Annotated in this window: 412 protein-coding genes, 1 tRNA gene, 19 pseudogenes and 2 riboswitches (2 of these 434 only partly in view); of the genes and pseudogenes, 222 read left to right on the plus strand and 210 right to left on the minus strand. The window is 71.9% G+C overall.

Going from position 1 to position 451,645, the window contains the following annotated elements; translation table 11 throughout:
* The 3 genes from ACH4RG_RS20005 to ACH4RG_RS20015 form a co-directional block, all read left to right on the plus strand.
* A protein-coding gene (locus ACH4RG_RS20005; RefSeq protein ID WP_397927227.1) for a S1 family peptidase crosses the window boundary here: on the plus strand, positions 1–843 show its 3' portion. It extends 300 nt beyond the left edge of the window; only the last 843 of its 1,143 coding nucleotides appear in the window; its start codon lies off the left edge, out of view; it ends in the stop codon at positions 841–843.
* Positions 844–1,245: 402 nt separating this feature from the next.
* Positions 1,246–2,361 carry a DUF1996 domain-containing protein gene (locus tag ACH4RG_RS20010; RefSeq protein ID WP_398539913.1) on the plus strand — a complete coding sequence of 372 codons (1,116 nt, stop codon included), beginning with the start codon at positions 1,246–1,248 and terminating at the stop codon, positions 2,359–2,361.
* A gap of 189 nt (positions 2,362–2,550) precedes the next feature.
* The gene (locus ACH4RG_RS20015; RefSeq protein WP_398539914.1) at positions 2,551–3,312 is read left to right on the plus strand and encodes an isocitrate lyase/phosphoenolpyruvate mutase family protein; all 762 of its coding nucleotides are present in this window, start codon (positions 2,551–2,553) and stop codon (positions 3,310–3,312) included.
* A gap of 9 nt (positions 3,313–3,321) precedes the next feature.
* Here ACH4RG_RS20015 and ACH4RG_RS20020 read toward each other — a convergent pair.
* Both ACH4RG_RS20020 and ACH4RG_RS20025 read right to left on the minus strand, forming a co-directional pair.
* Positions 3,322–3,746: pseudogene (locus ACH4RG_RS20020) on the minus strand (hypothetical protein); the annotation flags it as partial.
* Between the two features lie 3 nt (positions 3,747–3,749).
* Entirely contained in the window at positions 3,750–4,601 is an 852-nt protein-coding gene (locus ACH4RG_RS20025; protein WP_398540030.1) for a DUF3626 domain-containing protein, read from the minus strand.
* Positions 4,602–4,716: 115 nt separating this feature from the next.
* On the opposite strand from ACH4RG_RS20025, the gene ACH4RG_RS20030 reads away from it, so the two are divergent.
* Together ACH4RG_RS20030 and ACH4RG_RS20035 are read left to right on the plus strand one after the other, a co-directional pair.
* Complete coding sequence (locus tag ACH4RG_RS20030) at positions 4,717–4,893, plus strand: hypothetical protein (RefSeq protein WP_397917712.1); 177 nt, start codon at positions 4,717–4,719, stop codon at positions 4,891–4,893.
* Between the two features lie 115 nt (positions 4,894–5,008).
* Positions 5,009–5,464: a hypothetical protein gene (locus tag ACH4RG_RS20035; RefSeq protein WP_398539915.1), complete on the plus strand. Its 456-nt coding sequence runs from the start codon at positions 5,009–5,011 to the stop codon at positions 5,462–5,464.
* Between the two features lie 240 nt (positions 5,465–5,704).
* On the opposite strand, the gene ACH4RG_RS20040 is transcribed toward ACH4RG_RS20035, so the two are convergent.
* From ACH4RG_RS20040 to ACH4RG_RS20055, 4 genes are read right to left on the minus strand one after another with little or no spacing between them, the layout of a single operon-like run.
* Entirely contained in the window at positions 5,705–7,063 is a 1,359-nt protein-coding gene (locus tag ACH4RG_RS20040) for a GH1 family beta-glucosidase (RefSeq protein ID WP_398539916.1), read from the minus strand.
* Between the two features lie 47 nt (positions 7,064–7,110).
* Positions 7,111–8,004, minus strand: a complete 894-nt coding sequence (locus ACH4RG_RS20045) for a carbohydrate ABC transporter permease (protein ID WP_398162691.1) — start codon at positions 8,002–8,004, stop codon at positions 7,111–7,113.
* Positions 7,997–9,010, minus strand: coding sequence for a carbohydrate ABC transporter permease (locus ACH4RG_RS20050; protein WP_397917716.1), 1,014 nt, complete (start codon positions 9,008–9,010; stop codon positions 7,997–7,999). The genes ACH4RG_RS20045 and ACH4RG_RS20050 overlap by 8 nt, the downstream gene beginning before the upstream one ends.
* A gap of 11 nt (positions 9,011–9,021) precedes the next feature.
* Positions 9,022–10,332, minus strand: coding sequence for an ABC transporter substrate-binding protein (locus ACH4RG_RS20055; RefSeq protein ID WP_397917717.1), 1,311 nt, complete (start codon positions 10,330–10,332; stop codon positions 9,022–9,024).
* Between the two features lie 142 nt (positions 10,333–10,474).
* Between ACH4RG_RS20055 and ACH4RG_RS20060 the strand changes: the two genes are divergently transcribed.
* The gene (locus tag ACH4RG_RS20060; protein ID WP_398162690.1) at positions 10,475–11,809 is read left to right on the plus strand and encodes an ROK family protein; all 1,335 of its coding nucleotides are present in this window, start codon (positions 10,475–10,477) and stop codon (positions 11,807–11,809) included.
* A 73-nt stretch (positions 11,810–11,882) separates the two neighbouring features.
* On the opposite strand, the gene ACH4RG_RS20065 is transcribed toward ACH4RG_RS20060, so the two are convergent.
* Positions 11,883–12,386, minus strand: coding sequence for an NUDIX domain-containing protein (locus tag ACH4RG_RS20065; protein ID WP_397917719.1), 504 nt, complete (start codon positions 12,384–12,386; stop codon positions 11,883–11,885).
* Between the two features lie 62 nt (positions 12,387–12,448).
* Positions 12,449–13,627 (minus strand): LacI family DNA-binding transcriptional regulator, encoded by a 1,179-nt coding sequence (locus ACH4RG_RS20070; RefSeq protein ID WP_398539917.1) that lies wholly within the window; start codon positions 13,625–13,627, stop codon positions 12,449–12,451.
* A gap of 320 nt (positions 13,628–13,947) precedes the next feature.
* Between ACH4RG_RS20070 and ACH4RG_RS20075 the strand changes: the two genes are divergently transcribed.
* Positions 13,948–15,312: a transglycosylase family protein gene (locus ACH4RG_RS20075; protein WP_398539918.1), complete on the plus strand. Its 1,365-nt coding sequence runs from the start codon at positions 13,948–13,950 to the stop codon at positions 15,310–15,312.
* Here the strand turns inward: ACH4RG_RS20075 and ACH4RG_RS20080 are convergent.
* Positions 15,302–16,366 carry a DMT family transporter gene (locus tag ACH4RG_RS20080; RefSeq protein WP_397917722.1) on the minus strand — a complete coding sequence of 355 codons (1,065 nt, stop codon included), beginning with the start codon at positions 16,364–16,366 and terminating at the stop codon, positions 15,302–15,304. The genes ACH4RG_RS20075 and ACH4RG_RS20080 overlap by 11 nt on opposite strands.
* 233 nt (positions 16,367–16,599) lie before the next feature.
* Here ACH4RG_RS20080 and ACH4RG_RS20085 point away from each other — a divergent pair, with 233 nt between their 5' ends.
* The gene (locus tag ACH4RG_RS20085) at positions 16,600–17,304 is read left to right on the plus strand and encodes a (2Fe-2S)-binding protein (RefSeq protein WP_397917723.1); all 705 of its coding nucleotides are present in this window, start codon (positions 16,600–16,602) and stop codon (positions 17,302–17,304) included.
* Positions 17,305–17,326: 22 nt separating this feature from the next.
* Here ACH4RG_RS20085 and ACH4RG_RS20090 read toward each other — a convergent pair whose 3' ends face one another.
* Positions 17,327–17,689, minus strand: coding sequence for an STAS domain-containing protein (locus tag ACH4RG_RS20090; protein WP_397917724.1), 363 nt, complete (start codon positions 17,687–17,689; stop codon positions 17,327–17,329).
* 218 nt (positions 17,690–17,907) lie between these two features.
* Entirely contained in the window at positions 17,908–18,423 is a 516-nt protein-coding gene (locus tag ACH4RG_RS20095; protein WP_397917725.1) for a MarR family winged helix-turn-helix transcriptional regulator, read from the minus strand.
* 86 nt (positions 18,424–18,509) lie between these two features.
* Here ACH4RG_RS20095 and ACH4RG_RS20100 point away from each other — a divergent pair, with 86 nt between their 5' ends.
* Entirely contained in the window at positions 18,510–19,691 is a 1,182-nt protein-coding gene (locus tag ACH4RG_RS20100) for a PP2C family protein-serine/threonine phosphatase (RefSeq protein ID WP_397917726.1), read from the plus strand.
* 159 nt (positions 19,692–19,850) lie between these two features.
* Here ACH4RG_RS20100 and ACH4RG_RS20105 read toward each other — a convergent pair whose 3' ends face one another.
* The 5 genes from ACH4RG_RS20105 to ACH4RG_RS20125 all read right to left on the minus strand — a co-directional run bounded on the left by ACH4RG_RS20105 (position 19,851) and on the right by ACH4RG_RS20125 (position 24,730).
* The gene (locus ACH4RG_RS20105; RefSeq protein WP_397918114.1) at positions 19,851–20,324 is read right to left on the minus strand and encodes an ATP-binding protein; all 474 of its coding nucleotides are present in this window, start codon (positions 20,322–20,324) and stop codon (positions 19,851–19,853) included.
* A gap of 96 nt (positions 20,325–20,420) precedes the next feature.
* Positions 20,421–20,864, minus strand: a complete 444-nt coding sequence (locus ACH4RG_RS20110; protein ID WP_397917727.1) for a response regulator — start codon at positions 20,862–20,864, stop codon at positions 20,421–20,423.
* Positions 20,861–22,480 carry a CHASE3 domain-containing protein gene (locus tag ACH4RG_RS20115; protein WP_397917728.1) on the minus strand — a complete coding sequence of 540 codons (1,620 nt, stop codon included), beginning with the start codon at positions 22,478–22,480 and terminating at the stop codon, positions 20,861–20,863. The genes ACH4RG_RS20110 and ACH4RG_RS20115 overlap by 4 nt, the downstream gene beginning before the upstream one ends.
* Position 22,481: 1 nt before the next feature.
* Positions 22,482–23,717, minus strand: a complete 1,236-nt coding sequence (locus tag ACH4RG_RS20120; protein WP_397918115.1) for a PP2C family protein-serine/threonine phosphatase — start codon at positions 23,715–23,717, stop codon at positions 22,482–22,484.
* A gap of 116 nt (positions 23,718–23,833) precedes the next feature.
* Positions 23,834–24,730, minus strand: coding sequence for an RNA polymerase sigma factor SigF (locus ACH4RG_RS20125; protein ID WP_397917729.1), 897 nt, complete (start codon positions 24,728–24,730; stop codon positions 23,834–23,836).
* 266 nt (positions 24,731–24,996) lie between these two features.
* Between ACH4RG_RS20125 and ACH4RG_RS20130 the strand changes: the two genes are divergently transcribed.
* Both ACH4RG_RS20130 and ACH4RG_RS20135 read left to right on the plus strand, forming a co-directional pair.
* Positions 24,997–26,481, plus strand: a complete 1,485-nt coding sequence (locus tag ACH4RG_RS20130; RefSeq protein ID WP_397917730.1) for an SDR family NAD(P)-dependent oxidoreductase — start codon at positions 24,997–24,999, stop codon at positions 26,479–26,481.
* Positions 26,482–26,839: 358 nt separating this feature from the next.
* Positions 26,840–27,016, plus strand: a complete 177-nt coding sequence (locus tag ACH4RG_RS20135) for a hypothetical protein (RefSeq protein ID WP_397917731.1) — start codon at positions 26,840–26,842, stop codon at positions 27,014–27,016.
* 4 nt (positions 27,017–27,020) lie between these two features.
* Here the strand turns inward: ACH4RG_RS20135 and ACH4RG_RS20140 are convergent, their stop codons facing one another.
* Genes ACH4RG_RS20140 through ACH4RG_RS20150 form a run of 3 tightly spaced genes read right to left on the minus strand, consistent with a single transcriptional unit; the run spans position 27,021 to position 29,901 of the window.
* The gene (locus ACH4RG_RS20140) at positions 27,021–28,475 is read right to left on the minus strand and encodes a lipase maturation factor family protein (protein ID WP_397917732.1); all 1,455 of its coding nucleotides are present in this window, start codon (positions 28,473–28,475) and stop codon (positions 27,021–27,023) included.
* Between the two features lie 56 nt (positions 28,476–28,531).
* Positions 28,532–29,044 carry a DUF1990 family protein gene (locus ACH4RG_RS20145; RefSeq protein ID WP_397917733.1) on the minus strand — a complete coding sequence of 171 codons (513 nt, stop codon included), beginning with the start codon at positions 29,042–29,044 and terminating at the stop codon, positions 28,532–28,534.
* Positions 29,041–29,901, minus strand: coding sequence for a YndJ family protein (locus ACH4RG_RS20150; protein WP_397917734.1), 861 nt, complete (start codon positions 29,899–29,901; stop codon positions 29,041–29,043). Before ACH4RG_RS20150 ends, ACH4RG_RS20145 begins: the two co-directional genes overlap by 4 nt.
* Before the next feature lie 179 nt (positions 29,902–30,080).
* Here ACH4RG_RS20150 and ACH4RG_RS20155 point away from each other — a divergent pair, with 179 nt between their 5' ends.
* The 8 genes from ACH4RG_RS20155 to ACH4RG_RS20190 all read left to right on the plus strand — a co-directional run bounded on the left by ACH4RG_RS20155 (position 30,081) and on the right by ACH4RG_RS20190 (position 39,996).
* Positions 30,081–31,208: a DUF6777 domain-containing protein gene (locus ACH4RG_RS20155; RefSeq protein ID WP_397917735.1), complete on the plus strand. Its 1,128-nt coding sequence runs from the start codon at positions 30,081–30,083 to the stop codon at positions 31,206–31,208.
* Positions 31,209–31,336: 128 nt separating this feature from the next.
* A complete protein-coding gene (locus tag ACH4RG_RS20160; RefSeq protein WP_397917736.1) occupies positions 31,337–33,400 on the plus strand; it encodes a SpoIIE family protein phosphatase in 2,064 nt (687 codons plus the stop codon).
* Positions 33,401–33,524: 124 nt separating this feature from the next.
* A complete protein-coding gene (locus ACH4RG_RS20165; RefSeq protein WP_397917737.1) occupies positions 33,525–34,892 on the plus strand; it encodes a wax ester/triacylglycerol synthase family O-acyltransferase in 1,368 nt (455 codons plus the stop codon).
* A gap of 36 nt (positions 34,893–34,928) precedes the next feature.
* Positions 34,929–35,789: an Fpg/Nei family DNA glycosylase gene (locus tag ACH4RG_RS20170; protein ID WP_397917738.1), complete on the plus strand. Its 861-nt coding sequence runs from the start codon at positions 34,929–34,931 to the stop codon at positions 35,787–35,789.
* Positions 35,790–36,129: 340 nt separating this feature from the next.
* Positions 36,130–36,882 carry a LytTR family DNA-binding domain-containing protein gene (locus ACH4RG_RS20175; protein ID WP_003964604.1) on the plus strand — a complete coding sequence of 251 codons (753 nt, stop codon included), beginning with the start codon at positions 36,130–36,132 and terminating at the stop codon, positions 36,880–36,882.
* Positions 36,883–36,944: 62 nt separating this feature from the next.
* Entirely contained in the window at positions 36,945–37,307 is a 363-nt protein-coding gene (locus ACH4RG_RS20180; protein ID WP_397927237.1) for a hypothetical protein, read from the plus strand.
* Positions 37,304–38,809, plus strand: a complete 1,506-nt coding sequence (locus ACH4RG_RS20185; RefSeq protein WP_397927238.1) for a cation acetate symporter — start codon at positions 37,304–37,306, stop codon at positions 38,807–38,809. Before ACH4RG_RS20180 ends, ACH4RG_RS20185 begins: the two co-directional genes overlap by 4 nt.
* The gene (locus ACH4RG_RS20190; protein ID WP_397917741.1) at positions 38,806–39,996 is read left to right on the plus strand and encodes a sensor histidine kinase; all 1,191 of its coding nucleotides are present in this window, start codon (positions 38,806–38,808) and stop codon (positions 39,994–39,996) included. Before ACH4RG_RS20185 ends, ACH4RG_RS20190 begins: the two co-directional genes overlap by 4 nt.
* A gap of 9 nt (positions 39,997–40,005) precedes the next feature.
* Here the strand turns inward: ACH4RG_RS20190 and ACH4RG_RS20195 are convergent, their stop codons facing one another.
* Complete coding sequence (locus ACH4RG_RS20195; protein ID WP_398539919.1) at positions 40,006–40,521, minus strand: hypothetical protein; 516 nt, start codon at positions 40,519–40,521, stop codon at positions 40,006–40,008.
* A 112-nt stretch (positions 40,522–40,633) separates the two neighbouring features.
* Here ACH4RG_RS20195 and ACH4RG_RS20200 point away from each other — a divergent pair, with 112 nt between their 5' ends.
* Entirely contained in the window at positions 40,634–40,831 is a 198-nt protein-coding gene (locus tag ACH4RG_RS20200; RefSeq protein ID WP_397917743.1) for a zf-HC2 domain-containing protein, read from the plus strand.
* Here ACH4RG_RS20200 and ACH4RG_RS20205 read toward each other — a convergent pair.
* Positions 40,765–41,337: a sigma-70 family RNA polymerase sigma factor gene (locus tag ACH4RG_RS20205; protein ID WP_397917744.1), complete on the minus strand. Its 573-nt coding sequence runs from the start codon at positions 41,335–41,337 to the stop codon at positions 40,765–40,767. The genes ACH4RG_RS20200 and ACH4RG_RS20205 overlap by 67 nt on opposite strands.
* A 268-nt stretch (positions 41,338–41,605) precedes the next feature.
* Here ACH4RG_RS20205 and ACH4RG_RS20210 point away from each other — a divergent pair, with 268 nt between their 5' ends.
* Positions 41,606–42,805: a CapA family protein gene (locus ACH4RG_RS20210; RefSeq protein ID WP_397917745.1), complete on the plus strand. Its 1,200-nt coding sequence runs from the start codon at positions 41,606–41,608 to the stop codon at positions 42,803–42,805.
* Between the two features lie 7 nt (positions 42,806–42,812).
* Here ACH4RG_RS20210 and ACH4RG_RS20215 read toward each other — a convergent pair whose 3' ends face one another.
* Positions 42,813–43,274 carry a universal stress protein gene (locus ACH4RG_RS20215; RefSeq protein ID WP_397917746.1) on the minus strand — a complete coding sequence of 154 codons (462 nt, stop codon included), beginning with the start codon at positions 43,272–43,274 and terminating at the stop codon, positions 42,813–42,815.
* Positions 43,275–43,426: 152 nt separating this feature from the next.
* Between ACH4RG_RS20215 and ACH4RG_RS20220 the strand changes: the two genes are divergently transcribed.
* Positions 43,427–44,278: a polysaccharide deacetylase family protein gene (locus tag ACH4RG_RS20220; protein WP_397917747.1), complete on the plus strand. Its 852-nt coding sequence runs from the start codon at positions 43,427–43,429 to the stop codon at positions 44,276–44,278.
* Between the two features lie 100 nt (positions 44,279–44,378).
* Here the strand turns inward: ACH4RG_RS20220 and ACH4RG_RS20225 are convergent, their stop codons facing one another.
* Positions 44,379–45,041 (minus strand): class F sortase, encoded by a 663-nt coding sequence (locus tag ACH4RG_RS20225; RefSeq protein ID WP_397917748.1) that lies wholly within the window; start codon positions 45,039–45,041, stop codon positions 44,379–44,381.
* Between the two features lie 325 nt (positions 45,042–45,366).
* Between ACH4RG_RS20225 and ACH4RG_RS20230 the strand changes: the two genes are divergently transcribed.
* Positions 45,367–45,849: a hypothetical protein gene (locus ACH4RG_RS20230; protein ID WP_018955700.1), complete on the plus strand. Its 483-nt coding sequence runs from the start codon at positions 45,367–45,369 to the stop codon at positions 45,847–45,849.
* A gap of 91 nt (positions 45,850–45,940) precedes the next feature.
* Here ACH4RG_RS20230 and ACH4RG_RS20235 read toward each other — a convergent pair whose 3' ends face one another.
* Entirely contained in the window at positions 45,941–46,498 is a 558-nt protein-coding gene (locus ACH4RG_RS20235) for a hypothetical protein (RefSeq protein WP_397917749.1), read from the minus strand.
* Positions 46,499–46,682: 184 nt separating this feature from the next.
* On the minus strand, positions 46,683–47,447 hold the full coding sequence (locus tag ACH4RG_RS20240; RefSeq protein WP_397917750.1) for a DUF4239 domain-containing protein: 765 nt from the start codon (positions 47,445–47,447) through the stop codon (positions 46,683–46,685).
* Positions 47,448–48,929: 1,482 nt separating this feature from the next.
* Between ACH4RG_RS20240 and ACH4RG_RS20245 the strand changes: the two genes are divergently transcribed.
* Positions 48,930–49,748, plus strand: coding sequence for an SAM-dependent methyltransferase (locus tag ACH4RG_RS20245; protein ID WP_398539920.1), 819 nt, complete (start codon positions 48,930–48,932; stop codon positions 49,746–49,748).
* The gene (locus ACH4RG_RS20250) at positions 49,745–51,919 is read left to right on the plus strand and encodes a putative bifunctional diguanylate cyclase/phosphodiesterase (protein WP_397927241.1); all 2,175 of its coding nucleotides are present in this window, start codon (positions 49,745–49,747) and stop codon (positions 51,917–51,919) included. The genes ACH4RG_RS20245 and ACH4RG_RS20250 overlap by 4 nt, the downstream gene beginning before the upstream one ends.
* A 40-nt stretch (positions 51,920–51,959) precedes the next feature.
* Here the strand turns inward: ACH4RG_RS20250 and ACH4RG_RS20255 are convergent, their stop codons facing one another.
* The gene (locus ACH4RG_RS20255; RefSeq protein ID WP_397917753.1) at positions 51,960–52,856 is read right to left on the minus strand and encodes a LysR family transcriptional regulator; all 897 of its coding nucleotides are present in this window, start codon (positions 52,854–52,856) and stop codon (positions 51,960–51,962) included.
* 132 nt (positions 52,857–52,988) lie between these two features.
* On the opposite strand from ACH4RG_RS20255, the gene ACH4RG_RS20260 reads away from it, so the two are divergent.
* Genes ACH4RG_RS20260 through ACH4RG_RS20270 form a run of 3 tightly spaced genes read left to right on the plus strand, consistent with a single transcriptional unit; the run spans position 52,989 to position 56,351 of the window.
* Complete coding sequence (locus ACH4RG_RS20260) at positions 52,989–53,657, plus strand: succinate dehydrogenase (protein ID WP_018955707.1); 669 nt, start codon at positions 52,989–52,991, stop codon at positions 53,655–53,657.
* A 1-nt stretch (position 53,658) separates the two neighbouring features.
* Positions 53,659–55,608: a fumarate reductase/succinate dehydrogenase flavoprotein subunit gene (locus tag ACH4RG_RS20265; protein WP_398539921.1), complete on the plus strand. Its 1,950-nt coding sequence runs from the start codon at positions 53,659–53,661 to the stop codon at positions 55,606–55,608.
* Complete coding sequence (locus ACH4RG_RS20270) at positions 55,605–56,351, plus strand: succinate dehydrogenase/fumarate reductase iron-sulfur subunit (protein WP_265597779.1); 747 nt, start codon at positions 55,605–55,607, stop codon at positions 56,349–56,351. Before ACH4RG_RS20265 ends, ACH4RG_RS20270 begins: the two co-directional genes overlap by 4 nt.
* A 76-nt stretch (positions 56,352–56,427) precedes the next feature.
* On the opposite strand, the gene uvrA is transcribed toward ACH4RG_RS20270, so the two are convergent.
* From uvrA to ACH4RG_RS20285, 3 genes are all read right to left on the minus strand, one after another.
* Positions 56,428–58,842 carry an excinuclease ABC subunit UvrA gene (gene uvrA / locus ACH4RG_RS20275; RefSeq protein WP_397917755.1) on the minus strand — a complete coding sequence of 805 codons (2,415 nt, stop codon included), beginning with the start codon at positions 58,840–58,842 and terminating at the stop codon, positions 56,428–56,430.
* 103 nt (positions 58,843–58,945) lie between these two features.
* The gene (locus ACH4RG_RS20280; protein ID WP_397917756.1) at positions 58,946–59,380 is read right to left on the minus strand and encodes a nuclear transport factor 2 family protein; all 435 of its coding nucleotides are present in this window, start codon (positions 59,378–59,380) and stop codon (positions 58,946–58,948) included.
* 40 nt (positions 59,381–59,420) lie between these two features.
* A complete protein-coding gene (locus ACH4RG_RS20285; protein WP_397917757.1) occupies positions 59,421–60,479 on the minus strand; it encodes an MsnO8 family LLM class oxidoreductase in 1,059 nt (352 codons plus the stop codon).
* A gap of 111 nt (positions 60,480–60,590) precedes the next feature.
* On the opposite strand from ACH4RG_RS20285, the gene ACH4RG_RS20290 reads away from it, so the two are divergent.
* On the plus strand, positions 60,591–61,079 hold the full coding sequence (locus ACH4RG_RS20290; RefSeq protein WP_397927243.1) for a hypothetical protein: 489 nt from the start codon (positions 60,591–60,593) through the stop codon (positions 61,077–61,079).
* Here the strand turns inward: ACH4RG_RS20290 and ACH4RG_RS20295 are convergent, their stop codons facing one another.
* On the minus strand, positions 61,080–61,295 hold the full coding sequence (locus tag ACH4RG_RS20295; RefSeq protein ID WP_018955713.1) for a dodecin: 216 nt from the start codon (positions 61,293–61,295) through the stop codon (positions 61,080–61,082).
* 204 nt (positions 61,296–61,499) lie between these two features.
* Between ACH4RG_RS20295 and ACH4RG_RS20300 the strand changes: the two genes are divergently transcribed.
* From ACH4RG_RS20300 to ACH4RG_RS20310, 3 genes are all read left to right on the plus strand, one after another.
* Positions 61,500–62,753 carry an extracellular solute-binding protein gene (locus ACH4RG_RS20300; protein WP_397917759.1) on the plus strand — a complete coding sequence of 418 codons (1,254 nt, stop codon included), beginning with the start codon at positions 61,500–61,502 and terminating at the stop codon, positions 62,751–62,753.
* 273 nt (positions 62,754–63,026) lie between these two features.
* Positions 63,027–63,851 carry a GNAT family N-acetyltransferase gene (locus ACH4RG_RS20305; RefSeq protein ID WP_397927245.1) on the plus strand — a complete coding sequence of 275 codons (825 nt, stop codon included), beginning with the start codon at positions 63,027–63,029 and terminating at the stop codon, positions 63,849–63,851.
* Positions 63,848–64,729: a lysophospholipid acyltransferase family protein gene (locus ACH4RG_RS20310; RefSeq protein WP_397917761.1), complete on the plus strand. Its 882-nt coding sequence runs from the start codon at positions 63,848–63,850 to the stop codon at positions 64,727–64,729. The genes ACH4RG_RS20305 and ACH4RG_RS20310 overlap by 4 nt, the downstream gene beginning before the upstream one ends.
* Here ACH4RG_RS20310 and egtD read toward each other — a convergent pair.
* The 4 genes from egtD to egtA are packed head-to-tail and all read right to left on the minus strand — an operon-like array spanning position 64,672 to position 69,210.
* Positions 64,672–65,634 carry an L-histidine N(alpha)-methyltransferase gene (egtD, locus tag ACH4RG_RS20315; RefSeq protein ID WP_398539922.1) on the minus strand — a complete coding sequence of 321 codons (963 nt, stop codon included), beginning with the start codon at positions 65,632–65,634 and terminating at the stop codon, positions 64,672–64,674. The two genes, ACH4RG_RS20310 and egtD, sit on opposite strands and share 58 nt — an antisense overlap.
* Positions 65,631–66,386, minus strand: coding sequence for an ergothioneine biosynthesis protein EgtC (gene egtC, locus ACH4RG_RS20320; protein WP_397917763.1), 756 nt, complete (start codon positions 66,384–66,386; stop codon positions 65,631–65,633). Before egtC ends, egtD begins: the two co-directional genes overlap by 4 nt.
* Positions 66,386–67,789 carry an ergothioneine biosynthesis protein EgtB gene (gene egtB, locus ACH4RG_RS20325; RefSeq protein WP_398539923.1) on the minus strand — a complete coding sequence of 468 codons (1,404 nt, stop codon included), beginning with the start codon at positions 67,787–67,789 and terminating at the stop codon, positions 66,386–66,388. The genes egtC and egtB overlap by 1 nt, the downstream gene beginning before the upstream one ends.
* Positions 67,786–69,210, minus strand: coding sequence for an ergothioneine biosynthesis glutamate--cysteine ligase EgtA (egtA, locus tag ACH4RG_RS20330; protein ID WP_398539924.1), 1,425 nt, complete (start codon positions 69,208–69,210; stop codon positions 67,786–67,788). Before egtA ends, egtB begins: the two co-directional genes overlap by 4 nt.
* A gap of 146 nt (positions 69,211–69,356) precedes the next feature.
* Between egtA and ACH4RG_RS20335 the strand changes: the two are divergent.
* Positions 69,357–69,799: pseudogene (locus ACH4RG_RS20335) on the plus strand (TIGR02452 family protein); the annotation flags it as partial.
* Positions 69,800–69,888: 89 nt separating this feature from the next.
* On the opposite strand, the gene ACH4RG_RS20340 reads toward ACH4RG_RS20335, so the two are convergent.
* On the minus strand, positions 69,889–70,356 hold the full coding sequence (locus tag ACH4RG_RS20340) for a type II toxin-antitoxin system PemK/MazF family toxin (protein ID WP_397918117.1): 468 nt from the start codon (positions 70,354–70,356) through the stop codon (positions 69,889–69,891).
* 144 nt (positions 70,357–70,500) lie between these two features.
* Between ACH4RG_RS20340 and ACH4RG_RS20345 the strand changes: the two genes are divergently transcribed.
* The gene (locus ACH4RG_RS20345; RefSeq protein WP_018955722.1) at positions 70,501–71,523 is read left to right on the plus strand and encodes a LacI family DNA-binding transcriptional regulator; all 1,023 of its coding nucleotides are present in this window, start codon (positions 70,501–70,503) and stop codon (positions 71,521–71,523) included.
* A 55-nt stretch (positions 71,524–71,578) separates the two neighbouring features.
* Positions 71,579–71,851, plus strand: a complete 273-nt coding sequence (locus ACH4RG_RS20350) for a hypothetical protein (protein WP_398539925.1) — start codon at positions 71,579–71,581, stop codon at positions 71,849–71,851.
* A gap of 143 nt (positions 71,852–71,994) precedes the next feature.
* On the opposite strand, the gene trxA is transcribed toward ACH4RG_RS20350, so the two are convergent.
* Positions 71,995–72,393 (minus strand): thioredoxin, encoded by a 399-nt coding sequence (gene trxA, locus ACH4RG_RS20355; RefSeq protein WP_397917767.1) that lies wholly within the window; start codon positions 72,391–72,393, stop codon positions 71,995–71,997.
* A gap of 126 nt (positions 72,394–72,519) precedes the next feature.
* On the opposite strand from trxA, the gene ACH4RG_RS20360 reads away from it, so the two are divergent.
* Complete coding sequence (locus ACH4RG_RS20360) at positions 72,520–73,965, plus strand: dihydrolipoyl dehydrogenase family protein (RefSeq protein ID WP_398539926.1); 1,446 nt, start codon at positions 72,520–72,522, stop codon at positions 73,963–73,965.
* 194 nt (positions 73,966–74,159) lie between these two features.
* On the opposite strand, the gene ACH4RG_RS20365 is transcribed toward ACH4RG_RS20360, so the two are convergent.
* Positions 74,160–74,345, minus strand: a complete 186-nt coding sequence (locus tag ACH4RG_RS20365; protein ID WP_397917769.1) for a hypothetical protein — start codon at positions 74,343–74,345, stop codon at positions 74,160–74,162.
* Between the two features lie 178 nt (positions 74,346–74,523).
* Here ACH4RG_RS20365 and ACH4RG_RS20370 point away from each other — a divergent pair, with 178 nt between their 5' ends.
* Both ACH4RG_RS20370 and htpG read left to right on the plus strand, forming a co-directional pair.
* Complete coding sequence (locus ACH4RG_RS20370; protein WP_398539927.1) at positions 74,524–75,177, plus strand: type III effector protein; 654 nt, start codon at positions 74,524–74,526, stop codon at positions 75,175–75,177.
* Between the two features lie 129 nt (positions 75,178–75,306).
* The gene (htpG, locus tag ACH4RG_RS20375) at positions 75,307–77,223 is read left to right on the plus strand and encodes a molecular chaperone HtpG (RefSeq protein ID WP_397927266.1); all 1,917 of its coding nucleotides are present in this window, start codon (positions 75,307–75,309) and stop codon (positions 77,221–77,223) included.
* A gap of 91 nt (positions 77,224–77,314) precedes the next feature.
* On the opposite strand, the gene ACH4RG_RS20380 is transcribed toward htpG, so the two are convergent.
* Positions 77,315–78,169 (minus strand): CHAT domain-containing protein, encoded by an 855-nt coding sequence (locus ACH4RG_RS20380; protein ID WP_398539928.1) that lies wholly within the window; start codon positions 78,167–78,169, stop codon positions 77,315–77,317.
* A gap of 318 nt (positions 78,170–78,487) precedes the next feature.
* Here ACH4RG_RS20380 and ACH4RG_RS20385 point away from each other — a divergent pair, with 318 nt between their 5' ends.
* From ACH4RG_RS20385 to ACH4RG_RS20395, 3 genes are read left to right on the plus strand one after another with little or no spacing between them, the layout of a single operon-like run.
* Positions 78,488–79,852 carry a rhodanese-like domain-containing protein gene (locus tag ACH4RG_RS20385; protein ID WP_397917772.1) on the plus strand — a complete coding sequence of 455 codons (1,365 nt, stop codon included), beginning with the start codon at positions 78,488–78,490 and terminating at the stop codon, positions 79,850–79,852.
* Positions 79,853–79,856: 4 nt separating this feature from the next.
* Positions 79,857–80,231, plus strand: coding sequence for a rhodanese-like domain-containing protein (locus ACH4RG_RS20390; RefSeq protein ID WP_397917773.1), 375 nt, complete (start codon positions 79,857–79,859; stop codon positions 80,229–80,231).
* The gene (locus ACH4RG_RS20395) at positions 80,228–80,971 is read left to right on the plus strand and encodes a sulfite exporter TauE/SafE family protein (protein WP_397927268.1); all 744 of its coding nucleotides are present in this window, start codon (positions 80,228–80,230) and stop codon (positions 80,969–80,971) included. The genes ACH4RG_RS20390 and ACH4RG_RS20395 overlap by 4 nt, the downstream gene beginning before the upstream one ends.
* Positions 80,972–80,991: 20 nt before the next feature.
* Here ACH4RG_RS20395 and ACH4RG_RS20400 read toward each other — a convergent pair whose 3' ends face one another.
* Positions 80,992–81,279, minus strand: a complete 288-nt coding sequence (locus ACH4RG_RS20400; protein WP_398540031.1) for a metal-sensitive transcriptional regulator — start codon at positions 81,277–81,279, stop codon at positions 80,992–80,994.
* An 81-nt stretch (positions 81,280–81,360) separates the two neighbouring features.
* Here ACH4RG_RS20400 and ACH4RG_RS20405 point away from each other — a divergent pair, with 81 nt between their 5' ends.
* The 3 genes from ACH4RG_RS20405 to ACH4RG_RS20415 all read left to right on the plus strand — a co-directional run bounded on the left by ACH4RG_RS20405 (position 81,361) and on the right by ACH4RG_RS20415 (position 84,157).
* Positions 81,361–81,936: a rhodanese-like domain-containing protein gene (locus ACH4RG_RS20405; RefSeq protein WP_397917775.1), complete on the plus strand. Its 576-nt coding sequence runs from the start codon at positions 81,361–81,363 to the stop codon at positions 81,934–81,936.
* Positions 81,937–82,286: 350 nt separating this feature from the next.
* The gene (locus tag ACH4RG_RS20410; protein WP_398539929.1) at positions 82,287–83,561 is read left to right on the plus strand and encodes an APC family permease; all 1,275 of its coding nucleotides are present in this window, start codon (positions 82,287–82,289) and stop codon (positions 83,559–83,561) included.
* An 80-nt stretch (positions 83,562–83,641) separates the two neighbouring features.
* Entirely contained in the window at positions 83,642–84,157 is a 516-nt protein-coding gene (locus ACH4RG_RS20415) for a DUF4396 domain-containing protein (protein WP_397917777.1), read from the plus strand.
* Positions 84,158–84,278: 121 nt separating this feature from the next.
* Here the strand turns inward: ACH4RG_RS20415 and ACH4RG_RS20420 are convergent, their stop codons facing one another.
* Entirely contained in the window at positions 84,279–85,673 is a 1,395-nt protein-coding gene (locus tag ACH4RG_RS20420; protein WP_398539930.1) for an NAD(P)-binding domain-containing protein, read from the minus strand.
* Positions 85,674–85,916: 243 nt separating this feature from the next.
* Here ACH4RG_RS20420 and ACH4RG_RS20425 point away from each other — a divergent pair, with 243 nt between their 5' ends.
* A complete protein-coding gene (locus ACH4RG_RS20425; protein WP_397917779.1) occupies positions 85,917–86,288 on the plus strand; it encodes an ArsR/SmtB family transcription factor in 372 nt (123 codons plus the stop codon).
* A gap of 14 nt (positions 86,289–86,302) precedes the next feature.
* Complete coding sequence (locus ACH4RG_RS20430; RefSeq protein ID WP_397917780.1) at positions 86,303–86,821, plus strand: GNAT family N-acetyltransferase; 519 nt, start codon at positions 86,303–86,305, stop codon at positions 86,819–86,821.
* A gap of 51 nt (positions 86,822–86,872) precedes the next feature.
* Here ACH4RG_RS20430 and arsB read toward each other — a convergent pair whose 3' ends face one another.
* Together arsB and ACH4RG_RS20440 are read right to left on the minus strand one after the other, a co-directional pair.
* Positions 86,873–87,991: an ACR3 family arsenite efflux transporter gene (gene arsB / locus ACH4RG_RS20435; protein ID WP_397917781.1), complete on the minus strand. Its 1,119-nt coding sequence runs from the start codon at positions 87,989–87,991 to the stop codon at positions 86,873–86,875.
* Positions 87,988–88,296, minus strand: coding sequence for an ArsR/SmtB family transcription factor (locus tag ACH4RG_RS20440; protein WP_397917782.1), 309 nt, complete (start codon positions 88,294–88,296; stop codon positions 87,988–87,990). Before ACH4RG_RS20440 ends, arsB begins: the two co-directional genes overlap by 4 nt.
* A gap of 104 nt (positions 88,297–88,400) precedes the next feature.
* Here ACH4RG_RS20440 and ACH4RG_RS20445 point away from each other — a divergent pair, with 104 nt between their 5' ends.
* Entirely contained in the window at positions 88,401–88,823 is a 423-nt protein-coding gene (locus ACH4RG_RS20445) for an arsenate reductase ArsC (protein WP_397917783.1), read from the plus strand.
* 40 nt (positions 88,824–88,863) lie between these two features.
* Here the strand turns inward: ACH4RG_RS20445 and ACH4RG_RS20450 are convergent, their stop codons facing one another.
* Complete coding sequence (locus ACH4RG_RS20450) at positions 88,864–89,565, minus strand: 2-phosphosulfolactate phosphatase (RefSeq protein ID WP_397917784.1); 702 nt, start codon at positions 89,563–89,565, stop codon at positions 88,864–88,866.
* Positions 89,566–89,684: 119 nt separating this feature from the next.
* Positions 89,685–90,560 (minus strand): LysR family transcriptional regulator, encoded by an 876-nt coding sequence (locus ACH4RG_RS20455; protein WP_398539931.1) that lies wholly within the window; start codon positions 90,558–90,560, stop codon positions 89,685–89,687.
* 195 nt (positions 90,561–90,755) lie between these two features.
* On the opposite strand from ACH4RG_RS20455, the gene ACH4RG_RS20460 reads away from it, so the two are divergent.
* Positions 90,756–91,754, plus strand: a complete 999-nt coding sequence (locus ACH4RG_RS20460) for an EamA family transporter (protein ID WP_397927274.1) — start codon at positions 90,756–90,758, stop codon at positions 91,752–91,754.
* 389 nt (positions 91,755–92,143) lie between these two features.
* Here the strand turns inward: ACH4RG_RS20460 and ACH4RG_RS20465 are convergent, their stop codons facing one another.
* Positions 92,144–92,557: a hypothetical protein gene (locus ACH4RG_RS20465; RefSeq protein WP_397927438.1), complete on the minus strand. Its 414-nt coding sequence runs from the start codon at positions 92,555–92,557 to the stop codon at positions 92,144–92,146.
* Positions 92,558–92,629: 72 nt separating this feature from the next.
* A pseudogene (locus tag ACH4RG_RS20470) lies at positions 92,630–92,883 on the minus strand (amidinotransferase); the annotation flags it as partial.
* Between the two features lie 212 nt (positions 92,884–93,095).
* On the opposite strand from ACH4RG_RS20470, the gene ACH4RG_RS20475 reads away from it, so the two are divergent.
* From ACH4RG_RS20475 to ACH4RG_RS20485, 3 genes are all read left to right on the plus strand, one after another.
* A complete protein-coding gene (locus ACH4RG_RS20475) occupies positions 93,096–94,664 on the plus strand; it encodes an amidohydrolase (RefSeq protein WP_397917787.1) in 1,569 nt (522 codons plus the stop codon).
* A gap of 142 nt (positions 94,665–94,806) precedes the next feature.
* Positions 94,807–95,025: a hypothetical protein gene (locus tag ACH4RG_RS20480; RefSeq protein WP_397917788.1), complete on the plus strand. Its 219-nt coding sequence runs from the start codon at positions 94,807–94,809 to the stop codon at positions 95,023–95,025.
* A 344-nt stretch (positions 95,026–95,369) separates the two neighbouring features.
* Positions 95,370–96,578, plus strand: coding sequence for an undecaprenyl/decaprenyl-phosphate alpha-N-acetylglucosaminyl 1-phosphate transferase (locus tag ACH4RG_RS20485; protein WP_397917789.1), 1,209 nt, complete (start codon positions 95,370–95,372; stop codon positions 96,576–96,578).
* 17 nt (positions 96,579–96,595) lie between these two features.
* Here the strand turns inward: ACH4RG_RS20485 and ACH4RG_RS20490 are convergent, their stop codons facing one another.
* On the minus strand, positions 96,596–97,483 hold the full coding sequence (locus tag ACH4RG_RS20490; RefSeq protein ID WP_397917790.1) for a glycosyltransferase family 2 protein: 888 nt from the start codon (positions 97,481–97,483) through the stop codon (positions 96,596–96,598).
* Between the two features lie 69 nt (positions 97,484–97,552).
* On the opposite strand from ACH4RG_RS20490, the gene ACH4RG_RS20495 reads away from it, so the two are divergent.
* From ACH4RG_RS20495 to ACH4RG_RS20505, 3 genes are all read left to right on the plus strand, one after another.
* Entirely contained in the window at positions 97,553–99,772 is a 2,220-nt protein-coding gene (locus tag ACH4RG_RS20495; protein WP_398539932.1) for a hypothetical protein, read from the plus strand.
* A 153-nt stretch (positions 99,773–99,925) separates the two neighbouring features.
* Positions 99,926–100,924, plus strand: a complete 999-nt coding sequence (locus ACH4RG_RS20500; RefSeq protein ID WP_397917792.1) for a metallophosphoesterase family protein — start codon at positions 99,926–99,928, stop codon at positions 100,922–100,924.
* Positions 100,921–101,643, plus strand: a complete 723-nt coding sequence (locus ACH4RG_RS20505) for a 4'-phosphopantetheinyl transferase (protein WP_398162670.1) — start codon at positions 100,921–100,923, stop codon at positions 101,641–101,643. The genes ACH4RG_RS20500 and ACH4RG_RS20505 overlap by 4 nt, the downstream gene beginning before the upstream one ends.
* A gap of 401 nt (positions 101,644–102,044) precedes the next feature.
* On the opposite strand, the gene ACH4RG_RS20510 is transcribed toward ACH4RG_RS20505, so the two are convergent.
* Positions 102,045–102,707: a hypothetical protein gene (locus ACH4RG_RS20510; RefSeq protein ID WP_397917794.1), complete on the minus strand. Its 663-nt coding sequence runs from the start codon at positions 102,705–102,707 to the stop codon at positions 102,045–102,047.
* A 108-nt stretch (positions 102,708–102,815) separates the two neighbouring features.
* Positions 102,816–103,181: a tetratricopeptide repeat protein gene (locus tag ACH4RG_RS20515; RefSeq protein ID WP_397917795.1), complete on the minus strand. Its 366-nt coding sequence runs from the start codon at positions 103,179–103,181 to the stop codon at positions 102,816–102,818.
* A gap of 147 nt (positions 103,182–103,328) precedes the next feature.
* Here ACH4RG_RS20515 and ACH4RG_RS20520 point away from each other — a divergent pair, with 147 nt between their 5' ends.
* Positions 103,329–104,294, plus strand: coding sequence for a pirin family protein (locus ACH4RG_RS20520; RefSeq protein ID WP_397917796.1), 966 nt, complete (start codon positions 103,329–103,331; stop codon positions 104,292–104,294).
* 1,148 nt (positions 104,295–105,442) lie between these two features.
* Here the strand turns inward: ACH4RG_RS20520 and ACH4RG_RS20525 are convergent.
* The 3 genes from ACH4RG_RS20525 to ACH4RG_RS20535 all read right to left on the minus strand — a co-directional run bounded on the left by ACH4RG_RS20525 (position 105,443) and on the right by ACH4RG_RS20535 (position 108,799).
* Entirely contained in the window at positions 105,443–106,252 is an 810-nt protein-coding gene (locus tag ACH4RG_RS20525; protein WP_397917797.1) for an SAM-dependent methyltransferase, read from the minus strand.
* An 89-nt stretch (positions 106,253–106,341) separates the two neighbouring features.
* Entirely contained in the window at positions 106,342–107,988 is a 1,647-nt protein-coding gene (locus ACH4RG_RS20530) for a SpoIIE family protein phosphatase (RefSeq protein WP_397917798.1), read from the minus strand.
* Positions 107,989–108,547: 559 nt separating this feature from the next.
* A complete protein-coding gene (locus ACH4RG_RS20535) occupies positions 108,548–108,799 on the minus strand; it encodes a hypothetical protein (protein ID WP_397927280.1) in 252 nt (83 codons plus the stop codon).
* Between the two features lie 306 nt (positions 108,800–109,105).
* Between ACH4RG_RS20535 and ACH4RG_RS20540 the strand changes: the two genes are divergently transcribed.
* On the plus strand, positions 109,106–109,624 hold the full coding sequence (locus ACH4RG_RS20540) for a hypothetical protein (RefSeq protein WP_398539933.1): 519 nt from the start codon (positions 109,106–109,108) through the stop codon (positions 109,622–109,624).
* Positions 109,625–109,826: 202 nt separating this feature from the next.
* Here ACH4RG_RS20540 and ACH4RG_RS20545 read toward each other — a convergent pair whose 3' ends face one another.
* Together ACH4RG_RS20545 and ACH4RG_RS20550 are read right to left on the minus strand one after the other, a co-directional pair.
* Positions 109,827–110,021: a hypothetical protein gene (locus ACH4RG_RS20545; protein ID WP_397918134.1), complete on the minus strand. Its 195-nt coding sequence runs from the start codon at positions 110,019–110,021 to the stop codon at positions 109,827–109,829.
* A complete protein-coding gene (locus ACH4RG_RS20550) occupies positions 109,934–110,173 on the minus strand; it encodes a TetR/AcrR family transcriptional regulator (protein ID WP_397917801.1) in 240 nt (79 codons plus the stop codon). The genes ACH4RG_RS20545 and ACH4RG_RS20550 overlap by 88 nt, the downstream gene beginning before the upstream one ends.
* A 615-nt stretch (positions 110,174–110,788) precedes the next feature.
* Between ACH4RG_RS20550 and ACH4RG_RS20555 the strand changes: the two are divergent.
* Positions 110,789–111,106 (plus strand): annotated as a pseudogene (locus tag ACH4RG_RS20555) (transposase family protein); the annotation flags it as partial.
* 18 nt (positions 111,107–111,124) lie between these two features.
* On the opposite strand, the pseudogene ACH4RG_RS20560 reads toward ACH4RG_RS20555, so the two are convergent.
* The 3 genes and pseudogenes from ACH4RG_RS20560 to ACH4RG_RS20570 form a co-directional block, all read right to left on the minus strand.
* A pseudogene (locus ACH4RG_RS20560) lies at positions 111,125–111,304 on the minus strand (IS630 family transposase); the annotation flags it as partial.
* Between the two features lie 87 nt (positions 111,305–111,391).
* Positions 111,392–111,922 carry a hypothetical protein gene (locus ACH4RG_RS20565; RefSeq protein ID WP_398539934.1) on the minus strand — a complete coding sequence of 177 codons (531 nt, stop codon included), beginning with the start codon at positions 111,920–111,922 and terminating at the stop codon, positions 111,392–111,394.
* 161 nt (positions 111,923–112,083) lie between these two features.
* Positions 112,084–113,046 carry a ribosome-inactivating family protein gene (locus ACH4RG_RS20570; RefSeq protein WP_397927285.1) on the minus strand — a complete coding sequence of 321 codons (963 nt, stop codon included), beginning with the start codon at positions 113,044–113,046 and terminating at the stop codon, positions 112,084–112,086.
* A 197-nt stretch (positions 113,047–113,243) separates the two neighbouring features.
* Here ACH4RG_RS20570 and ACH4RG_RS20575 point away from each other — a divergent pair, with 197 nt between their 5' ends.
* The 6 genes from ACH4RG_RS20575 (at position 113,244) to ACH4RG_RS20600 (ending at position 120,530) form a co-directional block, all read left to right on the plus strand.
* Positions 113,244–115,538: an ATP-binding protein gene (locus ACH4RG_RS20575; RefSeq protein WP_398539935.1), complete on the plus strand. Its 2,295-nt coding sequence runs from the start codon at positions 113,244–113,246 to the stop codon at positions 115,536–115,538.
* Between the two features lie 257 nt (positions 115,539–115,795).
* On the plus strand, positions 115,796–115,972 hold the full coding sequence (locus ACH4RG_RS20580; RefSeq protein ID WP_398539936.1) for a hypothetical protein: 177 nt from the start codon (positions 115,796–115,798) through the stop codon (positions 115,970–115,972).
* A 60-nt stretch (positions 115,973–116,032) separates the two neighbouring features.
* A protein-coding gene (locus ACH4RG_RS20585) for an IS5 family transposase (RefSeq protein ID WP_398540032.1) occupies positions 116,033–116,829 on the plus strand; the annotation gives its coding sequence in 2 pieces (ribosomal slippage) (positions 116,033–116,368 and positions 116,371–116,829; 795 coding nt in all).
* Positions 116,830–116,929: 100 nt separating this feature from the next.
* On the plus strand, positions 116,930–117,529 hold the full coding sequence (locus ACH4RG_RS20590) for an SMI1/KNR4 family protein (RefSeq protein ID WP_398539937.1): 600 nt from the start codon (positions 116,930–116,932) through the stop codon (positions 117,527–117,529).
* 1,021 nt (positions 117,530–118,550) lie between these two features.
* Positions 118,551–119,645, plus strand: a complete 1,095-nt coding sequence (locus ACH4RG_RS20595; RefSeq protein ID WP_397917807.1) for a hypothetical protein — start codon at positions 118,551–118,553, stop codon at positions 119,643–119,645.
* 24 nt (positions 119,646–119,669) lie between these two features.
* Positions 119,670–120,530, plus strand: a complete 861-nt coding sequence (locus ACH4RG_RS20600; RefSeq protein ID WP_397917808.1) for a DUF3592 domain-containing protein — start codon at positions 119,670–119,672, stop codon at positions 120,528–120,530.
* A gap of 407 nt (positions 120,531–120,937) precedes the next feature.
* Here the strand turns inward: ACH4RG_RS20600 and ACH4RG_RS20605 are convergent, their stop codons facing one another.
* The 3 genes from ACH4RG_RS20605 to ACH4RG_RS20615 all read right to left on the minus strand — a co-directional run bounded on the left by ACH4RG_RS20605 (position 120,938) and on the right by ACH4RG_RS20615 (position 124,456).
* Positions 120,938–122,104, minus strand: a complete 1,167-nt coding sequence (locus ACH4RG_RS20605; RefSeq protein WP_398539938.1) for a hypothetical protein — start codon at positions 122,102–122,104, stop codon at positions 120,938–120,940.
* A gap of 557 nt (positions 122,105–122,661) precedes the next feature.
* Positions 122,662–123,099: a hypothetical protein gene (locus ACH4RG_RS20610; protein WP_151513813.1), complete on the minus strand. Its 438-nt coding sequence runs from the start codon at positions 123,097–123,099 to the stop codon at positions 122,662–122,664.
* A gap of 478 nt (positions 123,100–123,577) precedes the next feature.
* Positions 123,578–124,456, minus strand: coding sequence for a UbiA family prenyltransferase (locus ACH4RG_RS20615; RefSeq protein ID WP_398539939.1), 879 nt, complete (start codon positions 124,454–124,456; stop codon positions 123,578–123,580).
* A gap of 577 nt (positions 124,457–125,033) precedes the next feature.
* Here ACH4RG_RS20615 and ACH4RG_RS20620 point away from each other — a divergent pair.
* On the plus strand, positions 125,034–125,909 hold the full coding sequence (locus ACH4RG_RS20620) for a transposase family protein (RefSeq protein WP_397917812.1): 876 nt from the start codon (positions 125,034–125,036) through the stop codon (positions 125,907–125,909).
* A gap of 846 nt (positions 125,910–126,755) precedes the next feature.
* Here the strand turns inward: ACH4RG_RS20620 and ACH4RG_RS20625 are convergent.
* The gene (locus tag ACH4RG_RS20625; protein WP_397927289.1) at positions 126,756–127,160 is read right to left on the minus strand and encodes a type II toxin-antitoxin system PemK/MazF family toxin; all 405 of its coding nucleotides are present in this window, start codon (positions 127,158–127,160) and stop codon (positions 126,756–126,758) included.
* Positions 127,161–127,328: 168 nt separating this feature from the next.
* Here ACH4RG_RS20625 and ACH4RG_RS20630 point away from each other — a divergent pair.
* Positions 127,329–128,547 (plus strand): annotated as a pseudogene (locus ACH4RG_RS20630) (IS701 family transposase).
* Between the two features lie 31 nt (positions 128,548–128,578).
* Entirely contained in the window at positions 128,579–129,166 is a 588-nt protein-coding gene (locus tag ACH4RG_RS20635) for an SUKH-4 family immunity protein (protein WP_397917814.1), read from the plus strand.
* A gap of 29 nt (positions 129,167–129,195) precedes the next feature.
* Here ACH4RG_RS20635 and ACH4RG_RS20640 read toward each other — a convergent pair.
* Positions 129,196–129,412 (minus strand): annotated as a pseudogene (locus ACH4RG_RS20640) (transposase); the annotation flags it as partial.
* Between the two features lie 151 nt (positions 129,413–129,563).
* Here ACH4RG_RS20640 and ACH4RG_RS20645 point away from each other — a divergent pair.
* On the plus strand, positions 129,564–129,884 hold the full coding sequence (locus ACH4RG_RS20645; protein ID WP_398539940.1) for a hypothetical protein: 321 nt from the start codon (positions 129,564–129,566) through the stop codon (positions 129,882–129,884).
* Here ACH4RG_RS20645 and ACH4RG_RS20650 read toward each other — a convergent pair.
* The gene (locus ACH4RG_RS20650; protein WP_397927291.1) at positions 129,881–131,020 is read right to left on the minus strand and encodes an EamA family transporter; all 1,140 of its coding nucleotides are present in this window, start codon (positions 131,018–131,020) and stop codon (positions 129,881–129,883) included. The two genes, ACH4RG_RS20645 and ACH4RG_RS20650, sit on opposite strands and share 4 nt — an antisense overlap.
* A 94-nt stretch (positions 131,021–131,114) precedes the next feature.
* On the opposite strand from ACH4RG_RS20650, the gene ACH4RG_RS20655 reads away from it, so the two are divergent.
* A complete protein-coding gene (locus ACH4RG_RS20655; protein ID WP_397927292.1) occupies positions 131,115–131,738 on the plus strand; it encodes a TetR/AcrR family transcriptional regulator in 624 nt (207 codons plus the stop codon).
* A 247-nt stretch (positions 131,739–131,985) separates the two neighbouring features.
* Here the strand turns inward: ACH4RG_RS20655 and ACH4RG_RS20660 are convergent, their stop codons facing one another.
* On the minus strand, positions 131,986–133,377 hold the full coding sequence (locus ACH4RG_RS20660) for a hypothetical protein (RefSeq protein ID WP_398162660.1): 1,392 nt from the start codon (positions 133,375–133,377) through the stop codon (positions 131,986–131,988).
* Between the two features lie 124 nt (positions 133,378–133,501).
* Positions 133,502–134,767, minus strand: a complete 1,266-nt coding sequence (locus ACH4RG_RS20665; RefSeq protein ID WP_397927294.1) for an MFS transporter — start codon at positions 134,765–134,767, stop codon at positions 133,502–133,504.
* A 774-nt stretch (positions 134,768–135,541) separates the two neighbouring features.
* On the opposite strand from ACH4RG_RS20665, the gene ACH4RG_RS20670 reads away from it, so the two are divergent.
* The 11 genes and pseudogenes from ACH4RG_RS20670 (at position 135,542) to ACH4RG_RS20720 (ending at position 146,025) form a co-directional block, all read left to right on the plus strand.
* Entirely contained in the window at positions 135,542–136,471 is a 930-nt protein-coding gene (locus ACH4RG_RS20670) for an acetaldehyde dehydrogenase (acetylating) (protein WP_398539941.1), read from the plus strand.
* Entirely contained in the window at positions 136,468–137,481 is a 1,014-nt protein-coding gene (gene dmpG / locus ACH4RG_RS20675) for a 4-hydroxy-2-oxovalerate aldolase (RefSeq protein WP_397917821.1), read from the plus strand. Before ACH4RG_RS20670 ends, dmpG begins: the two co-directional genes overlap by 4 nt.
* Before the next feature lie 41 nt (positions 137,482–137,522).
* Positions 137,523–138,392 carry a cupin-like domain-containing protein gene (locus ACH4RG_RS20680; RefSeq protein ID WP_397927295.1) on the plus strand — a complete coding sequence of 290 codons (870 nt, stop codon included), beginning with the start codon at positions 137,523–137,525 and terminating at the stop codon, positions 138,390–138,392.
* The gene (locus ACH4RG_RS20685) at positions 138,389–139,645 is read left to right on the plus strand and encodes an aminotransferase class I/II-fold pyridoxal phosphate-dependent enzyme (RefSeq protein WP_397917823.1); all 1,257 of its coding nucleotides are present in this window, start codon (positions 138,389–138,391) and stop codon (positions 139,643–139,645) included. The genes ACH4RG_RS20680 and ACH4RG_RS20685 overlap by 4 nt, the downstream gene beginning before the upstream one ends.
* The gene (locus ACH4RG_RS20690) at positions 139,642–140,511 is read left to right on the plus strand and encodes an HpcH/HpaI aldolase/citrate lyase family protein (protein WP_397917824.1); all 870 of its coding nucleotides are present in this window, start codon (positions 139,642–139,644) and stop codon (positions 140,509–140,511) included. The genes ACH4RG_RS20685 and ACH4RG_RS20690 overlap by 4 nt, the downstream gene beginning before the upstream one ends.
* Positions 140,508–141,533 (plus strand): ornithine cyclodeaminase family protein, encoded by a 1,026-nt coding sequence (locus ACH4RG_RS20695; RefSeq protein WP_398539942.1) that lies wholly within the window; start codon positions 140,508–140,510, stop codon positions 141,531–141,533. Before ACH4RG_RS20690 ends, ACH4RG_RS20695 begins: the two co-directional genes overlap by 4 nt.
* The gene (locus ACH4RG_RS20700; RefSeq protein WP_397917826.1) at positions 141,520–142,878 is read left to right on the plus strand and encodes a hypothetical protein; all 1,359 of its coding nucleotides are present in this window, start codon (positions 141,520–141,522) and stop codon (positions 142,876–142,878) included. Before ACH4RG_RS20695 ends, ACH4RG_RS20700 begins: the two co-directional genes overlap by 14 nt.
* Positions 142,879–142,964: 86 nt before the next feature.
* Positions 142,965–143,516 (plus strand): annotated as a pseudogene (locus tag ACH4RG_RS20705) (MaoC family dehydratase); the annotation flags it as partial.
* Between the two features lie 111 nt (positions 143,517–143,627).
* The gene (locus ACH4RG_RS20710) at positions 143,628–144,077 is read left to right on the plus strand and encodes a nuclear transport factor 2 family protein (protein WP_398540033.1); all 450 of its coding nucleotides are present in this window, start codon (positions 143,628–143,630) and stop codon (positions 144,075–144,077) included.
* Positions 144,074–145,282, plus strand: coding sequence for an MFS transporter (locus tag ACH4RG_RS20715; protein WP_398539943.1), 1,209 nt, complete (start codon positions 144,074–144,076; stop codon positions 145,280–145,282). The genes ACH4RG_RS20710 and ACH4RG_RS20715 overlap by 4 nt, the downstream gene beginning before the upstream one ends.
* A gap of 77 nt (positions 145,283–145,359) precedes the next feature.
* Entirely contained in the window at positions 145,360–146,025 is a 666-nt protein-coding gene (locus ACH4RG_RS20720) for a TOPRIM nucleotidyl transferase/hydrolase domain-containing protein (protein ID WP_397927299.1), read from the plus strand.
* Positions 146,026–146,325: 300 nt separating this feature from the next.
* Here ACH4RG_RS20720 and ACH4RG_RS20725 read toward each other — a convergent pair whose 3' ends face one another.
* Together ACH4RG_RS20725 and ACH4RG_RS20730 are read right to left on the minus strand one after the other, a co-directional pair.
* Positions 146,326–147,027 (minus strand): hypothetical protein, encoded by a 702-nt coding sequence (locus ACH4RG_RS20725; RefSeq protein ID WP_398539944.1) that lies wholly within the window; start codon positions 147,025–147,027, stop codon positions 146,326–146,328.
* Between the two features lie 88 nt (positions 147,028–147,115).
* Positions 147,116–151,114, minus strand: a complete 3,999-nt coding sequence (locus ACH4RG_RS20730) for a hypothetical protein (RefSeq protein ID WP_398539945.1) — start codon at positions 151,112–151,114, stop codon at positions 147,116–147,118.
* Positions 151,115–152,144: 1,030 nt separating this feature from the next.
* Here ACH4RG_RS20730 and ACH4RG_RS20735 point away from each other — a divergent pair.
* From ACH4RG_RS20735 to ACH4RG_RS20750, 4 genes are read left to right on the plus strand one after another with little or no spacing between them, the layout of a single operon-like run.
* Entirely contained in the window at positions 152,145–153,713 is a 1,569-nt protein-coding gene (locus ACH4RG_RS20735; protein WP_397927302.1) for an AbfB domain-containing protein, read from the plus strand.
* A 44-nt stretch (positions 153,714–153,757) separates the two neighbouring features.
* Positions 153,758–154,279: an RICIN domain-containing protein gene (locus ACH4RG_RS20740; RefSeq protein ID WP_397917832.1), complete on the plus strand. Its 522-nt coding sequence runs from the start codon at positions 153,758–153,760 to the stop codon at positions 154,277–154,279.
* A gap of 53 nt (positions 154,280–154,332) precedes the next feature.
* The gene (locus ACH4RG_RS20745; RefSeq protein ID WP_397917833.1) at positions 154,333–154,854 is read left to right on the plus strand and encodes an RICIN domain-containing protein; all 522 of its coding nucleotides are present in this window, start codon (positions 154,333–154,335) and stop codon (positions 154,852–154,854) included.
* The gene (locus tag ACH4RG_RS20750; protein WP_397917834.1) at positions 154,851–155,954 is read left to right on the plus strand and encodes a hypothetical protein; all 1,104 of its coding nucleotides are present in this window, start codon (positions 154,851–154,853) and stop codon (positions 155,952–155,954) included. The genes ACH4RG_RS20745 and ACH4RG_RS20750 overlap by 4 nt, the downstream gene beginning before the upstream one ends.
* A gap of 113 nt (positions 155,955–156,067) precedes the next feature.
* Here the strand turns inward: ACH4RG_RS20750 and ACH4RG_RS20755 are convergent, their stop codons facing one another.
* From ACH4RG_RS20755 to ACH4RG_RS20765, 3 genes are read right to left on the minus strand one after another with little or no spacing between them, the layout of a single operon-like run.
* Positions 156,068–158,215, minus strand: a complete 2,148-nt coding sequence (locus ACH4RG_RS20755) for an iron ABC transporter permease (RefSeq protein WP_398539946.1) — start codon at positions 158,213–158,215, stop codon at positions 156,068–156,070.
* 2 nt (positions 158,216–158,217) lie between these two features.
* Entirely contained in the window at positions 158,218–159,192 is a 975-nt protein-coding gene (locus ACH4RG_RS20760) for an iron-siderophore ABC transporter substrate-binding protein (protein ID WP_397917836.1), read from the minus strand.
* An 8-nt stretch (positions 159,193–159,200) separates the two neighbouring features.
* Complete coding sequence (locus ACH4RG_RS20765) at positions 159,201–160,001, minus strand: ABC transporter ATP-binding protein (RefSeq protein ID WP_397918121.1); 801 nt, start codon at positions 159,999–160,001, stop codon at positions 159,201–159,203.
* Between the two features lie 568 nt (positions 160,002–160,569).
* On the opposite strand from ACH4RG_RS20765, the gene ACH4RG_RS20770 reads away from it, so the two are divergent.
* Positions 160,570–161,013 carry a subtilase-type protease inhibitor gene (locus ACH4RG_RS20770; RefSeq protein WP_397927306.1) on the plus strand — a complete coding sequence of 148 codons (444 nt, stop codon included), beginning with the start codon at positions 160,570–160,572 and terminating at the stop codon, positions 161,011–161,013.
* A 37-nt stretch (positions 161,014–161,050) separates the two neighbouring features.
* On the opposite strand, the gene rpsR is transcribed toward ACH4RG_RS20770, so the two are convergent.
* The 4 genes from rpsR to rpmG form a co-directional block, all read right to left on the minus strand.
* Positions 161,051–161,299 (minus strand): 30S ribosomal protein S18, encoded by a 249-nt coding sequence (gene rpsR, locus ACH4RG_RS20775; protein WP_397917838.1) that lies wholly within the window; start codon positions 161,297–161,299, stop codon positions 161,051–161,053.
* A gap of 66 nt (positions 161,300–161,365) precedes the next feature.
* Positions 161,366–162,520 carry a CobW family GTP-binding protein gene (locus ACH4RG_RS20780; RefSeq protein WP_397917839.1) on the minus strand — a complete coding sequence of 385 codons (1,155 nt, stop codon included), beginning with the start codon at positions 162,518–162,520 and terminating at the stop codon, positions 161,366–161,368.
* Positions 162,517–162,771 (minus strand): type B 50S ribosomal protein L31, encoded by a 255-nt coding sequence (locus tag ACH4RG_RS20785; protein WP_006129269.1) that lies wholly within the window; start codon positions 162,769–162,771, stop codon positions 162,517–162,519. The genes ACH4RG_RS20780 and ACH4RG_RS20785 overlap by 4 nt, the downstream gene beginning before the upstream one ends.
* A 61-nt stretch (positions 162,772–162,832) precedes the next feature.
* Positions 162,833–162,997 (minus strand): 50S ribosomal protein L33, encoded by a 165-nt coding sequence (rpmG, locus tag ACH4RG_RS20790; RefSeq protein ID WP_003964410.1) that lies wholly within the window; start codon positions 162,995–162,997, stop codon positions 162,833–162,835.
* Positions 162,998–163,066: 69 nt separating this feature from the next.
* Here rpmG and rpmB point away from each other — a divergent pair, with 69 nt between their 5' ends.
* Positions 163,067–163,303 carry a 50S ribosomal protein L28 gene (rpmB, locus tag ACH4RG_RS20795; protein ID WP_398539947.1) on the plus strand — a complete coding sequence of 79 codons (237 nt, stop codon included), beginning with the start codon at positions 163,067–163,069 and terminating at the stop codon, positions 163,301–163,303.
* Positions 163,303–163,608 carry a 30S ribosomal protein S14 gene (rpsN, locus tag ACH4RG_RS20800; protein WP_397917840.1) on the plus strand — a complete coding sequence of 102 codons (306 nt, stop codon included), beginning with the start codon at positions 163,303–163,305 and terminating at the stop codon, positions 163,606–163,608. Before rpmB ends, rpsN begins: the two co-directional genes overlap by 1 nt.
* A gap of 69 nt (positions 163,609–163,677) precedes the next feature.
* Here rpsN and ACH4RG_RS20805 read toward each other — a convergent pair whose 3' ends face one another.
* Positions 163,678–164,955, minus strand: coding sequence for a hypothetical protein (locus ACH4RG_RS20805; protein ID WP_398539948.1), 1,278 nt, complete (start codon positions 164,953–164,955; stop codon positions 163,678–163,680).
* A 201-nt stretch (positions 164,956–165,156) separates the two neighbouring features.
* On the opposite strand from ACH4RG_RS20805, the gene ACH4RG_RS20810 reads away from it, so the two are divergent.
* The 11 genes from ACH4RG_RS20810 to ACH4RG_RS20860 all read left to right on the plus strand — a co-directional run bounded on the left by ACH4RG_RS20810 (position 165,157) and on the right by ACH4RG_RS20860 (position 178,828).
* Complete coding sequence (locus ACH4RG_RS20810) at positions 165,157–166,143, plus strand: ABC transporter substrate-binding protein (RefSeq protein ID WP_398539949.1); 987 nt, start codon at positions 165,157–165,159, stop codon at positions 166,141–166,143.
* Positions 166,140–167,201, plus strand: a complete 1,062-nt coding sequence (locus tag ACH4RG_RS20815; RefSeq protein ID WP_398162638.1) for a FecCD family ABC transporter permease — start codon at positions 166,140–166,142, stop codon at positions 167,199–167,201. The genes ACH4RG_RS20810 and ACH4RG_RS20815 overlap by 4 nt, the downstream gene beginning before the upstream one ends.
* Positions 167,198–168,256, plus strand: a complete 1,059-nt coding sequence (locus ACH4RG_RS20820) for a FecCD family ABC transporter permease (RefSeq protein ID WP_397917844.1) — start codon at positions 167,198–167,200, stop codon at positions 168,254–168,256. Before ACH4RG_RS20815 ends, ACH4RG_RS20820 begins: the two co-directional genes overlap by 4 nt.
* Positions 168,257–168,368: 112 nt before the next feature.
* Positions 168,369–169,274 (plus strand): ABC transporter ATP-binding protein, encoded by a 906-nt coding sequence (locus ACH4RG_RS20825; protein WP_397917845.1) that lies wholly within the window; start codon positions 168,369–168,371, stop codon positions 169,272–169,274.
* Between the two features lie 73 nt (positions 169,275–169,347).
* On the plus strand, positions 169,348–169,482 hold the full coding sequence (gene amiA, locus ACH4RG_RS20830) for a streptamidine family RiPP (protein WP_361872703.1): 135 nt from the start codon (positions 169,348–169,350) through the stop codon (positions 169,480–169,482).
* Between the two features lie 147 nt (positions 169,483–169,629).
* Positions 169,630–170,610 (plus strand): hypothetical protein, encoded by a 981-nt coding sequence (locus tag ACH4RG_RS20835; RefSeq protein WP_398539950.1) that lies wholly within the window; start codon positions 169,630–169,632, stop codon positions 170,608–170,610.
* Positions 170,607–172,295: a CocE/NonD family hydrolase gene (locus ACH4RG_RS20840; protein WP_398539951.1), complete on the plus strand. Its 1,689-nt coding sequence runs from the start codon at positions 170,607–170,609 to the stop codon at positions 172,293–172,295. The genes ACH4RG_RS20835 and ACH4RG_RS20840 overlap by 4 nt, the downstream gene beginning before the upstream one ends.
* Positions 172,296–172,297: 2 nt before the next feature.
* Positions 172,298–173,665 carry a YcaO-like family protein gene (locus tag ACH4RG_RS20845; protein WP_397927311.1) on the plus strand — a complete coding sequence of 456 codons (1,368 nt, stop codon included), beginning with the start codon at positions 172,298–172,300 and terminating at the stop codon, positions 173,663–173,665.
* 14 nt (positions 173,666–173,679) lie between these two features.
* Positions 173,680–175,293: a nitroreductase gene (locus tag ACH4RG_RS20850; protein WP_398539952.1), complete on the plus strand. Its 1,614-nt coding sequence runs from the start codon at positions 173,680–173,682 to the stop codon at positions 175,291–175,293.
* A complete protein-coding gene (locus tag ACH4RG_RS20855; RefSeq protein ID WP_398539953.1) occupies positions 175,290–177,029 on the plus strand; it encodes an ABC transporter ATP-binding protein/permease in 1,740 nt (579 codons plus the stop codon). Before ACH4RG_RS20850 ends, ACH4RG_RS20855 begins: the two co-directional genes overlap by 4 nt.
* Positions 177,026–178,828: an ABC transporter ATP-binding protein gene (locus ACH4RG_RS20860; RefSeq protein ID WP_397917851.1), complete on the plus strand. Its 1,803-nt coding sequence runs from the start codon at positions 177,026–177,028 to the stop codon at positions 178,826–178,828. The genes ACH4RG_RS20855 and ACH4RG_RS20860 overlap by 4 nt, the downstream gene beginning before the upstream one ends.
* Positions 178,829–178,884: 56 nt before the next feature.
* On the opposite strand, the gene ACH4RG_RS20865 is transcribed toward ACH4RG_RS20860, so the two are convergent.
* The 3 genes from ACH4RG_RS20865 to ACH4RG_RS20875 form a co-directional block, all read right to left on the minus strand.
* Entirely contained in the window at positions 178,885–181,350 is a 2,466-nt protein-coding gene (locus ACH4RG_RS20865) for a SpoIIE family protein phosphatase (RefSeq protein ID WP_397917852.1), read from the minus strand.
* Positions 181,351–181,580: 230 nt separating this feature from the next.
* Positions 181,581–182,813 carry a glycoside hydrolase family 26 protein gene (locus tag ACH4RG_RS20870; RefSeq protein ID WP_398539954.1) on the minus strand — a complete coding sequence of 411 codons (1,233 nt, stop codon included), beginning with the start codon at positions 182,811–182,813 and terminating at the stop codon, positions 181,581–181,583.
* A 122-nt stretch (positions 182,814–182,935) separates the two neighbouring features.
* Complete coding sequence (locus tag ACH4RG_RS20875; protein ID WP_397927316.1) at positions 182,936–184,225, minus strand: cytochrome P450; 1,290 nt, start codon at positions 184,223–184,225, stop codon at positions 182,936–182,938.
* A 261-nt stretch (positions 184,226–184,486) separates the two neighbouring features.
* Here ACH4RG_RS20875 and ACH4RG_RS20880 point away from each other — a divergent pair, with 261 nt between their 5' ends.
* Together ACH4RG_RS20880 and ACH4RG_RS20885 are read left to right on the plus strand one after the other, a co-directional pair.
* Positions 184,487–184,972, plus strand: coding sequence for a tyrosinase family oxidase copper chaperone (locus ACH4RG_RS20880; protein ID WP_397917855.1), 486 nt, complete (start codon positions 184,487–184,489; stop codon positions 184,970–184,972).
* A 19-nt stretch (positions 184,973–184,991) separates the two neighbouring features.
* Positions 184,992–185,855, plus strand: coding sequence for a tyrosinase family protein (locus ACH4RG_RS20885; RefSeq protein ID WP_397917856.1), 864 nt, complete (start codon positions 184,992–184,994; stop codon positions 185,853–185,855).
* A 67-nt stretch (positions 185,856–185,922) separates the two neighbouring features.
* Here the strand turns inward: ACH4RG_RS20885 and ACH4RG_RS20890 are convergent, their stop codons facing one another.
* From ACH4RG_RS20890 to ACH4RG_RS20960, 15 genes are all read right to left on the minus strand, one after another.
* Complete coding sequence (locus ACH4RG_RS20890) at positions 185,923–186,204, minus strand: chaplin (protein WP_026290151.1); 282 nt, start codon at positions 186,202–186,204, stop codon at positions 185,923–185,925.
* 139 nt (positions 186,205–186,343) lie between these two features.
* Entirely contained in the window at positions 186,344–187,492 is a 1,149-nt protein-coding gene (locus ACH4RG_RS20895) for a GNAT family N-acetyltransferase (protein ID WP_397917857.1), read from the minus strand.
* Complete coding sequence (locus ACH4RG_RS20900) at positions 187,489–188,166, minus strand: lipopolysaccharide biosynthesis protein (RefSeq protein WP_397917858.1); 678 nt, start codon at positions 188,164–188,166, stop codon at positions 187,489–187,491. The genes ACH4RG_RS20895 and ACH4RG_RS20900 overlap by 4 nt, the downstream gene beginning before the upstream one ends.
* Positions 188,163–189,299, minus strand: coding sequence for a glycosyltransferase (locus ACH4RG_RS20905; RefSeq protein ID WP_397917859.1), 1,137 nt, complete (start codon positions 189,297–189,299; stop codon positions 188,163–188,165). Before ACH4RG_RS20905 ends, ACH4RG_RS20900 begins: the two co-directional genes overlap by 4 nt.
* Positions 189,296–190,114 (minus strand): polysaccharide deacetylase family protein, encoded by an 819-nt coding sequence (locus ACH4RG_RS20910; RefSeq protein ID WP_398539955.1) that lies wholly within the window; start codon positions 190,112–190,114, stop codon positions 189,296–189,298. The genes ACH4RG_RS20905 and ACH4RG_RS20910 overlap by 4 nt, the downstream gene beginning before the upstream one ends.
* Positions 190,104–191,828: a murein biosynthesis integral membrane protein MurJ gene (gene murJ / locus ACH4RG_RS20915; RefSeq protein ID WP_398539956.1), complete on the minus strand. Its 1,725-nt coding sequence runs from the start codon at positions 191,826–191,828 to the stop codon at positions 190,104–190,106. The genes ACH4RG_RS20910 and murJ overlap by 11 nt, the downstream gene beginning before the upstream one ends.
* Positions 191,825–193,183, minus strand: a complete 1,359-nt coding sequence (locus tag ACH4RG_RS20920; protein WP_397927319.1) for an O-antigen ligase family protein — start codon at positions 193,181–193,183, stop codon at positions 191,825–191,827. The genes murJ and ACH4RG_RS20920 overlap by 4 nt, the downstream gene beginning before the upstream one ends.
* 2 nt (positions 193,184–193,185) lie before the next feature.
* Complete coding sequence (locus tag ACH4RG_RS20925; protein WP_397917863.1) at positions 193,186–194,511, minus strand: exopolysaccharide biosynthesis polyprenyl glycosylphosphotransferase; 1,326 nt, start codon at positions 194,509–194,511, stop codon at positions 193,186–193,188.
* A 152-nt stretch (positions 194,512–194,663) separates the two neighbouring features.
* Complete coding sequence (locus ACH4RG_RS20930; RefSeq protein WP_397917864.1) at positions 194,664–195,830, minus strand: glycosyltransferase; 1,167 nt, start codon at positions 195,828–195,830, stop codon at positions 194,664–194,666.
* 486 nt (positions 195,831–196,316) lie between these two features.
* Entirely contained in the window at positions 196,317–196,907 is a 591-nt protein-coding gene (locus ACH4RG_RS20935; protein WP_397917865.1) for a cysteine hydrolase family protein, read from the minus strand.
* Between the two features lie 131 nt (positions 196,908–197,038).
* Positions 197,039–198,088, minus strand: coding sequence for a polyprenyl synthetase family protein (locus ACH4RG_RS20940; RefSeq protein ID WP_397927320.1), 1,050 nt, complete (start codon positions 198,086–198,088; stop codon positions 197,039–197,041).
* On the minus strand, positions 198,085–199,143 hold the full coding sequence (locus ACH4RG_RS20945) for a hypothetical protein (RefSeq protein WP_397917867.1): 1,059 nt from the start codon (positions 199,141–199,143) through the stop codon (positions 198,085–198,087). Before ACH4RG_RS20945 ends, ACH4RG_RS20940 begins: the two co-directional genes overlap by 4 nt.
* A gap of 140 nt (positions 199,144–199,283) precedes the next feature.
* The gene (locus ACH4RG_RS20950) at positions 199,284–200,012 is read right to left on the minus strand and encodes a TetR/AcrR family transcriptional regulator (protein ID WP_397917868.1); all 729 of its coding nucleotides are present in this window, start codon (positions 200,010–200,012) and stop codon (positions 199,284–199,286) included.
* Complete coding sequence (locus ACH4RG_RS20955; RefSeq protein ID WP_397917869.1) at positions 200,009–200,689, minus strand: DUF4166 domain-containing protein; 681 nt, start codon at positions 200,687–200,689, stop codon at positions 200,009–200,011. Before ACH4RG_RS20955 ends, ACH4RG_RS20950 begins: the two co-directional genes overlap by 4 nt.
* Entirely contained in the window at positions 200,686–201,378 is a 693-nt protein-coding gene (locus ACH4RG_RS20960) for a hypothetical protein (protein ID WP_398539957.1), read from the minus strand. The genes ACH4RG_RS20955 and ACH4RG_RS20960 overlap by 4 nt, the downstream gene beginning before the upstream one ends.
* 153 nt (positions 201,379–201,531) lie before the next feature.
* Here ACH4RG_RS20960 and ACH4RG_RS20965 point away from each other — a divergent pair, with 153 nt between their 5' ends.
* From ACH4RG_RS20965 to ACH4RG_RS20975, 3 genes are read left to right on the plus strand one after another with little or no spacing between them, the layout of a single operon-like run.
* Positions 201,532–202,209 (plus strand): ABC transporter permease, encoded by a 678-nt coding sequence (locus ACH4RG_RS20965; RefSeq protein WP_397917871.1) that lies wholly within the window; start codon positions 201,532–201,534, stop codon positions 202,207–202,209.
* Between the two features lie 25 nt (positions 202,210–202,234).
* Positions 202,235–202,906 (plus strand): ABC transporter permease, encoded by a 672-nt coding sequence (locus ACH4RG_RS20970; RefSeq protein ID WP_397917872.1) that lies wholly within the window; start codon positions 202,235–202,237, stop codon positions 202,904–202,906.
* On the plus strand, positions 202,903–203,853 hold the full coding sequence (locus ACH4RG_RS20975; protein ID WP_397917873.1) for an ABC transporter substrate-binding protein: 951 nt from the start codon (positions 202,903–202,905) through the stop codon (positions 203,851–203,853). Before ACH4RG_RS20970 ends, ACH4RG_RS20975 begins: the two co-directional genes overlap by 4 nt.
* Before the next feature lie 13 nt (positions 203,854–203,866).
* Here the strand turns inward: ACH4RG_RS20975 and ACH4RG_RS20980 are convergent, their stop codons facing one another.
* Positions 203,867–204,772, minus strand: a complete 906-nt coding sequence (locus ACH4RG_RS20980) for a nitroreductase/quinone reductase family protein (protein WP_397927324.1) — start codon at positions 204,770–204,772, stop codon at positions 203,867–203,869.
* Positions 204,773–205,070: 298 nt separating this feature from the next.
* Between ACH4RG_RS20980 and ACH4RG_RS20985 the strand changes: the two genes are divergently transcribed.
* Positions 205,071–205,370 carry a DUF2087 domain-containing protein gene (locus ACH4RG_RS20985; RefSeq protein WP_397917875.1) on the plus strand — a complete coding sequence of 100 codons (300 nt, stop codon included), beginning with the start codon at positions 205,071–205,073 and terminating at the stop codon, positions 205,368–205,370.
* A 40-nt stretch (positions 205,371–205,410) separates the two neighbouring features.
* Here the strand turns inward: ACH4RG_RS20985 and ACH4RG_RS20990 are convergent, their stop codons facing one another.
* Positions 205,411–206,574 (minus strand): ABC transporter ATP-binding protein, encoded by a 1,164-nt coding sequence (locus ACH4RG_RS20990; RefSeq protein WP_398162611.1) that lies wholly within the window; start codon positions 206,572–206,574, stop codon positions 205,411–205,413.
* Positions 206,575–206,729: 155 nt separating this feature from the next.
* On the opposite strand from ACH4RG_RS20990, the gene ACH4RG_RS20995 reads away from it, so the two are divergent.
* Entirely contained in the window at positions 206,730–208,025 is a 1,296-nt protein-coding gene (locus ACH4RG_RS20995) for an alpha/beta fold hydrolase (RefSeq protein ID WP_397917877.1), read from the plus strand.
* 61 nt (positions 208,026–208,086) lie between these two features.
* On the opposite strand, the gene ACH4RG_RS21000 is transcribed toward ACH4RG_RS20995, so the two are convergent.
* The gene (locus tag ACH4RG_RS21000) at positions 208,087–208,659 is read right to left on the minus strand and encodes a rhodanese-like domain-containing protein (RefSeq protein ID WP_397927328.1); all 573 of its coding nucleotides are present in this window, start codon (positions 208,657–208,659) and stop codon (positions 208,087–208,089) included.
* Between the two features lie 182 nt (positions 208,660–208,841).
* Here ACH4RG_RS21000 and ACH4RG_RS21005 point away from each other — a divergent pair, with 182 nt between their 5' ends.
* The 13 genes from ACH4RG_RS21005 to ACH4RG_RS21065 all read left to right on the plus strand — a co-directional run bounded on the left by ACH4RG_RS21005 (position 208,842) and on the right by ACH4RG_RS21065 (position 221,180).
* Positions 208,842–209,576, plus strand: coding sequence for a PIG-L deacetylase family protein (locus ACH4RG_RS21005; RefSeq protein ID WP_397917879.1), 735 nt, complete (start codon positions 208,842–208,844; stop codon positions 209,574–209,576).
* A gap of 40 nt (positions 209,577–209,616) precedes the next feature.
* Complete coding sequence (locus ACH4RG_RS21010) at positions 209,617–210,216, plus strand: helix-turn-helix domain-containing protein (RefSeq protein WP_003964368.1); 600 nt, start codon at positions 209,617–209,619, stop codon at positions 210,214–210,216.
* A 129-nt stretch (positions 210,217–210,345) separates the two neighbouring features.
* Positions 210,346–211,311, plus strand: coding sequence for an NADPH:quinone oxidoreductase family protein (locus ACH4RG_RS21015; RefSeq protein WP_398539958.1), 966 nt, complete (start codon positions 210,346–210,348; stop codon positions 211,309–211,311).
* On the plus strand, positions 211,308–212,501 hold the full coding sequence (locus tag ACH4RG_RS21020) for an acyl-CoA dehydrogenase family protein (protein ID WP_398539959.1): 1,194 nt from the start codon (positions 211,308–211,310) through the stop codon (positions 212,499–212,501). Before ACH4RG_RS21015 ends, ACH4RG_RS21020 begins: the two co-directional genes overlap by 4 nt.
* Entirely contained in the window at positions 212,498–213,616 is a 1,119-nt protein-coding gene (locus ACH4RG_RS21025; RefSeq protein ID WP_397917882.1) for an acyl-CoA dehydrogenase family protein, read from the plus strand. Before ACH4RG_RS21020 ends, ACH4RG_RS21025 begins: the two co-directional genes overlap by 4 nt.
* Before the next feature lie 135 nt (positions 213,617–213,751).
* Positions 213,752–215,368, plus strand: coding sequence for an ABC transporter substrate-binding protein (locus tag ACH4RG_RS21030; RefSeq protein WP_398539960.1), 1,617 nt, complete (start codon positions 213,752–213,754; stop codon positions 215,366–215,368).
* A gap of 23 nt (positions 215,369–215,391) precedes the next feature.
* Positions 215,392–216,357 carry an ABC transporter permease gene (locus ACH4RG_RS21035; RefSeq protein ID WP_398540034.1) on the plus strand — a complete coding sequence of 322 codons (966 nt, stop codon included), beginning with the start codon at positions 215,392–215,394 and terminating at the stop codon, positions 216,355–216,357.
* Entirely contained in the window at positions 216,350–217,207 is an 858-nt protein-coding gene (locus tag ACH4RG_RS21040; RefSeq protein ID WP_397835975.1) for an ABC transporter permease, read from the plus strand. Before ACH4RG_RS21035 ends, ACH4RG_RS21040 begins: the two co-directional genes overlap by 8 nt.
* 65 nt (positions 217,208–217,272) lie before the next feature.
* Positions 217,273–218,202: an ABC transporter ATP-binding protein gene (locus ACH4RG_RS21045; RefSeq protein WP_397927440.1), complete on the plus strand. Its 930-nt coding sequence runs from the start codon at positions 217,273–217,275 to the stop codon at positions 218,200–218,202.
* The gene (locus ACH4RG_RS21050; protein ID WP_397917884.1) at positions 218,195–218,875 is read left to right on the plus strand and encodes an ABC transporter ATP-binding protein; all 681 of its coding nucleotides are present in this window, start codon (positions 218,195–218,197) and stop codon (positions 218,873–218,875) included. The genes ACH4RG_RS21045 and ACH4RG_RS21050 overlap by 8 nt, the downstream gene beginning before the upstream one ends.
* Before the next feature lie 275 nt (positions 218,876–219,150).
* On the plus strand, positions 219,151–220,029 hold the full coding sequence (locus ACH4RG_RS21055; protein ID WP_398162605.1) for a phosphatidylinositol-specific phospholipase C/glycerophosphodiester phosphodiesterase family protein: 879 nt from the start codon (positions 219,151–219,153) through the stop codon (positions 220,027–220,029).
* A 117-nt stretch (positions 220,030–220,146) separates the two neighbouring features.
* Positions 220,147–220,341 carry a hypothetical protein gene (locus ACH4RG_RS21060; RefSeq protein ID WP_397917886.1) on the plus strand — a complete coding sequence of 65 codons (195 nt, stop codon included), beginning with the start codon at positions 220,147–220,149 and terminating at the stop codon, positions 220,339–220,341.
* Between the two features lie 95 nt (positions 220,342–220,436).
* Positions 220,437–221,180, plus strand: coding sequence for a hypothetical protein (locus tag ACH4RG_RS21065; protein WP_397917887.1), 744 nt, complete (start codon positions 220,437–220,439; stop codon positions 221,178–221,180).
* A gap of 42 nt (positions 221,181–221,222) precedes the next feature.
* On the opposite strand, the pseudogene ACH4RG_RS21070 reads toward ACH4RG_RS21065, so the two are convergent.
* A pseudogene (locus tag ACH4RG_RS21070) lies at positions 221,223–221,585 on the minus strand (DUF779 domain-containing protein).
* Between the two features lie 86 nt (positions 221,586–221,671).
* Here ACH4RG_RS21070 and ACH4RG_RS21075 point away from each other — a divergent pair.
* Together ACH4RG_RS21075 and ACH4RG_RS21080 are read left to right on the plus strand one after the other, a co-directional pair.
* The gene (locus tag ACH4RG_RS21075) at positions 221,672–222,058 is read left to right on the plus strand and encodes a hypothetical protein (protein ID WP_397927331.1); all 387 of its coding nucleotides are present in this window, start codon (positions 221,672–221,674) and stop codon (positions 222,056–222,058) included.
* 75 nt (positions 222,059–222,133) lie between these two features.
* A complete protein-coding gene (locus ACH4RG_RS21080) occupies positions 222,134–222,313 on the plus strand; it encodes a hypothetical protein (protein ID WP_397917889.1) in 180 nt (59 codons plus the stop codon).
* Between the two features lie 130 nt (positions 222,314–222,443).
* Here the strand turns inward: ACH4RG_RS21080 and ACH4RG_RS21085 are convergent, their stop codons facing one another.
* Complete coding sequence (locus ACH4RG_RS21085) at positions 222,444–223,118, minus strand: endonuclease (RefSeq protein WP_397917890.1); 675 nt, start codon at positions 223,116–223,118, stop codon at positions 222,444–222,446.
* Positions 223,115–223,297 (minus strand): DUF6480 family protein, encoded by a 183-nt coding sequence (locus ACH4RG_RS21090; RefSeq protein ID WP_397917891.1) that lies wholly within the window; start codon positions 223,295–223,297, stop codon positions 223,115–223,117. Before ACH4RG_RS21090 ends, ACH4RG_RS21085 begins: the two co-directional genes overlap by 4 nt.
* Positions 223,298–223,421: 124 nt before the next feature.
* Here ACH4RG_RS21090 and ACH4RG_RS21095 point away from each other — a divergent pair, with 124 nt between their 5' ends.
* Both ACH4RG_RS21095 and ACH4RG_RS21100 read left to right on the plus strand, forming a co-directional pair.
* The gene (locus ACH4RG_RS21095) at positions 223,422–224,627 is read left to right on the plus strand and encodes an aromatic acid exporter family protein (RefSeq protein ID WP_397927332.1); all 1,206 of its coding nucleotides are present in this window, start codon (positions 223,422–223,424) and stop codon (positions 224,625–224,627) included.
* Positions 224,628–224,782: 155 nt separating this feature from the next.
* A complete protein-coding gene (locus ACH4RG_RS21100; RefSeq protein WP_069757189.1) occupies positions 224,783–224,974 on the plus strand; it encodes a DUF6381 family protein in 192 nt (63 codons plus the stop codon).
* A gap of 79 nt (positions 224,975–225,053) precedes the next feature.
* Here the strand turns inward: ACH4RG_RS21100 and ACH4RG_RS21105 are convergent, their stop codons facing one another.
* Positions 225,054–226,061, minus strand: coding sequence for a PHP domain-containing protein (locus ACH4RG_RS21105; protein ID WP_398162603.1), 1,008 nt, complete (start codon positions 226,059–226,061; stop codon positions 225,054–225,056).
* A 114-nt stretch (positions 226,062–226,175) separates the two neighbouring features.
* Positions 226,176–227,681, minus strand: a complete 1,506-nt coding sequence (locus tag ACH4RG_RS21110) for a helix-turn-helix domain-containing protein (protein ID WP_397917894.1) — start codon at positions 227,679–227,681, stop codon at positions 226,176–226,178.
* A 244-nt stretch (positions 227,682–227,925) separates the two neighbouring features.
* Between ACH4RG_RS21110 and ACH4RG_RS21115 the strand changes: the two genes are divergently transcribed.
* Positions 227,926–228,543, plus strand: coding sequence for a hypothetical protein (locus ACH4RG_RS21115; protein WP_397927335.1), 618 nt, complete (start codon positions 227,926–227,928; stop codon positions 228,541–228,543).
* 157 nt (positions 228,544–228,700) lie between these two features.
* Positions 228,701–231,235, plus strand: a complete 2,535-nt coding sequence (locus ACH4RG_RS21120) for a SpoIIE family protein phosphatase (protein WP_397927336.1) — start codon at positions 228,701–228,703, stop codon at positions 231,233–231,235.
* Positions 231,236–231,272: 37 nt separating this feature from the next.
* Here the strand turns inward: ACH4RG_RS21120 and ACH4RG_RS21125 are convergent, their stop codons facing one another.
* Positions 231,273–232,664: an FAD-dependent oxidoreductase gene (locus tag ACH4RG_RS21125; protein WP_397917897.1), complete on the minus strand. Its 1,392-nt coding sequence runs from the start codon at positions 232,662–232,664 to the stop codon at positions 231,273–231,275.
* Between the two features lie 452 nt (positions 232,665–233,116).
* Positions 233,117–233,304, plus strand: a riboswitch (cyclic di-AMP (ydaO/yuaA leader).
* A 5-nt stretch (positions 233,305–233,309) separates the two neighbouring features.
* On the opposite strand from ACH4RG_RS21125, the gene ACH4RG_RS21130 reads away from it, so the two are divergent.
* Together ACH4RG_RS21130 and ACH4RG_RS21135 are read left to right on the plus strand one after the other, a co-directional pair.
* Positions 233,310–234,152, plus strand: coding sequence for a transglycosylase SLT domain-containing protein (locus ACH4RG_RS21130; protein WP_397927338.1), 843 nt, complete (start codon positions 233,310–233,312; stop codon positions 234,150–234,152).
* Positions 234,153–234,298: 146 nt separating this feature from the next.
* Positions 234,299–235,942 carry a GMC oxidoreductase gene (locus ACH4RG_RS21135; RefSeq protein ID WP_398539961.1) on the plus strand — a complete coding sequence of 548 codons (1,644 nt, stop codon included), beginning with the start codon at positions 234,299–234,301 and terminating at the stop codon, positions 235,940–235,942.
* A gap of 88 nt (positions 235,943–236,030) precedes the next feature.
* On the opposite strand, the gene ACH4RG_RS21140 is transcribed toward ACH4RG_RS21135, so the two are convergent.
* The 4 genes and pseudogenes from ACH4RG_RS21140 to ACH4RG_RS21155 all read right to left on the minus strand — a co-directional run bounded on the left by ACH4RG_RS21140 (position 236,031) and on the right by ACH4RG_RS21155 (position 239,137).
* Positions 236,031–236,513: a carboxymuconolactone decarboxylase family protein gene (locus ACH4RG_RS21140; protein ID WP_398163474.1), complete on the minus strand. Its 483-nt coding sequence runs from the start codon at positions 236,511–236,513 to the stop codon at positions 236,031–236,033.
* Entirely contained in the window at positions 236,510–237,589 is a 1,080-nt protein-coding gene (locus tag ACH4RG_RS21145) for a dihydrodipicolinate reductase (RefSeq protein WP_397927340.1), read from the minus strand. The genes ACH4RG_RS21140 and ACH4RG_RS21145 overlap by 4 nt, the downstream gene beginning before the upstream one ends.
* Before the next feature lie 119 nt (positions 237,590–237,708).
* Positions 237,709–238,134, minus strand: a pseudogene (locus ACH4RG_RS21150) (right-handed parallel beta-helix repeat-containing protein); the annotation flags it as partial.
* A gap of 94 nt (positions 238,135–238,228) precedes the next feature.
* The gene (locus ACH4RG_RS21155; protein ID WP_398163475.1) at positions 238,229–239,137 is read right to left on the minus strand and encodes a UbiA family prenyltransferase; all 909 of its coding nucleotides are present in this window, start codon (positions 239,135–239,137) and stop codon (positions 238,229–238,231) included.
* Positions 239,138–239,255: 118 nt separating this feature from the next.
* On the opposite strand from ACH4RG_RS21155, the gene ACH4RG_RS21160 reads away from it, so the two are divergent.
* The 8 genes and pseudogenes from ACH4RG_RS21160 to ACH4RG_RS21195 all read left to right on the plus strand — a co-directional run bounded on the left by ACH4RG_RS21160 (position 239,256) and on the right by ACH4RG_RS21195 (position 245,557).
* Positions 239,256–240,308 carry a type III polyketide synthase gene (locus ACH4RG_RS21160; protein WP_397917903.1) on the plus strand — a complete coding sequence of 351 codons (1,053 nt, stop codon included), beginning with the start codon at positions 239,256–239,258 and terminating at the stop codon, positions 240,306–240,308.
* Between the two features lie 15 nt (positions 240,309–240,323).
* On the plus strand, positions 240,324–240,857 hold the full coding sequence (locus ACH4RG_RS21165; protein WP_397917904.1) for an isoprenylcysteine carboxyl methyltransferase family protein: 534 nt from the start codon (positions 240,324–240,326) through the stop codon (positions 240,855–240,857).
* Positions 240,854–241,871, plus strand: a pseudogene (locus tag ACH4RG_RS21170) (NAD(P)/FAD-dependent oxidoreductase). The gene ACH4RG_RS21165 and the pseudogene ACH4RG_RS21170 overlap by 4 nt, the downstream one beginning before the upstream one ends.
* A 137-nt stretch (positions 241,872–242,008) precedes the next feature.
* Complete coding sequence (locus tag ACH4RG_RS21175) at positions 242,009–243,664, plus strand: MFS transporter (RefSeq protein WP_397927342.1); 1,656 nt, start codon at positions 242,009–242,011, stop codon at positions 243,662–243,664.
* A 3-nt stretch (positions 243,665–243,667) separates the two neighbouring features.
* Entirely contained in the window at positions 243,668–244,123 is a 456-nt protein-coding gene (locus tag ACH4RG_RS21180; protein WP_397917907.1) for a VOC family protein, read from the plus strand.
* Positions 244,124–244,217: 94 nt separating this feature from the next.
* On the plus strand, positions 244,218–244,616 hold the full coding sequence (locus ACH4RG_RS21185; protein WP_018955863.1) for a DUF6221 family protein: 399 nt from the start codon (positions 244,218–244,220) through the stop codon (positions 244,614–244,616).
* A 430-nt stretch (positions 244,617–245,046) separates the two neighbouring features.
* Positions 245,047–245,250: a cold-shock protein gene (locus tag ACH4RG_RS21190; protein ID WP_003964323.1), complete on the plus strand. Its 204-nt coding sequence runs from the start codon at positions 245,047–245,049 to the stop codon at positions 245,248–245,250.
* Positions 245,251–245,428: 178 nt separating this feature from the next.
* A complete protein-coding gene (locus ACH4RG_RS21195; RefSeq protein WP_251144925.1) occupies positions 245,429–245,557 on the plus strand; it encodes an LPFR motif small protein in 129 nt (42 codons plus the stop codon).
* Positions 245,558–245,756: 199 nt separating this feature from the next.
* Here the strand turns inward: ACH4RG_RS21195 and ACH4RG_RS21200 are convergent, their stop codons facing one another.
* Positions 245,757–246,005 (minus strand): hypothetical protein, encoded by a 249-nt coding sequence (locus tag ACH4RG_RS21200; RefSeq protein ID WP_398539962.1) that lies wholly within the window; start codon positions 246,003–246,005, stop codon positions 245,757–245,759.
* 335 nt (positions 246,006–246,340) lie between these two features.
* On the opposite strand from ACH4RG_RS21200, the gene ACH4RG_RS21205 reads away from it, so the two are divergent.
* The 3 genes from ACH4RG_RS21205 to ACH4RG_RS21215 all read left to right on the plus strand — a co-directional run bounded on the left by ACH4RG_RS21205 (position 246,341) and on the right by ACH4RG_RS21215 (position 248,366).
* On the plus strand, positions 246,341–246,568 hold the full coding sequence (locus tag ACH4RG_RS21205) for a DUF5133 domain-containing protein (protein ID WP_397917910.1): 228 nt from the start codon (positions 246,341–246,343) through the stop codon (positions 246,566–246,568).
* A 30-nt stretch (positions 246,569–246,598) separates the two neighbouring features.
* Entirely contained in the window at positions 246,599–247,690 is a 1,092-nt protein-coding gene (locus ACH4RG_RS21210) for a glutamate--cysteine ligase (protein WP_397917911.1), read from the plus strand.
* 112 nt (positions 247,691–247,802) lie between these two features.
* Positions 247,803–248,366, plus strand: a complete 564-nt coding sequence (locus ACH4RG_RS21215; RefSeq protein WP_397917912.1) for a type 1 glutamine amidotransferase domain-containing protein — start codon at positions 247,803–247,805, stop codon at positions 248,364–248,366.
* Positions 248,367–248,374: 8 nt separating this feature from the next.
* On the opposite strand, the gene bla is transcribed toward ACH4RG_RS21215, so the two are convergent.
* Complete coding sequence (gene bla, locus ACH4RG_RS21220; protein WP_398539963.1) at positions 248,375–249,334, minus strand: class A beta-lactamase; 960 nt, start codon at positions 249,332–249,334, stop codon at positions 248,375–248,377.
* A 41-nt stretch (positions 249,335–249,375) separates the two neighbouring features.
* A complete protein-coding gene (locus ACH4RG_RS21225) occupies positions 249,376–250,404 on the minus strand; it encodes a S66 peptidase family protein (RefSeq protein WP_397917914.1) in 1,029 nt (342 codons plus the stop codon).
* A 151-nt stretch (positions 250,405–250,555) separates the two neighbouring features.
* Here ACH4RG_RS21225 and ACH4RG_RS21230 point away from each other — a divergent pair, with 151 nt between their 5' ends.
* The 4 genes from ACH4RG_RS21230 to ACH4RG_RS21245 all read left to right on the plus strand — a co-directional run bounded on the left by ACH4RG_RS21230 (position 250,556) and on the right by ACH4RG_RS21245 (position 253,104).
* On the plus strand, positions 250,556–251,449 hold the full coding sequence (locus tag ACH4RG_RS21230) for a siderophore-interacting protein (protein WP_397917915.1): 894 nt from the start codon (positions 250,556–250,558) through the stop codon (positions 251,447–251,449).
* A 123-nt stretch (positions 251,450–251,572) separates the two neighbouring features.
* Complete coding sequence (locus ACH4RG_RS21235) at positions 251,573–251,791, plus strand: MbtH family protein (RefSeq protein ID WP_397917916.1); 219 nt, start codon at positions 251,573–251,575, stop codon at positions 251,789–251,791.
* 231 nt (positions 251,792–252,022) lie between these two features.
* Positions 252,023–252,580, plus strand: coding sequence for an FABP family protein (locus tag ACH4RG_RS21240; protein WP_397917917.1), 558 nt, complete (start codon positions 252,023–252,025; stop codon positions 252,578–252,580).
* Positions 252,581–252,675: 95 nt separating this feature from the next.
* Positions 252,676–253,104, plus strand: a complete 429-nt coding sequence (locus ACH4RG_RS21245) for a DUF4190 domain-containing protein (protein ID WP_397917918.1) — start codon at positions 252,676–252,678, stop codon at positions 253,102–253,104.
* 353 nt (positions 253,105–253,457) lie between these two features.
* Here ACH4RG_RS21245 and ACH4RG_RS21250 read toward each other — a convergent pair whose 3' ends face one another.
* From ACH4RG_RS21250 to ACH4RG_RS21290, 9 genes are all read right to left on the minus strand, one after another.
* A complete protein-coding gene (locus ACH4RG_RS21250) occupies positions 253,458–254,393 on the minus strand; it encodes a PfkB family carbohydrate kinase (RefSeq protein ID WP_398539964.1) in 936 nt (311 codons plus the stop codon).
* Positions 254,390–255,379, minus strand: coding sequence for a zinc-dependent alcohol dehydrogenase family protein (locus ACH4RG_RS21255; RefSeq protein ID WP_397917920.1), 990 nt, complete (start codon positions 255,377–255,379; stop codon positions 254,390–254,392). The genes ACH4RG_RS21250 and ACH4RG_RS21255 overlap by 4 nt, the downstream gene beginning before the upstream one ends.
* Positions 255,376–256,254: a carbohydrate ABC transporter permease gene (locus ACH4RG_RS21260; protein WP_397917921.1), complete on the minus strand. Its 879-nt coding sequence runs from the start codon at positions 256,252–256,254 to the stop codon at positions 255,376–255,378. Before ACH4RG_RS21260 ends, ACH4RG_RS21255 begins: the two co-directional genes overlap by 4 nt.
* Positions 256,251–257,213, minus strand: coding sequence for a carbohydrate ABC transporter permease (locus ACH4RG_RS21265; protein ID WP_397917922.1), 963 nt, complete (start codon positions 257,211–257,213; stop codon positions 256,251–256,253). The genes ACH4RG_RS21260 and ACH4RG_RS21265 overlap by 4 nt, the downstream gene beginning before the upstream one ends.
* Positions 257,210–258,577 carry an ABC transporter substrate-binding protein gene (locus ACH4RG_RS21270; RefSeq protein ID WP_398539965.1) on the minus strand — a complete coding sequence of 456 codons (1,368 nt, stop codon included), beginning with the start codon at positions 258,575–258,577 and terminating at the stop codon, positions 257,210–257,212. Before ACH4RG_RS21270 ends, ACH4RG_RS21265 begins: the two co-directional genes overlap by 4 nt.
* Before the next feature lie 179 nt (positions 258,578–258,756).
* Positions 258,757–259,518 (minus strand): DeoR/GlpR family DNA-binding transcription regulator, encoded by a 762-nt coding sequence (locus tag ACH4RG_RS21275; protein ID WP_398539966.1) that lies wholly within the window; start codon positions 259,516–259,518, stop codon positions 258,757–258,759.
* Between the two features lie 404 nt (positions 259,519–259,922).
* The gene (locus tag ACH4RG_RS21280) at positions 259,923–261,017 is read right to left on the minus strand and encodes a Rieske 2Fe-2S domain-containing protein (RefSeq protein WP_397917925.1); all 1,095 of its coding nucleotides are present in this window, start codon (positions 261,015–261,017) and stop codon (positions 259,923–259,925) included.
* 126 nt (positions 261,018–261,143) lie between these two features.
* The gene (locus ACH4RG_RS21285; RefSeq protein ID WP_397927344.1) at positions 261,144–262,040 is read right to left on the minus strand and encodes a TIGR03620 family F420-dependent LLM class oxidoreductase; all 897 of its coding nucleotides are present in this window, start codon (positions 262,038–262,040) and stop codon (positions 261,144–261,146) included.
* A 108-nt stretch (positions 262,041–262,148) separates the two neighbouring features.
* The gene (locus ACH4RG_RS21290) at positions 262,149–263,375 is read right to left on the minus strand and encodes an erythromycin esterase family protein (RefSeq protein ID WP_398539967.1); all 1,227 of its coding nucleotides are present in this window, start codon (positions 263,373–263,375) and stop codon (positions 262,149–262,151) included.
* Positions 263,376–263,433: 58 nt separating this feature from the next.
* Here ACH4RG_RS21290 and ACH4RG_RS21295 point away from each other — a divergent pair, with 58 nt between their 5' ends.
* Entirely contained in the window at positions 263,434–264,174 is a 741-nt protein-coding gene (locus ACH4RG_RS21295) for a TioE family transcriptional regulator (protein WP_397917928.1), read from the plus strand.
* A 107-nt stretch (positions 264,175–264,281) separates the two neighbouring features.
* Here the strand turns inward: ACH4RG_RS21295 and ACH4RG_RS21300 are convergent, their stop codons facing one another.
* The 3 genes from ACH4RG_RS21300 to ACH4RG_RS21310 all read right to left on the minus strand — a co-directional run bounded on the left by ACH4RG_RS21300 (position 264,282) and on the right by ACH4RG_RS21310 (position 267,405).
* The gene (locus ACH4RG_RS21300; protein ID WP_397917929.1) at positions 264,282–265,940 is read right to left on the minus strand and encodes an acyl-CoA dehydrogenase family protein; all 1,659 of its coding nucleotides are present in this window, start codon (positions 265,938–265,940) and stop codon (positions 264,282–264,284) included.
* A gap of 70 nt (positions 265,941–266,010) precedes the next feature.
* A complete protein-coding gene (locus ACH4RG_RS21305) occupies positions 266,011–266,634 on the minus strand; it encodes a TetR/AcrR family transcriptional regulator (protein WP_397917930.1) in 624 nt (207 codons plus the stop codon).
* A gap of 189 nt (positions 266,635–266,823) precedes the next feature.
* Positions 266,824–267,405: a dihydrofolate reductase family protein gene (locus tag ACH4RG_RS21310; protein ID WP_398539968.1), complete on the minus strand. Its 582-nt coding sequence runs from the start codon at positions 267,403–267,405 to the stop codon at positions 266,824–266,826.
* Positions 267,406–267,589: 184 nt separating this feature from the next.
* Between ACH4RG_RS21310 and ACH4RG_RS21315 the strand changes: the two genes are divergently transcribed.
* Positions 267,590–268,540: an arsenic resistance protein gene (locus ACH4RG_RS21315; protein ID WP_397918124.1), complete on the plus strand. Its 951-nt coding sequence runs from the start codon at positions 267,590–267,592 to the stop codon at positions 268,538–268,540.
* A 44-nt stretch (positions 268,541–268,584) separates the two neighbouring features.
* On the opposite strand, the gene ACH4RG_RS21320 is transcribed toward ACH4RG_RS21315, so the two are convergent.
* From ACH4RG_RS21320 to ACH4RG_RS21340, 5 genes and pseudogenes are all read right to left on the minus strand, one after another.
* On the minus strand, positions 268,585–269,616 hold the full coding sequence (locus ACH4RG_RS21320) for a hypothetical protein (protein ID WP_397917932.1): 1,032 nt from the start codon (positions 269,614–269,616) through the stop codon (positions 268,585–268,587).
* Positions 269,613–270,920 carry an MFS transporter gene (locus ACH4RG_RS21325; protein ID WP_397917933.1) on the minus strand — a complete coding sequence of 436 codons (1,308 nt, stop codon included), beginning with the start codon at positions 270,918–270,920 and terminating at the stop codon, positions 269,613–269,615. The genes ACH4RG_RS21320 and ACH4RG_RS21325 overlap by 4 nt, the downstream gene beginning before the upstream one ends.
* A gap of 143 nt (positions 270,921–271,063) precedes the next feature.
* Positions 271,064–272,350 (minus strand): discoidin domain-containing protein, encoded by a 1,287-nt coding sequence (locus ACH4RG_RS21330; protein ID WP_398540035.1) that lies wholly within the window; start codon positions 272,348–272,350, stop codon positions 271,064–271,066.
* Positions 272,348–273,199, minus strand: a pseudogene (locus ACH4RG_RS21335) (chitosanase); the annotation flags it as partial. The pseudogene ACH4RG_RS21335 and the gene ACH4RG_RS21330, both read right to left, overlap by 3 nt.
* A gap of 226 nt (positions 273,200–273,425) precedes the next feature.
* Positions 273,426–273,884: a winged helix-turn-helix transcriptional regulator gene (locus ACH4RG_RS21340; RefSeq protein WP_397917934.1), complete on the minus strand. Its 459-nt coding sequence runs from the start codon at positions 273,882–273,884 to the stop codon at positions 273,426–273,428.
* 86 nt (positions 273,885–273,970) lie between these two features.
* Between ACH4RG_RS21340 and ACH4RG_RS21345 the strand changes: the two genes are divergently transcribed.
* Positions 273,971–275,197: an MFS transporter gene (locus ACH4RG_RS21345; RefSeq protein ID WP_397917935.1), complete on the plus strand. Its 1,227-nt coding sequence runs from the start codon at positions 273,971–273,973 to the stop codon at positions 275,195–275,197.
* Between the two features lie 169 nt (positions 275,198–275,366).
* Here ACH4RG_RS21345 and ACH4RG_RS21350 read toward each other — a convergent pair whose 3' ends face one another.
* Positions 275,367–275,807 carry a hypothetical protein gene (locus ACH4RG_RS21350; protein WP_398163488.1) on the minus strand — a complete coding sequence of 147 codons (441 nt, stop codon included), beginning with the start codon at positions 275,805–275,807 and terminating at the stop codon, positions 275,367–275,369.
* Positions 275,808–275,988: 181 nt separating this feature from the next.
* On the opposite strand from ACH4RG_RS21350, the gene ACH4RG_RS21355 reads away from it, so the two are divergent.
* Positions 275,989–276,285: a hypothetical protein gene (locus ACH4RG_RS21355; protein WP_397917937.1), complete on the plus strand. Its 297-nt coding sequence runs from the start codon at positions 275,989–275,991 to the stop codon at positions 276,283–276,285.
* A gap of 154 nt (positions 276,286–276,439) precedes the next feature.
* Here ACH4RG_RS21355 and ACH4RG_RS21360 read toward each other — a convergent pair whose 3' ends face one another.
* On the minus strand, positions 276,440–276,967 hold the full coding sequence (locus ACH4RG_RS21360) for a DapH/DapD/GlmU-related protein (RefSeq protein ID WP_398540036.1): 528 nt from the start codon (positions 276,965–276,967) through the stop codon (positions 276,440–276,442).
* 224 nt (positions 276,968–277,191) lie between these two features.
* On the minus strand, positions 277,192–278,073 hold the full coding sequence (gene vph, locus ACH4RG_RS21365) for a viomycin phosphotransferase (protein WP_397917938.1): 882 nt from the start codon (positions 278,071–278,073) through the stop codon (positions 277,192–277,194).
* A gap of 249 nt (positions 278,074–278,322) precedes the next feature.
* Here vph and ACH4RG_RS21370 point away from each other — a divergent pair, with 249 nt between their 5' ends.
* The 4 genes from ACH4RG_RS21370 to ACH4RG_RS21385 all read left to right on the plus strand — a co-directional run bounded on the left by ACH4RG_RS21370 (position 278,323) and on the right by ACH4RG_RS21385 (position 282,241).
* Positions 278,323–279,042 (plus strand): hypothetical protein, encoded by a 720-nt coding sequence (locus tag ACH4RG_RS21370; protein WP_397917939.1) that lies wholly within the window; start codon positions 278,323–278,325, stop codon positions 279,040–279,042.
* Between the two features lie 316 nt (positions 279,043–279,358).
* A complete protein-coding gene (locus ACH4RG_RS21375) occupies positions 279,359–280,072 on the plus strand; it encodes a nucleotidyltransferase domain-containing protein (RefSeq protein ID WP_398539969.1) in 714 nt (237 codons plus the stop codon).
* 65 nt (positions 280,073–280,137) lie between these two features.
* Positions 280,138–280,992 carry a helix-turn-helix domain-containing protein gene (locus ACH4RG_RS21380; protein ID WP_398539970.1) on the plus strand — a complete coding sequence of 285 codons (855 nt, stop codon included), beginning with the start codon at positions 280,138–280,140 and terminating at the stop codon, positions 280,990–280,992.
* Between the two features lie 229 nt (positions 280,993–281,221).
* A complete protein-coding gene (locus ACH4RG_RS21385) occupies positions 281,222–282,241 on the plus strand; it encodes a hypothetical protein (RefSeq protein WP_397927353.1) in 1,020 nt (339 codons plus the stop codon).
* Between the two features lie 298 nt (positions 282,242–282,539).
* Here the strand turns inward: ACH4RG_RS21385 and aztA are convergent, their stop codons facing one another.
* Positions 282,540–283,283, minus strand: coding sequence for a zinc ABC transporter ATP-binding protein AztA (aztA, locus tag ACH4RG_RS21390; protein WP_397927354.1), 744 nt, complete (start codon positions 283,281–283,283; stop codon positions 282,540–282,542).
* A 15-nt stretch (positions 283,284–283,298) separates the two neighbouring features.
* Between aztA and aztB the strand changes: the two genes are divergently transcribed.
* From aztB to aztD, 4 genes are all read left to right on the plus strand, one after another.
* Complete coding sequence (gene aztB, locus ACH4RG_RS21395) at positions 283,299–284,159, plus strand: zinc ABC transporter permease AztB (RefSeq protein ID WP_397917944.1); 861 nt, start codon at positions 283,299–283,301, stop codon at positions 284,157–284,159.
* 21 nt (positions 284,160–284,180) lie between these two features.
* On the plus strand, positions 284,181–285,416 hold the full coding sequence (locus ACH4RG_RS21400; protein WP_397927355.1) for a hypothetical protein: 1,236 nt from the start codon (positions 284,181–284,183) through the stop codon (positions 285,414–285,416).
* On the plus strand, positions 285,413–286,390 hold the full coding sequence (aztC, locus tag ACH4RG_RS21405; protein WP_398163490.1) for a zinc ABC transporter substrate-binding protein AztC: 978 nt from the start codon (positions 285,413–285,415) through the stop codon (positions 286,388–286,390). The genes ACH4RG_RS21400 and aztC overlap by 4 nt, the downstream gene beginning before the upstream one ends.
* A gap of 101 nt (positions 286,391–286,491) precedes the next feature.
* Positions 286,492–287,691 carry a zinc metallochaperone AztD gene (gene aztD / locus ACH4RG_RS21410; protein WP_397917947.1) on the plus strand — a complete coding sequence of 400 codons (1,200 nt, stop codon included), beginning with the start codon at positions 286,492–286,494 and terminating at the stop codon, positions 287,689–287,691.
* Positions 287,692–287,817: 126 nt separating this feature from the next.
* Here aztD and ACH4RG_RS21415 read toward each other — a convergent pair whose 3' ends face one another.
* Both ACH4RG_RS21415 and ACH4RG_RS21420 read right to left on the minus strand, forming a co-directional pair.
* Positions 287,818–288,936 carry a fatty acid desaturase family protein gene (locus ACH4RG_RS21415; protein WP_397917948.1) on the minus strand — a complete coding sequence of 373 codons (1,119 nt, stop codon included), beginning with the start codon at positions 288,934–288,936 and terminating at the stop codon, positions 287,818–287,820.
* 7 nt (positions 288,937–288,943) lie between these two features.
* Positions 288,944–289,954, minus strand: a complete 1,011-nt coding sequence (locus ACH4RG_RS21420) for a ferredoxin reductase (RefSeq protein ID WP_397918127.1) — start codon at positions 289,952–289,954, stop codon at positions 288,944–288,946.
* A 131-nt stretch (positions 289,955–290,085) separates the two neighbouring features.
* Between ACH4RG_RS21420 and ACH4RG_RS21425 the strand changes: the two genes are divergently transcribed.
* Together ACH4RG_RS21425 and ACH4RG_RS21430 are read left to right on the plus strand one after the other, a co-directional pair.
* Positions 290,086–291,249, plus strand: coding sequence for a PucR family transcriptional regulator (locus tag ACH4RG_RS21425; protein WP_397917949.1), 1,164 nt, complete (start codon positions 290,086–290,088; stop codon positions 291,247–291,249).
* Positions 291,250–291,294: 45 nt separating this feature from the next.
* Complete coding sequence (locus ACH4RG_RS21430) at positions 291,295–291,633, plus strand: thioredoxin family protein (RefSeq protein ID WP_397927356.1); 339 nt, start codon at positions 291,295–291,297, stop codon at positions 291,631–291,633.
* Between the two features lie 198 nt (positions 291,634–291,831).
* Here the strand turns inward: ACH4RG_RS21430 and ACH4RG_RS21435 are convergent, their stop codons facing one another.
* Positions 291,832–292,590, minus strand: coding sequence for an SDR family NAD(P)-dependent oxidoreductase (locus ACH4RG_RS21435; RefSeq protein ID WP_397917951.1), 759 nt, complete (start codon positions 292,588–292,590; stop codon positions 291,832–291,834).
* Positions 292,591–292,790: 200 nt separating this feature from the next.
* Complete coding sequence (locus ACH4RG_RS21440; protein ID WP_397917952.1) at positions 292,791–293,375, minus strand: TetR/AcrR family transcriptional regulator; 585 nt, start codon at positions 293,373–293,375, stop codon at positions 292,791–292,793.
* 437 nt (positions 293,376–293,812) lie between these two features.
* Between ACH4RG_RS21440 and ACH4RG_RS21445 the strand changes: the two genes are divergently transcribed.
* The 5 genes from ACH4RG_RS21445 to ACH4RG_RS21465 all read left to right on the plus strand — a co-directional run bounded on the left by ACH4RG_RS21445 (position 293,813) and on the right by ACH4RG_RS21465 (position 295,889).
* Positions 293,813–294,190: an ArsR/SmtB family transcription factor gene (locus ACH4RG_RS21445; RefSeq protein WP_397927357.1), complete on the plus strand. Its 378-nt coding sequence runs from the start codon at positions 293,813–293,815 to the stop codon at positions 294,188–294,190.
* Positions 294,187–294,696, plus strand: a complete 510-nt coding sequence (locus ACH4RG_RS21450; RefSeq protein WP_397927358.1) for an SRPBCC family protein — start codon at positions 294,187–294,189, stop codon at positions 294,694–294,696. The genes ACH4RG_RS21445 and ACH4RG_RS21450 overlap by 4 nt, the downstream gene beginning before the upstream one ends.
* 69 nt (positions 294,697–294,765) lie before the next feature.
* On the plus strand, positions 294,766–294,921 hold the full coding sequence (locus ACH4RG_RS21455) for a hypothetical protein (RefSeq protein ID WP_397917955.1): 156 nt from the start codon (positions 294,766–294,768) through the stop codon (positions 294,919–294,921).
* A gap of 226 nt (positions 294,922–295,147) precedes the next feature.
* Positions 295,148–295,447 (plus strand): hypothetical protein, encoded by a 300-nt coding sequence (locus ACH4RG_RS21460; RefSeq protein WP_397927359.1) that lies wholly within the window; start codon positions 295,148–295,150, stop codon positions 295,445–295,447.
* Positions 295,448–295,766: 319 nt separating this feature from the next.
* A complete protein-coding gene (locus ACH4RG_RS21465) occupies positions 295,767–295,889 on the plus strand; it encodes a hypothetical protein (protein WP_397917957.1) in 123 nt (40 codons plus the stop codon).
* 187 nt (positions 295,890–296,076) lie between these two features.
* Here the strand turns inward: ACH4RG_RS21465 and ACH4RG_RS21470 are convergent, their stop codons facing one another.
* The 6 genes from ACH4RG_RS21470 to ACH4RG_RS21495 all read right to left on the minus strand — a co-directional run bounded on the left by ACH4RG_RS21470 (position 296,077) and on the right by ACH4RG_RS21495 (position 304,250).
* Complete coding sequence (locus ACH4RG_RS21470; protein WP_398163527.1) at positions 296,077–297,249, minus strand: bifunctional class I SAM-dependent methyltransferase/NUDIX hydrolase; 1,173 nt, start codon at positions 297,247–297,249, stop codon at positions 296,077–296,079.
* 29 nt (positions 297,250–297,278) lie between these two features.
* The gene (locus ACH4RG_RS21475) at positions 297,279–298,181 is read right to left on the minus strand and encodes an NUDIX domain-containing protein (RefSeq protein WP_398539971.1); all 903 of its coding nucleotides are present in this window, start codon (positions 298,179–298,181) and stop codon (positions 297,279–297,281) included.
* A gap of 131 nt (positions 298,182–298,312) precedes the next feature.
* Complete coding sequence (locus ACH4RG_RS21480) at positions 298,313–299,578, minus strand: M15 family metallopeptidase (protein ID WP_398163495.1); 1,266 nt, start codon at positions 299,576–299,578, stop codon at positions 298,313–298,315.
* A complete protein-coding gene (locus ACH4RG_RS21485) occupies positions 299,575–301,059 on the minus strand; it encodes an NUDIX domain-containing protein (protein ID WP_398539972.1) in 1,485 nt (494 codons plus the stop codon). The genes ACH4RG_RS21480 and ACH4RG_RS21485 overlap by 4 nt, the downstream gene beginning before the upstream one ends.
* A gap of 51 nt (positions 301,060–301,110) precedes the next feature.
* Positions 301,111–302,250: an NUDIX hydrolase gene (locus ACH4RG_RS21490; RefSeq protein ID WP_397917961.1), complete on the minus strand. Its 1,140-nt coding sequence runs from the start codon at positions 302,248–302,250 to the stop codon at positions 301,111–301,113.
* 56 nt (positions 302,251–302,306) lie between these two features.
* Complete coding sequence (locus ACH4RG_RS21495) at positions 302,307–304,250, minus strand: ATP-binding cassette domain-containing protein (protein ID WP_397917962.1); 1,944 nt, start codon at positions 304,248–304,250, stop codon at positions 302,307–302,309.
* Positions 304,251–305,378: 1,128 nt separating this feature from the next.
* Here ACH4RG_RS21495 and ACH4RG_RS21500 point away from each other — a divergent pair.
* The 6 genes and pseudogenes from ACH4RG_RS21500 (at position 305,379) to ACH4RG_RS21525 (ending at position 311,565) form a co-directional block, all read left to right on the plus strand.
* Complete coding sequence (locus tag ACH4RG_RS21500; RefSeq protein ID WP_398539973.1) at positions 305,379–305,747, plus strand: hypothetical protein; 369 nt, start codon at positions 305,379–305,381, stop codon at positions 305,745–305,747.
* Positions 305,748–306,006: 259 nt separating this feature from the next.
* On the plus strand, positions 306,007–306,255 hold the full coding sequence (locus tag ACH4RG_RS21505) for a hypothetical protein (RefSeq protein WP_397917964.1): 249 nt from the start codon (positions 306,007–306,009) through the stop codon (positions 306,253–306,255).
* A gap of 254 nt (positions 306,256–306,509) precedes the next feature.
* Positions 306,510–307,841: pseudogene (locus ACH4RG_RS21510) on the plus strand (VWA domain-containing protein); the annotation flags it as partial.
* A gap of 1,086 nt (positions 307,842–308,927) precedes the next feature.
* Positions 308,928–309,485: pseudogene (locus ACH4RG_RS21515) on the plus strand (CHAT domain-containing protein); the annotation flags it as partial.
* Positions 309,486–309,507: 22 nt separating this feature from the next.
* The gene (locus ACH4RG_RS21520; RefSeq protein ID WP_397917965.1) at positions 309,508–310,668 is read left to right on the plus strand and encodes a hypothetical protein; all 1,161 of its coding nucleotides are present in this window, start codon (positions 309,508–309,510) and stop codon (positions 310,666–310,668) included.
* A gap of 285 nt (positions 310,669–310,953) precedes the next feature.
* Positions 310,954–311,565, plus strand: coding sequence for a hypothetical protein (locus ACH4RG_RS21525; protein ID WP_397917966.1), 612 nt, complete (start codon positions 310,954–310,956; stop codon positions 311,563–311,565).
* 379 nt (positions 311,566–311,944) lie between these two features.
* On the opposite strand, the pseudogene ACH4RG_RS21530 reads toward ACH4RG_RS21525, so the two are convergent.
* The 4 genes and pseudogenes from ACH4RG_RS21530 to ACH4RG_RS21545 form a co-directional block, all read right to left on the minus strand.
* Positions 311,945–312,382: pseudogene (locus tag ACH4RG_RS21530) on the minus strand (transcriptional regulator); the annotation flags it as partial.
* Positions 312,383–312,488: 106 nt separating this feature from the next.
* The gene (locus ACH4RG_RS21535; protein ID WP_397917967.1) at positions 312,489–313,076 is read right to left on the minus strand and encodes an N-acetylmuramoyl-L-alanine amidase; all 588 of its coding nucleotides are present in this window, start codon (positions 313,074–313,076) and stop codon (positions 312,489–312,491) included.
* Between the two features lie 393 nt (positions 313,077–313,469).
* Positions 313,470–314,861 carry an SWF or SNF family helicase gene (locus ACH4RG_RS21540; RefSeq protein WP_397927365.1) on the minus strand — a complete coding sequence of 464 codons (1,392 nt, stop codon included), beginning with the start codon at positions 314,859–314,861 and terminating at the stop codon, positions 313,470–313,472.
* Positions 314,858–317,947, minus strand: coding sequence for a DEAD/DEAH box helicase (locus ACH4RG_RS21545; protein ID WP_398539974.1), 3,090 nt, complete (start codon positions 317,945–317,947; stop codon positions 314,858–314,860). The genes ACH4RG_RS21540 and ACH4RG_RS21545 overlap by 4 nt, the downstream gene beginning before the upstream one ends.
* A gap of 257 nt (positions 317,948–318,204) precedes the next feature.
* Here ACH4RG_RS21545 and ACH4RG_RS21550 point away from each other — a divergent pair, with 257 nt between their 5' ends.
* Both ACH4RG_RS21550 and ACH4RG_RS21555 read left to right on the plus strand, forming a co-directional pair.
* Complete coding sequence (locus ACH4RG_RS21550; protein ID WP_398539975.1) at positions 318,205–319,296, plus strand: fatty acid desaturase family protein; 1,092 nt, start codon at positions 318,205–318,207, stop codon at positions 319,294–319,296.
* Between the two features lie 59 nt (positions 319,297–319,355).
* Positions 319,356–319,538, plus strand: coding sequence for a hypothetical protein (locus ACH4RG_RS21555; protein ID WP_026291218.1), 183 nt, complete (start codon positions 319,356–319,358; stop codon positions 319,536–319,538).
* On the opposite strand, the pseudogene ACH4RG_RS21560 reads toward ACH4RG_RS21555, so the two are convergent.
* Positions 319,522–320,000 (minus strand): annotated as a pseudogene (locus ACH4RG_RS21560) (hypothetical protein); the annotation flags it as partial. The gene ACH4RG_RS21555 and the pseudogene ACH4RG_RS21560 sit on opposite strands and share 17 nt — an antisense overlap.
* 129 nt (positions 320,001–320,129) lie before the next feature.
* Here ACH4RG_RS21560 and ACH4RG_RS21565 point away from each other — a divergent pair.
* Positions 320,130–321,035: an oxygenase MpaB family protein gene (locus ACH4RG_RS21565; protein WP_397917971.1), complete on the plus strand. Its 906-nt coding sequence runs from the start codon at positions 320,130–320,132 to the stop codon at positions 321,033–321,035.
* A gap of 97 nt (positions 321,036–321,132) precedes the next feature.
* On the opposite strand, the gene ACH4RG_RS21570 is transcribed toward ACH4RG_RS21565, so the two are convergent.
* Entirely contained in the window at positions 321,133–321,735 is a 603-nt protein-coding gene (locus tag ACH4RG_RS21570) for a methyltransferase domain-containing protein (protein WP_398539976.1), read from the minus strand.
* Positions 321,736–321,794: 59 nt separating this feature from the next.
* Positions 321,795–321,875 (minus strand): annotated as a pseudogene (locus ACH4RG_RS21575) (TerD family protein); the annotation flags it as partial.
* Positions 321,876–322,145: 270 nt separating this feature from the next.
* Between ACH4RG_RS21575 and ACH4RG_RS21580 the strand changes: the two are divergent.
* Positions 322,146–322,802, plus strand: a complete 657-nt coding sequence (locus ACH4RG_RS21580) for a GTP-binding protein (protein ID WP_398163502.1) — start codon at positions 322,146–322,148, stop codon at positions 322,800–322,802.
* Positions 322,803–322,826: 24 nt separating this feature from the next.
* On the opposite strand, the gene ACH4RG_RS21585 is transcribed toward ACH4RG_RS21580, so the two are convergent.
* On the minus strand, positions 322,827–323,255 hold the full coding sequence (locus ACH4RG_RS21585; protein WP_397917974.1) for a PPOX class F420-dependent oxidoreductase: 429 nt from the start codon (positions 323,253–323,255) through the stop codon (positions 322,827–322,829).
* 140 nt (positions 323,256–323,395) lie between these two features.
* Between ACH4RG_RS21585 and ACH4RG_RS21590 the strand changes: the two genes are divergently transcribed.
* From ACH4RG_RS21590 to ACH4RG_RS21615, 6 genes are all read left to right on the plus strand, one after another.
* A complete protein-coding gene (locus ACH4RG_RS21590) occupies positions 323,396–323,809 on the plus strand; it encodes a roadblock/LC7 domain-containing protein (RefSeq protein WP_397917975.1) in 414 nt (137 codons plus the stop codon).
* A gap of 109 nt (positions 323,810–323,918) precedes the next feature.
* Positions 323,919–325,049, plus strand: coding sequence for a DUF6397 family protein (locus tag ACH4RG_RS21595; protein WP_397927369.1), 1,131 nt, complete (start codon positions 323,919–323,921; stop codon positions 325,047–325,049).
* Positions 325,050–325,088: 39 nt separating this feature from the next.
* Positions 325,089–325,577 (plus strand): GNAT family N-acetyltransferase, encoded by a 489-nt coding sequence (locus ACH4RG_RS21600; protein ID WP_397918129.1) that lies wholly within the window; start codon positions 325,089–325,091, stop codon positions 325,575–325,577.
* A 378-nt stretch (positions 325,578–325,955) separates the two neighbouring features.
* Positions 325,956–327,521 carry an IS1182 family transposase gene (locus ACH4RG_RS21605; RefSeq protein ID WP_398539977.1) on the plus strand — a complete coding sequence of 522 codons (1,566 nt, stop codon included), beginning with the start codon at positions 325,956–325,958 and terminating at the stop codon, positions 327,519–327,521.
* A gap of 212 nt (positions 327,522–327,733) precedes the next feature.
* Positions 327,734–328,960: an MFS transporter gene (locus ACH4RG_RS21610; protein WP_398539978.1), complete on the plus strand. Its 1,227-nt coding sequence runs from the start codon at positions 327,734–327,736 to the stop codon at positions 328,958–328,960.
* Between the two features lie 959 nt (positions 328,961–329,919).
* Positions 329,920–331,179, plus strand: a complete 1,260-nt coding sequence (locus tag ACH4RG_RS21615; protein WP_398539979.1) for a serine hydrolase domain-containing protein — start codon at positions 329,920–329,922, stop codon at positions 331,177–331,179.
* Positions 331,180–331,349: 170 nt separating this feature from the next.
* Here the strand turns inward: ACH4RG_RS21615 and ACH4RG_RS21620 are convergent, their stop codons facing one another.
* Entirely contained in the window at positions 331,350–332,222 is an 873-nt protein-coding gene (locus ACH4RG_RS21620) for an alpha/beta fold hydrolase (RefSeq protein WP_397917980.1), read from the minus strand.
* Between the two features lie 93 nt (positions 332,223–332,315).
* On the opposite strand from ACH4RG_RS21620, the gene ACH4RG_RS21625 reads away from it, so the two are divergent.
* Positions 332,316–332,900, plus strand: a complete 585-nt coding sequence (locus tag ACH4RG_RS21625) for a TetR/AcrR family transcriptional regulator (protein WP_397918131.1) — start codon at positions 332,316–332,318, stop codon at positions 332,898–332,900.
* On the opposite strand, the gene ACH4RG_RS21630 is transcribed toward ACH4RG_RS21625, so the two are convergent.
* On the minus strand, positions 332,875–333,420 hold the full coding sequence (locus ACH4RG_RS21630; RefSeq protein WP_398539980.1) for a histidine phosphatase family protein: 546 nt from the start codon (positions 333,418–333,420) through the stop codon (positions 332,875–332,877). The two genes, ACH4RG_RS21625 and ACH4RG_RS21630, sit on opposite strands and share 26 nt — an antisense overlap.
* Before the next feature lie 381 nt (positions 333,421–333,801).
* Between ACH4RG_RS21630 and ACH4RG_RS21635 the strand changes: the two genes are divergently transcribed.
* On the plus strand, positions 333,802–334,452 hold the full coding sequence (locus tag ACH4RG_RS21635; protein WP_397917981.1) for an LAETG motif-containing sortase-dependent surface protein: 651 nt from the start codon (positions 333,802–333,804) through the stop codon (positions 334,450–334,452).
* Positions 334,453–334,514: 62 nt separating this feature from the next.
* On the opposite strand, the gene ACH4RG_RS21640 is transcribed toward ACH4RG_RS21635, so the two are convergent.
* The gene (locus tag ACH4RG_RS21640; RefSeq protein WP_397917982.1) at positions 334,515–336,647 is read right to left on the minus strand and encodes a SpoIIE family protein phosphatase; all 2,133 of its coding nucleotides are present in this window, start codon (positions 336,645–336,647) and stop codon (positions 334,515–334,517) included.
* Between the two features lie 243 nt (positions 336,648–336,890).
* On the opposite strand from ACH4RG_RS21640, the gene ACH4RG_RS21645 reads away from it, so the two are divergent.
* On the plus strand, positions 336,891–337,994 hold the full coding sequence (locus tag ACH4RG_RS21645; RefSeq protein WP_398539981.1) for an enoyl-CoA hydratase/isomerase family protein: 1,104 nt from the start codon (positions 336,891–336,893) through the stop codon (positions 337,992–337,994).
* Positions 337,995–338,053: 59 nt separating this feature from the next.
* Here the strand turns inward: ACH4RG_RS21645 and ACH4RG_RS21650 are convergent, their stop codons facing one another.
* Both ACH4RG_RS21650 and ACH4RG_RS21655 read right to left on the minus strand, forming a co-directional pair.
* Entirely contained in the window at positions 338,054–338,281 is a 228-nt protein-coding gene (locus ACH4RG_RS21650; protein WP_047180342.1) for a hypothetical protein, read from the minus strand.
* Between the two features lie 65 nt (positions 338,282–338,346).
* Positions 338,347–338,841: a hypothetical protein gene (locus ACH4RG_RS21655; protein WP_398539982.1), complete on the minus strand. Its 495-nt coding sequence runs from the start codon at positions 338,839–338,841 to the stop codon at positions 338,347–338,349.
* A gap of 215 nt (positions 338,842–339,056) precedes the next feature.
* Here ACH4RG_RS21655 and ACH4RG_RS21660 point away from each other — a divergent pair, with 215 nt between their 5' ends.
* A complete protein-coding gene (locus ACH4RG_RS21660) occupies positions 339,057–339,899 on the plus strand; it encodes a pentapeptide repeat-containing protein (RefSeq protein WP_398539983.1) in 843 nt (280 codons plus the stop codon).
* A 261-nt stretch (positions 339,900–340,160) separates the two neighbouring features.
* Positions 340,161–340,430, plus strand: a pseudogene (locus ACH4RG_RS21665) (hypothetical protein); the annotation flags it as partial.
* Between the two features lie 23 nt (positions 340,431–340,453).
* Here the strand turns inward: ACH4RG_RS21665 and ACH4RG_RS21670 are convergent.
* Positions 340,454–340,849: a cupin domain-containing protein gene (locus ACH4RG_RS21670; RefSeq protein ID WP_397917986.1), complete on the minus strand. Its 396-nt coding sequence runs from the start codon at positions 340,847–340,849 to the stop codon at positions 340,454–340,456.
* Positions 340,850–341,375: 526 nt separating this feature from the next.
* Complete coding sequence (locus tag ACH4RG_RS21675) at positions 341,376–341,894, minus strand: SRPBCC family protein (protein WP_397927375.1); 519 nt, start codon at positions 341,892–341,894, stop codon at positions 341,376–341,378.
* A gap of 245 nt (positions 341,895–342,139) precedes the next feature.
* Here ACH4RG_RS21675 and ACH4RG_RS21680 point away from each other — a divergent pair, with 245 nt between their 5' ends.
* Positions 342,140–342,322, plus strand: coding sequence for a hypothetical protein (locus ACH4RG_RS21680; protein WP_398163511.1), 183 nt, complete (start codon positions 342,140–342,142; stop codon positions 342,320–342,322).
* A 155-nt stretch (positions 342,323–342,477) separates the two neighbouring features.
* Here ACH4RG_RS21680 and ACH4RG_RS21685 read toward each other — a convergent pair whose 3' ends face one another.
* From ACH4RG_RS21685 to ACH4RG_RS21700, 4 genes are all read right to left on the minus strand, one after another.
* Positions 342,478–342,687: a hypothetical protein gene (locus ACH4RG_RS21685; RefSeq protein WP_397927377.1), complete on the minus strand. Its 210-nt coding sequence runs from the start codon at positions 342,685–342,687 to the stop codon at positions 342,478–342,480.
* A 4-nt stretch (positions 342,688–342,691) separates the two neighbouring features.
* Positions 342,692–343,711 (minus strand): DUF6286 domain-containing protein, encoded by a 1,020-nt coding sequence (locus ACH4RG_RS21690; protein ID WP_398539984.1) that lies wholly within the window; start codon positions 343,709–343,711, stop codon positions 342,692–342,694.
* Positions 343,708–343,860, minus strand: a complete 153-nt coding sequence (locus tag ACH4RG_RS21695; protein WP_397917992.1) for a hypothetical protein — start codon at positions 343,858–343,860, stop codon at positions 343,708–343,710. The genes ACH4RG_RS21690 and ACH4RG_RS21695 overlap by 4 nt, the downstream gene beginning before the upstream one ends.
* A gap of 75 nt (positions 343,861–343,935) precedes the next feature.
* The gene (locus tag ACH4RG_RS21700; protein WP_397917993.1) at positions 343,936–344,460 is read right to left on the minus strand and encodes an Asp23/Gls24 family envelope stress response protein; all 525 of its coding nucleotides are present in this window, start codon (positions 344,458–344,460) and stop codon (positions 343,936–343,938) included.
* Between the two features lie 316 nt (positions 344,461–344,776).
* Between ACH4RG_RS21700 and ACH4RG_RS21705 the strand changes: the two genes are divergently transcribed.
* From ACH4RG_RS21705 to ACH4RG_RS21715, 3 genes are read left to right on the plus strand one after another with little or no spacing between them, the layout of a single operon-like run.
* Positions 344,777–345,364, plus strand: coding sequence for an RNA polymerase sigma factor (locus ACH4RG_RS21705; protein WP_397917994.1), 588 nt, complete (start codon positions 344,777–344,779; stop codon positions 345,362–345,364).
* Positions 345,355–346,149, plus strand: coding sequence for a hypothetical protein (locus ACH4RG_RS21710; RefSeq protein WP_398539985.1), 795 nt, complete (start codon positions 345,355–345,357; stop codon positions 346,147–346,149). The genes ACH4RG_RS21705 and ACH4RG_RS21710 overlap by 10 nt, the downstream gene beginning before the upstream one ends.
* A gap of 55 nt (positions 346,150–346,204) precedes the next feature.
* Positions 346,205–346,543: an Asp23/Gls24 family envelope stress response protein gene (locus ACH4RG_RS21715; protein ID WP_397917996.1), complete on the plus strand. Its 339-nt coding sequence runs from the start codon at positions 346,205–346,207 to the stop codon at positions 346,541–346,543.
* Positions 346,544–346,631: 88 nt separating this feature from the next.
* Here the strand turns inward: ACH4RG_RS21715 and ACH4RG_RS21720 are convergent, their stop codons facing one another.
* Positions 346,632–347,291 carry an NADPH-dependent F420 reductase gene (locus ACH4RG_RS21720; RefSeq protein WP_398539986.1) on the minus strand — a complete coding sequence of 220 codons (660 nt, stop codon included), beginning with the start codon at positions 347,289–347,291 and terminating at the stop codon, positions 346,632–346,634.
* A gap of 377 nt (positions 347,292–347,668) precedes the next feature.
* Between ACH4RG_RS21720 and ctaD the strand changes: the two genes are divergently transcribed.
* Entirely contained in the window at positions 347,669–349,342 is a 1,674-nt protein-coding gene (gene ctaD, locus ACH4RG_RS21725; RefSeq protein WP_397918132.1) for a cytochrome c oxidase subunit I, read from the plus strand.
* A gap of 49 nt (positions 349,343–349,391) precedes the next feature.
* Positions 349,392–349,733 carry a hypothetical protein gene (locus ACH4RG_RS21730; RefSeq protein ID WP_398539987.1) on the plus strand — a complete coding sequence of 114 codons (342 nt, stop codon included), beginning with the start codon at positions 349,392–349,394 and terminating at the stop codon, positions 349,731–349,733.
* 81 nt (positions 349,734–349,814) lie between these two features.
* On the opposite strand, the gene ACH4RG_RS21735 is transcribed toward ACH4RG_RS21730, so the two are convergent.
* The 6 genes from ACH4RG_RS21735 to ACH4RG_RS21760 all read right to left on the minus strand — a co-directional run bounded on the left by ACH4RG_RS21735 (position 349,815) and on the right by ACH4RG_RS21760 (position 355,260).
* Positions 349,815–350,192 carry a VOC family protein gene (locus ACH4RG_RS21735; RefSeq protein ID WP_397917999.1) on the minus strand — a complete coding sequence of 126 codons (378 nt, stop codon included), beginning with the start codon at positions 350,190–350,192 and terminating at the stop codon, positions 349,815–349,817.
* A gap of 30 nt (positions 350,193–350,222) precedes the next feature.
* A complete protein-coding gene (locus tag ACH4RG_RS21740) occupies positions 350,223–351,836 on the minus strand; it encodes a sigma-70 family RNA polymerase sigma factor (protein ID WP_397918000.1) in 1,614 nt (537 codons plus the stop codon).
* Positions 351,837–352,112: 276 nt separating this feature from the next.
* Positions 352,113–352,307 carry an antitoxin gene (locus ACH4RG_RS21745; protein WP_397918001.1) on the minus strand — a complete coding sequence of 65 codons (195 nt, stop codon included), beginning with the start codon at positions 352,305–352,307 and terminating at the stop codon, positions 352,113–352,115.
* A gap of 313 nt (positions 352,308–352,620) precedes the next feature.
* Positions 352,621–353,646 (minus strand): MASE1 domain-containing protein, encoded by a 1,026-nt coding sequence (locus tag ACH4RG_RS21750; RefSeq protein ID WP_397918002.1) that lies wholly within the window; start codon positions 353,644–353,646, stop codon positions 352,621–352,623.
* A 63-nt stretch (positions 353,647–353,709) separates the two neighbouring features.
* On the minus strand, positions 353,710–354,540 hold the full coding sequence (locus ACH4RG_RS21755; protein WP_397927383.1) for a PP2C family protein-serine/threonine phosphatase: 831 nt from the start codon (positions 354,538–354,540) through the stop codon (positions 353,710–353,712).
* A gap of 99 nt (positions 354,541–354,639) precedes the next feature.
* Positions 354,640–355,260 (minus strand): DinB family protein, encoded by a 621-nt coding sequence (locus tag ACH4RG_RS21760; RefSeq protein WP_398539988.1) that lies wholly within the window; start codon positions 355,258–355,260, stop codon positions 354,640–354,642.
* Between the two features lie 145 nt (positions 355,261–355,405).
* Between ACH4RG_RS21760 and ACH4RG_RS21765 the strand changes: the two genes are divergently transcribed.
* Positions 355,406–355,675 (plus strand): hypothetical protein, encoded by a 270-nt coding sequence (locus ACH4RG_RS21765; RefSeq protein WP_007459351.1) that lies wholly within the window; start codon positions 355,406–355,408, stop codon positions 355,673–355,675.
* Positions 355,676–355,690: 15 nt separating this feature from the next.
* Here ACH4RG_RS21765 and ACH4RG_RS21770 read toward each other — a convergent pair.
* Positions 355,691–355,766, minus strand: a tRNA-Trp gene (locus ACH4RG_RS21770).
* Positions 355,767–355,965: 199 nt separating this feature from the next.
* Between ACH4RG_RS21770 and mptB the strand changes: the two genes are divergently transcribed.
* The 3 genes from mptB to ACH4RG_RS21785 all read left to right on the plus strand — a co-directional run bounded on the left by mptB (position 355,966) and on the right by ACH4RG_RS21785 (position 360,062).
* On the plus strand, positions 355,966–357,471 hold the full coding sequence (gene mptB / locus ACH4RG_RS21775; RefSeq protein ID WP_397918005.1) for a polyprenol phosphomannose-dependent alpha 1,6 mannosyltransferase MptB: 1,506 nt from the start codon (positions 355,966–355,968) through the stop codon (positions 357,469–357,471).
* 309 nt (positions 357,472–357,780) lie between these two features.
* A complete protein-coding gene (locus ACH4RG_RS21780; protein ID WP_398539989.1) occupies positions 357,781–359,457 on the plus strand; it encodes an ABC-F family ATP-binding cassette domain-containing protein in 1,677 nt (558 codons plus the stop codon).
* Between the two features lie 35 nt (positions 359,458–359,492).
* Entirely contained in the window at positions 359,493–360,062 is a 570-nt protein-coding gene (locus tag ACH4RG_RS21785) for an AAA family ATPase (protein WP_398539990.1), read from the plus strand.
* Here the strand turns inward: ACH4RG_RS21785 and ACH4RG_RS21790 are convergent.
* The 5 genes from ACH4RG_RS21790 to ACH4RG_RS21810 all read right to left on the minus strand — a co-directional run bounded on the left by ACH4RG_RS21790 (position 360,047) and on the right by ACH4RG_RS21810 (position 364,170).
* Positions 360,047–360,271 (minus strand): hypothetical protein, encoded by a 225-nt coding sequence (locus ACH4RG_RS21790; protein WP_003964170.1) that lies wholly within the window; start codon positions 360,269–360,271, stop codon positions 360,047–360,049. The two genes, ACH4RG_RS21785 and ACH4RG_RS21790, sit on opposite strands and share 16 nt — an antisense overlap.
* Positions 360,272–360,387: 116 nt before the next feature.
* Positions 360,388–361,008: a hypothetical protein gene (locus ACH4RG_RS21795; RefSeq protein WP_397918008.1), complete on the minus strand. Its 621-nt coding sequence runs from the start codon at positions 361,006–361,008 to the stop codon at positions 360,388–360,390.
* 66 nt (positions 361,009–361,074) lie between these two features.
* Positions 361,075–361,695, minus strand: a complete 621-nt coding sequence (locus tag ACH4RG_RS21800; RefSeq protein WP_397918009.1) for an L-threonylcarbamoyladenylate synthase — start codon at positions 361,693–361,695, stop codon at positions 361,075–361,077.
* 124 nt (positions 361,696–361,819) lie between these two features.
* Positions 361,820–362,836, minus strand: a complete 1,017-nt coding sequence (locus tag ACH4RG_RS21805; RefSeq protein ID WP_397918010.1) for a hemolysin family protein — start codon at positions 362,834–362,836, stop codon at positions 361,820–361,822.
* On the minus strand, positions 362,833–364,170 hold the full coding sequence (locus ACH4RG_RS21810) for a hemolysin family protein (RefSeq protein ID WP_397918011.1): 1,338 nt from the start codon (positions 364,168–364,170) through the stop codon (positions 362,833–362,835). Before ACH4RG_RS21810 ends, ACH4RG_RS21805 begins: the two co-directional genes overlap by 4 nt.
* A 402-nt stretch (positions 364,171–364,572) precedes the next feature.
* Between ACH4RG_RS21810 and ACH4RG_RS21815 the strand changes: the two genes are divergently transcribed.
* Positions 364,573–365,559: a sporulation protein gene (locus ACH4RG_RS21815; protein WP_398539991.1), complete on the plus strand. Its 987-nt coding sequence runs from the start codon at positions 364,573–364,575 to the stop codon at positions 365,557–365,559.
* A gap of 104 nt (positions 365,560–365,663) precedes the next feature.
* Here ACH4RG_RS21815 and ACH4RG_RS21820 read toward each other — a convergent pair whose 3' ends face one another.
* Entirely contained in the window at positions 365,664–366,050 is a 387-nt protein-coding gene (locus ACH4RG_RS21820) for a DUF4180 domain-containing protein (RefSeq protein WP_397918013.1), read from the minus strand.
* The gene (locus ACH4RG_RS21825; RefSeq protein WP_397918014.1) at positions 366,043–366,537 is read right to left on the minus strand and encodes a helix-turn-helix domain-containing protein; all 495 of its coding nucleotides are present in this window, start codon (positions 366,535–366,537) and stop codon (positions 366,043–366,045) included. Before ACH4RG_RS21825 ends, ACH4RG_RS21820 begins: the two co-directional genes overlap by 8 nt.
* 212 nt (positions 366,538–366,749) lie before the next feature.
* Here ACH4RG_RS21825 and ACH4RG_RS21830 point away from each other — a divergent pair, with 212 nt between their 5' ends.
* Complete coding sequence (locus tag ACH4RG_RS21830) at positions 366,750–367,184, plus strand: hypothetical protein (RefSeq protein WP_398539992.1); 435 nt, start codon at positions 366,750–366,752, stop codon at positions 367,182–367,184.
* 152 nt (positions 367,185–367,336) lie between these two features.
* Positions 367,337–367,507, plus strand: a complete 171-nt coding sequence (locus ACH4RG_RS21835) for a DUF6381 family protein (protein ID WP_397918016.1) — start codon at positions 367,337–367,339, stop codon at positions 367,505–367,507.
* A gap of 39 nt (positions 367,508–367,546) precedes the next feature.
* Here ACH4RG_RS21835 and ACH4RG_RS21840 read toward each other — a convergent pair whose 3' ends face one another.
* Positions 367,547–369,055 carry a hypothetical protein gene (locus ACH4RG_RS21840; protein WP_398539993.1) on the minus strand — a complete coding sequence of 503 codons (1,509 nt, stop codon included), beginning with the start codon at positions 369,053–369,055 and terminating at the stop codon, positions 367,547–367,549.
* Between the two features lie 439 nt (positions 369,056–369,494).
* On the opposite strand from ACH4RG_RS21840, the gene ACH4RG_RS21845 reads away from it, so the two are divergent.
* A complete protein-coding gene (locus ACH4RG_RS21845) occupies positions 369,495–369,995 on the plus strand; it encodes a GNAT family N-acetyltransferase (protein WP_398539994.1) in 501 nt (166 codons plus the stop codon).
* A 118-nt stretch (positions 369,996–370,113) separates the two neighbouring features.
* On the opposite strand, the gene ACH4RG_RS21850 is transcribed toward ACH4RG_RS21845, so the two are convergent.
* The 3 genes from ACH4RG_RS21850 to ACH4RG_RS21860 all read right to left on the minus strand — a co-directional run bounded on the left by ACH4RG_RS21850 (position 370,114) and on the right by ACH4RG_RS21860 (position 374,049).
* On the minus strand, positions 370,114–370,857 hold the full coding sequence (locus ACH4RG_RS21850; protein ID WP_398539995.1) for a transporter substrate-binding domain-containing protein: 744 nt from the start codon (positions 370,855–370,857) through the stop codon (positions 370,114–370,116).
* A 115-nt stretch (positions 370,858–370,972) separates the two neighbouring features.
* A complete protein-coding gene (locus ACH4RG_RS21855) occupies positions 370,973–371,485 on the minus strand; it encodes a DinB family protein (protein WP_397918020.1) in 513 nt (170 codons plus the stop codon).
* A gap of 134 nt (positions 371,486–371,619) precedes the next feature.
* Entirely contained in the window at positions 371,620–374,049 is a 2,430-nt protein-coding gene (locus ACH4RG_RS21860; protein ID WP_398539996.1) for a polysaccharide lyase 8 family protein, read from the minus strand.
* A gap of 400 nt (positions 374,050–374,449) precedes the next feature.
* Here ACH4RG_RS21860 and ACH4RG_RS21865 point away from each other — a divergent pair, with 400 nt between their 5' ends.
* The 5 genes from ACH4RG_RS21865 to ACH4RG_RS21885 all read left to right on the plus strand — a co-directional run bounded on the left by ACH4RG_RS21865 (position 374,450) and on the right by ACH4RG_RS21885 (position 380,178).
* Positions 374,450–375,586, plus strand: a complete 1,137-nt coding sequence (locus ACH4RG_RS21865; protein WP_398539997.1) for a substrate-binding domain-containing protein — start codon at positions 374,450–374,452, stop codon at positions 375,584–375,586.
* Between the two features lie 232 nt (positions 375,587–375,818).
* On the plus strand, positions 375,819–377,126 hold the full coding sequence (locus ACH4RG_RS21870; protein ID WP_398539998.1) for an ABC transporter substrate-binding protein: 1,308 nt from the start codon (positions 375,819–375,821) through the stop codon (positions 377,124–377,126).
* Between the two features lie 81 nt (positions 377,127–377,207).
* Complete coding sequence (locus tag ACH4RG_RS21875; RefSeq protein WP_397918024.1) at positions 377,208–378,218, plus strand: carbohydrate ABC transporter permease; 1,011 nt, start codon at positions 377,208–377,210, stop codon at positions 378,216–378,218.
* On the plus strand, positions 378,215–379,144 hold the full coding sequence (locus ACH4RG_RS21880; RefSeq protein WP_398539999.1) for a carbohydrate ABC transporter permease: 930 nt from the start codon (positions 378,215–378,217) through the stop codon (positions 379,142–379,144). Before ACH4RG_RS21875 ends, ACH4RG_RS21880 begins: the two co-directional genes overlap by 4 nt.
* Positions 379,141–380,178 (plus strand): hydroxyacid dehydrogenase, encoded by a 1,038-nt coding sequence (locus ACH4RG_RS21885; protein ID WP_398540000.1) that lies wholly within the window; start codon positions 379,141–379,143, stop codon positions 380,176–380,178. The genes ACH4RG_RS21880 and ACH4RG_RS21885 overlap by 4 nt, the downstream gene beginning before the upstream one ends.
* Before the next feature lie 69 nt (positions 380,179–380,247).
* Here ACH4RG_RS21885 and ACH4RG_RS21890 read toward each other — a convergent pair whose 3' ends face one another.
* The 8 genes from ACH4RG_RS21890 to ACH4RG_RS21925 all read right to left on the minus strand — a co-directional run bounded on the left by ACH4RG_RS21890 (position 380,248) and on the right by ACH4RG_RS21925 (position 402,493).
* Positions 380,248–381,117, minus strand: coding sequence for a class II fructose-bisphosphate aldolase (locus ACH4RG_RS21890; protein ID WP_397918027.1), 870 nt, complete (start codon positions 381,115–381,117; stop codon positions 380,248–380,250).
* 50 nt (positions 381,118–381,167) lie between these two features.
* Positions 381,168–382,055, minus strand: coding sequence for an SIS domain-containing protein (locus ACH4RG_RS21895; protein WP_397918028.1), 888 nt, complete (start codon positions 382,053–382,055; stop codon positions 381,168–381,170).
* A gap of 186 nt (positions 382,056–382,241) precedes the next feature.
* Positions 382,242–385,088 carry a hypothetical protein gene (locus ACH4RG_RS21900; protein WP_398540001.1) on the minus strand — a complete coding sequence of 949 codons (2,847 nt, stop codon included), beginning with the start codon at positions 385,086–385,088 and terminating at the stop codon, positions 382,242–382,244.
* Positions 385,085–386,215: an AAA family ATPase gene (locus ACH4RG_RS21905; protein WP_397918030.1), complete on the minus strand. Its 1,131-nt coding sequence runs from the start codon at positions 386,213–386,215 to the stop codon at positions 385,085–385,087. The genes ACH4RG_RS21900 and ACH4RG_RS21905 overlap by 4 nt, the downstream gene beginning before the upstream one ends.
* Before the next feature lie 99 nt (positions 386,216–386,314).
* Complete coding sequence (locus tag ACH4RG_RS21910) at positions 386,315–387,727, minus strand: VWA domain-containing protein (protein WP_398540002.1); 1,413 nt, start codon at positions 387,725–387,727, stop codon at positions 386,315–386,317.
* Complete coding sequence (locus ACH4RG_RS21915) at positions 387,724–389,130, minus strand: hypothetical protein (protein ID WP_397927397.1); 1,407 nt, start codon at positions 389,128–389,130, stop codon at positions 387,724–387,726. The genes ACH4RG_RS21910 and ACH4RG_RS21915 overlap by 4 nt, the downstream gene beginning before the upstream one ends.
* Positions 389,130–389,648 (minus strand): hypothetical protein, encoded by a 519-nt coding sequence (locus ACH4RG_RS21920; RefSeq protein WP_397918033.1) that lies wholly within the window; start codon positions 389,646–389,648, stop codon positions 389,130–389,132. Before ACH4RG_RS21920 ends, ACH4RG_RS21915 begins: the two co-directional genes overlap by 1 nt.
* A 146-nt stretch (positions 389,649–389,794) precedes the next feature.
* The gene (locus ACH4RG_RS21925) at positions 389,795–402,493 is read right to left on the minus strand and encodes an amino acid adenylation domain-containing protein (RefSeq protein ID WP_398540003.1); all 12,699 of its coding nucleotides are present in this window, start codon (positions 402,491–402,493) and stop codon (positions 389,795–389,797) included.
* A gap of 140 nt (positions 402,494–402,633) precedes the next feature.
* Between ACH4RG_RS21925 and ACH4RG_RS21930 the strand changes: the two are divergent.
* A pseudogene (locus ACH4RG_RS21930) lies at positions 402,634–403,185 on the plus strand (kinase).
* Between the two features lie 88 nt (positions 403,186–403,273).
* On the opposite strand, the gene ACH4RG_RS21935 reads toward ACH4RG_RS21930, so the two are convergent.
* From ACH4RG_RS21935 to ACH4RG_RS21945, 3 genes are read right to left on the minus strand one after another with little or no spacing between them, the layout of a single operon-like run.
* The gene (locus ACH4RG_RS21935; protein ID WP_397918035.1) at positions 403,274–403,603 is read right to left on the minus strand and encodes an antibiotic biosynthesis monooxygenase family protein; all 330 of its coding nucleotides are present in this window, start codon (positions 403,601–403,603) and stop codon (positions 403,274–403,276) included.
* Positions 403,600–404,706, minus strand: coding sequence for a sensor histidine kinase (locus ACH4RG_RS21940; protein WP_397918036.1), 1,107 nt, complete (start codon positions 404,704–404,706; stop codon positions 403,600–403,602). Before ACH4RG_RS21940 ends, ACH4RG_RS21935 begins: the two co-directional genes overlap by 4 nt.
* A gap of 10 nt (positions 404,707–404,716) precedes the next feature.
* Entirely contained in the window at positions 404,717–405,415 is a 699-nt protein-coding gene (locus tag ACH4RG_RS21945; protein ID WP_397927399.1) for a response regulator transcription factor, read from the minus strand.
* 164 nt (positions 405,416–405,579) lie between these two features.
* On the opposite strand from ACH4RG_RS21945, the gene ACH4RG_RS21950 reads away from it, so the two are divergent.
* The 5 genes from ACH4RG_RS21950 to ACH4RG_RS21970 all read left to right on the plus strand — a co-directional run bounded on the left by ACH4RG_RS21950 (position 405,580) and on the right by ACH4RG_RS21970 (position 410,589).
* Positions 405,580–406,185, plus strand: coding sequence for a M15 family metallopeptidase (locus ACH4RG_RS21950; protein ID WP_398540004.1), 606 nt, complete (start codon positions 405,580–405,582; stop codon positions 406,183–406,185).
* A gap of 23 nt (positions 406,186–406,208) precedes the next feature.
* Positions 406,209–407,324 (plus strand): endonuclease/exonuclease/phosphatase family protein, encoded by a 1,116-nt coding sequence (locus ACH4RG_RS21955; RefSeq protein ID WP_398540037.1) that lies wholly within the window; start codon positions 406,209–406,211, stop codon positions 407,322–407,324.
* A 135-nt stretch (positions 407,325–407,459) separates the two neighbouring features.
* Positions 407,460–407,535, plus strand: a riboswitch (cobalamin riboswitch).
* A gap of 121 nt (positions 407,536–407,656) precedes the next feature.
* A complete protein-coding gene (locus ACH4RG_RS21960; protein ID WP_397918040.1) occupies positions 407,657–408,766 on the plus strand; it encodes a FecCD family ABC transporter permease in 1,110 nt (369 codons plus the stop codon).
* Positions 408,766–409,548 (plus strand): ABC transporter ATP-binding protein, encoded by a 783-nt coding sequence (locus tag ACH4RG_RS21965; RefSeq protein WP_397918041.1) that lies wholly within the window; start codon positions 408,766–408,768, stop codon positions 409,546–409,548. Before ACH4RG_RS21960 ends, ACH4RG_RS21965 begins: the two co-directional genes overlap by 1 nt.
* 15 nt (positions 409,549–409,563) lie before the next feature.
* Complete coding sequence (locus tag ACH4RG_RS21970; protein ID WP_397918042.1) at positions 409,564–410,589, plus strand: ABC transporter substrate-binding protein; 1,026 nt, start codon at positions 409,564–409,566, stop codon at positions 410,587–410,589.
* 22 nt (positions 410,590–410,611) lie between these two features.
* On the opposite strand, the gene ACH4RG_RS21975 is transcribed toward ACH4RG_RS21970, so the two are convergent.
* Positions 410,612–411,520 carry an NAD-dependent protein deacetylase gene (locus tag ACH4RG_RS21975; RefSeq protein WP_397918043.1) on the minus strand — a complete coding sequence of 303 codons (909 nt, stop codon included), beginning with the start codon at positions 411,518–411,520 and terminating at the stop codon, positions 410,612–410,614.
* Between the two features lie 280 nt (positions 411,521–411,800).
* Here ACH4RG_RS21975 and ACH4RG_RS21980 point away from each other — a divergent pair, with 280 nt between their 5' ends.
* The gene (locus tag ACH4RG_RS21980) at positions 411,801–412,379 is read left to right on the plus strand and encodes a snapalysin family zinc-dependent metalloprotease (protein ID WP_397918044.1); all 579 of its coding nucleotides are present in this window, start codon (positions 411,801–411,803) and stop codon (positions 412,377–412,379) included.
* Between the two features lie 124 nt (positions 412,380–412,503).
* On the opposite strand, the gene ACH4RG_RS21985 is transcribed toward ACH4RG_RS21980, so the two are convergent.
* Complete coding sequence (locus ACH4RG_RS21985; protein ID WP_398540005.1) at positions 412,504–413,688, minus strand: GDSL-type esterase/lipase family protein; 1,185 nt, start codon at positions 413,686–413,688, stop codon at positions 412,504–412,506.
* Positions 413,689–413,745: 57 nt separating this feature from the next.
* On the minus strand, positions 413,746–414,318 hold the full coding sequence (locus ACH4RG_RS21990) for a TetR/AcrR family transcriptional regulator (RefSeq protein WP_397918046.1): 573 nt from the start codon (positions 414,316–414,318) through the stop codon (positions 413,746–413,748).
* A gap of 82 nt (positions 414,319–414,400) precedes the next feature.
* Between ACH4RG_RS21990 and ACH4RG_RS21995 the strand changes: the two genes are divergently transcribed.
* Positions 414,401–414,892, plus strand: coding sequence for an FBP domain-containing protein (locus ACH4RG_RS21995; protein WP_398163524.1), 492 nt, complete (start codon positions 414,401–414,403; stop codon positions 414,890–414,892).
* 340 nt (positions 414,893–415,232) lie between these two features.
* Here ACH4RG_RS21995 and ACH4RG_RS22000 read toward each other — a convergent pair whose 3' ends face one another.
* From ACH4RG_RS22000 to ACH4RG_RS22015, 4 genes are all read right to left on the minus strand, one after another.
* Positions 415,233–415,784, minus strand: coding sequence for a tellurite resistance TerB family protein (locus ACH4RG_RS22000; protein ID WP_398163648.1), 552 nt, complete (start codon positions 415,782–415,784; stop codon positions 415,233–415,235).
* 147 nt (positions 415,785–415,931) lie between these two features.
* The gene (locus tag ACH4RG_RS22005; protein WP_397918049.1) at positions 415,932–416,588 is read right to left on the minus strand and encodes a DedA family protein; all 657 of its coding nucleotides are present in this window, start codon (positions 416,586–416,588) and stop codon (positions 415,932–415,934) included.
* A gap of 991 nt (positions 416,589–417,579) precedes the next feature.
* On the minus strand, positions 417,580–418,125 hold the full coding sequence (locus tag ACH4RG_RS22010) for an MOSC domain-containing protein (RefSeq protein ID WP_398540006.1): 546 nt from the start codon (positions 418,123–418,125) through the stop codon (positions 417,580–417,582).
* Positions 418,126–418,222: 97 nt separating this feature from the next.
* Positions 418,223–419,041 carry an APH(3'') family aminoglycoside O-phosphotransferase gene (locus ACH4RG_RS22015; RefSeq protein ID WP_398540007.1) on the minus strand — a complete coding sequence of 273 codons (819 nt, stop codon included), beginning with the start codon at positions 419,039–419,041 and terminating at the stop codon, positions 418,223–418,225.
* A gap of 117 nt (positions 419,042–419,158) precedes the next feature.
* Between ACH4RG_RS22015 and ACH4RG_RS22020 the strand changes: the two genes are divergently transcribed.
* The 4 genes from ACH4RG_RS22020 to ACH4RG_RS22035 all read left to right on the plus strand — a co-directional run bounded on the left by ACH4RG_RS22020 (position 419,159) and on the right by ACH4RG_RS22035 (position 422,673).
* The gene (locus tag ACH4RG_RS22020; RefSeq protein WP_397918051.1) at positions 419,159–419,785 is read left to right on the plus strand and encodes a class I SAM-dependent methyltransferase; all 627 of its coding nucleotides are present in this window, start codon (positions 419,159–419,161) and stop codon (positions 419,783–419,785) included.
* 94 nt (positions 419,786–419,879) lie between these two features.
* Positions 419,880–420,563, plus strand: a complete 684-nt coding sequence (locus ACH4RG_RS22025) for a response regulator (RefSeq protein ID WP_397918052.1) — start codon at positions 419,880–419,882, stop codon at positions 420,561–420,563.
* Positions 420,564–420,565: 2 nt separating this feature from the next.
* The gene (locus ACH4RG_RS22030) at positions 420,566–422,089 is read left to right on the plus strand and encodes an ATP-binding protein (protein ID WP_398540008.1); all 1,524 of its coding nucleotides are present in this window, start codon (positions 420,566–420,568) and stop codon (positions 422,087–422,089) included.
* Entirely contained in the window at positions 422,086–422,673 is a 588-nt protein-coding gene (locus ACH4RG_RS22035; protein WP_397918054.1) for a hypothetical protein, read from the plus strand. Before ACH4RG_RS22030 ends, ACH4RG_RS22035 begins: the two co-directional genes overlap by 4 nt.
* Positions 422,674–422,810: 137 nt before the next feature.
* On the opposite strand, the gene ACH4RG_RS22040 is transcribed toward ACH4RG_RS22035, so the two are convergent.
* The 4 genes from ACH4RG_RS22040 to ACH4RG_RS22055 form a co-directional block, all read right to left on the minus strand.
* Positions 422,811–426,155 carry a S8 family peptidase gene (locus tag ACH4RG_RS22040; protein ID WP_398540009.1) on the minus strand — a complete coding sequence of 1,115 codons (3,345 nt, stop codon included), beginning with the start codon at positions 426,153–426,155 and terminating at the stop codon, positions 422,811–422,813.
* Positions 426,156–426,362: 207 nt separating this feature from the next.
* Entirely contained in the window at positions 426,363–426,911 is a 549-nt protein-coding gene (locus tag ACH4RG_RS22045) for a GNAT family N-acetyltransferase (protein ID WP_397918056.1), read from the minus strand.
* A gap of 72 nt (positions 426,912–426,983) precedes the next feature.
* Positions 426,984–427,922 carry a sigma-70 family RNA polymerase sigma factor gene (locus ACH4RG_RS22050; RefSeq protein WP_397918057.1) on the minus strand — a complete coding sequence of 313 codons (939 nt, stop codon included), beginning with the start codon at positions 427,920–427,922 and terminating at the stop codon, positions 426,984–426,986.
* A gap of 10 nt (positions 427,923–427,932) precedes the next feature.
* Entirely contained in the window at positions 427,933–429,132 is a 1,200-nt protein-coding gene (locus ACH4RG_RS22055; RefSeq protein ID WP_398540010.1) for an NAD(P)/FAD-dependent oxidoreductase, read from the minus strand.
* A gap of 526 nt (positions 429,133–429,658) precedes the next feature.
* Between ACH4RG_RS22055 and ACH4RG_RS22060 the strand changes: the two genes are divergently transcribed.
* From ACH4RG_RS22060 to ACH4RG_RS22085, 6 genes are read left to right on the plus strand one after another with little or no spacing between them, the layout of a single operon-like run.
* Complete coding sequence (locus ACH4RG_RS22060; protein ID WP_397918059.1) at positions 429,659–429,961, plus strand: urease subunit gamma; 303 nt, start codon at positions 429,659–429,661, stop codon at positions 429,959–429,961.
* Complete coding sequence (ureB, locus tag ACH4RG_RS22065) at positions 429,958–430,311, plus strand: urease subunit beta (RefSeq protein ID WP_397918060.1); 354 nt, start codon at positions 429,958–429,960, stop codon at positions 430,309–430,311. The genes ACH4RG_RS22060 and ureB overlap by 4 nt, the downstream gene beginning before the upstream one ends.
* The gene (locus ACH4RG_RS22070) at positions 430,299–432,002 is read left to right on the plus strand and encodes an urease subunit alpha (RefSeq protein WP_397918061.1); all 1,704 of its coding nucleotides are present in this window, start codon (positions 430,299–430,301) and stop codon (positions 432,000–432,002) included. Before ureB ends, ACH4RG_RS22070 begins: the two co-directional genes overlap by 13 nt.
* On the plus strand, positions 432,002–432,667 hold the full coding sequence (locus ACH4RG_RS22075; protein WP_397918062.1) for an urease accessory protein UreF: 666 nt from the start codon (positions 432,002–432,004) through the stop codon (positions 432,665–432,667). Before ACH4RG_RS22070 ends, ACH4RG_RS22075 begins: the two co-directional genes overlap by 1 nt.
* Entirely contained in the window at positions 432,660–433,412 is a 753-nt protein-coding gene (ureG, locus tag ACH4RG_RS22080) for an urease accessory protein UreG (protein ID WP_397927408.1), read from the plus strand. The genes ACH4RG_RS22075 and ureG overlap by 8 nt, the downstream gene beginning before the upstream one ends.
* Positions 433,409–434,176: an urease accessory protein UreD gene (locus ACH4RG_RS22085; protein WP_397918064.1), complete on the plus strand. Its 768-nt coding sequence runs from the start codon at positions 433,409–433,411 to the stop codon at positions 434,174–434,176. The genes ureG and ACH4RG_RS22085 overlap by 4 nt, the downstream gene beginning before the upstream one ends.
* A 6-nt stretch (positions 434,177–434,182) precedes the next feature.
* Here ACH4RG_RS22085 and ACH4RG_RS22090 read toward each other — a convergent pair whose 3' ends face one another.
* The 6 genes from ACH4RG_RS22090 to ACH4RG_RS22115 form a co-directional block, all read right to left on the minus strand.
* Positions 434,183–435,355, minus strand: a complete 1,173-nt coding sequence (locus ACH4RG_RS22090) for a hypothetical protein (protein ID WP_398540011.1) — start codon at positions 435,353–435,355, stop codon at positions 434,183–434,185.
* A 58-nt stretch (positions 435,356–435,413) separates the two neighbouring features.
* A complete protein-coding gene (locus ACH4RG_RS22095; protein ID WP_398540012.1) occupies positions 435,414–436,670 on the minus strand; it encodes a sugar ABC transporter permease in 1,257 nt (418 codons plus the stop codon).
* Complete coding sequence (locus ACH4RG_RS22100; protein ID WP_397918067.1) at positions 436,667–437,527, minus strand: ATP-binding cassette domain-containing protein; 861 nt, start codon at positions 437,525–437,527, stop codon at positions 436,667–436,669. Before ACH4RG_RS22100 ends, ACH4RG_RS22095 begins: the two co-directional genes overlap by 4 nt.
* 103 nt (positions 437,528–437,630) lie before the next feature.
* Positions 437,631–438,710 (minus strand): substrate-binding domain-containing protein, encoded by a 1,080-nt coding sequence (locus tag ACH4RG_RS22105; RefSeq protein ID WP_397918068.1) that lies wholly within the window; start codon positions 438,708–438,710, stop codon positions 437,631–437,633.
* 108 nt (positions 438,711–438,818) lie between these two features.
* Positions 438,819–440,291, minus strand: coding sequence for an FGGY family carbohydrate kinase (locus tag ACH4RG_RS22110; protein WP_397918069.1), 1,473 nt, complete (start codon positions 440,289–440,291; stop codon positions 438,819–438,821).
* A gap of 89 nt (positions 440,292–440,380) precedes the next feature.
* Positions 440,381–441,436: a 2-hydroxyacid dehydrogenase gene (locus ACH4RG_RS22115; protein WP_397918070.1), complete on the minus strand. Its 1,056-nt coding sequence runs from the start codon at positions 441,434–441,436 to the stop codon at positions 440,381–440,383.
* Between the two features lie 202 nt (positions 441,437–441,638).
* Between ACH4RG_RS22115 and ACH4RG_RS22120 the strand changes: the two genes are divergently transcribed.
* From ACH4RG_RS22120 to ACH4RG_RS22130, 3 genes are all read left to right on the plus strand, one after another.
* Positions 441,639–442,289 (plus strand): histidine phosphatase family protein, encoded by a 651-nt coding sequence (locus ACH4RG_RS22120; protein ID WP_397918071.1) that lies wholly within the window; start codon positions 441,639–441,641, stop codon positions 442,287–442,289.
* 5 nt (positions 442,290–442,294) lie between these two features.
* The gene (locus tag ACH4RG_RS22125; RefSeq protein WP_397918072.1) at positions 442,295–443,071 is read left to right on the plus strand and encodes a DeoR/GlpR family DNA-binding transcription regulator; all 777 of its coding nucleotides are present in this window, start codon (positions 442,295–442,297) and stop codon (positions 443,069–443,071) included.
* Between the two features lie 122 nt (positions 443,072–443,193).
* Entirely contained in the window at positions 443,194–444,666 is a 1,473-nt protein-coding gene (locus ACH4RG_RS22130) for an FGGY-family carbohydrate kinase (RefSeq protein ID WP_398540013.1), read from the plus strand.
* A gap of 129 nt (positions 444,667–444,795) precedes the next feature.
* Here ACH4RG_RS22130 and ACH4RG_RS22135 read toward each other — a convergent pair whose 3' ends face one another.
* The gene (locus ACH4RG_RS22135) at positions 444,796–445,701 is read right to left on the minus strand and encodes an SDR family oxidoreductase (RefSeq protein ID WP_398163659.1); all 906 of its coding nucleotides are present in this window, start codon (positions 445,699–445,701) and stop codon (positions 444,796–444,798) included.
* Positions 445,702–445,736: 35 nt separating this feature from the next.
* On the opposite strand from ACH4RG_RS22135, the gene ACH4RG_RS22140 reads away from it, so the two are divergent.
* Both ACH4RG_RS22140 and ACH4RG_RS22145 read left to right on the plus strand, forming a co-directional pair.
* On the plus strand, positions 445,737–446,297 hold the full coding sequence (locus tag ACH4RG_RS22140; protein WP_398163660.1) for a TetR/AcrR family transcriptional regulator: 561 nt from the start codon (positions 445,737–445,739) through the stop codon (positions 446,295–446,297).
* Positions 446,298–446,621: 324 nt separating this feature from the next.
* A complete protein-coding gene (locus ACH4RG_RS22145; RefSeq protein WP_398540014.1) occupies positions 446,622–448,199 on the plus strand; it encodes a polysaccharide lyase family 1 protein in 1,578 nt (525 codons plus the stop codon).
* Here the strand turns inward: ACH4RG_RS22145 and ACH4RG_RS22150 are convergent.
* The 3 genes from ACH4RG_RS22150 to ACH4RG_RS22160 all read right to left on the minus strand — a co-directional run.
* Entirely contained in the window at positions 448,144–449,349 is a 1,206-nt protein-coding gene (locus ACH4RG_RS22150) for a pectinesterase family protein (RefSeq protein ID WP_398540038.1), read from the minus strand. The genes ACH4RG_RS22145 and ACH4RG_RS22150 overlap by 56 nt on opposite strands.
* Before the next feature lie 251 nt (positions 449,350–449,600).
* Positions 449,601–450,944: a polysaccharide lyase family 1 protein gene (locus tag ACH4RG_RS22155; RefSeq protein ID WP_397918077.1), complete on the minus strand. Its 1,344-nt coding sequence runs from the start codon at positions 450,942–450,944 to the stop codon at positions 449,601–449,603.
* An 82-nt stretch (positions 450,945–451,026) separates the two neighbouring features.
* Positions 451,027–451,645 carry the 3' portion of a rhamnogalacturonan acetylesterase gene (locus tag ACH4RG_RS22160; RefSeq protein ID WP_397918078.1) on the minus strand. 230 nt of this gene lie beyond the right edge of the window, so the window shows 619 of its 849 coding nt (coding positions 231–849); the start codon falls outside the window, past its right edge; it ends in the stop codon at positions 451,027–451,029.

The raw sequence follows: 451,645 nt of genomic DNA on the forward strand, positions 1-451,645 counted from the left end.
AACGCCGAGAAGGCCGAGGCCGTACGGGCCGCCGGCGCCGACGCCCGGCTCGTCGAGCACTCGGCGAAGCGGCTGGAAGCGGCGAAGGTCCGCATCGACGCCCTGTCCGCCCCGTCCGGCGTGAGCAGTTGGCACGTAGACCCGGCTACCAGCAGCGTCGTCGTGAACGTCGTCGCGTCCGAGCGGCGTGACAACGATGTCCGTTCCTTCGTCGCCAAGGCCCGCGCGGCGGGACCCGTGACCGTGGCGACGACCGCCGAAGCGCCGCGGACCTTCGCCGCGGGAACGGTCGGAGGCGACCCGTACTACACGGGCAACGTCCGCTGCTCGATCGGCTTCTCCGTACACGGCGGCTTCGTCACCGCCGGGCACTGCGGCGGCGCCGGCCAGTCCGTGCGCGGCTGGGACGGCTCGGCCATCGGCAACTTCCAGGGTTCGTCCTTCCCCGGCAACGACTACGCCTGGGTGAACGTGGCCAACGGGTGGTGGACCGTGCCGGTCGTCCTCGGCTGGGGAACCGTCTCCGACCAACTCGTCCGCGGCTCGAACGAGGCGCCGGTCGGCGCGTCCATCTGCCGCTCCGGCTCGACCACGCGCTGGCACTGCGGCCGGGTCCTCGCCAAGAACGAGACGGTCAACTACAGCCAGGGCGCCGTGCACCAGATGACCAAGACGAGCGTCTGCGCCGAGGGAGGCGACTCCGGCGGCTCGTTCATCAGCGGCGACCAGGCCCAGGGCGTCACCTCCGGCGGCTGGGGCAACTGCTCCGGCGGCGGGGAGACCTGGCACCAGCCGGTCAACGAGATCCTCAACCGGTACGGGCTGACCCTGCACACCGCGTGATCCGGGGGATCCGTTCCGCCGTCCTCCCCGGTGGGGCGTCTCCCGCCGACGGGTGAGGTCGCCGGGCGGCGAGCGGTCCGGGCCGCCAGGATCCCGTCGGCTCAGCGAATGCACTGTGAGCGGCCCCGCCGGCGTGCGGGGCCGCTTCCGTGCGCGGTCCTGGGAGAGCGTTCTCCCAGGACCCAACAGCCTCTGCCCAGCGCATCGTTCACCGGCTATTGACACCCTCGCGAAACCGGCGCAACACTGACACCTCTCGGAGAGCGCTCTCCCGGACCTCCGTTGGTCCGTCGGCCTCGTGACGTGCGGGGCGGAGTCTCCTCCCGGCTGCACCGTCCAGCTCACCCTTTCCCCCCACCGTGCACCCGATGTGCAGGGATGAAGAGCGGCATGGAGGTCCCCATGGTGACAAGACTCGACAGAACGGCCCTGGTGTCCGTCCTGATGGTGGCGACCGCCCTGGCGCTGGTCGCGCTCGGGCTCACCGCGATCACGAACGCCGGAGCGACCGCCGCCGAGGCGGCCCCGCCCCCGTCCGGCAAACCGGCGGCGGCCTCGCACGTCATGCAGGGCCACAAGATGGCGTCGGCGAAGCCCGTCGCCGTCGGGGACGACCCCGACGGCGACGGCTACATACCGGCGGACCCCCCGGTCACAGGAGTGGAGCCGTCCGACGAGATCCCGCCGCACCGCTACTTCCACGAGTTCCAGGCCAACTGCTCGGTCAACCACACCGCCCCGGACGACCCGATCGTCTACCCGGGCCGGGCCGGCGCCTCGCACGACCACACGTTCATGGGCAACGACACCACGAACGCGAGCAGCACCACCGCGTCCCTGAGCGCGGGCGGAACCGCCTGCCTCGCGCCCGGCGACCTGTCCGCCTACTGGATGCCGACGCTCCACAACGGGAACCAGGAGGTCCGCCCGGTCGGCCCCCAGACCATCTACTACAAGGCCGGAGTCACCGACTACCGCACCGTACTGCCCTTCCCCAAGGGACTGCGGTTCGTCGTCGGCAGCCCCACACAGACCGCGCAGGAGTTCCGCGACCACCCCGGGATGGTCGAGGGGTACGAGTGCGGGGAGAGTTACCACAACTACGACTTCCCCGCCGCCTGCCCCACCAGCCGGGACACCCAGCTCAACCTGCGCATGCAGGCGCCCAGTTGCTGGGACGGCAAGCATCTGGACACCCCCGACCACAAGGCCCACATGGCCTATCCGATCGTGATGGGGGCCAACCAGGACGTCTGCCCGACGAGCCACCCGGTCGCCCTGCCGATGATCGAGTTCAAGATGGCGTGGCCGGTCAACGGTGACATGTCGCAGGTGAGACTCGCCAGCGGCACCGGTCACTCCTTCCACTACGACTTCTTCAACGCCTGGGACGACGCCACGCTCGACGCCCTGGTCGATCACTGCATCGTCGGTGCTCTCCAGTGCAACGCCCGTGGCTACGACGAGAACAACCCGGGGGAGGGAGCGGTCCTGGACGAGAACTACGAACTGTTCTGATCCGGGAAGCCCATCGAGCCTCGTCCTTCCAGCCGGACAGCGTCGGCCGCCGCTGCCCGGCGGCCAACGCCGGCGACGGTGCGCAGGGAGCCCGCGGCGGCCACGGACACTCGTGACCGCCGCGGGCTCGACGCCTTCGCACCCTCGGCCGCGCCCCGTCGGCACGTCGCGGAAGGTAGCGTGCTCGGCATGGACCTTCGTATCACCGTTGAGCGCGCTCAACGCCTCAAGCAACTGCACGCCGAGCACAGGCCCCTCGTCCTGCCGACCGTCTGGGACGTCTGGTCGGCGCGGACAGCGGCCGACGCCGGGTTCCCCGCGCTGACGGTCGGCAGCCATCCGCTCGCCGATTCCCGGGGGGCCGCGGACCAGGAGGGTCAGACCTTCGACGAGGTGCTCTCCGCCGTCAGGCCGATCATCGCGGCGGTCGACGTCCCCGTCTCCGTGGACCTGGAGGCCGGCTACGGACAGCAGCCCGCGGATCTCGTCGCCGGTCTCGTCGAGGTCGGCGGTGTCGGCCTCAACATCGAGGACACCGTCCACTCGGAGGGGGGACGCGTACGGAGTACGCAGGAGCACGCGGCCTACGTCGCCGGCCTGCGCGCGGCGGCCGACGAGGCGGGAGTCCCGGTCTGGATCAACGGGCGCACCGACCTGTTCCTGCACGCGGAGGACGCCTCCGCCGTTCTCGACGAGGCGATCGAGCGACTGCGGGCCCTCGAGCAGGCGGGCGCCGACAGCGTCTACCCGGTGCGTATCCAGGACGACGACGAACTGCTCGCGGCGGTGACGGCCGCCGTCTCCGTGCCCGTGAACTCCACGGCGCATCCGGTCAACCACGACCTCGACCGCTTCCGCCGTCTCGGCGTCGGCCGGATCACCTACGGTCCGCTGCTGCAGTTCGCGATGGCGGACGCGATGAAGGGCATGCTGGGGCCGTGGACCCCCTGAGAGATCGCCTCAGTCGGTCGATCTCCGACAGCAGATGAGGGGGCGGCGAGGCAGGCGACGGCGAGGAAGTGCTCGGCCTCGCGTTCGTGGCGTCGGTGCGGACGACGGCACCCGGACAGCCGGGCCACCGTCCGCTCCACGGTCCAGCGGTGACGGCCGAGACGCTGGGAGGATGCGTCGCCCCTGCGCGCGATACGCGGGGCGAGGTTCCGGGACCGGAGCCATCTCGGCGGGTGGTCGTCGTCGTAGCCCCGGTCTTCGTGCGGTTCGGCCGGACGGCGGCGGCGCCCCTTGAGGGCTCGCATGGTCGCGGAGTCGATCGCCCGCCTCGACCGGTCCGGCTCCCCGTGGGCGCCGAGCCCGTCCAGCACCGGGCGGTGGAGCTTCGCCCACTCCTGTGTCGCCGTCCACTCGGAGAACCGGCGGTGGACTGTCTGTCATGCGCCTCTGGCACCGGCCCCTCGACGAAGGCCGTCGAGTACGGCCTCTTCCATCGGTGCCGGAACCACCGGTCTGTCCACGGCCTTCCACGGGTTCCCGAATCGCGCCAGGTAGTGCCACACCTTCTTGACCGCCTGGGGGTCATGGTGGCCGGCGCGTGCTGCGTCTCCGATGATCCGGGGATCGAGCATGGCGTCGACCGCGATCCGCGTGCCCAAGTCGATGTATTCCCGGCCACGGTAGTCAGGGTGCCGTCGGAGTTCTTCGACCCGGAGCCGGAAGCCGGGGTGCCACTCCACCGGGCAGCCAAGACGCAGAGCCGCGTCCTCGACCGCCGTGCCCCGGTAGCAGGGGTCCAGCACCAGCGCCTCCACATCGCATCGGAGCTGGACCGACCCGTGCACCTGCGCCTCGATGTAGTCGTCGAGCTCGTCCTGACGATCGGCGCAGGCGAGCTCGATGAGCCCCATGCGGGCCGCGACACCGAAATCCGACGGTTCGAGGAAACTGTCCGGGTAGCAGAACGTGCTCCGCGTCAGCGTCTGGGCCGCCAGCCGGAAGTGGGCCGAACCGAACCGCGGCGCCCCGCCGACCGACTTGCGGCGGAAGTTCAACGCCCCGTAGGCGGGCCGCTCATGAGCGGTCGCTTCGTCGTAGGCTCCGTCGAAGATCCGGCTCTCCCAGCGCCACCGGTCGCCGCCCGGATGAGCGGTCAAGCCGCCGTTGCTGGTCCCGGTGACGAACTGCGAGTGGTAGACGCCGTCCTCGGCCATGGCGTCCAGGATCGGCTTGCCGTGCAGCAGACGGTCCGGGTGGAAGTTGAGGGTCACCCGCAACGCCGGGTCCATCGGAGGGCCCGAGGCCAGTCCCGCGACATGCCGAAGGGCCCGTTCCCGCGCTGTCCGGAAGGTTGCTGAGCTCATCAGCACAGTGTTCCCCACTCTGATCAACCGGTGTACGTGGATGGTCCACCGTCAGCCTGTCGAGACCCGCCGCGAGCACGTGGCGGCGGCGCGTGGACTCGATGGCGACCGACTCCACGCCCGGAGCCAGGTGATCGCACCGTTCACGGCCATCGCCCACCTCGGTGGCGGTGGCGAGAAGCCGCTGATCGATGAACTGCTCGCCCGGGTCCGGTGAGCGCGTACGGTCGTGCCGATCACCTCGTGCTCAACTTCCGCCGGGACCGCGGGCGTCGGCCGCCGGCCCTGGAAATCCGTTGCTCTGGCGTCCGTCGAACGGGCACGCTTCCGGCATGCGATTCCCCGCCGAAGCCCGCCGCGACGTCCAAGTCCGCTACACCCGGCCGAGCTGTATGGGCGGGTTCGCCTGGTTCACCGTGGACTTCGAGCCACTCCCGGACGGGCGGCTCGGTTTCGCGTTCGTCAACCCGCTCGGCCCCGACGACATCGACGCGGAGTGCGCGCAGGCGGTCAGCGACGGGATACTGCTGTGGCTGATCGGAGCGGGGCTGCGCAACGTCAACTTTGACCGCCCGCCCCTCCCCACGGCGAAGGAACTCGCGGAGGGAGTGTCCGTCCGCCCGGACGCCGGACCGGGGCTCATCGCCCTGCGGGCGGTACTCCGGCACTCACGTCTGCAACCTCTCGACTCCCTGCCCTGGACCCATGCGCGCGCCGGGTGGCGGGCAGCGGAAAAGAGCTGGCGGGGCGAGGAAGCGACCGATGACCCGATGGACCGTGCGCTGTAGGTTCGTGCGGTCGCCGGGGAGCCCTTCGAAGTCGCTCCGCCCCGACCCGTCGAACGCGACGGTCTCACGGTCGAGCACCGCGGTGCGCCTTCGCGTCGATGGAAGACCGTCCGATCCTTGTCGGCAGGTGCCGCCGCAAGCTCCTTGCGGGACCGGCCGTCGGGTGGTCGGCGACCGGTCCGGCCGCGGCGAGGGATGCGCCGCGGCCGGAGGGGGCCGGCAGGAGCCGGTGGAGGAGGGTCAGACGGCCGTCCGGCCGCGCCGCTCCGCGTGCTTCCGGATGAGCTCCGCGTACCGGCGTCCGCTGCTCTTGACCGTACGGCGCTGGGTCGCGTAGTCCACGTGGACCAGACCGAACCGCTTGTCGTAGCCGTACGCCCACTCGAAGTTGTCCATCAGCGACCAGGCGAAGTACCCGGCCAGCGGGGCTCCCTTGTCCACCGCGCGGGCGCAGGCGGCGAGGTGCTCCTCCAGGTACCGGACGCGCTCCGGGTCGTGGACCGAGCCGTCCGCCGCGACGACGTCCTCGTACGCCGAGCCGTTCTCGGTGACGTGGATCCGCTGGACGCCGTACTCCTCGGTCAGGCGGAGCAGCAGCCGCTCCAGGCCCTCCGCGTGGACCTCCCAGTCCATGTGGGTGAGCCGGGCGCCGGGGACCGGGACCTGCTTCGCGTGCGGTGCGGGCCCGTCCGGGTCGGCGGTGACGATCTGCCGGAAGTAGTAGTTGAGCCCCAGCCAGTCGAGCGGAGCGGCGATCGTCTCCAGGTCGCCGGGCCGGACCGGGAGCTCGACCCCGTACTCCTCCACCATGTCCTGCGGGTAGCCGCGCCCCAGGATCGGTTCCAGCCACCAGCGGTTGATGTGGCCGTCGGCGCGGCGGGCCGCGGCGAGGTCGGGCCCGCTCGTGCTCGCCGGCTCGATCGGGCTGAGGTTGTTGACGATGCCGACCCGGGCGTCCGAGGAGGCCGCCCGGATCGCCCGCACGGCCAGACCGTGGCCCAGGTGCAGGTGGTAGGAGGCCCGCACGGCGGCGGTCAGGTCGGTGAGACCCGGCGCCATCCGGCCCTCCAGGTGACCGATCCAGGCCGAGCACAGCGGCTCGTTCAGCGTCGCCCAGTCCTTGACCCGGTCCCCGAGGCGCTCCACCACGTGGGAGGCGTACGCCGCGAAGTGCTCCGGGGTCTCCCGTACGGTCCAGCCGCCCCGGTCCTGGAGCGCCTGCGGCAGGTCCCAGTGGTAGAGCGTGGCGAACGGGGTGACCCCGGCCTCCAGGAGGCCGTCCACGAGCCGGTCGTAGAAGTCCAGGCCCGCCTTGTTGACCGGGCCGTCCCCGCCGGGCACCACGCGCGGCCAGGCGATCGAGAAGCGGTAGGCCTCCGCGCCGAGCTGCTTGATCAGGCCGATGTCCTCGGGGACCCGGTGGTAGTGGTCGCAGGCCACGTCACCGGTGTCGCCGTTGTCGATCGCGCCGGGGGTGTGCGAGAACGTGTCCCAGATCGAGGGGGAGCGGCCGTCCTCGGCCACGGCTCCCTCGATCTGGTACGCGGCGGTGGCGACGCCCCAGGTGAAGTCCGCCGGGAGGGCGTTGAGGTCGGACACGTGCTGCCTTTCGGTCGGGGGCGACGGACGGCTCTCGCCGGTGGGGGTCACTTCACGGCTCCCGCGGTGAGACCGGCGACCAGATAGCGCTGGAGGAGCAGGAACCCGGCGACGATCGGGACGCTGACGACCAGGGACGCGGCCATGACCTGGTTCCAGTACACGTCGTTCTGCGTGGCGTAGCCCTGGAGCCCGACGGAGAGGGTCCGGGTGGCGTCGTTCGTCATGACGGAGGCGAAGAGGACCTCGCCCCAGGCCGTCATGAAGGAGTACACCGACACCGCCACGATTCCCGGGACGGCGGCCGGCACGACGACCTGGAAGAGGGCGCGGACGGGGCCGCAGCCGTCGACCAGGGCCGCTTCGTCGAGGTCCCGGGGGATGGAGTCGAAGTACCCGATCAGCATCCAGATGGAGAACGGCAGCGAGAACGTCAGGTACGTGAGGATGAGCCCGCCGCGCGAGCCGTACAGCGCGACGCCGGTGCTGTTGCCGATGTTGACGAAGATGAGGAACAGCGGCAGCAGGAAGAGAATGCCCGGGAACATCTGCGTGGACAGCACCGTGACGGTGAAAACCCGCTTGCCCATGAACCGGTAGCGGCTCACCGCGTAGGCGGAGAACACCGCGATCGTCACCGACAGCACCGTCGCCGAGCCCGCCACGATCAGCGAGTTGACGAAGTACTTGGCGAGCGGAACGGTCTCCCAGATGTCGAAGTACGGCTGGATCGTCAGCGTGGACGGGATCCACTGGAACTTCCCCGACACGTCCTGGAGCGGCTTCAGCGAGCTGCTGACCATCACGTAGACGGGCAGCAGGACGAAGCCGGCGAGCAGGGTCAGGACGATGCGGCGGGTCCAGAGGAAGGACCGCGGCGCGGCCATCGGCGAGCGGGCCCGCGACCGGGTGGTGCGGGTCGGCCGCGTGAGGCTAGACATCGGCGCCCTTCCTTCCGCGCGAGGTGAGGAACAGGTACACGGCGGTCACGACCAGCAGGAAGAGCAGCAGCAGGACCGACATCGCGGATCCGGTGCCGAAGTTCCAGGTGACGAACGACGACTGGTAGATGTGGATCGAGATCAGGTCCGCGCTCTCCGGCGCCGATTTCCCGAACAGGACGTACGGGGTGTTGAAGTCGTTGAACGTCCACAGGAAGAGCACCAGGACCAGGACCTGGTTGACCGGGCGCAGCGAGGGCAGCGTGATCCGGCGGATCTGCTGCCAGATGCCGGCGCCGTCGATCGAGGCGGCCTCGTACAGCTCGCGCGGGATGTTCTGGAGCCCGGCCATCAGCATGAGGAAGGCGAACGGCCAGCCCTTCCAGACCGAGACGATGATCAGGGCGTAGATGCTGTTGTCACCGATCAGCCAGAACGACGGCTCGTCGGTGATGCCGAGCTGGTCGTGCAGGACGTGGTTGACCAGCCCGTTGTCCCGCTGGAACATGAACGCCCAGGTGATGACGGCCGCGTAGACCGGCAGGGCGTACGGGACGAGGAAGATCGCCCGCAGGAGGCCCCGGCCCCGGAAGCTCTCCTGGAGGAGGATCGCCGCCGCGGTGCCGAACAGCCAGGCGAACCCGACCGAGAAGAACGTGAAGACGCACGTCACGAAGAACGAGTGGAGCAGGGCCTCACCGATCGGCGCGTCGAAGTCGACGGCGATGCTGTAGTTGTCGAGGCCGATCCAGGGCGCCGCGCCCCAGTTGCTGATGAAGAACTGTGTGAGCTGCCGGAAGCTCATCACGATCCCGATGACCATCGGGAGGATGTGGATGAGGAGTTCGAGCAGGACGGCGGGCAGGAGCAGGAGATAGGGCAGTCCGCCTTGGCGGATCCGGTCGGGGATGCGCGGCAGTCTCCTGCGCGCACCCCCGGTGCCCCGGCTCGTACCCGTGCCGGTCGACTTGTCGACCTCGGGGTCCGTGGTGACGGTGGCGGTCATGGATCAGAGCCTCACTGCTGCATCGTCTGCTGCGCCTTTTCCAGGCGCGCCTTGACGGATTCCTCGGTCACGGGGCGTCCGGCCGCGGCGTCCGCCCACAGTTCCTTGACCGCGGTTCCCACCGCCGTCTCGAACTGCGACTCGTTCGGGACCTGGGGGAGCGGGGCGGCGCTGGTGGCGAGGGTGTCGCGCAGGACCTTGAGGTCGGGGGCCCCGAAGGCCTCGTCGGCCTGTGCGGCCTTGACCGGCGGGATCGATCCGTAGGTCTGGTTGAGCAGTTTCTGCTCGGCGTCGCTCGTCATGAACTTCACGAACTTCTTCGCGCCGTCGATGTTCTTGGTGTTCTTGAAGACGGCCATGTTGATACCCGCGACCATGGAGTTGGTCTGCTTGGCCGCACCCGGTACGCCCGAGGGGACCGGCACCGGGGCCGCGCCCCAGTCCTCGGGCTTCATGCCCTGGGCGGCGAAGGTGGAGGCGGCGGCCTGCCACAGCACCATCGCCGTCTTGCCCTTGGCGAAGTCGGTGAGCGACTGGTTCTGGGCGTACTCCGCGTTGCCCGGAGCGATGATCTTGTCCTTGGCCATGAAGTCGATGTACTGCTTCACCGCCGCGACCGCACCGTCGGAGGTGAAGGTCGCCTTGCCGTCCTTGTCGAAGAAGTCGACGCCGTGCTGCTGGCCCAGGACGAAGGTCTGGTGGATGTTGTTGGAGAGGTTGCCGCCCTCGGCGCCCAGCCCCCACTTGCCGTCCTTGGATATCTTCTTGCCGGCCGCGACCAGCTCGTCCCAGGTTGCGGGCGGCTTCTCGACGCCCGCCTCGGCGAACATCTTCTTGTTGTAGTAGAGGGCGTACGCCAGCGAGTACAGCGGCACGGCGGCGGGCGGCTCGCCCTCCTTGCCGGCCGAGGCGACCGCCGAGTCGACGAAGCGGTCCCGGCCGCCGATCGCCTCGAAGTTCTTCTCGTCCCACGGCAGGAGCGCACCGGTCGCCTGGAGCGAGGCCGACCAGGTGTTGCCGATGTTCAGCACGTCCGGGCCCTGGCCGGAGCTGGTGGCGGCGAGGATCCGGTTCAGCAGGTCGGCCCACGGCACTACCTCCAGCTTCACCTTGATCCCGGTCTCCTTCTCGAACTTCTTCAGTTCGGGAGTGAGGATCTCCTTGTCGGCCTCGATGCTGGGCCCCTGGTTGGACGCCCAGTACGTGAGGGTCTTCGGTGACTCGTTGCTGCCGCCCGAGGTGGTCCCGCCGCCACAGCCGGTGGCGGCTGCGGCGATGGCGAGGGCGAGGGTGGCGGCGCTTGCGGCTCTGGCGTGACGCATGTGAGGTGGCCCCTTTCCGGGGATGGCTGCGTTCGGGAACCGAACGGCCTCCATGACTTATTTTATGCCGTGATTTAAGAGGTGAGGGAAGGTCGCGTCAAGGCCTGGGGCCGGGGTATGTTCCTGGACGGGAAGGAGCAACATGGCCGAGCGCAACAGACGGACCGTGCGTGACCTGCGAAGGGGCAATCGAGCGAGGGTATTGCAACGGTTGTATTTCGACGGCCCGCTGAGCCGCCAGGAGCTCGGACCGGTCACGGGGCTGAGTTCAGGTTCCATCAGCAACGTCGTCGCGGAACTCTCCGCCGAGGGTCTCCTGGAGGAGGCCGGCGTCGTCGACTCGGACGGCGGCCGCCCCCGTACCCTGCTGCGCGTCGCCCCGGACGGCGGGCTGCTCGTCGGCATCGACATCGGCGAGACCCGGGTCCGCGTCGAGCTGTTCGACCTCTCCCTGACCGAACTCGCCCGCACAGAAAGGCTGTTGGCCCAGCACGGCTACGACGTCGACCGCATCGTCGCGCACGTGCGTACCGGCGTCGCGGACGTGCTGCGCGACGCGGGCGCCGACCCGCGCCGACTGCTCGGCATCGGCATCGGGGTCCCCGGCATCATCGAGCGCGACGGACCCGAGGGCCCCGACGGCTCCCGGAGCGCGGTGGTCCACGGCCAGACCATCGGCTGGCGCGCGGTCCCCTTCGAGCAGTTGCTGCGCGAAGCGGTCGACGTGCCGCCCGAGGTGCCGCTGTTCGTCGACAACGGCGCCAAGACGCTCGGCCAGGCCGAGATGTGGTTCGGCGGCGGCCGGGGCGCGGGCGCCGCCGCCATCGCCCTCATCGGCTCGGGCGTGGGGGCCTGCGTCGACCGCGGCGACATCCTCGACGAGGACCGCACGAGCCTCGCCCTCGAATGGGGCCACACCACCGTCCAGCTGCGCGGCCGCCGGTGTCGCTGCGGCTCCATCGGCTGTCTGGAGGCGTACGCCGGCGCGGAGGCCCTGCGCGAGCGCTGGCGCGATGCGGGCGGCCCGCTGCCCGAGGACGCCGACGACGAGACGGCGCTGGCCGCCCTGCTCGCCGCCGCCTACCCGGGAGGCGGCGGCCCCGCCCCGGACCCGGTGGCCCTCGCGCTGCTCGACGAGACGGCCGAATGCCTCGGCGCGGCGCTCGCCGACCTCATCAACCTCTTCCTGCCCGAGCGGATCCTGATCGGCGGCTGGGCGGGACTGCTCATCGGCCCCCGCCTGCTGCCCGAGATCCGCCGGTACGCGAACGAGTACGCCCTGCGCCACGCGGCGGCCCGCACCACCATCGAGATGGGCCGCCTCGGCCCGGACGCGGTCACCGTGGGCGCCGCGACGCTCCCGCTCGCCGCCTTCCTCACCCGGGGCGGCAGCCGCCCCGGGCCGGGCGGCTCCGGCGCGCCGCCCCGTACGGCCGTCCAGGCGGTCCGGGAACGTCACCGCACTCCGATGGCCTGAGCGCGGGATGCCCCGTGACGCGCCCGCCGCCCCGCGCGCCCGCCGACGCGCGGGGCGGCGTGGCTGCCGCGCCTCAGCGGGCCGTGCCCGGCGCGGGGCCGGAGCCCTTCCCGGCCGCGCCGCCCGAGGCCATCCAGCGCGGGTCCACCAGGCCCAGCCACGCGTCCTGGGCGTCGGCCAGCGGGTGTTCCAGGGGAAGCGGCGCGAACCGGCAGGCGAACCGCATCCCCGCGTCGGACCCGTCGCCGCGGACTCGGTGCTCCCACGCCGCCGGCCCGCCCGACGGCGCGTCGAGCAGGAGAAAGGTGGTCAGCCGGGGCTGCCCGGTCTCGGGGTGGGGCCGCTCGTCCACCGTGATCCGCCGGACGACGCGGGCCCCGGTCAGCCCGGTCTCCTCGGCGATCTCACGCAGGACGGCCCGCTCCGGATCCTCGCCCGGCGCGACGCCGCCCGCAGGCACCTGGGTGCCGGCCCCGGGACAGTCCGCATGGTCGAACACCAGCAGGGCGGGGCAGGGGTGACGCCGGATCACATAGGCGGCGACCCGGAGACGGGGCCCGGCCGGGGGTGAGGTCATACGGGCATCCTCGCCCATGTCCGCGCACCCCCGCCCACCGGACCCGAGGGGCTCCACCCGGATCAGGCCGAGCCCCGCACCACCAGCTCCGGCTCGAAGATCACGGAGGTCACCGGAGCGTCCGGCCGGGCCAGCCGGTCCAGCAGGAGGCGCGTCATCTCGGCGGCCATCCCCTCCACCGGCTGGCGGACCGTGGTCAGCGGCGGGCGGCAGGCCAGGGCCGCGCTGCTGTCGTCGAAGCCCACCACCGCGACGTCCCCCGGAATCGAGCGGCCGTGCTCCCGCAGGACGTGGCAGGCTCCCAGAGCCATCAGGTCGTTGGCGGCGAAGACCCCGTCCAGGTCCGGATGCTCCGCCAGCAGCCGCTCCATCGCCGACTCACCGCTCTCCTGGGTGAACTGCCCCTCGGCGATGGGGATGTACGGGTGCCCGTGGCGCGCCATGGTGTCCCGGAAGCCTGTCAGGCGGGCCTCACCCGCCGGTACGCCCAGCGGACCGCTGATCGTCGCGATCCGGCGGCAGCCCCGGCCCAGGAGGTGTTCGGCCGCCAGCCGAGCCCCGTCCTGGTGCGCGAGGTCGACGTAGCTGACCGGGACCGGCCGGGCGGGGCGGGCGAACAGGACGGCAGCCAGGCCGGCGTCCGCGATCAGCCCCGGCAGTGGATCCTCGGCGTGCGTCGAGACGACCAGGGCCCCGTCAGCGCTGCCCTGCCGCAGGTACGCCACCACCTCCTCGCGGGCCCGTGAGGTCTCCGCGAACATCAGCACCGGGTGCATGCCGCGCGGACGCAGGTAGTCGACCACCCCGGTCACCACCCGGCCGAAGAACGGGTCGGAGAACACCTGCGCGGTGAACGAGCCCGAACTCCCGTGGCCGGCCTCGTCCTTCCCGGAGGCCCGAGTTCCGGTCCGGACCCGGGGCTCGCCCCAGCCTCCGTCCCCGTCCCCGCCCCCGTCTCCGGACGCTCCGGTGCCGTCGTACCGCCGGGCCGCCTCCGGCTCGACACCGGCGCCGGACACCACCAGGGCGATGGCGTCCGTCCGGCGGGTCACCAGGGACCTGGCCGCCCGGTTCGGGGTGTAGCCCGTCACGGAGACCGCCTGACGCACGGCCTCCTGGATCACCGGGTCCACGTTGCGCACCCCGTTGACGACCCGGGAGACGGTGGCGCGCGAGACGCCGGCCGCCCGCGCCACGTCCTCCAGGGTGGGCGCTCCGGCCGAGCGCGGATCATCCGTCATGACCGCATTTATAGCACTCGATGGAGAGCGCTCTCCATCTATCCGGTCCAGGCGGGGCGAGGTGAGGAGCCCGACCGGGGAGCAGTGGGGGGGGCGGGGAACGGAGGGGACGACGGGGGAGAGCGGCGGCGGGGAGCGACGCGTTCGGGCGAAGCGCGTCGGGCGGAGCGGAAGTTGAGGCCGGCCGGACGGTCAGGGATCGGAATCCGGCCACGAACCGGCCGAGTGCGGCCGACTATCACGTTTTGCTTGTGATCAGTCACTGGGCGGACCTACGTTGCCCCTTGCGACATGACCCGACGCCAGTGGGGGAGCCACGTATGGCCGCGAACGGACGGCACCGCAGATACCAGCCGAGCCGGATCAACCGTGCCTCGCTCACGGTGACGGCGAGCGGCGCGGGCATCGCGCTTCCTCTCATCACCGCGGCGTCCGCGGGGGCCGCGCCGGTCGAGGTCTGGGAGAAGGTCGCCGCCTGCGAGTCCAGCGGCGATTGGGCCGTCAACACGGGCAACGGCTACTACGGCGGTCTGCAGTTCAGCGGCTCCACCTGGGCCGCCTACGGCGGCACGCAGTACGCGCCGCGCGCCGACCTCGCCGACCGGGACCAGCAGATCGCCGTCGCCGAGAAGGTCCTGGACGGCCAGGGCCCCGGTGCCTGGCCCACCTGTTCGGTACCGGCGGGGCTCACCCGGGGAGGGGACGCGCCCGGGGCCGCCCCGGAGGCGGGGCCCGACACGCAGAGCGCGGGAAGCCGGCCCGTCCGGGCCGCGGCGCCGCAGAGCGCACCGCCCCGGCAGCCGCGGACCCTTCCCGCCGAGGCGACGCCCACCCATGTGCCGGGCAAGCGCGACTCGTACACCGTCGCGACCGGCGACTCCCTCTCCGGGATCGCGTCCGCCCAGCGGGTACGCGGCGGCTGGCAGGGCCTCTACGCGGCCAACCGCACCGTCGTCGGAGGCGACCCGGACCTGATCTTCCCCGGTCAGCGGCTGAGCCTCGACCAGAGCCGGGCACCGAAGGCGGGGGAGGGGAAGAGCCCCGGACAGCCCGCGCGGAAGGCCGCTCCGAAGCCCCCGGCGGCGCCGGAGGCGAAGAAGGCGGATCAGCGCAGGGCCGAAGCCAAGAAGGACGCACCCGCGCAGACCGCGCCCAAGAAGGAAGCCCCGAGACAGCGGGCCCCTGAGGAGACGGCCCCGAAGCAGCAAGCACCCAAGAAAGAAGCACCGAAGAAGGAAGCACCGAAGAAGGAGCGCCCCGCTCCGGAGCGGGCCGCGAAGCACACCGGTTTCAGCGCCCCGGTCTCCGCCGGCACCGGCACGCCCTACCGGCAGGCCGGCGGCTGGTCCAGCGGCTATCACACCGGCGTGGACTTCCCCGTGCCCACCGGGACATCGGTGAAGTCGGTGGCTCCGGGCCGGGTCGTCTCGGCCGGCTGGGCCGGAGCGTACGGCTACGAGGTTGTCATCCGGCACAGCGACGGGAAGTACAGCCAGTACGCCCATCTCTCCGCGCTCCACGTGCGGGCGGGGCAGTCGGTCTCCGGTGGGCAGCGCATCGCCCGCTCCGGTTCCACGGGCAACAGCACGGGCCCGCACCTGCACTTCGAGATCCGGACGGGCCCCGGCTACGGTTCGGACGTCGACCCGCTCGCCTACCTCCGGGCAGGCGGCGTCAGGGTCTGAACCGTCCGGTCGGAGCGGGAGCGGCGCAGGGTGGCTCCACCGCGCCGCCGCTGCTTCGTGAGGGGCCCGGCGTGCCGAACTCCAGCCGCGGCACCGCCTGCCCCGGCGTCAGGGGCGACGGCAGCCGCGTCACGGGGAGCCGCCCCGACGCCGGTTCCGGCACGACGGGTGACGGCGAAGGGGCAGCCTCCGAACCGGCGGCGTCCGTACGCGGCTCCCGGGCCTGCTCCGTGCGCAGTCGCTCCCGCGTCAGCATGATCAGCCCCCCGGCGGCCAGCGCCCCGCAGGAGATGGCCAGGACGGTGCCCGGGACGCCGAGGCGGAAGTGCTCGCCGAACAGCGTGATGCCGATCGCGGCGGCCACTACCGGGTTGACCACCGTCACCGTCGCGAGCGGAGCGGTGAGGCCCGCGCCGCGGTAGGCGGCCTGGGAAAGGAAGAGGCCCGCCGCCGCGAGCGCGGCGATCACCAGCAATGGCAGGGCGCCCGAGCGCAGCGAACCGGACGTCCATTCCACGGCCACGGTCTTGGTGAACACCGAGGCCATGCCGAACGCCGCGCCCGCGCCCGTGGCCAGGACGATGCTGCGCAGGACCGGTCGGCGCAGCGTACGGGCGAGCACGACGAGCGCGCCGACGGCCCCGAACGTCACCGAGGCCAGCAGCGCCTGCTCGGGACCGCTCAGGGTGTGCGGCTCGGCGTTCCCCGTGAGGGCCAGCAGTCCGCCGAGCCCGGCCGTCGCCATCAGGGCGCCGCGCCAGGCCGTCGCCCCCGCCCTCCGCCCGACGAACAGGGCCGCCATCGGCAGGGCGCAGACGATCGTCAGCGCGCCGAGCGGCTGGACCAGGCTGAGCGGGCCGTACGCGAGCGCCACCACATGCAGGACCGCACCGGTCCCGTTGAGAAGGACGGCGGCCCACCACACGCCGTTGCGCAGCAGGGCCTGCCACGCGTTGTCACCGGTCGCGGCCACGCGCTCCTGGACGATCGCCCCGGCCGCGTAGGCGACCGCGGAGACCAGTGACAGCAGCACGGACAACGCAAGGGAGCTCATGTACACCACGATGTCCCGTCCGGGGCCTCACGTCGTCGTCCTTGAGACTGCACTTCGGCCTACTGCCCCAGTAGTACGCCCGACGGACCGACGTCCTCCTCCCGACGGTAGTCCTCTCGTCCCCGGGCGTCAGAAGTTCTCGCCCGGCGGATACGGTGAGCGGCGGGGGCGGCACCGGCGGTGGCCGTACGGCCGGTCACGGGAGCGGGCCGGGAACCGAGGGGGGTACAGGTATGGACCTGGTGCTACTGGCGTCGGTCGGGGGATTCTTCGCGCTGCGGACCACTCCGGTGCCGGGCGGCGGGCACCGTCCGCTGGAGGAGTTGTACGCGGGGGACGGCGCCCCTCTCGCCGCGCGGGTCGACAGGGTCGCGGCACGCCTCGCGGCCCCCGAGCGCCGGGTCGCCGCCTCCATCGCCCATCTCGGTCTCGCCGCCCGGCTCTGGTCCCTCGCGCTGGGCCCGGCCGCGCTCTTCGGACGGATCCCCGCGCTGCCGCCCGACACCCTTCACTGGGACCCGTCGGCCACCTCGCCGGACGACCTGTGGCTCGCGGGGACGGCCGAGCTGCCCGGTACGGCGGCCCGGATCCGCGAGGAGGTCCAGCACGGGCATCTGGACCCGCTGGCCGAGGCGTTCCGGCGCGACGGCACCATCTCGCCGCAGCTGCTGCGGGGCAACGCGGGGTCCGCGCTCGCGGGGTCCGTGCGCGAACTCGTCGCCTTCGCGCGGGCCCACGACCGGCCGGACGTGGCCGCACGGGCCCGCGCGCTGGCGGCCGAGCTCTTCGACGACGAGGCGCTGCGCCACACCGGGGCCCCGCACGGTCCGGCGTTCCGGCGGCGGAGCTGCTGCCTGTACTGGCGCTGCCCGGGCGGCGGGCTGTGCGGGGACTGCGTGTTCGACCGGACGCCCGGAACGGGTGCGAAGGGGCGGTAGCCGCCCCTTCGCACCCGGGCCGTCACGAAGGCAGTACGGCCTCGATGGCGGCGTCCACGGACGGCAGTACGGGCAGGGCGGTGTCGAGGCCGATCATGTCGATCAGGCGGCGCATGAACGGGGACGGGGCGGCCAGCCGCAGCCGGTCGCCCAGCGCGGTGTGCCCTTGGAGGAGCACGTTCACCGTCGTCGAATCCGCGAAGCCGACGCCGGAGAGGTCCACGACGACCGGGCCGGTGCCGTCGCCGGCCGCCGAAGTCAGGGCGAGGCCCAACGGTGTGACGCTGTCGATATCGAGGTCACCCGACACGGTGAGGACCAAAGCGTCCCGCTCCTGCCGAGTGGTGATTCTGACGGCTCTGTCTTCGTTGGGCGATGAAAGCACGGAAGGCACCTCGGGCGGATCGGAAGGGGCGGAGAGCCGTGTCGCCGGACGGGTCGGCATGGTTCCTTCCCTGGTCGCGGCAGGTCTGGACTAACGATAGAAGTAACAGTTGCCATTTGACAACATTCTCCATCGGGTAACAATCTGATCCCCGACAGTGCTCGGCCGGTGGTCGGAGGCCCAGAGCCGATGGATGCGGAAGCAGGAGCTGGATGAGGCTAGGCGCTGTCGGCGACATCGTCGCGGAGTGGAGGGGCGGCCGTGCCCCTTCCAGGGGAAAGGCGCTCCGAAGCGGCGGCGTGGAAGGCCGCGAGGCCCTCGGCGAGGGCGGCGAGGGCGGCGGGATCCATCCGTTCCAGCACGGCGTTCAGTTCGCCGGCGCGCAGGGCCCGGTACTCTTCCAGAAGGGTGCGGCCGCGCAGACTCAGCCGCAGTTCGACTTCGCGCCGACTGGTCGGACTGGGCGCCCGCACCACGAGCCCCATCGCCTCCATCCGGTCGCAGAGCCTGCTGACGGAGGGAGCACGCGATCCCAGGGCTTCGCCCAGCGCCCGCAGATTGGTGCCTTCCTGCTTCTCGATCACGAGCAGGGCCCGAAGCTGGGAGGGCGATACCGTTCCCGAAGCGGCCGATTCCTGACCCCGGCCCCACAGCACCTCCAGCAGCTCCGAGGCGGCGACGGCGTCGGCGGACGCCTGTTCGCGACTGCTCGGGCGAAATCCTCGGTGGGGCATTCAGCCACTGTGTCACCCGTCAGGCCCGCTTGTCAGCCCGGCCCCGGCCCCTACCACGTCGCAGGACGAAGATTGCGCGAGAGACCGTGAACAGACGAACGGACATCGAGGCCGCCGTACGGGCCGCGGCGCCGCACGCCCTGCTGGCCACCCTGCGCACCGAGCTCAGCAGCGCCTACGGAGCCCTCGCGGTCGAGCTCCACCTCGCCGACTACGGTCTGCGGGTCCTCAAATCCCTGGACCGGCCCGACGACGAGAACGAGCCCCTCTCTCTCCACAACAGCCCCGAGGGCCGGGCCTTCGGCAGCCAGGAGCCCCGCGAACAGCAGGTCCGGCACGACGACGCCGTCGACCACCACCTGCCCGTGACCGTACGGGGCGAACGGCTCGGCATCCTCACCGTCCGGCTGCCCCAGGTCCTGTCCACCCCCGAGCTGGTCGGCGAGCTGACCCACATGGCGGACCTGCTGGGCCACGAGATCCTCGTCGCGGAACGGGACACCGACCTGTACCAGCGCGCCCGGCGCACCACCCGACTCACCCTTGCCGCCGAGATGCAGTGGCAACTGCTGCCCGCCCGCGCCTGCACCGCCGCCGAGTTCGCGATCGGGGCCCAGTTGGAGCCCGCGTACGCCATCCACGGCGACAACTACGACTGGGCCGCCGACGCCGACGAGCTGACCCTCGCGGTGACCAACGGCATGGGCGAGGGCATACAGGCCTCCCTCCTCACCAACCTCGCCGTCAACGCCCTGCGCAACGCCCGCCGGGCCGGCATCGGCATCGCGGACCAGGCGGCCCTCGCCGACCAGGCGCTCTACGACCAGCACCGCGGCGCGTCCCACGTCTCCACCCTGCTGCTCCGCTTCGAGCTGGCGACCGGACGGGTCGGCGTCGTCGACGCGGGATCGCCGCAGCTGTGGATGCAGCGCGGCCGGGAGGTCCGCCGGATCGAACTGGAAGCACAGCTGCCGCTCGGGATGTTCGAGGAGTCGCAGTACACGGTTCAGGAGTTCCACGTGGAGCCCGGCGACCGGCTGCTGCTGCTCAGCGACGGCGTCTACGAGGCTGAGTCGCCGCTCGGCGAGGCGTACGGGGAACGCGCGCTGGCCCGCGCCATCCAGTCGACACGGCTGCTTCCGGCCGCCACCGTTCCGCGGGCGATGCTCGGCGAACTGGCGGAGTACCGGGGCACGGAGACGCTCGACGACGCACTGGTGCTGTGCCTGGACTGGTTCGGCCGGCCGGAGGGCCGGGACGCGTCCTGAGCCGCGGCGGAGGAGATCTCCCGCGCCGACGAGCCCGCACGCCACAGACCCGGGTCCTCGGGTGAGCCGCTGGGTCGCCATCAGGTTCCCCCGTCACCGAGAAGTCGGTGGAGATCGAGGTCACCGCCGTGCTCGACGCCTGAGGGACGCCGGCCCGGCTCAGGTGCTGAGCTGGAACTCCGCCCGGATCCGCTTCCCCACCGGCACCCGCTCGGCCGTGAGCCGGTCGCACAGGGCCACCACGATCTCCATGCCGTGCCCGCCGAGGCGGGACGGGTCGGGGGCGTACAGCACGGGCAACGCGGTGCTGCTGTCGTACACCGTGACGCTGATGAGCTGCGCGTTGCCCTCCAACTCCAGGAGGTAGGGGCCGTGGCTGTAGCGGTCGGCGTTGGTGACCAGCTCGCTCACGGCCAGCATCAGGTCGCTGCGCGTGTGCTCGCCGATCGGGGCGAGGCACTCCACAGCGAGGCGCGTCAGGAAGCGGTCGGCGAGCGCACGCGCCAGCGCGATGCAGCCCGGCTCGCCGTTGAAGACCTCGGCGCTGAGCAGTACCTCGCCGGAAGGCGGTACCTCGGCGGAAGCCAGCCCCTGACCCGGGTCTTCCGGTGGGGAGGTGACCTGTTCGTTCATGTGCTCCAGCCAGGGCGCCGCAGTGAGGTCGGAGACCTTTTCCGCCATTCGTCTACCCCTGGCGAACGATCCCACTCCAGGAGATCCGGACCGATCCTACGCACGTCCGGGCAGCCGCACCACGGTCACGAAGAACTCGTCGATCTGGCGCACCGCGGCGATGAACTGGTCGAGGTCCACCGGCTTCGTCACGTACGCGTTGGCGTGCAGTTTGTAGCTGCGCAGGATGTCCTCCTCGGCCGAGGACGTGGTGAGCACGACCACGGGGATGAGGGAGAGTTCGGGGTCGCCCTTGATCTGTTCCAGCACCTGCCGGCCGTCGTACCTCGGCAGGTTCAGGTCCAGCAGCACCAGGTCCGGGCGAGGGGCCTCGGTGTACTCGCCGCGCTGGTAGAGGAAGTCCAGTGCCTCCTGTCCGTCGCGGACCACGTGCAGGGTGTTGCGGATCTTGTTGTCCTCGAAGGCCTCACGGGTCATCAGCTCGTCGCCGGGGTCGTCCTCGACGAGCAGGACCTCGATGGGCTGGACAGGGGTGTTCACGAAGGATCTCCCGGCTGGCTGGTGAGCAGGGCGGGAGCGAGCAGCTCCGCCGTGGTGTGCGTGGGCGCCTCGGGCGCCACCGGCAGGGTGAAGTGGACGCGTGCGCCTTCGCCCGGTTCGGGCTCCAGCCAGATCCGGCCACCGTGGAACTCGATGATCTTCCGGCAGAGCGCGAGGCCGATGCCCGTGCCCTCGTACTCGTCGCGGGCGTGCAGCCGCTGGAAGATGACGAACACCTTGTCCGCGAACTCGGGCGCGATCCCGATTCCGTTGTCCGACACCGTCAGATGCCAGTCCTCGTCCTCGCGTACGCAGGCGACCGAGATCCGGCACGGGACGCCCTCCCGGCGGAACTTCACCGCGTTGCCGACGAGGTTCTGCCAGACCATCGTGAGGGCGGTCGCGTCCCCGACCAGTTCGGGCAGGGACTCCGGCCGCTCGACCACCGTCCCCGACTCCTCGATCGCGAGGGTCAGATTGGCCAGGGCGCGATCCAGTGCCCGGTCCAGATCGACCGGCTTCCAGCTCTCCTGCACCCGGCCCACCCGCGAGAACGTCAGCAGGTCGTTGATGAGGACCTGCATGCGCTTGGCGCCGTCCACCGCGAAGGAGATGTACTGCTTGCCCCGCTCGTCGAGCTCCTCGCCGTACCGCTTCTCCAGGAGCTGGCAGAACGACGCGACCTTGCGCAGCGGCTCCTGGAGGTCGTGCGAGGCGACGTACGCGAACTGTTCCAGCTCCGAATTGGAACGGCGCAGCTCCTCCGTCTGCTCCGCGAGCAGGGCCTCGCGGTCCTGGGCCTCGGCCAGTTCGTCGGCCAGCCGCCGCCGCATGTCCTCCACGGCCCAGGCCACGGCCTGCACGTCGGACGGCCCCTTGATCTCGATCCGCGTTCCGAAGGCCCCCGACCTGACGCGGTCCGAGGCCGCGCGCAGCCGGCTCAACGGGACGCCCACCACCCGGTGGAGCAGCAGGCTCAGCGCCGCGACGGTCAGCACGAAGACGGTGACCAGCGCGATCACCACCCGGTCGCGTGTGATGCGCGCGGTGTCGAGGTCCGCGCGCGCCTGGTCGCGGGCCTCGGCGAGATGCCCCTGCTGGGCGTCGTACGCCCGCCGCAGCTGGTCGAAGTCCGCCTTGCTGCGCTGCAACTGGGCAGAGGTTGCGGCCTCGCTCGGCCCCTGCTCCCGGACCGTCGCGATCAGCGGCTCGGCCTTGCTCCGCCGCCACTTCTCGGCAGCGGAGGCGATCGCGTCGAGGTCGTCGGCGTACCGGCTGCCGGGGCCCACCAGCCGCCGGACCTGTGCGCGGCGCTCCCGCTCGGCGGCCTTCCCCGCCTCGTACGGTTCGAGGAAGGAGTCGTCGCCGGTCAGCGCGAATCCCCTGACCCCGGTCTCCTGGTCGAGCAGGGAGTTCTGGAGCTGGAAGGACGCGGATCTGGCGGGCTGGATGCGGTCCACCAGCTCGGTCGTCCGATCGGAGATCCGGGCCATCACCAGCCCGCCGATCACCAGACAGGCGCAGACCACCACGATGAATCCGCCGAGAATGAGGTGGACCCAGTTCTGCACCGACAGCCGCGCGGCGAGGCCGCCCGGCGCTGGTTTCTTCGTCATGTCACCGCTCATCGGATTCCGATCCCCAGCCCAGATGCAGAACGGCCACATCGTCCGCGAGGCCGCCGTAGGGGGCGGCACCCTCCGCTGCCCCCGCCACCAGGGCGTCGACGAAGGCGCGGGCCGGCAGATGACCGCTGGCCTGCGCCATCGCGAGCAGTCCTTCCTCGCCGAGGCGGCTGTCGGGTCCGTCGCGCCCCTCGAAGAGCCCGTCCGTGAAGAGTACGAGACCCGCACCGGGCCTCAGCGGGATGTCGACCGTCGGCCACCGGCCGGCCCCGGGGAGCAGACCGAGCGCCATGCCGCCCTCGGGCTCGACCCAGGTGACGTCCGTGCCCTCACGCAGCAGCAGGCCGGGATGACCGGCCCGCAGGACCTGAGCGTGCCGCCGCCCGGGCGGGAACGCCAGCGAGGTGACGGTGGCGAACACGTGCGAGTCCGAGCGCTCGGCGACCAGGATCTCCTCCAGCAGGGCTATCTGCTCGGGCTGGGACGTACCGCACAGCACGGCGGTGCGCCAGGCCACCCGCAGACACACACCGAGCGCGGCCTCGGCGGCCCCGTGCCCGGAGACATCGCCGATCACCGCGTGCACCGTGCCGTCCGCGGTCTGCACGACGTCGTAGAAGTCACCGCTCAGCAGCCCGTGGACCCGCCCCGGCTCGTAGCGGGCGCGCGCCCGGAAGCGGTCGTCCCGCAGCAGGGGGACGGGCAGCAGCCCGCGCTCCAGCCGGGCGTTCTCCTGGGCGATCAGCCGGTTGGCGCGCAGCGCGGCGGCGGCTCGTTCCACTTCCTTGCGCTGCAGGGCGTAGCGGACCGCGCGCGCGAGCACCTCCGGGTCCAGGCGGCCCTTGACCAGGTAGTCCTGGGCGCCACCGGCGACCGCGCGGAGCCCGGTGCCGGACTCCTCAAGACCGGTGAGGACGACGATCGCGGCGTCGCTGTCGGACTCCAGTATCTGGCGCACGGCGTCCAGGCCGTGGACGTCGGGAAGGTGCAGGTCCAGGAGCACGCACACCGGCGTGGTGGCCGCGCTCAGGAAGGCGCGCGCCTCGGCCAGGGTCTTGCACCAGGTGAGGGCGGAATCCAGCTCGCTGTCGGTCAGCATCTCCTCGACGAGCAGGGCGTCACCCGCGTCGTCCTCCACGAGCAGGATCGACGCGTTCAGATTCCACAGCGGGGACTCGCGGTGCTGTGAGGCCCCGACCTGCTGGGAGGGAATTCCGGAGATGCCCACAGGAATCGGCGATGTGCCCACGGGCGACTCGGTCAACCCTCCACCCTCTCGTGCGACGGCGCGGCTCGTCCGGCCTGGTCGTCAGGAAGCATAAGCGAGCCAGGGTTCCCGCAGACTCACGCCTCGACGCTCATCCCCTTGCGCAGCTGCTGGACGATCCTGCTGAGCAGCCGCGACACATGCATCTGGGACACGCCGAGCTCCGCGCCGATCTGCGACTGCGTCATCTCCGCCCCGAAGCGCATCTGCACGATCCGGCGCTCCCGGTCGTCGAGCCGGTCGAGCAGCGGGGCCAGCGTGTGCAGGTTCTCGACGGTCTCCATGCCCGGATCCGCCTCGCCGAGGACATCGGCGTACGCCCGCTGCTCCTGGCCCGAGTCGCTGTCCGCGGAGGGGGTGTCGAGGGAACCGGCCGAGTAGCCGTTGGCGGCCACGAGCCCCTCGATGATCTCCTCCTCGGAAAGGTCGAGGTGGGCGGCCAGCTCCTTGACGGTGGGGTCGCGGTCGAGCTCCGCGGAGAGCTGCTCCTTCGCCTGGGCGAGGGCCACCCGCAGCTCCTGGAGCCGCCGCGGCACATGCACGGACCAGGTGGTGTCGCGGAAGAAACGCTTGATCTCGCCCACGATGTAGGGCACGGCGAAGGTGGCGAACTCGACCTCGCGGGAGAGGTCGAACCGGTCGATCGCCTTGATCAGGCCGATCGTGCCGACCTGGATGATGTCCTCGGTGTCGTCGCCGCCGCGGTTGCGGAACCGCGAGGCGGCGAAGCGCACCAGGGAGAGGTTCATCTCGATCAGGGTGTTGCGCGCGTACTGGTGCTCATGGGTGCCCTCCTCCAGGACCTGGAGCCGGTCGAAGAAGATCTTCGACAGGGCCCGTGCGTCCTGCGGGGCGATCTTGCCGGCGTCCTCGACCCAGGGCAGTTCTCCGGTGGTGACGTCCGCCGTCCGCGCACCGGTCCGGCTGTCGCTCAGCGGCGTCGTTCCGGTGGCTCGCGCTGACATCGCCGTCATGGTGTCGCCCTCCCTGCTGCCCAATGTGTCGGACGGTCGCCTGCCCGCTCCTCACGAAGTCATGCGTCGCTGATTCCGCTTTTTTCGCGGAGCTCTGCGGCGCCCCTCCGCCGGAGGCCTCTCCCGTGCCCCTCCGCCGGGGGCCGCCGTACCCCGCCCGTACGCCTCTCGAACAGAGCAGTGGCCCGCGCATGGCAAACTTGGGCGGGGTGTTTCGGCCTGCGGTGATCCACGATCCGCGGCGAGAAGATGACAGAGGAACGGCAATGACGGTGACAGAGGACAGCCCGGAGCTCGCTCCCGGAATCGAGGAGTTCGGTCCCGGTATCGACCCGGAGCGGCTGGCCGTCTGCCTGAGCGTGCTCGACGAGCTCGACCGGATCGAGGTGGACCACCCGGACGCCATCGCGGTCCGCCGCGCCACCGCCGGGATCTACCGCACCGTGAAGCAGCGCCGCCGCCAGGAACGCCGCGCCGCGAAGACCGCCCACGACCGGGCCGTCACCGAGGCCACGGCGACCGGCTCGGCCGACCGCATCGACGACGAGACGCAGGGCGTGCTGCCCTCCTCCTCCGCCCGGGCCGAGATCGCGGGCGTCCTCCAGCGGCCCCGGTCCTGCTACATCTGCAAGACGCGGTACGTCGAGGTCGACGCGTTCTACCACCAGCTCTGCCAGTCGTGCGCCAAGGAGAACCGCTCCCGCCGCGATGCCCGCACCGACCTGACCGGACGCCGGGCGCTGCTCACCGGCGGCCGCGCGAAGATCGGCATGTACATCGCGCTGCGGCTGCTGCGCGACGGCGCGCACACCACCATCACCACCCGCTTCCCCAACGACGCGATCCGCCGCTTCAAGGCGATGGAGGACAGCGACGACTGGATCCACCGGCTGAAGATCGTCGGTATCGACCTCCGCGACCCGGCCCAGGTCGTCGCGCTGGCCGACTCGGTCGCCGCCGAGGGACCGCTGGACATCCTGATCAACAACGCGGCCCAGACCGTGCGCCGCTCCCCGGGCGCCTACAGCGAGCTGGTCAACGCCGAGTCGGCCCCGCTGCCCGCGGGCGAACTGCCCGTCGCCGAGGTCATCGGCACCTTCGGCAGTGGCACGGTCGACCGGGTCGCGGCCCTGCCCGCCGCCCGCAAGGAGGGGCTCAGCGCCCAGGAGGTCACGGACCTCGCCCTGGTCACCGGCTCCGCCTCGCCGGCCCGGATCGCCGCGGGCACCGCGATCGACGCGGGCGGCCTCGTCCCCGACCTGCACGACACCAACAGCTGGGTCCAGACGGTCGAGGACGTCGAGCCGATCGAGCTCCTCGAAGTCCAGCTCTGCAACTCCACCGCGCCGTTCATCCTGATCAGCAGGCTGCGCCCGGCGATGGCGGCGACCGCCGCGCCCCACGCGTACGTGGTCAACGTCTCGGCGATGGAGGGTGTCTTCAGCCGCGGCTACAAGGGCGCGGGCCACCCGCACACCAACATGGCCAAGGCCGCGCTCAACATGCTGACGCGCACCAGCGCCCAGGAGATGTTCGAGAAGGACGGCATCCTGATGACCGCCGTGGACACCGGCTGGATCACGGACGAGCGCCCGCACCCGGACAAGATGCGTCTCGCCGAGGAGGGCTTCCACGCACCCCTCGACCTGGTCGACGGCGCGGCCCGGGTCTACGACCCGATCGTGCGCGGTGAGGGCGGCGAGGCCCTCTACGGCTGCTTCCTCAAGGACTACGCCCCCGCCAACTGGTGACCCGAGCGGCTCAACCGGCCCCTCGGTCCCGAGCGACGTCCGAGAACCCGGCCCAGGATGTTCCCTGGGCCGGGTTCTCGCTGTATCCGGTGGCCGAAAGTGACCTACCGCACACGTTCTATCGAGCGCGGTGGCGCTCATTTGGTTAGGGTGAGGCGAACGGACGTCATCGAAGAGCCCACGAAGGCTCCTCGACCGTCCTGGGACATGGTCGGTAACCCGGCCGCTGTTCCGCCCCGAACCGGCGCCACCGCGACCGACATATCCCAACCCCTGCCCCGCGCGGGGCGGTCGCGCTCCGGCTTCACGGCCGGAGCGACGGCGACGCCCCGGGCGACGCGACACGAAGGAGTGCGCGGTGACGACACCGGAACTGACCGAGCGCGAAATGCGCCCCGCCGAACGGTACGAGGGCCGGCCCGGCCGCCCCGAGAAGCTGCGGAACATCGAGGTCTGGGCCAGGTCCGCCCCGATCCGGCTGGCCGGATACGAGGACGACCTCGCCGAGCCGCACATCCTGCCCGGCATCGACTGACCGCTCAGCGTGACCCGCGGCCCGTCCCCCCGCCCTCCCGCTCCGTCGGCAGCGGCCGGGAGACGGGCCGCAGGAATTCCCGGACACAGGTGCGGTGCCACCAGCATCCGGTGGCCCGCAGTTCCCGGAAGCCCGTGAACCGGTAGCGGAACACCCGGGCACGCACCTGCCGGGGCGGTCCGTCGGGGAACGGATTGTGTCCGAGCAGCCGGAGCGTGTCCCGGTCGCCGTCGAGCAGCCGCTCGACCAAGGGGCCGAACCAGGGGCGGGCGTACGCGGGGGAGAGTGCCGCGAACCACATCATCCAGTCGAGCCGCAGATGGTACGGGGCGAACAGGCGCGGCAGTCGCCGCGGATCGCCCGGCTTGCCGCGGAAACCGTACTCCCGCCACTCGGCCCCCTCGCGCCCCACCGGATCGGCGCTGCCCTCCACCACGATCTCCAGCCGCATCCGGCTGATGGAGCCGAACGCCCCGTAGGTGTTGACCAGGTGCAGGGGGTCGTAGGACCGGTTCATCGCCTGCCGCCGCGAGAGCAGATTGCGCACCGGGCGGTAGCTGAGCACGAGGACCAGGCCGGTCGCCGCGATGACCACCACCTCGTACCAGAGGGGCGGCGCGACCTGGGCGGGCGGCGGCCCGGCCAGAGGGGTCCAGTCGATCGCGGAGAGCGCCAGCGCGATGGTGAGCCAGTTCAGCCAGGCGAAGTTCCCCGACAGGATCAGCCAGAGCTGGGTGAGGATCATCAGACCGGCCGCCGCGCTCGCCACCGGCTGCGGGGTGAACAGCAGAAAGGGGACCAGCAACTGGGTGAGGTGGTTGGCGGCGACCTCGATCCGGTGCACGGGCCTGGGCAGACGGTGGAAGAACCAGCTCAGCGGTCCCGGCATCGGCTGGGTCTCGTGGTGGAAGTACAGGCAGGTCAGCTCCCGCCAGCACGTGTCCCCGCGCATCTTGATCAGCCCCGCGCCGAACTCCACCCGGAAGAGCAGCCACCGCAGCAGCCACAGCACCAGTACCGGCGCGGCGGTGTCCCCGGTGCCGAGAAAGACCGCCAGGAACCCCGTCTCCAGCAGCAGCGACTCCCAGCCGAATCCGTACCAGACCTGCCCCACCTGGACGATCGACAGATACAGCACCCACGGCAGCGCCCAGAACAGCATGCCGCCCCACAGCGGCAGCAGCCCGTCGAGACCGGCGATCAGGGCCACCGAGACGGCGCAGCCGCTCCAGGCCACGCCGGCGAAGAAGCGGTCCGAGTAGTGCAGCCGGAAGAGCCCCGGGGCGGCCCGCCAGGGCGTGCGCCGCAGCAGCTCGGGTACGGGCAGCATGCCGCGCTCGCCGATCAGCGCCCGGAACTGGAGCGCGGCGGAGAGGAAGGCGACCAGATAGATCACGGCCAGAGCCCGCTGGAAGATCAGCCGGCTCAGCCAGGAGCCGTCCGCGGTGAACCATTCCATTCCTGTCAGTATCGGCCAGGGCGCGGCCCGGTACCTGTCGGTCGTGGCCGGGCGGGTCAGCTCGCGGCGACGATCCGGCGCAGAGTGCGGCCGAGCCTGCGGGCGTACCAGTGCTGCACGAGGGGCACGAGCGGTCCGCCGAGCCGGGCGTACCAGGACGCGGGGCGCGAGAACGCCAGCACCGTGAACCACACGGTGCCGTCGTCCGCGAGGTCCACCACGAAGCACTCCTCGCCGCGCTCCGGATGCCCGGCGAGGGTGCCGTAACCGAAGCCGGTGCGGCCGTCCTCCCCGTACGCCGTCCAGATGACCTCGCAGGGGGCCGTGAAGCGCAGCGGCCCGAGGCCGAGGGAGACCCGGACGCTGCCGCCCGGCACCGCGCGGGGCCCCGGAGCATCCACCCGCGCGCCCGAGGCGCGGTGCATCCGCCATTCGGTTATCGCCGCTCCGGCGGTGGCGAAGTCCCTTTCGCCCCGGCCGATCCGGGTGCGGTGGTGGAGGTGGTGGTAGCCCCGGGGGAGCGGGCCGAGGCGGGTCGCGCCGACCTCCGGGTAGGTGAGGGTGCTCATGCGGTCCTGCCTCCGGTGATGTCGGGTCCTTCGGTGCGGGCGGGTTCCTCGGTGCGGATGCGCCGCCAGGCCAGCAGCGAGCAGAGCGCGAAGCCCAGCGCGTTGCCCAGGCCATGGGTGGCGGCCATCCAGGTCAGGGTGGGGTGGGGCAGTCCGGTCGCCTCGCCGAGTGCCCAGCTCAGCGCGAGCAGCATCGTCGCCACCAGGACGGCGGCGGAGACGAGCAGCAGGAGTCGGGTCGTCCGGTCCCGGCCGCCGGCGCGCCCCATGCGCCAGGTCAGCAGGCCGACCGTCCACATGCCGGCCGTGAGGACGAGGGCCCCGGCGAGCTCGGCCCAGTCGCCGATGAAGTATCCGACGAGGACGAGCAGGGTGCCCAGCGGCACGCTCAGCGCGGCGAAGCGGCCCGCCGGGCCGTGGGAGACCCGGCAGACCAGACCGGCGATCAGGGCGGCGGCGAACCCGGCGAAGTGGAAGTGCGGCACGGTCAGCGCCAGGATGCCGAGGTCGAACCCGAACAACTCGTGCCCCGACCGTTCGGCGACCAGGGCGACCGCGGCGACGGCCGGGGCGACCAGCGCGGTGAGCAGCGCGATCCCCGCCGGATCGAGGTCCCGGCCGCGGACCGCCCGTCGCGGCGCGTGCAGGGCGAGCAGAACGGCTCCCAGTGCGTAGCAGCAGGCGAGCGCCGTGGCCGCGGCGGAGCGCGGCAGCCAGAGGGCGACGGCGCCCGGCACGGCGAACAGGGGCCAGAGCCGCCGGATCCGTTCCAGCTCCTGTTGTCCGGTCAGCCGCAGCCCCGCCGGCACGACGGCGAGCATGCCCAGCATCACGATGGCGTTGACCAGTGCGGACATGACTTCCCCCTGCTTCGACCACTCGCTTTGAACGTGTTCAAGTCCTGGGAGTGAGAGTAGAGCGTTTATTGAACGCGTTCAAGGCGGGGGTGCGGCCGAACGTCCGCTTGCGGTACCGCGCTCGGTGCGGCACAGATGGTGACACCCATCCGTTCCCCAGGGACAGGCAGGAGAGCTCTGTGCGCTCACCCAGACGTAACCGGCGTACCGCGCTCGCCGCGCTGTCCGCCGGAGTGCTGTTCGCCGTCGCCGGCTGCGGAGGCGGCGACGACCGTACGGCGAAGGGCACCACGGGCACCGCCGAAGCCAAGGACGTCCTCCTCCAGCCGCTCTCGTCCCCCGGCCCCGGCCCGTTCACCGCTTCCACGGCGCGGCCGCCGGCCTCCTCGTCCCCCACCGGCCCGCCGGACGCCGAACCGCCCTCCGCCACCCGGACGGTCCATCCGGTCTCCGGCGCCGTACCGGGGCTCTACGGCGGCAGCCGGTCGGTCGCCGCCTGCGACGTCGAGCGGCAGGCTTCCCTCCTGGCCGACGACGAGGACAAGGCGCGCACCTTCGCCGAAGCGTCCGGCATCGAGGCCGTGCAGATCCCGGGCTACCTGAAGTCCCTCACCCCGGTCGTCCTGCGCGCCGACGCCCAGGTCACCAATCACGGCTACAGCGCCGGCTCGGCCACCGCCTTCCAGGCCGTGCTCCAGGCGGGCACCGCCGTCCTGGTCGACAGCCGGGGGATGCCCCGTGTCCGTTGTGCCTGCGGCAACCCGCTGGCCCCGCCCGTGGTCGCCGACGGGAAGGTCGCCCACCGGGGGGAGCGCTGGCCCGGCTACGATCCCGCGCGCATCGTGGCCGTCGAGCCCGGCGTCAAGGCGGCCACCAGCCTGATCATCGTGGACGCCGACGACAACACCTGGATCGAGCGGGCCATGGGTGACAGCGGCGGCCGCGACCGCACCCCGGACGACCCGCCGCCCTTCGAGCCCGACGCCGACCTGCTCTTCCCCTCACCGGGCCGCCCCTCCGAATCCGCGCCCCCGGACACCGCCCCGTCCGAGCCGCCCCCCTCCGGGCCGGCGGAGCCCACGGATCCCGGGCCTCCGGAGCCGTCCGACGACTTCGGAGACACGCCGCCCGAGGAGCCGTGGGAGTACGAGGATGAGGGCGACCCGGACGTCGCGCCGGAGCCGACCCAGGTCTTCCCCGCCGAGCCGGGCGAGCCCGCGGGGCCCGACGGCCCCTTCGAGCCGGAAGTGCCCGCCGAGCCGGACGAGCCCATGGAAGCGGGCCTCGGCGACGTGTTCGCCGGCTGACCGGGCCGGACGCCGGGGGCTGAGTGCCCTGACGGCGGAGCCCGCACGGCGCCGCCCCTCCCGGCCCGTGCGAAACCGTCGACGCATCGGACGAGAAGAATCGGATAAAGGGTGGCAAGGTGGCCCACATGGATGATCGGGTAGCGGGTGCCCTGTCACTCCCCGACGACTGGCCCGCCCACCCGGACCTCAGACTCGCCCTGAACCGCATGGGCAGCTTCGACTGGGATCTCGACACCGGCCTCATGCACATGGACCAGGCCGCGCTCGACGTGTTCGACCTGGCCGCGGACGAGTACGACGGCCGTCCGGCCTCGCTGGCGCCGCGCGTGCCGACGGACGAGGCCCAGCGTCTGGACGGGATGGTCTCGCACGCCCTGAAGAGCGGGCGCACCGACTACGGCGCCTACTTCCGCATCCAGCGCCGCGACGGCACGCTGCGCTGGACCCACACCCAGGGCTTCGTCCGCCGGGACGGCACCGGCCGCCCGCACCGCATCATCGGGATCGTCCGCGACGCCACCCAGGAACTGGCCGACTCCACCGCCCGCCGCGAGCTGGACGAGGATCGCCGCCGGCGCACCAGCCTGGTCGAGGGCACCACCGCCGCGCTGGCCCACGCCCGTACCGTCAAGGACGTCATCGCCGTCCTCAAGAACTCCCAGGGACTCGCCCACCTCGGAGCCACCAGCCTCGTCATGGGCCTGCTGGAGTCCGGCCGCATCCACCTCGTGGCCGACGGCCCCGAGGGCGCGTACGTCCCCGGCACCCGGTACACCCGGGTGGACGAGCAGTACCCGATGAGCGAAGTGGTGCGGACCCTGGCCCCCCGCTTCATCGAGTCCGCCGACGACTTCGCCGCCTCCTACCCGATCCTGTGGCCCGACATCAGCCGCCTCGGGATCACCTCCGCCGCCTACATGCCGCTGATCGCGCAGGCCCGCCCGATCGGCGCACTCGGTCTCCTCTACCGGGACAAGGGGGGCTTCACCGCCGACGAACGCAATCTGCTGATGGCGCTCGGCACCTCGATCGCCCAGAGCCTCCAGCGCGCGATGCTCTACGAACAGGAACACGACCTCGCCGAGGGCCTCCAGCAGGCGATGCTGCCGCGCAGGATCCCGGCCGTGCCCGGGGCGCAGGTCGCCGTGCGCTACCGCTCGGCCCGCCTCGGCCGTGACATCGGCGGCGACTGGTACGACCTGATTCCGCTGCCGGGCGGCCGGGTGGGCGCTGTCATCGGGGACGTCCAGGGGCACGACACCCACGCGGCCGCCGTCATGGGGCAGCTCAGGATCGTCCTGCGCGCGTACGCCGCCGAGGGGCACAGCCCGGCCACGGTCGTGGCGCGCGCCTCCGTCTTCCTCCACGAACTGGACACCGACCGCTTCGCCACCTGCACCTATGCCGAGGTCGACCTCACCACCGGCGTCGTCCAGCTGGTCCGCGCCGGGCACGTCGACCCGCTGGTGCGCGACGTGGACGGGAGCTGCCGCAGGGTGCCGTCCGAGGGCGGGCTGCCGCTCGGCCTCTCGGCGGAGTTCGGCCGGCTGGAGTACCCGGTCGGCACGGTCGAACTCGACCCCGGCCAGACCATGGTCCTGTTCACCGACGGCCTCGTCGAGCTGCCGGGCTCCGACCTCGACGAAGGCATGCAACAGCTCACCGTCCTCGTCACCAACGGTCCCCAGGACCTGCAGAAGCTGGCCGACCAGCTCTGCGACGCCGTCGACGAGCGCGGCGGCCAGGACGACGTCGCGGTCCTGCTGCTGCGCCGCCGTGCCGCGCACGCCCCGCAGCCGGGCGGCCGGCTCCAGCAGCACGTCGCCCAGAACGACCCCGAGGCGCTGAGTTCGTCCCGGCACATGATCCGGGCCGCGGTCCGGGCCTGGGGAGCGAAGGACCGGGCCGACGAGATCGAACTCGCGGCCGACGAACTGATCACCAACGCGCTCATGCACACCGACGGCGGCGCCGTCGTGACGATCCGGGTGCTCGCCGGAACCGAGCGACGGCTGCGCGTCGACGTCGAGGACCGCTCCAGCGCACTGCCCCGGCGCCGCGACGCGGGCGAGTCGGGAGTGTCGGGACGCGGCCTGATGCTGGTCGACCGGCTGGCCGACGTCTGGGGCGTGGAATCCCGTGGCAGCGGCAAATGCGTGTGGTGCGAGTTCCTCATTCCGGCCCGCTGAATCACCGACCGAGGCGTAACAGTACGTAACATGTATGTACTTGACCGTAATCGACCACGAACGATTGACTGCGCGGGACGGGCCACACCCCGGCCCTGCCGCCTTCGACGACATGAGGCCCCCGTTGGGTACCGAGCTCCTCGCCCCGCTCGATCTCGCTTTCTGGCACCTCGAATCGGACGCCCATCCCATGCACCTCGGCGCGCTCGCCGTCTTCGCGCCGGCGCCCGGCGCCGCTCCGGAGCGGATCCTCGACCTGCTCGGCACCCGCGTCGCCGCGATCCCCCGACTGCGCATGCGCGTACGGGACGTCCTGCTGCCGATCGGCGGCAAGGCTTGGACCGTGGACAAGGACTTCGACGTGCACCGGCACGTCCAGCGCGTCGTCGTGGACGACGGCGACTTCACGGCGGAGGCCGTCCGGCTGGCCGGCGAACTGATGGAGCGACCGCTCGGGCGCGGGCGGCCGCCCTGGCGGATGTACCTCATCGGCGGCACGGCGGGCGGCCCTTTCGCCGTCCTGGTCAAACTGCACCACGCCCTGGCCGACGGGATGCGGGCGGTCGCCATCGGGGCCGGGATCTTCGACGAGATCGCCGCCGTCACCAGCGCCCGCACCGCTGCCCGGGGCCGCCCCGCCGTCCCGCCCCGCTCCTGGCTGCCCGACCCCCGGGAGATGGCGGGCATGGCCCTCGGCCGGATCGGCGAGGTCGGCCGGGCGCTCGGCGTGGGGGCCTCCGTCGTCCGCGCGGGCCGCCTCGACCTGCGCGGTACGACCGCCTTCGCCGCACCCTCCAGTGGCACCCGCCGCCTGGCCACCGCCGACCTCGACGCGGGGGACCTCCAGCGGATCCGGCGCGCCGAGGGCGGCACCGCCAACGACATCCTCCTCGCCGTCGTCGCCGGTGCGCTGCGCCGCTGGATGGCCGGGCGCGGCGAACCGCTCTCCGCCGCCGACCCGCGCGCGCTGGTCCCCGTCTCCCGCCACCGGCCCGGTGGCTCCTCCGCCACCGGCAACCGGCTCTCCGCCTATCTGCTCGACCTGCCGGTCGCCGAGGCCGACCCGCGCGGGCGGCTCCGGGCGGTCCGGACCGCGATGGACCGCAACAAGGCGGCCGGCCCCCTGAAGGGCGCCGGAGCCGTCGCCGTACTGGCCGACCAACTGCCCCCGCTGGCGCACCGGTTCGGCGCGCCGCTGGCGGCCAACGCCGCCCGTGTGCTCTTCGATGTACTGGTCACCAGCGTGCCGCTGCCCCGCTCCGCGCTCTCGCTGGGCGGCTGCCCGCTGACCGCCCTCTACCCCATGGCCCCGCTGGCCCGGGGCCAGTCCCTGGCGGTGGCCCTGACCACCTACGGCGGCCGGGTGCACGTGGGACTGGTCGCCGACGGCCAGGCGCTGCCCGACCTCGACCGGCTCGCCGCCGCGGTCGAGGAGGAGTTCACGGAACTGGGCGCCGTCACCACCGGCACGGACCGCGCACCGGTGTCCTGACAGGCGGCAGCCCACCGGCTGCGGCAGTCTGGAGCCATGCCCGAACTGCCCGAAGTCGAAGCCCTGCGGGCCTTCCTCGACGACCACCTGGTCGGCAAGGAGATCGCCCGCGTCCTCCCGCTGGCGATCAGCGTCCTGAAGACGTACGACCCGCCGCCGGCCGCCCTGGAGGGCGCGGCCGTCACCTCGGTCGCCCGCCACGGCAAGTTCCTCGACATCGAGGCGGGCGGCCTCCACCTGTGCACCCACCTGGCACGGGCCGGCTGGCTCCGCTGGAAGGACTCCTTCCCGGCCGCCCCGCCCCGCCCAGGCAAGGGACCCCTCGCCCTGCGCCTGATCACCGCCGGCGGCGACGGCTTCGACCTGACCGAGATGGGGACCACGAAGCGCCTCTCCGTCCACCTCGTCCACGACCCCATGGACGTCCCCGGAATCTCCCGCCTCGGACCCGACCCCCTCGCCGACGCCTTCGACCGCGACGCGTTCGCCGCGCTGCTCGCCGGGGAGCGCCGCCAGATCAAGGGCGCGCTGCGCGACCAGTCGCTCATCGCGGGGATCGGCAACGCCTACAGCGACGAGATCCTGCATGTCGCGAAGATGTCCCCGTTCAAACGGACCGCTGACCTCGGCGAGGACGACGTCACCCGCCTGTACACCGCTCTGCGCACCACACTCCAGGACGCCGTGACCCGCTCCAGCGGGGTGGAGGCCGGAAAGCTCAAGAGCGAGAAGAAGACCGGGATGCGGGTCCACGGGCGTACCGGGGCGGCCTGCCCGGTCTGCGGGGACACCATCCTGGAGGTCTCCTTCAGCGACTCCTCTCTGCAGTACTGCCCCACCTGCCAGACCGGCGGGAAGCCGCTCGCGGACCGCAGGCTCTCCAAGTTCCTGAAATGAGGAGAGGCGTCGGCGCTCCCGAGCGCGCCCGGCGCAGCGGCCCCACCCGGATGGGCACCGCACCGGACGCCGCGGCCCTTTTCCGGCCCCGGACCGCCTCGCACCCCGGGGGTAGGGCGCGGATCATGGCCGGGGCCGCGGCGCCTGGCACGGCGCCTCGCGGCGTTGCCGAAGCGCCCGAGTCGCTCCGTGATGAGGACGCTCCGGCGCCTCGCGACGCACCGCATCGGGCGCCGCGGCCTTTTCCGGCCCTGGTCCGCCCCGCACCCCCCACGACCGACGGCAATCGGGGGGCGGCGTCGCGGCCCCCCAATTGCCGGTCGGTCTAAACTCCGGCCTCATGTTGCGCGTACTCGCCGTCGACGACGAACAACCCGCCCTGGAGGAACTCCTCTACCTCCTGCGCGCCGACCCCCGTGTCCGCAGCGCCGAGGGCGCCACCGGCGCGACCGAGGCACTGCGCCGCATCGGTGGCGCGGTCGACGCGGGCCCCGACGATCCGTCCGCGATCGACGTGGTCTTCCTCGACATCCACATGGCCGGTCTCACCGGCCTCGACGTCGCCCAGCTCCTCGCCGGCTTCGCCGCGCCCCCGCTCATCGTCTTCGTCACCGCGCACGAGGGCTTCGCGGTCCACGCCTTCGACCTCAAGGCCGTCGACTACGTCCTGAAACCGGTCCGCCGCGAACGCCTCGCCGAAGCCGTCCGACGGGTCGCCGAGCAGGTGGGGGACCGGTCCGCACCCGTCCACGACAGTGCGGGCGACCAGATCCCGGTCGAGCTGGGCGGCGTCATCCGTTTCATCCCCATCGACGAGATAGCGTACGCCGAGGCGCAGGGCGACTACGCCCGCCTGCACACCGCCACCGGCAGCCACCTCGTCCGCATCCCGCTCACCACGCTGGAGGAGCGGTGGCGCTCCCGGGGCTTCGTCCGGATCCACCGCCGCCACCTCGTGGCGCTCGGCCGGATCGACGAACTGCGCCTGGACGCGGGCAGCATGAGCGTGCGCATCGGGGAGGCGGAGCTGGCCGTCAGCCGCCGCCACACCCGCGCCCTGCGCGACCTCCTGATGCGCCAGGGTGGCCGCTGACCAGGGAGGTCCTTCGCCGAACCCTTCCCAGCACGGCCCGCCGACGCCTACACTCCGAGCCCATGTCCGCAGAGCCATCGCCCCGGCGTGAAGTGGTCACGGGGGAGCCGCGGCGGGTGCGCCCGCTGCCCCGTTACCGCACCCAGTCGGAGATCGACGAGCAGACCGCCCTCGGCGGCGCCTACGTACGATCGCTCATGCGCGGCCAACTGCGCGCCGGGCTCACTGTGTTCGGCGTCCTCGTCCTTGTCGCGGGCACCCTGCCGCTCCTCTTCGCCGCGCTGAACAGCTCCGCCCTCGTCTGGGCGGTGCTCGGCTTCGCCACCTACCCGCCGCTCACCCTGGCCGCCTGGTGGTACGTCCGCAGGGCCGAGCGCAACGAACGCGACTTCGCCCGGCTGGTGGAGGGCCGCCCCGCCCCGTGAGCACCCCCGACCACGCGGCGTCCTGGGTGGCGGTCGCCCTCGTCGTCCTCGCCACCGTCCTCGTCGGCGGCTTCGGCCTGCGCATCTCCCGTACGACCTCCGACTTCTACGTCGCCTCGCGCACCGTGCGGCCCCGCCTCAACGCCGCCGCGATCAGCGGCGAATACCTCTCCGCCGCCTCCTTCCTCGGCGTCGCCGGGCTCGTCCTCGTCCACGGCCCCGACATGCTCTGGTACCCGGTCGGCTACACCGCCGGATACCTGGTGCTCCTGGTCTTCGTCGCCGCCCCGCTGCGCCGCTCGGGGGCGTACACCCTGCCGGACTTCGCCGAGGGACGGCTCGAATCACGGCAGGTCCGCCGGCTGGTCAGCGCGCTCGTCGTCGGCGCGGGCTGGCTCTACCTCGTGCCCCAGCTCCAGGGCGCCGGCCTCACCCTCAAGATCCTCACAGGCGCTCCGGGCTGGCTCGGCGACGTCCTCGTCGCCACCGTCGTGACCGCCGCCGTCGCCGCCGGCGGCATGCGCTCCATCACCTTCGTCCAGGTCTTCCAGTACTGGCTGAAACTCACCGCGCTCCTGGTGCCCGCCCTCTTCCTGGTCCTCGCCTGGCAGGGCGACGGCCGCCCCCGGGTCAGCTTCGACGACCAGCTCGCCGTCTTCCGCGCCGACCATCCGCTGTACGCCACCTACGGGCTGATCGTGGCGACCTTCCTCGGCACCATGGGTCTGCCGCACGTCGTCGTCCGCTTCTACACCAGTCCCAACGGCCGCGACGCCCGCCGCACCACCGTCGCCGTCCTCGCCCTGGTCGGCCTCTTCTACCTGCTGCCGCCGATCTACGGAGCCCTCGGCCGGCTCTACACGCCCGAACTGCGGTACGGCGGAGACGCGGACGCCGCCGTCCTCCTGCTGCCCGCCCGCGTCATCGGCGGACTCGGCGGCGACCTCCTCGGGGCGCTGATCGCCGGCGGGGCGTTCGCCGCGTTCCTGTCCACCGCCTCCGGGCTCACCATGGCCGTCGCCGGAGTCATCACCCAGGATGTCCTGCCCTCGCGCGGGGTACGCCACTTCCGGCTCGCCACCGTCCTCGCCATCGCCGTACCGCTCGCCGGTTCCCTGCTGGTGAGCCGGGTACCGGTGGCCGACGCGGTGGGCATGGCCTTCGCCGTCTCCGCCTCCTCCTTCTGCCCGCTGCTCGTCCTCGGCATCTGGTGGCGGCGGCTCACCCCGCCCGGGGCCGTGGCGGGGCTCCTGCTGGGCGGCGGCTCCGCCCTCGTCGCGGTGGCCATCACCGTCAGCGGAGCCGTACGCCCGCCGGGCTGGCCGCACGCCCTGCTCGCCTGGCCCGCCGTCTGGTCCGTCCCCGTGGGGTTCCTCGCGATGATCCTCGTCTCGCTCGCCACACCGGGGCGGATACCCCCCGGCACCAACGCCGCCATGACCCGATTCCACCTCCCCGAGACACTCTCCTCGGCGCGGTCCGCCGCGGGGCGGGAACGGTGACCGGGGCAGCGATCGCCGTTCTCGTCGTGTCGGCCGCGCTGCTGCTCGGCGCCGGGTACCTGGTGGGCCGCCGCACCGCCCGCCCGCTGCGCCCCAGTGATGTCGGCACCCCCGTCGAGCACGCCACGTTCGAGACCCTGCACACCGCGTCGCTGGCCGCCCCGCCGCTGCGGGCGGGCCTCACCGAGGAGAGCGCCCGGCGCGCCGCCCGCCGGCTGCGCTCCTTGCTCGGCACCGACGCCCTCTGCCTCACCGACCGGGACCGGGTGCTGGTCTGGGACGGTGCCGGGGGCCACCACGGCAAGGACGTGATGGAGCACGTGAAAGTGCTCCTGGACAACGGCCGCCGCACCGCCTTCGACAGTGGCTGCGCCGACCTCGACTGCCCGCTGCGCTGGGCCGTCGCCGTTCCGCTCACCGTCGAGAACCGGGTCCTGGGCGCGCTGGTCGCCTATGCCCCGCGCGAGTCGGCGGTACTGGCCCGGGCGGCGGGAGAGGTGGCCCGCTGGGTCTGCGTCCAACTGGAGCTGGCCGAGCTGGACCGCTCCCGCACCCAGCTCATCGAGGCGGAGATCAAGGCCCTGCGGGCGCAGATCTCCCCGCACTTCATCTTCAACTCGCTCGCCGCCATCGCCTCGTTCGTCCGGACCGACCCCGAACAGGCTCGTGAACTGCTCCTGGAGTTCGCGGACTTCACCCGCTACTCGTTCCGCAGACACGGGGAATTCACCACGCTCGCCGACGAACTGCACTCCATCGACCAGTATTTGGCCCTCGTCCGCGCCCGCTTCGGCGAACGCCTCGCCGTGACCCTCCAGGTCGCCCCCGAGGTGCTGCCCGTCGCGCTGCCGTTCCTGTGCCTCCAGCCGCTGGTGGAGAACGCTGTCAAGCACGGTCTCGAAGGGGCGGTCACCCGCAGCCGCATCACCATCAGCGCCCTGGACGCCGGCTCGGAGGCCGAGGTGGTCATCGAGGACGACGGAACCGGCATGGACCCCGAGCGGCTGCGGCAGATCCTGCGCGGCGAGGGCGGCGCCTCCACCGGCATCGGCCTGCTCAACGTGGACGAGCGGCTGCGTCAGGTCTACGGCGACGACTACGGCCTGGTCATCGAGACCGGGACAGGGGCAGGCATGAAGATCACGCTGCGGCTGCCCAAGTACCGTGCCGGGGTGCACGGTTCCTGAAGCAGGGGATCAGCACAGGTGGACGGCCAGATGGCCCAGCGGCAGCCCCAACTGCCAGGCGGGCGTCCAGACGCGGACCTCCCGGTCGCCCGTCGGGTCGGCCGCGGCGTCCCAGGGGGCGGGGCCGATCGCGTCGAGGTCGGCCGCGAGCAGTTCGGTCTCCTCCAGCCACCGCCAGGCCGCTCGCGCCAACGCCAGATCGGGGTCGCCGGGCTCGGCGTTCCGTCCCGCCTCCGCCAGCCGCTCGCAGACCCAGGCGCGCCAGGTGCACTCGTACGCCGTGAGGATCCGCAGCTCGTCGACCCGCGGCCCGGGCAGGGCCAGGAGGGCGGGAGCGTCCCGGGGGGCATCGCACAGGAACATCGTCAGCGCCAGGGCGTCGCGCCCCGCCCGGAACTCCAGGGTCGTCGGTTCCATCAGATCGCCGGTCCGTAACAGGTCGTCGGCGAGATACTCGGTGGACAGCCAGGTCATCGGTACCTGGAGGTCGTTCCCACCGGTCCCATCCGAATCCTCGGGACGCATCCCGTCTCGCCTCTTTCCTTGCTCGGTGCCGGGCTTCACGCAGCATTGAACCGGGGGCGGGCGCCCCGCGTGGGCAGAAGGGGAGGATCGCCCAGGAGATGCGAGGCAGCGAATGAGTGTCGACCCAGGCGATGACGGGCATGTGCGCCTGCTGCTGGGCGCGTACGTCCTGGACGCCCTGGACGCCGAGGAGACCTGTAGGGTCGCCCGCCACCTCCGGGGCTGCGACGGCTGCGCCCAGGTCTACGTGGAGGTGGCCGAGGCCTCCGCCCTGTTGGCGCTGCTCCGGGCGGAGGACCTGCGGGAGTAGCCGGGCAGCGTCCGCGCGAGGACCCGCAGGGCGTAGTACGAGCGGGACTTGACGGTCCCCGCGGGGATGCCGAGCGCCTCGGCCGTCTCGCCGACGCTCAGCCCACGGAAGTAGATCTGCACCAACACCGCACGGTGCTCGGGGCTGAGGGTGCGGACCGCCTCCCGGACATCCAGGGCGCGGACGGCCAGGTCCGCGGTGTCCAGGGTGTCCGGGGTGCTCTCCAGCACGGTGTCGCTGACCTCGACGGGACGCGCCTGCCGGGAGCGCCGCGCGTCGATGGCGAGGCGGCGGCCCACCGTGAACAGCCACGGCCGCATCGACGCGTAGGGGGCGTCGAAGGCCTCGGGGTGCTGCCAGGCGCGTACCAGGGTCTCCTGTACCAGGTCCTCGGCCCGCTGCCGGTCGCCGAAGGTCAGACCGAGGAGGAAGTGGAACAGCGCGGGGCCGTGTTCCCGCTGCAACTCGGCGAGGGTCCGCTCGTCGGTCGTCGTGGTGGTCTTCATGAACGCCCTCTCCCGCCGCGGCCCCTGGCGGCCTCGTTGCCGACTTGGCGTATACGAACGCATTCGGCGGCGCGGGAACAGGCGGTGCGCCGAGGCGTGCGACGAGCGGTCGCTCAGTGCGGCGAATGGTGCGGTGAACGGTCGAGGGGCCGTCGGGGTCGGCCGGTACGACCAGTTCAGCTAGGTGTGCGGCAATGCTCCTTGCTTATCCGATATGAAAATCTATGTAGTCGGATGGTCGTAATCATCCGAACATGGAGTCGAGCAGATGACGCAGCGCATCCGACCGGGCACCGCGGCCGCCCTCGCCCTCCTGCTCGCCGCGGCCACCGGCTGCGCCGGGCAGCAGTCCACGGCCCCCGCGCCGAGCGGGCCCCCCGCCGTCGCCCGGGGCGCCGGCGGCCAGGACGCCGAGGGGCCCCGCCCGTTCACGCTCCTCGCCGCGGGCGACATCCTGCCGCACTCCTCGGTGATCGACCGGGCCGCCGTCGACGCGGGCGGCGCCGGTTACGACTTCGCCCCGATGCTGGCGGGCGTCGCCCCGGTCGTCTCCGCCGCGGACCTGGCGTTCTGTCACATGGAGACGGTGTACGGCGCGGAGGGCGGCCCCTACACCGGCTACCCGAGCTTCAAGTCGCCGCCCGAGGTCGCCACGGCCCTGCGCGCCACCGGGTTCGACTCCTGCTCCACGGCCTCCAACCACACCCTCGACGACGGGGCCGAGGGGGTCTCGCGCACGCTCGGAGCGCTGGACAGGGCGGGCATCCGGCACGCTGGCTCCGCCCGTACCGCCGCCGAGGCCGCGCGGCCCACGATCCTGCCCGCCGGACCGGGGAAGGGCGCGGCCAAGGTCGCCCACCTCGCGTACACCTACGGCACCAACGACATCCCGGTCCCCGCCGACCGGCCCTGGACGGTCAACGTGACCGACGAGCGCGGGATCATCGAGGAGGCCAGGGCGGCCCGCCGGGCCGGCGCCGACGTCGTCGTCCTCTCCGCCCACTGGGGCACCGAATGGCAGGACGAGCCCGACGCGACCCAGCTGGAGCTGGCCCGGCGGCTCACCGCGTCCGCCGACGGGGGCCGCCCCGACATCGACCTGATCATCGGTACCCATGCCCATGTGCCGCAGGCGTACGAGAAGGTCAACGGCACCTGGGTCGTCTACGGGATGGGCGACCAGATCGCCGGAGCGATGATCAACTACGAGGGGGTCCAGGACCCCCGCGGCAACCAGAGCTCGATGGGCCGCTTCACCTTCGCGCCGCCCGCGAAGTCCGGCGAGCGCTGGACGGTGAAGAAGGCGGAGTTCGTCCCGCAGTGGTACGACACCGGCACCGGACGCGCCGTCAACCTCAACGCCTCCCTCGACGACGGGGCCGAGCACCTCCGCGAGGTCCGCGACCGCATCCGTACCGTCGTCCTCGGGCGCGGAGCGGAGGCCGACGGGCTCCTCATGGGCAAATGAACCCTTCTCACGGCACCACGGTGACCGGCCAGCGCCCCGCCTTCACCAGGCGCACGGCCACCGAACCGACGAAGCGGTGCCCGGCCGACTCCGAGGCCCCGACCACCACCGCGTCCGCCTTCAGCTCGTCGGCCGCCGTCACCAGCCCGTTGTACGGGTCGCCCCGGAAGGTGTGGAACTCCCAGCGCATGTCCCACGCGTCACTGAAGCGCTCGGTCGCCTCGCGGATCTCGGTGACCAGCTCCTCCGCGACCTCGCCCGTGGTGTCGCCCACCGGCACGCCCAGCGCCGCACCCGCCGTGCTGACGGGCTGGACGTACACCAGGGCCAGCATGGCGTTCTGCCGACGAGCCAGTCCGGCGGCGTAGGCCGCCGCGCGCATCGACGAATCGGAGCCGTCGAGCCCCGCGACGATCACCTTGGGGCCGTCCGTGCCGCGTTCGAACCGGTGAGGCTGCTGCTCTGTCACGGCTCCGAGGCTATCGGCTCGTCCCGGAGGGGAGGCTCCGGGACGCCGACCGACCTGAAGGGAGATGAACATACTGCGTCGAACGTGTACAAAACGGGCGATGGTCGGTGTCGGCGGCGCGAGCGGATGTCCGACCGTGCGAGCAGTTGGCCATGAGAAGTGATCACACCGGACCCGAGCGCCGCACTCTGTTGAGGGTCGCCCTCGGCCTCGGAACCGCCACCGCCGTGCACCTGATCGCCGCCGATCCGGCTTCGGCGCCCGGTCGCTCCACACCCGCCGCGGAGGCTCCGCCCGCCGCGGCCGCGGGACCTCCGGGACACGTCCGGGGTCGGCCCTCCCCGTACCGGCTCGAACCGATGACGGCGAACACCCCGCCCCGGTTCAGGCCCGCCAGGCCGCCCGTGCGCGTCCGGCCCTTCGAACATCTCCCCGGGATCGGTCACTCGATGGTCCTGAGCTTCGACGACGGACCCGACCCGCTCTACACCCCGGACATCCTGGCCACCCTGCGCGAGCACCGGGTCCGCGCGATGTTCTTCGTCTGCGGAGAGATGGCCGACGGAAACCCGGACCTGCTGCGCGAGATGGCCGACGACGGGCATGTGGTGGGCAACCACTCCTGGTCGCACCCCCTGATCCCGAAGCTCTCCCGTCCCGCGATCCGCGAGGAACTGGGGCGCACCAGCGAGGTGGTGGACCGGGCGCTCGGGGCCCCGCCGCTCTGGTACCGCGCGCCCTACGGCGCGTGGAACCGCAACTCCTTCGAGATCGGGGCCGAACTGGGCATGGAGCCCATGGCCTGGACCGTGGACACGCTCGACTGGAAGACGCCGGGCACCGGCACGATCGTCCGCCGGGTGCTGGACGGAGCGGCACCCGGCGTCGTCGTCCTCTCGCACGACGCGGGCGGCGACCGCTCGCAGAGCGTCGCGGCCCTGCGCCGCTATCTTCCCCGGCTGCTGGACTCCGGCTACCGCATCACGGTGCCGCGCCGCCTCTGAGCCGGGTGACGCGTCCGTCCGCGCACGACGGCGGCCCCGGCGGCCCCGTCACCGGGGCCGCCGGGGCCGCCGGGGGTGCCGTCGCTTGGGAGCGCCGCTGTCAGCGGGTGTCGACGAGCCGGGCGAAGACCACCACGTTGCCGTCGTAGCCGCCCGCCTTGGAGTAGCCCCCGCCGCAGGTGATGACCCGCAGCTCCGCGTGGCCGGTGTCGCCGTAGACCCGGGGGCCGGGGAAGTCGTTCTTGGAGAAGACCTCCACCCCGTACACCTCGAAGATCCCGACCCGGCCGTCGTAGCGGGCGACCTCGACCCGGTGCCCCTTCTGGAGCGAGCCGAGGCCGTAGAAGACCGCGGGCCCGGAGGTGTTGTCGACGTGGCCGACGACCACGGCGGTGCCGCGCTGGCCGGGGGCGATGCCGTTCTGGTACCAGCCGGCGAGGTTGGGGTCCTCCGCGGGCGGGGCGTCGATCCACCCGTTGGCGTCCAGGTTCACGTCGATGACCGGGGCGTCGACGTCGATGGACGGAACCTTCACCCGGGAGGCCGGGGCGTACGGCAGCGGCTGCACCGCCTCGCCCTCCACCGGCGGCCCCGCGGTGTCCTTGCCCAGGTCCAGCGAGGCGGCCGCCGCGGGCTGCGGTGGGCCGGCCTCCCCGAACTCCGTGCCGTTGCGCATCAGGGCGAGGCCGCTGAGCAGCACCAGGGCGACCGCACCCCAGGGCACACGTCTGGTCCGCTCGGCGCCAGCGTAGTCCCGGCCCATGGTTCTCCCTTCGTCGCGACGCTGTGAACGCTAAGGGCGTCGGGTCCGGGCGGCGATCAGGGAGGGGCGAACGGGTGGCGGCCGGGTCGGGCCCCTGCCGGATGCCTGCCCATCGGAGTAATGAGCAGATAAAAGTTCTGACGGTCTGTGACCTGCGGCTCCGTCAGTTCCGCGGGTTTTCGTACGGCGTGTCGCGTCACCGGGGTGGCGCAACGTCGAAGTGCGAGCTTCAGGTCTGCTGGTGAGTGTTCGTCATGGGAGGCGTTCTCGTCGATCAGCCCGGGGGACAAGCCCCCGGGGGCGTTTCCCGCTGGAGGTCCACACGATGCGTGTCTCACGCGCTCTCGCGGTCACCGCGACCGCTTTCGCGGCCGTCGGGCTGGCGGCTCCCATGGCCGCCGCCACCAACGGCCCGGTCAACGTCGCCGTCAACCCCCACTCCGTCCACCAGGGCGGCACGCTGAAGATCACCGCGCAGGGCTGCGGTCACGGCGGCAAGGTCTGGTCGAACGCGTTCCCGACGACCACCCTCTCGCCGGGTGACGGCACCAACTACGCCCATGCCCGGGTCCGGAACAACACCACGCCGGGGCAGTACCACCTCTCCGTGAAGTGCAGCGACAACGACCGGATCGCGACGCACAAGTTCACCGTGCTCGCCGGCAACCCCTCGCAGGGCGGGCTCGGCGGCTCGATGGGGCCGAGCTCCGTGGAGATGCAGGTCGGCGGCGGTCTGGTGGCCGCGGCGGCCGTCGGCGGCGCGGTCTTCCTCGTCCGGCGCCGGACGACGAGCCATGCGGCGTTCTAAGGCGTCGAACCTCCCGCCCGGCCCGATACGCCCGTCGCCCCGAGTCCTGGATCAGGACCCGGGGCGACTGCCGTGCGCCGCATGTTCGCGGTCAGTGGCGGCGGTCGGCGGTGCGGCGGCGCGCGAAGTAGAGGGCGCCCGAGGCCGCCACGGCCACCAGGGCCGCTCCGGCGGCGACCTCCACCGTGTCGGTGGAGCCGGAGCTTCCGCCGAGGCCGCCGCGCACACCGCCGGGGATGAGCGCCGTCGAGCTGGCGGTCGGAACGGTGGTGGGCCTGGGGGTGGGGGTGCTCGTGGCGCCGCCGGTGATGGTCAGGTTGACGTTGCGGGAGGTGCCGGTGGAGCCGCACGCGAACGTCACCGCGTACACGGCCCCCCGGCGGGCGTCCGTGTCGATGGTGGCGGTGGCCGTCGTGGAGCCGCTCGGGATGGTGGTGGTGTCGAAGATGCCCGAGGAGACGGTCGTCTCGCCCGTGCAGCCGCCGGCGCCGAGGGTGACCCGGCCGCCGGGTGCGATGACCGACGGGGCGATCGTCGGGTTGAACGTGCTGGTCGCCCCGTCCGGCACGGCGTGGGCGGCGGACGGGGCCAGCAGTGTCAGGGCACTGGCGCCGAGCAGGGCGAGCGGTGCGACACGTATCGCGCGCATGGTGGATCCTCCGGGTTCCCCGAGGGGCAGCTGCGGAACCAATTTCCACATAGCAGGAAAAATGCACCTCGATGTCCGACACGCTAGGAGGGGTCCTCCCGGCCCGCGATCGGGGTCCGGCGAATGGGTCAGCGGTGTCCCCCGACCGGCCCCCCCGGTCGACTCCCGGGCCGGGGGCGCGGACTCAGCGCGCGGCCCCCGGGAACATGTCGAGGAACGGGTCCGCGGTGGCCGAGATGCCCCGGCCGAAGGGCGCGTCGAAGTCCCAGATCAGAAAGAGCAGGAAGGCGATCAACGCGCTGAACAGGCCGGCCAGGAGCAGTTCGCGGAACGTGCGGCGGATCTGGAGGGTGAAGATCAGCCCCACGGTCACCAGCGCCCCGATGATCAGCCCGAACCAGACCACCCCCGGCATCGTCGCCCCGGCGTTCTGCCCGCGTGTGCTGCGGGCGTCGTCCGCCGCCGCCACCTGGTCGACCAGTGGCTGGTAGGCCTGGCCCTCGTGATCGGTCTTCGGCACGTAGTCGGTGACGTCCGCCCGTACCTTGTCCAGCAACTGGGTGCCGCGCTCGGTGAGCGTGTTCCGGTCGGACATCACCTTCCACTCGTCGTGCACCACATGGTCGACGTAGGCGTCGACGTCCGCCCTGATGCGGTCGCGGACCTCCACCGGGTAGACGGAGGCGCGTGCCTGCACCTCGTGCAGCGCCTGCGCCTCGATGCGGACGGACTCCTGGGCGGCGCTGCGTCCCTCCCAGACCCCGGCGATGGCGAGGCCCAGGACGATCGCGTAGACCACGCCGATCATCATCGTCATGTACTCGATGACGTCCGGCGTCTCGGACGGGTCGTCGTCATCCCCGATCCGCCGGTTGTTCAGGACGGCGATGGTGAGGACGACCGCGCAGGCGGACGCCATGGCAATGCTCAGGACGAGCCATTCGGACATGCGTCTCTCCTGGTCAGCGGGATGATCGCGGCCGCAGCACGGCAACGGCGAACACCGCAGGGGCGGTGATGAGCAGCGTCAGGGACACCAGCGACGGTCCGCTCCGCGGCTGTTTGCGGGCCGGTTTGCGGTACGCCGGCAGCGCGACGGGCCGGGGGCGCGGTGGCTCGGTCCGCTCCGGTGGTTCCGGCGACGGCGAGGGCTTCGATGGCGGCGCGGGCGCCGGTGGCGGGGGAGGAGGTGGAGGTGGCGGAGGAGGTGAAGGTGGCGGCGGTTCCGCGACCACCGGTGGAGGTGGCGGCGGTGGTTCCGCGACCACCGGTGGCGGTGGCGGCGGTTCCGCGACCACCGGTGGTGGCGGCGGTGGAGGCGGAGGTACGGGGGGCGGGGGAGGCGGTGGTGGGGGTGGCGGCTTCGGTGGCGGCGGTGGTGGTGGCTCGGAGACCGCGACACAGTCCCCGTCGCCCGCCACGGCGACCGACGAACTGCCGTCCCCCTGCCCGATCGTGGCCACCGCGCAGCTGTCGGCGGTGGCGGGCAGCGGTACGGCTGTCAGCCAGAGAAGTGCGGCGACCGTGGTGAGCCGCGCGATGCGTGATCCGTACACGTCCGCGAGCATGATCCACGCTGCCGGGGAACACGCGGTACCTGCTGGTGATTCGCCTGATCGTGCGGTTAATGGGCCATTCGTGTTTGCCCGGTGGACGTCGCGTCGCCGAATTCTTCGCGGCATTCCTTTGAACGCGCCCCCGTCGGCCTCCTGTACCCGGGGCCACGAACGGCGCGGTCCCGTGCCGGCACCGGAAGCGGTACGACGAACCACCACGGGAGTCGACGTGAACGCCTGGCGCGACGCTCGCTCGCGGCCGTCGGCGCGCCTCTGTCGCCGGGTGCACGACGGCGTGCGGTCGGGAGCAGGGCGACGCGTCACCCGGCGGCCAGGCCATGGGCAGCGCCGCTCCGGCCCAGCAGCCCTCCGAAAGCGGGTGCGGATCAGCCGGCCGGGATACGGACCGGGGGTCGAAGCGGAGGTGGCGGAACGCGAGGAGGCCGGTCAACTCGCCGTCCAGGAGAGCGAGAAGTCCGGGAAGGTGCCCAACTGCGGTGCGGGCTCCACGCTCCACCGGTTCGCCAGGGACACCCCTCCGGGCGAGATCGAACGGACAGGAGGTCGCCGGCGCCTGGTACGCCGATTCCCCCGATTCCGAACTGTTCGGCGCATCCCGGTAATCGGGTCCGGTCGAACACCGCCCAGGAGCCCCAAGTGGCCCCGAACCACCGGGAAACGGCGCCCGGAGTGCCGGTCCGTCGCTGTTCGCATACGCGCAGCGACGAACCGGCCGCCGATGCCACCGGAGTGTGACCAATAACGGATCGCTAATTTCCGTTTCCACTCGCTCTCTTGGCGGCCGATCAGTAGCCTCTGGTCAACACTGACCATGAACATGGCCGGATCGCCGTGGCGACTTGTTGGAGACATCGATGGAGCGTCCCGCCTGGGCACCGCAGGGCATTGACATTTCGGTGCCAAGCGTGTCTCGCATGTACGACTTCTATCTGGGCGGATCGCACAATTTCGAGGTGGACCGGGAAGCCGCGCGCAAGGCAATGGAGTTCCTTCCGGGCCTTCCCAAGATCATGCAGGCCAATCGCGCCTTTATGCGCCGGGCCGTCCGCTACGCCGTCGGCACCGGCATCGACCAGTTCCTGGACATCGGCTCCGGCATACCGACCTTCGGCAACGTCCACGAGGTCGCCCAGGCCGCCGACCCCGGGGCCAGGGTGGCCTACGTCGACCACGACCCGGTCGCCGTCGCCCACAGCCGGGCCGTCCTGGAGGGCGACGACCGCGCGGTCATCGCCGCCGCCGACCTGCGCCGTCCCAAGGAGATCCTGACGAACCCGGAGATCACCGGGCTGCTCGACCTGGAGCGGCCCGTGGCGCTGCTGCTGGTCGCGGTCCTCCACTTCGTGGAGGACGCCGACGACCCGCGCGGCGCGGTCGCCGAGCTGCGCGAGTCACTGGCCCCCGGCAGCCTGATCGTCCTGACCCACGCCTCGTACGAGGGCATCCCGCTGCCCAAGGAGGAGGCGGCCGGCACGGTCGGCGTCTACCGGAACATCCGCAACCCGCTGATCATGCGCTCGCGCGAGGGAATCGGCCGGTTCTTCGAGGGCTACGAACTGGTCGAGCCGGGGCTCGTGTCGATGCCCGAATGGCGGCCCGACACCGCGCAGGCGCCCGAGCAGGAAGACCCGTACGCCTTCTCGGGCTTCGCAGGGGTTGGGCGCAAGGCGTGAGCATTCCCGCCCAGGCGTCCGGGGAACCGGACGCGGAGCCCGACGGTCCGGAAGGCCGGCTGCGGAGATTCGCCAGAATCTGGAGCCGCGCCATCTTCCCCCTGACGGCCACCTCTCTCACCCGGCCGGAGTTCGAACAGCATCTGCTGCCCCTGGCGCGCGAGCTGAACGACATCCTGCACGCCCACCCCTTCGACGCCTCGCCCGCCCAGCGGATCGGTGCGGCCCTGATCGACGCGCACTGCACCGACCCGGACGCCCTCAGCTCCACGCTCGGCGTCGTCGACTCCTACCTCGTCCTGTACTGCGGTGGCAACGGACCCGGCGCGCTGTCCACCGAGGACGGCCGGGCCCGCTGCGCCCGGATCCAGCACACCCTCGCCGCCGGCTTCACCGGGGCCCTGCGCGAGCGCACGCTCGCCGAGCAGGAGGCCATCGCCCGCTCGGCGCTGACCGCCCGCTCGGACGCCGAACAGGCCCTCCACGCCACGGAGGCCCGGTTCCGCGCGGTCTTCGAGGATGCCGCAGTCGGCATCGGCGTCGCCGACCTGGACGGCAACATCCTGGAGATCAACGACACCCTCACCAAGATGTTCGGCGGGCTGGAGCACCATGTCCGCAGCCACAAGGTGAACGAGTGGGTCCACCCCGAGGACTCGCCGCAGGTGTGGAAGTACTACGACGAGCTGGTACGCGGCGAACGCGACCACTACCGGGTCGAGAAGGCGTACTACCGCAACGACGGCACCGTGCTGTGGACCAACCTCACCGTGTCGCTGCTGCGGGATTCCGAAGGCCGTCCCGAGTACCAGCTCGCACTGATGGAGGACACCACCGAGCGGCGGCTGCTCAATCTGCGCCTGCGCTACGAGGCCACCCACGACGCGCTCACCGGGCTGCCCAACAGGACGCTGTTCTTCGAGCGGCTGGAGAAGGCCCTCGCCGCCCAGGAGGGAGTCCGCTTCGGCCTCTGCTACCTGGACCTCGACGGTTTCAAGGCCATCAACGACAGCCTCGGCCATGCCGCCGGCGACCGCCTCCTGGTCGAGGTCGCCGACCGGCTCCAGAGCTGCGCCACCGCGCCCGGGGAGATGGTCGCCCGGCTCGGCGGCGACGAGTTCGTCGCGCTCACCACCGGCCCGGACACCGCCGAGGAGGTGGACGAACTGGCCGGCCGCATCCTCAACGCGCTCGCCTCCCCCATCCGCCTGGACGGCCGCGAGTTGACCGTCCGCGGCTCCATCGGTGTCGTCGAGGGGCCCTCCGGGGAGCGCAGTGCCGCCGAGGTGCTGCGCAGCGCCGACATCACGATGTACCGGGCCAAGGCGGCGGGCGGCAACCGCTACCAGTTCGCCGACGCCGAGGCCGACGCGCGGGCCATCACCCGGCACGGGCTGACGACCGCGCTCCCGGCCGCCCTGGACCGGGGCGAGTTCTTCATCGAGTACCAGCCGCTCGTGCACCTGGGCGACGGTACGGTGCACGGCGCCGAAGCCCTCGTACGGTGGTGCCATCCGCAGCACGGGGTGCTCGGCCCCGACCGGTTCATCCCGCTCGCCGAGCACACCGGGCTCATCGTGCCGCTCGGGCGCTGGGTGCTGGAGGAGTCCGTACGGCAGGCCAACTTCTGGCAGGAGCGGCACAGCGACGGAGGGCCGCTGCGGATCAACGTCAACCTCTCGCCGACCCAGCTGCACCACCCCCGCCTCGTCGCCGAGACCGTCGACGTGCTGGAACGTTCCGGTCTCGAACCGGGAGCGCTCTGCCTGGAGGTGACCGAGTCCGCCCTGATCGGCGCCGACGACGATCTCCTCAAGCCGCTGCGGCAGCTCGCGGAGATGGGCGTCGACATCGCGCTCGACGACTTCGGCACGGGCTACTCGAACCTGGCGAACCTGCGCAGGCTGCCGGTGAGCGTGCTCAAGCTGGACCGTTCCTTCACCCGGGGCATGCAGCAGCACCCGGCGGACCCCGTCGATCTGAAGATCGTCGAGGGCATCGTGTCGCTGGCCCACAGCCTGGAGCTGGCCGTCACGGTGGAGGGCGTGGAGACGGGCGCCCAGGCCGAGCAGCTGCGGCTGCTGGGCTGCGACACCGCACAGGGCTGGTACTACGCCCGCCCCGGGGCTCCGGACCGGATCCACTCCCTGCTGCTGGCGGACGCGGTCTGAGCCCGGCCGGAGCGCGGAGGACCCTTCGCGCTCCGGCCGGTCAGCCCGAGGCCGGCCGGTGCTCCAGCAGCATCCGCTGGAGCTCGCGCGCGGCCCGGGGCGGAGCCACGTCGCTGCGGTGCGCCAGCGCGATCGTGCGGCGCAGCGACGGCCCGGCCAGCGGGGTCCTCCGCAGGTCGCTGCCGGCCCGGGCGGCGGTCATGCTCGGCACCACGGCGATGCCGAGCCCCGCCCGTACGAAACCGAGCACCGCGTCCATCTCGCCGCCCTCGACGGTGAACGTGGGCTCGAAGCCCTCCGCGCGGCACGCGGCCACGGTCAGCTCCCGCAGGTTGTACCCGTGCCGGAACATCACCAGCGGAGCCCCCTCCAGATCCGCGATCCGGACCCGGCCGCCCCGCCCCGGGGGCGGCTCCGCCGCCGAGGACACCACCACCAGGTCCTCGTGCAGCAGTTCCACCGTGGTCAGCGCGGGGGAGGCGGCCGGCATGGGCAGCACCACCAGCGCCAGGTCGAGCGCGCCCCGCGCCAGCTGACGCACCAGGTCGTGCGAGCCGCCCTCCTCCAGCAGGAGTCGCACCCCGGGATGCCGGTCGTGGAAGGCGCGCAGCACGTCCGGCAGCAGCCCGGTGCACAGACTCGGCGTCACCCCCAGCCGCACCCGGCCGCTGCGCAGCGAGACCAGCTCCTGGACCTCCTGCCGCGCCGTCTCCGCGTCGGCGAGGATCCGCCGGGCGAGCGGCAACAGTGCCTCGCCCGCGTCGGTGAGGGCGATGTTGCCCCGGGCCCGGCTGAACAGATCAGCGCCCAACTCCGTCTCCAGCGCCCGGATCTGCTGGGAGAGCGAGGGCTGCGACACATGCACCGCCTCGGCGGCCCGGGTGAAGTGCCGGGCCTCGGCGACGGCCACGAAGTAGGTGAGCTGTTGGAAGTGCACCCTTCGACCCTATCGGCTGTCGATAGCTCATGCCTATGGAGATGAGCTACGTCATGTCTTGGACTGATCGGGCTGTTCGCCCCTACCGTCGTGTTCATGGCATTGGCAACGCGGACGGACCGACGGCCGTCGATGACGCGTACGCTCTGGGACTCGACCGTCGGCAAGAAGACGATCATGGCGGTGACCGGTCTGGTCATGCTCGGATATCTCGTCGCCCACATGGTGGGCAACCTGAAGATCTTCTTCGGTCCCGGCGAGTTCGACGGGTACGCCCACTGGCTGCGCACCATGGGCGAACCGGTACTGCACTACGAGTGGGCGCTGTGGCTCGTCCGGGTGGGGCTGGTCGCGGCCGTCGTGCTGCACGGCGTCTCCGCGTACCAGCTCAGCCGGCGCGACATCAGGGCGCGCCCGGCCAAGTACGTCCACAAGAGGCCCCGGGCGAGCTACGCCACCCGGACCATGCGCTGGGGCGGGATCATCCTCGCGCTCTTCATCGTCTGGCACATCCTCGACCTGACGACCGGCACCGTGCACACCAGCTTCGAGGCCGGGCACCCCTACCAGAACGTCATCGACACCTTCTCGACCTGGTACGGCAACGTCATCTACATCGTCGCCGTACTCGCCATGGGCCTGCACGTCCAGCACGGCTTCTGGAGCGCCGCGCAGACCCTGGGCGTCGGCAACGCGACCCGTGACCGCATCCTGAAGACCCTCGCCAACCTCCTCGCAGCGGTGCTGACGGTGGGCTTCATCTCCGTACCCGTCGCCGTCATGACCGGAGTGGTGAGCTGACATGCCCGACTACACACAGTACGCCACGGGCGAGCCCGTGGTCGACACGAAGGCCCCCGAGGGCCCCGTCGCCGAACGCTGGGACACCCGACGCTTCCGAGCGAGACTCGTGAACCCCGCCAACCGGCGCAAACACACCGTCATCGTCGTCGGCACCGGTCTGGCCGGCGGAGCGGCCGGCGCCACACTCGCCGAACAGGGCTACCACGTCGTCCAGTTCTGCTTCCAGGACTCACCCCGGCGCGCCCACTCGGTCGCCGCCCAGGGCGGCATCAACGCCGCGAAGAACTACCGCAACGACGGCGACTCCATCCACCGGCTGTTCTACGACACCGTCAAGGGCGGCGACTTCCGCGCCCGGGAGTCCAACGTCCACCGGCTGGCGCAGATCTCGGTGGAGATCATCGACCAGTGCGTCGCCCAGGGCGTCCCCTTCGCCCGTGAGTACGGCGGCCTCCTCGACAACCGCTCCTTCGGCGGAGTCCAGGTCTCCCGCACGTTCTACGCGCGCGGCCAGACCGGACAGCAGCTCCTCCTCGGCGCGTACCAGGCGCTGTCCCGGCAGATCGCGTCGGGCGGCGTCGAGCTCCATGCCCGCACCGAGATGCTCGACCTGATCGTGGTCGACGGCAAGGCGCGCGGGATCGTCGCCCGCGACCTGGTCACCGGGAAGATCGACACCTACTTCGCCGACGCGGTCGTCCTGGCCACCGGCGGCTACGGCAACGTCTTCTACCTGTCGACCAACGCCATGAACTCCAACGCCACCGCCGTCTGGCGGGCGCACCGGCGCGGCGCGTACTTCGCCAACCCCTGCTTCACCCAGATCCACCCCACCTGCATCCCGCGCACCGGCGACCACCAGTCCAAGCTCACCCTGATGAGCGAGTCGCTGCGCAACGACGGCCGCATCTGGGTCCCCAAGTCCAAGGGCGACGACCGTCCGGCCAACCAGATCCCCGAGGACGAGCGCGACTACTACCTGGAGCGGATCTACCCCGCCTTCGGGAACCTGGTGCCCCGCGACATCGCCTCCCGCGCCGCCAAGAACGTCTGCGACGAGGGGCGCGGCGTCGGCCCCGGCGGACAAGGGGTCTACCTGGACTTCGCCGAGGCCATCGGCCGGATGGGCCGCAAGGCCGTCGAAGCCAAGTACGGCAACCTCTTCGACATGTACCAGCGGATCACCGACGAGGACCCCTACATGGTCCCCATGCGGATCTACCCCGCCGTGCACTACACGATGGGCGGCCTCTGGGTCGACTACGACCTCTCCACCACCATCCCCGGCCTCTTCGCCATCGGCGAGGCGAACTTCTCCGACCACGGGGCCAACCGCCTCGGCGCCTCCGCCCTGATGCAGGGCCTCGCCGACGGCTACTTCGTCCTGCCCTCCACGATCAACGACTACCTCGCCCGCAATCCGCACACCGACACCGTGGACGAGGCGCACCCCGCCGTCGCGGAGGCCGTGGCGGAGACCGAGGACCGGATCAACCTGCTGCTCTCCGTCGACGGCGACCGCACCCCCGACTCCTTCCACCGCGAGATCGGTGCACTCATGTGGGAGTACTGCGGGATGGCCCGCACCGAGGACGGCCTGCGCACGGCGCTCGCGAAGATCCCGGAGATCCGCGAGGAGTTCTGGCGCCGCATCAAGGTCCCCGGCACCGGCGAACAGTTCAACCAGTCGCTGGAGAAGGCGAACCGCATCGTCGACTATCTGGAGCTCGCCGAGCTCATGTGCCTCGACGCCCTGCACCGCGCCGAGTCCTGCGGCGGCCACTTCCGCGCGGAGTCCCAGACCCCGGACGGCGAGGCGGAGCGGCGCGACGAGGAGTTCTCCTACGCCGCAGCCTGGGAGTTCACCGCCACCGGCGACGCCCCTGTCCTGCACAAGGAAGACCTCGTCTTCGAGTACGTCCACCCCACCCAGCGGAGCTACGCATGAAGCTCACCCTGCGCGTCTGGCGTCAGCGCAACGCCGAAGAGCCCGGCGCCATGGCCACCTACGAAGTCGACGGCATCTCCGCCGACATGTCGTTCCTGGAGATGCTCGACACCCTCAACGAGGAACTCACCCTCGCCGGGGACGAGCCCGTCGCCTTCGATCACGACTGCCGTGAGGGCATCTGCGGCGCGTGCAGCCTGGTCATCAACGGCGACGCCCACGGCCCGGAGCGCACCACCACCTGCCAGCTCCACATGCGGTCCTTCGCCGACGGCGACACGATCGACATCGAGCCCTGGCGGGCCTCCGCCTTCCCGGTCATCAAGGACCTGGTCGTGGACCGCTCCTCGTTCGACCGGATCATCCAGTCCGGCGGCTACATCTCGGCCCCCACCGGCACCGCCCCGGACGCCCACGCGACCCCGGTGCCCAAGCCGGACGCCGAGCTGGCCTTCGAGAACGCCGAGTGCATCGGCTGCGGCGCCTGCGTCGCGGCCTGCCCCAACGGCTCGGCCATGCTCTTCACGGCCGCCAAGGTCAATCATCTCAACGTCCTGCCGCAGGGCGCACCCGAGCGCGAGACCCGCGTCCTGGACATGGTGGCCCAGATGGACGACGAGGGCTTCGGCGGCTGCACCCTGACCGGCGAGTGCGCCACGGCCTGCCCCAAGGGCATCCCGCTGCCCTCGATCGCCGCGATGAACAAGGAGTGGCTGCGGGCGACCCGCAAGGTCCGCCGCTGACACGTGTGTTGACGCCGGGCGTTGACCCCGTACGGTTCCGGAGCCGTACGGGGTCGACGCGCTGCCGGCCGTCGGCTCAGCGCCGCAGCGCCTTCGCCAGATACGGCGCCGTACGGCTCCCCGCGACGCCCGCCACCTCCGCCGGGGTGCCGGACGCGACGATCCGGCCGCCCCGGTCACCCCCCTCGGGCCCCAGGTCGATGACCTGGTCCGCGCCCGCCACCACGGCCATGTCGTGCTCCACGACCACCACCGTGCTCCCGGCGTCGACCAGGGAGTGCAACTGCCGCATCAACACCTCCACATCGGCCGGATGCAGCCCCGTCGTCGGCTCGTCCAGCAGATACAGGGTGTGCCCGCGCCGGGTGCGCTGGAGCTCCGCCGCCAGCTTGATGCGCTGCGCCTCGCCGCCGGACAGCTCCGTGGCGGGCTGACCGAGCCGCAGATAGCCGAGGCCCACGTCCAGCAGGGTGGTCAGCGCGCGCTCGGCGGCCGGCGTGCCGGCGAAGAAGGACGCCGCCGACTCCACGGTCAGCTCCAGTACCTGAGCGATCGTCAGCCCGTCCAGGGTGACGTCCAGGGTCTGCGGGTTGTACCGCGCGCCGTGGCAGTCCGGACAGGGCGCGTAGGTGCTCGGCAGGAACAGCAGCTCCACCGAGACGAACCCCTCGCCCTGGCAGGTCTCGCAGCGCCCGCCGCTCACGTTGAACGAGAACCGCCCCGCCGTGTACCCCCGCTCCCGCGCCGCGTCCGTCCCCGCGAAGAGCTTCCGCACGGCGTCGAACAGTCCGGTGTACGTGGCCAGATTGGACCGGGGCGTACGGCCGATGGGCTTCTGGTCGACCTGGACGAGCCGGTCCACCGCCTCCAGACCGGTGGCCGCCGCGCAGTACCGCGCACCCGGCCCGGGCTCCTCGCCGGCCTGCCGGTCCGCCAGCACACCGGCGAGCACCTGGCCGACCAGGGTCGACTTGCCCGAGCCGGACACCCCCGTCACCGCTGTGAACACCCCGAGCGGGAACGCCGCGTCCACGCCCCGCACATTGTGCCGCTCCACGCCGGAGAGCCGGATCCACCCGGTCGGCGCCCGCGGCTCCCGTACCGGCGCGGACCCCTCCTCGAACAGGAACCGCCGCGTCGCCGACTCCGGCACCCGGGCCAACCCCTCGGGCGGCCCGCTGTGCAGCACCCGCCCGCCGTGCTCGCCGGCCAGCGGACCCACGTCCACCAGCCAGTCCGCCCGCCGCACCACGTCCATCTGGTGCTCCACCACGAAGACCGAGTTCCCGGCCTCCTTCAACCGGCCCAGCACCCCGAGCAGCGCCTCGGTGTCCGCCGGGTGCAGCCCGGCCGACGGCTCGTCGAGGACGTAGACGACGCCGAAGAGCCCCGACCGCAACTGCGTTGCCAGTCGCAGCCGTTGCAGCTCCCCCGAGGACAGCGTCGGCGCCGTCCGGTCCAGGCTCAGATAGCCGAGCCCCAGCTCCGTCACCGTCCCGATCCGCGCCAGCAGATCACCCGTCAGCACCCGGGCCGTCTCCTCGCCGCCCGCCCCCGCACCGGTCAGCACCTCGGCCAGTGCGGACAGCGGCAGCCCGGCCAGCTCCGCGATGGTCCGCCCCGCGAAGGTCACCGCCATCGCCTCCGGCCGCAGCCGGCTCCCGCCGCACACCGGGCACGGGGCACTGGTCAGGAACCGCTCCGCCTTCGCCCGCAACGCCCGGCTCTTGGTGTCGGCGAAGGTGTGCAGCACATAGCGCCGCGCACTCATGTACGTGCCCTGGTACGGGCGTTGGATCCGGCCCGCGTCCCGCACCGGATGCACCGTCACCACCGGCTGCTCCTCGGTGAACAGGATCCACTCCCGGTCCTTCTCGGGCAGCTCGCGCCACGGGCGGTCGACGTCGTGGCCCAGCGCGTCCAGCACATCGCGGAGGTTCTTGCCCTGCCAGGCCCCGGGCCACGCGGCGATCGCCCCCTCCCGGATCGACAGCGAGGGATCGGGGACGAGCAACTCCTCGTCCGTCCGGTGGACGCGCCCCAGCCCGTGGCACTCCGGGCACGCCCCGACGGCGGTGTTGGGGGAGAAGGAGTCGGAGTCCAGCCGCTCGGCCCCCGGCGGGTAGTCGCCGGCGCGGGAGAAGAGCATGCGCAGCGAGTTGGAGAGCGTCGTCACCGTCCCCACGGACGACCGGGCCCCCGGGGCGGAGCGCCGCTGCTCCAGCGAGACGGCGGGCGGCAGCCCGGTGATCTCCCCGACGGCGGGCGCGCCCACCTGATGGATCAGCCGCCGGGCGTAGGGGGCCACGGACTCGAAGTAGCGGCGCTGGGCCTCCGCGTAGATCGTCCCGAAGGCGAGCGAGGACTTCCCCGACCCCGACACGCCCGTGAACACGGTCAGGGTGTCGCGTGGGATGTCGACCTCGACGTTCTTGAGGTTGTGCTCGCGGGCGCCGCGCACCCGGACGTACGGATCGTGGGGGGAGTGCATCGGGCTCGGCTCCGTACGGGTCGGTTCTGACGCCTGGCGGGACAAACAGTCCGATTCTAGGCGTCGGCGCCGACGGCGGGCCCCCGGGATCCGGCCGCGCGCCTCACGGTGTGCAGGCGCGGGTGACGGCCTCGGTGTCCCAGTAGAACGGCCGTACCTCGGTGATCCGGCCGTCCCGGACGGTGAGGGTCTGCAGGATGGGGAACGTCAGCTCCCGCGCGGTCGCCCGGGACACGGCGCGGACGATCGTGCGCACCACCGAGGTCTCCCCGGTGGCCAGAAAGTCCTGTTCCACCAGCTCGAACTCGGACCAGGTGTCGCTCATCGCCCGGAAGAACCGCTCCATGCCGAGATGCCCGCGCCAGACTCCGCCGTACGGGAGCCCCGCCGCCTGATGCAGGACCACATCGGGTGCGAAGCAGGGCGCCAGGAGGTCGAAGGAGGCCGTGCCCGGTCCGCCGGCCGCCAGATAGCGTGCTTCGGCCGTGTACATGGCGGTGAGGACCGTCCGGGAGTCCGTCGTCGGAGAGTGCGTCATGCCTCCCAGCGTTCCCGATCCTCGCGGGCGGGTCCGGCGGCTATCGGACGTCGAGGCTCCGCAGCGGAGCCCGCCCGTCGGCCCGGTCCCGGCCCCGGGGTCGCACGATGCGGGAGAGCCGCCTCAGCGAGTCCACCAGGCCCTCCCGGTCGTACGTACTGGTCGTGACGAGCACCTCGTCCGCCCCGGTCTCCTCGATCGCCCGCTCCAGCTGACCGGCCACCTGGGCCTCGGTGCCGTGGACATGGCCGACGAGCCCCCGTTCGTACAGGCTCCGTTCCTTGGCCGTCATGGCGAGGGCCTCGACGCGCTCGGCCGGGGCCAGCGGCGGAAAGTCCCCGCGCGTTCGGGAGTACGCCATGGCCCACGCCTCCGGTACGAGCAGCCGACGGGCCGCCTCCTCGGTGCCGGCGACGGCCACCGTGCCCGCGACGATCACCTCCGGCCGCTCGGCACGTGCGGAGGGCCGGAAGTCGCGGCGGTAGACCTCGACGGCGCGCAGTACCTTCTCCCGGCCGCGCAGGTCGCCGATGACGAGGGGGAGCCCGGCAGCCGCGGCGACCGCCGCGCCTTCCCCGATCGCCAGGACGTAAGCGGGTATGCGCAGGCCCTCCGCCGGACGGGCGTGCACCCCGGGGTGGTCCTGCTGGGTGCCGTCGATCCAGCCGAGGAGTTCGGCGAGTCGGCCGGGGAAGTCCTCGGCGTCCTCCTTGCCGTGACCGAGCGCCCGGCGGACGCCGTCGGTGAACCCCACGGAACGGCCGAGCCCCATGTCGATCCGGCCGGGAAAGAGGGAGGCGAGCACCCCGAACTGCTCGGCGACGACCAGCGGCCGGTGGTTGGGCAGCATCACCCCGCCGGTGCCGACCCGGATGGCGGAGGTCGCGGCGGCGACGGCGGCGGCCAGCACCGTCGGCGCGGACCCCGCGACCCCCGGCACGCCGTGGTGTTCGGAGACCCAGAAGCGGTGGAAGCCGAGCGCCTCCGCCTCCCGGGCCAGGTCGACGGTGTCGCGCAGCGCCCGGGAGGCGTCGTGCCCCTCGCGGGTGCGGGAACGGTCCAGGACGGAGAAGCGGGTCGAGGCGATCACAGAGCTCACGCTCCCTTCAACACCGTCGCTCTCCCAGGATTCCCGTGGACGCCACGGCGCTCCCAGGATTTCCGCGCGACGGCCGACGCCAAAGGCCGACGGGCTTCCTAAGCTGGGGGAGTGGACAACGACGCACGGCCGCTGGCCGTATTCGACCTGGACGGCACGCTCGCGGACACCGCCCACCGGCAGCACTTCCTGGAAGGCCCGAAGCGCGACTGGGCCGGCTTCTTCGCCGCGGCCGTGGAGGACCCGCCGCTCGCGGAGGGCGTACGGATGGTGCTCGCGAGCGCCGAGGAGTGCCGGATCGTCTATCTGACCGGACGCCCCGAGCGGTGTCGTCGCGACACCGTGCGCTGGCTGAGCCGGCAGGGGCTGCCCGAGGGCACGCTGTTCATGCGGCGCAACGACGACCGGCGCCCCGCACGCCGGACGAAGCTGGACATCCTCCGGCAGCTGGGGCGGAAGGGGCGGGTGCGCATGCTCGTGGACGACGACGAGCTGGTCTGCGACGCGGCCCAGGTGGCCGGATTCACTGTGGTGCGGGCCCGCTGGGCCGACCCGTCGGCGGTGCTGAAGGATGCCCAGGAACGCGAGGGGCGTACCTGATCAGGCGCTTTCGTCGAGCCGGAAGCCCACCTTGAGGCCGACCTGATAGTGAGCGATTCGGCCATCTTCGATATGGCCTCGAACTTGATTAATCTCGAACCAATCGAGATTGTGCAACGTTTCCGCCGCTCTTGCGACGCCGTTCCGGATCGCCTCGTCGATGCCCTCCTCGGAGGTTCCTACGATCTCGGTGACCCGATAGGTGTGGTTCGCCATCGTTTGTCTCCTTTCCTGTGACCACGTTGCCCCAATCCGAGCTCTCCCGCGAGGGGGAGGATGGGGTGAATCGGGACGGGTGTCCGCCTTGACCTACTGAAAGGTCCATACCAAAATTCAGCCAACCACCCGTGCGAGCGCCGCCCGCAATCCCCCCACACCGGGTCCCGATTTCGTTTGTGCCGTTTCGCAGAAGGTGACCACGTGAAGAACCGCATACTGGCCGGAGCCATCGCGCTTGTCTCGTCCGTCGCACTCGGTGGATGCGGCTTCATACCGGGCTCGGGCAGCGGTGACCGCACGGTGACGGTCTGGCTGATGAAGGACAGCGTCTCGCCCGGCTTCCTGGACAAGTTCACCCGCTCGTACGAGGAGGAGAACCCCTCGATCGAGCTGGACTTCAAGATCCAGGAGTGGAGCGGCATCGGACCCAAGGTTCTCTCCGCGCTGGAGGGCGACGCCCCGGACGTGATCGAGGTCGGGAACACGCAGGTCGCTCAGTACGCGGAGAGCGGCGGCCTGCGCGACCTGACCCTCGAATCGATGCGCGACCTGGGCAGCGAGGACTGGCTGCCCGGCCTGGCCCAGCCCGGCAGCATCAACGGCGTGCAGTACGGCATCCCGTGGTACGCGGCCAACCGGGTGGTCATCTACAACAAGGAGATCTTCGAGGAGGCGGGCATCGACTCCGTCCCGAAGACGCGCGACGAGTGGATCGCCGCCACCGAGAAGCTCAACAGGGCGGGCAACCAGGGCATCTACCTGGCCGGTCAGAACTGGTACGTGCTCGCCGGTTTCATCTGGGACGAGGGCGGGGAACTCGCCGATGACAACGGCGGCGACTGGCGGGGCGCCCTGGACACTCCGGAGGCCCTGGCGGGCATGGAGTTCTACCAGGAACTCCAGGCGCTCGGCGACGGACCCACGGACGCCGACGAGGAGAAGCCCCCGCAGACCGACGTCTTCGCCAAGGGCGACGTCGCGCAGATCATCTCGACTCCGGGCAGTGCCGCGCTCATCGAGCAGAAGAATCCCGAACTCAAGGGAAAGCTCGGCTACTTCCCCATTCCCGGCAAGTCCTCGAAAGCCCCCGGCTCGGTATTCACCGGCGGTTCCGACCTCATCGTCCCGAAGAAGGCCGACGAACGCACCGCCGGCATCGCCGTCGTCAAGGCGCTGGCGAGCGAGAAGTGGCAGACGGAGCTCGCCCGGGGAATGAGCTACGTCCCCAACAAGCCGAGCCTCGCCCACGTCATCGAGGGCGACGAGGGCACCGCGGCGATGGCCGAAGGCGCCACCCGGGGCCGGGCCACCCCCAACTCGCCCCAGTGGGCCAGGGTCGAGGCGGAGAACCCGATCAAGCCCTACATGACGGCCGTGCTCGAGGGCGGCGACCCTGCCCGCGAGGCCAAGGCCGCCTCCGAGCGCATCACCGCCCTGCTCGCCGGCAGCGGCTGATCCCACCCGGACGGAGTCCACGGGCAAGGGGGCCACGCGCAAGGGGGCCACGGGGCAAGGGGGCCACGCGGTACGGGGAGGCCACGCGGTACGGAGGCCACGCGGCACGGTGTCCCCGGGCATCGTCTCCCTGGGGATTCAGCCGTCGCACATCCCCGCTCTCCACAGCGGTCACGTCGAATCCAGCCGGTGACGGAAGAAGTAGGGGGCCGGGCCGTCGCACCCCGCGACAGCCCGGCAGCGCCCCTCACGCTTCCGTCCCCGGAGACCGCCATGACCGTGCTGCCCGTCGCCCCGCTCCCCGCCTCCGCCGGTACCTCGATCCCCGCCTCCGCCCCGGCCCCCGGCCCCGCCGACGCCCCGGAACCGGCCTACCGGGTCTCCCTCGCCGACTGCCAGGAAGACATACGAGCCGCCCAGCGCCTGCGCCACCTCGTGTTCGCCGGGGAACTCGGAGCCCGACTGGAGGGGCCCGAACCAGGCCTGGACAGCGACGTCTTCGACGCGTACTGCGACCACCTCCTGGTCCGCGAGACCGCCACCGGGGAAGTCGTCGCCACCTACCGGCTGCTGCCGCCGGCCCGAGCCCGGATCGCCGGACGCCTCTACGCGGAAGGCGAGTTCGACCTCACCCGGCTCGCCCCGATCCGCCACGACCTCGTCGAGGTCGGCCGCTCCTGTGTCCACCCCGCACACCGCGACGGCGCGGTCATCGCCCTCGTCTGGGCGGGACTCGCCCGCTACATGGAGCGCACCGGCCACACCTGGATCGCGGGCTGCTGCTCCCTGCCGCTGGCCGACGGCGGCGCGAGCGCCGCCCGGAGCTGGAACACCGTTCGTGCGAGCCACCTGGCGCCGGAGAAGTACTGGGTCACCCCGCACCGCCTCTGGGACTCCGCCGCGCACGGCCCGGAGACCGGCTCCCGGGCGGACCTCCCGCCCCTGCTGCGCGGCTACCTGCGGCTCGGCGCCCAGATCTGCGGAGCCCCGGCGTACGACCCCGACTTCAACGTCGCCGACCTGTACGTCCTGCTCTCACTGCGTCGCACCGACCCGCGCTACCTGCGCCACTTCCTCTCGCTGGCCCCGTTGCGATGAGCGTCTGGCTGCCCGTCGCCCCCTGCACCCCGGACGGCTGCGCCCGGCACACCGGAGCCGTACGCGCTCCACTGCCCGCCACCCTCCTGCTGCTGGCCGGCTGCGCACTGGTCCTGCTGGGGGTGGCCTGCGTCCCGCTGGTACGGCTGCTCGGGCCCGCCCCGCGGCGCCGCCTGACACGGCGCTGGGCGCGTGCCGTCCCCCGGGCCTTCGGCGTACGCGTCACCGTGCGGCGGCACGCTCCGGAAACCACCACGGGCGGCGAACTCGTCGTCGCCAACCACATCTCCTGGCTCGACATCCCGCTGATCGCCTCCGTATTGCCCGGCCGGACGGTCGCCAAGAGCGAGATCCGGCGCTGGCCCCTGCTCGGCCCCCTGGCCGCGCTCGGCGGCACCCTGTTCATCGAACGCGACCGGCTGCGCGCCCTGCCCGCCGCCGTACGGGCCGTCGCCGCGGCCCTGCGCTCCGGCTCCCGGGTCGTGGTCTTCCCCGAGGGCAGTACCTGGTGCGGACGGGACGGCGGCGCGTTCCGGCCCGCCGTGTTCCAGGCGGCGATCGACGCCGGCGCGACGGTCCGACCCGTCCGCATCGCCTACCGCACCGCGGAGCACCGCTCCGGACCGGCCGCGGGCGCCGTCGCGTTCGTCGGGTCCGACCCGCTCGCCGCCTCCCTGTGGCGGGTGGTGCGGGCGGCCGGGCTCAGCGCCCGGATCGACGTCCTCGCGCCGATCCCCGTGGACGGCGAGGACGGCCGCCGCGCCCTGGCCCGCAGAGCACGAGCGGCCGTCCGCGAACCCGAAGGCCCCCTCCGGCCCCGTCAGACCGCCGTGGCCAGCGACAGGGCGAACCGCCCCGCCGAGTCCGTCCACCACTGAGTCAGCCGCATGCCGGCGGCGGCCAGCTCCGCACGGACGTCCTCCTGCCGGAACTTCGCCGACACCTCCGTACGCAGCTCCTCACCGGCCTCGAACGGCACCACGAGGTCCAGCTCCCGGATCTTCACGCTCAGCGCCCGGCGGGCCCGCAGCCGCATCTCGATCCAGCGGTCCCGCGGATTCCACACCGCGAGGTGATCGAAGTCGTCGAGCGGGAAATCGGCCCCCAGCTCGCGGTTGACGACGTTGAGGACGTTCTTGTTGAAGGCCGCCGTCACCCCGGCCGCGTCGTCGTACGCGGCCACCAGCGTTTTTTCGTCCTTCACCAGGTCCGTGCCGAGGAGCAGCGCGTCACCGGGCGAGAGCAGCGAGCGTACCGACCGGAGGAACGTCGCCCGCTCCTCCGGCAGCAGATTGCCGATCGTGCCCCCCAGGAACACCACCAGCCGGGGCCCCGGTGTCCCCGGCAGGGCCAGGCCCCCGGTGAAGTCCGCGATCAGCGCGTGGACGGACAGCCCCGGGTGCTCGGCCAGCAGCGACTCGGCCGCCCCCGTCAGCGCGCTCTCGCTCACGTCCACGGGGACGTAACTGTGCAACCGGGGGAGCACATCCAGCAGGTGGCGGGTCTTCTCGGAGGACCCCGAGCCCAGCTCGATCACCGTCCGGGCGCCCGACGCCGCGGCGATCTCCTCGGCACGCGCCTGGAGGATCTTCCGCTCCGCGCGGGTCGGGTAGTACTCCGGCAGCCGGGTGATCTCCTCGAACAGTTCGCTGCCGCGGGCGTCGTAGAACCACTTCGGCGGCAGGGTCTTGGGATGCCGGGTCAGGCCGCTGAGGACGTCGGCGCGCAGCGCCGCCTCCGTCGCGTCCACCGGCAGGGTGCGGGTCAGCAGGAAGGGACTCACGCGGTGGGCTCCTTGAGCGGGGTGAGCAGGACGTCCGTGGAGGTCGCGACCAGCAGCGTGTGGTCGGGGACCTCGCGCCAGAGCGGGTCGTCGTCGTAAGGCTCCGAGGCGACCGCGGTGCGGTGGCCCGGTGTCGTGAGGTACCAGAGGGTGTCGCCCCAGGCGGTCGCCGTGATCGTCTCCCCGTCGGTGAGGAGCAGATTCAGCCGGGACCCGGGCGCGGCGGCCGCGACCTCCCGCACGGTCTCCGCGACGGCGCGCGGCACGTCGTCCCCGGCGTCGGTCCGGTGGCGGATCAGCGCCCAGATCAGCGCCGAGTCGTTACGGGCGGCCAGCGACAGGAGCCGCTCGGCGGGCAGGGCGGCGGCCGCGTCGGCGAGTGAGCCGGGCCACCCCCGCACCATGCCGTTGTGGCTGAACAACTGCCGCCCGGCGGTGTACGGCGCGGCCGCGGCCTCCCCGTCCGCACCCGCCTCGGTGGCATCCCGTACGGCGGCGAGCAGCGCGGTGCTGCGGACCACCCGGGCCAGATCGGTGAAGGTCTCGTCGCCCCATATGGGTCCCTGACGGCGGTAGCGTCCGGGCACCGGGTCGCCGTCCGCGTACCAGCCGACTCCGAAACCATCCGCGTTCACCGTGCCGAAACGCTGGCGGCGCGGGGCCCAGGACTGCCGCACCAGAGCATGCGGAGGCCGCAGCAGAATGTCGCCGAGCGCCACCGGTTCGCCCACATAGGCGATGTGACGGCACATCAGACATCCTTCGCGGTGCGGAACCCGGAGAAGATCTGCCGGCGCACCGGAAGGTCCCAGTTGCGGAAGGTGCCCCGGCAGGCGACCTCGCCCACGGCGAACGAGCCGCCGCGCAGCACCTTGTGGCCCGGCCCGAAGAACACCTCCGAGTACTCGCGGTAGGGAAACGCCACGAACCCCGGATACGGCAGGAAGTCACTGGAGGTCCACTCCCACACGTCACCGATCAACTGCCCGGCCCCGGCGGGCGAACGTCCCGCCGGATATGCGCCGGACCGTGCCGGACGCAGATGGCGCTGGCCCAGGTTGGCCCGCTCCGGCGTCGGCTCCTCGTCGCCCCACGGGTAGCGCCGGGAGCGGCCGGAGGCGGGATCGTGGCGGGCGGCCTTCTCCCACTCGCTCTCCGTGGGCAGCCGCCGGCCCGCCCAGCGGGCGTACGCGTCCGCCTCGTACCAGCTGACGTGCAGCACCGGCTCGTCCTCCGGCACCGGCTCGGTCACCCCGAACCGGCGGCGCAGCCACGCTCCTGCCTCCCGCCGCCAGAACAGCGGTGCGGTCAGACCGTGTTCACGGACCATGGTCCAGCCCTCGGGCGCCCACCAGCGCCTCTCCCCGTACCCGCCGTCCTCGATGAAGCGCAGGTAGGCGCCACAGGTGACCGGCGAGGCGTCCAGACGGAACGCCGGCACCTCGCACCGGTGCGCGGGCCGCTCGTTGTCCAGGGCCCACGGCTCGGCGGAGGTGCCCATCGTGAACGGGCCCCCGGGAATCAGGACGTCGTCGGGCAGTGCCTCGGCGTCGATGGGCGAAGGCGGCGCGGGCGCGGTGAGCGCCGCGGGGCCCGCGCGCAGCTGATGGGTGATCAACATTGTCTCGTCGTGCTGCTGTTCGTGCTGGGCGATCATGCCGAAGGCGAACGCGGCCCGCTCCAGCGGGCGCCCGCCCTCGTGCAGCGGTGCGCCCTCCAGCAGGTCCAGTGCCCGCCCCCGTACGTCGGAGGCATACGTCCTGGCCTCGGCCGGCCCCAGCAGCGGCAGCGAGGGGCGCGAGGCGCGCGTGTGCTCGAAGGCGTTGTACAGCCCGTCGATCTCCGGGCGCAGCGCCTCCCGGCCGCCGACCGCGCGCAGCAGCCACTGCTCTTCCTGGTTGCCGATGTGCGCCAGGTCCCAGACCAGCGGCGACATCAACGGGGAGTGCTGAGCGGTCAGTTCGCCGTCGTCCACGCTGTCGGTGAGCAGCGCGGTGCGCTCGCGCGCGGACAGCAGCGCGTCGAGGGCACGCCCCCGCAGCGCCTCCGGATCGATGCCGGGTGCGACGGTGAAGCCGGCCGACGCGGTGGAGCCGGCCGGATCAAAGGCGTCGGAGAGCTCGCGGTGCCGGGTGTCTTCACGGTGCTCGGTCATGCGGAGGCCGCCTTTCCGGGACGCGGCGGGGTGTGATCGTTCAGCGGGCCCGGACCGTTCAGCCGGCTCGGACCGTTCAACGGACTCGGACCGCTCAGGAGGCTCGGACCGTTCAGCGGGCTCTGATCGGCCGACAGGCTCCGAGCGGTCAGGTCGCCGGGCTCGGGCAGGTCATCGGCCGGACATCGGCCCCGGGCGACATAGCGGTCGGTGAAGGCGGCCACGGTGTCGCGCACCGCCCCGCTCGCTCCCATCCGCTCCAGCGCCGGGAGCGCCGCCCCGAAACAGGCGATGGCCGCGGCCCGCAGCTCCGGGTCGGCGAGCCCCTCGCGGGCGGCCGCCGTCCAGAGCGGATTGCGTGGTGCGGCCGGTGCGCCCGACGTGTCGGCCAGCGGCTTCACGGTGCGGTACACGGTCTCGGCGGCCTCCGGGTCGTCGAACAGGGCCGTGGCGACGGCGAGCGGCACCAGCCACCCGTCGGGCCCGCTCTGCGCGTCGATCATGCGTAGTTCGAGGTGACCGCGCGGCCGTACCGGAGGGAACAGCGTGGTGAGGTGGTAGTCGAGATCGGCCCGCACCGGCGGCCGGGGCGACCCGGTACGGATCCACTCACGGAAGGTCAGCCCTTCCGGCACATCCCAGGGGCCCTCCTCGCACCGGATGCACAGCACGGTCGTGTCCAGCACGTGCGCGGCCCACGCCTCGCGCGGGGCTCGCCCGGAACCCGGCGCCAGACTCCGGCCCGGGTCCAGATCGGCCCACAGCGACTGCCGGGTGGAGCGCCAGCCGGTCCGGCGGCCCTGCTGGAACGGCGAATTCGCGAAAGCGGCCACCAGCACCGCCCCCAGCAGGTGCGCGTGCTGCCAGCGCCGCCCGTAACCGAGCGGCCCCGGCTCCTCCTCGCCCGCGTCCAGGCAGACCTGGACCGACGCGGAGGTGCACATCATCGCCCGCCCCGCCGGCCCCGTACGGTCCAGCGCGGCCTCCATCGCCTCGTAGCGGGGCTCCCGCAGCCTGCGGCGCGGCTCCTGCCAGGGGTCGACGCCGAGCCCGACCGGTGCGAGCCCCGCCGCGCCGAGCGTGGCGCGGACCGCCGCCAGATCGGCCGCGGTGGTGTCGACGCACTCCATGAGGGAGCCGGCGGGCTGCGAGCTGAGCTCCAGCTGCCCGCCGGGCTCGAACGTGAGCGCCGCGCTCAGCGGCAGTGCGCGGACCGCCTCGACGGCGCTGTCCAGCCGTTCCTGGCTAACCGCGAGGTCAGGTCGTTCCCGGTCGTGGATGAGCCATTCGAGTTCCACTCCGACGGTTCGAGGCGGGCCCGTCTTGAAACATATGCCGCGCAGTAAATCCTCTGCCCCGCTCTCGTCGAGGGGGACGGCGTCCGGGCACGAGCCGGTTGCGCCGGGAATGTCCAAGCCCATGGGGGCCTCCTTCTCAGCCGCGTGCCTACCAGCCAAACCCGTACCCGGAGATCGCACAAGGGTGCCCCCGAGTCGGAAGAATCCGGTTGCGCCCAGGCCGGGTTCCCCGTCAGCATGCCCCGTATGCACCAGACGGGGGAGTGCCGGTGAGCGCGCGGCTGCGCGGAATCGCGCGCGGGACGGAAGCGGTCGTCGCGGCCGGGGCATATCGCAACGTTGCAGGTCAGGACGTGTCCATCGCGCGGGCCGTGGCCGCCGCGCCGTCCGGTACCAGGCTTTACGGGCCGGCCCCGGTGCCCGTCGCGGCCCTGGACTCCGACCGCGCCCCGCAGGACGAGGTCACCGGCGAGAACAGCCTCGCCGCGGCCCGCGGAATGACCGGCGAGGCACCCGGCCGGGTCGCCGTCCTCAGCCACGCCTCGGCCCGCAGTCCCGGCGGCGGCTGCCTCAACGGCGCGCAGGCCCAGGAGGAGGCCCTGTGCCGTGGATCGGCCCTCCACCGACTCTCCTGCGCGCCCCCGAGTACTACGCGCACCACCGCGCCGAATGCAGCGCCTTCTCCACTGACCGGGTGATCCACTCGCCCGGACCTTCACCTGACCCGGGGACCGGCGTCCGGACTGTGCCGGGCGGACCTCACCCTCGCCCGCCGCGTCGCCGCCTCCTGCCGCCCGCCGCTCAGCTCCAGCCGTACCGCTCGCGCAGCCGCTCGGCTACCCGGTCGAACCGCTCCCGGTCCAGGGCGCACGCCTCCCGGCGCATCCCGTCCTCGTGGACCCGCAGCACTCGTTCAAGACCCGCCCAGGAAGGCCGCCCCGAGCTGTCCCAGGGGCCCGCGCCCAGCGTCACCCACTCGTGTTCCCGGTCGTGCTGCTTGCTGGAGAGCTGGACGGCGAGGAGCGTGCCCGCCTCCTCGCGGGCCACGACGAGCACCGGCCGGTCCTTCCCCCGCCCGTCGTTCTCGTCGAAGGGCACCCAGGTCCAGACGATCTCACCCGGGTCGGGATCGCCGTCGCGATCGGGGGCGTAGGAGGTACGCACGGAGCCCACGTCATCGGCGTCGGCCTCTGTCGTGGCGGTCGGCCCGCTGCTTCCGGGCACGTCAAAGGGGTTGTCGGAACGGTACGCGCTGTCGTGGAACGTCATCGCAACACCGTAGAACCTTCCCGCCCGATCCCGGGAGCGGGGCGTCGGGCCGAGGCCGCGGGGCGGCGTTCCGGCCACCGGGACCGGAGCTGCGGGCCCCGGACCGAAGCCCGCTCCCAAGAGTCTGGAAGACTGCCCGACGCCATGAGCCAGTTACCCAAGCAGCCCGCCGAAGTCTCCGTTCCGACCAGCGCTGATGTCGCGCGCCTCGCCGGAGTGTCCCGGGCCACCGTGTCATACGTACTGAACAACAACGCCACCGTCCGGATCAGCGAACCCACCCGACGCCGGGTCAGGGAGGCAGCCCTCCAGCTCGGTTACGTCCCGCACGCGGCTGCCCGCAGTCTGCGCGCCGGACACAGCCGTATGGTCCTGCTGCCCTCCGGTCACATACCGGCGGGACCGCTGCACCAGTACTTCTTCGAGGAACTCCAGTCCGGGCTGCGCCGCCTGGACTACACCGTCGTCCAGTACGGCAGCGTCGGTCTCACCGCCGACGAGGCGGCCACGGCCTGGGCCGAACTGCGGCCCGTCGCCGTCGTCGTACCGCCGGGCATCGCCCTCACCCCCCACGGCACGGGCATCCTGACCCGCTCCGGCGCCAAGGCGGTGATCACCCTGGGCCCCGGCCCGGTGGCCGGAGCGCACGGCCTGGTCATGGACCAACGCCAGGTCGGCGCCAGCGCGGTGGAACACCTGCTGGCCCGCGGCCGTCGCCACATCGGCGTGGTCATGCCCCAGGAACCGGGCCGGGTGCCCTTCTCCGAACCCCGCCTCATCGGAGCACGTCGCGTCGCCGAACCGGCGGGGGCCCGCGTGTGCCCCCTCCCGCTGCGGTACGAGGAGGAGTCCGCCCACCAGCTGGCCGCCCGCTGGCCGGAACTGGGGCTGGACGCGGTGTTCGCGTACAACGACGAGTACGCCATGCTGCTGATGCGGGCCCTCCAGGACGCCGGGGTGACCGTGCCCGCCGACACGGCGGTGATCGGCGCCGACGACTCCCTCATCGGCCGGCTGCTGCGTCCCCGGCTGAGCACGGTCCGGATGGAGCTCGCCATGCCGCAGCCGCTGGCCGAGACGATCGACCGCATGGTCCAGCACCCGGGCGGACCACCGGTCCATCAGGACCTGCTCCGCACCAGCGCCGTGCACCGGGAATCCAGCTGACCGCCTCCGGCGCGACGACATGCGCGACACACGGCGGATGTCTAGCGTCGGAGGCATGAGCCACCCGCAGAGTTACGAACTCCTCCTGATCCCCGACCACAGCAGGACGCGGACCGGAGCCCCCGGCCGGCCGATCCGGTCCGCGGTCGTCGCCGCCACCGGCGAGACGGGGGCCTCGGGCTACCCCCGGTACGCGGGCGAGGGCATGGAAGCGGACGTCGACCCGGAGACCCGGACGGTGGAGGCCGTGCTCATCGACGGCGAGGAACTGGGCTTCGGCATGTCGGTCCGCGTCGCCGGGGCCGAGGGGGAGCGACCCGCGTCCTGAAAGCGAGAGAGCGAGGGAAGAGGCAGGGCCGGGGAAACCCTGGCTCGACGCCCCCGGGCACGACAGCGGGGCCCCGACCGCGTACACCGTCTCCACGGTGTCGGTCAGGGCCCCGGGTCCGTGCCGGGCGCAGTGAGGCCGGACTACGGCGCCTCCGGCTGCCCCTGGCCCGCCTCGGCCGCCCGCTTCTGCTCCTCGACGGACTTGCGGACCTCCTCCATGTCCAGCTTCCGGGCCTGCCCGATGACGTCCTCCAGGGCCGCCTCGGGCAGCGCACCGGGCTGCGAGAAGACCGCGACGTTGTCACGGACGATCATCAGCGTCGGAATGGAACGGATCTCGAAGGCCGCCGCCAGTTCCTGCTGCGCCTCGGTGTCCACCTTGGCGAAGACGAGGTCGGGGTGGCGCTCGGAGGCCGAGTCGTAGACCGGCGCGAACTGCCGGCAGGGGCCGCACCAGGAAGCCCAGAAGTCGATCAGAACGAAATCGTTGTCGCTGACGACCTGATCGAAGTTTTCCTTGGTGAGCTCGACGGTGCTCATACGGGGGATACCTCTTCCTCTGCCGGTGGGGTCCTCACGGGTCCTGTCCGGCACAACGGTGACTGCACGTGCGCTATTCCGCCTGCCCATGTGGCCGGGGCGCACACCCACGAGGACACTGTTCCCATGACTGACGCAGGGAAGAACTCCGAGCGCTCCGAGTACGACGTAGTGGTCATCGGCGCGGGGCCGGTGGGGGAGAACGTGGCGGACCGGGCCCGCGCCGCCGGGCTCTCCGCAGCGGTGGTGGAGTCCGAGCTCGTCGGCGGCGAGTGCTCCTACTGGGCGTGCATGCCGAGCAAGGCGCTCCTGCGCCCCGTCGTCGCCCGCGCGGACGCCCGCCGGGTGCCGGGACTGAGCGCCGCGGTGCGGGGCCCTCTGGACGTGGAGGCCGTACTCGCCCACCGGGACGCGGAAGCGAGCCATTGGCAGGACGACGGCCAGGTCGCCTGGCTGGAGAGCGTCGGAGCGGACGTATACCGGGGTACGGGCCGGCTCACCGGCCCCCGCGCGGTCACCGTGACCGCCCCCGACGGCACGGAGCACCGGCTCACCGCGCGGCACGCCGTCGCCGTCTGCACCGGCTCCCGGGCCGTGGTCCCCTCCCTTCCCGGCATCGAGGAGGCCCGCCCCTGGACCAGCCGCGAAGCCACCAGCGCCAAGGGGGCTCCCGGTCGGCTCGTGATCGTCGGCGGGGGCGTCGTGGGCGTGGAGATGGCGACCGTCTGGCAGGCGCTGGGCTCCGAGGTGACGTTGCTGATCCGGGGCGGCGGCCTGCTCCCGAAGATGGAGCCCTTCGCGGGCGAGCTGATCGCCGACGCGCTGGCGGAGGCCGGGGCCCGGATCCGTACGGGCGTCTCGGTCACCGCCGTCCACCGCCCCGCACCGGACGGCCCGGTCACCGTCGACCTGGACGACGGCGACCGTATCGAGGCCGACGAGATCCTCTTCGCCACCGGCAGGGCCCCGCGCACGGACGACTTGGGCCTGGAGGCGATCGGCCTCGAACCCGGCTCCTGGCTCACCGTGGACGACAGCTGCCGCGTCGACGGAACGGACTGGCTGTACGCGGTCGGGGACGTCAACCACCGCGCCCTACTGACCCACCAGGGCAAATACCAGGCCCGCGTCGCGGGCGCGGCGATCGCCGCCCGCGCCGGGAACAACCCCCTGGAGACCACCCCCTGGGGCACCCACGCGGCCACCGCCGACCACACGGCCGTGCCCCAGGTCGTCTTCACCGACCCGGAGGCCGCGTCCGTCGGCCTCACCCTCGTCGAGGCCGAACGCGCGGGCCACCGCGTACGCGCCGTCGAACACGACCTCGCCTCGGTCGCCGGCTCCGGCCTCTACGCCGACGACTACCGGGGCCGCGCCCGGATGATCGTGGACCTGGACCGCGAGATCCTGCTCGGCGTCACCTTCGTCGGCCCGGGCACCGGCGAACTCCTGCACTCGGCGACGATCGCCGTCGCGGGGGAGGTCCCCATCGCCCGCCTGTGGCACGCGGTCCCGGCGTATCCGACGATCAGCGAGGTGTGGCTGCGGCTGCTGGAGGCTTACAGGGGATAGGAACGGCCGCCGACGGCCGATCCTGTTGCGGCGGACGCCTGCGTGCAGCTGACGCAGGGACTTCGCGTCCTCGGTGAAGAGGCGTGAGCCGCAGCCGATGCACCCCAGCATAGGTGGGCCGCGGCAGGTGACCAGTCAGCTTCTGACAACCGAGCCGGGGACCGCGTCGGGCAGGTGCTCGACCTGATCGGCCGTCACTCGCTCGCGTGCCAGCAGGTCACCGCCGTGCGCGGCGACCTGGCGCAGGGCGTGAAGGGCATGCGGCTCGGCCGGCAGGTCCGCCGGCGGTCCGGAGGGACCTGGTCGGCGGCGGTCAGCAGGGACTCGGCGGCGAGCCGGTGGACGTGGGCGTCGGCCGAGCGCGCGAGGGCGGGCGTCACGGTCGCGTTCCTGCGGGCGAGCGGGGGCGCGGCGTGCTGCCGCAGGGCTGCGCCGCCGCGGCCTGAGGCAGGTTCGAGCTGTCGCTGCCGACGAGCCGCACTGATCCCGTTGTCTTTTGTCGTCCAATGGACGACAATTCTGATGTCGTCGGCCCGCTGACAAGACGAGGGAGGTGCCGTGAACGCAGCAGACCAGCCGTCCACGGACAGTACCGGCGCCCACAGTCCGGCGTCCTTCATCGCCGCCGCGGCGGCCCTGGCCGCCATGGACGACGCTCTGCGCGTCGCGCAGAGCGAGTCCCCCGACGCCGTCGGTCCTGGCCCCGAGCAGGCGCTGGCCTCCCTGATGCTGCTGCGGCAGGTGCGCGAGCATCTCGCCGGCTGGGAGACCGGCCTGATCGAAACCGCCCGCGGCGCGGGCGCCAGCTGGGCCGATCTCGCCCGCCCTCTCGGTGTCGCCAGCCGCCAGGCCGCCGAACGCCGCTACCTGCGCGGCCGCCCCGGCGCCGCCGGAACCACCGGCGAGCAGCGCGTGGCGGCCACCCGTCAGGCCAGAGCCGCCGGCCGCGCCACCGCCGACTGGGCCCGCGCCAACGCCGCCGACCTGCGCCGCCTCTCCGGGCAGATCGCCGCGCTCGCCCACCTCGCGCCCGACGCGCGCGCGGCCCAGGACGCCCTGCATGCCGCTCTCGGCGCCGCCGACGCCGCTGAGCTCATCGCCCCTCTGGCCGGCATCCGCCCCTACCTCGATGCCCGCCACCACGCCGGCCTCGTCGAATCCCTGGACGGCCTGGAAGCCCAGGCGCACAGCCACGCGGCCGGCGATGGCTGACTCCCACCACGCAGAGGCACGCCATGCGGGTGCGGCCCGACCCATGCCGAACCACGCCGGTGACGGTCAATGACCCGGCCCGGCCCTGTTCCGATTCCCTTCATGACGTACCCACAGAAAGAGTTCCACATGAGCGGCAGTGTCGAGACGCTGGAATTTCAGGCGGAGACCCGCCAGTTGCTCCGGCTGGTGATTCACTCGATCTACTCGAACAAAGACATCTTCCTGCGCGAGTTGATCTCCAACGCCTCCGACGCCCTGGACAAGCTGAGGCTGGAATCGCTGACCGACTCCAGCCTCGAGATCGAATCGGCCGACCTGCACATCGCACTGGAGGTCGACCCGGAAGCCCGCACCTTGACCGTCCGTGACAACGGGATCGGCATGACCCGCGAGGACCTGGTGGAGCTGATCGGCACGATCGCCAAGTCCGGCACCGCCGGCCTGCTGGAGAAGATCAAGGAGTCCAAGGACGCCGCCACCGCCGAGAATCTGATCGGTCAGTTCGGCGTCGGCTTCTACTCGGCCTTCATGGTCGCCGACAAGGTCACCCTGCGCACCCGGCGGGCCGGCACCGACACCGGCACCCGGTGGGAGTCCGACGGCGAGGGCACCTATGCCATCCAGGCCGTCGACGACCTGCCCGTGGGCACCTCGGTCACCCTGCACCTGAAGCCCGCCGACAGCGAGGACGGACGCGCCGACTACCTCTCCGAGCCGAAGATCCGTCAGATCGTCAAGCAGTACTCGGACTTCATCCGCTGGCCCATCCGGATGGCCACCGGGCGCACCTCCGCTGATGGCGCGACCACCCGCGAGACCGAAACGCTCAACTCGATGAAGGCGCTGTGGGCCCGCCCCCGCAGCGAGGTGACCGAGGACGAGTACAACGAGTTCTACCAGCAGATCAGTCACGACTGGCTGCCCCCGGCCGAGACGATCCACATGCGGGCCGAAGGCACCTTCGAGTACGAGGCGCTGCTGTTCATCCCCTCGCAGGCGCCCTTCGACCTGTTCTCCCGCGATACCAAGCCCGGCGTGCAGCTGTACGTCAAGCGGGTGTTCATCATGGACGACTGCGAAGCGCTCATGCCCAACTACCTGCGCTTCGTCAAGGGTGTCGTCGACGCCCACGACCTGTCGCTGAACGTCTCGCGCGAGATCCTCCAGCACGACCGCCAGATTCACGGCGTGCGCCGACGCCTGGTCAAGAAGGTCCTCGGCGCCCTCAAGGACATGCAGTCCAAGGACACCGAGCGCTACGCGAAGGTGTGGGAGCAGTTCGGCCGGGCCCTGAAGGAAGGCCTGGTCGAGGACACGGACAACACCGATGCCCTGCTTCAGCTGGTGTCGGCGGCCTCCACCCACGACCCCGACAGGACCACCACGCTGCGCGAGTACGTCGAGCGCATGAAGGACGGCCAGGACACCATCTACTACCTGACCGGCGAGAGCCGCGCGATGGTGGAGAACTCCCCGCACATGGAAGCCGTCGCCGCGAACGGCTACGAAGTGCTGATCCTCACCGACCCCGTCGACGAGGTGTGGGTCGACCGGGTTCCGGCCTTCGACGGCCACCCCCTGCAGTCCATCGCCAAGGGCCAGGTCGATCTCGGCGAGTCCACCGACGGCGAGAAGGACGGCGACGCCGCCAGGGCCCAGCGCGAGGAGGACTTCGCCGCCCTGCTGCCCTGGCTGACCACTGCCCTGTCCGAGCAGGTCAAGCAGGTCCGCCTGTCATCACGCCTGACCACCTCGGCCGCCTGCATCGTCGGCGACGCCCACGACGTGACGCCGACCCTGGAGAAGATGTACCGGGCGATGGGCCAGCAGATGCCCACCGTCAAGAGGATCTTGGAACTCAACCCCTCACACCCGCTGGTCACCGCCCTGCGCACGGCACACGACGCAGACTCCGACGACCCCGCGCTCACGGAGGTCGCCGAGCTGATCTACGGCAGCGCACTGCTCGCCGAAGGAGGCGACCTGCCCGATCCGGCCCGCTTCACCCGGCTGCTCGCCGACCGCCTGGCCAGCAGCCTCTAGGCACGGTACGGCCCGGCACAGGCGCGGTCGCCTGTGCCGGCGTCCCGTACGGGGTGCCGGCACAGGCGACCGCGGGAACCACGTCGCGGTGTCACCGCTCCATGGGCCGGGCGTCGGCAGGGATGACCGTTCCCGTCAGCCGATGTGCCCGCGATGGTCGACTCGTACCCCGTGGTGAAGCGGATCGGCCCCTCTGCGCAGGGACAGGGAGAACGGCCCCGTCCAGTGACGGGGCGCCGTAGATCTGCCGACTGAAAGCCGGTGCCACAGCGTCGTCCACGCGCCGGAGCGTGTCGGCCACCTGGGAGAACCCGGATATCTGAAAGGCCGTCAACGAGGGGATCGCCTCGTCGGACAGGCGCGCGCGGTCGTGGTCGTGCGGTACGAGGTGACTGTCCGAAGGGTTGTCCGGGGCGCTGTACCCGTGGCAGGCGACGTGCGCCCGGCCGCTGGACGGCACGGCGTCGAGAACGGCGTCGCGCGTCGCGTCCGCGCCGACCCGCACCGAGGCGCCGGGCACGAGAGCGGTCACATGGTCGGCTTCGGCCTGTGGGCCGGGCAGGTCCGGGGCGTCCGGAGTGTGCTGCATCGCGGCCACCAGCAGCCGGAGCCTGTTCCGGTCGTCCCGGCTGCCCGCGCACCGATCAGCCGCGGCCGCCCCAGGAATCCGCCCCAGCCGCCGCCGGTGGACCGGACCAGCCTGACCGGGGCCGGCCCCGCCACTACGGCGCACAGGGCATACAGGGCGTACAGCGCGAGCGAAGCGACGATCGCCCGCAGCGCCCCCGCTCGCCCGGATCGCTTTCACGGGGCATCCCACCGGGCATCCGCCTGCGGCGGCGATCCCGGACGAACCGGTAGGTGACCCAGGGCAACACCAGAAGGGCGAGCAGGGCGAACTGCGGGACGGTCGCGGGCTCCTGCACGTCACCACCCCCTGTCCCACCCACTTCCCTCCATCGCGCTACCGCTCGGGTGTTCCGCGGTCGGCGGAGCACCTCTTCCCGCGACTCTCGGCGTCGCCCGCCTCCTGGCCGGCCTCGACACCCGCATCCGACCAGCAGTGACCACGGGCTCCTCGGATCCGCGCGAAGGGTGTAGGCGCACGCTGACAGGGGCGCTCCCTGACCTGACCTGACCGGGTCTCGGCGAACGCGGCCCGTCCGTGGGGACCGCCACCCCACGAAATATACCCCCGGGGGTAAGAGTGTTACGGTGAAACCACATACCCCGGGGGGTAATTTTTCGTCGGAAGGGGACTCTCGTGTTCTTCGTTGAAGCCATCGAGCTGGAGGGGTTGGGCAACCGCAGCTACCTGGCCGGTGGACGGCAGGCGGCGGTCGCCGTGGATCCGCCACGTGACATCGACCGGGTGCTGGCCGCCGCGGCCCGGCGTGATGTGGCGATCACCCATGTGGTCGAGACGCATCTCCACAACGACTACGTGACCGGCGGCCTCGAGCTGGCCCGTATCACCGGAGCCGCCTACCACGTTCCGGCCGGCGCACACGTCTCGTTCGCCCGGACCGCCGTGTCCGACGGCGACACCGTCGTCATCGACGCGGAACTGATCCTGGGCGCGGTGGCGACGCCCGGGCACACGCCGCACCACATGTCGTACGTGCTGAGCGAGGCGGGCAGGCCTGTCGCCGCGTTCACGGGCGGTTCTCTCCTCATCGGTACGGTGGGGCGGCCCGATCTCGTCGAGCCGCGGCTCACCGATCAGCTGGCCCGTGCCCAGCACGCCTCCGCCCGTCGGCTCGCGGACGCGCTGCCCGACGGGACCGAGGTGCTGCCGACGCATGGGTTCGGAAGCTTCTGCTCGTCCGCCCGGGCCCAGGGGGAGGCCACCACGATCGGAAGGGAGAAGGCGGTCAATCCGGCTCTCACCGTGGATGTGGACACCTTTGTCGCCGAGCTCCTGGCGGGGCTGGAGGACGTGCCCGCGTACTACGCGCACATGAGTCCCGCCAACGCGGCCGGGCCCGCACCCGTGGACCTGACCGTGCCGGCCGTGGCCGACCCCCACGACATAACGGCGCGGCTCGCGGCGGGGGAGTGGGTGGTGGATCTCCGCAACCGCGTCGCTTTCGCCGAAGGGCACGTCGCGGGGTCGTTCAACTTCGAGGCGGACGGCAAACTCGCCACGTACCTCGCCTGGTTGATCCCCTGGGGCAAGCCGGTGACCCTGCTCGCCGAGTCGGCCGAGCAGCTTGCCGCGGCCCAGCGGGAGCTGGTCCGCGTCGGCATCGACCGCCCGGCGGCCGCCGCGACCGGCGGTCCCGTCGACTGGCTTCGCGCGGGCGAGAGCGCCGCGTCCTTCCCCCGTGCCACGTTCGCCGACCTGGCCGGCCGGGGAAGGGGCCGGATCGTCGTCCTGGACGTACGCCGCTCGTCCGAACGGGCGGAGGGCTGGATCGAGGGCTCGGTGCACATCCCGGTCCACCAGATCCACCGCCGTATCGACGACGTGCCCGACGGCACGGTCTGGGTGCACTGTGCGGGAGGTATGCGTGCGGGCATCGCCGCGTCGATGCTGGACGCGGCGGGGCGGGACGTGGTCGCCGTGGACGACGGTTTCGACGCCGCGGCAGCGGCCGGGCTGACCGTCGTCACCGAAGAAGGGTGACGACATGTTCCTCTTCCGATTCCGAGGACGTGGAGAACGCCTGGCCGTCGGCGAGGCGCGCACCCGCACCGGCGGGGAGCGGCCCGCAGCGGTTCTGCTGGACGTGCGGGAGAAGTCCGAGTGGCGAACCGGCCACGCCCCCGGCGCGGTGCACGCGCCGCTGACCGCCCTGGCCGCGGGCGCGCCGCTCCCGGCCGCGGCCGCGCGGGAGAGGCCGCTCGTGGTGATCTGCCGCAGCGGGCAGCGCTCTCGGCGGGCCGTGAGGCTTCTCGCCGAGCGGGGAGCGGACGCGGTGGACGTCAAGGGCGGCATGATCGCGTGGGCCGCCGCAGGGTTGCCGGTGATCGACGAGCGCGGTGACGGCGGCTCGATAGCGTGACCACTTTGGTTCTCGCCCTCGTCGCCGGGACGGTGATCGGGCTGGCGCTCGGTGCGCTCGGCGGCGGTGGCGGTGTTCTGGCGGTTCCGGCACTGATCTACCTGCTCGGTCTCTCGGCGGCCTCGGCCACCACGGCCAGTCTGATCATCGTCACCGCCACATCGGCCACCGCTCTCTACGCCCACGCCAGGGACGGCCATGTCGCCTGGAAGGCCGGGGTGTCGATGGCGGCCGCGGGAGTCCTTCCGGCGTTCCTCGCCGGAGCCGTCGCCGACCACCTGCCCGAAGCGGCTCTCACGGCAGCGTTCGCGGCGATCGCCGCCCTGGCCGCGCTGCGGATGCTGCGGCCCTCCGCGGCCGAGCCGACGGAGGGGGCGCGGGCTGCGAAGGCGGCCGGAACCGGCGCCGCTCTCGGCGCCGTGACGGGACTCCTCGGGGTGGGGGGCGGGTTCCTCGCCGTGCCCGCCCTCGTCGGAGTCCTCGGCCTGCGGATGAAGCAGGCCGTGGGCACCAGCCTCCTGGTCATCACCGTCAATTCCCTCGCCGCGCTCGTGGCCCGGTCGGGAACCGGCGACGCCTTTCGATGGGAGGTCATCGCCCCGTTCGCCGGAGCGGCGATCCTCGGAGCCTGGGACGGCAAACGGCTGGCGGCGAAGGTCTCCGGCACCACTCTGCGGAGAGTCTTCGCCTCCACTCTGCTCGCGGTGGCGGCCTTCATGATCATCGACGTGGTCGTCTGAGCACGAGGGCCGCCCCCACGTCAGGCGAGCGAGAGGAAGAGCTTCTCCAGCCGGGCGCGCATCTCGTCCTGGGACTCGGCAGAACGCCGGCCCTCCTCCGCCTCGGTCAGGCACTGCTGGAGTCCGGTGGCGATAATCGCGAAGCCGGCCCGGTCCAGCGCCCGCGACGCCGCCGCCAGTTGGGTGACGACGTCCTCGCAGTCCCGCCCCTCCTCGATCATCCGGATCACCCCGGCTATCTGCCCCTGTGCCCGGCGCAGCCGGTTCAGAACCGACTTGAGCTCCGCTCCTGCCAGATCAAGCTCCATCATCACTCCTCATGAATACCCCCAGGGGTAATGTACTCCCCTGGGTGGGGACCCCGCCGAGAGAAAAAGGATGACACCCGCATGACCACGCCCATCGCCCTCGCCACCCACGAGACCCACAGCCGCCTCCACGAGCTGACCGTCATCGACGTCCGCACCCCCGGTGAGTACGCCGGTGGCCACCTGCCCGGTGCCCTGAACATTCCCCTGGACCGGATCCAGCGGGCGCTCGCCGATATCCGGCAGGCCGCTGACCGGGGTGAGGTCCTGATCGTCTGCGCGTCCGGAGCCCGCTCCGAGAACGCCTGCCGGATCCTCGCCGAGAACGGCATCACCACCGCCACGCTCAGTGGTGGTACCAGCGCCTGGGCGGCCGCCGGCCACGACCTGCACCGCCCCCGGGGAACCTCCCGTGCGGTCTGGGGCATGGAGCGGCAGGTCCGCCTCACCGCCGGAACCGTCGTCCTCCTGGGCCTGCTCCTCGGTCTTCTCGTCCACCCCGCGTTCCAGATCCTCTCGGCGGGCATCGCGGCCGGGCTGCTCCTCTCCGCCCTGACCAACACCTGCGGCATGGCCGCGATGCTCGCCAAGTTGCCCCACAACCGCGCCGGCGCAGCCGATCTCGACGCCACTCTCGCGGCGCTGCGCAGGCGCTGACCGGGCACGACAGAAGAGAAGCGCTCAGGATGCGAGGCGGTGACGGGCGGGAGGGCCTGCGCGTCCCCGGGGCCTCGGTCCTCGGGGTGCGGGAGGCCGCGCCCGTAGGCCTTCACCAGCCGTTGCGGCACCCGGTGGACGGAACGGTCGATCGTGACGGGGCCGACTGAGGCGTCACGGCCTTCCACCGGGCGCCACGGCGACGGGTGTTGCCGCGGGACATCTTCCGCTCCGCTCCGGTGCCCCGCGATGCCCGCTGCTGTGACCGCTCCCGCCGCGACACCGGGGTGACACACGGTTCGGGTACGGTGCCCGCTGAGTCGTTCGTGGGGTGACGAGGGGAAGTGCGCGTGCGTTCGGTGGATGTCGCAGGGGGCACGGGCGGATTGCGGCGTCGGCTGGGGGTGTTCGACGCGGTGGTGATCGGCCTGGGATCGATGATCGGTGCCGGGATCTTCGTGGCGCTGGGTCCGGCCGCGGAGGCCGCGGGTTCGGGGCTGCTGCTCGCCCTGGCCGTCGCCGCGGTGGTGGCCTACTGCAACGCGACGTCCTCGGCGCGGCTGGCCGCCCGCTACCCCCGGTCCGGCGGCACCTACGTCTACGGCCGGGAACGACTGGGCGACTTCTGGGGCTACGTGGCCGGCTGGGCCTTCGTCGTGGGCAAGACCGCCTCCTGCGCCGCCATGGCCCTCACGGTCGGCGCCTACTTGTGGCCCGGTCAGGAACACGCGGTGGCGGTGGTCGCCGTGGCGGCGCTGACCGCGGTCAACTACGCCGGGGTGCAGAAGTCCGCGCGGCTCACCCGGATCGTCGTCGCGGTGGTCCTGACGGTGCTCGCCGCCGTGGTCCTCGCCGCCCTGACCTCGTCCGGCGCGGACGCCTCGCGGGTGCGTATCGGCTCGGACGCCGGTGCCGGCGGGGTGATCCAGTCCGCCGGGCTGCTGTTCTTCGCCTTCGCCGGATACGCCCGCATCGCCACGCTCGGCGAGGAGGTGCGGGATCCCGCCCGTACGATTCCGCGCGCCATCCCGATGGCGCTCGGCATCACGCTCGCCGTCTACGCCCTCGTCGCCGGCGCCGCACTTGCGGTGCTGGGCCCGGGGGGAATGGCGGACACGACCGCCCCGTTGGTGGACGCCGTACGCGCCGCGGGAGCCGGCTGGCTCGTGCCGGTCGTCCGTGTGGGGGGCGCCGTCGCGGCCCTCGGCTCCCTGCTCGCGCTGATCCTCGGCGTCTCGCGCACCACCCTGGCCATGGCCCGTGACCGGCACCTGCCGCACGTCCTGGCCGCCGTCCACCCCCGCTTCGGCGTCCCGCATCACGCCGAACTCGCCGTCGGCGCTGTCGTCGCCGTGCTCGCCGCGACCACCGACGTGCGCGGAGCGATCGGGTTCTCCTCCTTCGGCGTGCTGGTCTACTACGCCATCGCCAACGCCTCTGCCTGGACGCTCACCCCCGAAGAGGGGCGGTCGAACCGCCTCGTCCCCGCCGTCGGCCTGACCGGCTGCGCGGTCCTCGCCTGCGCGCTGCCCCCGGGTGCCGTGATCCCCGGTGCCGCGGTCGTCGTCCTCGGCGCCGCGGTCTTCGCCATCCGAAGGGCGGCGGGCGGCCGTTCGCTCCGCTGACCCGCGCGTTATACCCCTGCCAGGTATAACGTGTTGCCGGTGGGGCAGGGGCACACCGCGCGGCACGGGAGGCGACGACCATGGACCACGGCACGCACCACACCGACCACGACCACGGCGGCCGGCAGGCGCCCGCGGGGCATGCCGGACATCGGAAGGACGGCGCGACGTGGGGGACGGCCGCGAAGGCGACGCTGCACTGCCTCACCGGCTGTGCCATCGGTGAGATCCTCGGCATGGTCATCGGCACCGCCCTGCTGTGGGGCAACGTCCAGACGATGGCCCTGGCGATCGCGCTGGCGTTCGTGTTCGGCTACTCGTTCACTCTGTTCGCGGTCCGCAGGGCAGGGCTGGACTTCAGGACCGCGCTGAAGGTGGCGCTGGCCGCCGACACCGTCTCGATCGCGGTGATGGAACTCGTCGACAACGGCATCATCGCCCTGACGCCCGGGGCCATGGACGCCCACCTTTCGGACGCGCTGTTCTGGACGGCCCTGCTGGGCGGCTTCGCCGTGGCGTTCGTGATCACGACGCCGGTCAACAAGTGGATGATCGGCCGCGGTAAGGGACACGCCGTCGTCCACGCCTACCACTGACCGACGCGCACGCCTCCCCGGCACCGCGTCGGTTTCGGGCCGAGTCCGTTTCCTGCTCCTCAGGGGGCGTGGGCCGGCCCGTGCGACAGGTGTGATGTGGCCTGATGGCGCGTCGGGCCGGTCAGGAGGAGCAGCAGCCGCCCGCCGCACCGCCGTCGGCCGGCGCTCCGGCGGCGAGCCGGACCACGGTGGGTTCGGGTGTCGCGCAGCAGCCGCCGGTGTCGGCCTGGGCGGCGGCCGGGTCGTCGAAGAGGCCTGCCCCGCCGCAAACACCCGTTTCGGGGAGGGTGAGTTCGACGCGGTCGGCCGCCTCCAGGTCGCCGGCGAGGGCGGCGGCCACGGAGCGGACCTGCTCGTAGCCGGTCATGGCGAGGAAGGTCGGTGCGCGGCCGTAGGACTTCATGCCGACCAGGTAGATCCCCGGTTCCGGGTGGGACAGCTCGCGGTGCCCGTGCGGGTAGACGGTGCCGCAGGAGTGCTGGTTGGGGTCGATCAGTGGGGCCAGTCCGATGGGGGCCCGCAGTCGATCGTCCAGGCCGAGCCGCAGCTCGTCCAGGAAGCCGAGGTCCGGGCGGAGGCCGGTCAGCACGATCACCTCGTCGACCGCGCCCAGGCGCCGTCCGTCCTCGCCCGCCAGTACGAGGCGGCCGTGGGCGTCGCGCTCGATCGCCTCGGTCCGGAAGCCGGTGACCGCGTCCACGTACCCCTCGTCGACGGCGGCCTTCGCCGCCAGTCCGAGCGCCCCGCGGGCGGGCAGCTGGTCGGCCTCGCCCCCGCCGAAGGTGGAGCCGGAGAGGCCCCGGCGCAGGACCCATACCCCCGTGGTGCCCGTGCCGTCGTCGGACCTCGCGAGGCCGGCGAGGGAGGTGAGGGCGGTGAAGGCGGAAGCCCCGGAGCCGATGACGGCGGTGCGGCGCCCCGCGTAACGGGCGCGGACGGCCGGGTCCTCGAGGTCGGGGACACGGTAGGCGATGCGGTCGGCGGCGGCTTTCTCGCCGAGGGCCGGCAGGCCGTCGGCGCCCGCGGGGGACGGTGTGGACCAGGTGCCGGAGGCGTCGATGACGGCGCGGGCGAAGAGCCGCTCCTCGCGTCCGTCGGCGTGGGCGATGTGCACGACGAACGGCTGCTGGTCGCGGTCGGCGTCCACGATCCGGTCGCGGCCGCTGCGGGAGACGCCGGTGACCCGGGCGCCGAGGCGGATCCGGTCGCCCAGGGCGCCGGCGAGCGGCCGCAGGTACTGCTCGGCCCAGTCCCCGCCGGAGGGGTACGTTTCCGGGGCGGGCCGCGTCCAGCCGGTGCGGGCCAGCAGCTTCTCGGCGGCCGGGTCGACGACCTCGCCCCAGGTGGAGAAGAGGCGCACATGCGCCCAGTCGCGCACCGCGGCTCCGGCGGTGGCGCCCGCTTCCAGGACCAAGGGTTCGATGCCCCGGTCGATCAGGTGGACCGCGGCGGCCAGACCCGTGGGTCCGGCTCCGATCACGACGACGGGCGGTTCGGTGGTGGCGGGTGCGTTCACGGCGGCGACTCCTGTGTGTTTCGACATCTGTCGATGCCTTGTGCGGCCCAGGATGACACTTGTATCGATGGACGTCAACATAGACATGTGTCGAAATAGTCGGCTCGCTCGGTGCTTCGGACTCCCGGTGCGGGCGGCCGGAAGGGGCACTCGGTTCGTCCGCCCGCCTGGCTTGCCCGCGCCCGCCTTGCGCGCGCGGGTGAATCTCTGCCGCCCTGGTTTGACGTATGTCAACATAGGCGTATGTCGAATGCGAAGGTGCTGCCGCTGGTCGAGCCCGTCGGCGGCCGGGGCGTCGTGCCGTGCTGCCCGCCCCTGGCCGAGCGCCCGATGACCGCCGACGAGGCGCAGACGGCCGCGCGGATGTTCAAGGCGCTCGGCGACCCGGTGCGGCTGCGGCTGTTCTCCGCCGTGGCCTCGCACGAGGGCGGCGAGGCGTGCGTGTGCGACATCTCCGACGTCGGGGTCTCCCAGCCCACCGTGTCCCACCACCTGAAGAAGCTGAAGGAGGCCGGGCTGTTGACCTCCGAGCGGCGCGGCACCTGGGTCTACTACCGGGTGGAACCGTCGGTCCTGGCCGGGATGGGCAGGCTGCTGACGCAGCCGTCCGCCTGACCGGGGTGACGGGGATGGGGCGCGCGGTGAGCGGGCCGCCGGCCGTCGTGATCGCGCCGCTGACCGCGGACCACGCCGAGCAGGTGCTGGCGATCTACCGGACGGGCATCGACGAGGGCAACGCCACCTTCGAGACCGGCCCGCCCGACTGGCGGAGCTTCGACGCCGCGAAACTGCCCGGCCATCGCTTCGTCGCTCTCGGCGGGCTCGGCGAGGTCCTGGGCTGGGTCGCGGCCGGCCGGGTCTCGGACCGGTGCGCTTACGTGGGCGTCGTCGAGCACTCCGTCTACGTCGACCCCGCCGCGCGAGGCCGCGGGATCGCCGCCGTTTTGCTGAAGGCTCTGGTCGACTCCACCGAGCAGGCCGGGATCTGGACCCTTCAGGCCGGGATCTTCCCGGAGAACACCGCCAGCCTCGCCGTTCACGAGCGGGCGGGATTCCGGGTCATCGGCATCCGCGAGCGGATCGGGCGCCACCGCGGCGTCTGGCGCGATGTCGTTCTCGTCGAGCGCCGTAGCCCCGCCGTCAGGTGAGGGCCGGGGCGCGCCGTTCCGCGTACGGTGTCGCGGGGCGCCCGCGCCGCGTCACGGTTTCGTCGTCACCGCCTCTGGGGCGAATGTGCGCCGCCAGGCGAGCGCGACGTACACCAGCCCGATCAGCACCGGCACTTCGATGAGCGGGCCGACGACACCGGACAGGGCCTGTCCGGAGGTGACGCCGAAGGTGGCGATGGCCACCGCGATGGCGAGTTCGAAGTTGTTGCCCGCCGCGGTGAACGCGAGCGTGGTGGTGCGGTCGTACGCCAGGCCGAGGCTCTTCCCCAGGAGGAAGGTCCCGAAGAACATGATCGCGAAGTAGACCAGCAGCGGCAGGGCGATCCGTGCGACGTCGAGCGGCTGCGAGGTGATCGTCCTTCCCTGGAGGGCGAAGAGGACGACGATCGTGAACAGTAGTCCGTACAGCGCCCAGGGCCCGATCCTCGGCAGGAACCGCTGCTCGTAGCGCTCGCGGCCCATCCTCTGCTCTCCGAGGCGGCGGGTGAGGAAGCCGGCCAGCAGCGGGACACCGAGGAAGATGACGACGTTCAGGGCGATGTGCCACACGGAGACGTCGAGGCCCTGGCCGTCTCCGAGGTTCATCCAGCGGGGCAGCAGGTCGAGGTAGAGCCAGCCCAGCAGGCCGAACGCGAACACCTGGAACACGGAGTTCAAGGCGACGAGGACGGCTGCGGCCTCCCGGTCGCCGCAGGCGAGGTCGTTCCAGATGATGACCATGGCGATACAGCGGGCGAGGCCCACGATGATCAGGCCGGTGCGGTATTCGGGCAGGTCCGGCAGGAAGGTCCACGCCAGGGCGAACATGACCGCGGGGCCGACGATCCAGTTGACGACCAGGGAGGAGACCAGCAGTTTGCGGTCGCCGGTCACGCGGTCGAGCCGGTCGTAGCGCACCTTGGCCAGCACCGGGTACATCATCACCAGCAGGCCGAGCGCGATCGGCAGGGAGATCCCGCCGATCTCGATCTTCGCGAGGGCGTCGTCCATCCCGGGAACGACACGGCCCAGACCCAGCCCGACGGCCATGGCGAGCAGGATCCACACCGCGAGATAGCGGTCGAGGGTGGAGAGCTTCCCGGCGATCGAGTCGTCGCCGCCCGGGCCGGCGCCCCGGGTCGCGGTGGTGGTGGGCTCGGTGGAGGTCATGGACAGGCCCTCTTGTTCTCACCGGCGGTACGGGCGGACTCGGCCAGTGCGGCGAACTGCTCCGACAGTCCGGCCAGGACCTCGGGCCTGAGCCGGTAGTAGGTGAAGCGGCCGCACGGCTCGGTCTCCACCAGTCCGGCCTCGCGCAGCACCTTCAGATGGTTGGACAGGTTGGTCTGCTTGGCTCCGGTCTCCTCCACCAGGTGTGTCGTGCAGAGCGTCTCGCGGGCGAGCAGGGTCACGATCCGCAGGCGGAGCGGATCGCCCAGCACCCGGATCACATCAGGATCGACTGAAGTCAGCATGCGCTGATATTCTCACATCACTGCTCGCTGATACCAGCGGGTGTTGAAGTCATCGAAGTCATCGGCGGCCCGGTTCCGCCGTGCGACGGGAGAGAGTGATCACCATGGCAGCCTCCTCCGGCCGGCCGTCCGTCCTGTTCGTCTGCGTCCACAACGCCGGCCGCTCCCAGATGGCCGCCGCCTGGCTCACCCACCTGGCCGGGGACCGTGTCGAGGTCCGCTCCGCTGGCTCGGACCCCGGAGACGCCGTCAACGCCGCCGCCGTCGAGGCGATGGCCGAGGTGGGGATCGACATCTCCGCCGAGAGGCCGAAGGTGCTCACCGTCGACGCGGTCCGCGAGTCCGACGTCTGCGTCACAATGGGCTGCGGCGACACCTGCCCGGTCTTCCCCGGCAAGCGCTACCTCGACTGGAAGCTGGAGGACCCGGCCGGTCGCGGTGTGGCCGCCGTCCGCCCGATCCGCGACGAGATCAGGACCCTCGTCGAGGGGCTGATCGCCGAGATCGCGCCGGAGGCGTCGGCCTAGGTGCGCCGGCCCGCAGGGCCGTTGACCCGGCCGGACTTGATCATGGCGAAGCCTCGTCGCCCGGCGCGGGCGCGGCGCACGGCCGGAGGACCATCAACGAGTCCTCCGGCGACGCGACCATGGCGAAGGGGAACCGGTCGAGTTCGAGGCAGAGTGCGACGTCGTCCGGATGGGCTCCCTGCCGTACGCCCTCCGTCAGTTCGGCGGCGGCGCGCGACCGGGCGGCGCGGCGCAGGAACGGGGTCGCGTCGGTCCCGCCGCCGTCGGTCCTTCGCGCGATGTACTGAGCGCACGCCAGATCCTCCTCGGCGCGCCCCTCCTCGCCGGTGACCACGAACGTGACGTCGTCACAGCCGCGTTGACGCAGGAGCCGAGCCGTCGCTCCCGCCACCACGAAGCCGGCGCACAGCACCAGCGACGCCTCCGCGACCGCGAGGGCGCCGACCGTCCCCGCCGTGGTCTTCTGTACGACGCTCCGTCCACCGAGGTCGAGGGATCGCAGCAGGCCGGGTGAGTTGACGGTGTCGAAGCCGGGTGCGGGCGGCCCGTCCTTGAGGGCCACCCAATCGGGATGGCGCGCCTTGAGCGCCAGCGCGGCGGCAGGGGACTCGGCCAGGACGATCTTCTCCGCGCCCCGGCCGAACGCCCAGGCGGCCACAGTGAACGCCCGCATGACGTCGACCACGACCGCCACGGACGGAGTTTCGGCCAGCTCGGCGATGCCGAGGAATCGAGCTTCCATCCGGCCATGATCGCGCATGTTCGTCCGGAGCACCCGGAAAGTGGGGCGGTTCACAGCGGCCGTCCCGGAGCGCGGGACCAGCCGGTCGCGGCGGCCCGGGCCCCCGGAGTGCCCCGCGGTCACTCCGCCTCGATGCCCAGGAGCTCGAGGAAGGCCGCTGCCGCCGGGGTTCGGCTCTCCCGGCCCCAGATCACGTACTCAACGCGGGTCGGCGCGTCCGTGACCTCGATCGTGGTCACTCCGGCGAGGCCGGCGACGTACGCGGGCGGGAGCAGGGCCACACCGAGGCCGGCGGCGACCAGCCGGGCCAGGTAGTCGGCGTTCGTCACCTCGAAGGCGACCTCGCGGGTGAGGCCGGCGGCGGCGAAGGCGAGATCGGACTGTGCTCGGCCGGCGGTCTTCGCCGGAAGGTCCACGAACACCTCCGAGGACAGCCGACGAAGGTCGACCGAGGACTCGCCGGCGAGCGGGTGGGCCGGGGAGACCACGGCGATCAGCCGCTCCCTGGCCAGCTCCCGGGCCTGGACACCCCGGGGCCGGACCGTGACCGGGACGCCGAGAAAGGCCACCTCGATCTCGCTCCTCCTGACCTGCTCGACGAGATCCTCGCTCGCCCCGACGCTGAGGCTGACCCGGGCCCTGGGGTGGCGCCGGTGGAAGTCCCTGAGTACGGAGGGGAGGTCCACGGCGGCGACGGTGGGGATCAGACCCACCGAGAGGCGCCCGCGCACCTCCCCGACGGCCGCCGCCACTTCGGCCGCGGCCCGCTCCGCCGCGTCCAGGCACTGGCGCGCAGCGGGCAGGAACGCCATACCTGCCGAGGTCAACCGGACCCGGCGGCTGCTGCGTTCGAAGAGCCTGGCGCCCAACTCCTTCTCCAGGCGCGCGATCTGGTGGCTGAGCGCTGACTGGACCACCAGACAGCGCTGGGCGGCCCTCGTGAAGTTGTTCGTCTCGGCCACGGCGATCACGTACCGCATCTGCTGGAGCTCCATGGATCCATCGTGAATCGAGATTCATCAGGTGACAAGCATGTGTTGGACTCATGGATGGCCCCGGCCCGACACTGATGACGACCGCACACGGCAGGATCCCCCTGGGCCCGACCTCTTCGGTCGGCCACGCGACCGGGGCTCTTCCGGCGCGCCCGAAAGCGGAGCCGCCGTGATCCCCCGTGACCGCGAGGCGAGATGACGAGCAGACAGAACATACGCACGGCAGCCCTGACCGGTCTCGCTCCGGCGGTCTGGGGCAGCACCTACCTGATCGCCACCGAACTGCTGCCACCGGACCGGCCGCTCCTGGCGACCACCGTGCGGGCCCTGCCGGGCGGGCTGGTGCTGCTGGCCCTCGGACGGAGACTCCCCACCGGTGTCTGGTGGTGGCGTGCGCCGGTCCTCGGCGTACTGAACATCGGCGCCTTCAACTTCCTGCTCTTCCTCGCCGCCTATCGGCTGCCGGGCGGCATCGCCGCCGTGATCATGTCGGCCCAGCCCATGTTCGTCGTGGTCCTCGCCGCCCTCTTCCTCGGCGACAGGGTCAGGGCCCGCCACGCCCTGGCCTGCGCCATGGGAGCCGGGGGAGTGGCGCTGCTGGTCTTCAGGGGCGCGGTGCCGCTCGACGTCCTCGGTGTCCTCGCGGCCGTCGGCGGTGCGCTGTGCATGGCCCTGGGCATCACGTTGACCAAGCGGTGGGGCCGACCGGAAGGCGTCGGTCTGCTGACGTTCACCGGGTGGCAACTCACGGCGGGCGGACTGGTCCTGCTGCCGTTCTGGCTGTCGCTGGAAGGACTGCCGGACGGGCTCACCGGATCGAACCTCATCGGGTTCGCCCACCTCATCATCCTGGGCGCGGTCCTGAGCTACTTCGTCTGGTTCCGGGGCATCGAGCGCCTGCCCGCCGTCGCCGTCTCCTTCCTCGCGCTGGGCAGTCCGGTCGTGGCGACCTTGCTGGGCTACCTGGTCAAGGGCGAGACGCTGTCCGCCCTCCAGATCGTCGGCATGGCCGTGATCCTCGGTGCGGTCGTGCTCGGCCAGCGCCCGGCGCCGGGGGGACGTAGCCGCAGTGCCGCGTCACCTCGGGGCGGGCGGCGGCACGATGTGCACGCGGCCGGGGCCGACGTGGGCGAGCCCCCGAAACGTATCCGGTCGCCAGGACGGCGGCCGGACCGACGAACTCCGCCGCGTTGAGCCATGCGTGAAGCGGTTGCGCAGCCATACTCCGTCGCGCTGCCGCTCGACGGCCCGGTAGCCCCGGTCGGACAGCTCGGCCAGGTGCCGGCCCTGGGTCCCGTACGCGCACATGGTCTCCGCCCCGTGTACCGCCTCGATGACACTCTGTCCGCGCGCGGACTCCAGCCCGCGGATGTCCCCGTACACCTGGAGGGTCCCGCCGAGGAAGCCGCGGGTGGCCAGGACGTGGACGGGAAGGCAGACCAGGCCCGCCAGGGCGAGGCGGGCTCGACGACCGCGAGCCCCACCAGGCTCAGACCGATGGTGAAGGCCGCGCCGGTCACCTCGGGGGCGGTCACGGTCATCGCCGACAACGAGCGGCCGGTCGGTGGAGACCGAGCCCGGATTCAGGGCAGCCTCGGCCAGGGCTTCGACGGAGGGCCGTACGCCTCCGACAGCGCGTTTCGGACGGCTTGTCGCCCCGCTTGCCGGAACGCACGGGGGTGGGAGTCCACTTCGTGCACCTTGATGGACCGCAGGACGACCGCGACCGCCACCGTGGTGCCGGGGTTCAGCTTCGCGAGCTCCTCCAACTCCTCGCGTACGCCGGAACCGAAGGCCGCGTGCAGCTCTGCGACCTCGGCGTCCGGCCAGCCCGGCACCGTGCACGCGTCCGCCGTCTCGAACTGCACGCCTTCCTCCCAGGGCTCGAAGTCCGCCACCGCCAGGGCGAAGGAGGACGGGCAGCCGGCCTGACGGGCGTACACGGCCTTGACAGCGGACAGGGGGCGGGGAGGGAAGGTCCTCGGCTCGGCGGTCATGCACGCCACGGTATCGACCCCCCGGCGGCCTCCCCACGGAATTTCCGCGGGGAGGCCGCCGGCTCGGGCGTCCCGGCGCAGCTCCGGGGTGCGGCACTTCGGGCCGTCGGCGGCCTCGAGGAGTTCCGACAGGTCCACGCCGACCGGGCGGAACCCGCGCTCGCGCAGCTGTCCGGCCGGATCCGTCGCGTTCTGCGGCAGGACCACGCCGTACCCGTCCGACGCCGCGTTCAGCCCGAACGCGGAGCGTCGGCGGCGGAGGCCAGGAGGACGTCCGGGAAGAGACGCCGCAGTACGGCCGGGCTGCCGGGGGAGAAGGCGGCCGGAGAGGGGCGAACGTTCTCTCGCCGAGCGCCGCATGCGTCAGGCCGTGCCCGGGTCCGAGCCGGGTCCGAGTCCGGGGACCGATGGTGCCCGCCGCACCCCGGCGCTACATTCCGGGCGGGCGGGAGCCCTCGGCGGCGATGCCGCACAGCCGTACGGCTCCGAGAAACCCCGCGCCCGCACAGCACACCGGACTCCGACGGACGGACTGCCCATGCTCTGTACGCGACTGACCAACGCGCGCATCCTCACGATGGACCCCCGGCACCCCGTCGCCCACGACCTGGGTATCTGGCGGGGGCGGGTCGTCGGTGTGGACGATGCGGTGACGTCCCTGCCCGCCCGCGAGGTCGTCGACCTGGACGGCGCCACCGTGCTGCCCGGTTTCATCGACAGCCATGTCCACCTGGCCTGGGCCGGGTTGAAGGCCCGCACACCGAGCATCGCCCCGTGCGAGCGGGTCGAGGACATCCTCGCCGTCGTGGCCGCGGCGGCCCGGCGGCCGGCCCCTGCCGGCGCCTGGGTGGACGTCGCCGGGTACGACCAGCGGGCCCTGGGCCGGCATCTGACCGCCGCCGAGCTGGACCGGGTCAGTCACGGCCGCAAGGTCCTCCTGATGCACGACTCCGGGCACGCGTGCGTCGTCAACACCGCCGTACTGGAGCTCCTGCCGGACGGAACGCCGCACGAGGACGGCTTCCTCGCCGAGAGCGCCATGACCACCGCCCGCCGGCTGCGGCTGCCCTACTCCCAGGAAGAGCTGGCCGACGCGATCGAGCTCGCCGCCCGAGGCTGCCTCGACGAGGGGATCACGGCCTGCGCCGAAGCGGGCATAGGCGGCGGGCTCCTCGGTCACAGCCCCGTCGAACTGGGCGCCTACCAACTGCTCCGGGACCGCGGCCGACTGCCCCTGCGGGTCCAGCTCATGGCGTCCGGCGACACCCTGCGCCCCCGCGCCACCCATGCCGACGACGGCTTCCCCCGGGCCCTGGACCTCGGCCTGCGCACCGGGTTCGGCGACGACTGGCTGTCCCTGGGCGCTCTGAAGATCTACACCGACGGCGGGATGATGGCGCGCACGGCGGCGCTCACCTCCCCATATGTGGGCACGACCGACAACGTCGGCCGTTTCCAGGACGACCCCGACCTTCTCGGTGACCTCATCGTCGACGGCCACCTCGCGGGCTGGCAGCTCGCCGTCCACGCCATCGGCGACCGCGCCGCCGACCTCGCCCTGGACGCCCTGGAGCGGGCCCAGAGGCTCCGTCCCCGCCCGGACGCGCGCCACCGCGTCGAACATGCCGGACTGATCCGCCCGGACCAACTGCCCCGGTTCGCCGAGCTCGACGTGAGTGCCGTGGTCCAGCCCGGCTTCCTGCGCTGCTTCGGCGACGACTACGCGACGGTGATGGGGGAGGAGCGGGCCGGCTGGCTGTACCGGGGCCGGGGCTTCCTGGACCACGGCGTCGCCCTCGTCGGCAGCTCGGACCGCCCCGTCGCGGACGGTTCGCCGCTGCGGGCGATCCAGTTCATGGTCGAACGCGCCTCCGCGTCGGGCCGCCTCGTCGGCCCGGGCGAGGCCGTCACCGTCGACGAGGCGCTGCGGGCCTACACGGTCGCCGGCGCCCGTGCCTGCCGCTGGGAGGCGTCGGCGGGCGCCCTCTCGCCGGGGCTGCGTGCCGACCTGGTGGTGCTGGGCGACGACCCGCACCGCGTGGAGCCCTCGCGGATCGGGGACATCGAGATCGTCGGGACCTTCGTGGACGGCCGGAACAGCCGTTAGGGTCGGCGTCATGCGTGGGGAGAAGGCGGAGAACGGGGCGAGCGCCGCGTGGGTGGCCGTCGTGTCGTGCGAGAACCTGCCGGGCTGTCCCCGGCCCCCGGCGGCCCTCCGCGCCTGACTGCGGGACCGTGGCGTCGACTGGATGCCCTTCGCCGGGAATCTCGTCCGCTTCGATCTTCTCTGCTATGCCGGCGTGGACGGGCGCCGGCGCGGTCAGTACGTCGTCCGGGTCCGCGCGGACGCGCTGCGCGTCCTGGGCCTGCACCCCGATCAGCCCACCGCCGCGGTCGCCGGTCCCTCTCCGCCCCGCTGGTGGCACGCCGCCGCCGAGCGCAACGCCGGACGGGGTCTCGGGTACTGACGGGTCATCCGCCCGTGCTCTTCCCCAACTTCTCTCACACCGACGCCCTTTGAAGGCTGAAGGATGGTCGGCCCAGCTCCTTCCCGTAGTCGGGTGACAGCCGGTGACCGTTCCGGACGCAGTCCGGAGGAGGTTCGGGTGGAGCGCGGTGGCAGAACAATGCGTCGCTCTTTTCGTGTTATTTAGGGTGAATGCGGACATCGGCCCGTAGGTTGGGGAGAAACGCCACCCGAGTGGCGTCCCGTGTCCCCCGACCCGCAACCGGCCCGGGACCGGGCGGCCGCCGTTCCACCGGCCGCTCGGAGCCCCGCGCCGCAGGTCATGAACGAGGAAAGGCAGGGCAGGTGAACGTGCTGGGGATCATCGCCTCCGGTGTGGCCGCGCTGTTCATCACGGTCGCACTCGCCAAGGTCGTCCGCCGTGCGGCCCTCCGCCCCCACGCCCCGGACGAACCGGGCGGGCGGGCTCCACGGGCCGCGGCGCTGCGCAGGACAGGCGGTGCCACGGTCGTGCTCGGCGTCGGCACGGCAGTCGGCGGGGCCCTGTGGTTCGGCGCGGTGGACGACTCCGCCGGCTCCGTCGCGGGGGCGCTCGCCGGGGCCGCGATCGTCGCCGCCCTGGGGCTCGTCCACGACCTGAAGCCGTTCCGGGCCGCTCTCCGACTCCCCGTGCAGACGGCCGCCGCGGTCCTCGTCGTCTGCCTCGCAGGTCTGTCACCGGCGGCGGGCGTCCTGGCCGTGCTCTGGATCGTCCTCCTCACCAACGCGTTCGCCTTGCTCGACCACGCCGACGGACTGTTGACCACCGTCGGGCTGGTCACCGCCGCCGGGCTGCTCGCGTGCGCCGCCGTCGGCGGGAGCCCCGCCCTCGCCCTGCTTCCGGCGGCCCTGGTGGCCGGCCTGGCCGGCTTCCTGCTCCACAACTGGCACCCCGCCCGCCTCCGGCTCGGCGCATCCGGTGCGCAGTTCACCGGATTCGCGCTGGCGGCCTCCGGCGCGCTGATCCAGACGGCAGCCCCGTCGGGCCGGGCCGCCTGGGCCGCGCTGCCGGTCCTGGCGACGGTGGCCCTCGCCGACACCGCCCTGGTCCTGGTCTCCCGCCGCCGCGCCGCGCGTTCCCTGCTGTGCGACACGGACGACCACATCGCGCACCGTCTGCGCCGGGTCCGCGTCACCGTGCCGGGCACGGCGGTCCTCCTCGGCCTGTGGGCGGCGGTGCCGGTCACCACCGCGACGCTGGTGTACGCGGAACTGCTGCACCCCGCGCTCCTCCTCCCGCCGCTGGCCGGGACTGCGGCCGCCGTCTTCGCGCTGCTGAGGATTCCGGCGTACGCACCGCTCCGCACAGCCCGCCCCCGTATCGCCGCCCGGCGCACCACCGCGACCTCCACCGGCGCCGCGATCCCCTCCGCCGCCTCCGCACGGCGTGTCGCGGGCCCGGCTCCCGGGAAGAGGGCGCCCGCCGGCGCCGCCAGGACCGCCGGGGGGCACCCCACCGTGCCGCCCCCGCCCACCGGCCGGTCCGCCGCAGCGGTGGCCGCCGAGCGAAGCTGACGCCGCCCGGCCCCCGATCACCCCCGCAGCCGGCCGAGCGTGGCGCGGGCCGCGGCGCGCGCGTACGGGGCGAGCATCAGATACGGCGCCCATGGCCAGGTGTGCCGCAGGCAGTACACCCACCACGGGCGGAGCGGCAGCTCCTGTACGGAGGTCACGCGGCGCAGCGCCTCCCGGACACCGATCCCCGGCTCCCGGGATCGGGGAGCATGCGGTCCGCCCACGCACTCACCGGCATGTCCCGGGGCGACGAACGCGGTCACCCCGGCCCGCCGCGCCCGGCAGCCGTGGTCGTAGTCGCCCATCCGGTGGCGGAAGACCTTGTCCGGGTCCCCTACGAGGTCGTACACGGCACGGGGGAGCAGGACCACGCGCCCGTCGTACGTGTCGCAGGGCTCGGGCCGGTGCTCGCCGGGCTCGACGAGGGTCAGGGAACGGCCCCGCCGGCCGGAGTACACCGTGTCCCCGTACGCGTTCCGTACCGCGCCCACGACGACGGTCCCGGGCCCGGCCGCCCCGGCCGTCCGCAGCAGGTTCGCGAGGGCGTCCGGGAAGAGTTCGACGCCGTCGTCGAGCCAGAGCTGATGCGTCCACGAGTGGGTCGGCCCGCCGGGCTCGCCGCCGAGTGGACCGCCGCCCCCGCCGCCGCTGCGGCTGTTGCGGCTCGCGACGCGCAGCGCCAGGTTGGGGGGCGTGTCCGCGCCCATCGACATGACCTCCACCGCCGGATGCCGCAGCCGGACCACCTCCGGCGTACCGTCGGTGCTGCCGGTGTCCACGAGATGCACGCCGAGCGTCGTCCCGGCGGGGAGCCCGCGCTGCTCCTCCAGGGCGCGCAGCGCGGACAGCGTGCGCGCACGGCGGTCGTGACTCGTCATCAGCACGGCCAGGTGAACGCGGTGCACAGTGGGCTCCTCAGCTCCTGAATCTCATCATTCACGCATAGAAGCTGATATTCCGCATAGGCTGGCCGAGTGAGTGCCGAGCCGACTGTGAACCCGCTCGAGCCGTCATGGGGACCCGCGCCCCCGCGCCGGCCCGGCCGCCCCGTGCCGGTGCTCGCCTTCCTGCTGGCCGTCCTGTGCGTGACGACGGTCGCCCTGACGGCGACCGTCCGGTCCACGGTCGCCTCGCCCGGCTTCTACCAGGCGGTGCTGGACGAGGAGTCGGCCTACGACCGGCTCTACACCGAGGTGCTCGTGGACCCGGAGATCTCGCCCGTCACCCGCGAGCTGCTCGCGCGCCTGCCCGTGCCCGAGGCGCTGGTGACGTCGAACGTCAAGGTCGTGCTGCCGCCCGCCACGGTCCGGGCCCTCACCGACCAGCAGATCGAGGCGGTGACCGGCTATCTGCGCGGCGACCGTGACGAGTTCCGGCCGACCGTCGACCTGGCCCCGGTGCTGGAGAACCTCGCCGACCTCGCCCGCGTCTACTTCGGCGATCTGGTGGCCAGTATCCAGGGGAGCGACCGGCCGGACTTCGAACGGTTCGCCGCCGACCTCGTCACGGCGCTCGACGCGCTCAAGGAGGGCCGTGCCCCCAACCTGCCCAAGCTGCCGCTCACCGAGGACCAGGCCGGCCGGGCCGCCGACGCCCTCCTCGCGACGGTCCCGGAGCGGGATCGGGCGGCGCTGCGTCCCGAGATCGAGGTGGCCCTGGGGGAGGGAGACGTATCGACCGCGCTGGCGGTCACCGCTGCCGCCGCGCTCTCCGAGGGTTCACGGACCGCCGCGGCCGGCCTCCGCACCACTCTCCAGGACGGTACGTGGGACCTCACCGGCACCCTGACCAGCGTCGGGGCGGACCTCACGGACCTGGAGCGGGCCCGTGGCGCCGTCAGGCTCCTGACCCTGCTCCAGGTCCTCGCCCTCACCGTCGCCCTGGCCGCGCTCGCGACGCTCTGGCTCACCGGTCCCGCCGCCCCGGCCCGCCGGCTGATGCGACTGGGGCAGGCGCTCGCCTGCGCGGGAGGCCTGACCGCCGCGGCCGTGCTTCTGGCCCGGCTGGCCACCGGAGGACGCCTCCTCACTACACCGGCCTCCTGGGCGCCGAGCGTCGCCGCGCTCGTCGACGACCTCCAGCGCAACGCCGTGGACCAGGCGGTCGCGACCGGGCTGAGCGCCGCCCTCACGGCCCTCGTCGGCGGCGTGCTCCTCACGGGCGTGGGCTGGGCGTTCCTGGTGCGCCCGGGGCGGATGCCGGCCCCGGCCCCGACGGCGGTGCGGACGACGGCGGCGGGCGTGGCCTGTGCCGCACTGGCCGGCGTACTGCTCGTGCCGCCCGTGTTCGGCCCGTCCGCACCCCGCCAGTGCCTGGGCAGCAGCCGCCTGTGCGAACTGCGCTACGACGAAGCCGCCTACCTCACCTCGCACAACGCCATGTCCACCACCGCGGACCGGTTCATCGGCCCTCTCCAGGACCCCGACATCACCACCCAGCTCAACACGGGCGTCCGGGCCCTCCAGCTCGACACGTACCGCTGGGAGCGCCCGCAGGACATCGCCGGGCGTCTCGACTCGCCCGAGTTCACCCCCGAGCAACGGCGCCTGATCACCGGCGCCATCGACCGGGCGAACCCGCCGCGCGAGGGACTGTGGCTCTGCCACGGCGTCTGCCGCGCCGGGGCCGTCGAACTGGTCCCGGCCCTGGAGGACATCGGCGACTGGCTGCGAGCCCACCCGACCGAGATCGTGACGATCATCGTCCAGGACGACATCAGCCCCGAGGACACCGAGGAGGCGTTCCGCGCCGCCGGCCTGGAGGGCCTCCTGCACACCCCCTCGGTTGATCCTGACGCCCCGTGGCCCACCCTGGCGGAGATGATCGACAGCGGCCGCCGACTGGTGGTGTTCGCCGAGAAGGCCGACGGCCCGGCACTCTGGTACCGCAACTTCTACCGGTACGGGATGGAGACCCCGTTCGCCTTCCGGAGCCCCTCCGAGATGACGTGCGAACCCCACCGGGGCGGCACCGGGAAGCAGCTCTTCCTGCTCAACCACTTCATCACGAACGCGGGCGGCAGCCGCCTGGACGCCGGCCGCGTCAACGCCCGGGACTGGGTCCTGGAGCGGGCCCGTGCCTGCGAGGCGGAACGCGGCAGTCCGGTCACCTTCATCGCTGTCGACTACACGACGGTGGGCGACGCACTCGGTGCGGTGAACGAGCTGAACTCCCGCCGGGCGGAAGGCGACTGACAGGACATCGGCGCCGGTACGCCCCCGTCGACGTGCCCGCCGTCCGAAACCCCGGGGGAACCGGGAGGGGAGCGTGAGAGGCTACGTTCCCAGCGGCTCCCCACCGTGCGGACGGAGCCCGACCACTGCCGACAGATCGGGAAAACAGCGCCCATGACGCCTCCGAGCGACCCCGCACCGCACGGTGCCCCCGCCGACGTTCCCGCCCCCGCCGACGTTCCCGCCTCCGGCGACGGGCCCCGACAGCAGCGCGCGGGCCGTCTGCTGGCCGTGAGCGACCTGCACGCCGCGGTGACCGACAACCGGGCCATCGTGGAGTCCCTGCACCCGACGTCCGACGCGGACTGGCTGATCGTCGCCGGCGATGTGGCGGAGACGCCCGAGGACATCCGGTGGACGCTCGGACTCCTCGCGGAGCGCTTCGCCCACGTCATCTGGGCCCCCGGCAACCACGAGCTGTGGACCCTGGCCAAGGACCCGGTCCAACTGCGCGGCCAGGCCCGCTACGACCACCTCGTCGAGCTGTGCCGGGGCCTCGGGGTGACGACTCCGGAAGACCCGTTCCCGCTCTGGCCGGGCCCGGACGGACCGGTGGCGATCGCGCCCCTCTTCCTCCTGTACGACTACACCTTCCGCGCCCCGGGAACGCACACGAAGGAGGAGTCGCTGGCCGTCGCGCACGAGTCCGGCGTCGTCTGCAACGACGAATACCTCCTGCACTCGGACCCCTACCCGACGCGGGACGACTGGTGCCGCGCCCGGGTCGCCGCGACCGGGCGCCGGCTCGCGGAGCACGACCCCGAGATACCCCTCGTCCTCGCCGGGCACTGGCCGCTGGTCCGGGAGCCCACCTCGGTGATGTGGTACCCCGAGTTCGCCCAGTGGTGCGGAACCGAACTGACCGCCGACTGGCACCGGCGCTTCAACGTCACCGCCGTCGTCTACGGCCACCTCCACATCCCCCGTACGACGTGGTACGACGGGGTGCGCTTCGAGGAGGTCTCCATCGGTTACCCCAGGGAGTGGCGCGAGAGGGGACACCCACGAGGCCTGCTGCGGCAGATCCTCCCCTACGAGGGGCGATCCGCTCCACCGGCCCGCGCCGACGCCGAACCCTCCGCACAGCGGCGCGCCCCCGGAGGCTCCTCGTGATCGAGCGGCTGCTGCCCGCCGACGTCTCCTGTGCCGCCACCCGCGCGGAGACCGTCCCCGACGGAACCCTCTTCCCGGAGGAGGAGGCGCTGGTCGCCCAGAGCGTGGCCAAGCGCAGGAACGACTTCACGACGGCCCGCGCCTGCGCCCGGCGCGCCATGGCCGGCCTCGGTCTGCCACCTGTGGCCGTGCTCCACGGTCACCGGGGACGACCGCTGTGGCCCGAGGGAATCGTCGGCAGCCTCACCCACTGCGAGGGGTACCGGGCGGCCGCGCTGGCCCGCGCGAAGGGCGTACTGTCGCTCGGTATCGACGCGGAACCGCACGCACCGCTCCCCACCGGCGTACGGGAGTTGGTGACCCTGCCCGCCGAACGCGCGCGGATCGGCCTTCCGGCGCCGGAGGACGAGAGCGAAATCCACTGGGACCGCGTCCTGTTCAGTGCCAAGGAGAGCGTCTTCAAGACCTGGTACCCGGTCACGGGAATCGAACTCGACTTCGTTGAGGCAGACCTGACGTTCCAACGAACGGGCGGTCGAGCCGGCAAGGAGGACACGCCCCCCGGGGACATCGCTGTCGAGGGTACGTTCGCCGCGCGTCTGCTCCTCACGGACCCGGCCCTGCCGACCACGCTGCACGGGCAGTGGCGGATCGAGGACGGCATCGTCGCCACGGCCGTGCTGGTCCGGCCCGACTGGCGGGAGAGCGAGGGGGCGTGACGCCCGGTCGGCCGGGCTGTGCGAGGCATGCGCAGTACCGCTTGGCGGGCCGGGTCCGTACCGCGTGGCGTTCGGCCGGGCGTGGGGGCGGTGATCGGGCGGCCCGGCCCCACGTTCCACCGGCCTGGTCGTCCGCTGGGTTCGGTCGGCGTCAGCGGGGCGGCATCCAGCCGCCGGAAGGCTTCCGCCGCCAGCCCCCCGCCTGGACGGCCGCCGCGCGGACGGCGGCGGCCGCGGGCCACGGCCAGGACGTCCGCGCCGGGTGTGCACGGTCCGCCGAGGGAGTCCGGCCACCGTCCGATTCCGACGTCGGCAACCCCGACACCATCGGCGAGCGCACCGCTCGGTTCTTCCTGATGGTCGCCCCCGGCGGGCCTTCCTGTGCGGGCAGGCCGAGGCGGTCACGGTGCGGGGGCGGAGGCGTCGTGATCGCGGAGGCCGTCCTCCGTGCGGCGTGCCGCGTTGCCGACGATCCGTTCGAGGCTTTCCCGTACGTCGTGTTCCGTGCTCCCGTGCGGTGCGTACGCGGACACCGTGAGCACGAGGTCGCCGTTCCACAGGAGGAGGGTGCGGCCGGGGCGTCCCTGGTCGTCGGCCGGTATCGCGTAGGCGGCGGCGTGGACCTTCTCGGGCCCGCGTCCGTGGGCCCGGTCGAGGTCCTCCTTGACGCGGTACGCGTGACGGGCGGCCTCGGCGGCCTCGTACACCGACGCCCTGGTGCTGAGCTTCCAGAACGTGCCGTCGGACGCCCTCAGGTCCGCGAGGCAGCCGGTCTGCCGGTAGAGCGGCCGCGCGCCGTTCTCGCCGATGTCCTCCAGGGCGTCGGGGGAGGCGGAGTCGGTGGTGGTGCGGAGGGCGAAGCCCTCGGCGGGCGCCTCGTCCGTGAGGAGGTCGCAGGGTCTGCTGGTCCAGCTGTGGGTTCCCGGCGGGCGAGCGGTCCGCTCCGCCGCGTCCCGGTTCTTCCCGTCGTCTCCACCGGAGCAGCCGGCCGAAACCGCCACCGCCAGCCCGATGAGCGCGGCCGACCGCGCCCGGCCTAATGCGGCACTCCCCGATCCGTGCATCTTCCGCCCCTTCGTCCTGGAGATCCCATGGTCCGATGCTCGTATCGGCGAGTAAAGGAGACCGGGCCCGCACCGAGTGGTGGGGCCCGGCCGGTGGCACGGAACGGCTCAGGAGCGCGTGGCTCCGGGGCCGAAGTCTCCGGTGAGGGCGGCGGCTATCCGCAGGTGCGGCGCCGCGTCGGCGATCCGCCCCTGGCGCTCCAGCGTCCGGCCCAGCATCAGGCGCGCGTAGCTTTCCACCGGGTCGAGCTCCAGAACGGCCCGGAGCTCCTGCTCCGCCTTGCCCAGCCGGGCGGAGTGGTAGTAGGAGCGGGCCAGCAGCAGTCGCGGCGCGACCTGCTCCGGCGCTTCCTCGACGAGTCCGCCCAGGATCCGTGCGGCCGTCAGGTACTCCTTGGCCTCGAAGAACATCTGCGCCCGGTCCCACCGGTCGGCGGCGGTGCCGAACTCGTAGTAGGTCTCGGTCTCGCTCACGCGTCCTCCTTGATGTGGTGCGAGCCGGCTCCGGGCCGCCCCGCCGTACGTTCAGCCATGACAACACCGCACAATGGTTGAACATTCCACTAAAGTTCTGGTGTGGGACCCGGTGCTCCACGCCCCTACGGGATTAGGTTGAGCGTCATGAGTAATCTCGATCGCCAGGCCACGCCCTCCGTCTGCGGAGGACGCGGCTTCGTCGTCGCCGAGCCCGTCCGTGAGCTTCTCGCCCCCCGACGCGTCCGGCTCGGCGAGGCCACCGAGGTCCGCCGTCTGCTGCCCAATCTGGGCCGGCGCATGGTGGGGGCCTGGGCCTTCGTGGACCACTACGGCCCCGACGACATCGCCGACGAGCCCGGGATGCAGGTCCCTCCGCATCCCCACATGGGTCTCCAGACCGTCAGCTGGCTCCACGACGGGGAAGTCCTTCACCGGGACAGTCTCGGCAGCCTCCAGACGGTACGCCCCCGCGAACTGGGCCTGATGACCTCGGGCCGCGCCATCAGCCACTCCGAGGAGAGTCCGAAGGAACACGCCCGGCTGCTGCACGGAGCGCAGCTCTGGGTGGCGCTCCCGGAAGCGCACCGCAACATCGAGCCGCACTTCCAGCACCACGCGGACCTGCCCGTCGTCACCGCCCCCGGCGTGACCGCCACCGTCATCCTGGGCGAACTGGACGGTGCGGTCTCGCCCGGCACCGCGTACACACCGATCGTCGGCGCAGACGTGACCCTGGCCGGTGGCGCCGAGGCCCGCCTGCCCCTGGATCCCGACTTCGAGTACGCGGTCCTGTCCATGTCGGGTGAGGCCGAGGTCGACGGCGTCCCCGTGCTGCCCGGCTCGATGCTCTACCTCGGCTGCGGCCGCACCGAACTCCCTCTGCGCGCTGTCTCCGACGCCGGGCTGATGCTCCTGGGCGGCGAGCCGTTCGAGGAGGAACTGGTCATGTTCTGGAACTGGATCGGACGGTCCCAAGAGGACATCGCACAGGCCCGCGATGACTGGATGAACGGCACCCGTTTCGGGGAGGTGAAGGGCTACGACGGCCCTCCGATTCCGGCCCCTAAGCTGCCTTCGGTGCCGCTGAAGGCGCGAGGGAGGGTGCGCTGAGCTGGGATCATGGACCGAACCGACCTCAGGCTGACTGGCTTCGGACGAGTTCCGTTTCTGGACGACTCGCAGATGCTCGCTTGGCCCTTCGCGTGTGCTGCAGATCTTGGGCGCGACTCCCATGCAGAGCAGAGTGTGGCGACGTTTGCCGGAACGAACGCTGACTCCATGCTGACTTCGCTGACGCGTAGTCAGGTATCTGATGTCGGTCCCCGCCATGTCGTCGCGCCAGGAGTGAGTCGGCCCCGGCTCCGCGCGAAAGGGAGGCCCCGTGCATGGGGCAGGGTCGTGCGTCTGTTGCCTTGCGCGTGATGGGCGACGATCGACTCCGCGCCTACGCCGATCCAGCGCATGGTGGGCAGTCGAGAAGCAGGACCCCTCGGCTTCGGGTTCGCGACGGGACCGCGTCCGCGGGCGGGACCGTGATGCGAGTTCCGCCGAGTCGTGAGAAAGCCGTTGGGGAAACTGCGCCGATCGGCCTCGCGGTGTCACACGCCCGAGCGGTTGATCTTGGGCCGCCGCAGAGCTGGGTCCGTGGGGCGGATTGCTGCTGTCTCAGCTGCCTCGACCGTTTGTATGAAACGCGATGCGGCTCAGTGATGCCGCAGCCGCATCGGCGCCGGTGGGGTGATGCGTCGGTGCGGCGACAGTGAGAGGACTTCGTCGACTTCGTCATGAACCTGCCTACCGGGTGGCCTGACCTGCGCCGATGCAGCTGTGCCCACCTTTGACCGGCGCGGACAAGCCTTTCAGCTCTTTCGGAGTCTTGCCGCGTTACGCGCTCGATTCTCTCCACGCGCTCCCGAGGACCGTCGATACTCCCCGGATTCTCCCCAGGAGGTGCCGTGAAGGCGGGTGTGGTGGCACGGGGCGTCATGCCGCCGGAGGCGCTGCCCAGGGTGCGTTGAGTGACTACCCGCGGGCAGGGCAGGATCCTGGCGCCGAGCGGATGAGCGTCAGGCGTGAGTTTTCGCCGGAAGTCGACGTCTTGCCGATGACCCACACGTGGAGTGCGTCGCGATCCTCGATGGCTGGGACGACTGCCTCCCGCGCAGCGGAACACCCCGCGTCGGCGGGAAGGGCCGGGTGGAGGCGCGGACTCCGGCGACCAGCGCCGTCCTCCCCGCCGGCGCGGGGGTGATCCGTTTTCAGGGCTTTCTGGCGACTGCCCCGTACATGGCGATGTCCTGGCCGTCGATGCCGTTCTGTTCCGGGCCGGGGCGCCAGGTGTGGACCTGGGCGACCCCCGGTTCCTGGAGCTCCAGGCCGTCGAAGTGCGAGGTGGCGGTGGCGAGTTCGCGCAGGACGAAGGGCATGCCTTGTTGGCGGTACTCCTGGGCGACCCGGTTGACCTCCTGGGGCGCGAAGTCCGCGGTGCCGATGGTCATCGCCAGGTAGCTGCCGGACGGCAGCGGATCCAGCAGGCGTTGGACCAGGCGCCGGTCGTCCGGCGGCAGGATGAAGTGCATGATGCCGATCACCATGAGGCCGACGGGCTGGCTCAGGTCGATCAGTTCCCGGAACTCCTGGCTGCCGAGGATGGCGTCGGGGTCGTGCATGTTCGCGTCCACGTAGGCGGTGGCGCCCTCTGGTGAACTCTGCAGGAGGGCACGGGCGTGCGCGAGGACGATGGGGTCGTTGTCGACGTAGACCACGTGCGCTTCTGGGGCCACCTCCTGCACGATCTCGTGCAGGTTCGGCGAGGTCGGCAGGCCGGTTCCGATGTCGAGGAACTGGCGGATGCCCCGTTCCTCTGCCAGGAAGCGCGCGGCGCGGTGCATGAACCGGCGGTTCTCCAGCATGTGCACGGGAAGGGCGGGCCAGTGCCGGGCCATGGCGTCGCCCGCTTCCGCGTCCACGGGGTAGTGGTCCTTGCCGCCCAGGATGTAGTCGTACACCCGGGCGGAGTGGGCCCGTGTGGTCGCCAGTCCGCCCTGACGGTCGTTCGGCGTGTTCATGCAGAGCCTCTTTCGTCCGGGGACGGGCCTTCTCGACGGTATAGAGGCACTGTTCCGGGCGCAAACGATGAGGTGCTCGGTACGAGCGGTCATGAGTCCGGCCGGGCTTGCAGGGCGATGATGGCGATGTCGTCCCGGCGGTGGTGAAGAGGGGGGAGAAGGTCCCGGACCAGGGAGCGCAGCGGCGGGCTCCGGCGGGCCAGCGCGTCGGAGCGTGTCCGCAGCCGCCGTAGGTTGTCACCGATGTCCGTGTCCGGCGTCTCCACCAGCCCGTCGGTGTAGAACACCAGGGTGTCGCCCGCGTGCAGGTCTGCGTGGAGGGTGGTTCGGGTGAGGTCGTCGGTGACGCACAGGGGCGGGTCCGGGGCCGTGAGGTCGTGCAGGTAGCGCGAAGGCGCGGCCGCCGGGATCAGCAGGGGCGGCGGGTGGCCGGCGTTGGACAGGGCGATGTGCCAGTCACCGTGTGTCTGGCGGCGTAGGACCGCGTGCACCGCCGTGACCATCGACGGGCTGTCGAGGGCTTGCACGACGCGGTCGAGTCGGTTCAGGGTGACCGCTGGACTGGCTGCCGGGCCGCTGTCGTACGCGAGCCCTCTCAGGATGCTGTTGACCCGCGCCATCGCCATGGCCGCGTCGAGGTCGTGCCCCGCGATGTCGCCGATCGACAGGGCAAGGGCGTCGGCGGAGAGCCGGACGGCGTCGTACCAGTCCCCGCCGACCTCCGCCGCCGAGTCCGCCGGATGGTAGAGCGCGGTGATCGTGAGACCGTCGATGGACGGCGGGGCCGCCAGGAAACTCTGCTGCAGCGCGAGCGCCTTGCCACGGATGCTCTGCAACTCCATCGTCCGGCGCAGCGGCCCGCTCATCTGCTGGAAGACGTCCCGCAGCAGCGAGAGGTCGGCCTCGTCCGGGGGCGGGTTGCCCCGGCAGGTCGCGATCGTCGCCAGCGCGACGGTCCGGCCGTCCACCACCACGGGCACCAACGCCACGCCTGTCGCCCCGGCCTCCCGCAGCCACCGCACGGAAACGTCCGAGAGCCCATCCCCGGGTGGCCCGCCGGGCGGGAAGACCAACAGCCGGGCCTCCTGGCTTTCGACGGCCCGCTGGGCGACCGGACCCAGTACGAAATCGGAGTCCAGCGGGGGCAGGGAAGGCAGCCCGGGGGCAAGCCCCACACGCTCCGGCGACGCGGCCGCTACGCCGGAGGGCCGCCCCCCGGCCTCTACGCCGTCCACTACACGAAAGATGGCCACTGCATCAGCGAGTTCGGGCACGACAGCCGCGGCTGTCGTCAGAAATGCCTCCGAAAGATCGCGGGCCGCGGGCACCGCCGCCATACGCGCCAGCAACTTCTCCCGCATACGGCCGCGCCAGTGCTCCTCCGCGTCGGTGGCCGTCCCGACAAACTCCACCTCACCGTCCTCGTCGACAACGGGCGCGGCGATGATCTTGACGTGGCGGAAGCGGTCGACCGCATCGTCCAGCCGCACCCTGACGATCGTGTCGAGAGGGGACCGCTGCTGCGTGGCCCTGCGCCACGCGCGCTGGAACCAGGCCCGATCTTTGGGATGCACGGCATCCATCCACGAGGTATCAGCACCGGGAGTCCACAGCTTCTCGGCGATCCCGCCCCCGGACAACACGGTGACGACACCGCCGGGCGACATCACCCACACCGACTGCGGCACGGCCCCCATGAGCGCCTGGTACCGCCTGAGGAGACGCTCCTCGTTCACAACCGTCCCCTCCGCCGCCGGGCAGACGAGCCCGAGGACCAGGCCGGCGGCATGGCACCGCCCGCGGCCGTCTCCGATCGCCTCCGCCCGCCCCACTCTCCAGACGGCGCCAGTGGATCATCACCACTCATGCTCCGATAATCCCTCGCATCCCGGACATCAGCACACCCAGACGCTCCGTGCGACCACCGAGCACCCAGCGGCCGACGGTGCCGCGGCACGTACCGTCGGCCGCAGAGTGTGCTCGTGGGGCAGGCCCAGGCAGCCGGAAGCGAGGACACATCCTGAGCGCGACCCGGGGGCTCGCTCAAAAGCCACTGCGGGCTCTGGGGACACAGCCTGACTACGGGCTGCCTTGTGCCGTGCCAGACCCGACTGCCACCGTCAGGACGCGCGGCGCCGACGGTTGTCGCGCCGGGGCCAGCCCCGCGCGCGCGGAGAGCAGACTTCTTGACCTGCGGCTTTACGAGGGGAGAGTGCGATTCTCGAGCGCTTTCACGGATTCCGCCAAATCAACCATTCCGCAAGCTTGCGCTTTCACTGTGTCACTGGCCGCGGGTCAGGGAATTCCGGCGTACGCGACGGTGAGGACGGTGGATGTCCTCGTGTCGTGGCCGAGGAGGAGCACGGCGGTGATGTGTCCCTGGGCGACGGTGCGGATGATGCCGTCGTCCTGTCCGTAGGGTTCGGAGTTCGCGAGGGGGTCTTCCTGGGCGTCGACCAGGGCGAGCGCGAGATCCCGCCGGGCAAGCTCGGGCAGCTGTTTGTACGTGTCGAACACGGTCCCGGGGAAGTGGAGCCGGTAGGTCACGCGGCGCCCCGGCCGCGGTCGTTCCGGCGTTCTCGCCGAGGCTCCGCGTCGTCAAGGATCTCCGTCGTGACGTCCCGGGTCTCCAGCTCGTCGGGCAGCACACCGCGCACCTTCATGCGCGCGGGCGGCCTCGATGAGCGGCCGCGCCGACTCCAGCCGCTCAGCGGCCGCAGCCCACCCGTCCAGCACGGCGGGCAGGTTCTCGATCGGGGTGAGGTTCACGTCCTGGAACAGCTGTTGCCGGGACGCCGAGTGCGGCAAGGCGACGTGCAGCCGGTCCACGGTCCAGCGCCTACGGTCGCCTTAATGAGCAGTGACGGCGTAGTGGCGGATGAGGCGGTCCGTGCGGCGTGGGACGCCTACCAGGTCCTGGAGAAGCGGACGCCTGCCGAGGAGCGCCAGCAGGCGCAGCAGCGGCTGAAGGCGGCGGTGGACTCCGTCGGGCGCGAGCAGGTCTCACGGGGCACGGTGTTCCTGGTGGGGGTGCTGACCGGGTACTTGATCGCGGAGCCGCCTGGGGGCGGGGAGCAGCTCGATCCGCTCAATGACCTGATCCCTGCCGTAATCCGTCGGCTGCCCTCCTTCGAGATGGCCGACCCGGAGCAGGTGCCGATGGTGACCGGAGTCCTCATGGCCGCCGCCATGGGCATGGACACCGTGGCCTGGCGCGACCGGTTCGGGACGATTCCGCCGAAGGAGGCCATGGTCCACGGCTTCGTGCTGTGGCTGCTCGCGGACCTCTTCGACTCCCTGGCCGACAAGCCGGGAACCATCGACCAGCTGATGCGCGAGACCTTCGAGACCATGGGCTCCTCGGAAGGCTGACGTAGCGGTGGGACTTCACCAGCCGTCTGCCCGCCGGGGCGCCGCCCGTCCAGCACCGACGCCCAGGACAGCTCTGCAGGTGACGGCGCCTCACACCTGTGCCGTCTACCTGGGGATTCGGATTGTGAGGCTCACAACCTCCGCGTCGTCTGGGAGGTCCGGGCACTGCTTGCAGGGGACCCTATGAGTTTGGTCAAGGTAATCAGTGGCAGAGGACAGCGACACCGTCCGGGCGTGCGGCGTAGACAAGGACGGCGCACAGCCGGGCCAGCAGGCCGTGCACGATCGCGCCGCCCGGATCCCGCGCCATCAGCCGCACGGCCCCGGAGACGGCGTCCCCCACCGCCAGAAGGCGCACCTGTTGGTCCAGGGTGAGCCAGCCCGCCTCCGGCAGCACGCCGGGGACAGCGGCCAGTGTGCTGACCGTCCTGGCATCGACGCCACCGGTTCCGTCGCGAAGTGGTGGTAGAACCCGCCGCGGGAGACTCCGGCGACGCGCGGGATCTCCGGCGGCGTCGCACCAGCGTAGCCGTGCCGGTCGATCACCATCCCGGCGGCTGCGGGCCCGGGAAGGGGCGATCGTGCTGCACTCGATGAAGTGGCCCGATGAGGTCCGCAGCCCCGAGCCCTGGCCCCCTCGGTCTGGCATGCACCTGTACGACGGGAAGTGTTCCTGTCACGCTGAAGTCAGAGGCAGGTCTCGCTCGGCAGCTCTGACTGCCAAAATGGATTGACGGGGGGACAGCGGATGCCGGGCTTCCTAACCCATTTGCCCCCTTCCCCGAGGAGCGGGCAGAGGTGCCAGGGGCAGGTTTCCTGACCTCTTACGACAAGCGTCTCGACTTCGAGAGCGCTGGGCACACCCACGAGGCGGCTCTGACAGCCGAGGTGTGGAGCAGCGAACCGCCCGTGACCTGTGACGTTCGCCGGGAAGCTCAGGGCGGAGCAGAGATCTTTTCTACCACTGGGAATCTGTCGGTTGAGACGATGTCCGGGGTCGGCGAAGGTCGGGTGGAGCTTGGGCGGCCCGACACGCTGTGGAAGGTCCGTGCCTCTTGTTCGGGCCGGGCCGAGGTTGCCCGGCTTGCGGTGGTGGACGTGCCCGTTGGAGTGGAGCGGTACCTGGTGCAGTTCTGGCCGGTCAGCGCCTGAGAACCTGTGGGCGCGCTGCCCGGTTCCACCCACGACCTGACTGCGGCCCGTACTCACGGGATCGTCGAAGCTCTCGCCGCCGCCGAACTCAAGTGCTGGGCGGCCAAGGCATACCAAGGTGCCGGCTGCCCGGTCCGGGTGCCCCTCGACGGCCGTCGCCTCAAGCGGTGGCAGCGCCGGCACAACAGCACGCACGCCAGGATCCGCTGCCTCGGCGAGCCGGCCATGGCCGCCCTGAAGGGCTGGCGACTGCTACGGAAGCTCCGCTGCAGCACGAACCGGATCCCCGACGTGGTGAAGGCCGTTCTCGTCCTTCACCACGCGAGAGCGTGGGGTTGGAAAACCCTCACGGTCGTCGGTGGTGGACGACACCTCGGCGATCCTGACCACCGGCATGCCCTGCGCGGACAGCAGGACCATCTGGGCCCGCCGCCAGGTCACCACCGAACCGGTGCCCCTGCGGATGATCCGCAGCAGCCGCCGCCCCTCGTCATCATCGATCTCACGGACCTGCACTCGTATCGCCACCCGGACAGAGTGACCGTCACACGCCGCCCGGCACAGCACCCGGACGGCGCGTCACGTACAACAGGGCAGACGTTGCCTGATCCGGCACTAGACGCAGAACGCCCAGCGACTCCACCGGCCGTTGCCCGTGTCCACGGTGCACCAGTAGCCGGAGTTGTTGACCCACACCGAGACGGAGCGGTAGGAACCGCTCATCGCGGCCGCGCCCACGTTGTCGGCCTTGCCGTTGTGCGGCATCTCCTTCCACTCGCCCGAGCCCGGCCACGCGTGCCAGATCGTGCGGTTCGGTGCGATCCCGAAGCTCTCGAACCTGGCGCCGCCCCAGTTCACGTCCAGAATGGTCGAAGCGTCGCGGAAGACGCCTGCGTATCCGTACCGCGTATCCACCCAGGCGTTCGCGCTGACCCCGCCGCGATCCACCGACTTGATGGATTCCGCGGACACACCGGCTGCGATCAGGGCGTTCTTCGCGGCCCGCGCGCCCGGGTCGGCGACCGGTGTGCTCTGCGCCCTCACCACCGGGACGGACGGATGCGCCTGGGCGGTGGCGCCCCAAGAGAGCGTTGCGGTCAGTGCGGTCGCCAGCAGGGCGGTCACTGTTCTCGTACGACGAAGCATGGCGGTTCTCCTTGATGATGGCCGAGAAGATCGTGGACGGAGCGGACGGCCGGCGCCCGGGGTGTCCGCTCCAGGGGCGGTCGTGGTGTCGACGAAGGGCGGGCCGGTGACCCGCCGGACCCGGGTGCGGCCGAGGCGGCCTCTCCTTCTCCCCTGGAAGGTCACCAGCGGGAACTGAGTGCCATGAGGTGCTGCATCCTCCGGTGCCCGTTGCCGTTCAGGAGATGGGGGATGTGCAGGTAGGGGCTCATGCCGTCAACCGAGTACGGCGGGGGGTTGTCGCCGTTGTGCGAGTCCCCGGCCCATTGGGAAATGGCGCCCCAGTTCCTTTCTAGGTCCACGCCGAAGCCGCCGAGAGTGGTCTGCTGGCCGTGCTCGTCCTGCTGGAATCCCGCCCTCAGGATGGCTTCGATGCGATTCCTGACCCAGCCGAACCGCACGGCCTCGGCCGTCGCGGCGATGATGCGAACGAAGGAATCACGGACGATCTGCACATTGTTGGTCTGGCGCAGAGCCGACAAGGTGTTGATGGCCTGAGCCAGCGGGAAAATACCGAAGGTGAAGGCGGCCCGGTTGTTGTTCGGGTCGAGCATCCCGTTTCCGGTGTATCTGCCGCCGAAGGCGAGACGGGCGAACGGAGCGACCGGTCCGCCATAGTGCGCCTGGAGAGCGGCGGTGGCCAGGGCCGCGTCACCGCTATCGACCATGTCCAGGAAGGCGTAGTGGAGACCCTGGGCCGTGATTCCGATCAAGTAGAGGTTGTCCGACCACAGATAGAGGGTCAGCCGGTGCCGGCTGGTGAGGTTGTTTCGGTCGATGACCCGCAGCTCGATCAGCTGGCTGCGAGTGGCGTCGGTGACCCGTACGGCACCGCCCGTGTCGGGGATCTCCCGCCCGATGGAGTAGAAGAGCCGTGCGGTCATCTGGTGGTACTGAGTGGCGACGTTCTGGCTGGTGGGGTTTCCACTGTTAAGGCCAGTGATGTCCCACTCCAAGATCCTCACCGTCGGCACCGGCTGCGGCTGCGCGCGGGCGGGTGCGGCGGTCAGGACCGGGGCGACGAGGGCAGTGGCCAGGCCCGCGGACAACAGGGTCCGCCGGTGGAGGGCGGGGTGTTCCGTCATGAGGAAGAGACACCTTCTCGCTGCTCGATGGGGTGGTACCGAGGGGTGGGCCCCGTGTACCGCTTCTGTCTCGCGGCCGCCTGACGATTCCATCACCGGGTCATAGCCGTCACCAGGCGGAACCTCCGGCGGAAGTACGCCATCTCTAGTTCTGCCGGTCCGTCACGCCCCTTCCGGGCACACACCAGGGGAGAAGCATGACCACGACGACATCCGACGGCCTCGGGCAGCACTTGCGCGCCTTGCGCCTCGGCGCGGGGCTGAGCCAGGAGCAGCTCGCCGAGGCCGCCGGGATCAGCGTGCGGGCACTGGCCGACCTGGAGCGCGGACGCACCCGGGGGCCGCAGCGGCGTACCGTCCAGGCGCTGTCCCGAGCGCTGGCACTGGACCCGGACGAGGCCCGAGCGCTGGAGGCGGCGGCTGCCCCCGGGCGGAACCGCGCCTGCCCAGCCACCGGCCCGGGGGCAGCGAACGTCCTGTCCCTGCCGAGGAGTGTCCGCGACTTCACCGCGCGCGACCACGACCTCGACGACCTCGATGCCGTGGCCGACACCTTGGATCCCGTCGATCCGCCCGTGGTCGTCGTCGCCGGCGCGCCCGGCCTCGGGAAGACGGCGTTCGCCGTCCGGGCGGCCCACCGGCTCAGCCCTCGCTTCCCCGACGGGCAGTTCCACCTTGATCTGCGCGCCATGGACCCCGAACCGGTTCCGCCGGGCGACGCGCTGGCCCGGCTGCTGAGCGCTCTCGGCGTCGCCGGACGCTCCCTGCCGCAGGACCCGGAGGACCGGGCCGGGCTGTTTCGCTCCCTCACCGCGGCCCGCCGTCTGCTCATCGTCCTCGACAACGCCGCCGACGAGAACCAGTTACGTCCCCTCCTCCCCGCGACGGGCGCTTCCTTCACCATCATCACCAGCCGCGACAGCCTCACTGGCCTCGAAGCCACCCACCGCGTCGACCTCCCCCTGCTGCGCCGCGAGGAGGCCGTCGAACTCATCAGCCGCATCGTCGGACCGCAACGCGTCGCCCGCGAGGCACAAGCTGCCCGCGACCTCGCGGATCGGTGCGGACGGTTGCCGCTGGCTCTGCGGATCGCCGGACAGCGCCTCGCCGCCCGGCCCCACGAGACCCTCACCAAACTCGCCGCCCTGCTCGCCTGCGAAGAACGAAGACTCGACCTGCTCGAAGCGGGCGACCTAAAGGTCCGGGCGGCCTTCGCCCTCTCCTACCGCCAGCTCGACGAGGTTTCCCAGCTTCTTCTGCGGCGCTGCGCCCTCGCCGAGGGCCCCGATGCCAGCCTGGAGACAGCTGCCCTCCTGACGGGAGTTCCGCTCCGCGAGGCCGGACTCCGTCTGGAGCAGCTCTGCGTCCGCGGGCTGCTGCAGGCGGACGCGGAGGCCGAGCGGTACCGGTTCCACGACCTACTGCGGCTCTTCGCCGCCGCACAGCTGGCCGTTCAGGACGACGGGACCAGCCGGGGCGCGGCCCTGGACCGCACCGCCCGCTGGATGCTCGCCCGCGCCACCGCAGCGGCCCTCCAGTTCGACGCCGAACACCACAGCGCCGCGGCAGGCGACCCCGACCCCCCCACCGCCCCGACGGGCCGGGACCGGGCCCGCGCCTGGCTGGAGGCCGAACGGCACCAGTGGCTCGCAGCTTTCCGCCATGCCCACACCGCCGGATGGCACCGCCAGATCCTCGATGCCGCCGAGGCGATGCACTGGTTCTCCGACCTCACCCAGCACTGGCCTCAGTGGCTCGACGTCTTCCGGTGCTCCGTCCACGCCGCCCGCGCTCTCGGCAGTCCGCACGAGGAAGCGACCCACCTGAACTACCTTGCCTGGGCCCACAACTTCTGCGCCCGCGACGCCCCGGCCGCCCTCGAAGCCGCCGACCGCGCGCTCGCCGTTGCCCGCACTTGCGGCGACCCGCTCCAGACCGGGTGGGCCCTCGGATACGGAGCCGGAGCGCTGCGCCGCCTCGGCCGCATGGACGAGGCCGTCGCCCGGCTCCGCGCCTCCGCCGACTGCCACCGCGACAATCCCACCGCCAAGGGCAGACTCGCCCTGCTGACCACCCTCAACGCCCTCGGTGAAACCCTGGGCCAGCTCGGCCGGGCCGACGAAGCGCTCGAACTCCACCTGAACAGCCTGGAGGCCTCCAGACAGGGCCACCCCGGACTCACCCCCCATATGCTCACCATCCACCGGGCCATCACGCTGCGGCACCTCGGCAACGCCTTCACGGCCCTCGGCCGTTGGCAGGAAGCCGAACCGTCCCTGCGACAAGCGTTGACGGCCTTCGAAGAAGCGGACGTACCTATATGGAGCGGGCTCGTCCGGCTCGGACTTGGACGCGTCCTGCGCCACCTTGACCGCCCCAGTGAGGCCCGCACCGTCCTGACCGCCGCCCTGCACACGCTCACCGCCCACCACCACCCCCTCCAGGCCGAGGCCGCCACCGAACTCCACACCCTCGACCGCACCCGGTACTGACATCGGACGGCGTGCCGGTCATGCGTCGCCGGGACGGGGACGGCCGGGATGCGGATCCCGCGACCGGGAGTGTTCCGGAGCCGGGCGCGGGGCGCGCTCCCCGGCCGTACGAAGGAATCCAGCCGCGCGAAAGGGGCCCGAGCATCCCGAACAGCCCCGCGCACACGGAGAGGCCCGGCACGCAGAAGCACACGCGGTCCCCCGATAGGTCCTGAACTGCGGTCAGAATCCATAGATCTCCGGGCATGATGCGCCCCATGGACGCACAGAAGACCCTCAGCAAGGCCGACGAGATCAAGGCGGCGCGGCAGGCCGCCCGGAAGGACGCGATCGGCCCGCTGGCCACGGTCCTGGCCGAGCGCAAGCAGCTCCGGAACAATCCAACTCCATGTACCCCGCCCCATGATCAGCCCAACGACCGCCTCACCACGTAGGACACAGTCTTAGAGGTCGTCTCAACTGGCTTGATCACTAGGCTGGCGGCCGTGATGGCGATGGTGGAGCGGCTGGTGCCGGACGGGTTGTGGGAGTTGTTCCAGCGGGTGGTTCCGGCGGCGCCGGTGCGGCCACAGGGTGGGGGACGACGCCGCTATGGGGACCGGCAGGTACTGGCTGCCATCGTGTTCGTGGCCACGACCGGCTGTACGTGGCGGCAACTGCCACCGGACTTTGGCCCGTCCGGGCCGACCGCGCACCGCCGCTTCACCGAGTGGAGCCGGGCCCGCGTGTGGGGCAAACTCCATCGTCTGGTCCTGGACGAGCTCGGCGCACGCGGCGGACTGGACTGGTCGCGGTGCGCGATCGACTCGGTGAACATGCGGGCCCTCAAAGGGGGGACCTGACGGGTCCGAATCCTGTAGATCGCGGCAAGAAGGGATCAAAGATCCACTTGATCACGGAGCGGACCGGTCTGCCCCTCTCCATCGGGATCTCAGCTGCGAACACCCACGACAGCCAGGGTCTGGAGCCTTTGGTGCGGGGCATTCCGCCCATCCGGTCCCGCCGTGGGCCGCGCCGCCGTCGACCGGCCAAGCTGCACGGCGACAAGGGCTATGACTCCGACCGGCTGCGCACGTGGCTCCGCTCCCGCAACATCACACCGCGCATCGCGCGCCGGGGCATCGAATCCTCCCAGCGCCTTGGCCGTCACCGTTGGACCGTGGAGCGCACCGTGGCGTGGCTGTCCGGATGCCGCCGTCTGCACCGTCGCTACGAGCGGAAGGCCGAACACTTCCTGGCGTTCGCCGGCATCGCCGCCGCCCTGATCTGCTACCGCAGGCTGACAGCCTGACCGGCGAGACCTCCGAGCTGGGATGATCCATGCCGTAACCGAATGCCCCCGATAGAGGGGGTGTCCGCCGCATAGGCGGCACACACCAGCGAGGAACGCCATGACCGACTACCTGGCCGCCGCCATGGCGATGCTCGGCCCGGCCCAGAACCGCTACGCCGACCCCGCCGCCTGGGACCGGCTCCACGCCGAACTCGACATCCGGCTGCCGACCGACTACCAGACCCTCGTGGACGCATACGCTCCCATCCAGCTCAACGGCCACCTGTACCTGCACCACCCCGCGACCGAACGCTGGAATCTGGGCCAGAACATACGGGACACGGTCCGCGCCTGGTCCGAGGTGCCCTGGGACGATCTCGATCCGGACGAGGACCCTCGCCTGCTGTTTCGACTCACGGAGTTGAGCTTCGGCACCCGCAACGGGCTGTGGCCGATCGCCAGCACCGACCGAGGCGAGACAATCTTCCTCGTCGCTGCGAGCGCCATGACCCTCTGGCTCCTGGTCGAAGACGGCGAAGGCGGCTGGGCACAGTACGACATGAGCTTCGCCGAATGGCTCTACCGCTACCTCATCGGCGAAGACATGGCCGGCCCCAACACCTCCGCCTTCTACCCCGGACCGGTACAGCTGCGCCGGCTTCCGATGACCGTTGGTGAACGGCCAGAGCCGTGGAGCGGGCCGGACCGCGGCATGTAACCCTGCCGCCACGGCAGTCGCAGGCGCCCACCAACTTGCCTGGAGAGCCAAACGAGACGACCTCTTAGGCGACCACAAAGTGCTGGTGCTCCACGACTGGTTCGGCACCAGCGCCGACTGGGTGCCCTTCCTGGACTACCTGGACGGTGACACCTTCAGCTTCGCCTGCCTCGACTACCGCGGCTACGGCGACCGCAAGCATGTCACCGGTACTACGGTGCCGCGCAGGACCGCGACAAGCGACGCTCCATCGTGGACCTGGTCACCGGCCGACGCACTACACGGGTATGGGTGGACCCGATGGTCTACCGCTCTCTGGAGTGATCGACCCGGGAGGCGTTCGGCGGGTACGTGAAGGACTGGGTCACCGCCGACCTCACAGACCGGATCACCGGCGACCCCGTTCTGGTCAAGGTCATCGTCGGGGAGCACGATCTCGCCCTGACAGCCCATGCGCGCCACGTGGCTCAGCCACTATCCGAACGCCGAACTGGAGGAGATCGCCAACAGCGGCCACTACCCCATGCACGAGACACCTGTGGCCAGGGCCACAGGTGTCTCGAGACATTCCTGAACGCCTGAGCCCGCAGCGACAGCTGCAAGAACACTACCGACCCGGCCTGGAGAGCGTTGTCAGGTGACCCTGCCGCGGAGCCACCTCCTCCTCGCCGCCCGGCGGCACGAAGAACCCGCCCGCTGCTCTCACCGGCGGAGGTGTTTCAGGACCACGCAGCCCGGGCCCGTCCGTGCAGCGAGCATGGGTATGCCGAGGGCCGAGGAAACGGGCGTCTCCTGCGCGGCCAGCTCAGCGGAGATTCGCACGACGGTCAAGGTGCTGCGGCGCCCCGCCACATCGCTCACGGCGCCACAGACAGGCCCGCGTATCAGCGGCACCGGGCGGGTAGCGCTCCAGGCGGACCGGGCACCGGCGACATGCGGGCTATGTGTCGTGGTTGAGCCCGCATCGGCGTCTCGACTTGTAGATCTGTTCGCTGCTGCCCATGGCGGGCACAATGGCGCCATGACGATGAGTGTGGGTGCTCCGCCCGCGCACCACTCGCCTGCCGATCTCGCTTCTGGGTTTCTGACGGCCGGTGTCATCGGAGCGTCGCTGACGGCCTTCATCGGAGGTTGGATGGTCGAGAGCGTGCCGATGTTTGTCACGGGACTGCTCGTGCCCGCGCTCTACGGCCTTCTCTTCTTCCTTGCCACGCTGCCGCGTCGTGCCAGCGAGGCGGCATTCGTTCCGCGCACGGCGCTCGCGGCGATCGAGAGTCTGGAGGCGGTCAGGGGTGAGACCAGTGATGTGCCAGTGCGATTCGATCTGTCCGTCGTGCCGGACGACGCGCCTGCGTTCCGAGTCGAGATGTGGCAGGACGTCAACCGCGTCGAGCTGACCGAGTACCGGCCAGGCGGGACTGTGGTGGTGGAGTACCCGCCGGACCGGCCGTGGAAGACGCGGATCGTGAGGCGGCCGACGCCGCAGTGGGAGGAACGGGCGGCTGTGGCCCGGGTGGTCTCGGTGCCCGGTCCGGTCATGAGGAGCGAGACCCCGGACAGCTCCTTCAGCGGGTTCCTCAATCTCTTCGGGTTGCTGCTCGGCGTGGCCGCCGTGCTTCTGCTCTTCCGTGCCGACCTGTTCGATTCTTACGAGGGCGATAACGGCGCTGCCCCCAAACCGTCTGTTTCCTCTTCCTCCTCGTCATCCTCCGCGACGCTCGTGACCTCTGTGACAGGCACGGTCGCCATCGGCCCTGGCCGATCGATGCTCGATGAGAGCGAACTGCGCCGCGCTGTCGAGTCGTTGACGCAGACCGCGGACAAACGTCACGCGCTCACCGTCGTCGTGCAGGACCGCCTGCTCACGGTCGTCTTCCCGCCCGCCGGTGTGAAGGTCGCCGGGTTCGACCCGAGGTCCCTGCCCTACGAGCGCGTCGCCGGCCTGGTCGAGGAGGCCCGGACCACGCTCAACGTCGACTCACCGCGGAGCTGGCAGCTCACCGCCGACAGCGTCACCGGACCGCTCACGCTCAGAGTTGTGGTCACCGGGGGCGGGGGCACGGGAATGCTCGAGGCGGACGGGAAGGGCGAAGTGCTCCGGCGTAACGGTAGTTGACCGGACCGGCAGGAGGTGGGCGTCATGAGTTGGGAAGAGTTCCTCGCGCTGTGGTGTGGCGTGTGGGCTGTGCTGGCGCTGGCCGGGTACGGCATGGCGCTGGCCGGAGTGACCAAGGCACAGCGGATGGTCCGGTACACGGGGCGGATTGAGCAGGTGCGGTTGCCCCGGCACGGCGGGTCCCGTACGGGCGGCATATCGGTGGTCATCTCCTACCGCGACGCGACCTCTGGTCAGGAGGTCACCGTGACCAACGACGGTGAGCGAGGGGAGGTGATCACCTCTGCGTGGGAGGGGCGGGAGATAGGGGTCAGCCACCCGCGAGGCAGGCCGCATGCCTACCGGCTTTCCTCCACTCCTGAGGAGCCGAGTCGCGGGCTGGGCTGGCCGACCTTCGCACTCTTCCTGGTCTACTGCGGGCTGGTGGCCCTCGTGGCGGCCGGTTGGGGGTGGCCGTGGGCGCTGATCGGCCTCGGCGGGCCGTTGTCGGTCTTCGCCGCTGTTCATCTGCCCGGAACGGTACGTGCCAAGAACCACCGCATCGAGAAACTGGCCGCGATGGACACCGCGCACGGACGGATCATCGCGGTCCTCAAGGACGTCACCCTAGACCAGGACAACGGCACCTCCACCACCATCACCCCGGTGGTGTCGTTCACCACCCACGAGGGCACGGTCGTCACGGCTCACTGCACGTCCAACCTCCCGGACCCAGCCGACTCGTACGGCCGTGACGTCACGGTCCACTACGCCCCCGGCGGCCTTGCCGACTTCACCTTGGACCGAGCCGCCGCACGCCGCGGGCAGAAGCTGGACGTGGTGATCAACGCGCTCGCTGTCGTCGTACTGCTGGCGACGACCGTGGCGGGAATGGCGATGCTCTGAGGCAACGTGCTGCTGCCGAGGCGCCGTAGGTCCGCTTCCCGGCCGCGGCTCGGTAGAGCGCGACAGCGTCCTTCCTGCACTCTTTCGGATACGGAGGTCGTCAAGATCCATTGTCAGGGGTGTCAACTCCAAGGGATCAGCCTCCCTCCAGCCCTGCCCTCGGGCCGTAGGGGCCGGGCCGGGCGGGCAGGGCGGCGAGCAGGCCAGGTCGACGTCAGCGACCATCGCCCGGACGATCGCAGCGGGGTCGACCTGAGGGCGACCAGTGACCGCCGCCGAGGGCCTGGCCGTTGAGGGACCGACATGGCGATGCCCCCACCGGGCGAGGTCTTCGGGGTGCGGTCCAGACGTGGCGTGGCCGGGATGGTCCGGGGCAACCTCAGCCCGCTTCAGGCCACGCAGCACCCCTAGCCGGCCGGGGCGGCGGTCCAGCCGGAGAAGCTGCCGGGTGTGGCGGTCTGGAGTGTCTGGCGGGTTCGCAGTGCCGTGAGGGCGAAGACAGTGGTGAGGTAGGACGAGCCGAAGTACACGGGGAACCGCCCCATCCGATAGTACGGGCTGGCCGGCCAGGAACCGTCGGACTGCTGGGCCTGGGCAATCAGGGTGCGCCGCTGGTCCTGGCCGGCGGTGAGTCCGAGGTTGTCGGCTGCCAGCGTCCGGAAAGCGAGAGCCATGGGGCCGGGCTCGCCGCCCGTACGCGGTGAGGAGTTCGCCTGTTCGCGTTCCTGGAGGGCGCGGCGCAAGGGGGTGGCGAGGACCTGGGCGCTGGAGGGGAATCGGGCACAGAGGCGGGAGAGCGCGTAGAGGAACGCGCCGGGAGATGGGTAATAGCGGGTGCCGTTCAGGTATCGCCCGGACTCAAGGTGCTCGGCCAGGTATCGCGTCGAGGTGCTGATAACCGCCGCCGCGCTCTCGCTATCGGTGTGGAGGTCGCTGAGCTGAGCCGTGTAGAGGGCGTTGGCACAGGCGACCGCGTCGTGCTTGCGTCCGCGGCGCAAGGCATGGGGTTCCAGGCCGTCTTCCCAATAGACCATGAAGACTCGCGCACGGAGTGCATCATCGTCGCCGTATTGGCGGGGAACGCTGTCAGCGGGTGCTGCCGCGTGCAGGAGATCGGCCACGTGTGCTTCGAGGTCCGCAGGGGCGAGCAAGCCGTGCTCGTATAGAGCACCTACGGCCAGGCCTGTGCAGTCGGTGTCGGCAGGAAAGCCGTTGGATCCGAGGAAGAAGCGATACCGACGCTGCCAGCGGGCCGCCTCCATCTGACGGCTCAGTCGCAGGGCCAGTTCCTTGTCCCCCGCGGTGGCGGCGGGAGGCAGGAGCATCAAGGCGACTATGGCCGTGAATGCCTCGTCGGCCAGATCGAATCCCGGATCCGCACCCAGACGCTCGCGAAGTACCGCACGTGCCCGAGCACCGGAAAAGCTGCGGCTGAAGGAGACGTCAAGAGACAGCCGCGCCGAGGGGGCACCACCGTCCAGGAATCGGTTCAAGTAGCGCCAAGCGCGCTCGACGGCACCCTGGACGTGCCGCGTGGCCGCCAGCGGCGTATCCGCAGAAGCCGAAATCGTCACCGTGCCTCGTTCCTCCTAAGACGAAACTGCTGCCGAAGCCGCCCGGCTCCAGGCCGCCACGCCACTGGGGCCCGAGTACGACCACCGGGAGCCGGGCAAGCTCCGCGGGCTGTTCCGCCGCCGCGGCTGACCCCACACCTTGAGGCCGCCTCACGCCGGACACGGGGCAGTGGCGGCGTCGACGAGCAGCGGCCCGGTCAGGCTTGTGCCGCGGGGGCGAGGAGCTGTTCGAGGGTGCGGGCCAAAACGCCGGGCACTGGCGCCAAGTAACGCTGGTAGAGCGAGGGGGGGGAACAATGGGTGTGCAGCTCCTCGACAGGGGTGGTGTCGCCGGTGGTGGGGTGGCAGGGCCGATGAGCAGGGAGCTGCTCAGCGGCTTCATGATGGGCGCTCACAACGGGCCGGAGCCCGCCGCCTGCTGCGCTGTGTCCGTGCACGGTCTCGCCAGAATGCTGAAGCGGGAGACGGAGCGAGCAGCGGGTCCTGTGGCACACCGAGGCCCTCCGGCGGCGTTCCGGCGCGGGCAGAGCGGCTGACGGAAGGCCCTGCGGCGTTCCTCAGCTGGGCTGCAGTACTCGTGCAGCGTCCGGGTGCGAGGTGTCCCGCACCAGATACCGCTGGTACCAGGCCCGTTCATCTGGGGTCATGGTTGTCCTGGTGCCGGAGGCGTCGAGACGCATGGCACGGGTGCGGACCTGGGCATGCTCACCCAGAGGCGACGAGATCGACGTGACCAGGTGCAGGCTGACCCGTCCGACCTTCTCCGCCCGCAGTGCCAGCTGGGTCTCCGGGGTGGTCCAGGGCAGCGGCCGGGTAAATTCCGCCTGGACTCCCACGGCACCCCAGTAGGTCTGCAGACCCAGCTCGTCGCGCAGCGCGCACACCCATTCGACCGCGGTGTCCTCGGCGTAGCGGATGATCGACAGGTTGTGCACGTTGCCGTGGATGTCGGCATCGCTCAGCCTGATGAGCCGCCGCGTGGTGAAGGTGAGCATCGATGTCCTTGTTCCGGGAGGCACTGCTGGCAGGCCGATGACGCGGAGGTCTCGGACAGACGAGCCCGGGCACCTCGCGGTAACGGGAAGCGGCGCCCGAGTCAGGATCGGCCGCGGATCAGCCCCCAACCCGCGCGGCAGCGCCATGCTTGATCAACAAGAAAGGTGTACCACGGGCCATGCAGGTATTTGCTGTCGATTCGGCCCGGGCCGCTCCCATACTCCGATCGAGCGAGCGCGCGCAGCGCACCCGGCCCGAGGCGAATGCGCCCCCGCCGCCACACGGTGGGGCCGCCCCACCCCGCCGCGGCCAGCACGCACCCGGCCGAGGCCCCTGCGCGCAGGCAGCACCGGTGAGGACGGCACGGGGATCGGCCGACGGTCCGAACCCGCTGAGGTGCGCAGAGCCGGAATCGCCGACCCGCTCCGGGGCACCCGCCCTGATCTGGACGGCGGTTGAGTGACGGTCTCCTGCCCGTCAAAGGCCGAAAGCGCCGGCGGGGACGGCCGCGGCCAGTGCGGCAACAGCGACCTGGGACTCGATCCAGGGGCGCAGCCGGGCGTCTCGCTCCGGGCTGTGGCAGGCGAGCAGGGCCGCAGCGTACCCGCCCCACACCAGCCCCACCAGCGGTGCCACAGCTGTAGAGACCAACAGACCGAGTACTGCGAATGCGTAGCCGAGCCGTTTGGCTCTGGCCACCCCCAGGAGTACTGGCAGGCTCCGGGTGCCGTCCAGGCGGTCCGCGCCGACGTCGCGCAGGTCGTTGTTGATGACCTCGACGGATCCGATCAGCAGCACACTCAGGGCCCACCACCAGGTCGACGCCAGCGTCAGCAGGTTGTGGCCGGCCGCGACAGGCAGGATCGCCACTGTCACCCACACGGCGACGACGTATGGGACCTTCGTCCCGGGAAGCTGCCGCAGGGCCACCCGTCGGCCGCGGGCGGAGATACATGGCTTGGCGTACAACCGTGCGGAGATCCAGGCCAGGACCAGTGCGAGCGCACACCACGGCCGCAGCGCGGCCGTGACGAGGGCAAGCAGCACACACAGGCCCATCCATGTCCGCATGGCCTGGTGGTGGCGGGCCATCCATGCTTCGCGGCTTCCCGGGGCGTCCTCACTGTCGGGTCCGGTCAGCCGGTCGCGCGTGTAGGTGGCGGCGATGATGGCGAAGGCGAAGGCAGCTGCGATGAAGTCCGCTTCCTCTCCTAGGACCTGACAGGTCGCGAACGTGGCTGAGGCGGCGGACAGCCCCATCAGAACATTGGTCCATGCCAGCAGCGTCAGCGCGGAGGGCCGTGGGCTGGCCGGCCCGTCCAGCGTCGTGCTGCTGCCGCGGCGAAGAAGCGACATGAGTGCATCCGTTCTGTGCAGGGCGAACCTCGGCGACTGCGAAGCGAAGAGCAGAAGGGGCATGCCTGTGGGATACAAGCCAGGCTTGTGGGGCATTCCGGAAGGCCAATTCTTCCCACCCGTTTCACTACGACCGCCCTCTTTGGCGTGATATGAGCGTGTTTGTTCAGTCCTTCATCACCCGATCGAGGACCTCTATACCGTCCTTCAAGTCGCGCTGGCGGTGTTGGTCATGCGGTGAGAGGTGGCTGCCGGGGGCGGGGCTCGGGCGACGTGTGCGCCGTCGACCTAGGTTCCCGGCGGCTTCGTCATCGAGGCCAGGCCGGCGTAGACCGCGGGGGAAGGGGTGCTCGATGGTGCCGGCTCCTACGCCGCCATCCGGTGCGGCTGTTGCGCCTGTACTGGGGAATGCCCCGGGTCACCGCGACGGGACGTCAACTCGTCACCCGGAAGGCAAGAGTCGGCCGCCGCTACTCGCAGCGACGACCCAAGACACCCGAGCGGAGCGTTCTGCTCATGATCGGCACCCGCACGCAGTGCTCATCACGCGCGAAATTCCCCGTTTCCGCAGGAAGCTGTGCGCACCAAACTGCGGTCCCTACACCGGGGCGGGGGTCGGCATCGCCTGGAGCAGGCCGGCGTCGAAGGCCGCCGCCATGCTGCGCGGGGTGGGGTCAGGAAGCGGGCTGCGGGTGCCGGCGCCCGTCACCAACTGGTCTTCGTCGACCGGCTGGTGGCCACGCTGATCCATCTGCGCCATGATCTGCCGCACTCGGTCCTGGGCCTGTCGTTCAGCGTTAATCGCTCCACCATCACCCGGGCCGTCCAGGAGATACGCGCGCTTCTGGCCGAGCGGGGGTGTGCGGTCCCCGACCGCCCAGGCCTGCGTCTGCGGACGCTGACGGACGTGTTCGCCTATGCCCAGGCCGAAGGCATCGAGCTGCGGCTGGACGCTACCGAGATCCAGGTCCGCAGACCGCCGGCCAACCGCGGCGGGCGCCGTGCGTGCGTCTCGGGCAAGAAGAAGCAGAACACCATGAAGGCCACCGTGATCGCCGACTGGCGGGGCCGAACACTATGGACCGATACCCTGCGACCCGGACGTATGCACGATGCCACGGCCGCCCGCAACGAGGGCATCGCCGCCTGTTTCCAGCACTTCTCCGACGTCGAGGTCCTCCTGGACGACGGCTACCTCGGCCTCAGTCGCGACCACCGAGGACAAGCGATAACACCACCCAGAAAGCCCCGGCCGGGAGCACTGCCCGGCAGAGTTGAACAGTGGGCACGCGAGCGCCACGACCACTCGTCCGACCGCATCAGCGTCGAACACGCTCTCGCCGACCACAAACGCTGGAAACAACTGACGCGCTGGACCCACCGTCGCGACCGCCTGCCCGACACCTACCGCGCCACCGCCGGCCTCGTCTCCGACCGCACCAACAACGGCTGACAACAGGCCAGGGCCAGGCCAAGCACGCCTCACCCGTTATCACGCACCAACTCGTTAGGGGACAAGTCTTGGGCGCTTGAAGTGGTGGAGGAGCTCGAAGGCCTGCGCGACGACGTAGCGGAGCTTGCCCATCCCTTCGAGGTCGGGCAGCCCTTGCGCGAGATGACAGGCAGGATCCGGCGCTCGAGCAGCGCGTCCCGGTTCGGGGTGGAGTCGTAGCCCTTGTCGCCGAGCAGGGCGTCGGACCGGCGGCGGGGCCGGCCCGGGCGGCCGCCGATGGGCGGGAACTTGTCGACCAGGGCGAGCGTCCGGGTGCGCCGTTGACGTTCGCGGCAGTGGTGATGACCTTGAGCGGGGTGCCACGTCCGTCGCAGATCAGGTGGTGTCCGCCGCCCGTCTTCCGCCGGTCGACCGGCGGCGGCTTCCCGCCGTGGGACCGAGTCTGCGCGTTCTTCCGCCGTTGGCGCGACCGCGTGCAGGTCAGAGAGTTCCACGACCGGCCGCGCGGCCGGGTCCACCTGGAAGCTGGGCGGGATGCCGGGGCGAGTGCGGGGGTGATTGATTCTCAGTCAGTCGAAGCGGACGCGGTTGTCGGCACGGACAGTCGGGGCTTCGACAGCGGGTAGCCGATCAACGGGCGCAGACGGCACGTCGTGGTCGATCCTCCGGGGCTGCTGCTGGGCGTGATGGTCTCGAGCGCTGGAAGCGGCGAGGAAAGGGAAGCGGGGCTAGTACTCCAGCCGTAGTTCGTGATCTCGATCGTGAGGGGCGCCGAGGAGGCAGCTGGCAGCGTCGATCATCTGGACGAGACCGACCACGCCGTCGCGGGCGTCCGTTCTTCTCCGCCTACCCGAGTCCACCGAGACGGAGGGCGTTCCTTATCTCGCTGAGCTTCGCGGTCGTCGCCGGGGTCCACTCCTTCGCCTGCTCACCGAGACGGAGGGCGTTCTCCATCTCGCTGAGTTTCGCGGAGGACAGAACGCCCGCTCGCTCGATCAGGTCGTCCCGGGACACGGTGGTCAGCCACGTGCAAGGGGTAAAGCCCGGACGCGGCAACGCGAACCGCAGCACGCCTTCAAAGGGCAGTCCTTCCATGGCGCCTACTGCCACTTCGACTCCCAGACCGGTGATGTCGACACCCGCCCGTGCGACGACCTGCATCACCCGGATCCCGGACGCGTCGTCTCCCGACAGCAGTACGACCGGCCGCCGCTCGTCGAACTCCACCCACCAGACTTCGCCACGTTGCACAGGTCCTCCTGACACAGGAACGGCGCGAGGACGCTGCGCGACCCCGACGCGCTGTGGAGACGGGTGCGGCCACCCGTTGATCATCGGTGTGTGAAGACGAACGATCACGCGGTGGCCGCAGGTCACAGCGTAGACCCTGCCCGCTGGCAGGAGGCGTTCGAGGGCCTGATGAGCCGGATAGCGGGACGGTTCACACGGGTCGAACCCCGGTTCCGGGTCCGGACGTTGGTGCTCGGACTGCTGTCGGACCTGCTGCGCAAGAACTGCTGGACCATCGCCGAATGGGCCGGGGAGAGGACCCCGGACGGCATGCAGCACCTGCTCGGCCGGGCCAAGTGGGACGCCGACCGGGTCCGCAACGATGTGTGTGACTACGTGGTGGATCACCTGCACGACGACCAGGCGGTACTGGTGGTCGACGAGACCGGGGACGTGAAGAAGGGCACCGACACGGTCGGCGTCCAACCCCAGTACACCGGTACCGCGGGCAGGATCGAAAATGCCCAGGTCGCCGTCTACCTGGTCTACGCCGGCCGGCGCGGGCACGCGGCAGTGGACCGGGAACTGTACGTCCCGCGTTCATGGACCTCCGACCCTGACCGCTGCCGGGATGCCGGACTCGACCAGGACACCGCCTTCGCCACCAAGCCGGAACTGGCCACTCGTATGGTCGCCCGGTTCCTGGACGCCGGCCACGAGGCCGCATGGGTCGTCGGCGACGAGGTCTACGGCGGCAACCCCAAGCTGCGAACCGCACTGGAGGAACGCGGCACCGGCTACGTCCTCGCGGTGGCCTGCTCGCACGAAGTCACCACCGGGGCGGGGAGGTTCCGTGCGGACACCCTGACCAAGAAGGTGCCCAAGCGGGCCTGGCAGAAGCTCTCCGCAGGGGCCGGGGCCAAGGGCCACCGTCTCTACGACTGGGCAGTCATCTACCTCCCCGACCCCCGACCCGGGAGTCGTCAGCTGCTGATCCGCCGTAACCGCAGCACCGGCGAACTCGCCTACTACCGCTGCTACTCGCCCGCACCCGTGCTGGTCAACGTCGCTGGATCAAGATGGCGGGTGGAGGAGTTCTTCCAGTCGGGCAAGGGCCTGGCCGCACTCGACGAGCACCAGGTCCCCCGCTATGCCTCCTGGTCCCGCTGGGTCACCCTCGCCATGCTCGCGCACGCCTTCCTCGCCGTCGTACGCGCAGAACGAGCGCACCCGCCCCGCACCCGATGCCCTCAGTCCGCTCGCCTGCAACGAGATCCAGTGCCTGTTCATCACACTCGTTGTCCGACGCGTCCACGATGCCGCCCACCGGCTCGGTTGGTCCGACTGGCGCCGCCACCAGGCCCGATCCCAGGCCAGCCACTACCGTCGACAAGCCACTCAGGCATGAAGATCACGCACTACGGCTGGAGTACTAGGGCATGCTGTTCGATGTCGATTACGGTGCGCTGGCGACTGCCGTCGGCGAGGGCAATGTTCATCGCCTGCCGACCGGGACCGCAGGGCGCAACGGATTCACCGCGGAGACGTTCGGTTTTTTCACCGAGGTTGGAATTCCGTCTGCCGAGGATTACGAGATCTCCTTCGTTCTCCCTGCAGAATTCGACGATGGCTATATCTGGCGGCGCGCCGTGCAGGAATCGCAGGGCTGGAAGTTCCCCGAAGGGGTCGAGACGCTGATCAAGATCGGGCATTTCCCCGTCAACGCCGTAGTCATCGACCCCATCACAGGGATCGTCTACCAGTACACCGATGCCTCGATGGAAGCCATTCCCGTTCATGCGGATGTTTCCTCCTTGGCCGGGACCGTCCGATCGTTCGTCGAGTACGTTGAAAATTACACGCGCGGTGATGACGAGGGCGATGAGGACGTGGAGTATGCCCGCCGCAAGCGGGAAGTCGACGCCATTCGCGACGCGATCCGCCTTGTAGACCCCCTGCCGTTCGCTCATGAATACAGCGAATGGGTCGAGATATTCGACAACCTCGAAGGCGGGATCTACACTTGACGGCCCTCGCTTTCGCCTCGAGGTCGGCTCGAGCTGCGGCCGGGTCCCGGCTCGCAGGACGATCGCGTACGGCCGGCCAAGATCGGGAATGGTCTGGTCCTTGCCCCGTCCGTAGGTGTGACACGGGGTTGGCTCCGGTGAGGTGTGGGCGTCCGGCCGTAGCCAGCAGGTGACATCGGCGGCCAGGACCAGCCGGCTGTCCGCCGACCCGGGCAGTGGCACCGAGGTCAGGGCCGACCTCATACGTGTTCGGACGAAGGCCGCTTCCGCGTACGGCGGTTGCCGCACCGAGTGACCAGGTGCGACGTACCGTTCTCAGGCGCACGTTGAAGATCAAGCTCGGGCGTGCCGCGAAAACGCTGGTGAGATTCCAGGGAGACCCTGAGACCCTGGGCGCATGCCTCGACGCATCATGTTTGTGCAGCTGAAGACGGGTTATGACACCGACCGCGGGCCCTCGTGGATCGAGTGGGTGGACTTTTCGAAGACATGGGGGACCGCGCACTTCCACGGGCGAACGCTGCGCCGTGCAGGGGGGATGTTCGATGCCAACTTCTACGACATCGAGACCGGCGAGGAGTTCTGGGTCTCCGGCCCGAAGCGGAACCGTGCCGACACTCGCTACGCCCCCTCGGCCCCTGAGGTCAAGCCGGACGCAGCCGATGCCTATGAAGCCTTCCTGGACGGCGCGCCTCTGCCGGGCAGGGAGAACGGCTAGCGTCTCGACGCGCGTTGCCAGTCAGAGCCATGCGTCGAGAACTGCGACCAGGAGGGTCGCCTCATAGCGGACGGCGAGCTTGTCCCATCGGGTGGCAACGGCGCGGACCGGCTTGAGGCAATGGATCCCGCATTCGACCGCGTGGCGCTCGTGGTGGTGGACCGGGGCGAAGGTCGGGTGCGGACAGCAGCAGGAGCGACGCCTGGTGGGGCGCTGCCGATGGTCTTCCCGGTCGCCGTGTCACGGGCGGTCCGCGCTGGTCGGCATCGGTGAACCGGGATGCTGTCAGCACGCCAGGTCACTACGGCGCCGGCTGACACGATCAGTCCCATGCCGACGAGCACCGGTGCGGAGAGAGCTTCGGCGAGGGCGAGGGCACCGATGAGCGCGCCCATCACCGGGTCGAGCGAGAACAGCGTCGCGACCACTTTGGCACCGGCCAGCTTCACGGCCTGGAAATCGAGAGTGAAGGCGAGGGCCACCCCGACGGCGCCGGAGACAGCGACCAGGCCCCAGCCGGATCCGTCGACGTTCGGGGCGGCGGGAACGGAGAAGGGGAGGAGCAGCACCGCCGAGATGCAGACCGATACGGCCAGCCCCTCCAGCCCGGAGGATGCCCGGCCCACCCGCTGGGCGAAGACGGTGTAGCACGCAAGGGCCAGCGCGGAGAGGAGTCCGAAGGCCATTCCTGCCCACTCGACTTCCCCGCCCGGCTCCGTGACCAGGACCACGCCCGCCAGACCGACCACGGGGAAGAGCGCTTCGCGCCAAGCGCGTGCCGAGGCGACCGCCACGACGAACGGCCCGAGGAACAGCAGCGTCGCCGCCACGCCCAACGGGAGACGGCTCACCGCGCAGTAGTAGGCCACGTTCATCACGGCCATCGCCGCGCCGTAGACGACCATGCCCGCCCATTCCCGCCGTGTGTGGCCACGGACCCTCGGACGCACCAGCGCCATCAGGACGAAGGCGGCGCAGAGCTGCCGCAACCCGGCGACGGAGGGAGCGCCCAGCCGATCGAAGAGTGTCGAGGCGAGTGCTGCCGAGGCTTGCACACTCAGGCAACTGAGGAGGACCAGGCCCGCACCGAGGGGCGCTCGGGTGCGGGCAGGCCCCGCGGTGGTCAGTTCCTTCATGTGCGCACCCTCCGGTACGGGGCACGAGACACTCGCCCGTCTCCCACCCCACTGAAACGACCGTTTCACTGTAACGCTCGTTATGCTGAGGTGCATGGATCAGGAGACCGCCGAAGCCATGCCCCGACCGTCCGCCAGGGAGCGATTGCTGGACGCGGCCGACGAGCTCTTCTCCCGGGACGGCATCGCCCGCACCAGCGTCGATCAGGTGCTGCACCACGCCCACGTCGCTCCCGGCACGCTTTACGCGCACTTCGGAGGAAAGGACGGGCTGATCGCAGCCGCGCTGCAACGGCGCCTGGACCGCTGGGAACAGGTATGGCAGGAAGCGGTGGACGCCGCGGCCACACCCGTCGAGAAGCTCCTGGCCCTGTTCGACGCGGTCGCCGCCTACCGGGACCGGTACACCCCGGGTCGTGGGTGCGCCTTCCTCGCGACCAGCACGGAACTGCCCGACCTCGACCACCCCGTCCGCGCCGTGATCGAGGCGGAGACCACCCTCCTGCTCACGCGGCTGAACCAGTTGGCGGAAGCCGTCACCACCGAGGCCCCCGCCGCCCTGGCGGGCAACGTACTGCTCGTGTACGACGGAGCCATGGCAGGCCTCCAACGAGGAGGGACACCAGAGCCGCTCGGCCACGGAAAGACGCTGGCGAGATGCCTGATCCAGAACGCGATCGGTACCGAACAGGCCCCCGTCCATCCGGCTGGTTCGTGAAGCCTTCCGCAGCGGCGGAGCGCGGCAGCGAGGCCGAGGAAGGCAAGGCGATGTCCGGGGATCGATCCCGTGCAGGCGGCCGCGACGGGCGGGGGCGCGCCGGGAGCGCGTACGCCTTCGGGACAGCCAGAAGTGTCAGGGCGATCGACGCGCGGAGTCGCCCCGACGGACCTCTGCGTCGAGCCGGTCATCGGACGACGGAGTCCGACGGCACTCCCGCCGCAGGGTCGGGCCCGAACGCGTGGGATCAGTGGTCGCCGCCGTGGAAGACGCAGCCCACCGTGGCGCCGCTGCCCATGCTGACGACCCCCACCGCCGGATCGGTGCTGCCCCGGACGAAGCCTCCCGCGTAGCCGTCGTCCTCGGCGCCGCGTGCGCTCAGGTAGAGGCCCCAGTTGAGGAAGAGTTCCCGCACGCCGCCGGCGCCGTCGGGAAACGGCTCGGCGGTGGGACGTACACGGCGCTGGAGTACGAACGGGCCGTCCATCGCCGCGGCGACCCTGCTTTCCCACTCGGCCGGGTCCACCGTCCAGCCGGCGATGATGCCGTTGCCGCCGTGCAGCAGCGTCGGCTTGAGGATCAGCTCGTGCTGGTGCCCCAGGGCGTGGTCGAGCAGGTCGACCCGGGTGCCGCCGGGGTCCGTGGCGCGGGGGCGCACATACCGCGTCCACGGCAGGATCCGGTCGAGGCACGCCAGTTCGGCGGCATCGTACCGGTCACGGTGCTCCTCGTCGGAGAGCATCGCCAGGGTGCCCTTGTTGCCGTACAGCTCGGCGTCCAGTCGGCTGAACAGGCCCAGCCTCCCCTGCTCGACCGCGGTCAGCAGCGGCTCCAGCTGGGCCGCCGCGGTGGGGTCGGTGAGGTCTTCGGGCAGGAAGTACCGGAAGACGACGTCGACGGTTCGGCCCGAGGCCGTCGGACGGCCGTTCGGGTACGTGATCGCGCCGAGGTCGCAGGCGATCCCCTCGACCCCGAAGTCGGCCAGCTTCTCGGCGAACACCCGCAGACGAGGTCCCACGACGGCGAAGTTCTCCACCGTGTCCACCACGGCGACGACGGGCGCCCGGCCGGTGGGGATGTTCGCGGCACACTCCGCGTACATGGTCCGCACCATATGGCCCAGCGTGTCCTCGTAGCGCAGCCCGTGCCGCGTTACGAACTCTTCGAGCGGGGGATAGGCCAGCATCGCCCGGTTGATGTCCGCGTTCTCGAATCCGCCGAGGGCGCTGGTGATATTGAATTCGAGAAGCCTGAATCCCGTGCCGTCGTGATAGAGATCGGCTCGCCCCAGCGGGAGAAGTGACCCGGTCCGGGCGCTCCGCGTGATGAGCGCCGACTGCGAAGGGTCCAGGCCGACCGCCGCGGCCAGTGCGGTGACGCTTCCACCGAACCCGCGCTCCGGCAGCGAGCGCAGCAGCCCGTAGACCGTGTGGAGGTCTCCCACGAGGGTGCGGAGCTCGCTCTCGCCGAGGAAGGCGGGGCCGGTCAAAAACCGGTCCTGGTACGCCAGTCTCAGCGTGGCGGACTCCAGGGCCGCCGCGGTGGGGCGGCCCGTCGGCCCGTTCCGTGCGAGCTGCTCCCCGTACGCGTGGCCCAGCCGCGACCTGGGCGGGGTGCGCGGACTCGTGGTCGTCGTCATGGGTGTCCCTTTCCAAGATGGGCCGTGCGTTCGGCACGGTGCCGCGTTCGGTGCGGTGCGGTCCGGGGCGCTGCCGTGCTCAGTGCCGTGACGGCGTCCCGCGGCGCGCCGGACGGCTGCCCGCTCAGTCCGTTTCCGTCGTGCGCGGAGCCGGGGCGGCGCGGGTGATCCACCGGCGGCGGGCGCCCACGAGGAGCCCCGTCGCGACCACCGCCATGACGACCGCGCCGGCCCCGAACACGGCGCGGGTGCCGACCTCCGCGGCGACGAACCCGCCGGCCGCCGCACCGACGGGCAGACCGCCCCAGGCCACGAGCCGGTACACGCTGTTCGCCCGACCGAGCAGGTGCTGCGGCACCAGGGTCTGCCGCAGCACGACCACGACGACGTTCCATGTCACCGTCCCGCAGGCGAAGATCGCGAGGGCCACGCCGGCCGCGTACATCGAGGGCACGGCGGCGAGCACCGTCTCGCTCGTGGTGATCAGGACGGCGGTGGCGACCAACGCGCCTTCCCGGCCGAGCCGTTCCGTCAGCGCGGGCGCGAAGCGTGAGGCCAGAACGGCTCCCACCGCCTGGCAGGCGAGCAGGACGCCGTACCCGAACGGCCCCAGGCCGAGCTCCTTCCCGCTGTGCACCACGAGGACCGCGAGCATCGCGCTTCCGGCGAGGTTGATCAGACAGGACACCAGGGCGAGGCTGCGCAGCAGATGATGCGAGAACAGCCATCTGGCGCCGGCCAGCATCTCCTGCATCACGCCGGACCTGTCCGGTGCACGCTCGACGGGCCTGGTGCGGCGGATGCGGCTGATCAGGACGGCGGAGCACAGGAAGGTGGCCGCGTCCACGCCGAAGGGCAGGGCCGTCGCCACACCGAACATCAGCGCGCCGAGAAGCGGGCCGATGAAGCCGGTGCCGGCCTCCTGCGCGGCCATGATGCGCGCGTTGGCGGTGGAGAGACCCGCCTGCGGGGTGATGAAGGGTACGAGTACCTGGGCCGCGTTGCGGCAGAGGACCTCGCCGACGCCGAGCAGGAACATGCAGACGTAGAGCAGCGGCAACCCGCCCCAGCCACCGAGGATCCCGAGGGTGAGCACCGCCAGCAGGACGGCCCGGCCGACGTCGACGCGCACCATCATCGCCCGGATGTCGACGCGGTCCACCAGCAACCCCGCCGGGATGCCGAACAGCAGGAAGGGCGCGGTGAAGGCGACCGAGGCCGCGCCGATCAGGCGGGGGTCGTCGGTCAGACGGGTGGCCAGCAGGGGCGCGGCGGCGATGGTGGCCCCGTCACCGAGCGACGACACCGCGGCGGACCACCACAGCCGGGAGAAGTCACGTCCCAGAACGGGTCGTTGAGCGTCGGCCTTGTCGGTCGTCGACGCGGTCATGAGAGCGCGTGGCAGCGCAACCCGCAGTACATTGCCTCCCCCTTCGATGTGGCTGCCCGCCGGCGACGCCCCACCAGCCCGTCGTCGCGCGCCGAGACCCGCACAGCCAGGTGCACGGGGTTCCCGAGAGTAGTCGGCGTCCGCGGTGGAGTCGAGGGAAGGATCAGGTCCTGCGGGGAACGGCACGCATCCGCCGCTCACATGCCCGGGACGGAGCCGCCGGGCGCCTCCCCGGAAGATCAACCCATTCATGAATGAGGGGGGTTGTGTCCTGCGGTCTTCTGATATGTTCGCCGCCGCTGGGCGGGTGAATCGGCGGCCGGCGACGTGCATGCATGGGAGGACATGCCGTCAGCGGGGCTTCAACACACCGAGTCAAGCCTCCGGTTCGCGCTCACGGCCGATTTTTTCGGCGCGACGACATGCGGCCGGTGACTCCTCGTCTCCCAGCGCGACCGCGCAACGCGTCACTGACGCCTCACCTCTCGGCAGCCGACCGGCACAGACGACTGATCGACGGCTGCGCGAGGCACGCGGGAGAGGCGTCGTGACCCGACCGCGTCGGTACACGGTCCGGAACGGACGGAGATCCCGGTGAGGCACCTGGCCGCCCGCGGCCAGGACCGCCACGGAGCAGCCGCGCGCAGACGGAAGGGTGGGAACAACGTTCATGAGAACCTACGAACCCGACACGGCGAGACAGACGACCGGCGCCCGCCGTCGCCACGCACATCATGCGCCGGCCCCCCGCCTCCGGTGCCCCGGAGGCATCCGTTGAGTCTCGCCGCGGGCCTGACGAACTCCCGTCCGGACATCGTCGAGACCGTGACGGTCGCCGTCATCGGCACCGGGGCGATCGGGCGGGACCTGGTCAGCAAGATCGACCGGTCGCCCGGACTGGACTGCCGGCTGGTCGCCGGACGCCGTCCCGAGTCGGCGGGCCTGCGGTACGCCGAGAGCCTCGGCTGCCCCACCGACGCCGCCGGCATCGAGGCCGTACTGGCGGCGCCGATTCCGTTCGACGTCGTCTTCGACGCCACCAGCGCCGCGTCCCACCGGGAGCACTGGCCGCTGCTGGAGCCGCTCGGGACGCTGGTGATCGACCTGACCCCCAGCAAGGTCGGGCAGATGGTGGCGCCCACCGTGACCGGGGTCGCGGCCGAGGCCGCGCGCAACGTCAATCTGATCAGCTGCGGAGGCCAGGCGTCCGTTCCGGTCGTGCACGCGCTCGCGGCCCGGTTCCCGGTGACGTACCTGGAAGTCGTGTCGACCGTGGCCAGTGATGTGGCCGGCCGCGCGACCAGGCTGAACCTCGACGAGTACGTGACGGCCACCGGTCACGCCGTGACGACGTTCTCCGGTGTGAGCGACGTCAAGGTGATCCTCAACATCAGCCCGGCGGTGCCGCCGGCCACCTTCCGCACCGTCATCCACGCCCGGGTGCCCGACGCCGATGCGGCGGCGGTGCGAGCGGTGGTCGACCGGGCCGCCGAGCAGGTGCGGTCCTTCGCCCCCGGGTACGAGGTCGTCGCCTGCACCGCCGCCGACGACCTGGTGACGATCGTCCTCAAGGTCACGGCGCACAGCGACGTCCTGCCCCCGTACGCGGGGAACCTCGACATCATCAACGCCGCAGCCGTCCTGGTCGCCGAGCAGTACGCGACCCGGCCGGACCGGGTGTCCCGGACGGGAGTGCCGTCGTGAAACAGGTGGTGATCCACGATCCGACGTTGCGCGACGGCCAGCACGCCGTCCGCCACCAGCTCGGCCTGACCGCACTGCGCCGCTACGCGGAAGCGGCGGACGCGGCGCGGATCCCGGTGGTGGAGGTCGGCCACGGCAACGGTCTGGGCGCCTCCTCGTTGCAGGTGGGGCTTGCCGCGGCGACCGACGACGAGATGCTGTCGACGGTCCGCGAGGCGCTGAGCCACAGCCGGTTGGGCACCTTCATGCTGCCCGGCTGGGGGACCTCCGACGACCTCCGCCGGGCGATCGCCCACGGGGTCGACGTCTTCCGCGTCGGCGTACACGCCACCGAGGCGTCCTTGGCCGAACACCACCTGGGCTTCCTCCGGGACGCGGGCGCCGAAGCCCACTGCGTCCTGATGATGAGTCACATGGCCTCGCCGGACGAGCTCGCCGAGCAGGCCGCACGGGCCGTCGGATACGGGGCCCAGGGTGTCGGGATCATGGACTCCGCCGGGCACTTCCTCCCGCCCGACGTCACCGCGCGGATCGCCGCGATCGTCGAGGCGGTAGACACCGTCCCGGTGATCTTCCACGGGCACAACAACCTCGGAATGGCCGTCGCCAACTCGGTGGCCGCCGCCCACGCCGGCGCCCTGATCATCGACGGGTGCGCCCGTGGCTTCGGAGCCGGGGCGGGCAACACCCAGCTCGAAGTGGTGGTGCCGGTGCTGGAGCGGAGCGGGTTCGCCACCGGCATCGACCTGTACGCGCTGCTGGACGCCGCCGACCTGGCCGAGCGCGAACTCATGCCCGCCCCACCGGTCACCGCCTCGATGAGCATCGTCAGCGGTCTGGCCGGAGTCTTCTCCGGCTTCAAGCACCGGGTCGTCGAACTCTCCGGGGCCGCGGGTGTGGACCCGCGAGAAGTCTTCTTCGAACTCGGCCGGCGGCAGGCCATCGCCGGGCAGGAGGACCTGATCGTGGACGTGGTGGCGGAGTTGAGCGGCCGTGGGACCGACGGCTGACGCGGTAGGAGACCCGGCGAAGAGAGAGGAGGACCATCGACATGGCAGTTCCTGAAGCCGTGCCCGGGTCGAACGGGACAGCGGGTGTCGAGATCACCCGTATGTCGTTCGACGCGTTCCTGGCCATGGGCCCCCGGGGTCTGTACAAGGCCGACCGCCCCGTGGTGATCAAGCTGCCGGCGGGCGTGCAGGGACTCGGACGGGACGAGGTGGCCGCGCGCCTGGCCGAGATGACCGTCACCCTGTTCACCGAGCCGGGCGACAAGAACCACCCGGGGCGCTGGGAGACTCGGGACATCAAGCTCCGCGACTTCTTCGCGGACGAGCAGTACCTGACCAGCACGGACACCTGGCACCGGGTGGTTTCGAACATCCGCAGCAGTCCGGCCGACGTGAACGCCGTCATCGGATTCGACGCCGAGGAGTTCTTCGGCTACGGCGACAGCCTGTACGCGGCCAACCTGTGGATCAGCCACCGCGGCGTGTTCACCAAGAACCACTTCGACGAGTTCGAGAACTTCAACATCGCGCTCGAGGGCCGCAAGCGGTTCATCATCGCTCCACCGGGCGTTCGGGCCTACTACCCGCGGTCGGTACTGCGTGGGTTCGGCGACAAGTCGAACGTGGTCGACCTCGACGACGTCGACCTGGCGCGATACCCGAGGCTCGCGGCCAAGCTCGCCCAACGCCGCGACTTCGTCCTCGAACCGGGGCACATGCTCTACCTGCCGCTCGGCTGGTGGCACCAGGCCGAATCGCTGGACGAGCTGAACATCAACGTCAACTTCTGGCTCAAGTCCAAGAAGATCCTCCACCGGCCGCACGTACTCGGCGTCGCCCTGTACACGTACGCCTACCGGAGGCTCAAGGGCGTCTACAGCTACAGGCCCACCGAGGGGAACTCCCGATGAGCGAGCGCAGAACCATCACCCCCACCCACCGGTACCGCAACAACGACAAACTCATCGGGATCGGCAACGCCTTCTGGAACCAGTCCTACGAGAACGGGGTCGCCGGCATCGTCGGCGACCTGGAGGACGGCGTGTTCCACATGCCCGACGGGCATGAATTCGTCAACTTCACCGTCTGCTCCTACCTGGACCTGGACACCCACCCCAAGGTCATCGACGGCGCGGTCGCCTCGCTGCGCCGCTTCGGGGTGCTCGACCACTGCATCCCGCGCACCCGCGTCCAGACCCGGGTGCTGCTGGAGCTGGAGGAGTCGCTGGGCGAGCTGTTCGGCGCGATGGTCATCAGCGCCCTCTCCACCGCCGCGGCCAGCACCGGTCTGCTGCCGATGATCGCCTCGGGGCACCTGGGCAACGGCACCAGGCCGCTGATGGTCTTCGACAAGAACGCCCACGTCTCCCTCGCCCATGCCAAGCCGAGCTGCGCCGACGAGAGCGAGGTCGTGACCTGCGGCCATCACGACCTCGACTTCATCGAGGACATGTGCCGCACCTACGAACGCGTCTGTTACGTGGTGGACGGCTCGGACAGTCTCGGCGGCTACGCGCCCGTCGAGGAGCTGGCCGAACTCCAGGAGAAGTACAACCTCCTGGTCTTCTACGACGACTCGCACTCGCTGTCCGCGTACGGCGAGCGCGGCATCGGCTACGTGCGCACCCACTCCCCGGTGCTCGACGAGCGGACCATCACCGTGGCGACCCTGACCAAGGGGTTCGGCGCCGGAGGCACGGCGATCCTCCTGGACGGCTACCCCGAGGAGACGCGCCGGCTCGTCGAACGGTTCGCGGGCCCGCTGGGCTACTCGCAGAAGATGAACGCCGCCGCGGTCGGCGCGGCACTCGCCTCGGCCGAGATCCACCGCACCGAGGAACTCACCCGGCTGCAGGAGCGCCTGCGGTCCAACATCGCGCTGTTCGACTCGCTCGTCCTGACCGAGCAGGCCGACAGCACCTACCCGATCCGGGTGGTGCCGATGAGCGACGACACGGTCGTCGAGGCCGCCAAACAGGTCTTCGCGGCCGGGTTCTACACCTCACCCGTGTTCTTCCCGATCGTCGCACGCGGTACCGCCGGACTGCGGGTCATGCTGCGGGCCGGCCAGAGCGCCGACCAGATCAAGCGGCTCTGCACCGCGCTGACCGAGGCCGGGGCGCGCCCGGCGGGCGCCACGCTCCCCGGGGCGGTGAACCGGTGACCGGGGCGGCCAGGGCGATTCCGCGCAGCATCCTCTACACGCCGGCCCTGTCGCCGGAAAAGGTGATGAAGGCCTGGTCGTACGATGCGGACGTCCACCTGATCGACCTGGAGGACTCCGTACCGCCCGCCGACAAGCAGGCCGCCCGCACGGTCTGCCGGGCCGCGCTGGAGAAGACCCCGAGACCGGAACACGTCGCCGTGCGGATGAACGAACTCGGCAGCCTCGCGGGGGTCCAGGACGTCCTGATGCTGGCCGAGGGCCCGGTGCGGCCCGGCCTCGTCCTGATGACGATGGTGACCTCGGCGGACGAGGTCGACCTGCTGCGCCGGATGCTGGCCTCGGCCGGCGCGTCCCCCGAGATCTACGTGACCGTGGAGACGGTCGAGGCGGTCACCCGCATCGACTCCATCGCGCGCTCCGCCGACGGCCTGGTGCTCGGCTCGGCCGACCTGGCCGCCACACTCGGTGTCGACATCAGCTGGGAGGCCATGCTGGCCGCCCGGCAGGCGATGGCGATGGCCTGCGCCCGGTACGGCACGGCGTGCGTCGACACCGCCAACTACCGGCTCGCCGAACCGGCGGTCCTCGCCGATGAGACCACCCGGGCGCGGGCGCTCGGCTTCCACGGCAAGGCGACGGTGCACCCGGGCGAACTCGACGTGATCAACCGTCTCCTGCGGCCCCGGCCCGAAGAGCTGGGGCAGGCCCGCCGAGTGGTGGAGGCCGTGACGGCGGCCGACGGCGGGATCGCCGTCCTGGAGGGCAACATGGTCGGCCCGCCGTTCGCCCGGCTGGCCCGCACCACCGTGGCGCGCGACGACGCCTGGACGAGCCGGTTCGGCCGCGCCGGAGGAACCGCGTGAGCGCGCCGGTGATGGTCCGGGCCGCCGACATGGCCGGAACCCGGCGGATGCTCCGCGTGGTCGACGTGCTCGGCGAGATGTTCGTCGACCTGGCCGCCGGCCGCACCCGCTCCCCGGCCCGCACGGTGCTCGAGCACGGCGACCGGCGCGTCCTCCTGGTCAGCCCCGCCGTCTGGGAGCGGCGCGCGGTGGGCAGCGTCAAGGTCACCACGCTCACCCCCGAGAACCCGGTACGCGGGCTGCCGCTGATCCACGGAATCGTCGCGCTCACCGACCTGGAGACCGGGCAGATCACCGCCCTCCTGGACGGCGCCCAACTCACCGCCGTCCGCACCGGCGCCGTCGCCGCACTGGCGACCCGCTGCTGCACTCCCGACGACGCCGACGACCTGGCGGTGATCGGCGCGGGGGTCCAGGCAGACGCCCTGGTCCGGGCGGTGACGGCGGTGCGCCCGATCCGTAACCTCCGCCTGCACTCGCGCACGCGCGCGCGGGCCGAGCAACTCGCCGACCGGGTCCGCGACATCGCACCGGGAACCGTCCGCGTGACGGTCTGCGACACCGCGAGGGACGCCGTCACCGACGCGGCGATCATCTGTACGGCCACCTCGACCGACGACGGCACCCCCGTGGTGGAGGCGGACTGGGTGACCCCCGGGGCGCATGTGAACGTGATCGGCGGAACCCACCCGGACGCCGTCGAACTGGCCCCCGCCCTGCTGGCCGACGCCGTGACCGTCGTCGAGGACCGGACCGCGGCGCTGGACGGCGCGGGGGAGATCCGGGCCGCACTGGCCGCCGGCCTGATCAAAACCGAGGACCTGTACGAACTGGGCGGCCTGGTCAGCGGCGCGGTCGACGTCACCGGCCGGACCACGGTCCTGCGGACGGTCGGCCTGGCCATCGAGGACACCGCCGCCGCGGTGGCGCTGTTCGAGGAGCGCCGTACGAACGGGCAGGAAACCGGCGGCCCGGCCGCCGTTGTGCCGACAGAGGAGGGAACGCCGGATGGACACGCATGAGGACCTCGGTCCGGGACAGGGGCACCCGTGGTTCGGCCGCCACCGGCTGAGGCCCGCCGCGTCGGCGGACGCGATCCGGCGGATGCTGCGGCACGAGCTGCGGGACACCGGCTGGCCGTACCAGAAGGTCCTTCCCGCGGCGCCGCTGGCGATCCCGCGCGCGTCCTACGCCGAGATCTTCCGGGTGAGCGTCGCGCTGGTCGATCTGCTGCGCCGTGCCGCCCTGGAGAGCGGGCACACCACCGCCGACCGGCTGACCGCCTACGGGATGCCCGCCACCGAGGACCGGCTGTGGATGCGGGACCCGTTCGTCGAGGAGCGGTACGCCGACTCCGTGGTCCGCCCGGATCTGGTCATCGGGCCCGACGGGCCGCAGTTCCTGGAGTTCAACGTCAGCGGTGCGCTCGGGGGCGTGGTCGAGACCCAGAGCCGTCTGGCCGTGTGGCGCGCGCTGCACGCCGACGAGGAGGGCCGGGCCCCGTTCCGTTCCCCGAACCCGTTCGCTGTACGCGCCGAGATGTTCCGGTCGCTCAGCGCGGAGACGGCGGTGGCGCCGAGGGTGGCCGTCGTCGGCAGCGCCCGGGTGACCGGCGTGGAGCGACGGTACTTCGAGATGGAGGCCGACCACTACAACAGCCACGGCCTGACCGCACGCTTCTTCGAACCGGAGGAGCTGTCGGAGGCGTGGGACTGCGCCCCGCACCTGCGCTATCCGGTGGGACTGCGGAACTTCACCATTCCGGACTGGCTCGACGCGGGCCTCGACACCGCCCCGGTCCAGGACGCCCTGGACCACGGCTGCCTGCTCGTGGGCACCCAGACATCGACGTTCCTGCACAGCAAGCTCACCATGGGGCTCCTGTCGGAGGGCCGGCCCTGGATGACCGAGGGCGAGCGCGGGCTCATCGCGCGGTACCTGCCGTGGACGCGGATCCTCTCCGAGCGCAGGACCGACCGCGAGGGACACCAGGTCGACCTGGTGCCGTTCGTGCTGAAGAACCGCGAGCGGCTGGTGCTCAAGGCCGCCCTCGGGGAGAGCGGACAGCAGGTGATCATCGGCCGCGAAGCCGATCAGGCCGCGTGGGAGTCAGCCGTCGGTGAGGCCGTCCAGGGCCGCACCAGCGTCGTGCAGGAGTTCGTGGAGCCGGGGACCTGCCGGGTCGCGCTGATCGCCGACGGGGTGGACGAGCCGTACGACGCCGACGTCGCCCCGGTGCTGGGGCCCCTTGTCTTCGGCGGCCGGCCGGCCGGGCTGTTCTGCCGGTTCTTCGGCGACGGTTCCGCCGGGATCGTCAGCGTCCGGGGCGGCACGAGCAGCTCCGACAACGTGATGGTGGCGATCTGACCGCAGCACCGCTCACGCCCCGCCCCGCGAACCGGCGCGCCCCTCCGCGCCGACCTGATCAAGTGACATCACCGGAGAGATGCCGCATGACCCTGCGTCACGTCAAGGACAACGAGTACGTCGAGGAACACGGCGGGGACTACGAGGACTTCGCGCCGGGCATGGTGATCCGGCACTGGCCGGGCCGTACCCTCTCCGAGGCCGACAACACCTGGCTGACGCTGCTGACGATGAACCAGCACCCGCTCCACTTCGACCAGCACTACGGCGCAGGCGCCGAGTACGGAAGGGTCCTGGTGAACAGTGGCATCACGCTGTGCCTGGTCGGCGGGATGACCGTGCAGGCGCTGTCGGCGCGGGCGGTGGCCAACCTGGGCTGGGACAGGGTCCGTCTGAAGAGCCCCGTCTTCGTCGGCGACACCCTCTACGCGACGAGCCGCGTCCTCGACAAGCGGCTGTCCCGGTCCCGGCCGGGGCAGGGCATCATCACGGTGGAGACGACCGGCACGAAGTCGACCGGGGAGGCCGTCATCGTCTTCGAGCGGTCCTTCATGGTCCGCTGCCGTGAGCTGCCCGAACCACCGACGGGCCAGGAGCCCGAGGAAGCGACGGCCGCTGTCGAGGCAGGCCCGCCCGCGAGCGCACGCAACCGCCGGTCCCTTACCGCCCCGGGCCCGTTCGGTTCCCGGGCGGCCCCGCCCGGCCGCCCAGGAACTGCGACCCGTGTGCCCCCTGGCTACGCTCGAACCATGGAAGACAGCGGAGCCGCCTCCGGGCCACCGCCGAAGGGTGCCGACGCCCAGGACCCCGCGGTGGAGGCCCGGCTCGTCGCCCTGGTGGAGGAGTGGTCCGCCGCGATCGTCTCGAACGACGTGCCGCGGATCAGCGCCTTCATGGCGGACGAATGGGCCATCGTCTCCGAGTCCGGCATCACGGACCGGGACGCGTTCCTCGGCTACGTCGCGTCCGGCGACCTGACCCACTCGGCGATGCGGGCCATCAGCCCGTCGAGGGTCCGCGTCCACCGGGACACCGCGACGGTCACCGCACGGATGACGAACACGGCCCACTACGGTGGCCGCCGCGTCGACGCCGACGAATGGGTCACGGACGTCTTCGTCCGGCGCGACGGCCGCTGGCTGTGCGTGCTCACCCACATCACCTCCGCCGCCCCGACGGACCCTCCGCCCGACGCATGAGCCGAAGGACAGTCGGCTCCGCGCACCGGAGGAAACGCCTCGGCTACCCGGCCGCGGCGGCCGTCTTCGCCATCGGTATGGCGGGCACCACGCTTCCCACACCGCTCTACGGCCTCTACCGGGACCGGCTCGGCTTCTCCGAGCTGATGGTGACCGTGGTGTTCGCCGTCTACGCCCTCGGAGTGATCGCCACCCTGCTGCTCGCCGGGAACGTCTCCGACGAGGCGGGGCGGCGGCCCGTCCTCCTGGCCGCCCTGGGCATCTCGGCGGCCAGTGCCCTCTGTTTCCTCTTCGAGGGCGGGCTCCCCGCCCTCTTCGCCGGACGTCTCCTCTCGGGGTTCGCCGCCGGACTCCTGAGCGGCGCGGCGACGGTCACCGTGATGGAACTGGCCCCGCCGGGACACGCGGCCCGGGCGGGGCTGGCCGCGACCGCCGCGAACATGGGCGGCCTGGGGTGCGGCCCGCTGCTGTCCGGGCTGCTCGCCGAGTACGCCCCCTGGCCCCTGCGGCTGCCCTTCGTCGTGCATCTGGCGCTGCTCGCCGTGGCCGCCGTACTGACCTGGTTCCTCCCGGAGACGGTCGCCTCCTCCCGGGTACGGGGAGTGCGGCTGCGGCCCCAGGGGCCGGCCGTCCCGCCCGCGGTGCGCGGCGTGTTCGCCACCTCGGCGCTGGCCGCCTTCGCCGGGTTCTCCCTGCTGGGCCTCTTCACCGCGGTGGCCCCCGCGTTCGTGGCCGAGACGCTCGACGTGCACAACCTGGCCCTGACGGGACTCCTCGTCTTCTCCGTCTTCCTCGCCTCGACGGCCGGGCAGGCGCTCATGGGGCGGGTCGGTGAACGGCGGGCCCTGCCGGGCGGCTGCTTCGTCCTGGTCGGGGGCCTTCTCCTGGTGGGCGCCTCGTTGCTCTTCACCTCGCTTCCCCTGCTCATCGCCGGTGCGCTGTGCGGCGGCCTCGGCCAGGGGCTCGCGTTCCGGGGCGCGGTGACGGCGATCAGCGCCGCCGCACCGGTCGAACACCGGGCCGCGACCGTGTCCGCCTTCTTCGTCATCGCCTACCTGGGCATCTCCCTGCCCGTGGTCGGCGTCGGCGCCCTCACCCTGGCCATCGGACTCAGGAACGCGGGAGTGACCTTCGCCGGCTGTGTCCTGGCGCTCGCCCTCGGCGTCGGCCTGTGCCTGGCGCGCAGGCCTCCCGCACCCCGCTGACGTACCCCGGGGCAGCGCCGGCCGACGTACCGGAAAACCCTTGCGGTGACCACCGACCACGGTGCGAGACTGGCTCCGTGGACACAGCGACGCGCTTCCGGCAGACGGTCGTCTCCTGGGCCGCGGGCGACGCGGACACGCCCGCGCCCGCCGAGGCCGGGGCCGCCCGTGAGCTGGCGGCCGACCTGAGCCTGCGCACCGTGGTGCTCGTCGAGGGCGTCAGCGACCGGGCGGCGGTCGAGGCCCTCGCCGAACGCCAGGGGCGCACCCTGAGCGCCGAGGGCGTCGTGGTCGTGCCGCTCGGGGGCGCCACCAGCATCACCCGCTATCTGCGCCTGCTGGGGCCCGACGGGCTCGACACCCGGCCCGCGGGCCTGTGCGACGCGGCGGAGCAGCGCTTCTTCGTCCGGGGCCTGGAGCGGACCGGCTTCGGCACCGCCCGGACCCCCGACGACCTGGCGGCGCTGGGCTTCTTCACCTGCCACGCCGACCTGGAGGACGAGCTGATCCGGTCACTCGGCACGGACGGCGTCCACCAGGTCATCGACGACCAGGGAGACCTGCGTACCTTCCGGCTCTTCCAGCGCCAGCCCGCACAGCGGGAGCGGACGGTCGAAGCACAGTTGCGGCGTTTCATGGGGACCATCGGCGGCCGCAAGGAACACTATGCGCGAGCGCTGACGGAAGCACTGGACCTCGCACGCCTGCCGGGACCGCTGGACGGACTCCTCTCCCACGTCTGACGGATGCCGCGCTGCGTGGCCGAGGACACCGCACCACCGAAGGGAAGACGGAGAGGGGCCGCTTCCGGCTGACCGCGACCCTGCCCGTCAACACCACCGCAGCCATGTGGATCCAGGCCGGTCGGGCCGAGGACGTCACCTACACCGGGGCCCGCTCCCTGCGGATGGAGGACGGCTGCGCGGTCTTCGCCGTCGGCTCCGGGCACCACCGATCCGCGGTCCGAGCGACCTCAGGGCGGCGTACAAGCGCCGTGTCCGCGACCGGCGGACGATCGCCGGCACGACGCGTGCCCCAGCGCCTCAGCCGCTGCTCAACTCTTCCGCCCAGTCGCCGAGTTCACGTACCTCCTGCTCCGTGAGGTGTCGCACCTCCCAGATCAGCGTCGCCACGTCCGCCACCTCCGGCGACGGCCCGGCGCTGCGTACCGGGCCGCTCACTCCGGTCAGCGCGGCCGGCACGGCGGCCGGCACGCCGAGCACGGCCGCGAAACCTCCGAGAAGCTCGGCGTCGAGTTCCTTCACGCCGTCGCGGACCATCCGGATGGTCGAGGCCGCTTTACAGACGCCCGACACCAGGCACATCGTCTCGGCGACGGCCGACGGGCTCAGATTGCGCAGAGCGAGCATGTGCACCAGGAGTGAGCCGAAGCCCGGCGGCCCGGGGGCGGCGGGGGGCCGCTCCAGCGTCCGTGCGGGACGCGGTTGTCCGGCCGCCGTCCGGGCGCGGATGAGCAGGCTCTGCCGGTCGGCGGGGGCGAGGGCGAGGGCATGCTGCACCAGCGACGGGACCCATCCGCCCGCTGTGCCCTCCAGGTCCAGCGCGGCCTCGGGCAGGGGCAGTCCGGCGACGAGGAAGACGTCGTGGTCGCGGAGACCGGCCCGTACGGCGAGGTCGTGCAGGTACGCCTCGCTCGGGGGATGCTCCGGGGGAGGGCTGACGTCCAGCCCGCGCGCGAGCCGTGCCAGGAGGACATCGGGGCCTGGACAGATCGAGGGATTCATCGGTGCCACCGTATCGGGAGAGTCGTCGTGCGGGTCGTGCCCGCGGGGGACGGCCGACGTGGGCCGTCCCCCGCGGGGCGGGAGCGGATCAGGGGTTCTTCTTGACGTAAAGCGTCCACGCCTTGTCCGGGAACACCCAGCCGTGCCCCAGGAAGGCCGCCTGGGTGATGTCCTTGAGCGAGGTGAATCCTTCCTTCTGCTGCGGCATGTAGTGGCCGGAGAAGTTCCTGACCCGGGTGATCAGACCGGCCGCGCCGACGTCGAATTCGCCCGCCATCAGCACGGGCTTCTTCTCGGCCAGCGACGTGTGACCGGGGTAGTCCTCGATCGCCTCCAGGTCGTCGACGCTCATGGCGCGCAGCGAGCCGTCGAGACGGACGACGAAGATGTAGTCGCCCGGCCTCAGGAAGGCGCCCGTCGGGATACCGGCGTCCGTCGGGACGGGACCCTGCGGAGTGTCGTCGACGCCCTTGCGGAAGGGCCACCAGACGTACGGGCCGCACTCCACGGCGGGATCGTCGGCGACGGCGGCGCTGCGGATCGGGACACCGCCCGGCACACCCGCCGCGGGCCCGCCCACGGGACCGGGACCCGCGGCGCTCTTGCCGCCCGTGCCCGGCTTGTCGTCCGTGAGGCACCTGGAGCCCTTCTTGACCTTCTCCAGTGCCTCCTCGAACTTCTTGACCTTCTTGCGTGCGGCAGCGGTCTTGTCCAGGAACGCGCTGATGCCCAGGAGGGCCTTGGTGATCTTGGGGATCTGCCCGAGGAGCTTCGCCGCCTTGAGGACCGGCAGGTTGGAGATGATCGCCCAGATACAGGTCGCGATGTCCGGATCGTCGACGCACTCCATGATGTCGCCGGCGACGAGTTCGACGAGGATCTCCGCCCCGTTCTCCAGGAGGTAGTCGAGGAGGTCCTTGCCGGCGAGCGCCTTCGCGGCCTCGTACTCATCCGCGGAGATCCCGGCTTCCTCGAGCGCCTGCTTCACCAGATCAGCGTTGGACTCCGGCGTCGTCGGAGCCGGCTCCCTGGCCGCCTCCTCCCGGGCCTTGCGCTCCTGCTCGCGCTGGTACGCCTCGGCCCGTTCCGCGGCGGCTTCGGCTTCCTTCGCGTAGGTGTCGGCCTTCTTGGCCGCCGCCTCCGCCGATGTGGCGTACTCCTCGGCGGACGTGGCGAGTTGCGCGGCGGCGGCCGCGTCCTTCTCCGCCTGGGTGGCGGCGGCCTGCGCGGCCGTGGCCTCCCGCTCGGCCAGCGACGCCGCGCTCGCCGCGGCGACGGCGTGGTTCTCCGCCTCGGTCGCCGCTGTCCGGGCCTGGACCGCCTCGGCCTCGGCCCGGGTGGCGGCCGTACGGGCCGCCGCCGCGTCGGCGAAGGCCTGGTCGGCCGCTTCACGGGCGGCCTTCGCGTCGGCCCGGGCCTGTACGTCGGCCCGGTCGGCGCTCGCCGCGGCCGCTCTGGCCTTGGCCCCGTCCTCGGCGGCGTCGGCCGCGGACCGCATGGCCGCGACGGACGAGCGTGCCGCGTCCGCCGAGGAACGCGCCGCCGCTGCCGCCGCCTTGAAGGCCGGAGCCACCTGGGCGTTGGCCAGCTTCGCGGCCGCCTCCGCCGCTTCGGCCGCGCTGACGGCCTCCGCGGCGCGGGCCTCCGCCTTGACGACCTCGGCCTGACCGAGTTCCAGCGCGGCCTCGGCCACCTCGGAGGCGAAGTCCGCGGCCAGGTCCGTCCCGGTGAACGGCGCGGTCAGGGAGATGGCCGTGTTCGCGGGGTCGGCGATGCCCGCCGCCGTGGAGCGGGCGGCTGCGGCGGCCTGAACGGCCACCCCGGACTGCACGCGTGCCATGGCCGCCTCACGGGTGGCCCCGTCGGCCTCGTCCCGGGTGCGATGGGCGGCCTGGAGGGCGTGGTTGGCCTCGACCACGGAGAGCCCGGCGAGGCGCGACGCCTCATGCGCCGCAGTGCCGGCACGGGCCTCCTGCGCGGTGGCCTCGGTCGCCTTGGCGTCGGCCCGCCGCGCGGCCGCCCGTGTGAGGGCCGCCTCGAACTCGGCCCGGTGCGCCGCCGCACCAGCCGCGGTGGCAGCGGCCTCGGCCTTGTTCGCGGCCGCGTTGGCCCGTGAGGCGTGCGCCGCGGCCTCCGCAGCGGCGGCCCGCGCCCTGCCCGCCGCGCCGTCCGCCTCGATGGCCGCCTGCCGCGACCTCACCGCCGCGCCCGAGGCGGCGTCGGCTGCCACTCGGGCCTGGCCCGCCGCGGTCTTCGCCGCGTTGGCCGCGGACCGCGCCTCCGTGGCCGCGTTCCGCGCCTCCTGGGCGTGTTCGGTGCCCTGCGAGGCCGCCGCCAGCGCCTCGGCCGCTCTGGCCCGTGCCTCCTCCGCGTTGTGCAGCCGCTCGGCATCGACCGCCTTGTCGCGTGCGGTGCGGGCGTTGCGCTCCTCACCCCGCGCCTTCTGGTCGGACTTCGCGGCGACGCCTTCCTGGGTCTGCGCCTCGGCCCGCTTCTGTGCGGCCGTGGCCGCGGCCGCCCGGGCCTCGGCCCGCTTGGCCGACGCGGTCCGCTGCTCGGCCTCGGCGCGCAGCCGCGCCTCGGCGGCGACGTTCCTCTCCTGCTCGGCCCGGACTCGCGCGGCGGCCGCCAGCTCCTGCTCCCGCTCGGCGACGGCCCGCTGGTCGGCGGCCACCTTCGCCTGGCGCTGGGCCTCGACGCGGGCATCACGCGTTCTCTGTGCGTGTGCCCAGGCGGCCTTCTCCGCCGCCTCGGCGTCGATCCGGGCCTGCCGGGCCCTGGCCGCGGCCGTGGCCGCGATCTGCGCCTGGCGCGCCGCGGCCCCGGCCAGCTGGGCCGCCGCCTTCGCGTGCTGCTCGGCGTTGGCCCGCCACTTGAGGGACTGCTGGGCGTGCAGCTCCGCCTCGTTGGCGGAGCCGAGTCCGGCGGCGTCGGCGGCGGTGGCGTCCACCGCGTGCTGGGCGGTGGCCGCCGCCGTGGCCGCGGCGTCGGCGGCCGCGGCGACGCCGGTGGCGACCTCCGACCACTGCACGCCGTGCGTCAGCCCGGTCTCGACCAGCACATCGGCCTGGACCTTGGCCTGGCCTGCGGCTACCTGGGCCGCCTTGGCGGCCCCAGCGGCGTTGCCGACCTGACGGGCGACCTCGGCCTTGACCGGCCTGTAGTCGGAGACCTTCTTGCCCGCCCGGTCCGCGTCCAGCAGCCGGTCCGCGGCGCGTGACTGCGCGGCGGCCGCACTCATCGCGTTCGAGGCTTCCTTGAGCGCCTTGACCGCGGCCCCGTGGGCGGTGATCAGCTTGGCACGGGCCACGGCGGCACGCGCGGTGTTCTCCGCCAGTTTGCGGAGCTTCTCCGCCGCCTCCAGGGCGTCCTGCTGCGCCTTCTCGTGGGCTGCCCGGTCGTCGGCGTCCTTGGCGGCGGCGGTCAGATAGCCCTTCTCGAGATACTCGGCAATCGCCTTGTCGTCGTTCGTGGCCAGGACGGCCCGCGCGGTCCGCTTGACCTCGGGGCCGCCGACGGCGACCAGCATCTCCACGCGCTTGCGGTTCTCGGCCGCGCGCTCCTGCTCGTTCTGCTCGGTCTCCTTGTCCCGTTGCCGGGCGATTTCCGCGCCGAACGCGAGGAAGTCGGCCCGGTCCCGGGCGTCACCCTTCAGAACCCGTTCCACCTCGGCGTTGAAGAAGGGGCCGCCGGTGTCGCGCAGCGCCTCGATCTTCGTCCGGTTGTCCCGGTCGACGGCTTCCCGCTTGTCCTTCGCCCGCTGCCGGGCCTCGGCCTCGCCGTGCTCCAGGAAGTCGCGGATCGCATGGGGGTCCGTGCTCTCCAGGGCCGCCCTGGCGGCTTCACGTACCTCTTCCTCCTCGTCGAACTCGGCGAAGTCCTCAACGAGTTGACGGTCACGGTCGGCGCTCAGCGCCTCCAGCTCCGTCGGTGCGGGTGGCGTGGGCGCGGGCCCGTCGGTCAGTGCGGTCACCAGCTGGCGCAGGGCCGTGGCGTCGGCCGGCGCGGTCGGGGAGGCGGCGGTCGCGGGTCCGGCCAGTCCGCCCAGCAGGGTCAGGGCCACGATCCCGGACACGACCTTGGGCACAGCTCCGCGCATGCGTCTGCGACGGCCTGGCGGTCGAAGTCTGCCTGACAAGGAAAGCCTCCAGAGAATGAGAATCCCCACCGGTCGTGAAGGAGTACCGGTCGGGAAGGAGTGCACGAGCGGCCGGGCATGCGGCGGACCGTCACGCGGGCATGCCGATGCCCTTCTCCGCGCGATCCCGGCCCGGGCCTTTACGTCGAAACGAAGCTGCGGATCGTTCCTTGTGGTGGGCGAGGAGAATTCCGACCGCGCGTCGGCCGCGGTGTGCGCCACAGACGCGGCGGTGAAGAGTGGGCGCGAAAACTACGCGTTACTCGTCAATTGCGTCGGCCGGGCCTACTCGTGGCCGCCTAGCCGCACCACGCCCGGCAGCACAGAAAATGAAGGGCCATCACGGCGCCTGGGCATACCTGTCGGTCATTGATTTCCCCCTGCGGCTCGGCGCTCCCCAGCGCGTGCGCGGTTCGCCGGAGTGCGATGACTCCGGCAATTCCCCTCCGGCGTGCCGACCGAGCAGGTCGGCTGCGTCACCGTAACCCCTGAGGGCGGCCACCGCAACGACCGCCCCGAGGCTGCCGGGGAACGAAGGCTCTTCGGAGATGGCTGGAAATCCTCTGTGCGGAAAGCGATCTGATGGCACATCACCTGTTGCCCGGACGGTGTGGCCGCCGTGGTCCCGGAGCCGCGCGCCCGATGCGCGCGAAGCCGATTCCGTACCGACACGGGGATTTCACCGAGAAGCGGTCACGGAGTCGCCGGCAGCTTGGCGCAGAAATATCGTTGCCGACTCCGACCCATTCCTAGTAAGGTCACCCTCGCATCCGGTTGAAACGGCTGGATTCGGGGGGAAATTAGTTCACGACCAGAGGGCCATTGGTGCTGCCAGCATTATTCCGTCGGGAATGACGACACGCTGACACTCCGTTTCTCTTCCGCTCCAGCCAGGAGCGGACGGTCCTTCCTGCGCCGATTTCACCCTGCACTCGTCAAGCCGTCCTCAGGCGGCGGCAGTAGGGATTGCCGAATCAGCATGAAGAAGAGATCTGTCCCGTCCTCGAGAGTGCGCCGGACCGTCAGGCGTGGCATCGTCACCACAACAGCCCTCGCCGCGGCTCTCGGTGCCGTCGGCCCGGGGGCCGTCGCCGTAGGCGCCACGGCCGAAGCATCCACCCGGGCCGCGGGCATCGGCACCACCGACACCCAGCGGGTGAACGCCGCGGCCGTGGTCCGCCTCGACCCGACCGCCGACGTACTCCTGCTCAGCGACTACGACTTCATCCACGCTCTGTGGCAGAAGGCCAGGGACGCCGGCGAACTGCTGGACTCGGTGCGCGTCGCAGCGGAGCAGGCGATGTTCAGCTCCGCCCCGGCCGACCACGTGACCTTCATCGTCACCGGCATCCACGACGCGTACCGGCTCGACCAGCAGCGCGAGCGGGACAAGGCCGAGGCCGAGCGCGCGGCCAGGCTCGCCAAGACGCAGGCGTTGCAGGTCGTGGGCATTCCCAGCACCCCCGAACTGCTGGCGCTGGGCGATGACAACTTCATCCGGGCCGTGATCAAGCACGACGCCGCGGGGCCCGAGGTCCGGGCAGCCGGCATCCGCGCCCTCGCCGGTGAGCCGGCGGAGTGGCGGGAGTACATCGTCAACGGCGTACGTGATGCCCACCGCACCGATATCGCCAACGAGCTGAAGGAGCTGGAGGAGAGAGACCGGGAAGAAGCGGAGCGACAGCGGGAGCTGGCAGCCCGGAAGACGGCGGCCGCTCTGTTCCGCATCACGGCGACGGAAGGCATGCTCGTCCTCAGCAGCGACAACTTCATCCGCGAGCTGATCCGCCAGGCGCCGGCCGACCTGCGCGGCTCCGAGCTGTACGCGGCGGCCCAGCGGGCCGTGCTGAGCCCGAGTCCGCAGGACTGGAAGGCGTTCATCCACACCGGGGCGGACGCGGCGTACAAGCTCGACGACGAGAACCGGCGCAAGAAGGCCGCCGAGGCCGACCGCCGGCTTGCCCTCCAGATCCAGGCCGCCGCCGAGAACGGCGGGGTGCACCCAGGCCTGGTGGCCGCTGCGAAGAAGGCGCTGGCGGGGTCGGACGAGCAGGTGGCGGCGTTCCTCAAGGAGGACACGCAGCACCGCCTGAAGCGCCAGTCCATCCAGTCCCTCGCCGCGGCCCATACCGGCTGGCACGTCCGTCAGTCCACCGTGGACAAGGGGGAGGCGTTCGTCACCCCCGTCGACAGCAGGAGCCCGCTGACGGACCGGCAGGACGCCACCTGGACGATCGTTCCCTCGCTCGCCGGCCTGCCCGGCTGCTGGTCGTTCGAGTCGGTCCGCAAGCCCGGCCACTACCTGATGACCACCGTGACCTCACTGAGGATCAAGCTCGCCGCCGACGACCGCACATCGGCGTTCCGTACCAGTGCCACCTGGTGCAAACGCAAGAACGGCACGTCGGCCGGGTTCGTCTGGGGCGTCGGCCCGGAGGAGCGCTGGCTGGTCAACGACCGCGGATCCCTGTACGCGGTCACGTCGAGAGTGGCGGGATGGATCGAGAAGGACGGCGTCTGGAAGGTCGCACCGCCCCTCGCCCCCTGATCCGCGTGCCCTCAGCCAGTCACCGCAGAAGAACGGACCTCACCATGGCACGGATCGCCCGAATCACCCTGGCCGCAGCCGCCGGCCTGGCCGCCCTCGTCAGCGGCGCGACGACCGCCCACGCGGAGCCGAACACGACCTACTTCCGGTTTCAGGTCGAGCACAGTGGCAAGTGCCTCACCGTCGCCGGCGGAAGCCTCGCCGACGACGTGGCAGCCGTGCAGTCGACCTGCGCCGCCGGCCTCGACAACCAGTTGTTCGCACTGAAGCCCGCCGGGCAGGGCCAGTTCCAGATGCAGGCCAAGCACAGCGGGAAATGCCTGACCACGGGCGCCGACCTGAACTGGAAGGTAGAACAGCGGTGGTGCAGCACCATCACCACCCAGAGATGGCGGGTGATGATGGTCGACGTCGCCAAGGGCCTCCACCAACTGCGCCCCGGCGACGAGCTCGACTACTGCCTGACCGTCCCCGACTTCAGCACCGCCGACGGCGTGCGGCCCGGCATCGGCCAGTGCGGGGACCTGTCGCCCCAGCGCTGGACCGTCACAGCGGCCGCCTCCTGACGGTTCTGCGCGTCCGCAGCCCCGAAACAGCCGAAGAGAAACGGAACTTCACGATGGCACGGATCGTCCGAGCCGCGCTGGCCATCGCAGCCGGCCTGGCCGCCCTCGTCGGCGGCACCACCACCGCTCATGCGGCGGACAGGACCTACGTACAGCTCCAGACGGCGGACAGCAGCCTCTGTCTGGGGGCGGCCCCCAACGATGTGACGTACCTGGACCTGTGCCACACCGACTGGATCTTCCCCGCGGTATGGGAAGTGGTGCGCACCGCGGACTCCACCCTCGAGCTGCGCTGGGAGAGCAACAGCAACTGCCTCGAAGTGGCGAACGGCGGCACCCAGGCGGGGGCGAACGTGCGGCTGGGCGCCTGCGCGGGGGGAAAGCAGACGCGTTGGCAGATGGACCTCGTCGACCCCGTCCGCAAGTTGTACCAACTGCGTCCCACCCACACCACGGGCCGCTGCCTGGACATTCCCAACAGCGAGGTGGTCCAGGGCAACTCGGTCCAGCAGTGGACCTGCAACCAGACCGACGCCCAGCTGTGGCGCGTCAAGCAGATCGCGTGGCCGGCATGAGCGCCGGCCGCCGGGCCGCCACGGCCCTGACCCTTGCCTTGCTGACCGTGGGCGCTCCGCTCTCCGGCGCCGCGCCGGCGTGGGCCGGGGCCCCGGGGGCGGCCCACGCCACCGTCGCCGCCGACGAAGCACCCGCGCTGTCCGCCCTGGCGGCCGCGGCCGCACGCGGCGAGGTGGAGCGCATAGCCAAGTCGGGGCTCCCGGCCGAGTTGCGCACGTCGGCATGGAACGCCCTGCGCAGCTCGCTCGGCGACGCCGCGATCGAGGATTGGCTGGCCCCGGGGGGCGGCTACGACCTGGCCAAGCAGCGCCTGCGCGACACCCGTACGCGTAACCGGCTGTTCTGCGAACGGGTGGCGTCCACCCACACCCCGGAGTTCTCCCCGCAGGTGAACGCGGCCGCCAGGAACGCGCTGAGGGGTACGGACCCCGACCGGGCGGCGTTCGTGAGCACCGGCTACGAGCGGGCCCAGCAGCGCGACCGCGAGGTCAGGGCCGCCGACACCGAACACCAGCAGGAAGTGGCCGCGAAGGAGAGGGACTTCGTGCGGGCTCTCGCGGCGACCGACCCCGGGGGCGAGGTTCGTGTGACGGCGCAGTGGGCCGTACGGCCGGGCTCGACCGACGCCGATGTGGCGGAGTTCTTCGGCTACGGCTGGGCCACCGGAGCCACCCTCGACCTGGAAGGGCATCGTCTGCGGATCGCGGACGGCGAGACCCGCCGCCACCACGCCCTGGCCCTGCTGCTCCGCAAGGCCGTCGCGGCCGAGGAGGCTCTCAAGAACGCCGCCGACGCGGCGAAGGCACGAGCCGAAGCGCAGGCGGCCTGGCGCTCGGTGGGGGACCAGGCCGGAGCCGCCCACCGGAGCTGGCTGGACGAGCAGGCGGACTCCGCCGCGCAGGCCGAGCACTGGGCGGCCGTCGCCGCGGCCGCCGCGGCAGAGGCGGACGGGATCTGGAAGAACATCGCTGGGCCCGCCGGCGTCAACCAGCGGTCCTGGGCCCAGGAAGGCGTCGCGGCGGCCGGGGCCGCCGCCTACTGGCAGGACATGCTGGAGCGGGCCGAGGAGAGCGAGGACCGGGTGAAGCGGACGGCGTGACGGGCGCCTGACGGGCCGGTCCCCCTGTGCGGGAGACCGCAGGCCTCTTCCCGACGCGGGAGCCGCGCGGCCGACGACGACCGCGCGGCTCCGGAACCGGGACAGCCCCGCGCTCACCCCTCGCGCCGCGACCGCCAGAGCAGCCAGATGAAGTACGGGGCGCCGATCACGGCTGTCAGCAGTCCGACCGGGATCTGCGCCGGCGCGATGATCGCCCGGCCGACCAGGTCCGACACGACCACCAGCAGCGCGCCGAGCAGCGCACTGACCGGTATCACCCGCACATGACTGCGGCCCACCAGGGCACGTGCCGCGTGCGGGGCGACGAGGCCGACGAAACCGATCACGCCGACCGCCGCCACGGCACCCGCCGTCAGCAGGACGGCCAGGCTCAACAGCGCCAGCCGGGTGGCGCCGATCCGCACACCGAGCAGGGCGGGCGTCTCGTCGTCCAGCCCGATCAGGTCCAGCTCGCGGCGCATCAACGCCAGGACGGGCAGCGCGACGACCAGACCGACCAGCACCGGGATCAGCTCCGGGAACGTCCGCCCGTACGTCGAACCGCCCAGCCAGGCCAGCGCCTTCGTCTCGTTGTGCGGGTCGGTGAGCACGATCAGCAGACTCACGAACGCGCCCGCACCGGCCTGCACGCCGATGCCGATCAGCACCAGGCGGTTCTGCTCCAGTCCGCGGCGAGCGGCGAGACCGAAGACCAGCGCCGCGGCGGCCGTCGCACCGGCCAGCGCGGAGCCGCCGATCAGCCAGAAGCTCGCCAGCGGTACGACGGTGAGGACGGCGACCGCCCCGACCCCCGCCCCGCTGACAACGCCGAGGACGCCCGGCTCCGCCAGCGGATTGCGTGACACCGCTTGGACGACGGCACCCGCGACGGCCAGCGCCGCACCGGCCAGCAGTGCCGCGGCGACCCGGGGGACGCGCGTGTCGAGGACGTAACCGACGAACTGCCCCGCCCGGCCGGTGAGCCAGTTGCCCACATCGCCCAGGAGCAGCGTCGCGTCGCCGAAGAGCGTCGCCGCCACCACCGCGCCGAGGAGTCCCACGACCGTCGCCGCCAGCGTGAGGACGAACGCCCGCCGGCCGCGCAGCCGGGCGAACGCCGTCGAGCCGCTGTCCGTGCCCATGTCGCGCGACCGGTAGGCGAGGACGATCAGGACGAGCGCGCCGAAACAGGTCGTGACGATGCCGGTGGGCACCTCGGCACCAGCCTGGGCGCCGAACACCGCGCGCAGAGTCACGTCCGCGCCGAGCACCACGAGCACACCCGCGAGCGCCGACGCGGGGATGAACGCGTGGTGCCGGACCAGGCCCGGGATCCAGGTACTGAGCAGCCGGACCACGGCGGGCGCGCACAGGCCGACGAAGCCGACCGGCCCCGCGACCGCCACGGACACCGCCGCCAGCAGCACCGCGAGGACGACGGCGGTGCTGCGCGTCAGCCGGGGGCTCACGCCCACGACCGCGGCGCCGTCGTCGCCGAGGGCGAGGATGTCCAGCCGCCTGCCGAGCAGCATCAGTCCGGCGAACGCCACGAGCGCGACCGGGGCGAGCCGGTCGATGGACTGCATGCCGATCTGGGCGAGCGAACCATTGCCCCAGGCGAACAGCCCGGTCGTCTGCTGGGAGCGCAGAAGCAGCAGCATCCCGCTCAGCCCGGACAGGGCGAGGGTGAGCGCCGAGCCCGCGAGCACCAGCCGGATCGGTCCGGCCCCCGCCCTGGACAGGCCGAGGACGACGCCCGCCGCCAGCAGCCCGCCGAGGAACGCCGTGGCCCCGGCCGGCAGCGCGGGCAGCGTGATGCCGAACGCGGCGACGGCGACCACCGCGAGGTAAGCGCCCGCGTTGACGGCGAGCGTGTCGGGCGAGGCCAGCATGTTGCGCGACACCGACTGGAGGGCCGCGCCCGCCGCGCCGAGCGCGCAGCCGACGAGGAGCCCCGCGGCGAGCCGGGGCAGCCGGGAGTCCAGGACGACGGCGGCCGCCTGCTCGTCGGCGGTCCGGTCGGAGGCGGCCCCGGTCGCCAACTGCCAGAGCGTGTGCAGGTCCACGGCGGCGGTGCCCTGGCCCACATGCGTGATCGCGAGTGCGGCCAGCGCGACGATCCCCGCGACCGCGAGGAGGAACATCCGGCCGCGGCGGGCCGACGGGCCGGCCGCCACGGGGGGCTCTGCCCCGGCCGGACCGGCCGCGCCCGCCCCGGACTTCACGGGGGCGGGCGGGGCGGTTGTGGTGCGTGTGCTCATCGTCAGGCGGTCAGCGCGCCGACGAGGGCGTCGATGTACTCGCGCATCGACGCGGTGCCGCCGAACATCCAGATGCCGTCGGGCAGCCGGTGGACCTCGTCGTCCTTGACGAACGGGAGGGACTTCCACACCGCGTTGTCCTTGAGGCCGTCGGCGAACGGGTCGCCGCCGTCGGAGTCGTTGGCGATGTACGCGAACCGCGCGTCGCCGATCTTCGTGAGGCCCTCGACATCGGTCGCCGCCAGGCCGTAGGCCGCGTCGCCCTTCAGCTTCCACGGGTCGACGAGGCCGAGTTCGGTGTTCACGTCGGAGAGCAGCGAGCCCTTGACGTACGGGCGGACCGAGACCTGGTTGCCCTCCTGCCAGCCGTCGGCGAAGGCGACCTTCTCGCCGCCGAGCCCGGCGTCCGCGAGCTTCTTCTTCCCGTCGGCGACCGCCTTGCGGAAGGAGTCGACCTCGGACTCGGCCTTGTCCTCGTGGCCGGTGGCCTTGCCGATGAGTTCGACGGTGTCGACCATCTGGTCGATCTGCCGGCTCGCGTCGGCCGAGCGCACCACGGCGACCGGGGCGGCCTTGGACAGCTGCGCGATGGCGGAGTCGGACAGGTCGGTGGTGGCGATGATGAGGTCGGGCTCGAGACCGGCGACGGTGGCGACGCTGGGCTCGCCACGGGTGCCTATGTCCTTGGCGCCCTTGGTGAGCGGCGCGGCCGTGTTGTACGCGGTGTAGCCCTTGACGTCGGCCACGCCGACCGGCTGGACGCCGAGGGTCACGAGCGACTCGACGACGTTCCACTCGGTGCCGACGACGCGCTTCGCCGGCCCGTCGAGCGTGATCTTCTTGCCGCGGGAGTCGGTGATCGTCACCGCGCTGTCCTTGGCGGACTCCTTCTTCGGCGCCTCGGTGGTGCCGCAGGCCGTGAGGGCGAGCGCGGTCGCGGCGGCGAGGGCGGGCCACGTCAGGTGCTGGTTCTTCATGAGGGTGTTCAGGGCCTTTCGGAACGAAGGTGGTGGCGGCCGACCGCGCGGGTGCGCGGGATGCCGGTGGAGGAGTCGGGTTCGACGTCGATGCGGATGCCGTACGCGTCGCTGAGCCGCTCGGGGGCGTACACCTCAGCGGGCGTGCCCGCGGCGACGATCCGCCCGGACGAGAGGAGAACGACCTGGTCGGCCACGGCGGCGGCCTGGTCCAGGTCGTGCAGGACGACGCCGACGGTGACGCCGTGGGTGTCGGCGAGGTCCCGGACGAGGTCGAGGATCTCGACCTGGTAGCGCAGGTCGAGATAGGTGGTCGGCTCGTCCAGGAGGAGGACGTCGGTGTCCTGGGCCAGGCAGCAGGCGAACCAGACACGCTGCAACTGCCCGCCGGACAGGCTCTCCACCCCGCGGTCGGCGAACTCGGCGAGGTTCGTGACGGCCAGTGCGTGCTCGACCGTCCGGACGCCGTCCGGATCGGTTCCCCGGAGCCGCCCCCGGTAGGGATGCCGGCCGAATCCGACCACGTCGCGCACGCTGAGACCGGCCGGCGCGTTCCGGCTCTGCGCGAGCAGGGTGACCCGGCGGGCGAAGTCGGAGCGCGACAGGGCGAGGGCGTCGACGGGCCCGGTGCCCTCGCCCTGGGCCGCCACGGTCACGCTGCCGGTACGGGCCTTGTGCAGCCGGGCCACCGCCCGCAACAGGGTGGACTTCCCACTGCCGTTCGGCCCGATGAGCGCGGTGACGCGACCGCGCGGCAGCCGGAGGTCGGCCCCGTGCACGACGTCGGTACGGTCGTACGCGATCGTCATGTCGCGGGCGTCGAGTCCGGCATCGGGTTCGGGGGCCGCGGAGGCCGAGGCCGGGCCGGGCTCGGCGCAGGGGGGCGCGGCGGGGGCACCGGCAGCGGGCGCGGAGCGCCGTCGCGGCGGGGGGTCTTCTCGGTCGAGGGCAGAAGCGATCACGGCCGTGAGGTTAGCCTAACCTAAATTACCCCGGTCAAGCGGGATTCGGAATCGTGTCCTCCGCGTAACCCTCGGGTGGTGCGGCGTGTGGGCGCCGGTCGTCGTCGAGGGGTGGTCGACGCTCTCGGAAGAGTTCGAGGGGCCCGGGTTCGGCGGTACTTTCTCGCCGAAGCGGCGATGTGGCGCATCGACGGGGTTCTGCGCATCCGCAGGTCAGACGGTTGTTCTGTGGTGAACCGCCGAAGTTCGTCCATATGCTGGACGGCTCGCGCGAGGTGCCTGAGCTGCCCGAATGACCATTCGGTCGGATCGAACGTCCGTCTGCGGCTGGAAGCGGGCCGTCAACGTGCGCCTACTTTCCGCATGCGTAAGACTCCTGACCGCGATCAGGCACACGACCAAGGAGCCTTCACCCATGCGACGCAACCCTCACCGGACCTTCGCGACCGTCACTGTCCTCACCCTTCTGCTCGGCGGATTCACGACCGCCGCCGCCCAGGCCGCGCCGACGGGGGCGGAGAGCCTCTACGCGCCCTCGGCGCTCGTCCTCACCGTGGCCCACGGCGAGGACCCGCTGACCGCCACCGTCGAGCGGGCCGTGACGCTCAGCTGCGTCCCCACCGCCGAGGGGACGCACCCCACTCCCGCTGCGGCCTGCAAGGAGCTGGCCGCGGTCCAGGGGGAGTTCTCCGAGCTGGCCGCCGGTCCGTCGAACCGGACCTGTACTCGTCAGTGGGACCCGGTCGTCGTGACCGCCCACGGCGTCTGGCAGGGCAAGCAGGTCCGGTTCAGCACCGCCTACGGCAATGCCTGCGAGATGGCGGGCAGCATGAACGACAACGCCGTATTCGCGTTCTGATCCACCGGGGCGCGCCGACGCCGGGAGGCGTCGCGCGCTAATTGCCCGCCGCGGATCCGATGTACGGCAGCAGGGCCATCTCGCGGGCGTTCTTGATGGCCGCGGCCATCTGTCGCTGCTGCTGGGCGCTGATCCGGCTGACCCGGCGGCTGCGGATCTTCCCGCGGTCGGAGATGAACCTCCGCAGCAGATCGGTGTCCTTGTAATCGATGTACGTGATCCTGGCGGCGTCCAGGGGGTTCGGCCGGCTCTTGAGCGGCTTGCGGGGGTCCTGCTGACGTGCCACGGGGCTTCCTTCGTGCTCGGTGTGCGGTCGGTGGTCGTTCGAGGCGCGGGGTTCGGGGGCGGGGCGTCAGTGCACCGGGTCGAGGAGCGCGTCGAACGCGGCGGGCAGGCTTTTCCACGCCTCCCGGCCGGTGCCGTACTCCTCGTCCGTGAGCAGGCAGGAGTCGAGGAGGCCGGTCAGGCCGTCGCGGTCGAGGCCGGGGGAGACGAAGACCAGGTGCTGGCAGCAGTCGCCGTGCTCCGGGTGCCAGTCCAGTGCGGCGGCCGCCCGTCGGTAGGGCGGCACCATGGACCAGGCGGCATCCGGAAGCGAGGCGAGCCAGGGGCCGGTGTTCTCCACGCAGAGCGCTCCGCCCGCGGCATCCCAGGAGAGCAGCGTGTCGGGCCGGTCCGCGAGCCAGAACCGGCCGCGGCTGCGGGCCGCCGCGCAACTCAGGTCCTCCAGTGCGTCGAACAGGCGCTCGGGGTGGAAGGGGCGGTGCCGCCGCCAGACGAGCGTGCCCACCCCGGCCTCGTCTGCCTCCTGCGGAAGCAGCGCGCAGGCCGGGTGCTGGCCCGCGCCCGCCGCCTCCACGTCGAATCCCGCGAAGGCGAGCCGAGCCAACTCGTTTGACCCAGGGGCGGCCTGACGCGCCGTCGGGTGAAGCTGTCGGATCAGGGCCCGGTCCTCGTCGTCGGCCGCCGGGCTCGCCGTCACGGCCAGTACGGGTGCGTACTCCACCTGCCGGGCCCAGGTGTCGCCAATGGTCCGCCGGTCGGCCGGCGCCGCCGCGAGACCGGCCTCGGCCAGATCGTCGCCGTTGGAGAGGCAGGGCAGGACGAGCGTGGGGTCGACCGCCGCGAACACGTTGGTGACCTCGGCGGCGGTGGTGTGCGCGGCGATCACCTCGGCCATGGACTTCGGCTCGACGGAGTCCCAGAGCTCCAGGACGGCGAGGCGGGTCCGTCCGTCCCCCGCGAGGCGTTCGAGTTCGGGGACGAGGTCCTCGCGCAGCGCGCAGCAGGCGCACGCGTTCACCAGCGGCGTCTCGCCGGAATCCAGCTCGCCGCCGGAATCCCGCAGGGAGCGGCGTACGGTCCCGCCGGTGGCCGTGGACAGGTCGTGGTGGAGCGCGACGCTGTACGGGACGTCCCGGAGCAGCCCTTCCACCACTTCGCGGCGGGCCTCGGAGTGCAGGCCGCAGACGATGACGACGGGCAGTTTCGTGCGGTGCCCGTTCACCGGGCCTCACCGCGTCCGTAGCGGCGTTCGAAGCGCTCGACGCGTCCGGCGGTGTCCAGCACGCGGGCGGTGCCGGTGTAGAAGGGGTGGCTCGCGGAGGAGATCTCCACGTCGACCACCGGGTAGGTGTTGCCGTCCTCCCAGGTGACGGTGCGGTCGCTGGTCATGGTCGAGCGGGTCAGGAACGCGAAGTCGGCGGCTTTGTCGCGGAAGACGACGGGGCCGTAGGAGGGGTGGATTCCGGGCTTCATGACGGTGTCCTAGGGGTCGGGTCCGGGGCGGGTGAGGGGGAGCGGCGGGGCCTTTCCGGTCTCAGCGCTCCTCGCGGAAGTCGACGTGGCGTCGGGCGACCGGGTCGTACTTGCGCAGCACCATCCGGTCGGGGTCGTTCCGCCGGTTCTTGCGGGTGACGTAGGTGTAGCCGGTCCCCGCGGTGGAGCGGAGCTTGATGACCGGGCGTACTTCGTTGCGAGCCATGGGCGCTACTATATGGCAATGGTTTCCATTTTCAATAATGGATGCGTCGAAGGAGAGGCAGGTAACCTCATGTCCGCCCACTGCCAACTGACCGGCTCGAAGCCGGGATTCGGCAACAACATCTCCCACTCGCACCGCCGGACGTCCCGACGGTTCGACCCGAATGTCCAGCGCAAGCGGTACTGGCTGCCCGGCGAGGGTCGCTATGTGCGCCTCACGCTGAGTGCTCGTGCCATCAAGGCCGTCGACAGCATCGGCATCGAGGCCGCGGTCGCGCGCATCCGTGCGCGGGGAGGGAAGGTCTGATGGCGAAGAAGAGCAAGATCGCGCGGAACGACCGGCGTCGGGAGACCGTCGACCGCTATGCCGCCCGCAGGGCCGAGTTGAAGGAGATCATCCGCCGACCCGGTACGCCGGAGGGCGAACGGAGCGCGGCCGTCGAGGAGTTGCGGCGTCAGCCACGCGACGCCAGTGCCACACGGGTGCGCAACCGTGACAGCGTCGACGGCAGGCCCCGGGGATATCTGCGCCGGTTCGGGCTCTCCCGGGTCCGGATGCGTGAGCAGGCCCACGCCGGGTTCCTGCCGGGGGTGACCAAGTCCTCCTGGTGAGGACGGTCCGAGCGCCGGGGCGGGTGGTGGTGCGGCGGTCGCGCCGCGCCCCCACCCGCGCGGTGTCTCTCAGCGGCCGACCGGGTCGGCCTCGGCCCCGTCCCCGGGGGTGAGGAGGGCGAGGTGGCCGCCGTCGTCCAGAGGAGTCGGGACGGTCAGGGTCGTGAGCAGGTCCGCCCGGTCCGCGTCGAAGACATGGACCTCGCCATGGCCTCCCCGGCTGACCGCGACCAGGCCCCCGCCGGGTGAGGCGGCGACGGCCCGCCGCTGCACGCCGTCCCAGGGGGTCCCGCCGGGCCGGGGCGCGCCGGACATGGCGGGCAGGGGCAGGCGCGCGGCGACCTCCGGGCGGGATCCGGCGATCGTGGGCGCGGTGAGCAGGACGAGTTCGTCGCCGTCCGGGTGGACGCGGGTGTACGCGACGTGGCGGGCGGTCACCGCGAGCCGGAAGACCAGCCCGGGGCCCAGGTCCAGCCGGCCCGTGACGCCGGTGTCGAGGTGGTGCCACCAGGCGTCGTTGGACCACTGCGGCCACTGTCCGGGATCGCCCGGTCCGCCGCGCACGCAGGACCAGAGCATCCGCCGCACGGGGTCGAGCCGCAGATAGTAACCGCGCCCGCCGGAGCGCCCGTCGGCGGGCCAGGGCAGGGCGGCCTCCATGACGAGGTCGTCATCCTCCCGCCGTGCCCGGTGCACCCCCGACCCCGCGGCGGCGAACACCCGGCCGGTGAGCGGGTCGTGGGCGTCGCCGTGACCGTCGTCGTCCGGCAGGCCGATCCTCCGGACCGGAATCGCCGACGGGCATGCGGGGGCCGAACGCATCAGGTCGCGGTGCCGGTGGACCAGCAGCTCGCCGGGCTCCCGGTGGCGCAGCACCACGAGCGAGGACGGCCCGCCGAGGACCGTGACCCCCGGCTCGCCCGTCCGCCCCCGTACGCGTACGGCGACGGCACCGTCCGGTGCGTCGAGGTCGACTGCCGTCAGAAGCCCCGTCCAGGCCTCCTCGTTGCGGCCGAGGCCGGTGGTCACCGCGAGGTGCCGCCCTCCCGGGTCCGCCGCCAGATGTTCGGCGGGGACCGCGACCGGTATCCGCCGCCGGACCAGTGGCCGGCCGGCGCCGGGGCCGTAGGGGTCGAGGACGAGCAGCTCGCCCGCCCGGTCGTCCACGCAGGCGGTGAGGCCGTCCGGCAGTGCGAGGAACCCCGCGTGCTCGGCGAGGTGCCGGTGGTTCAGCTCGGCGCGCTCCGTGCCGTCCGGGAGGTCCAGCAGGCTGATCCGGCCGGCGACATGGTCGGAGACCAGCAGGCGCGGCGGTGCGTGGGGCGAGGGCTGCGGGGACTGCGGCATGGCGAACTCCTGTGGTCGGCGGGGTCGTGGGGGTGGCGGGGGCCGGTGGCTTCCGGCGAGGACCGGGTGAGGACGCCAGCCACTTTATTGGAAATGATAATCATGTGTAAGGTTTCGGTCTGTGGCGGGGATCGCTCCCGGGGCTCTGCCGCCTCCTCTGCCCCATCCCCGGGACCGCACAGGAACGTTGAGGGACCGTCGATGCCACGAACCGCGCTGAGAGTCCGCCGCTGGGCCGCGATCGCCGTACTGGGAGGCCTGCTGGCCGGCTGCGGAACCGGGGAGGCCGACACCGGAGGGCCGGCCGCCGATCCGGCGAACGGGGCCGGCGGCGGCACGAGCACGGAGGTGCGGCCCATCGAGGCCGCCACCCGGATCACCGACGCCAAGGGCGTCACGGTCTCCCTGCCGAAGCCGCCGGAGAAGATCGTCTGCCTGGTCGCCCTCTGCGACGACATCCTCGTCGAGCTGGGCATGACCCCCACCGCCACCAACTCCCAGGTGCTGGCGCACCCGAAGTTCCTCGGCGAGAAGAAGGCCGCGGAGGTGCCGGTGGTGCCCGGCGGCTTCCTCAGCCCCGAGGTCGAGGCGATCCTGTCCCACCGGCCCGACCTGGTGATCGGCCTGGAGGACACGCACGGCAAGCTGGCCCCCGCGCTGAAGGGCGCTACGACGTTCTGGCCGGTCCAGCCCGGATCCTGGCAGGACAGCGTCGGCTACCTGCGGGACCTGGCCGCGCTCACCGGCCGCACCGATCAGGGCGAGACGGCGGAGAAGACCTTCCGCACCCGCCTGGCACAGGCGGAGAAGAGGAAGAGCGACAAGACCGCGCTCATCGTCTACGGCAGCGACGAGAACTTCGGCGTGGCCACCCCGGAGTCCGACGTGGCGGCCGGGCTGTTCCCGAAGATCTCCCACTACCCCTGGAAGAGCCGGGGCGTCGACGGCAGTTACAGCCTGGAGGAGATCCTCGCCCGGGACGTCGACGTCCTGTTCGTGGAGACCCTGTCGTTCGGCGCCCCGGACGGCAAGCTCTCCGACAAGCTGGCGAAGAACCCCCTCTGGTCACGCATCCCCGCCGTGCGGAACGGCAAGGTCATCGAGGTCGACTCCGAGGTGTGGGCCAAGGGGCGCGGCACCCGCTCCCTGGGCGTCGTCCTCGACGAGGCGACGGCCGCACTGCGGTGAGGCGTCCGCCCGTGGCGCCGCTCTGCCTGGGCGCGGCGGCCCTGGCGGGCGCGGTCTGCGCGCTCAGCCTCGGCACGCCGTACGTCCCGCCCGTCAGGCTCCCGGCCACGCTGGGCGCCGACGGGCTCGCGGGGCTCGTCGTCTCCGAACTACGGCTGCCCCGCATGGTGCTGGCGCTGATCGCCGGTGCCTGCTTGGGCGCGGCCGGCCTCGTTCTCCAGGAGGCCCTGCGCAATCCGCTGGCCGTGCCCGAGATGCTGGGAGTCTCCTCCGGGGCCGCCCTCGGCGTCGCCGCACCGCTGGTCCTGGCCCTGGCCGTTCCCCTCGGACTGCAACCGTTCCTCGCCCTGGCCGGGGCGGCGCTCGGCGGTCTGCTCACCCTGGTCGCCGCCGGATTCGGGCGGAGCCCCTCGGCCGTCCTGCTGACCGGAGCCGCCGTCGCCGCAGCCCTCCAGGCGGCACTGCTGGTGCTCATGGTGATGGCCGACCAGCTCGACCTCCAGCTCATCTACCGCTATCTGCTGGGCAGTCTGTCCGCCCGCACCTGGGACGACGTCACCGGTCTGCTGCCCTGGCTCGCCGTGGCCGTCCCCGCGCTGGTGCTGTGCGTGCCGGTGCTCGGTGTGCTGCGCCTCGGCGACGACGACGCCCGTGCGCTGGGCGTACGCGTCGAACGCGCGCGGGTCGCCGCGCTGGGCATCGCCGTCGTCCTCATCGCCCCCGTGGTCGCGGTCTGCGGACCGGTGGCCTGGGTCGGCTTCCTCGCCCCCCACCTCGCCCGCCGGCTCCGCCCGGACGGCGGCGCGGCCGGGTGGCTCGTCCGGTCCGCCGTGTGCGGCGCGATCGTCGTGCTGTGCGCCGATCAGCCGGCCCGGCTGGCGCTCGCCCCGGTCGAGACGCCCGTCGGCGCCTGGACCGCCCTGGTCGGAGTGCCGGTCGGGGTCGTGCTGCTGAAGCGGGGGAGACGGCCCGCCCGGGACCGGGGGCCCGTGCTCCCGTCCCTGCGGGGTGCTCCGCCGGACCTCCCTGCTCCCGTCCCGTGGAAGGCGGAACGATGACGCTCATCGACACCGTGCCCGTACCGTCTCGTCGGGTCCTGCGCGCACCGGGCGTCCGGATGGGCGGCCTGGCGCTGCTCGTCGCCGCGGTGGCCTGCGCCGACCTGTTCGCCGGCCGGGGCGTCACCCCCGAAGGCGTCCGGGCCGTGCTGTTCGGCGGCGGTGACGACCCCACCGCCGCGCACATCGTGCTCCGACTGCGGTTGCCCCGGCTGCTGGTGGCGCTGGTCGCCGGGGCGTGCCTCGGGGTGGCCGGGCTGGTGCTCCAGTCGGCCCTGCGCAACCCGCTGGCCGGGCCCGAGGTCACCGGCGTCACTCCCGGTGCGGTGCTCGGCGCGGTCGCCGCGACCGGCCTCGGCCTCGCGGGCTGGGAATCCCCCACGGCCGTGGTCGTGGCGGCCTGCTTCGGTGGCTTCGCCGGGGCGGGGCTGCTGTGGCTGCTCGCCGGGCGGGACCGGGGCGACCCGGAGCAGACAGCCGTGTACGGGGTCCTCGTGTCGGCGGTGCTGGCCGGGCTCACCGCGGTCGTCCTCCTGGTGGCCCCCGGCGAACTCGGCAGCGTCGTCCAGTGGTTGATCGGCTCCACCGAGGGCCGGGTGTGGCAGCACTGGAATCTGCTCTGGCCGTGGGCCGCCTTCTGGGGCGTGGCGGCCTGGCTGCTCGCCGGGCCGCTGACCTTGTTGCGCTGCGGTGACGAACAGGCCTCTGCCGCGGGCCTGGCCACCGGCCGGGGCCGGGGAGCGGCGCTCGTGTGCGCCGTCGCGCTGACGGCCGGCGCCGTGTCGGCCGTGGGGGCGCTCGGCTTCGTGGGGCTGCTGGTGCCCCATCTGGCGCTGGCCGTCTTCGGGGCCGATCTGCGCATCACCCTTCCGGGTGCCGCCCTGCTCGGCGCGGCGGTGGTGTGCGGGTCGGACGCCGCCGCCCAGCTGCTGTCCCGGCTGCTGGCCACCGCGCTCGACGCGGACCGGCTGACCCTTCCGGTCGGCGCCCTGACCACCTTCGTGGGGGCGGGGCTGCTGATGGTCGTGGCGCGACGGCGGGCGGACGAGCGATGACGGAGAGCGGCACGCGGAACGGCCGCGCCGATGGCGGCATCGGCGCGGGCCTCGGCGTCGACAGCGACGGCGACGGCGACGGAAGTGGAGGACAGTGGATGAGGAGGGTGACATGCCGGAAGGCCTGACCGGACAAGTGGAGTCGAGCCCGGTGGAGGCGGCCGGGCCGGAAGCGGAACCGGGCGTGGTGCCCGGCCCCGAGGTCGTCCGGGCGGAGGGGCTGACCTTCGGCTACCCCGGCCGCATGGTCCTGCGCGGGGTGGACCTGAGCGTCCGCGCCGGCGAGCTGGTCGCGCTGATCGGGCTGAACGGCTGCGGCAAGAGCACCCTCCTCAAGCTCGCCGCCGGACTGCTCACCCCGAGCGGCGGGCGGGTCCTGCTCGAAGGCGACGACGTGGCGCGGCTGCCCCGCCGTACCGCCGCCCGGCGTGTCGCCCTGCTCCATCAGTCCGCGCCCGCCGTGCCGGGACTGACCGTGCGCCAACTCGTGCGTCAGGGACGCTACGCCGCCCGGGGTCCGCTCGGGATGCTGCGGGAGGGAGACGACGAGGTGACGTCGCGGGCGCTCGCGGACGTCGGCGTCACCGCCTGGGCCGACCGGCCCGTGGACGCGCTGTCCGGAGGCGAACGCCAGCGGGTCCGGCTGGCCATGGCGCTGGCACAGGACGCCCGCGTGCTCTTCCTGGACGAGCCGACCACCTATCTCGATCTGCGGCACCAGCTGGAGGTGCTCCAGACGGTCGTACGGCTGCGCGCGGAGCGTCGGCTGACGGTGGTGATGGTGCTGCACGACCTCAACCACGCCGCGCGGTTCGCCGATCGGATCGTCGCGCTGCGCGAGGGCCGTGTCGCCGCCGACGGGCCTCCGGCCGAGGTGGTCACCCGGCGTCTGCTGGCCGAAGTCCTCGGCGTGGAGGGCCGGGTGGGGGTCGACAGCGAGGGTGGGTGGCCCGTCTGTTACCCAGATCACCCTCTCGATCCGCTGCAGCTATTGCGGAATGAAAATCATATTCATTAGTGTCTGTGCTGCGGCAGTCGCCGACGCCGCGAACGAAGCGCCCATCCGATCCTTCCGAATGGAGACTCGACTCATGGAGAACAACAAGGTGTTCAGCCCGATCGCCGACCAGGGGCAGCTCGCGCACCTCTCCGCCACCCACTCGAACGCCCTCGTCGAGAACCCCTTCGACGACGCCGTCGAGGCCGACACCGCGACCGAGAAGTAGGAGACGCCTGCCGCTGACGGCAGGTACCCCGCATGGCGCGGGGGCGGGCCCGCCCGGTGACATCCCGGGCGGGCCCGCCCCGTTCAGCCCGTTCAGCCCGTTCAGCCCCGAACGTCCTGCTTCCTGCTTACCGCTTCGGAGGATTCCGTGAACCGCAGTCGACTCGCTCCCGGCACCGGGATCGTCACCGTCCCCGGTGAAGCCCCCGTCCTCCGGACGTCCGGAGGGGAGTTTTTGCGCATCGACACCGGCGGTGTCGCCGGCGAGGCCCTGGTGCGTCGGCTGGCGGGGGAGGAGGCGTCGGACGAGGACGCGCCGGACGGGAGCGGGCTCGCCGCCGAACTCGACCGACTCGTCCAGGCGTTCGTGACGGGCGGGCACGCGGTGCCCGCCCCGCCGCGGGCCCGGCTCGCCGGCCGCACCGTCCATGTCCTCGGTGATCCCGTGCTCGCCGAGCCGCTGGCACGCTGCGCCGGAGCGGAAGGCGCCGTGATCCACCGGATCACCGCGGACCGCGTGGCGGAGCTCGCCCGGGCGGCCCCGGACCACCGCACCGAAGGGCGCGTCGCCGTGGTGTGGTGCCTCGACTCGCCCGTGCCCGAAGGGCTCTGGGACACGGCGGACCTCCTGCCCGGGCGGCGCGTCGCCTGGCTGCGCTGCCACCGCGAGGGCGCCCACTGCTGGACCGAACCCCTTGCCGCGGCCCCGGAAGACGTCACCTCCCGTCACGTCAGGCTCCGCAGACTCGCGGCCACCCCTGCCCATCGCGAACTCGCCGCGTACTGGGCCGGGCACCGGACCCCCGACACCGGACCGCACCCCACCGAAGCCTCCGCCGCCCTGATCGCCGCGCTCCTCACCGCCGACCTGCTCGCCTGGGCCGAAGCCGAAGCCGAAGCCGAAGCCGAAGCCGAAGCCGAAGCCGAAACCGGGGCGCGGGCCGATGCCGGGACGAGCCGGGCGACCGTTCTCCCGGTGCGCCGTCGGTTGCGCCGCGTCGATCTGCGCGATCTCACCTTCACCGAGCACCCCGTGCTCCCCGTCCCGGAGGTCGCGCCCCTGCCCGCTCCGGCGCGGACGCGCGCCGGTCTCGGAGCCGGAGCCGGGGCAGCCGAGGCGCGTGCGTGAACACCCGCACCGTGTACGTCCCCACGCCGGACGGCACCGCCCTCGCCACCGACGTATGCCTCCCGGACGGCACCTGCCCCGTCCCCGCCGTCCTGATCAGAACCCCCTACGGGCGCGGCGCCCACCGCGCCGAGCTGCGCGGCTGGGCGGCGCACGGATTCGCCGCCCTCGCTCAGGACGTTCGCGGCCGCCACGGCTCACCGGGGGAGTGGCACCCCTACGGGGGCCACGAGACGGTGGACGGCGCGGCCACCGTCGCCTGGACCCGCGCACAGGTGTGGAGCAACGGGGAGGTCGTCGCCGCCGGCGCCTCCTACGCCGCGTACTGCGCCCTCGTCACCGCACTCACCGCCCGCGACACCGCCCGCGACACCGCCTGCGATGCCGCCCGCGACACCGCCTGTGATGCCGCCTGTGATGCCGCCCGTGACGCGGCCTGCGATGCCGTCCGCGACGCCGGGCCCGGCTCCGGCCCGGACGACCTGTCCTGCGACGGAGTCCCCGACGCCGTGATCGCCGCTGTCCCCGCGCTCGGACTCGCCGACACGGCGCGGGAGCCCGGGGGGCCTGAGCGGCTGTGGGCCCGGGCCGGCTGGTGGGCGGCCCACGGCGACCGCCGCGACTCCGACCCGGACGCGTTGGCCCGAGCCCTGGCGGACGATCCCCGACTGCTCGAACACCTCCCGGTCGCCCGCCTCGCGGAGCGGCTGGCCGAGGGCCTTGGGCGCGAACTGCCGTCCTGGCCCGGCCTCTGGGCCGGCCGAGGGCGAGGCCGACTTGTCGCGCTGGGCCCCACCGCGCGTCTTCCGCTGCTCGCCGTCGGCGGCACCCGTGACCCCTTCGCCGACGACACCGTGGCCCTGTGGCGCGGCTGGGGCGGACCGTCCCGCCTGCTGCTCGGGCCCTGGGGGCACCGTCTCACCGCCGACCCTTCCGCGCCGGCCCGCGCCCGCGTCAACCTCGGTGCGCTGTACGTACGGTGGGCCCGCGCGGCGCTCGCCGGGCAGCTGGAGCCGACGCGGTACGGTGTCATCGCCCTCGGCGACAGCGGTCGCTGGCACCACGCCCCGGGAGCGGCGATCACTCTCGACGCCACCCCATCGGACCGACCGGAGACGGACTGCCGCTGGTCCTTCGGCTCGCCCACCGGTCTGCGGCTGCTCCACGGAGCCGAGTTCAGCGCCGACCCGGACCGTCCCGTGCGCTCCGACGACCTCGCCGTCCCGGCCGACGGCGACCGTGCCGATCGCTGCCTGCTCCTCTCGCCACCGCTGCCCCGTCCGCTCGACCTGGCGGGAGCCGCCGTCGCCCGGATCAACGTCACGGCCGACACGCCCAGTGCCGACTGGGCCGTACGCCTGACCGCGCTCGACCCGTCCGGCCATGCCGATCCGCTCGCGTTCGGGATCGTCCGGCGCACCGGCCCGCCCGGCGAGGCCGCGGACGTCACCGTGCCGCTCGGCACGCTGGGCCGCCGACTGCCCGCCGGGACCCGGTTGCGCGCGGAGATCGCCGGACACCACTTCCCCGCCCACGCCCGTAACCCGCACACCGGGGAGGACCCGGTCACCGCCACCCGGCTCGCCCCGTCCCGCCGCACCGTGAACCCCCGAGGCAGCGCCCTCCACCTGCCCGTCGTCGCCCGACGCCGCTACGTCGAGCCCGCACCGGAGATATGCCGTTGACCATGACCAACGCCCTGCCCGTCGAAGCCCTCGTCGATCCCGTCACCGGGATCATCCGCGACGTCGCCCCCGTCGAGCACCCCACCGGTGCGCCGCCCCGCTACACCGCGATGACCGCCGAGGTCGCCGACGCCCGCCGCCTCGGCGCCTGGCCCGCCGACCGCGTCTCGCTCGGCACCACGTTCGGCGACCCCCGGGGCGCCTGGATCGCCGCGGTGGCCGAAGCCGTCGAGCGCTACTGCGGCAACCGACTCCCCCCGCCCGGCCACCCCCAGGAGCCCCGCCGGGCCACCGCCGCCGAACTGGCCGCCGAGGGCCACCGCGTCTACGGGCCCGGCGCCCTGCCGACGTACGCCCCCTGGCAGTACGACCGCCCGGGATTCCCGTACACCGAACTCACGCCCGACACACCGGCTCTGTGGACCCGGGTCGTCGAGGACGGACGGCCGTGCTGGGCCCCCGTCGCGCTGACCCACCTCAACTGGCGGCAGGGGGAACTGCGTTCGCTGCCCCGTACCCACCATCTCAACTACGCGGGCATCGCCACCGGCCAGGGCCTCGACGACGCCGTCGAGCGCGGGCTCCTCGAAGTCGTCGAGCGCGACGCCCTGGAGCTGTGGTGGCACCTGGACGGACCCACCCGGGGCATCGACCCGGCGAGCGTTCCCGGGCTCACCGAGGACCTGGCCGGCTGCGGGCTGGACGTGCACATCGTGGAGATGCCCTCCGAGTTCGCCCCCTGTGTGGCGGCCCTCGTGCACGATTCCGGGCGCGGCATTTACGCGGCCGGGTTCGCCTGCCGCTACGACCCGGCGGAAGCGGCCCGCAAGGCCGTCCTGGAGGCCGTGCACACCTGGGTGTTCACCCAGGGTGCGGTGGACGCCGACGGCTGGGTGTACCGGGCGGTCGAAGCCGGGATGCTCGCCCGTGGCCTCTACCTCGACCACCGCGCCGACCGGCGCTATCTCGACGACTGCGGGACCGGGTTCGCCGCCGTGCGGGACCTCGGGGCACACGTCCAGGTCTGGCTGGACGACCGGATGTCCCCGCTCGCCCGCCGCTTCACCGAACCCGCCCTCGGCACGGTCCCGGTCACCGCGATCGCCCACGGCGGCCGCACCGCGCTCGACGCGGCGCTCGCCGCCGGGGGGCACCGGGTGATCACCGCCGACCTCACGACGGAGGACGTCGCCGAGACGACCCTGCGCGTCGCCCGCGTCCTGGTCTCCGGGCTGATCCCCAACGCCCCCGCTGCCTTCGGCTACTTCGGCTGCCCACGCCTCGCGGACGCGGCGCTCGCCCGGGGCTGGCGGACCCGACCGCCCACCGCCCCGGGGGACTTCACCCTCGCCCCGCCCCCGCACATGTGAAGGAGCGCGCCACCATGCCCGACACCCCGGCCCCGACCGGCGCCCCCGACCCCCGGACGCACCCCGCGTCCGGCCTGCTGCGCCGGGCCCTCGCAGACGTCCGCTCCTCGCGCGCGCCGGGCCTCTCCCCGCACGTTCCCGAGCGCCCGTTCCCCTGGAGCGGAGCCGGGCTGCCGTTGGCCGGGGACGGGGTCCGGTCCGGGCCGGACCCCGGGGCCCGGGGCGGGGCCGCGCTCGACCTCGACCGCGTCCTGCGGCTCTCGCTGGCCGCGCCCGCCGGCACACCGGGCCGGCTGCGGCCCGTCCCCTCGGCGGGAGCCCTGCACCCGGTGCGCGCGCACCTGTTGGCCGGGCCCGGGTGTTCGCTGCCGCGCGGGCGCTACGCCTACGACCCGCGTGCCCACCGCGCGCACCCGCGCGGCCCCGCCCCCGAAGGCGTACCTCCGGGCGTCCTCGTGATCCTCACCGTGGTCGCGTCCCGCACCGTCGCACACTACGGCCACCGGGCCTGGCCGCTCCTGCTGCTGGACACCGGCCACGCCGCCGCGGCCCTGGCGCTGGCCGCGCCCCCGGCCGCCGACGTCCTGGTCTGCCTCGACGCGGACACCGTCCTTCTCGCCGCCGCCGCCGGGCTGCCCTCCGCTCCGGACCGGCCGGACGCCCGGCCCGGCACCGAACCGGAAGTGCCGCTCGTGGTAGTCGGGTTGACACCCGTGAGCGTGACAGCCGACGCCCCCGGGGCACTCATGGCCTGGTCAGGCACACCCTGTAGCGGAAACCCGTCGCCGCGACCCGGCGCGGGACCCACCCCGCCCCCTGAACTCGCGGCGACACTCCATCTGTTGCACCACATCGCGGCATCCCCCGAGCTGCCCGGCGGCACCTGGCACCCGGCCGTCCGTCCGGGACCTGTGACCGACACGGCCCTGGAGGCGCGCCGGAGCGCCCCGCCCGACGACCTGAACCACCCGCCCGGCGAGGAGCAGCTCGCCCGGCTCCTGACCACAGCCGGGACAGCGCGGCCGGACGGACCCGTCTGGACCGCGGCGCTCGGCGGGGGTGCCCCGGCCCTGTACGCGAAGGCTCCCGGCAGCAGCGGACTCGACGTCCGCGCCTCCGGGGACGCGCGTCCCACCCTCGCCCACTGGGCCGCGGGCCAGCAGTGGATCGGCGGCGCGGGCGCGGTGCTCCTCGCCCACGGCTGCCCCGACGTCGCCCCGCCTGCCACTGTTCGCACCGGCCACCTCGCCGCCGGGTACGCGGCCGGAGCCGTCCAGGCCCACGCCACCGCGCTCGGCCTGCGCTCCCGTCCCGTCGGATCCTGGCAGCGGGCGGATCTGGGCGCGGCGCTGGGCGAGACTCCCGGACGCGACTGGGTCGTGCACGGCCTCGTGGTGGGAGCGCCCCCACCGCCGGGCCCCGTGGACCCGGGCCCCGTGGACCCGGGCCCCGCGGACCCGGGTTTCGTCCGACGCCCAACGACCGCCGAAACACCACCCGCCCCACCACCGCCCGCCTCCGCGGCCCCCGGCACAGCGAGCCCGGTGCCCGCCCCGACGGCACCCGCCCCAGCGCCCCCGACCAGCGCCGCCCCGGCGGCTCCGCCCGGCGAGGAAGAACGCCCATGATGCTCCACCCCGAACTCCTGCGCGCCGCGAACAGCGCGCGCCGCCCGCTCGGCCTCGCCACCGCCCTGCTCGCGGCCGTCGCCGCCACCCACCTCGCCCAGGCGGTCCTGCTCGCCCTCGTGCTCGCCCGGATCGCCCGGGGGGAGGCGGCCGCCCTCGTCCCCCTGCTCACCGCCGTCATCGCCGTCGTGCTGGTCCGCGCCGGACTCGGCCGCGCCCAGCGCCTGACCGCCGTCACGGCGGGAGCCGCCGTGCGGGTCAGGCTGCGCGACACCCTGCTGGAGCGGCTCGGCGCACTCGGCCCCACCGCGATCACCGGCGCGCGCGCCGGAGCCGTGCGCGCCACGCTGGTGGACGGCGTCGAGGGCGTCGACGCGTACGTTTCGCGCTATCTGCCCCAAGCGCTCATCACCTGCGCCGTTCCACCGCTGCTGCTCGTCGCCGTCGCCCTCGTCGAGCCGTACGCGGCCCTCGCCCTCGGCCCCGCCCTGCTGCTCGCCCTGTTCGGACCACGCTGGTGGGACCGGCTGCTCGCGCGGCGGGGCAAGGAGCACTGGGACTCCTACGAAGCCCTCGCCGCCGACTACCTGGAGGCGCTCCAGGGGATGCCGACCCTGCGCGCCACCGGTGCGATGGGCCGCGTACGGGAACGGCTGGAGCGGCGGTCGGCCGCCCTGCACCGGGCCACCGTCGCCAAACTCCGCGTCTCGCTCGTCGACACCGGCCTCACCGACCTGGCCGTCCAGGGCGGCACGGCCGCCGCCGTCCTCGTGGCGTGCTCGTCGGCGGCCACCGGCCGTACCGCCGCCACCGGCACCTACCTCCTTCTCCTCCTCGCCTCGGAATGCTTCCGCCCCGTCCGCGACCTCTCCCGCGAGTGGCACGCGGGTTATCTCGGGGTGTCCGCGGCCGACGGAATCGCCGCCCTGCGCACCGCCGAGGCCGCCGTGTCCGACCGGGGCACCCTGGCCGGCTCCTGGGAGAGCCCACCCGAAATCCGTTTCGAGGACGTGCGCTTCACCCACCCGGGGAGCAAGCTGCCCGCCCTCGACGGCGTCACCTTCACCGCGGCCCCCGGGCGCACCACAGCCGTCGTCGGACCGTCCGGGGCGGGAAAGTCGACCCTGCTGAGCCTGCTGCTGCGGCAACGGGACCCGGACAGCGGCAGCCTTACTGTCGCCGGGACGGCCACCGCCGCGTACACCCTCGCCTCCCTGCGCCGGGGCATCGCCGTCGTCTCGCAGGACACCTACCTCTTCCACGCCACCATCGCGGAGAACCTGCGGATCGCCCGCCCGGCCGCCACCGACGGACAACTGCGCGCCGCCGCCCGCACCGCCGGGATCGACCAGGAGATCGCCCGCCTGCCGCGCGGTTACTCCACCCTCGTCGGCGAACGCGGCGCCACGCTCTCCGGCGGGCAGCGCCAACGGCTCGCCCTCGCACGGGCGGTGCTGGCCGACGCCCCCGTCCTGATCCTCGACGAGGCCACCAGCGCGGTCGACGAACGCGGCCAGGCCCGCATCGTGCGGGAACTGTCGGCGGCCGGCCGCGGCCGCACCTGCGTCGTCGTCGCCCACCGGCTCGACGCCGTACGCCACGCCGACCACATCGTCGTCCTCGACGCGGGCCGTGTCGCCGCCGCGGGCGACCACACCACCCTGCTCGCGGGCGGCGGCGTGTACGCCTCGCTCGTCGCGGCCGGGCGCACCGCTCAGGAGGAGCGCGCCGCATGACCTCGACCTCTGCCCCGACCGGCCCGGCCCGTTCCCCCGGCGGCGCCGTCACCGACGACGCCGCGACCGGCGCCCTGCGCTCGCTCCTCCCGGTCCTCGGCGCGCACCGAGCCACCGTCCTGCGCACCTGCCTGGCCGCCCTCGTCGACCAGGCGGCGCTGGTCGCCCTCGTGACCCTCGCCGCGTACACCGTGGGCACGGCCGTGACGGAGCACCGCCCACCCGCCCCGGGGACCGTCGCCGTCCTGATCGGGCTGGTCCTGCTCCGGGCGCTGGCCACCTGGCGGGAGATGGACCTCTCGCACGACCTCGCCTACCGGGTCCTCGCCGAACTGCGCGTCCGGGTCTTCGACGGGCTGGCCCGCAGCGCCCCCGCCCGGATCGCGGGCCGGCGCAGCGGCGACCTCGCGGCCACCGCGCTCGGGGACGTCGAAGCACTGGAGTTCTTCTACGCCCACGCCATCGCCCAACTCCTCGCCTCCGGCGTGGTCTTCGCGGTGTCGGCCGCTGTGCTGGCGGCCCTCGGCCCCTGGCTGCTGCTCGCCGTCGTGCCCGCCGCGCTCCTCCTGATCTGGTCGCCCCTGTTCGAGGCGCGCGGACGGGCCGAACGCGGGGCGCGGACCCGGAGCGCGCTCGCCGAGGTGTCGTCCGAGACGGTGGAGAGCGTCGACGGACTACGCGAACTCCTGATGGCGGGAGCGTTGAACCGCAGGCGGGCCCGGCTCCGGTCCGCCGGACGTCGGCTCGCCCGCGCCCAACGTGCCGAACAGTCCTGGGAGACCGGTGCGGGCGCCGCCCGCGACCTGCTGGTCGTCGCCGCCGTCATCGGGGTCGTGGCGGCCGCCGCCCACGCCGCGTCCGCCGGACGTCTCGACGGTGCGTGGGCCCCGGCCGCCATGGCACTGGCCCTGGGAGCCCTGGCCCCGGTCGCCGAATCGGCGGCCGCACTCGGCCGGGCCGGGGGTCTGCGCGCCGCCGCCGCCCGGGTCCGGGCCGCCGTGCACGCCCCCGCCGGAGCCCCCGCTCCCACCGTCCCCCGCCCCGTACCGCCGGGACCGCTCGGCCTGCGGCTGCGCGGAGTCCGGTTCGGCTACGGGGGAGAGGCCGTGCTGGACGGCCTCGACCTGACGGTCCGGCCGGGCGAGACCGTCGCCCTCGTCGGAGCGTCCGGGGCGGGCAAGTCGACCTGCGCACACCTCCTGGCGCGCTATTGGGACCCCGAGGCCGGCGCTGTCGAGCTGGTGCCCGCCGCCCCGGCCGGCCCCGTGGACCTGCGGGACCTCACCGAGGAAGACCTGCGCGCCGCCGTGTCCGTGGTGGGGCAGGAAGCCCCGCTCTTCCACGGCACCCTCGCCGAGAACCTCCGCCTGGGCACTCCGGACGCCACGGCGGACGAACTGGGCGCGGTGACCCGGATCTGCGGCATCGACCCCATCGCCGACGCCCTGCCCGACGGTCTGCACACCGCCGTCGGCGAGCGCGGCGCGACCCTGTCCGGCGGCCAGCGCGCCCGGGTGGCCCTGGCCCGGGGGCTGCTGAGCGGCCCGCGGGTACTCGTCCTGGACGAGACGACGGCCCACCTGGACCACCGGGGCGACGCGGAGCTGTCCCGGGCGCTCGCTGCCGACTCCGCCACCCGGACGACCCTGGTGATCGCCCACCGCCCGGCGACGGTCCGCAGGGCCGACCGGATCGCGGTCCTGGACGGTGGGCGCATCGTCGAGGAGGGCACATGGGACGAGCTGATCCGGGCGGACGGCCCGCTGACCCGTCTCTTCGCCCGTGAGGAGAGTCCTTGAGGAGAGTCCGGAGGGGACGTCCCGCAGTCAGGGGGCGTCCCGCGGACCGGGCCGGATCAGGGAAGGGGCTGCTCCGCCCAGATGATCTTCCCTCGGGGGGTGTAGCGCGTGCCCCACCGATGGGCGAGCTGAGCGACCAGGAACAGCCCGCGCCCGCCCTCGTCCGTTGTCCTGGCGTGCCGCAGCCGCGGCGAGGTGTTACTGGCGTCGGACACCTCGCAGGTCAGCGCCGACTGGAACAGCAGCCGCAGCCGCACAGGACCTGCGGCGTACCGGATCGCGTTGGTCACCAGTTCGCTGACGATCAGCTCCGTCGTCATCGACAGCTCCGCGAGCCCCCACGTCTCCAACTGGCGGGAGACCTTGGCCCGGGTCTCGCCGACCGCCGCGGGGTCCACGGGCACGTCCCACGAGACCAGGCGCTCGGGGCTCAGGCGGTGGGTCCGGGCGAGGAGCAGCGCGATGTCGTCCGGCTGCGGGACGGGCAGCAGCTCCTCGACCACCGCCGGACACAGGTCCTCCAGCGGCATTCCGTTCCGGGACACCGCCCGTCCCAGACGGTCCATTCCGCGCTCCAGGTCCTTGTCGGCCCCTTCGATGAGCCCGTCGGTGTAGAGGCCGAGGAGGCTTCCCTCGGGCAGCTCGATCTCCAGGGACTCGAAGGGCAGCCCGCCGAGTCCCAGGGGCGGCCCGGCGGGCAGATCCGGGAAGCTGACCGTGTTGTCCGGCGTGACGATCACCGGTGGCGGGTGGCCGGCCCGGGCCATCGTGCAGCAGCCGTTCGCCGGATCGTAGACGGCGTACAGGCAGGTGGCCCCCACGACCGTCGTCCCGCCCCGCTCCTCCGGTCCCCCCGCGCGCTCCTCCTCGCTCAGCCGCAGAACGAGATCGTCCAGGCGTGCCAGCAGCTCGTCCGGGGGAAGGTCCATGTCGGCCAGCGTCTGTACGGCGGTGCGCAGCCTGCCCATGGTCGCGGCGGCCCCGATGCCGTGTCCGACGACATCGCCGATGACCAGGCCGACCCGGGCCCCGGACAGCGGGATCACGTCGAACCAGTCCCCGCCGACCCCGTCCTTCGCGTCCGCCGGAAGGTACGACGACGCCACGTCCAGCGCCGTCCCGCCGCGCAGCGTGTGCGGCAGCAGGCTCCGCTGGAGCACCAGCGCCGCGGTGTGCTCCCGGGTATAGCGGCGGGCGTTGTCCACGGACACGGCCGCACGCGCCACCAGCTCCCGGGCGGGCGCCACATCGTCCTCGTCGAAAGGCACCGGATTCCGCGACCGCATGAACGTGGTCAGCCCCAGCACGGTGTCGCGCGCCCGCATCGGTACGGAGATCAGCGAGTGCAGCCCGAACTCCCGGAGCCGGGCGGCCCGTGCGGGCTGCTCCACCGTCCACCCGTGGCTGTCCGGGTCGAGCACCGGGAGCAGGACCGGGTCGCCGCCCAGGAGGAAGTGCGCGTCGTGCGGCGGAGGCACGAAGTCGACCGCCTCCCCGACCCGTACGACCGCCTCCGGGCAGCCCTCCCGCACCGAGCTCAGGCCCGCCCGGCGCATGGCCGGCCGCTCGCCCTCGGCCGACGCCGCCGACCCCGGCCGGTCGCCGCCGAACGAGGTCTCCAAGAGGTCCACGAAGACGAAGTCCGCGAACCGGGGCACCGCGAAGTCGGCGAGCTCCTGCGCCGTGCGCTGTACGTCCAGGGTGCTGCCGATACTCGCTCCGGCCTCGTTCACCAGCGCGAGCAGCCGGCGTGCGTTCCACCGGTCGGTGACGTCGAGGACCATGCAGCCGATGCCGATCCACCGGCCCCCGGCGTCGGCCAGCGGGAAGAACGAACTCGCGAACGCCCGCCGACGGCGCGGATCGGGCCAGCTCCAGCCCAGGTACTCGTAGTCCGTGATCGCCTCGCCGGTCGACAGGGCCTGCCGCATCAACCGCTCGATGGGCGTCGCCAGTTCCCTGGGCAGCACCTCGCTCGGCCGGCGTCCCAGACGCTGTTCCCGGGGCACGCCGTCGACCCGTTCCAGGGTGTCGTTCAGCCAGAGGTAACGCAGGTCGGGGTCGAGCACCGCCATGCCGACCGGCGACCGGGCCAGGAAGCCGTCGACCACGGACCCGCGCATCGTCCAGTGCGGGGTGAGTTCCCGCCCGGACACCAGGAAGCCCTCCCGCCCGGCGATCAGGAACGAGGCGGTGACCCGTACGTCGATGTCCAGCGACCGGCCGTCCCGGGCCCGCAGGGGGACCAGCCCGCTCCACCCCGAACCGGCCCGGCAGCGGGCGGCCACCGCGGCCGTGCGCCGGGCGTCCGGAGGGCCCGTGAGCAGCCGGGAGGCGGACCGGCCGACCACCTCGGCCGCCGGATACCCGAGCAGCGCCTCGGCTCCGCGGGTCCAGCCGATGACCGTGCCGTCCCCGGCGATCACCGCCGCCGCGCCGTCGGTCGTCCGCGCTGGTTCCAGCCCGTCCCCGGAGGGCAGCGGGCCGGGCTCCGCCGGGGAGCCCTCGTCGGCGGATGCCATTGCACCTCACCACCCTCTGTAGGTTTCCATGGTCGCTCGTTGCCCCGGACCGCGCCCGGTGCGGGGTTCGGGCGCGGACTGTCCCTCGTTCGGCGGCGTGACGGAGCGGGCCGCGTACGCGTTGGGTGGTGGTGACAAGCGGTTGCTTGTCCACCTGCCCCGCGCTGGACCCGTGTGGGTGGACGGCTCCGGCCCCGACGGGAGGGCCGGAGCCGTTTCCATGCCTGGGATCAGTAGCGGAAGCAGATCTCGCGCTCCCGCAGCCCCGGGCCCAGCCAGTCGCCGAACGGGACCGGCACGCACCACTCGCGGGCGGGCGGCGCCCCGGCCCCCGGCGCCGTGGGCGCCGACGCCACCGGGGACGGCACCACCGACGGCGGGACCGTCGGGGAGGGCGCCGGATCCGTCGGGGCGGCGGTAGGCGCGGGGGTGGGGGGCGGGCTCGACGCGGGCGCGGCCATATCGGTCAGCATCGTCCGGAACACCTTCGACGACCGCGGATTGCTCTCGCACTGCCAGACGCCGTGCGGGCAGTAGTCCGTGATCGTCTGGTACAGCGGCTCGTGCCGGTCGATCCACTCCAGCATCCGCCGCATGTACTCGGGGTTGTCACCGTTGCGGAAGAGCCCCCACTCCGGGAAGGAGATGGGCTTCCCGTGCTCCGCGGCGAAGTCGACGTGCTTCTGGAGCCCGTACGGGTCGGTGATCTGGTCGTCGAAGGTCTCGCCGGGCGGCTGGTCGTAGGAGTCCATCCCGATGATATCGACGACATCGTCGCCCGGGTAGCACTCGGTCCACGGCACCGCGTCCCGTCCCCGGCTCGGCGTGAAGTCGAAGCGGAAGTCCTGACCGGGCACCTCGCGCATCGCCGTGACGATCCGCTGCCAGTACGCCTTCCAGGACGCGGGATCGGGGCCGCACCGATGGGTGTACGTGGTGCCGTTCATCTCCCAGCCGAGCACGATCACGGTGTCGGGAACGCCCAGCTCCACCAGCCGCTCCGCGAGCCGGGTGAAGTGCTGGTCGTACTCTCCGGCCGCGCCCGCCCGGAGCAGGGCGCGGACCTCGTCGTCGGGGACCCGCTCCTCGTTGCGCTCCAGCATCGGCACGTTCAGGACGAACATCCGTTCCGGGTCCGCCTGTCTCCACTCCGCCCAGGCGTCGAGGAAATCGGGCGCCCCCTCGATGTTCACCCACAGATCGCCCGGCAGGTACGTGTGCCCCACCCGTAGTTCCGCCCCGCCGAGCCAGCGCGACAGCTCGGCCATCCTGCTGACCCCTGCGGGCCCGTAGTCCAGATACGCGCCGTGCGCCGTGCCGCTCGCCGCCCCCGGGGCGCCGGGGGCGGCGCCGTCGACGGCATCGGTGCCCGGCGGCGACTGCCCCGCGATGCCGCCGCCCGCCAGGAGGCTGAGAGCTGCCGCCGCGATGCACGAAACGATGAGACGGCGCTTGGCCGGCATTACTCCTCCTGGCTGCGGTGAATTCCGGCCGGTTCGGCCCGATAGGGAGAGAGTCGCATCATCGTGCACCGGGGGCATGCGCAGGAGTCCATTTATCGTATTCGGCGTTGCGTACGTGCCGATCAGGTGAATGTGGGGCCGAACGTGAAGGGGAGCGAGCCGACGCGGTTGTCGAAATTCGAGTCGACCAGGTCCGGATCTCCCAGATTCCGCATGACGGGACGACGGTCGATCAGTTCCCGGAAGAGCGCCGTCATTTCGAGCCGCGCCAGATGCGATCCAAGGCAGTGGTGCGGGCCCCCGCCGCCGTATCCCAGATGGGGATTGGGCGACCGGGTGATGTCGAAGCGGTCTGGCTGGGTGAAAACCGTCTCGTCGCGATTGGCCGACGCGTAGATGAGAGCGACTTTCTCCCCCGGGAGAAACGTACGGCCGCCCAGTGCGCATTCGGTGGCGACAGTCCTGCGGAACTGGATGATCGGCGTCGAATGCCGCACGATCTCGTCGACGGCGCCGCCGATGTACCGGTCGAAGTCGGACCGCAGCAACTCCCGCTGCTCGGGATGCCGGTCGAGCAGGAACAGTCCGTGCGCGATGGCGTTGCGGGTCGTCTCCACCCCCGCCACCAGCAGCAGCGAGAAGAAGGCCCCGAGTTGCCGTCCGGAGAGCGCCTCGCCGTCGATGTCCGCCCTGACGAGCGCCGAGACGAGGTCGTCCTCGGGGTGACGGCGCCGTTCCCGGGCGAGCCGCCCCATGACGCACTGCATCCGGGCCAGCGACGCCAGCCCACGGCCGGGAATCCGCAGCCGGGCCCGGCCCCGGCGCTCGACGCCGACGTGCTCCGAAGCATGGTCGATCTGCTCCGCGATCCGCGCCCGGTACGTCTCCGGAATGCCCATCAGGTCGCAGATGACCTCCAGCGGCAGCCGCGAGGCCGCGGACGGCATGAAGTCCCGGGGGCGCTCGGCGATCAGCTCGTCCACCAGCCGCCCGGCGAGCCGGCCGACGTTCTCCTCGACGTCCGCCAGCAGCCGGGGGGTGAACCGCCGCGAGATGATCCGGCGCAGCGCCGCGTGCTCGGGCCCGTCCATGTTGACCATCGAGTTCCCGAACAACGCCTTCGCCCAGCCCGTCGGCTCCGGGGTGGTGACCCCCGGAGCGCTCGCGAACACCAGGGGCGTGCGGCTCGCGGTCCGCACGTCCGCATGGCGCACCAGGGCGTGGAACGGCTTCCCGGCGGTGCGCGCGGCACCGGCCCGCGGAGTGAACAGGACCGGCGCTTCCAGCTCCCGCAGCAGGGCGAAGGCCCTGAGTCTCACAGGGCGGGGCAGCCGCCAGAAGGCCGGGTCGGCCAGATCGACGTCCGCCGCGCGCAGTACACGGTCCCCGGACAACTGATACGGAACGGTCATGCCCATCACCTCCATGGTTCGCCAGGCCATGGTCCGGCCCGCCGGCCGCGAGGAGCGTCGTCGACGCGGCCCGACGCTCCCGATGAGTCCGCACGCTCACGCGTTTGACGGAACGGAGCCGGCGACTGTGCGCCGTACGCCGCACGCACGAGAACTGTTTCGTCACCGCCTCGTTGTCAACATCGCCATCAGAAGCACCTCGGACGAGTGAGCAAGTCACGAGTCGACGAGGCGAGTCAACGAGAGGCAGGCAGTCATCTCATGAGCCCCACCCCCGCGAAACCGGGCGGCGCCCGCGTTCCCTCCCGCCGGATCGTCCTGCGCGGAGCCTTCACCGCCGCAGTGGTCACGGGCACCGCGGGCGCCCTGCTCCCGCTGCTCGGCCGTGAGCGGGCCGCCGCGGTCCGGCCCGCGCCCCGGGCACCCGCATCCGGCACCGGATCCCGCCCCGCACCCACGGCGGAGGAGTTCGCCGAGATGTACCGGGGCCGGGAGATCCGGGCGACGGCGACCGCCGTCGTCCCCGCCGGCGCCACGGGCGACGACCGGGTCTCGATCGCCGCCGGACCGGGCGCCGAGATCCGCATCGACGGCAGGCCCCTGCACGTCATGAGGCGGGCGGACGGCACCTATCTGAGCGACGTCCGGCACTACGAGTCGTATCCGACGCTGCTGGAGGCGGCCCGTGCCGCCGTCGACGAGCTCGGAGCCGCCCAACTCGCGCACCCCGCCGCGCACCGCATGTGAACCAGGAGGACCAGCACCGGTGTACACCCGCAAGAACCAGCGCGACCTCACGCGCACCGAGAAGCGCCGGCTCGTCGACGCGATCCTGAAACTGAAGCGCTCGGGCCGCTACGACGACTTCGTCGTCATGCACCGGGAGTACTACGTCATGGACACCGAGCGGCGGCCGCGCCCGGCGCACATGACGTCCTCGTTCTTCCCCTGGCACCGCCAGTACCTGCTGGAGTTCGAGAAGGCGCTCCGGGGCGTCGACGCGGGCGTCAGCGTCCCGTACTGGGACTGGACCCAGGACAACAAGCCGACCTCGTCGCTCTGGGCGGAGGACTTCCTCGGCGGCAACGGCAGGACCGGCGACCGCCAGGTCACCACCGGGGCGTTCGCCTACGGTGCGGGCAACTGGCGCGTCGGCAGGGGCGTCACGGACGAGCGCTACCTCACCCGCAACTTCGGCAGACCCGGCCGCGACCCGGTCTCCCTCCCCACCAGGAACGACCTGGCGCGGGCGCTCAAGGACCCCGTCTACGACACCGAGCCCTGGAACAGCGTCTGCGCCGGGGGCTTCCGCAACCGCGTCGAGGGGTGGGGGATCCGGGGCGTGCGCGGGGTGGGCCTCCACAACCGGGTCCACCAGTGGGTCGGCGGCCCGATGGCGGGCGCGGCCTCGCCCGAGGACCCGGTGTTCTGGCTCCACCACTCCTTCATCGACCTGCTGTGGGACCGGTGGCGCAAGGCCCATCCGAACTCCGCCTACCTGCCGGGCCGCAAGCCCGCGTCGCCGGGGCCGGACCGCGACTACGTCTTCGGCCTCGACGAGGCGATGCCCCCCTGGGGCGTGACCCCGAGGAAACTCCTCGACCACGGCAAGCTCTACCGCTACGCCTGAGCCCGGACGGAGGAACGGCCGGCCCCCTCCGCGAGGAGGGAGCCGGCCGTTCCGGTACTACGGGAGATCAGCGGCCGTAGCCGTAGCCGCCCTTGTCGTGGTGGCCACCGTCGGCGTTGACGCAGGTGTTGCCGAAGGCCGGGTTCAGCAGGCCGATCACGTTGATCGTGTTGCCGCAGAGGTTCACCGGCACGTGCACGGGGACCTGGACCACGTTGCCCGAACCGACACCGGGGGAGGCCGCGGCGAGGCCCTGCGCGCCGGCGTCCGCGGACGCCATGCCGGCGCCGCCGGCGATCAGGGCGCCGGTACCGGCCATGACTGCGGCGACCTTCGTCATACGAGACATTCGGAACTCCTAGAACAGATAGGGGGTGTGCTGCGGACGCGAGGCCCGCACCCCCTGACAACGCGGGAGAGGCCGGACGGTAACGGATCAGGGCACAGGTGATATCTCCGGCACCCCTGTCCGGCGTACGCCCGGCGCGTCAGCGCCCGATCGCCGGAAGCCCCGTCAACCGCTCGTGCCAGTCCCGCGCCGCCGGGAACCGGGCCTTCACGGTCTCCACCGCCCGCTCCCGTACCGCCACCTGCGACTCGCGCAGCCGCAGCAGCGGCTCCAGGCCCGGCCGCGCCAGCAGCAGCCGTTGGTTGACCACCGGCACCGGTCCCCAGTGGTTCTTGTAGCTCTCCGCACCGCGCAGCAGGCTGAGCACCGCGCGCCCGCCGTCCGAGGCCTGCTGGGCGACCTCGCGCAGCAGCAGCGTCGACACATCGACCTTCCGCTCGCGCAGCGCCGGATCCGCACCGTACAGATAGCCGCCCGTCAGCCGTCCGGACTGCAACGACAGGTTGGACGCCACCACCTCGCCGTTCAGCCGGAACTCCGTCATGGCCGCCGTACCGTCCCCCACCATCCGCCCCACCGACCGGATCAGATGGTCCGAGAACCGCGCCCGGAGATGCTCGGGGTTGACCGCCCGGCCCTCCCACTGCCGCTCGTGCAGCCGCAGCAGCGTGCCGATCGCGGCGGGCACCCCGTCCCGCGGGATCCGGTGCGCCTCCACGCCCAGGGCGTCGACCTTGCGCAGCTTGGAGCGCAGCCGCTGGCCCCGCGAGCCCGTCAGCCGCGCCACGGCGTCGCCCAGCGGCTCGGCCGGCAGCTCCATGCACGTCGAGTCGGTGAGCCGGCTCCGGGCCCCGGCCCACCGCCCGAACAGCAACTGCGCCGACGCGTCGGGCCTGACCTCCCGCAGGTCCACCACGGTGTGCCGGGCCGCCCGGTCCAGACCGCGCCCCAGCGCCCCCACCGCGTAACCGGCCTCCTCCTCGTCCAGCAGGATGTCGAAGAAGTCGGAGATCGCCCCGCCCATCGGGACGAGCAGCGGCATCGGACGGTGCACCAGCATCAGCGGCGCCGCCCCGATCAGCCGCCCCGCCCGGCGGACCAGCAGCACCCGCAGCCGGCCCTCCTGGCCGTAGGAGATCCACCACGAGTGCAGCCAGGCGTGGCTCTGGAACGGGGTCGCGGTGGCGCAGCGGCGGTGCAGCGCGTCCCACTCCCCGGCGAGAGCGCCGAACTCCCCGAAGTCCCGGCACAGGGTCACGGAGAGGCCGCCCGCCCGGTGCCCCGTCATCGGACGAGCTCCCGGTCGTCCTGGGCGACTCGGCCGCCCCCGGCCGTCGGACCGGGAACCTGCGCCGGGACGGGCCGGCCCGCCCCGCGCGGCCGGACCAGCAGCACGAGGCCGCCCAGCAGCCCGCCCGTCGCGGCCCCCACGGCGCCGCCCAGCGGCACGGACGGCGAGACCGGCTGGTCCGGCGTCAACGCGTGGGTGAACTTGATCAGCTTCACCCCGGTGTCCTTGGAGACATGGCCGCTGCTCACGATGACGGCCTCGATGACCGCGTTGGCGATGTCGGCCGCCTTGTGCCGGTCCTCGGACGTGCCCGTCACCGAGATCATCGGCGAGTCGGGAGAGGTCTCCGACCGGACGTGGGACCGCAGCTCACGCAGCGGCTCGCCGGCCGCGCCCTGGGCGTACGAGAGCGTCGCGTCACTTGTCGTCAGCCGCCCGTACGACTGGGCGTACCCCAGGGCCGCCGAGGGGTCCGTCTCCGCCTCGGCGACCGCCATCGCGTAGCTGGTGGCCTCGTACCGGTCCGCGGCGAGCGCACTGTACGAGAGCCCGGACGCGGCGCCGATCAGAACGGAGACGGGCAGCGGCCACCAGTGCGGCAGCCGGGCCAGGGCGGTGCGCAGCCGGCGGACGACGACGTGTCGACGCTGCTGCTCGGGTGAGTCGGTCATGAAAGGGCTCTCCGGTTCGGTGGGGCGGTGTCGAGGGCGTACGCGTACACGTCCATCAGGCGCTCGCTGCTGCGCCTGATGTCGTAATGGCCGACGGCCCGGGGCGGCGGCCGCCGGTCCGCTCCGGCCTGTATCCGCTGCCGCAGCCGGGCCGTCAGCTCCTCGGGGCTCCCGGCGATCCGGGTGGCCGAGGGGGCGTGGGCGGCGGGCAGGTCGTCGATGGCGGGGCAGGCGTCGTGCAGTACGGGCAGTCCGGCGGCGAGCGCCTCCACGGCGGCGAGCCCGAAGGACTCCTCGCGGGACGTGGAGACGAAGGCGTCCACGGCGCTCAGCAGCGCCGGGACACCCGGGACCGGACCGTCCCCGTGCTCGTCGCACTCCCCGAGGAACCGGATGCGGTCCACGGCCCCGAGGCGCAGGGCCAGCGCCCGCAGCGCCCCGGCCTCCGGACCGTCCCCGGCCAGCAGCAGGCGGGCCTCCGGCAGAGCGGCGACCGCGCGGATCAGCACGTCGAACCGCTTGCCCGGCACCAGCCGCCCGATCCCGCCGACGACGAACGCCTCGTCGGGGACACCCAGTTCCGCCCGCACGGAGGCCCGACGCGCCGCGTCGAAGCGGTACCGGTCCGCGTCGATGCCGTTCGGCACCAGTCGGATCCGGTCGGCCGGCACGCCCCAGTCCCGCAGCCGGCCGGCCACGGTGGAGGAGACGGCGACGGTCGCCGCCCCGAGGCGTTCGGTCGCGAGGTAGAGGGCGCGAATGGACCGGGTGAGCGGGCGGCCCTCGATCTCGGCACGCCCCAGGGAGTGCTCGGTCGCGACGGTGGCCCGGGTCCCGGCGAGCCGGGCCGCGATCCTGCCGTAGACACAGGCCCGGTACAGATGCGTGTGGACCACGTCGTAGCGGCCGTCCCGGATCAGCCGGGCCAGCCTTCCGACGGCCGACAGGTCCCGGTTGCCGCGCATCCCGAGGTGGGTCACCCGGATGCCGTCGGAGCGCAGCTCCTCGGCCACCGCCCCCGGGTTGGTGAGCGTCACGACATCGCACTCCACCGGCAGATGCCGCAGCAGCAGCCGCAACTGCCGCTCGGCGCCGCCGACCCCGAGCCCGGTGATGACGTGCAGCGCCCTCACCGCGGGCCGCCCGTCCGCACCGGCACGGTGGCCCGGGGGCCCGCACCGGGCGCCGTCACCTGCCGCAGCCCGTGCCGCAGGTCCTTCGCCCACAGGCGCACCCCCCGGTCCGCCTGGCTGATGTGGGTGCGGGGCAGCGCGAACCGGCCGAGCAGCGGGCCTGGAGCCAGCGCGCACGCGTAGCCGTAGCCCGCCGACCGCGCGGCCTCGGTGACCCGGCGGTCGAGGATGCCGTACGGGTAGCAGAAGCCCTCCGGGAGCGACCCGGTGAGATCGCCGATCAGCTCCCGGCTGCGGGCGGTCTCCCGGCGCAGCTCCTCGTCCGGAAGGGCCGTCAGGTCCTGGTGGTACAGACCGTGCGAGCCGACCTCCATGCCCGCGGCGGCGACCCGCCGGACGCCGTCGTGGGTGAGCAGTGGCTTGCGCGGGCCGAGCGGATCCCACTCGTTGACGCCCCCCGGCCGGCCCGGGAGGACGAAGACCGTCGCCCGGAAGCCGTGCCTGCGCAACACCGGCAGCGCCTCGTCGAGGAAGTCCGCGTACCCGTCGTCGAAGGTCAGCCCAACCAGCCCGCGCCGCCCCGCGTCCCCCGCGCGCAGCAGCTCGGACACCCCCACCCCCGTCAGCCGCCGGCTGCGCAGCCAGGACAGCTGCTCGTCGAGGCGCCCGGGGGAGACGGTGATGCCGTACGGGTCGTCGCTCGGGTCCGTCACCGAGTGGTACGTGAGGATCCACGGCCGACGGCGGGTGTGGGTGTGCGGGCGGAGCCGGGACGAGGGAGCGTCGGCGCGGTGTGCCGAGGATTCAGCGGCCATCAAGGAACCTCCGTCGGGTGAGTGCCAGCAGGGAGACGACCTCGGGCGAGCGCAGGGCGAGCCCGGTCAGGAAGAACACGGCGGGGACGAGAAGACACCCGGCGGCCAGACTCAGCAACGGATCGGGGACGAGAGGGGCGCACGCCCAGCCGGCCGTGCCCGCCGCCAGCGACGCCCCGGCGAGCCGGCCCAGCGAGAGGGCCACGGCCCGCGTCCGGATCGGCACCACTCGGGTGCCGAGGCCCATGAGGAGCAGCAGCGCCGTCGTGCTGATCCCGATCGCGTTGGCGGTCGCGATGCCGTCCACGCCGAAGCGGTACGTCAGGGCGTACCCGGCCCCCGTCGTGACCAGCAGCCCGGTGCCCATGGCGAACGCCGGGAACCAGGTGGGCCGCCCGGACGAGAAGAACGGGCGGCTCAGCGCGCCGACCAGACAGTGGCCGAGCAGCCCCAGTGCGTACACCCGCATCACCTGGGCGGTGGACGCGGTGTCGGCGGCGTCGAACGCGCCGCGCTGGAAGAGGACCTCGATGATCCGGGGCGCGTAGCCGAGGACGACCGCCGTGCCGAGCAGCACCACCATCCCGGCGAGCGCCAGGTCCCGCTCGACGCGCAGCCGGGCCTTCTCCCGGTCCCCCGCGGCCATGGCCTGCGCGACCACCGGGAAGGTCACCGTGCAGATCATCAGCGACAGCACCATCGGCAGCTGCGCGACCTTCTGCGCGTAGTTCAGATGCGAGATCGCGCCCGCCGGCAGCGTGGAGGCCAGGAACCGCTCCACCAGCACCTGGGACTGACGGCTCACCACGAACAGGACCACCGGGGCCAGCACCGCGAAGCCCAGCAGCGGAGCGGTCCGCGCCGCACGCCGACTCCGCCGGAACCTCGGCGGCCGGGGCCGCGCGAGCGGTACCAGCCGCAGGAACATGGGCAGTTGGGTCAGGATCATCAGCACACTGCCGACCGCGACCCCCACCGCCGCCGCCCGTACCCCCCACGCCGTGTGCAGGGCCAGCGTCATCCCGATGATGCCGAGGTTGTACGCGACATAGACCCCGGCGGGCGGCAGGAAGCTGCGGTGCGCGCGCAGCGCGGCGCTGAAGTAGCCGGTGATCCCGAAGGTGAGGACGGTGACCGCGGTCAGCCGCGTGCAGTCCACGGCGAGCCGCGGATCGGCGAGGCCCGGGGCCAGAACGCCCACGACCCACGGGGCGCCCGCGACCAGCAGCGCCGCGCCGCCGGAGAGCAGGAGGAACAGCCGGGGGAGCGTCGTCGCCACCAGATCCCGTACGGGGTCGGAACCGGGCGCTTCCCCGGCCGCGGCCCGCCGGGTCAGGGCGAGGCTGAACGCGGGGACCAGCAGGAGTGCCATCCCGTCCTCGATCAGCAGCGTCGCCGCCATCTCGGGCACGGTCCAGGCGATCAGGAAGGCGTCACTCGCGTCGCTCGCCCCGAAGTACCGGGCGATGGCCTGGTCCCGCACCAGGCCGAGGACGGCGGCCACCACGGTCAGCACCGCCGTCCCCGCCGCCGCACGGGCGAGGAAGGCCCCGAGCCTGGGGGCCTCGCCGTCGGCCGTCCCGGGCGCGACGCCGGGGGAGAGGCGCCCTTCGGCTCCTCCTCCCGGGGCCGGGAGCAGCGGCGGGGCCGCCGCGCCCGCCGGACGCGCCTCGGCCTCCGTCCCCGCCCCCGTCCCCGTGCCGGTGTCGCTCATGCGGCGCTCACCCGGTCCGGCCCGGCCAGCGCCCACCAGGCGGCCAGCCCCAGCACGACCCCGCTCAGCACCGTGGTCGGCCCGCCGATGTCCGCGTACAGGAAGTTGACGCTCTGCCAGGTCATCAGGGCCACCGCCGCCAGCCCGCAGTCCAGGGCCGCGTGTCCGCGCGAGCGGGCGACGTACAGTCTGCGGACCGCGCCGACCAGGATCGCCGCCCAGCCGGCGACGAGCGCGGTCAGACCGATGAGGCCCTGCTCGCTGAGGACGAGCAGATACATGTTGTGCGGGGAGAGGAGCGCCTGCCGGCGGAACTCCTGGCCCGCCCCGGCCGTGTCGCTGCCGGAGGAGAGCCCGATGGATGCGTGTCCGTCACGGTGCGCGGGGAAGCCCTTGAGGCCGACGCCGGCGGCCGGCCGCTCCCGCCACATCGCGCCCGCCGCGCCCCACATCGCGTAGCGGTCGCTGACCGACCGGTCCGGGGTGCTGGTCACCCGGGTCACGCTGGCGGCCCGGTCCGCGATCATCTCGGAGCCGATGCCGAACCCGCCGACCAGGACCACCCCGGCCGCTCCCAGCACGGCCAGCGACGTCCAGGCCTGCCGCCACCCGGTCAGCGCCAGGACGACGAGGACCGCGACGACCGTGGCGAGCCACACGCCCCGGCTGAACGACAGCGTCAGGGGCACGATCAGCGCGACGGCCAGGACGGCGGCGCACGGCCGCAGCCAGACCGGGGCGTTCCGCGGCGTACGCAGGGCACAGGCCGCGGCGGCGAGCAGCCCGTAGGCGACGACGGTCGCCATCCCCATGATGTCGCTGGGCCCGAACGTGCCGACCGCCCGGACGTCCACGCCCATGTAGGAGGCGCCGGTCCCGGTGACGTACTGGTGGACGCCCGTGACGCCCTGCACGACCGCCAGGAGGACGAACGAGCCGGCGACGATCCGGAACCCGTGGGCGTCCCGGAGCAGCAGGTACACGGCGATCGGCACGAGGACGAAGACCTGGAGATGGCGGACCAGCCCCGGCAGGGCCGCCGCCGGGTCCGCCGCGGTGATCGTGGCCACCGCGAAGCCCACGGCGGGCAGGCCCAGGACCAGGGCGGCGGTGGCGCTCAGCGGACGCTGCCGCAGATACAGCAGCCGCCCCACGCACACCAGCACCGCGAGGCCGGACGCCACGTCGGCCGGGCCGCCGCCACCGGAGGTCCCGGAGGGCAGGGCGGGCAGCAGGACGGTCGCGACCAGGGGCAGCAGCGGCCAACGGGTCCGCCAACCACCCCACGGGGGGCGGCTGACGGCGCGGGGCCCGGCCACCGTCGACGGCGCGGGCGGGCCGAGCACAGCGGCCATGATCAGCTGCCTCCCAGTCGGAACAGGGAACCCGCGGTCCGCGCGAGCACGCACGCGTCCTGCCACAGCGACCAGGTCTCGATGTAGTGGTTGTCGAAGCGGGCCCGCTCCTCGATCGAGGTGTCGCCGCGCAACCCGTTCACCTGGGCCAGACCCGTGATGCCCACGGGCATCCGGTGGCGGGCCTGATACCCGGGATGGGCGCGGCTGAACTGCGCCACGAAGAAGGGGCGTTCGGGGCGTGGTCCGACCATGCTCATATCGCCCCGCAGGACGTTCCACAGCTGCGGCAACTCGTCGAGGGAGGTCCGGCGCAGCACGCGGCCGACGCGGCTCATCCGTCCGTCGGACGCGACGTTCCAGCGGGTGGCCGACTCCTGGACGTCGGCGGGCCGCAGCGTACGGAACTTCAGCAGGACGAACGGGCGCCCGTGCCCGCCGACGCGTTCCTGACGGAAGAGCACGCCCGGCCCGTCGGAGAGCCGCACGGCCAGGGCACAGACCGCCATCACCGGGGCCGCCAGCAACAGCCCGACCGCGGCCAGGGCGGCGTCCGTCACCCGTTTCGCCCCGTGGCCGAGAGGACGGTTCGTCCCGTCGCTCAGCGGCTGGACGGTGAAACCCCACAGATGATCGGGGCGGCCCTCCGCCGGGGGCCCCGCGACGGCGCCGGGCCCGGTGACCAGCCACACCCGGCAGCCGTGACCGGTGAGCAGAGTGAAGAGAGCGGCGCCGTCAGGGGTGGACTCGGGCGGCGCCGTGAACACCGCGTGCCGCACGCTGTTCTGGACGACGGCCCGCCGCACCTCCTGGGGCGAGGCCAGGACCGGCAGCGGCGCGGAGTCGGAACCCGACGGCCACTTGCCGTCCCCGGACGACGGGGATGCGACCAGACCGACCGGCCGCAGTCCGTAGACGGGGTGGTCGCACAGGGCGGCCGTCACCTGACGGGCCAGTGGCCCCTGACCCACGACCAGCGTGGACAGCGGGCGGCGGACCGCGGCCCGCCGCCGTGCCCGGTACACGGCCGCGCGTCCCGCGCAGGTCAGCGCGGTCTGCGTGGCGGCCCCGTACGCCAGCACCGTCCAGCCGATCGCCTGTTGCGGGGCCCAGGCGGCCAGCACCTCCATGGTCACGTACCACTGGAGGAGGGTGAGGCCGAGAAGGGCGGGGAGTTCGGAGAGGACCGAGAGGGACAGACGCATCGCGTACAGGCGACGTTGGGCGAAGAGCAGCACCTGCGCCACCGCCTGGACGGCCACCAGCGTCCAGGGCCACGGGACCGGGACGACCAGGGTGAACGCCACGGCCGGGGCCAGGGCGTCCACGCACAGGAGCGGCGCGAGACGGCCGTACCGGACGGTCCGGCGTTTGCCGGGCTGCGTCTGCGCACCGCCGCCGCTTCTTCGCGGCGGATGAACCGTGGGAGCCTGCACGGCTGTTGCCTGACCAGCGCCGGGAACCGGTGCACTCTCCATCGTCATCGCTCGGTGCGCTTCCTCGTCGTGGGGCCGGACAGGCCGACCAGTTCCTGGTAGAGACCTGCGACGGCCCCCGCGGTCCGTCGGACGTCGAAGGCCGCCCGGGTATGGCGCAGGGCCCGGCAGGACAGCGCGTCGCGCAGGCCGGGGTCGGCGAGCAGGGCGGTCAGCGCCGCGGCCAGTGCCGCCGGATCCTCCGGAGGCACCAGACAGTGGTCCTCGTGGCCGGGCGGGAGGCTCTCCCGCGCCCCGTTCACGTCGGTCATCACGACGGGGCGCCCGCAGGCCATGGCCTCCAGCGGGGCCAACGCCATGCCCTCCCAGCGGGAGGGCAGCACGAGGACGTCCGCCGCGTGGATCCACGGCCGCACGTCCTCGCAGGCTCCGGTGAACAGCACGTCCGGCGGGGCCGACGCCTCCAGTCCGTCCCGGTCGGGTCCGTCCCCCACCAGCACCAGACGGGCTCCGTCCACCGGCATCCGGCGCCAGGCCCGCAGCAGCACGTCCTGCCCCTTCTGCCGGGTCAGCCGGCCGACGCAGACGACCAGCGGGGCGTCCGCGCCGGCGCCCCCCAGTAAGGGCAGCGAGGCGCGGGCCTCCGCACGGTCCTCGCTGCCGCCGGGACGGAAACGGTCGAGGTCGATGCCGTTGTGGATGACTGACCAGCGGGCGGCGATGCCCGCCTCCCGTCCGGTGCGGCGTTCGGACTCGCTGACGCACAGGATGTGATCGGCCCAGCGCGCGCCGAACCGCTCCCAGCCGAGTGCGAGTTCCGCGGTGCGCCCGTCGACCGCCTCGAACGACCAGGCGTGCGGCTGGAACACGGTGGGGATCCGGCCGCGCACCGCGATCCGGCCGGCCAGTCCCGCTTTGGCGCTGTGGGCGTGCACCACGTGCGGGCGGCTCAGGCGGACGATCCGGCGCGCGGCGGCCACCTCACCGGCCAGCCGGGGACCGGGGGCACGGGTGACGGACCAGCCATGGACCTCGGCGCCCGCGGCCGCCGCTCCGAGGGCCAGCGGGCTGCCGGGCGGGCAGGCCACCACCGGGCGCAGCCCGGACCGGGCCTGGGCCCTGACGAGATCGGTGACGACCCGGGCCACGCCGCCGTCCACGGGTTGAACCAGATGAAGGACCGTCAATCGGCTTTCTTCAGTACGACGCATGTGCAGCACGACGGCTCTCTTCGCTCCATCCGGTGAGTAAGCCCCACCGGCAATTGGGGGGCGGCGTCGCGGGGCTGGGCACGCGCATCTGCGGCGTTGTCGTCAATCACCATGGCTCCGCCATGCCTCGATCCTCCGCCTTGCAGCTGCACGCACCCAGCCCCGATCCTTTTTTCCACCCCCAATTGCCGGTGGGTCCAAGCCGAAGTGCACTTTGGCAGAGTTGTGGCGAAATCGTGCGCGTGACTCGCTCATACGACCACAGGGGGATGATGCGGGAATGAGGGCTGTTCGGGTGGGCGCGCAGCAGATCGACGCATGGCCGCGGCCTTTCTCGGACCGTCGGTGAAAGGGCTTGCCGAGAGTCCCCGCACGGAATGACGGAGGTGTTCCGTACGCATCGCGCCGCTTATATCTTCAGCCGTTTTCCGGCATGCCGTACTGCGCCGATCGCCACACCGGATGGCGGCACCATCTATCGGCCGACTAGGCCGTTCTCGTGCTGGCGGACGGGGTGGCGAAAGGGACCGTCGCGGCGCGCGCCACGATTTCCACCGAGTCGCCCAGAGCCCATTCGGCCACCCGTGACGCCATGGCCGCCGGCACCACGTCGCTGATGTCCGGCGCGGCCGGAACGTCGTACGTGGCGTGGGCGTCATGAGGCAGGACGACCCGGTAGCCCAGCTCCAGGGCCCGACGGGCGGTGGCGATCACGCACATCTCCGACATCACCCCGCACACGGCGAGCGCCCGGACGCCCGCCGCTCGCAGCTCGGCCTCCAGCGGAGTCTCCTCGAAGCCGTCGTCCTCGCTCTTGCGGATCACGGTTTCGGCCGGCCCGGTGCGCACGGGCAGGTGCAGCTTCCACCCGGGCGTCCCCGGCTCATCGGGCTGTCCGGCCGGGCCGTCGTTCTGCAGGTGGACGACGAGCGCCCCGGCCTCACGGGCCCGCCCGACCAGATCCGTCACCCGGTCCAGCAGCCGGGGCGCGTCGGGCACGGCCGCGTCCCCCGCGACGAACGCCGACTGGACGTCGACGACGAGCAGCGCCGTGACAGGAGCGGGAAGGGCGGTCACGCCGGGGCAGTCCTCACGTCGTCGCGGCGGGTGCGGGTGCCGGAGCGGGCGCGTGGGCATAGGCCCGCCGGCGGTCATTGTGCCGTACGGGGGCCGTGGCCGCCCGCCGATTTCCGGCGGGCGGCCACGGGTCAGGCGGTGCGGTCCACGAGGTACGGGATCAGCGTGAGCAGGTCCCCGCGCGCGCCGTCGGCCAGCGGCACCCGGTCCAGACAGGCGCGGGCCGCCGCCAGGTGCTCGTGCGCCTCGTCGACCGCGGCCCGCCTCCCCCCTGCCTCGTCGATCAGCTCGGCCGCACGGCGCGCGGTCGGGTCGTCGAGCGGCCCGGCGGAGGTGAGCAGCGCGTCGAGACGCCGGGCCGCCGGGTGGTCGGCGGACAGGGCCGCGAGCACCGGGTACGTCTTCTTGAGCCGCCGAAGATCGCTGTGCACCGGTTTGCCGGTCACCTGCGGATCGCCCCAGATGCCGAGCAGGTCGTCCACCGCCTGGAACGCCACTCCCACATGCCGACCCGCCAGGTCCAGCGCCTCGACGGTGCTCGCCGGGGCGCCGGCCAGCACCGCGCCCAGGGCGGCGGCGCAACCGAGCAGGGAGCCCGTCTTGTGGGTGGCCATCGACCGGTACTCGTGCGGCATGACCGCCCCGGGCCCGGTCCACGGCCGGGACTCGAAGAGCAGGTCCTGCGCCTGGCCACGCACCAGATCGCCCAGAGCGCGCGCCAGTTGCCGGACGGCCGCCGCGCCGCCGGGGCCCGGAGCCTCCGCCAGCGTGGAGACGGCCAGGGCGAACAGCGCGTCACCCGCGAGGACCGCCGGGCCCGTGCCGTACGCCTTCCACAGGGTCGGCCGTCGACGGCGGGTCTCGTCCCCGTCCATGATGTCGTCGTGGATCAGCGAGAAGGTGTGGATCAGCTCGACGGCCACCGCGCCGAGCACCGCGTCCGCCCCGCTGCCGCCCGCGGCCTCCGCGCCGAGGACCGCGAGCGCCTGGCGGACCCCCTTGCCCTGCGATCCGGGCGCCGGCTCCCCGCCGGTCCCGCTCCAGCCCAGCGAGAAGGCCGCCGTCTCCGCGTGCCAGGGGTGCAGCTGCCCCACCGACTCCACCAGGGCCGGGCGCACGAGTTCGCGGCAGCGGTCCAGTATCTGCGGTGCGCTCGCCCGGCTGGTCGTGGAGAGCGTCATCGGCGGCCGTCCCTCTCGCTCGCCGAGGCCGGTTCCACGCCGAGTTCGGCGTACGCCTTCTCGACCATCTCCTGGGCGTTGAGCAGCCCGATCCGGCTCAGCCTGCCGCGCAGTTCGTCCAGCTCGGCGGCGGTGGCGTCGCGGTCCCGGCCGAGCCGGGCCCGCGCCTTGACCAGGCCGAGGGAGGCCAGTGCCTCGCCCCGTGGCTCGTCCATCGCACGGAACTCCCCGAGCGCCTGCTCGTAGACCCCGCGTGCCTCCTCGTACCGCCCGGCGCGGAACAGCACGTTGGCCCGCATCTTGTGGTTGTACGCCAGGGCGCTGGAGAGGTTCATCTCGCGGCAGGCCACCTCGGCCTCGGAGAGCAGGTCGAGTGCGCGCCCGGTCGCCCCGTCCCGGAGGGAGACGATGTCGGCGATACCGCGCAGGGCCCAGGCCCGGCCGCGCCGGTCGTCCGCGTCGCCCGCCAGGACGGCCGCCTCCTCGAACATCTCCAACGCGGTGCCCAGCGAACCGGTGTTGCGGTGGATCTGCGCGATGCCCTCCAGCGCCCAGACGGTGTGCCGGGCCTCGCCCCGGGTGCGGGCCTCGGCCAGCAGCTGTTCGTGCAGCGTCGCGACGGTCGCGTAGTCGCCCTGGATCCGTCCGGTCTCGGCGAGGCCGGCCAGCGAATAGCCGCGGGCGACCACGTCACCGCCCCGCTTCCCCAGCTCCGCGGCGAGGCCGAGCAGCCTGAACGCGAGGCGCAGCGAACCGCGTTGGCGTGCCAGGGTGCCCCCGCTCCACAGCGCCCACGCCATCGCCCCGGTGTTCCCGGCCGTGCGCGCGGCCCGGTAGCTGGCCTTCCAGGCCCGGTCGGCCTCCGCGACCTGCCCGAGCCTGCGGTGCGCCTCGGCCACGGCCAGGCCCGAACGCGCCACCTCTTCCTGCGATCCGGAGAGCTCGGCCTGCCTCAGGTGGCGAACTCCCTCGGCCAGTACGTCGGTGAGCGAGGCGTTCACCGACATCTTGGTGAGCGCTCCCTGGTACTCGGGCGCCAGTGCCTTGGTCTGCATGGGGGCCTTCCGCGCGGTGCCGGGCCCATTCGTGCCGACTATACGCTCTGTGTATACGCGGAGCGCATAGTGGGGCGGTCGTGCGGGCCCGGATCTTGTGGGGGTTGGACGCCGCACGTCACACGCGGCGCACCGTCCTGTCAGGGATCAAGACGGCGGCCGGGCGAGGAGGGTTGCTCGGGAAGCCCAGGTCGTTCCGCGTTCCCGTCCCGCATCGCCTTCTGCGTTCTCCCCGTGCGCCGCAGCCGGTGGCGCACCGCCCGCCGGGCCACCGGGCCGAGCTCGTCCAGCACCCCGGCCAGTTCGGCGAGCTGCTCCAGTGCGTCGAAGGCGCGCCCGGCCCCCGCTGGGTCGACGCCCTCGTACAGCTCCAGGCCCACGAACGCCCCGGTCACGGCGCGTGCCAGGCCCACCGGGTCGGTGAACTCGCCCAGCGGCGAGTCCGCCAGGATCCGGGTGAGGACCTTCTCGATCTCGGCGGTCCACAGGTCGAGTCCGGCCGCCGTCGCGGGCGCCAGCCGGGGCTGGGTCTGCGCTCCCGCGAGCACCTGCGCGAGAAAGGCGACATGGCCGCCGGCCCGCTCCTCCTCGTGCAGGTCGCGCCCGCACTTCAGCAACTCGGCGAGGGTGGTGACGGCGGCGAGCCGGTCACGGTGACGGGCCACCCGCTGCTCCGCGCCGTACCGGCAGGCCGCCGCCAGCAGCTCGTCGACCGAGCCGAAGTGGTAGAAGACCAGCGCCTGGTTGACCCCGGCAGAGGCTGCCACCGAGCGGGCCGACGTCTTGGCGATCCCCTGCTCGGCGAGGGTGCGCAGCGCGCCCTGCAGAAGCTTCGTCCGGGTGTCCGCCCCCGCCGCGCTCCCCGTCATGCCCGCGCCTCCTCGCGGATCGGGCGCAGGCCCGCCCGAACGCCGTGGCGCAGGGCGTCGACATAGCGGGCGCGGAACGTCCCCTCGTACCCGAACAGGGGGCCGAAGCGGCGGTTGGTCACCGCGACCCGGATGCGGAAGCGGCCCGTGGCGTCGTCGAAGGACTCGCGGACCTCGGCGTCACCCCCGATCAGCCGGGGGACCCGCACGTCGACGGGCCCCTCGCGGAAGCGGTGCTCCCCGGAGCGGATGAGCAGGGAACCGTCGGGCTCCGCGGTGAGCCGCAGGTCGGTGGCGAGGTGCTGGTGGGTGCCGAGGTAGTCCAGCACGCAGGACCGCTCGGGGCTGTGCACCATCGTGGCGTCGAAGCGGCGTGGACCGCCCGGCAGGGCGAACGTCCGGACGAAGGTCACGGTCTCCCGGCCGTGGGCGTCGGTGTACGGCACGTTCTCGATGGTGAACGGGACGTCGTGGCCGGTCCTCGGCACCAGGATGTTGCGTGTGGCGCCGAGCGCGAGGAACGGCTTCACGAAGGCCCGGCCGTGCCAGATCCGGTCCATGGAGCCGCGCCCGACGCACGCCTCCCCGCTCTCCAGGCCGACTGAGAAGCGCCGTCGCAACTGGGGGTGGAGCCGCTCGAAGTCGGCTCCCATCGCACGGGCGAAGATCGAGGTCACGGGCGCTCCAGGCGGGCGAGGAGGGAGGGGGCGACGGCGGGACGGCCGGGCGGTCTGCGCAGGCAGCGGCGGGCGGCGGGCGTGCGGGGCGACGGGGGTGCCAACAGTGCGGCCAGGGCGGCCGGCAGCACGGCCGCCGGGCCGAAGGGGAGGGCGGCCGTTACGGCGAGGACCCGTACCACGACCTCCGCCAGGGCGTACGCCAGCGACCGGGCGGGGCTGACGTCGCGCTCGCACCACAGCCGCAGCCGGTCGAAGGACCAGGCGGTCGCCCAGCCCATCAGCGGCCGGAGCGCCAACCGGTCCGCGACCGCGCCGAAGCGGCCCCAGCGGGTCCGGTAGTCGTAGCCGGTCAGAAAACGGATGCCGTCGGCGGTGGGGACGTATCGCCAGTACCCGCTGCCCTCGGCCAGCGGCGACAACCACTCCGAGGAGGCGAAGCGCAGAGCCGAGACCCGCTCGCCGTCCGCCCGCCGCCGCTCGCCCGCGCTCGTCCCGGTCCCCGCGACGGTCAGGAAGGGCAGCACCCGGGTCGCGTACCGGAACCGCTGGGCGGAACCCGCCGGACCGGGCAGGTGGCTGATCTCGGCGAAGCGCAGATCCCACCGCTGATGCTGGGCGGGCTCCTGCGTCCGCTGCCACAGGCGCTCCGGATCCGTGCGGATCAACGCCTCTATGTACAGGCCCATAGGTCCCCCCCGGTCGACCACGAGAGGTTTGAGCGAGTGCTCAACCCTCTCCGTTCGCCAGGACGCTACCAGAGGGGTTTGAGCACTCGCTCAAATCCCTCGAACGGCGGCCCCCGACGCGCGGCGGAACCGCTGCCGCGCTCGAATGGGCGGGTGACGGCGCCCCCGGACGACTGCCTCGCCCGCAACGAGTGGATCTGCGGGGCCTACCTCTCCAGCCGCCGCGAGATCCTGATGGACGCGGTGCTGCAGCACCTCCAGCTGACGGCCGCCTCGGTGGCCATCGCGCTCCTGCTCGCCGTCCCCCTGGCGGTGGCCGCCCGCCGGTGGCGCTGGGCGGCCGGCCCGGTGCTGGGCCTGACGACGATCCTGTACACGATCCCGTCGCTCGCGATGTTCTCGCTGCTGCTGCCGCTGTACGGACTCTCGGCCGCGCTGGTGATCGCGGGGCTCGTGCTCTACTCCCTGACGCTGCTCGTCCGCAACATCCTGGCCGGGCTCCGGGCCGTCCCCGAGGAGACCCGGCAGGCCGCACGCGGCATGGGCTACGGGCCGCTGCGCCTGCTGATCGCCGTGGAGCTCCCGCTCGCCCTGCCCGCGGCGATGGCCGGGCTGCGCATCGCCACCGTCTCCGCGGTCTCCCTGGTCACCATCGGAGCGATCGTCGGCCACGGGGGACTCGGCAACCTCATCTACTCCGGCATGAACACCTACTTCAAGGCCCAGGTGCTCACCGCCTCCGTCCTGTGCGTCGTCATCGCCGTCGCCGCCGACCTGATGCTCCTGGGAGCGGGACGGCTGCTGACCCCCTGGACCCGGAGGCGGGCGTGAACACACCCAGCAGGGGGGTGTGGAGGTGAACACCCTCTCCGACACCTGGTCCTGGCTCACCACCGCCGCTCACTGGTCCGGTCCCGACGGCGTCGGGAACCGGCTCGGCGAACACCTCTACCTCACCGTCGTCTGTCTGCTCATCAGCTGCCTGATCGCCCTCCCCGTCGCCCTCGTCCTGGGCCATCTCGGCAAGGGCGGCGCGCTCGCCGTCAACCTCTCCAACGTCGGCCGGGCCGTGCCGACCTTCGCCGTACTGGTCCTGCTGCTGCTCACCCCCATCGGGACGCACGGGCAGTGGTCGACGGTCATCGCGCTCGTGCTCTTCGCCGTGCCGCCGCTCCTCACCAACGCCTACGTCGGGATGCGCGAGGTCGACCGGGACGTCGTCCGGGCCGCCCGGGGCATGGGCATGACCGGCCGCCAACTGCTCCTGGGAGTGGAACTGCCGCTCGCCCTCCCGCTGATCCTCACCGGCGTGCGGATCGCCGCCGTCCAGCTGGTGGCCACCGCCACCATCGCGGCGCTGGCCGGCGGCGGGGGACTGGGCCGCGTCATCACCGCGGGCTTCAACCTCGCCTCCACCCCGCAGGTGGTGGCCGGCGCGATCCTGGTGGCCGCCTTCGCCCTCCTCATCGAGAGCCTCTTCGAGCTTGGGCAGCGTCTCGCCCGCCGACGCGGCCGGGAGGCCGCATGAGCCGCGCCCGCCGGGCCCTGGCCGCACTGGTCCTCCTCGCCGCCACGGCCTGCACCGCCGGCCCGGCGCTGGAGAACCAGGGCGAGGTCACCGCACCGCCCGGCGACAGCGCACACCTCACCGTCGGATCGGCCGGCTTCACCGAGAGCGACCTGCTGGCCCAGCTGTACGCGCTGCTCCTGGAGCACGCCGGGTACTCCGCAGACATCATCTCCGTCACCAATCGCGAGATCTACGAACCGGCCCTGGAGAACGGCCGGATCGACGTGGTGGCGGAGTACGCGGCGACCTTCGCCGACTGGCTGAACGCCAAGGCCAACGGGGCCGACGCGCCGCCGGTCGGATCGCCCGACCTCGCCACCACCATGAAGGAGCTGCGCTCGCTCGCCACCCCGCGCGGACTCACCGTGCTCGCCCCCGGCCGGGCCGTCGACCAGAACGCCTTCGCCGTCACCGCCGCGTACGCCGAGGAGCACGGACTGAAGACCCTCAGCGACGTGGGCGCCGCGAAACTGCCGGTACGGTTGGCGGCGGGCGACGAGTGCGTCCAGCGGCCCTACTGCGCCCCCGGCCTGCGCAGGACGTACGGCATCGACGTCGTCGCCGTCGACCCGAAGGGCGTCGGTACCACCCAGGCCAAGCAGGCGGTGCAGAACGGTCAGGACCAGATGGTCCTGACCACCACGACCGACGCCACCCTGGACCAGTTCGGTCTCGTGCTGCTGGAGGACGACAAGAAGCTCCAGAACGCCGACTACGTCGTCCCCGTCGTCAACCGCGCACGCGCCGGGAGCACCGGGGTGCGCGACGCCCTCGACCGGCTCAACACCGTGCTGACCACCGCCGACCTGGCCTCGATGAACGAGCAGGTCGACAGCTGGCGCAGACTGCCCGAGGACGTCGCGCGCGCCTACCTGGAGTCGAGGAGACTCCTGCCGGAGGACTGAGCCGTCCGACAGCTCAGGAGGCGGTCGGTGCCGGAGGCCAGGGCACACCGGCCAGCAGGGGCAGGAGGTGCTCCTCCTCGTAGTCGAGGTGGGCGGTCAGCTCCTCGGTCATCCGGGCCAGTTCGGCGCGGAAGCGGTCCGGCTCCGCGACGGCGACGTCGGCCAGCAGGGCCGCGAGCGCCGACTGGACGGCCCCGATGCTCCGGTGCTCCTCCCGCAGCCGGTCGAAGACGTGCCCCAGCTCGGGGTGGTAACCCTCCATCGTCGGGAACATGTGGCCGCCCTCGGCCGTGTGGTGGAACTCCAGGGCCTGGCAGAACGCCAGACAGCGCTGCCGGATCTGGAGCCCGAGACCGGGTGCGGGCGCCTCGCCCCCGCCCGGGTGTGCGGCCCGCGCGGCGAAGTGCGCCTCCGTCTCGTCGTGCACGTGGCGCAGTTGGCCGCGCAGCCAGGTGTGCACCTCCACCAGCTTGTCGGCGAGCGAGGTGATCGCGGGGGCCGCCGTGTCGGGCTCGGGCCGTTCCAGGACCACGACCGGCAGCAGCCGGTCCGTCGCGTCCTGGTAGTCCGCGTACCCGGGCGCTTCGGCGACGACCCGGGCGAAGAGTTCGTCGCGCCGCGCCCCTTCGGCCGGTACGGCGAGGGAGTCGAACTCCTCGTCCCCCAACTCGACCCGCACGGTGGGACGGGCGAGGAGATCGCGGTACCAGTCGGGGTGCAACGGTGCGCCGAGGTTGGAGCCGACGACGAGCAGCCGACGGCCGTCGCGTACGTATCCGAGGGGTGTGGTGTGCGGCTTCCCGGAGCGGGCTCCGGTAGTGGTGAGCAAAAGGAGGTCGGCGCCCTCGAAGGGGCCGCCGACCTTCCCCGCGTTGGCGCGGAACTCGTTGATGACGGACTGCTGGAAGGCATGGGACATGGAGGTTCTGGGTCTCCTGGAAGAAAGCGGGCGGCGAGGGCCCGGCGTCGCGGCGTGCGTGCCCGCGGCGAAGCGTTCGGAGGGTTCGGTGCTCAGAGGCAGGGGGCGATGAGTGGACTCACGGCGTCATCCCTGGGAAGAAGGTGCTGGCTTGACCGCCGGCCGGCCCAGATCTCCTTGGCCGACGTCACGCTGCACGTACCCATCACAACCCGGGCGGTGTGGGTCTGTCAACGCGAGGAGGGGCAACGCCGAAAAGGCGTTGCCCCTCCTCCGGACAGCTGCGACGCTTCCGGCCATGCCCGCTGAACAAGAGACCCTCACGCCGCTGTCGCGGGCCCCTCGCCCCCACCGGGTCGCAGCACTCTCCTCGCACGGCCGCCTGGTCGCGATCCCGCGCAGGGAGGCCCGGCGGGAGCAGTTGCTCGTGCACCTCGCCGACGCCCTGTTCGAGCGGGAGCGCTCGTACACCGAGCGCGAGGTGAACGAGGCGCTCCTCACCGTCCACGAGGACTGCTCCGCGCTGCGCCGCTACCTCGTCGTGGCGGGGCTGCTGGTCCGGCCCCGGGACGGCAGCAGCTACCGCCGCGGACGCTGACCGGCGAACCGGGTCAGTCGAGGGTGTCGGGGTCCCGCCCCTACGCGTCCGCCACGGAATCGAACTCCACCTCCTCACGGGCCACCCCCTGCGCGTCGGCGTCCACCGACCGGCGCAGCGCCTCGTGCAGCTTGGCGGGGGTCAGCACCCCGAGGAACCGGGCCCCGTCCAGCACCGCCACCCACCCCGCGTCGTGCTGGAGCATCTCGCTGAACGCCTGCTTCAGCGGGGCGCCCACCGGCACCCACGCGTCCATCCGGCGGGCCAGACCGCCCACCGTTCCCTCCTCCCCGGCCGACCGCAGAGCGTCCGCCGACACCCAGCCGTGCAGCTCGCCCGCGCCGTTCAGGACCACCGCCCAGCGGGCCCCCGCAGTCGCCAGCCGGGCCGCCGCGGCCCCCGCGTGCTCCTCCAGCCGGGCCACCGGCGGCTCCTCCAGGTCCTCGGGCTCGATCGCCGTGACCGACAGCCGCTTCAGCCCCCGGTCGGAACCCACGAACCGGGCCACGTACGGGGTCGCCGGGGTGCCGAGCACGGCGGCCGGGGTGTCGAACTGCTCGATGCGCCCCTCCCCGTACACCGCGATACGGTCGCCCATCCGGACCGCTTCCTCGATGTCGTGCGTCACCAGGAGCACCGTCTTGCGCACCCGCTGCTGGAGCGCCAGGAACTCGTTCTGCAGCCGTTCCCGCACCACCGGGTCCACCGCGCCGAAGGGCTCGTCCATCAGCAGCACCGGCGGATCCGCCGCGAGCGCCCGCGCCACGCCCACCCGCTGGCGCTGCCCGCCGGAGAGCTGTGCCGGATAGCGCGAGCCGTACGTCTTTGGGTCCAGACCCACCAGGTCCAGCAGCTCCGCCGCCCGCTCCCGGGCCCGTGCGCGTTTCCAGCCGACCAGCGCCGGAACGGTCGCGGTGTTGTCCAGGACGGTCCGGTGTGGGAAGAGGCCCACCTGCTGGATCACATAGCCGATCCGCCGGCGCAGCCGCACCGGGTCGATCCCCGCGATGTCCTCGCCGTCCACCAGGATCCGGCCCGAGGTCGGCTCGATCAGCCGGTTCACCATCATCATCGTGGTCGTCTTGCCGCAGCCGGACGGGCCCACCAGGGTCACCAGCTCACCCTCCGCCACCTCGAAGGACAGCCCGTCGACCGCCGTCGTCCCGTCCGGATAGACCTTGCCGACCTGCTCGAACCGGATCATGCCTGAACGCTAGGAGCCTTCCGGCCGCCGCGCACACGGGCCGGGACCGTCCGGGGCGGGCATCCCCCGACGACCCCTTCGCCGGACCGGTGCGGCCATGTGCTGAACTGGCCCTTTCGCCCGGATCAGTCCGCACCCCGGATTCAGGAGTTCCCGTGATCAGCTACCGGCAGCCCGGCGTCGTCCTCACCGACCGGCGTTTCACCGTGCCCCTGGACCACAGCGACCCCGGCGGCGAGCAGATCGAGGTCTACGGCCGGGAGGCGGTCGCCACCTCCCGGGCCGGCGAGGAGCTGCCCTGGCTGGTCTACCTGGAGGGCGGCCCCGGCTTCGGCGCGCGCAGGTTCGTCGGCACGGAGGCCTGGCTCGGCCGCGCCCTGCGCGAGTTCCGGGTACTCCTCCTCGACCAGCGTGGCACGGGGCTGTCCACCCCGGCCAACCGGCAGACCCTCCCGCTGCGCGGCGGCCCGCGCGAACAGGCCGACTACCTCGCCCACTTCCGCTCCGACTCCATCGTCCGCGACTGCGAGCTGATCCGGCAGCGGCTCACCGGCGGAGCGCCCTGGACGGTCCTCGGCCAGTCCTTCGGCGGCTTCTGTGCCGTCCGCTATCTCTCCTCGGCCTCCGAGGGCCTCGCGGCGGTCCTGATCACCGGCGGACTGCCCTCGCTGGACGCCCACGCGGACGACGTCTACCGGGCCGCCTACCCCCGCATCGAACGCAAGGTCGCCGCCCACTACGCCCGCTACCCCCAGGACGTCGAGCGCGCCCGCGCGATCACCGCGTACCTCTCCGAGCACCGGCCCGAGAGCGCCGGGCACCGGCTGACGCCCGAGGGCTTCCAGTCGCTCGGCATCATGCTCGGCTCGGGCAGCGGCAGCCACCAGCTCCACTACCTGCTGGAGAACGCGTTCGTCCGTACCCCGGGCGGCACCGAACTCTCCGATGCCTTCCAGGAGGCCATGCGCGCGGCCGCCTCCTTTGCCGGGCACCCGCTGTACGCCCTGCTCCACGAGGCCATCTACGGGCAGGGCGAGCGCCCCACCGCCTGGGCCGCCGAGCGGGTCCGCGCCGAGTTCCCGCAGTTCGACGCGGCGACGGCGCTGGCGGGCGACGGCCCGGTCCTCTTCACCGGCGAGACCATCCACCCCTGGCACTTCGAGGTCGACCCGGCCCTGCGCCCGCTGCGCGAGACCGCCGAACTCCTCGCGCAGCGCACCGACTGGCCCGTGCTGTACGACCCCGAGCGGCTCGCCGCCAACGGAGTCCCGGTCGCCGCGGCCGTCTACCACGACGACATGTACGTCGACACCGCGGACGCGCTGCGCACGGCGGCGGCGATCCGGGGGCTGCGGACCTGGGTGACGGACGAGTACGAGCACGACGGCGTGCGCGCGGGCGGACCCCGCGTCCTGGACCGGCTGCTCGCGCTGGTCCGCGACGAGGCCTGACCGGCCCCGGACCCCGCGTGCCCGCCCCGGGGCCGGTCGTGGACCGGCCGGCCCCGTCGGATCAGCGCTGGAGCTCCTCCAGCGTGGCGTCCAGGTCGCCGACGGCACGCGGGGACCGGTTGTGCGGCAGCTTCGAGAGGACCGCGGCCATCCCGCACGTGTTGCTGAGCGCCGAGTACACCAGGCCCGCGCCGACGCCCGCGGACAGCCAGCGCGCCGCGGGGAAGCGGATGCCCGCCACCAGCCCCGCCACCACCAGCGAGCCCGCCGCGAGCCGCACCTGACGCTCCATGGGCCAGGTGGTGCGCGCGCCCTCGGGGCGGTCCAGGCCGCGGCCGTCGCCCTCCCAGGCCGACGTGCCGCCGGTCAGCGTCACGGCCTCGATGTCCGCTCCCGCGAGGATCTCGCAGGCCCGCGTGGAGCGGACCCCGGAAGCGCACACCACCAGCAGCGAACCGCGCGCGGAGGCGGACTTGAGCGCGGGCAGCGCGTCCGGCAGCTTGTCGAGCGGGATGTTCAGGGCGCCGGGGACGTGTCCGGCGGCGTACTCGCCCGGAGCCCGCACGTCGATGACGGTGAACTCCTCCAGACGGGCTGCGGCCTGGGCGGGGGAGAGGGATGCGGAGCTGGGCACGAGCGGGTTCCTTTCGTTCGCCGGAGCGGCGGGGCGCGGAGGTGCCCCCGCACCCCGCCCGGACGGGCCGGGCGGCCGTGTTCGCGATGACCGTCACCGGCCCCCAGCCTCGCACGCCCGGCGCCGGAGCCGGGAAGCCCGCCGTGCCGACGGTACGGACGGTACGTGGGTAGCCTGCCGGTATGACGTCGCAGCGACTCGAACCCATGCCCGTCGACTGGCAGCGCGCACTGGCGGTGGTCGCCCACCCCGACGACCTGGAGTACGGAGCGGCCGCCGCCGTGGCGGAGTGGACCGACGGCGGCCGTGAGGTCGTCTACCTCCTCGCCAGCCGCGGCGAGGCCGGGATCGACACGCTGCCGCCCGAGGAGTGCGCGCCGGTGCGCGAGCGGGAGCAACGGGCGAGCGCCGCCGTCGTCGGCGTGCGGACCGTGGAGTTCCTGGACCATCGCGACGGTGTGATCGAGTACGGCGTCGGGCTGCGCCGCGACATCGCCGCGGCCATCCGCAGGCACCGCCCCGAACTGGTGGTCACCCTCAACCACCGGGACACCTGGGGCGGGGTCGCCTGGAACACCCCCGACCACCGCGCGGTCGGGCGCGCCGCCCTGGACGCCGTCGCCGACGCGGGCAACCGCTGGATCTTCCCGGAACTCGGCGAGCGTGGACTCCAGCCGTGGGACGGGGTGCGCTGGACGGCCGTGGCGGGTACCGACCGGCCCACCCACGCGGTCGACGCGACGGCCGGTCTCGAACGCTCGGTCCGGTCGCTGCTGGAGCACCGCACCTACATCGAGGCGCTGACCCAGGAGGACCCGGAGCGCTACTGCCGGACCTTTCTGGAGGGCATGGCGAGGGAAGCGGCCGAGCGGTTCGGCGGCCGGCCCGCGGTCACCTTCGAGGTCTTCGCGCACTGACCGTATTGACAAACCGGCTTGCCGATCCTGCAATGGCCGGATGAAGGAACACGACCGGGACGACCCGGAACTGGAATCCGTCCTCTCCGGCGTCGGCCCCCGCCTGCGTCGGCTGCGCAAGGACCGCGGGGTCACTCTCGCCGCGCTCTCGGCCGCCACCGGCATATCCGTCTCCACGCTCTCCCGGCTGGAGTCCGGCGGCCGCCGCCCCAGCCTCGAACTGATGCTGCCGATCGCCCGCGCCCACGAGGTCCCGCTCGACGATCTGGTGGGCGCAGCGCCCGTCGGCGATCCGCGCGTGCGGGCCAAGCCGATCGTGCAGCACGGCCGGACCATGCTGCCGCTGACCGCCCGGCCGGGCGGCCTCCAGGCGTACAAGCTGATCCAGGAGCCCGGCAGCGGCGGCCCTCCGGAACAGCGCACGCACGAGGGGTACGAGTGGCTGTTCGTGCTCTCCGGGAAGCTGCGGCTGCTGCTCGCCGAACACGATCTGGTGCTTGAGCCGGGCGAGGCAGCCGAGTTCGACACCCGGCTGCCGCACTGGTTCGGCCCGGCGGAGGACGAGACGGTGGAGTTCCTCAGCCTCTTCGGTCCGCAGGGCGAGCGCATGCACGTGCGGGCGAAGCCCAAGCGAGCCTGAGGCCAGGAGCCTCCGGACCCCGGGGCGGGGGTGTTCCCAGATCGGCAAGCGACCGCTTAGTATGCGGCGCAGCAGTGGTAATGCCGACCGCGGCAGCGGTTGACGCCGACAGCGTTGTGGAGGCCCCTCATGCAGGCATGGCGAGTGCACCGGAACGGCGAGCCGGGCGAGGTGATGCGGCTGGAGGAGACAGACCGGCCCACGCCCGGCGACGGGCAGGTGCTCGTCGAGGTCCGCGCGGCGAACGTCAACTTCCCCGACGCCCTGCTCTGCCGGGGGCAGTACCAGGTGCGGCCGCCGCTGCCGTTCACCCCGGGCGTCGAGGTGTGCGGCACCACCGGGGACGGGCGACGGGTCCTCGCCACCCCCGCCCTGCCCCACGGCGGGTTCGCCGACTACGTGGTCGCGGACGAGGCGGCCCTGCTGCCCGCCCCCGACGCGCTGGACGACGCCGAGGCGGCCGCCCTGCACATCGGCTACCAGACCGGCTGGTTCGGCCTGCACCGCCGCGCCCGCCTCCAGCCCGGTGAGACCCTCCTCGTCCACGCGGCGGCCGGGGGCGTCGGCAGCGCCGCCGTCCAGCTCGGCCGGGCGGCGGGCGCGAAGGTCATCGGCGTCGTCGGCGGCCCGGAGAAGGCGGCCGTCGCCCGCGAGCTCGGCTGCGACCTGGTCATCGACCGGCGGAGCGAGGACATCGTCGCCGCCGTGAAGGAAGCCACCGGCGGGCGTGGCGCGGACGTCGTCTACGACCCGGTCGGCGGCGACGCGTACGCCAAGTCCGCCAAGTGCGTCGCCTTCGAGGGGCGCATCCTCGTCGTCGGCTTCGCCAGCGGCGTCATCCCCGCCCCGGGCCTCAACCACGCCCTGGTGAAGAACTACTCCGTCGTCGGCCTGCACTGGGGCCTGTACAACACCAAGGACCCGGCCGCCGTCCGCGCCTGCCACGACGAACTGACCAAGCTCGCCGAGCAGGGCACCGTCAAACCCCTCGTCAGCGAGCGCGTCGCGATGGCGGGAGCGGCCGACGCCGTCCAGCGCGTCGCCGACGGCACCAGCACCGGCCGCATCGTCGTCCTGCCAGGAGGAGCCCGATGAGCCCCGCCGTCGACGCCGCCGAGGTCCGCCGCCGCACCCGCGAACTGCTCGCCGCGCACCCGCCCGCCACCACCGACCGCACCGACTTCCTGAAGGCCCGCTTCGACGCCGGCCTGGCCTGGGTCCACTACCCGGTGGGCCTCGGCGGACTCGACGCACCCCGCTCCCTCCAGCAGGCCGTCGACACCGAACTCGCCGCCGCCGACGCGCCCGACAACGACCCGCGCCGCATCGGCATCGGCCTCGGCATGGCCGCGCCCACCATCCTCGGCTTCGGCACCGACGAGCAGAAGCGCCGCTTCCTGCGCCCGCTGTGGGTGGGGGAGGAGGTCTGGTGCCAGCTGTTCAGCGAACCCGGCGCCGGATCCGACCTCGCGGCTCTGGCCACCCGGGCCGTCCAGGACGGGACCGGCGACTGGATCGTCGACGGCCAGAAGGTCTGGACGTCCAGCGCCCACCTGGCCCGCTGGGCGATCCTCATCGCCCGTACCGACCCGGACCTGCCCAAGCACCGCGGTATCAGCTACTTCGTCTGCGACATGACCGACCCCGGCGTCGAGGTGCGGCCGCTGCGCCAGATCACCGGCGAGGCCGAGTTCAACGAGGTCTTCCTCACCGGCGTACGCATCCCCGACAGCCACCGCCTCGGCCCCGTCGGCGAGGGCTGGAAGGTCGCCCAGACCACCCTGATGAACGAGCGCGTCTCCATCGGCGGCTCCCGCGTCCCCCGTGAGGGCGGCATGATCGGCCCGGTCGCCAGGACCTGGCGCGAGCGCCCCGAGCTGCGCACCCCCGACACCCACGAGCGGCTGCTGACCCTCTGGGTGGAGGCCGAGGTCGCCCGGCTCACCGGTGAGCGGCTGCGCCAGCAGCTCGTCGCCGGACAGCCGGGCCCCGAGGGCTCGGGAATGAAGCTCGCCTTCGCCCGGCTCAACCAGGAGATCAGCGGCCTGGAGGTCGAACTGCTCGGCGACGAAGGACTGTTGTACGGCGACTGGACCATGAGCCGCCCGGAGCTCGTCGACTTCACCGGACGGGACGCCGGCTACCGCTATCTGCGCTCCAAGGGCAACTCCATCGAGGGCGGCACCAGTGAGGTCCTGCTGAACATCGTGGCCGAGCGCGTCCTCGGCCTGCCCTCCGAACCCCGCAACGACAAGGACGTCGCCTGGAAGGACCTGAGCCGATGACCGCGCCCGCCCAGCCCCCCGCCACCCCTGACCTGCTCTACTCAAGGGACGAGGAGGACCTGCGGTCCGCCGTGCGCGCCCTCCTCGCCGACCGGGCCGCCGCGCCGACGGTGATCGCGGCGACCGAGTCCGACACGCCGTACGACCAGCGGCTCTGGTCCTCGCTGGCCACCGGCATCGGCGCGGCGGGACTCCTCGTGCCCGAGAAGCTCGGCGGCCAGGGCGCCTCCCACCGCGAGGCCGCCGTGGTCCTGGAAGAGCTCGGCCGGGCGGTGGCCCCCGCCCCGTACCTGACCAGCTCCGTCGTGGCCACCGAGACGCTGCTCGCACTGGGCGCCGAGGGTGGTCCGGCCGCCGGGCTCCTGGGCGAGCTGGCCTCCGGCGCCCGTACGGCCGTGCTCGCGGTGCCCTTCGCGACCCCGCCCGGCGGGGCGGCCGCGGCACTCACCTCACGGGACGGGACGGTACGCGGTGTCGCCGACGCGGCGGTGGCCGATGTGCTGCTGGTGCCGACCGCCGAGGGTCTGTACGCCGTCGAGACGGCCGGCCCCGGCGTCGCCGTGCAGCCGCTCGTCCCGCTCGACCTGACCCGGCCGCTGGCCGCCGTCACTCTGACCGGGGCCGCCGGGGCCCTGCTGGCGAACGCGGACGCGAGCGCCACCGCCGTACGGCGCGGACTGCTCGCCGGGGCCGGACTGCTCGCCTCCGAACAGCTCGGCCTCGCGGAGTGGTGTCTGACCGAGACCGTCCGGTACACCCGGGACCGCCACCAGTTCAACCGGCCCGTGGGCTCGTTCCAGTCGCTCAAGCACCGCATGGCGCAGCTCTGGCTGGAGGTCGTCTCGGCGCGCGCCGCCGCCCGCAACGCCGCCGACGCCCTCGCCACCGGCAGCCCCGACGCCCCGCTCGCGGTCGCGGTGGCCCAGGCGTACTGCTCCGGCGTCGCGGTCCACGCCGCCGAGGAATGCGTACAGCTGCACGGCGGGATCGGCATGACCTGGGAACACCCCGCCCACCTGTACCTGAAGCGCGCCAAGGCCGACTCGATCGCGTACGGCACGGCGGGCCGTCACCGTCGGACCGTCGCGGAACTGGCGGAACTTCCGGCTCCCTAGGGGGTGGCCTCGGCGGCATCGGCCCTGGTGCACCCGTCTCGTCTGTCGAGGCGGGCTGTACCAGGGCCTTTTATGTGATGTTTAATTGCACACTGTTCGCAATAACAGCCGATCTTGAACAGGGATGTGCAGACTATGACGGCCCGATCGATACGGGTGGCGCTCGCCGCGACGATGGCGACCGCACTGTCCCTGACAGCAGCCGCCTGCTCGAACCCGGACACCGCCAAGAGCGGTTCCGGATCGGGGTCGACCTCGGCCGTCGTCGGCATCGCCTACGAACCCGACAGCCTGAGCCCGCTCCTCGGCTACGGCAAGGACGGCAACTCCAAGATCTTCGACGGACTGCTCGCCCTGGACGCGGACATGAAGCTCCGCCCCGCCCTCGCCGTCGGACTTCCCGAGGTCAGCGCCGACGGCCTGACGTACACGTACAAGCTGCGCCAGGGCGTGAAGTTCAGCGACGGGAAGCCGTTCGGGGCCAAGGACGTCGTCTTCACCTACCGCACCATCCTCGACGAGAAGACCAACAACGCCTCCCGCACCGAGCTCGACGCCGTCAAGGACGTCACGGCGAAGGGCGAGGACACGGTCGTCTTCACGCTGAAGTACCCCTACGCGCCGTTCGCCCAGCGCACCGTCCTGCCCATCGCCCCCCAGCACATCGCGGGCGAGCAGGATGTCAACACAGGGGCCTTCACCACCCGCCCCATCGGCACCGGGCCCTACGTCCTCACGAAGTGGTCCAAGGGCGAGAAGATCAGCTTCGCCGCCAACCCCCACTACTGGGGCGGCGAACCGGAGGTGAAGAAGTTCACCATGGCGATCATCAAGGACGACGACGTGCGCGCCACCCGGCTGCGCTCCGGCGACCTCGACGGCGCGATCCTGCCGCCCAACCTCGCCAAGGGCTTCGCGGACGACAAGAGCAAGAAGACGGTCGCCGCGACCACCTACGACTACCGCACGGTGACCCTCCCGACCCACAACAAGGTCACCGGCGACACCGCCGTGCGCCGCGCCCTCGACATCGCCGTCGACCGCGAGACCATGGTCGACGCCATCCTCAACGGCGAGGGCAAGCCCGCCTACGGGCCCGTCCCCACCGACAGCGAGTGGTTCGCCGAGGGCACCGAGCGCCCCCACGACCTCGCCGCCGCGAAGAGGATCCTGGACGAGGCCGGATGGAAGCCCGGCAAGGACGGCGTCCGGGTCAAGGACGGCGTCCGCGCCGCCTTCCCGCTCTGGTACCTCACCGGCGACAAGCTCCGCCAGGAGCACGCCCTCGCCTATGCCTCCGACGCCAAGAAGGCCGGCATCGCCATCACCGCCGAGGCCGGCACCTGGGAGGTCATCGAGCCCCGGATGAAGCACGACGCCGTGCTCGCGGGCGGCGGCTCGCCCGCCGACCCCGACTTCGACCAGTACACCCTGCTGAAGTCCTCCCTCGCCGGCGACGGCTTCAACAACATGGCCTGGTACGACAACGAGGCCGTCGACGCCGCGATCGAGGCGGGCCGCCGGAGCGGTGACAAGGCCGAGCGCAAGAAGGCGTACGACACCGTCCAGCGCGAACTGGTGAAGAACCCGGGCTACACCTTCCTCACCCACATCGACCACCTCTACGTCGTCGACGACCGCTTCGGCCCCCTCACCACCCAGGTCGAGCCGCACGACCACGGGCTGGCCTCCGGCCCCTGGTGGAACGTGGAGAAGTGGTCCACCGAGGGTTCCGGAGGCTCGAAGAAGTGAGCCGAAGCCTCCCCTGGGGGCCGATGGCGCGGATGGCGGGACGGCGGGTCCTGTTCGCCGTCCCCGTCCTCGGCGTCGTCACCTTCGGCGTCTTCGCCGTCGCCGCCGCGTCCCCGTTCGACCCGGTCAAGGCCTACGCGGGCACCGCCGGCCTCACCGCCTCGCAGGAGAACCTCGACCAGCTGCGGGCCAACCTCGGCGTCGACCAGCCGCTCGTCGCCCGCTGGTGGGACTGGCTGGCCTCGGCGCTCCGGGGCGACCTCGGGGACTCCAGCGTGATGCGCCAGCCGGTCGCCGACGTCATCACCGAGCGCATGGGCTGGTCCGTCCTGCTCGCCGCCACCGCCTTCCTCGTCGCGATCCTGCTCGGCACCGGCCTCGGCGTCCTCGCCGCCCGCAGGCCCGGCGGCTGGCTCGACCGGTGCGTCAGCTCCGCCGCGTACACCCTGGAGGCCGCCCCCGCCTTCTGGCTCGGACTGCTCGCCATCTGGTTCTTCGCCCTCAAGCTGGACGTCCTCCCGGCCGGCGGACTCACCGACGCCGGCAGCGACGTCGTCACCTTCGGCCAGGTCGCCTCCCACCTGGTGCTGCCCGCCGCCGTCCTCGGCGTCTCCCAGCTGCCGTGGTTCTTCCTCTACGTACGCCAAGGGGTCGCTGACGCGCTGGCCGAGGACCCGGTCCGCGGCGCCCGCGCGCGGGGCCTGAGCGAGCGCACCGTGCTCCTCGGCCATGCCCTGCGCTCCGGGATGCTGCCGATGCTCACCCTGATCGGCTCCCGCGTCCCCGAACTCATCACCGGCGCACTGCTCGTGGAGACGGTGTTCAGCTGGCCCGGCATCGCCGCCGCCACGGTGGAGGCCGCCACCTCGGTGGACTTCTCCCTGCTCGCCGCGCTCACGGTGCTCGCCACCGCCGCCGTACTGCTCGGCAACCTGCTCTCCGACCTCCTCTACGGACTCGCCGACCCCCGGGTGGCCTTCGATGGCTGAGACCGCGCTCACCCTCCCCGGCCGCGCCACCCGCCGCGTCCGGATCGTCACCTCGGCCACGATCGTCATCGCCGTCGCGCTCGCCGTCCTCGTCGTGCCGCCGCTGGCCCAGCTCGACCAGCAGGCCGTCGACCTGGCCAACAAGCTCGACCCGCCGTCCTGGGCCCACCCGTTCGGCACCGACGACGTCGGCCGCGACCTCCTGCTGCGCTGCGTCTACGGCCTGCGCGTATCGCTGCTCGTCGGCCTGGTCGCGGCCCTCACCGCCACCGTCATCGGCACCGCTATCGGCGCCCTCGCCGGGGCGTTCGGCGGCTGGACGGACCGGGTCGTCATGCGGGTCGTCGACGCCCTGTCCTCCGTGCCGCACCTGCTCCTCGGCATCTTCATCGTCGCGATGTTCCGGCCCGGCGTCTGGCCGGTGATCATCTCGGTCGCCCTGACGCACTGGCTGTCCACCGCCCGGATCGTCCGCTCGGAGGTGCTCTCGCTGCGCTCGCGCCCCTTCATCGACGCGGCCGTCTCCGGCGGCGCCTCCCGCACCCGGGTCATCGTGCGGCACCTGCTCCCCGGCGTGCTCCCGCAGGCCGGCCTGGCGGCGGTCCTGATGGTGCCGCACGCGATGTGGCACGAGTCGGCGCTGTCCTTCCTCGGGCTGGGGCTCCCGGCCCATCAGGCGAGTCTCGGCAACCTCGTCCAGTCCGCGCGCGGATCCCTCCTCGCGGGGGACTGGTGGCCCACCCTCTTCCCCGGCCTCTTCCTGATCATCCCGACCCTCGCGCTCGCGGGGCTCGCCGGGGCCTGGCGCGACCGGATCAACCCGCGCCGGAAATCGGAGCTGATGCTGTGACCCGCGCCCCTGAATCCGCCGGGCCCCCCGTCCTCGCGGTCGAGAACCTCTCCGTCCGCTTCCGGATGCGCGGCGGCCGGGACATCGCGGCCGTCACCGACGCCCGCTTCTCCGTCGCGCCGGGGGAGTGCCTGGCCCTGGTCGGCGAGAGCGGCTGCGGCAAGTCGGTCCTGGCCTCGGCCCTGCTCGGGCTGCTGCCCGCCAACGCGGCGACCACCGGCAGCGCGGTGCTCGGCGGGGACACGGACCTGCTGACCGCCGACGAGCGCACCCTCGCCCGCACCGTACGGGGACGGCGCATCGGCCTCGTACCGCAGAGTCCCGCCGCCCACCTCACGCCCGTGCGCACCGTCCGGGCCCAGTTGGAGGAGAGCCTGCGCGAGCTGACCGGGGTGCGGGGGAGCGAGCTGCCGAAGGCCGCCCTGGCGGCGGCCGACCGCGCCTCGTTCCCCGCGGACCACCTCGACCGCTACCCGCACGAGCTATCCGGCGGCCTCGCCCAGCGCGCCGCGACCGCCCTCGCCCTGGTCGGCGACGCCCCGCTGCTGCTCGCCGACGAACCGACCACCGGGCTCGACCGGGATCTCGTCGAGCGGACCGTCGACGAACTGCGCCGCCACACCGACGCGGGCAGGGCGCTGCTGATCATCACTCACGACCTGGCCGCCGCGATGCGGATCGCGGACCGGGTCGCCGTGATGTACGCGGGCCGGATCGTCGAGATCGCCGAAGCGGGCCCCTTCTTCGGCGCACCCGGCCCCCGCCACCCGTACGCCCGGGGCTTGCTGGACGCCTTGCCCGAGCGGGAGTTCGCTCCGATCCCCGGGATGCCCCCGGAGCTGGGGGCGCTGCCCGACGGCTGCGCCTTCGCCGCCCGCTGCGCGCACGCGGACGCCCGCTGCACCGACGAACGCCCGGCCTTCGCGGCGGACCTGGCCTGCCACCACGCACGGCCCGGCCGGACGCACCCCCTCAAGGAGGCCGCCGATGCTTGAGCTGACCCGGATCACCGCCGGATACGACCGCCGCGACCCCGTCGTCCGCGATGTCTCCCTGCACGTCGCGGCGGGCGAGGCGGTCGGGCTGCTGGGCCCCAGTGGCTGCGGCAAGTCCACCCTGGCCAAGGTCGCCGCCCTCCTGCACCCCCCGGACGCCGGAACCATGACCCTCGACGGCACGGTCGTACGCGGCTGGCGGCACCGGGCCCCGCGCGAGCAGCGCACGGCCGTCGGCGTCGTCTTCCAGCAGCCCCGGCTCTCCGCCGACCCCCGGCTCAGCCTGCGCGAACTGATCGCCCAGCCGCTGCGGTCCACCGGGCGCCGCCGGGACGTCCCCGCGCGGGTGGCCGAACTGGCCCCGCTGGTCGGTCTCTCCGAGGAGCTGCTGGAGCGCCGCCCCCACGCGGTGAGCGACGGCCAGCTCCAGCGGGCCTGCCTGGCACGGGCCCTGGTGCTGGAGCCCCGGCTGCTGATCTGCGACGAGATGACCGCGATGCTCGACGCGTCCACGACGGCCGCCCTGGTAGCCGTGGTGGAGCGCTACCGCTCCGCGACCGGGACGGCCCTGCTCGCGGTCGGCCACGACCGGGTGCTGCTGGAGCGCTGGTGCGACCGTACGGTCCGCTGGGGCGAGCGGCCCGCCGGGAGCGAGCGCGTCGCGGTCGGCTGACCGGCGGCTGTCGCCCGAGCGCGCCACGCGAACGACGTACGGCGAGCAGCTCACGGCGCATGAGCAACGGAGCACGAGGAACGGCGTGCGCCACGGCCCACAGGTCCACGGCCCACGGACTGTGGACCGTCGCGCCCGGCGAACAACCGATGCGGCCCGGCCGACCGGCGGGCGACGGTCCAGCCAACTCTTGGCAGGTACCTGCCCAGCGGCGAGGTCGCGACTCCATACTCGACGCGACCGTCCCCCGTCCGTCCGCCGCTCAGGGAGTCCTCATGGCCCACCCCACCCGCCGCCGCGCGCTCACGGTCGCCCTCGCCACCGCCGCCGTGGCCGTCGCCGCCCCCACCGTGACGGCGGTCGCCGCACCCGCCCGCCCGCGCGGCCCGCGCCCGTTGCGCCACGCCCACGCGCACAACGACTACCTGCACCCCCGGCCGCTGCACGACGCCCTCGCCCACGGGTTCACCAGCGTCGAGGCGGACGTCTTCCTCGTCGGCGGCGACCTGCTCGTGGCCCATGAGCCCGCCACGCTCGACCCCACCCGCACCCTCGCCTCGCTCTACCTGGAACCGCTCGCCGCCCTCGTCCGCGCGGGGCACGGCAGCGTCCACCCACACCACCGCGCCCCGTTGCAACTCCTCATCGACATCAAGGCCGACGGCGCAGCCGCCTACCGCGAACTGGACCGGCAACTGCGCCGCCACCACCGGATCCTCACCCGCTACAGCCACGGCCGCGTCCACCCCGGCGCGGTCACCCCGGTGATCTCCGGCGACCGCGCCGCCCGCGTCCCCATGGAGGCGCAGCGCACCCGATACGCGTTCTACGACGGCCGCCTCGACGACCTCGGCACCGCGGCCCCCGCCTCCTTCGCCCCGCTCGTCAGCGCCAACTGGACCCAGACCTTCGGCTGGCTCGGCGCCGGCCCCTTCCCCCGGACCGAGCGCGACCGGCTCCGCGCCCTCGTCGCCACCGCCCACCGGGAAGGCCGCCGCATCCGCTTCTGGGCCACACCCGACCTGCCCGGACCCGCACGCGAGGCGGTCTGGTCCGAACTGCTCGCCGCCGGGGTCGACCACCTCAACACCGACGACCTGGCCGGACTCGAACGATTCCTCCGCACCCGTGGCAACGGCGTTTCGACCTCGTAACGCCTCCCGGCCGGGAAGTACCCGTTCGGCCGACACGCCAGTGCGCCGAACAGCCTCTCCGCTGCGCCACACTGGCGGCCGAATGCCGCAGATCCGGCGCGGCGGAGGAGGTTGGCCATGGCCGTTTCGATCTCGGTGGTCCTGCTCATGCTGATCCTGGCAGTGATCTTCCTGCGCAGCGGCGGACTGAAGGTCTCGCACGCACTGGTCTGCGTCCTGCTGGGATTCTTCCTGGCCGGTACGAGCATGGCGCCGACCATCCACGACGGCGTCGGGGCCACCGCCGACCTGGTCAGCGGCCTCCACCCCTGACCCGGGCCACCCCCCCCGGCGCGGAACCCGCGGCCGGTCCGGCCCGTGCCGGCGGCCGGTCCATGCCGGTCCCGGACATCCCGCACAATGGGCAGATGTCTTTTCCGCCCTCCGGCCGGCACTCGGGAGCCGCCCACCACGAGTACTGCAACACCGGCCTGTGCTGCCGGTGCCAGATGCGGATCTGGACGACGAAGGCGGGAAACGAGCGGCTCTGCGGGCCGTGCGCGGCCTGCTGCCAGTCCTGTGGCCGGGCCCCCGCGCCCCACCTGGACGGGCTCGACGGCGGACTGTGCGCCGAGTGCCGCGGCCTGTGCGGCCGCTGCCACGCCCCGAAACGGCCCGACGGAACCTGTTTCTGCGACCGCTGGCGGGAGAACGCCAAGAGCAACCCGCGCGGCTACGTCCTCCAGGCGTTGCCGCAGCAGCTCCTCCAGGCGCTCGGCGGCCGGGTGCCGAGCACCGTCCACGACCTGATCCACCAGGAGCTGGCGAACCGCAGCGCGGGTCTCCTCCGCGAACGCATCGAACGCCGCTGGAACCTGCGCTGGGCCCACGCCCTCAACGAGAAGGACGAGGACGGCCGCCGCCGCTGGAGCGCCCAGGACATCGCCGAACAGTTGCTGATGCCCGGCTCGTGCTCCGACCCGCAGTGCGAGGACGGCCACCGCGTCACCACCGACACCCCGTGTCCCCACTGCCGGCAGCCGCTGCACCGCTTCGTCACCTCGGTCGCCGACCACACCGCGACGCCGGAGCACGCCCGGGCCGCGGCGGCCCGGATCCGCCGGGCGATGCTGGAGAACCGCTCGCACAGGAAGCCTCCCCCGCGCGGATAGGGCGCGGCGCGGTGTGTTGCGGGCGCTGCCGCACGTGGTGGCTCAGCCGTCCGCCAGACGGGACCGGACGAGGAACCCCACCCCCCGGAGCTCCCAGCGAGAACCCGCTGCCGCGGCCCTCCGCCACGTCCACGACCAGCCGGGTGTGGGACCTCGCCGCGTACTGGCTCCGCGACGTCCAGAAGGGCACGCTCCCGGGCATCCCCTCGACGGCGAGGTCCGCCAGCAGCACATCGGCGCCCCCGGTACGGAACTCACCGGCCGGACAGCACATCGGCGCGCTGCCGTCGCAGCAGCCGCCCGACTGATGGGACATCAACGGGCCGTGGTCCCCCCGCAGCGTCGCAGCAGACCGGCCGCGGCCGGTGTCAGCTCGACGGCGGGAGATTTCGGGTCACACTCCATGGACCTGCCCCTTCTCGGCTACGGTGACGCCGCGACAACGGGCGCGAGTCAACTCGACCGGACGTTGCGACCGGGTTGCACGCCCTATGCTCGCGGCCATGGAGCAACGGGAAGTCGTGAAGCGCGTGATCGGCATCCTCACAGAGGCGCGCGAAATGCAGCGTCTGCTGGAGGCGGACCTCGAACGGGAAGATCTGGACACGGGAGCGGGCGCCGTCACCGCCCTGCTGAACGAGACGATGCCCCACATCGCCATCCCCGACGACTTCTCCGTGGAGGAGGTGGTCACCGTCGTCGGGCGCGAGGTCGGCGGTGCGGTCGAACAGCTCGTGAGCGCCTTCACCCTCGCGTTCACGATGCTGGCCCAGGTCCACGACTCCGGGCAGACCGACATCTCGTCGGCGGACGTCCTCCAGGACCTCGCGCTGCGGGTCGAGGGCGGTGGACCGGACGACGACGATCCACTGCTGTAGCGGCCTGCGTTCCGCCGCGCGGGTATGCATAGTGGAGGGAGAAGCGCGTATCTCCCTCGCGGCATGGAGGCAGCTGTGGGAAAGAGCACCGACATAGCCCGCGCCAAGGCGCGGAGGCTCAAAGGCATGATCAAGGAATCGGACGGCATCGCCCTCGAGGACGAGCGTTTGAAGGCCGAGGGCAGGAAGGAACAGGCCGAGGCCCGCCGCGAGGAGGCCCTGGCACGCGCAGCGCGGGCGGCCTCCGACCGCTGAGAGAGGCGGGGGCGCCCGTGCCGTCACGCATGGCAGCGGGCACCCGCGCGAGTCCGCTCCCGCACCCCGTGTCGCCGGCGGATGTCCCCGTAGCCCGGGGACACGGAGGTGCGGGAGCGGGCGGGGTCGGTCACTTCGGGGCCTGTGCGTTCTCCCGGACCGTCTCGACGACCTCGGGGTCGAGGGCCGCCCTGACCAGCGCCGCGGCGAACGCCGCCCGGCTCCGGCCGTGCGCCAGCTCCGCCAGCGTCCCGGGGGAGGTGGGCAGACCGAGCCTCTCGGCTCCTTGCCGGCCCTTCGCGCCGGCCCGGAACCCGGTCTCCGGCCAGAGGTCCTGAACCTCGCGCACGAAGATGTCGGCCCCGGCCGGTCCGATCCCCTGGACCCGCTGGAGCCCCGCACGCACCACCTCTCCATCGCCGTCCGCCTCCGCGCGGAGGCGGCGAAGGTCGCCCTTCCAGACATCGAGGACGAGCTGTGCGCCCTCCCCGAGCTGGGTGGAGGTCCGCTCGTCGTAGCGGCGGTAGCCGCCCTCGCCCAACGCGTCCACGCGCTGCTGCCAGGTCGCGTCGGCCATCCGGCGCGGGGTGCGCATGCCGTCCGCGAACAACGCCCGCGCGGCGGCCACGGCGACCGACGCCCGGATCCGCGCGCTCAGCAGATGACTCAGTACCAGAAGCTGGTAGAGAGGCTGCGGAGTGTCACGCAGCCGGATCCCCGCCTCCTCCGCATACGTCCGCCCGTACCCGTCCAGCAGCGCGTCGGTGATCCGGCGCGCCGAGGCGGACACCTCGCGGCTCGTCATCCGTAACCGAAGATCCGGGCGAGGAAGAATCCGGCGACCACGAGCGCGCCGGTCACGATCAGGGCGGTCCAGACGCCGGGGTGTTCCCACAGCCCTCCGTCCGGGCGTTCTTCGTGGGCCTCCCCGATGGAACCCTCGGCCGGCGGTGTCTCTCCTGGGGGATTCAGTAGAACAGCCATGAACCCAGGGTCTCTCCGTTCGAGCCCCCGCGCACGCCGTCCGCGCGGTGCGGCTGCGGGGCCGTACGGCGGAGCATGACGGGGGGAAGCGCTGCGGGGACGGTAATCGGGGCACCGTCAAGGAATGCCCCGAGTCTCCGCCCCCGTCGTCAAACTCGTGCAGCGCACCACCGAACCCGCCGGGGTGCAGACGCTGCGCTCGACTGCGGCCGCCGTCATCGCCTACTCCGTGGCCGTGTGGGCGCTGCCCGAACCAGCGCCCCTGACCGCACCCCTCACCGCACTCCTGGTCGTCCAGGTGACCCTCTACGCGACCCTCACCACCGGCGTCCGCAGGGTGAACTCGGTGGTCGTCGGTGTGCTCATCGCCATCGCCTTCAGCTCTCTGGTGGGGCTGAGCTGGTGGAGCCTCGGCCTCACGATCTTCACCTCGCTGCTGATCGGGCGGCTGGTCCGGGTCAATGAGTTCGTGCCCGAGGTGGCGATCAGCGCCATGCTGGTCCTCGGCGTCTCCCAGGTCGCGGACACCGCGTGGGACCGGGTGTGGGAGACCCTGATCGGCGCCGGCGTGGGACTCCTGTTTAACCTGCTCCTCGCCCCGCCCGTCTGGGTCGGCTCGGCCGGCTCCTCCATCGAGTCGCTCGCCGCCCGGATGGGCACGATGCTGCGCAGCATGGGGGAGGAGGTCGTGGGGCACAACCCCGTGTCCCGGGCCGCGGCCCGGCTCCACGAGGCCCGCAGGCTCGACCACGACATCGTCGAGGTCGACGCCTCACTGCGGCAGGCGGAGGAAAGTCTCACCCTCAACCCCAGGGTGAGGCAGGGGCTGCTCCACCGGGTCGTCCTGCGCACCGGGCTCGACACGCTGGAGATCTGCGCGGTCGTCCTGCGCGTCCTGTCCCGCACCCTCACCGACCTGGCTAAGGCCCGCACCGAGGAGTCGCTCTTTCCGGCCGATGTGACGGAACTGCTCCAGGAACTCTTCGGCCACCTCGCCGACGCGATCGAGAGCTTCGCCGTACTGGTCACGACCCAGCTCGCCGCCGACGCGGAGGCGGCGGAGGACGGGCTCGCCGACGCGCTCGTCCGCAGCCGCGCCACCCGCGACCGGGTGGCCGATCTGCTGCTGGAGGACGTCCAGGAACACCCGCGCCAGTGGCAGCTGCACGGTGCTCTGCTCGCGGAGATCGACCGGGTGCTGGCCGAGCTCGACATCGAGGAGCGCACCGAACGCCTCGGCGAGGAGCTGAACCGCCGTTCGGCGGAGGCGCACGCGCGTCACCCCAGGCTGCGCGCACTCCTGCGGAGGCTCGGCCGGCAGCCCTCCTGACCGCCCGCGCCGGCACGACACCCCGATTCCGGCACGAGAGCGGCGGCCGCGCGGGATGCGGAGGCGGCCGGTCGCTGGTTCGCTGGGGCTGGGGCGTGTCCGGCGGATCAGCGCCGGACACGCCCCAGAGGTCCCCCAGCGTCCAAGGAGTGGTGATGAGCGGTTCGGACGAACCCGCCGACCTGGCTCGGCAGATGCGTGAGAAGGCCCAGCAGCTCGCGGAGGCCGCGGAGCGCGCGAGCGACCCGCACGAGCGCGAGCGGCTGGAGAAGAAGTCCCGGACGATCCGGGACCGGAGCGAGCAGCAGAGCGCCATGGAGGCCGGGGACGTCTACCCCGAGAAGTAGCCCGGCCGACGCCGGCCCGCCTCCGGAGATCTACGGAATCTCCGGGGGCGGGCGGCCCCGCACGGGGCCCGTCGGTGGGTCAGCCGGCCCAGTCCAGGAGCCGGTCCGCACTCCAGGTCGTCACCACTCGGTCGGCCCGCACCCCGCACTTTTCGGCGCGGGCGCACCCTGACCGCTGCCAGGCGAGCTGCCCCGGGGCGTGCGCGTCGGTGTCGATCGCGAACAGCGCCCCCGCCGCGACGGCCGCGCGCAGCAGCCGCAGGGGCGGATCCCGCCGCTCCGGACGGCAGTTGATCTCCACCGCCGTCCCCGCCTCGGCGCAGGCCGCGAAGACCCGCTCCGCGTCGAACCGCGACTCCGGCCGGCCGCGCCCGGCCAGCAGGCGTCCCGTGCAGTGGCCGAGCACATGCGCCCGCGGGTGGCGCACCGCCGTCTCCAGGCGACGGGTCATCGGCTCCGGGTCCATCCGCAGCTTGGAGTGGACCGAGACCACGACCACATCGAGCCTCTCCAGCATCGCGGGCTCCTGGTCGAGCGAGCCGTCCGGGAGGATGTCGCACTCGATGCCCGTCAGCAGCCGGAACGGGGCCCACACCTCGTTGAGCCGCGCCACCACCGCGAGCTGCTCCCGCAGCCGCTCCGGCGACAGCCCGCGGGCCACCGTCAGCCGGGGCGAGTGGTCGGTGAGGACCGCCCACGCGTGCCCCAGCTCCGCGGCGGTCCGGCCCATCTCCTCGATCGGGCTGCCCCCGTCCGACCAGTCCGAGTGCAGATGGCAGTCGCCCGTCAGCCGGGCGAAGAGATCCTCGCCCCCCTCGGCGGGCGGCTCGGCGGCGGCTTCCGCCTCCAGCCGTTCCAGATACCCGGGCGTCTCCCCGGCCAGGGCCTCGCGGATCACCTCGGCGGTGCGCGGCCCGATCCCGGAAACCCGTTCCAGGGAGTTCGCGGCCACCCGCTCGGCCGCCTCCCCGGAGGCCATCTTCTCCACGGCGGCCGCGGCCGTACGGAAGGCCTTCACCCGATACGTGGCGGCCTGGGAGCGTTCCAGCAGGAAGGCGATCCGCCGCAGGGCGTTTACCGGGTCCATCGGCACCTCCACCAGAAGCGTCAGCGGCCGGCGCGGATCCGCGCCGGGCAGTCCGCCCGCCCCACCAGGATGGGCGCGTCCGCCCCCGGGCGCCTCCGCGCGGACGCCGCTGCTTCAGGACACGGCCTCGGTGTCCGGCACGGACACCCAGCGGCCGGTGCCCGTGTCGTAGTCGAGCACGGGCCGCCCCCGCACCGCGCTCGTACGGAACGGCCGCCCGCCGTCGTCGACGCGTACCGTGCCGGACCTGCCGCCGGAGCTCCAGGTCAGCTCCGCGAACCAGTCGCAGTCGCATCCGACCGTGCGACCCGTGACCAGGAGGACCTCGGGATCGGTGACGGAGACGCTGTACGGGAAGGCGACCGCCTCGATGGGCACGCCCGAGTCGTTGCCCGCGACCGGGCGGGCGACGGGCCCGGGCGCGTCGAGATCCACGTCGAACATCCGTGGGGTGAGGGCACCGCCACAGCCGGAGCTCATCCGGTAGACCCTGCCCTCCGCCGGCGAACGACGCTCGACCACGCGGATCCGCAGGGATTCCAGCACCACGGCCCGCTCGTCCATGCCCTGCAACGTGATCCGGACACCGGCCTCGCCCGCGTGCACCGCGCCGAGCGCTCCGGCCCAGGACGCCGCGTCCGCCTCGACCGGGGGCGGCGGGACGGCGGCAGGCGCCCGGTCGACGAGGTAGGAGTGGTCACAGCCGTTCTTCCAGACGTGGCCGTCCGCGGTCCACGTGAACGGCACACGCCCGGCCTGCGGGCCCGGCGAGCCCCCGGACGCCCGGGGGAGCGTCTCCCCGCGCTGTTCGACGTCGGGCGGCACGGCCGCCGTCCGGGTGCCGCCGGACGGCGTTCGGCGCGGGGTTCCGCTCGGCGTGTCCTGCGGCTTCGCGGGCGCGAGGGAGCCCGCAGGCGAGGGTTGCGGGCTGTTCGCCGCGGGCCCGTCCGGCTGCTGGGCCACCGACGGGCGCCGGTCCGTGCCCGGGCGCGACGCCCCTCCCCAGGCCGCGACCAGAGCGAGAATGAGCACCGCGGCGGCGAGGACACCGAGCCCCTGCCCGTACCGGCTGGCTCGACGCGACCGGGACACCGGCCTCCGGGGAGTCCCGCCGACCGTGGCCACCTCCTCGGCGACGGAAGCCGCCCCCGGGCGAGGACCGGTGGGGCCGGACGGCTCGTGGGCCGCGGTCGGGGCCGGCCCGGACACGGCCCTGCCGGACGGCCCGGCTCCGGCGGGGTGGGGCAGCGCAGGCCACCGCCCGGAGGACGCCGTCTTCCCGGCCGGTCCGTCCACCGGCACGACCACCGTCGGCTCCGCCTCAGCCTTCTCCTTCCCCTCCGCCGCCCCCTGGCGATCAAGGCGCTCGCGGTCCGCCAGGATCCACAGACGGTGAAGTGCCTCCCGCTCCGCGGCCGGTGCGCCGCACAGGCGGGCCAGCCGCTCCACGGGGGCGAACTCCGCGGGCACCGTCCGCCCGGTGCAGTACCGGTGCAGCGTCGAGCCGCTGACCCCGATCCGACGGGCCAGCGCCGCGTACGTCCGGCCCGACCGCTCCCGCAGTGCGCTCAGCCGTTCCGCCAGCGCCGCCCGCGCCGCCCCCTCGGCGTCACCCGACACGCTCGACCTCCCCCGCAGCCGTTCCAGGGCGTTCCAGCCCCCCAAAAACACCCACGTCACCAGGGGTGGGACGGTTCCAGCCCGGCGGGAACCCGTGTCGCGCTTGTCGGCGTCCGGCGCGGCGGCCCAGGCTGGTGCTCGTTCCCGTACCGCCGTCGCAGGGCCCCCTCAGCGGGCTCCGCACATCTCGGCGCGACGTCGTACGACCACCTGACCGCACCCTCCGAAACGGGGAAACCTCACCATGCGCACCCTTCGCACCGCAGTCCTCACCGCCGCGGCCGCCGGCCTGGCCGTCACCGCACTGGCCCAGGTGCCCGCCGCCGCGGCGCCGGCCCCCGCTCCCGTCCAGCCGAAGTTCCTGAGCGCGGGCCAGCTGCCCGCTTCCACCACACCCTGGACGGCCGGTCCCGTACGCCAGGGAGTACCCGCGGAAGGGTCGGTGTGCACCGCTGGCATCGCCCCGGCGTCCGGCACCCGCCACCGGGACTTCCGCACCGAACTGGACACCGGCGCCCGCCAGACCATCACGGTCACCACCACCACCGCCCGGGCCAAGGCGCTCGCCGCCGAGCTGCGCAGCGCCCTGGAGACCTGCCTCGACCGGCTGAAGGAGCAGGACCCCGGCCTGGAGGGGGAGGCGTTCTACCAGGGCCGTGTCGACATCGAGGAGGGCGCGCACGTCTACAGCATCGACACGTCCTACCCGGAGGTCGGCTCCACCGACATCGGGCTCTACTCCGTGGGCCGTGACGGCAGGGCCGTGACCGTCGTCGAGTGGGGACAGCTGGGCGAACTCGACGGCGCACCGCTGGAGGGCTTCAGGAACACGACGCGCACCGCCGTCGCCAAGCTGTACTGATGACACCTCCGGCGACCGGCCGCCGGGGGGCGGCCGGTCGCCGGAGGTGCGGGGTACCCCGCACCGGGAGCATGCTGGCTGTGTGACCCGGCACGGAACGCCCCGGCATCCCCCGCCCGGAAACGGGGCCGCGGCCGGGGGACACGAGGGTGGCCGAGTGCCCGACGAACTGTCCCTCGTACTCGCGCAGGCCCTCGTCAGCGCCGTCGAGTCGAGCGACGGCTACGCGGGCGGTGTCTACCTCCGCAGCCGGACGCCCGGGCTGCTGCGGCTCGCGGTGCTCGCCGGACTGCCGGGCCCGCTGTTCCGGCCCTGGTGGCGGATGCAGGTGAACCGGCCCTTCCCGGTGTCCGAGGCCTACCGCTCGGGGCGGCCCGTGCTGCTCTCCGACGCGGAGGAGGCGATGCGCCGGTTCCCGCAGCTGATGGCCGGACTGCCGTTCCCGTTCGGGTCGCTGTGGGTGCCGATCACCGGGCCCCGGGGGAGCCTGGGCGTGCTGGCGATCCTGCGGGCCTCCACGCCGGGGCGGCCCGTCGCCCCCGCCGACGGTGACCGGCTGCACCGCCTGGGCCACCGGCTCGGTGACGCGCTCACCGATCTGGACCAGCGGGGCGTGGAGTGCGTATGGGAGACCGAGCCGGTTCCCGTGCAACTGCCCGCCGCCACCACGCCCCCGGTCCGGGTCGGCCGTTTCGACTGGGACCTGCACTCCGGGCGGGTCGCCGCCGACGACGAACTCTGCGCGGTCCTCGGCTTCGAGCCCGCCGCCTTCCCGGGCACCGTCGACGCGCTCGCCGAACGGCTCGTCCCGGAGGACGTGTACGGGCTGTGGGCGCTGGCCCGTCAGACGGTGGAGTCGGCCGAACCGGTGGTCCGGCGGATGCGGCTGCGCGGCCCCGACGGCCGGTCCCATCTGCTGGAGCTGTCCGGCCGCTGGACGCACCCGGTCGGCGATGTGTCCGCCAGCCGTCTGAGCGGTTTCCTGGTCGACCTCGGCGCGGGGCCCGTCGTGGCGGAGGCCGCCGACCGGCTGCCGCGCGGCGTCCTCTCCCTCGACCGGCTGGGCCGGATCACCTATGCGAACGGCCTCGCCGAGGAGTTGCTCGGCCATTCCAGGGAGGAGCTCGTGGGCCACGTCGTGTGGCAGGCCCTGCCGTGGTTCGGGCACGAGGCCTACGAGGACCACTACCGGGCCGCCCTGATGGCCGACGAGCCCGTCCACTTCCTCGCCCGCCGCCCGCCCTCGCGCTGGCTGTCGGTCTCCCTGTACCCGGGCCACGACGGGGTGAGCGTCGTCCTCCAGGAGACCGACCGGCCGGACTACGCCCCGGGCTCGGTCACCGCGCCGGGCCTCGGCATCGGCTCGACCGCCGACCGCTCCTCGGCGCTGTACCGGCCGGTGGCCCTCGCCATCGCGCTGACCGAGGCGGTCACGGCACGTCAGGTCTCGGAGGTGGTCACGGAGGAGCTGCTGCCCGCGTTCGGCGGCCGTCAGCTCGCCATCTACCTGCTGGACGAGGGCCATCTCCACCTGGCCTTCGAGACGGGGTTCCCGAAGGGATTCCTCGACCGTTTCGAAGGGGTCGAGCTCGACGTCAGCATTCCCGGGGTGGAGACCCTGACCACGGGCCGCCCCATGTTCTTCGAGTCCCTGCATCGCCTGGCCGAGGCTTATCCCGGCATCCCGATCGACGCGGACGTCGGGGCCCGCGCGTTCCTGCCGCTGATCGCCTCGGGGCGGCCCGTCGGCTCCTGCATCCTCGGGTTCGACCGCCCCCGCGGCTTCAGCCCGGAGGAACGTACGGTCCTGACGGCACTGGCCGGACTCATCGCCCAGGCCCTGAAGCGCGCCCAGCGCTACGACAGCGAGTCGGCCCTCGCCCGCGGACTCCAGAACGCCCTGCTGCCGCACGGGCTGCCCGAGGTGGACGGGGTGGACACCCTGGGACGCTACCTCTCCGGCACCCAGGGCATGGACGTGGGCGGCGACTGGTACGACGTCATCGAGACCGGCCACGAACTCGCCCTGATCATCGGCGACGTACAGGGACACGGTGTCTCCGCCGCCGCGACCATGGGCCAACTGCGCAGTGCGGTCAGGGCGTTCGCGCTGAGCAATCACGATCCCCAGGAGGTGATGAGCGGGACGAACCGGCTGCTCATCGACCTCGACCCGGGACAGTTCGCGAGTTGCTGCTACATCGCGCTGGACCCGGTGACCGGAGTGGCTCGCGCCGTACGGGCGGGGCACCCGCAGCCGGTGCTGCGGCGGCCGGACGGCCGGACGGAAGTGCTGGACCTGCCCGGCGGGATCGTGCTCGGGATCGACGGGCAGGCGGCCTACCCGGTCACGGAGATGCTCCTCGAACCGGGCGCCATGCTCGCCCTGTTCACGGACGGGCTGATCGAGCGTCCCGGGACCGACATCGACGAGGGGATCGAGCGGCTGCGCGCCACCGTCGAACGCATCGGCGCGGTCCCCCTGGCCGAGACGGCCGACCAGGTCATCGGAGAGGCCAGGGCGGCCACCGACCGCCCCGACGACATCGCGATCCTGCTGGCCGCCCGGTGGGCCGGGACCCCGGAGGTCCGTCGGCCCCGGGAGGACCGGGCGCCCGGTCCGGACCTGTGGCGCACGTTCAGAAGGCCGGATCCGGGGCGCACGGCGGGTGCCCCGGATCCGGCCTCCTGAACGACGTCCTGCTGATCAGGTGCCGCTCACGCGTTGATCAGGCGTCGGCCGGCGGCTCTGCCGGCGCGGAGGCGCCGGAGGCCTCCAGCATCCCCTCGCGTTCCACGACCTTGATCCGCTCACGGCCCTGGGCCGCGCCCAGCGCCTGCTCGTGGGCGTCCAGCTTGTGCCAGCCCTCCCAGGTCGTGTAGCGGACGCCGCGGTCCTCCAGGAAGGCCTCGACGGCCTCCGGAGCGGGCGTGGCAGGCTCCGGCAGCCGGCCGGCCGCCCGGTCCTCCAGGACGCAGGCGACCGTCTCGTTCGCGTCGCCCTTGGTGTGTCCGATCAGGCCGATCGGACCGCGCTTGATCCAGCCCGTGACATAGACCGATGCCATGTGCTCGTCGCCGGCGATGACGCGTCCCGCCTCGTGCGGCACGGTGCCGGAGACCACGTCGAAGGGGAGCTTGGGCAGCTCCTCCGAGTAGTAGCCGACGGCACGGTAGACGCTCTGCATGTCCCAGTCCGTGAACCGACCGGTGCCCCGGACGTTGCCGGTGCCGTCCAGCTCGGTGCGCTCGGTGCGCAGCGCCACGACCTTGCCGTCCTCGCCGAGGATCTCGACCGGGGACTCGAAGAAGTGCAGGAACAGCTTGTGCGGGCGGTCGCCGACATCACGGATCGCCCAGTTCTCCAGGGTCTGCGCGACCATGTTGGCCTGCTTGTTCTCCCGGCGGGTCGCGATGGAGCCCTCGTCGTACTCGATGTCCTCGGGGTTGACGATGACCTCGATGTTGGGGGAGTGGTCCAGCTCCCGCAGTTCCATCGGGCTGAACTTGGCCTGTGCGGGGCCACGCCGCCCGAACACGTGCACCTCCAGCGCCTTGTTCTCCTTGAGGCCCTGGTACACGTTGTCCGGGATCTCGGTGGGCAGCAGTTCGTCCGCCGTCTTGGCCAGGACGCGGGCGACGTCCAGCGCCACGTTCCCGACGCCGAGCACGGCGACCTTCTCCGCGGTGAGCGGCCAGGTGCGCGGGACCTCGGGGTGCCCGTCGTACCAGGACACGAACTCGGCCGCGCCGTAGGAGCCGTCCAGCTGGATCCCGGGGACGTCGAGCGCCCGGTCGGCCTCGGCGCCGGTGGAGAAGATCACCGCGTCGTAGAACGACCGCAGGTCGTCCAGGCCGATGTCGTGCGGGTAGCTGACGTTTCCGAAGAGCCGGATCTGGGGCTTGTCCAGCACCTGGTGCAGAGCTTTGACGATGCCCTTGATCCGCGGGTGGTCGGGGGCCACGCCGTAGCGGATGAGGCCGAAGGGCGCGGGCATGCGCTCGAAGAGGTCGATGGAGACCCCCGGGTCCTGGCAGACCTCGGATTTGAGCAGCGCGTCCGCAGCGTAGATACCGGCGGGGCCGGCTCCGACAATGGCGACGCGGACGGGGCGTGTCATGGCGTGGTGATCCTTCGGGGCGGGCGAACGCGGGCAGGTACAGCGTACGTCGGAGGTAAGGGTTGGCTTACTAGTCTCCACCGCACACCGTAAGCGATCGCCCCGCGGGCCCTTCGACCGGCCCCGCCTGGAGTGCCCGATTAGCCCGTTTTCTTGTGCCGGTATGGGCGATTTGGTTCTTTTGGGAATTCTGCTAAATAAGGGGCCTATTGGGGTTGCTGGGGTATTTGTTTGAGCTCATTTTCGCCATCGCCGCGAGGAAGTGGTGAGCGTCACGTCCGAAGCGGGCGACGCGGAAGCGGAAGCATCGGTTCCCTTCCGTGCGGGGAAAGTTGACGGCGTGACGGAATGATCCGATCCGGCGATTCCGCCTTTCGATCTTGCGCGGAAAAGGAGCTTCGGAATGTGGGGCTTGTTCTGTTCGATGTTTCTCGCCTACGGTCACCGTCAATCCGGATGGAACGCCGAATCCTGCCGCCGTCCGGGAATCCGAAACCCACTCACGTACGGCAGGAGCGGGGGACCCAGGTAAGTCGCCGATCCGTGACCGGAACGGCTTGGGGTGAAGCCGCACGAGCGTGCGGCCAGACATCTCCCGTCTGAACCCGACAGCTCACCCCGCAGGCGCCGGAGAGGAAATCCCCCATGCCCGCACAGGGTAAGCACCGTCGTTCCCAGTCCACCTCGCTGCGCCGCGGCCTCGCCGCCGTGACCACCGGTGGAGCCGTCCTCGCCCTCCCGGTGATCGGTGCCACCAGTGCCTTCGCGGCCCCGGTGCCCGCCGCCGCGCCGCAGCAGGCCGTGGCGCCCGCCTCGGTGGCCCAGGCGAATTCCGCCGTGCGGGCCGCGCCCGCCCAGCATTCCGTGGCGGCCGGTGAAACGCTTTCCAAGATCGCCCGCGAATATTCTGTCAGCGGCGGCTGGGAGAAGCTGTACGAAGGCAACCGGAAGATCATCGGAGATAATCCCGATCTCATTCAGCCCGGAATCAAGCTGATCCTCGGAACCACGGCCGAGGCCCCTTCGGGCGGTAAGGCGGACAAGGCCGCCCAGGCTTCCCCGTCCACCGCGCGCGGTGCCGAGGCGAACCGTGCCGACCGTTCGGAGCGCGTCAACGCCGTGCCCGCGGCAAAGGCCGCGCCGGCCGCCGAAAAGGCCGTCACGTACACGAACGACCTCGATGGCTGGATCAAGGAGTCGCTGGCGGTCATGGCCGAGCGGGGCATCCCCGGCACCTACGAGGGCATCCACCGCAACATCATGCGGGAGTCCTCGGGCAACCCGGTCGCGATCAACAACTGGGACTCCAACGCGGTCAAGGGCACCCCGTCCAAGGGGCTGCTCCAGGTCATCGACCCGACGTTCCAGGCCTACCACGTGCCCGGCACCTCGACCGACAGCTACGACCCGGTCGCCAACATCACGGCCGCGTGCAACTACGCCGCGGACCGGTACGGCTCGATCGACAACGTCTTCGGCGCCTACTGATCCTTCGCGCCCGCGCCCGAGGGGCCCCGGACCCCATGGTCCGGGGCCCCTCGGGCGTACCGGGAAGTTACCCCCAAGTTTCTCGTGACTTACCACGCGATCGACAGTAGAACCTGTTGCACTCTGTCGAGAGTGAGGGAAGGCACATGGAGGACACGACCATGATAGATGCCGAGGCCAAGGGTGTCTCGCGTCGAAGATTCATCGCTGGAACAGGTTCTCTTCTGGGTGCTGCGGCGATCGCCGGGCACACCGCACCCGCGTGGGCGGGCGTCCGGGCGGCAACAGCGCCGATCGGCTCCGGGGCCCGGGTGCCGGTACTGGTCGTCGGCACCGGCTACGGCGGCTCCGTGGCCGCCCTCCGGCTCGCCCAGGCCGGCGTCGACGTCCATATGGTCGAGATGGGCATGGCCTGGGACACGCCGGGCGCGGACGGCAAGATCTTCGCCAACACCACCAGGCCCGACGACCGCTCCTTCTGGCTGCGGACCCGGACCAAGCAGCCGCTGAGCAACTTCCTCGGCTTCCCGATCGACAAGGACGTCAACCGCTACACCGGCATCCTGGACGCCGAGGAGTTCGCCGGCATCACCGTCTACCAGGGCCGTGGTGTAGGCGGTGGGTCACTGGTCAACGGCGGCATGGCCGTCACCCCACGCCGGGAGAACTTCGGCGCGATCCTCCCCACGGTGAACGCCGAGGAGATGTACAGCACCTACTACCCGCGCGCCAACAGCGGACTGGGCGTCACCGCCATCGACCCCGCCTGGTTCGACAGCGTCGACTGCTACCAGTACGCCCGGGTCGGCCGGAAACACGCCCAGCGCTCCGGCTTCCCGTTCCTCTTCGTTCCCGCCGTCTACGACTGGGAGTACATGAAGCGGGAGGCGGCCGGGACCGTCCCCCGGTCGGCCCTGGACGCCGAGATCCTCTACGGCAACAACTACGGCAAGAAATCGCTCCAGAAGACCTACCTCGACCGGATCAGGGCCACCGGCCGGGTCGCCATCTCCCCGCTCCACCGGGTCACCACGGTCACCCCGGCACCGGGCGGCGGTTACACGGTGCTCATCGACCAGCTGGACACCGTCGGCCGGACGACCGCCACCAAGACCGTCACGGCGGACAAGGTGTTCTTCGCCGCGGGCAGCGTGGGCACCAGCAAGCTGCTCGTCGGCCTCAAGGCCACCGGCGCGCTGCCCCTCCTCAACAAGGAGGTCGGCAAGGGCTGGGGCGACAACGGCAACGTCATGTGCGGCCGGGCCAACCACCTCTGGGACCCGACGGGGAAGGTGCAGTCGGCCATCCCCACCGGCGGCATCGACAACTGGGAAGCCGGCGGAGCGTTCGCCGAAGTCGCGCCGCTGCCCACCGGGATCGAGACGTGGGCCTCGTTCTACCTCTCCATCACCAAGAACCCGAACCGGGCGCAGTTCACCTGGAACGCCGCGGCGGGGAAAGCCGAGCTGAACTGGCAGGCGGCGTGGAAGCAGCCCTCCATCGACGCCGCGAAGACCATCTTCGACAAGATCAACCGCAAGGAGGGGACGATCTACCGCACGGACCTCTTCGGCGTCCACAAGATCTGGGGCGACCACCTCACCTACCACCCGCTGGGCGGCGCGGTCCTGGACAAGGCCACCGACAACCACGGCCGGCTGCACGGCTACCCGGGCCTGTACGTCATCGACGGCGCACTGATCCCCGGCAACACCAGCGTGAACCCGTTCGTCACCATCACCGCACTCGCCGAGCGCAACATCGAACGGATCATCGCGACCGACCTGTAGGCGCCCCGAGGACGCGGGGACCGACGAAGAGCCCGGGGCCGGGAGTGCCAACCCGGCGGCCCCGGACTCCGTCAGGAGGCGCCCGCGCTCACGCGTGACCGGGCAGAACGCACACCGCGTCGATCCCCAGCACATGGTTGAGCCGTCCGAACGCCAGCCACGAGCCGATGCTCATCGTCAGTTCCACGATCTCCGCCTGGCTGTAGCGCGCCGTCATCCGCTGCCAGAAGGCGTCGTCCAGACCGTGGTGGTCGAGCGTGTACCGCTCGGCGTACTCCGCAGCCAGCCGGGTGCGCTCGTCGAAGGCGTCGGTCGTACGCCACTCTGCCACCGCTCCGGCGAACTCCTCCTCGACCTTCGTCCCGTCCCGCTCGGTCCGCCAGTCCAGGCAGAACAGGCACCCGTTGAGCTGCGCGACCCGCAGCCTGGCCGCCTCGAACTCCCGCAGCCCCAGCGTCGTGTGCTCGTACACGGACATCGAGAAGGTGGCGGCGGCCGTGCCGATGCCGGGGACCAGCTCCCCCCACACATAGCCGATGGGCTCCCGGCCCTCCGGGATGTCGATGATCATGCCGGTCTCCTTCCCAGCCTGCCGACGGCAGGCCGCAGCGGAACGTCCAGTGCGTCGTACAGGCCCGGCTCCGCGTCCACCAGCCAGTCGATGGCGGAGACGAGCCGCCCGACCGCGGTGGCGTTCCCGCCCGCCGACCGGTTCTCGTCCTCGTCGGAGGCCTCGACCGTCACCTCGATACGGGGGCGGCCCTCGATCACCACCCGGTGCGCGCCCACCCCGTCGGGCGGGGACGGCCAGTCCGGGGCGCACGAGGCATGGACCCGGGTGACGTGCTCGATGACGATGCGCGGCACGCCGTCCACGACGCCCTGCACCTCGAAGCGCACCGCCCCCTGTGTGCCCGCCGCGAACTCGCCCATCGTGCGGGTGCGGACCGTCGACTCCAGCGCCCGACGGTCCATGGTCTCGCGGATCCCGTCCAGCTCGACGTCCAGCGCCCGCGCCATGAGCCGTATCTGACCGCCCCACACCATCGTCGGAACGCTCTCCGCCAGCATCAGCGGCTCGTAGTCCATCGGGTGCCCCATGCCGATCAGATGGCGCACCGACTCCTCCTGCCCGTACGTGGAGTAGTCGAAGATCTCCTGGCAGCGGATGACGTCCACCTCGGTGCCGAGGCCGCTGACCAGCAGGGGCAGGACGTCATTGCCCCAGCCGGGGTCGACCCCGGAGACGAAGAGGGAGCCGCCACCCTCGGCGACTGCGGCCAGGACCGGGTCCCGCAGCTCCGGCGGGGCGTTGCGCTGGTCGTAGAGCGGATAGAGGGAGGGCGTGACGACCACCGCGCCGGCCCGGATCGCCCGGCCGATGTCGGCGAGGGCGGCGTCGGGACGGATGTCGCCGGACGCCGCGTAGACCATCGCCCGGGGGCGGGTGGCCAGGACGGCGGCGATGTCGTCGGTGGCCGCGACCCCGAGCGTGCGCCCGACCCCGCAGAGCTCGCCCGCGTCGCGGCCGACCTTGGCGGGATCGTGTACGAGGACGGCGGTGAGTCTCAGTGCCGGATGGGCCTCGACGGCGCGGATCGCCGCGCGGCCGACGTTGCCGGTACCCCAGACAACTGTGGGAATCATGCGCGGAGGGTAGCCCCGGGACCCCGCACTTCCCAGACCCGTGCAGGGCCCGACTGGTCGGGTGGGAAGGGGAGTTCCCGGGCCGGAGACGGTCCTCCGGCCCGGGAGAGGGACGGCGGCTACCGCTTGGCCCGTGCGCCGTTCGGGGCGCCGGAGACCGTGAACTGCGAACCGGGCTCGATGAGTACGTGGCCGTCGCGCGAGTCGGTGACCGTCACGTTCGTGAGCGTCGCGTTGCCGCGCGCGCCGCCCATCGCCAGGATGCCGGATCCCTTGTTGGACTTGTCGATCCGGACGTTCTCGATCCTGACGTCCCGCATCAGGCCGCCGCCCGTCTTGAACTGGATGCCGTCATAGGTGGAGTCGATGATGTCCGTGTCGCGGATCGTGACCCCGGGGATCGGCAGGTTCTGCGGGAAGAGGGTGATCGCGCCGAACTCCTGGCCCTCGTTCCAGAAGGCTCCGCCGGTGCGGTACAGGCCGTTGTCGGCGATCAGCGTCTGCCCGGAGAAGGGCAGCGGGTCATGGTCGGTCGCCAGATTTCTGCCCGGTTTCTGATGTGTCAACGGTCTTCGCATGGCCATGTCATTCGAACGTCATGATTGACGCCTCGTCGGATCGGCCATCGGGCGGGCTCGTTCAGGCCCCGGCGGCACCCCGGGCCAGCAGCAGCGCCAGATCCACCGTGGCCACGGCCACCGCTCCGGCCAAGGCGGCCTTGCGCCAGCGGCGGCCGAGAGCCGGGCCGGCGAGCGACGCCGCACCGGCCAGGACGAGTGCCGCCGCACCCGCGGCGTCCACCGGTCCCGGCGGTCCGAACGCCAGCACCGCCGTGGCGCCCAGGAGCGGCACCGGCAGCAGCATCCGGGTGCCCCGGTCGCCCAGCCGGTGCGGGAGGCCCCGGATCCCGGCCGCCCGGTCCGCCGCGATGTCCGGGAGGGTGTCGGCCAGATGGGCCGCGAACCCGAGCAGGGATCCGGCCGCCACCGTCCACCACCGGGGCCACGGTCCGCCGGGCAGGGAGAGGGCGACGAAGGCGGGCAGGGCGCCGAATCCGGCCACGTACGGCAGCCAGGACAGGACGGTCGCCTTGAGCCGCAGGTTGTAGAGCCAGGCGGCGGTGACCGCGGCGATGTGCACCGTGCCGGCGAGGGCCCCGCAGGCCAGCGAGAGCGGTACGCACAGGGCCGCCGCGACCGCCGCCGCGGCCCACACCGCACGCGCCCCGACCGTGCCGTCGGCCGCGGGCTTCCCAGGACGGCCGGCGTCGGCGTCACGCCGCGCGTCGTACGCGTCGTTGCACCAGCCCACCGAGAGCTGGCCGGTCAGCACCGCCGCCGTGACCAGCGCCGAGCGGGGGCCGCCGAGGCCGGAGCCGAGGGCGAGGGCGCAGGCGAGCGCGGTCACCGCGAGCGCCGGTCCCGGGTGGCACGCGAGCACGAGCCCCACGCCCCGGCCGCGTCGCCCCGCGCCGGCGGGCTGGGCTCCGGCCGGCTCGGCGTCGGCCGGATCCGTTCCGGCCCGGTTCCCCCTGTCCGTGGCGTCCATCGGGCGATGGTAAGGGCCTGGCGCCCCGTCAATGCGGCGACCGGGCGGGTCTTTTACGCCGTTCTCTCGCACCTTGTGGGCAGGATGGGGCCATGACGCCACCGAACCAGGAGGCAGAATGACCCGCATCGCCGCGGTTCACGGGGCTCTGCCGCCCCACCGCCACACCCAGCGCGAGGTCACCGACATGGTGGCCCGCACCTGCCTGCCGCCCGGAGCCGACCGCCGTGTCCTGGACCGGCTCCACGAGAACGCCCGGGTCCGCACCCGGCACACCGTGCTGCCCTTGGACGGCTACCGCGACCTCGACGGCTTCGGCGCGTCCAACGACGTGTTCATCCGGTCCGCCGTGGACCTCGGCTCCCAGGCCGTACGCGGTGCGCTGCGGGCGGCCGGGCTGCGGCCCACCGATGTGGACCTGCTGATGTTCACCTCGGTCACCGGCATCGCCGCCCCCTCCGTCGACGCCCGGCTCGTGACCCGGCTGGGAATGCGATCGGACGTCAAGCGGCTGCCTGTCTTCGGCCTGGGCTGCGTCGCCGGAGCGGCCGGGACGGCCCGGCTGCACGACTACCTCCTCGGCCGCCCCGACGACGTGGCCGTGCTCCTGTCGGTCGAACTCTGCTCCCTCACCTTCCAGCGCCACGACCTGTCGCCGGCCAACCTCGTGGCCACCGCGCTCTTCGGCGACGGAGCGGCCGCCATGGTCGCCCTCGGCGGCCGCCGGGCCGTCTCCGGCCCCGAGATCGTGGCCACCCGCAGCCGGATGTACCCGGACACCGAGCACGTCATGGGCTGGGACATCGGCGGCACCGGCTTCACCGTGGTCCTCGACCCGGCCGTGCCCGACGTCGTACGCCGCTATCTCGCCGACGACGTACGGGAGTTCCTCGACGAGCACGGCCTCAAGCCGAAGGACGTCGCCCACTGGGTGTGCCACCCGGGCGGCCCCAAGGTGCTGGAGACCGTCACCGAGGTCCTCGATCTGCCCGACGGCGCGCTCGACGTCACCTGGCGGTCGCTGGCCGACGTCGGCAACCTGTCCTCGTCCTCGGTCCTGCACGTCCTGCGGGACACCATCGAACAGCGCCGCCCCGAGCCGGGCACCCCCGGACTGCTGCTGGCCATGGGCCCGGGATTCTGCTGCGAACTGGTGCTGCTGCGCTGGTAGGAAGGAGAGACCCCCATGACCTCGACCTGGTACACCCTCCTGGTGCTGGCCGTCGCGGCCGAGCGCCTCGCCGAACTCGTCGTGGCCCGCCGCAACACCCGCTGGAGCCTCGCCCGGGGCGGCGTCGAATCGGGCCGCGGGCACTACCCGGCGATGGTCGCGCTGCACACCGCGCTCCTGGCCGGCTGCCTGGCGGAGATCCGGTTCGCCGAACGCCCCTTCCCGGCCGTACTCGGCTGGACGATGGCCGTCGTCGTCGTGGCCTCGCAAGTGCTGCGCTGGTGGTGCATCCGCACCCTCGGCCCCCGCTGGAACACCCGGGTCATCGTGGTCCCCGACCTGCCCAGGGCCACCGGCGGACCCTACCGGTGGCTGGCCCACCCCAACTACGTGGCCGTCGCGGCCGAAGGCCTCGCGCTGCCCCTGGTCCACGGGGCCTGGGTGACCGCTCTCGTCTTCACCGCCCTCAACGCGGTGCTCATGGTGGTGCGGATCCGGTGCGAGGACGGGGCGCTCGCCCGCCTCCCGGCCGCGGACGCACCCGCGTGATCGACGTCCTGGTCGTCGGCGGCGGCCCGGCCGGACTGGCCGCCGCGATCCGGGCCGCCTCGGCGGGCCTGGAGGCGGTGGTGGTCGAGCCGCGCACCACCCCCGTCGACAAGGCGTGCGGCGAGGGCATCATGCCCGGCGGCGTCGCGGCCCTGCGCGACCTCGGCGTACGGGTGACCGGCCACGAACTGCGCGGCATCCGCTACACCGACGGCCGGCGCAGCGTGGAGGCGGCCTTCCGCGGCGGCCCCGGCGCGGGCGTCCGCCGCACCGAACTCCACACCGCCCTGCACGAGCGGGCCGCCGCCCTCGGCGTACGCGTCGTCGCCGCGAAGGCGGGAGAGATCCGGCCAGGACGAGGACACCGTCACCGCCGCCGGACTCACGGCGCGCTGGCTCGTCGCCGCCGACGGGCTCCACTCGCCGCTGCGCCGCACCCTGGGCCTCGACCGTCCCGTCACCGGGACCGGGCGCTACGGCCTGCGCCGCCACTACCCGCTCGTTCCGTGGACGGACCACGTCGAGGTGCACTGGTCCCGACACGGCGAGGCGTACGTGACCCCGGTAGCCGACCGCCTGGTGGGGGTGGCCGTCCTGAGCCGCGACCGCCGCCCCTACGACCGGCATCTGGCCGCCTTCCCCGCTCTCGCGGCCCGGCTCGCGGGCAGCACGGGGGCCACCTCCGTACGCGGGGCCGGGCCGCTGCGCCAGCGGGCACAGGGCCCCCGGGCCGGGCGCGTCCTGCTGGTCGGCGACGCCGCGGGCTACGTGGACGCCCTGACCGGGGAGGGCATCGCCCTCGCGGTGGCCACCGCGACGGCCGCGGTCGACTGCCTGGCCGCCGGGCGGCCAGAGGACTACCCCCGGCGGTGGGCGCGGGTCACGCGACGCTACCGCCTGCTCACCGCGGCCCTGCTGGGCGCCGCCGGCCATCCGTCCTCGGGGCGGCTGATCGTCGCCGCCGCCCACCGGGCGCCCGTCCTCTTCCGCACCGCGGTCCACGCACTCCAGTGAAGCCGGACGCCCGAATGGCGGGGCCCCGGGTTCCGGCATAACGTCGGTCGGGTGAACGCCCGCGTTCATCCGACCGACGCAGAGACCGGCCGCCCTCACCGGGCGCACCGCCCTCGGTACGAGAGACGAACCCCACCATGACGGGCTCCCACGCGACCCCCGCCGATACGGCCACCTCCGATCGGCACCGCGGCGGACTGGCACTGCTGGTCATCGCCTCGTGCCAGCTGATGGTGGTGCTCGACGTCACCATCGTCAACATCGCGCTTCCGCACATGCAGAAGGACCTGGGATTCTCCACCGAGAACCTCTCCTGGGTCGTCAACGCCTACACGCTGACGTTCGGCGGCCTGCTGCTGCTCGGCGGACGCCTCGGCGACATCCTCGGCCGCCGCCGGGTCTTCGTCTTCGGCGTGCTCCTCTTCGTCTTCGCCTCGCTGCTCGGCGGGCTGTCGCAGGAGGGCTGGCAGTTGCTGGCCGCCCGCTCGCTCCAGGGCGTCGGCGGCGCGATCGCCTCCCCCACCGCTCTGTCGCTGATCACCACCACCTTTCGCGAGGGTCCCGAACGCAACCGCGCGTTCGGGGTGTTCGCGGCCGTCTCGGCGGGCGGCAGCGCGATCGGGCTGCTCGCCGGCGGGCTGCTGGTGGAGTGGCTGGACTGGCGCTGGGTGCTGTTCGTCAACGTTCCGATCGGCCTGCTGATCGCCTTCGCGACCCCTCGCTACATCCCCGAGTCCGCACGCCGTCCGGGCCACTTCGACGTCGCCGGCGCGCTCACCTCGACGGTCGGCATGGTGCTGCTCGTCTACGGCTTCATCCGTGCCTCCGAGGACGGCTGGACCGACGCGCTGACCCTCGGTTCGTTCGCGGTGGCCGTCGTGCTCCTCGCGGTGTTCATCACGGTCGAACGTGGCTCGAAACAGCCCATCACGCCGCTGTGGATGTTCCGCGACCGCAACCGCGCCGGCTCCTACGCGATGATGCTCAGCCTCGCCGCCGCGATGTTCGGGATGTTCTTCTTCCTTACCCTGTTCGTGCAGAACGTCCTCGACTTCAGCCCGCTGCGGGCCGGCCTCGCTTTCCTGCCGGTGAGCGCCGTCATCGCGGTCAGCGCAGGCCTGGCCTCCCAGCTGCTGCCCAGGTGGGGACCGAAACCCTTCATGGTGGTGGGCGCGCTGCTGGCCGCCGCCGGTCTCGGCTGGCTGACGCTGACCGACGTGCACAGTTCCTACCTCGGCTCGATCCTCGGCCCGATGCTCGTATTCGGCTTCGGCATGGGCATGCAGTTCGTGTCGCTGACCCTGATGGCGGTCTCGGGCGTCGCCCCGAAGGAGGCGGGCGCCGCCTCCGGCATCCTCAACGCCACCCAGCAGGTCGGCGGGTCCCTGGGGCTGTCGATCCTGGTCACGACGTTCGGCACGGCCAGCCGCGACGAGGCCACCGACCAGGTGCCGAGATTCCTCCAGGAGGGCACGCCCGCCCAGCTGCTGGAGTTTCGCAGGACCGGCGAACTGCCACCGCCCTGGGGCGACCAGGTGCTCACCTCGGGCGTCTCCAGCGCCTTCGTCGTCGCGGCCTGTTTCGCCGTGGTCGCCGCTCTGGTCGCCCTGTTCGTCATCCAGGTCAGACCCGCCGATCTAGCCCGCCTCCAGGGCGGCGCGGCACCGCTCGCCGGTGAGGGGACGGACGGTGCCGCGACGGACGGGCCACGGCCCGGCACGGAGGCGCCACGGCCCGGCACCGACGCACCACGGCCCGGCCCGGAGGCCGAGCGACCCGCGAAAGAGAGCTGACCCATGGACTGGACCCTCGAAGTGATCGTGCTGCCCGTGACCGACATCGACCGGGCCCGGGACTTCTACCGGGACGGAATCGGCTTCCACGTCGACCTCGACGACGAGGTGATGCCCGGCGCCCGCGTCGTCCAGCTGACGCCACCCGGTTCCGGCTGTTCGATCGCCCTCACCCACGGACTGCCCAACCCGACCGGAACCCCGCGGCCGGGCACGTACCACGGTCTCCAGCTCTGCGTCACCGACATCGACGCCGCGCACGCCGAGCTCGTCGGCCGGGGCGTCGAGGTCTCCGAGCCGCAGCGGTACGCCCCCGACGACGGGGCGACCTTCCTGTACTTCACCGACCCCGACGGCAACGGGTGGGCGGTACAGGAGTACCGCCGCCGGAAGACCGAACCCCTGCACAAGGTCCTCGCCGACCTGGCCGCGAGCGACGCGGGGGACACGGTGGGGTGAACCGGATGCGGAGGTGGATCGCCCCGCGTCCGGTCCACCAGAATGCTCCCCGTATCGAGTGCAGAGATCCATCAGCGCAAGGGAGCGGCATCCAATGGGCGCCAACGCAGACATGGTGGCCTTCGTCCGGGCGCGGCTCGCCGACGAGGAACACGTCGCACTGGCCGCCGGCGGGGACCGATGGCGGTGCCCGGCCGATGTGCCGGGCGAGGTCCACGACCGCACCGGCGGGGTGGCGTTCACGGTGCGGGGCCGGGGCTTCGACGAGCACATCGCGCTCCAGGACCCCGCGCGGACCCTGGAGCGCATCGAGACGAACCGGGTCATGCTCGGCGAGTACGTCGAGGTGGCCGACCTGGACACCGACCGCCCGGCCGAGGACTTCCGCTCCGGCCGTGCGGTGGGCCTCGGATTCGCGGTACGGCAACTGGCCGCCGAGTACGCGGGCCACGCCGACTACCAGGCCCGCTGGCTGCCCCGGTTCATCCAGTAGCACCCGGGGCCCGGGCCCCGGGTGCTACTCGGGCGACCACGGGCTCTTCAGTGGTGTGTTTCCGGCCAAAGTGCAGATGGCCGTCGACCGGCGTCACCGCTCCGTCCGCAGCGGGTAGCGGCCTGGCCCCGCTGCCCCTCCAGGTGCCGCTGGGCCGGTGGGCGCGCGGCGTCGCCCGGGACGCCGACGGCCCCTGAACGGACCGTAGTCGGTGTGGTAGGAGCCGGTGACGGGGAAGGTGATCCACAGCAAAATGGCGTTGCTCTCTGGTGAGGAGTGATCCCGGCGTGTAGCGTCGCCGGAAGATGTCGTGGTTCGCAGTACCTGCCCGCGCCTGGCGCGGGCGTTTTGCTGTGCAGTGCCTGAGAACCAGGGCGATCACCTCCGGGTCCGCGCGGTGCGGATCCGTTTACTGCTGAGAGGTACGGGCATGGCCAGCGGAACCGTCAAGTGGTTCAACTCGGAAAAGGGCTTCGGCTTCATCGCGCAGGACGGCGGCGGTCCCGACGTCTTCGCGCACTACTCCAACATCAACTCCACCGGCTTCCGTGAGCTCCAGGAAGGCCAGGCGGTGACCTTCGACATCACCCAGGGCCAGAAGGGCCCGCAGGCGGAGAACATCACCACCGCCTGATCCGGGTCGACCGACCCTGGAGCCCCGGAGCGCGCCGCGCTCCGGGGCTCCAGGGCGTTCCGGGGGGACACTTCCGGGCGGCTCCCCGGTTGGGACGGCGCGTGTCGGGTACGCGGTGGATCTCGCACCGGTCGTTCCGGAACCTCCGGAAGGTCGGTGGAGGAATGGAGGGCGACCCATGTTCAAGGCCATCGCAGATGTACTCCGCTCCATCGGAGGAGCCATCGCCACCGTGGTCACGCTGCCCTTCCGGGCCCTGGCCAGGCTGTTCGGCGGCGCGTCGAGCAGCGCGCGCGGCCACCACTGAGCGCACCTGCCCGTGCCCCGGCCCGGAAAGGGGCCGGGGCACGGGCATGCCGTGCGCGAGGGGAGGGTCCCGATTCCTTCGGAGCGTGGGGCCCAGGGGCGGGCGCCCATCCGGCCGGGATTCCCAGGTTCCGTCGTCACCTGCCCGTCGTCGCCGGGAGGGCCCCCTGCGGGGGCGGGCCGGAGATCGACGACGGGACCTAGCCCGTCGACTCGTCCGGGGTCGGATGCCTGTCGGGGTGCGCGCCCGCGTTGCGCGGCGCGTTCCGGCCGGCGCCGGCCTCGTCCAGGTCGGGTTGTCCGCCTTGGCTGGCCAACCGGTCCGGCACCGGTATGTCGAGAGCCTCCTCACCCTCCTGCGTCTGCTGGTCCTGCATGTCCGCCGGAACGGGGGGCGGGCTGCCGGAAGCCCCGGTATAGGCGGTGCCTTCCGGCCTGCGGTCGGTCATGAGAGCTTCCTTCCGTTCTGCCCCGGTGTGACCGGGGGAGGAGTGATGCGCCCTGGTGGGTACCCGCTGCCGGGCGGAGCAGTCCTGGGGCCCGATGCGGGCCGGGGCACGTGGCCCGTTCCGGAAGGCGGCCCGGAAGAGGAGCGGAGGAGATGCGGAGGTTCTGCCGCCCGGCCATATTGGAGCTCCGGCCCCCGGCCGGGGGCGCGTCGCCCGGCATCGGAGCGGCGGAACGCGGTGCCCCGGTGTGTGGCTTGCCCGTGGGTGGGTACCCGGGACGGTGCCCACCCGGGCGAGCAGACACCACACGACGAACCGGCGGAAGGATGTTCGGCATGCTGATGGCCCACCCCACGGTACTGCGCAATCTGATCGAGCAGTACGAAGCACTGCGTGTGCTGCACGCGGAGAGCGGCGGCGAGGAGGCCCGGCGGCGCATGGACGACGTGGCGTACACGCTGTGCGTGTCGACCGGCACGGGTGACGTCGACAGCGCGCTGATCGCCGCCCGCCACCAACTGCCCGGCGCCCGGCCCGAGGACGACTCCGTCCTCTCCGCCTGACCGCCGTCGACCGTGGAAGGGGAGGGTGCCGTGGCCCGCACGGTGGGTGTCGAGGAAGAGCTGCTGCTGGTCGACCCGGCGAGCGGAGAGGCACGCGCCCTGTCCTCGGCGGTGCTGGCGATCGCCGAGAAGGAAGCGGTCGGCGAGTCGGCCTTCGAGCAGGAACTGCATCGCCAGCAGTTGGAGTTCTCCACGCACCCCTGCGCGGACATGAGTGAACTCGCCGCCTCGGTCCAGCAGTGGCGCACCGCGGCGGTACGGCACGCCTCGGAGGTCGGCGCGTCGGTCGTGGCCCTGGGGACCTCGCCGCTCCCGGTCAGCCCGACGATCGGCACGGGGGAGCGGTACCGGTGGATGGCGGAGCGCTACGGGCTGACCGCTCAGGAGCAGCTGACCTGCGGCTGCCATGTCCACGTCTCGGTGGAGTCGGACGAGGAGGGCGTCGCCGTGCTCGACCGGGTGCGCTGCTGGCTGCCCGTCCTGCTCGCCCTGAGCGCCAATTCCCCGTTCTGGCAGGGGCGGGACAGCGAGTACAGCAGCTACCGCAGCCGGGTGTGGGGGCGCTGGCCGTCGGCCGGCCCGGTGGAGGTCCACGGCTCCGCCGGGGCGTACCACGCCCAGGTGCGGTCCCTGATCGGCACCGGGGTGCTCCGGGACGAGGGGATGGTCTACTTCGACGTGCGCCTCTCGCACCGCTACCCCACCGTGGAGGTCAGGATCGCGGACGTCTGCCTGGACCCGGCCGACACCGTACTGCTGGCCACGCTGGTACGAGGGCTGGTGGACACGGCCGCACGCCAGTGGCGGGCCGGTGAACCGCCCCCGGACGTCAGCACGTCCCTGCTGCGTGTGGCCTCCTGGCAGGCGGGCCGTTCGGGTCTGGAGGACCGGCTGGTCCACCCCCGCACCCTGCGCCCGGAGCCCGCCCCCGACGTCCTGCGCGCCCTGCTGGACCATGTGCGGGACGCCCTGGAGGACAGCGGGGACCTGGAGGCCGCGGAGCGGGCCCTGGCCGCCGTGGTCCGGCGCGGGAACGGCGCACGGATCCAGCGCGAGATCCTGGCGCGGACCGGGAGCCTGCGCGACACCGTCGCCGCATGCGTACGGATCACGGCCGGATGATGAGCCGCCCCCGCCGGCCCCCCGCCGGCCGATACGACGAACGGGACCCGCCGCGACGACACGACCGTACGAACGGCGACGGACGAACGACATCACAGGAACGGAGCAGCCCATGTCAAGCACCGCTCTCGACGATCGCCGGATCCTGGCCATCGTCACCAACTACGGGGTCGAGCAGGACGAACTCGTCGTCCCCGTTGAACACCTGCGCGGACACGGGGCACAGGTCAGCGTGGCAGCGGTCTCCGCCGACGGGATCCGCACCCTCGTCGGCGACCGCGACCCCGGTAAGACCGTGCGGCCCGACCTCACGCTCGACGACGTCGACCCCGCCGCGTACGACCTGCTGCTGGTCCCGGGCGGCACGCTGAACGCCGACTCGCTGCGGCTGGAGGACGCCACCACCCGGATCGTCAGCTCGTTCGCCGCTTCCGGTCGGCCGGTGGCCGCCATCTGCCACGGGCCGTGGGCGCTGGTCGAGGGCGGCTACGTCCGGGGCAAGACGCTGACCTCGTACGCGTCGCTGCGGACCGACATCACCAACGCGGGCGGCACCTGGGTCGACAAGCCGGTGGTCCGCGACGACGCCTCCGGCTGGCCGCTGATCACCTCCAGGAACCCCGGCGACCTGGACGACTTCCTCGGCGAGATCGACGCCGTGCTCGACGAGGAATGAGTCGTCCGCTACGGACGGTCCCGCTGCCCGGTCAGGGCGGCGACGGCGGCGGACGCCGCCCTCGCGATCAGCGTGTTGTCGTAGTCGGCGTCCGCGTCCGCCCGGTTGGAGAGCACTGCCAGCACCAGCGGCGCCGCGTCGGGCGGCCACACCACGGCGATGTCGTTGCGCGTCCCGTACGTACTGCCCGCCCCGGTCTTGTCGCCGACGGTCCACCCCTTCGGGACCCCCGCCCGGATCAGTTCGCCGCCGGTGGTGTTGGTGGTCAGCCACTGGGTGAGCCGGGCCCGCTCGGGCCTGCCGAGGGCGTCGCTGAGGACGAACGCCCGCAGGTCCTCGGCCAGGGCCCGGGGGGTGCTGGTGTCGCGGGTGGCACCGGGAGTCCACTCGTTCAGCTCGGTCTCCCAGCGCTCCATCCGGGTCACACCGTCCCCCAACTCCGCGAGCACCGCCTGCAGTTTCCGGGGCCCGCCGACCGCGTCGAACAGCAGATTGCCCGCGGTGTTGTCGCTGAAGCGCACGGCGGCGTCGCACAGATCTCCCAGGGGCATTCCGGTGGCCACGTGCTTCTCGGTGACGGGGGAGTGGTCGACCAGATCCTCGCGGCGGTACGTCACGACCCGCTCCAGCCCGCCCAGTCCGTGCTTGCGGAGCACGGCCCCCGCGGCGAGCGCCTTGAACGTGGAGGCGTAGGCGAACCGTTCCCCGTCACGGTGGGCGACCGTGCGCCCGGTCCCGGTGTCGACGGCGTACACGCCGAGCCGCGCCGCGTACTCCTTCTCCAGCGCCGCGAAGGCGCGCCCGGCGTCCCGCGCCGTGGCCGAGGGTGATCCGGACGCCTTCCCGGCGGGCGACGGTGAGGGGGAGTCGGATCCCGTGCCACAGGCCGCGATCGGCACCGACACGAGGGCGCCGCCCAGCAGACGGAGTACGGCACGCCGGGCGTGGGGGTTCGACAGTCGGCTCATCCCGTCATGCTAGGACGCAGACGCCGTGCGGCGGGGGCGGGTCAGTCCAGCGTCTGCGTCAGTTCACTGCGCGTCGCCGTGTGGACGACCCGGCCCCGCGCCCCGTTGACCAGGGGGAGGTACGGCTGCACATGGCCGCACTCGACGTCGGCGACGATCGGCACGTCCAGCGGTCCGAGCGCGTCCAGCACCGCCTGACGCTGGGTGAGCGAGCCGCTGTCCGGGGCCGAGGTCCGGGCGACGAGCACGCCGTTGGCCGCGTCGAAGAAGCCGGCGAGCCGCATCCCGTGCAGATTGCGGCAGATGGTGAACGCGTCGTGGCCGCCGGCCTCCACATACACGAGGAGGCCCTCCGGGGCATGGGCACGGGCGAAGGCGGAGAGGTCGAGGTACGGCGTTCCGGTGAGGTTGCTCAGCATCTCGATACAGCCCCCGATCAGCCGCCCCTCGACGTCCACGTCGCCGCCGCCGTCCAGCCTCGCCCACCGGCCCGGGGTGTCGAGCGTGAACGTGCGGACCTCCGGATGCTCCGCGTAGTCGTCGTAGCCCGTGGCCCGGTGCCGCTCCGGCGGAACCTGGGTGAACCGGTGACCCGGCGGCGCGGCGACGACGTCGAGCCAGGACACCAGCCCCTCCGGCACCTGGTAGGGGGTGTCCATGAGGTTGTTCCCGTGCACGGTCGCCGCCCCCGTGAGGAGGGTCAGCGGCGTCATGACGGTCGACATGTCGGAATAGCCCACCACCCAGGTGGGCTCGGCCGTGCGCAGCCGGTCCCAGTCGAGCAGGGGCAGCAGGTCGATGGCGGTCTCCCCGCCCCACGGGGGCACCACGGCCCTGATGGCGGGGTCCGTCAGCATCGCCGTCAACTCGGCCGCCCGGTCGGCCGCGGGCGCGCTGACGTGCCCGCCGCCGTCCATGCACCGGCCGGTCACGACCTCGTATCCCCGTGCCTGCACATCGCGCACCGCGAGGGCGAACCGATCGCGCAGTTCCTCGGGCACTCCGCTGGACGGGGAGGTGATCCCTACCCGGTCGCCGGGGCGCAGGGGGCGTGGATATCGAACGGACATGCGTCGGATTCTGCCACGGCTCCCGGCCGTACCGCCGATGCCGTATCGAAGCGACACCCACAGAAGGTTAGGCTGACCTAAGTCAATTCGGTTCTCTCGTCCCGGCGGGCGAGGCGCTCAGGCCGACCACGCGTACGAAGGGGCAGAGACCATGACGATCCACCGAGCCGTCGTCGCCCGGGTGCAGCAGCTCACCGGGACCATGACCCGCGTCACGCTCCACGGGGACGGACTGGCGGGCTTCAGGACCACCGGAGTCGGTGACGAGTACGTGCGGATCTTCCTTCCGCACGGCCCGGACCGCACCGACGTCTCCCTGCCCCGGACGACCGAGCAGGGTGGGTGGGAGACCCCCGAGGGGCAGCCCGTCGCGCCGATGCGCACGTACACGATCCGTGCCGTGCGTCCGGAGGCGGGCGAGCTCGACATCGATTTCGTGCTGCACGAGGGCGGTGTGGCGTCCGGCTGGGCCGCCGAGGCACGGCCCGGGGACGTCGTGGGCGTCAACGATCCCACGGGCCTCTACAGCCCCCCGGCCGACCTCTCCTGGCAGGTCCTGGTCGCCGACCAGACCGGTCTGCCCGCCGCCGCCCGTCTGCTGGAGAACACGCCGGACCACGTCAGGACCCGGGTGGTGCTGGAGGCGCCCGCGCGCTCGGCCGTGCTGCCCCTGCGGGAGCCGTCCGACTCCAAGGTGACCTGGACGTACGGCGGGAACGGTCACGGCCCGAGCCGCCTGGCCGACCTGGTGGCCGCCGCCGTTCCGCCCGGCACGGACCTCGCCGGCGGGTACGTCTGGGTCGCGGGGGAGACCAACGCCCTCCGCTCGGTGCGCCGTTACCTCCGTCGTGACCTCGGCCTCCCGGCGGACCGCTTCAAGGTCGTCGGCTACTGGATACCGAACTCCGACACCTGGTCCGAGCGGTACGAGGCGCTGCCCGACGCCGTGCGCTCCGAGCTGGAGGCCCTCTGGGACAACCCGGCCGGCGACTCCGAGGACCTCACCATCCGCTACGAGGCCCGCCTGAGCGACCTCGGGCTCTGACCGGCCATCACCACCGATGTCGAAAAGAGAGTTGCGGGATTCGGCGAGTCGACCGCGGAGCCGACGGGTAGGGTCGCTAGCGATCAAGTAAAGACAGCCTTACCTACATGGATGGGGGTTGCGGTGAGCAATCCGTTCGAGGACGAGGACGGCGCCTACCTGGTGCTCGTCAACGACGAAGGACAGCACTCCTTGTGGCCGGCCTTCGCCGAGGTGCCCGCCGGATGGACCGTGGCCCATCCGGAGGACAGCCGCCAGGCCTGCCTGGACTACGTCGAGCGGAACTGGACCGATCTGCGGCCGAAGAGCCTGAGAGAGAGCATGGCGGCCGATCCCACATGAGAACTCCCCCGAGCTGAGGGACCCGGGCGCCCGCCGGGGTTCCTCAGCGAAGTCGGCGTGGTCGGCGTGTGGGCGGCCCACCCGGCGCCGGACTCGCCCTCCCCGGTGGATCCGGCCGTGCCGGGGCCGCCACCGCGCCGACCGCGGGCCGCCCGCCGGGTGACGCCGACGGTGTCACGGCAGGACCTAGGCTGCGACCCTGTACCGGCACCGACCCAGGAGCGCACCCGCATGTACGACCCCGTCTCCGGCCTCCCCTTCCCCGACGCTCTCCACCCCGGAGCCTCTCCCGCGCCGCATCCGCTGCTGGCTCCGGTGACGGGCTACCTCGGCACCTGGCGGGGCACGGGCAGCGGCGGGTACCCGACCCTGGACGCGGACTTCACCTACGCGCAGGAGGTCACGTTCAGCCACGACGGGCGGCCCTTCCTCGCGTACGAGGCCCGGGCCTGGCTGCTCGACGCGGACGGCCAGCCCCTGCGGCCGTCCGCCCGCGAGACGGGGTGGTGGCGCCTCCAGCCGGACGGGCGGGTGGAGGCCCTGATCACCCAACCCACCGGCATCGCGGAGATCTCGGTCGGCCACGCCCGCGACGGCGCCGTCGACCTCGCCACCGAGCGGGTGGCCCTCGCCCCCACGGCCAAGGAGGTCGACGCCACCCGCCGCCGCTACACCCTGACGGATCAGGACACGCTCGCCTTCGTCCACGACCTCGCAGCGATCGGCCGGCCGCTCCGGCACCACCTGTCGGCGCGACTCCGCCGGGAAGCCCCTGGCCAGGCCATTTAGGGCCTCTCGTTGTCGGAGCGTGACCAAGGACGTGCATGGAGGACGGGCCACAGGGCAGGTGGACGGGAAGCCAGGAGAACAGGAGCACTTCCCCGATGTCCCTACCCTCGTACCCGGATTCCCCGTACCCGGCGCAGCCCACCGCCGACCACGACCCCTACGGCGGCCAGGCGCCCGCCAGGACGAACGGCTTCGCTGTCGCCGCGCTGGTGCTCGGCCTGATCGCCTGTCTGTTCTTCTGGACCGTGGTGGGCGGGCTGCTGCTCGGCCTGCTCGCCGTCGTCTTCGGGATCGTCGCCGTGCTCCGCACCCGCCAGGGCCGCGCGCCGCGCCGGGTGATGGCGATAGTCGGCGCCGCGTTCGGGGCGCTCGGGCTCATCGGTTCCGTGATCGTCCTCGTGGTGGCCGTCTCCGTGCTCGACTCCCAGGAGTTCAAGAACCTCGAGGACTGCATGGACCGGGCCAACGGCCAGGCGGCCGAGGACCGGTGCGCGGAGGACTTCGTCGACGAGCTGACCAACTGACGGATCCGCACACCTGTCCGCACCCGCCCGGCGGCGCGCCGCCGGTTGCACCCGCACCAGGTGTTTGCCACGGTGTCCCTGGGCAGGAGGCTCGGTGGTCACCGGGCCTCACCGCCCGGTGGACCGCCCGCAACGGAGCAGAGAGAAGGAGGGTTCGATGTCATCGAAGCGACGTCGTAAGAAGAAGGCCCGCCGCAAGAACGCCGCGAACCACGGCAGGCGTCCGCAGAGCTGAGGCGACGCCGAGGCCCCACCGGGCGGAGGAGCCCGGTGGGGCCTCGGCGGTTTCCGTGGGCCGGGGGAGGGCCGTGCGGAACTCGGGTCCTGAGGGTGATGCCCGATGTGCGCCGGGTTCACACCCCGGGCGGGGCCGTGGGCTCCGTTCCCGCCCGGTCGCAGACCGACGCGGCCGTACCGGCCGCGTACTCCAGCATCGCCCTCGTCTGCCCGGCGGACAGCGCCGGGTCCCAGCCCGCCTCCGCCCCCAGCCAGGCCAGCATCCCCGCCATGAACGCGTCACCCGCGCCGATGGTGTTCACCACTCGCACCGGCAGGGCCGGGACCGAGACGGCGGGAGCGCCTTGGACGTACGCGGTGGCGCCTTCCGGCCCCCGGGTCATCACCACCAGCCGCCCCTCCCCGGCGAGAGCCCGGCAGCTGGCCTCGGGGGCCGTGTCCGGCCACAGACGCGCCAGATCCTCGTCGCTCGCCTTCAGCACCCGAGCCAGGGAGCACAGCTTCCGCAGCCGGCCGAGGCTCCGTACGGGGTCCAGGGTGCGGTCCTCGCGCACATTGGGGTCCACCACGAGGAGCCCCGCGCCGGCGGCCGCCCGCGCGGTGGCGGCCACGACATCGGCCGCCGGCGCCACCACGGCGGCGAGCCCGCCGACGTACACCGCGCCGAAACGCGCCGCCTCCGCCGTCCGGTCGGGCAGCTCGAAGGTCGCCGTGTCACGGAGGTGGAAGCGGTACGTGTTCCCGTGATCGCCCGGGTCGGCCACCGCGAGCGCCGTCGGCAGCGAGCAACGGGCGCTTAGCGAGAGGTCGACGCCCGCACCCGTCAGCCAGGCCTCGACGCTCTCCGCGAAGGCGTCGTCGCCGAGCCCGCCGACGAAGGACGGCCGCCCGCCGAGGCGGGCCAGGCCCACCGCGACGTTCGCGGGCGCGCCGCCCGGCTGGGCCGCCCGGATCCCGGCGTCACCGCCGGTCGGCACCAGATCCACCAGCGCCTCACCGAGCACGAGGACGGGACCGGGATCCGCGGCAGGCGAAGGCGCAGAATCCGTCACGGCTCCACCACGATCTTGCGGCCGATCCCCGCCCGGAAGCGCTCGATCGCCTGCGGGTACTGCTCCAGCGGCAGCCGGTCACTGATGAACACCGACGCGTCGAGCGCCCCGCTCGCGAAGAGCGCCGCGGCCCGCTCGTAACTGTGCAGGACCGCCATCGAACCGGTGATGGTGATCTCCTGGTTGTAGATCCGGTACGGCTCGATCACCGCGGTGGTGGCGTAGTCGGCAACCCCGAACTGGAGGAACGTGCCGCCCTTGGCGACCCTCCCCAGACCGTCCTGGATGGCGCCGGCGTTGCCGGTGGCGTCGATGACGACGTCCCAGCCGCCCGGACGGTCCAGCTCGTCCGCACGGGCCGCCGCGCCCGTACAGCCCAGGGTCGTCGCGGTGGCCAGCCGCTGGGCGTTGACGTCCAGCACGTCCACCGACGCGGCGCCGGTGCGCTTGGCCAGCTCCAGCATCATCAGCCCCATGGTCCCGGAGCCGTAGATCAGCACCCGCGCCCCGAGATTGCCGTTGAGGACGTCGTAGCCCCGCACCGCGCAGGACAGCGGCTCGATCAGCGCCGCGTCCCGGACGTCGATGTGCTCCGGCAGGGTGACGCAGTTGGCGACGGGCGCCACCGCGAACTCGGCCGCGCCCCCGGGCACGGTGACTCCGATCGCCGCCCAGTTGTCGCAGAGGTTGCCCCGGCCCGAACGGCAGTAGCGGCACTCCTGACAGTGCAGCGAGGGGTCCACGGCCACCTTGTCGCCGACGGACAGCTCCGTGACGTCCGCGCCGAGGCCGACGACCTCCCCGGCGAACTCGTGCCCGGGCACGATCGGCAGCGTCGGGGCGAACTCGCCCTGGAGGATGTGGAGATCGGTGCCGCACAGCCCGCAGGACGCCACCTTGACCACCACGTCGCGGGGGCCGGGCGCCGGGTCCGGGACGGTGGCCACGGAGATCTTGCCGGGGGCTTCGACGATGGCTGCCCTCATTTGACTGCTCCCAGAGAGAGGCCCTGGACGAGTTTGTCCTGGGCGGCGTAGCCGGCGACGAGCACCGGCAGGGACACGACCACGGACGCCGCGCACAGCTGGGCGAGGAAGAGGCCCTGACTGGTGACGAAGGTGGTCAGATGGACGGGGGCGGTCCCGGCGACGACGCCGGTCAGCACCCGTGCGAACAACAGCTCGTTCCAGCTGAAGATGAAGCAGATCAGGGCGGTCGCGGCGATGCCGGGACCGGCGACCGGGGCCACGACACGGCGCAGCACCGTCGGCAGCCGGGCCCCGTCGACCTGAGCCGCCTCGATGATGGAGACGGGGACGTCCGCGAGGAAGGACTGCATCATCCACACCGCGATCGGCAAATTCATCGAGGTGTAGAGGAGGACCAGCAGCCAGATGTTGTCCAGCAGCCCCGTGTTCTTCGCGAACAGATACACCGGCAGCAGCCCGGCGACCACCGGCAGCATCTTGGTGGACAGGAAGAAGAACATCACGTCCGTCCACTTGCGCACCCGCCGGATGGACAGCGCGTACGCGGCCGGAAGCGCCAGCAGCAGCACCAGCACGGTCGAGAAGAACGAGGCCGCGAGCGAGTTGACCAGCGGGGGCCACGGTGTCGGGCCGCCCCCGCCGCCGAAGAAGGCGCGGTAGCCGTCCAGGGTCAGCGCGGCGGCGATCGACGGCGGGTTGGTCGCGGCGTCGGCCTCCGCGTGGAAGGACGTCAGCACCATCCACAGGGCGGGCAGACAGAAACCGATCCCCACGACCCAGGCGGTCACGCCCAGGGCGGCGGAGCGCCGACGGGCCCTGCGCGTGGCGGCGTTGAAGGATGCGGGTGCGGGTGTCGCGGTCGAGGCGCTCATGCGCGGCTCGCCTCCTCACGGAAGAGGGAGGAGACCGTCCGGAGCGCGAAGGTGGCGATGACGATCGTGCCGACCACCACGACCACGCCCGCCGCCGACGCCAGCCCGTACTCATGGGCCCGGTAGAAGGTCTCGTAGACGGTGTACGGGAGGTTGGCGGTGCCGAGACCGCCGGAGGTGATCGTGAACACCGCGTCGAAGTTCTGCACGATGTACACGGAACCGAGCAGGACGCCGAGTTCGAGGTAGCGGCGCAGATGCGGCAGGGTCAGATAGCGGAACATCTGCCAGGGCCCGGCCCCGTCCAGCCGCGCGGCCTCCATGATCTCGGCCGGCCGGCTCTGCAGCCCGGCCAGCAGGATCAGCATCATGAACGGTGTCCACTGCCACACGAGCGAGGCCTCGACGGCGATCAGCGGCATCTGGGACGTCCACTCGGGCTGCGCGATCGACTCGATGCCGAACAGCTCGCCGAACCAGGTGAGCGCCCCGTTGAACAGCCCGTACTCGGGGTTGTAGAGCGCGTGCTTCCACAGCAGCGCGGCGGAGACCGGCACCAGCAGGAACGGGGTGATGAGCAGGGTGCGCACGAACCCCCGGCCGAAGAACGCGCGGTCCAGCAGCAGGGCGAGGACGAGCCCCAGCACCACGCTGACGATCACGACGGACGCGGTGAGGACGACGGTCGTCACGACCGATTCGCGCAACGCCTCGTCGGTGAAGACGGACGTGTAGTTGGAGAGGCCGGTGAAGTGGCGCTTCTCCGGCTTGAGGGAGTTCCAGTCGAAGAACGAGATCACCAGGGTCGCCACGAAGGGCAGTTGGGTGACGGCTATCAGGAAGACGAGTGCGGGCAGCAGAGGGGCGCGGGTCGCCCAGGCACGCCGTCGGCCGCCGCTGCCCGGCTTCTTCGCCGGGGCGGGCGGGGACGCGGTCTCCCTGGTTGCGGTGACGGTCATCGGTACTCCTCGGCGACCTTCTCGGCAAGCTTCTGGGAGGCGGCGAGTGCGGCGTCCACCGACTGTCGGCCCGCTATGGCGGCGCTGATCTCCTGCGCCACCCGGGTGCCCAGGTCGGTGAACTCCGGTACGCCGACGAACTGGATGCCCGCCGTCGGGCGGGGCTGGGTGCCCGGATTCTTCGGATCGGCCTCGGAGATGGCCCGCTCGGTGACGTCCGCGAACGCGCCCGCCTCCGCCCGATAGGCGGGGTTGGCGTAGGTGGAGGCCCGTTTCCCGGCGGGCACGTTGGACCAGCCGCTGGTGGTCCCGACGAGCTCCTCGTACTCCTTGCCGGAGGCCCAGGACACGAACTTCCAGGCGTCGTCCGCCTTCTTGGACGCCTTCTGCAGTCCCCAGGCCCAGGTGTAGAGCCAGCCCGAGCTCCTGGTCCGCTCCACCGGGGCGGGGACGTACCCGATCTTCCCCTTCACCGGGGAGCCCTCCGCCTCCAGGGACCCGGCGCCCGCCGTCGCGTCGTACCACATGGCGGTCTTGCCCTGGGTCATGTTGTTCAGACACTCGGCGTATCCGGACTGCGGGGCGCCGAGCTCCCCGTGCTTCCGCACCAGGTCGACGTAGAACTTCGTCGCCTTCTTGAACTCCGGCGACGTCAGGCGCGGTTCCCAGTCCTCGGTGAACCAGGTGCCGCCCATCGTGTTGACGACCGTGGTGAGCGGGGCGATGACCTCGCCCCAGCCCGGGAGCCCGCGCAGGCAGATGCCCTTCATCCCGCGCTCCGCCCCGTCCGCCCGCTCGGCGAGCTTCGCCACCTGCTCCCAGGTCGGCTTCTCGGGCATGTTGAGGCCCTGCTCCTCGAAGACGTCCTTGCGGTACATGAGGAAGGACGACTCGCCGTAGAAGGGCTGGGCGTAGAGCTTGCCGTCCTCGGCGGTCAGCGATTCCCGCAGCGGCTGGAGGATGTCCTCCTGGTCGAAGGCGGCGTCGGCCTTCGCGTAGTCGTCGAGGGGGTGCAGCCAGCCGTTCTCCGCGAAGAACGGCAGCTCGAAGTTGCTGATGGTGGCGACGTCGTACTGACCGGCCTGGTTGGAGAAGTCCTGGCTGATCTTGTCGCGTACGTCGTTCTCGGGCAGCACCGTGAAGTGGACCTCGACGCCGGTCTCCCTCGTGAAGTGCTTCGCGGTCAGCTTCTGCAGTTCGACCATCTGCGGGTTGTTCACCATCAGTACGTTCAGTGCGTCGCCGCCCCCGAAGGAGGTCCCGCCCGCTCCGGCGCAGCCGGTGGCGAGCAGGGCCAGTGCGGCGGTCACGGCGCGGGCCCGACCGCGTACACGTGGTCGGCTGCGGCGTCCTGGGTGGGGCATGGGGGCTCCTGATCAGTCGTAGCGGCTCGGTGATCGGGTCGTTGCGGGCATGGCGAAGCTGGCTCCGGCGGTGCGGGGGAGCGGTGACGCGGGGTGTGGGTGCGGGAGCTGTGAGGTCGGCGGTGCGGCGGGCGGGTGGGCCGGTGGGGTGGGCCGGTCGGCCGGGCTGACAGGGCCGGTCAGACGCGGATGACCTGGGGCCCCAGGAGGGAGTAGCGCTGAGCCTCGGCCGAGGAGAGCCCCGCGTCGGTGACGATCGCTTCGAAGTCGCCGACCCCGGCGAACCGGCAGAAGCTCACCGCCCCGAACTTGCTGTGGATTCCCGCGAAGATCCTGCGCCGCGAGCTGCGCAGCGCCTGCGCCTTCACCTCGGCGACGGCGGGATCCGGGGTGGTGAGGCCGTACTGGCGGGAGATGCCGTTGGCTCCGAGATACGCGAGGTCGATGACGAAGTCCGCGAGCATCCGGGAGGCCCAGTGGTCCACGGTCGCCATCGTCGAGCCGCGTACCCGGCCGCCCAGCAGCAGCACCGAGGTCTTCTCGGCCCCGGCGAGGGAGGTGGCGACGGCCAGCGAGGCGGTGACGACGGTCAGGGGCCGGTCCTGGGGGAGTGCCTCGGCGATGAGCTGCGGGGTGAAGCCCTCGTCGACGAAGACCGTCTCGGCGTCGCCGAGCAGACCGGCGGCGGCGGTCGCGATCCGCGACTTCTGCGGTACGTTGCGCGTGGTGCGGACGGCGAGCGTGGTCTCGAATCCGGCCGACTCCACCGGGTAGGCGCCGCCGTGGGTCCGGCGGACGAGTCCGTGCTCCTCCAGTACCCGCAGATCGCGGCGGACGGTCTCCTTGGCCACCTTGAACAGGTCCGCGAGGGCGTTCACTCCGACCGACCCCTCTTGCCGGGCCGTGGCCAGAATTCCCCGACGGCGTTCCTCGGTGTCCACGGCGCACTTCCCTGGTCGCTGCTGGGCCCGTTACGGGCGGAGCCCGTCTGACCGTTCGGGCTCATGTGTCGTTTGTACAAGCAGTGCCGGGGCGACTACCAGCCGCTTCACCAGATCCGCTCCGCCCGATCGTGCCCGTTTCCCGCGCGTGACGGTGCTGGTCATGCCCAGGACGGTCGTGGATCCGGTCACTGGGGCTGCCCGCTCTGCTGGGATCCTCGCCCGAATGGCGCCCGAAGTGCGGCAGCCCCGGCGTCCGCGGTGCCCGGGAAGGACCACGCGCGGGCCGGGGCAAGGGGTGAGCGGAACGCCGGGGCAAGAGATCGGGAAGGACGTGCGGCACCCGGGCGGAGGCGGGCGGCCGGAGGACGGACCGGCGGCTCGGGCCGGGCACAACGGTCACGTCAGGAGAGAACGGCGCTGTCCGAGCCCTCGCTGCGGTGCGGGCGGGCCACCGCGGCCCTGCCCGGTGCCTCCGGATAGAACCGCTTGGCCCAGCGCCGGAACGGCCCGATCGGTCCGTCACCGGAAGCCAGCCGGGGTGGCTGCTGATACTGCTTGTGGTGCCAGATCGGAAAATCGGCGGCGGTGAACTCGCAACTGGACCGGAAGACGGGACGGTCCAGGAGCCGCGCCGCGGTACGGCTGACCATCCGGGCGAGCCCGGGCGGCAGCCGGCCCGGCTCGTCGAAGGCGATGCGGTTCAGCTGGCGGAACTGCATCCGGTTGGGCCCGATGGCCGTCGGCATCACCATCGTGCACATCCGCAGCCCGAAGCGGGGCGTGTGGACATCGGCGTGCAGACAGCCGAGTCCGTATCCGTCCACCTTCACATCGACGGTGAAGTCACCCATGAGCGGCGCCGACTCATGGGCCCGCATGGCGACATGGAACGTCGCGTCGTCGTACGCCACGGGGCCGTCGATCTCGGCCTTCGCCCAGCCGTGCAGGGTGGCGAAGTGACCGAGGTCGACCGAGTTCTCGATGACCTCCTGGACGTTGCCGGCCAGCTCCCAGGCGGCGGTACGCGCGGGCCTGTGCCCGATCTCGTGCCACTGCGGGACGGACCAGTCCGGATCCCGGCCGTCGTGGTGGCGCCAGACGAAGACGCCCCCGTTCACCTCCTGGACGGGCAGCTGCGTCAGCGGGGACCGCGGAGGCGGCGTGCCGTAGCCCGTGCGCACACAGGTGCCGTCGGGTCCGAACGAGAAGAAGTGGAAGGGGCACGTGAGATCCTCCCCCTCGACCTTCGCCAGACCGAGGTGGGCGCCCAGGTGCGGGCAGTACGGACGGACGGCGCGGAGCGTCCCCGCGCCGGTGCGGTACAGGACGACGTCTCGCCCCGCGAGCGGCCGGGTGAGCACGGTGCCGGGCCGCAGCTCGTGCGAGAAGGCCAGGGCGGACCAGCCGCTCGGATAGGGCAGGGCGGGCGCTCCCGCCGCATCGGCCGGTGTCGGCCCCTCACTGATGCTGCGCCCGTACTCACGTGCCACTCCCACGACTCCTCCTCCACGATCGGTTCGCACGGAGGCTGCCCAGAGCCGTTCCGGAATCCTCCCGACCCGCCGCACCGCACCCGAACGGGGCGGTGGGTGCGACGCGTTGACGGGCCGAACCCGCACCCGTCAGAGCTCGTCGCCGAATGCCTCGGCCAGCTCACGCCATGTGGCACGCGGCAGGCCGCCGCCGCCCTCCTCGGCGGTGAGCACCTGCAACGCGACATGGTCGGCGCCGGCGTCGAAGTACTCCCGGGTCCGGCGCCTCACCTGCTCGGCGTCGCCCAGCGCGAAGAGGGCGTCGAGCAGGCGGACGCTGCCGCCGCCGTCGAAGTCGCCTTCCGCGAACCCCAGACGCAGCAGATTGTCGGTGTAGTTGGGCAACCGCAGATACATCCCCAGCATCGTCCGCGCGGTGGTGCGTGCCCGGTCGAGATCGGTGTCCAGCACCACCGTCAGCTCCGGGGCGAGCAGCGCTGCGGGGCCGAGCGTCTCGCGGGCCTCCGCGGTGTGCTCGGTGGTGACGAGATAGGGGTGCGCTCCCAGCGACCGGGCGGCCGCGAGCTTCAGCATCTTCGGGCCGAGGGCCGCCAGGACCCGGTGGCCGGAGCCCACGGACGGATCGGCTGTGTCGAGCGCGTCGAGGTAGGAGACCATCGCGCTGTACGGCTTCGCGTACTGCGGCACCATCGGACCGTGGCTGACGCCCAGACCGAGGACGAAGCGACCGTGCGCCGCCGGATCGACCGCCGCGATCGCCGCCGCCTCCTCGGCCGTGTGGTTCCAGATGGACAGGATGCCGGTGGCCACCGTGATGGACCGGGTGGCGGCCACGACGGCCGCCGCGTCCTCGGGCGTCGGGCTGCCCCCGATCCAGACGGTGCCGTACCCCAGCGCTTCGAGCTCGGCGAGCGCCTCCGCGATCGCCTTCCCGCCCGCGTCGTCCACCTGGGAAGCGTGCAGGGCGCCGCTCCAGATCCCCACGCGTCCGAATGCCCTGCCCGTTCCGGAAATCTCAGAAGTCATGGTGTGGTCAACCATGGCCGGGCCCAGGTATTCCTGGCCTGACGGCGATTCACTCGTCCGGACGCGCGGAGTGGGCGAGGGTCTTTCCGGCGCGTGTCACGAGCGTCTTCACTTCTCCGGAACGTCCTCCGGAACGTCCTCCGGAACGTCCTTCATGAACACGACTCCGTCGATACGGGCCAGGTGCGCCGGGTCGAGCGGGGCGTACCCGAAGTACGGGGATGTGCGCCGGACGGGGTCGGTGGCACCGAGGACGGTGGCCAGTTCGGAGGCGTCCACCAGGCAGGACTCCTCCGGGAGCGCGTACAGGGTTCCCTCGAGGGTGTCCGGCGGCGGAACGTCGACCCCCTGGTGCCTCATCGTGCCGAAGGCGGTGGCCAGGAAGCCGTACTCCTCGCCCAGGCGGGCGTCGACGACGGCGCCCGCGCTCCACCACTCCAGCCGCCGGCCGCCCATCCGCATCGAGCTCATGTCCCGCTGGAGATGGCTGTTGTGGGCGTGCGCCAGAACCGGCCCCCGCTCGGCGAGCGCGAGGAGATTGCCGGCCATCATCTGGTCCCGCAGGCCCGTCAGCCGTGACAGCCGGCTCGGTGACGTGTCCGCCATCCAGAAGTGGTACCGCAGCAGCCCCGAGGCGGCCCGCGCGTACAGCAGCGCCCGGTCGAACGCGTCCCGCGAGGCCACCGCGATCAGGTGCGGCGTCCACGCGTCGAGCAGCGCGCCCAGGTCATCGGCGAGCAGGCGCAGTCGCCCGGCCTCGGCCGACCGCCCGAAGGACGCGGACGGATCCAGCATCGCCGCCGGGTCGGTCCACCGGTCGTCCGGGCCGAGGAGGCGGTCGAGCGTTGCGGCGGTACAGGGCAGCAGGCCCGGGTCCACATGGGCGGCGAGAACACGGTGGAGCGAGGTGAGGGCCTCGCGCGGGCTCGCCGCGTACGCCATCTCCAGCGGCCCGTCGAAGCCGGCGAAGCGGACGCGGTCGGGCGCGGGCCGAACGTTGTTGAACGCGCGCATCCAGCTCACCAGTTGACGATTGGCCGCCGACTCGCCGAGTCCGTGGCCGAACCCCCGCTCCATCGCCTCGTCGAGCGTGCCCGCGCCCGTCGTCACGTAGTCGTCCACCAGTAGCCCCGCCACACAGTCGCTCTCGATGGTGATGGTGCGGTAGCCCTCCCGTTCGACGAGCTGCCGGAAGAGCGCGTTGCGCAGAAGGAGAGGGGCGTCGACCCCGTGGGTGGGTTCGCCCAGAGTCAGCACCCGGGGCGGGGAGGCGAACAGCCTCATGACGGAAGCCGCGTCGACGGCGTGGGCGATGTCCTGGATGTCGTTGGCCATGGCTTCAACCGTATCGTTGAACCTTCGGTTGAAACTTCTACGCGATACCTTGGCAGGCATGAGGCAGAACCCTCAAACAGCAGGACGTCTCCGGCCCGTCGATCTGGCCCGTCGGCACGGATTGTCGACGCAGGCCGTCAGGAACTACGAGGCGGCGGGAATCCTCCCGGCCGCCGGGCGCACCCCCCACGGCTACCGCACTTACGCGCCGCTGCACGCGTACGCCCTCGCGGCGTTCCTCGCGCTGGTTCCCGGGCATGGGCACGGGGCCGCCGCGTCGATCATGCGGGCGGTGAACCGCGACGATCAGGGGGAGGCGTTCCGCATCGTCGACGAGAGCCACGCCCAACTCCTGGAGGACCGGCGCACCCTGCAGGCGGTCGAGCGGGCCCTCGGTGATCTGGGGCCCGGCGTCACCCCCGCACCCGACGGCGCGGCGAGCGCCGACGGGATGTTCGTCGGACCGCTGGCCAGGAAGCTGGGAATCAGGCCCGCCACGCTGCGGAAGTGGGAGCGCGCCGGACTCGTGACCCCGCGCCGCGACCCGCGGACCGGCTACCGGGTGTACGCCGAGGCCGACGTACGGGACGCCGGACTGGCCCACCAGCTCAGGCGGGGCGGCTACCGTCTTGAGCAGATCGCACCGTTGATCGCCCAGGTCCGGGCGGCCGGCGGTCTGGAGCCGCTGGCGGCCGCCCTGCGCGACTGGCACGCCCGGCTGGCCGCGCGGGGGAGGGCGATGCTGGCCGGGGCCGCCGAGCTGGACGCCTACCTCCGCCACGCACACGACGTCCCCTGACGGAACGACAGCGGGCCGCCGCCCCAGGCCCATACGCCGGGCGGGGGCATGGCGCCCGCCGCCCCGCCCGCTTCCATCAGGCGGGCAGCCGCCTCTCCCCAACCCCGTCAGGCGGGCAGCCGCCCCAGCAGTGCCGCGAAGTCCGTGCCCGCGGGAAGCGTGCCAAAGGCGAGTCCCTGGTCCCCCGCGAGGCGGGACGCGCAGAACGCGTCCGCCACCGCCGCCGGTGCGTGGCGCACCAGCAGTGAGCCCTGGAGCACGAGAGCGGCCCGTTCGACGATCCGGCGGGCCCGTAGCTGCGCGTCCTGAGTGCGTGCCAGCTCGGCCCGCAGCTCCCGCCAGGCCGTGTCGAGGCGCGCGTCCGCCCCGGCCGCCGCCTCGATCTCGGCGTGGAAGGCCTCCAGCGACGCGGGCTCCCGCGTCAACGCCCGCAGCATGTCGAGGGCGTTGACATTGCCGGAGCCCTCCCAGATGCCGTTGAGCGGGGCCTCGCGGTACAGCCGCGGCATGCCGGACGCCTCGTCGTACCCGTTGCCACCGAGGCACTCCAGCGCCTCGGCCACTGCCATGGGCTGCCGCTTGCACACCCAGTACTTTCCGATGGCCGTGGCCAGGCGCAGGAAGGCGCGTTCCCCGTCGTCGCCCCGGTGGGCGCGGTCGGCGGCCCCTGCCAGGCGCAGGGCCAGGGTCGTGGCGGCCTCGGACTCCAGGGACAGGTCCGCCAGGACATTGCGCATCAGGGGCTGGTCGATCAGCCGGACGCCGAACACCGAGCGGTGGCGCGCGTGGTGGGCCGCCTGCGCGAGCGCGGCACGGATGCCGGCGGCGGAGCCGAGCACGCAGTCGAGCCGGGTCATCGTCACCATGTCGATGATGGTGCGCACCCCCTTGCCCTCGTCACCGACGAGCCACGCCACGGTGTCGTCGAACTCGGGCTCGCTGGAAGCGTTGGAGCGGTTGCCGAGTTTGTCCTTGAGCCGCTGGATGCGGAACGTGTTCCGGCTTCCGTCCGGCAGCACACGCGGCACCAGGAAGCACGACAGACCGCCGGGCGACTGGGCGAGCACCAGGAAGAGATCGTTCATCGGCGCGCTGGTGAACCACTTGTGCCCGCGCAGCCGCCAGGTGCCGTCGGCCTGTTCGACGGCGGCCGTGGTGTTGGCGCGCACATCGGTACCGCCCTGCTTCTCCGTCATCCCCATACCGGCGAGCAGGCCGCGCTTGGCGGCGGGGGCGCTGAGCCCCGGCTCGTACACACGGCTGGTCAGCAGTGGTTCGTACGTCTCGGCGAGGTCGGGGGAGCGGCGCAGCGCCGGGACGACGGCGTACGTCATCGAGACCGGGCACAGGTGGCCCTGCTCCAGCATCGTGGCCAGCATGAACCCGCCGGCCCGGGCGACATGGGCCCCGGGGCGCATCTCGGCCCAGGCGGCGCCCGCCAGCCCCGCCCGCACCGAGGCGTCCATCAGCGAGTGGTAGGCGGGGTGGAACTCGACCTCGTCGATGCGGTGGCCGAAGCGGTCGTGGGTACGCAGTTCCGGCTCGTGGCGGTTGGCCTGGTCGGCCCAGTGCTGCGCCTCCTCGCTGCCGGCGTACCGGCCGAAGCGGTGCAGCTCGTCCAGGTGCCATGCGGCCCCCTCGCGGCGTACCCCTTCGAGCAGCACCGCGTCGTCGGCCGCGTCGTGACCGGTGAGCGGAGGCGGCTGGTTCGTCACCTCGTGCGTCACGGTGGTCGGGTTGCTGCGCGGTGCGGTGGGCCTGGGCATCGGTTCTCCTCCGGGAGACGGGACGGCGGGTTGCGACACACGGCGTACGGGGACGAGGGGGCGCCCCGGGTCAGGGAGGCGTGGAACGGTCAGGGGCCGCACCGGCGCAACGCAGGGCCACGGCGGTGAGGCGGCTGACGAGCCGGTCCGTGTCGTACGCGGCCGAGGTGCTCAGCGGGTACACGAGGACCTCGCCGATGGCGCCGGTCAGCGCCGCGGCGGTGATCTCCGCGTCCTGGTCCGGCAGCAGGCCCGCGGCGACCCCCTCGCCGATCACCGCGGCGAACAGCGCCCGGTAGCGGCGCCGGAAGTCGAGACGCTCCGCGCCGACCGCGGGTTCGGCGGGCGCCGCGAGCAGGGCGTACGCCAGACCGTGGTTCTCCAGGGCCCGTCGGGCGAACACCTCCACCCCCCGGCGCAACCGCCCGGCGGGGTCGCCGTCGCTCTTCAGCACCTCACCCAGAACGTCCACCTCGCGCTGTGCGGCGCGCCGGAAGACCTCCACGGCCAGCGCGGACTTGGACGAGAAATGCTGGTAGACCGAGCCTGCGGCGATCCCGGCCGCGTCGGCGACAGCGGTCACGGACGCCTGCGCCCAGCCGACCTCCGCCACGACCTCGGTGGCGCGGGCGACGAGACGCTCCCGGGCGGCTTCGAGCCGACGGAGCTCGGCCGGTGTCTTGCGGTAGGCCATGAATGAAGTGAACCACCATTCAGAGGTTCCCGCCATGCTCGGCCGGCGTCGGCATCCCCACCCGGGCCCTGCTGGGCAGCCTCGGAAGCCGCGCCGTGATGGTGGCCGGCACCGCTGCACGGCTCCGGCGGACCCGCCGCGCCCGAGGCAGTGCGCGACCGTGCACGAACCGGTGCGGGTGTGCGCCGGTCAGTGCGGGGTGGGCCGGTAGGTGAGCTCCTGGGTACGGCCGTCGAGCGTCCGGCTCCCGATCAGTTCGAGGTCGAAGTCGGCCGCACCCCGCAGCACCGGTTCCGTACCGGTCCGACCGGTGATGACGGGGAAGAGCGTCACTTGGACGCGGTCGACCAGGCCGGCGGCCATCAGCGCCCGGTTCATGGACAGGCTGCCGTGCGAGCGCAACGGCACATCGGACTCTTCCTTGAGACGGGCGACGACGTCGACGGCGTCGCCGTGCGCGACGGTCGCGTCCGGCCAGTCGAGGGGCTCCTCGAGCGTGGTCGACACCACCGTCGCCGGCAGGCTCCTCATCCGCGTGACCCATGCGTCACCCACGCCGGACTCCTTCGTACTCGGGCCCAGCAGCCGCACGAATTTCCGATAGGTGTGGGCCCCGAAGACCATCCGCTGCTCCTCGCCGTACAGCGACAGCCGGTGCTCGAGCAGCTCGGGTCCCTGCTTGCCCCAGTAGCCGCCCCAGTCGACGTCACCGTTGTAGGAGCCGAAACCGTCGAGGCTGGAAAACACGTCGAAGGTGTAGGTAGCGGTCATGATGCCCTCCTGGGTGAGTCCGGTCGATGGACATAGGTGCAGACTGCGTCCGGTGGGAGAACTCATCGGGTGGAAGGCCACCGGGCCACCGCCCCTCCCTGCCTCCCGTCCTGGTCTCCCCGTCTTTCTTCCCTCTGTGCAAGGAGTACGTACGTTGTCGTCGCCGTCCGGCCCGGTCGCCGCCATGGAACGCCACCAGGTCGCCGTCTATGTGGGAGCCCTGGCCGCCGGGGGGCTGGTGGGCGGGGTCGCGCCCGGTACCGGGCCGGGCCTGGAGCACGCGATCAACCCGGTGCTGGCCGCCCTGCTGTACGTGACGTTCCTGCAGGTGCCCGCCGCCGAGCTGGCCCGCTCGGTGCGGGCGGGCCGCTTCCTGGCCGCGACGCTGGTGGTGAACTTCGTCGGAGTGCCGCTGGTGGTCGCCACGATGTTCACCTTCCTTCCGGACGACCGAGCGGTCCGCCTCGGCGTGCTGCTGGTCCTCCTGGCCCCGTGCGTCGACTATGTGATCGTCTTCAGCGGGCTCGCCGGCGGCAGCAGCGAACGTCTGCTCGCCGCCACCCCGTTGCTGCTGCTCGCCCAGATGGTGCTGCTGCCGGTCTATCTGTTCCTGTTCATGGGCCCGGACCTGGCCGACGTGGTGGAGGCCGGACCGTTCATCGAGGCGTTCGCCGTGCTGATCGTCATTCCGCTCACGCTGGCCTGGCTCACCCAGGCGTGGGCCGCATGCCGCTCGGCCGGGCGGAGGACCGCCGACGCGATGGGCGCGACCATGGTGCCGCTGATGGCCGCCGTCCTGCTCACCGTGGTCGCCTCCCAGGTACCGAAGCTCGGCGACGCGGGCAGCCTGGGAGACGTGGGCCGTGTCGTGCCGTTCTACGTGCTCTTCCTCGTCGTGATGGCGTTCGCCGGGCTCGGTGTCGCCCGCCTGTTCCGCCTGGAGGCCCCGGCCGGGCGGGCGATCGTGTTCACGGGCGCGACCCGTAACTCCCTGGTCGTCCTGCCGCTCGCCCTGGCGCTGCCGGACGCGCTCGCCGTCGCCGCCGTGGTCGTGGTCACCCAGACCCTGGTCGAGGTGATCGGCATGGTCGTCTACGTCAGGGCCGTGCCCCGGATGCTGCCGCTGCGGAGCTGATCCGCCGCACCGGCGCACGACGCCAGGTCCGGGGCCGCCACCGATCAGCCGCCCGCCACGACCAGGGAGGGTGACGAGGCGTCGCTCAGGAGACGGCTCGGCCCGGTGGCCGAGGCGCCGGCGGGGACGGTCCAGATGTCCGAGGCGCCCTTGGCCCGGCCCGGAAGGGCGTACGCGAGGGTCGAGTCGTCCAGCCATGCCACCTGGTCGTCGACGCTGCGGGTCTCGGCGACGGGCGTCTCACGCAGGGTCCTGAGATCCAGTACGTGCAGTCGCCATGGGTTCTGGGCGCCCTCGCGGACCCTCTTCTTGAAGGCGATCCGGGTGCCGTCGGGCGAGAGCGACGGGCACTCGACGTTCCGCCGGAGTGTGCGGGCCTTCCACGTCTTGATGTCGCCCTCGACGAGGTACGTCTTCCCCTTGGTGGCCACCGTCGCGTAGAAGCGGTTGTCGTCGTCCGCGAAGGTGATGCCCCAGTAGTTCACGTCCGGCGCGTGGTAGCGCCGACCCTCCAGGTAGAGCTGAAGAGTCTCCACGTTCTTGACCAGATAACCCGTCCGGGTGTCGAGGATGCCGGTCCGCGTCGAGAAGGACGACGAGGCGTACGAGTCGCCGCTGACGAACAGCGTCCAGGCGACCAGCCGGCCCGAAGGAGAGACCCGCGCCCGATTGGGGATGCCGCCGACCACGACGGTCTTACGGGTGTCCAGCTCGCGGTCGAGGACGCTCACCTTCGTCTTCTGCGCGATGCCGGGGTGGCTCGCGATACAGACGGCCGTCCGCCCGCTCGCGTGGAAGCGGTCGCACGACAGCCCGGTGTTCCTGCTGCGCGTCCCGTCGGCCGCACCCGCACCGGAGGAGTTGTAGGGCGCCGAGAACACGTTGCCCTTCCGCGCCGTGTGGTAGAGGCCGGGCGCGTTGTCGAGGGTGAGGCCCGGAGCGGCGACGGACTCCGGCGGCCGGCCCTCGCCGTCGGCTGCCGCCACCGTGTAGCCGACGGCGACGGCCGCCAGTACGGCCGTGGCCGCCGTGAGCGCGGTGATCCGCGCGCGCAGGGAGAGAGGAGGCAGGGTCATGAGGGCTCCGGGGCGGTGGCGGGTACGGGGGCGACGGGCGTGGGCGCGGCCGGCAGGAGGACGCAGGCGAGGACGAGTACGGCGCCGAGCGCCGCGGCGGCCAGGACGAGGGCGTTGTCCATGCCCCACAGCGTCCAGACGGCTCCGAACCCGACGGAAGCGAACAGTCGGCCCAGACTCTGACCGGTCTGCAGGAGTGCCATCCCGCCCGCGCGCCGGTCCGCCGGCACGACCGGACCGCCGAGCGCCATGAGGACCCCGTCGGTCGCCGCGTAGAACGTGCCGTGCAGAACGAGAACCAGGATCGTGAGCGGCCAGCCCGCCACCGGGGAGAACAGCGCGACGTACACGCCGAGCAGGGCGACATGCCCCAGCAGGTACGGGACGCGGCGGCCGATCCGGTCAGCGGCCCGGCCGAGGGGAACGGCGAGCAGGAGGTAGACCGCCGCGCTGCCGAGCGGCAGCAGCGGGAAGTACTCCACGTCGAGGGCGAGCCGCTTCTGCAGGACCAGGTAGAGGAACCCGTCGCCCACGCCGACGAGGCCGAGCGCCGTGGCCGCGAGGAGGATCCGGCGGAAGGCGGGGACGTGGAAGAGCCGCAGGGTCTCCCGCAGGGTGGCCGCCGCCCTGCCCGGCGGGCGTGCCGGCCGGGCCTCGCGGCCGGGGACGAACGCGAAGAGGATCAGTACCCCCAGCAGGCCGAAGCAGAAGCTGACGACGAAGACCGCGTCGTAGGCGTCGACGGTCGCCCACAGGACGGCGAAGGCGACGAGCGGTCCGAGCATGGCGCCCGTGGTGTCCATGGCCCGGTGCACACCGAAGGCGCGGCCGAGGTCCCGTTCGTCGCAGCTCAGTGAGATCAGGGCATCGCGCGGCGCTGTCCGCACGCCTTTGCCGACCCGGTCGGCCGCGAGCGCGGCGGAGAGGGCGGGGGTGGAACCGCCCGCGAGGAGCAGGCCGAGTTTGCAGACGGTGGACAGCGCGTAGCCGCTTCCGGCGACGAGCTTGTGCCGCTGCCAGCGGTCGGCGGCGTGGCCGCCGGCGAGCCTGACGAAGGCGGTGACACCGTTGTAGAGGCCGTCGAGAAAGCCGAACTGGAGGGGGCTGAGTCCCAGGCCCAGGACGAGGTAGAGGGGCAGTACGGCGGTGACCATCTCGGACGAGATGTCGGTGACGAGGCTGACCGCGCCGAGCGCGACGACGGTGCCGGTGAGGCGCCTCCGGCCGGCGGGCCGTGCGGCTGAGGGGGTCCGGTCGGGGGCGGTACCGTCCGGTGGACGGTTCCTGCCGACGGCAAGGTACATACAGACGCTCCTGGTACGCGGTGCCCGGAGCTCCGGCGCACAACCGGTGCTCCGGGCGGGTTCGCCGGCCGGGCGTGGCCGGCCGCCGGAGCATGGCGGCCGGACCACGACGGACGGTGCGGGGGCGGTGACGGGCGTGCCGATCAGTGGCAGCTGTACGTCGGGCCGGTGTCCAGGACCGTTCCGTCGGTACCGACGAACTTCGAGGTGAAGGTCGTGTCGGTGAAGTCGAGCCGCATCACGCCGAACTTGTCCCAGATGCGCTTCTGGCTGTTCTTCTGCACGGTGTCACCCTGGCCGTACAGGTCCTTGCCTCCCATGCCGCCGAGGATCTCGACAATGCCGTTCGGGTCTGCCCGGCCGTCCGGGCTCTGGGGGGCGAAACGCTCGTAGTGGTGATCGTGGCCGCTCAGCACCAGCTCGGTGCCGGCCGCCTGCAGCATGGACCAGACCGGCTTGCTCACGGGGTCGTTGCCGTGGCTGCCGGAACTGAACAGCGGGTGGTGGAAGTACGCGGCGACGCACTGCTTGCTGTTCTTGGCGAGGTCGGCCTTCAGCCAGTCGAGCTGTTCGCGCTCGTCGAACCGGTTGGAGTTGAGGGCGACGAAGTGCCAGTTGCCGTAGTCGTAGCTGTACCACATCTTGCCCTGGGGGGTGGCGCGGTCACCGAAGTACTGCCGGTAGGCGACCTCGTCCTGGTTGTCCCAGTCGTCGTACGCCTCGTGGTTGCCGGGCACGGGATGGGTCTTGTCCTTGAACTGGCCCCAGGACTTGTCGTAGTAGTTGCGGAAGTCCTCGATGTGGGCGTCGTCGTACTGGTTGTCGCCCATGGTGATGTAGAAGGCCGGGTCGATCGCCATGGCGCGCGCGGCGGTCTTGAAGTGCTGGCACCCCGGATCGCTCTTGTTGCACTGGTCGGCGATGTCACCGGCCCCGACCACGGTGAACGCTCCCTTCGGGGGCGGGTCGGTGGGGGTGGTACCCCCGGCGGTGCCGTACACGTCGGCCTCCCAGAGGGAGTAGCCGTACGTGGTGCCGCGTGCGGTGCCGTACACGCGCAGGTAGCGGCCCTTGCCGGTGAGACCGGTCCAGGTGTCGGTCCCGCCGTTGCCCGCCGTCTCCGCGGCGAGGCGGGTCCAGTCGGTGCCGTTGGGCGAGATCTCCAGCCGGTACTGCTTCGCGTACGCGGCCTCCCATGTCAGCTCGACACGGGAGACGGACGCCCCTTCGCCGAGGTCGATGCGGAGCCACTGCGGGTCGGCCCCCTCGGCGCTGGCCCAGCGGGTGGTCGCGACGCCGTCGACGGCCTTGCCGGGCGCCAGGGCGGAGGTCTCGGACGACGAGGCGGTGGCGGGCTTGCCGCGCGATATCAGTGTCTCGGTGCCGGATGGGCCCGTCGGTTCAGGGCCGGGCCGGGGGTCGCTGTCGATGCGGAAGTCGTCGCCGTAGACGGCCCAGGCCAGCGGGGTGTCGAGGTCGAGGTTGCCGTTCCTCAGGAACACGCGCTGGGCGGTGTCGACCCGGCTCGTGTCCTCGTGCGCCGCCTCCTTCTTCATCTCCACGACACGCGCGTCGAGGAAGGCGTCGAGGTACCGGGTTTCGTCGCCCCCCTCGGCGGGCGTACGGGCATCGGCCCTGGCCTCGGCGCGGATGCTCTCGAAGCCCGACTGCCCGTGCATGACGATGGCGTCGTAGTAGGCGAACTGCCCGAGCACCCGCAGCCCGTCGCTCTTCGCCCGGGACACGGAGGGGCCGAAGTAGACGCGGTCACGCTCGTGTTCCTGCGCCGCCCGGAACTCGGGGGTCGCCGCGGCCTGCTCCCAGGCCGCCGTGAAGCCGGGGTCCAGGCCCTCGTGGGAGTCGCTCCCGTCGACCGCGCGGAGCGCCGGGAGGTACGCGGCCAGCGGATTGTCCGGCACCTGGTCCGTGTAGTACTCGACGAGATCGAGCATGTCGTGCGTACCGGAACAGAAGCCGATGATGCCGGCCGTGTAGCCGCGCCCGTCGCCGATGTCCTCGATGTAGTCGAACTGCTCGCGCCACTGGAGCGAGGAGTTCTCGGCCGTCGAGACGATCTGCATGGCGATTTCCTTCTTCGCCGGATCGTCGAGGCCGGAGGCCGCGGCCGCCTGTCCGGTGTTGAGGGCGACCACGGCGGGGATCGCGGTCAGCGCCATGGCCAGGGCGATCCGGACGCCGGTGCGGCGCCGGCGGTGCGCGGGGCGGGGTGGTCGTTCCGAACGGGAAACGCGCCGGGAAATGCGGTGGGGCATGCGCATGCGCACGTGGTTCTCCGATCTCTCGCGACATACCGGACGCCGAACGCACAAGGGGCTCGTGGAGGGGCGTACGGACACGGCTCAGCTGGGAAGGCAGCTCTATTAGGAAAGTTTCCTTTCCATTGAGTCGCGTCCATTGGAGCGCGCCACTCCTCTTCTTGCAAGGGGCATGACAACAACAATTCTGTGCGGAGCGATCGTCCGCCGTGCGCGCGCCCGTTGACGCCTACGGAGTCTTCTGTACGCGAGTGGTTTCGCTGTCCAGGGGTGCGCCGTCCGCGCCGGTCGGCGTGAGGTCCGGCACGGGGTCGCCGTGCCGGTCGACCAGGACGGAGTGGGGCTCGCCCGGTGCGAAGGCGTGTCGCTCGCCCCATTGGCGCAGCGTGAGGATGACCGGGAACAGTGCGCGGCCGGCATCGGTGAGGGCGTACTCCTGGCGGCGGCCCGACGGTGCGGCGCGCTGGGCGAGGACCCCGTGGGCGAGGAGCTTGCGGAGGCGGTCGGTCAGGATGTTGCGCGCGATGCCGGTCCGCCGCTGGAACTCGGTGAACGAGGCCGCGCCGTCCATCGCGTCACGGATGACGAGAAGACTCCATCGGTCGCCGACGAGGTCGAGGGTGCGGGCGACGGGGCAGTCGGGATCCGACCATTGCGCGTCCGGGGCGCGCAGGGGTGCGCCTGGCATGAGGCCTCCCAATGAGTTGCGAATTGAAACCATCATGCCGTACCGTCCGATCGGTTGCAAAATGCTACTGATCGAAGGAGGCTGTGATGAACGCAGGGCATAGAGTGCTGCTGGCGGTGGTGTGCGGCGTCGCTGTGGCGAGCGTCTACGCCGCACAGCCGGTTCTGGGGCCGATGGGACGCGACCTCGGCGTGCCGACGGAGCTCACCGGCTGGTTCGTGGCCACCGGTCAGTTCGGCTACCTGGCAGGCCTGTTGCTGCTGGTGCCGCTCGGCGATGTGGTCGACAGACGCCGCCTCATCGCCGTGCAGCTGGCGGTCACGTCGGTGGGCATGATGGTCACGGCCTTGTCGTCGGCCGCGTGGCAGGCGCTCGCGGGGCTCGCGACGGCCGGGGTGTTCGCGGTCGTGGTGCAGATCGCGGTGGCCCACGCGGCGTCGGCCTCCCCTTCCGCCGAACGTGGACGGAACATCGGGGTGGTGACCTCGGGCGTCGTGGTCGGCATTCTGGGTGCGCGGGCCGCTACCGGCGCGCTCGCCGACATGTGGGGCTGGCGCAGCGTCTACGTCGTGCTCGCGGTGCTCTCCCTCGGGCTCGCAGTTCTGGTGCCCGCCGTACTGCCCCCGGCCCGGCGTGTGACGTCCCCCGCGGAGTACCGCGAGGCCGTCGGCACGCTCGGCCGGCTGCTGGGGCAGCGAACCTTCCTGACGCGCGGCCTCATCGCGTTCTTCCTGTTCGCCTCGTTCGGAACCCTGTGGAGCGGGCTGTCCCCGTCGCTGGCGGGCGGGCCCTGGCGGCTCAGCGAGACGCACATCGGGCTGTTCGGCATCGCGGGCCTGGCCGGCGCGCTCGGCGCGGCGCGCGCCGGACGGTGGGCGGACGCCGGGCGCGCGACCCCGGTCAGCGGCCTGGCGCTCGCCCTCCTGATCCTTTCGTGGGTGGCGATCGCCCAGCTCCCGTGGTCCCTGTGGCTCCTGATCATCGGAATCGTCGCCCTCGACTTCGCGGTCCAGGCCGTGCATGTGAGCAACCAGCACGTGCTCACCGCTACGTATCCGGATCGCTTGAGCAGCGTCATCGGCGGCTACATGGTCTTCTACTCACTCGGCTCCGCCCTCGGTGCGGCGGCGACCACGGCGACCTTCGCCACCTACGGCTGGACGGGCTCCAGCCTCCTGGGATCCGGATTCGCGGCCTGCGCGCTGGTTGTCCGGCTGGTCGGCAGGGATGGCTCCCGGAGCGACACCGCGGGCGCGGCCCCGGTTCGCGGTGGCCGGGCGCCGCACTCAGCGGTCGGAACACCGGCGGAGTGACGCCTCGTTCTGTCGGTGTTCCCCAACTCGTTCTTCGCGCAGCGCGCAGAAGCCGGACGGTGGTTTCCGCTGCACCCGCGGCCCCGTCCACCCTCCGTCCGCCCGCAGACGCCGTCCGACCGTGTTCACGCCTGGTGCTCCTTGCCGATCGACCAGAGGCGATCCTCGGTCAGCGCCGGCCGACGGTGAGGACGACGAGGAACTGGCCGCCGCCCGGCTCGACGCCGGCGGTCACCGGCAGCCCCGGTACCAGTCGGGAAAATCGGTCCTCCAGCCAATCCGCCGCTTCTTGGGCGTCCTGCCTGGTCGGACAGCGGCCCACCATCTCGCGGCCCCCCTTGCGCTCCAGACGGGCGGCCACAGCGATCAGCGGCGCGGGTTCGACCACGTAGAGACGGTCCGGCCAGGCGATGGACACCTTGACCGCGCCTTTGCGGGAGTTGCACCCGCGGTGCGCGAGTCGCTCGGTGACCTTGGCCTTCCGATCAGCGGTCCGGCTGTCGACACTGGGGCCCTGCTGGTCGTTGACCGACTTGTCGGGGTCGACCGGTTCGTCGCACACCCAGCACAGCCAGCCATCGCGCTCGGCCACATCATGGAGAAGGCTCATCCGAGCAAACTAGCCCCTCCGGCCGCCGCTCCGTGCATCAGGGCCACGGCGGAGTCCCGCGGAGGCCACGGCCGGAGCCCGTCGCCTCCGTCGGCGACCCCGGCCCGCTTCGTCGTCGCGCGGGTGGACGAGGAAGTCCTGACGCGGCGACAGACCACCGCAGCGCTCGTAGGATGCTCGGATGCCCCAGCAGATACGGACGACGAGTCGCCGCATGTGGATTACGGCGTGGGCGGTCCTGTGCGTGGCGGGCCTCGCCGGCATCGCCGGATTGAGGGCCTCCTCGGCACCGGACCCGCGGCCCGGGCAGCCTGGCGGTGCGGAGTGCGGCGAGTACATCGCGAACATCGAGGCACAGTTGGCCAAGGCTGATCAGGAACGTAAGGAAGACGGAGTACTGGGATTCTCGGGAATCCGCGGCCCCACGGAGGGTGACTGTCGCGACGAGCTCCGCGACCACTTCCGTGGCGATCGATGAGCCGCACCGGACTCGCCGCGATGGCAGGGCCGGCCCTCGTCGGGGCCGCGGCGATCGTCACCGTGCACACCACGCCGGAACCGGAGCCACAGCCCACGCCGCCGCGGCCTCGGCTTTCGACCGACGACGAGTATCCCCGTCGGCGCGGCCGGGCTCAGTCGATCTTCTTGATCACCCGGGCGGGCACTCCCGCGACCACGGCGCCGGCCGGAACATCACGCGCGACCACCGCACCCGCGGCGACCACCGCACCGGTACCGATGGTCACCCCTTGGGTGATCACGGCGGCTGTCCCGATCCAGACGTCGTCCTCGATGACGATCGGGGCGAAGGAGAGGTACTCGCGGCGCTCTGCCCGGGGCAGGGGATGGCCTCCGGTGACGAGGCTGACCTTCGGGGCGATCATGACACCGTTCCCGATACGGATGCCTCCCTTGTCCATGAACGTGCATCCCTGGTTGACGAAGACGTTCTCCCCGAACGTCGTGTGCAGCCCGCACTCGGTAAAGAACGGCGGGTAGATCACCACCGAATCCGGCAGCGGGCCGCCGAACACAACCGAAAGCAGTTCCGTGCGACCTGCGCTGTCGCTGAACGGAAGTACGTTCAGTCGGGACGTCGCATCGGTCACCTCCACGATCCGCTCCGCATGACGCGCGAACTCAGGCGTACGGACATACATGACCTGCTCTTTGCGTGTGGACATGTGCTGATCCCACCACCGTGCACCACACACGATCAAACAACTCGGTATCCGCGAGACACAACCAGTGGTTGTGGAAGCAGCGGAAGCGTTGGATATCGGCGCTACGGACGCTCCTGGCCGCCGCATCGGGTGGACCGCTGACCGGACGACCGCATCGCAGGCACGCCGCGCCCCGGCATCGCAACTCTCAGGGGCCTGGCCTAGCGGTAGCCGGTGAGGCCGTCCGCCAGTTCCTCCTCGTCACCGTCGCGTTGTGCGTAGAGGGCCTGTTGGAGGGCGAAGGTGCCGCGGATCGCGGTGATCCGTCCGGCCGTCGAAGCGTCGGTCCAGCCGCCGAGCGCCAGCACCCGGTCCAGCAGTTCCTCCCCGTAGCCGGCTCCGACGGCTGCCAGGTCCTCGGCGGGGTCGCCCAAGGTGACCTCGTCCCAGTCGATGACACCGCTGAGGCGTGGCGCACCGTCAGAGAGCTCCCACAGGACGTTCTCGCCGCCGAGGTCGCCGTGGACCACTGCGGAAGTGAGCGGGGGAAGGCCGTCGAGCGCGGCGAGTTCGCGCCCGGCACGCTCCCGGCCGCCATCGGACATCAGCGGGAACAGTTCGGCGCGCACTCCCGCCGCGAACTCCTGCCACTGACGCTCGGGGGCCGCCGAAAGCGCGGCACGCGCCCTCTCGTCCCTGCCCGCGGCGATGAGCCCGGAGAGGAGCCCTGCGTACTGCTCGGCCACCGCCTCGACGGCTTCGGGGCATTCGAGCGCGGCATCGTCCAAGGGCGCCCCGGGGATCCGGCTCAGCACGAGGTAGGGGGGCTCATCCGTGCCCGGGCCGCCACCCTGGGCGAGCGGGCGCGGGGTGCGGAAGCCGAGGTCGAGCCCGGCGAGGGCGCACAGGGCGGCTGCCCGCGCGGGCAGCCGCCCTGCGGCGGCTTCGGTGCGGGCGAAACACACCACGTGCTCCGAGCCGACGACGACGTGGTGGAACTGGCCTTGGTGGGTGGTGAGTTCTTCCCGCTTCTCATCGGGCAGCAGACGGATCACGAGGTCGCGGTGCGTCTCCATGATTTCCACGGTGGGGGAACTCTCCACTTCTCAGCCCTACGAAAGCTGTCGACGTATCTGCCTCGACGTATCTGCGTCGGCGTGCTGCATCAGCTGAAGCAGGGTGACGCCGAGGACCCCGGTCACGCACGAGCCACTGCGGCACAGGTCTCATGTGATGGGTGCGACGAGATTGTCGGCCCTGAGCGGTGGCTGCTGCCCCGGCGCGACTGTCCGGGGCCGATCACGTCCAACAAATGATTGGGCCACCGCGTGGCATTGGCCGATCATAGGCGTATGACGGACCAGCCGGCGATGAGTACCTTGACCTTGCAGCACAGGATCCCGGACGACTGGGCAGCGGACCCCTGGGCCGAGGTGCGCCCCCTGATCGACGGCGTGGACGTTCTGAAGGCCGTCCACCCGGAAGCGATGGCTCTCAGTCGCCGGCACTGGACAGGTCCTGCCGAGAGCTGGCCGCTGGCGGTCACGGAGGAGCCGCGCAGCCTCAACATCGCCGAGCCGCCCTGCACCGCCGGCTGCTGCGGGGCTCTGTACGTCACCATGCGCCGCGACGGAGACCGGGTGATCTGGGACGCCTGGGAGAACACCAGCAACATCACTGCCGTGCCCGCGGACTGCTGGTTCGACGCGGCCCAGTACGAAGCCGAACTCGCCAGGGCCGCGGCCGACCGCAGCTGGGAGGAGCCGGTGGACACCATCGCCCGGCTGCTTCATCAGACCCTTGCGGACAGCGGCTGGTTCGAGCAGTGGGGCTGCGTCCTCACGAATGTGTCGCCACGACGCGAGGAGCCCGACGTGCCCGAGGAGCTCACCAGCCCCGAAGGAGTCGATGTCAGCTTTCACGAGGTTCAGGCATCGGGGGCGGGCGCACGTTTTCACTGGGACGACTTGTTCACCACCCACGAGCAGCCCGTGGAGGAGCAAGTGCGGCAGTTCGCGGCCCGCATTCTGGCGGACGACCCGCGGAAGACCGCTGACCGCGAAGGACACTGAGGATCAGGTGAGGGAACGCACGAGCCGAGAGAGGCCACCTCCTCAGCGGGCCGCCCCTGCCGAGGAGGCGTCCCCCTGACCGACTCGACACCGGGGCGGGCGACCCGTGCGACGGCATTCCGGCTGCGGAGCCGACGGCGTACTCGATTCCGGCGGCGTCGAAGAGCCCGACGGGCGCCGTTCGGGATGCCCTGTTCCGTGAGCACGGGTTCCGATGGGTGATCATGAGCATTCCTACGATTCCGGAGGTGTCCGGGTGCCACTCTCCGCGCGGGGCTGTGCTTCCCGGTCCGCGGGACCACGGCAGAGTATGGGCATGGACCTCATCGACCTCGCCCGTGCCCTTGTTCTGGAGCGCCACCCCGACGCCCGCGCCGCGTTCCTCGGCGGCAGTGTTCTGACGAGTCGGCGCACCGACCGGTCCGACCTGGACGTCGTCGTGCTGCTCGATGGCCCGCCCGCCCCGTACCGCGAGAGCCTGCGGTACGGGACCTGGCCGGTGGAGCTGTTCGTGCACACGGAGGACTCCTGGCACAGTTTCGTGACCCCGGAGATCGTGCGACGGAACTCCCCCCTGTTGTGGATGTGCGCCGAGGGGGCACTGCTGCTCGACGCCGACGGGACAGGAGATCGGATCGCGGATACGGCGAAACGCCTCGTGACCGCAGGCCCGCCCCCGGTCACCGATACGGCCCTCGAAGACGCCCGGTACGCGCTGACGGACCTGCTCGACGACTTCGCCGCCTGTACGGATGCGGGGGAGCGGCTGTTCGTCGTGGCCGAACTCGTCCGGCGGAGCGGCGAATTGGCGCTGCTGACCCACGGCGCGTGGGCCGGCGGCGGCAAGTGGCTGGCTCGGCGCCTCGAACCCGTCGCGCCGGATCTGGCCGCGCGCCTGGACGAGGCGGCGCAGGCCGCGCTGCGCGGCGCACCGGCGGGCCTCACCTCGCTGGTCACGGAGGTCCTCGACGCGGCGGGCGGCTCGGTCTGGGAGGGCTACCGCCGCAGCGGACCGCGCAGGACGGCCTGAACGCGTCGCGTCCAAGGAGCTCGCACACGATTGGGGACAATGAACGTATGGGTACACAGGGAGAGTTGGGCGACTTCTTACGCTCGCGGCGGGCTCGGATACGTCCCGAGGACGTCGGTTACGCCTCGGGTTCCGGCAGACGCCGCGTTCCGGGTCTGCGGCGGGAGGAGCTGGCGCATCTGGCGGGCGTGAGCGTCGACTACTATGTTCGGCTCGAACAGGGCCGCAACCACGGGGCGTCCGATGCCGTCCTCGGCGCCGTCGCCGTCGCGCTCAGGCTGGACCGGGACGAGCACGACCACCTCGTACGGCTGGCGCGTCGGCAGCGGAACGGAGTCGCTCGTGCCGGGTCAGGAGCGGACCGTACGGCTTGGCCCTCCCCGGCCCTCGCGTCGGACGGTGCTGAGGCCGCACGAGCCGGGGTGCAACACCTGCTGGACTGGATCGCCGCGCCCGCGCTCGCCATGGGCCACCGGATGGACGTCGTCGCCTGGAACCGTCCCGCCTGCGCCCTCATCACCGACTTCGCCCGGCTCCCGCCGCGGTCCCGGAACATGTGCCGTCTCCACCTCGTCGACGAGACCATCGGCAGCCGCTACCCGGAGCGAGACGCGATCGCCCGGGAAGCCGTCGGCACGCTGCGGATCGCCGCGGGCCGCTTTCCCGAGGATCCCCTCCTCGTGGAACTGATCGACGAACTGAACGCGGCGAGTCCGGAGTTCCGACGCCATTGGATGGCGCACGCGGTCCGGACGAAGGCGTACGGAGTCAAACGCATCGATCATCCGGAGCTCGGACCGCTCGCGCTCGGCTACGAGATCACCGCCTTCCCCCGGGACCCGGAGCTCAGCCTGCTGGTCTACACCGCGCCGCCGGACACCCCGGAGGCGAAGGCACTGCACGCGCTTGCCGAGCGCTGACCGCGGCGGATCCGGCCGGGTGCTTCGGCGTGCCGAATGACGGTAGGTACGCCGTCCCCAGGTACGACCCGACCGGGGTACGGCGCGACCGGGGAACAGCGCGATCCGAGGGATGGGACAGCAGCGGGAGGACCGCACGCCCCGGCTGACGATGGCACTGCAGCACGGGAACAGCGGAGCACCGACGACCGTCGGTGCTCCGACGCCATCGAGAGGGGTTCCACACCTCATGCGCCTGCTCGTATCCGCCCTCGTCGCGGCGCTCGCAGCCACATCGCTCGTCCTCGCCCCCGGCGAGGACGCTCCGCCCGACCGGTACGTAGTGCCGGGCGACCGGGCCTTCCCGACCGGTCTCGCCATGGACTCGGCGTCCGGCCACTTCTACGTCGGCAGCGCCGAGGGCGGCACGCTCTACCGCGGTCACCTGTCGGAGCCGGCGGTCGAGGTCTGGTCGCCCGCGGGTCACGACGGACGCACCTTCACCTCGGGAATGACCATCGACTCCGCAGGCCGTCTCTTCGCCGGGGGCGGCGAGACCGCCACGCTGCGGATCTACGACACGAAGAGCAAGGCCCTGCTCGCCCGGCTGAAGGGCAGGACGGGTGGATTCGTCAACGACATCGCTCTCGACGGCGACGGCACGGCCTACGTGACCGACTCGTTCAAGCCCCAGATCTACCGCGTGAAGCAAGCGCCGGGCGGGCGCTGGACGATGCACCCCTGGCTCGACGTCGAAGCGGCGGGCGTCGACTGGATCCATGGGCAGCACAACCTCAACGGCATCGTCTCCGCGGGTAGTCGGCTGCTCGCCGTCCAGAGCAACACCGGGCAGCTCTGGCGGATAGATCCGGCGACCCGGGAGATGGCCGAGGTGGATCTCGGCGGCGGGAGCCTCCCGGGTGGCGACGGCCTGGCATGGCGCGACGGCCACCTGTACGTGTCGCAGGGCGGCCTCTTCGAGGGGCCCGGGGCGCAGTCCCGCGTCGCTGTCGTCGAGCTGAGCCAGGACCTGGCACGGGGGCGCGTGGTGGACGGGCTCGCGCCGCCGGAAGGGCTGCTGCACCCGAGCGCTGTCGCCCTCACCGGCAGGGCGGCCGACGGAGCGGCCGCAGCCGGTCGGGTGCTGGTGGTGAACAGCCAGTACAACCGCTGGTCCGCCGGGCTGCCGCCGACCTCGCTGCCCTTCACCGTCTCCTCGCTGCCCCTTCCCGCCCGGTCCCTGGACGGTGCCGCCCGATCCCTCCGCTGAGCCGTTCTTCGCGCACGTGCACGACCTGGGCGGTGCGGGGCGGCTCGGGAGCCACCCCAAGGCCCTGAGCGTTGCGGGGCGCATCCGGATTCCGATGCGCCCCGCGACGCCACATCGTGGCCACTGCTGTGCGACCGGCGCGGCCGGGGGACGCCCCGTCAGCACCCTGTACATGGCGCGTGCGGCGAAGCGGACCGATGATGCGGCCTGATCGATCGCGTATGCACCTGCTGGTGGGAGCTGGTTCCCCGATGCTGCCATGAGCTCGTGATCTCCTGGTGCGGAAGATCAACGCTTCTCAGGGCGTTGGCCAGACCCGGGTCGGCGATGCCGCGGTGAGGACGTGGTCCGGACGCCCCTGCCGGGCGAGGCGGCCGTCCTGGAGGAGGAGACAGGCGTCCGCCGTGCGCGCCACCTCGAGATCGTGCGTGGCCTGGACGATCGTCACCCCGTCGGCCACCAGCGCCGTCAGCAGCGCCCCGATCCGCTCTCTCGCCTCCGGATCCAGGCCGGTGGTCGGCTCGTCGAGGAGCAGCAGGTCCGAGCCCTGCGCCAGGCCCTGCGCGATGAGTGCGCGTTGACGCTGTCCGCCCGACAGCTCGCCCAGCTGGCGTGGGGCGAGGTCGCCGATGCCGAGCCGGTCGAGCACCGCGTCCACGGTCGCGCGGTCACGTGCGGTCAGTCGGCGCCACGGACCGCGCTCGCCCCAGCGCCCCATCTCCACGGTCTGCCGAACGGTCAGGGGAAGGGTGTCGCCGACCGCTCCGCGCTGCGGCACGAAGGCAGGCGAGCGGCCCCCGGCGCGGAAGAGGTCGCCGGATGTCGGCTTGATCACACCGGCGAGCACGGCGAGCAGGGTCGACTTGCCGCTGCCGTTCGGGCCGACGAGCGCCGTGGTGGTCAACTCGGCTATCTCTCCGCTGACTTGATGGAGTACCGGGAGGCCTGGGTAGCCGGCGCACAACCCCGAGAAGCGGAGGAGGGCGGTCCGGTCGAGGGGTGGGGTGGTTGAGGGGGGCTGTGTATTGAACATGATTTTCATTGTAGTGTCCGGGTCATGGAATGGTTGACGGTCCCGTTCGAGGTGACCTTCGTGCAGCGGGCCCTGTGGGGCGGGATGCTGGTATCCGCCATCTGTGCCCTGGCGGGCACGTGGGTGGTGCTGAGGGGGATGGCTTTCCTCGGTGACGCCATGTCCCACGGGCTGCTGCCGGGGGTCGCGGTCGCCGCGCTCCTCGGGGGCGACCTGATGGTGGGCGCGGTGGTCAGCGCCGCGGTCATGACGGCAGGCGTCACCGCGCTGGGCCGTACACCGAGGCTGTCACAGGACACCGGCATCGGGCTGCTGTTCGTCGGCATGCTCTCGCTCGGCGTGATCATCGTGTCCCGCTCGCAGTCCTTCGCGGTCGACCTGACCGGATTCCTCTTCGGGGACGTCCTCGCGGTCAGGCAGCAGGATCTTCTCGTGCTCGCGGCGGCGTTGCTCGCGGCGCTGGCGGTGTCGGTCCTCGGTCACCGTGCCTTCCTGGCGCTGGCGTTCGACGCACGCAAGGCCCAGACCCTGGGGCTGCGGCCGCGCCTGGCCCACGCTGTGCTGCTCGGCCTGCTCGGTCTGGCGATCGTCGCCTCGTTCCACATCGTGGGAACGCTGCTCGTCCTCGGACTGCTCATCGCACCGCCGGCGGCCGCTCTGCCCTGGGCTCGCTCCGTGCGCGGGGTCATGGTGCTCGCCGCCCTGGTCGGCACCTCGGCAACGTTCGGCGGCCTGCTGCTGTCCTGGCATCTGAGTACCGCGGCGGGCGCGACGGTCGCGGCCCTCGCGGTGAGCCTGTTCTTCCTCTCCCACGTGCTGTCCGGCCTGCGGGACCGCCGTACGCGCGCGGTCCACTCCACGGCACCCGTACGCCAAGTCAACTGAAAGAAGTCAGAGGCGATCACCATGACCGTCCGCAGAAACGTCACTCCGTGGGCATCGGCCGCACTGGTGCTCACCGCGCTGCTCACCACGAGTTGCGCGGGGGAGGAACCCGGCCCCGGGCGGCCCGGGGCGAATCCTTCCTCCGCCACTCCGCACGGGTACGTCGAGGGAGCGAAGGAGGCCGCCGAGCAGCAGTCCCGGCTTCTCCTGAACGACCCCGGCAGCGGGAAGACCAGGGTCCTGGACCTCGTCACCGGCAAGGTGCACAGGACGGCCGATGTGAAGGGCGCCGTACGGCTGGACACGGACGGCAGGTTCGGCTACCTCCCCGCCCCCGACAGCACCCGGGTGCTCGACAGCGGCGCCTGGATGGTCGACCACGGCGACCACGTCCACTACTACAGCGCGGCGACGCGGGACGTGGGGGAGATTCCTGCGGGCAGCCAAGCACAGATGCGCAGTGATGCCGCCGTCACCGCGGTGACCGACGAAAACGGCCGCGCCGTCCTCTACGACCGCGGCAAGCTGGAGAAGGGGCGAATCGCAACTCCCCGGATGCTGCACGGCACTTACACCGGCGCCGTCGTGCCGTACGAGGAACACCTGCTCGCCTTCGTGGACAAGGGCGGCACCGCGGAACTCGCCGTCCTCGATCGCAAAGGCGAACGCCTGGCTTCCCCGGACGTGACCTGTGAAGCTCCCCGGGGGGACGCCGTCACCCGGCGCGGCGTGATTCTCGGCTGTGCGGACGGCGCCCTGCTCGTGCGTGAGCGGGGCGGCGCGTTCACCGCCGAGGAGATCCCGTACGGAGAGCACGTTCCGGCGCAGGACCGGGCCACCGCCTTCCGCCACCGGCCAGGCAGCGACACTCTCACCGCCCCGGCCGGAGCCGACGCCGTCTGGGTCCTCGACGTCACCGAGCGGACCTGGAAACGGGTGGACACCGGGCCCGTCGTCGCGGTCAACACGGCCGGCGAAGGGTCCCCGTTGCTCGTTCTGGAGACCGACGGAGCGGTGCACGGCTATGACATCGCGACCGGAAAGCAGACCGCACGTACCAAGTCACTGCTGACAGCAGGGAAGAAGGGCGACTCCGACGGCAGCGCCCCCGTCATCGAGGTCGACCGCAGCCGCGCCTACGTCAACGACCCCGAGGGCAAGAAGGTGTTCGAGATCGACTACAACGACGGCCTGCGCATCGCGCGCTCCTTCGATCTGGACGTCAAGCCGGTCCTCATGGGCGAGGCCGGACGATGAGCCGAACCGAGGTGAACCACCGTGCGAGGGTGGGCACCGCTCGCCCGCGACACCTGATCGCGGGTCTGCTCGCCCTCGTGGCAGCCATGACCGTCACCGCCTGCACTACCGACGACGACCGGCCCAGCATCGTCGTCACGACCAACATCCTCGGCGACGTCACCCGCGAGATAGTCGGCGAGGAGGCCGAGGTCACCGTCCTGATGAAACCCAACGCCGACCCGCACTCCTTCGGCCTGTCGGCGGTACAGGCAGCCGAGCTGGAACAGGCCGATCTGGTCGTGTACAACGGCCTGGGCCTGGAGGAGAACGTCCTGCGGCACGTGGACGCCGCCCGCGAGTCCGGTGTCGCCGCCTTCGCCGCCGGCGAGGCGGCCGACCCGCTCACCTTCCACACCGCCGACGACGGCGGCCCCGAGGGCGAGCAAGGGCAGCCCGACCCGCACTTCTGGACCGACCCCGACCGGATGCACAAGGTCACGGGCCTGATAGCCGACCAGGTCATCGAGCACGTCACCGGCGTGGACCCCGGCACGATCCAGAACAACGCCGACCGTTACGCGAGGCAACTCGCCGACCTCACCACCTGGATGGAGAAGTCCTTCGGCCGAGTCCCCGCCGACCAGCGGGCCCTGGTGACCAACCACCACGTCTTCGGCTACCTGGCCGACCGCTTCGGCTTCGAGGTGATCGGTGCCGTCATCCCCAGCGGCACCACCCTGGCCTCACCCAGCTCCTCCGATCTGCGCTCCCTCACCGGGGCGATGCGGGGAGCGGGCGTGCGCACCGTCTTCGCCGACTCCTCCCAGCCCCGACGGCTCGCCGAGGTCCTGCGAACGGAACTGGGCGGCGGGGTCCGTGTCGTCGCACTCCACTCGGAGTCCCTCACCGCCAAGGGTGCGGGCGCCGACACCTATCTGCGGATGATGCGCGCCAACACCACCGCCATGGTCAACGGCCTGACCGGCGCCTGACCCTCGCCCTGACCCGCCCTTCCTCCCGGCACACCCGTCCGTCGGGTGCCGGCTCGTCGTACCCCATGCCGCCACCGCGCGGCGCAGAAAGGAACAGCCCCATGAACAAGTCGATACGCGGCAGAGCCCTCACGGGCACCGCACTGGCCCTGGCCACCGCCACGGTCCTGACCGCCTGCGGCGGAGAGACCTCCTCCCCCGCCACCACGTCCGACGGAGCCGCGAGCGCCACACCCGCGGTGGCGGTCAGGGAGCCGCTGGTCGCCACCTTCGACGGCGGCCTCTACATCCTCGACGGCGAGAGCCTCAAGTTGGCCAAGACCATCGACCTGCCCGGCTTCAACCGGGTCAACCCCGCAGGCGACGAGGACCACGTCATGGTCTCCACCGACAGCGGATTCCGCGTCCTGGACGCCACCGACCAAACCCTCACCGACATCGAGTACAAGGGCGCCAAGCCGGGACACGTGGTCCGCCACGCCGCGAAGACCGTGCTCTTCACCGACGGCACCGGAGAGGTCAACGTCTTCGACCCCACCGCACTGAGCAGCGGCAAGAAGCCGTCAGGGCGCACCTACACTTCCGCCGAGGCCCACCACGGTGTCGCCATCGAGCTGGCCGACGGCAGACTCGTGAGCACTCTGGGCACCGAGGAGAAGCGCACCGGGGCCCTGGTGCTGGACCGCAACGACAAGGAGGTCGCGCGCAGCGAGGACTGCCCCGGTGTCCACGGTGAGGCCGCGGCGAAGAACGAAGCCGTCGGCGTCGGCTGCGAGGACGGCATCCTGATCTACAAGGACGGCAAGTTCACCAAGATCGACTCGCCCGACGACTACGGGCGCATCGGCAACCAGGCCGGCAGCGACGCCTCGCCCGTTCTGCTGGGCGACTACAAGACCGACCCCGACGCCGAGCTGGAACGCCCCACCCGCGTCTCCCTCATCGACACCGAGAAGAGCAAGCTGCGCCTGGTGGACCTGGGCACCAGCTACTCCTTCCGCTCACTGGCCCGGGGCCCGCACGGCGAGGCCCTGGTCCTCGGGACCGACGGCGCCCTGCACGTCATCGACCCGGACACCGGCGAGATCGAGAAGAAGATCCCCGTCGTGGGCGCATGGCAGGAGCCGCTGGACTGGCAGCAGGCCCGCCCCACCCTGTTCGTGCGCGGACACGTCGCCTACGTCTCCGAGCCCGGCAGGAAGGCGCTGCACGCCATCGACGTGGAGACGGGGAAGAAGCTCACCTCCGTCACCCTGCCCAAGAGCACCAACGAGCTGTCGGGCGTCGTCGCAGGACACTGATCTCACCGGCCGCGCCTGTGCCCTCGCCGCCAAGGCATGACGCCGTGGTGGCGAGGGCACGCGCCTGCGCGGAAGATCTCACCGAGTCGGCGGTACGGCCGGGAGAACCGAACCCGTACCGGGAGCTCAGGCGGCGACGAGCTCCTGCTCCCGGTCCGGCGCCTGGACCTTGGTCTCCTTGTTCGGCAGTGCGAGCCGGAATACCTTGTGCCACGCGGAGAGGACCTGCTTGGGCAGCGGGCCGGTGACGTACTCCAGCTCGTACTTCTCGAACAGTGCGCGCACCTTCACCGCGACCTCGGCGTACCGGTTGCTCGGCAGGTCCGGGAACAGGTGGTGCTCGATCTGGTGCGACAGGTTGCCGGTCATGAAGTGCATGGCCTTGCTGCCGCTGATGTTCGCCGAGCCCATCATCTGGCGCAGATACCACTGGCCACGTGTCTCGCCCACGATCGACCGGCGCTCGAAGACCTGTACGCCCTCGGGGAAGTGCCCGCACATGATCACCGAGTGGGTCCAGACGTTGCGGACCAGGTTCGCGGTGAAGGTGGCGGCGAGTGTGGGGAGGAACGACGGGCCCGACAGCAGCGGGTGGATCACGTAGTCCTTGAGCACCTGCTTGCGGATCTTCCGTCCCACGGCCCTGGCCCGCGCGCGGAACTCCGGGTTCTTGCGGCGGCGCTTGTGGAGGTTCTTGCCGAGCTCCAGGTCGTACGCTGCGATGCCGTACTCGAAGAAGCAGGCGTTGAGGAAGTTCCACAGCGGCTGGCCGAGGTGGAAGGGGTGCCACTTCTGGTCCTCGTCGACGCGCATGATGCCGTACCCGAGATCGTTGTCCTTGCCGATCACGTTGGTGTACGTGTGGTGCAGCTCGTTGTGCGAGTGCTTCCACTGATCGGACGGTGAGACGTGATCCCACTCCCAGGTGGTGGAGTGGATCTTCGGGTCCCGCATCCAGTCCCACTGGCCGTGCAGGATGTTGTGGCCGATCTCCATGTTGTCCATGATCTTCGCCACGGACAGCCCGGCGGTGCCGATCAGCCATGCGGGCGGGAAGAGGGAGAACAGCAGCACACCCCTGCTGACCAGCTCGAGCTTGCGCTGCGCCGCGATCACCTTGCGGATGTAGGCGGCATCCTTCTCGCCGCGGTCGGCGATCACCTCGTCGCGGATCGCGTCCAGTTCGCGGCCCAGCTCCTCGATCTGCTCCGCGGTCAGGTGGGCGGTGGGGTCGATGGCGGTCAAGGTGCTCCTACCGTTCGATGTCGCACGGGCCCGCGGCGGCGGACACGCAGGTCTGGATGAGGACGCCCGGCTCGGCCTCGGTGATCCCGCCGGTGCGCAGATCGCGGACGGCGCCCGCCTTGAGCGGCGTGACGCAGCCGAAGCAGATACCCATGCGGCACCCGGAGGGCATGAGCACGCCGGCCTCCTCGCCGATGTCCAGCAACGGCGTGGCGCCGTCCGCGGCGACGGTCTTCCCGGAGGCGCTGAACGTGACGTCGCCGCCGTCGCCGGCGACGACGATGCCGGGACGGAAGCGCTCGGTGTGCAGGCGCTCCTGGACGCCGTGCTCGGTCCAGTGCTCTTCCGCGGCGTCGAGCAGGCCCGCGGGCCCGCAGGCCCAGGTCTCGCGCTCGGCCCAGTCGGGTACGAGTCCGTCGAGACGGGCCATGTCGAGCATGCCGTCCGTCTCGGTGTGCACCTCGATGAGACGAAGTTTCTCGTCCGCGACCAGACCGTGCAGTTCGTTGCGGAAGATCACGTCTTGCGGCCGTGGCGCGCAGTGGACCATGACGACGTCGTCGAGATCGATGTCGCGCAGCATGCCCATCACGGGCGTGATCCCGCTGCCGGCCGTCAGATAGAACACCTTGGCGGGCTTGGCCTGCGAAAGGACGAAGTCGCCGGTCGGCTGGTCGAGCCGGATCAGCGTGCCCGGTTTCGCCCTGCGGACCAGGTGGTTGCTGACCTTGCCGTCCGGGATCGCCTTCACGGTGATCGTGATACGGCCGTCCCGGCGATGTGTCGGCGAGGTGAGGGAGTAGGCACGCCACAGGCGCACCCCGTCGACGTCGACCCCGATCCGCACGTACTGACCGGCCGTGTGACCGCGCCAGCCCCGGCCCGGCCTGATCACGACAGTCGCGGCGTCGCCCGTCTCGGGGCGCACGGCCTCGATGCGCCCACACAGGTCAGCGCCCGCGCGCAGCGGGCTGACCAGGTCGAGGTAGTCCGACGGCAGCAGCGGCGTCGTGACCATCTCCAGCAGTTTCCAGGCCCTACTGCGGAGGGCTGCACTCGTCATGACCCCAGCTTGCTGCGCCCCATGGCGTAAAGTCCTGACCGCAGGACGTGAATCTGATCAGCTGAATTGTTCGCAGGGAACAAATTGTGAGCCATGCAATCCGGAGGGCCAGCGAGCTGGCCCTGGACGAGACGACGGTCACCGTCCTTCGGGACGCTCTCAAGACCACTGCCGACGAGGTCGTCCAGGCGATCATCGACGAGGTCCCTTCCTACGCCAACGCCCTTTCGGGCCGCATGGGCGGCACCATCCGCCGGGCCGTCCACACCGCCCTCGGGCACTACCTGGACCTCGCGAGCGGCAACGCCGCAGGCGGCGACGGCGGTGACGCGGCCTACGAGCTGGGCCGCGGCGAGGTGCGCGACGGCCGTTCGATGGACGCCCTGCTCAGTGCCTACCGTGTCGGCGCCCGCGTCGCCTGGCGCTGCCTCGCGGCGGGTGCCGTACCCGCGGGTCTGCCCGCCGCCGAGGTCGCCAAGTTCGCCGAGCTGACCTTCGCCTACATCGACGAGCTCTCCGCAGCGAGCGCGGCGGGACACGCCGATGAACTCGCCGCCCGGGGCAGGGCCCACGAGCGCCACCTGGAGCACCTGGCCCGCGACCTCCTCGCAGGTGCGAGCCTGGACGTGCTGCTGGCCTCCGGTCAACGGGCCGGGTGGCAGCCTCCGGTTTCGCTGACCGCGGTCCTGCTGCCCGCCGCCCAGGCCCGGCCTGCCTACCGCAGGCTCGACCCGAACACCCTGGTCCTCGACGATCTGCCGGATGCCACCGGTGTGCTGCTCGTCCCCGATGCCGACCGACCACATCTCTTGCGGCAGCTGACCGACCGCACGGCCGTGGCCGGCCCGGCCCGGCCGTGGACGCGTGCGTCCGACTCGTACGCACGAGCCGCACGCGCACGCTCCCTCTCCCCCGATATCCGCGACACCGAGGACCACCTGCCCGAGCTGGTGCTGAGCGCCGACGTGGACGCGTTCGGGGACCTGCGTGCCCGAGCCCTCGCACCCTTGCGGACCTTGCCCATCGCGACCGCGCGGCGGCTGGAGGCGACGTTGCGGGCGTGGCTGCTGCACCAGGGCAGACGGGACGAGGTGGCGGCGGAACTGTTCGTCCATCCCCAGACGGTCCGGTACCGGATGTCGCAGCTGCGGGAGCTGTTCCCGGATCTCGCATCGCCACACCGGGTCCTCGAACTGACGCTGGCGGTCGGTCTTCGGACGGTGCCGACCGGCGCACCGCGCGAGGGATGATGGGACGGAACGACGGAACGACGGAACGACGGGGCAGGAGCTTCCATGGCACATCGGGTTCACCGACCCCGTGAGGACGAGGAGTTCGATTTCATCGTCAGGATGAGCGGAGTCCCGGTCCTCGCGTACTTCACCGGGACATGGCCCAAGGCGATCGAGCCCTGCCGGGCGATGGACCTCGTCGTGGGTGGCATAGCCGACGACTGTGCGGGGCGCCTGGCGGTCGTCCGCGCCGACATCACACGCTGTCCGGCGGCGACCGGGAGATACGGGGTCACTGGAGCCCCGGCCTACGTCCTGCTGAAGGAGGGAGAGGCGGTGGCGCACGGCACGGGGCCCATGACCGCCGCCGAAGTACGGCAGTTCCTGGACGGTCACCTCTGAGCTGCCGCTGCGGCACGTGGCCGCGAAGCCCGTCACGTCCCGTCCATGGAAGCCGCGTCGGCCGAGGAACCCGCACGCCGGCGCCCGTCGGGGAGGTCCAGGCCGTGCGATGCGTGGGGGAGCGGAGCGCAGGCCGGGTCCTGGACTCCGCGGATCCTGGCTGTCCCGCAGTAGCTTGCTCAGTCTCCGGTAGGGGGGTCAGGCCGACGATCCACTGTCGATGACCAGGTCGGTGCCGACGACCGAGCCGGCAGCGGGCGAGGCGAGGTAGAGCACCGCGGCCGCCACTTCCTCGGCCTCCGCGACCCGGCCGAGCGGGTTCTCCGTCTTCACCCGCTCGGCACGGTCGGCCTCGGTCTCGCCGGGTCGCAGCGACATGGGAGCGGCGGAGGCGCCGGGGCTGACGGCGTTGATGCGGATGCCCTGGTGAATGTGGTCGAGAGCGGCGGCGCGGGTCAGCGCGGAGACCGCTGCCTTGGAGGTGATGTACGCGGCGGCGTTCGGGATCCGCAGGTGTGCGCCCAGATTGGAGGAGACGTTGACGATGGTGCCGCCCCCGTTCTCCTTCATGTGGGCGATCTGGTGCTTCATGGCCAGCCAGACGCCGGTGACATTGGTCCGCAGCACCGCGTCCCAGTCCTCCTCGCTCACCTCGCCGACGGGGACCGCGCCCCGGAATATCCCGGCGTTGTTGACCGCGACGTCCAGTCCGCCGAAGCGGGCGACGCTCTCCCGAACGAGATCCTGGAGCCGTCCGGAGTCGGTGACATCGGCGGTGACGGCGGCGGCCGTGCCACCGGCTGCCTCGATGAGAGCGACTGTCTCGGCCAGGGAGGCCGCGGTGCGTCCCGCTGCGACCACGGACGCGCCCTCGGCGGCGAAGGCGAGCGCGACGGCCCGGCCGAGGCCGGAGCCCGCGCCGGTGACGAGGACGGTCTTGCCGGTGAAGCGGTTCATTTCGGTGACTCCTCGGTGAGTGACGGACTACTGGTGCGGTGGTTCAGGAGGGTCGCGGCGGCGGGGGAGGCCCCGTCGCGCCCAGGGATCAGGAGGCGCTGTCGCGTGTGAGCAGTCCCTCCTGATATTTGACCGAACGGTCCATTATTTGGGCACGCAGAAGCGGCCTCGCGGCTCCGGCGGGTGTGATGCGGAGTGATTCAGTCCAGCAGGGACAGTGCCTGTTCGGCCGCGTCTCGAACCCGGGCGGGATCGCTCGAAGCCTTGCCGACGATGCGTACGCCCTGTAGCAGGACGAGCAGCAGGTGGGCCAGTGCTCGCGGTTCACGGCCCTCGGGGAGCTCTTCCTGGGCCTGGGCCCGTACGAGCGCGGAGTGCAGCAGGGTCTCGATGTGCTCCCAGCTGATCTCGACCCGGCGGGCCGCCGCGGGGTCGTGCGGGCCCAGCTCGGCTGCGGTGTTGGTGACGAAGCAGCCGTTCAGCCGCCCTTCCGGAGAGGCGGCTTCCGCGGCGAAGCGGCGCACCAGGCTCCGCACCGCAGGCAGTGCGGGGCCTGGCTGGGACAGCTCGGACACGAGAAGCGGGTCGCGCGTCTCCGTGTACCGGTCCATGGCCTTCAGATACAGCTCGTGCTTGCTGCCGAAGGTCGCGTAGATGCTGGCGCGGCCGATGCCGAGGTGTTCGACGAGATCTGTCACCGACGTCGCTTCGTAACCGCGCCGCCAGAACAGCTCAAGGGCCGACTGCAGCGCGGCGTCCGGATCGAATTCCTTGGTCCTGGCCACGTCGAAGACCCTAGCCTTATCTGGACTGATCGGTCAATAATCGAGTGCGTCAGGCCCGGCAAGGAGGCGGGGCGAGCGCGAGGCTCTCGGAGTGGGGGCCCGATGAACTCCCACGTTCCGCAGGTCGAGTACCGCTCACATCCTGCGGCCGTCTTCTGTCGCCGCCGGCCGCCGGCCGCCGGCCGCCGGCCGCCGGCCGCCGGCCGCCGGCCGCCGGCCGCCGGCCGTCCGCCGCGCCGCCGGGCCGGTCGGCGGTGTCCAAGCCTGCGGGACGTGTCGCCCTGACGCCGAGTGGAGCTGTGCGGTGGCCCGGTCGACGGCTCCGCCGTGACTCTCGACGGCGAGGCCCCTTGGGCTGCGATCGGCAACGCCGACTGCCTCCAGCGGGGCGGCCGGGCGGCTTGCCTATTGGTAACTCATAGGTTACCAATAGGGGGGTGGACCCGTTCATCGCCCTGGCCGACCCCATACGCCGTGACCTGCTGCGCACGCTTGCCCGCGGCCCGGCCCGAGTGGTCGACCTCGCGGCACGGCATCCGATCAGCCGACCCGCGGTGAGCAAGCACCTGCGACTGCTCACCGAGGCGGGGCTGGCCACCGTCGAGGACCGCGGTCGCGAGCGCCACTACGCGCTCGCCCGCCCGGGCCTCGCCCCGGTGCGCGCTCTGCTCGACGAGCTCGCCGGGCGCCGCCCACCGATCCCCGAGAAGGCCTTCGACGCCCTCGACCTTGAGGTGCGCAGAACCGTCCATGACCGTCGGGCCGGCACTGACGCCGCTCCCGGCACCGCAAGCTCTCAGGAGGAATCTGCATGACCAGTACCCCCACCGGGCGTCGTGTGAGCGTTGACGGCCTGGACAGCATCGCCTTCGACCGCACCTTCCGGGCCGGCATCAGGGACGTCTGGGCGGCGGTCACCGAGCCGGAACGTCTGGCCCGATGGATCGGCGAATGGACCGGCGACCCGTCGACCGGCTCGGTCGACTTCCGCATGCTCTACGAAGGCGACGAGCACGAACCCGAACTCCTCACCATCCAGGAGTGCCAGGCTCCTCACCGTCTGGCCCTCACGTCGCAGGTTCCCGGCCAGGAACTCGTCTGGCACATGACTCTCACGCTCGTCGAGCACGAGGGGACCACCACGCTCACCTTCACCCAGTCCGTCGGCGACGACCCAGCGATGGCGGGCGGCGTCGGCCCCGGCTGGGACTACTACCTCGACCGGCTCGTCGTCGCCGAGAACGGGGGCGACCCGGCATCCGTCGACTTCGGCGCCTACCACCCGGCCCACGAACAGCATTACCTCGACATGTTCAGCTGAACCCGACGACGACGCCGAGCACGAGGGTCACGACGTCTCCCAGCGCTCCTCGGCGGCCGCGTCGACCACTTGACGTACAACCAGGTTGCCGGGCTCGTCGGCGTCGAGGAGGCCGTCGAGGTGGAGGACCTGGGCTGCGGGCGCGAGCTGACGGTCCAGGCTTTCACCTCGCTCGCCACCGCCACCAGCCCGCCGATGAGGCTCCGACACGGCGGCTCGTCCTGATGTTCCGGCCTCTCGTCCCCCTTGAAGGCGGCAGATGCCGGCGGCGGGTCGCTTCTGCCGCCGGCCGCGAATCGCCCGCATGGATTCCCGGTACGGGCCATGCCTCCTGCCTGCGACGGTGCAGCTGTGCGGCGTCCCACCCGCTACGTAAACTGATAGCTCGTGTGTCTGTCTTTGACGTCAGCCCGCGCGCTGACGGTTGCCAGCTCGACCGAAGGACCGAGGCGTGCCCGACCGGCCTGAGATTGTCTGCATCTGTGGCTCCACCCGGTTCGTGAACGAGATGCGTGCGGCGAACCGTGATCTGACCTTCGCAGGTGTGATCGTCGTCGCGCCGGTCGAGGTGGACGAGTCGATCACCAACGAGCAGAAGACCGCCCTGGACGCCCTCCACCTGCGCAGGATCGATCTGGCTGACCGAGTTCTGGTCGTCAACCCCGGCGGCTATATCGGCGAGTCCACGAGCAGGGAGATCGCCTACGCCCAGGCCACCGGCAAGTCGCTCTCTTTCACCGACCCTGTCTGACCAGTTGACGCTGCGTGGTGCACGCGGGAGGGGGCGTCGAAGTCCTCGGGCACAGCCTTCATCGCCGTCCGGCACCCGCGGCTCCCTGCCGACAACGAGTTCGGCCCCGACACGGAGCGGTCCGTCACCGAGGCGGCCATTCGCGACAGGGATGGATCCGCCGCCCTGGGCCCGGCTGCGACTGGACCGGAAGGACCAGCGTCCGTAAGCACGAAGCCGAACCTCTCAAGGGGAACGGACATGACGGGCATCTGGGGCGTACGTCGCCCATCCGCAGTTAGAGCGGTCGATCGACGCCCTCCAGGGAGCTGGGGTTCGGGTGCTGTACGGCGCAGGCGGCTTCGCCCCGAACGAGCCGGGCCAAGGTAACCCCGCCACGTACCCGTGGCGGGCTGCGCTGGACGCCGTCGCCGACGTACTCGACCCGACTTCGATCACCTAGTCTCCTGCTCGGCCCGTGCCGGAGCGTGAGGGCGACTTCGGCGGGCAGCCGAGGTGTGGGAGCGACGAAGTCGCCTATGCCTGTTCCACGATCGGAGAAGGCCGCCTTCCCTCGTCGTTGGATGGGGATCCGTCCATGCGGCGGTCGGGCAGGCGAAAGAGCTGCTGTGCCAATAGCGCGCCGTCGTCTACCTGGCTGCGGCGAAGGCAGTGAAGTACGCCGACCGGTGGTCGATGGGCAGGTCGGGCTGCCAGGCGGTGAGGATCTGGGCGCTACATACGAACAGGTCCTCGGGGAGTCGGTCGAGCGGGTACCACTCCCAGCCGCCGATGCTCTCGTCCGGCTGCGTGGTCGGCTGCCCCTGCCAGGTGTGGACGACCGCGGCGACGGTCACCCGCAGGACACCGGAGACGTGATCGACGAGCGTACCCAGGAGCCCCACGTCCTCGGCGCGAGCGACCAGACCGGTCTCCTCGGCGAGTTCGCGGACCACTGCGTCCTCGAAGGATTCGCCGGCCTCCACGCTGCCACCAGGCAGTTCGAGGGTGCCGAGGCGGTGTCGGCCCAGCAGGATGCCCTGCTCGCTCAGCAGGATCGCTCCGACCCCGACGGCCGCGTGCGCGGCTGGGGCTCGGGCGCTCCGGGGCCGACCGGTGACGCGCGGCGGTCGGTCGGGCAGGCGCTGGGCGCGGATGAGCTGCTGGACGACGGTGGCGCTCTCGTCGGGGTGTGGTAGCAGGTCGATGGTCTCGACGCGGAAGCCGTACTCGGTGAGCAGGTCCTCCCACAGCCGCGGTGTCAGAACCCACATCTGCGTAGGCAGGGGTGGGTCGTCGCGCAGCTGGATCATCTGTTCGCGCGGCGCCACCTCCGTGGACGGCCCGCGGCCGTGCAGGTCGGTGTGCAGGAGCGAGAGGATCAGCGGGGCTCCGGGACACAGGCCGCCGCGCAATGCCGGCAGCGAGCGGTGCGGATCGATGAAGGCGAGCGTCCCGATCGCGTACGCGGCGTCGAACGGCTCGGCTGAGACCAGGTACTCGGTCACGTCTGCCTGGACGAACTCCACGCCGTCCGCTGCCGCGTGGGCTGATACGGCACGCTTGTGCTGGGTTGGGGACAGCTCGATGCCGGTGACGTGGGCCCCGTGAGCCTGGGCGAGATGGACGGCGTGGTGGCCGGCTCCGGATCCGATGTCCAGGACGCGGCGGCCGGTGACGTCGCCGAGGGCTTCTACGCCCGGACCGACCCCGTCCCAGGGCGTCCAGCCGAGCCGGTCGGGGACGGGTGGGGTGTAGCCACGGGCCAATTGGCGCCGGCCGTAGATCTGCCAGGCGCGGGTGTTGGTCTCCTCGGCGAGCATGATGACTCCCGGGTGAGTGGTGTGGAACATCAGGTGTGCGTGATCAGATAGGAGGGGCCCTCGCCATGGCGGGCTCGCTCGACGGCGTCAAGGCGGTCGAAGGCACGCGGAGCCATCAACTCCTTCCAGGCCAGCAGGTCGTGGACCGCCCACATGTCGTGCTCCGCGGGGTCGAGTCGGATCCGGCCGAGCTGGTCGGCGGTCAGCTGCCCTCCGTCGAAGACGAGCCCCACCTTGTTCAGCGGCAGGCGCGGCCCGGCGTGCAGGAAGTGCGTCAGGAGGAGCGTCGGTGTGTCCAGACCGAGTTCGAGGCCCGTCTCCTCGACCGTCTCGCGCAGGGCGGTCTGCAGAGGGTCCTCGCCGGAAGCGTCGAGGTTCCCGCCCGGGAACTGCCAGAGCCGCGAGCCGTAGACCGAGCGGAGCTGAACCGGCCGGTCGTGCTCGTCGCGGATGTACAGGCAGCCGTACACCGTGTGATGGGGGACGGTCTGCGCGTACGCCTGAGGCGTCATCGGCATGGGGCGGCCGGCCCGTGCGGGGCGGTGATCGAAGGCGAGGGCGAGAACGCCGAGGGCTTCCCTGTCCGGCGGGTACATGCTGCGGAGGACGGCGAGCAGCTCTCCGGGCGGCCCGTTCGGGTCGATGCGCGCGGGCTCCTCCGAGCTGAGCAGGTCCTCGAAGGAGCGGTAGGGGGTGATCCGCTGCACGATGACATCGAGTTCCCGCCCGGTTTCCCGATCCCGGAAGACGACCGTGTCACCGACCGCGACGGCGCGCTTCTGCGGAGCGGCCACCATCACCTCGACCGTCTTGCGGCCCGCTTCCACGTGGCGGTAGTAGCGCCCGAGCAGGTGGATGTGGTGCTCGTGTGGTTCGTCTCCGGCCGCCGGGCTCGGGAAAGCTGGGTTCGCTTGCTGAGTGTCGTCAGGCACGCGTGCCTCCGTTCGATGGGTCCGTCCGTTTGCGGTCCTGGGATCACTACCGGGTCAGAGGTGTGGTGGCCACGCTCCTGTGTTGCCGGATCGGTGTGGGCGGCGAGGAAGCGGATGAGAGCGTCGACACGCTAAGGAAGTTCGATCGGTCCGTAGAGCGCATGCGGCTCCTGCCTCATCAGCGCGTCGTACCGGTCCGCTGCCGAGAAGTGCCAGAACTCGGTCGCATAGTTGGTAAAACCTGCGTTTTCCATGGCGTTGAGCAGCAGCGTGCGGTGGTACTGCGCGCGATCGCCGAGGTTCGGGGCGTGAGTGAAGCAGGCACCGTCGCTCTCCTCGGGGGAGGCATTGACACGGGTGCCGAGGTCGAGTTCGTGGCCGTCCTGGTCGACGAGGGTCACGTCCACGGCCGCGCCCGCGGAGTGGGGCGCGATCTCCGGTGGTGACACGTACCGGCTGGCGGCGTGGTGCAGTTGTTCAGCCCCCCAGTCGGGGTGAGCGACGGCCAGCTCGTCGCGGTACGCGGTGAAGTAGCGCTGCTGGAGGGCCAGTGGCCGGTAGCCTTCGATGAACAGCAGGTCCACGCCTGCGGGCAGGAGCGAGCGGGCGTGCTTCAGCCGGGCCAGGACGCCCTCGCGGACGTGGGTGAACGCGCCCAGCCGGTCCTGTTTGCGGGGATCGACGCGGAAGCCGTGATCACGCACGTCGACGAGCGGCTCCCCGCACTCGCGCACCGGGATCGCGGCCACCCGCGGATCGGACATCAGCACCAGACTGTTCACTGCGTCTCCCTGCGACGGTTTGCACGGCGGCGGTATGGACGAGGCAGAGGCCAGGCCGGTTTCGCGCAGAATCCGCGCGATGGTGTCCTGCAGGGTGCTGTCGGCCGGGAGCACGGTCTCCAGACCGCCGGGCAGCAGATCCAGCGCTCGGTACCAGGAGGCGAGGTGGCTGTCGGTGACTTGCTCCAGATACGCGGCATCAGCCTTCGACGCGTGTCGCACAAACGTCGTCTCCAACGGCACGTCCAAGTAGTAGCAGCCGGAGACGCCGCGGTGGTCCCGTACCAGTGACGTGATCATGTGACTGTAACGGTCGGCGTACAGGATCCCTTCGAGCACGACGTGAAAGCCGGCGTTCAAAGCTTCGCGTGCGATGCTGCCCAGCAGGGCGATGGTGGCGCCGCGAGCGGTGTCGTGTTCTCTGAGTACGTTCCGGCGGATCATGTCCTGGCTCACGATCGCGATTCCGCGGCCGTGGTGATCTCGCAGGCCCTGGGCCACGCTTGACTTGCCTGATGCCGAGTTGCCGCGGATCACCACGAGGCGAGTGTCCGGCCGGCCGGCCGCAGCCGTGGTGGACACGCGACGGTGTGCGCGGCCCGGTGTGCCGGTCATGCGGGCCAGCCCGTCTCGCTGTACAGCTCCCCGTTCTGGATCTTTCCGATGGCCGCCCTGGTGTAGGGGACGAGGTTGTCGGGGAGCGCGTTCGGGTCCCAGAATGCCCACTGGGTGCACTTGTCCGGCTCGCGCAGCTCCGGCTCGCCGCTCCAGGCGCGGGCGCGGAAGAACAGGCCCATGCGGGGCTGGTCCCCGGCCTTGTCGATGTGGTGGACGACGTGGACGAGTTCGACGTCCTGGCGCTCGATGTGGAGGCCGGCTTCCTCTCGTGCCTCTCTGAGCAGGCAGGTGATGGCGTTCTCCTGCTCGCAGTGGCCGGCCAGGGCATGCCAGGTGGACGGCGCGAACGGGGAGTCGGGGTGGCGCAGCCCGAGCAGCACCGTTCCGTCGGCCCTTTCCAGGTAAAGGTGGACGCCGATGACGTTCGGAACCGTGCCGTGCGGTGGAGCTGGGTGCCCGTCCTTCTGCGGTGCGAGCCCGCTCTGGGACGCGGTGCTGGTCGGGTGGCCGGCGGAGTGGCGTCGCACGAGGTCGCTGGTGGTGTCCGTGATGCGGAGGCGGTGGAGGTCCTCCGGGGCGAACCAGGCGAGCATCACCCCTTCCGTCAGTCGGAGTTCGCGGGGGTCGCCGTTCCAGCGGCCGGCGTAGATGGCGATGGGCACGGCTTCGCCGGCGTCGTCGGGGGCGTACTCGGTGCCGAACGGGGTCAGGCCGGCGATGTCGAGGCCGGCTTCCTCGGCCAGTTCACGCCGCGCGGTGTGCTCCAGGGTGGCGTCCTGGGGTTCTCGGCCGCCGCCCAGCAGGGACCACATGCCCGGCTCCCAGATCAAGCCGGGGAAGTAGTCGCGCAGGTGAAGCAGGTACTCGCCGCGGTCGTTGAAGATCAGAACGGAGGCGTTGGCCGTCTCCGGTCCCGCTGCCGACGGGACCTTGAGCAGTTTCTCGCGCAGGGAGGGGGAGGTCACCCTGTCCACGGACCGCCACTCGATGCCGCCGACCTCTTCCTCCTGCAGCACTACCGTCGGCACGGTCGCGGTGTGCAGGCGGAAGAGAAACCGGAAGTCGAAGTGCTGGTGGCCGGGTTCGCCCTTGCCCGGGCGGGCGTCGATGTCGTGGATGTCGATGTCGAGCGGCACCGTCTCGTAGCCGGGCCACGGCGAGACGGCCTGGGGCGGAATCCCTGTCTCCTCGTGCAGTTCCCGCAGGGCCGTAGCCCTCAGGGACTCATCGGACGGCTCGCCGTGTCCGCCAGGAGGGAGGACCTTGCCGCTTGCCAGGTGCAGCACGTGCAGAACGCGGCCGAGCGAATCGACGACCATCGCGCCGCAGGTGACGTGCCCGGTGAAGGTGGAACGGCCGGCGATGTCGGTGGGACGTTCGAGGGCGTCCAGGAGGGCGCCGAGTTGCTCGCGTTCGCGAGGGTGGCGCGCGAGGTAGGTCTCGACGGTGGTGCGGATGTGGTCGTGCGACAGCGGCATGGGGCAACCTCAGAGGTGCATGGAGCGGGACGGGGTGGGGCGGGCGTTCGATCAGCTCAGCCGCATCCCCTCCGCGGGGATCTCCTCGATGGCGGCGGCACGAGGGGCGGGAAGGCCCCACCGCTCGCGCGCCGTCTCCGCGGCGAGCCGGGCCTGCCGCTGTCCGGGCGGGCCCCACCCCAGCAGGACGGCTGCCTGGGCGGGGGTGGCGAGCATGCGTGCGAAGGGGCGGCCTGTGGCGGGATCGACGGCGGTCGGCCCGATGGCGGTGACCCGGGCGGCGAGGCGGAGCCGGGCGTTGGGTCCCACCCCGCCGTAGACCTCGCCGGTCTCGTCCAGCACCCAGCCCAGCCGCACCGGATCGGTCAGGATGAGCTGGGCTTCCTCAGCCGCTTCGCGGTGGAGGGTGGCCTCGGGCGTGGTGTCTGTCCTCTCCACGGTGCCGCCGGGCAGCATCGGCAGGGCGCCCCGAGGAGCCGGGACGGCGACGAGGACGATCCTTCCGTCGGGAACGAAGCACCACGACCAGGCTTGCTGCACGCGCAGCCGCTCGGGGACGGGGGCGCGGTTGAGCGGGCTGTCCCACATGGGGCGGTAGCGGACGTGGACGTCATGGCGATCCAGCGGCGGAACGTCGAAGATGTGCCGGCCGTCGGCGAGGTGGGCGGCGGCGGTGTTCCCGAGCCGGGCGCGGTAGGCGGCGAGCATGATCTGCCCGTCCACGGGGCGCAGCCGCTGTACCGCGTCCCGGGTCTCCAGGAAGGCGAACTCGGACAGCTCCTCCCGGGGCAGGCGGAGCGCCTTCGTCTGGTCCGTGGTGAGGGTTCCGCCGTCGAAGACGTACCGGATCTCGCCGGGGCAGGGTGCGCCGGGCCTGGTGCCCGGGCGGTGCTGTGAGAGGGAGTGGACGGCGAGCACCCGCGACAGGGGCAGGCCCGGCAGGCCCAGCTCCTCGGTGATCTCGCGCCGGCAGGCGTCGTGCGGGTGTTCGCCGGCTTCGACGACTCCGCCGGGCAGCAGCCACCGGTCGTCCTCGCGGTAGGTGGGGCGGACCAGCAGGACGCGGCCGATCTGGTCGGTGATGATCGCGGCGGCGCCGAGCCACACCGCGTGGCGGGACGCAGCGTGCTGCGCCGGCGATGTCGGAGCCTGCGACGCGACGGGGTCCGAAGGAGAGACGGGAGAGGCCACGGGTACTGCCTTTCGGGCGGGGCGGAGGGAGGTGCCCGGTGGGGGGTGGGCAACGGTCATGAGGCGATCTCGCCGCTCATCCGTCGCTGGAGCTCCCACAAGGACTGGAAAAGCCCGGGGGACTGGGTGAGTTGGGCGTACGTGCCTTCCTGGACGATCCGGCCCTTGTCCAGGACCACGATCCGGTCGGCGATGGCCACGTTGGTCAGCCGGTGCGTGATCAGCAGGATCGCGCGGTCCTTGGCCAGCTCGCGGAGGCCGGAGAAGATCCGGTACTCGGCCCGTGCGTCGAGTGCTGCCGTCGGTTCGTCCATCACCACCAGCGCCGCCTGCCGGTGGAAAGCACGGGTGAGTACCAGGCGCAGCCACTGGCCCCCGGAGAGCTGTTGCCCGCCGAACCACTCGCTGGTCAGCAGGGTGTCCAGGCCGGAGCGGAGGTTGGGCAGCATCTCTGAGGCGCCGGATGCCTCGCACGCGGCGAGCAGTGCCGCGTCGCTCGTGTCGCCCTGGCCGAAGCTGATGTTGTCCCGCATCGTCAGCGGCAGGTAGGTGAACTTCTGGGGGACCAGGGCGACTTGTTTCCACGCCTGCCAGGGGTCCAGTTCCGTCGTGGAGGTGTGGTCCCAGGCCACTTCGCCCTCGGTGGGGAGCAGAAGTCCGCACAGCAAGCGGGAGAGGGTGGATTTGCCGGAGCCGTTCTCCCCGACCAGGGCCACGATCTCGCCGCGCCGCACGTGCAGGGATACTCCGCTGAGGGCGTCCTTCGGGGCGCCGTCGTAGCGGTAGGTGACGTCCCGGACCTCGAAGCGCTCCGGGGGCGCGGTCAGGGGCGCGGTGCCACGGGAGTCGGCCATGGCCTGGCCGTGGGCGTTGTCGAGGAAGTTCTGCCAGTCCTGTACGTACCAGCCGGTGCGCACGAGCCGCGCCCCTCCGCTGATGATGCCCCGCACGGAGCCGGTGGCCGTCTGGAGAGCGAAGACGGCGCCGCCTCCGGCAGCCAGGCTCATGCGGCCGGAGGCCAGGAGCCACAACAGTGCCGCCCACACGGCGATCGAGGCGACCCCGCCGGCCAGAGCACCGGCCATGCCCATCCAGGCACCCGTGTCGGCGGCCTTGCGCTCAGCCGCGTTGACGGAGGCGGCGAGCTTTCGGTACCGGCCGATCAGGAACGGGCCGGCCAAGCAGGCGCGCATCTCCTCGCTGGATTCCATGTACGCCATGTGCCAGCGAAGCTTGCTCAACATCCGCCTTCGCCCGGAGGTCTCCAGGCCCGCCAGGTAGATCACGCGCGCGGACCGGACATAGGCCGCTGCCTGCGGCAGGCACGCAAGGAAGAGCAGCGGCAGGAGCAGCGGATGCAGAACGGTCAGGACGGTGGCGCCGGCCGCCAGCGTCGCGGTGGCCGCGAGCACACCCTGGGCCTCTTCCACCAGATCGGGGGTGACCTGGGCGCCGCGGTCGGCGATGTCGTAGGCGTCGTTGTAGCCGGGCTTGTTGTTGGCGGCGAGTTCCGCGCCGAGCGCGGCCTCGACCATCGTCAGCTCTGCCGCCCGGGCGAGAACGGGGCGCAGACGCCCGGTCAGCCAGACCACGACGATGCCCAGCAGCGCGCGCAGTCCAGTTGCCGCAGCGATGACAGCCAGCTGCGGAGCGGCGTCCCACAGCCGCTCGGTGATGACGCCCGAGGAGATCAGCGCGGTGATCGTTCCCGTGACGGCCAGGAGGCCGAGAGCCGCGAGGACGCCGGTTCCGACCTGGCACACCAGCAGCCCGACCGTCGCACCGCGGTCCACCCGCCACGCCATTCTCACGGACCGCAGCACGAGCACGGGCAGTCGCCGCGCCATCGTGCGGGTCGTCAACAGCGATCCCGCCTGGAGCCGGGACTCGTCTCGGTAAAGGAACTCCTCGTCTCGAACACCGACCTTTTCCGGTTCGTCGTTCTGCGAGGTGCCGTTGGGTTGTTGCGGCGGCTGCTCCGGTGTGATGGCCGAGGTCATCGTTCCCCCTAGGACGGTCGCTTCGGCAGAGTCGTGAGGACCAACGACCCGGCAGCAATTTCGAACACACGTCATTCGGTCGCGCTCGGGAACCGCAATCACGGGGGTACGAGAGCGCTGCGGGCCGCGAGCCCTGTTCCGGCCCGGGTCGGCTGTGGGCTCGGAATGGCCAAAACGCCGACACCGTGCGTATCAGTCAGTCTCGACCGGCGCGGAGCCCACGTGGTTCCCGGCACGGGTAAGCCGGAAGCCCGGTCGGGCATCGCACCTTCGATTGCGGCATATCCTCCTTCCCCGCCCCTACGATTTGGAGCCGGCGCACGAATCACGGCGCGTACACCCCTGGACGAGGCCCCGCAGGATGCCACATAGCTCGCTGTGGACGCTGGGAAACGCCACCTCGGCCGCCGCTCCTGTGGCACAGGGGGTGGGCGAGGCCGCCACACGCGATGTATCCGTTCCCGGGCCCCGCTGCCTCCTGGACGAGGCAGCGCGAGGCTGCGGCCTGGTGGGTACGGGGGAAGAGGTCGAGCACGACCAGTCCGACTCGGATGGGGAAGACCGCAAGCTCGGGGTTCGCGCCGAGGGACCGATAGCGCTCGATCATCGCTTCGAGGGCGCCGACCGGGCTCTCGTCGGCTGCGGCATGCCAGAGCACGGCGAGGCACGCCGCGACCGCGTGCTTCCAGTCTCAACCGGAGTGGTGCTGTTGAGGAACGTCAGGGCTTCGCTGGGCTGCCCGCTGAGGCAGTGCACAAGGACTGGACTTCTCCTTGCCGCCCGTCGAAGAGGCGCCGGCCCACGACGCGGTGCTGCTCGGCGTGGGCCAGCGCGTGGTCCCATCGGCCGGCTGCGGCGAGGGCGCGGCCCCCCGTCACCGAGGAGAACGGATCACAGCCGCGGGCACATCTGTTGGTGGTCGGCCGAGGACTGCGTGAAGAACTTGAAGGACACGGTGCGGCCGTCGATGACCGCTTCAGTTCCCGAAGAGTGCGCGCCAGGTCCGGCATGCCGCAGTCCTTCGCGATCAGCGCTGCCTCGTTCAAGGCGACGGACGCGGAGTTCACCTTGCCCTTTTCCCGCTCTCGCTGCTCGGGGGGCATGTCGCGTGTGGTCGGCGAAGCCACCATGCGTCTCCGCCTCCTGGACGGGGCGATCGGCGAGGACCTGGTGTGGTCGACGACAGGCGCTGACGTCTTCGAGCCCTCGCTGCCGTGGCGTATGTTCCGGGGGCGGGACGGGCAGAAGCACTGGTCGGGAACGCATGGGTCTTTCACCGTGCGCGACGACGTCGTGTACGAGTCCCGGCTTGAGCTGACCCGCCTGCTCTACGCCGGCTTCGATCAGAAGGTGACGGCCGTCTTCGCCCAGCCGTTCCGCCTGTCCACCACCATGGACGGTCGTCGGCGCCGTGATGTGCCGGACGTCCTGGTGCTGCGTCTGTGCCCCGATGCCCACGCTCACGGAAGCCGGCGGGGTCTCGGAGCGCGGGCGTAGCCCTTGGCCTCGTATCGCGCATGGAGCTCTCGCGGGCCGGCGATGGGGCGACGAGCGACGGCAGATCCCTCCAGACGGTAGAGCGACTCCAACTTCTCCTGTTCTCCGTGCACTTCGCTCCACGTGTCTATACGTTGAATGACCATGAAGTGCTTCACGTTCCAGCGGGGCGCAGAACTTCGGAAAGAGGGGACAACTCCCTCGCTCCTTCATGTCTACCTCCCCGTAGCCCTCGGACGTAACCCGGAACTCACCGAACGTGTCCACGGCGTCCGCGCCGCGACCAAGGGCGACCCAACGCCCCCACGTCGGCGACGAGTGGCTCCACCTGACGCTCTACCGGCTGAGCGCCAGGCCGGCCGACGCGGTCACCGAAAGCGAACGGCAGGCACTGACCACGGAACTCACCAGCCGGATGCGGACCGTCGCCCTAGTTGATGTGGTCGCCGATGACACCGGGAAGACCATCACTTGGAAGACCTGGGAGACGGCCCCGCTCAGCGGCTGACTCCACACCATCAGTTCATCACTCCTGTTCGGGCGATCCCGCGGTGGTCGGACAGAGCGGCAGGGCCTCTTGGCAGCTCGGGGGTGCCGTTCGCGGCTCCACCACCGGGGAGGGCACGGCCTGAAGTTCAAGGATTCCGAGCTGCCCGTCATATCCGCAAGTGACACAACTACCAAGGGAACGTACACACGGTCGCGACCGGCTCGGGGATGTCACCGGGCTGCCACAGGAAGCATGAAGGGCAAACGCAATCCATGGCCAACTTCTTGAAGCCCTCTGCACTCCGGTTCAGCGTCGACGTGTACCAGAACGAGTACCTTCCGGAGGGCGGCCAGGAAGTCAACGCCATCGTGACGGTCACCTCGCCCGGCGGCATGCCGCTGCCGGTGTCGGACCCAGGCCAGACGTACTCGGGATCAGGGCCGAGCGCCGCGGTCGTCATCATGGTGGACTGCTCGGAGTCGATGGACTACCCGCCGACGAAGATGCGCAACGCGCGGGACGCCACCATGGCCGCCATCGAGACGCTGCGCGAAGGTGTCGCCTTCGCCGTGGTCGCCGGCACCCATGTCGCGAAGGAGGTCTTCCCCGGTGACGGCCGGCTCGTGGTGGCTGACGCCGCCACTCGTGGCCAGGCCAAGGACGCGCTGCGCAGGCTGAGCGCGGGCGGCGGCACCGCGATCGGCACCTGGCTGCGCCTCGCCGACCAGTTGCTGACCTCGGCCGATGTGCCCATCCGGCACGGCATTCTGCTGACCGACGGGCACAATGAGCACGAGGAGCCGGAGGAGCTGAAGGCTGCCCTGGACGCCTGCGCTGGACGCTTCACCTGTGACGCGCGTGGAGTGGGTACGGACTGGGAGGTCAAGGAGGTCACCGGGATCGCCTCCGCGCTGCTCGGCAGCGCGGACATCGTCGCCGACCCCTCGGGCCTGGCCGCGGACTTCACGCAGATGATGGAGAACGCGATGGGTAAGGAGGTCGCGGATGTGCGTCTGCGGCTGTGGACGCCGCAGGGCTCCGAGATCGCGTTCATCAAGCAGGTCGCGCCGACCGTCGAGGATCTCACCGAGCGGCGCACCGAGGCCGGGCCGCGCGCCGGGGACTACCCCACCGGCTCCTGGGGGGACGAGTCCCGCGACTACCACGTGTGCGTTCGGGTACCGGCCGCGTCCATCGGGCAGGAGATGCTGGGCGCGCGGATCTCGCTGATCCTGCCGCAGCCGGGCGACGAAGCCCCCCGAACCCTTGCACAGGGGCTGATACGAGCCGTGTGGACCGACGACATGGTCGCCACGGCCTCCATCAATCCGCAGGTCGCGCACTACACGGGCCAGGCGGAGCTGGCCCAGGTCATCCAGCAGGGGCTCGATCTGCGCAGAGCCGGTGACGAGGACGGAGCGACGGCGAAACTGGGCCGGGCCGTGCAGCTCGCCAGCGCCTCGGGGAACGCTGACACCGCGGAACTGCTCGCGAAGGTGGTGGACGTGGTGGACGCGACGGCAGGTACTGTTCGGCTGAAGGCAAAGGTCAGCGACGCCGACGAGATGACGCTTGAGACGCGGTCCTCCAAAACGGTCCGAGTGGCCCAGCCGGTCGGCACACGGGGGAACGACAGCACCGCGAAACTGTCCGGGCCGGTGGATATTGGTCATCCCGGGCCGGGACACGGCGGCGGTGCCGAATCGTCGGCTGTCGGCTCGGCAGCTGACAGCTCGGTGGGTCCTCACGGGCCGGGGCAACGCGGCGGCGCCGACGGCAGTGAAGGGTCCAGCTGGGAGCCACGGCTGCTGGAAGCGGAGTTGGTCGAGCAGGCTCCCCCCGGGCGGGAAGTGCCACTGCACGTGCGGGTCACGCGGGAGACCGGCGGTTCTGGCGTGGCACTTCGGGTCTTCCGTATCCCGGCAGAGGGAGCGCAGCTTGTCATCACCGTGCACGCTCCCGGTCTGCTGGCGTTGGGAGATCTGCAGCAGGAGCTGACCGTTCCTCCCGGTCGGGACTCGCACTGGCTGCAATTCGGCCTGCGCACCATGGCACCCGGACTCCATACCGTTACCGTACGGGCCTTCCATAAAGGCACCTTCCTCGGTGAACTGCGTGCCCAGGTCTCCGTGCAACCCGACACACCGGCCAGGGGCGGTCCGCCGCGCAGGGCGCCGCTCACCACTCTTGCATTCGATCCGGGGGAGGTGACCTTGCAGGTCCTCAGAGGCGCGGACGGCGCCTACAGCTTCCAGTTGCTCAGCGAAACCACCTACGCTCCTGAGTCCTTCCGTCTCGTAGCGGGTGACTCCCACGGTGCGAAGGAGCGGATCTACGACGAGCTTCGGCGTACCGCAGCCGCAGCCGGGCAGGACGGAGGCAAAGACCGGTACCAGCCCCGGGCACGTCGACGGCTGATCAATCTCGGCGTGCAACTGTGGGCGACGGCGGTGCCCGACGCCGTACGCCAGCAGTTCTGGGAGGAGGCCGGGCGCGTCACCGCTTTGACCGTTCTTGGTGAGCACGATGCCGTGCCCTGGGAACTGCTGTATCCCCTGGACGGCCAGCGGGAAGGCGACGGATTCCTCGCTGAGTGGCTTCCCGTGGTCCGCCGAGTCTTCGGGCAGGACCGGGTACGCGAGCTGTCCCTGACCCGTGCTGCCTTTGTGGTGCCGCCTGGCTCACCACCCGAAGCGGAGCGTGAAGTGGCCGCACTTCGGGCCAGACTGGGTGCAACTGTAACCGACGGTGGAACTCTGACCCATCGCGCCGCCGTGAGCGACCTCATCGACGAGGGGCTCAACGGGCTGCTGCACTTTGCCTGCCACAACTCTTTCACGAGTGCCGGCTCTCACGTCGCGATGGCGGACGGCCCCTTCGATCCGATCGATCTCGCCTACGCCACCCAGTCCGGAGCTTTGCGCGGCACCCACCCGCTGGTGTTCTTCAACGCGTGTCGCAGCGCCGGCCAGGTCGACTGGTTTTCCACCAGTCTGGGCTGGGCACCGCAGTTCCTGCGGGCCGGCGCAGGTGCGTTCGTCGGCACCCTGTGGCCGGTACGGTCCGACTCCGCGTTGCTCTTCGCCGACACCTTCTACGAGCGCCTGGTCACTGAGGGGGAGAATCTGGGTCAGGCGTCCCTGAACGCACGGCGAGCGATCCGCGAGCACAGCGGGGATCCCACCTGGTTGGCGTACGCCGTATACGGCAGTCCCGCAGCCTGCGCCGCCACCCCTGAGAACCACTAGTACGCACCAGAACAGGAGAGGCATGGACGAGCCGGTCTTCGTCGTTCACGGCGTCGGCAACCGCGACCCGCAAACCTTCATCACTACTGTCGCGGCCCTGCAGGCCGCCGCAGGAATGACCTTAGTGCCGGTCTACTGGGGTGATCTCGGCGCGGATGACCGTTTCATCGACCTCGCGCTCCCCTCCCGCTCCGCCGGGCTGCGAGATACACCCGAGACCGTTGACGCACCGACCAAGATGCTACTGGCCTCCCTGCTGGGCGAAACCGAACGGCCTGGCCCAGGAGACTTGCCAGCATCCCTGCGAGACGCCGTCCGCCAGGGCTTGGACCCTTCACAGAACAGCGGACTGCGTTACGGTCCCGAAAGTCCGGACGCGGACCAAGTGCTTGCGACACTCGCCGAGGAATGGCCGACAACCCACTGGCTGTCACTGGCAGCTGACCCCACCCTTCTCAGCGAGACGGGAAAGGCCATCGCGCACGCGGTCACCGACAGGCAGGAGCCAGATGATTCCTGGGCCGGACTTCGTGGCACAGCACCCGCTGACAGCACTCTCCGCTCACTGATCCGACGTCGGCTCGCGGACCTGGACCGCGTCGCAGGCGCGGCGATGCAGGCGGTCGCCGGCAGGATGAACCACAGCTTGCGCCACCGCCTCGGACCAGGCGCCACGCGGTTCCTTGGCGATGTACTCGTCTATCAGCGCCATCGCGAGCAGATCCACGCCCGGGTACGGGAACAGATCGCCGCCGTCGATCCCGAGCTGGGACGCCACCCGGACCGCCCCGTACGGCTGGTCGCACACAGTCTCGGCGGGGTGATCGCTGTCGACATGGCCACCGCACAAGTACCGCTGTGGACTTCGTCGCTTCTTACCTTCGGCTCCCAAGCGGCGTACTTCCACCTCTGTGACCCCCGCGGAGGCCAACTCTCGCCCTACACCGGTCACGAACCGGTCACCCTGCCGAACTCCCTGGCCCGCTGGACCAACCTGTGGCAACCACTCGACGTACTCGCCTTCGCCGCTTCCCGCGTCTTCCGCCTCTCCGACGGCACGTCCCCGGTCGACCTACCGCTGCCCCACTCCGTCACCGCAGGGCTATGGACGCACTCCGTGTACTGGGACCTGCCGGAACTCGCCTCCGCGATCAGCGACGCGATGCAACCACCGACATCGTGACCCCGAGACGTAACATCATGAGAGCGCTGAGCTCGTCGGCCCGCGCCTGGAGGCCCGTTACGGCGAGGGCGAGGTGAAGCTGCCCGGTCGCGCGGACGAGCTCACCACTCGCGCCGGCCAGGAGAACTCCGTGCCCGCGAGCACGGGTTGAACCGGGACCGTCTCCAGTGACTCTGCCCTCGAGAGAGGAGGTTGCAGAAAAACGTATGCTCGTCTTCTGAATCCGTTATCGTCGCGAGGGGGAGCCTCGAGAGCCCCAACATCGCTTCATGGGAGGGCAGCTGTATGTCGTGGTCCGAGAGCCTGCCGGAGGTCCTCACGCGGTCCGACTTCGCCTCGATGGTGGGGCGTGAACCGCGCAGTATCGAGCTGATGGCCAGCCGCGGGCTCGTCGCGGATCCGACCCACCGCAACCGCGGGAAGTATGTATGGGAGGAGGAGACCGCGGTGGGCTGGTTCCGCACGCTGCACGAGCACGCGGTGGTCGTGCCCGCGAACGACCTGGCGGTGAAGGAACTCGCCAGGTACAACGCATATCTGTGCCCGCTCAGCAGCAGTCACGTCGGGCTCGCGCGCCCCCGGCTCCTGGTGATGTACCGGCCCGGCGGCCAGGGCCAGGTCTTCCACGTCAACGCGGTGGAGACCGTCCACCAGCAGGTTCCCGGCACCCGTGGGACGACTTCTACGACGCAGAGCATCCCGCGTGACGGGGAGACGCTGGACGCGTCGCGGAAACCGTGGACCGTCTTCTACCTCAGCGAGGTCGGCGCGATCGACAAGATCACGCCGGCGATCCAGCAGGGGCGGTACCTGCCGGTCGACCGCGTCCGTAATGCGCTGACGTCTGGCCACCTCGTTGTCCCCACGCTCGACGAGGCGTTCCCCGCCAGGAACTGACCCCACCGATCCGGCGCCCGGATGCCCTGCGGCGCCCGCCTGCACGCACATGCTCGGACGGAGGCCAGAGGGTCGGCGTTCTGCGGCAGCCGGCCCTCCGCGTGGAGGCCGGTGACGAAGTCCGCCGGGTCCACCGCCGACGTGGTCGACGACTTCGTGATCGGAACAGCCATGAGCAGAGCAATCCGGGTTCGTGGGCTCGCCGACCTGGGGAGTAGTGGGCGGGACCCGATGGGTCGCGACCGGTGGAGGGTTTGCCCAGGGCGGTCCCGGCCAGCTTGAGGTGACGCCATCGACAGGGTCCCCGACCACCCAGATCGCCGGTACGCCAGCCGTGTAGTTCTTTGTCGCAGCACCCGTTCTTCGGCCTCGATCCTCAGGCCGTTCCCGGCGCGTTCGTCCCCGCCACGGGCCCGGCCCAGCGGGCGCCCTCCACGAGGTTCATCAGGCCGGCCCGCCGCCGCGCCGCCGTACGACCCTCGACTCACAGGAGTCGTCCGTGGGCGTCGCAGACGGCCAGCAGGTGTTCCCCGTCCATCGCGTACGCACCCATCAGCTCGCGGATCACGGGCATGGCACGGGCCAGGGGATGCGCCGCCCGGTAGGGCCCCAGCTCGTCCGGGGCGAGTTCCACCGCGGCGGCGTCGTCCGGGCTGTCCCGGGCCCGTGCCGAGCATCGCCAGGACGCGCCGACCACGGCACGGACCGGCCGCTCCAGGCGTCCCGCCGAGGTGAACACGTCATGGGCGCGGCGCGGTGCGCCGCACCGTTCGCCGGGATCGGTGTCCGCCGCCAGGGCCACCCAGGGATCCGTCAACTCGCTTCCCGACCACGGGCCTTCGTGCCCTCCCATCGTCGTCGCCCTCGGCCTCCGCGACAAGCTCGGTGCGGAGAGTCACCACCACGGGGGCCGGGGAGGTCGCTCAGGCGGCGTCGACGACGAGCCGGAGATAGCGTTCCCAGTCCCAGTGGACGCCCGGGTCGGTGTGGTCGCTGCCCGGTACCTCGTGATGGCCGACGATGTGCTCCCGGTTCTTGGGGATGCCGTGGCGGTCGCAGATGTCCGCGGTGAGTCGGGCGGACCGGAGGTACATGACGTCCGTGAAGAATTCCGGGCGGTCCACCCACCCTTCGTGCTCGATGCCGATGCTCCGGGTGTTCCAGCTCCAGTCGCCCGCGTGCCAGGCGATGTCCTTCTCGCGTACGCACTGGGCGACATGGCCGTCGCCGGAGCGCACCACGTAGTGGGCCGACACCTGCTTGGAGGGGTTGCGGAAGATGCCCGCGGTCGGCGTGAACAACTGTTGGGCGACATGGATGACGACGCGGTCGATCCGGCGATCCGAAGGACGGGAGGGGATGGTGTAGTTGGCGGCGGCGGCCGGAGCCCAGAGTGCCGTCGCGTAGTCGGTGGGGCCCTTCGGCGCCGCCGCCACGGCCCGCGCGGAGGCGGGCAGGACGGCCGCCGCCATGGTCGCGGCGGCGCACTGAACAATCCTTCTGCGGTGCAACGGCACTCCTGGGACCGGGGCGGACGGAACGGAACGGGCGGGACAGGGGCAGGGCGAGGGCAGAGACGAGCGGAGGACGGCGAGGAGGGGCGGCTCCGTACGGAGCCGAGCCGGGAAGGCCTCCCGGCTCGTGAATCACCCCACCCATGCAGATGACGAAGCCGCCGTGCATCCGGTTCCCCGCAGCCGCTGTCCGGACACGCCCCGACTCGCGCGCCCGCGCCCCCTACGTCTGTGCCTCCTACGCGTGCGGCTCCCGCGCCGACGGATTCCGCGTCGGAGGCACTGTTTCCCGCGAGCGATGGAAGGGCCCGACACCGCCGGCTTCTGCTTCCGGCGCCCCGCCTCCGGCGCGCGGCCGCCCGGCCCCACCCCCGCCCCCTCCCGGACGGTTCAGACAGCCGTGTCCGCCGTCCCGCCGTCGGCCCCCGCCAACGCGCCCGCCGGGTCGTCGTCCGCCGGTCCGGCAGGCACCCAACGACCGCGCTGCTTGCGGTAGGGCCACCACCGCCCGTTCCGGTCCAACCGGAGCTGGAGGTCGGCGCCCGCGACGGTCCAGCGGGCCCGGCCGTTCGCCCGCAGGCCCGGTCGCTCGCCCGCCTCCCACGCCTCGCCGAGCCGAGCACGGGCCCGCGCCAGGTCCTCCGGGTCCGGCGTCCACTCCTCGTCCAGCACGGCGAGTGCCGCGACCCCGCCGTACCGCCAGGCGCGGACCGCCGCGTCCAGGTCCGCGGCCGGGCGGCCGGATCCCGCGGCCAGCCGCGCCCCGATGCGCGGATCCGGCCGGGCGTCCGCGGCCAGCCGCACCGCGTCCTGCCGGGGAGTCAGCTCGACCGGGAGCGGCTGTCCTCCGTGCCCCGGGGCCAGCGCGTCCAGCAGCATCCGGTGCGCCCGCACCGCGCTGTCGGCCGCCAGCACCTCCAGCGCCGCCGGGTCGACCCCGGGCGCGGGGGCGGTGGCCGTGTCCAGCGCGGGCCCGAGCCCCGGTTCAGCGGGGGCCGGTGGGGGAGTGGGGAGCGGAGGCAGGATCCCGGCCGCCGCGAACGCCTCGGCGGCCGGGACTCCGTGGACCTCCCGCTCCGCGCCGCCGGCCGCCTCCCGCGCCCCGTCGCCGCCCGCCCGGACCGCTCGGGCGGCGCTGCGCCCCTGGAGTTCGTCCAGCAGCTGCCGCTCCTCGCGCCCCCGCATCAGCAGCAGGACGAACGGGTCCTCGTCCAGCAGGCGCGCCACTTGGTAGCAGAGGGCACCCGAGTGCGGGCAGTGGTCCCAGGTCCCACAGGTGCACTCCGGTTCCAGATCCCCGATGCCGGGCAGCAGCTCGACACCGGCACCCGCCGCGTCCTCCACCAGATGTGGCGGCATCTCCCGGTCCAGCAGCGCCGCGATGTGCCCGGCCCGGTCCACGGCCATGTCCAGGAACCGGTCCCAGGCGCCCGCGCCGAGCTGCTGGAGCAGGACGTCGCTGCGGTAGGCCGTGCCGTCGCGGTCCCGAACCACGGCCGTGATCCGCCCCGGCCGTACGGAGACCGCCCCGACCCTGCCCTCCCGGGCCAGCCGCCGGCCCTCCTTGAGCTGTTGGCCGTCCAACGCGGTGTCCTCCAAAGCCTTGAGCCACGCCAGCCCCCACCAGGACGTCGCGAAACCCCGGCCCCGCGCGGGGGGAAACGCCGCGAACACACGCTCCGCACCGCGCCGGCCGTCCCGCGACGCTCCGTCGGAGGCGCCCACGTCGCTCGTTCCGTACTCCGCTCCGTACGCGTAGTCGGCCTCGTAGTCATCGCTCATCGTGCGCACCCTCGCAGTTCGACCAGGTCGGCCAGTTCCGCATCGGTCAGTTCGGTCAGTGCCGCCTCGCCCGAGCCGAGCACCGCGTCCGCCAGCCCCTGCTTGCGGGCGAGCAGCTCGGCGATCCGGTCCTCGATCGTGCCCTCGGCGATCAGCCGGTGCACCTGCACCGGCTGCGTCTGGCCGATGCGGTACGCCCGGTCCGTCGCCTGCGCCTCGACCGCCGGGTTCCACCAGCGGTCGAAGTGCACGACGTGACCGGCCCGGGTGAGGTTGAGCCCGGTGCCCGCCGCCTTGAGGGACAGCAGGAACACCGGGGCCTCGCCCGCCTGGAAGCGGTTCACCATCTCCTCGCGCCGGGCCACGGGCGTACCGCCGTGCAGGAACTGCGTTCCCACCCCGCGCGCGGCCAGGTGTTCCTCCAGCAGCCGGGCCATCTGCACGTACTGCGTGAAGACCAGCACCGAACCCTGCTCGGCCAGGATGGTGTCCAGGAGCTCGTCCAACAGCTCGACCTTCCCCGACCGGTCCGCGATCCGTGGCTGTTCCTCCTTGAGGTACTGCGCCGGATGGTTGCAGATCTGCTTCAGCGCCGTCAGCAGCTTCATCACGAGCCCCCGCCGCTCGAAGCCGTCGGCGGCGGAGATCTCCGCCAGGGTCTCGCGGACCACCGCCTCGTACAGACCGGTCTGTTCCGGCGTCAGCGACACGGCCCGGTCGGTCTCGGTCTTCGGCGGCAGCTCCGGAGCGATCCCCGGATCGGACTTCCGGCGGCGCAGCAGGAACGGCCGCACCAGCGCCGCGAGCCGCTCGGCCGCGCCCGGGTCGCTGCCGCTCTCGACCGCTGCCGCGTACCGCGTACGGAAGGCGCCGAGCCGACCGAGCAGACCGGGCGTCGTCCAGTCCAGGATCGCCCACAGCTCGGAGAGGTTGTTCTCCACCGGGGTACCGGTGAGCGCGACCCGGGCCCGGGCCCCGATGGTCCGCAGCTGTTTGGCCGTCGCCGAGTGCGGGTTCTTGACGTGCTGCGCCTCGTCGATGACGACCATGCCCCAGGAGGCGGCGGCGAGCCGGGGTGCGTCGAGGCGCATGGTGCCGTACGTCGTCAGGACGAACTCGCCGTCCACCAGGCCTTCCAGGGAACGCGACGGGCCGTGGAAACGGCGTACGGTGGTGCCCGGCGCGAACCTCTCGATCTCCCGCTGCCAGTTGCCCATCAACGATGTCGGGCACACCACCAGCGTCGGACCGGCCGCGCCGCGGTCGTTCTGCCGGTGCAGATGCAGGGCGATGAGCGTGATCGTCTTGCCGAGGCCCATGTCGTCGGCGAGGCAGCCGCCGAGGCCGAGCGAGGTCATCGTGTTCAGCCAGTTCAGGCCGCGCAGCTGGTAGTCGCGCAAGGTCGCGGTGAGCGTCTCGGGCTGTCCGATCGACTGCTGGGCGGCGGACTCCGGGTCGGCCAGCCGGTCCCGCAACCGCTGGAGCCAGCCGGTCGCCGCCACCTCGACGCGACGGCCTGCCACCTCCGTCGAACCGGTCAGCACCGCGCCGAGAGCGTCGATCGGGGTGACCTTGCGGTCCTGGGTGTCCCGGGCGCGGCGCGCCTCCTCCGGGTCGACGAGCACCCACTGGTCGCGCAGCCGCACGATGGGCCTGGTGGACTCGGCGAGCCGGTCCAGCTCCTCGCGGGTCAGCTTCTGGTCGCCGAGGGCGAACCGCCAGTCGAACGACAGCAGTGCGTCGGCGGAGAGGAACGAGGGCACGTCCGCGGTGATGCGCCCCCGCGCCCCGGCCTCCTGCCCGACGCCTTCCCGGTCCGTGGGGTCCCGGTCGTCCGGGCCGATCACGGCCCGCGCCGTGAGCTTCCTGGCCAGTTCCTTGGGCCAGTGCACCTGAACTCCGGCGGCGGCCAGGGCACGCGAGGCGGACCCCAGCAGCTCGGCGATCTCCTCGTCGGCCGGTTCCACCGAGTCCGGCACCGCGGCGGAGAGCAACGGCGCCAGCGGCGGCCAGGCGCGGGCGGCCCGGCGCAGGGTGAGGAGGGCGTCCATCCGGGCCCGTGGCCCGAACGCGGCGGCGGTCCGCGAGTCGCCCGCCCACACCTCGGCCGCGTCGGCGACCAGAGTGGGATCGCTGACACTGTGGATCTGCAGCACGGCGCGGAACGACGGCGTGGCCGACTCCGGACCGGACCCCGACCCCACCCCTCCCTGGCCCGATCCCATCGCTTCCGGGGTGGCCTTGGGGCCCGCCTCCCTACCGCTCCGCTGAGAGGTCGCACCCGTGACCTCGATACGCAACGAGAGCCGCACGCCCGCGTCGTGACCGGCCGCCACACCGGCCACCCAGGCCCGCCCCTCGGGCAGGTGCTGCGGCTGCTGGGAGGTGAACGCGGGCCCCGCGGCGGCGAACCCTGCGGCCGGCGTACGGGGCATCGCGTCGGCCACCGCGTCGAGGAACGCGCGCAGCAGGCGCTCCGGTTCGGGCAGCAACGTCTCACCGACGGCGCCGCTCGTCGTGTTCCGCGCCGGTTGCCGTTCCCCAGCCCCGCCCGACGGGCCCGCACTGTCCGTGCTGCGGGGTCCGCCGGACACCCCGGGGCCGACCGACCGTCCGTCGCCCTCGTCCGGCACGGGTGTCGCGTGGGCGGTCGGCGGCATCGAAGCCGCCAGTTCCCGGATCCGTTCGAGGTCGTCGGTGTTCAGCGGCCCGATCCGCCAGGCGTCGTGGTCGGTACCGCTCAGCCCTGGCAACAGGAGGCCGCGGGCGACGAACTGGAGAGCGAGAAGCGCGGCGGCGCCCCAGAAGGCGGTGGCGGGAGAGGCACCCACGACCACCCGTGCCCGGGTCAGGACCGGCAGAGCCTCCCGCACGGGTAGGGACCGCGCCGTCACCGTACGGGGTCGCAGGTCGGTTCCGATGATGGTCAGCTCCGACGAAGGCCCGGGAGTGTCGGAAGGGGTGCTACCGTCCGGATTCCAGAACGCGATCCTGCCGGTACGGGCGGGATCCGCGGGGACGAAGACCGCGGAGCAGCGAGCCAGTTCGGCGATCTCGGAGGGCGTTGCCGCAGGGTGCCTGTGCACAGCGATGTCAGATTCCTCAAATTTGACTAGTGGGCGGAGTCGCCGAGGGTACTCCATACGGAGCGGCGACAGGCCGTTGGGGCATGTGGTGTGCGTCACTCCCGCTCCCTTCCCGGTCCCGATGGTGCAGCCGGCCCCACCCTCGGGACCGGGGGTCTGCCCCAGGAAGACCAGGGTGGTGGTGCCATGGTCCGCACCCGCCCCCGGCCCGTACGTTCCATGAGGTCAGCGCATATGTTCCAGAGACCGGAGACGTCATGCCCCAGGCAACAGCCACTGTTGCGGATCCCCCCGACGAAAGCAGCCCGGACCGTCCGGCGGACGTTCGCCGGGCGGCGGCCGGGAGCGACTTCGCGCCGCTGTTGCGCGCCGTGCGGGACCAGGGACTGCTGGACCGCCGCACGGACCGGTATGCGCTCGGCATCGCCGCCAATCTGGCGTCCCTGGGCGCGGTGATCACCGGATTCGTCCTGCTGGGCGACACCTGGTGGAGCCTGCTCCTCACCCTGCCGCTGGCGGTCTTCTGGACCCGTACGGCCTTCGTCGCTCACGACGCGGGGCACGCCCAGATATCCGGCGACCGTAGGACGAGCAGGCTGATCGGTCTCTTGCACGCCAATCTGCTCCTCGGTATGAACGAGGCATGGTGGAACGACAAGCACGTACGCCACCACGCCAACCCGAACCACATCGACAAGGATCCCGATGTCGGTGTCGGCGCTCTGGTCTGGACCCAGAAACAGGCGGCGCAGCGTGAGGGGTTCGCCCGCTGGCTCACCAGGAACCAGGCCTGGCTGTTCTTCCCGATGCTCCTGCTCGAAGGCATCGCCCTGAAGATCTACGGATTCCAGTTCCTGCGCCGCCAGCCCCTCCGGGAACGGGCCGTCTCGGGGCTGCTGCTGACCGCGCACTTCGCCCTCTACGCGACGCTGCTGCTCAGCACGCTGTCCCCGGGCAAGGCGATCGTCTTCGCACTGGTGCTGCACGCGCTGTTCGGCCTCCACCTGGGCATGGCCTTCGCTCCGAACCACAAGGGGATGGAGATGCCCGACCCCGACGGCGAGCGCTGGGGCCACCTCCAACGACAGGTCCTGACCTCGCGCAACGTCCGCGGCGCCGTCCTGACCGACTGGTTCCTCGGCGGGCTCAACTACCAGATCGAGCACCACCTCTTCCCGAGCATGCCCCGCCCCCATCTGCGCCTCGCCCAGCCCCTGGTCAAGGCGCACTGCTCCGGTATCGGTATGCCGTACGCGGAGACCGGCCTGATCGAGTCGTACCGGCAGGCGCTGTCGCACATGCACGAGGTCGGCGAACCGCTGCGACAGCGCGGCCGACAGGGAACGTAAGGGCGCGCGGACGCGTTCACAGGACAGGAGCGGCGCCGGCCGCGAAGGAGGCGTGGACCATGTCGAATGGTGCGAAGGTCGCTATCGGTGGAGTGCTCGCGGCAGCGATCCTGTGGCCCCTGATCGGATTCTGGTGGGCGTTGCTCATCGTGATCGGTGTCCCCGTGGCGGGCTATCTGCTGCTGGACCCGTCCCAGCGGCGCAGGCTCCGCAGGATCAACCGCAAGCAGATCGGCCGCTGAGCCCGGATCCAGCCGGCCCGGTCTCGTCTAACGGCTCGCGCCACGCCGACCCCTGCGCGGCGATCTCGTCCGCCCCGAGCCGCCGCCGGGCCGGGCCCCAGGCATTCGTGTCGGGAGGGATCAGCAGTGCCGGGCCCTTCCCGTCCCTCACCGGATCATGCGGATCCGGCACACCGGACGCGGAGACGGCCAGGTCCATCGGCCGGCCCGGCAGGGCGCACACCATGGAGCGCTCGTCGGGGGAGAGGTCGTGCTCCATACCGCACCCCAGGCGGCGATGGCGAGGGCTGCCTGACCGTGGTCGTCCTCGACGACCACGGTCCACCGGGCTCCGTCACCGTCCTGCCCGAGGACTAGCCCGTAGCCCTCCTCGTACGGTTCGAGCGCGAGCGCGAGAGCACCGCACACTGCCACGTAGTCGTCCCCCAGCACGCTGGGAAACCGTGCGGGCGTCAGCACCATCGCGGTCAGCACCAGCAGCGCGTCGTCGGCGACCGGCTTCGTCCGCACCCGTCAAGGGTAAGCCGAAGGCCCGGGCACGGGGGAGGCCGCCGCGTAAGGTTGGACGTCCGGCCGAACGAGAGGGACAGCGTGGTGAAGCGGTACGACCGGCTGAAAGAGATTCAGCGACTCGACCCCGAGCGGGACTTCCTGGAGATCTACCGTCTCACCGTCACCCACGAGTTCCCCTGGGACATCGCCCGCGCCCTCGAACTGGCCCTGTACCGAACCTATGCCGTGCCCAGCATCGGCCGACTCCTCGATGAGACGGCTGAGTTGACGGAGCGCTCCCAGAAACGCTACGACGATACCGCCCTGCTGCTCGATACGGTGGTGGAGCACGGTTTCGACACCGACGACGGCCGCACCGCCGTCCGCCGCATCAACCGGATGCACCGCAGCTACGACATCAGCAACGACGACATGCGCTACGTCCTGTGCACGTTCGTCGTCACCCCGAAGCGATGGCTGGACAGCTTCGGCTGGCGACGTCTGTGCTGCCACGAGCGGGGCGCCTTCGCCGCGTACTACCGCACGCTCGGTGCTCATATGGGGATCAAGGACGCTCCCGAGACCTACGAGGACTTCGAGCGGACCCTCGACGCCTACGAGCACGAGCATTTCGGCTGGGACGAAGGAGCCCGCCGGGTAGCCGACGCGACCCTGGCACTGATGGCGTCCTGGTACCCGGCGCCCCTCGCCCCGCTGGTGCGCGGCGCCAGCCTCGCGCTCCTGGACGACTCGTTGCTCGGGGCGTTCCGCTACCGCCGCCCGGGGTCGGTGGCCCGCGGAGCGACCAGGGGTGCGCTCAGGCTCCGGGCTGGTGCCGTCCGGCTCCTGCCGCCCCGGAGGACGCCCCACTACGCGCGCCAGAACCCCGAGATCAAGGGATATCCGAACGGGTACGAGATCGCGGAGCTCGGTACGTTCCCCACGCCGGGCGTCCGGGGCTGCCCGGTACCCGGCCGCCGCCCGTCGCGGTCACCCGCCGAGTGACGCGACGTGCCCCGCCGGAAGATGCGCGGGGCGCCACGGCAGCGCCCGGCTCGGATGCTTTCCGCGTCTGGCGGTGGGCCCGGCCGTGCCCTCGGTCTCAGGGCTGCCTGACGGCGAGGGCGAGAAAGCGGTCGTCCTCGTCCGTGTAGGACTCCAACCGCCACCCCGCACCCGCCAGCAGCACGCGCAGCCTCGGCTCGGCCCGCAGGTCGTCGTCGGTGACGGTCCATCCCTGACGTGCGGCGAGGGCGGCCCGGCCGATCGGGTGGAACAGAGCCAGGACCCCACCCGGCCGGACCACGCGGGCGAGTTCCGCCGCATCGGTCTCGGGGCGGGCCAGATGAGAGATCAGCCCCGCTCCGAACACCGCGTCCAGGACTCCATCACGCAGCGGCAGCCGCGCGACGTCAGCACGGACGAGTGTCCCGCTGTCCCCTTGTCCCGCCCGCACCGCGGCCTCCAGCATGGCCGGAGTCAGGTCGACGCCCAGCACCGTGCCCTCCGGGCCGACCGCGGACCGGAGCGCGGGCAGTGCGCGCCCCGTCCCGCAGCCCGCGTCGAGCACGGCATCTCCGGGACGCAGTCCCAGCAGTCCGGCCGCGACGGCGTAGGCGGGGCTGTCGTCGGGGAACCGGCTGTCCCAGCCGGCCGCACGCGGAGTGAAGAAGTCCAGGACGTGATGGGTGTGGTCGTCGGCCATGCAGACATGATCGCGCAACCGGCGTGGGACGTGCCGCCACCGCGGCGCGATCTGTCCGGTCAGACGTTGACGCCGTAGTCCGAGGCGATGCCCGCCAGGCCGGACGCGTAACCCTGGCCGACGGCCCGGAACTTCCACTCGACGTCGTTGGCCCGGTTCACCACGCGGACGGCCCGCCGCCGCCGCTCGTTCCGGACAGCCGAGAACAACCAGTGCAGGGGTCGTGTCGGAGGGGGCCGAGGGCCCTGAGGGACGTCCGGCCCGACCAAAACCGGTGCAATGACGTCGGGATGCAGCAAAGAGTGACGTCGGTAGAACCGCATCGGTCAAGAACGATCAACCTGCTCGCTCGGACTCGACCGGTTGCCATGCTGTCGGCCCTTGGCGATTCCTGAGGAGAGTAGAGACGCATGCCCTCCGAGCACATCGATGGAGACAAGATCCCCCGCACCGCCCACCGCGCCCCCGAGAACGTGGGCAGGCGCATGGTCGGAGAGAACGTCGCGCTCACCCTGAAGATCGTGGTCGCGGGCGGCTTCGGCGCCGGGAAGACAACCCTGGTCGGCTCGGTCAGCGAGATTCGCCCGGTGTACTCCGAGGAGACGCTGAGCGAGAGTGGGCGGTGCCAGGGCGGCACCGACAGGGTGGAGCGGAAGGCCACCACGACCGTAGCGATGGATTTCGGCCGTATCACCGTCCACCCCGGCCTGACGCTCCACCTGTTCGGCACGCCGGGACAGGACCGCTTCCGGTTCCTTTGGAACGAGCTGTGCGAGGGCGCCCTCGCGGCGATCGTGCTCGCGGACACCCGGCGGCTCGGGGACTGCTTCACCGCCGTCGACTACTTCGAGCGCGGGCGTATTCCGTTCGTCGTCGCCGTCAACCGGTTCCCCGGCGCCCCCGACCACACGGAGCGCGATGTCGCGCGGGCGCTCGACCTCGACCGGGGTACTCCGGTCGTGCTGTGCGACGCCCGCGACCGGGCATCCGGAAAAGAAGTCCTGATCCGTACGGTCGATTACGCCGGGCGCATGCACACCGCCCGGCTCCTCGCCTCCGTCGGCTGACGGCCCGGCATCGCGACCGGCCCGTCAGCCGACCATGTCAGCCATCGCGACCACCTTGTCGATCCGCACCCGTACGACCAGTTCGCCGGGCACGCCGTTGCGCCGGCCGAACTCCTCGGCGGCGTCGGCCTCCACGTAACGGTGGGCGATCAGCGTCGCCCACCTCAGCAGTTCCCCGGGGTCCGTGCTCAGCTCGGCATGCCCCTGCACCACCGCGAACGCGTACGGAGGCCGGTCGTCGTCGACGCAGAGGGAGACCCGCCCGTCGCGTGCGAGGTTGCGCCCCTTCACGCTCTCCTCGCCGGTGTTGAAGACCACCGAATCGCCGTCGAGGAGGAACCAGACGGGTGCGATGTGCGGACTGCCGTCGGCCCGCACCGTCGAAACCTTCGCCGTGCGCGTGCCCTTCGAGAGGAAGGCCCGCCATTCTTCTTCGGTCATGTGGTGTGCCATGGGCTCATCCTGAGCCCGATCCCGGCATGGCGCGAAGCGGCGCCCCCGGAGGCGACGGGCGCTTGCCCCCGCGGTGCCGTTGCGCGAGGCTTACGCGCGTAGCGGGGCACGGGGAACGAGGGTACGGGGAGGACGAGCACATGCCGCTTGACCGGGGACTTGACTGGCTCCTTGACGATCTCACCAGCAGGGTGCAATTCATACGGCACGCCTTGGTGCTGTCGAACGACGGACTGGTCACCGGGGCCAGCACCGGGCTCGCCCGCGAGGACGCGGAACACCTGGCGGCGGTCTCCTCAGGCCTGCAGAGCCTGGCGCGCGGCTCGGGGCGCCACTTCAGGGCGGGCCGGGCGCGTCAGACCATGGTCGAGTTCGACGAGGCGCTGCTCTTCGTGACGGCCGCCGGCGACGGCAGCTGTCTGTGCGTGCTGACCGCCGCCGAAGCCGACGTCGGCCAGGTCGCCTACGAGATGACCCTGCTCGTCAACCGGGTCGGCGAACACCTCGGAGTCTCCGTTCGTCAGGGCGGACCCGAAGACATGGAACCCTTCTGACCTGTACTCATCATCGCCGACCAAGAGTTATCCACAGGGGTGACGGGCGATGACTCCCTCGAGCTACCGTCATCACGGAGAGTGATCGAGTCGATGGGGGAGGACAGTCATGACGGTCAAGGAAGTGTTCCGAGCACACTCCGGGATCCGGGGCACGGACACCAGGGCCCAGGCCGCCCGGGCCGGGGCCCGGGGCGCACGGGCCATCGGCACGACCGCCCGGGGCGCTGCCCATGCCGAGGACACCGGCCCACAGGTGGAGGGCGAGGGCGGGCGAAGCGCATCCGCCGCCCCGGCGGCGACGGTCGCGGCCGGCCGCGCGGCCCAGGAGCTGGGCATCCGGCGTGCGGAGTTCGAGCTCGCGGTACACCTCGGGCTGATCGCCGTCGTCGGCGCACCGGGCGGTGGGCGGCCACGGGTGCGCGAGGAGGAGATCGCGCGCCTGCGGGAGCAGCCGGGCTTTCCCGATGGCCTGGCGGAGCGGGTCCGCACCGTCGGAACAGCGGAAGGAGCGGCCCTGTTGGGCATCGCTCCGGCGCGGTTCACCCGGCTTGCCCGGGCAGGATGCGTCTCACCGGTCACGTTCTATCTGAACCGGTATCGCGCGGTGGTCTGGCTCTACCTCGCGGACGAGCTTGCCGCCTTCGCGGCCCGGGAACCCGACCTGCTGGCCGGACGGACGCCGTTGGGGATGCGCTCGATGCTCGAGTCGGGCGCCGACTGGCGGTCGCGCAACTGGCGCTCACAGCGCGTCGACCGGCTGCTGAACCGCACGAGGGACCCCTGGGCGCGAACGGCGGTCCAGGCGTCGGCACTGGACCCCGTGCAACTGGCGGAAGTGGTGGACGACCCCTATGAACGCGCCTATCTCGTGCGCGTCCGGCCGGAGCCCGTCTTCGGGCGCCCGGGCTCGATGACGGCGAGGGAGGCCATGGGAGAGCTGATGCTGGCCGATCACCCCGACGAAATCCTCTGGCGGCGGGTCAACCTGACGCTGGAGCTGGACGGGGCACGCGAGGACCGGCCGGCCCCGCGCCCCGGCGACGACGGCGCACCCCGAGCGGTGCCCGCCGTCAGGACCGGCGCCGTTACCCGTAACGTGCCCGCGCTCGCGGCAACCGCCGCCGACCCTGCTCCGCCGTCCGCCGGCGCCGGGGCGTCAGGCTCCGCCGCGGCGGGTGTGCCGACCGGAAAGGGCCTGCTCGCGAGGTTGGGATGGCGTGGGCGCGGAGCCGGATAGGTGTTCGCGCCGATCGTTCGGATGGGCCATGCTGTCCGCATGTTGATCAGGGAAGCAACCTCCGAGGACTGGCCTGCCATCTGGCCGTTCTTCCATGCGATCGTCTCCGCGGGCGAGACGCTCACCTATCCCCTCGATCTCGGCGAGGAGGACGCCGCAGGATGGTGGTTCGTCGCGGCGCCGAGCCGGGTCGTCGTCGCCGTGGACGATGCCGGGACCGTGCTCGGCACGGCGAAGATGAACCGCAACCACATGGGAAACGGAGCGCACATAGCCAGCGCCACGTACATGGTCGACCCCGCTCACTCCGGCCGGGGAGTGGGGCGTGCGCTGTGCGAGTACTCGGTCGACTGGGCTCGGGCCGAGGGCTATCGGGCCATGCAGTTCAACGCGGTGGTCGAGACCAACACTCACGCCGTCAAGTTGTACCGTTCGATCGGCTTCGACGTGATCGGAACCCTTCCGGAGGGCTTCAATCACCCGACCGAGGGTTATGTGGGGCTTCACATCATGCACAAGGCGCTGTGACGACAGAGCGTCTTCACAGCGCCACGCCCGCACCTGCGGGGTGGGCGCGGCGATCAGCCGAAGGGGGATCAGGTGGCGGCCCAGCTCCGGCCCCGGCAGCGTACGACCCGCCGGGCCGGCGTCGGCCGCGCCCCTAGCCCGACTCTGTCGGGGATCTTGAAATTCCTCGGTGCGGCAGCGTGATCAACGGGCATGCTCGGGTAGTTCCGCCGACCGATACAGCTGTCGAGGTGCCCGTTGTCCCTTCGCCCCCGTTCCGGTGAGCAAGTCCCTTCTCTGACCGCGCAGATCGCGCGGGCGAGCAATCCGGGCGGTACGACGGCGATATGGGTACGCGACCGCCTCGATGGGTTGTGGTGCGACGAGGACTTCGCCGACTTGTACCCCAGGGACGGGCGGCCGGGTCTCTCGCCCGCTCAGCTGGCCGCCGTCTGTGTGCTGCAGTTCCTGCTCGGCCTGTCGGACCGGCAGGCTGCCGAGGCAGTCCGCTGTCGCATCGACTTCAAGTACGCCATGGCGATGGAACTGGACGATCCCGGGTTTCATCACAGCGTGCTGGCCGACTTCCGCGACCGTCTCGCCGAAGGCGACCGCGCTGACCGCCTCCTCGACCTCGTGCAGGCCCGTCTCAAGGAGGCCGGCCCGGTGCGCGAGCGCACCACGCAGCGCACCGACTCCACCCACGTCCTGGCCGCGGTGCGTGACCTGACCCGCCTGGAGCTGGTAACCGAGGCGGTCCGCGCCGCACTCGAAGAAGTCGCCGGTATGTCCCCTCACCTGCTGGACGAGCTGGTCGATGAGGAGCGGGGGCTGCGCTACGGCCGGCCGGTCCGCCTGGGGAAGAACCCCACCAAGCCCATGACCAGGATTCTTGCCACCGGAAACGACGCCGTCCGGCTTCTGGAACACCTCTACCGGCACGGAGCGGACCGCATGTCCGGTCCTCGTATCCAGGCATTGCGGCAGATCATGGTGCAGAACTATCACCGTGATGCCGCGGGACACTTGCGCTGGCGCACCGCCGAGAAGGAAGGCGGGGCGGGTCTGCCGCCGTCGTCGCGGGCGATCGTCTCGCCCTACGACACCTCGGCTCGCTACGCGAGGCACGGACACATCATCAGCTGGAAGGGGTTCGCCGCTCATCTGACCGAGACCTGTGCCCCCGACGGCCCCAACGTGATCACGGATGTCGCCACCACCGCGGCCACCACCCACGACAGCCAGGTCCTGCCCGCCATCCACACCCGTCTGGCGCGGCGCGGGCTGCTGCCCGCCGAGCACCTGGTCGACGGCGGGCACACCTCCCTGCCCCACCTGGAACAAGCCACCCGTGAACACCGGGTCACCGTCTCCGGACCGCTGCGGAGCAACCCAACCCGCCAACACCGGCAGAACCAGGGCTTCGCCCGGGACGACTTCCACATCGACTACGACCGTCAGCAGGTCACGTGTCCCCAGGGCCAGGTCAGTGCGGGCTGGCACGGCCCTTACCCGACCTCGTCACCCACCGCGGCCCCGCTGATCGTGGCCAGGTTCACCAAGAGTCAGTGCCGTGCCTGCCCGGCCCGCACTCAGTGCACCTCCACCGCGGACAGTGCCCGAACCGTGGGCTTTCCCCCGCAAGAACTCCATGACCTGCAACTTCGCGTCCGAGCGGAGCAACAGACGCCCGAGTGGAAGACCTGCTATGCGGTCCGCTCCGGAGTGGAGGGCACGGTCAACGAGTTCGCCCACGGACACGGAATGCGGCGCTGCCGCTACCGAGGACAGGGAAAGGCCCACATCCAGCACGTTCTGACGGCCATTGCCGTCAACATCGAGCGCCTCAGCGGACTGCCACCGGCCGAAGAAACACCCACGTCCCGCCGACCGACTGCCTTCCAGCACTACCTCGACCAGCGCGAGATACCCCGGCCGAAGTCCTGGCGAACTCTGGGAACCTGACCGGGACCTTCAAGATCCCCGACAGAGTCAAGCTAAGCCGTCGGGCCTCGGATGAACAGGCAGGACGGCAGGGATGCTCGTCCCGGCGTGCGCGAGAGGGCGGAGCGTCCGGGCCCCTTGTTGACGTCGGAAAACTGCCAGAAGGTGGCTCCCGTCCCTGCTCCAATAGTGATCCGCGCTTCTTTGTGACGCCCCATAACAGGACGGAATTAGTGTCCACAGCAACGACTGCTTCCATTGATTCCATCGAACCGCCGGCTCGTTCACCGTTTGTCTCGTGGCTGGCCGTGATTTCGGTGATGCTGGGAATCTTCTCGATCGTCACCACCGAAATCTTACCGATCGGATTGCTGACCTCCATCGGTTCGAGTTTTACCATTTCCGATGGAATGGCCGGCCTGATGATGACTATGCCGGGCTTCCTGGCGGCCATCTCGGCGCCCCTGGTCACCGTGGTCACCGGGCGGGTCGACCGGCGACTCATGCTTGGGGCGTTCATCCTCCTGCTCGCGCTGGCGAACTTCCTTGCGGCGGTCGCCCTCAGCTACTGGCTGGTCCTCGCCTGCCGCGTGATGGTCGGCATCACCATCGGGGGATTCTGGTCGATCGGTGCAGGGCTAGCTGGTCGGCTGGTGCCTGCAAAGTCGGTCGGCCGGGCCACCGCGATCATCTTCTCCGCGGTACCGCTCGGCTCCGTGCTCGGCGTGCCTCTCGGTACCTTCATCGGGGACGTTGCCGGCTGGCGAGCCGCCTTCCTGGTCATGGGGGCCCTGACCCTCGCCGTCTTCGTCCTGTTGATCCTCGTTGTCCCGCCGCTGCCCGCGGAAGAGCCGACCCGCCTGCGCGTACTCACCGGCATGCTGAAAAGCATCAACACCCCGTACGCACTGGTGATCACCTTCCTCGTCGTCCTCGCGCACTTCGGCGCCTACACCTATGTCACCCCGTTCCTGGAGCAGGTGACGCACGTGGGGGCCGGGGTCATCACGGTCTTCTTGCTCATCTATGGGTCCGCTGGAATCGCCGGCAACTTCCTGGGCGGATCCGCCGTGGTCCGCTACCCGAGGGCCACCTTCGCGACGGCCGCCGCGATGATCGCCGGGGCGACACTTCTGCTTCCGCTGCTCGGCGGGGGCCGGATCGGGGCCGTGGCCCTGCTGACCCTGTGGGGCGTCGCGTACGGCGCGGTGCCGGTCTGCTCCCAGACCTGGTTCGCCAAGGCCTGCCCCGATTCCCCCGAGGCCTCCTCGGTGCTCTTTACGGCTTCGTTCCAGTTCACCATCTCGATGGGGGCCCTGGCCGGAGGTGTCGTGGTCGACCGTTCCTCCCCGTCCATGGTGATGGCGCTCGCCGGTACGGCCGCGGTTCTTACCGTGGTCGCCGTCGGTCTCCACTACGCCCGAAGGATCACCTGGCCCGATCCGGCACACCAGCCGTAGACCCAGCTTCCCCTTCCGGGCTTCCCGTCCGGTGTCTGGTCCGCCGCAGCACCTGTGGCCGCCGCAGGCCGGATCAGCGACCGGCACCATTTCTCCGTCCCGGGGAGCCGGACGCCCTGCACGAGACAGGCGTCCGCCGTTGTTCCGCTTCCGTTCTTCGACCGAAGGAGTACGTCGCTTATGTGCGGCATTGCGGGCTGGATAGATTTGGAGTCCGCAGGTGGCAGGGGTGGGGTGAGTGCCTGTGAGCCAGGGCCCGCGGGTGCGCCCCCGAAGCCATCAGTCAACTCGGGTGTTGGGGAGGGCATTTGCCAGGCACCGAGCAGACAGTAATCTGAAAGCGGCTCATCTCAGGAAGAGGGGGGCGGCCCTGCGCGCAAGGCGCAGGGGCGCACGCCCCGGAGATGAGGTGTGAAGTGACGGAAGCATCGCAACCTTCCCCGCACAAGGGGAAGACCCGCGGGTTTGCGGGCCGACTGGCTGTTGCTCTAGGGGCTCGAGCCCTATGGGCACTGATCGAGAAGCTGTTCGGTCATCACTTCCACGGGTGACGTGTAGTCACCCCCATGGGTCCGAGGTGCTCCCCCCGTCGTCTCGGACCCATCTTCCTCAATCAAGCCTCCTGGTTGCTCATTGCCATAGGCCGACCAGAGGTTGGTCTCGTCGGCGGCGGCCGCGTCCTGGTCCCACTGGCGGGCGTCGACGGGGCCGGTGGCGATGAGCCGGGTCAGCTCCCGCACTGGTCGCCATGCGCGTGGGGCCGCGGCGCGGCTACCCGGCCCTCGCCGACCATCCGCGCGACCAAGGGCCGTGGTGCGTCGCCGGGCGGAGCCGGATTACGGATGCTGTATTCCTCGTCTTTGGAACCGTTCCGGCTGTCCGGGACTCCCCTTCCATGGTGCCCATGCGGTTGATCACTGTCGTGGCGCCGTGATGATCCAGCCGAGGAAGAACTGAGGATGACCGTGCTCCTGTCTTCACGCCGACGTCTGACCGTGAGTGCCGCGTTGATCGCCGCGCTCGCCGGAGCTCTCGCTCCGGCCACCACAGCGTCCGCAGCCCTGCCCGCCGCCCCATCCCCGGCGCCCGCACCGGATATGGCTGGGGTCGTCGCCGCACTCGAATCCGCGATGGCCAGCGGGGCGCCGGGCGCGATGGCCCGCTACTCCGGCCCGGAAGGGGCAAAGGAAAGAGCTGTCGGCGTCCGCGACCGGGTGTCCGGCGCGGCGATGGACACCAAGGCGCGGTTCCGGATCGGCAGTGTCAGCAAGACGTTCTCCAGCGTTGTACTGCTGCAGTTGGTGGAAGAGGGCCGGCTGCAGCTGGACGCGTCTGTCAACACCTATCTCGAAGGGCTATTGCCTGATGACCGGGTCACGGTCCGTCATCTCCTCACCCATCGCAGCGGCCTTGCCGACTACACCAACGCCATGTTCAACCAGACCGTGCCGGGCTTCGAGGCCGTACGAAATCGGGTGTTCAGCTACCAGGAGCTGGTGGACCTCTCCCTTGCCGAGCCCCGGACCACCGAGCCCGGGGTCGCGTACAAGTACTCGAACGCCAACTTCGTCGTCGTCGGCATGCTGATCGAGAAGCTGACACAGCGCCCGGTGGCCGACGCATACCAGCGGCGCATCATCAAGCCGCTGGGGCTGCGCAAAACCACGTACGCGCATCCGGACACGCGCATCAAGGGCACACACGTGCGCGGCTACCTGCACCCCGACGAGGCTGGCGCGCCACTCGTCGATTCAACGGAACAGACCGTTTCCTGGGCTCAGTCGGCCGGCGCTGTCATCTCCAGCCCCGCCGACCTCAACACCTTCACCAGCGCCCTCATGCGCGGTCGGCTGCTGTCCTCGGCGATGCTGGAGGCGATGACGACCGTAACCCCGACGGACACCACCAACACCCGGTTCTACGGACTCGGCCTGCGCCGCTACGACCTGACGTGCGGCACCCAGGTGTACGGCCACACCGGCACCGTCCAAGGCTTCTACACTTACGCCTTCTCCACCCGCGACGGCCGCCGGAGCCTTTCGGCGTTGGCCAACACCTCCAACCGCGGCGCCGCGAACACCGCGCTGGGCGGCACTCTGGAAGCCGCCTTCTGCGGCAAGCAGCCGACAACCGCCCCGACCGGCCGCTCCACGGCACCCTCCGCCTTCCCTGACCGAGCACCGCTGCCCGCCGAGCGTGACCTGCCCGAGCGCTACTGAGACGCGGCACGACTGGCCGGCACTGCGAGTCGGCCAGTCCAGTAGGGCACCATTCCGCTCGACGACGGCCGGTACCCCCGCGGCCACGGAGGATGCCGAGGCCACTTCCTGGTCGACCACCTCGCCGACCGGGAGGCAGGTCCAGTTCTGTTGCAGCGCTGGAAACGCCGTCACTGTGCCGCGTGCCGCAGGATGCGGGCGGCCACCAGTTCCGGATCGTCTGTCGGCAGGGCGTGGCTCGCACCGGGCACGATCTCCACCTCGGCTGTGGGCATGAGGGTTCCTACTCGCTCCGCGACCTGGCGTGCGTCGTGCAGTGAGCTCTGCTCCCCGAGCAGGAAGAGCGAGGGGACCCGCACCCGGCGCAACTCTTCGTCGGAGAAGACCCGGGCCGGCGGAAGGGCGCGCCGGAATCCGACGGAGGTGCGTCCCAGTTCCATCAGCTCGGTCTCCAGGATGGCGCTGTTGCCGACCCAGCGGGACAGCCGGGGGCGCAGCGCGCGGGGCGCCATGCCGGCCAGGCCGCCGGCGATGAGCCAGGCGTAGAAGCGGCGGCCGGGGTCGGCGAATCCGGCGGGTTCCACCAGGGTGAGGGCGGCCGCGCGGCCCGGGCGGCCCGGGCGGTGCATCTGATGGCCGAGCGCCAGCCAGCCGCCGTAGGAGCAGCCGACCAGATGCGCGGTGGTGGCCTCCAGCCCGGCGAGTACCTCCTCCAGCCAGCGGGAGCCGTCCTCGGCGCCGGTCAGGGGCGCGCTCTGGATGCTGGCGCCCGGCTCGCCGACCGTGTCTACGGCGATCACCGTTCGGTGGCGGGCGATCGGCTCGATGTACCGGTGCCACATCAGGGAGTTGCCGTTGGCGCCCGACAGCAGGACGACCGGGTCGGAGCAGGACGGCCCGGCACGGTGGACGCGGGTGGTACCGAAGGATGTCGGCAGGTCGAAGGCGTCGACCGGGTCCGGCCAGAGCCGGTCGAGCAGGCGTCCGTAGACGGTGTGGAAACGCTCGCGGGCCTTGTCGCTCCTGAACTCGCCTATGCTCATGGTACAGACGTATCACGAACTGATACACGTGTACCACTAGGGGGAGGTCGGACCATCGCCGCGCGCGTCGATCACGAGGAACGCAGGAAGCGGATCGCGGAGGCTCTGCTGCGCATCGCCGCCACCGAGGGCCTCCAGTCGGTGAGCATGCGGGCGGTCGCCGCCGAGGCAGGCGTCTCCCTTCGGCTGGTGCAGTACTACTTCACGACCAAGCAAGCCTTGGTGCTGGACGCCCTCGCCCGGCTGGGCAGCCAGCTCCAGGCCCGCATGGACCGGTGGGTCCGGGAGGCGGGCTCTCCGCCGCAACCACGCTCCACGGTCACCGCCATCCTCTCCAGCGTCCTGCCGACGGACGAGGAGAGCCGCCGGATCACCCGGATCTACGCCGCCTACTACGTGCTCGTCCTCGGTGACAGCTCGCTGGAAGAACACGCCACACCCCAACCCGCACTACTGGAAGGCTTCCTCGCCAAGCAGCTCCGCCTGGCGCAGGAGGCCGGCGCTGTCAGCCCCGAGAAGGATCCCGCCATGGTGGCGGCCGGACTGATGGCCATGGTCAACGGCCTCGGCTCCAGCGTGTTGGGCGGCCAGCGCACCGGTGAAGCAGCCCTGCTTGTCCTGCGCCACCACCTGGACGAACTGTTCGGCCCCGCTACTCCGGCATCCGACGGCTCGTGACGACATACCACCCGACGCTGAATCCACCACGCAAGATCATTTGAAGAAACCGCCTGGCGGGGTCCCCCGGGACGACAGTCCCGGCCCAGCAGAGAGCCGTCCATCCCGAGTCCGGCGAGCCCTCGACCACCACCATGCCCGCGCTCTCCAGGCTGCTTTCGGCGGCGAACCCGACCGTGACGTTCCGCGCGCGAGCGGCTGTCCACACCCGGATGGCGGCACCATGACTGACGAGCGCCACGGTCCCGCGCTCCCCGGCGGCCGCTGCCTCGGCCACTACGGCGTCGAAGCGGGCCAGCGCCTCCGATCCGCTCTCGCCCCGGCTATCCGGCGGTGATGCCCCCGGCGGGCCAAGCGAAGGTGGTCGTCTGTACTGCCGGGCCGTGTCCTCGTCGGCCCGCATCTCCAGTTCACCGGCCGACAGTTCGCGGATTCCGTCGCGGATCCGTACCTCGATGCCGCGCTCCACGGCGAGCGGTGCGGCCGTGAGTCGCGCACGGGGCAGGGTGGAGGCGTACACGGAGGCGAGGTCCTCCCCGGGAGGGCGGCCGCCTGACGCAGCCCGAGGTCGGTGAGGCCAGGACAGGGCGGGCGGTGTCCAGGAAGGGGCCGACATTGGACGGTGTCCGGTCGTGACGGGTCAGCAGCAATCGCATGGAACGAATCGTGCTCCGGACTCAGGCGCACAGGTGGCGGCAGACAGGTGCGCAGTCGATCCTCTTTCGGCCGGACCGGAGGACAGCGCTACGTCAGGCCTGCCCGCGTCGCCGGAAGTTGTGCGGTTGTGCCCGGTACTGGTGCGTCGGGTTACGCATGGGGCGACGACGCCGTTCCTGGACGATGGCAGTACTGTGCGCCCCACCGCCATTCGGGCGATGAGACGTATCTGGAGGAAGAATCCATGACCATACCCAGGAGATCGCGGCGTGGCGCGGGAGCACTCGTGGCCGCTGCGGTCGTCGGTCTGACCGGAGGCGTCATCTCCGCCGGTCCGGCCGCGGCTCACACCCCCACCTGGGCCGTGACCTGCTCCGAGGTGACGGTTGGCCTCACCAATTACACGAGCGACGTCCCCAACACGGTGACCGTCACGGTGGACGGCAAGGGCCTGCTGCCCACCGAGACGTTCGGCAGTGAGTTCCACAAGAAGCTGACGCTTCCCGAGCACGACGCGCCGGTGACCGTCCGACTGGTCGTCAAGGACGCCGACGGCGAGGGCAAGCACTCCATCGACGAGACGAAGACGGCGGAGGTGTGCGACGAGGAGCCCAGCCCCGCGCCGCCGACTCCGACCCCGACCGAGTCGGTCCCGGGCGAGCCGACGCCGTCGGAGACGCCGTCCACCGGGACGCCCGAGCCGAGTGCCACTCCCAGTGAGCAGCCTTCGGAGTCCGCGCCGGCCGTGCCCGCCCCGAGCCCGAGCTCGCCGGACCTGGCCGAGACCGGCTCGTCGTCGTCGACGCCGGTCATCGGTGGCGCCGCCGTCGCGGTGCTGCTGGCCGGTGGCGGCATCCTGTGGGCCGTCCGCAAGCGGCGTACCGCCCAGAACTGACGCTCCACGGACGAGGAGTGTGCCGCACCACCGCGGTGGTGCGGCACACCCCTTTCCGTCCGTCACCGTTCCGCGACCGTCCGGGGCGGTGGGGTGGCCGGCGGGGGAGCGGGGCCGATCTCGCACCAGACGGCCTTGCCCTCGCCTCTCGGTTCGATGCCCCAGCGCGTGGTGACCGCGTCGAGCAGGAGCAGCCCCCGGCCGGAGGTGGAGGTCTCACCCGGCGAACGCCGATGGGGCCAGGCGCTGGACCGGTCCTGGACCGACAGCCGGATCCGCCGCACCGGTTCGGGCAGCACCTCCAGCGTCAGGACAGCCCCGCCCTCGGTGTGCAGGAGCACGTTCACCAGCAACTCGCCTGTGACGAGCTCGGCATCGTCGGCGAACTCGGCCATGCCCCAGTCGGCGAGGGCCTGGCGCACGATCGCGCGGGCGTCCGAAAGCCCTTCCGGATCCGCCTGGTGAATGTACTGGTGCAGTCGCGGCGCGTGCGACGAGCCCACGTCGGGGCTTCGGCGCAGGACGAGGAGTGCCACATCGTCCCCCGCCCCCCACCGTTCCCACAGCCGTTCAGACAGGTGATCGGCCAGCGCCTCGGCCCCGGCGGGCCCGGCGCTCACCTCGTTGCGCAGGGCGTCGATCCCGGTGTCGAGGTCGGCTCCCGGCTCCTCCACCAGCCCGTCCGTGTACAGGACGAACGTCTCACCGGGCACCAGGTCCAGCCGGGTCTCCGGGTACTCCTCGTCCTGGAGGTCCGTGGAGGTGCCCAGCGGTAGCCCGCCGCGCACCTGCGGGCTGCCGACCCGCCCGTCGAGGTGGCGGATCAACGGGCCGAGGTGCCCGGCCCGTACCACCTGCACCGTTCCGGACGCCAGGTCGACCTGGGCGTAGGTGCAGGTGGCGAACCGGTCGGTGTCCAGTTCGGAGAGGAAGCGGGAGGCCCGCGCCAGCACGGTGGCCGGCGGGTGCCCCTCGGCGGCGTACGCGCGCAGGGCGATGCGCAACTGGCCCATGATCGCGGCCGCGTGGGTGTCGTGTCCTTGTACGTCCCCCACGACCAGCCCGTAACGGTGCTTGGGCAGGGCGATCACGTCGTACCAGTCGCCACCGACCTGCCGGCCGCTCCACGCCGCGTGGTACCGGACCGCGACCTCGCCGCCCTCGACGTCCTGGATCCGGGGCGGGAGCATCGCGGACTGGAGTTGCGTGGCGAACTCCCGCTCCTCGTCGAAGAGCATCGCTCGTTGCAGGGACTGGGCCACGATGGCGGCGAGGCCCAGGCACAGAATGCGCTCGTCCGCGTTGAAGACCGTGCGCTCGCGGTAGAAGAGGGCCAGACCACCGAGCGACCGGGCCTGGGCCACCAGCGGCAGATAGGCCGCCGCCCTGAACCTCAGCTTCCCGAGATGCGGCTCCAGTTCCGGGTAGCGACGGGCGAGCGCGGAGAGGGACGTGATGAACCGGGGGCGTCCGCTGCGGATCGTGTCCGCGAGCGGGAGATTGCGGTCGAGATCGCCGGAGCCGAGTCCGTCGAGCACCTCGAGCGACTCGCCGCTCAGCGCGACGATGTTCAGAGCGGAATTCTCGACGAGGCCCAGGGCGAGGCCGTCGGCGCCGAGCCGGGCCAGCCCGCCGGGACCGGTGAGGGCTGCCGTCACGTCGTCCACGGTCACCGCACGGGACATGGCACTCGTTGTTCGTTCAACGATATTTGTCTGGCGCTGCCGCCGCTTTTCCAGATCGAGAACGAAGGCCGAATGGGTGACCTCCGCCGTCGCGTCCCGGACGACGCCCACGATCCGGTGCGCCCTCCCGTCCTTCGATCGCAGAATGCGGGCCTGCACATGGGTCCACTGTGTGGTCCCGTCGTCCAGCGGCACACGGAAGTGGACGCTGTAGGAATTACTGCCGCCAGTGATGGCCTCCTCGACCGTGACATCGAGCCGGGCCCGCTCCGCCGGCTCCAGGTGCTCCAGCAGCGCGCCCGGGCGCGCGTCGAATGTCGCAGGATCCACGCCGAACACCATCAGCCCGGCCTCGTCGATGTCCATGGTCCGCGTGTCCAGGTCCCAGTCGAAGCTGCCGGTCCGATTCATGGCGAGGCGTTCCGTCGGCCGGATCTCACCGTTGGTCTTCCGGTCGAGCCGGCGGAGCGGAGAGGCCTCGGCGCCCTGCCACCGTTCGTCGTCGGTCATGCCAGCTCCGGAGGTCGTCCGGCGGGGCCGCACGTCGGCGGACCTCGTAGGCCTCAATTGTCGAGCCGCATCCATCGGAATGCCACAGCGGCTCCCCCGCGGACCCTTGCGCCCGGACCTCACGCTCACGCGCTCGTATGCCCGCTCCCGGCCCGGTCCGGGGGGCATGGGTCGGCAGCCCAAGGCCGTCGGCGACCATGGAGGGCGTCCCGTGTCCACGAGCTCAGCGAGCGGAGCGTACGCATGAACGACGACCGGCCCGTCCTGCTGGAGAAGAGGGGCACATGCCTGCACCTCACACTGAACCGCCCCCGGGCGCTCAACGCTCTCAGCCACACCATGGTGCGGCTTCTCGACGAGGCCCTGTCCCACGCCGAGCAGGACGAATCGATCCATTCGGTACTGCTGTCCGGAGCCGGCGACCGGGGCCTGTGCGCCGGTGGCGACATCCGCGCCCTGCACGACGACGCACGTGCGTCGGGACGTGAGTCCCTAAGGTTCTGGCGTGACGAGTACCGCCTCAATGCCCGCATCGCCCGATTCCCCAAACCGTACGTCGCACTGATGGACGGCATCGTGATGGGCGGAGGAGTCGGGGTGTCCGCACACTCCGGGATCCGTGTCGTCACCGAACGCTCACGCGTCGCCATGCCCGAGACCGCGATCGGCTTCGTGCCCGATGTGGGGGGCACCCGGCTGCTGGCCACCGCCCCCGGCGAACTGGGCACCCATCTGGCGCTCACGGGCCGATCCGTCGGGGCGGCCGACGCCGTTCTCTGCGGTCTGGCCGATCATCACATCCCTGCCCGCCTCCTGCCTGCCTTGACCGAGGTGCTGGGGGAGCCGGCCGGCCAGGGCCCGTCGGTGGCGGGCATCGTGCAGCGGTTCGCCACGGAGCCGCCGACCGGCGAGCTCGCGGCACAACGCGACTGGATCGACGGTTGTTACGCGGCGGCCAGCGTGGAGGAGATCCTCCGCCGCCTGCGTGAGAGCGGTGTTCCCGCGGCGGATGCGGCGGCGGACGAACTTTTGACCAAGTCGCCGCTCGCGCTCAAGGTGACGCTCGCCGCCGTCCGCCGGGCAGCCCGGCTCGACAGCTTGGAGGCCGTGCTCGACCAGGATTTCCGCGTCTCCAGCCGGGCGTTCGAACACCCTGATTTCGTGGAGGGGGTGCGAGCCCGGATCATCGACAAGGACAACGCACCGCAGTGGAAGCCGAGCTCCCTCGCCGAGGTCGACGACCGGGAGGTCGCCCGGTTCTTCGCACCGCTCGGCCCCGGCGAACAGGAGCTCGGACTCGCTCCGGGACCCACGTGCGCCCCCGTCAACGTGGGCCAGGCCGGGTAGGACGGACCGGCGGGGGCCAGGCCAGGCCGGGCGCCGGCCTGGCCTGGCCCCCGCCCCGCCTATCTGTCGCTGCCGGAGAGGCTCGGCTGGAGTGCCCTTACGAGAGCGAACAGCCGGTCCTCGTTGCCCGTCAGCCCCGCGCTGCGCAGGGCATGGTCGGCCTCCCGCATCGGAGAGGTGAGCAGCGGCAGGTAGACCGGTGCGTCGTCGGGGTCCGCGAGCGCTGCCCGGGTGGCTTCCAGCAGCCGGACGTACGCCTGCGCCGCAGCGAGCTCGTCGTTGTCCATCTCGGCATCTCCTCCTCAGAGCTGTCGGGCCGTCAAGCATCCCCCATGGGACTGACAACGCCGCTTCAAGCCCGGCGGCGCCCGCCGGACAACCCGCTCGGCGGTTCCACCTCCAGGTAACGCCGTCTGCGGGGTCCTCGGTAGAGCAGGACCGTCCAGCCCAGGTCTCGCAAGGCCGAAGCGCAGCCGACCAGCGCCTCCTCCTCTTCATGAGCGGCACCGCTGCCGGGCGGCCCGGTCCACTCGACCCGTACCGAACCCGGCGACTCCCCGTCGCTCACCCGGTATCCGGCCGACACGCGTTGTCCCGACAGGGCGACGGCCGAAGGCGTGGCCCCCGACCTCTCCAGAGCCAACGCGATCGCCCTGACCGGGCGGTTCACTTCCCACGGAGCCGGCACGGCCACGGGGTCGGGCCGCCCTGCGCCGGTGAGCCGACGGATCTGCAGTAGTCCCTCGAACGCGATCCGCACCGAAGCGGCCCGTGCCGCCGCGGGTTCGGTGGCCGGAGGGCCGTCGCCGGTCGCCGGCTCGAATCCGTTGCTCTCCTCGGTGCCCATGTGTCCCCTCGCTGATCCGAACCGTGCCCAGTCTGCACCGGCGGCAGCCGGCGGTGTCCCCCGGCGAGCCGCAGGGGTCGACGGGCGCCGTGGCCGACAGTGCTGAAACAGAGCGACAGGGGCCGACGGGAGTGGTGCCTCCCTGCCCCTCGGTAGACTCATGTGCTCTGCACCCGTTCTTTCCGCAGCACCATTCACGCGAGGACCCGCCGCCCGTGCCCGACAACGAACCGACCGCCGTGCCCGACAACGGACGGGAGACCTTGCGTGCGGACTGCGCGAACTGTTTCGCTCTGTGTTGCGTCGCCCTCACACTGACGGCCTCTGCGGACTTCGCCATCGACAAGGACGCCGGGCGGCCCTGCCCCAACCTTCAGGACGACTTCCGCTGCGGCATCCACACCCGGCTGCGGCCGAAGGGCTTCTCCGGCTGCACCGTGTACGACTGCTTCGGCGCGGGCCAGCGGGTCTCCCAGGTGACCTACGGCGGTCGTGACTGGCGTTCGTCCCCGGACCTCGCCGCGCAGATGTTCCAGGTGTTCCCGGTCATGCGTCAGCTCCACGAACTGCTGTGGTATCTCACCGAGGCCCTCACTCTGCCGGGCGCACGTCCCCTGCACGGCGAGATCCGCCGGGCCCTCGACGCGACGGAACGGCACACCACACGGCCGGCCGTCGACTTCGCGGAACTGGACATCGCCGGTCACCGCGATCGGGTCGCCGGGCTGCTTCTGCGCACCAGCGAACTCGTCCGGGCCGCCGCGCCTAGCCGCAAAAAGCGCAACCACCGCGGTGCCGACCTCATCGGGGCCCGCCTGCGCGGAGCCGACCTGCGCGCGGCGGACCTCCGTGGGGCCTATCTGATCGCCGCCGATCTCACCGGTGCCGACCTCCGCCTGGCCGACCTCATCGGTGCGGACTTCCGTGACGCCGACCTCTCGGACGCCGACCTCACGGGAAGCCTGTTCCTCACCCAGGCCCAGCTCAACGCCGCCACGGGCAACGCGAAGACAGCACTTCCCACGTCCCTGAGCCGCCCTCCGCACTGGGCCGCCTGACCACCTGCTTCACCTGCTTCACCTGAGTGTCCCGCATGCCTGGGCCGTGGACTGAAAATGGGTAGTTTCCCTCGTTCTATGGCGTGACGATCTCAGTGGGGGCGAGGGAACCTCCGACGAGCAGTGGTCGGTCTTGGACCGCTGTTGCCCGTCGTGGTGTGGTGTTGGGCAGACCGTCGCTGCGCCGGCGGAAAATGATCGACGGGGTCCGATGGGCGGGTCCGGACCGGCGCCCCGTGGCGGCACCTTCCGCCGGAGCGCGGGCCATGGCGGACCGTCTACGGACTCTGCCGCCGCTGGCAGCGCGACAAGCACTGCGGCGATAGCTTCGACTACCCGGAACCTGAACCACGTCGCTGCCCGGTCTGTTGTCAGCGTCTCGAGCAGCGTCAGCGACATCGCCCGCGACCTCACCGTCTGGCTGGCCGCCCGTGCTTTCACGGACGGCCCGCCAGAGAGATCGTTGACTTCTCAAACTCGGCGTACCCCTACCTGACAAAGCTCAATGAGCTCGGTGCCGAAACGCCATGAGCGCCACCTCGCCAAGCCCGTCGTCAGGACCCGCCTTCCTCTGTGAGCTGGTAGAGCTCCGGCACGGAGACTTTGATCGGCTCCTGGGTGGTGCGGGCAATCACGACGACCACGGGCTCGTCCGGATCGGGGTGCTCCTCACGGTGGGGGACGAACGGAGGGACGAGGAGGAAGTCGCCCGGTGCGGCGGAGATCCTGACCTCCTCGTCACCGTCGTGGAAGACGAAGACCGGGTGGCCACTGACCACGTAGATGCCTGCCTCCGACGAGCCGTGGTGGTGGTTGTCCGTCGCGCTCAGTGGCGCGTTCTCCACTCGCCCCATCCAGAGGTTCACCGACCCGACGGTGGCGCCGCTGAGGGCCGTGTTCCCGTCCAGTTCCCCGGCGCGGACGTGGTGGACTCGGTTGTTCAGAGCCATGATGCTGTCTCCCTGCCTACTGTCGAAGTCGCTTGACTGAGCGTCAAGTTAGGTTCGGTACGCAGACAGTTGCAACAAGGTTTGCTGTGTCGGCAAATCTGCCCCGTTGTGCTGGACAGTGACCGCGCCCAGGAGTGCGGCAGCCCGGGCCGCGACCGCAACAATGGTTTTGCGATCGACTACTGCCCGGCAGCGGCCTGTGGCACGGACGGCCGAAGACCGCGTTGGTTTCTGTCGGACGAGGAGCGGAACGCACTTGAAGGGATGGGGCCGACGTCGTTCCACGCCGCAGGCGTGGGCTCTGCGTGGAGCCATGGTTCGCCAAGTTGATGAAGAAGCAGATACGGCGAGGCACCCACAAGACCGTGCAGCCCCTGGCGAAGGGCATAGGGACCTGGATGGCAACCAGCCCGGAACACCAGCCCCAAGCTCTACATCTGCACCAAGGCCGCGGACGAGAGACGCTCGAACGCCTCGACTCGTATCTGAGCAGAATTCCTGACTCAGAAGATTACGGGACAGCCTTTCAGCTTCCGGTGCCGCGGACGTCCGCCTCCAGGGCTGCCTTGAGGCGCTTCAGCGTCGTGCGGATGTTGCCGCCCTGGAACTGCGCGAAGGTTTTCCCACCCGTCGCAACGCGGTCGAACGTGTTGGCGAGGAAGTCGGGCCAGCGACGCCGGTCGTCGGTCCAGGTCTCGGTGACCCGGGTCGCTCCGTCCACTGCCTCGAGATGGTAGTCCCACGTGGCGATCGGCCCCGGAAGCAGAGGGCGCCGCAGACCGATTGCGTGGACCCGGAAGGCGAAGCGCTCGCCGGGGTCGGCCGCCGTTACTGTGCACCGTGTTGTCCAGCGCGCCGCACCGCGCTTGTTCCGGCCCTCGAAGACCATGCCGACGTACGCACCACGCCGCTCGCCGTGCACGATGGCGCCACGGTTCTCCGGGCTCCAACGCCCCATCGTCGTGGGATCGCTGAGCTGTTCATAGATCTGCGCCGGGCTGGCATCGATGACGATGCTGTCTGCTACGGACATGGTGCGGGGCACGGTGAGACTCCTTGTCCACGGCCGTCGTCGGGCCACGCCCGGGTGCCGTACGGGCCGTGGGCCGACATCCCGGAACCCATACCTTACTCGTGAGTAGATTCCATGGGGGTGCGGGTGGGAGCAGCTCCGGAGTGTTGCCACGCACAGCCGCGGGCGGCGGCCGGACCATCGCGGCGCGACCCGGCACACGGGCCGCGGCGGTTCCACGTGCCCGGCGCTCTCGGCGGTTCGTGACCCGGACCCGTATGTCTGCTGACAGACTCTGTACGCCGCTGCTGTCACGGGCGTCCGCGATGACCCCGGCCACGGACCGCACGGTCTGTGCCGGCCGGGCCCCGGGCTCCACGACCACCGTCACCACCGCCCACAGCGGCCGGCTCACGAGACGCACGCGGGCGCGTACCACGTCGTCGAACGCCGCCACCTGAGTGGACATCGCCCGTTCCCACGCACGCCTGCGCAATACCGGACCGCTCCGTGGCAACACCGACCAGCGGCTCCTGCCCGACAGCGCCTGACGAGCCGGCCGCCACACCAGTAGCACCAGAACGAGGGCGAGCCCGGCGATGAGAGCAGGTCTCCATCAACTCTCTTCCCGGAGCCTTACTGTCAATTCGCGGTCCAGCAATACCCCGCCCGGCGCGGGCGTCAACCACCAGTGCGGGACGCGGCCCACCACCGGGACCCATTCCGAACCGTCGCCCACGAACAGCCAGCCGCCGCAGACGGCCAGCACCAGCCCGGCGGCACCGAGCAGCGACCGGTTGACCGCGCCACGCCTCATTGCCGACATCCCTTCACGCCTTTTTCTGTTCAGCCGGAGCCGGAGCCGGAGCCGGAGCCGGAGCCGGAGCCGGAGTGGCTGTGGATCGCGTCGGCTCCTCGATGGACGGCGGAGGCCCGTGACGGTCACGTCGGACCCGGATCCCGACCCGCAGAGCGGGAGTCCGAGCCAGGCCGAGCCCCGGCAGGGCCGCTCCGACGACTCGGACCACTTCGGTCCGCACCTGCTCCGGGTCGCCGTAGCCCACTTCTGCCAGCACCTTTACGCGTCGCCGCCGCACACTCACCCGGACGCGAACCACTCCGGCTACGGCGGCGGTCCGGTCCTGGACGATCCGGGCGGCGGCCGAGCGGCCGAGCGCCGCCCGCAGTCGCGGCGCGGGCGCGGCCATCGGCAGGCCGCGCCGGTACTCCGGGATCAGGGCGCACCCCAGTAGCCATGCGCCGGTCAGCGCGGCCGGCACCCCGCCGACCCGGACCGCCATGTCTGCCGGGCTGTGCGTCGACGCCCAGTCGACCAGCCAGGTCCGCCAGGCGGCGGGCGTGCCGCCGAACCGCACCGCGACGACGTCCAACAGGAGCAGCGCACAGCTCATGGCTAGGACGGCTGCCGTCAGCGCTGCGGGAATCCGGCGCTGGGCCCGGACCCGGCCGCCCGGGCCACTGCTCCGTACGGTGTGCTCCGCCTCGTCTGCCCCGGAGGGCACATCGTCCGAGGGTTCCCGGGTGGGCGGCAGCGGAATCACCGAGAGCGCATCGATCCGGATGTCCGCGTGCGGAACGGACAGACCCGTCAGGGCCGCTGTCCGGGTCCGTGACCGCTCCCGGATCCGCTCGGCCGCCTCGTCCGCCCGTATCGGATACGGCAGCCGGATGCCGACCGTGACCCGCGCGGACGCGCCGCGCACCGAAGCGGAACCGCGGGTTACGGCGCCGCCGTCGGGCAGCGCCTCGGCCGCCGCCCGCTCGGCGATCCGTCGGATGGCGCGGGGACCCACCGTCGTCGTACCACGCCCGGCGGCGGGGACCGTCATGGCCGCCGCCCGGCCACCGTGTCCAGGAACTCTCGGAGGCTGGCGCCCCGGTCCACGAGGTGTCCGGCGAACCAGCCCACCACGCCGAGCGACGCGACTATGAGGAAGGCACCGAACCCTCCGAACCAGCCCGCAAACCCCAGTGCCATGCCCGCCGCCGCCCCGCAGGCACCCCGGTCCGATGCACCGCCCGCCGGGCCGGATCCATCTTCCGCGTCACGTCGTCACGCCACGCGCGTCTCGGACGAGGCGGCCTCGTCGTCGTCCTCGGGCAGATGCACGTCGTTGACCGTCACATTGACCTCGACGACCTCAAGGCCCGTGGTGCGCTCCACCGCCGCGACGACGTTCTCGCGGACGTCGTGCGCCACATCGGTGATCGCGACCCCGTACTCGACGACCAGGTCCAGGTCGATGGCGGTCTGGCGCTCGCCCACCTCGACCTTGACGCCCCGCCCGACATTCGGTCGGCCGCCCGGCACCCGGTCGCGGACCGCGCCGAGGGTGCGGGAGAGGCCGCCGCCCATGTCGTGGACGCCGGGGATCTCGCGGGCCGCCATCCCCGCGATCTTCACGACGACAGTGTCCGCGATCGAGGTGCGGCCCCGCGTCGCCGCCGGCTCGGCTGCCCCGGTCGCCCCGCTGCCGACCGTGGTGGTCCCGCCCGCGAAGCCGCTCTGCTTCGTCGTGCCCGTCCGCGAAGCGGCTCCTGCGGGGGGAACGGTCGCTGCTGGCTGGATGGTGGTCATGGCAACTCCTCGCGTCTTCCTCGGCTCGTTCTGCCTGGCATTTCGTTGGACACGCTGCGCGCCGATTCGTCACGCGGTTTCGCGGATATTTCCCGGAAGCAGGACGACGGCCGACGGAGCGACGGGCGACAGGGCGACGGCACACCGTGCGGTGCGGACAAAAGCTGCGTGAGCGCGTGACGTTCGGCCGCGCGGTGTGTCCAACGACGAGAAGCGGTCACGAGGGCACGTGGAGAGACCCGTGTGGTGTCGTGTGCCGGACGCGTACAGAAGCAGGAGCAGGCGTCGTGGAAATGAGCGGGGAAGGAGTTGGTCCGTGCCCGGCGACGGGAATCAGCTGACGGAGCGCGCGCCGGAAGCCGCGCCGTCCGACGAGGCACTGCTGGTCGTGAGGGCGGGTGAGGGGGACGAGGAGGCCTTCGAGGTGCTCGTGCGCAGGCACAGCCCCGTGATGTTGCAACTGGCGATGCGGATTCTCGGCGACCGGGCGGACGCGGAGGACGCCGTCCAGGACGCCTTCGTGAGTGCCTGGCGAAAACTTCCCGAGTTCCGCAGAGACGCCTCCTTCCCTACATGGCTCTACCGCATCGTCACCAACCGCTGCCTCAACCGGCTCAGAGCTCGCAGACCGGCGGCGGACCTCGACTCGGTGCCGGAGCAGGCCGCCCCCGAGCACCAGGCGTCCCCTGCCCGTGCGGTGGAGTCGCGGGCAGCCGTCGACGCGCTGGCCGAGGCGATGGCGGGCCTCTCACCCGAACAGCGCGTGTGCTGGGTGCTGCGTGAGATGCAGGGACTGTCGTACGAGAGCATCGCGGGAACGGTCGGAATCAGTCTGCAGGCGGTCCGCGGCCGGGTCTTCCGAGCCCGCCGCTCCTTGACGGAGGCGATGAGCGCATGGCGATGAGCGCCAATCCGGACCGGCCGGAGGAGAGCCGGCACGAGGAGAGCCGATACGAGGAGAGCCGATACGAGGAGAGCCGATACGAGGAGGGCCGATACGAGGAGGATGAGCGGCTCGCTTGCGGGCGCCTGCTCACCGACGTCTGGGAGGCCTGGGACACCGGCCGCTCGGGGGAGGACCCGCACTCCGCAGAATGCCCCTTCTGCTCGGCCGCCCTGACCGACCTCACAGGCCTTGGCGACGCGGTACGCCGTACCTGTGAGCAGGAGCCCGGTACGCCGGACGCCACGGCCATAACGGCTCGTGTCATGGACCTTGTACGGCTCGAACTGCGTCCAGGACGCCCACTGCCGCTGGGAGAGCCGGGGGAGGACCACTGGATGGTCGAGTCCGCGGTCGCACGGATACTGCGGGCGGCGGTCGACAGCCTGCCCGGGGTGCGGGCCGGGAGCTGCCGTATCGCCCCACTCGACCCGGCGGACCCCACCGGGGCGCTGCGCATTCGGCTCGAGGTGGCGGCGAGCCTCGGCCGTCCCATGCGGGACCTGGCCGACGTCGTGCGCGCACGAGTCGCCGAGGTCGCCGACCGGGACATCGGTATCCGCCTCGCGACCACCGACGTTCTCGTTGTCGACATCCTCGACACGGTCGACACCCTCGACGTCTTCTACGAGGACGTCGGCCACCGTGTACACAGCGACGGCGGCGGCTATGGAGACGACGGTCCGATCATCGGCGGTCACGCGGACGGCCGGGCCGACGGACACGGGACGGGAGCAGCGCGATGACCGCGGACACACGCCGGGACCGGGTGGCCGACGGACACGGGACGGGAGCAGCGCGATGACCGCGGACACACGCCGGGACCGGGTGGCCGGGGCGGCCGCCGAGGCCGCTCGCTGCGTGCAGGGCGTGGCGTTCCTGCGCCCCGGCATGACGGACCTGCTACGCACCCGGATCGCCGAGCGCACCTCGCGCCGCGCCCCGCTGACCGGCAACAGGACTCCGGGAGTGCGGGTCGGCCGGGACGAGGGCGGCGGTTGGCACATCGACGTCCGGTTAGTCCTGTGCCGTGGTCACCGGGCGCTTGACGTCACCAGGGCCGTCCAGGCCGCAGTCGGCGCCGTGCTGCCGGAGGAGCCGGTGGTCTCGCTGCGGATCACTGTGACGGGGGTCGTCTGAGGGCGGCCGGCGCTCCGGCCGGGCGGGCACCTGTTTCCCGTCCGACCGGAGTGGTCTCCCGGTCGTCCACCGGCGTGACGCCCGGGTATCAGGCGCGCCACTCCGCGGTGCGCTCCTGCGACGCTTCCGAGAGGGCCTTCACGATGGCGTCGACGTCGCCCTGGCTGCCGTACACCGGCGTGCCGGGCTGCTGGCGCCAGGATTCGTCCAGGCCGCCGCTGTCGACGGTGTCGAAGCCCAACTCGTCGATGAGGTCGTGGACCGCCTGTTTGGCCTGCGGGTCGTCGCCCGCCACAGGGAGCGCCTGCCGGCCCGGAGTGCCCTGCGGGCGGCCCCGGTCCAGGATGTCCTGGGCGTACGTGCCGTTGAACGCCTTGATCACGGGGTGACCGATCTGCTGCTCCGTCCACCGGCTCTCCGGCAGCCCGTCCTCGATGGCGGCGATGCGGCCGTCGCGCTGCTGCGGGTAGTAGTTGCCCGTGTCGATGACCGCGGCGCCCTCCGTCGCGCCGTCGAGGAATCCGGCGGGCAGGTCGGGCACGGCCTTCAGTGGCACGGTGACGACGACTACCTGGGCGCCCCGCGCGGCCTCCGAGGCGGGCACCGGCTTCGCCCCGGTCTCTTCGGCGAGGGCGGTGAGCGTCTGGGGGCCGCGGGAGTTGGCGACCGCGACCTCATGCCCGAGGGCGGTGAGCCGTCGCGTCAGGTTGCCGCCGATGTTGCCCGCGCCGATGATGCCGATCTTCATGGATCCGACCTTCCGAAGCTTGCCGAGTGGAGAAAGGTGAACAGGGGTGGGGAGGAGAGAGGTGATTCTGTCGGTTCACCAACTCTGGTGCCCGAGAAGCTATTCCATTTCCCGCGAGGGAATATCCGATCCGTTCCCGGACGTTGACGCCTGGCTTCGGTTGCGCCGGCCGAGGGTGGAGGGAGGGTTCGTCCTAGGCCATTTGAGTGTCCTTGTCGGCCGCTCGCCCCGGACGGGGAAGGATGTCCCACCGCACCGATCTCCGCGGGTCCATTCTGGTCGCCGAGTCCACACGGGCCGTCGACCGAAGGAGCGTCGTAGTGACGACGAGGGGCATCTCGCAACCGGTGGAGACCGATACCGCCGACCAGGACGAAATGCCGGTACGGCGCGGCGAACCCGGCAACGTGGTCATCAAGTGGATGACCACCACGGACCACAAGACGATCGGCACGCTCTACCTCGTCACGTCCTTCGCGTTCTTCTGCGTGGGAGGGCTCCTGGCGCTGGTGATGAGAGCCGAGCTGGCCCGGCCCGGTATCCAGCTGATCTCGAACGAGCAGTTCAACCAGGCGTTCACGATGCACGGCACCATCATGCTGCTGATGTTCGCGACGCCGCTGTTCGCCGGATTCGCGAACTGGATCATGCCGTTGCAGATCGGCGCGCCCGACGTGGCGTTTCCTCGGCTGAACATGTTCGCGTACTGGCTGTACCTCTTCGGCTCGCTCATCGCGGTGGCCGGCTTCCTCACCCCGCAGGGGGCTGCCGACTTCGGCTGGTTCGCCTACGCCCCGCTCAACGACGCGGTCCGCACTCCGGGTATCGGAGCCGACATGTGGATCATGGGTCTGGCCTTCTCCGGCTTCGGTACGATCCTCGGCTCGGTCAACTTCATCACCACGATCATCTGCATGCGCGCACCCGGCATGACCATGTTCCGCATGCCGATCTTCGTCTGGAACGTCCTGCTGACCGGTGTTCTGGTCCTGCTGGCCTTCCCGGTTCTCGCCGCGGCCCTGCTGGCGCTGGAGGCCGACCGTAAATTCGGTGCGCATATCTTCGACGCGGCCAACGGCGGCGCCCTGCTGTGGCAGCACCTGTTCTGGTTCTTCGGCCACCCCGAGGTCTACATCATCGCCCTGCCGTTCTTCGGCATCGTCACAGAGATCTTCCCGGTCTTCAGCCGCAAGCCGGTCTTCGGCTATATCGGCCTGGTCGCGGCCACCATCGCCATCGCGGGCCTGTCCGCGACCGTGTGGGCACACCACATGTTCGTCACGGGCGGAGTGCTGCTCCCGTTCTTCTCCTTCATGACCTTCCTCATCGCTGTGCCAACAGGCGTGAAGTTCTTCAACTGGATCGGCACCATGTGGAAGGGGTCGCTCTCCATGGAGACCCCGATGCTCTGGGCCGTCGGTTTTCTGGTCACCTTCCTGTTCGGCGGTCTGACCGGGATCATTCTCGCCTCACCGCCCCTCGACTTCCACGTCTCCGACTCGTATTTCGTCGTCGCCCACTTCCACTATGTGGTATTCGGCACCGTGGTGTTCGCGATGTTCGCCGGATTTCATTTCTGGTGGCCGAAGTTCACCGGGAAGATGCTGGACGAACGGCTCGGGAAGGTGACGTTCTGGACCCTCTTCGTCGGATTTCATGGGACGTTCCTCGTTCAGCACTGGCTCGGCGCCGAGGGCATGCCGCGTCGTTACGCGGACTACCTCGACGCCGACGGCTTCACCGCGCTGAATACGATCTCCACCCTTTCCTCCTTCCTGCTGGGCCTTTCGATCCTGCCGTTCTTCTACAACATCTGGAAGACCGCCAAGTACGGCAGGAAGGTCGAGGTCGACGACCCGTGGGGCTACGGCCGTTCGTTGGAATGGGCCACCTCCTGCCCGCCGCCGCGGCACAACTTCGTCACCCTGCCGCGGATCCGTTCCGAATCACCGGCGTTCGACCTGCACCACCCGGCGGTCCGCTCTCTGGAGGAAGCCACCAACCGCCCCCAGGACTCCACGGTCGTCGCCCCGGGGGACCGGCACGAGTGAACGCGACCCACGCCCTCGACGAAACGGCGGGGTGGGAGAGGAGGACGGGGTGAAACCCGATGAGGACTGCGCCCGGGGCTTGGCGCAACTGGAAGGCTTTCTGTTGTGGAACGCCGAGCTCGAGAGGGCGCGACGACAGGCGCGCCGCTTCACCGACCGGTTGCCCTGGTTGACCACAGCGCAGCGTGAGGACGTCGAGCGGGTGTTCATCGCCGAACGTGTCGCCGCTTCCCGGGAGTCGTTCACCCACATCCGGGACCGCGCGGACGAACTGCGTGAGGAGTACTCCGGGCGTTACGTCCGGCTCCGGGCCCGCTGCGTCGCCGTCTCGACCGGCGCGGCGGGCGTGGCGATCTGCGTCGGCACGGCGCTGATGTTGAGCCTGCGCTGAGCCCGGCGGAACCCCGTGGGCTCCGGTGCGGCCGTTGGGTGGCCGCACCGGACGGGCCCGGGCGCGCGGGTGCCGCAACGGTCAGTGCCGTACCAGGCAGAAGGGGTGCCCTGCGGGGTCGGCGTACACACGCCACCCGCGCGCCTCGTCCCCGGCGTCGAGCAGGGACCCCCCGCACGCCAGAACCACCTCGTGCGCCTGTTCCTGGTCGGTGACGCCGAAGTCCAGGTGGAACTGCTGGGGCGGGTCCTGGCCGGGCCAGCCGGGCGGCCGGTGGTCGGCCACCCGCTGAAAGGCGAGGACGAGCCCACCGGGCGCGTGCAGCGTGGACCAGTCCGCGTCGCACGCCCATCTCCGGTCGGCGCGGTCGACCTCGCCCCCGAGCAATGACGCGTAGAAGCCGGCCAGTTCCTTCGGGTCCGGGCAGTCCAGTACCACGCACTCCACTTGAGCGATCATGGCGGCATCCTAAGGGTTGCCCGGCGGGGCTCAACGGGCTCCGAATACCTGTGTCCACACCGGACCGCCGCCCGAATTCTGCTTACCGACGCCGATCTCCTTGAAGGAACAGTTGAGGATGTTCGCGCGGTGCCCAGGGCTGTCCATCCAGGACCGCATCACGTCGGCCGGGGTCCGCTGGCCCTTGGCGATGTTCTCGCCGTAGGTGGACCACCGATACCCCGCGGCGGTGATCCGGTCGCCTGGATCCCTGCCGTCCTGCGAGGTGTGCGAGAAGTAGTCCTTGGCCTCCATATCGGCGGAGTGCCGTTGCGCGGCCGTGTTGAGCTGATCGTTGACGGTCACCGGACGGCAGCCCTCCTTGGCCCGCTCGGTGTTGACCAGATCGGTGACCTGGCCGGCTGTTCCCGCGGGTGCGGGCGGCGCGGGCACCGGCGGGTCCGGCTTCGGGGCCGGGGCGGCGGTGGTGGGCACGGGTGGTGCCGGGGTGCTTTTCTCCGGCTTGGCCTTGGGCGTACGCGAGGGACTCGGCGTCAGGGAGGCGCTGGGTGACACGGATGCGGTGGCCGAGGCGGAGGCCGAGGAAGACGGGGGCGACGTCGGTGAGGCCGAGGCGGGTGCCTGGGAGCGGGAAGCCGGAGCGTCGGCGGTGACGGTCGTCGCGTCCCGGTCGTCGGCGTCGGTGTAGAGGTGCACCGCCGCGCCGCCAGTGCCGAGCGCGGCGACCGCGACCACGGCGGCTATGGCTGAGTTGCGACGGCGTCGTCGGGCCTGCACCCGTCTGCGCTCCGCGCGCCCCGCCCCGGCACCGTGCGAGCCAGGACCGGGCACCTGGAGCTGTGCAGCCGTGGTGAGCAGTTCCGGAGCGGCGCCCGTTCCCGCCGCGGCCACCGGGACGAGTGCGAGGCCCACCAACAGTCCTTCGGCGGGAACAAGCCCCGAGCGGTGCCCCGAGCACACCGTGCATTCGCGGGCGTGGCGGGCCAGCCGCTTGCGCCACAGGGCGGAGGGGACGCCGTCCCAGCCGACGGCGATGTCCTCCAGCAGCACGCACGGCGGTTCGGCCGCCAGCGCACCCACCACGACCCTCGCCGCCTCCAGCTGGGCCTTCATCCGCTGCACGCGTACGGCGGTGTGCTGCGGGGAGAGGTCGAGGGCCGCGGCGACCTCGGCACGGGACAGGTGCCCGGCGGTTTCCAGCCACCACAGCGACAGCAGGGCGCGGTCGTCCTCGTCGAGCCAGCGTGTCGCCTCCGCTACCTGGCGACGCTGGCCGGTCAGGCCCAGCTCCAGGATCGTCACCTCGACGAAGTCCGCCCGGGGGTCCGGCAGGTCGTACGCGGCGTCCAGCCGGTCCGCCGGTATGGCACCGGACTGTCTGTCACGCCAGTGCGCGCGTATCTCGTTCATGGCTATCGCCACCAGCCAGGAACGGAAACGCTCCGGGTCGCGCAGGTCGGGCAGGCCCCGGAGCATGCGCAGCACCGTCTCCTGCACCACGTCGTCCACGTCCGCATGGCCGTCCAGCGCACGTCCGACGACGTTGTACAGCAGCGGCAGGTACGCCGAGACGAGCTGATCCTTGGCCTGCTGGTCGCCGCTCTGCGCCGCCGCGATCAAGACCGTCGGGTGATCCTTGCCCATGCTGTGCTCACTCTTCCGGGGTCCGGTGCTGTCACTTCCCACACTCGGGAGACGGGGTGCGGGCGGGACGATAACAAGAATCCGGCGGGCAACCCCGGGAATCTTCGCCGCCGCCCTCTGCCCACGGGCCTTGTTCGGGCCTCACGGAGCGTGCGCGGGGGCTGGACGTACTCCGCGCACCGGGCCGTGCCACGGAAAGCGATCCGTGGCACGGCCCGGTGCGCGGGACGGATGGCGGCCGACGGACGGCGGCCGTCCGGTCACCGGCGGGGCGGCTCAGGCGCGGGGCGGCCCGTCCTGGTCGCGGTCCGTCCCGAACTGCTGCTTGAGCCTGTCCTGACCGGTGTCGACGTGACCCTTGTACTTGCCCTTCGTGCGGTCGTCGACCATGTCGCCGGCCTTGTCGATGCCCTTGCCGACATGCTCTTCGTGGCCCTTGAGCATCTTCTTGATCTTGTCCAGTGCGGACATGCGTCCTCCTCGTCGACTCTGTGCCCCCATCTCAAGGGTCACCGCACTGGGCACCGGCCGCATCCGCGCCAAGGGACGACGAGGACGCCGACAGGTGGGACGGGGGCGGCCGGGAAGTGTGAACCCGCGCCGACTGGGCACATACCGGTTGACCAGGAGGAGGTGGTGGCAATGGGCCGCATCCGAGTTGTCGTCCGTCGTCCCCCGCCCCCCACGGGGCCGCCGCCGCTGGATCTGCGCACCCCGTCCGGCCGCCCCCTGCCGTACTGACCGTCCGCGTTCCCATTCCTCAGGCACCGGTGCGTACCACGTGCTACCGGCGGTCCGGGTGGGGGCCGCCGTCGAGCGGGCCGTGCCGCCGTTCCCGGTCGTCGTACCGCGTCGCGGCCTGCCCCGACAGCGGTGCCAACTGCTCCACCAGGGCCTCCAGCTCCTCGACGGCGTACTCCGTCTCGCGGCGGATGTTCTTGTGCTCCGCGACGACGGCCCCGAGCAGCAGCGCGGTGAGCGCGACGCTTCCGTTGAGCAGGGAGAGGTTGGCCATGATCTCCATCAGGCTGTGCCCCGCGAACGGCCCCACTCCATCCGTACCGGCCATGACGGCGAGCACCGAGACGACCAGGGCGCACGGAGCGCTGCCGGGCAACTCGAAGCGCAGGGCCGCCCAGATGATCACCGGGAACACCAGATAGATCATCGACAGCGAACTGCGCGTAGCGAGCAGCGACGACACGGCCACGACGACCGCGAGGACCGACGCCTCCAGCCAACGGTCGGACGGGCGGGGCCACCGCACCCCGCGCAGGACCAGCAGCACGGGGGTGACGACCAGGACCCCCATCGCGTCCCCCGCCCACCAGGACGACCAGACCAGCCAGAATCGCCCCGGCGGAACCTTGCCGTCGAGCAGCAGCGTGAAACTCCCGATGGCGGCGCTGATCAGCATCCCCGCGAACGCGCCGAGGAAGACCAGGCAGACCCCGTCCCGCAGCCGGACCAGCTCACTGCGGAAGCCGACCCTCCGCAACAGCGCGTACGAGGCGAGCGGGGCGACCGTGTTGCCGAACATGATGGCCAGACTGCTCACGGTGAACGCACCGCCGGTCTCGAGGACTGCGAGCAGCGCGCCCAGCGCGATGCCCGGCCAGACGCGGACGCCCAGGCACAGCAGGGCGGCCAGGGCGATGCCGGTGGACGGCCACAGGGGTGTGACGACCGCGCCGTCCACGACGACCTGCCGCATCAGCCCGAGATGCGCCGACAGGTAATAGGCGCCGGCCACGCCCAGGATCTGCGCCACGTACGCGGCCCGACGTCTGGCTTCCTCGGTGCGGATCACACCACTCATCAGACACCGGCCGCGAGGGGACTCGGCAGGTGACACGCGCGGTACGGTCCGGCGTCACCGCGGCCCGCGGCCCGCGGCATGCCGCAGGACCAGTACGGCCGCATCGTCCTCGTGCCCCGTCACCTCCGTCGCGCGCAGGACCTCGTCGGCCAGCTGCGCCGCGCCCGCCCCGACGTGCGCGGCGACCAGCTGCCGTACTCGCTCCAGGCCGTCCTCGATCAGCAGCGACGGCCCCTCGACGACCCCGTCGGTGAGCAGCACGATCGCCCCGTCGGAGTCGAGGGTGCGCCGGGTGACGGGATAGTCCTCGCCCGGCTCGATGCCCAACGGCAGGCCGCCCGGGTCCTCCGTGACGCCGGAGCGCCCTTCCGCGGTGGCCCACACACACGCCACGTGCCCGGCCCGCGCACTGTGCAGCTCCCAGGTCGTCGGGTCCAAACGCATGAACGTACAGGTCGCGAAGAGGCCCGAGTCCACGGACACCAGCAGATCGTTCGTCCGGCCGAGGATCTCGCCCGGATCAGACGCCGTGCCCGCGATGGCCCGCATCGCGATGCGGACCTGCCCCATGAAGGCGGCGGCCTCGACGTCGTGCCCCTGTACGTCGCCGATGGCGAAGCCGAGGGCCCCGTCAGCGAGCGGGAAACCGTCGTACCAGTCGCCGCCGATGTCCAGACCGTGGCGGGCGGGCGCGTAGCGGGCCGCCGACTGGAGACCGGAGACCGTGGGCAGGGCCGCCGGAAGCATGTCGCGCTGGAGCGCCTGCGCCAGTTCCACCCTGGCCTGGTGGAACTCCACCTCGCGCCGAGCACGGGCAGTGAGGTTCTGCAAGGTGTTGAGCAGGTCTTCGGCGCTAGCTGAGCGGGGAGTCCGACGCCGGTTCATGTGCCGCTCCGCGGTGCGTTATGTCCCTGAATCATAGGGCGGGCACTCTTGAGAGGCGACTGCGGGCGCTTCCGCGTACGCGCGGCCCCGGGGGGCCGCTCAGGACCGCCGGGCCCGGTACAGATCGCGGAGCAGGGCGATCTCGGCACCGTGGTGCAGCACCTCCTGGTTGACCCACCAGACGATGTCGACGAAGGGATCCGCGGCGTCGCTGCCGTTCGGATACGTGCTGTACCCGACGGTGTCCAGGTCCACGTCGTCGGTGGTGAGCAGGGCTGCGCGCCAGGCGGCTGACGCGGTCTCGAAAGCGGCCACCGCCCCTGTGGCGTCCCCGGGAGTGCGGTAGCCGTCGCGCGTGAGCGTCCCGCCGCCACAGGTGTGGTCGGCACGGAGAGTGAGCATTTCGGTGAGATGACTCAGGCGCCACGCGATGGTGGTGAACGGCGGAGGGAACGGATGGGGGGAGTCCGCCGAGTCCCGGCCCCAGTCGCCGGCTCCCGCCAGGACGGTCGCCCGCGCCCCGGGGGTGTCGCCGCGACGGCGTACGGACCAGCAGTCGGGTACGGGTTCCCAGAAGTGTTCGTCGTCGCCGAGCGGAGTGACGCCGATGTCGACGCCGTTGCCGCTGTCCATGACGGGACCGGCCAGGCGGGCGAGGAGCCGCTCGCAGGCGAAGTCGAACTGCTCCAGCAACGGGAAGAGACGCGGTGGGCGGATCATCGGTGGAGCCTGTCACGGCAACCGGGCGGGCGCGCGCCCATTTTCCGGCGGCCACCGTCCCGCTCGCCCGGCCCGGCGCGGTGGCCACTTGCCGGATGGACCCTCGTACCGAGCCGTTGTCAGTGCCCGGTGGGATGCTGCCCGCATGGACGAGCTGATGAGGCAGCGACGGGTGTACGGCACCGACCACGACGACCCCCGCCCCGGGCCGAGGCCGGGGCACGACTACCGGGAGCTGGTCGGCGGCCCGCTCGACGGGCTGCTGCTCGACGTCACCGGCTGGGGCGAGGCGGAGCTGCGCGACGGCGTCGGGCTGGTCACCGAGATCGGCGCCTACGGGCCCGGAGGACGTGCCGAGTACGGTCCGCGGTCGCCCGACAGCCACCAGTGGGACTGGCGGGGCGACGTGAGGTGAAAGGCCGGGTGGTGATGGCAGGGGCGGCAGGAATCGAACCTGCGACATACGATTTTGGAGACCGCCGCTCTGGCCGCTGAGCTACGCCCCTTGGTGATGGGTGAAGCCTGGCATGCCGGCGCCCGGGCGCCAACAGATCTACGCGCCGCGTCGTTGAACCCCGTCGCGCGGATGGATCCCGCTGACGGCCGGGAGCCGATGCGGCGCGGTGCCGCACCCTGCGGAATGCCGGGCAGGCCGGGGGAGGGGGCGGCCGGCTCGGGCCCGGCCGTCCGATAGGTTGGCCGGTCATGTGGGCTTTGAGCGCGGTCGGGCACCGTCGGCTGGGTGCGGCAGGATCTGTGGCGATCGTCGCAGGCGGCTGGTTCGCCGGAAAGCTGCCGGTCCACGATCCCTGGGGCCTGTGGACCGACCACGGGTCCGCAGCGAAGGCGGCGGCGGCCGTCCTCGCCTACGTCGGACTGACCGTGCTCGTCGTGGCCTGGTGGCAGTACGGCAAGACCGCCTCCACCGCCCGCGAGACCCTCGTCACCCTCGCCTGGTGGACGGCCCCGTTCCTGCTCGCGCCCCCGCTCTACAGCGCCGACGTCTACAGCTACATCGCCCAGGGCTCGATGGTCCTCGAGGGACACGACGTCTACACCGTGGGCCCCTCCGCCCTGGACCCCGGCGGAATCGGCGGCGACGCCGCCGCCAGCGTCGGCAACCACTGGCGCGACACCCCGGCCCCGTACGGACCGCTCTTCCTGCTCCTCTCCGCCGCCGTCGCCTGGATCACCGGCGGAACGATCGTCCCCGCCGTCCTGGCGATGCGGGTCGTCGCGCTCGTCTCCCTCGCCCTGATCGTCTGGTCCCTGCGCCGGCTGGCACGCGAACACGGCCGCAGCGAGAGCCGCGCGCTGTGGCTGGGGGTCCTCAACCCGCTGCTGCTGATCCACGTGGTCGGCGGCGTGCACAACGACGGGCTGATGATCGGGCTGATGCTCGCCGGCCTGGTGCTCGCCCTGCGCGGCAGATGGATCGCGGGCAGCGCCCTGGTGGGCCTCGCCATGATGGTGAAGTCACCGGCGGCCGTGGCGCTGCTGTTCATCGGGGTCCTCGTGCACGCCTCCGCGACCGGCCCCCAGTGGCGCCGCTGGGCCAAGGGACTGCTCGCGCCCGGCCTGGTCGCCTGTGCGGTCGCCGGAGGGGCCACGCTGATCAGCGGCACCGGATTCGGCTGGCTCCACACCCAGGGCGTCGCCGCGAACATCCACACCGCGCTCTCCGTCACCAGCGACATCGGCCTCGGACTGGGAGAGCTGGCCCATCTGCTCCTGGGCGTCGACGCGGAGCCGGTCAAGTCCGTCGTCCAGACCCTGGGCCTCGCGGCCGCGCTCGGCGTGATCGTCGTGCTGGCCCGGCGTGCGATGCGGGGCAGTATGACACCGGCCCACGCCCTGGGCCTCTCGCTGCTCGTCCTGGTCGGCCTTTCGCCCATGGTCCAGCCCTGGTACCTGCTGTGGGGCATGGCCGTCGTCGCCGCGACCGAACAGTACGGCCGCCTCTCCGCCGTCCTGATCGTGCTCTCGGCGGCGCTGGTGTACGAGACCCACCCCATGGGCGCCACCCCGCCCTACGGATTCGCACTGGCCGGCCTCGCCGCGGTCCTCGGCGCCCTCGCGCTGCGGCGTACCCCGGTCGTGCCGCCCGGTGTGAGGCTGCCCGGCCGACGGGGCCCCGCGGACCCGGCGGAGAACCAGAGAACCCCCGCGTCCACCACGTCCCCTGCCCCGGACCCGCAGAACGCTCCCTGAACCAATCCCCTCGACGCCCGGCAAGATCCTCGGCTAGGCTGAGCGGGTCCTGTTGTCTCCGATAGAGGTGGACGTTGCGCATCTGAGGTCCGCGATCATCGCGCGGTACGGCCCTGGCCCGTACACGGTCACGACGCTGTCGGCATCTCTGCCGCCCGTGACTTCCGCGTGGATGCGACCTCGGTGCTGAGCCGTCCCTCACCTTCGCAGGACTGTTCTTCCCACCACTTTCCGGCCCCCGGGCCGGGTCGCCGCGTGCTGTTCGCATACGAAGCCCCCGATCCTCCCGCTTCCGACTGCGAGAACCACATGAGCCATCCCACCGCGCCCAGCGCCTCCGTGGCAGCCTCCAACCTCACCTTCCGGTGGCCCGACGGCACGAACCTCTTCGACGGGCTCTCCCTCACCGTTCCCCGCGGTCGCACCGGTCTGGCCGGAGCCAACGGCGCCGGCAAGTCGACCCTGCTGCGCCTGTTCGCCGGACTTCAGCGCCCCTCCGAGGGGTCCGTCACGGTCGGCGGAAACCTTGCCTACTTGCCCCAGAACATCACCCTGGACACCTCCCTGCGCGTCGACGCGGCCCTCGGCATCGACGAGCGCCGGGCCGCCCTGCGCGCCATCGAGTCCGGAGACGTACGGGAGGAGCACTTCGAGACGATCGGCGACGACTGGGACGTCGAGGAGCGCGCTCTGGCCACTCTCGGCTCCCTCGGGCTCGGCGCCGTCGAACTGGACCGCACCGTCGGGCAGCTGTCCGGTGGGGAGACCGTCCTGCTGCGGCTGGCCGCGCTGCTCCTGGAACGCCCGGACGTCCTCCTCCTCGACGAGCCGACCAACAACCTGGACCTGTTCGCCCGCCGCAGGCTCTACGACGCCGTCGACTCCTGGCGCACCGGCATCCTTGTCGTCGTCAGCCACGACCGGGACCTGCTGGAACGGGTCGACCGCATCGCCGAACTGCGATCGGGATCGGTCAGCTGGTACGGGGGCGGCTGGTCCGCCTACCAGGAGGCCCTGGCCACCCAACAGGAGGCCGCCGGGCGGATGCTGCGCGCCGCCGACGCCGACGTACGCCGCCAGCAGCGCGAACTGGAGGAGACCCGGATCAAGGTGGCCCGCCGCCAGCGCCACGACAAGAAGCTGGACGGCCGGCGGAAGGCCCCGCGCATCGTCGCCGGGGAACGCAAGCGCTCGGCCCAGGAGTCCGGGGACCGGCTGCGAGGCTTGCACGAGGACCGGCTCGACGAGGCACGCGAGCGCAGGGAGGAAGCCGCCGAAGCCATGCGCCGGGACGCCGAGATCAAGGTGAGCCTGCCCCACACCGCGGTGCCCGCGGGCCGCACCGTTCTGACGGTACGGGACCTGAGCCTCCCCTACGGACGGCTGCGCGAGGGCAGCCTCCAGGTGAAAGGACCCGAACGCATCGCCCTGGTCGGCCGCAACGGGGCCGGCAAGACGACGCTGCTGCGGGCGCTCACCGGGGAGCTCGCGCCGAGCACCGGGGAGGCCACGGCGGCGGTACCGCTGAAGTTCCTTCCGCAGCGGCTGGACGTGCTCGACGACGAGCTGAGCGTCGCCGACAACGTCGCCCGCACCGCCCCGGGCACCACCGACAACCAGATCCGCTCCCAGCTCGCCCGGTTCCTCTTCAAGGGGGCCCGCGCGGAGCAGCCGGCGGGGACCCTCTCCGGCGGCGAACGCTTCCGGGCCGCCCTCGCGGCGACCATGCTCGCCGCCCCCGCCCCGCAGCTGCTGCTGCTGGACGAGCCGACGAACAACCTCGATCTGGCCAGCGTGCGGCAGCTGACGAGTGCCCTGGAGTCCTACGAGGGCGCGCTCGTCATCGCCAGCCACGATCTGCCCTTCCTGGATTCCGTGGGCATCACCCGCTGGATCCTGCTGGACGACGCACTGCGGGAGACCGACGCCGAGGGGGTCCGCGAACTCCTCGGGAGCCCGCAGTCGACTCCGGCGGGCACGGCGTGACACCGACCGCACGATCGAAGAAGGAGGAGATCCGGATGGGCACCGACCTCGGCCCCTGTGTCGTACTGATCACCGGAGTGATGGCCGCGGGGAAGTCCACCGTCGCCCAACTCCTGGCGGAGTGCCTGCCACGCGCGGTCCACGTGCGCGGAGACGTCTTCCGCCGCATGATCGTCTCCGGCCGGGCGGAGATGACACCCGACGAGGCGGCGGAGGCGCGGAGCCAGCTCGACCTGCGCCAGCGGATCTCGGCACAGGTGGCCGACGCGTACGCGGACGCCGGATTTACGGCCGTCGTGCAGGACATCGTCCTCGGCGAGGACCTGCCCCGCTACGTCGCCAGGGTCCGCACCCGCCCGCTCTACGTCGTCGTGCTCGCCCCCTCACCCGCGGCCGTGCGCGAGCGGGAGGAAACGCGGGCCAAGACGGGGTACGGGGAGTGGACGGTCGAAGCGTTCGACGCGTACCTGCGGAGCGGGACGCCGCGTATCGGCCTGTGGCTGGACACATCCGGTCAGACGCCCGGGGAGACGGTTTCGGCCATCCTCGATGGACTGCGCGGTACGGGAGGTCCAGGTGACGCGGCCTCTCAGGCGGCCTCGTAGTGGTGGGCCCGCCCACCCCGCCACTCCACCCAGACCGGATTGTCGAGAATCCGGTCCGCTTCTTCGAGGCCGGCCTCGTTGAGGAACACGATCACGTCGTGGTCGCTGTGGGCCAGCCCGAGTATCTCGTCCCGGCCTTCGTAGTGCACGGTCACCCGGCGGCCACCCGAGGGGGTCGGCCGGTGGATGACGATCGGGGGATTCGCCATGGGTCCACCCTGCGACGCGCCCCGCACCCTCGCATCCCCGGCCCGCCCCCTCCGACGCCGGACAGAAGCCGCTCCTGAGAAGGCTCACGTGCCCTCCCCGGGGGTCCAGGAGGGACTCAGCGCCCGGCGGGCGAGAGTTCGACCGTTGTGGTGACGCGTACCAGGGAGGGCCTGCGCGGGGCGGAGCCGAACCCGAAGGCGACGGGCGGGTCGAGCGGGGCGAGCCGCCCCAGGCCCGCCCCGTCCAGCACGGCGTGGGCGGCCACGACCGGCCGCAGCCCCCGCGCCCCGTACCACTCCCGCCGCCCCGGACCCACGCGGCCCAGGGTGCGTACGCCGGGCATCAGCAGCCGGGCCGGCCCGTCGCACAGCGCGGCCCAGTGCGGGCTGCGGGCGAGCGGGGCCGGTACGGCGGACAGCAGCAGGCCGAGGGCGGAGCGGCGTCCCGTCCGCAGCCGCAGACGCAGCGGCCCCGCCTCGACGAGCCAGGTGTCACCGCCGACGGATACGGTCACGGGCACCACCTCGATCCGGTCGAAGCGGTACGTGGCGGCGACGAAGTCCGCGATCCGCCGGGACGGGGCCAGCAGGACCCGTACGCCGTCGGAATGCTCGACCATGACGTCGCTGAACGCCCCGAACGGCGAACGCGGCCAGTGGCCGACCACCAGCCGGGTGCCCGAGGCGGTCCCCACACCGGCGATCCAGCCGTCGAACCGCAGTCGCTCACCTGTCACGCCCACCAGTCTCCCTCGTCACCCGCGGCGGGGAAGACTGGTGGGCGTGACGGCCCGCCGTACGGGCTACTCGAAGCGGGACGTGTCCCCGGCCCCGCGGCGTACGATCTCGGGCTCGTCGCCGGAGAAGTCGACGACCGTGGTCAGCTCGGTGCCGCAGTCGCCCGAGTCGATGACGGCGTCCACCTCGTGCTCCAGCCGCTCCTTGATCTCCCAGCCCTGCGTCAGCGGCTCCTCCTCGTCCGGCAGCAGCAGGGTGCTGGAGAGCAACGGCTCGCCGAGCTCGGCGACCAGGGCCTGGGTCACGACGTGGTCGGGGATGCGCACACCGACCGTCTTCTTCTTCGGGTGCAGCAGCTGGCGGGGGACCTCCTTCGTCGCCGGAAGGATGAAGGTGTAGCTGCCGGGTGTCGCCGCCTTGACCGCCCGGAACACGTCGTTGTCCACACGCACGAACTGCGACAGCTGCGCGAAGTCGTGGCACACCAGCGTGAAGTGGTGCTTGTCGTCGAGGTTCCGGATCGACCGGATCCGGCCGAGGGCGTCACGGTTGCCCAACTGGCAGCCCAGCGCGTAGCACGAGTCGGTCGGGTACGCGACGAGCGCACCGGACCGGATGCTGTCGACCACCGTGCTGATGGTGCGGGGCTGGGGATTTGCGGGGTGCACGTCGAAGTACTTGGCCATTCGCCGAGCTTACGCGCTCGGGCCGGACCGGCGGAGCCCTGCGCCGGGAAGAGGGGAGGCGGCCCGTCGTACGACGGGCCGCCTCTTCTTCCGTTTCGCGCGGTGGAGTTCACCGCCGGGCCGGTCAGACCGCGGCGGCCCCCACCAGCTCGTCCAGTACGTCCTCCATGGTCACGAACCCGATGACCGTGCCCTTGTCCCCGGCGACCGCCGCGAGATGCGTACCGGCGGCACGCATCGCGGTGAGGGTGTCGTCGAGCGGGGTGTCGATCTCGACCCGGATGACGGGGTGGAGGGCGCTCGTGGGCAGCGCCTCGGTGCGTTCCGCGACGCCGAGGGCGTCCTTGATGTGGAAGTAGCCCAGCAGCCCGTCGTCGGGCCCGGTGACCGGCAGCCGGGAGAAGCCCGAGGCGACGGCGGCCCGCTCCAGACCCTGCGGGGTGATGCCCAGGTCGACGGTGACGGTCCGGTTCAGCGGGACCATCACCTCGCCGACCGGACGGGTTCCGAGCTCCAGCGCGTCCCGCAGACGCTCCCCGTCGGCCGGGGCCAGCAGCCCGGCGTCGCTGGAGTCCTTGACCAGCCGTACGAGCTCGTCGTCGGTGAACACCGAGGCGACCTCGTCCTTGGGGTCGACCTTGAGCAGCCGCAGCAGCATGTTGGCGAAGGCGTTGATGCCGAAGATGACCGGGCGCAGCGCACGGGTCAGGCCGACCAGGGGCGGCCCCAGCGCCAGCGCGGTGGCGACGGGGGCGGCGAGCGCGATGTTCTTCGGGATCATCTCGCCGATGAGCATGTGCAGATACGTCGCCAGCGTCAGCGCGATCACGAAGGCGATCGGGTGGACGAGCGCCTCCGGAACGCCGGCCGCGTCGAACGGCGGCTCCAGCAGATGGGCGATGGCCGGTTCCGCGACGGCGCCCAGCACCAGCGAGGAGATGGTGATGCCGAGCTGAGCGGTGGCCATGGCGGCCGACAGGTGTTCGAGGCCCCACAGGGCGCTCTTCGCGCGTCGGCTGCCCCGCATGGCCTGCGGTTCGATCTGACTGCGGCGGACCGAGATGAGGGCGAACTCCGCGCCCACGAAGAACGCGTTGGTGAGGAGGGTGAGCGCGCCGATGGCGAGCTGGATGGCGGTCATCGGGCGTCCTCCTCCACGAGGGCCGGCGCCGGTGCGGGCGCGCTGATCCGGACCCGGTCGGCCCGGTGGTGCTCGATGTCGAGCACGTCGAACTGCCAGCCGTCGACCTCCACCCGGTCCGTACGGACCGGGATGCGGGCCAGCTGGTTGGCGAGGAGACCGGCGAGCGTCTCGTAGGGGCCTTCCGGTGCGCCGAAGCCGATCCGGTCGAGCTGATCCAGCCTGATGCTTCCCTCGGCCTCCCAGACCGGGCGCCCGTCGCCGAGCGGCTCGGCCGGTGCCAGGTCGGGGCGCTCGTGGGGGTCGTGCTCGTCGCGGACCTCGCCGACGACCTCTTCGACGATGTCCTCGACGGTGGCCACCCCCGCCGTACCGCCGTACTCGTCGATCACCACTGCCATCGTCCGGTGTTTGCGCAACTGCGCGAGCAGCCGGTCGACGGGCAGCGAGTCGGGTACGAGGAGCGGTTCGGTCGCCAGGGCCGTGACGGGGGTCCGACCCCGCTCGGACTCGTCCAGGGCGAGTACATCGCGGATGTGGACCGTGCCGATGACCTCGTCCAGGCTGTCCCGGTAGACCGGGAAGCGGGACAGGCCGGTGGCCAGCGTCAGGTTGGCGGCGTCGGCGGCGGTGGCGTGCGCCTCCAGCGCCCGGACGTCGACGCGCGGCGTCATCACGTTCTCGGCGGACAGCTCCGCCAGGTGCAGGGTGCGGACGAAGAGCTCGGCCGAGTCCTGCTCGATGGCGCCCTCGCGGGCGGAGTGCTGAGCGAGCGCGATCAGTTCCTGCGGCGTACGGGCGGAGGCCAGCTCCTCGGCCGGCTCCAGGCCCAGGCGGCGCACGAAACGGTTCGCGGTGTTGTTGAGGTGCCGGATCAGCGGGGCGAAACAGGCCGTGAAGGCACGCTGCGGGGTCGAGACGACCTTGGCCACCGTGAGCGGGCTGGAGATCGCCCAGTTCTTCGGGACCAGCTCACCGATGACCATGAGGACCACCGTGGAGACGGCCACACCGAGGAGGGTGGCGACCGTGGACACGGCGCCGGCCGGAAGTCCGGCGCCCTCCAGCGGGCCGCGCAGCAGCACCGCGAGGGACGGTTCGGCCAGCATGCCGATGACCAGAGAGGTCACGGTGATGCCGAGCTGGGCGCCGGAGAGCTGGAAGGTGAGCCGCTTGGCAGCCTTGAGCGCGCTCTCGGCACCACGCTCCCCGGCCTTCACGGCGCGTTCGAGCTCGCTGCGCTCGATGGTCGTGAGCGAGAACTCGGCCGCGACGAACACCGCGCAGGCCAGCGTCAGCGCGAGGGCGAGGAGAAGAAGGGCCACTTCGCTCACCGTGTCACCTCCGTCCCCTGGTGCGTGGGGTCAGGGATGACACGGTTCCTACTGGGAGGCTCACCCATTGCGGTGCGCAGCTCCTTCTCTGTTCGGGTCGTCGGGATCGACGGTGGAATGCGGGTGTGACCCCGCCCCATAGATAGTAAAGGGAGCGCAAAGCAATGGGGGAGTGGCGGGTGTCACAGGAAGCGCCGCTCCGGGCGGCCACGGCATGCGGGATCTGGATGGCCGGAACTGTGCGTAGTGGTCATGTGCTGGGGAACCCCCTTGCTTCTCGGGAGGTTCTGCCCGGTGAGGCGGCTCGCCCACCCTCGATCGACTCATCCGTAAAGATCGCTCTTCCGTAGAGATCACCCATACGAAGAGATCGCCCAGACACAGAAGGAGCGGACGCCGCACATGGTGTTCAAGAAGTTGCTCGGAGCCCTCGGGGTCGGCGGACCCTCGGTCGACACCGTGCTGGAGCCCGGCCCCGCATTGCCCGGAGGCCTCCTCACCGGAGAGGTCCGCCTGCGGGGCGGCGGATCGGACGTGACGGTCGACCGGATGTCGCTTCTCCTCGTCGCCCGGGTCGAAGGGGAGGATCAGGACGAGGAGCGCGAGGGCACGGCCGTCCTCGAACGGTTCACCGTCGGGGGTGGGTTCCGGCTGGCCGAGGGAGCCGAACACACGGTGCCTTTCACCGTCACCCTGCCGTGGGAGACACCGATCACCGAGCTCCACGGCCAGCACCTCGGCCCCGTACTCGGCATCCGGACGGAGCTGGAGGTCGCGGGAGCGCGGGACAAGGGCGACCTCGACGCGCTCGCGGTGGGACCGCTGCCCGTGCAGGAAGCGATCCTGGAGGCCTTCGGGCAGCTCGGTTACGCGTTCAGGGCGGCCGACCTGGAGCTCGGACACATCAGGGGCACCGGTCAGCAGCTGCCCTGCTACCAGGAGATCGAGATCCTCCCGCCGGCCGGTCACGCGCACGCCGTCAACGAGATCGAGGTCACCTTCATCGCCGGACCGGGCGGTGTGGAGGTCGTCATCGAGGCGGACAAGCGAGCCGGACTGTTCTCCGACGGCCACGACACGGTCCACCGTTTCACCGTCTCGCACCAGGCGGTCCCGCACACCGACTGGAACGCCCAGGTCGACGCGTGGCTGAAGGAGGTCATCGCCGGTCACGAGACCCGTGCGACGCCGCCCTCGGGCGCCGGACACCGCGGTGACCTGCGCGAGCCGGGTCCCGGCGCGGGTGCGGTGGTGGCCGGGGTCGCGGCGGGCGTGGCCGTCGGTGTCGTCGGCGGCATGGTCGCGGCCGAGGTCATCGACGAGATCGGCGATGCCTTCGAGGAAGAGGGAGAAGAGGGCGACGGGGGCGGGGAGGGCGACGAGGGCTGACCCCTCCGGCCGCGTGGTCCGGTGCGGCGGGCGGTGCGTCTTCCGCCCGCCGCGCTCGCCCTCTCGGTTACCCCGTCGATCAGCTCCGTCCCGGAGCGGCTGCCTCAGCCGGATGACCGTCTGGTCCCGTCCGGGGCCAGACGGTCGGCGAGAGCGTCCAGATCCGGCACGAACCAGATGTCCCGGCCCCGATTCGCCTCGCGGACGAGGTCGGGGAGGGCCGAACTGGCCGACAGGTGGTGGCTGATGTCCCCGAGGACGACGAGGCGGAGCCGGTAGTTCGCGAACTTCTGCAGGATGGCTCCGGCGAGGCCGGTGCTCAGGTCGAAGAAGCGGTCGTCCAGCCGCCCGGACGGCACCGCGACCACCTCCGCACTCGCGAACGCGGCTCCGATCAGATGGTCGAGGGCGTCCTGAACGTCGGCGATGGTGACTCCCGCGGCGTCGCACACCAGGACCGGAACGCCGTGGTACTCGACGACGTCAGGCACGGTCCGCCCCCTGTGTGGACGTGGAGGCTGAGCCGAACAGGCCGCTGTCCGGGCCCAGCAGGCCGTCGATCATGTGCAGCAGATCGGCGGTGGCGGCGGCGCCACCGAGGATGACGATCTTCATCCGGCTTCGCTCCTCGTCGTAGACCGTCTGGATGCGCAGAGGGTCCGACGTGTCCCGCCGGGACTGCGCGCCCGCCGTGACGAACGTGCTCAGCCGGTGCGCGGAGTCCGGACTGAGCGCGTCGATCTGCACGATGCCGGACACCTCGACATGCCCCGGCGTGGATGCCGGCGCCGGGGCCGTTTCGTCCGTCGGTCTACCGGTCAGGGCGGCGAGATCCGCCTTGTAGATCCGGTACTGCTTCCCGATCCTGACCGCCTTGAGTCGACCGTCGCGTACGTAGTTCCGGACGGTCCGCACGTGCAGCCCCAGTAGCTCGGCCACCTCGCCGACCGAGTAGAGCTCCCGCTCGTCATTCCCCATGACTCCGTATCCTACGTTAAAATTCCCTCAAAGGGCTGTGATGCGCGAGGTTAGAGTGGTTTAGAGAACATCGCGGCTGTGGTTATCTGCCTCGGACGCGCTCGGCGGGTGCGACGAAGCCCCGAGTAGGACAGTGGGAAATGCCCCCGGGCGGCGAGGCGGGAATCGAACGGCCGCACACGAACACGGCCGCCCCACGGACAAGGACTGCCATGAACACCGAACACCGGCCGCCGGATGCGCGGCACCAGCGCCCCGAAGGCGTGACCGACACGACCGTCGAGGCCCTCGGGGCGCTCTCGAAGGCGCTGGAGACCGTCGAGCGTGCCCGCGGCGCCCTCTACGACTTCCATCAGCTCACCGGGAGCGCCGACCTCGCGCTCGACGACGCCGTACGACTGCTCCGCGCCGCGGGGCACGGACAACACGCCGAGCGCGTCGAACGGGAGATCCTCGGCCGCAACGTGATCCCCGGACACTGGACCTTCCAGATTATCGAGGAGTACAACGCCACCTACTACGACGCGTTCCGGGCGACCGAACGAGAGATCAGGCAGGCGCTCGCCGCGGGCCGCGACCACCTCTACGAGGCCGAGATGAAGGCGACCAGGCGGACCGAGGGGCATCCGGACCACACCGCCGGGTGACGGGCGGCCGCCGCCCTCCGGGAACCCACCCTCCTGCCGTCACCGAACGTAGCCGCACGAGATGCGGAACGGACGGACTCCGGTGACGCTGGGGCTCCGGTCGCGCACGCGACGTTGGTCGCCGACGGAGGACCGAAGACGGAGGACACCTCATGAACCTGTACGACACCCCGCTGGAGCGCGCCCGCCGCAACCGTGAACGCGCCGAGGAACTGGGCCGTGCCGCGGACCGGGCCACCGACCCCGAGCACCGGCAGCGGCTGCGCGAGAAGGCACTGCGGCTGCTGCGCGAGGAGCCGACGGCCGAGTCCCGCCTTTCCTGAAGGCCTGTCGAAGTGGTCGCGTGCGAACGCGACCACTTTCTAATCCCTGACTTTGAGGAAGCGCATCCGGGTCGCGCCATTGCTGTCGGTGCCGCCGGCCTCGGCGTCGGAGATCTTGCCGCCGGTGGGGACGAACATCAGGTGCAGGCGGACCGTCCGGGGACCGGAGGCGACCGCGTACTCGGTCATGATGTGTGTGGTTCCGCCCTGCTGCTCCTGCCTCGACGCGTTGATCGCCGCGATCTGGGTGAAGCTCGTCAGGAGGGTTTCCGTGGTCTCGTCCCGGAGCCAGCCGATGATGTAGCCGCTGCCGCCGGTGGCGGTACCGAGCGCGTACCGTACGTCGCTGTCGATGTGGTAGACGCCGGCTTCCGGGAGCACGATGTCGGACTCGGGGATCGGCACGTCGGTACCGGCCCGGGCCAGGAGGTCGGCGTGCTGCCGCTCAGCGTTGAGGAACGCGCTCACCGGCGTGAGGCGGGCGCCGATCTCCCACCTCTCGGGGCAGCCGGGCGCTCCGGTGATATCGATGTCCACGGACCGTTCGATGCCGCTGTTGCCGCCGGGCGCGAGACCCGCCAGGTCGATCCGCGGCACGAGTAGTCCACCGGTCGTGTTCCGTGCGGCATTGCACGGGGACGGGTCCAGAGAAGGCGTGTCGGGCGCGTACAGACACCCGTCGCTGCCCCGGGTGACGGCGTTGTCCCGGTCGGTGGAGATGCACGGTGGGCGGGCGGTGGCGCAGCCGTCCTGGCAGGAGGCGACCGGGATCACCGGCGGGACCGGGGCGTAGGGGGTCGAGCCGTCGAGAGTGTCGGTCGTACAGGTGACCGCGCCGTCGCAGTCGCGACAGGTCGTACGGAGGAACGATCTGCCGCAACCCGGGGCGGACGCCTGGACGGTGAGCACGAAGCTGTCGACGGTCCACTGTTTGGGGCCGACTCGGCAGGCGTCGTCGTTACCCGTCTCCAGGTTGAGCTCGACGACGATCTTTCCCGCGAGGACGTCGGCGAGGGGCACGGTGGTCGGTGGGATCACGCCATTGTCGTCTCCACCCGCCGGCAGATCGGGTGGGCCCAGGAGATCGGTGCGGACCGGGGTCGTGCCGTTCCACAGGGCGAAGCGGCCGTAGAGCCGGCAGGCCGGGCTGCTGCCGTCGTTGTGGACGTGGACCGAGGCGCTGAGCGTGACGTCGACGGGGTGGCCACGCAGGGACGTGGGGTCGATGTGCACGACGCCGGCGAGCCAGGTGTGCTGGCCGTTGTGCGTCCCGTCGTCGGCCGGGAACACACCCGTGCCACTGTCCAGGATGGTCTGGGCGACGACGGGGTCCAGTGCGGCATGGGTGTTGGCGATGGTGTAGTAGGGCGTCGGGTCGGTGGTGCTCGCGGTCGCTGTGACCCGGTACGGCGCGGAATCGCGCAGCGGGGTCGTCTCGCAGTGCTCGCACGGCTTGGAGCCAGGACAAGTCATGGTGGGGCAGGCCGGTTTGGAGGGCCGACAGTCGCCGATGGCGATCGGTGACTGCCCGCAGCCGCAGGTGCTCATGGGTCAACTCCATGGGAGGGGGGCGATGTTGATGGTCTCGTCGAACTCCGGGCGGCCGAGGAGTGGAAGAAGACCATCCAGTGGCCCGTTCGCCGCGGGTGTGTCCGAACATGACGTCGACCGTCATCCGGCTGCGTTTTCCCGCAGCCGGTCATGTCCGTGGGATGAGGAAGGGAAGTGGCCATGGCGGCCCACTTCTGCGATTCCGCTACTGGGGAAACCGCGCGGGGCGCTTGGACATTGACCTACCTGATGCTCGGTCACCTGTCTTCTTCGTTGCCATCTCCAAGGTACTGTCCCGTGACCTGTCAGGCATTACCCCGTTAGAGTGGATGACTCTCCCTCGAGGCGGCAGAGCGCTCTTGCTTCTGCCGGCGTCCAGCCGGTGTGCGGGAAGGTCGATTGCCGCGCGGTCGTCGCCCGGGTAGCGTCACGCGCCGTGACCCCGACTCTGCGCACCGAGAGACTCCTGCTGGAGCCGTACGCCCCCGAGGACGAAGAGGACTTCGTCGCCCTGTTCCAGGACACCGAGGTGTCCCGGTGGATGGGTGACGGCCCTTCCACCGAGGCGGAGGACCGGGCCCTGTTCGGGCGGGTCTTCACCGAGGTCTACGCCCAGGACCTGTTCGCCGTCTGGGCTGTGCGCCGCGACGGGAGCCTCGTCGGGCACGCCGAGATCAAGCGGACCGATGCCGTCGACGGCCACGAGATCATCTATGCCCTGGCCCCCACCGCATGGGGATCCGGCCTGGGAACCGAGCTGGCGCAGGCCGTCGTCGCCCACGGTTTCGACACCCTCGGCCTGACCGAGGTCCACGCCACGGTCGCCGACGCGAACGAGGCCTCGCTGACCCTCCTGCGCAGAATCGGCTTCGAGCACACGAGGGACATCGAGGAGGACGACGGCAGCACCACCCGCGTGCTGACCCGTTCCCGCTGAGGCGAAGAACGCGCCCTCCACCCGGCTCGGACCCGCGGAGCGCCCGGTGTCCGCCCCGGTGGCTCGACATCGGCACCCCAGTCGCCACGCCCTCAAGCGGCGACCGTCCGGCGGGGGTTCAGCCCGCAGGCGCCACGATCGCGCCCTCCACGCCATGACGTTGCAGAGCGTCGGCGACGAAACCGACCGCCTTCATCTCCTCCACGAACGACGCCAGCAGCTCCTGCGCCGCAGCCCCTCGCCCGGCCGGCACCCCCATGGCCTGCCGGATCACCATGAACCGCCCCGGCAGTACCCGTACGCCCCCGGCCCGCGCGGCCTCGGCCTCCAGCAACTGCCGGATACCGGCCGCCACCTCGACCTCACCCGCCCGCAGGGCCGCGAGCGCGCGCGGAGCGCCCTCGAACCGGACGATCTCGGCCCCGCGGATCTCGCGGGTGAGGAAGAGGTCGTACGCGGACCCGGCCCCGACCGAGATCCGGGTGCCCTCACGGTCCACCTGGCCGTTCTCGGAGACCGGGGACGCCTCCGGCACCAGATACGCGCCCTCGATGAGGACGTACGGGGCGGTGAACCGCAGCCCCTCGCCCCGGACGGGATCGACCGCGAAGAATCCGATGTCCGCCCGCTCGGCCCGTACCGCGTCGACCGACAGCGCGGCCCTCTCGAAGGCCACCAGCTCGACGGGTACTCCGAGGCGCCGCCCGAACTCCCTCGCGAGGTCGACGGAGAGCCCGGCCGGTTCGCCGCTCGCCGGGTCCCGATGGGCCAGGATCGGGTTGCCGAGGTTGATCGAGGCACGCAGGGCACCGTCGGGCGCGAACGTGGGGGCGAGGGCGGGAGACGCCGGCTGCTGAGTCATGGCGCCGAGTCTACGAGTGGGCCCTCCGCGGTCGGGGGCGTACGGAACGGCGCCTGAAGGCGGCCCCTGTGCCCGCCGCGGTCGCGCGACGCGGGTCCGGACACCGTCCGGGGGCTCAGGCCCCCACCGTGCCGTCCACCCCTTCCCGCAACAGGTCCGCGTGACCGTTGTGGCGGCCGTACTCCACCAGGACGTGCACCATGACCATGCGCAACGAGACCTCCTTCTCCCAGCGCGGCTGACGCCCCACCAGATCCAGTGCATCCGCCTCCCGTTCGATACGGCGCGAGGTCTCCACCTCGGCCTCCCAGGCGGCGAACGCCTCGGCCCCGGTCGAGGCGCTCGCGTCGTACGCCGCCTGGAAGTCGAAGGGCTTCACGGACCACACCATGGGGGCCGCCTCGTCCTCGAACACCCGCCGGAACCATGCGCGTTCCACTTCGGCCAGATGCCGTACCAGAGCCAGCAGGGACAAGGTGGACGGCGGCATCGTCCGCTCGCGCAACTCGTCGTCGTCCAGCCCCGCGCACTTCCTGGCGAGGGTCTCCCGCTGGTAGTCGAGAAAGGCCCGCAGCGTCTCGCGTTCGCTCCCCAGCAGCGGCGGCGCGATCCGGTCGTCGTCCGTCATGATGATGTTCCCCACTCCGTGTTCCGGCCGACAGTATGACCGGCCGACGCCCTGGATGGAGGAACACCTGAGTGTTCCGGCCGACTGAACCCGCCTGCCCGCACCCACGCACCGGAAGCCACCGCCGACAGGGTTCAGGACAGCCGTACCTTGACCGTCTGCGTCGCCCCGCGCGTCCCGGAGAGGTCGCCGAGGACGAGGCGCAGCGACGCCCCCGTGGTCGCCGACGTCACCGTCGCCGGCTTCGACACGACCGAGGCGACCGCCCGGTTCCATGTGAGCGTCAGGCTCGTCCGCATGCGCATGGGGTCACTCAGGCATACCGTCGCCGTTCCGTCGGCGTGCTCGGTGACCATCACCGAGCACGGGGCGTCCGCCACCAGCGGCCCGACGCTCCCGCCGAACCAGAAGTTGACGGCGGTCAGTCCGAGCGAGGGGACCGTCACCCCCTGCTGATCGTCCGTGTTGGCGAGCACCCGCAGCCAGTCGCTGTCCGCCGCCCGTGCCGCCGTGCGCTGTTCGGACGCGCCGGGCAGGAGCTGGTACGCGTACGTGGCGTCCGACGGGTCCTGGCCGTGGTCGAACCAGAGGGTGAGGTACTTCCGGGAGACCGGATCCGTGGAGCCCGCCGTGTTGATGTGGCGCCAGCGGCCCGTCCGGTTCTCCCGCAGTGCCTTCACGGTGGCCCCGCCCGGGAAAACGTAGCCGCCATGACCGGCGAGATGCGCCCAGGACGCTCCGGTCAGGGGCGCCGACCACGGGAGCGTGAGGGGTTTCACCGAGCCGTCGACGGTGAACGGGGTGTTGCCCATCGGCCCGAGACTGCGGTTGTCGACGGTCGTCTCCACGGCCGCGCCGTCGCGGCCGTGGATGCCCGCCCCCAGGCACACGACGGTGTCGTCGAGGAAGAACCACGACTTCTTCGCCGTCAGCGTGCTGGAGAGCCCCTTGAGGTACTGGCCCACGGCGGCCCGCTTCCCGTCGGTGACCCCGCCGACCCAGTTCACATCGGGGAGCGACGTGCCCCAGTCGCCGCCCGCCCCGTCGGGGAGCACCTTGCGCGAGGCCGTGGTGCCGGGCAGTCGGTACGGGTCGACGGTGGGCCAGAAGGCGTCGCTGTACTGGCCGTTGGCGAAGGTGTCGCCCCACCAGTAGAGCATTCCCGATCCGGTGTGCCAGCCGCGCAGGTTCTCGCCGTTGCCGGTCTCGTAATAGGTGATCCGCCGGTCGGCCATGCTCAGCGACGCCGCCCAGCCCGGACGGCGGTGGGTGGCCCGCGCCATGTCGGGGAGGAGCCGGTGGCCCACCGGCTCGGGGACCGGAGTCAGCGAGGTGTCGTCCAGGACGTCCTTGATCCGGGCCAGCGAGGTGAGCCCGAGGGACGGGTTGCTCAGCGGCGGGCTGTAGTAGTCGCGCTGCGCCCATCCCTTGACGAGCCCTCGCCACCGGTTGTTCTCCGCGTCCGACGCGCCCCGGCCCAGCAGCACGACGGAGGCGAGGATCGGGTGTCCACGCCGGTGGTCGTCGACTTCGCTCCGGCTGATGGCACGCCCCGCGACGGCGTCCATGACGAGGCCGTTGTAGACGAACGGGGCCCAGGCGTTCTCCACCGCGTCGAACACCACCTGCCGCTTCGGGTCGGTGACCTCCCAGGCGGTCCCCTTGAGCAGCGCGAACAGCAGGCCGAGTCCGCCGAGCATCACCGATCCGTAGCTGCCGGTGTACGGCACGGTGGTGTGCTGGACGAACGAGCCGTCGGCGTACAGGCCGTCGCCCTTCGTCACCAGCGGGAAGACGGGGGAGAGGGCGTCCCGGGCCAGCGCGATCTTTGCCGCGCTCCCTCCGACGGCGCCGCGCAGGGCCAGGACCCGGCAGAGATCGACGCGGTTCGCCCCGGTGCTGGTCCCCGTGTACGAGGCGACGGCGGAGTCCGGTACGAAATGGTCGACGGCGGCGCAGTAGCGCGTGAGCCGTTCCGGGGCGATGGCGTCGTACATCAGCACGCACACGTCCAGCAGGGCCTGCGGCGCGCCGATCTGCCAGCTGTACCAGTTCCCGTACCGGGCCCGGCCGCCGTTGTAGACCTGGGTGTTGAGGTGCTCCAGGCCGGTGAGCACCGCATCGCGCAGCCCCGTGTCCCCGGTCAGGCCGGTGCCCTGCTGGCGGTAGGCCTGGGCCAGGGCGCTCAGGCGGACGAAGCTGTCGGCCATGCGTCCCGAGAGGACGTACGACTCGGCGTCCGTGTCCGGGTCCGGATCCGCGAACACCGCGTCGGGCCAGAGCGAGCCCTCCGCCGGCGCCATGGTCGACAGCAGGCGCGAGGCCTTCGCGCCGAGATCGGCCAGCCGGCTCCTGAAGGGCTCGGCGGTCGGGCTGAACCCCTCGCCGAGGATCAGCGCGCTCCAGGTGGTGCGGAGCGCCGCGTACGGATCGTCCTCGGTGGCGGTGGCGGTGGCGGTGGCGGTGGCGGTGGCTGGCGTGGCGAGCATCAGCGCTCCGCCGCCCGCGGTGGTGAGCGCCGCCGAGGTGGCCAGGAAGGTACGGCGGGACCAGGCAGAAGTCATGGGGGAGCTCCGGGTCGGTGACGTGTCTCGCCGGGAACCCGGCGCGCGGGGCGCTGGACTGTTTCCCGGGATCCGACTGTTCTGAGCGGGCGGGCACTTTCTAGCAGCCACCAGCCGATACGCTCAATGACTCTGGCCGAATTGATTGTATCGATCGTTTCTCGGGGTATATGTGTCCGCCCCGGCCGTGAACCGGCGTGCGCCCGTCGCACAAAAGCGAAATCCTGCTCGGATCGTTTCGAGCGGATGTGATCGATATGGTTGGGGCGTGCCGGACGGCTCCCGGGCGGCAGCCGCGCGGGAACAGGAGTCCGAGCGGTTCCGCCGCCCGGGCGGTGGCCGATCGGCCGCCGGAACGCCGTCAGGTCCGACCCAGCCGTTTCCGAGTCCAGGGGGATCCATGCGACTGCACGTCGACCAGCGCCACGAGCGGGTGCTCGAGCTCGTCCGCGAGCGCGGCAGCCTGCGCGTCGCCGAACTCGCCGAGGAGCTCGGTATGTCCGCCGTCACCCTGCGCCGGGACGTCGAGGCGCTGGCCGCGCAGGGCCTGGTGGAGCGGCTGCACGGCGCGGTGGTGTGGCCCACCGGGCAGTCCCGGCTCGCCCCCGCGGCCGCGCCCCCCGCCGAAGGGCTGGTGGTGGGAATGGTGGTGCCGACCACCGATTACTACTACGCGGACGTCGTGCGGGGCGCCCGGCGGACCGTCGAGGCCGCCGGTGCCCGCCTGACGATCGGGCTCTCCCGCTACCTCCCCGACGAGGACGCCGCCCAGGCCCGCCGACTGCTGTCCACCGGCGCCGACGGACTCCTCCTGACGCCCAGCTGGGAGCGCGGCTGCCCGGAGCGGGGTGAGGGGCTGTGGGCGGCGGAGCAGGAGGTCCCCGTCGTCCTGGTGGAACGTTCGGCGCCGCTCGGTCATCCGGCGGCGGGTCTGGACCGGGTGCGCTCGGACCATGCGCACGGCGCGGCCGAAGCGGTGGCGCACCTGGCCGGGCTCGGGCACCGGGCGATCGCGCTCGCCGTGCAGGACAGCCCGACCGCTCCCCGGCTACGGGTCGGATACCGGGCCGCCGTGGAGGCGCTGGGGCTGACTCCGGTGTCGACCGCGCCGCTGGACGACGCACTGTCGCGGTCGGAGGCGAAGCGTTTCGAGCGAACCCTGGAGTACCTGTGCGAGGCCGTGGCGAGCGGCAACGTGACCGCCGCGATCGTGCACAGCGACGCGGACGCGATCGTGCTCATCCCACGGCTCCAGGCCCGGGGCGTGCGGGTGCCCGGGGACCTCGCGGTGATCGCGTACGACGACGAGGTCGCGGGCCTCGCCGATCTGCCCCTCACCGCCGTGGCCCCGGACAAGCACGCCGTGGGGGCCGCCGCCGCCCGGCTCCTGCTGGACCGCCTGGGTGTGACGGAGCCCGGCGCCACGGACCCGAGGGCGGTGGATGCGGGCCGGAGTTCCGTCGCCCGCAGGCACCTGGACATCCTGCCCAGCTTGCGGATCCGGGTCTCCTGCGGGGCGGTCTCCGCCGCCCCCTGACGGAAGCTGACGGAAGACGTGCCGCGCGAGGAGCCGTGCCCGGGCCAACAAGCCCTGCGGGTACGGCTCTTCGGCTGTCTGGGCGGCGATGGCCCGGAGCCGGGAATCGGACTCGTGAATGATCGATTTGATTGAATTGGTCATTTGCTCTTGACGGCGATCACTTCTGCGCAAAATGATGTGTGCCGTTCACCTCATCTCCCGCAGTTCGAGGTCTCGTAGGAGTCGGCCCATGCCCTGTAGCGCCCGCACGTCCCGCCTCGCCCTCGCGGCCTCCGCCGCCTCACTCGCCCTGCTCGCCACCGCCTGCGGCAGTGGGTCGGGGGCGGACGCCTCGGGCCCCGGCGACGGCAAGCCCGTCACCCTCACCTTCTGGTCCTCCGCCCTGGGCGCCGAGGAGACGGCCGACGCGTTCAACAAGACGCAGACCGGCATCGAGGTCACGTTCTCCTTGGTGCCCGCGGGGCCCGAGGGCGTCACCAAGCTGTCCAACGCGGTCAAGGGCGGCAACGCCCCCGACGTGGCCACCATGGACTACTCCGCCCTGCCCGAGTACGCCAGCGAGGGCAACCTGGTGAACCTCACGCCCACCTCCGGAGAGCTGGTGAGGAAGGAGTTCCCCGAAGCGGTCCAGTCCCTGGTCAACCTGGGCGGCTCCACCTGGGCGGTCCCGTTCGACGTCACGCCCATCCAGCTCTTCTACCGCAAGGACCTGTTCCAGAAGCACGGCGTCGAGGTGCCGACGACCTGGGCCGAGTACCGTACGGCCGCCGAGAAGATCCAGCGGGCCGACCGCGACGTCGCCATCACCAACTTCGGCGGCGGCGACCCCGCCCTCCTCTCCGGCCTCGCCTGGCAGGCCGGCGCCCGGTGGTACGGCACCAAGGGCGACGCCTGGAAGGTGAACATCGACGACCCGGCCTCCCGCAAGGTCGCCGCCTACTGGGACGACCTCCTTGACGACGGCCTCGCGTCGAAGACCCCGCTCTGGGGCGAGGGGGAGGCCAAGGAACGCTCCACCGGCAAGGTCGCCACCGTGATCGGAGCCGCCTGGAGCGCCGGGACCTTCCCCGTCAGCTACCCCGACAGCAAAGGCAAGTGGGGCATAGCCCCCCTGCCCACCTGGGACGGCAGGCCCAGCACCGGCATGTACGGCGGAACCTCCTACATCGTGCCCAAGGGCAGCGAACACACCGAGGCGGCCGCCGAGTTCATCAAGTGGGTCACCACCGACCCCGCGGCCATGACCGCCCGCCTCAGCTCCCTCAAGGCCCCCAGCAGCGCCCTGCCCGCCAACGAGGGCATGCGCGCCGCGGCGGCGAAGGAGTTCGACACCTCCTACTTCGCCGGCCAGGACGTCTACGCCGTGGCCGGCGAGGCCGCCGACACCATCGTGCCCGGCTGGACGTGGGGCCCGGTGCAGCAGCAGGTCGTCTCGGCGCAGATGGCCGCGGGCAGCGACCACACGAAGATGCTCAGCTCCGGTCAGGCGAAGGGCGAGAGGGCGGTCACCGACCGCGGCCTGAAGCTCGACAAGTAGCCGCACGGCTGCTCGGGACAGACCGTGCCGGGCAGCCCGCCCCCTCTCCCCGCCCACCCCATTCAGCCGAAGGAGCATCAGGTGTCAGCCCCACTCGCCCGGCCGGCCAAGACCCCGGCGCCCCAGACCGCGCCGCCGCCCATGCGGCCCGCGGTACCCGCCGGCCCGGCCGTTTCCACCGGACCGGGAAAGCCGGGCGTTCCCTGCACCCGGCGCGGACAGCGCCGGGCGGTCGCCCTGTTCACGATCCCGTTCTTCGCACTGTTCACCGCCGTCACGGTCCTGCCGATGCTCTACGCGGTCTGGATGAGCCTCTACCGCGAAGAGTCCTCCGGCCTGGGATTCGGCGGCACCGAGCGGGTCTTCGCCGGCCTGGGCAACTTCACCGAAGCCCTGGGCAACGAGGCGTTCCTCCGCTCGTTCGGGCACATCGCGCTCTACTGCGCGCTCTACATCCCCGCGATGGTCGGCGGAGCGCTCATCCTGGCCCTGCTCGTCGACTCGACCATGGCACGGGCCCGGCGCTTCTTCCAGATCGCCTACTTCCTGCCGCACGCGGTACCCGGCCTGATCGCCTCGCTGATCTGGCTCTACCTCTACACCCCGGGGCTCAGCCCGATCACCGACGCCCTCGACGCGCTCGGCGCCCAGTGGAACTTCTTCGGCCAGAACGAGGCGATCTTCTCGGTCGTCAACATCTCCGCCTGGCAGTGGACCGGCTACAACATGATCATCTTCTACGCCGGCCTCCAGGCCGTTCCCCGCGAGGTCCTGGAAGCGGCGACCGTCGACGGAGCCGGAGCCCTGCGCACCGCCCTCCAGGTCAAGATCCCCATGATCCGGCCCACCGTCGTCCTGACCCTGCTGTTCACGTGCGTCGGCGCCATCCAGCTCTTCGACGCCCCCAAGCTCGTACAGCTGCGCGCCAACACCATGGGCGAGGACTGGTCGCCGACCATGTTCATCCACACCGCGGCCTTCAAGGGCCACGACTACGGCCTGGCCGCCGCGAGCTCCCTCCTGCTCGCCCTCGTCGCCGGCCTCCTCTCCTTCGTCGTCACCAAACTGGGCAACCGGTGGAAGGCCTCATGAGCACCCGGACAGTCACCCCCGACGCACCGTCCGCTCCCACGGCGCCCCGAGCCGCCGTACGCCGCTCCGCCCCGCCGCCGGACCGCCGCGGCCGGGGGATCACCTCCCGCGTCATGGTCAACGGCGTCCTCGCCGTCGTCGCCGTCTACACCCTGATGCCGCTGACCTGGCTCCTCATCGCCTCCACCAAGAGCTACCGTGACCTGTTCGCCACCAACCCGTTCAGCCTCGGCGACTTCCGGTTCCTGGCCAATCTGGACGCCCTCCTCGACTACAACGACGGGGTCTTCGTCCGCTGGCTGCTCAACAGCCTCCTGTACACCGTCGTCGCCTCCGGACTCTCCACCCTCATCTCGGTGGCCTGCGGCTACGCCTTCGACAAGTACGCCTTCCGCGGCCGGGAGAGGTGGTTCGGGGTCGTCCTCGTCGGCGTCCTCACCCCCTCGACCGTGGTCCAGCTCCCGCTCTACCTGATGGCCTCCGAACTGGGCGTCGTCAACACCTACTGGGCCGTCCTGATCCCCGGCCTGGTGAACCCGTTCGGCGTCTACCTGGCCCGCGTCTTCTCCGAGGGGTACGTACCGGGCGAGGTCCTGGAAGCGGCCCGGATGGACGGGGCGGGAGAGGTGCGGACCTTCACCGGAGTCGCCCTGCCGATGCTGGCACCCGGCCTCGTGACCATCTTCCTGTTCTCCTTCACCGCGAGCTGGAACAACTTCTACGGCGCGCTCATGATGCTCAACGACGACCGGCTCTACCCGGTCAACCTGGGTCTCTACATGTGGAACCAGAACGTCTACCAGCAGCCGGAGCTCTACCCGCTGGTCATCATCGGCTCGCTCGTCGCCGTCGTCCCCCTGATCGTCGCCTTCCTCTGCCTCCAGCGCTTCTGGCGCTCGGGCCTCACCGCAGGAGCCGTCAAGTGAGCCACCCCGCCGCCCCCCGGCCGACCCGCCCCCGCACCGTCCTGGCGATGAGCGGCGAGACCCGCGCGGCGATCCTGGCCCCGGAGGTCCTGGACCGGCTCACCCGCGTCGCCGACCTCGTCCCCGGCCTCCTCGTCACCGACTTCGGCGCCGACGACCCCGCCCAGCGCACCGGGCTCCACGAGGCCGAGGTCCTGTTCACCGGCTGGGGCTGCCCGCCGCTCGGCCCGGCTGCCCTGAGCACCATGCCCCGGCTGCGCGCGGTCGTCCACGCCGCCGGCTCCGTCAAGCACCACATCACCCAGGACGTCTGGGACCGGGGCATCGCCGTCAGCACCGCCGCGACGGCCAACGCCTTCCCGGTCGCCGAATACACGGTCGCGGCGGTCCTCTTCGCCAACAAGCGGATCCTGGAGAGCGCCCGCGTCTACCGCGAGGCCCGATCCCGGGTGAACCTCCTGAGGCGGTTCCCCGCCGTCGGCAACTACCGCCGCACCGTGGGCATCGTCGGTGCCTCCCGAATCGGGCGCCGCGTCGTCGAACTGCTGCGCCCCTACGATCTGCGCGTCCTGGTCCACGATCCGTACCTGGACGAGGGCGGCGCCCGGGCCCTGGGAGTGGAGCGCGCCACCCTCGACGCCCTGGCGGCACAGAGCGACGTCGTCAGCATCCACGCCCCCGAACTCCCGTCGACCCGGCACCTGTTCGACGCCGGCCGCCTCGCCCTCATGCGGGACGGGGCAACCCTCGTCAACACCGCACGCGGCTCCCTGGTGGACACCGAGGCGCTTGTGACGGAACTGGTCGCCGGACGCCTGAACGCCGTGCTCGACCACACGGAGCCGGAAGTCCTGCCCGCCGACTCGCCCCTCTACGACCTGCCGAACGTCCTTCTCACCCCGCACATCGCCGGGTCCCAGGGCGGCGAACTCCACCGGCTCGCGGACGCCGCCGTCGACGAGCTCGAACGTTACGCGCGCGGTCTGCCGTTCGCCCACGCGGTGGACCCCCGGACCCTGCACCAGCAGGCCTGACTCGCACCTCTGCCCGTACAGCGGTCCAGCACGCCGGGGAGGCCCTGTCGGGGCGTCCCCGGCGTAGCGTCACGCGGCGTGCGCCCGCCCCGAAGGCAGCACCGCGATCATCCGGGCCACGGTGCGGGCCATCGCGTCCCGGCCGTCCGCCAGATAGCGGCGCGGGTCCACGCCCCGGTCGTCGCGGGCCAGTCGCTCCCTTATCGCTCCGGTCATCGCGATGTTGAGCGCGGTACCGATGTTGACCTTGCGGATCCCGCCCGTCACGGCGCGGGCCAGTTCCTCGTCGGAGGCCCCGGACGAACCGTGCAGCACCAGGGGGACCGGCACGGCCTCGCGCAGCCTGTCCAGCAGGCCGTGGTCGATGACGGCGTCCCGCGAGGTCATGGCGTGCGAGGTGCCTACCGCCACGGCCAGCGCGTCGACCCCGGTGGCCGAGACGAACGACCGCGCCTCGTCGGGATCCGTACGGGCCCCGGGCGCATGGGCGTCGAGCGCCGGCTCCCCGTTCTTCCCGCCGACCTGCCCCAGCTCGGCCTCCAGCCACAGACCCCGCTCGTGCGCCCACATGACGGCGGCGCGGGTCGCCGCCAGGTTCTCCGTGTACGGCAGCCGGGCGGCGTCGAACATCGCCGAACTGAAACCGCAGTCCGTCGCCCGGTGCAGCAGCTCGGTCGACTGCACATGATCGAGGTGCAGGGAGACGGGTACGGCGGCCTGGTCGGCCACCTCCGCCGCGGCGCGCGCGAGCGGCCGCGGCCGGCCGCGGTGGTAGGCGACCGCGTTCTCGCTGATCTGCAGGATCACCGGCGATCCGGCCGCCTCCGCGCCCTCGGCGACGGCTTCCGCGTGTTCCAGGGTGATGATGTTGAACGCGGCGACCGCACGGTGCTGTGCGGCGGCCTCGGCGATCAGATCGCCGGTGGCGGCGATGGGCATGGCGACTCCGGGGTGAGGGACCGTCGGGCGGGAAGGTGCGGCCGGAGCCGTCAGGCCGTGCTGCTGAGGATGACCGAGCGGGTGAGGTGGCGCGGCCGGTCCGGGTCGAGACCGCGGGCGTTAGCGATGGCCAGGGCCAGACGCTGCACCCGGACCAGCTCCGCCAGTGGGTCGAGGCCGCCCGCCACCCACCGGGCGCCGGTCGCGTGCACCTCGTCCATCAGCCCGGACGGGGCCTCGCCGAGCATCCAGGTCGCGGTGGAGCGGCTGGAGATGCTGATCGGGCCGTGCCGGTACTCCATCGCCGGGTACGCCTCGGTCCAGGCGAGCGCCGCCTCGCGCATCTTCAGCGCGGCCTCGTTGGCGAGCCCCACGCTCCACCCCTGCCCGAGGAAGGTGAACTGGCTGCACTCCACAAGACCGGTGGGCAGCGGCTCGGCGAGCGCGACCTGGGCGTCCTCGACGACCGCGTCGGTGTGCAGGCCCAGATGGGCGCGGAGCAGGGTCAGCGCCGAGGTGGCGAAGCGGGTCTGGACGACGGACTTCTCGTCGGCGAACTCGAGCACGATCGTGTCGTCGGCCATCGCCGCCATCGGGGTGTCGGGATCACCGATGACCACCGTGCGGCGAATCGTGTCACCGATCTTCCCGAGGAGTCCGAGCACCTCGGTCGTGGTGCCGGAGCGGCTCAGTGCCACGACCCGGTCGTACGGCCGGCCGGCCGGGAACTCCGAAGCGGCGAAGGCGTCGGTCTCGCCCTGGCCGCTGCCCTCCCGAAGGGCAGCGTAGGCCTGGGCCATGAAGTACGACGTGCCGCAGCCGACCACGGCGATGCGCTCGCCGGCCGCCGGAAGCCGGTGGGCGAGCCCGTCCGCCATGCCGGCGGCCACCTGCCAGCAGTCGGGCTGACTGGCCAGCTCCTGAGCCACGTGCGTCATCTGTGCTCCCTGTTCCCGGCGGTCAATGCTCGAAGCTGCATATTAGGCAAGCGTTTCAAGCAATATCAAGCAGACGGGTGTGCGGGCCGCCATGCGCGCCCGGTCGATGGAGCGGCCGGGGTTCCGGGAGACGGAGCGGGCGCGGCGCCGGGGCGAGGTCGGCCTCTCCGGCGTCGCGCACCGCCCTCACGCGCCCGCGAGCAGCGACTCCCACGCGGCCGCGGTGTCCGGATGACGGGCGGTCAGCGCCGCGCCGCCCGGCTCCGCCGGACCCGCGCCGGGCGCGGCCCACGTGCCGTCGCAGCCGAGCAGCTCCGCGACCGCGTCGAGCGTTCCCGGGTGGGTGAAGAGCAGCGCCGCCGCGCCACGGGTCCCGCCGCCGGCCGCCTTCGCACGGTCGGCGGCGGGTGCACCGGCTTCCGGGGCCTCGCGCCACGGCGGCACCCATGCGTCCAGCGCCGTGAGGCGGGCCGGGAAGATCCGCCCCGCCTCACGGATCAACAGGGGAGCCAGGTCCGCCGCTCCGGCGCGCAGCGTGGTGATCAAGGTCGGCAGCCACGGCAGCAGCACCTGGTCCGGCAGCCGCCCGAACGCGTTCGACACGGCCTCCACCACCACGCCCGCGAGCCCCGGCACCGGCACCAGCGCGTGCACGAAGCCGCTGAGATAGCGCGGGTAGGCGGGCACCACCATCGGGTTCGCCAGCAGCTCGCCGCAGCGCTCCCGCAGCTCGGTCCGGGACAGGGCGCCGAGCTGCACCTGCGCCGCCCACAGGAGCGCCGTCCGCTCCGGGTCCGTGGGACGCGACTGGGCGACGGCCAGCTCCAGCTGGGCCCGGTCGCAGCCCAGGGACAGCGCCAGGCCCTCCATGCTGAACAGGAAGCCCAGCATCGCCGCCACCTGCCCCGCGGTGGCGTCCTCGTCGGTGAACGCCGTCGGCAGCAAGGTGCAGTAGTGCGCGTAGCCGGTTCTGACGAACGACTCCACCCACGGCGGCAGGACCGGCTCGCCGGTCCGGTAGTAGGCGAGCAGCCCCCGCACCCGGCGCAGCACCTCCGGGGCCCCGTCCACGGTGCGTTCGGCGCCGAGGACCTCCAGGGCGCGGGTGCCCAGCTCGTCGGCGAGACGGCGGCCGCCGAGATACAGGGTCGCGTCCTCGACGGCGGCGAGGACGACCGCCGTCGTCGCCCTCGGCCCGTACGCGTCGCGACGCAGCCGCTGCTCCAGGACCTGCTCGATGCTCACGCCCTCGTAGCCGAGCTCGATCAGCGCCCGTTGATGGGTGCCCAGCGCCAGGTCCCACGACTCCTGGATCGAACGCTCGCCGAGCTTCCGCTCACCCATGATCGGCCGGGCCGCGCCGTGCGGCAGCAGACGGCGGAGCATCCACAGCACGTCGGAGCAGGCCCCGAGCTCCGGGCGGGAGCCCATGTCCAACAGGGCGCGCTGCACGCCACGCTGCTGGAGCTTCAGCTCCAGCGGCGCGAGCCGGTCGTGCACATCGCGGGCCAGCGGCGGCAGCGCGTCGTAGCCGACCCGCCCGATCCGGTCGCCGCCCATCATGATCTCGACGAGCCGGCGCACGTCCCGTCGGCCCGGCACCGAGTCCTTCTCGACGCAGGTGATCGCCGCGTCCTGGAAGTCGTACGGAGTGGGCTTGGCCCGGTCCCGCATCCCGGCGAGCAGGATCGACGTCTCGAACACCGCGATGGCGTCGGCGGTGGACGCCGGATAGCCGGCGCGCCGCGCCGCGCGCACGATGTCCACCGACCAGCCGAGCAGCTCGGCCTCGTCCAGGGTGTCGAGGACGGGCGGCCGACGAAGAAACCCGGAGAGCCGGTCCGCGGCTGCTTCCGGCGGGGGAGCGGGGGCGGCCGGGGCGGCCTTCCTCGGCGTACGAGGCTTCTTCGCTCCGTCCTGACCGGCCAGCCGGTACGGCTGCACCCGGGTGCGCTTGAGGTTCTTCGCCCACTGGGTCGCGGCGATCGACACCGACCCGGGGGCCAGCCCGAACTGCGCCTCGATCGCCGCATGGCTGGACGGGATCAGCCCGTGCTGCCAGGAGGTGGCGGAGCGCGGGGAGATCAGGAACGATCCGCCGCCCGCCACCCCGAACTCCTCGACCCGGCTGGCGGCGTGGAAGGCGCCGCACACGTACAGGCAGTCCTCCGGGTCCACCCCGCTCGACGCCAGGTGCTCGCGCATCCGGGTCCACATGTACCGCTCGCGGTCCTCGTCCACCCGGAGGCGTTCCCCGTCGCCGGGGGCGAGCCGCCGGAACAGGCTGCCGACGAGGAACATGACCTGGCGGTAGGCGGCGTGGTCGCTGTCGCCGAGCGGGATCTCGACGTACTGGTGCCACCACTCCGACCAGTGCCGCACCTTGCCGTGGCGCAGCAGATGCTCCTCCAGCTCCGCGAAGCGGGGCCGCAGGTTCCCGATCTCCACGCCGACCGCCTCACCGTGCAGCGCCGCTTCGGGCTCCGGAGACCCGTCCACGGGACCGGGCACCCCTTCGGGGGCGCGCTCGCCGTGCCGGCTGTCCCACTGGAAGACGTGGTCGGAGGACCGGTCGACGAGGACCAGCTCGACGCCCGGGGTGTCGAGGGCGTACGCGATGGCCTGGTACTCGGCGGAGGCCTCGGTGATCGGGGCGACGACCGACAGCGGGGCCCACTCGGCGGGGAACCCGTCGATGTCGCTCGCGAACGCCTGGACCGCCACCGGCAGGCGGCAGTTGCGCAGCTCGTCGAGGAGCGGCGCCATGTCCTCGCACAGCTCCAGATAGACGACCTTGGGCTGTTTCTCGCGCAGCCGGCGGGCCATGGCGAGGGCGGAGGCGGGCGAGTGGTGGCAGACCGGGAAGATCTCCAGCGGCTCGCGCACCGCCCGGTCGACGTCGTCGACCATGCCGAGGAGGATGCCCTCCAGTGCGTCGGGCCCGTCGGCGAAGGCGGTGGCGGCCTCGTGCAGCTGCCCGCGCAGCGCCGCGAACGACGTGTCCCCGGGGCGACTCGTGGGGGACCCGCTCATGACAGCGTGGCGATCGTGTCACGGCCGCCGTCCAGGAACTCCGGCCACGAGCCGCCCTCCTCCTTGCCGCGCGGCTCGACGACACCGTGCAGGTATTTGTTGAAGATGGCCAGGTCCTCCGGGTTCCGCCGGGCCAGCGAGCCGACCAGCGAGGAGGCGAGGGTCCGGGCGGTCAGCGTGCTCTCGCCGAAGAAGTTGCTGTGCAGGACGGCGTCCTCCAGCACGCCGATCTGCTCCGCCGTCGACAGCGCGGACTCCAGCTTCTCGTCGTCGCTGCCCGCGGCGGCGGCCGAGGCCCGCAGATCGGCGAAGCTCTGGAGAAGGATGTCGAGGAGCGTCGGCGGCACGTCCAGGTCGATCGCGTGGCGGCGCAGCAGTTCCTCGGTGCGGAAGCGGACGATCTCCGCCTCGCTCTTCCTGTTCGTCACGACCGGGATGCGCACGAAGTTGAAGCGCCGCTTCAACGCGGACGACAGGTCGTTGACGCCCCGGTCGCGGCTGTTGGCGGTCGCGATGATCGAGAAGCCCGGCTTGGCGAAGACGATGTTGTCACCCGCGTCCGTGCCGTCGGTCCCCAGCTCGGGAACGGAGATGTACTTCTCCGAGAGAATCGAGATCAGCGCGTCCTGCACGTCGCTGGTGGAACGGGTCAGTTCCTCGAAGCGGCCGATGGCGCCCGTCTCCATCGCGGTCATGATCGGAGACGGGATCATCGACTCACGCGACTGCCCCTTGGCGATGACCATGGACACGTTCCACGCGTACTTGATGTGGTCCTCGGTCGTGCCGGCCGTACCCTGCACCACCAACGTGGAGTTGCGGGAGATCGCGGCGGACAGCAGCTCCGCCAGCCAGCTCTTGCCGGTGCCGGGGTCACCTATCAGCAGCAGACCGCGGTCCGAGGCCAGAGTGACGATCGAGCGCTCGACGAAGCTCCGGTCGCCGAACCACTTCTGTGAGATCTCCCGGTCCAGGCCGTCGGCGCGCTCGGACCCCAGGATGAACAGCCGGACCATCTTCGGGGACAGCCGCCAGGAGAACGGCTTGGGGCTGTCGTCGATCGACTCCAGCCAGTCGAGCTCCTCCGCGTACTTGGTCTCGGCGGGGGCGCGCAACACGTCGGACATCAGAAGGCCTTTCTGAACAGGCGGGAAGGTGCGGACGGAGAAAGGGGTGAGGAGGGACGGCGCGCGGCGGGCGGGAGGGCTGCCCCGCCCCGCGGGTTTTCAGGTCAAGAACGTCTTCAGTTCGTGCACGAGCTTGTTCACGTGCCCGGAGACCACGGGCGTGCCCAGGGCCTTGAACCGCTCCCGGAACCAGGGATTGACCTCCTGCCGTCCGGAGCTGGTCACCGAGCCGACGGGAAGGAACTTCACCCCGGAACGGTGGACGGCCTCGATGCCTTCGAAGAGCGGCTGGGAGCGGTCGAACTCGTAGAAGTCCGAGATCCACACCATGACGGTGTTCTTCGGCTCGGCGATCTTCGGGCGGGCCATCGCCATCGCGACGGGGCCGTCGTTGCCACCGCCGAGATTCGTGCGCAGCAGGACATCGAACGGGTCGTGCACCCACGGCGTGAGGTCGATCGAGCGGGTGTCGTAGGCGATGAGATGGACGTCCACCTTCGGCAGCCCGGCGAAGATGGAGGCGAGGACGGTGCAGTTCACCATCGAGTCGACCATGGAGCCGGACTGGTCCACCACGACGATCAGCCGCTGCGGCGTCGTCCTGCGGACGGTGTGCCGGTAGTAGAGGCGATCGACGTAGAGCCGCTCCTCCTCCGGGCTCCAGTTGGTGAGGTTCTTCCAGATCGTGCGGTCCAGGTCGAGATTGCGGAAGACGCGCTTGGGCGGCACCGAACGGTCCAGCTCGCCGACGGTGGCCTTCTCCACCTGCGTACGCAGTACCTCGGCCACCTCGTCGACGTAACGGCGGATCAACGACTTGGCGTTGGCGAGCGCCAACCCCGACAGATTGCCCTTGTCCCGCAGCAGCTGCTCGATCAGCGACATGCTGGGCGTCAGCCGCGCGGCGAGCCCCGGGTCGGCCAGCACCTCCCGCAGCCGCATACGCCCCACGAGATCCGCCTCGATCGCCGCCAGCTCGGGCCCGAGGCCGCCGGCGTCCAGGCCCGCGCCCGCCGCCCGCCCGCCGCGCAGTCCGCCGGGCGGGCCGCCCAGCGCACGCTCCAGCCAGCCCGCGTCGGACTGCCAGCGCGCCAGCTGCTCGGCGGTCACCGTGCTCGAACCGGTCGCGAAGACATTGAGCAGCACCTTCGAGACCAGTGCGGCGCGCCGTACCTCCGCCGCCCGGTCGCGGTCGCCGGCCGCATCGTCGTCCGGTGTCATCAGACCGTCGAACTCGGCGGCCAGCTCCGGATGGCGCTGTACGACCGAGTCGAGCGACGTTCCGGGATCCAGCAGCGCGGACGGCAGCCCGATGTCCTCGACCACCTCCAGGCTCGCCGACTCTAGCGCGGGCTGCTCCTCCCCGTCGAAGAGGCGGGCCAGGAGCCGCCAGTACAGCACCTGACGGCGGTTGTCGTACGGGTCGGGACCGGCGGGGGCCGGGTCGGTTTTTGCGGGGGCCGGGCCGGGCGCGGCGGGCCCGGGCGGCTGGCCGGTGAGGTCCTCGGTCATTTCCGCAACAGCCTTCCGGCGCGCTCGCGCAGCACGGCGACGGCGTCGGTGGCGGCCTTCTCCGCCCGGACACCGGCCTTGTCGGTGGTACCGCCCGCCCACGCCCCGGCGTGAGCGCCGACGGCCTTCTTCCGCACGGTCGCCTCGACCGCGAGCGGCTGGAGCAGGAACTCCCCGGCATCCCAGCGCAGCAGCCCGACGCAGGAGTGGGAGGCCGCGACCGCCTCGGGTGTCAGCGGACCGGCGGCGGGCGCGCGGTCGGTGTCGACGGCCAGAAGCCGCCCCGCCAGGTCGAACACGAGCCGGTCGTCCTCGCTCCGGGCGGTGTACCCCTCCAGCAGTACCGGCACGGCGATCCGGACAGGATGCCGGTCCAGCGGGGCGACGCGGGCGGCGATCGCGGTGGACAGCATCACGCGCGCGGTGGCGAAGGCATCGGCGGGCTCCCCCGGGCGGGCGCGCTCGTCGTCCCAGAGCAGATCCCCCTCGGCGGTCACCGGCATGGCGTCCAGCTCCATCGAGCGGCCCTCGCTCACGACGCCGAGCAGGGACATCCGGGGACGCAGCAACTGCCACAGGCCCGCCCCGACGACCGTGTCGGGCTTGGGCGCCGAAACCCCGGCGCGCACCAGACGGGGCGCGCCTCCGTCCGCCGGCTCGAACACGGCGTGGACCTGGGCCTGTACGGCCGTCGCGTGCTCCTGCACATCGATGCCGAGCGGCAACAGGCGACCGGTCACCGGCGTGACGGCGCGATCCCCGGCGGAGCCGGGCACCGTCAACAGCAGGGCGCGTGACCACAGGTCGGCCCAGCGGCGCACCGGCACGCGCTCCAGGGTCGCCCCCGGGCAGGACGCCGCGAGCTCGGCGGCGAACCCGTCGAGCAGCGTCGCCCGACGACGCAGGCCCGGATCGGGCAGCATCGCGGAGACCACCGGCGCCGCCCCGGCGACCAGCTCGTGGTCGATGCCCCGCCAGCCCCCGCGCGCGAGGTCGCACAGCCAACTACGGGCCGCCGCGAGGAGGTTCGTCCCGGGGGACGCCACGGCGGACCCCGGTCGGGATCCCGCCGACCCGTCGTCCTCGGCGACGGGCCGGCCGACGGCCTCGTCGATCCGCTGCGTCAGGGCGTCGTGCACGGAGCCGAGCAGCGCGCAGCGGGCGGCGGCGAGCGCCACGAAGTGATCCTCACCGGCGGCCCCGGCCGTCGTCCGGTCGGCCGCCTCCGCGACCCGCGCCGCCAGCGGGGTCCCGGCAACGGCGTCGGCGAGCCCGGCGACCGCCGCGGCCTGGGCGGGGCCCGGCCGCAGCAGACCGGCCACCAGCGCCTCGTCGAAGGCGTCCACGGCGGCGAGCGCCTCGTCTAGCCCCTCGACCGGATCGGACAACAGGTCGCCACGCATCAGGCCACCGCCCGCGTCGGCGGGAACCACTGCATCTCGGGCAACGGCTCGGTGACCGCCTCCAGTTCGAGGTAGGCCAGCTGCCGCAGGAACCGGCTGAACACCTGGGCGGCGGACGAGGAGTCGCCCTGCACCGGCCGCGCCGCGGTCATGGCGTTGGTGAGGGACCGCGCGTCGGGCTCCCCGTCCGGGGTCTCCACCGCGAGGCAGCGGGCGACGCGCTCCGCACCGTACTGCAGCACCGCCTCGCCGACGAGCGCCTGGATGTGCTTGCAGAAACCGCCGCGTGCGCCGCCGCAGGGCCGGTTGTTGTTGGTGCTGCAGGCGAACGCGTAACTCCGGGCCGTCACGGACGACACGTACACCCGACCGATGTCCGACCCGCTGGAGACGACTCCCTGCAACCGCCCGTCGGCCAGTTCGACGAACGGCACCTTGGCCAGCTTCCGTGGGCGCGCGGGCGGCATCACCCGCGCCGTACTCGACTTCTCCCAGACCGACAACGCGCCAACTCCCATGCATACGAAAGGGGACGTCCGCACCATCGCGGCGGGACATGAACGAACCTAATCCCGACCACTGACAACGCGTCCGACGGTCCGCGACGCCCCCGTGTCCGACGGTCCGCGACGCCCCCGCGTCCGACATCCGGCACGGGAAGAAGTCAGGAACTCCACGGGCGTCGCCTGAACATGTCCGGGTCGACGGCGCGGGTGAGCAGGTGAAGGGGCGCGGCGTGGATGCCGGCCGCCTCCGCCGCTTCCCAGTAGGCCAGTCCGGTGGCCGCGTCGACCGGACCGTGGACGAGCGGCACCTCGGCACCCGAGGCGTGGAGCAGGGACTCCAGTCGGCAGGACGCGATGGTGTCCGGCACCATCGGCCGCGCGAGGTATCCGGCCACCGCGGCGGCCGGGAGGCCCTCGGCCACCTGCCGTTCCGCGGGGCCGGCGCCGAGCAGCCCGCCGCCCACGACCAGAACGTCCTTCGCCCGCTCCATCCGGCCGATGGCACGGGACGTGTCGAAACAGTGCGGGAACGAGTCGTCGACCACCGTCGTACGCGGTGCCAGGCGGTCGATGTCCAGGAGTGTGCCGCCCCCGCTGACCGCCGCGACGATCAGGCGGGCGTCGTACACGGCGTCGGGCAGACCGTGATCCGACTCGACCACCTCGACGTTCTCGACGAGGCGGCGTTCCAGGAGGTCCTCGGCCAGCTCCTTCAGCCGCGGCCCGCTGCCCGGTACGTCACAGAGCAGCAGCCGGGCGGGCGGCTGCTGGGCCCGGGTGAGCAGCAACTCCAGCGAGGAGGAGCCGATCGAGCCGAGCCCCACGAACGCGACGGTGAGAGAGCCCAGCCGCTGCCCCGTCGCGTCGAGAGCCGCGTGCACGGTCCTGACGACGGAGACGACGGTCGCCGCGTGACCGGTGGTGACGGCGGGGCCGACGGCGGCGGAGGTGACGGTTCCCGTCGTGCCGACGGCCCGCAGCACGTCGAAGCCGTAGCCCGTGAGCGAGGGGATCATGCCTGCCAGGGACACGGCCCGCGCGCCGAGCGACGAGGCGAGCTCCACCCCCCGTGCGGTGTGCCCGAGCAGGTCGTCGCCGGGGGCGAGTTCGTCCGCGAACAGCGGGACGCACACGAAGCCCGAACGGCCCAGCGGCGTGCTCAGCGTCTCCAGAAGCCGTGGCAGCCCGTCCGGGAACAGCAGGGTCCGCAGCTGCTCGCGCGGCAGCGCCGCCTCCGGCAGACCCGCCAGCCGGGCGAGGTCGGCAGGTGAGGGCAGATAGCCGATGAGCGCGGCATCCATCCGCGCGTCCCGGTCGGGACCACCCGGGGCGGCGAGGCGCCCGGCATCCCGCACGGTCGAGGCCGTCGCATGCGCCAGACCGTCGCGCACCGCGTCCGTGAACGCGGCCAGCGCCTCCGGGGTGAACGCCGTCGCCGCCGCCCGGACGGTGATCCGCAGCCGCCCGCCGTCCGGACCGGCGGCCAGGAACACGTCCGTACCGGCCGGCGGCGGCGTGTACACGCTGTCACCGCGCTCCCGGGTGACCGTCAGTGTCCTGCCGCTCTCCGGACCCAGGGCGGAGAAGTCCAGGTAGGTGAAGAAGAACTGCGAGGCCATGGGCAGGCCGTTGGACAGCGGCGGCACGGCCCCCTCGTATGCCCGCGCCTCGGCGGCCTCGGTGGCGACGCGCCGCAGATCGTCCTCGAAACCCGCGCCCTCGGACCGCCCCGACGCCGGACCCGCCGGCCGTAGGGGAACAGCCGTGGCGAAGGGACCGAACACCCGGTGTGCGTCGGGCAGGGAGTGGTCCCGGCCGCTCACCGCCATACCGAGCACCAGATCCGCCTGGCCGGCGACGGTCACGAGGGCCCGGTAGTAGGCGGTGAGTACCGGGGCGTGGAGGGTGGACCCGGTGCGCGCGGCGAGCCCGCGCAGCGCCTCCACCCGGCCGGCGTCGACCGTGAACCCGCAGGTGTGGAAGAGCGGGCCGGCGGCGTTGCCCGGAGCCGTGCCGGTGGAGGTCGCACCGGCCGCGAGCAGGGGCGGCCGGTAGGCCGCGCTCAGCCGCTCCCAACGGTCCTCGCCGGTCGGGGCGCCCGGCCGGAGTGACGCGGCCGGGGGGACGCAGTCTTTCCCGACCGTGGTACCGGGAGCCGTTGCCGGGGGTGTTGCGGCGTCCGTGCGCGCCGCGAGCTGGAGGGCGTGGTCGCGGAAGGTGCCGCGCGGCGGGACCGACGTCGGTTCTTCGCCGCCGGACAGGGCGTCGTACACGGCCGTCAGCTCCCGTACCAGGAGCGCGGCGCTGTAGCCGTCGCCGATGATGTGGTGGGCGTGGGCGACCAGAACGTGCTCGTCGGGAGCGAGGGTGAGCACCCGCAGACGCAACAGGGGCCAGGCCCAGGGTTCGAAACGGCGCGCCAGTTCGGCGGCGACCCGCTCCTCCACCTGATCCGGGTCGGTGAGGACCTCGAAGTCGACCGGCAGGCGCAGTGAGGGCGGCAGCTCCTGCTGGACGGCCGGGCGCGCCCCGGCGGGAAAGACGGTGCGGAGCATCGGGTGGCGTCCGACGAGCGTGTCCACCGCGCTCTGGAAGCGAGCGGTGTCGAGGCGGCCGTGCAGACGCAACTGTGTGAGCCAGGCCGAAGTCGCGCCCGGGGCGAGGGCTTCGGCCAGCAGGAAACCCCGCTGGGTGGGTGTCAGCGGGAAGGGCGGGGGAACGACGGCCGGATCGGGCGCCGCCGGGCGGTCGCCCGGCGCGTGGCGTTCCCGGCCCGACGGGCCCGCCGCGGTGCCGACGGCCCCGTCGGTGGCCTCGGCAGGGTCGATCCCGGCGCCCGGCGCGGTATCGACGGTGAGGCCGATGGCGGTGTCCGCTGCGGTGTTCCCTCCCGGGGCGACGGCGGTGTCCGCCGCGGCGTCCACGGCGGTGGCGAGGGCCGCGAGCGTGCGGTTGCGGTAGATGACGGTCGGCCGGGGGAGCGGACCGCCCTGCTTCTCCAGTGCGGCGAACGCTTCCAGCACGAGCAGGGAGTCGCCGCCCAGGACGAAGAAGTCGTCCTCACGGGACACGTCCTCGGCCTGGAGCAGAGCGGTCCAGATGGCGGCCAGCCGGACTTCGGTGGGCGTGCGGGGCGGCGTACGGACGTCGCCCGTACGCGCGCCGGCGCCGGGGTCCGGGTCCGTCCCGGGTGGTTCGGCCGCTTCCTGGAGTGCCGTAAGCCCACGGCGGTCGATCTTGCCCGTGCTGGTGAGAGGCATCCTGCCGACGCGGGTGATCCGGGACGGAAGCATGTACGCGGGCAGCGACTCCGCGAGGTGGAGCCGGAGCGCCACGCCATCCGCTGCGGCAGATCCGGGCCCCGGTGTCACGAAGGCGGTGAGGCGTCCGTCCTCGGCGAGGACGACGGCGTGGGTGACGTCCGGGTGGGTCTGGAGCACCGCTTCGATCTCGCCCGGCTCGACCCGGTTGCCACGGATCTTCACCTGGTCGTCCAGCCGCCCGAGGAATTCCAGGACACCGTCCTCGGTCTCCCGCACCCGGTCGCCACTGCGGTACCAGCGTTGACCGCGCCGGACCGTGAACGCGGCCCCGGTGAGGGCCGGTTCGCCCAGGTAGCCCGAGGTGAGACCGACTCCGGAGATGAGGAGCTCACCGGCCTCGCCGGGCCGCACGGGCTCCCCGTCGGGGCCGACGACCTCCACCTCCGTGCCCGAGACGGGGCGGCCGATGGGCAGCCGCCGCACCTGGTCGCCGGGCCGGGCCCGGATGATGTGGCAGGTCGTGTTGATCGTGGCCTCGGTCGGGCCGTACAGGTTGGCGATGTACTGGCCGTCGCCGAAGAGGTCGAACCAGCGGCGGACGTGGGCGGGAGACAGGGCCTCGCCGCCGACATGGATCCACCGGAGCGCGGACAGGTCCGGTGGCGTCGCGCCGTTGCGTACGCGTTCCTCGGAAGCGCTGAGGAGCTGTTCCCAGAGCGTGGGGACGGAGCTCCAAACGGTGATGCGACTGCGTACGACGTGGGTCAGCAGCCGGTCGGGATCGCGCAGCAGGTCCCAGGCCACCGTGACCACGGTGGCGCCGACGAGCAGCGGGGCGAGGAGCTGGCGGACGGACGCGTCGAAGCAGGGCGACGCGGTCTGGGCGAGCCGGTCGTGCTCGTCGTATCCGAAGGCGGTGATCGCCCAGTCGAGGTAGTTCTCCATCGACCGGTGGGTGATGGGCACGGCCTTGGGCCGGCCGGTTGATCCGGAAGTGAAGATCACGTAGGCGATGTCGTCGGCGTCGACCGGGCCGTCGGGGGCGGGGAGTTCGTCCGGTGACACGAGGGGGCCCGCGACACGGTCCGGGCCCGCGGTGGGGCCGGGAACCGCCGCATGCCGGTACTGCGGTGCCGAAGCGTCGACGTGCACCAGGGCGACGTCGCCGAGAGCTTCCCCCACCGCCCGGGTGGCGGCGTGGCAGAGCACCGTACGGACGCCCGAGCGCGTGAGCTGGTCCGTCAGCCGCGCGGTCGGATGGCCGGCGTCCAGCGGAACCCAGCCCGCCCCGGCGCGCAGGGCCGCGACGACCGAGACGACGGTGTCGGCGCCGGGTTCGGTGAGGAGCCCGACGAGGCTTCCCGGGGTGACGCCGCCGGCCAGGAGAGAGGCCGCGAGGGCGTGGGAGGCACGGTCGAGTTCGGCGTACGTCAGGGTGGCGGCACCGGTGTCGACGGCGACCGCGTCCGGGGCAGCGGCCCGGAACCGCTCGACCAGCCGACGCACGAGCGTGCCGGTGCCGGTGCCGGTGCCGTGGACCGGCATGGGCTCCGGGACCGCCGGGAGGCCGGGCCGAGGCTCGACGAGCGCGGCCAACTCGTCGTGGAAGTCCCGGTCCAGACGTGCCACCGTCGCCGGGTCGAAGAGCCGGGCGGGGAAGTTCCACGAGAAGCGCAGGACCGCCTCGTCCTGCCAGCACAGCAGGCTCAGGCGGGTCGCGGCGGTGGCGGTGCCGGCCGCCGTCGGCCGCACGCTCACCGGACAACGCCCGTCGAGAGCGGCGGGGAAGCGCGAGAAGCTGAAGCCGGCCGGGCTCACCGCCCGGGGGCCGACCCCGGACGGGTCCGCCGGCAGCAGCCGTGCCAGGTCCAGGCCGGTGAGGCTCGCGTGCCGCTCGCTCTCCAGCCAGATTGCCGCCAGTCGCGCGGCCAGGGCCCCCACCGACTCGTCCGGGTCCGTCACGCACAGCAGGGGCAGGGTGTCGGCGAGAGGCCCCACGAGCCGGTCCAGGCCCGTCATGCGGTCGTCCCGCCGGGCACGGGCGACGTTGACCGCGATCTCCCGCTGCCCGCTCCACCGGGCCAGACAGCGCACGTGCACGGCGAGCAGCAGCTGGAAGAGGCTCACGCCGTGAGCGGCGGCCCGCTGCTCCAACGCGGCGGTCGGCACCGGGTCGAGGGCGCTCTGGTGCGTGGCCATCGGCGCCGCGGGCAGGGCGCACGGATCACCGTCGTACGGCAGGCGCAGCGGTTCGCCCCGGGAGGCGAGCCGGCCCGACCAGTACAGGCGGTCGGCGGTGAGGGCCGCCATGCCGTCCGTGGAGGACCGCCCATCGGCGGTGGCGGCCGCGTACCGCGCGAAGTCGGTGCGGAGCGGGGGCAGTGTCGGTGCGTGCCCGTCGGCGAGGGCGGTGTAGAGCGACCAGAGTTCTCCGGCGAGGACGTTGAGGCTGTACCCGTCACCGGCCGCGTGGTGGATCACCAGAACCAGATGGGAGAGCTCAGGGCTTTCGCGGGCGAGGAGCGCGCGCACGGGAGGCTCGGCCGAGAGGTCGAACGGCCGGTTGCACAACGCCGTTTCCAACTCCTCGACGCGGCCGGTCAGCTCGCGGACCTCGTACCAGGCGGACAGCGCGGCGGGCGGCGCGACGTACTGCCTCGGTGTCGCCGAGCCGATCCCGTCGCCGGTGCCGCCTTCGGTGCTTCCGGTGCTTCCGGTGTTTTCGATCCGGATCCGGAGCATGGTGTGCCGGTCGGCGAGCGTGGCGAGTGCCCGGCCCAGGAGTCGGGTGTCCAGGGGCCCGCGGACGGTCTGGCGGACGTAACCGTGAGCCGGGACGTCCGGGTGGAGCCGACTGCTGGTGTGCAGGGCCAGTTGGACGGGGGTGAGCGGGAAAGCGACCCCGTCCGGCACGGGAGGAGGGGTGGGCGAGGGGGAGAAGGAGCGGCAGGAGCCGGTCGGCGGTTCGGGGGAGGGCGTGGTGTCGAGGTGGGCGCCCAGTTCGGCGACCGTGCGGTATTCGAAGAAGAGCGTTGCGGGCAGCGGCCTGCCCAGCTCCCGTTCCAGCTGCCTGACGAGGTCGACTGCGGCGAGCGAGTCGAGCCCGAGGGCGAGAAACGGCTCGTCGTCAGGGACCCCGGCGGCAGGCAGATTCAGCGCCGAGGCAAGCAGCCGCCGCAGCAGCGTCGCGGTACCGCTGCCGCTACCGGGATCGGTACGGGGCCCGGTTCCCGCCCGCGTACCGCTGTGCACACCGGTGCGGGGAGCCCCGCCCGAGGCGGGCGGGTCCTCCACGGATTCCGTGGAGGGGCCTGTTCCCGTGGCTGCCGCCGAACCGGCCGGGTCCGTCCTGACCGCGGAACCCGGGGACGGCGTCAGGTCGGCGAGCAGCACCTGCGCCGCGTCGACGCCGCATGCCGCACGGAGCGCCGCCAGCGCGGGATGGAGGGCGAGGGGCCCGCCCCCGGCGCTCTGTACGGTGGCGCAGCCACCTCCTGTCCCGGTTCCGAGGGCCGCCGCCATGCCCGTACCGGCGAGCGCCGCGAGGTTCACCGACTGCCAGGGCCTGCCCGCGTGCCGTTCCGACGCGGCGAACGCGTCGAGGAAGGCGTTGGCGGCGGCGTAGTCGCCCAGCGCTCCCGCCAGTCCGGGCAGCACGGCGCTGACGGAGGAGAACGCGACACGGACTGCCGGGTCGAGCCCGTGCCGGCGCAGGGCCCGCGAGAGCAGCAGACTGCCCCGGGTCTTGGCGGCCAGGGCCTCCGCCGTCTCCTCCGCGCGCCGGTCGCGCAGGGTGCCGGGTCGCACGGTCCCCGCGGCGTGGAAGAGGCCGTCGAGGTGGGGGAGTCCGGTGAGGAGCGCGTCGACGTCCTGCTCCACCGAGACGTCGGCCACGCGGTAGTGCACGGTGGCGCCCAGCGAGCGGAGTTCCTCGGCCAACCCGACGGGAGGACGGGGGGAGCGCCCGGCGAGCAGGAGGGTCGGGCGACCCCGGCCGGCGAGGTCCCGGGCGAGCGCGGCACCGATCCCGCCGCCGCCCCCGGTGATGAGGTAGATGCCGTCGGGCGGCAGCGGTGACCGCGTCACCCCCGCGGGTGCGGCGGCGCCGCTCGGCAGCGGTGCGAAACGGCGGGTGAGCCTGCGCCCGGCGCGCCAGGCGACGGTGGCTGCCCTGCCCGGGGTGCTGCCGCCCGCCGACTTCAGTTCGGCGAGTTCGGCCAGCAGGGCGGTCAGCCGCTGGGACGGGGTGTCCAGCGAGCAGACGTCGAGGGCGGTGGCCGAAGCGCCCGGGGTCTCCTGCGGCAGTGCCAGCAGCAGCCCGCCGAGGACGGCATGGGCAGGCCGCGGTCTTTCCCGTGCGGCCCCCGTGGCGTGGACGTCCTCGGTCAGCACCAGCAGCCGGCCCGTGCCTGACTCGTCGAACCGGGCGAGGGCCTCACCGAAGGCGGCCAGCGCGGCGTCCTGGGCGCGGCCGAGCGCGTCCGCGGTGTCCTGGCCGGGAGCGGGCCCCGTCACCAGGACCACGGCATCCGGCGGTCCGTCACCCGTTTCGTGTATCCGGACGCCCTCGGCGGACAGCTGCGTGGCGAGCCCGGCGACGTACGCGGAGTCGGGACCTGTCAGCAGCACCGAACGCACGGCTGCCGCCGCCTGCCCGGGCAGCGCGGCGTCCTCCCACCGGACCCGGTGCAGCATTGGGTTCGCGGGCGGATCGGCCCAGTACCGGCGGCGCTGGAAAGGATAGGTCGGCAGCGGAATCCCCTGGTGTTCCGCGTCGAGCGCCGTACGGTCCAACGGCACGCCGTGCGACCACAGGCGGCCGATGGTTCCCAGCAGGGCCCCGCGCCCGCCGCGCCTGTCATCGGCGAGCGGTCCCGTATCCGTGCCGCGGCTGTCGGAACGTTCCGGCAGGGCGCACATCACCGTCGTCGTGCCACCGGAGGCGCCGGGGGCATCAGTGGTTCCGGATGTTCCGGGCTCTCCCGCGCCTGCCGCCGGCGCGCCGGCCGCGTACACCTCCGTCGCCGCGCGGACCGCACCCGACAGCGTCGCGCCGTGGCCGATCTCCAGGAACGTGTCGTACCCCTCCCGGGCCAGGCGTTCCACGGCCGCCCCGAACAGCACGGGACGCTCGGCGTGCTCCCGCAGATACTCGGGGTCCAGAACCGGCTGCCACTCGGCGGTGACGGTGCTCATGAGGGGGACGGACGGGACGTGCGGGGTCAACGCACGGGCCGCCTCGGCGATCCGGCCCCCCACCGGCCGCATCAACGGCGAGTGGAACGCCCGGGAGACCCGCAGGCGACGGGTGGGGACGCCCAGGGCTTCGAGGCCGGCGGCGGCGCGCTCCACCGCGCGGACGCCCCCGGAGAGGACCTGGAGCCCAGGACCGTTGTACGCGGCCACGGTGAGCGCCCCGTCGGACTCCGCCACCGCCGCGGCGACGGCCTCCTCACCCCCGCGGACGGCGATCATGGACCCGGGCTCGGTGAACGCGCCCATGAGACGGCCGCGTTCGGCCGCGAACCGCACCGCCTCCCGGAGGGTCAGCACCCCGCTGACGCAGGCGGCGGTGATCTCCCCGACGCTGTGCCCGGCGACCGCGTCGGGCTCCACGCCCCAGGCCCGCAACTGGCGGGCGAGCGCCACCCCGGAGGCGACGAGGAGCGGCTGCGCCTTCTCCGTCGCGGCCTGGGCGGTGGTATCCACCTCCGGATCGAGTGCCCAGTCCAGGAGGGGCCGCCCGCACACGGGCCCGAGGAGAGCGGACGCCTCGTCGAACGTCTCCCGGAACACCCGCGCCGTCCGGTACAGCGCCCGGTCCTGGGCGGGGAACCGTGAGCCCTGCCCGGGGAACAGGAAGACCACACGTGGCCGGGAACGGACGAGGTTCCCGACCTGCCCGCCCGATTCTCCTGTCGCGGCGGCGATGTCGGCGAGCCGCTCCCGCAGATCACCGTCGGCGACGAGGGCGAGCCGGTGGGGCCCCTCGTCCCGGGACGTGCTCGCGGTGCGGCAGACATCGCCCTCGCGCAGCCGCGGACGGCTTTCCAGATGTGTGGCGAGCCGGGTCACCACGTCCCGCAGCGCGCGCGGACCGCGCGCCGAAAGGGTCAGCAAGTGAGGCCCGTCGAGCGCGCCGTCCCGCGCGACACCCGGGGGAGGCGAGCCCGGGGCAGCCGGGGACGGCGGGGGCGGGGCCTGCTCGAGAACGGCATGGGCGTTGGTACCGCCGAAACCGAACGCGTTGATCCCCGCGACGAGGGGCCCGGCGGTCGACGTCCAGTCCCGGGCCTCGGTCACCACGGAGAAGGCCGCGTGGGCGAGTTCCGGCGAGGCCGGGGCATGGTGCAGCGACGGCGGCAGCCTGCGGTGGCCCAGGGCCAGGACGACCTTCACCAGCGCGGGAAGCGCGGCGGCGTTCAGCAGATGCCCGATGTTGGTCTTCACCGAGCCGACCAACCGCGTTTCGCCGTCGGCACGTTCGGGAAAAGCGTGGGCCAGCGAGCGCAGCTCGATCGGATCCCCCACGGCCGTGCCGGTGCCGTGGGCCTCCACGTAGGTCACCGAGGCGGGATCGACCCCCGCCGCCTCGTACGCCCGGGTGATGACCTCGCGCTGCCGCAGCGGGTTGGGCGCCATGAGGCTCATCGACCGGCCGTCGTTGTTGACGGCCGTGCCCCGGACCACGGCGAGTACCTGATCGTCCGCGCGGCGGGCGGCGTCGAGGCGCGTCAGGACGATGGCCGCGCCTCCCTCGCCCGGCACGAAGCCGTCGGCGTCGGCGCTGAAGGCGCGGCTGCGCCCGGTGGGGGAGAGGGCCCCCGCTGCTTCCAGCAGCCGGTGCGGGGTCGAGGTCAGGTGGAGGTTGACCCCGCCGACGACGGCGAGGTCGCACTCGCCGTCCAGGAGGCTGCGCCGGGCCAGATGGAGAGCCACCAGCCCCGACGAGCAGGCGGTGTCCACGGCGAGTGCGGGACCGTCGAGGTCGAGGCTCTGCGAGACCCGGGCGGCGACGAGGGCGGGCAGGTTCCCGGTGAGCGCGGCGGGCAGCGGAGAGCCGTCGGCCGCGGCCCGCTCCAGGACCTCCCGGTAGCCGCTGTCCCCGACCGCCGCGAACACACCGATCCTGCGACCGCGCCGACGGGGCCCCGCGTAGCCGGCACGTTCGAGTGCCTCGTGCGCGAGTTCCAGGAAGAGCCGGGCCTGCGGGTCGAGTGCGCGTGCCTCGTCCTCGCCGATGCCGAAGTAGCCGGCGTCGAACCCGGCCGGGTCCTCCAGCAGCGCGGCCCATCGCTTCGGGGTGGCTGTCGGGGCCGCGGGACCCGCTGGAGCCGCCGCCGACGTCGTCGATCGAGGCCCCGGACGGTCCTCCTGGCCGTCGTCCCATCGTCCGCGCGGCACGGGGGCGATGGCGTCGTGCCCGTCGACGAGCAGGTCCCAGAAGGCCTCGGGGGTGTCGGCGCCGGGGAACCGGCACGCCATCCCGATGACGGCCGCAGCGGTGGCGGCGGCGTCGGTGGGGAGGGGGAGTGCCGGGGCCGGCCCGGCGGCAGATCCTCCGGCCCGCTGTGCGGCGCTCTCCGCGGCGTCCGCGTCGGTCGGCGCCGGACCGGGCACGTCCGCGTCGGTCGGCCCCGGACCGGGCGCGTCCGCGCCGGACCGCCCCGGACCGGGCGCCACCGTCAGAAGGTGACCGGCCAGCGCGGCCACCGTGCCGTGGTCGCGGATGACCGCCGGCGGCAAGGTCACACCGAAGGCGTCCTCCAGCGCCACCAGTACCTCCATGGCCTTGAGCGACGTCCCTCCGACGCTCCCGAACGGCTCGTGCGCCCCGATCGAATCGGCGGGCCGGCCGAGTACCCGCGCCCACGCCTCCCGCACGACCTCGACGGTCTCCGCGCGGGCGCGGGGCGCCTTCGCGTGGGGTTCCGGCGCAGGCCGGGGCCCTCCGAACGAAACTCCACCGGTCCCGAACGCGCCCTCCTCGAAACGCTCCCGCAGCCGCCGACGTCGCAGCTTGCCGCTCGTCGTACGGGGGAACGCCCCCGGCGGCAGGGCCAGCACCCGCACATCGTCATGGAGCAGGGCCTCGCGCACCCGGGCCGCGACGCGTTCGAGTACGTCCGGGGCCTCACGCGTGGGCCGTGCCCAGGGGACGAACACCACGACGCGCTCCGCACCGGTGACCGGGTCGGTCGATCCGACCACCGCCGGGGCGCCGGGAGGCAGCCCGGGTGTCGCGGCCGCGACCTCCTCCATGTCCGTGGCGTGGAAGGTGCGGCCGTTGAGGAACAGTACGTCCTTGTGCCGGCCCGTGACGCACAGCCGGCCGTCCCGCAGGAACCCGAGATCACCGGTGCGGAGCCATCCCCCGGCGAACACCTCCGCGCTCACGTCGGGAAGGCCGTGGTAGCCACGGGCGAGCTGGGGGCCGCTCACCATGATGTGCCCGGTCCGCCGGTCCCCGAGGACGGTGCCCGCGTCGTCGACGATGCGCACGGCGCAGCCCGCCACCGGCAGCCCGACGTCCATCAACTCGACTGCCGCGTCGCCCGGTTCGGCGTCCACCGCCACTCCTCGGCTCAACGACGCCCGGTCCAGGACCAGGGGCTCGGCCACTTCTCCCGGCGGCGGGAAGGTCACCGCCAGCGTCGCCTCGGCCAGGCCGTAGACCGGCTGGGCCGCGGCCGGGTCCAGCCCCGACGGCCGGGTCCTGTCGGCGAAGGCACGCCACACCGCGGGCGCGATCGGCTCCGCCCCGACCAGGATCAGCCGCACGGCCGAAAGGTCCAGCCGGGCCAGGACCTCCTCGGGAACACGGCGTACGGCCAGCGCCAGGGCGAAGTTGGCCGCGGACAGCACCGTGGCCCGCTGCCGGGCCGCCACCTCGAACCACAGGCGGGGCCGCTTGGCGAACGACAGCGGACCGATCTTGACCTGCCGGGCCCGGGCGGCCAGCGGAGCGAGGTGGGTGCCGATGAGCCCCATGTCGTGGAAGTACGGCATCCAGCTGAGCACCACGTCGTCGGGGCCCAGCGCCGAGGCGGCCCGTATCTGCTCCAGATTGGCCAGCACCGCGCCATGCGTCACCTCCACCCCCTTGGGGGCACCGGTGCTTCCCGAGGAGAACTGCACGAACGCGACGTCGTCGCGCCCTGCGGTGGAGGTCTCCCGCAGTACCGGCCCTTCCCGAAGCCCATCGAGGGTCAGGGTGCGAACGGCGTCGGGGAGTTCACCGGACAGCGACGCGGCCGAGGCGTCCACGGCCACGGGCGGCCGCCCGAGATGCTCCCAGACCGGCAACACCCGACGGGCGTTCGGAGCCAGCGGAACCGGTACGAGACCGGCTGCCACCGCACCCCAGAACATCGGCTGGAAGTCCTCGCTGCGGTCGGCGAGCAACGGCACACGGGTCCCTGGCGCCACACCCGCCTCCCGGAAGCCCCCCGCCACACGGAGGGAGTCGTCCAGGAGCTCGCGCAGGCTGACCGTCAGCTCGCCGCCGTCGCCGCGGACATGCACGACGACCTGCCCGGGAGCCTCGCGGACCGCGTGCAGAAGCACATTCAGCAGTGTCATGTCGTGTTCCACCGGTCCGTCGGTCCGTTCCTCGGAGAATGATCTTAAAAACGCGCAGGTCGTCGGGGAATCAGCCGCCGGGAGGAGAGAGCATGCACCTTGGGAGTGACCTGACGGGAAAGCTCGGTCCAGGACCCGGGACAGCCCTCGGCCTGTTCACCGTGAACGTGCGGACCGAGGAGACCCGGCTGATCGCCCTGCGCGGCGACAGCGCGTCGGGGAAGTCGAGCGTGGCGGCCGGTCTCCGCGACAGCTGCGGCCGCGGACCGGCCGTGGTCGGCCAGGAAACCCCCGCCGCACCGTGCCGCGCGAACGCGACCGGCCCGGGGCGGCGAACATCGGTCTGATCGACCTGCCCGCCCGCTACGCCCTGGACGCCGGCTACCCCGTGGTCGAGGGCATCCTCTACGTCGACCACTACGGCGACATGCTCGCCCGGCTGCGCGCCGACCACCGGGGTCCGGCCCACGCCCACGAGTACGAGCGGGACGTCCCCTTCGCCGAGACCGCGGCCCGGCAACGCCACCAAGCCGATCGCCGACGACGTCGACGAGAACCGACTGCGGGAGCGGTACCGCCCCCACGACGTGCTGCCCGACCGTGTCGAGAAGACCGTGATCGGTCCCGACAGCCATCTGGCCGGGACCGTCGACCGCATCATGCGTGACACCGGCCCGGCCCGGCTGCCGGCGGTCGACCGCTGACCCGGCCGGCCCTCCGGCGGACGGCAGAGACCTGCCCGGCCGGCCACGCGTGCCGGACCGGACAGGGCGTACAGCTGCGCCCGCTCGGCTACGCGCCGGTCGGGGCGGCCTGCTGGACGACCTCGAAGGACCACACCGTGGACCCGCTGGCCGCCGGCCTGGGGCGCTCACCGCTCTCGGCACCGCCGCCCTGATGGGCTGCCTTCATCGGCCCCTCCATCCATGCCTGGAAGGAGGCCTCGTCACGCCAGCGCGTGTAGACGAGGTAGTCGTCCGTGCCCTCGACGGGCCGGAGCAGCTCGAACCACTCGAATCCGTCGGAGCCCTCCACGGCATGGGCCCGGGAAGCGAAGCGCTTCTCCAGCGTCTCGCGTTGTTCCCGGGGGACGGTCAGCACATTGATCTTGACTACGCTCATGGCTCCATCCTGCCGTACGCCGTCCGGACTCCGTCGGCGGGCGGGGCTGTCGCGGGGAGTTCCACCGTGATGCGCAGCCCGCCGTCCGGGCGCGGGGTGAGGGTGAGCGTTCCGTCGTGCGCGCGGGTGATGGTCCTGACGATGGCCAGGCCGAGGCCGATGCCCGCGTGGTGGGTGCGCAACCGTTCGGCGCCGCGCCGGAACGGTTCGGTGAGCGTCGCGGCCAGCTGCGGGGTGACCTTGGCACCGGTGTTCTCGACCGTGAGCACCACGGTCTCGCGGCGGACGCCGGTAGTGACCCGGACGGTGCCCCGATCGGGCAGATTGTGGACGATCGCGTTGTGCACGAGGTTCGTGGTCAGCTGCAGCAGGAGCGCCGGCGATCCGATCGCGGGGGCGATCTCGCCGCGTGTCTCGACGGTGACGCCATGCTCCTCCGCGAGGGGAAGGAGGGTCTCGGTGGCCTCCTCCGCCAGCAGCGACAGGTCGACGGGCTCCCGGGTGAAGGAACGCCGGTCGGCGCGGCTGAGCACGAGCAGCGCCTCGGTGAGGTCGATCGCCCTGCCGTTGACGGCGTACAGGCGGTCGATGATCTCGTCGGTGTCGCGGTTCGGATCGGTGCGGGCCACCTCGAGAAGGGTCTTCGAGACCGCCAGCGGGGTGCGCAGCTCATGGGAGGCGTTGGCCGCGAACCTCTCCTGCTCCGCGACGTGTGCCTCGAGCCGGGCGAGCATCGTGTCGAAGGCGTCGGCGAGTTCCCGGAACTCGTCCCGGCGGCCCGGCAGCCGGATCCGGTGGGAGAGCGACCCGTGCGTGGCCGCGCGGGTGGCTTCGGTGATCCGGGTCAGTGGGGCGAGCATACGGCCGGCGAGGACCCACCCTCCCAGGAGGCCGAAGACGAGGAGGACCGCCAGCACGGTGGCCGCCGCCGGGGCGAAGGTGTACGCGAGGAGCTGACGGTTGGGATTCTCGTGGAGCATCCGCTTGTCCCAGTCGTCGGGAACGTACTCCAGGAGGAACACCCACACCGCCGTGAGCAGCAGGACGCCGGCGACCATGAGGAATCCGGCGTAGCTGAGGGCGAGCTTGAGGCGAACGCTCAACCCGGGCCGCCTAGCCACGGTCCCGTCCGTCGCCGCGACCGGTGCCGGACGCCGTGCCGATGCGGTAGCCGACGCCCGGCACGGTCGCGATGATCCACGGTTCGCCGAGGCGTTTGCGCAGGGCCGAGACGGTGATGCGTACGGCGTTGGTGAACGGGTCGGCGTTCTCGTCCCACGCCCGTTCCAGCAGTTCTTCGGCGCTGACGACACCGCCGTCGGCGGCGACGAGGACGTCGAGCACCGCGAACTGCTTCCTGGTCAGCGCGACGTAACGGCCGTCCCGGTAGACCTCTCTGCGGAACGTGTCCAGCCGCAGACCCGCGACCTCCCGCACGGGCGGTCTGCTGTGGGCGCGTCGGCGGTCGAGCGCTCTGAGCCTGAGCACGAGCTCCCGGAGATCGAAGGGTTTCGTGAGGTAGTCGTCGGCGCCGAGCCCGAACCCGGAAGCCTTGTCGTCGAGGCGGTCGGCCGCCGTGAGCATGAGGATCGGCATGCCACTGCCGGAGGCGACGATGTGTTCGGCGATCTCGTCTCCGGACGGCCCGGGGACGTCGCGGTCCAGGACGGCGATGTCGTAGGTGTTGACGCTCAGCAGCTCCAGAGCGGTGTCCCCGTCCCCCGCGATGTCCGCCGCGATCGCTTCGAGACGCAGGCCGTCGCGGACGGCCTCCGCCAGATAGGGTTCGTCCTCGACGATCAGCACGCGCATGGGCCGATGCTACGAGCCGCCACTTATCGTCGGCGTATCGAAAACCGCATACGTGTCGGCAACACCTCGCTGCCTTGAATCGCGGTATGACTCGACCACCGCCGTCAGGGCGAACAACACCCCACCGGACACGCGGGCCCCTTGTCGTCGGCGCGGTAGCCGTCGTGGCAGCGATCGCGGCAGTCCTCGGCCACTTCCTGCTGAACCCGACGCACGCCCCGTCGATCTCGGCCTCACCGCGCTCCCCGTCCGCCGCCCCCTCCTCGGCGCCGACATCCCTGCCTCCTCCGCTTCACCGTGAACTCCGTGAAGCGCCGGGAGAGGCCGACGGAGTCGTCCCCGACGGCGTGACGGTGCTCGACGACGGGATCCCGGCCGTCGCCCACCTCGACGCGGATCTGCTCGCGGCCCTCCGCCGGGCGGCACGGGAGGCGGCGCGGGACGGCGTCGAGTTCGCCGTCAACAGCGGCTGGCGATCACCGGAGTATCAGAATCAGCTGCTCCGCGAGGCGATCGCGCGGTACGGGTCCGAGGCCGAGGCCGCCCCATGGGTGGCCACCGCGACGACGTCACCGCACGTGTCGGGGGACGCGGTCGACATCGGGCCGGCCGACGCGACGGAGTGGCTGACCGAGCACGGCGCCGCGTACGGACTGTGCCAGACCTACCGGAACGAACCCTGGCACTACGAGCTGCGCACGGAAGCGACCGACCGGGGCTGCCCGCGCATGTACGCCGACCCCACCCGGGACCCCAGGATGCGACAGTGACCGACGCCGAGCGAGGACAGACGATGACGCGGGTGGACACGGCCGGCACCGCTCAGGGCGACGTGGACACGGCCGGGACGGCGCAGAGCGACGTGGACATCTCCGGTTCCGGGCGGGGCGAGGCCGATCCCGGGGACGCGGGCCCCCGCCCCCGGCACACCGGCGCGAGGACCGGCCCCTGGAAGCGCGGCCCGGTGCTCGCGGCGGCGGCACTGCTGCTGGGCCTGTTCCTGCTGCTGCACGCGAGCATCCCGAACCGGATCGGGAACCTCGGCAGCCTGGTGGAGACCTTCCTCCCGTGGTTCGGCCTCTTCATCCCGGTGCTGCTGGCCGGGGCGCTGCTGCGCCGCTCCGTCCCCGCACTCGTCGCGCTGCTGCTGCCGGCCGTCGTGTGGCTCAACCTCTTCGGCGGGCTGCTCACCGACAAGTCCCACCCGGGCGGCGACCTCACCGTGGTCAGCCACAACGTCGGCGCCGACAACCCCGACGCGGCGGGCACCGCACGCGCCCTGGCCGCCTCCGGCGCGGACGTGCTGGCACTGGAGGAGCTGGACCCGGCGGCCCGGAGGACGTACGAGAAGGAGCTGGCGACGACGTACCCGCACCACACGGTGCTGGGCACGGTCGGCGTGTGGAGCAGGCTGCCGCTGTCGGACACCCGCCCGGTCGACGTCGGGATGGACGCGGGGCCGTTGGGGGACGCGAAGCCCGCCGACGTCAAGCTGGAGTACAACCGGGGGCTGCGCACCACGGTGGCCACGGACCGCGGGTCCCTGGCGGTGTACGTGGCGCACCTCGGATCCGTACGGCTGAATCCGCGGGCCGGCCTCTCGTCGGGCCAACGGGACGCCGGCGCTCAGTCGCTCGGCCGGGCCGTCGCCGCCGAGCGGAACGATCGGGTGGTGCTGCTCGGCGATCTGAACGGCACCCTGGACGACCGCGCGTACGCGGGCATCACCTCGCGGATGCGATCGGCGCAGGAGGCGGCGGGCGCCGGGTTCGGCTTCAGCTGGCCCGCCGCCTTCCCGGTGGTGCGGATCGACCAGATCATGGTCCGGGGCGTGGAGCCGGAGAGCGCGTGGCTGCTGCCCGCGACCGGCAGCGACCACCTCCCGGTGGCGGCCCGTATCAGCTGGTGAACAGCGTGGAGGCATCCGTACGCGTCCGGGCCTGCCTCCCGCCTCGGGGCGGGCGACAGAACCCTCCGCGTGCCGTTGCCGGTCCCCCTCCGCCGGGGGAGGGGGACCGCACGCGCTAGGCTGCGTTCCGCCACGGGGGAAGTCCGGTCGAAATCCGGCGCTGACCCGCAACGGTAGACGGAGCCCCCGGGTTCCGTGAGCCCGATCACCCGTGGCCAAGAAGGCTCCTGACGATTCGCCGTGGACTGCGAACGGGCGCTGCGCGGGGCGGCCGCCGTCCGGGGCCGCTCCTCATCGCGCGACGCACGGCCCGAGGCGAAAGCGACCGGCCTGTGGCCACGTCTGTCGACCGCACACCCTCCACGCCGACGCGCCCCGCGCACGTCGGCACCGGACCGGCGCCACCCCGGCGCGTACCCCTGCCGTTCCTCCTGGCCGCCCTGTGCGCGGCCCTGCCCCTCTCCCTCTTCTGCGGGGCGGCACTCGGGGCGTCGGGGCTCTCCTGGGCGGAGGTGACGCGCTACCTGTGGGCAGGGCTGACCGGCGGGGCCATCGACCCCGACGAGGTCCCGGCCTACACCATCGTCTGGGAACTGCGCCTGCCAAGAGCCGTGCTGGCGGCCGTCGTCGGGGCCGGTCTGTCCGCCATCGGCGTCGCCGTCCAGGCCATGGTGCGCAACGCGCTGGCCGACCCGTTCGTCCTCGGCATCTCCTCGGGCGCGGCGGTCGGCGCCAACGCCGTACTCATCTTCGGGGCCCTGGGAGCCCTGGGCATCTGGGCGCTGTCCACGGCGGCGTTCCTCTCCGCACTCCTCGCCATGCTGCTCGTGTACGCGGTCGCCCGTACCGAACGTGGACTGACCCCGCTCCGGCTCGTCCTGACGGGGACCGCTATGTACTACGGCTTCTCGGCCGTCACCACGTTCATGGTGTTCGCGGCCGAGCGTGGGGAAGCGGCCCGCTCCGCGATGATGTGGCTGCTCGGCAGCCTGAGCGGGGCCAACTGGGCCGCCGTGCCGATCGCCGCCGGAGCGGTGCTCGCCGGCCTCGCGCACCTCGGCTGGTCGGCACGGCGCCTGAACGCCCTCGCCATGGGGGACGAGACCGCCGCCGCACTCGGGGTCGATCCCGGGAGACTGCGCAAGGAGCTCTTCCTCGTCTCCGCGGCCGTCACCGGGGCGGTCGTCGCGGTGAGCGGAGCGATCGGCTTCGTCGGCCTGATGGTCCCGCACGCCGCACGAATGCTGGTCGGCGCGGACCACCGCCGGCTCCTGGCCGTCACCCCCCTGGCGGGGGCCGTCCTGCTGATCTGGGTGGACATCCTCTCGCGCGTGGTGCTGGCGCCGGCCGAGCTGCCGGTGGGCGTCCTCACGGCGGTCATCGGCGTTCCCTGCTTCCTCCTCCTCATGCGCCGGCGCGCCTACTCCTTCGGAGGCATCTGATGCGGATCGACATCGACGCGCTCACCGTCGAGATCGCCGGTGCACGGCTGGTGGACCAGGCCACCCTCGGCGCGGCCGACGGGCAGCTCGTCGGCCTGGTCGGCCCCAACGGCAGCGGGAAGTCGACCCTGTTGCGCTGCGCCTACCGGGCCCTGCGCCCCTCGGCCGGCGCTGTGTGGATCGGCGGTGAGGACCTGCACGCCCTGAGTGCCCGGGAAGGCGCCCGGCGGCTGGCCGCTCTTCCGCAGGACGCGGTCGCGGAATTCGACTTCACCGTCACCGAGATCGTCGCCATGGGGCGGCTGCCGCACCAGGGGCCGGTGGCGCGGGCATCCGACGAGGACCGCCGCCTGTGCGACGAGGCGCTGGCCGGGGTCGGCGCGGGACACCTGGCCGAACGCGGCTTCCTCACCCTCTCCGGCGGTGAGCGGCAGCGTGTCCTGATCGCCCGCGCCCTCGCCCAGCGGCCCCGGGTCCTGGTGCTCGACGAACCCACCAACCACCTGGACATCGCCCACCAGTTGGAAGTCCTCGCCCTGGTCCGCGGCAGCGGCCTGACCGTGCTCACCGCCCTGCACGACCTGAACCTGGCGGCCCTGCACTGCGACCTGGTCCACGTCATCGACAGCGGCCGGATCGTCGCCTCCGGGGCCCCGCACGAGGTCCTGACCACCGAACTGCTGGCCGACGTCTTCGGCGTACGGGCGCACCGCGTCGCACATCCGGAGACCGGCGCGCTCCAACTGCTCTTCGACCTTCCCCCTGCCCGACCCACCTCCTGAAGGAGCCTGGACACCATGCCCCATTCCCTGCGTCCCGCGGCCCTCGTGCTCGCGGCCGCCCTGGCCCTCACCGGCTGCGGAGCGGACATCACCTCAGAGGCCGACGGGAGGACCGGCGCGGCGTCCGGAGCCGGTCGCCACTACCCGGTGACCGTCGAGAACTGCGGGGAGAAGAAGACGTACGACAGGGCCCCGCAGCGCGTCGTCACCAACGACACCGGCATCACCGAGATCATGTTCGCCCTCGGGCTTGAGGACCATATGGCCGGGTACGTGATGCCCGACGACAAGGGCGACATGACGTCCGTCCCCTGGAAGGACGGCTACAAGAAGACCAAGTGGCTCTCCAAGGAGCGGATCAACAAGGAACTGGTCCTCGACGCCCGCGCCGACCTGGTCTTCGCCGGCTGGAACTACGGGTTCAACGAGGGTGAGGGTTTCACCCCCGCCGACCTGGAGCGTGTGGGCATCGACTCGTATCTGCTCAGCGAGTCGTGCCGCAACGGGCAGGGCAAGGCCCGCGGAGTCATGCCCCCGCTCGAAGCGCTCTACACCGACCTGCGGAACCTCGGAAAGATCTTCGACGTCGAGGACCGGGCGGACACCCTCATCACGTCGTTCCGCGAGGAGGTCGCCGACGCGCGGGCGAAGGCGGCCGAGGGAGGCGACCGCCTCCGCGTCTTCCTTTACGACGACGGGAAGGACAAGCCGCTGACCTCGGGCGCGTACGCCGGACCGCACGACATCATCACCAAGGCCGGCGGCGACCACATCATGAAGGACCTCAAGGACAGCTGGACGACGGTGGGGTGGGAGACCGTCGTCGACCGCGACCCCGAGGTCATCGTCATCAACAACTACGGGGACACCGGAGCCGACGAGAAGCGGAGGTTCCTGAAGTCCTACAAGCCGCTCGCCGGCGTGTCCGCGATTGTGCACGACCGGATCGTCGTGCTCGACTACGTGGACCTGGTCGAGAGCCCGCGCAATCCCGCGGCCATCAGCTCCCTGGCGGAGGACCTGAGGAAGTTCGCCCGGTAGCGCCCGGTGCCGCCCCGCCCCCTCACCCGGTCCCTGCCGTCCCGTCGTCGTCCACGGGAACGCCCAGCAGGCCGGCCGCGGTGGTGAGGGCGTCGCCCAGCGGGAGCGTGATACGGGTCAGGGCGTGCCGGTCGCCCCGGGTCGGGTCCCTGTTGACGATCAGTACCGGAACCCCGGCCCGGTCGGCCTGGCGGACGAACCGGAGCCCGGACATCACCGTCAGCGAGGAGCCCAGGACCAGCAGGGCGCTCGCCCCGCGGACCAGCGCGCGGCAGTGCTCGACCCGCTGCGGGGGCACGGACTCGCCGAAGAACACCACGTCCGGTTTGAGCACGCCGCCGCAGACCGAACAGGGCACCACGCGGAAGTCCCCGACCTGCTCGTCCGTGAGATCCGCGTCCCCGTCCGGGTTCATCGAGGCGGCCACCGGCGCGAAGCCCTCGTTGGCCTCCTCCAGCCGGCGCGCCAGCTCGGGGCGGGGGCTGAAGGCGCCGCAGGACAGACAGACGACCCGGTCCAGGCGGCCGTGGAGGTCCACGACGTCCGCGCTTCCGGCGGCCTGGTGCAGGCCGTCGACGTTCTGGGTGATGACACCCGACAGCAGCCCCTGCCGCCCGAACGCGGCCACGGCCCGGTGCCCGGCGTTGGGCCGGGCACGGCCGAACGTCCGCCAGCCGAGATGGCTGCGCGCCCAGTACCGGCGACGGGCCCCGGCGTCGGCGGTGAAGTCCTGGTAGGTCATCGGGGTGTGGCGGCTCAGGCTCCCGCCCTCGCCCCGGTAGTCGGGGATGCCCGACTCCGTGGACATGCCCGCACCGCTCAGGATCAGCACACCGCCACCGCCCAACGCCTCGACGACCGGCTCCAGGTCCGTGGTGCCCGGCAGCGGCTCCTCGGTGGAAGTCCAGCTCAGGGTGGGTCGCATGCGCATGTCCTCAGGGTACGGAACATGCCCCGGTGGTGACGACGCCGGGCGACAGGGCCGCGGGGGCGCCCCGATGGGACGAAGAGCCGGGCCGAAGATCCCGGCAGGGTACGTTTCCGGCCTCATTCAATGACAGGTGCATGATCAAGCCGCGATCGCGGCATAGGTTCTGCGGCCCCGGGAGGATCGGCAACGGCCCTCGCGCTCCTACGGTTCGCGGTGACCGTCCTCCCACTCCCTCGGCTCCGCGTGGAGCCGAGCCCCCCATGAGAGTGAAGGGACAGCAATGGTGGAATCCAGATGGCTCAAGGCAGTCGGTGTCGCCGCGGCGATCACCCTGGCCACGGCTACGGCGGCGCAGGCCGCTCCCGCGCCGGACCCGGCGGCGGAGGGCACGGCGGCGGTGGTAACGCTCCGGTACGACGACAGCCGGGCAGGCGGCTGGGAGGCGGCGATCGCGGCAGGGGTCGCGTCGTGGAACTCCAACGTCGACAACGTCAAGCTGGTGGAGGCCGCACCCGGCACGCGCGCCGAGATACAGATCGTCGCCACCAGCGGCTGGCCGCAGGCCACGCTCGGTCCGGTCCGGCCCGGCGGCCAGGTCAGGGTGGAGCTGGGCAGCCAGGCAGTCGCCCAGGGCCACGACAAGACCCGTATCGCCGCTCATGAACTCGGCCACAGCTTGGGGCTGCCGGACACCAAGCCCGGCCCCTGCTCCCAGCTGATGTCGGGATCCAGCGCCGGCATCAGCTGCAGGAACGCGGTACCGAACGCGGCCGAGCAGTTCCGCGTCGAGTCCGCCTACGCGGGCGGCCTCGCCCCGCGCGTGCCGACTGACGGACGCGTCCTGGTGGACGCCTCGTAGCCGGTCGCACGAGGACCCACGAGGCGCCGGCCTCGTCCTGAGCCGGTGTCCGGGCACCCCGTTTCCGGCCGCGGCCCACCGTCGGGACCCGGGAACGGGGTGACACGCCGGATCCGCTCCGGCGTCAGCGGTTCTTCGGCCTGAACGGTCCGTCGTGGCCGAAGGCGCGGTGGGCGAAACGGTCGGCGATGCGCCGATGCGCGGCGGGGCCAGGGTGCAGGTCGTCGGGGAGCGGAAGTTCGGCGTGGTCGCTCTCACCGTAGAGGTCGAGGCCGTCGAGGTAGTGCAGGTGGGGGTCGGTGGCGGCGCGGTCCGCGACGATCCGGGCGAGCTCGTCGCGGATGACCGTGAGGGTCAGCTTCCCGGCGGCGCTCTCCGCGGGGTCGCCCATGGCCACGAACCGGAGCCGCCCCTCGCCCGTGGCACTGTAGTCCGGGGCGCAGGGGCCCGGAGTGGTCTCGTGTATGGGGCAGCAGACCGGCGAGACCACCAGCAGCGGTGCGGTGGGGTGGCCTTCACGGATGGTGTCGAGGAAGCCGTGGACCGCCGGGCCGAACGCGCGCAACCGCATCAGGTCGGCGTTGACGAGGTTGATGCCGATCTTGACGCTGATCAGGTCGGCGGGGGTGTCGCGCATGGCGCGGGCGGTGAACGGGTCCAGCAGGGCGCTGCCGCTGAACCCCAGATTGATCAGTTCGGCTCCGCCGAGGCTCGCGGCCAGGACGGGCCAGGTGCCGGTCGGCGCGGTGGCGTTGGACCCCTGGCTGATGGAACTGCCGTGGTGCAGCCAGACCGGCCGGCCGCTCGGCCGGGGGCTCCGGAGCGGCGCGTCGGTGCGCAGGGCGACCAGGTGTGTGGTCTCGTCGTGGGGCAGCCAGATCTCGACGTCCTTCTCGTTGTCCGGCAGGCCGGTGAACCGGAGTGTTTCCACGGGGCCGGGCCGGGTCCGCGAGGTCATCGAGGCCAGATCGATGGTGAGCGTGTCGCCGTCGGGGGCACTGGCCCGTGCCGCGGGGCGGCCGTCCACGAGGAGCTCGTACACGCCGTCGGGACGCGGCGGCGCTCCGGGATAGACGCGCTTGGTCGCCACCACGTCCAGCTCGACCGCGGTGGCCCGGGTGCGGAACGCCAGCCGGACCCCGGAGGGCTGTGATTCGGCCATGGCCAGCTGGCCGTCGGGAATCTGCCGCCGTGCCCGCGCGGGCAGCCGGTGCGGCAGCATGCCGCGCCCGGTCCGCTCCAGGTCGAGCGCGCCCCGCAGGATGTCGGTGCTGATGGGGGTAGTCGTCCAGTCGTGCCGGGAGGTCATGTTCTCGGTCTTCTCGTTCGTCGAGGGGGCGGGAAACGGGGTCACGAGGGGGCGAGGTCAGGAGGGAGCGGGCCAACTGCGCAGCAGGGAGTCGAGCGCGTCGAGAATCTCCGTCCAGCTCTCCTGGGAGTCGGGGGAGCTGTGACGGAATCCGCCGGCCGTCTCCAGTCCCACGTAGCCGCTGAAGACGCTGCCCAGGAGGCGCACCGCGTGGGTCCGCTGGAGCTCGGTCAGTTCGTAGCCGCGCAGGATCGCCCGCATCATCCGGGAGTGCCGGACGCCGGCGCTCGCGGCCGCCGCGTCCGCGTCGAGCCGGAACCCGGCCGCGGCGAAGCGCCCCGGGTGCTGGAGGGCGTAGTCGCGGTAGGCGTTGGCGAAGGCGCCGAGCGCGTCCCGGCCCGCCCGCCCCGCGAGTGCCGCCGACGCCTGGTCGGCGAGTTCCTCCAAGGCCAGCAGGGCGATCTTCGTCTTGAGGTCATGGGCGTTCTTGACATGCGAGTAGAGGCTCGCGGTCCTGATGCCCAGCTTCCGGGCGAGCTCCGACGGGGTCACCTCCTCGAAGCCGATCTCGTCCGCCAGCTCGGCCCCCGCCCGTACGACGCGCTCCGCGGCCAGTCCTGCTCGTGCCATACGACCCTCCGAACGCCCATCTGTGATTGCCTAAGAAAATATATGTTTGCCTAATGGGATTAGGCAAATTAGCGTGAGTTCCATGAAGCCCCTGACCGAGCAAGAGATCCGTACCGCCTTCGTGAACTGCACCAAGGGTGAGGCCAAGCGCCTGTCCGTTCCCCGCGACCTCGCCGACCGGCCCTGGGGCGACCTGGACTTCCTGGGCTGGCGCGACCCACAGGCCCCCGACCGGGCCTACCTGGTGCTCGTCTCGGACGAGGGCCCCGTGGGCATCCAACTGCGCTCCTCCGACGCCGCGTCCTGGCAGACCCGCCGCAGCATGTGTTCGCTGTGCGTGACCGTCCATACCGGAGGTGTCTCCCTGCTGGTGGCCCCCAGGGCCGGAAAGGCCGGCCAGCAGGGCAACTCGGTCGGCGCCTACATGTGCAGCGATCTCGCCTGCTCGCTCTACGTGCGCGGGAAGAAGGACGCGGGCGTCGGGTCGCGGCTCCGCGAGTCCCTCACCCTGGAGCAGCAGATCGAGCGAACCGTGGTGAACGTCGAGGCGTTCATCGCCAGAGTGAGGGCGTGACGACCGTGCTGCGGAGCGGCATCGGAGCGGGCACCGCCCCTTCCGCGGCCGGAACCGTTCACCGCGGCGACCGAGCCTTGCCGTCGGCCATGCTGTCCGCGATCGGCGGAGACGCGGGCGCGTGCTCTGCGTGCCGCACGGCGACACCTCGGCCGGACGTGCCGCGGATCCACCGGAACCGTCCCGGCGGGCCCGTCGACCGCGACTCGTTCGCGGTGATCCTGGACTGACGGGCCGGGCCCGGCGGGACGCGACACGGTCGCGCCCGCCGGGCCCCGCCGCTACGGAAAACGCACCGGCCGGGTCAGACGCACCGGCCGGATCAGAGGCACCGGCCAGGTCAGAGGCCGAACTCCTGCGGGGACACCCCGAGCGCCATGCACGCTTCCCGCAGAACCTGCGCCTCCGCCGGGGCGATGTACCCGTCCGCTCCGGCGATCACGAAACCGGTCTGGACGACCGCCTTGGCCTCCACAGGCTTTTTCGCGGCCTTGGCGATCTCCTGCATGGCCTCGGTCTTGCCCTGCTGGAAGTTGAACGTCATCTGATCGACATGCTTGTTGAACCTCTGCCGCAACTGCTCCGGAGGGAAGTTCTGCAGGACGTCGTTCTGGAGGATCAGCGTCTCCACGTGGTGCCGCTCGGCGGGATCGACAGACCCGTCGGCGGCCGCGACCAGAGCGCACATCGCCATACTGGCGTCCCGGTAGGCCCCGCTCTTGAGCTCCGTCTTGAGCGAGCCGAGCTGCGACTTGAGCAGCCCCACCAACTTCTCCTTCGAGCCGCCCGCGGCTCCCGTACCCGCCTGCCGCTGGCCGACGGGGCCCCTCGTGCCCTGCGACTGCTGCTGGAGCCCCTTGGCCTGGTCCTTGATGCGGTCCCACATAGCCATGCGTGCCACCTTGTCGATCGGATCGATGGTCCGCGCACTGTGCGCGGCCGCTTGCAACCATTCTTCGTGGTCCGCTCGTCGGCGGCCCTCGCCCGGTGACCGGTGAGCCTCCCGGAGCAGGCGGCTCCGGGAGGCTCGGCGAACCGGTCACGCGTGTGTCTTCTGTCGATCACCTCGACGGGAACGCAACCGGCGACCGACCGCCACGGCCAGCGCCACGACCACCAGTACCAGCACGACCTTCGAGAGCACCCCGACGTAACTCTCCACGAGCTCCCACTGATCACCCAGCAGATATCCGGCCATGACGAGGATGAAGTTCCATATGAAGCTGCCCAGAGCGGTGAGGAGGACGAAGATCGGCAGAGGCATCCGCTCAAGGCCGGCCGGGACGCTGATCAGGCTGCGGAAGATGGGAATCATCCGACCGAAGAAGATGGCCTTCATGCCGTGCTTGACGAACCATTCCTCGGTCTTCTTGAGATCGGAGACCTTCACCAGGGGAAGCCGCTCCCACAGGGCGTACATGCGGTCCCGGCCGAAGAGAGCACCTATCTGATAGAGGGCGACAGCCCCCACCACCGACCCCAGCGTCGTCCAGAAGAGTGCGGAGAACAGGCTGATCACTCCCTGCCCCGCGGCGAAACCCGTCAGCGGCAGAATGATTTCGCTCGGCAACGGCGGAAAGAGATTCTCCAAGGCGATCGCCAGCCCGGCCCCGGGGCCGCCCATGGTTTCGACCAGGCTGGTCGCCCACCCTGCGATGCCGCTCGCCGGCTCCGAGGCGAGGGGGAAATGCTGCATGTGCGTCTGCTCCAGGACTGAGTAGGGGGCCGAGGCCGGAGTACCGGCCAACTCGGCGTCACATCTTTTCGGGGTCGGAAATCCCGCAGGGGCCGTTCGGATGCCGAGAGAGGAATCCGAGGCCCATCACGAGTGACTCGCGGCGGAATTCCGTATGACGCGGGACGTGAGGGCACGTATCCGCGATCGGGAGATCAAGGCCTGGACCACCGGGGCCTGCTCAGGGAAGAGGTCGAGCACGGCACAGTTCACCGGGCGAACGGCGAGCCGCCGCAAGGGCCTCGGGCTGTGCGGGATCCGGGGGCCGCCGCACGATGATCGGAAGTTCCGCTCAGCAGAGAAGGATCTGGACACGGACAGGGCTTCGCGATCCTGAGTGCGAAGAATGCTGCCGGGCGACATCCGTCGCGCAGTCGTGGAGATCCGGTGATGAGGAGGGAATGCCTGCCTGTACGGGGGGTGAGGCCGTCGTGCTTCCCGCCTTGTGGCGGTGCTGGAGCGTGACGTCACCGTCGACGCCCTCCAGCGGAGAGCTCGGCCCCGACCCGTCGAATACGGACACGGAGTGCGAATGAGCTGCCGTGTCGACGGTCTGCAGGTTCTGGGCGGAGGCGCCGAGAGCGAACGCGGAAATCATCAGGAGCACGGCGATACCGGCGTAGAAGGCCAGCATCTTCCTGCAGCGCATTCCTACGCTCCCTGTCCCGGTCGATTCGGCTCGTAGGGTGAAGTCCCAAAGCCGCTCGGCGAATTGCCGCCGCAGGACTGCACTCTAACAGCCCGAACCGAAGCGAACCCGAAGCGCATTTCGCCGTACGGCTCACGTGCCGCGGCAGCTGTTGCGTCCGCCGGGCACAGGCCGGGGGCGGGGCAGCGTCGTGCGGCGCAGGCCGTCCCCCGGCCGCGACGGGGCAGCGCCCGCCGCGGAACGGTGCCGACTGCCGACCGGGCGGGGACCGTGCAGCGGCCGGCCTTCTCGGGACGGGGTCGTCTAGACGCGCTCCAGGGCCTGGTGAGGGAGAGGCGGCAGCTCGATCTCGACGGTGTCGCCGGCACCGACCGTCCCACCCGCACGGACCACGGCCATGACGCCCGACTTGAAGGCGAACTCGCCCGACACGGGGTCCAGAACGAAGACCTCGCCCAGCAGCCCCTGACGGAAGTCGTTGATCTTCGCGCACGGATTGCGCAGGCCGGTCACCTCCAGCACCGCTGCCTCACCGAGGCGCAGCAGGGTTCCGGTGGGAAGGCCGAGTAGATCCACCCCCGCGGTCGTGATGTTCTCGCCGAGCTGGCCCGCCGACACGTCGAAGCCCTTGAGCCCGAGTTCCTCGAAGAGTTCCTCGTGCATCAGATGGACCTGGCGCAGGTTGGGCAGGTCCGGTTCGTACGTCATACGGAACTGGTGGCGAATCGTCTTTCCCGCATGCACGTCCCCCTCCACTCCGAGCCCGGCGAGCAAAGTGATGAACGGGCGGGTGGGTTTGCTGAACGCGTACCGCTCGTTGCGGCTCACCGCGGTGACCTGGCCGCCCATCGTGTCCTCCGTGCGTCGTCGTCCGTGGCCGCCAATTCTACGGAGGGCGTCCCCGGAGCTAGGCGGGGAGCCCGGAGCGAGCGGAGGCCGACAGCGCTCAGCCCCAGGTGAGCGGGTCGAGATGGAGGTAGAAGCGCAGGCGCTCCTGATCCGGGGCGATACCGTACCGCTCGGCGAATGCCGCGTCCGCGACCTGTGCCCGCTCCTCGTCCACCCATGTCTCGCGCGCGTTGGCGAGCAGCAGCGCCAGGTCGGCGTGACGGTCGGCCGCGCCGAGGCGGCCCAGGTCGATGAAGCCCGACACCTCCAGGGTCTCCGGATCCAGGACGATGTTGGGCAGACACAGATCGCCGTGGCAGACGACGGTGTCGGCGGCCTCCTGATCCCGTCGCCGAGGGATCTCCCCGGTGAGGCGTGCCAGCAACTCCGCGGGGGGCACGATTCGCTGCTCCACCGGGAGGAACTCCGGATGTACCGCGCCCCGGGCCACGACGTCACGCGCGACCTCGACCACGGAGTCCAGCCCCCGGCGGAACGGACACGAGGACACGGGCACCTCGTGGAGCCGACGGACCGCGTCCGCGATGTGCCCCCAGGAAGCGCGAAGATCGTCGGCGCGCACCTGATCAGCGGGTACGCCGGAGACGGCTCGGGTGACCAGGCAGGCGCCCGCATCGCCGGCGTACCAGTCGAGCACCCGGGGACCCGGTACGCCCCGACCGCTCAGCCAGGCGATCCGGTCGCGTTCCGCCTCGAGCCCGGCCGCGTCCGTGGCGGGCACGCACTTGGCGTACCGGGTGGCGTCCACGGAGCGGAAGACGGAGGCACCCGATTCGCCCGCGGCGACAGGCAGCCAGTCGCCCCCCACGCCGAACAGCACCGGCGAGACGGCCCCGTGTTCGCAGTGATCATTCATGGCGGAGACTCTAGCCAGCCCGGCGTATGGGGCCGGCCAGAAGCCACCCGAACCGGACTCCGTGCGACAGGCTCGTTTATGCTCCCGCTGGGGGCTGAACCGGAAGGCAAGCTGAACATGACTGGGCAACGCGACCGTTGGGCGGAACTGACCGGTGGGCAGGCTGGGGAGGAATACGCCCGGCGGTTCGCCCGGCTCGCCGACTCGGGCCACGACATCCACGGCGAGGCCTCCTTCTGCGCCGCGTTGCTGGAACCGGCCGCCCGAGTGCTCGACGCGGGCTGCGGCACCGGCCGGATCGCGATCCGCCTCGCCCAACTGGGCCACCACTGCACCGGCGTGGACGTCGACTCCTCGATGCTCGCCGTCGCGCGCCGCGAAGCACCCGCGCAGGACTGGCTCCTCGGCGATCTGACCCGGCTGGACGCCCTCGGACTGGATCCCGACTTCGACCTGGTGCTCGCCGCCGGAAACGTCATCCCGCTCCTGGCCCCCGGCACCGGAGCGACCGTCGTCGGGCATATGGCCGCCGCCCTGCGACCCGGCGGTCTGCTGGTCACCGGAATGGGACTGGACGCGGCGCACCTGCCGCTCGACGAAGCTCCGGTGACCATCGCCGAGTTCGACCAGTGGTGCGCCGGGGCCGGACTGACCCTGCGGCAGCGCTACGCGACCTGGAACGGCGACCCGTACGAGGACGGCGGCGGCTACGCGGTCAGTGTGCACACCCGACCGGCCACGTGAACCCGCGGCCTCTCCGGGAGTCCGCTCCCCGCCGCTCGCTCACCGAGAGCCCTCTTCCGCGACCCTTCCTGTCCCAGGACCTGGAGATACCTGCATGCCACGCGTCGTCCTGGTCGAAGATGACCCGTCCGTACGCGACGGCGTCGAGATGGGGCTGCGCCGCCGCGGGCACGAGGTCCTCGCCACCGCGACCGGCGAGGCCGGCCTGAAGGCGCTGGACGTTTTCCTCCCCGACCTCCTGCTGCTCGATCTGATGCTGCCCCTGATGGACGGTGTCGAGGTGTGCCGCCGCGTTCGCGCGAACAGCCAGCTGCCGATCATCATGCTCACCGCGCGCGGCGATGACATGGACATCATCGTCGGTCTGGAGGCCGGTGCGGACGACTACGTCGTCAAGCCCGCCCGTACCGAGGTGATCGAGGCCCGGATCCGAGCCGTGCTGCGCCGTATCGAAGCCCCGGCCGGTACCCGGCCCGCCGTCGAACACCACGGCGACCTGGACGTCGACCGTGCCGGTCACACCGTCCTGAAGTCGGGCCGACCGGTCCCGCTCGCACCTTCCGAGCTGAAGCTGTTGCTGTTCCTGTCCGCTGCTTCGGGAAGGGCCTTCAGCCGGCAGCGGCTCCTGGAAGAGGTCTGGGACCACAGCTACCACAGCGATGTGCGCCTGGTGGACGCCTGTGTGCGCCGGCTCCGCATCAAGATCGAAGACCTCTCCGACAGCCCTCGGTACATACAGACCGTGCGGGGATTCGGCTACCGCTTCGGCCCGCTGTGAAGATGCCCGGAGCGGCCGCCGCGTTCGGGGTACGCACCCGGCTGGTGCTCGCGTTCCTTCTGGTGGCCGCGGTCAGCGCGGCCACGACGGCCGCGTTGACCTACCGGGAGGCGCGCAGCGCGGTCCTCGAACGCGCACAGGACACGGCCGTCGCCTCCTTCCGCGAGGAGGTCGAGCGGTTCGTCCCCGGCCTGCCCCTGGACCCGGAAGCGGTCCGGTGGGACCTGTACGAGATCGCGGCGCGCTCCAAGCCCCATCCGTGGATCGTGTTCGCCGAGTACGGCTCGGTGCGCGTCTCCTCGGGAGACCGTCCCGTCTCCGGCGTGCTGACCGGGGAGCTGCGCCGTGCCGCGCGGACCGCGCCGCACGGCAGCTTCCAGCGGGTCGTCAAGGACGGAAACGCGTATCTGACGATCGGGATGCCGGTGATGACACGGGTCGTCGCGGGCGGCGGCGCGGTGCCCAGCGGTCTGGTCCTCTTCGCCGTGATGCCCATGGTGAACGAGGAGACGGACATCGACGCACTGGTGACCGCCGCCCGCGACGGTGCGCTGCCGGGGCTGGTCGTGGCCCTGGTGCCCGCCCTGTTCGCGGCGCGCAGCGTGCTTCGCCCCGTCCGTGAACTGCGACGTGCCGCGGACTCCATGGGCGGCGGGCAGCTCGACGCGCGGATCACCGTGCGCGGCAGGGACGAAATGGCCGACCTAGCCCGGACGTTCAACAGCTCGGCGGCCCGCCTCGAACACTCCGTACAGGAACTCCGGGATGCCGGGGCGCGGGCCCGGCGTTTCGCCTCGGACGTCTCGCACGAACTGCGCACCCCCCTCGCGGGGATGCTCGCCGTCACGGACGTGCTGGACGAGGAGGCCGGGACGCTCGACCCGGACACCGCCCGGGCGGTGCGCCTGATCAGCGCCGAAACCGGCAAACTGGCCGTGCTGGTGGAGGACCTGATGGAGATGTCCCGCTTCGACGCCCGCGCGGCCGGACTCAACGCCGACGAGGTGGACGCGGCGGAGGCCGTACGAAGAACCCTGTCCGGCAGGCAGTGGCAGGACCGGGTCCGTGCGGAGCTGCCCGAGGGCGTCCGCATCCGCCTCGACCCGCGACGCTTCGACGTCATTGTGGCCAACCTCGTCGGCAACGCCCTGCACCACGGGGCCGAACCCGTCACCGTCCGGCTGTCGGCCCGCGCGGGTGCGCTGATCACCGAGGTGCGCGACAGCGGCCCCGGGATCGCCCCCGAAGCGCTGCCGAACGTCTTCGACCGCTTCTACAAGGCGGACGCCGCACGTTCCCGCTCGTCGGGCAGCGGCCTCGGACTCGCGATCACCCAGGAGAACGTGCGCCTCCACGGCGGCACGATCCGTGCGGAGAACCCGCCCGGCGGCGGCGCGCTGTTCACGGTGGAACTGCCCTTCGACGGGCCCGCCGCCTCGGGCCACGGCACGCCGGACGGCCAGGCTGCCAGACCCGGCGAAGGCCCGGGGTCCGGCCCTGACAGCGCCATGGAGGCCCACACATGAGGCAGCGGACGTTCCGCGCGGTCGGGCTGACCACGCTGCTGCTGCTCGCGGTGGCGCCGCTCTCCGGCTGCGGTATCCAGGAGACGGGCGCGGTCGAGGCCGGGAGACCGCCGGTCGGCGACCTGTTGCCCCCGCGTGACTCACGGGTGCTGTTGTTCTTCTTCTCTTCCGACGACGCACTGCTCCCCGTGCCGCGGATCGTCGACGTCCCCTGGCAGGGCGACCCGGAGATCTCGGCCTCGGAGAGGGAGGAGGCGAGCGACGCCCTGTCACCCCTGACGGCCGTCACCGCCCTGCTGGACGGACCCAACAAGGCCGAACGGCGGGCCGGGCTCCGCAACGCCCCCACACTGCCCCAAGAGGCGTCCGCCGTGGACCGGGTCGTGACGGGTGCTTCCACCGTCGAGGTCGGGCTGGACCTGCGGGTGAGGCGGCTGTCCGCCCCCGCCCGCGACCAACTCGTCTGCACGGCCGCCTTCGCCGCCCAGACGCAGGGGGCCCTGCCCGTCACCCTGGTCGGACGGGACGGTCGCCTCGCTCCGGCCGACTGCTCCCTTCGCCCGGTCCCGGCCCCGGCACGCTGAACGCGCTGAAGGAAGGCGGGAACGAGCGGAAGGAGCGGTCGGCCCACCGACGGCATGACAGCGGCCCGCCGGAACTTCCGTTCCGGCAGGCCGCTTCGCCCGGGGTCACCCCGGGCGGTGTTCCGCCCGGGGGCGCCTCACCTGCCGAAGAAGGCGTTGTGGATCGTGACCGTCGACTCGTTGCCGCTCTTGTCGGTGACGACGGCCTTCAACGAGATCGCCTTGCCCTTCGCCGGGGCGCTCACGGTGACCTTGCCCGCGGTGACCTTGGCGGGCAGCCACTTCTCGTTGTCGTACGACACCGTCACCCGCAGCGACTTCAGGCCGGCTCCGGCCGCCGCGCCCTGCACCACGACGGGGAACGTCTGCTGGGACCCTGCCGGAACGGTCGAGTCCAGCGCGAGCCGCGGCTGGAAACGGACTGTGGAGACCGGCAGGGTCGCCGGAGCCTCGGTGCGGGCCGACGTGAAGGTCCACGAGGCGTCGATCCGGTTCCCGGCGCGGTACACCGCCGGGTTCCGGTTGATGGTGGTCGCCACCTTGTACGTGGCGGACTCCGGAGGCAGAGCGAAGAACCGCTCGTCGATGGCCGCGTCCTCCTTCGCGTACAGCACGCCGTCACGGTGGATGGTGGTGGTCGCACCGGCGTACCGGGCGAACCCGGGATGGCCCGGCCCGTCACTGACCAGTGCCAGCGAGCCGTAGAGGTTGTCGCCGTCGCGCACGAGACCGTCGCCGGCCTTGATCTGCGGCCCCATCACACCGGCGTGGAAGGTCTCGGTGTGCGTCGTCCCCGGCTCGAAGCGTCGTGACCGCGCGAAGGAGTAGGCCCCTTCGACCTGCCGGCCGCCGGCCGCGTCCTTCTCACCCAGCACACCGGCCGCGATGTTCCAGACGGCGTCGTCGTCCGTGGACAGGTACACCTTCCGGGTCCCCGGCAGGGGGTGCGCCGAGTAGAGCGGGGCGATCCCCCCGTTGGCCAGTTCACCGTCGGCCCTGACGATGCCGTCGAGGCCGGGCACGGACGCCCCGATCCGCACCTTCACCAGAGCCATGTTCTTGGTCGTGTACGTCTTGCTGTAGCCGGTGGCCAGCTCCGGGACCAGACTGCCGGCGAGCGCGTTGTACTCGGTCGCCCCCTGCTTCCAGTGGGCGGACCACTGCTGGTAGAGGGAGGAGTCGCCGGTCACCGGGGCACCCTGGTACGCGGTGCGGACGTTGTCGAAACTCGTGAAGTCGCTCCACAGAGTGATGCCCGTCTCGGGCGTGTTCAGGGCGTACATCATCCCCGCGCGCGTCGGAGTGGCCGACGCGTCCGGCACCTTGAACGTCACCGGCCGGGTGGTCCGGGCGTCGAGGTCGACCGTGGTCGGGCCGGTCACCGAGAACCGGGGGTTGTTGATCAGGTCGGCGCCCTTGCCCGGAGCCGCGGGATCGACGAGCATGTCGGCCGACAGGTTGTAGGTGCCGCGCGGCAGTCGGACGGTGGCCGAACCGGACGACAGGTCAGGGAAGAATCGCAGGCCCGAGGCATGACCGACGTACCCCTTCAGGTCCGCCTGCCAGCCTGTGCTGGGCGCGCCGTTCCGTCCGGTGGCGTTGAAGGTGACCTCGTACGACTCGGCCTCGCGCTCCACCGCTGCCGCCGTGCGCACGCTCCGGCCGCCCCCCGACGCCACGACGGTGGCGGAGTAGGAGCCGTCGACCGTTCCGCCGAGACGGGTGTCGGCCGTCAGGTCCACGGCGGCGGTACCGCCCGCCGGGACCGTTACCCGCTGGGCTCCGAGGGTGAAGAAGCCGGCCGGGGCGGGCTGTCCGTCCCCGCCGGTCGGCGCGGACAGCGACAGGTCCAGCGTCACGTCGGCGCCGCCGTTGTTGCGGTACGTCACCTGCTTGGTGACGGGGGCGTCGTCGGTGTGGGGCCAGGCCTGGGTGCCCAGGTTCACGGAGACCGGCTCGGCGACGACCGTCTGGTCGATCGCCTTGTCGACGGTGAGCCGGCCCGCGCCCTGCTGGAAGACCGAGTGGGCGCCGTCCTTGGCAGAGCCCGTCAGGGCGGCCTTGATCTGCGCGCCCGTCCAGGCGGGGTTCTTCTGCTTGAGGATCGCTGCGGCCCCCGCGACGTGCGGAGTCGCCATCGAGGTGCCGTTCAGGCTGTGGTAGCCGGGCGGGTTCTGCTCGGCCACGCCCTCCGCCGCTGCGGCCGTGATCGACACGCCCGGTGCGGTGATGTCGGGCTTGACGGCCTTGTCACCGGTACGGGGACCGACGCTGGAGAAGTCGGCCATCAGGTCGTCGTCGTCGACGGCGCCGACGGTCAGGGCCGCGTCGGCGCTGCCCGGCGACGCGACCGTGCCCTGGTTCGACCCGTTGTTGCCCGCGGCTATCGTGAACAGGACGCCCTTCTCCGCCGAGACCTTGTTGACCTGGGCTTCCAGCGGGTCGATTCCGGGGGTGTCGAGGCCGCCCAGGCTCATGTTGATGACGTCGGCGCCCTGGGCCACGGCCCAGTCGACCCCCGCGATGACGCTGGAGTCGTCACCGAAGCCCCGGTCGTCCAGCACCTTCGCGTTGATCAGCCGGGCTCCGGGGGCCACGCCCTTGAACCGGGCGTCCTTCGCTCCGGTGCCGGCCGCCGTGGAGGCCACATGTGTGCCGTGCCCGTCACGGTCCCGGGCGTCCGGGGAGCCGCTGAAGTTGCGCTCCGCGGCCACCCGGCCCGCCAGGTCCGGATGGGTGGCGTCGATGCCCGTGTCCACGACGGCGATCTTCACACCGGTGCCGTCGAACGACCGGGCCCAGGCCGCCGGGGCGCCGATCCGCCCCGTGCTGCGGTCGAGCGAGGCCTCGCGCACACCGTCGAGCCAGATCCGCGCGATGCCGGACGCGGTGGCCGCCGAACCGTTCTCCCGCTGACGCGTCAGGGCCTCCCACAGCGTGCCCTTGCTGTCGGTGGCCGCCGCACTGGTCACGGCATCGGCGTCGAGGGCCGACAGGGTCCGGCGGACGGTGGTGCCGTCCGCGGACCGCACCTCGGCACGGGCGGACTTGGCCGCCGCTCCCCGGTAGCCGACGATCACCTTGAGCCCGGCCCGGTGGGCCTTGCGGCTCTCCGGCTCGGCCAGCGCGGTGATGTCGAACAGCCGCCGGTCCAGCCTGCCGTCGGCGATCAGCTGCCGGGCGTCACGCGGCACCACATGGGTGCGGCCGTCGTGGATCTCGGTGAAGAAGGGTATGTCCTCCCGGCCCTCGGCACGCTGGATGCCACCGACCCGGCCCTTGGCGTCCACGAGGACTCGGTCACCCGTGATCAGGGTGACGGTTTCGACGGTCCGGTCGTCTGCCTTTAAGGCCTTGGCGGTGGTCGGGGATGCCGTGTCCGGGCCGCCGGTCTTCCCCGACGCCGGAGCGGTCATGCCGGCGGTCAGGGCGACCGAGGCCGTGGCGACGAGCGCGTACGCCCTCGTTGATCTTTTTCGCAAGATTGTCCCTGCTCAGGAGTGGTTCGGGCGGGCGAAGGCCCGGCCGCACGGGGCGCGTTCGGATACGCGTTCGGCCCCGGATTCCTGAAGTATGCAGAGGCCGTTCGGGCGCACTCAATGATCGTTGTGTAACGGCGGAGCGCCCTGACACGGCTTGCTCGCGAGGGCGTACGGCACGGGACCGACGCGAGGGCGCACGGCCCTGGATCAGCCGGACGGCGTGACCGGACTCCACACGCCCAACCACTGCTCGGCCCCGTACTCCTCGAACCGGCTCACCTCGGTGAACCCCAGCTTCCGCGCGAGGCGCATCGAAGGGCCGTTGGCGATCCGGGTGCAGAGCACCACCGGTTCGCCGGGAAGTATGGCGGCGAACCAGGCGAGCGCGGCGGCGCATGCCTCGGAGGCGTACCCGAAGCCCCAGGCCTGCGGCAGGAACAGGTAGCCGAGTTCGGTCTCCCCGGCATCCGGACGGAGGTGATCCGGGAGTTCCCCGGGCCGACGGTCGAGAGTGATCGTGCCGATCATCGCTCCGTCGAGCTCGACCACGAAGAAGCCCCGCCGTCGCCCCGGCACCTCGGGGACGGAGCGTTCGAGAGCGTCGCGCGGTTGGGGGCCACCGATGTGAGCACCCACCTCCGGCGATGCGAACAGCTCGATGAACGCCGAGCGATCCCGCGCCTCGGACCCACGGAGCGTGAGCCGCTGCGTCCTGATCGGGGCCGGCGGCCAGGTGGAGCTGTCGAGTTCAGTCATGGCGGGCAAGCTATCGCAGCTCGCGGAGGGAGCCGCGCCGCCGTCCTCCTCGGCCGACTCCGCCACCGCCGCTCACCACGCGTCGATGACCGGTACGCCGGGGTCGCGCCGCTGCCACGCCTCGTCGAGGCGCGCGAGCCGGGCCGTGGCGGCGATGCCGTACAGGGACGCGACCTTGCCGTCGCTGACCTCGAACGCCACGGTGCCCACGACCCGGCCCCCGACCACGGCGACGACGGCCGGGGTGCCGTTGACCCGCACGAGATGCATCGCGAGCGAGCCGCCGGCCAGCCGCCGCTTCGCCGGGGTCGGCTTGAAGCCCGCCCGGGCGAAGGAGGCGACCCGTTCGCGCGATGTGTGACGCAGCAGCCGCCTGGCCAGTCCGGCGCCGTCCGAGACCGCCGTCACGTCGTCGGTGAGCAGCGCCACCAGCCGATCGGTGCGCCCCGACGTGGCGGCGGCGAGGAACTCCTCGACGACCCGGCGCGCGGACGCCGGGTCGGCCGCGCCGCCGCGGCGGCGCTCGGCGGCGACCCGGGTACGCGCCCGATGGGCATGCTGCTGGCTCGCCGACTCGGTGATGTCGAGAATCGCGGCGATCTCGGCGTGGCTGTACGAGAAGGCCTCCCGCAGGACGTAGACGGCCCGCTCGGCCGGCGAGAGGCGCTCCAGAAGGGTCAGTACGGCCAAGGTCACCGATTCACGCTGCTCGAAGGTGTCGGCCGGACCGAGCATCGGGTCGCCTTCGAGGAGCGGTTCGGGCAGCCACGCGCCGGCCGTTCGTTCGTGACGCGCCTGTGCCGAGCGGAGCCGGTCGAGGCAGAGGTTGGTGGCGACCTTGGTCAGCCACGCCTCCGGTACCTCGATCCGCTCGCGGTCCGCGGCCTGCCAGCGAAGGAACGTGTCCTGCACGGCGTCCTCGGCGTCGGCCGCCGAGCCGAGCAGACGGTACGCGAGCGAGGCCAGTCTGCTCCGGCCGGCCTCGAACTGATCGACGGCTGCGCTGTCCATGCGCAACAGCCTAGGCGGCGACCCGCGTACCGGCCCGGCCGGGCGCGGGGGCCAGGCGGTGCCTGCGCTTCGGCATTCCGAAGGTCGGATGGACGATGCCCCACTCCGCCCCCTTGAGCACACCCGCCTTGAGCCGTGCGGCGGTGCGGCCGCCCAGGTACCAGGCCTTCGACCGGACGTCCCCGCCCACCATCTGGAAGATGGCGTCCCGCCGTCCGAGGCTGATGTGGTTGCCGAAGTACTTCAGCCCGGTGTCCGGGACTTCATGGCCCGTCAGGCGCGCGACGATCGCGGCGGTCGCGCGCATGTTGGTGAGACCGGCCGAGGCACAGGACATCGGCAGCGGCCGGCCGTTCTCGCCGATCGCGTAGGCGCAGTCGCCCGCGGCGTAGACGTCCGGGTGAGAGACCGAACGCATGGTGCGGTCGACGACGATCTGGCCCGTTGCGGCGACCTCCAGGCCGGCGGCGCCCGCCATGGGGTGCACCGCGAACCCGGCCGACCACACGGTCACATCTGCCGGGACGGACCTGCCGTCGGAAGTGAGCACCCGTGTCGGCTCGACGGCTTCGACGGCGGTGTGTTCGTGCACGGTGACGCCGAGCCGGTCGAAGGCGCCGTGCAGATGACGTCGCGCCTTCGGGGAGAGCCAGGCGCCCAGCTCGCCGCGGGCGGCGAGTGCGACGGAGAGTCCGGGGCGCGACTCGGCGAGCTCGGTCGCGGTCTCGATCCCCGTCAGCCCCTCGCCGACGACCACGACGGTGCCGCCCTCGCCCAGGCCCGCCAGGCGCTCCCGCAGGCGCAGCGCCGAGGACCGGCCGGCCACATCGAAGGCGTACTCGGCCGCGCCGGGGACGTCATGGTGGGCGACGGAGCTGCCGAGCGCGTAGAGAAGGGTGTCGTAGGAGAGTTCACCGGCGCCGTCCTCGCCGTCCTCGCCGGCCACGGCGACGGTCCTGTGCTCGGGGTCGATTCCGGTGACTCGCGCCAGACGCAACCGCACCCCGGTACCCGCGAACACGTCGGTGAGCCTGCGGGACGCGAGCTCCTGGCCACTGGCGAGCTGGTGGAGGCGCATGCGCTCGACGAAGTCGGGTGCGGCGTTGACGACGGTGACCGCGGTGTCGGCGGGGGAGAGCCTTCGGGCCAGGTTGCCGGCGGCGAAAGCCCCGGCGTAGCCGGCGCCGAGTACGACGATGCGGTGCTTCATGACATGGCTCCTGTCTCGTTCGCGTACCCCTTGAACGGGACAGACCTCCGATTGCTGACAGGGGCCAGTGTGAGGCGGGTCACCCGACGGACCCATCCCTTGGGCGCCCGGCTCCGAATCACCGGTGAGGGTGGGCCCGGACTTCTTCCGAAGGAGCAGGTGGGATCGATGACCCGGACACGATCACTTATCACCCCTGACCTTCCGCCCCGTTTCGAGACGCCGGACCTTCCGGGGGCGCGAACCGGGGATGCCGTGAGGTCACCCTCGCGTCCCCTCCGACACGAGGGCGGACCGGACGAGGCATCGCCAACGGAACCTTCCGGTCGGTCCGCTCCAACGCGCTCATCCAGGTAGCCGGCCGACCGAATTTTGTGCGTTTTGCCCGTATGTAGTGGGTCGTAACCACAAAAAGGGACTTTTTGCCGTGCGCAGGAATTTGCCACGCCGCGAAGAGAAGGGCTATAAGAGGCATGTGGTTCAGGCGCCGCCGGGAATTCCGGGGAGGCCGCCATGGAGGTTTCCCATGTTTCTGACTCCGTCCGACACGGAGAAATTGCTACTGAGTGTTGCCGGAATGGTCGCCCGTGACCGGCGTGCCCGCGGCGTCCGCCTCAACTACCCGGAGACCGTCGCCCTGCTCGCGTGCTGGGCGATGGAGCGGGCCCGTGAGGGAGTCCCGGTCAGCGAGCTGATGACAGCGGGGAGGGCCGTGCTCACCCGTGCTGACGTGCTGGAAGGCGTCCCCGAGATGCTGCACGACGTCCAGGTCGAGGCGACCTTCCCGGACGGGCGCAAGCTCGTCACGATCACCTCGCCGATCCCGTGATCCCGGGCGAGATCCGGACCGGCTCCGGAGTGGTGCACATCAATGCCGAAAGCGCGGTATTGCCTCTCACCGTGGTGAACGACGGAGACCGGCCCATTCAGGTCGGATCCCATCTGCATTTCTCCGACGCGAATCCGGCACTTTCTTTTGACCGGGCCGCCGCCCGGGGATTTCGACTCGATATTCCGTCGGGCACGTCGCTGCGCTTCGAGCCGGGGGTCGGCGTCGACGTCAGCCTCGTCGAACTCCGCGGCCGCCGCCGCGTTCCCGGCATCGTGCTGCCCGGGGCCCGGACACCCGCCCCCGCCCCCACACCCCGAACGGAGGACCTGGTGACATGGCCCAGCTGACCCGCGCCGCCTACGCCTCGCTCTACGGCCCCACCACCGGGGACCGGATCCGCCTCGCCGACACCGATCTCTGGATCGAGGTCGAGGAGGACCGGTGCTTCGGCGGCGACGAGGCCGTCTTCGGGGGCGGCAAGTCCATCCGCGAGTCGATGGCCCAGGCCACCGCGTCCCGGGCCGAGGGCGCGCCCGACCTGGTCATCACCAACGCGGTCGTCCTGGACCACTGGGGCGTCGTCAAGACCGACATCGGCGTCCGTGACGGGCGGATCGTCGCCCTCGGCCGTTCCGGCAACCCCGACATCAGCGACGGCGTCCATCCGGATCTGGTGATCGGCCCGGGCACCGACGTGATCTCCGGCGAGGGGCGCATCCTCACTGCCGGAGCCGTCGACACCCATGTCCACTTCCTGATGCCGGAGACCCTCCACGAGGCGCTCGCCACCGGCACCACCACCGTCATCGGGGGCGGCACCGGCGCCACCGAGGGCTCCAAGGCCACCACCGTCACCCCCGGCGCCTGGAACCTCGCCATGATGCACCGGTCCCTGGACCGCGTCCCGCTCAACGTCATGCTGTTCGGCAAGGGCTCCACCGTCGGCGAGGAAGCCCTGCGCGAGGCGGCCCTCAGCGGCGCCGGCGGCTACAAGGTCCACGAGGACTGGGGCGCCACCCCGGCTGCGATCGACGCCGCGCTGCGGGCGGCCGACGCGTACGGCCTCCAGGTGGCGCTGCACGCGGACAGCCTCAACGAGGTTGGCTACGTCGAAGGCACCCTCGACGCCATCGCCGGACGCGGTATCCACGTCTTCCACGCGGAGGGCGCGGGCGGCGGCCACGCTCCCGACATCATCACCGTGGCCTCCCACCCGAACATCCTCCCGGCGTCCACCAACCCGACGCTCCCGCACACCGTCAACACCGTCGCCGAGCACCTCGACATGCTCATGGTGTGCCACCACCTCAACCCCCGGGTACCCGAGGACCTCGCCTTCGCCGAGTCCCGGATCCGGGCCACCACCATCGCCGCCGAGGACGTGCTGCACGACATCGGCGCACTCTCCATCACCTCCTCCGACGCCCAGGCGATGGGCCGCATCGGCGAGGTCGTCTGCCGCACCTGGCAGGTCGCCCACGTCATGAAGCAGCGCTTCGGCGACCGAGGCAGCGAACTGCCCGCCGACAACGAGCGGGCGCGCCGGTACGTCGCCAAGTACACGATCTGCCCGGCCGTCGCCCACGGCATCGACCACGTCGTCGGCTCCGTGGAGCCCGGAAAGCTCGCCGACCTGGTGCTCTGGGACCCCGCCTTCTTCGGGATCCGGCCCGCCGCCGTCATCAAGGGCGGCATGGCCGTGTACGCGCCCCTGGGCGACGCGGGCGCCGCGATCCCCACCACCCAGCCGGTCCTGATGCGCGCCACCGCCGCCGCCGAGGCCGCGCCGCACCTGTCCGTCAGCTTCGTCTCCCCGGTGGCACTGGCCGATGGGCTGGCCGAACGGCTCGGCCTGGTCCGGGAGTTGGTCGCCGTACGGCCCACCCGCCATCTCACCAAGGCGGACCTGCCGAACAACACGGCGCTCCCGGCCATCGACGTGGACCCGGAGACCTTCGCCATCCGCATCGACGGGGAGCTCGTGGAGCCCGCCCCCGCCGCCGAACTGCCGCTTGCCCAGCGGTACAGCATGTTCTGATGGCGCTGCTCGCCCCCTACCTCCTCGCCGACGGGCGGCTCCCGGTCGGCGCCCACACCTACAGCGCGGGCCTCGAACCGGCCGTCGCGGCGGGCCTCACGCGCGCGCAGATCCCCGGCCTGCTGAGGGCCCGTCTGCACACCACCGTCGTCACCGAAGCGGCCGCCGCCGTACTCGCCCTGCGGGCTGCCCAGCGCGATCCGGTGGACTACGCGCCCGTGCAGGAGGCGCTCGCCGCCCGGACGCCGACGGCGCCGCTGCGCGAGGCCTCCGCCGCACTGGGCCGGGGTGTGCACCGCCTCGCCCGCCGGCTGGCCCCCGACCATCCCGCGGTCACCGCCCTGACACGGCTCCACCCGCGCCCCCTGCGGCCGGTGACCCTCGGGGCGCTCGGGGCCGTCCTGGGGGTGGGGGAGGAGGCGCTGGCCCACGGCGTCGTCTACGACGAACTGCAGACCATCGCCTCCGCCGCGCTCAAGCTGCTGCCCGGCGACCCCCTCGACTCGGTCGCGTGGATCGTCGCCGCCGAGGCGGACGCCGCGCGAGCCGTCACCGAAGCACTGGCCGTGCGCACCCCCGCCGAACTCCCCGCCCGTACACCACCGCTCACCGAGCAGTGGGCACTCGAACACGACCGACGCGAACGGAGACTCTTCCTTGCCTGACAACGCTTCCGCCCAGCAGCCCGGACAACCCGCCCAGGGCCCCAACGAGCACTACCACCAGCCGCTCAACCAGCCGCGCGCCCTGCGCATCGGCGTCGCCGGTCCCGTCGGCACCGGCAAGAGCTCCATCCTCGCCACCCTCTGCCGCGAACTGGCCGGCGAGCTCTCCATGGCCGTCGTCACCAACGACATCTACACCGACGAGGACGCCCGCTTCCTACGCTCGGCCGGCGTCCTGCCCACCGAGCGCATCCGCGCCGTCGAGACCGGAGCCTGCCCGCACACCGCGATCCGCGACGACGTGAGCGCCAACCTCGACGCGGTCGAGGACCTGGAGGAGGCCTACGGGCCGCTTGACCTGGTGCTGATCGAGAGTGGGGGCGACAACCTCACCGCCACGTTCAGCCCCGCCCTCGCCGACGCCCAGCTCTTCAGCATCGACGTCGCGGGCGGCGGGGACGTCGCCCGCAAGGGTGGCCCGGGCATCACCGGCGCGGATCTCCTGGTCATCAACAAGACCGACCTGGCCCCGCACGTGGAGGTCGACGTGACCGCGATGGTCGCCGACGCCGAACGGGCCCGCGACGGTCTGCCCGTCCTCGCGCTGTCCAAGCACGATCCCGAGTCGATCGCCCACCTGGCCGACTGGGTGCGGGCCGTGCTGGTACGCCACCGCTCCGGCACCCATGTCCCGACCGACCCCGGCCCGATGGCGCCCCACAGCCACAGCCACGACGGCTCGTGACCGGCCCGCCCGCCCTCGCCGTCCACGCGGCCGAGCCCGACGATCCCACGGTCGTCGCCGTCGAGCGCGACGCCTCCGGCCGGCACCTCGCCCGCGAGCTGTCTCCCGGGGCGTTCCTCGCCCCCCGCCCCCTGCTGCCGTGCGCGGACCGTCTGCGGATCGCCCTCGTCGGCACCCGGGCGGGGCTGCTGGCCGGCGACGATCTCCGGCTGCACGTCTCGGTCGGCCCGGGGGCCCACCTGGAACTGGTCGAACCCTCCGGTCTGGTGGCGTACGACCACCGGGGAGGCAGATCGGCGTGGCGGGCCAGGATCGACATCGCGGCAGGCGGCCGACTGGACTGGGACGGGAAGCCGTTCGTCGTCGCGCACGGGGCGTGGGTCGACCGCACGATGGAGGTGACGCTCGCGCCCGGCGCCCGGATGCTGTGGCGCGACACCCTCGTCCTGGGCCGCTCCGGTGAACGCGGCGGCCGCGTCCGGGCCAGGACCCGGGCCGTGCACAACGACCGGGAACTGCTGGTCGAGGACCTCGACCTGACCGACCCGGAGATACGCGAACTTCCCGGCCTCCTCGGCCCGAACCGGATCATCGGCTCCATCACCGCCCTCGGCGCCCGCCCGCCAGGACCGCCCCACCCCTACCGGACGGATCTCGCGGGACCCGGGGCCCAGGTCCGGCTGCTGGACACCGGGGCACCGGCGCTGGAAGCGGAGCTGTCGGCACTGTGGGAGCACTGGCGGACCGAGAACGCAAGCGAATGACGCTGGTCAGGGTCGCCCCGGCGCCGTGAAGGGATTGGGCGCCGCACCCGTCCAGCGGTGCAGCACCGCGCGGCCGGTCTGAAGCGTGTTCCCTCCGGAGTCGGCCGTACCCGCCTCGGCCACGTAGAAGCGGCCGTCGTCGAGCGAGACCAGACCGTACTGGCCGCCCGACTCGTACCCGTACACACCGGACGGCTCGTGGTGCAGCCCGCGCGGGAGGAGGGAGAGGAGGTGGCCGGACTCGGGGCGCGGCTGCCCCTGCACCTCTCCCCGGCGGGCGGGCTCCGAGCCGTCCACCACGTAGAGCGCGTAGGTGGGGAACGTCGTCTTCCTGCCCTTGTACACGGCCATCAGCCAGTTCCCGCTCCGCCGGTCGTACTCCAGGTTCTGGACGCCGTACGTGGTGTTGCCGGTGTAGGCGAAGAACTTGCCGTCGGGGGAGGCGGGGCCGCTGGTGTGGTGAGCGCCTTCGACGAGCGGCCTCTCGTACCTGCTCCAGTCGCGCACGTCGTACTGGAGCAGCACCTGGTGGTCGTTGTCGGTGCGGGAGGTGTTGGAGTAGATGCCGTACGCGACAGTGAGCCGGCCGCCGCCCCGGCGGTGCAGGCCGGGGCCGAAGGCGACGCCGTCGATGCCACTGCACCCGTAGCGGTGGTCGGGGGTGTCGCCGGTGTTGCCGTCGAAGACTCCGTCGCCGTTCATATCGGCGGTGTAGTCCCGTACGACCTCCCGGAGATGGACGGTGGAGACCACATCGGTGGTCCGGGCGTCCATGTTCATCCGGGTGATGCGGGCCCCGTCGAAGATCGCGACGTAGAACGCTTCGGCGGCCTTGTACTCGAGGGAGCCGTAGACCCGGCCGTCACCGGTGTTGAAGTCCAGATCGCCCAGGTGCCCGGTGAAGCCGGTGACCGAGCCGATCGGTCTGCCCGACAGGTCGGTCTTCACCAGCAGATCGGTGAAGGAGAAGTACATGTGGCCCTTGCGGCGGTCGATGGCCGTGCCCTGGAGGTGCCCGGACGACCAGGCCCCGCCGTCGACGGAGGCGGGCAGCGAGGGAGCCGGCGACGGCGACGGTGTACGGGCGTGGGCCGCGCCCCCGCTCACCGCCGGGAGAGCCGACGCGACGACGGCGGACAGGAATAGGGCGGCGATGTGCGCGGGTACTCGGCTCCGCATGGTTCCTCCGGTCGGGTGGTCGTGGGATGTGCGGCGCCCACCGGATACGGGCGGTGCCTCAGGCCCTGCCGTGGGAGACCCGCGAACGCCGGGCCACGGCATCCAACGACACCGCCAGCAGCAGTACCCCGCCGGTCACCATGAAGCGGTACGCGGAGTCGAGATTCAGCAGCGTGAGCCCGCTGGAGATGGACTGGATCACGAGAACGCCGAGCAGCGCGGCGAACGCGGTGCCCCGGCCGCCGAACAGACTGGTGCCGCCGATGACGGCCGCCGCGATGGCGTTCAGGTTGACGTCACCGCCGCCGCTGCTCAGGTTGGCCGCCGCGAGCCGTGAGGCGGAGAGGACGCCGCCGACGCACGCGAGCGTCGCGCACAGCACGAACGCGGTGGTGAGGACGGCCCTCACGTTCACGCCCGCACGCCGGGCGGCCTCCATGTTGCCGCCGACCGCGTACATCGACTTGCCGAACGAGGTGCGGGACAGGACGTAGTGCAGCGCCAGCACCAGGGCGAGGAAGAACACGAACATCCAGCCCACCCCCCGGTCCCGGTTGAGATACCAGACCGCCGCGCCGAGGCCGGCCAGCAGCGCCAGACTCCGTCCGGCGAGCAGCCGCCGGGAGGCGGCGGTGAGCCCCGCCCGGCGGCGCTCCGACGCACGGGCGGCACCGGTCGCGTACAGCACCGCCGCACCCGCGACGACCAGTGCGTACGCCAACCAGGGCGGCAGGAACTGGAGTTGGGCGAAGGCTACCAAGCCCGAGTCGTAGGGCAGGTTGATCGATCCCTTGGGCCCGAGTATCCACAGCTGCACGCCGAGGAAGCCGAGGAGGCCGCCGAGGGTGATGACGAAGCTGGGTACCCCGATCCGGTTGTGGACCTGGGCGTACAACCAGCCGATCAGACCCGCGAGGGCCAGCGCGACGGCGACGGCGAGCCAGGCCGGCAGCCCTCGGTCCACGAAGAGGACCGCCAGTACGGCAGCGCCGAGGCCGCTGACCGAGCCGACCGACAGGTCGATCTGGCCGACGAGGAGGACACAGACGACCCCCAGGGCGATGATGCCGACCGGCACGCTCTCCAGGGCGAGGTTCGTGAGATTCGCGCTCGACAGGAAGATGGGGTTGAGGATCTGCATCACGCCCCAGATCACGACCAGTCCGGCGAGGACGGGCAGGAGACCGAGGTCGCCGCCGCGCAGCCGGACGAGAACCGCTCGCAGGCGGTCGCGCGCACCGGCGGACCGGGGCGACGGCTCGACGCGCTCGCCGGGGGAGAGCTCCGGGCTCGTGACAGCGGCCGGTTCCGTCATGATGCTTCCCCCTGGTGCTCCGCTCCGGTCCGGTACGCCGGCTCCGTTCCGTCGCCCGGTGCCCGGTCGCGGCCGGCGCGGCGGCTGACCACGTTGTCGGTGGCTCCGGTGATGGCCGCCACCAGCTCCGACCCCGTCGTCCCGGCCGCGTCGAAGACACCATTGTTGCGGCCGAGCCGCAGGACGGCCACGGTGTCGGCGACGGCCCGCACGTCGGCCATGTTGTGGCTGACCATGATGACGCCCAGCCGACGCTCCCTCAGACGCTCGATCAGATTGAGGACTTCCGCGGTCTGTGCCACGCCCAGGGCGGCCGTCGGTTCGTCCAGGACGATCACCTTGGGGTCGCCCAGGAGCGTCCGCGCGATGGCCACCGTCTGCCGCTGGCCGCCGGACAGGGCCGCGACCGGGACGCGTACCGAGGGGATCTTCACCGACAGTTCCCCGAGCAGAGCACGGGAGCGCACCTCCATGCCCACCTCGTCCAGGCGCAACCCTCGCAGCTCGCGCCCGAGGAAGAGGTTCTCCACCACGTTCAGGTTCTCGCAGAGGGCGAGGTCCTGGAACACGGTCGCGATACCGAGCCGCTGTGCGGTGGCCGGGGAGGTGATCGCCACGGTCCCGGCGCCGAAGCCGATGGTTCCGGCGTCCGGCCGGTGCACCCCGGAGAGGACCTTGACCAGGGTGGACTTCCCCGCGCCGTTGTCGCCCACCAGAGCCACGACCTGCCCCGCGGCGACGTCGAGGTCGACATCGGTGAGTGCGGCGACGGCGCCGAAGGATTTGCTGATTCCGCGCAGGGAGAGCAGCGAGCCGCCCGGCGCCTCGTGAAGGGAGGGCAAGGAGTCAGCGGACATGGACCGGCCTTCCGGGGCGGGCGGGCGGGGGAGTGGTGACCCGGGCGGGGTGTCCAACCGCGCCGCGGACGGTCGTGGGCGCCGCGCGGTCGGGCCGGTGGGACTACGTGAGGCCCACCTCGGCACAGGCGGCGGCGTACGTCGTCGTGCACACCTCGGCGGTCTTCAGCGGTTTCCCGTCGCCCACCAGAACCTCCGCGATGTTCTCCCGGGTGACCACGGTGGGGGTGAAGAGCTCCGAGGGGGTGCCGAAGAGCGTGGTGTCGCCCCGGGGCTTCTCTCCCCGGGCGAAGGCGAACGCCGCGGTGGCGGCGGCTTCCGCGACGGTCTTGATGGGCTTGGAGATGGTGTTGTACTGGTCGCCCTTGACGATCCGCTGGGCGGCGGCGAGTTCGGCGTCGTTCCCGGTCACCGGCGGCACGGTCGCTCCGGCCGCTTTGAACGCGGCGATGGATCCGCCGCCCGTGCCGTCGTTGGCGGCGACCACTCCGGCGATCCTTCCCGGGAACTTGGCTATCTGGCCGCTGACCCAGCTCTGCGCCTTCCCCGGTTCCCAGGCAGGGGTGTCGTACTCGGCGAGGAGCTCGAATCCGCTGGAGTCGACCGCGCTGTGCATGCCCTTCTTGATCAGGCCCGCCGCCGCGTCGGTCGGTGATCCGTTGACCTGGAGGAGGCCGCCCTCGGCCGAGGTGGCCTTGAGGTGCTCCACCAGGGACGCGCCGATCATGGAGCCGATCTTCTCGTTGTCGAAGGAGACGTAGTAGTCGGCCTTGACCGCCGGGATCGGCCGGTCGTACGCGATGACCGGGACTCCTCGGCCCTGTGCCGTGCGGACGGTACTGGCCGCCGCGGCGGAGTCGACCGGATCGATCACGAGGACGTCCGCGCCCTGCGCGAGCGCGGAGTCGGCCTGCTGTTGTTGCTTCGCGGCGTCGCCGCCCGCGTTCTGGTACAGGACCTCGCAACCGCCGCAGAGATCCCTGACCTTGGCCCTGAAGAGGGGGGCGTCGTACAACTCGTACCGGGTGGAGGCGATATCGGGCATCAGAAACGCGATCTTCGCGTCCTCCGATGACTCGCCGTCCGTACCGTTCGGCGCTTTCGTCGTACAGGCGGCGGCGGAGACGATCACCGCCATCGTGGACAGGGCAGCGGCGAACGATCTGACAGAGCGTTGCTTCACTGGAATCTCCTGGTCTTCAGGCGGAGAGCCCTCCTTCGCGTCAAATTAACAGCGCATGTGTTAATAGTGTCAATGGGCATGTCATAAATAACAGGGCGGCCGGCCCGTTCAGAGACGTCCGGGCAACCGCGCGCGAGCCCCCCACTCCGCCCGGGCCGTCGCCAACTCCGCCCGGTACCGCTCGTATCCGTCCTCGTACAGCGCCCGAACGTCCTCGCGCGGATCGACGACCTGGTGGCGTCCCGGAGGGGCCTCGTACCCGGGGGACAGGGAGGCGCGGGCGACGGACACCACGCCGAGCGCCCCGACCTGCTCCTCCAGCGGAACGCGGACGGGTCGGCCGAGGACGTCGGCGATCAGCCGGGCCCACATCACCGACCGGGTGCCGCCGCCGCAGAGGGCGAGGGTGCCGCTCAGCCCCGCCGTGTCCAGGCAGTGCCTGGCGGCGTACCCGATGGCCTCGCAGACGGCCCGCACGGCGTCCTCCCGGCCCGTCGCCAGGCTGAGCCCGTCGAGTCTGCCCTGGGCCGACGGCTCGACGAACGGGGCCCGTTCGCCCGCTTCGGACAGGAAGGGGAAGGCATGGACGCCCCGGGCCCCGGGCGGGCTGTCGGTGAGCAGGACGTCCACGTCGGCCGTGGTCGCGCCGACGAGGGCGAGCACCCATTCCAGCGCCGCTGTTCCCACCATGGCGGGCATGGCGCGCAGCCATCGGCCGGGAGTGGGTGTGCACAGCCACATGCCGGCGGGCTCGGCGAGCGGATCGAGATCGACGCGGTCGGTCAGCACCTGGCTCGCGAGGGTCGTGCCGAGGATGAGAACACCGTCCCCCACCTCGCGCACCCCGCTCCCGATGGCGCAGGCCGGCAGGTCGTACGGCCCCGCCACGACCGGCAGCCCCTCGGGCAGCCCCAGGAGTCCGGCACCGCGGCCGTCCAGTCCGAGCACCGTTCCCGGGGCGGCGGGAGGAGGCAGCAGACCCGCCCGTTCGGCGACACCGCAGGCGGCCAGGGCGCGGGGCGCGTAGCGGCGGGTACGCGGGTCGAGGAACGGCAGCGTGGCGTCGGACGCGTCGAGGCACACCCGGCCGGTGAGGTGCTGGGCGACCGCGTCGACGCAGTACCCCGCGACGGCGGCCCGGTCCAGCGAGTCCGGCTCGTGCTCCTGGAGCCAGTTCAGCAGCGGGCCGTGGCACCCGGGGAACATGCCGGAGCCGGTGTGCGCGAAAGCGGTGTTGACCGTGCCGTCCACCAGCCAGCGGGTCACCAGCTCCGAGGCCCGCGCGTCCATCCAGGAGATGGCGGGCCGTACCGGGCGGCCCCCGGAGTCCCGCAGCCACAGACCGTCCCCCTGTCCGGTGAGCGCCACGGCTTCCGGCGGCCGGCCGACCGCGGCGGCGACCTCGCGGACCACATCGCCGACACCGGCCACGACCTCGTCGAGATCCTGCTCGACCCGTCCGCCGGGCAGCATGTCCAGACGCGAGCGCCGACTCGCGGAGGCCAGGACGCCGCCCGCCCCGTCGAACGCCACGGCCTTGGTGACCGACGTCCCGATGTCCACACCGATGATGGTGCTCACGCCTGGTGCCTCCTGTACGAGCCGGTAGCGGCCGATACGAGCCGATGGGTTCCTGGGCGGCGGGTCACGTAGGACGGCGACGGCGGCCGTCAGGGCCGAACGGCCGTCAGGACGTCGGGGTTCGCGAGGTGGGACAGCTTCTCCCCGCGCAGGAAACGGCCGACCTCGGCGGCGGTGATGGCCGCCGCCCGGTGCGCCGTCTGCCGGGTCGCGCCCGCGAGATGGGGTGTGGTGATCACGTTCGGCGCGTCGCGCAGGGCCCAGTCGGCGGGGATCGGCTCGATGTCGTACACGTCGAGGGCGAGCGCCCCGAGAGCGCCACCGCGCAGCAGCCCCGGCAGCGGCGCGTGGTCGAGCAGTCCGCCGCGGGCGGAGTTCACCAGGACCGCGCCGTGCGGCAGCAGCCCGAGGCGGCGGGCGTCGATCAGGTGATGGGTCTCCTCCGTCAGGCGGGCATGCAGGCTCACCACCTGGCTGCGGATCAGAAGGTTTTCCAGGTCGACGAGTTCGACGCCCTCCGCCTCGGCCGCCGCACGGTCGGCGTACGGGTCGGCCGCCAGCACACGGGCTCCGAAGGCGCGCAGCACCCGTGCCACGATCCGGCCGATGGCGCCGTAGCCCACGAGCCCGACCGTGGCACCGCCGAGCTCACCCCCGCTCTCCTCGTACGCGTACAGATCACCCCGCCAGACGCCCCGCTTGAGCTCCGCGTCGGCGGCGGTGACGCGGCGCATCGCGGCGAGCATCAGCCCCACGGCGAACTCCGCGGCGGCCTGGGCGTTGCGGCCGGGGGCGAAGCCGACCCGCACTCCGTGACGGGTGGCCGCAGCCAGGTCCACATTGACCGGCCCGCCCCGGGAGACGGCGACGAGACGCAGCGCGGGCGACGCGGCGAACACCCGCCCGGTGAACGGGGCCATCTGCGTCACGCAGACCGAGGCCCCGGCCAACGCCTCGATGAGCTCGTCCTCCGTGCCGCTCGCCTCTTGGACCTCCGCGACCGGGCCGAAGGGCTCGTGGGGCCAGGGGAGGGTCAGCTCCGTGAACTCCGGGAGCTCCCGGCCCGTGCGGGACAGCTCCTGACTCACTGCCGCGCGGATCAACGAGGGGCGGACGAAGTGGTCGCCTGCGGCGAGGATGCGCATGACGTCGGATTCCTTCTGCGAGCAGAGCCGGTGGGGTTGCGGGGCGAGCAGGCCGGAGCGTGATCCGGGCCGCGACAGGCCGGTCCTGGACTGTGGAATTTCTGTTAAATTTAACAGCGCTGACGTGAACCGGCAATGCGCCCGGCGCGTACGGCCCATCGCTGATCCTTCGGATGCGCCTCGACCTCGAAAGGGCCTCCCCATGACCTCTCGCCTCCTGCTGGTGCGCCACGGCGAGACCGAGTGGCACGCGGAGAACCGGTATGCCGGTGTCACCGACGTCGCCCTGACCCCCAAGGGCGTGGCCCAGGCAGCCGACCTCGGATCCTGGGCCGTCCGCAGCGGCGTGGACGCGGTCGCCTGCTCCCCGCTCGGCCGCGCCCGCCTGACCGCGGCGCCCGCGGTGGCGGCGCTGGGCCTGGCGGCGGACGTCCAGGAGGGGCTGCGGGAAGTGGACTTCGGATGGGGCGAGGGCAGGACCATCGAGGAGATGGCCTTGGAGGACCCCGAAGTCGTAGGGCGGTTCCGCGAGGACGCCGACTCCGGCGCCTTCCCCGGCTCCGAGCCCGTCGCGCTGGCCGCGGCGCGGGCGACCGGCTCCCTGCGGGATCTCGCACACCGTCACCCGGGGGAAAAGGTGCTCGTCGTCGCTCACAACACCCTGCTGCGCATCGCCCTGTGCCAACTCCTCGGACTTCCCCTCGGGCGCTACCGGCGGATCTTCCCGCGACTCGACAACGGGGCCGTCACGGAGATCGAGATCCGCGGCACGGAGACGGCGCTGCGCTCGCTCAACGTACCCACCGCCGCTTCCCCCGCCCCCGCGCCCGGCCCGAGCCCTGCGGGAGACTGACTTCCATGACCAAGAGATCCGCCGAAGAACGGCGACGGCTCATCGCCGACCATGTCGTCGACCAGGGCACCGCCACGGGTGCCGCCCTCGCCCAGCTCACGGGCGTGAGCCTGATGACCGTCCACCGCGACCTCGACGACCTCGCGCGGCAAGGGGTGCTGCGCCGCTTCCGCGGCGGCGCGTCCGCCCTGCCGTCCACCGTGTTCGAGTCGAGCCTCGACTACCGGCTCGGCGTCAACACGGCGGAGAAGAACGCCGTCGCCCGCGCCGCCGCCGCGTTGGTGGAGCCCGGAATGTCGGTGATGCTCGACGACTCCACCACGGTCCTGGTCATGGCCGGCCTGCTGGTCGACCTCGCCCCCCTCACCGTCGTCACCAACGCCCGCCGGGTGCTCGACGTCTTCACCGGATGCGAGGGCATCCGCCTGATCGCCCTGGGCGGCGAGTACTCGCGCACCCATGACTCCTTCCTCGGGATGCCCTGCGTCGAGGCGGTGGAGGCGCTCTCCGTCGACCTGGTCGCGGTCTCCACCTCGGCCCTCGACGCCAGGACGGCCTACCACCAGGAGCAGGACGTGGTGCTGGTGAAACGGGCGATGCTCACGTCCGCGGCCACGAAGGTGATGCTCATGGACCACACCAAGCTCGCCCGGACCGCGCTGCACCGGGTGGGGCCCGTCGGAGACCTGGACCATCTCGTCGTGGACGACGGGGCGGACGCCGAACTGCTCGGCAAACTCCGCGAGCGGACCCGGGTGACGGTGGCGGCCGTCGCCCCATGAAGCCGTTCCTCCCGCCATGATGGAACGCTTGTTGACTTCACACGCACGTGACCACGCGACGGACCGCCACCTGATCGGTGGACATCAAAGGCCCGCCCCGCAGGGGAAGGACGCTTTCCGCCATGAGCAGTGCATCCAGCCGCCCCACTCCCCACGCCCCGGCCGTGATCGGCATCGACCTGGCGACTGCCTCCGTCCGCGTGGTGTGCCTGGACGGGCGGGGGCGCGTACTCGCCGAGGCGCGGGGCGAACTGCCGCCCCCCGTACGGACCGCCGCGGGGACGAGCGAGCAGGACGCCCGGTCGTGGTGGCCCGCCGTACGCTCGGCGCTGCGCCGCACCACCGGCGCGCTGCCCCGGGGCGGCCGCGAGGTGATCGCGGTGGCCGTATCCGCCACGTCCGGAACCATCGTGCCCACCGGGGCCGACGGCGTCCCACTCGGCCCGGCCCTGATGTACGACGACCGGCGGGCCGCCGACGTCAACGCCGAGGCGCAGCGGGTGGGCAGCGCCCGATGGGACGCGCTCGGCCTGTCCGTGGGACCCACCGCCGCGCTGGGCCGGGCCGTCTGGTGCCTGCGGACGTACGGCTCGGGCCTGCGCCACATCCTGCACACCCCTGACATCGTCGGGCGCGCGCTGACGGGCCATCCCGTCGCCACGGACTGGAGCCACGCACTCAAGACCGGCTACGACGCCCGCGCTTCGGAGTGGGCGCACGAGGTCTTCGACGCCCTCGCCCTCCCGCTCGCTCTGCTTCCCTCCGTACGCGCCCCCGCCACGGAGGCCGGGGTCGTCGGACCGGAGGCGGCCGAGGCCACTGGCCTGCCCGAAGGGTGCTCCGTACGCCTCGGGATGACGGACGGCTGCGCGGGCCAGATCGCCACGGGGGCGGTCGAGCCGGGCCGCTTCGTGGGCGTACTCGGCACCACGTACGTCCTCAAAGGGGTCTCCGCGGACCTGGTCCGCGACGCGACCGGAGCGTTCTATAGCCATCGCCACCCCGACGGCTGGTGGCTCCCCGGCGGTGCGTCCAACACCGGAGGGGAGTGCCTGGCCGACGTCGACCCGGCCCGCCTGCCCGCGCTGGACGCCGCCGCGGCGGCCCGGGGCCCCGCCTCGTACGTGCGCTACCCGCTGCGCCGTGACGGCGAACGGTTCCCCTTCGTCTCCGGCGCGGCGCGCGGATTCGAGCTGGGCCGCCCCCGCGACGAGACGGACGCCCACCGGGCCGCACTCGAAGGCGTCGCCTTCGTCGAACGGCTGGCCCTGGACCGGGTCGGGCGACTCGGCGTTCCGGTGCTCGGCCCCCTGCACGCGGCCGGCGGGGGCAGCCGCAGCGCCGTGTGGACGGCGATCCGGGCCACCGTCCTGGACCGCCCGGTCCGGGTCGTCGAGCGTGCGGAGACGGCCTTCGGCGCCGCACTCCTCGCCGCGACCGGCACCCTCCACGAGGACCTCGCGGCGAGCGCCGCGGCGATGGTGCGCGGCGGCGCCCTCGTCGAGCCGGTACAGGAGGAGCGCCCCGCCCTGGACGACGCCCACGGCCGCTTCGTCGCGGCGCTGCGCGAGCGGGGCTGGCTCCCCGACGACTGACGCGTCGTGCCTCGCGCGTACGCGACGGTCCACCACCGGCCGGAGCGGCACCGCCGGCCCGGGCGCCTCGGGCAGCGGCGGATCCGCCGACCGTGGCACGTGCCCGGCGGGCAGACTCGGGAGATCGGCTCAGTCGACCGTTCCTGTGAAGTCGGAGGCGTGGTCGCGTGCCCACTGCACGTAGGAGCGTCCCGGTCGGCCGAGCACCTCGGCGAGGGTGAGGTAGGCGTCGTCGGAGGCAGGGTTCGCTTCCCGGGGTTCGTCGGTCACGCCCTCCACCCCGTCGTAACTGGTGAAGCCGTACAGCCAGTCGGCGTTGTCGGCCGCGAACCCGCCCTGCTCGCGGTAGAAGCGGAGCGCCTCTTCGGGCGTCACCTCGTCGAGGGTGATGTCCTCTCCCACCGCCTCGGCGATGAGGGCGACCTGTGCGCGCTTGGTGAGCGTATCGGGGCCGATGATCGTGTCGATGCGTCCGCGGCGGTCGTGATCGAGCAGGTCGGCGACGACGACGTCCGCGATGTCCTGCTCGTGGATCGGGTGGCCGGCCTGGTCGGGGAACGGCTCGACCGCCCGCCGACCGGAGCGGATGGACGGACCCCAGATGAGCAGGGCGTTGGTGGCGAACTCACCGGGCCGGACGATCGACCAGTCGAGCCCGGACGCCTGCACCGCGCGCTCGACGGGCAGGTTGTAGGTGGTGTCGTGGCCCGCGGTCACGGCGGCGGACGAGACGACCACGATGTGCTCGATCCCGGCCTTCCGCGCGCATTCGACGACCTCGACGGCCGTGTCGGGCACCGCGATCAGCACCAGGGCCTTCGCCGCCTCGAACGCGGTGCCGAGCGTCGACGGATCGTGGACGTCGCCGGCCACCACCTCCACGGCGGGAGGCAGAACGCCGTGGCGGGGCCGCCGGGACACGGCTCGCACCGGCCGACCGCTGCTCAGCAGCCCGTCGACGACGCGCCGCCCGAGCACGCCGGTCGCACCGGTCACCACGGTAAGAGGCAATGAACTATCAAAATGAGACTTCATAGTCTCATAATGGCACTGTGCTTTATGATCTGGCAATGGAGTTGTCACCGCAGAAGCAGCGCACGCGCCGTGCCGTCCTCGACGCGGCGGCCGGTGAGTGGGCGCGGGATCCCGCCGCGAGCCTGGGGCGCATCGCCGAGGCGGCCGGTGTCGGCCGGGCGACCGTCCACCGCTACTTCCCCGACCGTGAACACCTCCGGTCGGCGCTCACCAGCGACTCCTGGGCTGCTCTCCACGCGGCGATCGTGGAGGCCGCTCCCGGCTCCGGCCCGGTTTCGGAGGTGATCGACCGGATCGTCAGTGCCATGGTCCACGTCGGTGACCGGGTGTTGTTCCTGTTCGCCTCGGCGGGGGAGGACCCCTCCCGCGCGGACGCCGCAGTGGCGGGCGCGGTCGACGAGATCCTCGTCGCGGAGATCCGCAGGGGCCAGCGGGGCGGCGAGCTCGACTCCACCGTCCCGGCCGAGTGGATCCAGCGCATGGTGTGGAGCATCGTCTACACCGGCCTCCATGCGACCGGAGACGGGCTCGTCGCACGCCACGGTGTCGATGACCTGATCCGCTGGACCCTTCGCGGCGCCATCTGCGCGCGCTGAGGCGGGTGCCGGCGCCGGGGGCGGCCCGAACGGGTCCGGGGGAGGCGTGGGCGCTTCGACGCGAGGGCGGTCTTGGGAAAAACCGCTGCGGCACGCACCTTGCCATGCTGGGCGACCCCCTCTACGTTCACTTTAGAAAGCGCTTGCTGCCCTGTCGCTTCCGGTGTGAAGCCTGGGGCGCGAGGGCGCTGCCGCACGCCCCTGGTGGATCGAGCCGCTTCTGTGCGGCTGCGTGCGGGAGCGCTCCCGCATGTCATGGACACGTCATTCAGTACGTGCTCCGGCATCCATCACCGACCAACCGAAGACACCTGGGAGACGAACATGGGACGACCAGTCGTGCGGCGGCTGCAGGCCGCAGTGGCAACCCTGGCCCTCGCGGCCGCGACCGGAGCGGTGCTGTCGGCGCCCGAGGCGGCGGCGGCGACCGGGAGCGCCACCGGCTACGCCACCCAGAACGGCGGGACCACCGGCGGTGCGGGCGGGCAGACCGTCCGTGCCACCACGGGGACCCAGATCCATGAGGCGCTGTGCGGGCGGGCCGACAGCGCCACCCCGATCGTGATCGAGGTCGAAGGCACCATCAACCACGGCAACACCACCAAGGTGTCCGGCGACAGTTGCAGCACCGCCGCCGGCGTGATCGAGCTCAAGCAGATCAGCAATGTCACGATCGTCGGCGTCGGCAGCGGGGCCGTCTTCGATCAGCTGGGCATCCACCTGCGCGAGGCCAGCAACATCATCATCCAGAACGTGACCGTCCGGAACGTCAAGAAGTCCGGCTCGCCCACCTCCAACGGCGGCGACGCCATCGGCATGGAGTCCGGCGTCCGCAACGTCTGGGTCGATCACACGACCCTGGAGGCGTCGGGCGGGGAGTCGGAGGGGTACGACGGACTCTTCGACATGAAGGCCAACACGCAGTACGTGACCCTCTCCTACAGCATCCTGCGCAACTCCGGCCGCGGTGGCCTCGTGGGGTCCAGCGAGAGCGACCTCTCCAACGGCTTCATCACCTACCACCACAACCTGTACGAGAACATCGACTCCCGTGCCCCCCTGCTGCGCGGCGGCATCGCCCACATCTACAGCAACCACTACGTGAGGCTCAACGATTCCGGCATCAACTCCCGGGCCGGGGCCCGTGCCAAGGTGGAGAACAACTACTTCGAGGACTCCAAGGACGTCCTCGGCACCTTCTACACCGACCAGGCCGGCTACTGGCAGGTCAGCGGCAACACCCTCGACAACGTCACCTGGTCCAGCCCCGGCGGCACGACCCAACCCGCAGGCCCCGACATGAAGTCGACCACTACGGTGAACATCCCCTACACCTACCGTGCCGACGCGGCCAGTTGCGTGCCGGACGTAGTGAGCCGCGCGGCGGGCGCGGGCAAGGGCCTGAAGGTCTCGGACGGAAACTGCACACCGCAGACGCCCACTCCGACGCCCACTGACCCGACACCGATGCCCACCGACCCGACGCCGGGACCGACGGACCCGACTCCCGGGCCGACCGACCCCACCCCGCCCACCGGGACCAACCTCAGCATCGGAGCGGGCTCCGACGGATCCAGCAAGGCCGCCGGAACAAGCTACGGCGATCTGCGCGACGGCGACCTGAGCACCTACTGGTCGCCCGTGGGGCCCACCGGCTCCGCCTCGATCAAGTGGGGTTCCGACACGGCCGTCTCCTCGGTCCGGATCCGTGAGGCGGCGGGCTCCGCGGGCACGGTCAAGACGTGGCGGCTCCTCAACGCGGACACCGGCGCCGTCCTGACCTCCGGCACCGGTGCCGGGGACATCGCCTTCCCCCGCACCTCCCTGCGGAAGATCACCTTCGAGATCACCGGCTCGACCGGAACCCCGAGGATCGCCGAGTTCGAGACCTACGCGGGCTGACCACGCAGGCCGCGCCCCCGTCCACGGCCCGCATCTCCCACGTACTCGTGAGGTGCGGGTTCCGGGCGTCCAGCCAGCGGCCCGGGGTGTGGGCGCGGGCTTCGGCCGCGCTGAGCTGCGGCCGGTTCGCGGGGACGGTGACGCGGGCGCCGGGGCCGGCGTTGCGGTGCTCGGCGAAGCGCTGGTCCTGCCACGGGAAGCCCGCGGACATGGTGGCGTACGGCGTCCTCGCGTCGATCCCCGGGGCGAGCCGGCTGTCGCGGACGGTCAGCATGGGGTGCGCGGTGAGGTCCGAGGAAGGCACCCAGGGTCGGGCGAGCTTGTAGTACGCGTCGGGGGCGGTGCTCGTGATCCGGGAGCGCAGGACCAGGAACCCGTACGGATTGGCTCCGGCGGTGCTCGGCGCGAAGACATAGCCGTACGGGGCGGATGCCAGGTCGGTGCGGGTGAGCGCGCGGAAGTGGCAGTGGTCGAAGACGGCGGTGGCGCGGCCGAAGACGAAGTCGACGTCCCCCTCCACGTAGCAGTCACGGTAGTACTGGCGGGCGAACGCGCTGACGGCCAGGGAGTCGGCGTACAGCGTGTCCTGGTGGCCGAGGAACCGGCAGCCGTAGAACGCCGACCGGTCCCCCTGGACCTTGATGGCGACGGCCTGCGTGCCGGTGTACTCGGGGTTGTCGGAGCGCAGCCAGTCGTTGGCGAAGGTCAGGTCGCGGGCGGTGAATCCGGCCGCGCGGACGGTGACGGAGGCCGAGCCGCTGGTGCCCAGGGTCCCGGAGCCGTCGGGCTCGGGTGTGCCCGCCGCGTTGTCGTACACGAGCACGGTGTCCCGGGCGTCGCCGCTCGCGCCGATCAGGGTGAGCCCTTCGTGGTCGGCGCCGATGAACACCGTCGCGCGGTACACACCGGGGGCGATCACGAGCGTGCGCCCGGTGCCGGTCGCCGCGTGGACGGCGGACTGTACGTCGGTGTGGTCGCCGCGGCCGTACGCGTCGACGTACAGCGTGCGCCGGTCCAGGCGCCGTGCGGGTGAGCCGTAGCGACCGAAGGGACGGGAGGCCGCGGTCCCGGCGTGGGCTTCGGTCGCGCCGAGAGCGAGGGCGGCACCGGTTCCGGCGAGCAGGGTGAGGGCGGTACGTCTGCTGGGCAGGGAAGGCCCGCTGGGCAGGGAAGGTCCACTGGACATGATGGGGCTCCTCGGGGTGGGCGGCGAAAGGCCGGAGCGGCGCTCTCCGGGGTGGTGGAAAGCATGCGGTGCCGCTCCGGCCGGTTCGGGGTAGTCGGGTCGAGGGGTGATGAGGCGCCGGGAGGGTCGCGCCCGCGATGGCGAGGCCGGAGGCGGCTACGGTCGTGTGATGCGGGGGCGGTTGTCTCCGGGCGCGTGCGGTCGGGGACGAGCTCTCAGCGACCGCTCGCGCTCGCCCTGCCCGCTCCCGCCTTGAGCGCCACGAGCACCGGCACGACGAGCGGGTGGTGGACCGCCGTCCGCAGGCGGGGTGTCCAGCCGGCGCCCTCGGTGAGGTGCTCACCCGGCACACCCGCGTTGTGCACGGCGACCAGGTCGGTCTTCCGCCCGTCGACGTAGTTGTTCCTCGCGGTGAGGGACGACTCCGACCACTTCTTCAGGATCGTCGCCCGGTCCACGTCCCGCGTGAGGGTGAACGCGTTGTGCTCGGCGACCAGTCGGGACTCCGCGCCGATGCCGAACGTGTATCCGTAGGCGCTGCCCTTCGTCGCCACGAAGTGGTTGTTGTACGCGTCGACCTGGCCGAACCGCACGCGCGGGGCCCGCTCCTTGACGTCCTTGAAGAGGTTGTGATGGAGCGTGACGCGGAGCTTGCCCCGGTCCGTGGCGCCGGCGCCGTCACTGTTGCCGATGAGCATGGTCTTGTCGTGGTCCTTGAGGACGTTCCACGAGACGGTGACCAGGTCGGCGCCGCGCACGATGTCGAAGAGGCCGTCGTGCTGTTGGTAGACCTGGCCGAAGTAGTGGGGCTGGTCCGCGTCGGGGCGGTCGCCATCGCTGAAGGTGTTGTGGTCGACCCACACATGGCGGGATCCGTACACGACGAGGTTGTCGTACTCGGAGTTCCAGGCGCCTTCCACCCCGTCCGTGGGGTCCCACTGGGGGAAGCAGTCGTAGGTGTCCTCGAAGCCGATGTTGCGGATGATGACGTTGGAGACGTCCCGCACCTGGAGCGAGGCCCCGATGACCTTCGGGTCCTTCCCCACCCCGACCAGGGTGGTGTTGGAGGGGACCTTGATGGTGACGGCGGCCGCCTGCCGCTTCGCGGAGGCGACGCGGGCTTCCTCCAGCGGACCCGAGGGGACCGTGTCCCGGCCCCAGACCTCGGGGTCGTAGGCGGCGAGGTACTTCTCCAGCGTGTAACCGCCGGTCTGATAGTGCTCGCAGCCGATCGGCGTGCCGTTGACGTCGGAGTTGCCGTGCACGGTCCCGGAAATTCTGATGATCTTCGGTGCGTCGCCCGCCTCCGCGAAGGCGGCGATGAGCTCGGCCCGGTCGGTCACCGTGTAGACGTGGTCGGGGGTGGCGTTCGCGCCACCCGTGGTGGAGCCCTCGGCGGCGGCCCAGCCGTCTCCGGTGGGCAGTACGGCACGCTCGACGCCGGGGCCGGCGTGGCTCGGCCGCCCGGTGGCCAGAGCCGGGGTGCTGAGGGCGAGGGCCAGAGAGGTGCAGCCCAGGGTCACGGCGATGGCGCGGGTATGACGCTTGCGTGCGGGCATGGCGAATCCTTCTGTGTCGTCGGAAAGAGGAAGAAGGGGGAAGACGAAGAGGGGGAGAGGGGGAGGGGGGTGAGGGAGTGGGTCAGACCCGTCCGGACCAGGTGATCCACTCCGCCGGGACCGGGTCGTCCAGGCGGCGGACGTCGCGCGTGGCGAGCACGTCCTCGCCCAGGAGCGCCCGTGCGGTGAGCCGGGCCACCTCGATGGCGCCCGCCGGCCTGAAGTGCGTGTTGTCCCGGGCGCCGTCGGGGTGGTTGGGCGAGTCGCCAGGGTCCAGCCACAGGAAACAGGCCTCGGTGCCGTCCGGACCAAGCTCCTGCCAGCGGGCGAGGGAGAGCGCCTGGACGTCGACCAGGGGGACCCTCTCCTCGGCCGCCAGGGCGCGCATCGCCGCCGGATACTCGCCGAGGCTGGGCCGGGCGGTGCCGTCGGCGGTGAACCGGCGGCGCTCGACCGACGTGACCAGTACCGGCCACGCCCTTCGCGCACGGGCGCCCTTCACGTACTGGCGCAGGTACTCCTGATAGGTGGTGTACGGGTCTGTGCCGCGGGCCGGGTCCTCGGTCTTCTGGTCGTTGTGGCCGAACTGGACGAGAACGAGATCGCCGGGGCGGACACCGGCCAGGAGCGCGGTGAGGCGGCCCTCGTCGAGGAAGCTCTTCGAACTGCGGCCGTTCACCGCATGGTTGGCGACCCGGAGC

This window comes from Streptomyces sp. NPDC021019, assembly GCF_044333295.1.
In the GTDB taxonomy this organism is placed as follows: domain Bacteria; phylum Actinomycetota; class Actinomycetes; order Streptomycetales; family Streptomycetaceae; genus Streptomyces.

Coding starts and splice junctions, on each gene's coding strand:
- ACH4RG_RS20010 (WP_398539913.1), top strand. CDS start 1,246: ATGGTGACAAGACTCGACAGAACGGCCCTGGTGTCCGTCCTGATGGTG.
- ACH4RG_RS20015 (WP_398539914.1), top strand. CDS start 2,551: ATGGACCTTCGTATCACCGTTGAGCGCGCTCAACGCCTCAAGCAACTG.
- ACH4RG_RS20025 (WP_398540030.1), bottom strand. CDS start 4,601: ATGGACCCGGCGTTGCGGGTGACCCTCAACTTCCACCCGGACCGTCTG.
- ACH4RG_RS20030 (WP_397917712.1), top strand. CDS start 4,717: ATGGTCCACCGTCAGCCTGTCGAGACCCGCCGCGAGCACGTGGCGGCG.
- ACH4RG_RS20035 (WP_398539915.1), top strand. CDS start 5,009: ATGCGATTCCCCGCCGAAGCCCGCCGCGACGTCCAAGTCCGCTACACC.
- ACH4RG_RS20045 (WP_398162691.1), bottom strand. CDS start 8,004: ATGTCTAGCCTCACGCGGCCGACCCGCACCACCCGGTCGCGGGCCCGC.
- ACH4RG_RS20050 (WP_397917716.1), bottom strand. CDS start 9,010: ATGACCGCCACCGTCACCACGGACCCCGAGGTCGACAAGTCGACCGGC.
- ACH4RG_RS20055 (WP_397917717.1), bottom strand. CDS start 10,332: ATGCGTCACGCCAGAGCCGCAAGCGCCGCCACCCTCGCCCTCGCCATC.
- ACH4RG_RS20060 (WP_398162690.1), top strand. CDS start 10,475: ATGGCCGAGCGCAACAGACGGACCGTGCGTGACCTGCGAAGGGGCAAT.
- ACH4RG_RS20065 (WP_397917719.1), bottom strand. CDS start 12,386: ATGACCTCACCCCCGGCCGGGCCCCGTCTCCGGGTCGCCGCCTATGTG.
- ACH4RG_RS20070 (WP_398539917.1), bottom strand. CDS start 13,627: ATGACGGATGATCCGCGCTCGGCCGGAGCGCCCACCCTGGAGGACGTG.
- ACH4RG_RS20075 (WP_398539918.1), top strand. CDS start 13,948: ATGGCCGCGAACGGACGGCACCGCAGATACCAGCCGAGCCGGATCAAC.
- ACH4RG_RS20080 (WP_397917722.1), bottom strand. CDS start 16,366: ATGAGCTCCCTTGCGTTGTCCGTGCTGCTGTCACTGGTCTCCGCGGTC.
- ACH4RG_RS20085 (WP_397917723.1), top strand. CDS start 16,600: ATGGACCTGGTGCTACTGGCGTCGGTCGGGGGATTCTTCGCGCTGCGG.
- ACH4RG_RS20095 (WP_397917725.1), bottom strand. CDS start 18,423: ATGCCCCACCGAGGATTTCGCCCGAGCAGTCGCGAACAGGCGTCCGCC.
- ACH4RG_RS20105 (WP_397918114.1), bottom strand. CDS start 20,324: ATGAACGAACAGGTCACCTCCCCACCGGAAGACCCGGGTCAGGGGCTG.
- ACH4RG_RS20115 (WP_397917728.1), bottom strand. CDS start 22,480: ATGACGAAGAAACCAGCGCCGGGCGGCCTCGCCGCGCGGCTGTCGGTG.
- ACH4RG_RS20125 (WP_397917729.1), bottom strand. CDS start 24,730: ATGACGGCGATGTCAGCGCGAGCCACCGGAACGACGCCGCTGAGCGAC.
- ACH4RG_RS20130 (WP_397917730.1), top strand. CDS start 24,997: ATGACGGTGACAGAGGACAGCCCGGAGCTCGCTCCCGGAATCGAGGAG.
- ACH4RG_RS20140 (WP_397917732.1), bottom strand. CDS start 28,475: ATGGAATGGTTCACCGCGGACGGCTCCTGGCTGAGCCGGCTGATCTTC.
- ACH4RG_RS20145 (WP_397917733.1), bottom strand. CDS start 29,044: ATGAGCACCCTCACCTACCCGGAGGTCGGCGCGACCCGCCTCGGCCCG.
- ACH4RG_RS20150 (WP_397917734.1), bottom strand. CDS start 29,901: ATGTCCGCACTGGTCAACGCCATCGTGATGCTGGGCATGCTCGCCGTC.
- ACH4RG_RS20160 (WP_397917736.1), top strand. CDS start 31,337: ATGGATGATCGGGTAGCGGGTGCCCTGTCACTCCCCGACGACTGGCCC.
- ACH4RG_RS20170 (WP_397917738.1), top strand. CDS start 34,929: ATGCCCGAACTGCCCGAAGTCGAAGCCCTGCGGGCCTTCCTCGACGAC.
- ACH4RG_RS20175 (WP_003964604.1), top strand. CDS start 36,130: ATGTTGCGCGTACTCGCCGTCGACGACGAACAACCCGCCCTGGAGGAA.
- ACH4RG_RS20180 (WP_397927237.1), top strand. CDS start 36,945: ATGTCCGCAGAGCCATCGCCCCGGCGTGAAGTGGTCACGGGGGAGCCG.
- ACH4RG_RS20195 (WP_398539919.1), bottom strand. CDS start 40,521: ATGCGTCCCGAGGATTCGGATGGGACCGGTGGGAACGACCTCCAGGTA.
- ACH4RG_RS20200 (WP_397917743.1), top strand. CDS start 40,634: ATGAGTGTCGACCCAGGCGATGACGGGCATGTGCGCCTGCTGCTGGGC.
- ACH4RG_RS20205 (WP_397917744.1), bottom strand. CDS start 41,337: ATGAAGACCACCACGACGACCGACGAGCGGACCCTCGCCGAGTTGCAG.
- ACH4RG_RS20210 (WP_397917745.1), top strand. CDS start 41,606: ATGACGCAGCGCATCCGACCGGGCACCGCGGCCGCCCTCGCCCTCCTG.
- ACH4RG_RS20220 (WP_397917747.1), top strand. CDS start 43,427: ATGAGAAGTGATCACACCGGACCCGAGCGCCGCACTCTGTTGAGGGTC.
- ACH4RG_RS20225 (WP_397917748.1), bottom strand. CDS start 45,041: ATGGGCCGGGACTACGCTGGCGCCGAGCGGACCAGACGTGTGCCCTGG.
- ACH4RG_RS20230 (WP_018955700.1), top strand. CDS start 45,367: ATGCGTGTCTCACGCGCTCTCGCGGTCACCGCGACCGCTTTCGCGGCC.
- ACH4RG_RS20235 (WP_397917749.1), bottom strand. CDS start 46,498: ATGCGCGCGATACGTGTCGCACCGCTCGCCCTGCTCGGCGCCAGTGCC.
- ACH4RG_RS20240 (WP_397917750.1), bottom strand. CDS start 47,447: ATGTCCGAATGGCTCGTCCTGAGCATTGCCATGGCGTCCGCCTGCGCG.
- ACH4RG_RS20245 (WP_398539920.1), top strand. CDS start 48,930: ATGGAGCGTCCCGCCTGGGCACCGCAGGGCATTGACATTTCGGTGCCA.
- ACH4RG_RS20260 (WP_018955707.1), top strand. CDS start 52,989: ATGACGCGTACGCTCTGGGACTCGACCGTCGGCAAGAAGACGATCATG.
- ACH4RG_RS20265 (WP_398539921.1), top strand. CDS start 53,659: ATGCCCGACTACACACAGTACGCCACGGGCGAGCCCGTGGTCGACACG.
- ACH4RG_RS20270 (WP_265597779.1), top strand. CDS start 55,605: ATGAAGCTCACCCTGCGCGTCTGGCGTCAGCGCAACGCCGAAGAGCCC.
- uvrA (WP_397917755.1), bottom strand. CDS start 58,842: ATGCACTCCCCCCACGATCCGTACGTCCGGGTGCGCGGCGCCCGCGAG.
- ACH4RG_RS20280 (WP_397917756.1), bottom strand. CDS start 59,380: ATGACGCACTCTCCGACGACGGACTCCCGGACGGTCCTCACCGCCATG.
- ACH4RG_RS20295 (WP_018955713.1), bottom strand. CDS start 61,295: ATGGCGAACCACACCTATCGGGTCACCGAGATCGTAGGAACCTCCGAG.
- ACH4RG_RS20305 (WP_397927245.1), top strand. CDS start 63,027: ATGACCGTGCTGCCCGTCGCCCCGCTCCCCGCCTCCGCCGGTACCTCG.
- ACH4RG_RS20310 (WP_397917761.1), top strand. CDS start 63,848: ATGAGCGTCTGGCTGCCCGTCGCCCCCTGCACCCCGGACGGCTGCGCC.
- egtC (WP_397917763.1), bottom strand. CDS start 66,386: ATGTGCCGTCACATCGCCTATGTGGGCGAACCGGTGGCGCTCGGCGAC.
- egtB (WP_398539923.1), bottom strand. CDS start 67,789: ATGACCGAGCACCGTGAAGACACCCGGCACCGCGAGCTCTCCGACGCC.
- egtA (WP_398539924.1), bottom strand. CDS start 69,210: ATGGGCTTGGACATTCCCGGCGCAACCGGCTCGTGCCCGGACGCCGTC.
- ACH4RG_RS20340 (WP_397918117.1), bottom strand. CDS start 70,356: ATGACGTTCCACGACAGCGCGTACCGTTCCGACAACCCCTTTGACGTG.
- ACH4RG_RS20345 (WP_018955722.1), top strand. CDS start 70,501: ATGAGCCAGTTACCCAAGCAGCCCGCCGAAGTCTCCGTTCCGACCAGC.
- ACH4RG_RS20350 (WP_398539925.1), top strand. CDS start 71,579: ATGAGCCACCCGCAGAGTTACGAACTCCTCCTGATCCCCGACCACAGC.
- trxA (WP_397917767.1), bottom strand. CDS start 72,393: ATGAGCACCGTCGAGCTCACCAAGGAAAACTTCGATCAGGTCGTCAGC.
- ACH4RG_RS20360 (WP_398539926.1), top strand. CDS start 72,520: ATGACTGACGCAGGGAAGAACTCCGAGCGCTCCGAGTACGACGTAGTG.
- htpG (WP_397927266.1), top strand. CDS start 75,307: ATGAGCGGCAGTGTCGAGACGCTGGAATTTCAGGCGGAGACCCGCCAG.
- ACH4RG_RS20390 (WP_397917773.1), top strand. CDS start 79,857: ATGTTCCTCTTCCGATTCCGAGGACGTGGAGAACGCCTGGCCGTCGGC.
- ACH4RG_RS20400 (WP_398540031.1), bottom strand. CDS start 81,279: ATGGAGCTTGATCTGGCAGGAGCGGAGCTCAAGTCGGTTCTGAACCGG.
- ACH4RG_RS20405 (WP_397917775.1), top strand. CDS start 81,361: ATGACCACGCCCATCGCCCTCGCCACCCACGAGACCCACAGCCGCCTC.
- ACH4RG_RS20415 (WP_397917777.1), top strand. CDS start 83,642: ATGGACCACGGCACGCACCACACCGACCACGACCACGGCGGCCGGCAG.
- ACH4RG_RS20425 (WP_397917779.1), top strand. CDS start 85,917: ATGTCGAATGCGAAGGTGCTGCCGCTGGTCGAGCCCGTCGGCGGCCGG.
- ACH4RG_RS20430 (WP_397917780.1), top strand. CDS start 86,303: ATGGGGCGCGCGGTGAGCGGGCCGCCGGCCGTCGTGATCGCGCCGCTG.
- arsB (WP_397917781.1), bottom strand. CDS start 87,991: ATGACCTCCACCGAGCCCACCACCACCGCGACCCGGGGCGCCGGCCCG.
- ACH4RG_RS20440 (WP_397917782.1), bottom strand. CDS start 88,296: ATGCTGACTTCAGTCGATCCTGATGTGATCCGGGTGCTGGGCGATCCG.
- ACH4RG_RS20445 (WP_397917783.1), top strand. CDS start 88,401: ATGGCAGCCTCCTCCGGCCGGCCGTCCGTCCTGTTCGTCTGCGTCCAC.
- ACH4RG_RS20450 (WP_397917784.1), bottom strand. CDS start 89,565: ATGGAAGCTCGATTCCTCGGCATCGCCGAGCTGGCCGAAACTCCGTCC.
- ACH4RG_RS20455 (WP_398539931.1), bottom strand. CDS start 90,560: ATGGAGCTCCAGCAGATGCGGTACGTGATCGCCGTGGCCGAGACGAAC.
- ACH4RG_RS20460 (WP_397927274.1), top strand. CDS start 90,756: ATGACGAGCAGACAGAACATACGCACGGCAGCCCTGACCGGTCTCGCT.
- ACH4RG_RS20465 (WP_397927438.1), bottom strand. CDS start 92,557: ATGACCGCCGAGCCGAGGACCTTCCCTCCCCGCCCCCTGTCCGCTGTC.
- ACH4RG_RS20475 (WP_397917787.1), top strand. CDS start 93,096: ATGCTCTGTACGCGACTGACCAACGCGCGCATCCTCACGATGGACCCC.
- ACH4RG_RS20480 (WP_397917788.1), top strand. CDS start 94,807: ATGCCCTTCGCCGGGAATCTCGTCCGCTTCGATCTTCTCTGCTATGCC.
- ACH4RG_RS20500 (WP_397917792.1), top strand. CDS start 99,926: ATGACGCCTCCGAGCGACCCCGCACCGCACGGTGCCCCCGCCGACGTT.
- ACH4RG_RS20510 (WP_397917794.1), bottom strand. CDS start 102,707: ATGCACGGATCGGGGAGTGCCGCATTAGGCCGGGCGCGGTCGGCCGCG.
- ACH4RG_RS20520 (WP_397917796.1), top strand. CDS start 103,329: ATGAGTAATCTCGATCGCCAGGCCACGCCCTCCGTCTGCGGAGGACGC.
- ACH4RG_RS20525 (WP_397917797.1), bottom strand. CDS start 106,252: ATGAACACGCCGAACGACCGTCAGGGCGGACTGGCGACCACACGGGCC.
- ACH4RG_RS20540 (WP_398539933.1), top strand. CDS start 109,106: ATGAGCAGTGACGGCGTAGTGGCGGATGAGGCGGTCCGTGCGGCGTGG.
- ACH4RG_RS20550 (WP_397917801.1), bottom strand. CDS start 110,173: ATGGTGATCGACCGGCACGGCTACGCTGGTGCGACGCCGCCGGAGATC.
- ACH4RG_RS20565 (WP_398539934.1), bottom strand. CDS start 111,922: ATGCTTCGTCGTACGAGAACAGTGACCGCCCTGCTGGCGACCGCACTG.
- ACH4RG_RS20570 (WP_397927285.1), bottom strand. CDS start 113,046: ATGACGGAACACCCCGCCCTCCACCGGCGGACCCTGTTGTCCGCGGGC.
- ACH4RG_RS20575 (WP_398539935.1), top strand. CDS start 113,244: ATGACCACGACGACATCCGACGGCCTCGGGCAGCACTTGCGCGCCTTG.
- ACH4RG_RS20580 (WP_398539936.1), top strand. CDS start 115,796: ATGGACGCACAGAAGACCCTCAGCAAGGCCGACGAGATCAAGGCGGCG.
- ACH4RG_RS20590 (WP_398539937.1), top strand. CDS start 116,930: ATGACCGACTACCTGGCCGCCGCCATGGCGATGCTCGGCCCGGCCCAG.
- ACH4RG_RS20595 (WP_397917807.1), top strand. CDS start 118,551: ATGACGATGAGTGTGGGTGCTCCGCCCGCGCACCACTCGCCTGCCGAT.
- ACH4RG_RS20600 (WP_397917808.1), top strand. CDS start 119,670: ATGAGTTGGGAAGAGTTCCTCGCGCTGTGGTGTGGCGTGTGGGCTGTG.
- ACH4RG_RS20610 (WP_151513813.1), bottom strand. CDS start 123,099: ATGCTCACCTTCACCACGCGGCGGCTCATCAGGCTGAGCGATGCCGAC.
- ACH4RG_RS20615 (WP_398539939.1), bottom strand. CDS start 124,456: ATGTCGCTTCTTCGCCGCGGCAGCAGCACGACGCTGGACGGGCCGGCC.
- ACH4RG_RS20635 (WP_397917814.1), top strand. CDS start 128,579: ATGCTGTTCGATGTCGATTACGGTGCGCTGGCGACTGCCGTCGGCGAG.
- ACH4RG_RS20645 (WP_398539940.1), top strand. CDS start 129,564: ATGCCTCGACGCATCATGTTTGTGCAGCTGAAGACGGGTTATGACACC.
- ACH4RG_RS20650 (WP_397927291.1), bottom strand. CDS start 131,020: ATGAAGGAACTGACCACCGCGGGGCCTGCCCGCACCCGAGCGCCCCTC.
- ACH4RG_RS20655 (WP_397927292.1), top strand. CDS start 131,115: ATGGATCAGGAGACCGCCGAAGCCATGCCCCGACCGTCCGCCAGGGAG.
- ACH4RG_RS20660 (WP_398162660.1), bottom strand. CDS start 133,377: ATGACGACGACCACGAGTCCGCGCACCCCGCCCAGGTCGCGGCTGGGC.
- ACH4RG_RS20665 (WP_397927294.1), bottom strand. CDS start 134,767: ATGACCGCGTCGACGACCGACAAGGCCGACGCTCAACGACCCGTTCTG.
- ACH4RG_RS20680 (WP_397927295.1), top strand. CDS start 137,523: ATGGCAGTTCCTGAAGCCGTGCCCGGGTCGAACGGGACAGCGGGTGTC.
- ACH4RG_RS20685 (WP_397917823.1), top strand. CDS start 138,389: ATGAGCGAGCGCAGAACCATCACCCCCACCCACCGGTACCGCAACAAC.
- ACH4RG_RS20700 (WP_397917826.1), top strand. CDS start 141,520: ATGGACACGCATGAGGACCTCGGTCCGGGACAGGGGCACCCGTGGTTC.
- ACH4RG_RS20710 (WP_398540033.1), top strand. CDS start 143,628: ATGGAAGACAGCGGAGCCGCCTCCGGGCCACCGCCGAAGGGTGCCGAC.
- ACH4RG_RS20715 (WP_398539943.1), top strand. CDS start 144,074: ATGAGCCGAAGGACAGTCGGCTCCGCGCACCGGAGGAAACGCCTCGGC.
- ACH4RG_RS20725 (WP_398539944.1), bottom strand. CDS start 147,027: ATGAATCCCTCGATCTGTCCAGGCCCCGATGTCCTCCTGGCACGGCTC.
- ACH4RG_RS20735 (WP_397927302.1), top strand. CDS start 152,145: ATGAAGAAGAGATCTGTCCCGTCCTCGAGAGTGCGCCGGACCGTCAGG.
- ACH4RG_RS20740 (WP_397917832.1), top strand. CDS start 153,758: ATGGCACGGATCGCCCGAATCACCCTGGCCGCAGCCGCCGGCCTGGCC.
- ACH4RG_RS20745 (WP_397917833.1), top strand. CDS start 154,333: ATGGCACGGATCGTCCGAGCCGCGCTGGCCATCGCAGCCGGCCTGGCC.
- ACH4RG_RS20750 (WP_397917834.1), top strand. CDS start 154,851: ATGAGCGCCGGCCGCCGGGCCGCCACGGCCCTGACCCTTGCCTTGCTG.
- ACH4RG_RS20755 (WP_398539946.1), bottom strand. CDS start 158,215: ATGAGCACACGCACCACAACCGCCCCGCCCGCCCCCGTGAAGTCCGGG.
- ACH4RG_RS20760 (WP_397917836.1), bottom strand. CDS start 159,192: ATGAAGAACCAGCACCTGACGTGGCCCGCCCTCGCCGCCGCGACCGCG.
- ACH4RG_RS20765 (WP_397918121.1), bottom strand. CDS start 160,001: ATGACGATCGCGTACGACCGTACCGACGTCGTGCACGGGGCCGACCTC.
- ACH4RG_RS20770 (WP_397927306.1), top strand. CDS start 160,570: ATGCGACGCAACCCTCACCGGACCTTCGCGACCGTCACTGTCCTCACC.
- ACH4RG_RS20785 (WP_006129269.1), bottom strand. CDS start 162,771: ATGAAGCCCGGAATCCACCCCTCCTACGGCCCCGTCGTCTTCCGCGAC.
- rpmG (WP_003964410.1), bottom strand. CDS start 162,997: ATGGCTCGCAACGAAGTACGCCCGGTCATCAAGCTCCGCTCCACCGCG.
- rpmB (WP_398539947.1), top strand. CDS start 163,067: ATGTCCGCCCACTGCCAACTGACCGGCTCGAAGCCGGGATTCGGCAAC.
- rpsN (WP_397917840.1), top strand. CDS start 163,303: ATGGCGAAGAAGAGCAAGATCGCGCGGAACGACCGGCGTCGGGAGACC.
- ACH4RG_RS20805 (WP_398539948.1), bottom strand. CDS start 164,955: ATGCCGCAGTCCCCGCAGCCCTCGCCCCACGCACCGCCGCGCCTGCTG.
- ACH4RG_RS20810 (WP_398539949.1), top strand. CDS start 165,157: ATGCCACGAACCGCGCTGAGAGTCCGCCGCTGGGCCGCGATCGCCGTA.
- ACH4RG_RS20820 (WP_397917844.1), top strand. CDS start 167,198: ATGACGCTCATCGACACCGTGCCCGTACCGTCTCGTCGGGTCCTGCGC.
- ACH4RG_RS20825 (WP_397917845.1), top strand. CDS start 168,369: ATGCCGGAAGGCCTGACCGGACAAGTGGAGTCGAGCCCGGTGGAGGCG.
- amiA (WP_361872703.1), top strand. CDS start 169,348: ATGGAGAACAACAAGGTGTTCAGCCCGATCGCCGACCAGGGGCAGCTC.
- ACH4RG_RS20845 (WP_397927311.1), top strand. CDS start 172,298: ATGACCAACGCCCTGCCCGTCGAAGCCCTCGTCGATCCCGTCACCGGG.
- ACH4RG_RS20850 (WP_398539952.1), top strand. CDS start 173,680: ATGCCCGACACCCCGGCCCCGACCGGCGCCCCCGACCCCCGGACGCAC.
- ACH4RG_RS20855 (WP_398539953.1), top strand. CDS start 175,290: ATGATGCTCCACCCCGAACTCCTGCGCGCCGCGAACAGCGCGCGCCGC.
- ACH4RG_RS20860 (WP_397917851.1), top strand. CDS start 177,026: ATGACCTCGACCTCTGCCCCGACCGGCCCGGCCCGTTCCCCCGGCGGC.
- ACH4RG_RS20865 (WP_397917852.1), bottom strand. CDS start 181,350: ATGGCATCCGCCGACGAGGGCTCCCCGGCGGAGCCCGGCCCGCTGCCC.
- ACH4RG_RS20870 (WP_398539954.1), bottom strand. CDS start 182,813: ATGCCGGCCAAGCGCCGTCTCATCGTTTCGTGCATCGCGGCGGCAGCT.
- ACH4RG_RS20875 (WP_397927316.1), bottom strand. CDS start 184,225: ATGACCGTTCCGTATCAGTTGTCCGGGGACCGTGTACTGCGCGCGGCG.
- ACH4RG_RS20880 (WP_397917855.1), top strand. CDS start 184,487: ATGAGCCCCACCCCCGCGAAACCGGGCGGCGCCCGCGTTCCCTCCCGC.
- ACH4RG_RS20890 (WP_026290151.1), bottom strand. CDS start 186,204: ATGTCTCGTATGACGAAGGTCGCCGCAGTCATGGCCGGTACCGGCGCC.
- ACH4RG_RS20895 (WP_397917857.1), bottom strand. CDS start 187,492: ATGACGGGGCACCGGGCGGGCGGCCTCTCCGTGACCCTGTGCCGGGAC.
- ACH4RG_RS20900 (WP_397917858.1), bottom strand. CDS start 188,166: ATGACCGACTCACCCGAGCAGCAGCGTCGACACGTCGTCGTCCGCCGG.
- ACH4RG_RS20910 (WP_398539955.1), bottom strand. CDS start 190,114: ATGGCCGCTGAATCCTCGGCACACCGCGCCGACGCTCCCTCGTCCCGG.
- murJ (WP_398539956.1), bottom strand. CDS start 191,828: ATGAGCGACACCGGCACGGGGACGGGGGCGGGGACGGAGGCCGAGGCG.
- ACH4RG_RS20920 (WP_397927319.1), bottom strand. CDS start 193,183: ATGGCCGCTGTGCTCGGCCCGCCCGCGCCGTCGACGGTGGCCGGGCCC.
- ACH4RG_RS20930 (WP_397917864.1), bottom strand. CDS start 195,830: ATGCGTCGTACTGAAGAAAGCCGATTGACGGTCCTTCATCTGGTTCAA.
- ACH4RG_RS20940 (WP_397927320.1), bottom strand. CDS start 198,088: ATGACGCTCTCCACGACCAGCCGGGCGAGCGCACCGCAGATACTGGAC.
- ACH4RG_RS20945 (WP_397917867.1), bottom strand. CDS start 199,143: ATGCAGACCAAGGCACTGGCGCCCGAGTACCAGGGAGCGCTCACCAAG.
- ACH4RG_RS20950 (WP_397917868.1), bottom strand. CDS start 200,012: ATGACGGGGAGCGCGGCGGGGGCGGACACCCGGACGAAGCTTCTGCAG.
- ACH4RG_RS20960 (WP_398539957.1), bottom strand. CDS start 201,378: ATGGGCCTGTACATAGAGGCGTTGATCCGCACGGATCCGGAGCGCCTG.
- ACH4RG_RS20975 (WP_397917873.1), top strand. CDS start 202,903: ATGAGCCGCGCCCGCCGGGCCCTGGCCGCACTGGTCCTCCTCGCCGCC.
- ACH4RG_RS20980 (WP_397927324.1), bottom strand. CDS start 204,772: ATGTCCCATGCCTTCCAGCAGTCCGTCATCAACGAGTTCCGCGCCAAC.
- ACH4RG_RS20985 (WP_397917875.1), top strand. CDS start 205,071: ATGCCCGCTGAACAAGAGACCCTCACGCCGCTGTCGCGGGCCCCTCGC.
- ACH4RG_RS20990 (WP_398162611.1), bottom strand. CDS start 206,574: ATGATCCGGTTCGAGCAGGTCGGCAAGGTCTATCCGGACGGGACGACG.
- ACH4RG_RS21005 (WP_397917879.1), top strand. CDS start 208,842: ATGACGTCGCAGCGACTCGAACCCATGCCCGTCGACTGGCAGCGCGCA.
- ACH4RG_RS21010 (WP_003964368.1), top strand. CDS start 209,617: ATGAAGGAACACGACCGGGACGACCCGGAACTGGAATCCGTCCTCTCC.
- ACH4RG_RS21015 (WP_398539958.1), top strand. CDS start 210,346: ATGCAGGCATGGCGAGTGCACCGGAACGGCGAGCCGGGCGAGGTGATG.
- ACH4RG_RS21020 (WP_398539959.1), top strand. CDS start 211,308: ATGAGCCCCGCCGTCGACGCCGCCGAGGTCCGCCGCCGCACCCGCGAA.
- ACH4RG_RS21025 (WP_397917882.1), top strand. CDS start 212,498: ATGACCGCGCCCGCCCAGCCCCCCGCCACCCCTGACCTGCTCTACTCA.
- ACH4RG_RS21030 (WP_398539960.1), top strand. CDS start 213,752: ATGACGGCCCGATCGATACGGGTGGCGCTCGCCGCGACGATGGCGACC.
- ACH4RG_RS21035 (WP_398540034.1), top strand. CDS start 215,392: ATGGCGCGGATGGCGGGACGGCGGGTCCTGTTCGCCGTCCCCGTCCTC.
- ACH4RG_RS21040 (WP_397835975.1), top strand. CDS start 216,350: ATGGCTGAGACCGCGCTCACCCTCCCCGGCCGCGCCACCCGCCGCGTC.
- ACH4RG_RS21045 (WP_397927440.1), top strand. CDS start 217,273: ATGCGCGGCGGCCGGGACATCGCGGCCGTCACCGACGCCCGCTTCTCC.
- ACH4RG_RS21050 (WP_397917884.1), top strand. CDS start 218,195: ATGCTTGAGCTGACCCGGATCACCGCCGGATACGACCGCCGCGACCCC.
- ACH4RG_RS21055 (WP_398162605.1), top strand. CDS start 219,151: ATGGCCCACCCCACCCGCCGCCGCGCGCTCACGGTCGCCCTCGCCACC.
- ACH4RG_RS21060 (WP_397917886.1), top strand. CDS start 220,147: ATGGCCGTTTCGATCTCGGTGGTCCTGCTCATGCTGATCCTGGCAGTG.
- ACH4RG_RS21065 (WP_397917887.1), top strand. CDS start 220,437: ATGTCTTTTCCGCCCTCCGGCCGGCACTCGGGAGCCGCCCACCACGAG.
- ACH4RG_RS21075 (WP_397927331.1), top strand. CDS start 221,672: ATGCTCGCGGCCATGGAGCAACGGGAAGTCGTGAAGCGCGTGATCGGC.
- ACH4RG_RS21085 (WP_397917890.1), bottom strand. CDS start 223,118: ATGACGAGCCGCGAGGTGTCCGCCTCGGCGCGCCGGATCACCGACGCG.
- ACH4RG_RS21090 (WP_397917891.1), bottom strand. CDS start 223,297: ATGGCTGTTCTACTGAATCCCCCAGGAGAGACACCGCCGGCCGAGGGT.
- ACH4RG_RS21095 (WP_397927332.1), top strand. CDS start 223,422: ATGCCCCGAGTCTCCGCCCCCGTCGTCAAACTCGTGCAGCGCACCACC.
- ACH4RG_RS21100 (WP_069757189.1), top strand. CDS start 224,783: ATGAGCGGTTCGGACGAACCCGCCGACCTGGCTCGGCAGATGCGTGAG.
- ACH4RG_RS21105 (WP_398162603.1), bottom strand. CDS start 226,061: ATGGACCCGGTAAACGCCCTGCGGCGGATCGCCTTCCTGCTGGAACGC.
- ACH4RG_RS21115 (WP_397927335.1), top strand. CDS start 227,926: ATGCGCACCCTTCGCACCGCAGTCCTCACCGCCGCGGCCGCCGGCCTG.
- ACH4RG_RS21125 (WP_397917897.1), bottom strand. CDS start 232,664: ATGACACGCCCCGTCCGCGTCGCCATTGTCGGAGCCGGCCCCGCCGGT.
- ACH4RG_RS21130 (WP_397927338.1), top strand. CDS start 233,310: ATGCCCGCACAGGGTAAGCACCGTCGTTCCCAGTCCACCTCGCTGCGC.
- ACH4RG_RS21135 (WP_398539961.1), top strand. CDS start 234,299: ATGGAGGACACGACCATGATAGATGCCGAGGCCAAGGGTGTCTCGCGT.
- ACH4RG_RS21140 (WP_398163474.1), bottom strand. CDS start 236,513: ATGATCATCGACATCCCGGAGGGCCGGGAGCCCATCGGCTATGTGTGG.
- ACH4RG_RS21145 (WP_397927340.1), bottom strand. CDS start 237,589: ATGATTCCCACAGTTGTCTGGGGTACCGGCAACGTCGGCCGCGCGGCG.
- ACH4RG_RS21155 (WP_398163475.1), bottom strand. CDS start 239,137: ATGGACGCCACGGACAGGGGGAACCGGGCCGGAACGGATCCGGCCGAC.
- ACH4RG_RS21160 (WP_397917903.1), top strand. CDS start 239,256: ATGACCCGCATCGCCGCGGTTCACGGGGCTCTGCCGCCCCACCGCCAC.
- ACH4RG_RS21165 (WP_397917904.1), top strand. CDS start 240,324: ATGACCTCGACCTGGTACACCCTCCTGGTGCTGGCCGTCGCGGCCGAG.
- ACH4RG_RS21175 (WP_397927342.1), top strand. CDS start 242,009: ATGACGGGCTCCCACGCGACCCCCGCCGATACGGCCACCTCCGATCGG.
- ACH4RG_RS21180 (WP_397917907.1), top strand. CDS start 243,668: ATGGACTGGACCCTCGAAGTGATCGTGCTGCCCGTGACCGACATCGAC.
- ACH4RG_RS21185 (WP_018955863.1), top strand. CDS start 244,218: ATGGGCGCCAACGCAGACATGGTGGCCTTCGTCCGGGCGCGGCTCGCC.
- ACH4RG_RS21190 (WP_003964323.1), top strand. CDS start 245,047: ATGGCCAGCGGAACCGTCAAGTGGTTCAACTCGGAAAAGGGCTTCGGC.
- ACH4RG_RS21195 (WP_251144925.1), top strand. CDS start 245,429: ATGTTCAAGGCCATCGCAGATGTACTCCGCTCCATCGGAGGAGCCATC.
- ACH4RG_RS21200 (WP_398539962.1), bottom strand. CDS start 246,005: ATGACCGACCGCAGGCCGGAAGGCACCGCCTATACCGGGGCTTCCGGC.
- ACH4RG_RS21205 (WP_397917910.1), top strand. CDS start 246,341: ATGCTGATGGCCCACCCCACGGTACTGCGCAATCTGATCGAGCAGTAC.
- ACH4RG_RS21215 (WP_397917912.1), top strand. CDS start 247,803: ATGTCAAGCACCGCTCTCGACGATCGCCGGATCCTGGCCATCGTCACC.
- bla (WP_398539963.1), bottom strand. CDS start 249,334: ATGAGCCGACTGTCGAACCCCCACGCCCGGCGTGCCGTACTCCGTCTG.
- ACH4RG_RS21225 (WP_397917914.1), bottom strand. CDS start 250,404: ATGTCCGTTCGATATCCACGCCCCCTGCGCCCCGGCGACCGGGTAGGG.
- ACH4RG_RS21230 (WP_397917915.1), top strand. CDS start 250,556: ATGACGATCCACCGAGCCGTCGTCGCCCGGGTGCAGCAGCTCACCGGG.
- ACH4RG_RS21240 (WP_397917917.1), top strand. CDS start 252,023: ATGTACGACCCCGTCTCCGGCCTCCCCTTCCCCGACGCTCTCCACCCC.
- ACH4RG_RS21245 (WP_397917918.1), top strand. CDS start 252,676: ATGTCCCTACCCTCGTACCCGGATTCCCCGTACCCGGCGCAGCCCACC.
- ACH4RG_RS21255 (WP_397917920.1), bottom strand. CDS start 255,379: ATGAGGGCAGCCATCGTCGAAGCCCCCGGCAAGATCTCCGTGGCCACC.
- ACH4RG_RS21260 (WP_397917921.1), bottom strand. CDS start 256,254: ATGAGCGCCTCGACCGCGACACCCGCACCCGCATCCTTCAACGCCGCC.
- ACH4RG_RS21265 (WP_397917922.1), bottom strand. CDS start 257,213: ATGACCGTCACCGCAACCAGGGAGACCGCGTCCCCGCCCGCCCCGGCG.
- ACH4RG_RS21270 (WP_398539965.1), bottom strand. CDS start 258,577: ATGCCCCACCCAGGACGCCGCAGCCGACCACGTGTACGCGGTCGGGCC.
- ACH4RG_RS21285 (WP_397927344.1), bottom strand. CDS start 262,040: ATGACTTCTGAGATTTCCGGAACGGGCAGGGCATTCGGACGCGTGGGG.
- ACH4RG_RS21290 (WP_398539967.1), bottom strand. CDS start 263,375: ATGGCCAACGACATCCAGGACATCGCCCACGCCGTCGACGCGGCTTCC.
- ACH4RG_RS21295 (WP_397917928.1), top strand. CDS start 263,434: ATGAGGCAGAACCCTCAAACAGCAGGACGTCTCCGGCCCGTCGATCTG.
- ACH4RG_RS21300 (WP_397917929.1), bottom strand. CDS start 265,940: ATGCCCAGGCCCACCGCACCGCGCAGCAACCCGACCACCGTGACGCAC.
- ACH4RG_RS21305 (WP_397917930.1), bottom strand. CDS start 266,634: ATGGCCTACCGCAAGACACCGGCCGAGCTCCGTCGGCTCGAAGCCGCC.
- ACH4RG_RS21310 (WP_398539968.1), bottom strand. CDS start 267,405: ATGACCGCTACCTACACCTTCGACGTGTTTTCCAGCCTCGACGGTTTC.
- ACH4RG_RS21315 (WP_397918124.1), top strand. CDS start 267,590: ATGGAACGCCACCAGGTCGCCGTCTATGTGGGAGCCCTGGCCGCCGGG.
- ACH4RG_RS21320 (WP_397917932.1), bottom strand. CDS start 269,616: ATGACCCTGCCTCCTCTCTCCCTGCGCGCGCGGATCACCGCGCTCACG.
- ACH4RG_RS21325 (WP_397917933.1), bottom strand. CDS start 270,920: ATGTACCTTGCCGTCGGCAGGAACCGTCCACCGGACGGTACCGCCCCC.
- ACH4RG_RS21340 (WP_397917934.1), bottom strand. CDS start 273,884: ATGCCAGGCGCACCCCTGCGCGCCCCGGACGCGCAATGGTCGGATCCC.
- ACH4RG_RS21345 (WP_397917935.1), top strand. CDS start 273,971: ATGAACGCAGGGCATAGAGTGCTGCTGGCGGTGGTGTGCGGCGTCGCT.
- ACH4RG_RS21350 (WP_398163488.1), bottom strand. CDS start 275,807: ATGAGCCTTCTCCATGATGTGGCCGAGCGCGATGGCTGGCTGTGCTGG.
- ACH4RG_RS21355 (WP_397917937.1), top strand. CDS start 275,989: ATGCCCCAGCAGATACGGACGACGAGTCGCCGCATGTGGATTACGGCG.
- ACH4RG_RS21360 (WP_398540036.1), bottom strand. CDS start 276,967: ATGTATGTCCGTACGCCTGAGTTCGCGCGTCATGCGGAGCGGATCGTG.
- ACH4RG_RS21370 (WP_397917939.1), top strand. CDS start 278,323: ATGACGGACCAGCCGGCGATGAGTACCTTGACCTTGCAGCACAGGATC.
- ACH4RG_RS21375 (WP_398539969.1), top strand. CDS start 279,359: ATGGACCTCATCGACCTCGCCCGTGCCCTTGTTCTGGAGCGCCACCCC.
- ACH4RG_RS21385 (WP_397927353.1), top strand. CDS start 281,222: ATGCGCCTGCTCGTATCCGCCCTCGTCGCGGCGCTCGCAGCCACATCG.
- aztA (WP_397927354.1), bottom strand. CDS start 283,283: ATGAAAATCATGTTCAATACACAGCCCCCCTCAACCACCCCACCCCTC.
- aztB (WP_397917944.1), top strand. CDS start 283,299: ATGGAATGGTTGACGGTCCCGTTCGAGGTGACCTTCGTGCAGCGGGCC.
- ACH4RG_RS21400 (WP_397927355.1), top strand. CDS start 284,181: ATGACCGTCCGCAGAAACGTCACTCCGTGGGCATCGGCCGCACTGGTG.
- aztC (WP_398163490.1), top strand. CDS start 285,413: ATGAGCCGAACCGAGGTGAACCACCGTGCGAGGGTGGGCACCGCTCGC.
- aztD (WP_397917947.1), top strand. CDS start 286,492: ATGAACAAGTCGATACGCGGCAGAGCCCTCACGGGCACCGCACTGGCC.
- ACH4RG_RS21420 (WP_397918127.1), bottom strand. CDS start 289,954: ATGGTCACGACGCCGCTGCTGCCGTCGGACTACCTCGACCTGGTCAGC.
- ACH4RG_RS21430 (WP_397927356.1), top strand. CDS start 291,295: ATGGCACATCGGGTTCACCGACCCCGTGAGGACGAGGAGTTCGATTTC.
- ACH4RG_RS21435 (WP_397917951.1), bottom strand. CDS start 292,590: ATGAACCGCTTCACCGGCAAGACCGTCCTCGTCACCGGCGCGGGCTCC.
- ACH4RG_RS21450 (WP_397927358.1), top strand. CDS start 294,187: ATGACCAGTACCCCCACCGGGCGTCGTGTGAGCGTTGACGGCCTGGAC.
- ACH4RG_RS21470 (WP_398163527.1), bottom strand. CDS start 297,249: ATGCTCGCCGAGGAGACCAACACCCGCGCCTGGCAGATCTACGGCCGG.
- ACH4RG_RS21480 (WP_398163495.1), bottom strand. CDS start 299,578: ATGACCGGCACACCGGGCCGCGCACACCGTCGCGTGTCCACCACGGCT.
- ACH4RG_RS21485 (WP_398539972.1), bottom strand. CDS start 301,059: ATGCCGCTGTCGCACGACCACATCCGCACCACCGTCGAGACCTACCTC.
- ACH4RG_RS21495 (WP_397917962.1), bottom strand. CDS start 304,250: ATGACCTCGGCCATCACACCGGAGCAGCCGCCGCAACAACCCAACGGC.
- ACH4RG_RS21500 (WP_398539973.1), top strand. CDS start 305,379: ATGCGTCTCCGCCTCCTGGACGGGGCGATCGGCGAGGACCTGGTGTGG.
- ACH4RG_RS21520 (WP_397917965.1), top strand. CDS start 309,508: ATGGACGAGCCGGTCTTCGTCGTTCACGGCGTCGGCAACCGCGACCCG.
- ACH4RG_RS21525 (WP_397917966.1), top strand. CDS start 310,954: ATGTCGTGGTCCGAGAGCCTGCCGGAGGTCCTCACGCGGTCCGACTTC.
- ACH4RG_RS21540 (WP_397927365.1), bottom strand. CDS start 314,861: ATGAGCGATGACTACGAGGCCGACTACGCGTACGGAGCGGAGTACGGA.
- ACH4RG_RS21550 (WP_398539975.1), top strand. CDS start 318,205: ATGCCCCAGGCAACAGCCACTGTTGCGGATCCCCCCGACGAAAGCAGC.
- ACH4RG_RS21555 (WP_026291218.1), top strand. CDS start 319,356: ATGTCGAATGGTGCGAAGGTCGCTATCGGTGGAGTGCTCGCGGCAGCG.
- ACH4RG_RS21570 (WP_398539976.1), bottom strand. CDS start 321,735: ATGGCCGACGACCACACCCATCACGTCCTGGACTTCTTCACTCCGCGT.
- ACH4RG_RS21580 (WP_398163502.1), top strand. CDS start 322,146: ATGCCCTCCGAGCACATCGATGGAGACAAGATCCCCCGCACCGCCCAC.
- ACH4RG_RS21585 (WP_397917974.1), bottom strand. CDS start 323,255: ATGGCACACCACATGACCGAAGAAGAATGGCGGGCCTTCCTCTCGAAG.
- ACH4RG_RS21590 (WP_397917975.1), top strand. CDS start 323,396: ATGCCGCTTGACCGGGGACTTGACTGGCTCCTTGACGATCTCACCAGC.
- ACH4RG_RS21595 (WP_397927369.1), top strand. CDS start 323,919: ATGACGGTCAAGGAAGTGTTCCGAGCACACTCCGGGATCCGGGGCACG.
- ACH4RG_RS21600 (WP_397918129.1), top strand. CDS start 325,089: ATGTTGATCAGGGAAGCAACCTCCGAGGACTGGCCTGCCATCTGGCCG.
- ACH4RG_RS21615 (WP_398539979.1), top strand. CDS start 329,920: ATGACCGTGCTCCTGTCTTCACGCCGACGTCTGACCGTGAGTGCCGCG.
- ACH4RG_RS21620 (WP_397917980.1), bottom strand. CDS start 332,222: ATGAGCATAGGCGAGTTCAGGAGCGACAAGGCCCGCGAGCGTTTCCAC.
- ACH4RG_RS21635 (WP_397917981.1), top strand. CDS start 333,802: ATGACCATACCCAGGAGATCGCGGCGTGGCGCGGGAGCACTCGTGGCC.
- ACH4RG_RS21640 (WP_397917982.1), bottom strand. CDS start 336,647: ATGACCGACGACGAACGGTGGCAGGGCGCCGAGGCCTCTCCGCTCCGC.
- ACH4RG_RS21645 (WP_398539981.1), top strand. CDS start 336,891: ATGAACGACGACCGGCCCGTCCTGCTGGAGAAGAGGGGCACATGCCTG.
- ACH4RG_RS21650 (WP_047180342.1), bottom strand. CDS start 338,281: ATGGACAACGACGAGCTCGCTGCGGCGCAGGCGTACGTCCGGCTGCTG.
- ACH4RG_RS21655 (WP_398539982.1), bottom strand. CDS start 338,841: ATGGGCACCGAGGAGAGCAACGGATTCGAGCCGGCGACCGGCGACGGC.
- ACH4RG_RS21670 (WP_397917986.1), bottom strand. CDS start 340,849: ATGGCTCTGAACAACCGAGTCCACCACGTCCGCGCCGGGGAACTGGAC.
- ACH4RG_RS21680 (WP_398163511.1), top strand. CDS start 342,140: ATGTCTGCTGACAGACTCTGTACGCCGCTGCTGTCACGGGCGTCCGCG.
- ACH4RG_RS21685 (WP_397927377.1), bottom strand. CDS start 342,687: ATGTCGGCAATGAGGCGTGGCGCGGTCAACCGGTCGCTGCTCGGTGCC.
- ACH4RG_RS21690 (WP_398539984.1), bottom strand. CDS start 343,711: ATGACGGTCCCCGCCGCCGGGCGTGGTACGACGACGGTGGGTCCCCGC.
- ACH4RG_RS21695 (WP_397917992.1), bottom strand. CDS start 343,860: ATGGCACTGGGGTTTGCGGGCTGGTTCGGAGGGTTCGGTGCCTTCCTC.
- ACH4RG_RS21700 (WP_397917993.1), bottom strand. CDS start 344,460: ATGACCACCATCCAGCCAGCAGCGACCGTTCCCCCCGCAGGAGCCGCT.
- ACH4RG_RS21710 (WP_398539985.1), top strand. CDS start 345,355: ATGGCGATGAGCGCCAATCCGGACCGGCCGGAGGAGAGCCGGCACGAG.
- ACH4RG_RS21715 (WP_397917996.1), top strand. CDS start 346,205: ATGACCGCGGACACACGCCGGGACCGGGTGGCCGGGGCGGCCGCCGAG.
- ACH4RG_RS21720 (WP_398539986.1), bottom strand. CDS start 347,291: ATGAAGATCGGCATCATCGGCGCGGGCAACATCGGCGGCAACCTGACG.
- ctaD (WP_397918132.1), top strand. CDS start 347,669: ATGCCGGTACGGCGCGGCGAACCCGGCAACGTGGTCATCAAGTGGATG.
- ACH4RG_RS21735 (WP_397917999.1), bottom strand. CDS start 350,192: ATGATCGCTCAAGTGGAGTGCGTGGTACTGGACTGCCCGGACCCGAAG.
- ACH4RG_RS21740 (WP_397918000.1), bottom strand. CDS start 351,836: ATGGGCAAGGATCACCCGACGGTCTTGATCGCGGCGGCGCAGAGCGGC.
- ACH4RG_RS21745 (WP_397918001.1), bottom strand. CDS start 352,307: ATGTCCGCACTGGACAAGATCAAGAAGATGCTCAAGGGCCACGAAGAG.
- ACH4RG_RS21755 (WP_397927383.1), bottom strand. CDS start 354,540: ATGAACCGGCGTCGGACTCCCCGCTCAGCTAGCGCCGAAGACCTGCTC.
- ACH4RG_RS21760 (WP_398539988.1), bottom strand. CDS start 355,260: ATGATCCGCCCACCGCGTCTCTTCCCGTTGCTGGAGCAGTTCGACTTC.
- ACH4RG_RS21765 (WP_007459351.1), top strand. CDS start 355,406: ATGGACGAGCTGATGAGGCAGCGACGGGTGTACGGCACCGACCACGAC.
- mptB (WP_397918005.1), top strand. CDS start 355,966: ATGTGGGCTTTGAGCGCGGTCGGGCACCGTCGGCTGGGTGCGGCAGGA.
- ACH4RG_RS21780 (WP_398539989.1), top strand. CDS start 357,781: ATGAGCCATCCCACCGCGCCCAGCGCCTCCGTGGCAGCCTCCAACCTC.
- ACH4RG_RS21785 (WP_398539990.1), top strand. CDS start 359,493: ATGGGCACCGACCTCGGCCCCTGTGTCGTACTGATCACCGGAGTGATG.
- ACH4RG_RS21790 (WP_003964170.1), bottom strand. CDS start 360,271: ATGGCGAATCCCCCGATCGTCATCCACCGGCCGACCCCCTCGGGTGGC.
- ACH4RG_RS21800 (WP_397918009.1), bottom strand. CDS start 361,695: ATGGCCAAGTACTTCGACGTGCACCCCGCAAATCCCCAGCCCCGCACC.
- ACH4RG_RS21805 (WP_397918010.1), bottom strand. CDS start 362,836: ATGACCGCCATCCAGCTCGCCATCGGCGCGCTCACCCTCCTCACCAAC.
- ACH4RG_RS21815 (WP_398539991.1), top strand. CDS start 364,573: ATGGTGTTCAAGAAGTTGCTCGGAGCCCTCGGGGTCGGCGGACCCTCG.
- ACH4RG_RS21825 (WP_397918014.1), bottom strand. CDS start 366,537: ATGGGGAATGACGAGCGGGAGCTCTACTCGGTCGGCGAGGTGGCCGAG.
- ACH4RG_RS21830 (WP_398539992.1), top strand. CDS start 366,750: ATGAACACCGAACACCGGCCGCCGGATGCGCGGCACCAGCGCCCCGAA.
- ACH4RG_RS21835 (WP_397918016.1), top strand. CDS start 367,337: ATGAACCTGTACGACACCCCGCTGGAGCGCGCCCGCCGCAACCGTGAA.
- ACH4RG_RS21840 (WP_398539993.1), bottom strand. CDS start 369,055: ATGAGCACCTGCGGCTGCGGGCAGTCACCGATCGCCATCGGCGACTGT.
- ACH4RG_RS21850 (WP_398539995.1), bottom strand. CDS start 370,857: ATGACTCAGCAGCCGGCGTCTCCCGCCCTCGCCCCCACGTTCGCGCCC.
- ACH4RG_RS21855 (WP_397918020.1), bottom strand. CDS start 371,485: ATGACGGACGACGACCGGATCGCGCCGCCGCTGCTGGGGAGCGAACGC.
- ACH4RG_RS21860 (WP_398539996.1), bottom strand. CDS start 374,049: ATGACTTCTGCCTGGTCCCGCCGTACCTTCCTGGCCACCTCGGCGGCG.
- ACH4RG_RS21865 (WP_398539997.1), top strand. CDS start 374,450: ATGCGACTGCACGTCGACCAGCGCCACGAGCGGGTGCTCGAGCTCGTC.
- ACH4RG_RS21870 (WP_398539998.1), top strand. CDS start 375,819: ATGCCCTGTAGCGCCCGCACGTCCCGCCTCGCCCTCGCGGCCTCCGCC.
- ACH4RG_RS21880 (WP_398539999.1), top strand. CDS start 378,215: ATGAGCACCCGGACAGTCACCCCCGACGCACCGTCCGCTCCCACGGCG.
- ACH4RG_RS21890 (WP_397918027.1), bottom strand. CDS start 381,117: ATGCCCATCGCCGCCACCGGCGATCTGATCGCCGAGGCCGCCGCACAG.
- ACH4RG_RS21895 (WP_397918028.1), bottom strand. CDS start 382,055: ATGACGCACGTGGCTCAGGAGCTGGCCAGTCAGCCCGACTGCTGGCAG.
- ACH4RG_RS21900 (WP_398540001.1), bottom strand. CDS start 385,088: ATGAGCGGGTCCCCCACGAGTCGCCCCGGGGACACGTCGTTCGCGGCG.
- ACH4RG_RS21905 (WP_397918030.1), bottom strand. CDS start 386,215: ATGTCCGACGTGTTGCGCGCCCCCGCCGAGACCAAGTACGCGGAGGAG.
- ACH4RG_RS21910 (WP_398540002.1), bottom strand. CDS start 387,727: ATGACCGAGGACCTCACCGGCCAGCCGCCCGGGCCCGCCGCGCCCGGC.
- ACH4RG_RS21915 (WP_397927397.1), bottom strand. CDS start 389,130: ATGCGTGGCGACCTGTTGTCCGATCCGGTCGAGGGGCTAGACGAGGCG.
- ACH4RG_RS21920 (WP_397918033.1), bottom strand. CDS start 389,648: ATGGGAGTTGGCGCGTTGTCGGTCTGGGAGAAGTCGAGTACGGCGCGG.
- ACH4RG_RS21935 (WP_397918035.1), bottom strand. CDS start 403,603: ATGAGCGTAGTCAAGATCAATGTGCTGACCGTCCCCCGGGAACAACGC.
- ACH4RG_RS21945 (WP_397927399.1), bottom strand. CDS start 405,415: ATGCGCGTGCTGATCGTCGAGGACGAACCCTATCTGGCGGAGGCCGTC.
- ACH4RG_RS21955 (WP_398540037.1), top strand. CDS start 406,209: ATGACGCGGGTGGACACGGCCGGCACCGCTCAGGGCGACGTGGACACG.
- ACH4RG_RS21965 (WP_397918041.1), top strand. CDS start 408,766: ATGCGGATCGACATCGACGCGCTCACCGTCGAGATCGCCGGTGCACGG.
- ACH4RG_RS21970 (WP_397918042.1), top strand. CDS start 409,564: ATGCCCCATTCCCTGCGTCCCGCGGCCCTCGTGCTCGCGGCCGCCCTG.
- ACH4RG_RS21975 (WP_397918043.1), bottom strand. CDS start 411,520: ATGCGCATGCGACCCACCCTGAGCTGGACTTCCACCGAGGAGCCGCTG.
- ACH4RG_RS21980 (WP_397918044.1), top strand. CDS start 411,801: ATGGTGGAATCCAGATGGCTCAAGGCAGTCGGTGTCGCCGCGGCGATC.
- ACH4RG_RS21985 (WP_398540005.1), bottom strand. CDS start 413,688: ATGACCTCCCGGCACGACTGGACGACTACCCCCATCAGCACCGACATC.
- ACH4RG_RS21990 (WP_397918046.1), bottom strand. CDS start 414,318: ATGGCACGAGCAGGACTGGCCGCGGAGCGCGTCGTACGGGCGGGGGCC.
- ACH4RG_RS21995 (WP_398163524.1), top strand. CDS start 414,401: ATGAAGCCCCTGACCGAGCAAGAGATCCGTACCGCCTTCGTGAACTGC.
- ACH4RG_RS22000 (WP_398163648.1), bottom strand. CDS start 415,784: ATGGCTATGTGGGACCGCATCAAGGACCAGGCCAAGGGGCTCCAGCAG.
- ACH4RG_RS22005 (WP_397918049.1), bottom strand. CDS start 416,588: ATGCAGCATTTCCCCCTCGCCTCGGAGCCGGCGAGCGGCATCGCAGGG.
- ACH4RG_RS22010 (WP_398540006.1), bottom strand. CDS start 418,125: ATGGGCGGCCAGGTCACCGCGGTGAGCCGCAACGAGCGGTACGCGTTC.
- ACH4RG_RS22015 (WP_398540007.1), bottom strand. CDS start 419,041: ATGAATGATCACTGCGAACACGGGGCCGTCTCGCCGGTGCTGTTCGGC.
- ACH4RG_RS22020 (WP_397918051.1), top strand. CDS start 419,159: ATGACTGGGCAACGCGACCGTTGGGCGGAACTGACCGGTGGGCAGGCT.
- ACH4RG_RS22025 (WP_397918052.1), top strand. CDS start 419,880: ATGCCACGCGTCGTCCTGGTCGAAGATGACCCGTCCGTACGCGACGGC.
- ACH4RG_RS22030 (WP_398540008.1), top strand. CDS start 420,566: ATGCCCGGAGCGGCCGCCGCGTTCGGGGTACGCACCCGGCTGGTGCTC.
- ACH4RG_RS22035 (WP_397918054.1), top strand. CDS start 422,086: ATGAGGCAGCGGACGTTCCGCGCGGTCGGGCTGACCACGCTGCTGCTG.
- ACH4RG_RS22045 (WP_397918056.1), bottom strand. CDS start 426,911: ATGACTGAACTCGACAGCTCCACCTGGCCGCCGGCCCCGATCAGGACG.
- ACH4RG_RS22050 (WP_397918057.1), bottom strand. CDS start 427,922: ATGGACAGCGCAGCCGTCGATCAGTTCGAGGCCGGCCGGAGCAGACTG.
- ACH4RG_RS22055 (WP_398540010.1), bottom strand. CDS start 429,132: ATGAAGCACCGCATCGTCGTACTCGGCGCCGGCTACGCCGGGGCTTTC.
- ACH4RG_RS22060 (WP_397918059.1), top strand. CDS start 429,659: ATGTTTCTGACTCCGTCCGACACGGAGAAATTGCTACTGAGTGTTGCC.
- ACH4RG_RS22070 (WP_397918061.1), top strand. CDS start 430,299: ATGGCCCAGCTGACCCGCGCCGCCTACGCCTCGCTCTACGGCCCCACC.
- ACH4RG_RS22075 (WP_397918062.1), top strand. CDS start 432,002: ATGGCGCTGCTCGCCCCCTACCTCCTCGCCGACGGGCGGCTCCCGGTC.
- ACH4RG_RS22090 (WP_398540011.1), bottom strand. CDS start 435,355: ATGCGGAGCCGAGTACCCGCGCACATCGCCGCCCTATTCCTGTCCGCC.
- ACH4RG_RS22095 (WP_398540012.1), bottom strand. CDS start 436,670: ATGACGGAACCGGCCGCTGTCACGAGCCCGGAGCTCTCCCCCGGCGAG.
- ACH4RG_RS22100 (WP_397918067.1), bottom strand. CDS start 437,527: ATGTCCGCTGACTCCTTGCCCTCCCTTCACGAGGCGCCGGGCGGCTCG.
- ACH4RG_RS22115 (WP_397918070.1), bottom strand. CDS start 441,436: ATGCGCATCCTCGCCGCAGGCGACCACTTCGTCCGCCCCTCGTTGATC.
- ACH4RG_RS22120 (WP_397918071.1), top strand. CDS start 441,639: ATGACCTCTCGCCTCCTGCTGGTGCGCCACGGCGAGACCGAGTGGCAC.
- ACH4RG_RS22125 (WP_397918072.1), top strand. CDS start 442,295: ATGACCAAGAGATCCGCCGAAGAACGGCGACGGCTCATCGCCGACCAT.
- ACH4RG_RS22130 (WP_398540013.1), top strand. CDS start 443,194: ATGAGCAGTGCATCCAGCCGCCCCACTCCCCACGCCCCGGCCGTGATC.
- ACH4RG_RS22135 (WP_398163659.1), bottom strand. CDS start 445,701: ATGAAGTCTCATTTTGATAGTTCATTGCCTCTTACCGTGGTGACCGGT.
- ACH4RG_RS22140 (WP_398163660.1), top strand. CDS start 445,737: ATGGAGTTGTCACCGCAGAAGCAGCGCACGCGCCGTGCCGTCCTCGAC.
- ACH4RG_RS22145 (WP_398540014.1), top strand. CDS start 446,622: ATGGGACGACCAGTCGTGCGGCGGCTGCAGGCCGCAGTGGCAACCCTG.
- ACH4RG_RS22155 (WP_397918077.1), bottom strand. CDS start 450,944: ATGCCCGCACGCAAGCGTCATACCCGCGCCATCGCCGTGACCCTGGGC.